Genomic DNA, 461373 nt, shown 5'->3' with positions numbered 1-461373 from the left:
AGCAATGCCAAAACCATGGCGAATCCCTTGGACAGGGGGGCAACGACGGCTCTCATAAGTCTTCTCCAACTTTATTTTCGGGCCCGGGGGCCTCATTAGTACTCAATAGACAGCGCAGATTATTTAAGTTCCCGCCGGCGCACGCAAGGATCCTGAGCAATAAATGCACAATTTGGCAGAAATGCGCCGATCGGAGCCGATTGACAGATATTTCGCACACAAAAAAGGCCGGGACATGACCGGCCTTTGTCTCAGTTGTCGCGTCGCGATCAGTCGGTCAGGCCCGCCACATAGTTGGCCAGTGCCTTGATCTCGGCGTCGGACAGCTGCTTGGCCACGGTGCGCATGACACGGGTGTCGCCATCGTTGGTGCGGGTGCCGGCGCGGAACGCCTTGAGCTGGCTCTCCACATACTGCGCGTACTGGCCCGACAGGCGCGGATAGCCTGCCGGCGCATTGCCGATACCGGTCGGGGAGTGGCAGCCCATGCACGCCGGCACGCCGGTTTCCGGATTGCCGGCGCGGAACAGCTCGCGGCCCAGCATCAGGCCGTCTACGCTTTCGCCACTGTTCAACATCACCGAAATCGCCTCGGAACCGGCCAGCTGCATCGGCTGGGAAGCGAAATAGGCGGCCATGTCCTGCAGGTCCTGCTCGTTGAAATTATCGAGCTGGCCGATCATCTGCGGCACTTCGCGCTCACCGCTCTTGATATCCATCAGCTGCTTGGCCAGGTATTTCTCGCCCAGGCCGGCCAGTTTCGGAAAGGTCGGCGCCGGGCTGTTGCCGTCGGCACCGTGACAGGCGGCGCACTGGGCGGCCTTGGCCTTGCCGGCGGTGGCGTCTCCGGCGGCCATCGCAAAAGGTGCAGCCCCCACGAGCGTCAGACCGAGAGCCAGAGCGGTGTTCTTAATAATGCTGTTCATACGTCGTCCCATAGCGCGCTGAAATATGGCATCTTGCGCCGCCCCCAAATAGTCCTGCGACGCGTAAACCGCGGCATTATATACTTGCGCGCCAAGCGAGTGTACCGAATCAGCAGACTTAACTATGTCAGACACCCAATCAGCACCCCATCCGGAAAAGCTCAACTACCGCACTGTGCAATTTCTAACCAGCGCACCGACCCTGGCCGAGTGCCCGCCAGACAACGGCGCCGAGGTGGCTTTCGCCGGGCGCTCCAACGCCGGCAAGTCCAGTGCGATCAACGCGCTGACCGGCAACAGCAAACTGGCGCGCACGTCGAAAACGCCGGGGCGCACGCAGCTGATCAACTTCTTCAGCGTGTCCGACCAGCAGCGTCTGGTCGACCTGCCGGGCTACGGCTACGCCAAGGTAGCGCGCTCGATGAAAGACGAGTGGCAGCGCCACCTGGCGTTCTACCTAGAGAAGCGGCAGTGCCTGCGCGGCCTGGTGTTGCTGATGGACATCCGCCAGCCGCTGAAGGAGTTCGACCTGCATATGCTGACCTGGGCGGTGGAGTCCGGCCTGCCGGCGCACATACTGCTGACCAAGGCCGACAAGCTGAAAAACGGCCCGGCCAACAACACCCGCTTCGCGGTGGAAAAAGCTCTCAAAGAGCAGGGACTGGATACCGGCGTCACGGTGCAGATCTTTTCCTCCACCAAGAAGACCGGGCTCGACAAGCTGGAGCGCAAACTCAATGCGTGGCTCGCGCTGGAGCAGTGAGATTGCGCCGCGCTAACCGCCGGCGTGCGGGCCGGCACGGGACAGCAACGACTGCAGCAACACGCGCCGCAATTGACGGCGCGCCAGCGGTGTGAGGCCGCGCAGGTCCTCTGCCCTGAGTCGGCGCTGTGCCAGCAGCGCGATCAGCGTCTCCTCGCGTATCTCAATCTGCAGAAATTGCGCTGATTCGGCGGCGTCCACGGGGCGAGAACCGGCTCAGTGCAAGCGCCGGGCGCCGGCACTGTCGCGGGGCCAGAGCTGCGGCGCCGCCGTGTGAGGCTCACCGCCGTAGAGGGTGCGGAGGCAGTCGGCGGTGATCTGACTGATCTGATCGTTGCGCGGGTTGTGCAGCTCCCGCGCCAGCCGTGAGCTGGCACCCACCAGTATGTAGTTGCCCAGGCCCGCGTCGCCGCACTGCCGGTAGGCATCCATCAACTGGCGGGCACTGTCACTGAAGCGCACGGCCGCGACGGCATAGCCGGGCCAGCACTCACCGAGCAGGAAACTGGCCAGATCGAAGGCGCAGCCCAGGTAGGGGATAGCCTCGGCGTAACTGCGTTCCTCGCACAGATGTGTACCCCGCTCAACCCAATCCAGCCACGCCCGCTCCGCGCGATCGGTATCGGCCGTCAGCCACTGGCGGTGATTGGCACAGAGATAACGTAACTTCACGGCGATCTCCTTATTTGATTCTCACACATGCTAATGCGACGCATTATCATTTGCAACAGGAGATCAGGCGCTGACGGCGCCAGCCGCCAAAGCGACAACAAAGGAAATACGAACCGTGGGTAAAGAATAAAAAAAGCCGGCAGATGGGGACTGCCGGCTAGGGGTCAGTGCCCTTGGGGACGGGCACTAAACAGACGCACCCAGGGGGACGGGTACGCCTGTGGGTTCACACCCAACAAACTTTCTGTTTCCAGCCAATTCAACAATAGGTTCGCCGCTGTGGTTTCCCCAGTGAATCTGTGACCGGCAACATCGGTCGGAGCGCAGATACTAGCCCTTCTACGCCGGCTTTCCGCAAATGGATTCCAATCGGTGTCATAGCCGCCGTTTATGCAGGCAAAAAAAAGCCCCGACGTTGGGGAGGTATCGGGGCCGGGGAAGCTGATTGTGTTGGGGTTTGAGGAGCAACAATGATTCGTAGGTTTAGAGGGGCTGCAGCGGTGGTGGTTCCAAGCCATTGGGTAAAGAAGCGTTAACGGTAATCTCCGAGCAGATTCCTGTCGGCATTACTCGCCTTCGCGCTCTATATTGCAGCAGTGGCTGGCCGGCGCTTCGTCGCCGCTGGTCAGCACCGACTGGGTGACCGGGTTGGGCCGAAAGGTCGTACAACCTTTCAGCCCCAACGCAAATGCCTCGCGATACAGGGACTGGAACGCCTCGAACGGGTAATCGGCCGGCACATTGACCGTCTTCGAAATGGCGTTGTCCACGAACGGCTGGAGCGCCGCCTCCATCTGCAAATGCGCCCGCGGCGTCAGGCCGCGCGCGGCGACAAAGACCTCCGGCAGCGCGTCGCCGTTGCCGCCGCGATCGCACCAGAGCCGGTAAGCGGGATCGACGATATCGAACTCGCGGTAGTCACCGCTCGCGGTCAGCACCCGGCGGCGGTGGCGGAAATCGAACACCGGTTCCACGCCGCTGGACACGCAGTTCGCCAGCAGGCTGATGGTGCCGGTGGGGGCGATCGCGATCAGGTGGCTGTTGCGGATACCGCCGGCGGCTATGTCGCGGCGCAGCTCGTCGGGCAGCGAGCGGATATCGGCGCCGCGCAGGTAATCGTCGCGGCGGAAAAACGGGAAGGCACCCTTCTCTTCTGCCAGCGCTATCGAGGTGCGGTAGGCACTGTCGCGCAGCGTCTGCATCACCCGCGCGGCCAGCTGCCGCGCGGCGTCGCTGTCGTAGTGCAGGCCGAGGGTGATCAGCGCGTCGGCAAGGCCGGTGATGCCGATGCCGATGCGGCGGCTGCCGCGCGCCTGCTGTTCCTGGGCCGGTAACGGGTAACGGGACAGGTCGATCACGTTGTCCAGCATCCGCACCCCCAGCTCCGCGCAGTCGCGGATGCCGTCCCAGTCCAGCCGCGCGCGGTCGCCGAAGGGTTCGCGCACGAACTGCAGCAGATTGACCGAGCCGAGGTTGCAGGCACCGTAGGGGGGCAGCGGAATTTCGCCGCAGGGATTGGTAGCGCTGATCTGTTCGCGATAGTGGAGGTTGTTGTGCCGGTTGATCTGATCGACAAACAGCACCCCCGGCTCGGCGCAGTCGTAGGTGGCACGCATGATCTGTTGCCACAACTGGCGCGCCGGAACCCGGCGCAGTACCCGGCACGGCACCGCCTCGCCCTCGCCGCTCCAGCGGCGCGCGATCAGTTCGTCGCCCTGCCCCTCCAGGTGGCGGTCCGGGAATACCAGCGACCAGTCCTCGTCGCCGTCCACCGCCGCCATAAATTCGTCACTGACCAGCACCGACAGGTTGAAGTGGCGCAGTTCGCGCGGGTCGCGCTTGGCCTCGACGAAGCGCTCGATATCCGGGTGATCGCAGCGCAGCGTGGCCATCATGGCGCCGCGGCGGCTGCCGGTGGACAGCAGCGTCGCGCACATCGCATCCCAGATGCGCATGAACGACACCGGCCCCGAGGCGATGGTGCCGGTGTGCTGCGCGCGACTGCCAGCCGGCCGCAGCGTGGAGAAGTCGCAGCCGATGCCGCCGCCCTGCTGCATCGTCAGCGCGCCCTCCTTGAGGCGCTCGAAAATCGCCTCCATCGAGTCCTCGATGGCGCCCATCACGAAACAGTTGAACAGGGTTACGCGGTGGGCGGTGCCGGCGCCGGCGAGAATGCGGCCACCGGGCAGGAAGCGGAAATCCGCCAGGTTGTGGTAGAAGCGCTGCGCCCACAGCTCGTGCTGCAGTGGCTCCATCGCCGCCAGCGCATTGGCCAGCCGGCGCCAGCTGTCTTCCACGGTCTGGTCGAATATGCGCTCGCCGTCTCCCCGGCGGCCGGCGCCCCGGTGGCGGTACTTGGTATCCCAGATAAATGCGGAGATTTCGCTGTCGAATCGCGACATACGGGCCTGTTAACCCCTAGACACTGAGCTGCGCCGCCGGGCCGCTGTCGTGCAGGCGGCGGATCGCCTCGGCGATCAACGGGGCGCAGTCGACCACCTGCAGCTTGCCGGCGCCCTGGGCCTGCGGCAGGGAATTGGTCACCGCGACCGCTTCGAGTTCCAGCTGCTGGATATCAGCCAGCGCGCCGCCACAGAACTGGCCGTGGCTGGCCAGCGCGATGATGCGCTCGGCGCCGCCACTGACCAAGGCGTCGGTGGCGCGGGACAGGGTGCCGCCGCCGGCGATCAGGTCGTCGACGATCACAACACTGGCCCCCTGCACATCGCCGACCAGCACGCCGCCGCTGAGGCGGTCGCCACTGCGGTATTTCTCCACGAAGGCGCGACCTATCTCGCGCTCCAGCCGTTCGCCCAGCGCCGTGCGCAGGGCCTCGGCGCGCTTGACGCCGCCCACGTCCGGCGACGCCACCACCAGCGGCCGCTCGTCGCCAGCCAGCCGTTCGGCGGCGTATTCCACGAACAGCGGCTGCGCCGGCAGGTGCAGGGTACGGCAGCGGAAGGCGTTCTCGAACGCGGCCTGGTTGTGCACATCCAGGGTCACCACCGCGTCGGTCCCGAGCGACTCGAACAGGCTGGCCAGGTAGCGGCTGGAGAGGGGATCGTGCAGCTTGGTGCGCCGATCCTTGCGCGCGTAGCACAGATACGGAACCACCGCGGTGACGCGGGCGGCGCCGGCGTCGCGCAGCGCGCCGAGCAGGAACAGCACCCGCACCAGCCGGTCGTCGACGCTGCCGCGCTCGTCGCCATACAGGGACTGCACCAGGTAGACGTCCGCCCCCTCGACGTCGTCGAGCGGGCGCAACTTGTGCTCGCCGTCGACAAAATCCCGCTCCTCGTGCGCGGCCAGCGGCTCGCCGAGGGCGGCGGCCACGCGGCCGGCGAAGTCGGCACCGGCATCGAGACTGAACAGCTTCAGGCGACTCATGACAGGTGCAGCCGGAACCACTCGATGGCGAGGCGCACCACCTCCTCCAGTGTGCCCGGCTCCTCGAACAGGTGCGTGGCGCCCGGAATGATCTCCAGCTGCGGGCTGTTGACCATGCGCGCCGCCGCCTGCTCGTTCAGTTCGATCACCTGGGTGTCGTCGCCGCCGACGATCAGCAGCGTCGGCGCCTTCACCAGTGGCAGGTCGGCGCCGGCCAGGTCCGGGCGGCCGCCGCGGGACACCACTGCCTTGACCAGCAGCGGGCGTTCGGCGGCGGCGATCAGCGCGGCCGCGGCGCCGGTACTGGAGCCGAACAGGCCGAAATTCAGTTGTTCCGTTGCCGATGCGTGGGCGGCCCAGTCCACCGCCGCCGCCAGCCGCCGCGCCAGCAGGTCGATATCGAAGCGGTACTCGCGGGTGACCTCGTCGACCCGGTGCTCCTCGGCGGTGAGCAGATCGAACAGCAGCGTGCCGATGCCTGCACCGTTCAGTTGCTCGGCGACCATATTGTTGCGCGGGCTGAAACGGCTGCTGCCGCTGCCGTGGGCGAACAGCACCAGTGCACTGGTGCCCTGCGGCAACGTCAGGAAGCCCTCCAGCCGTTCGCCAGCCGCATCGACCAGCACCTCAGTGCGATTCATCGGCCACCCCCCTGCAGGTCTTCCGCCTCGCGCATCATCGCGATCACCTGCTCGTCGTTCAGCTGGGAAAAGTCCCGGTACCAGGCACCGATGGCCCAGAAGGCCTCGGGTGTCATCAGGCATTCGATGCGGTCCACCAGCGCGGAGAAGCGGTGCAGCGAGGATGGCGGTGCCACCGGCACCGCCAGCACGATGGAAGCCGGTTGCTGCTGGCGCACCGCGCGCACCGCCACTTCCATCGTGGCGCCGGTGGCGATGCCGTCGTCGACCAGAATCACACAGCGATCTTTCAGTTTCGGCCACGGCTTGTCGCCGCGGTAGCGCTTGGCGCGGCGCTCCAGTTCCGCCTGCTCGTCGCGCGCGACGGCCTCCAGCGCCTCGTCGGTGATGCCGCAGCCGCGCACCACATCGTCGTTCAGCACCCGCTCACCACTGGCGATGGCGCCCATGGCCAGCTCTTCGTGGCCGGGCACCCCCAGTTTGCGTACCAGCATCAGATCGAGCGGCGCGTGCAGCACGCGCACCAGCTCCAGGCCGAGCGGCACGCCGCCGCGGGGCAGGGCCAGCACGATCACATCTTTGCGGTTCGCGTAGTCGCGGAGAGATTCGGCCAGCATGCGGCCGGCCTCCACACGGTTCTCGAAGGGCGTCATCACAGCAGGAACCTCGATGACTTCGGCGATAGGTAATAAAACTAGACTAGCAAACAGGACCACAGACAAAGCGCGCCATGACTGACCCTGCCGTCAAGCTGCCGGACCTGGAAGAGAAAACCCGCTTTCTGCTCGCGGCCGCGAGCTATCCGGAGGCGACGGCATCGGTGCGCCTGGTGGAAACCCATATGGCGCGGGTGTTTCTGACCGACCACTACGCCTACAAAATGAAGAAACCGGTCCGCTCCAGCTACCTGGATTTCAGCAGCCTCGACAAGCGCTATGCGGTCTGTCGCGAGGAGCTGCGCCTGAATCGGCGCCTGACCGACAACGTCTACCTGGAGGTAGTGGCGCTGCGCATGGACCCACGCGGACGGCTGACCCTGGGCGAAGGCGGGGTGCCGGTGGAGTGGCTGGTGAAGATGCGCCGCCTGCGCGAGGACGCCAGTCTGCCGGCGCTGATCGACACCGCGACCACGTCGATGCTGGCGCCGCTGCTGCAGCGGCTGTGCGACTTCTATCTCGACGCCGAGGTAATTCCACTGACCGGGCCCCAGTATCTGGCGCGGCTGCGGCGCCAGTGCGAGGACTGGCACGAGCGGCTGCTGGCCCCGGAACTGGAACGGGAACTTGCGCTCAACGTCGGCGAAATCAACGCTATTGTCACGGCGTTGCTGGAATACCAGACCAGTGCGGCGGAACTGCTGGGCGGGCGCGCCGAAGCGGGCAGGATCGTCGAGGGTCACGGCGACCTGCGCCCGGAACACTGTTTCCTGACCCAACCGCCGCAGGTGATCGATTGCCTGGAATTCAACCGCACACTGCGCTGCGTGGATCCGGTGGATGAGCTCAGCTACCTGGCGCTGGAGTGCGAGCTACTGGGGCGCAAGGACCTGGGCGAGACGGCGCTGGAGAGCTACTACCGCTGTTGCGGCGACCGCCCGCCGCCGGCGCTGGCACGCTTCTACCGGGCCTACCGCGCGCTGTTGCGCGCGCACCTGGCGGCGGCGCACCTGCAGGACGGCGAGGTGGCGGAGCCACAGAAGTGGCGGCACAAGACGCGCATCTATCTGGAGGCGGCGCGGCGCTATTGCCTAGACGGGAACCTTGGAAAAACCTAGTTTTTCAGGGCGTTCCCCAAAAAAAATGCCCCGGACTTGGGGGAGCTCCGGGGCAAACATCTGACTTCCTTGGGGGATGATGACGCATTCCAACGATCTTGCCTTTTTAGAGCGGCTGTCGCCGGAACGGTTCCGCGGTTTCCGTTAAAAAGTGTAAAAATTTTGATCAATGCACGCATTCTGTCGCCGCTTTCCTTGCCTGTGCGGGCGGCGGCGCCAGGGGGCTAATGCGGACGCCGTCAGGCGCCCGCGCAGTAGCCACCCACACGCTAGTGGGCCTCGTCCCAGTTGATCCCCTTGCCCAGGTCGACGATCAGCGGCACATCCAGCTCGGCGGCGCCCTGCATCAGCTCGACCAGCCCGGCACTGACCTGCTCCACCTCCTGCTCCGGCACCTCCAGCACCAGTTCGTCGTGCACCTGCATGATCAGCTTGCTGGCCAGTCCCTGCTCCGCCAGCCAGGCGTCCACGGCGACCATCGCACGCTTGATGATATCGGCGGCGGTACCCTGCATCGGTGCGTTGATCGCGGTGCGCTCCGCCGCCTGGCGCTGCATGCCGTTGCGGGAGTTGATCTCCGGCAGGTACAGGCGGCGGCCGAACAGGGTTTCCACATAACCCTTCTCCGACGCCTGCTTGCGGGTGTTCTCCATATACCGGAGAACGCCCGGGTAGCGCTCGAAGTAGCGGTCGATATAGGTCTGCGCGTCGCCGCGCGGAATGCCCAGCTGCCTGGCCAGGCCGAAGGCGGACATGCCGTAGATCAGGCCGAAGTTGATTGCCTTGGCACGGCGGCGCTGCTCGTCGCTGACTTCGTCCGGTGTCACCTCGAATACTTCGGCGGCGGTGGCGCGGTGGATGTCGGCGCCATGGGCGAAGGCATCCACCAGCCCCTTGTCGCCGGACAGGTGTGCCATGATGCGCAGCTCGATCTGCGAGTAGTCCGCGGCGATGATCACGCTGCCGCCGTCGATGCGCGGATCGGCGACAAACGCCTGGCGGATGCGGCGCCCCTCCTCGGTGCGGATCGGGATGTTCTGCAGGTTCGGATCGCTGGACGACAGGCGTCCGGTGGCGGCCACCGCCTGGTGATAGGAGGTGTGCACGCGGCCGGTGGCCGGATCGATCATCTGCGGCAGCTTGTCGGTGTAGGTGTTCTTCAGCTTGGCGAGGCCGCGGTACTGCATGATCAGCGCCGGCAGTTCGTGGCTGTGGGCCAGCTCCTGCAGCACCGGCTCAGCGGTGGACGGTGCACCCTTGGGGGTCTTCTTGATGACCGGGATCTGCAGCTTCTCGAACAGAATCGCACCCAGCTGCTTGGTGGAGCCCAGGTTGAACTCCTCACCGGCGACGGCGAAGGCCTGCTGCTCCAGCTCGCGCATCTTCTGTTCCAGCTCGGCACTCTGTGCCGCCAGCATCTTCGCATCGATATAGGCGCCGTTGCGCTCGATGCGTGCGAGTACCGGCAGCAGCGGCATCTCGATCTCGTCCAGGACTTTTTCCAGCGACGGTTCCTTCGCCAGGCGGCCGGACAGCTCGCGGTGCAGGCGTAGCGTGATGTCGGCGTCCTCTGCGGCATAGGGGCCGGCCTTGTCCAGTTCGATCTGGTTGAAGGTCAGCTGCTTGGCGCCCTTGCCGGCGATATCCTCGAAGTGCACCGTGTGCTCGCCGAGATACTTGAGCGCCAGGCTGTCCATATCATGGCGGCTGGCGGTGCTGTCGAGCACATAGGATTCCAGCATGGTGTCGCGGGCGATTCCCTTCAGCGCGATATCGTAGTTGGCGAGGATATGGCTGTCGTACTTCAGGTTCTGGCCGACCTTCTTCTGCCGCTCATCTTCCAGCAGCGGTTTCAGCTTCTGCAGCACCTCGTCGAACGGCAGCTGCGCCGGCGCGCCCATATAGTCGTGGGCCAGCGGCACATAGGCGGCCTGGTACGGCTCCACCGCGAATGACAGCCCGACCAGTTTCGCCTGCATGTAATTGAGGCTGGTGGTCTCGGTGTCGAAGGCAAAGATCTCCGCATCCTTCAGCTTCTGCAGCCAGCCGTCGAGCTCGGCCATGTCGGTGACGATGACGTAGTCGCGCTCGACCGCCTCGGCCATGGCCTCCTCCGCCTCATCGCCGGACAGTTCCTCCAGCCAGCCGCGGAATTCCAGCTCGCCGAACAGCTCCACCAGCCGGTCTTTGTGCGGCTCGGCATTGTGCAGGTCCCGCGGGTGGTAGGGCAGTTCCACGTCGGTCTTGATGGTCGCGAGCTGGTAGGACAGCTCGGCCGCGTCGCGGTGCTCCGCCATTTTCTTGGCCAGGGTCTTGGAGCCACGGAAGCCCAGCGGCGCTATCGCATCCAGGTCGGCGTAGATGTCCTCGAGGCCGCCGAGGTTCTGCAGCAGCGCCAGCGCGGTCTTCTCGCCGACGCCGGGAACGCCGGGGATGTTGTCGGACTTGTCGCCCATCAGCGCGAGGAAGTCGATGATCAACTCCGGACCTATGCCGAATTTCTGCTTCACGCCTTCGCTGTCCATCTCGGTGTTGGACATGGTGTTGACCAGGGTGATGCCCGGGCGCACCAGCTGGGCCATATCCTTGTCGCCGGTGGAGATGATCACTTCCTGTCCGTCCCGCTGAGCCTCCAGCGCCAGGGTGCCGATGACATCATCGGCCTCGACGCCGTCCACCACCAGCCGCGGCAGCCCCATGGCGTCGATAACATCGTGGATCGGCTGGATCTGCTCACGCAGGTCGTCGGGCATCGGCGGCCGGTGGGATTTGTACTCGGCGAAGAGTTCATCGCGGAAGGTCTTGCCCTTGGCGTCGAACACCACCGCCACGGTGCTGCCCGGGTGCTCCTTCAGGTGGCGGCGCAACATGGCGATGACGCCGCGCACCGCGCCGGTGGGCTTGCCGTTGCTGGTGGTCAGCGGCGGCAGGGCATGGAAGGCGCGGTACAGGTAGGAGGAGCCGTCCACCAGGATCAGCGGGGCGGCGTTGCTGTTCTTGTCGGTCATAAATCTATGAAATCAATTGTTGGAATGTTTGTGCGAGAGGCGGTGTGGAGGCCGATAGCATAACGCCCTTCGCCGGCTTTTTCTTCTCGGCGCAGGCGCCTTTTGCCCCAGAACGGCGGGCAGTTCTGTTCGCCGGCAATCCCCTCTTCAATTTGACGTGCCGACGGCGGCAGTCATCGCAGCGGCGGCCGGAACCGCGCGCGCCTATCTAGGCTTGCTTCACGGAAACGACATTCGTTGTTCACGAAAACATCCGCGAGCCGTTATTTGCCGGCAACAGCCGCGCAGTGTAATGGCCGCCCGGCGACAGAGCGCCGGGTTTCAGCACCGCAGACACCACAGGGAAGGGTTAGACCATGAAGGGCGTGATATTCACCGGTTTCCTTTTCGCAGCAGTCACTGCCGCCGGCTCCGTGCTGGCGGCATCCGGCGAGCATCCACTTGTCGCCGCGAACCAGCAACAGGACGCGACCGAGAAACTGGAAATGAAAGGCGAGCAACGACACGAGGCGCTGCTGCAGGACGCCAAGCGCAGCCAGAACGAGGCGCTGCTGCAGCGGCAGATGTATCAGCTGGAACAGCTGCGCCGCCAGGCCGAGCGCGATGCGGCGCGCGCGGAAAAGCTGCAGCGCTTCAAGGAAAACTCCTAGCCTCTCTTTTGCTCTGGTAGCTGCCGCGGGCGCCCGCGGCAGTCTGAACCAGTCACGGGTCGCCCCGCTAATCCCTCCCACCTCTGTCAGGCCAGCGTGCGCACAACGGCGCCGCGCCACAGGTGTTTTTCCCGTTCACAGCGTTCATACAGCCCGCACGAACGCGCCCTCACACCACCGCTCTGTGGGTGGCAGTCACCGCAGTCCCGCAAGCGAACCCGCTCGCGCCTTCTAGGCTTTTAAAGAGCGAATCCTGCCGTGCGGAACAACCGCCGCTGATAGGGAGTTATCGAGAGGGCTGTAACCATGAGCTATACAATTATCCACCGCCTGCTGCTGACATCGGCAGTGTTTATCGCGCCCGCACTGGCGACGGCGGACGGAATCGGGCGCGACAGCGGCGCGGCAAACCTGCCCGGCGAGATGGAATATATCGAGGTTATTGGTGAGCGGGAGGCCGATGACGCAGCGCGGGAAAGGACCCGGCAGGCGCGCCAGTTCAAACAGCAGCAGCGACAACGCAGCCGGCTGGAACAGGTCCACTCGCTGAGGCTCCGCCAGCAGCAATTGGTGGAACGGTTCCGCGCGGAAAAAGAACGGGCTCTGGCCAGCGAACAGGACAAGCGTCGCAAGGCAGCCCAGGAAGCCGCGCAGGCGGAGGAATTACGCCGGCAACAGCAGCGCATCCGCGCCGAGGAGCTGCGCCGGCAGGAGGAAGAGCGGCTGCGTACGGAGGCACAGGCGCAGCAACAGGAACCCTCCTGACCGCGCAGCGCCGCCGCTAGTTGTCGGCATCGGCCGGAGCAACATCCGGCACCTCCGCAAGGCAGCTGCGCGCCTGCGCTAGCAGCTGTTCAATCAGGTTACGATAATCGGCATCCGCCGGCAGCCGCTCGGCGAGCGGATCCAGCGCCGCGTAGCGCAGGCCGAGGTTATCCGCCGTCTGCCGGTCGCGATCGTTCGCCGGCACTTCACCAAACAGACAGCCGTCGCCGCGCCCCTGCAGTTGCAACAGGGCCCGGGCGCCGTGCCCGCCCTTGCCGCTGTCACTCAGAGAGCGAGTCGCCACGCCGGCGGAGCCAAAGAAATGGCCATAGGCATCATGGGTCACGACGATCGGCACATCGCGATAGGCCCACAGGGCCCGGTCCAGCACTTTCTGCAGGTTGGCCATGGCGCGGGAAAAGTCGCGCGCGCGGCTACGGTACCCTTCCGCCTGTTGCGGCTGCAGCTCGGCCAGCCGTTCGGCGATCTGCGCGGCGATCTGCGCCGCATTGCGCGGACGCAGCCACAGGTGCGGATCCGTAGCCGCGGCACCCTCGTATTCGTAATCGCCCGCGCCGAGCAGTTGCAGCTGCCGCTCGGCGGGTAGCAACGCCACTTGCCTGGCGAGCACGCTTTCCAGCTGCGGCCCCATCCACACGACCAGCCCGGCGCGCTCCAGCGCCGCGCGCTCCGATACGTTGGGCGCATAGTGGTGCGGATCGCCGCTCTGGATCAACACACGCACCGGCATCTCGGTGCCGACAATTTCCCTGGCGATCAGCGCCAGCGGACGGATACTCACCACCAGTTCACCGTTAGCAGTCGATGCGGGTTTGCCACAGGCGGCGAGCAGAATGACGGAAAACAGCAACAACAGGCGCGTAACGGGCAACATGGCAGACATTGGGCGGCAAAAAACTGCGATATAATCACAGCCGGCCTGCGCCCGCCAGTCGCAGGTACGATAGATCTTCATTCTCGCCATTCGCGGAGATTTCACCCTGACGCATTCCGAGCCGCTCATCACTGCCGACAATCTCGGGCTGGAAATCGCCGGCCGGCAACTGCTGCAGAACATTACCCTCGAGCTGCAGCAGGGAGAAATCGTCACCGTTATCGGCCCCAATGGCGCCGGCAAGACCACCCTGCTGCGGCTGCTGCTCGGCCTGACCCGCCCCACCAGCGGCAGTGTGTGGCGCAGGACGGATCTGCGTATCGGCTATATGCCGCAGCGATTGCAGATCGATGCGTCCATGCCGATGTCGATCAAGCGCTTCCTGCTGCTGGGACAGCCAGGGCTCAGTACCGATGCGGCGCAGGCGGCGCTGCAGCGTGTCGGTGCCAGCCAGCTAAGCGACGCCAACCTGGCCGAGCTGTCCGGCGGGGAAATGCAGCGGGTGCTGCTGGCACGTGCCGCGTCACGCAAGCCACAACTACTGGTACTCGACGAACCGACCCAGGGCGTCGATGTCGGCGGCCAGAGCGAGGTGTATCAATTAATCGCCGCGCTGCGAGACGAGCTGGGCTGTGGCGTGCTGCTGGTTTCCCACGATCTGCACCTGGTCATGGCGGCGACCGATAAGGTCCTGTGTATCAACCAGCACATCTGTTGCGAAGGCCACCCGGAACAAGTGAGCCGCGATCCCGCCTACTTGGAGCTATTCGGCGACAAGGTGGCGCCCTATACCCACCAGCACAATCACGCCCACAGCCTGAGTGGCGATGTCGTCGACGAGCACGGCTGTAACCACTCAGGGCATCACTCGCACAATCACAGCAACAACCACCCCGACAAACAAGACGAGCGCAAATAAGTGGTGCAATTCAGCGAGCTGCTGCACAGCCAATTTCTCTGGTACGCCCTGGCCGCCGGCCTGCTGGTCGCACTGGTCAGCGGCCCGCTGGGCTGCTTTGCCGTATGGCGGCGCATGGCCTACTTCGGCGATACCCTGGCCCACTCCGCGCTGCTCGGCGTCACCCTCGGCTTCGTGCTGCAGATAATGCCGACCCTCGCCGTCGGCGCCACCTGCTGTGCCCTGGCGGTACTGCTGGTCTACCTGCAGCGCCGGCAGAAATTGTCCGTGGATACACTGCTCGGCATTCTGTCGCACTCGATGCTGGCGCTTGGTATCGTCACGGTCAGCCTGTTCAAAATTAAAGTCGACCTGCTGTCGCTACTGCTCGGCGATCTGCTCGCGGTCAGCGGTCGCGACCTTGTACTGATGCTGGCCGCGGCCGCGCTGATTGCTGCACTGTTGTATTTCTTATGGGAGAAATTGCTGGCCTTCACCCTGCACGAAGAGCTGGCCGCGGTGGAGGGCGTACCGGTGGAAAAAACCCGCCTGGCACTGATGCTGATGCTGGCGCTGCTGATTGCGATCGCTATGAAGGTGGTCGGCGTGTTGCTGATTACCGCGCTGCTGATTATTCCCGCCGCCGCCGCGCGCAAGCTTGCCAACACCCCCGAGCGCATGGCTGTACTCGCATCGACAATCGGCTGTATCGCGGTACTACTTGGATTGCTGGCGTCCATTCTGTGGGATACGCCGGCGGGGCCGTCGATAGTGCTGGCGGCTGGAATGATTTTTCTCGCGTGTCAGTTTCGCACCGCCTGATACTTTTATTGGCCGTATCCGCCGAGCCCACACTATTCAAATATTTTCGATCTTTGCATTCTGGTACGGCCCTCGCATTTGCGACGCCCTCTACCAGATAATTGAGACCGCCTTCACCAATCCCCTCAATAATTGCTCGTCCCGTCGCCGGCCAATTGTTTCAAAATTCGGCCGTTGCTAGTGTTGCCCGACGACCAGTCAGTTTCGGTCAGTCACCAATAATGACAATAAATGGACGAGCAACGATCATGGAAAAACAAACTTTTCGTCGTAACGCACTGGCTAGCGCCATACTCACCGCGGCCGCTGCGGCCGTACCGCAAACTCTTTTCGCCGCCGAAGAAGGCGCCATCGAGGAAGTCGCGGTAGTCGGCTCGCGCATTCAACGCAATGCCGAGTTCGAGACGGCCACCCCGATCCAGGTGATGGATCGCGAGGCCATCGAAAAATCCGGCTACACCAACCTGCAGCAAATGTTCGAAAAGAACCCCGCTGCCGGTAACGGCACCTTCTCTACCCGCGGCAACAACCAGGACTCCACCGCCAACGGCGCCGCCGCAGTAAGCCTGCGTGGCATGGGTGCCGACGCAACCCTGGTACTGGTCAACGGCAAGCGCGTCGCCATCAGTGCCTTCGCCGAGAGCATCACCACCAACTTCGTCGACATCAACAGCATTCCGTTGGCGGCAGTAGAGCGGGTGGAAATACTGAAGGACGGCGCCTCAGCGATCTACGGATCCGATGCCGTTGCCGGTGTGGTCAACCTGGTGCTGCGCAAGGATTTTGAAGGCACAGAGATTTCCGTCGACTACGGTGGTGCCGACGGCTATGACGAGCAGTCAGTAGCCGCTGTCTGGGGTGTCAACGGCGACGACTCGAACCTGACTCTGATCTTCGATCATCACAGCAACTCGACGCTCGCCAGCGTGGAACGCAGCGGCCTCGACACCGCCGACCAGTCCTCCCGCGGCGGTATGGATTTCCGTTCATCGCGCGGTTACCCGGGCCGCTTTATCGTCGACGGCGAGACCACGATCGACCCGGGTTGTCCGGCCGGCAGCGCCTTCGGCCAGACCTGTGTTTACGACTACGGTCCCTGGACCCTGCTGACACCGGAAGCCGAGCGCACCGGTATGCTGATGTTGGGCCACTCCCAGTTGACTGACAGCGTGGAGTTTTTCAGCGAAATCGCCGTGCAGCACAATACTTCCATCGCCCAGGGTGCCCCCACCCCGTTGGATGAAGATGCCGGCCTGACCGTGCCAATCACCCATCCGAACAACCCGTTTACCGGTGCCAGCAGCATTGATGTGGGCCGCTACCGCACCGTCGATGCCGGCGCGCGCCAGTGGAGTATCGAGACCGACAACCTGCGTGGTGTATTCGGCTTGCGCGGCAGCGTTGCGGACTGGGACTGGGAAGCGTCCGTGCAGCGCTCGCGCAGCGAATCCACTCAGACCGGCAACCGGTCCCAGGGCTGGGTGCGCACCGACCTGCTGCAGCAGGAGATCGATGCGGGCCGCTACAACCCATTCGGCGGCGTGCAGAACCCGCAGTCTGTGATCGACTCCATTACCACCAGCCTCGTGCGTCAGGGTAAATCCGAATTGCGCGGCATGGATTTCACCATCAACGGCAACCTGTTCGATACCGCCAACGGCGCTATCGCCATGGCCGCCGGTGTTGAGCACCGCGAGGAAAAGGCTTCCGATATTCCGGACGACCAGTTCCAGCGCGGCCTGATCTTCGGCACTGAGTCCGTATCCGCCTCCGCCAGCCGTGATATCACCTCGGCGTTCGTGGAATTCGCGATTCCGCTGCCCGCCAATCTGGATCTGACTCTGGCCGGCCGCTACGACGACTACAGTGATTTCGGTACCACTACCAACCCGATGGCCAATCTGCTGTGGACCGCCAGTGACAAGCTGTCTCTGCGCGCTTCCTGGGGTACCGGTTTCCGCGCGCCGTCTCTCGCCCAGATTGGGCTGGGACCGTCGCAGGAATCCATTTTCTTTGCCGATACTTTCGGTTGCGCCGTCAATGACGCCTACTGTGCCAGCACCGATTACACGATCGAGTTCGCCGGCAACCCGGATCTGGAAGCTGAGGAGTCTGAGTCCTTCAACCTGGGTGCGGTGGTCAAGCCCATCGATGGCATGCAGCTGTCCGTGGATTACTGGAGCATCACCCAGGAAGGCAAGATCGACGAGGTGCCCTTCGGCTACCTGTATAGCCAGTTCTGTAACGACCAGAACAGCACTGTGTGCGTCCGTTCCGCGCCTCTGCCCGGCGAATCCCTCGGCTCCCTGCAGTCCATCAACAGCGGCTTTATCAATATCGGTGAACAGACAGTTTCCGGTGTCGACATGAGCCTGGTTTACTCCGGTATGGCTGTGGCCGGTGGCGATCTGGGTCTGCGCCTGGATTACTCTTACCTGGCCGAGTTTGAGCGGGTGGAATTGAATTCCAGCGGCGACGACTTCCTGACCCGTGACCTGGCCGGCGAGTATGAATACCCGCAGCACCGCTGGGCAGCATCCGCGGACTGGGCACGCGATGCCTTCGCGTTCACCGTGGGCCTGAACTATATCGGCGAGTTTGAAGACACGCCCGATATCGATTTCGACGGCACCCTGGACTATGACACCAATGATTCCCGTACGGTGGACTCGTTCATGACCGTGAATCTGCAGGCACGCTATACCGGCTTCGACAATATGGTGCTGAGCCTCGGTGCCGACAACGCCCTGGATGAGGAACCGCCTTTCGCAATCGGTGACGGCGACTCGGACCTGTATGGCTATGTATCCGGCCTGCACGATCCGCGCGGTCGCTTCGTTTACGGCAAGATGACTTACAGCTTCTAAGTCACCGCGCCGTTAGCGTAGCAACCAAACAAGGGGAGAGCCTCGGCTCTCCCCTTTATTTTTTGCGGTATTAGCGCGGTATATTTCGGCGAATGTTGGCTATCTTCGCCCTTCCCGCTTTCTTCCTGGATTGGATTTTTGCACCGGCTCTGAACCGGCGCGGTGGAATTCATAGACGGTCAGCGCAATACCGATCAACAGCATCACGAACACGCCAATCGCGATCGCCAGCAATAGTGATTCGGACATAATCAGCGCACCCGGGCCAGCAGTGCAGAAACCTTAAAATAGATACCGAAGGCGAGGATTGACGGCACCCACAGTGCGGTAAATATGCCTTGATCCTTGTAACCGTTGAACCACAGATAGCCCGATAGCGCGAAGGAAATCGCCACCGCGAGCAGGATGAAAAAATCCGATAGCTTGAACATCGTTCTCTCCTTGTCAGTCAGCGTCGTAGTCCCAGAAACCTATGGCGGCAACCAACAGCCCGAATATTGCGATGGATGCCGGTATTCTCAGGCCTTCAATACCGAAAACCTCCACCATCGACGGCGCCAGCCCCATCCAGCCGAGCGGCAGCCACAGGGCCACAGGCGCCACTAGCAGCAACCCTAACAGGCCAATCAGGCGCCGCGCTCGCCTTGAATGTGAGAACTGGTCGAACAGGTTTTTCACGGAAGGGATCTCTGCGCCAGTGACGTCCATTTACGCCGGGACTTCACTCAGAGACTAGTTCATAGGCGTGAGAGGGAAAAACAACAAACTGCGGCTGCCTGTCAGATGAAGGGACCGGATGGGCACACCCCTAGCCAGCTACTGCGTTCTTTATGGCGGCAATTACCGCCGCCAATTGCGCGCCATTGCGATCCGTAAAAATCCACAGCAACAAACTGCAGTTGATGATCACGGTGATCCAGAAAGCGATTATGAAGCGGCGCTTGCTGCGTTTGTGATTAAACAGTGCCTGTGCAATCAGTGCGCCCGGCCAGCCACCGCCAAGTGCGACAGCATGCAGCGTACTCTCGCGGACACGCCAGCGCCCGTGAACAGCCGCCCACTTATCTTTGGCGTAAAGCACAATCGCCAGGAGGCTGGCTGCGCTGATCAGATAGGCAACTGCTTTCGGGATAGTACCATCGTGAGAGAAATACGCGACCAGAATCAGGAAGCATGCGGCAACGAATAAAGACAACGTTTTATCCGACTTGCGGCTCCTGGATTTCGGCCCCGTATCATTTGTCATGGTTTTTTATCGGCAATACCAATGTTCAGCTCTATATACGCCCATTTCATCGTGGTTTTGGCCGGTAATCAAGACTGCAAATACGATCGGAACACAAGGTAGCAGCAGCATTTTTCTGTGCCTACAGGAATATGGGTATGGTATTCCAGGAGATGCTGCTGTTGCCGCCTAACTCCCCTAGAACCAAGCCCTCTTTTTCCCCTGCCATTGAGATATCTATATTTACGTTGGAGTATTTATTCTTGAGCGCGTCCATGTCTTCGCTGAACGCATTGGCATAATCCACTCGTACCGCGGTAACGGTGGCACCAACAAGATGTGTCGCACTGAAGACAAACGACCCTAGGTAAGAAGTCTTTCCCGGCTCTACGTCGAATTCAATGGAAAACGGTTTGTTTTGCCTAAGGTTTGCCATACCGCTTTTGGTACTCCATGCATAGAACTCGTACTTGCCGACAGGCAATTCCAACACGTGTAGCTTGCCCGTTGAGTATTCAAAATCGCTTTTTTGTCTGGTTGGGAACAGTGCAATTCCCACCCCCGCACCAGCAGTTCCTTTTTTTGCAAAATCTAAACCGCGATAGTGGATATCATAACCGGAGTTCGGCCCATTGTATTTTACCGAAAACACGACCAATCCATTTCCAACAGTATCGCCTGCATTGAAAACTTGCGGTGGTTTCGGCGACTGGCTGGCGCAGCCCATCAGCAGCATGATCAATGACGAGAATAGGATTACAAGCTTTTGCATGATAGCTCTCTGTATTTAAGACTTTAGCCATAGTCAAACAAGGGGCGCGCCCCTGAACCGTCGATCGTGACTGGTAGTCAGCGAAATTTCACCGCCGTGCCGCTGACGCTAACCATCATCATGCCACCCTGCTGGCCGACAACTTCGTAGTCGATGTCGATACCGACGATACCATCGGCACCGAGTTTGCGCGCCTGCTTCTCCATATCTTCAAAGGCAACCCTGCGGGCCCTGCCCATCTCCCGCTCATAAGCACCGGCACGCCCGCCGACCACATCGCGCACGGCGCCAAAGATGTCCTTGAAAATATTTGCGCCGAGGATGGCCTCACCCACTACCACATCGAGGTAGTCCCTGATCTCTCTGCCATCCACGACCGAGGTTGTGGTTTTTAACATCGCAGTTTTTCTCCGATCTTGTTCGTACTGCAAATAGGGTTACTACTCAGTGCCTGCTGGCGCACCCTGCGGCTTAGCACGGGCATAGGCCTCGTTTTCACGCCACACCCGCACCAGATTGCCGCCGAGGATTTTGCCAACATCTTCCTCGCTGTAATCGCGCTCGAGCAGGCCGCGGATCAGATTGGGATACTGGGATACGTCCTTCAACCCGGTCGGCAGGCTATCGCCGACACCGTCGTAATCCGAGCCAATGCCGATATGTTCGACACCGACCAGCTCGCGCACATGATCGAAGTGATCCAGCACATCGTCTAGTTCCGCGTAGACGAACTCTTCCTCCATCAGCCGCTCGGTAAAGTGCTTTACGTCTTCACTGTCCTCGTCCAGCCCCTGCTCGCGCATGTACTGTTCTGTCGCGGTGCGGATTTTTGCGCGAGACTCACGTGACGCCTCGCTGATGAAGGTGGAGCCGAAATTGATCATGATGACACCGCCGTTGTTCGCCAACGCACGGATCATCTCGTCGCTCATATTGCGCTCGAAACCCGGGGTAAAGTGGCGTGCGGAGGAATGTGAAGCGATTACCGGTACCTCGGATATTTCCATGACCTGCCAGAAGGCGTCGTCGGAGATATGCGAAACATCGACCATAACGCCGGCACGGTTCATTTCCTTCACCAATTGTTTACCGAAATCGCTAAGGCCCTGCCACTGCCGCTGCTCGTCGTAGGAAGAGTCTGAGATATGATTGCTCTTCGAATGGGTCAGCGTGATATAGCGTATGCCGCGCTCGGCAAAGTGATGCAGGTTTTGTAGATCGCCGGCAATTGCCGCCCCATTTTCCATCCCGAGTGGCAGTGATATACGTCCGCTGGCCACCTGCCGCTCCATTTCCTTGACAGAATGGGGGATCGCAAACTTGTCTGGGTGCCGCGCCACCAGACCTTCCACTTGATCGATCAGCCGATCGGCGTAGTCCCTGGCGCTGCCATCGCTCTCCATTTCCGCCGGGATATAGATCGACATAAACGGCGCGTTCAGACCGCCGCGATTTGCGCGTGGATAGTCGAAATCACCACCCTGTGTCGCCATTCCGACATCGGCAGGCTTCTCATTCAAGCGGTAAGGCACATCGATATGGGTATCCACCAGTAAATACTGTTGCGCCATGCGCTGGGCCTGCTTATTCAGCTCCGCGTCCTGGCCACAGCCAGTCACGGCCAAGGCAACCGCTAAAGCAATTTTCCTCATTTCACCCACTCCCATTTGATTTTTTCTATTGGCCCGGCGGCGACCTGCGTTTGGATATTGTCGCCACCCACTGGCATTCGGTGCCGGACTAAGCCAAGAAGCTTGATGGACACTACTTGGTTTACAGGGATTTCCTGTCCGGCATATCGGTAGCGCCCTCTTCGGCAATTTCCACGAACGACTCGCCGCCCTTGCGGTAGGTCTCGAATTCCAGACCTTTGTACAGTGTGATGGCGATGATCACTGCGCCGAAAACCGCAAAGAAGGTGCCCGGCGCGGCCTTCTTGATCACCACCCGGTTGTCGCCGAAGCCGGTTTCCAGTTCGCCGGCGTGGCCCCAGATACCCGACATGAACAGGCGGTAGCCCATATAGGCAAATACGCAGCCCACCAGTAACGAGGTGATCTTGTAAGAAATCAGGGAAAATATGATATGAGTGCTCAGTTCCACCTAAGTATCCTTTTGAGGTTTTTCGGATCTTCTATTCGTGCAGGCAGTCAGCCGGCAATTGGATAGGGCAGCAAAAACATGTGTAGCAGGTTGACACCCCAGTGAGCCAGAACGCAGCCCCAGAAATTTTGCCGCAAACACCACAGCAGCGAGTAGCAAAACCCGGCAACCGTCACCAGGGCAAGTGCCGTCGCCGAAGCCGCCCAGCCGGTGTGCAGGAAAGTAAACACGGCAGTCACCAGCGGCACCGCCAGCCAGCGCCAGCGCCCCAGGCCGTTTTCCACGCCCCGCTGCAGAATCCAGCGGAAAAAGCCCTCTTCGCTGACACAGACCACCAGCAGGTTTATCGCTGCGGCCACGACGATTGCCATCGCAAATTTGGCGGAGGTTCCCAATACTGCTGCTGCGCAAACAAGCGGAATCATCACGGCAGCAGCTATGTAGGGCATATCAACCGCCTTCAGGGACTGGCGCAGGCGCAGCATAAAGGCGACCAGGGCAATGGCGATAACGGCCTTGCCCACATTGAAGTTGGCATAGATGCTGTTGCCGGCACCATCCGTATACGGGGGCAGCAACTCGATGCGCGCAGCGCCCGGCAACAGTCCCAGTGCCGTAACCAACATCAGTAACCCTGCGGCCAGATAGCTGAGACCGCGCTTCCAGCCACGCGTCGTTTCGATCGTATACAGGGATAGCCAGATCAACGGTGCGGCCAGCCCGGTCCAACCGAATGGAATGGCGCACAGGGTCAACAATAGCGGTGCGGCCCACAGACCGGCTTTGCGAGTCTGTAGGGCCCGATATGGCCCTTCGGGGTCGAGTGATTCGCTGCGCATGAGTGTCCTTTTACCGGTAGTCATTCGCACTCGTCAGCGGCCCTGATTGCTATCCGCGGGCAAGGCCAGCCGACGAAGTGCCTGATCAACCGTTAAAGGTGGCGCGCATCGAGCGATAGGTCAACTTCATTTTGGCCGGATCCAGGGGCGCCTTGAAAAACGCGTGGTAATGGCCGCGCGGATTGATCAGCACCACCTGCGAACCGTGATCGACGGTGTATTCGCCGTCTTCGAGCGGTACTTTGTTGAAGGGCACGTTCAGCTGGTTGGCAAATCGTTTCAGGTTCAGGAATTCACCGGTGAGCCCGCGAAAATCTTCATTGAAGTAGCGCACATAGTCGTGCAGCTGTTGCGGGCCGTCCCGCTTGGGATCGACGGAAACCAGAAGAATATCGGTGTCAGCGCGCGTCTGCTCGTCGAGAGTCTGATAAAAACTGTTCAGTGTGGCGAGCGTGGTCGGGCAGACATCGGGGCAGTGGGTAAAACCGAAAAAGACCAGTGTCCAGCGCCCACTCAGGCTCTCGGTGCGGAATACCGCACCAGTGTCGTCGAGCAACTCGAAATTATCCAGTATGCGCGGGCGCTCCAGTTTTACCGTGCCATTCAGGCGCAATTCGGAATCGGTAATGACTCGCGGCTGCCCCATCTTGTGCAGGAAACCCAGCACCACGGCAATCATAAACAGCACCAGCACTGCTACTGTCAGCCAGATACCGCGGCGCTGTTCGGGGCTGTTGTGTGTCGTATTTTCTCGGTTTGCTGTATTGGCCATCTCTTACACCGCAATCAGATAGTGATCCAGCAACATAATGCAGAACAGTGCCATCAGATAAACGATGGAATATTTAAACGTCTCCATACCGGCATTCGGGTTCTTATCGCGCAGCATTTCCACGGCCCAGTAGACGAAACCCAGCCCCAGTACGACTGCACCGAGCAGATACAGCCAACCAAGCATCGCGGTGGCGAAGGGCAACAGGCTGACCGCGAGCAACACAAAGGTATACAGCAGAATGTGGAGCTTTGTGTAAGCCACACCGTGAGTCACGGGCAGCATCGGGATATCCGCTTTCGCATAATCCGCGCGGCGGTGCACCGCGAGAGCCCAGAAGTGCGGCGGTGTCCAGGCGAAGATAATCAGCACCAGTAACAGGCCATGGCCATGCAGTTCACCGGTGACTGCCGTCCAGCCGAGCAGCGGTGGCGCCGCACCAGCGATACCGCCGATGACAATATTCTGCGGCGTGGCGCGCTTCAGGAACATGGTGTAAACGACGGCATAGCCGAGCAGTGAGAACAGGGTCAACCAGGCCGTCAGCGCATTGACGAACACCAGCAGGATAGCCATGCCGACACTGCCGAGCAGCAGTGCAAACAGCAGCGCCTTCTGCGGCTCGACGCGACCACGGGCGACCGGTCGGTTGCTGGTGCGCGCCATCTTGATATCGATATGGCGGTCGACGAGGTGATTGACTGCGGCAGCGCTGCCGGCGCAGAGTGCGATGCCCAGGTTGCCGAATAGTAATATATCCACTGGCACCATTCCGGGCACCGCCAGCAGCATGCCGATAACGGAGGTCAGAATCATCAGCATCACCACCCGCGGCTTGGTGAGCTCGTAATAATCGCGCCAGCTGGTTTGGCTCAGTGCGGCGGTTTGTGCGGTCATGGTGTCACCTCATTATTATCTTTATCGTCATCGCGACATGTTGCTCGGCTGATTTCTAAATGCGGTATCGCTATCCTTTTCGTTCCGGTACGGCGTAAGCCATCCCGCGACACTCAATGAAGAGCTGACACATTGCATCTGCGCTTTTTCCGCAGGACTCAACCACAACCCCGTTGCCGCCGAGTCGCTGCACACGGAGTTTCAAGTTGTCGACCAGTGCCTGTCGGCTTGGTTGACGATCGCCGGGTTTTTTCTGGCAATGGGCCGCTTCAACAAAACCCAGCGAAGTTGCCTGGTAACGGGCTATTTCTTCCGCCGTATACTCACGCACGCTGGCGGCTTTCACTTTTGTGTTCGTGTACGCGCCCAAATTCGTATTGAATTGAACGCTGTCGCAGCCGCTGATAACAAAAGTTACGATAACCGCGGCAAGCTGCTTCATAATTCCCCTGCCAGCACCGTTCCATGTAACTCGGAATTTTCTCGTTCGCTGTTCGTGCTGCTTGCCTGGGGCTGCGCTGTCTGAATCCGGTAACAGAAAGTCAGCAATCCGAGCAGCAACAGCGCGGCGCCGGCGTTGTGCGCGACGGCGATCGGCAGCGGCAGGAACATTACGACGTTGGCGATGCCGAGACATACCTGCAGAGCGAGGGCGCCCGCAAGCCCAATCGCCCATCGGCGCGAACCGGCGCGCCAGGCGAGCAGCGCCAGGCTGAGAACCAGTAATGTAACGATCAGCGCCCCAATGCGGTGCGTCAGATGTATTGCGGTACGCGCATCACTCTCCAGCGCGCCGCCGAGGTAATTGGGGCCAATCTGCTGGGCCACATTAAATCCCTGCGCGAAATCGGCCTGCGGCCACCATTCGCCGTGGCAGGTGGGGAAGTCGGGGCAGGCCAGCGCCGCATAATTGGAGCTGGTCCAGCCGCCCAGGACGATCTGCAGCACGACGGTGGCCACGGCAATAAACGCCAGTGGGCGGATTTTTTGCAGCGCGCGGAATTCGTGCGCCGGGATAAAACGCCCTTTGTTGCGCAGACGCTCCACGATCAGCCACAACATGGACAGGGTCGCCAGACCTCCAAGCAGGTGTGCGGTCACCACCTGTGGCCAGAGTTTCAGGGTGACCGTCCACATGCCGAACGCGGCCTGCAGAATAATCAGCCCGAGTAGAAAATGCGTCTGCTTGAAGGTGCGGTGACCGCGTCGGCGCCAGGACAGTACCGTTAAGCCGCCAACCAGTAGCAGCAGGGCACCGGCGAAGTAGCGATGTACCATTTCCGGCCAGGTCTTGTCGGTTTGCACCGGGGCGTGGGGAAAGGCGGCGTTGGCATTCTGTATCTCGTGGTGTTCGTCCGGCCAGGTTAGGTGACCGTAGCAGCCGGGCCAGTCCGGGCAACCGAGGCCGGCATCGGCCAGACGCGTGAAGGCGCCGAGCACCACGACCACCACGGCCAGCGCGCAACCGGCCAGTGCCAGGCGCAGGCGCCACGCAGTGTGCGGCTTGCTGTCGGTGGGGTCCCGTTCGTAATTATCCATCGCATCTCTCCCGGTTACTTCTCGTAGGAGTACTTCAGTAGTCGTTTGATATCTTTCAGCAGCTGGTTGCCGCTGTGGTGATTGTCATAGGCCATCATGGCAAAGCCCTGCTGGTCGACCAGCAGCACCCTCGTATCGGCAATACCTTCGTGCGCGCTCTGCCGCTGCAGTTGCAACAACGACGCCTCCGGTAACTGCACCACGCGCAAGCGCGGATGATCCCGCTGCAGCATTTGCTGGAATTCATCCCCGAGTGGTGCCGTCGTGACCAGCAACCGCTCTACCCGGGTGGCCTTTTCACCGAGGCGGATATGGACCTGGCGGCTGGTGTAGAGCAGCTGCTCGCAGTCCGCCGCGCACTCGTTACCGGACAGAATCAGATAACGCCATTTGGGAGATTCTTCCGCAAGCTGCACCGGCGCCGTACCGCCCTCAATGAACGGCAACTGGCTGATGTCCACTGGCGGCTTTAGCAGCTGGCCCTGATTGATTGTGCCATCGGGCATGCCCACCCCGGAATAAAAAACAATATAAGCGGCCAGTATTGGCAGCAGCACCGAAGCGACAACGGAAACACCTTGGATTGCCCCGATTCCAGACGATTTTGCGCTGGGGGATTCTCTGTCGGCGGCAGGGTTATGGCTAGTATGGGTCACGGCAGTGTTACCTCTTTAGCACTTCAATTTATTGTTTTCGCAGCAGTTGCGGCAACCTGGTCGCAGCGCATAACCACAGTACAATCAGCGCTATCGCCATGGCAAACCATTGTACGGCATATGCGCGGTGGCGCTGCGGTGGGCTGTTGATCAATTGCCAGTCCGTTACCAGCGCCGTGTCCGAATCCGCGCTGAGGCGAATACTCCACTCGGGCCGCTCCAGCTCCAGACTACCAGTAAATACGCTATCGAGCTGCTGAATTCTGGTCCCGGTGATCGGCGCTGCCTCTTCGGCAACGGTCGCAACCGGGTACAGAAACCCCGTGATGACCTTCGCCGCCATCGGCCAGCTGACTTCGGGCAGCTGATTGCGCTGTGCCGGAGCGGCGAGCCAACCGCGATTGACCAGCCAGCGCTGGTTAGCAGCGACGAAGACCTGTAACACCTCGTAACCGACGCGGCCATCGCGGGTGCGGTTGTCGTGCAGATGATATTCGCCGGTGTAGTAGCCGAGTAGACGCACCGGTGTATAGGCCTGCAAATGCTGTAGCTCGGCGGGATTCTGTGGCTGCATCGCCAGGCGTGCATCGAGTGCCGCGGTGAGCATGGCTTTCTCGGCGCCACGCTGTAACTGCCAGACACCCAGCGATATCAGGAGCGGTAGCAACAGGCCACTCAGGATGGTAAGGGGCCAGTTTCGAATCAGTGCTACACTGGCGTTTTTCGCTTGCACTGAAGGGGTGTGTACCGTCATGCCGATTTTCGCCTGCAAGCAGGCTCCTACATCAATTGGCGAATAATAATATGTGGCTGAAAATCGTTATTGTGTTTCTGTTTCTCGCAGTGCTGGCCAGCCTGTCCAGTGCACTGTTTTTCCTGCTGCGTGATATGGGCGCACCGCAATCGAAGAGAACACTCTACGCCCTCGGCATCCGTATCTCTCTTGCCGCGCTACTACTGTTGGCCATCTGGTACGGTTTCGACAGCGGCATTTTATCCAATACGGCGCCCTGGGCAGATAAATACTAATTTTCAGATTGGAAGCCCGCCTGCTGCGGGCCCCCAAACTCAGTCCGCCTATGCGCCCAGCACGTAGACGAAAATAAACAGGCCTACCCATACGACGTCCACGAAGTGCCAGTACCAGCTGGCCGCCTCGAAGCCGAAATGATCATCCGGCGTGAAGTGGTGGGCGATCACAGAACGCAACAGCATGATCAGCAGCATGATGGTACCGAGTGTGACGTGCGCACCGTGGAATCCGGTCAACATAAAGAAAGTAGTGCCGTAGATGCCGGACTCTAGTGTCAGGCCCAGGTGCTTGTACGCCTCGTAGTATTCCTCCGCCTGGAAGAACAGGAACAGCGCCCCGAGTGCAACGGTCAGCGCCAGCCACAGATTGAACGCACTGCGCTTGCCCTGTTTCAGGAACACATGGGCGAAGTGCACGGTGACACTCGAAGACAGCAGAATAACCGTGTTCAGCAGTGGCAGATGCCAGGGGTCAATAATCTCCTTGGGGCCCAATATTTTTGCCGCATCGCCGTGTACGGCCGCATCCGGAGTCACGTAGAGCGGCCAGGTATTCTCGAAGCCCTGCCACAGCATATTCGATGTGCCGCGGTCGCCTTCACCACCCAGCCAGGGCAGGGCGAAATTGCGGATGTAATAGAGGGCGCCGAAGAAAGCGGCGAAGAACATTACCTCGGAAAAAATAAACCAGCCCATGCCCCACACATAAGAGCGTTTCAGCTGCTCGCTGTTGAGGCCGGCCATATTTTCTCGGATTACCTGTGCAAACCAGAACCACAGCACAGTCGCCATGGCCAGGGCACCCGCGAAGAAAATGTACGCGCTGCCACCGTTGATCCAGTTGGCGGCGCCGAAGGCCGTTAGGAACAGGCCGATGGTGGCAAAAATAGGCAGCCTGGACTGCTCGGGCACATAGTAGCTGCTTTCACTGGCCATAATTTTTATCCCTCTCGCTCGGAGTCGGTATTTTTGTTATCAAAATTGCTTGAGACTCTTTCCGTGATATCAAACAGCGTATAGGAAAGGGTAATGGTGTTAACGCTCGGGGGAAGGTCCGGGTCGACGATAAATCGCAGCGGCAACTCGGCAGTTTCCCCGGCTTTCAGTGCCTGCTGATTGAAGCAGAAGCACTCTGTCTTGTGGAAATACTCGGCGGCCTTAAATGGCACCAGGCTCGGAATCGCCTGGGCAACCATATCGCGCTCGGTGGGATTCGTGGCGAGAAAGACGGTATCCATTGCCTCGCCTGGATGTACTTTCACAGACACGACACTCGGCTTGAAGCCCCACGGCATGTTCTCATTGTTGCTGGCCACGAACTGGACGGTGACCAGTCTGTCGCGGTCCACTGCCGCGGGTACCGCTTCGTATTTACCGCCGGTCTTACCGTTCAGCCCGGTGATTTCACAGAAGGCGTCGTATAGCGGCGGCATGACAAAAATCGCAAACACCAGCATGCTGGCGGCAAGCGCCAGCAGCTTGGTGGCTATTTTTGCGTTGTCACTCCAGCGCATCGCTCAATGTCCTGTCAGCGTACGGCCGGAGGCGTGCTGAATGTGTGGTAAGGCGCCGGCGACGGAACCGTCCACTCCAACCCTTCCGGATTGTCCCAGACTTCGGCGGTCGCCTTCTTGCCACCCTGCACAGTGCGGATCACATTGAACAGGAACACCAGCTGCGCTGCGCCAAACAGGAAGGCTCCCATACTGGCTATCTGATTGAAGTCGGCAAACTGCAGCGCGTAGTCGGGGATGCGGCGCGGCATACCGGCCAGCCCAACGAAATGCATTGGGAAGAAGGTGACGTTCAGGCCGACAAATGCCAGCCAGAAATGCACCTTGCCCATGGTCTCGTTGTACATGTTGCCGGTCCACTTCGGCAGCCAGTAGTAGACACCGGCGGTAATCGAGAAGATGGCACCGGGCACCAACACGTAGTGGAAGTGCGCCACCACGAAATAGGTGTCGTGATACTGGAAGTCCGCCGGGGCGATCGCCAGCATCAGTCCGGAGAAGCCGCCGATGGTAAACAGAATCACGAAGGCCACCGCGAACAGCATCGGTGTCTCGAACGTCATCGAGCCGCGGAACATGGTGGTAACCCAGTTGAATACCTTCACCCCGGTGGGCACCGCGATCAGCATGGTGGCGTACATGAAGAACAGCTCACCGGCGATCGGCATACCGACCGTGAACATGTGGTGCGCCCAGACAATAAAGCTGAGGAAAGCAATGGATGCGGTCGCGTACACCATCGAGCTGTAGCCGAACAGCGGCTTGCGCGCAAAGGTGGGAATGATCGCCGACACGATACCGAATGCCGGCAGGATCATGATGTACACCTCGGGGTGACCGAAGAACCAGAAGACATGCTGGAACAGCACCGGGTCACCGCCACCGGCAGCGCTGAAGAAGCTGGTGCCGAAGTGAATATCCATCAGCATCATGGTCACCACGCCGGCCAGTACCGGCATAACCGCGATCAGCAGGTAGGCGGTGATCAGCCAGGTCCATACGAACAGCGGCATCTTCATCAGGGTCATGCCCGGCGCGCGCATATTCAGGATGGTGGCGATGATATTGATCGATCCCATAATCGACGACGCGCCCATGATATGGATCGAGAAGATGAAGAAGGTCACGCTCGGCGGCGCATACTCTGTAGAGAGCGGTGCGTAGAAAGTCCAGCCGAAGTTCGGTGCCCCGCCCTCCATGAACAGCGTGGACGCCAGCATCGCGAAGGCGAACGGCAGTATCCAGAAACTCCAGTTGTTCATGCGCGGCAGCGCCATATCCGGAGCGCCGATCATCATCGGGATCATCCAGTTGGCAAGACCGACGAACGCCGGCATCACCGCCCCGAACACCATGATCAGGCCGTGCATGGTGGTCATCTGGTTGAAGAATTCCGGCTGCACTATCTGCAGACCCGGCTCGAACAGCTCGGCGCGAATTACCAGCGCCATGCAGCCGCCCAGCAGGAACATTGCAAAACTGAACCAGAGGTACATCGAGCCGATGTCTTTGTGGTTGGTGGTGTAGAGCCACCGCTTGAATCCGGGTTGCGGACCGTGTGCCATGACTAACTCCTACTGCTTATTCTTAAAATTGAGAATGTCGATGGGCTGCACGGTGTCGCCCATGTCGTTGCCGAACGCATTGCGCTGATAGGTAATCACCGCAGCCAGGTCAACCTCGGACAGCTGCTCGCCGAATGCCTGCATGGCCGGGTTCTGCTGCGAACCGCTAATCACCATGCTCAGGTGTCCATCGAGTGGGCCCGTGGCGATCTTGGAGCCGGCGATCGCCGGGAAGGCCCCCGGCACACCCTGACCATTCGGCTGGTGGCAGGCGGCACAGTTGCGGTTATAGACCTTTTCGCCTCGCGCCAGGAGTTCATCGAAGGTGAAGGTTTTCTCGGTCAGCTCCCGCATCTTCGCCGCGGCGGCCGCGCGCTCACCGAGCCAGGCGGTATATTCCGCCTCGGGCACCGCCTTGACGACGATCGGCATAAAGCCGTGGTCCTTGCCACACAGCTCGGCGCACTGGCCGCGGTAGATGCCAGGCTCGTCGATACGGGTCCAGGATTCATTGATAAAGCCCGGAATAGCATCTTTCTTCACTGCCAGATCCGGCACCCACCAGGCGTGGATCACGTCGTTGGCGGTGATCAGGAAGCGAATCTTCTTGTTCACCGGCACCACCAGCGGCTCGTCTACCTCAAGCAGGTAGTTTTCGCTTTTCGGCTGCTGGTTGTCGATTTGAGTGCGGGGCGTGGAGAGATTGGAGAAGAAGGAGACATCGGAACCCAGGTAGTTGTACTTCCACTTCCACTGGTAGCCCGTGATCATGATATCCAGATCGGCTTCCTCAGTGTCGTAGATGTCGTACAGGGTCTTGGTGGCGGGAATCGCCATCAGGATCAGGATGATGGTGGGGACGATTGTCCACACAAGCTCCACCGCGGTGCTCTCGTGGAACTGCGCCGCCTGGTAGCCCTTGCTCTTGCGATGGCGCCACATGCTGTAAAACATGACCCCGAACACCACCACGCCAATCGCCACACAGATCCAGAAAATCAGCATGTGCAGGTTGTACGTGGTATGGGCGACTTCCGTCACCCCCTGGGTCATATTGACCCCCCAGCGCTCCGCCCCCTCTTTTTCCGCATACGCGGAGTGGGCCAGCACCGAAGTGGCCAGCAAGGCGAACAGCCGATTGAAGCCTCTCAACATCGCCTACAGATCTCCGTGGTTGCGAGCTTCGATACCGAAACCCGTAATTATTATTCTCGACCGTTGGCCGTCACGGATAACTGGACTCCCCCGATTGCCGGAAACCGGCGCCGGGACAATTCCACACAAAAATTGTGGACATGCTGTAGTAACACAAGACTACATACACTGGGCGGAGAGAAATCCCCGCGATACTGCCGTCAGTGCAACTTGTTATTCTAATTAAAGATTTTTACTTCAGATGTCGTCGTCCGGAAGGTACAACCAACAACCTGTGTATTTATTTGTCGCATCTACTGCATGTACAAAAGGAACACATCGCCAGAAAAAAGTCAATTGATCCGCCACGCCGATACGGCCTTTGTTGTCGCGGTCACAGGGTAATCCAAACCCGCTGCCACCCAAGCGTCTTGCTTGGCGAGCACGCGGCTTTCGTGCGCACTGACGGCGCCGACAACACCTGCGCCCCGGCGGAGAAAAATTGGATCAACCGATTACCGCGGTGGACGACTCGCCCAGGCCCGGTGACCGAGGTTGTAACGACAGTTACTCCGTGAGGCTTGCCGCACTGCCGATATAGACGGCCAGCGGATCCTCATCCGATCCGGGATCGAAGCTGGAAATGGCATTCAGGAACAGTGAGAACAGCTCGTTCTGCGAATTCACATCGAGTTTCTGGTAGATGCGTTTGCGGTGCTTGCGCAGGGTGTCCACCGCGATGCCGAGTTTCTCCGCCGCGTAGCGCGTGCTGTAACCGCGCAGTATCAGGCCGAGAACGGCGCGCTCGCGGTCGGAGAGTATCGAGCGCCCAAACCTGTTGAAGGCCTGGTTGATGCTGCTGCCTATACCGGGGTTGGTTCGGGTGACCGGGTACCATTCCGCCGGCTTTCCCCGCGACGCAATGTCCTGTTGGTTGATGTGCTGCAGCACGAGGTTGCGCACCAGCGGTTCCACCGCGCGCAGTAAGTCCAGCTCACTACAACTGAACGCTTCCGCATCGTGGCTGCGCATCAGGCAGACGTGCAGCGCGGTGTCCGCATTGACCTCCACCATAAATACGATTTCATCGCGGGTGCCCAGCTTGCAGTAGTAGCTGCGGCAGTAAGCGCTCTGCGCGAATTCGCCGGGTTCGATTTCTGTCAGGCAATAAACGCCGGAGGGATTTGGATGGTGGAAAATCGCCCTGTAATAGGGGTCGAGCAGATAAGAGCCGTTGCGGTACAGGTCTATATGAACTTCCTGCTGCTGCGTCTCTATGTCGTAGAACAGGATACGCGGTGGCTGGTCGCGGTGGTAGAGCCACACCTGCGGATTGTCCGCAGCCACCAGTGTGCGGATCGCCGCGACCAGTTCTTGATAGAAACTGGCACGGCCGCAGTGCAGCAGCAGTTCCGCGGCCTTGCGATTCCACGTCGCACAGCGGGAAAGTTCAGCGGTCATGTGAAATACCTGTAGGTATACGTCAGCAACCGGCCGCCTGCATCAGCGCAGATGGCACGGCAGACCGGTGTCTAGCGACTCGCCGCATACAAATCGCCACACTCTCCCGCGCGGGGAGCCCCGTGGATTTACCGGTTAATTCTTAGAAATTCCTGCGGATACCTCTGGTCCTTTGTGCCGAATCTGTGCCGCCGAACTCCCTTCGTACCCCCAATTGGGGCATTGAGCCAGCGTCTCATCCTGCAATTATTACAGCTACTATAACAAGAGGGGACCACCATGACCAACGATCAGAGGCGCCGCAAGCCAGAGGCGCCCGCCATTCAAAAAACCAAACTGTCACTCGCAGTCGCTTCCGCCGTGTTCGCGTCCGCAGTCATCGGCTCCGCCAATGCCCAGGTGCTCACAATCGAAGAGGTCTCGGTCACCGCAACCAAACGGGAGGAATCCGTCCAGGATGTGCCGCTGGCGATCACCGCCCTGTCCGGCGACTTTACCCAGAAGGTCAATATCAACGATGTGAAGGATCTGGTGGCCTTCACCCCCGGTGTGACCGGAAACAGTCAGGACAGCTTTATCGATGCAATCAGCCTGCGCGGCATTCGCACCCAGGACTTCGGCATCGGCGGCGACCCCTCGGCGGCGTTCTTCAAGAACGACCTGTACGAGGGCCGCAACGGTTCAGCGGTCACCAGCGTCTACGATATGGAGCGCTCGGAAATCCTACGCGGTCCCCAGGGTTTCCTGTTCGGGCGCAACTCCATCGGTGGCGCCTTCAGCGTGCACACGCGCAAGGCCGAAATTGGTGATGACACCACTGGCTATATCGAAACCGATGTAGCGCAGCGCGGTCACTTCGCCGTCGAGGGCGCAGTCAACCTGCCGGTGAATGACAATTTCGCGATGCGCCTCGCGGCGTACTCTTCGCAGGAGGACGGCTTTGTCAAAAACTACTACCCGGGCTCCGGCGACCTGATCGAGCACAACAAGAAGGCCGTGCGCTGGTCCACCACCTATGAGTCCGACCAGCTGACCGTCAATACCACGGCGGAGTTCGAGGACCGCAAACAGTCCGGCTCGGTCTATCGGGCCATCGAAGAGGGCGAGATCTGGGAGAACTTCGAGGCGGCGGTCGGCGACGTGAACCTGCGCGGCGGTCGGGGCGATGTGGATTCCGACCAGACGCTGGGCGACAACGACAACGCCAAGGTCGCCACCTTCGGCATACATGTTGAGTACGACTTTGGCGAGCTGGTGCTGACCTCCAACACCGGTTATAAGGACCACGACTACTTCTACACCGAAGACTACGACGGTACGCCGTTGAATGTCCTCGACTACCAGCAGGAACAGACCGGCGATTACTTCCAGCAGGAGTTCCGCCTCGCGTCCAATAGCGATGGTCCGCTGGCCTGGTATACCGGGGTCTCCTACTACAAGGAAGAGATCGACACCGAATACACCTTCGCCAGCAGCGAAGACATCATGTGTCAGTACTACGGCCACTATTACACGGGCATGAACTTCAGTGGCTGTGCCGACCTGTACACCTATTACGGCTCACCGTTCAGCCCCTCTGCCGACGGCCGCCTGATCGAAACCGGCCGGGCCAAGGGCAGCTACTCCGGCTGGGCAACTTATGTGGATCTCGATTATGCGATTACCGACGCCCTCAGTCTCGGCGTGGGCGTGCGCTATACGAAGGACCATAAGGACTTTGCCATTGGCGTGCCGACACCTGAAAGCGACCTCGGTGCCTATTGGGCCTATGGCTTCTCCACCGCCGGCTTCCTCAGCGACAGCGACTCCTGGGGCAAGCTGACCTCACGGGCGATCGCCAAATACCAGTTTGACGACGGCGGCCTGCTGTTCGCCAGCTTTACCGAGGGCTACAAGTCCGGCGGTTTCGGCACCTTCAACCTGAGTAACGATGCCAACGGCAACCCGGCGGTCGGCAACGTGGACATCGCCCAGGGCGATGGCTTCGCGCCGAACAAGTTTGCTCCGGAATTGATCGATTCCTGGGAGATCGGCTACAAAAACTCGCTGTTCGATGGCCGCGCCAATTTCGATGTATCGGCATTTACCTACGAGTACACCGACCTGCAGGTGGTGGTGCCCGATGGCGGCGGCGCGATCATTAAAAACGTCGGCAACGTCAATGCGCACGGGGTCGAGAGTTCGATCACGGCGATGATTTCCGACAACTTCAATGTGCTGTTCAATTTCGGCTGGATGGACAGCGAGGCAACCGGTATCCAGGGTATCTGTGCCAGCGGCGACGATGCCTGCGAGGGCAGCCCCTTGTTCTGGGCGCCTGAGTGGTCCGGAGCCATGGTGCTGGACGCGCACTTCCCATTGGGTGCCGGCATGCTGACCAGCAGTTTGGAAGTCTTCTGGGAAGGCGAGCGCGGCGGCGGCTGGGAAGGCCTCGACACTACCGTGATCGACCCCTACCAGGATTTGACCCTGCGGGTGGGTTACGAGTCCGACAGCAACTGGCGCGTCGATGCCTACGCGGAGAACCTGACCAATGAATTTACCTGGGACGGTCTGAACAATAACGGCGGCGTGCTGACTTCGCACTTCTTCGGGCCCAAGCGTCCGCGCACCCTGGGCCTGCGCTTCGGCATGGACTTCGATTGATCGCACGTTAAGTGCACAGAGACGGGGTTCCGACCCCAGGCGGCGGTCGCACCCGCGGCTGCCGCCCCTTCCCTCCGGGCCGGATAAACCCAGATGTAAATGCAATAAGCGGGGCAGTACCGATGATTCAATCAACCGCACGGCTCGAAAGGCTTCAACATCTCCAGTCATTGTTGCAACGGGGCATGCAGGCCCTGTCCGCAGGCGATATCCAGAGGGCCTCCGACTGCTGTCAGCAGGTCCTGCGCATCCAGCCGGACCTGGTCCAGGGTCACTTCCTGGTCGGCCTTGTCGCGCTCGAATCCCGCAACCGCAAGATCGCGTTCAGCGCCTTCAGCTCGGTAGTGAAACTGCAGCAGGAACACCCGGCGGCCTGGGCACAGCTGGCCAAACTGCATATGGGCGAGGGCCGGGTCAACGCCGCCGACGCCGCACTCGGCGAGGCACTGAAGTACCGCTCCGAGGATCCCCTGGTGCAGGACCTGCTCGGCTCCATCTACTCACTGATGGGTGACTACGGCGTGGCGCGACAGTGTTTCGAAATCGCCAACCGGCTGCAGCCAGACCATCCACCCTACCTGCTCAATTTTGCCAACAACCTCGTTTACAGTGGTGACCTGGACGAGGCGCAGGCGGTATTCGAAAAGATCATTTGCCTGCAACCCGACAGCCCCCAGGCACACTGGCATATGGCCAGCGCGCGCAAGGCGACCGACGAAAAGCACATTCGGCAGATGGAATATCTGGCCGCCAATAACACCTCGCCGCGGGTCAGGGCTTTTTACTACTACGCGATCGGCAAGGAGTGCGAGGACCTGGGGCAATGGCAACGCGCTTTCGACGCGTTCAGCCGCGGCGCGGCGGCGCGGCGCGAGACCGTCGAGTACGACGAGGCGGCGGAGATCGAGATGTTCGATTACCTCGAGCAGCATTTCACCCGCGACTGGTTCGACGCGCTGCCGGAGGGCGATCCGGATCCCGCACCGATTTTTGTGCTCGGCCAGCCGCGCACCGGTACCACGCTGATCGAGCGGATCATTACCAGCCACTCGCAGGCGCACTCCGCCGGCGAACTGCAGCAATTCGGGCTGGCGATCCGGCGGCTGACCAATCACCAGAATCCGAAACGCTTTTCCGCCGATTTTTTCCAACAGGCCGCCGGCGTCGATATGGGCAAGCTCGGCGCACTCTACCTGCAGACCTGCGCCAAGATGCGCGGCGACAAACCCCGCTTTGTCGACAAGCTGCCACAGAACTACCTGATGATCCCGCTGATTCTGAAGGCGCTGCCCAACGCCAAGATAGTGCACCTGACCCGGGATCCGATGGACGCCTGCTTCGCCAGTTTCAAGCAGCTGTTCGCCGATGCCTACCTGCACTCCTACGACCAGCGCGAGATGGCCCGGCACCACGCGCGTTACCGCCGCCTGATGGATACCTGGCGCGAGCGCTTCCCCGGGCGCTTTGTGGATATCGCCTACGAGGAAGCGGTGACCGATCTCGACAGCAGCGCTAAACAGCTGCTCGCACACCTCGAACTGCCCTGGGAGGATGCCTGTCTGCAATTCCATACCCAGAAGCAGGCGGTGTCTACCGCCAGCGCGGCGCAGGTGCGCGAACCGGTACACACCCGCTCCCTGGGACGCTGGAAAAAATACGCCATGCTGCTGGCGCCGATGATTGACGAACTGAACAGGCACGGCATCACCACCGACTCCGCATAAGCGGAGTCACGCCGTAACGACAGCCGGCAATCAAAAAGCGCTCAAACCAGCCTGCCGTTGCGAGCGCTTGCCGGCTCCCCCGTCAGCCTCTACCCTGAGCCCCTCACCGCCACGTGCCGCCGCGCCGCTCGCGGCGTCACCGCGCGCACCAGCCGAATCAAGTGATTGAATGTCGATACGTAATCCCTATAACGCTCTCAGTTTCTGGTTCGAGCGCCTGGATGCTCCACTGGTGCCGCGCGCGGCGCTGACGCGCGACCTGGACGTGGATGTTGCCATCGCCGGCGCCGGCTTTACCGGCCTGTGGACCGCCTACTACCTGAAGCAGCTGGCACCGGAACTGACAATCGCCGTGCTGGAGGCCGAGATCGCCGGCTTCGGCGCCTCCGGCCGCAATGGCGGCTGGCTGATGAGCGCACTCGAAGGCAGCGGCGCCATGCTGCGGCAACTGCCCGAGGCACAGGCGCAACAGGTGCGCGCGCAGATTCTCGGCATCATTCCCGAAGTCGAGCGGGTGCTGCAGGCGGAAAATATCGACTGCGATTTTCACCGCGGCGGTGGCCTGTTTGCGGCGGCGCGCTTTGACGAGCAAGGCGAGCGCGCAAAGGCACTGCTCGACGAGTTGCGCGTACAGGGTTTCGGGGAAGATGACTACTGCTGGCTGGACGCGGCGGCGGCGAGCGCGCTGGTCAACGTGCGCGACTGTCGCGGCGGTATCTACACGCCGCACATCGCCACGATCAACCCAGCCAAACTGGTGCGCGCGCTGGCAAGCACCGTCGAAAAAATGGGCGTACAGATATTCGAACAAACGCCGGTGCGCACCATTGCTCCGGGCCTGCTCGAAACTGCGACGGCAAAAGTTCGGGCGCGCACGGTGGTGGCCGCGCTGGAGGGCTATTCGGCAACCGCGCGCGCGGCGTTACCGCGACACACGATCCCGGTGGCGAGCAAGATCCTGGTGACCGAACCGCTGTCGCCACACCAGTGGCAGCAACTGGGGTTCGCGACGCGGCCAGCGTTTTCCGACATGAGCCGGCTGATTTCCTACGCACAGCGCACCACGGACGGCCGCCTGTTGTTCGGCGCGCGTGGCTCGTACGACTTCGGGGCGCAGATCCGCCGCGACGCCGCCTTGAGCGCGGCGGAAATCGCACAGCAGCGCCGGTATCTGCTGGATTTCTTTCCCGCGCTGCAGGACGCACGCATCACCCACGCCTGGGCCGGCTCCCTCGGCATACCGCGCGCTTACCGGCCCCACGCCTGTTTCGATCGCGACAGCGGCCTCGCGCTGGCCGGCGGCTATGTCGGTGAGGGCGTCGGCGCAGCGAACCTGATGGCGCGCACGCTCGCCGACCTGATCCTGCAGCGCGATTCTGTCCTTGCCACCATGCCCTGGGCCCACAGCGGACCGGTAGCAAACACCCTGCGCCACTGGGAGCCGGAGCCGCTGCGCTGGCTCGCCTACAAGACCATCGACCGGATATTTAGCTGGGAAGAGCGCCTGTGCCTGGATCCGGCCAGTCCGCACTGGAAAAAATCTCTGGCCGGGCGCCTCGCCGATCGGGCGGCAAGTTTCATGCACTGACGGCGCGCCCCCACATGCAACAGACACCGCTCGATACAGCTCCCCCCGGCCGCGTCTGGGGTCTCGCCTGGCCGATGATCCTGAGCAATATCTCGGTACCGCTGCTCGGCGCCGTGGATACCGCCATTCTCGGCCACCTGCCCTCACCCGAATATCTGTCCGGTGTCGCCATTGGCGCGAGCGTGATGTCGATGCTGCTGTGGGCCTTCGGCTTTCTGCGCATGGGCACCACCGGACTGGTAGCGCGCAGCGGCGGCGACGCGAATGGCACTGGCGGCGAGGCCTGGCTGCTGCGCGCCCTGCTGCTGGCACTGGTGCTCGGCGCGGCGCTGTTATTGCTCGCATCGCCACTGCTCGGCACGATCGTGCAGTGGATGAACGCCGGCGAACAATCGGCGCCGCACGCACACGCCTATCTGCAGATTCGCCTGTTGAGCGCGCCGCTGGCATTGGCAAACTTCGCCCTGCTCGGATTTTTTATCGGCCGCCAGGATAGTCGCGCGACGCTGTATCTCCTGCTGGCTGCCAACCTGCTCAACATCGCGCTCGACTTCGCCTTTATTATCGGTCTCGGCCTGGGTGCGAAAGGCGCGGCCCTGGCCACCGTCTGCGCTGATATCTGTGCATTCCTGTTGGGGCTGCGGCTGCTCGCGCGCGTCGATGTCGATATCTGGAACCACATCGTGCGGCAGCTGCGCCGGGTCGATTTCCTTCCCTGGCATTCGCCGGCGCCCTGGATGGAGTTACTACGCATCAACGGCGACCTGTTTGTGCGCACATGCCTGTTACTGCTGACCCTGACGTTCTTCACCGCCCAGGGTGCCGCACAGGGCGACGCCGTGCTCGCCGCCAATGCGATCTTATTACAGCTGTTGATGATGACCTCCTATGCGCTGGACGGCTTCGCGCACGCGACCGAAGCGCTGGTGGGCGAGGCGGTGGCAAAAAAATCTCCGCGGCTTTTTTATTCCACCGTGCACAGCGCCAGTATCTGGGCATTGGGTAGCGCGATTGCGATTACGCTGGTGCTGGTTGTCGGGCGCGAACTGATACTGCCGCTGTTTACCGACCTGGATGCGGTACTACAGCAGGCGCGGCAGGTTTACTGGTGGCTGTGCGCGTTGCCGCTGTTGGCGGTATGGAGCTATCAGCTGGATGGAGTTTTTATCGGCGCGGGAAAAAATCGGCAGATGCGCGACACCATGTTCGTTGCAACGGTGCTGATTTTTTTCCCGGTTTGGTGGCTGACACGCGACTGGGGCAACCATGGCGTCTGGTTTAGCCTGTTTTTGTGGATCAGTGCACGTTCTGCTGGGTTACTGATTTATTTTCGCGTCTACACTTTAGGCAAATCTTGGATGTGACTGGAGCGACGGTACCAAGCCATCTTCTTTTATCGTTAAGCTGTTTTGCCTCGGCGCAACGAAACGAAAAAGCGGGTGCACCGTTGACACTATAAAAGTGGTAGGGATGTCCGACGACTATTTGCTGATGCAGCAATGCATAGATCGCGCCGTTACCCTGGAGCGCCACCGGGGCCACTTCCGCCGCGCCGCAAGACGCGTCCTCCCCAGGCTCCACCGCAGCATCGATCTACCGCAACAGGACGGAGCTCACTACCTTACCTGTTTTGTCATTCGTTATATCCAGTGTGTGCCCGAGTGGATGTGGCAAGTTGAACAGTTGTGTGGCGTAGCCGGTCTGGATTTCAGTCCGGTGCGCGAAGTCATAGGCCACAGTTTCGCCACACCGCCGGAACGGCATCCGGATCAGGTGGGGCTGGCGGCTCTGCTGGACGATGCCTACCTGGCCCATCGCGCACTGGAAGAGGTCAACGATCAACTGCAACCGGCCTGTGGCATGCCGCTGTTACCGATGGATCCGATGGTGGCCAATATGGTCGTGCGGGAGCTGCTCGGCGAACAGTTTGCGCGGGAGCTCGATGACGTCTGTCTCCGCCTGGGTCGCCATTTTGACCGGCTGCGCCTGGCGCCAGACAGTCTGGTGGCGATGATCCTGTGCCGCCAGCGCCTCAATGAGACACCCGGCGCCTGGCCCGACTTTGCCCGGGAATTGAATATCAGCCTGCAGCCGCCGGTGGCAGAATTTGCAACGAGCACTCTGCACTGAATGGCGGCGCATATAACGCCGGCAGTGCGAACGCAATTTACATAATAAAAAGCTCAGGATGGTCCAATTGAGCGGGCAGAACAAATGGATAACAGTGCCCGCTCGTCATTTTTTACCCACCTGGAACAGGCACCTGCTGTCTCTGCACTATCTGGCGCCAACTCGCGTAAAACAATCCTTCACCCTGGAGAATTGCCCGATACAGCTCCTCGACTTCGCGCTGTAACTTTCGGTCGTAGAAAAACAGGCTGCCGCCCCTGACGCTGTAGCCGCGCGGGTTGTCCGCCAGCAACTGGTAGTAGCGCGCCACACGCTGCAGATGCGCATCCACCTGACGCCGGGAAAAATTACCCTGGCGATAATAATCCAGCACTTCCGCATCGATCTGCTGCAATGCCCGCTCACGGCTCTGCGGTGACAGTTCACTGCCATTGATCAGGTTTCTTACATCCGCCCGCAGGTCGTCCAGATAGCGGTCCGCGGCCTCGGCGGAGCTTTTCAGACGGTTGATCACACGTTGGCGCCGCCGCAGTGCATCGCGATCCTTGAAGGTACGACTATCCGACATTTCCCGCGTGGCGAAACTCGCCAGCGGCCGGAAGATCGTCGCGTGCTGTATATTGCTGAGTCTGGTCAGCCGGTCGCAGATAGCGACGCCCTCGCGCCACTCGCTAAACGGTTCTCCCTCCAATAGCTGTTGCGGCAGCTGCGCGACCGTTTCCTCCAGCTTCTGCTGCTGCAGCCGATAGAAGTCCGGCCGCGCACGCCAGTCGTTGGCCTGCAGCCGGAACAGTGTCAGCAAGCCGTGATTGACACAGCTGGCCAGCAGGTGTGCGGTCTGCTCGCGCTGCTGTGTGTGCAAGTCGCGGTAATAATCCAGGCCGAACAGACCGGCGATGGTGCCAGCCAGTACGAGCGCCAGCAGAGTGATTTTTTTCACTGTGTGATTATTTTTTTGGTGGTTGAATAATTTTTATCGGCGTCTCCACCGCCTCTTGCTTGCCGGCCTCATTGACCCGAGTCCCTAATTCCTGTGGCGAAGACTGCAGGCGTATCTCGTCCTTGAAGCCGCAGGCGATACACTCGCGATAATTTTTCTCGCCTTCGCGATAATTCACAATCCGGTCCATAGCACTGCAGCGCGGGCACACGGCACCGGCAATAAATCGCTTCTTCTGCGGTTTGCCCCGCTTGTCGCTGTCGTTATTCATGATTTTTGGTACTGCCTAATCATTGCAGATAATCGGGACCAGTTAGCCCGGGTTAATATTCAGCTCGAGCTGTTCGATGCCCGAGTGGCGCAACAGCGCATCAATTTCAGGCTCGCGGCCACGAAATTCCGTGAACAGCTCCAGCGCATCGCGACTGCCGCCCTGCTCGAGAATCGCGTGCAGGAATTTTCTGCCGGTATCCGCATCAAAAATACCCTGCTCTTCAAACAGGGAAAAGGCGTCCGCGGAAAGCACTTCGGCCCATTTGTAACTGTAATAGCCGGCCGCATAGCCACCGGCAAAAATATGGCTGAAGCCGTGCTGGAAGCGGTTCTCTTCCGCCACCGGTACCACCGCCACCTGCGCGCGCACCTCGTCCAATAACTGCTGTATCTTTGCCGCGCTGGCGCCCTGTTCGCGACAGTGCAGGCGGAAATCGAACAGCGCAAACTCCAGCTGGCGCACGGCAAACATCGCCGACTGAAAATTTCTTGCCGCGAGCATCTTGTCCAACAGTGCCTGTGGCAGGGGTGCACCGCTCTCGTAGTGGCCGGAGATCAACGCGATCGCCTGCGGCTCCCAGCACCAGTTTTCCAGGAACTGGCTCGGCAGCTCCACCGCATCCCAGGCCACACCATTGATGCCCGAAACCGCGGCCACATCGATCTGCGTCAGCATATGGTGCAGCCCGTGGCCGAACTCGTGGAACAGCGTGGTGACCTCGTAATGGGTCAACAGCGACGGCATGTTGTCGGCAGCGGGCGATGAGAAGTTACACACCAGGTAAGCCACCGGCAGTTGCAGGCCATCGGGCGTCTGACGGCGGACACAGACGCTGTCCATCCAGGCACCGCCGCGCTTCTTTTCACGGGCGAACGGATCCAGGTAAAAGCCGGCGATGCGTTCGCCGTTTCTGGACAGCCAGAAATACTGGACATCCGGGTGCCAGGTGGGGACCGACTCGTCCCGCTGCACCGACACTTCAAAAAGTTTCTCCACCACGGTGAACAGGCCGGCGAGCACTCGGTCGTAGGGAAAATAGGGGCGCAGCTCCTCCTGGCTGATCGCGTAGCGCTCCTGTTTCAGCTTTTCCGCGGCCCAGGCGATATCCCAGGGTTGCAGCTCATCCAGCCCGAGCTCGTCACGGGCGAAATTCTGCAGCTCGGCAAATTCGCGTTCTGCCGCCGGTTTGGCCCGCGCGGCCAGGTCGTTGAGGAATTCCAGTACCTTGTCATTGTCGTGCGCCATCTTGCTGGCCAGAGACAGCTCGGCGTAGTTGGCCATGCCAAGCAACTGCGCCTGCTCCGCACGCAGCGCGAGAATTTCTTCCATCACCGCGGAGTTGTCGTACTCGCCGCCGTTCGGACCGGTATCCGAGGCGCGGCTGACGAATGCGGTATGCACCTGCCGGCGCAGCGCGCGGTTGTCGGCGTGGGTCATCACCGCCAGATAGGCGGGTCCATCCAGCGTGATCAGCCAGCCGTCGCGGCCCTTGGCCTCGGCGGCTGCCCGCGCCGCGGCCAACGCCGTTTGCGGCAGGCCGGCAAGTTCGGCCGCGTCTTCCGTGTGCCAGGTCCATGCATTGGTGGCGTCCAGCACATTGTTCGCGAACTGGCTCGACAGCTCCGCCAGGCGTCGACTGTTGGCAGCGAACTTGTCGCGGGCTTCTCCCTCCAGGCCGACGCCGCTGAGGACAAAGTCCCGCAGCCCCAGCTCCACCGCCTTCCTGCGCGCCTGCGGCCAGCCGGCAAATTCCGGCGACTGCGCCAGCTGCTGGTAGACACCGTACAGATCGCGGTTCTGGCCGAGTTCGGTCCAGTAACCGGTCACCTTGGCCAGGGCCGCCTCATAGGGCTCGCGCCAGGGGCCGCTCAACACGCTGTTCAGGTGGCTGACCGGGGAGAAAGCGCGGTTCAGCTGATCCTGTGCCTGCTCCAGTGGCGCCAGGGTGCTGTCCCAGCCCGGGTTTTTCAGTCCGGTGTCGAGCACCCGATCGCACTGGTCGATCAATGCCGTGATTGCCGGCTCTACCTGCTGCGGCTGCAACTGGTCAAACGGGGGCAACAGCGGCATATCTAATAACGGCGAGGTCAGCGGCGGATTGGACATACAACACCCTGTGCTAGGAATTCGATAAAGCTATGATAGAGGACTCATTGTACAGGAGCTTGTCTATGTCCCCACTGCGCGCCCACGGCGATTCTGAAAGCGAAAAGTGCCCCCAGCTCGGCAACGGTGTCTATGTCGATCCACAGTCCGTCGTCATCGGCGATGTCACGCTGGGTGATGACAGCTCGGTGTGGCCTATGGCGGTGATCCGCGGCGATATGCACCGTATCCGCATCGGCGAGCGCACCAGTGTGCAGGATGGCGCCGTACTACACATCACCCATGCGGGCCCCTTCAATGAAGACGGCTGGCCACTGATCATCGGCGATGACGTCACCATCGGCCACAAGGCCTGCCTGCACGGCTGCACGGTCGGCAGCCGCGTACTGATCGGCATTGGCTCCATTGTCATGGATGGCGCGGTGATCGAGGATGACGTGGTGCTGGCCGCCGGAGCTTTGGTGCCGCCGGGCAAGAAACTCGAGAGTGGCTACCTGTATGTCGGCGCCCCCTGCAAGCAGGCGCGGCCGCTGTCGGACAAGGAAAAGGAATTTTTCCGCTACTCCGCCGCAAACTACGTGAAACTGAAGGACCAGTATCTAACCGAACACGACCAGCCCTGAGCGGGCGGTTTGGTCAGGGCGGCTCACAGCCGCGCTGCTGATTCCTACTTTCCCTGAGCCCGCAGCAGGCCGGAAGCGGCTATTCCGCCGATGGCGCAGGCGAGAATAATCACCAGCGGCGTCAGCGCGCCCAGTGACAATGCGCCGGGACCGTAACCGCGCATCGGCAACAACAACAGCAGCATAATGCCGGCCGGAATCAGCGACAGGAAAAAGCCGCGCGCCAGCCAGGATTTCTGCCACGGCAGCAGGAAAATCAGACCGCAGATACCGCCCCAGACGATGCGCTGATACAGATAGGCGTTGGACAGATAGGGGGCTATGTCTACCCCGAGCCAGCGAGTGAACCCATGATGGCCCATAGCCCATAGGGCCAGTGCGTATGCCACTCCGCCTAGACAACCAGCTGTAAAGTAAGCAGAAAAATTTCCTATAAATTCTCGCATCTATTTACGTCACTTCCGTCTATCGAAATCTTGAAGAGCAATGTTTAAAGATGGAAACCGGTTAAGAAGAAATACTTGAAGAAAAACTAACACTTACTCAGAAAATTGAGACTGGTGTTTTTTTCGTTTTATATTATCAATTAGTTCTTTCTATATGTTTTGAAACTGCTTCTTGCCACTTCGGACTCAAGTCCCCTAGCTCAAAGGTCCCACCTTTTTTATACCGCTCTGCCACTAATTTTATCAGTTCTGGTCGAAGCACCCTTTTCGATGCGCCAAAACTGTTAAGCCTGCTTACTATATGTTCACCAACTAACGCTAACTTTCGGTGATTGAGATTACTTAGATCCCTGTGTCTTGAATTCATTGCAGAATACTTGGAGTTTCCAGGTGTTTCGACTATTGCAATTCCTTTCTCTTGCAACCAGTCCTGTTCTAACCACAATAGATCAATTGCGTCGGGACGATCCATTGTCGTTGCAACAGCGACCACCAACTCCTTACATTCATCCGATTCAAAGTTTGCAGTCGTTGATTTCCAAACGGACAAAGTATTTTTATTCGTTCTTGTACAACCAGTAATCGCATCAGCCGAAAAATCATCCGGCTGTTTATCCAGATTTGATTCCCACTTTGACTTAGAAATTTTTCGAAGCAAAAAGCTCATTTCAGACTTCTCAAATACTCTAAAACACTTTCACGATATTCAGTCAGCCACTCAATTTCAAATTTCCGAATATTTCCAAAGTAATCAATATGTTTTTTTTGCTCCCAAGCCTCCATAGCCCTAATGGCCGCTTCATTAACGAAGGGATCTTTATGAGAACACGCGGCTATAATTAATGCGTCAGCTTCATCGCTCAGCCATTCATAATTAATAGCTGATGAAATATTTACAAAAGTTTTGAAGCTTTCTATATTCGTTCCAAACAATTTTAACCAGGTTTTTTTGTAGGCTTTTCTAAAACGAGTCACATTTTCTGAATACAAGTTTTCAAGATATGTTTCTGTTTTACCAACCTCGCCTTCCACATATTCATCTGACTGAACTAACCTAACAAGATATTCCGAACATTTTTCAGCCTGCACTTCGGATTCATTAACATCATTGCTACTTTTTGAAGTAGCGGAATTTACTTGATAAAGATTACTTGCACCACCTGCGGAAGAATTTGAGCTACTTATAATTATATGTGCCAATTCCTTTGCCAGTTGGTTTTGATACTTATCAAGGGGCGTTTTGCCGGAAAACTCATATTCTCGAATAGAAGTTTGGCTATAATCAAAAACGTCTCTAGATGAAATCATCGGAGCTTAGCCTATTTCATTTATCAAAATATCGCTTGAGCAGTGCATTTGCCTCTTCATTTTGCAAGTGCAAATCTTTAAACACATCTTTCGCATTATCTAGATTAAATCGTAACTTCTTATTTTCATGTATTGTATTAGTATCTATCTCGCTCAGAATGGCATTAAATTCTTTACCTCCGTTTATAAAAGGGGAGGCAACATTACACCTGCGAATTGTACTAATATTATTTATTTCTTCGCCGCAATTTTGCAGTGTTTGACGTTCGGCAATTCTATTATCCCACTCAAAGGGGCGTACCGTTCTGTAAGTGAAAAGTTGGCGGTATAACTCGTCAAACTCTTGTTCTGATCCACTGAATATTTTTGTACTAATTAGTGAAAGACGATTGCCTTCTTTCGTAGGAAATAACTTATATAGTTCTTGTAAAATTGCACAAGCCTTGTTGAAAAACTCGGTCGCTTCACCGCCCTCACCCAAAATCACTATACGGCCAATAGGGAATTCAATTCGGATTTTTTCATCGACGCTCACCATTACGACAAACTGTCTTTTTTCGGCGTTCGAAGCATTTAGTTCATGACCAAAAGTAGGAACCAAGCCAAAGCCACCTAGAACAGATAGCATTGATGAAATTTGCTGAGGTGTCGCCTGGACATCAACATTGCTCGTAAAAAAATGGAGTTGATGCGTTTCGTGTAACTTATCCATGCCAAAATCTTCTATAAATTTTAATCGGTAGCCAAAAAAGGTCATCTACTTTACATGATTCGATCCGTATTATCCGTATCGACTATATATGAGGACAACACAATTGTTTTTAAACTTCAATCCGCCAATTACATTGTTTTTCGGAGAGCATTTTTCACGTTCAACTGTAAAAAATTACCCCAATAATAAATCATAGGATCAATCAAAGGATCTTTTTCGTAGCATTTCTAATACCGGTCCTACATTCGGCCGCACACCCCGCCACAAAAAAAATGACTCGGCCGCCTGCCCCACCAGCATACCCAGGCCATCGGCCACCTGGGCATTCAAACTCCGCGCCCAGCGCATAAACGGCGTCGGCTCGGCGCCGTAGACCATGTCATAGGCGTTGCACTGCGGCCCGACAATTTCAGTCGGCAGCGGCGGCATCTCATCGCTCAGGCTGGCGGAGCTGGCATTGATAATCAGGTCGAAGCTGCCGGGAAAGTCTTCCAGCCCGCCGGCCGTCAGCTGCCCGTGAGCGGAAAACTCCGCAGCCAGCTTCTCCGCCTTGTGCGCGGTGCGATTGGCGATATGAACCTGCTGCGGATTTTCTGCCAGCAGCGGCAGCAGCGCGCCGCGCGCGGCGCCGCCGGCACCGAGCAGCAGGATTTTCTTGTCGCGCAGCGGCCAGCCGAGGTTGTCGCGGATATCCGCCACCAGCCCGGCACCGTCGGTATTGTCGCCGAGGATACTGCCGTCTTGCTGCCTGGCCAGCGTATTGACCGCGCCCGCAGCGCGGGCGCGGTCGGTCAGCGCGTCGGCAAATTCGCAGGCATCCAGCTTGAACGGCACGGTGACGTTCAGGCCGCGGCCGCCGCTGGCAAAAAACTGCCGCGCGAACTCTGCGAAGCCGTCTTTTTCGGCCAGCAGTTTTTCGTAGTGAATATCCTCGCCGGTCTGCGTGGCGAAGGCCGCGTGAATGCGCGGCGACAGCGAGTGCGCTATCGGGTTGCCTACAACCGCGTAACGATCCGTCACTTGACCGCCCTCTTGCGCGCGCGCACGGCACCGCGAATTTTTGCGCTCTCATCGACCAGGATCAGTCCGTCGATTTTCAGGCCGTCTTCGGTATCGGTCACCAGGTAACGGGTCGTGGAACTGTATAGCTCCGCTCTCTTGTCCCCTTCCGGGCACAGCAGGATCCAGTTCAGCGTCGCCAGGCTGCTGTTGTCATTGAGTTCGATCACGTCGGTGACTGTGCCGACTATCTGGCTGACCTGCAGGCGGCGATAGGCGTGCAGCAGTTTATCCACCTGCTGCACAAATTCTTGCCGCGTCACCGACAGTTTGCTGCCGTCCTCGCGGTAATAGTGCAGCGGGAAACGGTAAAAATCCGCGACCTGTTCCGCATCGCCGATTTCAAAGTGACGGCGATATTCCATGAACAGTTTGTTGATGTCTTCCAGGCGTGCCTTATGCACAAAAGCCTCCTACTAAATCCAGTCTCTGTGCGGCAGGAAGTCTGTGTACAGTTTTTCTTCCGCGGAACCCGCTTCCGGATGCCAGTCGTACTGCCAGCGCACCAGTGACGGCAGCGACATCAGGATCGATTCGGTGCGCCCGCCGCTCTGCAGCCCGAACAGCGTGCCGCGATCGTAGACCAGGTTGAACTCCACATAGCGGCCGCGGCGGTACAACTGGAAATTGCGTTCGCGCTCGCCGTACTCCATACCTTTGCGTTTCTGCACGATCGGCAGATAGGCGTCGAGGTAGCTGTCACCGATGGCGCGCATCAGTGCGAACGCATTGTCGAATCCACCCTCGTTATAATCGTCGAAAAACAGTCCGCCGACGCCGCGGGCCTCGTCGCGATGCTTCAGGTAGAAGTAATCGTCACACCATTTCTTGAAGCGCGGATACACTTCGTCCCCGAATGGCGCGCAGGCATTTTTTGCGGTGCGGTGCCAGTGCACCACATCTTCGTGACAACCGTAATACGGCGTCAGATCGTAGCCGCCACCAAACCACCAGACGGGTTCCGCACCCGGCTTCTCGGCGACGAACAGCCGCACGTTGGCGTGGCTGGTCGGCACATAGGGATTACGCGGATGGATGACCAGCGACACGCCCATCGCCTCGAAGGAGCGCCCCGCCAGTTCCGGGCGGTTGGCGGTGGCCGAAGGCGGCAGCCCTTCACCGTATACGTGGGAGAAATTGACACCGCCCTTCTCGATCAGTGCCCCCTCCTCCAGCACCCGCGTGCGGCCGCCGCCGCCGCCGGGCCTGTCCCAGGCATCCTCGCGGAACTCGGCGCCATCCTCGGCGCTGAGGGCATTGCAGATACGGTCCTGCAGATCCAGCAGGTAGTTCTTTACCGCCTTGGTATCGACTTCACTCATGTGGAAATACAACTTTTGATTGATGGGAAATCAGCCGCCGGCGCGCAAGAGCCCTCAGCCATCTGGGCGCAAGAGCCTTCAGCCACCTGGACGCAAAAGCTTGCCGCTGATCAGGTCGCGGATCTCGCTAGGCGCGCTGCGACCGCCGGTGGAGCCGCCGCCGACAAAGTCCAGCGCATCGCCAAAATAGCGCAGCACCTGGTATTTGTGCCGCGCTGGCTGACAGCCCGACGGGTTGGCGGAGGTGGACACGATAGCACCGCCAAAGGCGCGCGTTAATGCCGCGGTGAACGGATGATCGGTGCAGCGCAGGGCGACCGAGTGGTGCGCGCCGCTGATCCACGGGGGAACGAGTTCGAAATGGGGTACCAGCCAGGTAACCGGACCGGGCCAGGTGCTGTGCAGCTGCTGCATCTGGCTACCGGAGAGATTCTGCAGCAGCTCGTTGAAATGGGCCTCGTCGCCGGACACCAGGATCAGGCCTTTTTCCAGTGGGCGGCTCTTCAGGCGCAGCAAACGCTGCACCGCCTGCAGGTTGTTCGGATCGCAGGCCAGCCCCCACACGGATTCGGTGGGGTGCGCGATGACGCCACCCGCGGCCAGAGCCCGGGCGGCCTCCTTCACGGCGAACGGCGAGTACGCCATCGCAGCGCGACGCTTACTTGGCTTTGCGCTGTTGCAGGTCTTTCTGCAGCTGCGCGTCCTTGGCAATGATCGCCTCGGCATTGGCGCGGCGCTCGTCGACCAGCTTCTGGTGCATCTCGGCGTCGGCGGAGCCGATGATCTGCGCGGCCAGGTAAGCGGCGTTCTTGGCACCGGCCTTGCCGATGGCAACGGTGGCCACCGGGATACCGCCCGGCATCTGTACGGTGGACAGCAGCGCGTCCAGGCCGTCCAGGGAAGCATTGATCGGCACACCGATCACCGGCTTCAGGGTGGTGGCGGAGACGGCGCCAGCCAGGTGTGCAGCCATACCGGCGGCACAGATAAAGGCGGCACAGCCGCGCTTGTCGGCGTCGGTTACGTAGTTGTGGGTATTCTCCGGGGTGCGGTGCGCGGAGGTGACTTTCACTTCAAACGGAATGTCGAACTTCTCCAGCACGCCGAACGCGGCTTCCATAACCGGCAGGTCGGAGTCGGAACCCATCAGGATGGCTACAAAGGGCTTGCTCATGTCAGCTCTCTTTTACACGGTCGATTTGGGAAGCGCGGCAATCTAGCGGATTGCGCTGCTGTGTACAAGTTATAGGCGCTAACCGGGCTAATGGCCGGCGCGATGAAAATTCAGCGTGTAACTCTTTGCGCCACTACCGCGCACCAGGACCTGTAGTCTGTCGGCGCTCATCAGGCGGTATTCCAGTCGCCGGGGAAAGTCATGGGACGGATTTTCAAACACCGCCGTACCGACGTCGCAACTGGTTAATTTAAACGCCACCGGCAGCATGTTATGGCTGACTTTGGCCAGGTAAAAAATCTCGCCGGACATCTCGGCGAGGCGCAACATTTCGGTATCCACCGCCGAGCCAGCCGCCGCCCGGCTGAGGCCAACCCCCTCAAATGTCTGCGCGCTCACCTGCCGCCATTGCTCCGTCATCTGTTTGCCGGCATCCGCATGGTGCCAGTTGCCGAGCAGCCAGCGCAGATCGCCTAGCGATGTACAGTTCTGTGCCTGTGCAAATAGCGGGGAGGCGCAGGCCAATGCCAGCATCGCCGACGCCAAGCGGTTCCGTATCAACACCCGGGGTCTCCTCTACTGTGGTTTCCGGCCCGCAACACCTGCGCCACTCCCCTTCAGCCGGGATCTAATTGGGTCACTGGGCCGGGTCCGAAACAGTATTGACGCACTCTGCAGATGGCGCGAGCAGCTTGGCGGCCAACCTCTCGAGCCGACTCGACGGACTGTCAGTGGGCGTGTTGCAGATAGGCCGCGCCCTGTGGGGTCAACTGATAGCCGCCGGGGAGCTGCTCCACGAGTCCGGCCAGCTCCAGCTGCAGTAACAGCGCCAGCAGCTCGCCGGCGCTTTCACCGGTATCCCGCGCCAGCTGCTCGATCGTGCGCGGATCCCCACCGAGGGCATCGATCAGGTGTAGTTGACGCCGCTCCAGTTGCGGGCGATGGGAAGGTGTATCGGCCTGAGGCTCCGCCAGCAGGCCACCGAGCTGCCCGACGATATCCGCGCTGGTCTCCACCAGGGCCGCACCGTCCCTGATCATGCGGTGACAACCGCGCGCCAGCGGGTTGTGAATGGAACCCGGAATCGCGAATACCTCGCGGTTCTGCTCCAGCGCCAGGCGGGCCGTAATCAGCGAACCGGAGCGCAGCGCCGCCTCGACCAGCAGCACGCCGAGGGACAGGCCGCTGATAATGCGGTTACGGCGCGGAAAGTTAGCCGCCTCCGCGGCACTGTTCATCGGCAGCTCGCTAATCAGCGCGCCGCCGCCGGCGACAATCTCCTCTGCCAGCGCCGCGTTGCGACGCGGATAGAGCCTGTCCACACCGCTGCCGAGCACCGCGACAGTAACGCCAGCGGCCTTCAGCGCGCCGCGGTGGGCGGCAGCATCGACGCCGAGTGCCAGCCCGGAGGTAATCGCGAAACCGGCGCCGGCCAGATCCGCGGCAAACGCGTGGGCATTATCGAGGCCGCCGCTACTGGCACGGCGGGCACCGACCACGGCGATCTGCGGCAGTTGCAGTGCTGCGCGCGCGCCGCGGACATAGAGCAGCGGCGGCGGGCGCGAAGTCTCGGCCAACAGGCGCGGGTAATCCTCTTCGCCGCAGTGGATGAGCTCCACGCCGGCATCGGCGCAGCGATCGCGCTCCGCCAATGCCCAGGCGATCAGCGCGCTCTGTTCGCCACAGCGGGAAAATTCACGCCACTGGGTCTGGGCACGCGGCGGCAATTTCAGCAGCAGGGATTCGGGAAGGGATAGCAGCGCCGCAACGGGACTGCCGAAGTGGTCGAGCAATTGCCAGTAGCGGCCGGGGCCCATGCCTTCGAGTCGCAGCAGGGCCAGGGTAGCGGTCAGCGCATCCATGCGATTCACCGTTAGCTTCTGTTTTGTCGGCAGGCAGGCGGGCCAAACAGAAAGACCCGCCGCGAAATTAGCAGATGGCGCTTATGGATTGCGCGCCAGATCCATCACCTCGAGCGGGCGATCCGCTTCCAACACCAGGGCGAGACTCATCTTCTCGAAGGTGCGGAATACCATCATGACACCGGCGCGTTCGTCCGGCAGCTTGACGCTATCGCGCTCAATGCGATCGCGCACTATGGCACCGCGCTTGTAGATGGCTAGTACATGGCCCGGCTGCAGGCCCTCGCGCTCGCCGCGGTTGACTATCACCACATCGTATTTGCCGATCTGGGTTACGCCCTCTTCTACACCGAGGATAACGCCATCCACCGGCATCGGCGGCGCGCCCGGCTGGAACAGCGCGGCGATGGAGCGCTCTTCCACCGGCAGCAGGCGGTCCTCCAGGCGGATTTCACGGGAGGTGCGCGCGACGCCCAGTGTGGCCACCGAGAAGTCTTCGCGCCTGTCCGGATCCAGCTGCAGCAGGTCGACGGTGGCGATATCCAGCGCCTGCTGGCCCAGGGTTTCGCCGGTAACCGGATCGACGTAAACCGGGCCGGGACGGTAGATGCCGTAGGAGGCCAGCGGCACGCGGAAATCACCGCGGGCGTAAATCTTTTCACCGGCGCCCATCAGGATGCGCTGGTCGGCACCAGAAACCACATACGGGGTGCCCCTAAACGCGTCCGGCGCGACAATGCGGGTGCGGGACAGGAAGGCATTGATCGCGTCCAGCGGAATCGCCGGAATCGCCTCGCCCACGGCCTCACGGCGCACCTGCGGGGACAGGCTGGTGCCATCTGCCGCCGGGGTCAGCCTGTAGGCGCGCGGACCGCGCTCCAGTTGCAGCTGCGGCTGGCCATCCACATACACCAGGCGCAGGCGGTCACCGGGGTAAATGAGGTGGGGGTTTTCGATCTGCGGGTTCACCTGCCAGATTTCCGGCCAGAACCAGGGCTGGGTGAGGAATCTACCGGAGATATCCCAGAGGGTGTCGCCCTTCTGCACTACGTAGACATCAGGGTGATTGGGATTTAAGCGCACTTGATCCTGCGCCTGAATTCCAAAAGTCACCACCAGCATTGCGGCAGCGGCCAGGATTATTTTTTTCATGGAAGCATTCCTATGCTCTTTATCGCTATAATTCACAGCGCCGGGCCGCTGCGCCACCGGGAGTACGTCCGGGAGAGTGGCTGGAGCCTGACGCCTAGCGTCAGCGGAATTAATGACTCCATTCGGCAAATATCTAGCGCGATCATTATGTTATCAGCGCAAGTTCCACGATTACTAGAAGTTTGTCACAGGTGTTATGGCCAAACTTGAGATTCTTGAATTCCCCGATCCGCGCCTGCGCGAGGTCGCAAAGCCCGTCTCCGAGGTGACCGACGAGCTGCGCCAGCTGGTCGACGACATGTTCGAAACCATGTACGCAGCCCCCGGTGTAGGCCTCGCCGCGACGCAGGTCAATGTGCACCAGCGCATCGTCGTGATCGACGTTTCCGAAGACCAGAGCGAACCGCTGGTGTTTATCAACCCGGAAATCGAGGTGCTTGACGAGGAAATTCACCAGTACGACGAGGGTTGCCTGTCCGTGCCCGGTTTCTACGAAACGGTGGAACGGCCGCGCAAGGTGCGCATCAAGGCGCTGGATCGCAACGGCGAAACCTTTGCGCTGGAAGCCGAGGGGCTGCTGGCGGTCTGCATCCAGCACGAAGTGGACCACCTGGACGGCAAACTGTTCGTGGACTACATCTCCCCCCTCAAGCGCAACCGCATCCGCTCCAAACTGGAAAAGGCCCAGCGCAAGCGCGCCTGATGGGTCAGCGACAATTCAGAATACCCGCCGCCGCATATGCCGGCGGCTCTTCCACATCGAATCTATGACTCAGCCACTGAACATCATCTTCGCCGGCACGCCGGATTTTGCCGCCGTGCACCTGCAGGCGCTGCTCGACAGCGAGCACAATGTTATCGCCGTCTACACCCAGCCGGACCGCCCCGCCGGGCGCGGCAAGAAACTGCTCGCCAGTCCGGTCAAGCAGCTGGCACTACAGCACGATATTCCCGTATACCAGCCCCCGAGCCTGCGCGATGAACAGGCCCAGGCGGAGCTGGCGGCACAGCATGCGGACATCATGGTCGTGGTCGCCTATGGCCTGATATTGCCGCAGGTGGTGCTGGACACGCCGCGCCTCGGCTGTGTCAACGTGCACGCCTCCCTGCTGCCGCGCTGGCGCGGTGCCGCACCGATCCAGCGCGCCATCGAGGCCGGCGACGCCGAGAGCGGCGTGGCCATCATGCAGATGGAAGCGGGACTGGATACCGGGCCGGTACTGGTGGAGAGCCGCTGCCCTATCACGCCCGCCGATACCGGCGGCAGCCTGCACGACAAACTGGCCGAACTGGGCGGGCCGGCGCTGCTCGAGGCACTGCAGCAACTGGCCGACGGTACCGCCGCGCCGCGGAGCCAAGATGACAGCCACGCCAACTACGCCGGCAAGATCAGCAAGGAAGAAGCGCGGATCGACTGGCAGCGCCCGGCCGACGAGCTGCACAGAAAGATTCGTGCGTTCAATCCGTTTCCGGTCTGCTGGACCACCTATGCCGACAGCAAAGGCGAGCAGCGCCTGCGCATTTACAGCGCGCAGCTGGAGCGCGGCTGCCACAGCGACGCGCCGGGGACGATCATCGGCGCCGACGACGAGGGCATCCTGGTGGCCTGCGGCCGCGAGGCGCTGCGCCTGCAGCTATTGCAGCTGCCGGGCAAGAAGGCGCTGCCGGCGGCGGAAATAATGAAGGGTTACCGGGAGCTGTTCGCCCCCGGTAACCGGCTGGGGCTGTAAGTGAATATCGATGCGCGCGGTGACGTGCGCGCCCTGGCGGCACAGGTGTTGGCATCGCTACTCGAGGGCCGTGGCTCGCTGGCGCGGCTGTTGCCGCGCGCCGAAGAGCGGGTCGAGGAACGCGACCGCGGGCTACTACGCGAACTCTGCTACGGCGGCGCGCGCACCGCGCCACGACTCCAGTTGCTGGCGGCTAAGCTGCTGCGCAAGCCGCCGGCAGACCGGGAAGTAGAGGCACTGATCCTGCTCGGCCTGTATCAGCTCGAATACACCCGCATTCCCGATCACGCCGCGATTTCCGCCACCGTCAACGCCGCGCGTACACTCAAACTCGACCGCGCCACCGGCCTGATCAACGGCGTGCTGCGCAACGCCCAGCGCAGCCGCGAACAATTGCAGCGCAAGTTGTCCGGCAATCCGCAGTTCAGCTCCATGCACCCGGCCTGGTTGCAGCAGCGCATCAAGGCCGCCTGGCCCGACGCGGCCGCCGACATCTTCCGCGCCAACAATGCCAATCCGCCGATGACCCTGCGCGTCAACCGGGCCAGGGTTTCCCGCGACGACTATCTGCAGCAACTGCGTGCCGCGGAAATTGATGCCAGTCAGTGCGCCATTTCGCCGGTAGGCATTACTCTCGGCGAGGCGCGTCCCGTCACCGAGCTGCCCGGCTTCGCCGCGGGACTGGTCAGCGTGCAGGATGAGTCGGCACAGCTGTCGGCACTACTGCTGGAACCCGCAGAGCAACAGAAGGTACTGGACGCCTGTGCGGCGCCCGGCGGCAAGAGCTGCCACCTGCTGGAACAGCAGCCGTCGATCCGCCTCAGCGCACTGGATATCGACGAGGAGCGCCTCGACCGGGTCGCGGAAAACCTGGCGCGGATCGGTGGCGACGCCGAGCTGATCTGCGCCGACGCCACCGCCACCGATGCCTGGTGGGACGGCCAGCCCTTCGACCGCATCCTGCTGGACGCGCCCTGCTCCGCCACCGGCGTGATCCGCCGCAACCCGGATATCAAACTGCTGCGCCGCGAAGACGACATCGCCGAGCTGGCGCAGCTGCAGGGCCGCATCCTGCGCGCCATGTGGCGAATACTGAAGCCCGGCGGCACGCTTTTATACGCCACCTGCTCGATCCTGCCGGCGGAAAACAGCGAGGTAGTGGCCGCCTTCGTTGCGGAGACCGAGGATGCGAGCGACAATACCCCGCAATTACTGCACGGCGAACCCTGGGGCGAACCGCAGACGGCGGGTGTGCAACTGTTTCCCCGGCCCGATGGTGGCGACGGTTTCTACTACGCTCTGCTGAGCAAAGCCGAATAAAAGCGGTTAGAGCCGCGAGCCTTATCTGATATGAAAATTGTCATTCTCGGCGCCGGCCAGGTGGGCGGGTCACTGGCGGAGGCACTGGCCTCCGAGCGCAACGATATTGTGCTGATCGACAGCGACGAGAAAACCCTGCGCGAACTGGGCGACCGCATCGATATCGGCATCGTGGTCGGCCACGCCGCCCACCCGGATAGCCTGCTGGATGCCGGTATCGAGGATGCCGATATCCTGGTGGCGGTCACCAATAACGACGAAACCAATATGGCGGCCTGCCAGATCGCCCATTCGCTGTTTCGCGTACCGACCAAGATTGCGCGCGTACGCGCCGCCTCCTACCTGCAATACCCGCAACTGTTCGACCCCCAGGCAATCCCGATCGACGTACTGATCAGCCCCGAACAGCTGGTGTCGGAATATATCGCGCGACTGATGGAACACCCCGGCGCACTGCAGGTGCTGGATTTCGCCGACGGGCGCGTACAGCTGGTGGCGGTGCGCGCGGTTCAGGGCGGGCCGCTGGTGGGGCACCAGCTGCGCTACCTGCGCGAGCATATGCCCAAGGTAGATACACGCGTGGCCGCCATCTACCGCCGCAACAGTCCGATCATCCCCCAGGGCGACACGGTGATCGAAGCCGGCGACGAGGTCTTCTTCATCGCCGCCCGCGCCGATATTCGCGCGGTGATGAGCGAGCTGCGCCGACTGGAGCACGGTTACAAGCGCGTCGTGATTGCCGGCGGCGGCAATATCGGCCTGCGCCTGGCGCACAAGCTGGAAAACCGCTACGCGGTCAAGATCATCGAACAGAGTCACGAGCGCTGCGTGTTCCTGTCGGAGGAACTCTCCCACAGTATCATCCTGCACGGCAGCGCTTCGGATCAGGATCTGCTGCTGGAAGAAAATATCGAGGACACCGACGTGTTCCTCGCACTGACCAACGACGACGAGGCCAATATCATGTCGTCGCTGCTGGCCAAGCGCCTTGGGGCGCGCAAGGTGATGACGCTGATCAACAACCGCGCCTATGTGGACCTGGTGCAGGGCGGCGAGATCGATATCGCCATCTCGCCGCAGCAGAACACCATCGGCAGCCTGCTGACCCATGTGCGCCGCGGTGACATGGTCAACGTGCACTCGCTGCGCCGCGGCGCCGCCGAGGCCATCGAGGTGATCGCCCACGGTGACAGTCGCACCTCGAGGGTGGTCGGCCGCAAGATTGAGGATATCGACCTGCCGGAGGGCGCCGCCATCGGCGCCATCGTGCGCGAAACCGATGGCGGCAGCGAAGTGCTGATTGCCCACGATGATGTGGTGGTAAAGACCGACGACCATGTAATCGTATTTCTGGTGGACCGACGGCAGACGCGCCACGTGGAGCAGCTGTTCCAGGTGGGCTTCAGTTTCTTCTGATTATTCGAACACGGGAGCTGGAAGTGTCCCGCGATATCGCGCGGCGCATCCACTTATTCATTAGATAACAGGCTGATAAGCGCCGATGCGAATTGCAGTAATTGCGCGAGTTTTCGGAATACTCCTGACGGTGTTCAGCCTGACACTGCTGCCGCCGATCGGCGTATCCCTGTGGTACGACGACGGCACCCACACCGCCTTCAGCGCCGCCTTCGTGATCACGCTGGTAACCGGCCTGTTTATGTGGCTGCCGGTGCACGACTTGCGGCAGGAGTTGCGCACGCGCGACGGCTTTGTGGTGACCTCATTGTTCTGGCTGGTACTGGGCAGTTTCGGTTCCCTGCCACTGATCATCAGCCCGCAGCCGGACCTGGGTATTACCGATTCCATTTTCGAGTCCATTTCCGGGCTCACCACCACCGGCGCCACGGTGATTACCGGCCTCGACAGCCTGCCGCCGGCAATCCTCTACTACCGCCAGCAGTTGCAGTGGTTCGGCGGTATCGGCGTGATCGTGATCGCACTGGCAATTCTGCCGATGCTCGGCATCGGCGGCATGCAGCTGTACAAGGCGGAGATTCCCGGTCCGGTGAAGGACACCAAGCTGACACCGCGCATTGCCGAGACGGCCCGCGCGCTCATCGTGATCTACATCAGCCTGACAGTGCTGTGCGGCCTCGGCTACTGGTGGGCGGGCATGACGATTTTCGATGCGGTGGGGCACGCCTTCTCCACCGTCGCCAACGGTGGCTTTTCCACTCACGACGCCAGCATGGGCTTTTACGCCAACAACCATGCGATCATGGCGATCTGCATCGTGTTCATGTTCACGGCGGCGATCAATTTCGGCCTGCACTTCTTCGCCTTTCGCAACCGCAGGCTGAGCCACTACTGGAAGGATTCCGAATTCCGCTTCTGGTGCATACTGACGATCTGTGCCGCACTGCTGATCAGCCTGTACCTGTGGTTCCTGGGCATTTTCACGCCCAGTGGCAGCTTCCTGCACGGCTTTTTCCAGGTGGTCTCGATCGGCACGACCGCCGGCTTTTCGTCGGAAAATTTCTCCGCCTGGCCGGCTTTCCTACCGTATGTACTGCTGTTGCTGGGGATCCTCGGCGCCTGCGCCGGCTCCACCTGCGGCGGCATCAAGGCGGTGCGCGGTATGCTGATCATGAAGTCGGGACTGCGCGAATTGAATCGCCTGGTGCACGCCAACGCGGTAGTGCCGATCAAGGTCAACGGCAAGATAGTGCCGGAGCGGGTAACCGATGCGGTGTGGGGGTTCTTCGCGGTCTACATCCTGTCATTTTTTGTATTCACCGTGATCGTGATGGCCACCGGTGAAAACTTCGTCACCTCTTTTTCCACCGTCGCCTCCTGCCTCAGCAATATCGGCCCGGCACTCGGCGACGCCGCCGCCCATTACGGATCCGTCAATGAAGTGGCCAAGTGGTTCCTGATCCTGGCAATGCTGATGGGCCGCCTGGAGATCTTTACGCTGCTGGTGCTGCTGACCCCCGCCTTCTGGCGCCACTGAACGCAGGGCTTCGTCGTGTGCCCCTTCGAGCAGCAGAAGTTGCCTTTAACTTTCGGGTTGTACGATCATATATTTCGATAATTCTAGAAATTTCTTGAAAACGGCAAAGGCTTCACCTAAAGTAGCTGCATGACTCTGGAGCAAGCTGCAAAACAACTGGCCGAATTGGGACATCCGACCCGGCTTGGCCTTTATCGAGAACTGGTCAAAGCAGGCAAGTCCGGTTTGCCAGTATCCGATCTACAGTCCCGCCTGGCGGTCCCGGGCTCAACCCTGTCGCACCATATCAACCGACTGGTGCAGGTGGGTCTGGTAAAGCAGGTCCGGGAAGGAAGAGTGCTGCGTTGCTTCGCTCAGTATGAGCAGCTCAACGGCCTGATCGGCTTTCTGAGGGAAGAATGCTGCTCAAAAGAGTGCTGCTGAACCGCCGGCCATATTTTTTTGGCCTGTTATTTCGATAATTTTAGAAATATCGTTACAAGGAGTTCGCTATGTCTGCCAACGCCATCCACTCCGTCGATACCGTACGACAAGCCATTGAAAAGGCCGGACGCGACGCTTCCAGCCACGCGCCCCGCATTTTGATGCTGTACGGCTCGCTGAGACCTGAATCCTACAGTCGCAAACTGACGATGGAGGCGGCTTCTTTGTTACGCAGCTTTGGCGCCGACGTGAAGGTCTATGATCCCCATGGCCTGCCGGTGTTTGATGGCGCTTCCAGACAACACCCAAAAGTGCAGGAACTTGTCGAACTGGCGCAGTGGTCCGAGGGCATGGTCTGGTGCTCCCCCGAGGTCCACGGCAATATCACCGCGGTATTTAAAAACCAGATCGATTGGATTCCCCTGGCTGTTGGCTCGATTCGCCCGACGCAGGGTCGAACACTGGCAGTGATGCAGGTCAGTGGCGGCTCGCAGTCGTTTAACGCCGTCAACAACCTCAGAATCCTGGGGCGCTGGATGCGCATGTTTACCATCCCCAACCAGTCATCGGTTGCCAAAGCCTGGCAGGAATTCAATGCAGATGGCTCTATGAAGCCTTCGTCCTATCGCGACCGTGTCGTCGACGTAATGGAAGAGCTGTTCCGGATGACACTGCTGTTACGCGATCACAAAGACTGGCTAACCTATCGCTACTCGGAAAACAAAGAGGATTATGAGGTTGCGACCGATATACCGCTGATTGCCGCCGTGGCCAACAATGCTGCCGCCAGCTCACCAACTCCCTGCTGCTGAGATTCTGAATAGATGGTTCAGTCCCGCAGCAGCCGCGCTACCAAATTGGTCGCCAGCAGCCTGACCCTCACCCTGGTTTCTGACGCGGTACTGTACTTACTGTTACCGGTCTATTTTGGCGAGTTTTCGCTGAGCCTGGTGTGGGTCGGTATCTTGCTGTCGGCCAACCGCTTCGTCCGGATCCTGCTGAACCCCTGGCTGGGAGGCCAGCATGCCCGTCTCGGCAACCGCAAGGCCACCATAGTGGCGGTACTGTTTGCCAGCCTGGCCAGCGGAATGTTCTTGCTTTTTTCCGGTCCGTGGCTTCTGTTGGCAGCGCGCCTGTTATGGGGTGTTGCCTATGCGTTTATGCGCCTTTCTTGTCTGTATTACGCAACGGAACACCCTGACCACCGGCTGAAAAATATGGGCTGGTACAGCGTAATCCAGGAAATCGGTCCGCTGTTGGTATTGTTGGCCGCTCCCTGGTTCGTGGAATCATTATCAGTCCACTCCGTCATTCTGCTGTCTTTCTGTTTGTGCCTTGGGGCGTTTGTGCCGGCATTCATGCTGCCAAGAGACAGCGCAAGCGCGATAGTCCGGCAAACTTCACTGCTGCCGGAGATTTCCCCTGCCCAGGGTCTTACGTTCCTTTCCTGTCTGCTGCTGGATGGCTTGTGGATGCTCGTGCTGTCGCCTTTATTGGTGCTCGGTGGGCGCAGTGAAGCCGAAGCCATCGCCGTGGCGGCCGCTCTGGTGGTCGGAAAAAGGCTGTTCAATCTTCTGTTAGGCCTGTTAGCAATTCGGCTTGGTCACTTGGCTCACACCAACGTCCTGCTCACGGCTGCAACAGCGCTGATGTTTGTTGCAACGGCGCTGTTGGCGTCCGATTGGCTGCTGACCGCCAGTATTCTCGGCATTGTCGGCCATGGGGTATTTATGATGCTGATGCCGAAGTGGCTCACCGACCAGTCGCCGGACCGACACAGACAACAGCAGGTATTAAACGCGTTTACCTTCTGGCGGGATGCGGCGGCCGCAGCCGGCGCGCTGCTCGGGGGTGGATTGCTCGTTGCCGGAAAGACGAACATCGCCTTTGCCTTCGGCGCAATTCTGCTGTCGTTGCTGTGGCTATACTGGCAACTGTCGAGGATTGAGGGCAAAACTGTAAAGCCAGTGTGTGAAAGCACACAGATTCGATAATCCTGCGCGGTTTACTGGCGAGCGGATTGCAGCACTAAATATTTTGCGCGGTAATGCGCTGCTGGCACCGGCGGCGTATCCGGCGGCGTATAGAGTTGCCGCCGGGTAATCAACACGGTTTCTTGTAGATACGACTCTTCCCTTCCGGCTGCTTGCGGAAGCGCTTGTATTCCCACTGATACTGTTCCGGCGCCTCGGCGATGCAGGCCTCGACGCCGCGGTTCATCGCCGCCAGCGAGACCTTCTGTTCGTCGCTGTAGATCGCCTGCTCGGCGGGCAGGAACACCAGCTCGAAGCCGTCGTCGACGCGCTTGCCGAAGCCAAACACGCAACGGCATTTAGTACGCTGCAGCAGATTGTGGGCCAGAGTCATGGTCAGCGCCGGCTTGCCGAAGAAGGGGGCAAAGTCGCCACCCATATCTGGTTCCTGGTCCGGCAATACCATAACGATATTGCCGGACTTCAGCGCCTTCAGCAGCGAGCGCACGCCGTGCATGTTGGTCGGCACCATTGTTGTGCCGGTGGCCTCACGGCCGCCGCGGATAATCGGATCCAGCGAGGCGATTTTCGGCGGCGCGTAGAGGGCGGTGGATGGTCCCAGCGTCGCCAGATACATGCCGAAGATTTCCCAGTTTCCGGTATGCGGCATCAGCACCAGTACGCCGCGCCCGTCGTCGACGCCGTCACACAACAGCTGCTGGTTGCGCACCCGTACTATCTGATCCTCGCTGTGGCTCCACGGCTGGTGCCAGATGGTCGCCACCTCGAAGCCGGTCATCGCGGTGTGGATGACACTGTCGCGGGCGAGCCTTTCCCGTTCACGCGGGTCCATCGCCGGGTAGCAGAGTGCGAGATTGATGCGGCTGATGCGCAGGCTTTCCCCCCGCGTCAGCACCGCTATCTGGCCCAATAGCCAGCCGAGGCGGCGCGACCAGTGCAGCGGCAGTTTTCCGATGAGCTTGAGTGCGCCGGCGGCCAGGCGCCCCTTGATATCCAATGCAACCACTTCCTATGCAAATTTCGACTTCGGGCAGGCCTGCCCAGGCCCAAGTATGGCCATTCAATTGGGATTGTGCGGCCGCGGCGCCTTTAGTGCGCAACCCGCTACCGCTATAATTGCGTCCCTTTGCCCGAAGCACATACTGATCCGGAGATAGCGGTGTCCAAGCAATACGACCTCAGCACCTTTCAGGGCCTGATTTTTGCCCTGCAGGATTACTGGGCGCGCCAAGGGTGCGTCATTCTACAGCCTCTGGATATGGAAGTGGGCGCCGGTACCTTTCACCCGGCCACCTTCCTGCGCGCAGTGGGTCCCGAGACCTGGAACGCCGCCTATGTGCAGCCCTGCCGCCGCCCCACCGACGGCCGCTACGGCGAGAACCCCAACCGCCTGCAGCACTACTACCAATACCAGGTGGTCATGAAGCCGTCGCCAGATAATATCCAGGAACTGTACCTGGACAGCCTGCGCGCCATGGGCGTGGATCCGGCCGTGCACGATATACGCTTCGTTGAGGACAACTGGGAATCCCCCACCCTCGGCGCCTGGGGACTCGGCTGGGAGGTATGGCTGAACGGTATGGAGGTCACCCAGTTCACCTACTTCCAGCAGGTGGGCGGACTCGAATGCTATCCGGTCACCGGCGAGATCACCTACGGCCTCGAGCGTATCGCCATGTATCTGCAGGGTGTGGAATCCATTTATGACCTGGTGTGGACCCGCAATCCGGACGGTTCCCCGGTCACCTACGGCGACGTCTTCCACCAGAACGAGGTGGAGATGTCGCGCTACAACTTTGAGCAGGCGGACGTGGAGTTCCTGTTCGCCACCTTCGATCACTGCGAGCGCGAGAGCAGCCGCCTGATCGAGCTGGGTCTGCCGCTGCCGGCCTACGAGCAGGTCATGAAGGCGTCTCACGCATTCAACCTGCTGGACGCGCGCCACGCCATTTCGGTCACCGAACGCCAGCGCTACATCCTGCGTGTGCGCACCCTGGCCCGCGCAGTCGCCCAGGCCTACTACAATGCGCGCCGCGCCCTCGGCTTCCCGCTGGCGGCGGAGGAATTGCGCGCTGATATTCTGGCGGAAGAAGTCGAGCAAGAGGAGAAGCAGTAATGGCGCAGGATTTTCTGGTAGAGCTGGGCACCGAAGAACTGCCGCCGAAAGCGCTGCACAAGCTGATGGATGCCTTTGCCGACGGTATCGCCCAGGGGCTGAAAGGCGCCGAGCTCGAGTTCGGCGAGGTCAAGGCCTACGCCGCACCGCGCCGCCTGGCGGTGGCGGTGTCCGGCCTGGCCGACAAACAACAGGACAAGCAGATCGAGAAGCTCGGCCCGGCTGTACAGGCCGCCTTCGACAAAGAGGGCAAGCCGAGTAAGGCCGCGGAGGGCTTCGCGCGCAGCAACGGCGTCACCGTCGAGCAGCTGAGTCGTGTCGACACCGACAAAGGCGAGCGTCTCGCCTTCGTCAGCGAGCAAAAGGGTGCCGCCACCGAAACACTGCTGGCAGGCATCGTCGAGAAGGCGCTGGCACAGCTGCCGATTCCCAAGCGCATGCGCTGGGGTGCGCGCCGCGAGGAATTCGTGCGCCCGGTGCACTGGCTACTGATGCTGTTCGGCAACCAGGTGGTCGACGGCGAAGTGTTGGGCCTGAAGGCCGGCAATACCAGTCGCGGTCACCGCTTCCACTGCAACCGCGAGCTGGAAATCCACTCCGCCCACGACTATGTGCAGCAGCTGCGCGAACCCGGCTATGTGATCGCCGACTTCGCCGAGCGCCGCGAGTCCATCCGCGAACAGGTGATGGCCGAGGCGAACAACGTCAACGGCGAGGCGGTGATCGACGACGACCTGCTCGATGAGGTGACTGCACTGGTGGAGTGGCCGGTGGCGCTGACCGGCCGCTTCGAGGAACGTTTCCTGGCAGTGCCCGCCGAGGCGCTGATCTCGTCGATGAAGGAACACCAGAAGTACTTCCACGTGGTGGACCCCGACGGCCAGCTGCTGCCGTTCTTTATCACCGTATCCAATATCGAGAGCCAGGAGCCGGCCCAGGTGATTCACGGCAACGAGCGCGTCATTCGCCCGCGCCTCGCCGATGCGGCCTTCTTCTTCGACACCGACAAGAAAACCAGCCTGGAAGCGCGCCGGGAAAAACTCAAGCAGGTTGTATTCCAGCAGCACCTCGGCACGGTATACGACAAGACCGAGCGCCTGGCGGTACTGGCGGCAAAGATTGCCGACAAGATAGACGCAAAGCCCGACTGGGCCGCGCGCGCCGGTCGCCTGTGCAAGTCCGATCTGGTCACCGAGATGGTGTTCGAGTTCCCGGATCTGCAGGGTATCGCCGGCTACTACTATGCGGAAAACGACGGCGAGCCACTGGACGTGGCCAAGGCCATGTACGAGCAGTACATGCCCAAGTTTGCCGGTGACGAACTGCCGCGCAGCGAGACCGGCACCGCAATCGCACTGGCGGATCGCCTCGACACGCTGGTGGGCATCTTCGGTATCGGCCAGCCGCCCAGCGGTTCGCGCGACCCCTTCGCGCTGCGCCGCGCCAGCCTCGGTGTTATCCGCATTCTGGTGGAGAAAAAAATCGACCTGGACCTGCGCGAACTGCTGGAACTGTCCCGCGACAATTTCCCGCGCACCGCGCTGGGCGAATACAACAATGTCGTCGAGCAGACTCTGCAGTACATCCTCGAGCGCTTCCGTGCCCGCTACGAGGACCAGGGCATAGCCACCGAAGTGTTTATGTCTGTCGCCGCGCGCAAGCTGTCGCGCCCGCTGGATATCGACAACCGGGTGCACGCCGTACACGCATTCAGCCAGCTGCCGGAAGCCGAGGCCCTGGCCGCGGCCAACAAGCGGGTATCCAACATCCTCGCCAAGCTCGAGGGCGCCGTGCCGCACGCGGTGGACGAGAGCCTGCTGCAGGAAGACGCCGAAAAGGCGCTCTATGCTGCAGTGCAGGTGGCCCGCACCGAGGTGGAGCCGCTGTACCAGGAGGCGATGTTTGCCGAGGGCCTGGCGGGTCTCGCCGGTCTGCGCGATACGGTCGACAGCTTCTTCGATCACGTGATGGTCATGACCGACGACGAGAAGCTGCGGGACAACCGCCTGGCTCTGCTGGCGCAGCTGCGCGCGCTGTTCCTCGAGGTCGCGGATATCTCACTGCTGGTACCGGCAAAATAATTCAGGCGTTCAACGCGCCGCAGCCGGCCCTGTCGGCTGCGGCGATTGTCTGACTGCGGAATACTCTCCATGGCTATCATCGTGCTGGACCGGGACGGCGTCATCAATTACGACTCCGACGGCTACGTCAAATCCGCCGACGAGTGGATCCCGCTGCCCGGCAGCATCGAGGCGATGGCCGACCTGAGCCGCGCCGGCCACCAGCTGGTGATCGCCAGCAACCAGAGCGGCCTCGCCCGCGGCCTCTTCGACCTGGACGACCTCGAGGCGATGCATGCGAAAATGCGCGCGCTGGTCGAGGATGCCGGCGGTGAAATCGCCGCAATCTTTTATTGCCCGCACGGACCCGATGACGACTGCCGCTGCCGCAAACCGAAAGCCGGATTGCTCGATGCAATAGAAGCGGAATTCGATACCAGCCTGCACGGCAGCTACATGGTCGGCGACAAGCTGAAGGACCTGCAGGCGGCACTGGCAAAAGGCTGCAAGCCGGTGTTGGTGAAGACCGGCGCGGGCGAGCAGACGCTGCAACAACTGATCCGGGAACCGGATCCGCAACTGGCCGACACCGCCGTTTTTGACGATCTCGCCGCTTTTACGGATTTCCTGTTGCGGCATTCCTGAGGCCATTTCCCGTCAACTTGGGATCGCCCCGGTGTGTCAGTACTGCGATCTTAGTATTCTCGAATTCGACTATGTCGACCTGCTTCTGGCCTGGTTCCGATTTCATCTGCCGGCCGTTCACCGCGCTCAACAATTTTTGCTGCGAATTCCAGCTATCCCAGCGCGGCGCCTGTCTGAATGCCGATGGTGACCGGCCAACACTTTTTCTAAACGCGCGCGTAAAAGGCTCGGGACTTTCGTAGCCACAGTTCAGTGCGATTTCCGTCACCGGCCTTTCGGTGCGAAAGGCCAGCAAGTGCGCCGCTCGTTTGAATCGGCACCATCGGATATAGGTGTGGGGACTGATTCCAAACAGCTTAGTGAATTGCCGCTGGAAGTGATACTTCAAGAATGCCGCTATACCGCTGAGTTGGTCCAACGTGAGCTTTCGTTCCAAATTTGTATCGATATAGTCGAGCACCCTGTGCAATCTTTCCCGGTATTTATCCGAATCCACCCTATTCAAATTAAGTGTCTCCTAAACCTCCCTAAGCCTAGCGCGTGGAGAGCGGATATACCTGACCGGAATTGCTAAATCTGCCGGTGGACTGTGTGTGATCGATATACAGATCTCGACAATAAATCGGTCCCGGGCCTCTTAACCTGCGCCGCAATCAGTTGCGGCACGAGCACGAATAAAGGCGGCGGCAATATCCATGGACACACTGCCGAAGTCCCAGAAGACCTCGGTCTTGCGATTGATATTCACCGCAACGGCCATTTCGTAGTCCGGCAATACCATCAGCCAGCTCTGACCACCACGGGATACGCCACCGTGGTTTGCGTAGCGCAACAGACCGATCTGCGGAATTTCCTTTTCATGGAAGCGCCAGCCGAGCGCGTAGTGCTGTGGATTGATTTCTCCGCTAGCGAGTTTCTGCGGAGTCCAGAAGGTGGCCCGGGTTTCCGGAGCGAGATAGCTGTCGTCTAAATAGCGGCGACCAAGCCTCACCAGATCAGACGGCGTGGAAATGAAACCGCCGCCCGGCAACCGGTGACTCAGATCCACCGGGCGCCATTCGCGCACCCGGTGTGCGGCACCGTCCTTGCCATTGCTTTTGTAGGGTGTGGCAATTTCGTCCGCATAGTTCCCACTGAGCGGCGCCGGGATGGTGGCCGTCATGCCCGCCGGGTCAAATACTTCCTCCTGCATCAATTGCAGATATTCTTTGTTTGCCGCGCCGGCCATGGTCGCGCCGAGCAGCACGGTGTGGAAGCTGGTGTAATGGAACTGCGTGCCCGGCGTATACAGCAGCGGGCTATCGTCGAATACGTCCAGAGCATCGGACATATTGTCATAGTGGTCGCGCAAAGCCAGGGTGTGATAGAGCCCCAACCAATCCTGGTTTTCCTTGTAGTCCGGCAAGCCCGCCATATGCGAAGCCAGCTGACGCGGTGTGATTTGCGCCCAGGCCGGATTGGGCAGCGTCTGCAGGTAGTGATCGATCGTTGTATCCAGGTCCATGCGGCCGGACTGCACCATACGTGCCAGTCCGGTGCCGGTCAGCGCCTTGGCGGTACTGCCGATGCGGAAGCGGGTCGCCGTGGTTGCCGGTGTTTTCGATTCGATATCCGACCAGCCCGCAGCACCGGCCCAGGCCAGTTTGCCGCAAGCGGCGACCGCGGCAGAGATCGCCGGCGACGCAATCTTTTTTCGGTGGTTTACGATCGCAGCCAATGAAGCATTGCCGGCCTCAGCGTAGGCCGGATCGGCCAGATCCTGTACCGACGGAGCATCCTGCGGCAGTTCCAGCCATCCAAACGGCGGCAGTGGCAGCGAGCCCTTGTTATAGGCGAAGAACTGGTAGGCCGGCCACAACAGCCAGCCGAGCAAAATTGCCACGGTGGCGCTCGCGAGCAAAAATCGGTTTCCTTTTATCATCGTAAGTCCGTGTTGGTTTTTCTGAATCAATGCGCTTGTTCTGTTGGGTGTCCGTCGAGGGGGATATAGCCCCCCACGCCAGCGGCACCTTGTGCTAGTCAATCGTCGCCGACAGCAGGCGGCCGAAGATGCTGTCCGGCCACCAAATCGCCCGGGTATCCGGTTGGTCATTGCCCAGTGTGGCACTGCAACAAACTGTAAAAAGCAATTCCACCAATAGGTATCTCACAGAAAACCTCCCTGATTTCTTTGTCCTAACAGGCTCCCGACTTCTATAGAAATTCATTAGTTTCTGTTAAATCGCTTATGGTTTTCCGCGGCCCGGAATCGCGGCCGCCGTTATCGCGCAGATCGATGAGCACGTTCCTGATTTCGCGTGCCGGCAAGGCCCGTGCGCCAGCAGATAGAATCGAAAGGCGGTAATGACACAGTTAAAAATGTAGCCGCATACTTATCTCTAAGGTTCTGTTATCCATTAAAGTGCTTGCGATAGTCGCTCGGCAGCACGCCCATCTGCCGGCGGAATGCTCTTCGTAATTGTTCCTGCGATTGGAAACCACACTGCACGGCGACCTTTTCCATTGGCAAACTTTGCTCCGACAGCAGCTGTCGAGATTTCTCTACGCGCGCGCGCTCAACAAACTTTGCCGGTGTCATGCCGGTTTCCTGTAAAAAGCAGCGGGCGAAGTTGCGCGGACTCATGGCTGCCATTTCAGCGAGCCTGGTGACGGTGATCGGTGCCGCTAAATTTCGGTAAATCCATTCGATCAGTTGTCCAAACTGGTCGCTCTCCACCTGGCTCGACAGGTGTGCGCTGTATTGGGTCTGCCCGCCTTCCCGCTTCAGGTAGAGTACCAGGCGCCGCGCCACTTTTAACGCCAGCCGGCGCCCGCAATCCTCCTCCACGAGTGCCAATGCCAGGTCGATACCGGAGGTGATGCCGGCGGAGGTGTAAATACGGCCGTCGCGCACATAGATGGCATCCGGGTCCACGTCGATGTCGCCGAGAGCCTGCAGCGCCGGCACATCCATCCAGTGGGTGGTGGCGCGCTTGCCATGGAGCAGGCCGGCACCGGCAAGAATCAGTGCACCGTTGCAGATGGATCCCAATCGCCTGACGCGGGGCGCGCAATAGTGGAGCCAGGGAATCAGATCGCCGTTTTCCTGTTGTGCTTTGACACCCTCGTCAGTCCCGCCACACACCAGCAGTGTGTCCATATCACCGGCATCGCAGTAGGGCTTGTCGGCAAACAGTTTGATACCGGAGGACGTGGGCACCGGGCCGGCGGCTTCGGCCAGCAATTCGATTTCGTAGACGTTGTCGATACGGAGACCGTCATCTCGCAACTGGCGGTTAGCCAGCGCAAAGACCTCCAGAGGTCCGGTGACATCCAGGCACTGCGCACCCGGGTAGATCACCATGGAAATCTTCAGCGGACGTGACGATGGGGGATGTTGTTCTGCCATGCGCACAGTGTTTCACAGTGTGGCACTGGCAGAAATGACAATGTTGCAGCAAAAACTGCCAGATTGAGTGGGACGGGGTTAGAAACGGATACTCTTACAGCCGCCAAAGCGATTGCCAATTACAAGGCCATAGACCTAGCCGAATCACACGGACCCTCTAATCAACCAGGCCTGACTAGGGGGCGCTGGTAGATGGATTTGGGTTACTGATGAATACATTTTCATTCAGCTCGGCCGGTAGAATCTGAGTGTTTCTACAGATGATATCGGCCAGGGTCGTACTTTCCAGTTCCTGCAAGATCTCGGCACTAAAAACGGCCTGATACCAGAAACGGTCGCCATCCCTGAGCCGTTCGAATTGATCGCGGATAATAAGATGGAACAGTGGGCCCACCATTGCGTCTGGCAGTTTGTCCTCTGCCAGCCCCCCTATCCACGGATCCACCTCGCTGACATTACCGGGCCCATACACCTGGCGTAACAGGCTGCTCACTTGTGGATCGCTAGTGATATCTTCGTAATCTGCTGCTGGTGCCAGCCCAAGTTCGATGCGCATGGCGTTATAGCCGGGTAAGCCGTGATCCCGTCCACGCTGAATGTTTAGCGCGGCGAGGTCAAATGGCCCCTGATCCGGCGAGCCGAAGAGAAAATTCCTGACGCCGTCCACGATCTTGGTATCTACAGCCTGGGCCACCTGAGAAGCCAGCCCACGCAACAGGGGCTCGATTCCCTTGCCCGACTCCGGGTTGAGTTCAAAGCGGGTAAAAAATGCATCGCGTAGGCTCAGGTTGCCCTCGGGAATTGGTTCACCGTTCGACTTAAGCCGCAAAAGTTCACTGCTCAGCATACTGTGTCCAAACCGGAAGGCGGCTGTAGAAAACGCGTTGGCAATACCGGGGTCCGTCGTCGGTACATAGCCGGCATAGGGAGCAAGGCTATCGGGGCCCAGTACCGCGGGGAGGAATTCCCTGTAGGTAATCACCTGCATCTGCGCACCGACGATGGCCCGTGCCTGATAGTAGATTTCATCTCCAGAGAGGCTTTTGTCCTGGTGATGTAGCGCTGTAGCAAGCCGGTTGTGTTCGCGCACGAACAGCACGTGCAGCGCGGTAAGGCCGACTTGCTCGTTGGCCCGAATATCACCGGCCAGATAAAAATCGCTATCGGGCCCGCCATCGTTTGGAAGGCCACTGGTATTAAAGGGCAGCAGGTCGAAACGACTCGTGTCCAGCTTGCCAGTGCCATCATTCGTGCGCAAAGCGGTGGCACGGATCAAGTCGGAACCGTAGACCTGCGATGCATCGATAAAAGCCGTCACCTGGTTGATCTGTTGCCGCGGCGTCGTCGGCGTACCGGTGTCGAGATGAAACAAGGAGCGGTGAAAACGAATAGACGAGTCGATTGTAAATACCGGGTCATCTGGTGGCACCGGGATCGGCACAGACTCTTCGCCGGTCGTCGTCAGTGACAGATCGTGATCGAGAAATTGCCCCCACTGAAACACCATGCTGGTGTGCCCGCTGCTGTCCAGCTGGGGAGCAATTTGCTGGCAAATGGCATTGCTGATTACCCTGGGATTCGGGCGCAAACTTCCGGCCGGCAAACTGATGCCATCACTGTAAGCCGGCGTGACGCGGCGCAAGAGCGGGCTATTGGTTGAGCCGAGTAATGGCAGCTCCAGGTTATTGCCGGTGCCGTCGATCGAGCGGTACTCGGTGAAGGGTGTCGCATTGGAAATGGCGCCGCTCAGCATTGAGACAGCTGCGAGCAAACTGCACATCCCTGTTTTCATGGGACAAACTCCCTTCCATCTGAAATTTATCGCCGCTTCACGAAGAAAGTGTAGATGTACTTTCCGTCTATCGAGCGCGCCGCTGCCCCATTGGCCCAAACGAAAAGTGGCAGCTATCTGCTGCCACTTTTAAGCTGGAGTTTCTACAGCCACAGTTGACCTATATAAGCTCGGCCCACAGATCGTACTCGTCGGCGTGTGTGACGCGTACGCTGACCTTGTCGCCGGGCGCGAGTGACTGTTCGCCATTCAGGTACACCATGCCATCAATTTCCGGCGCGTCGGCCCAGGAGCGACCGATGGCGCCCTCCTCGTCCACCTCATCGATCAGTACTTCGATCTCGCGACCTATCTTGCGCTGCAGGCGCGCGGCGCTGATTTTCTGCTGGTGGGCCATAAAGCGCTCCCAGCGCTCCTGCTTCACCTCTTCCGGCACTGCACCTTCCAGTTCGTTGGCCGGCGCGCCGTCTACCGGCGAATATTTGAAGCAGCCGACACGGTCAAGCTGCGCCTCGGTCAGCCAGTCGAGCAGGTACTGGAAGTCCTCCTCGGTCTCACCGGGGAAGCCAACGATAAAGGTGGAGCGGATCGTCAGATCCGGGCAGATCTCGCGCCACTTCTTGATCCGCGCCAGTGTCTTGTCTTCGAATGCCGGGCGCTTCATCGCCTTGAGCACTTTCGGGCTGGCGTGCTGGAACGGAATGTCCAGGTACGGCAGCAGCTTGCCCGCAGCCATCAGTGGAATTACATCGTCCACGTTCGGATACGGATACACATAGTGCAGGCGCACCCAGACACCCATCGATGACAGCGCCTCGCATAGTTCCAGCATACGGGTCTTCACCGGGCGGCCGTCCCAGAAATCGAGTTTGTATTTCAGGTCGACACCATAGGCGCTGGTGTCCTGGGATATCACCAGCAGTTCCTGCACGCCGGACTTCACCAGCCTTTCCGCCTCGCTCAGTACGTCGCCGACCGGGCGGCTGGCGAGCTTGCCGCGCATGCTCGGGATGATGCAGAAGCTGCAGCTGTGATTGCAGCCCTCGGAAATTTTCAGATAGGCGTAGTGACGCGGGGTCAGCTTGATGCCCTGCGGCGGTACCAGATCGACGAACGGGTCGTGATCGAGCTGCGGCGGCACCACTTCATGCACGGCGTTGACCACCTGTTCGTACTGCTGCGGACCGGTGACCGCGAGCACACTCGGATGCACTTCGCGGATATGCTGTTCCTCTACCCCCATGCAACCGGTGACGATCACGCGGCCGTTCTCGGCCAGTGCCTCGCCGATGGCATCCAGGGATTCCGCCTTGGCGCTGTCGATAAAGCCGCAGGTGTTCACCACGACCACATCGGCGTCCTCATAGGTAGGCACCAGCTCGTAGCCCTCGGTGCGCAACTGGGTCAGGATGCGCTCCGAATCGACAGTGGCCTTGGGGCAGCCGAGGGATACGAAACCGACTTTTGGAGTGGTGCTGGTCATTGAGTCTCCCGGCGAGCAAACGCAGATTTGTTTAAAAAGCGGGCAATTCTAACGGTGTGGCAGCGGCTTTGAAAGGACGCAGACAATCAGCGGCCAGCCGCCGCGGACGAGCGGCTATAACTTGACCTGGGGCCGGCGACGCGCACAATTGCCGCCCCTGTCCCGATAGCTAAACGGAGAAGCCCCCTTGGCGGAACTGATACTGAACCGCGGCGCCGAACGCCGCCTGAAGCGCGGTCACTTGTGGATCTACAGCAACGAGGTCGATACCAAGCGCTCGCCCCTCAGAGGCATCGACCCCGGCAGCCAGTGCCCGGTGCTGGACAGCCACGGCAAACCGCTCGGCACCGCATTCGTGAATCCCGGTCAGCTGATCTGCGGACGGCTCGTATCCCGCGCCGGCGAACTGGATGCGGCGCTGCTGCATGAACGGCTGGCCGCCGCACTGGCACTGCGCGAGCGGTATTTCGGGCACCCAAGCTACCGGCTGGTATACGGCGATTCCGACCGCCTGCCGGGTCTGGTGGTCGACCGGTTTGGCGACTACCTGGTCGTACAGATCAGCAACTGGGGCATGGAAAAACTGCAGGGCCAGGTGGTGGATTCACTGATCGAACTGGTGCAGCCGAAAGGGATACTGCTGCGCAACGACCACCAGGGCCGCGCCGTCGAGGAGATGCCGCTGGTCAACGAGGTGGTGTTCGGCGATGTGCCGGAGATGACTCCGTTCGAGGAAAACGGCGTGCCGCTGCTGGCGCCGGTGCACACGGGGCAGAAGACCGGCTGGTTCTATGATCACCGCGACAATCGCGCGCGGCTGAACCAATGGGTGAAAGGCCGGAGGGTACTCGACCTATTCTCCTACGCCGGTGGCTGGGGGGTGCAGACGCTGGCCCGCGGCGCGGCCAGCGCCACCTGTGTCGACGCATCGGAGCAGGCACTGGACTGGTGTCGCGCCAACGCCGAACACAACGGCCTCGGCGACAAACTGCAAACGGTGCGCGGCAAGGCGGTGGATGTGCTGAAGGCCATGGTCGCCGACGGCGAAAAGTTTGAGGTCGTGGTGCTGGACCCGCCGGCGTTTATCAAGCGGCGCAAGGACCACAAGGCCGGACTCGCCGCCTATCGTCATATCAACGAGCTGGCGATGCGCCTGCTGGCGTCGGACGGTCTGTTAGTAAGTGCTTCCTGCTCGATGCACCTGGCGGCGGATGAACTGCTGGACTGCGTGCGCGGTGCCGCGCATAAATTGCAGCGCCCGGCCGCTCTCTTGAGTAGCGGCGGCCAGGGGGCCGATCATCCGGTGCACCCGGCCATTCCGGAAACCCGCTACCTGAAAGCGCACTTCGTGCACCTGGGCGGGTGAACAGAGGCGCGATCGCGCACCAGTCCGACGGCCGGTGGTAGTACCGCTGAATAGACCGGGTAGAAAAAGAAAAGGCCGCGGGGGATGCCGCGGCCTTTTTTGTAGGCGGTTACAGCCTTACTTAGAAGACGAACTTCATCCCCAGCGTGGCCGTACGCGGGCGGTTGGCGCGGGCGCCGTCCGGTCCGCGGTTGACGATGGCCTGCTCGTCAAACAGGTTGTCCACCTTCAGGTAACCGCTCAGATCTTCGCTGAAGTCGTAGTGGGCGGCCGCATCCAGCACCCATAGCGACTCGGTGTAGTCGAAGCGATCGGTATTGCCGCGGTTGCACTCGCTGTTGACGCACATCTCGTCCTGGTAGGCAGCGGTCAGGTTAACGCGCCAGGCGGCGCCGCTGTCCAGGCCCGCAGACAGCGCGAAGACATTTTCCGGCAGGTATTCCAGATTGTCACCGGCGAGCAGGTCGCCGTCATCGCTGTCCTTGGTGATCTCCGCGTCGGTGTAGGTGTAGCTGGCACGCAGCGGCAGGGTCCAGCCGTTGGTGAGTACCCACTCATTGCCGAAGGCTGCCTCCAGACCCTTGATCTCGGCTTCGCCCAGCTGGACTGTGCCGCTCTCGAGATCACCGCAGGGCACGGCTACGGAACAGTTCTGGATCGCGTTCTCATAGTCGCTGAAGAAGGCGATGACTTCGGCACTCAGGTTGCCGCTGTAATAGCGCGCACCCCACTCGTAGTTGGTCGACAGCTCCGGACCCTGGCCGTCTTTGGCACCGGCGCCGGGAGGGGCGAAGCCGCGGTGAACACCGGCCAGCAGGCTCCACTGTTCGTTGACGTCGTAGACCAGGCCCAGGCCCGGCAGCCACTCATCCACCTGGTTGGAAGCGGTGATATTGCCGACGGTGCGCTCAGCATCGTCGTAGCGCTTCTGCTCGGTCTCGACGTCCTCGTAGCGCAGAGCCGCGGTCAGGGTCAGCTTCTCCGCCAGCTGGATTTCGTCGTAGGCGAAGAAGGAGGTCGCATCGGCTTCTTCGAAGCGGTTGTTGCTCGAGCTCGGCAGGCTAATGTCCTGGAACACCAGCTCGCCGTTGATTTGGCGGTAATTCTCGGTGGGCTGGTAGCGATCCACTTCGTCCGAGTGGCGGCGCACGCCGAAGCTCAGGTCGTGGGACAGGGCTCCGGTCTGGAACTGCCAATCAGCACTGACCTGCAGGCCGCGTGCTTCGTACTTGCGATTGTTGTGCTTGATACCGAAATCGTAATCCATGTCGCCGTCGAGGACCGCTTGGGCGTCGGCGTCGCCGGCATTGGCCGCGTCGATCAGGCTGCCAAGACCAACCTTGAACCAGTCGCGCTTGAACTTGTTGTAGTAGGCCTGGGTGTTAATGGCGAACGCGTCGCTCAGCTGAATGGTGTGGTTCAGCTGTACAGTACTGTGGCGGTTCTGCATTTCATCCAGGGCGCTGATGCCGTAGCGACGGTTCGGATCCTTGTCGAAGTCCGCGTCGGTCAGGCCCAGGTAGCTCATGCCGGACTCTTCTTCGGAGTACTGCAGCTTGATATCCAGCTGCTGGCGGTAGGTCGCATTGGCATCGGAGCGCAGGCGGCCCTTGAGCAGATAGTCTTCCTTGGCGATATCGGCGCTGTCGGCGCGATCGATGTCGCGGAAACCGTCGGCGTATTGCTGGTGGGTTTCGAGCAGCCAGCCGGTGTTATCGGTGCTGACGCCGTAGTTGCCGTGCAGGCGGGTCTCGCCAAATTGGCCGGCCTCCAGTTGCACCGCGCCGGCGGTCGCTTCGGGAATCGGTGTGCTGAGCATATTGACGGCACCACCAACCGTGAAGGGACCGTATTTCAGTGTACCCGGGCCTTTCAATACTTCGATGCTGTCCAGGCGTCCGGCGGTCGGGAAGTAATAGGCTTCCGGCGCCGAGTAGGGGGCCGGTGCCACCAGGACACCGTCTTCCATCAGAGAGATTTTCTCGGAACGGCCGCCGCTGGCACCGCGGATACCGATGTTGGGGCGCAGTCCGTAGCCGTCTTCTTCTTTGATGTAGACGCCGGGCACGGAGCGGATCATGCGGTTGATATCGACGAATTCAAATTTGGCCAGTTCCTCCGCGTCGACCAGATGCGCGGAGCCGGGCAGCTTGGTAATGGAATCGGCATCACCGATGACCGAAACGGTTTCCAGGCGCGTGTCCCGCTCTTGGGCGAGGGCCGGAGTTACAACGGCGGCAGCGAGGGCAATGGCGAGAGGGGACAGGGAAAAACGCTTCATGGATCCTCCGTGGAATATTGCTTAGCGTTTATATAATTGAATATATGAATGAGAATGATTGTATTTTACCATCAAACTCAATTTCTGCATTAGTTTTGTTAACGTTTTGCTGCCATTTACCACCAGAGGGGTAGTTCTGCGTCGTAATTCCATTTGCCCATGTCCTAGATAGGGGATCGAAACTAGGATCCAGTTTTTCATCGGACTAGGATTGTGCGCGAGTGCTTACTTACGGTGCAGCTATGATTCGATCTGCCAACCGCACAGAATTCGATAGACTCGAGCAGCTTTGGTTACACGCCTCCGCCAGTGCCCACCCGTCCCTGCCCCACGACTACTGGCGTGCGCGCGTCGCAATGTTTCGTCGCGGCTGCCGGCACGCAGACGCATGTCTTGTCTATGTCGAGCGCGATGGACAGCCGGTGGAGGGGTTTGTCACCGTTGTCGACGGCGATCGGTTGGAATGCATCTGTGTCAGCCCGCTGGTCAGCGGCCGCGGGGTCGGCAGCGCGCTGGTCGCTGCCGCCAAGCGGGGGCGTCCACAGCTGCAGGTGGAAGTGCTGCAGGAGAACCTGGGCGCGCGGTATTTCCTGCAGCAACACGGTTTTGTCGAAGTGGAACGGCGCACGGATGCGGGAACCGGGCAGGTACAACTATTGATGTGCTGCCCCGGCGCCAAAGAGTAAGAAGTACCGGGCGACGTATGGGCGTAGGTCAGTATCGATTCATTTGGTGCCTTATAACTGGATCTTATTGATTCACTTCTTTTTATTGTTTCTAAGCCGCGGCGCAACGGAGTAGCATGCTTTTCACCCTAGAGATCGACGACTTTGAGTTTTTATGGGACTTAACGCCACTTCCAATGCCATCCGCTCCTACCCGGCGCGCACCTTTCATCACGGTGCCGACCTTGAGTCGCTTAACCAGCGCTTCCGAGACGCCAAGCCGAGCGAGATCATGCAGTTCACGATGGAGCATGCGGAGAATCCGGTGGTGTTCACCAATTTTCGCCCGCTGGCCGTTGCCTTTCTGCACCTGGTAACCCGCGCCAAGCCAGACATCCCGGTAATCTGGGTAGATCACGGCTATAACACGCCGGAGACCTACCGGCATATCGAGCGAGTGGTGAAGGAGCTCGATCTCAACCTGCGCACCTTCTCGCCGAAGATGTCCGCCGCCCATTACAACGCCGTCTACGGTGGTATTCCGCCGCTGGATACCCCGGAGCACGACTTCTTTTCCCGCACGGTGAAGCTGGAACCATTTAACCGAGCGATGCAGGAATTGAAACCGGACGTGTGGCTGAACGGTATTCGCCACGATCAGAATGCCCACCGCAAGAATCTGGATATCTTCACGACCGGCAACCACGGCACCATCCGGGTAGCGCCGATGTTCCATCTGCGGGAGATAGACGTAGAAGAGTACGTCTATGAGCACGAGTTGCCGGACAACGATATCTATTTCGATCCGACCAAGGGCGAGGAGCACCGTGAGTGCGGGCTGCTGCTGGAGAAATAACTTTTTCTCCTATCGATTCCGATACAAAAACGGCCGCTACATAGCGGCCGTTTTTGTTTTTGCGCGAGGCGGTGAAGAACCTTAGACGTCCAGGTTCTCCACGGCCAGCGCATTGGTTTCGATAAAGTCGCGCCGCGGCTCCACCTGATCGCCCATCAGGGTAGTAAAGATCTGGTCTGCGGCGATCGCATCCTCGACGGTCACTTGCAACATGCGGCGGCTTTCCGGGTTCATCGTTGTTTCCCACAGCTGCTCCGGGTTCATCTCGCCCAGCCCCTTGTAGCGCTGCACGCCGTAGCCACGACGACTCTCGTTCATCAGCCATTCCAGCGCCTCGGGGAAGCTGCCGACCGGCTGCTGTTTTTCACCGCGCTGTATATAGGCGCCCTCTTCCAGCAGCCCTACCATCTTCTCGCCCAGTTTGCAGATGGCGCCGTACTCAGCGGATTCGAAGAATTCATGGCTGACCTGATAATCGCTGCCGACACCGTGGGCAACCACATGGATCTGGGGCAGGTAGAGGCCGCGTTCGGTGTTCTCGTACACGCTCACCTGGTGGCGGCGACCGCCACCGTTGCCTTCCTCCGCGAGCCTCTCCTGCAGCGCAGCACACCAAGACTCAACTTTGTCCCTGGATTGCAGGTCTTCCTGGCTCAGGCTCGGCAGATAGATCATGCTGCGCAGCACTTCTTCAGGGTAGAGGCGCGACAGCCGATCGATCGTGGCCAGTACCGCGCGGTATTCGGCCACCAGGCTTTCCAGGGATTTCCCGGACAGGCCCGGCGCCTCTGGATTCACGAACAGGCTGGCACCCTCGAGTGCGGCATTGGTCAGGAACTGAGTTAGCGCCGCCTCGTCTTTCAGGTATTGCTCCTGCTTTCCCTTGCTGATCTTGTACAGCGGCGGCTGGGCAATATAGATGTGGCCGCGTTCGATCAACTCCGGCATCTGGCGGAAGAAGAAGGTCAGCAGCAGGGTACGGATATGCGCGCCGTCCACATCGGCGTCGGTCATGATAATGATGTGGTGGTAGCGCAGCTTGTCCGGGTCGAACTCGCTTTTGCCGATACCGCAGCCCAGCGCGGTGATCAACGTGCCCACTTCGGCACTGGACAGCATCTTGTCGAAGCGCGCCTTCTCTACGTTCAGGATCTTGCCCTTCAGCGGCAGAATGGCCTGGGTGCGGCGGTCGCGGCCCTGCTTGGCGGAGCCGCCGGCGGAGTCGCCCTCCACCAGGTAGAGTTCTGACAGCGCCGGATCCTTCTGTTGGCAGTCCGCCAGCTTGCCGGGCAGGCCGGCGATATCCAGGGCGCCTTTGCGGCGGGTCATTTCCCGCGCCTTACGGGCCGCTTCACGGGCGCGTGCGGCGTCGATCATCTTGCCGACCACCGCCTTGGCTTCCTGCGGGTTTTCCAGCAGGTAGTCGTTGAAAGAGTGGCCCATCTCCTGCTCCACCGCAGGCTTCACCTCGGAAGACACCAGCTTGTCCTTGGTCTGGGAGGAGAATTTCGGGTCCGGCACCTTGACCGAGATAATCGCCGTCAGTCCCTCGCGGGCATCATCGCCGGTGGTGTTGACCTTGTCCTTTTTGCCGACGCCCTCTTTTTCGATGTAGTTATTCAGGCCGCGGGTCAGCGCGGCGCGGAAACCTGCCAGATGGGTGCCGCCATCGCGCTGGGGGATGTTGTTGGTGTAGCAGTAGATATTTTCCTGGAAGCTGTCATTCCACTGCAGGGCGACTTCTACGGCGATGCCGTCGTCACGCTGGTTCTGGAAGTGCAGTACCTTGTTGATCGGTGTCTTGTTCTGGTTCAGGAACTCGACAAAAGCCTTGAGGCCGCCCTCGTACTCGTAGACCTCCTCCTTACCAGAGCGCTCGTCTTTTAGCACGATACGCACGCCCGAGTTCAGGAAGGACAGCTCGCGCAGACGCTTGGCCAGCTGGTCGAAGTGAAACTCGATATTGGTGAAGGTATCGGCCGACGGCTTGAAGTGCACGGTGGTGCCGGTGCTATCGGTATCGCCGATCGCGGCCAGCGGCGCCTGCGGCACGCCGTGTCGATAGACCTGCTCGTGCACCTTGCCGCCGCGACGAATCGTCAGTTTCAGCTCTTCGGATAGCGCGTTGACCACCGACACACCCACACCGTGCAGGCCGCCGGATACCTTGTAGGTATTGTCGTCGAACTTACCGCCGGCGTGGAGCACGGTCATAATCACTTCGGCGGCGGACACCCCCTCTTCCGAGTGCATCTCGGTCGGAATACCGCGTCCGTTGTCGGACACAGAGACCGATTCGTCGGGGTGAATGGTCACGCGAATCTCGTCGCAATGGCCCGCCAACGCCTCATCGATGGAGTTATCCACCACCTCGAACACCATATGGTGGAGGCCGGTACCGTCATCGGTGTCGCCGATATACATACCGGGGCGCTTGCGCACCGCATCCAGGCCCTTTAGTACCTTGATACTGCTGGAGTCATAGCTTTGCTGCTCTGACATTTATTCGCTCCATTCAACTTATTGTGCGGCCGATGACTCGGCGCTGATACACCCATGTTCCACGTGGAACACTCTCGGGTTATTCCATGGTGAAGACAGCTGCAGCCACGGCCGGCTGGTGGCCTCCACCTCAATTCCAGTCACCAGCACCTGGCTGGCACAGCGGCTGACCCAATGGGCAAACAGCTGCTGGTTTGATTCGTCCAGTTCCGCGGGCAGGTCGTCCACCAGGAAGACCGGTCGCCCACGGTGATTGCAGACCAGTTCCGCCATCGCCGTGCGCAGTGCGCAGACGAGCATCTTCTGCTGCCCGCGGGACAGAATGTTCTGCGCTGCCTCACCGCCGATGGTGAACCTCAAGTCGGCTCGGTGGGGCCCCACTCGTGTATGGCCTTGGGCGATATCGCCGTCACGGGATTCCTGCAGCGCCTCGAGAAGCCCCAGCTCCTTGCGCCACCCTTTGCGGTAGGACAGCTCGACGCGCGCCACCGGCGAGCCAGGCAGCTCCGCCGTCAATGACAGCAGCGCAGACCGAAGGCCCTTAAAGAGTTCACGGCGCAAACTATCTACTCGCACACCGCTCTCGACGAGCCGCTGCTCCCACACAGACAGTAAACCTGCGTCGATTTTACCACGTCGCAACAGCGCATTTCGCTGTCGCAACGCGATTTGATAGTTTTTCCACGCCTGCGCAAAAGAATGTTCCACGTGGAACACTGTCCAGTCCAACAGCCGCCTGCGCACACCGGGACCACCGTCAAGCGCTGAAAAGCTCTCGCTATTGATCACCTGCAGCGGAAGGCAGCTCGCCAGCTGCGAGCTGGACTCGGCCGGTGCCTGATTGATCCGGATACGCCCACCGCCGTCCACCAGGCGCTCGATGCCGAGGCTGTAGCCGCTATCCAGCTGCGCGAACACGGTCAGCCCATCCGCACCCTCCTGAATCACCGACTTATGCTGTCGCGAGCGGAAAGAACGGCCGGTCGCCAGCATATGCACCGACTCGAGCAATGACGTTTTGCCACTGCCATTGGGGCCACAGAACAGGTTGGCACCGGCGCAGAGGGACAGGTCGGCGGCGGTGATATTACGGAAATGACGGAGTGCAAGCCGAGTCACTGCCACGAAAGAGACTCCGTAACGGCATTGGCGCTCAACGACTCGCGCACCCCATATAAAAAGACCGCCATATCCGAAAATATGGCGGTTCTTCTGCAGACGTTAACGATCAGCACAGATGGAGATCACAACCGCATCGGCATAATCACGTAGACGGCATCCCCCTCTTCCGGCTGCTGCAACAGCGCACTGCTGTTCGCATCCGCCAGACCGATACGGATCTGCTCACTGTGAATTGCGCCGGTCACGTCCAGCAGGTAGGAAACGTTAAAGCCGATTTCCAGCGGTTCACCGACATAGTCGACCACCAGCTGCTCTTCCGCCTCTTCCTGCTCCGGGTTGTTGGCGACAATCTGCAGCAGCCCTTCGGACACCTGCAGCCGCACGCCGCGATACTTCTCGTTCGACAGGATCGCCGCGCGGGAAAACGCCTGGCGCAGAGCCTGCCGATCGGCGTAAATCTCATTGCCGGTGGCGCGCGGCAATACGCGCTCATAGTCCGGGAACTTGCCATCCACCAGCTTGGAGGTAAACGTGAACGGGCCGCTATTTACGCGGATATGGTTGTTGCCGAGCACCACTTCCGCCTGAGCATCGGTATCGTCCAGCAGGCGTCCGAGTTCGAGCACGCCCTTGCGCGGCACTATCGCCTGAATCGGCGCCTCGACATTCAGGCCCGGGGCGTCGCGATCGCACAGTGCCAGCCGGTGGCCGTCCGTCGCGACCGCACGCAGCTGCTGCGGGCGACACTCCAGCAACAGGCCGTTCAGGTAGTAGCGCACATCCTGCTGTGCCATCGCAAAGCTGGTGGCTTCGATCAGGCGGCGGATCTCGCGCTGGGAAATGGCAAAACGGGTCTGCGCGCTGGTCTCCTCCTGGTTCGGGAAGTCCGCCGCCGGCAGCGTGGACAACTGGAAACGGCTGCGACCACTGCGCAGTATCAGGCGCTCACCGTCGCGCTCGAATTTCAGTTCGGCACCGTCCGGCAGCGAACGGCAGATATCCAGCAGCTTGCGCGCCGGTACCGTGACCTCACCTTCCATTTCGACGCCGTCGACCGGCAGGCGACCGACGATCTCGACTTCCAGATCCGTACCGGTCAGAGACAGCTCCTGCCCCTGCAACTGCATCAATACATTGGCCAGCACCGGCAGCGTCTGGCGTTTTTCGACCACGCCAGCAACCAGCTGCAGCGGCTTCAGGAGGGCGTCCCGGCTTACATTGAATTTCATCGGTTGTTTCGCCTTGTATTGTCCATTATTCGATTAGGTGGTCAGCGATCGCGTCAACAGCTTCACGTCCTCACGGATATCCGCATCAGACTCCTGCAATTCGCGAATTTTACGACAGGCATGTAGCACGGTGGTGTGATCGCGCCCGCCAAATGCGTCGCCGATTTCCGGCAGACTGTGATTGGTCAGCTCCTTGGCCAGCGACATGGCTACCTGTCGCGGCCGCGCCACCGAGCGGCTGCGGCGCTTGGAGAGCAGGTCCGCAACCTTGATTTTGTAATACTCCGCCACTACCCGCTGGATATTATCCACGCTGACGAGGCGATCCTGCAGCGCCAGCAGGTCTTTCAACGCCTCGCGCACCAGCAGATCGTCGATCGGGCGGCCGGTAAACTGCGCGTTCGCGATAACCCGGCGCAGCGCGCCCTCGAGCTCACGCACATTGGAACGGATACGCTGCGCGATAAAGAAGGCGGAGTCGTGCGGCAACTCGACTCCGACCTGTTCGGCCTTCTTCATTAATATGGCTACGCGCGTCTCCAGCTCCGGCGGCTCCACCGCCACCGTCAGACCCCAGCCGAAACGCGACTTCAGGCGCTCTTCGAGACCGTCGATCTCCTTCGGATAGCGGTCGCAGGTGAGGATGATCTGTTGTCCGCCTTCGAGCAGCGCATTAAAGGTGTGGAAGAACTCCTCCTGGGAGCGCTCTTTGCCGGCGAAAAACTGGATATCGTCGATCAGCAGCGCATCCACCGAGCGGTAGTAGCGCTTGAAGTCACTGATCGCATTCAGCTGCAGTGCCTTGACCATATCGGCGACAAAGCGCTCGGAATGCAAATAAACCACTTTCGCGTTCGGGTTGCGCTCCAGCAGCGCGTTGCCGACCGCGTGCATCAAGTGCGTCTTACCGAGGCCGACACCGCCATATATAAAGAGTGGGTTATAGGCGCCGCCGGGGTTGTCGGCGATCTGCTGTGCCGCGGCAAGCCCCAACTGGTTGGACTTACCCTCGACAAACGACTTAAAGGTGAAATTGCTATTGAGGGAGCTGCCATGCTTTATCGCGCCTTCGACCTCGACGTTGCGCGCCGGCTCCACCGCGGGACGCGGCGACGGCGGCGAGCGCAAGTCGGTCAGCGCCAACTCGCCACTGGTCATCTGCTCGGCCTTCGCCTCTTCGGCCGCCACCGGATGGGCGGCGGCGGCACCACCGAAGCTATTGCGCGCCGCGGGTTGCGGGCTGGCGGCGGGTTGCGTTACCTCGCTCGCTGCACGATTGCGCTGAAAGCGCGCCGGGCGCCGCTCGGTAATGTCGAGCACCACCTGCAGCGGCCGTTCTGCAGCATATTGCTGCACCAGTTCGCGGATGCGGTTGAGAAACTTGTCTCCCACCCAGTCCAGCACAAAGCGGTTCGGCGCCAGTAGACGCAATTCCCCGTCGGCACTCGCCGGACTGACCCGCAGCGGCCGGATCCAGGTGTTGAACTGCTGTGATGGCAGCTCGTCCTGCAAACAGCTGGCACACTGCTTCCAAACGGATTCAGACAAGAAAACCCCCAAAACCCCAATAATTAAAATCCGGAAATGGACGGCGAAATCAGCAGCACAGATGAGTGCTGGTGCCGTCAATAAGATCGGGGAAGTATACCTTTGCGCCGCCGGGTTATCCACAGAAAACAGAGCCATTACTGAAAAAAACCGGGCAAAAACTCCCCAACAATCAAAGGGTTGCACACTTATTAACCAGTGCTGCCGCACTTGCCGCTCACACTTATCCACAGCAGTCTGTGTATATCTTGGTATCAATCGGTGGGCAGTCCCGAATAGCGCTGCTCCCTCAACCACTTGGAAGGACGGCAGCTAAAATTACCCTGAAAAACCTTCACCGCGCGGCAAATTTAACCGCCCGGCTCGTTGATTTCACTGGTGCCTTTCTATACAATCCGCCGCCTTCGCAGTGCATTGCTCCGTCTGCGCCGGACCAGTACCGGTATCGGAGCCCAGGCCGCGGCCGGGCCACCCCGCAAGGGAATAGCCCTCGAATTTCCGAATACATAGTCTCAGGTAGCAAGACAATGAAACGCACATTTCAACCCAGCAACTTGAAGCGCAAGCGCACTCACGGCTTCCGCGCCCGCATGGCAACCAAGAACGGCCGTAAGATCCTGGCCCGTCGCCGCGCCAAAGGTCGCAAAGTCCTGTCTGCATAAGATTGTCCCCTAACCGGGGGTATCTTCTTCTATATGCAACAGGAGCGCAGCGACTTCGGATTTGCCAAGCCGCTGCGTCTGCTTAACGCGGCGCAGTATCGTGCAGTCTTCAATGACAACCAGATACGCGCCGCGCATCCCAACCTCCTGATTCTCGCCCGCCATAACGATCTCGGCCACCCGCGCCTGGGTCTCGTCATCGCCAAGAAACACGTCCGCAACGCCAGCGATCGCAACCGCATCAAGCGTATTGCCCGCGAAACCTTTCGGCTGCGCCAGCACGAACTGCCGGCCGTGGATGCCGTACTGCTCGCACGCCCCGGTGTTGCCGACCTGGACAAGGCGGCGCTGGCGAAACTGATGAACAAGTTGTGGCGCAAACTGGCCAATCGCGCCCAGCAATCAACGCATACGGCGAAACAGACGCGATGAACTGGCTGGCCATCAAACTGATCCACCTGTACCGCTACGTGGCCAGTCCCTGGGTCGGCAACCAGTGCCGTTTCTACCCGACCTGTTCGCATTATGCGGAAGAGGCATTAAAAACCCATGGATTCCTCAAAGGGGGTTATTTAACCGGGCGCCGCCTTATAAAATGCCACCCTTGGCATCCCGGCGGCATGGATCCGGTTCCCCCCGCTCGACAAAAGAACACTCTTTCTAGGTAACAAGATGGATTGGCAACGCTACACGCTGCTTGGTGGAATCGCCGCAGTCGTTCTGGCACTGATTTTTCAGTGGAATGAATTCAAAGAGCAGCACACGCCGGCGGTTGATCGGGAAACCGTGGTGCGCAGTGACAGCCAGGGCGCAGTGACCGCCCCGAAAAAGGAGACCGGCGACAGCGACGTACCGCAACTGCAGCCCCCGGCCGGCGCCAGCACAGATACGGAGCAGACCGGCCAGCGCGAGCTGGTGCGCGTCACCACCGATGCGTTTGAACTGCTGATCGACCCCCGCGGTGGCGACATCGTCAAGGTCGCACTGCGCCAGTACGAAGAAGAGCTGCACACCCCAGACCGCCCGCTGATTCTGCTGAACCAGACCCGCGATCACACCTATATCGCCCAGAGCGGCCTGATTGGTGCAAACGGCACCGATAGCGCCGCCGGCCGCCCGCTGTTCAACGCGGCCAAAACCCAGTACGCCCTCAGCGAAGGCAAAGATGCACTGGTAGTCGACCTGACCCTGAAGCAGCCCGGCGCCAACATCACCAAGCGCTTCACCTTCAACCGCGGCGACTATCTAGTCGAGGTCTCCTACCTGGTCGACAACACAAGCGACAAGCCCTGGTCCGCCGCCCTGTTCGGCCAGATCAAGCGCGATGATCGCGAACCGCCGGCGGACACCGGTATCGGCATGTCACCTTTCCTCGGCGCGGCGCTGCACACCAGCGAGGAAAACTACTTCAAGCAGGACTTTGAAGAGATTGCCGAAAAGCCCACCCGCGAAACCATCGAAGGCGGCTGGGTGGCGATGGTGCAGCACTACTTCCTGAGCGCGTGGATTCCGACGCAGGATGCGCGCAACACCTTCGAGCTGCGCCAGCTGTCCAACGGTCTGTTCCGCATGGGCTTCACATCGCCACAGGTTCAAATCGCCGCCGGCACCCAGGGTGAGTTGAGCGCCGCCTTCTACGCCGGGCCCAAGGATGTGTACCGCCTCGAAGAAATCTCCCCTTACCTGGATCTGACCGTCGATTACGGCTGGCTCTGGTGGATCGCCAAGCCGCTGTTCCGCGTGCTGCATTTCATCCAGGAACACATCATCAGCAACTGGGGTTGGGCCATCATCCTGCTGACCGTGTTCATCAAGGCGCTGCTGTTCCCGCTGTCTGCAGCCGGCACCAAGTCGATGGCGCGCATGCGCAAGTTTGCGCCGCAGATGAAGAAGCTGCAGGAGCAGTACAAGGACAATCGCCAGAAGCTGGCGGAAGAGACAATGAAGCTCTACCGCCGGGAGAAGATCAACCCGATGGGGGGCTGCCTGCCGATTCTGCTGCAGATGCCGGTATTTATCGCCCTCTACTGGATGCTGACCGAGACCGTCGAGCTGCGTCACGCCCCCTGGATCCTGTGGATTCACGATCTGTCGGCCAAGGACCCCTACTTTATCCTGCCGGTACTGATGGGTGCCTCGATGTGGTTCATGCAGAAACTGAACCCGCAGCCGACCGATCCGACCCAGGCGCGCATCATGCAGTTGATGCCGGTCATGATGACGTTCTTCTTCCTGTGGTTCCCGGCCGGCCTGGTGCTGTACTGGATTGCCAACAACCTGATCACCATTGCGCAGACTTGGTATATCAACAAGCAGGTGGAGGCCGGCAAGGTCTGACACCCGCACACAAGTTACACGCATACCGAGGGGCCGCTTTTGCGGCCCCTTTGCATTCTGTCGAGTAAACTCTGCCCATGAGCCAGCAAAGCATCAACCGCGACACCATCGCCGCCGTCGCCACCGCACCCGGTCGCGGTGGCATCGGTGTCATCCGTCTGTCCGGGCCCCGCGCCCTGGAAATTGCCCACGGCATCTGTGGCGCGCGCGAACTAAAACCGCGCTACGCCCACTACCGCAATTTCACCCGCGGCGAGCAGCTGATCGACCAGGGCATCGCGCTGTTCTTCCCCGGCCCCAATTCCTTTACCGGTGAGGATGTGGTGGAACTGCAGGGACACGGCGGCCCGGTGCTTCTCGATCAGCTGTTGCACGCAACGATTGAGCTAGGTGCACGCCAAGCCCGCCCGGGGGAGTTTTCCGAGCGCGCATTCCTGAACGACAAGATCGATCTGGCCCAGGCAGAGGCGATTGCCGACCTGATCGAGGCCGGCAGCACCCAGGCAGCGCGCAACGCGATGCGCTCCCTGCAGGGTGTATTTTCCGAAAAAATCGAAGATTTAGTCGAGAATCTGACGCATTTGCGCATCTACGTCGAAGCATCGATCGACTTTCCTGAAGAAGAAATCGATTTTCTCGCCGACGGCAAGGTTTCGGCGGATCTGGCGGCACTGCAGGCACAGCTGACCGCCGTAGAAACCCAGGCGCGCCAGGGCAGCATCATGCGCGAGGGCATGCGGGTCGCCATCGCCGGTCGCCCGAATGCCGGCAAGTCCAGTTTGTTGAACGCGCTGGCCGGCCGCGATGCGGCCATCGTCACCGATATCGCCGGTACCACCCGGGACATATTGCGCGAATATATCGATATTGACGGCATGCCGCTGCAGTTTGCCGATACCGCCGGATTGCGCGACGCGCCCGACCGTGTGGAACAGATCGGCATCGAACGCGCCTGGGAAGAAATCCGCCACGCGGACCGGGTGCTGCTGGTCGTCGACGCCGAACAGGCACACACCCTAGACCCGGAGGCGGTGTGGCCGGAGTTCACCGCCCAGCTGCCGGATGCGGAAAAACTGACGCTGGTGCTGAACAAGATCGATCTCACTGACTACAGCGCCGGCCTGCAGGCCCATACCGACGGCGTGCCGGTCATCGCCATCAGTGCCAGGACCGGCTCCGGGCTGGAATCTCTGAAAGAGCACCTGAAACAGTGCATGGGGTACAGCGGCGCCGCCGAGGGCAATTTCAGCGCCCGCCGCCGTCACCTGGAAGCCTTGGCGCGCGCGAAGGCCTTTATCGAGCAGGGCGCCAGCCAGCTACATGCCAGCGGCGCCGGCGAATTGCTGGCGGAGGACCTGCGCCTGGCCCAGCACGCTCTGGGGGAGATTACCGGTGCCGTCAGCGCCGACGAGTTACTGGGCAAAATCTTCGGCAGCTTCTGTATCGGCAAGTGACCGCCGAAGTTTCCGCCATACCGCGGATGCTCAGGCTGCCTCGTCCGGCCCAGCCAGTGGCAGGTGCCCGGTCTTCACCAGGATCACGGTTTCGTCCTTCACGAATGGGTGATGGCGACTCAGGTGAGGGCTGCGCAGCCAGCAACCGGGCGGGTATTCACCGTACTCGTCCATAAAGGTCCCGGACAACACCAGGATTTCCTCACCGCCGAAGTGGCTGTGCGGGGTAAACCGCTCCCCCTTCGGCCACTTCACCAGCGCCGTGTGCTCCCCCTCAAAGCTGTGCAGCGGCATCACCTGCAGCCCGCCCTGCCCGGGCAACCACGGCGCCTCATGCGTATTGATGCGCACGGTTTCCGTATCTCCCGGGGAAAACTGGTGCAGTTTCACGAACAGCGTACAGCCCGGCTCGCTATAGGGGGCATGCGAGCTGTCCGGCGGATTGCGGATATAAGTCCCGGCCGGGTAATCACCGGACTCATCGGAAAACACACCGTCCAATACGAAAATCTCTTCACCGCCGGGGTGCCTGTGCGCAGCAAATCGCGCCCCGGCGGCGTAACGCACAATGCTGGTTGCGTGACCGGATTCGGCGTCCTCGCGGGCCAGTGGCTTACGCTCCACGCCCGCCATCGGACTCGGCTGCCAGGGCATACTCGCGGTATCCACCACCACGCGCTCGGCAAAATTCATATTCAGCACGACAACACCTCCAGCGTTCGCGACGCGGCAAGTACCGTTAAAAGCCCGCCTAACTGATTCTGCGATACCGGGGGCGCCATTTGGTTCCCGCCACCTCACCTGCGCATCCCCGCTTCCCACTCCCGCCGGCCACCGGCAAACATCCACAGGGCCGGCGCGCGCCGTACCGAATACCGGCCAAAACACGCTAAAACCACAAAAGTTGCGCACATCTATACACAGACTTATCCAGATTGCACGCTTGTACACAGATAACCCCCAAGCTATTCAGCAGAAAACCGGCCGAGATCGACGAACCGCTACTGGCTGTGGGCAAAGTCGGGGGTAACAGCGACAAACCCTGCCTACCAGGGCGGGCATAACTTCGTCGCCACCGCAAACCGGGCAAAGTTATCCCGTCCGTCCACAGCCGCGTACCGCGCTTACTCCGCCTTCGGCCAAGCGGTTATCAGCAGCCTGGAAGACCACCTAAGCTAATGATTTATAAACATTTTTTCAGGTTATACAAGAAATCGCCGGCCCTAATAAAAACAACTAATACAAAACCCTACCTATACAAGAAATGTATAAGTTAATTAATCATTAAAAGAGAACCGGCAACCCTCTGGTCAATTCTTGATCGGGCGGGAAGGGGCTACTCGCCTTATAGTTCCAGAAGGCAAATACCCAGCGGCACCAATTGCTGTATTGCACCAACTGCCTATAAAATGTGCGCCCTTTTTTACACCCTGTGACTGTGGCTATGGATTTCCCCAAGACATACGACGTGATAGTGATCGGCGGCGGCCATGCCGGCACCGAGGCCTCGCTGGCGGCTGCGCGTATGGGGGCGACCACACTGCTGCTGACGCACAACATCGAGACGCTGGGGCAGATGTCCTGCAATCCGGCCATCGGCGGCATCGGCAAGAGTCACCTGGTCAAGGAAGTGGATGCCCTCGGTGGCGCCATGGCCGAGGCCACCGATCTGGGCGGCATCCAGTTCCGTGTACTGAACGCCCGCAAGGGCCCCGCGGTGCGGGCGACTCGCGTCCAGGCGGACCGCGCCCTGTACCGGGCGGCGATCCGTTCGATTCTTGAGCGCCAGCAAAACCTGGAGATCTTTCAGCAGGCTGCGGACGACCTGATCGTCGAGGGTGAGCGCGTCGTCGGTGTCGTCACCAATGCAGGCGTGCGCTTTCGCGCCAAGACGGTGGTTATCACCGCGGGTACCTTCCTCGGTGGGCGTATCCATATCGGCCTCGACAGCCACTCCGGCGGCCGCGCCGGGGACCCGCCGTCAATTGCACTGGCGGAGCGGCTGCGCGAGCTGCCCTTCCGCGTCGAGCGCCTGAAAACCGGCACGCCGCCGCGTATCGATGCGCGCTCGGTCGACTTCTCCGGTCTCGAGGAGCAGTGGGGCGACAGCCCCACCCCGGTGATGTCCTATCTCGGCAACCGCGACCAGCACCCGCGCCAGGTCTGCTGCTGGATCACCCACACCAATAGCCGCACCCACGACGTTATCCGCGGCGGCCTGGACCGTTCGCCGATGTACTCCGGTGTCATCGAGGGCATTGGTCCGCGCTACTGCCCGTCCATCGAGGACAAGGTGCACCGTTTCGCCGACAAGGACAGCCACCAGATCTTTATCGAGCCCGAGGGCCTGACGACCAACGAGCTCTACCCCAATGGCATCTCCACCAGCCTGCCCTTCGACGTGCAGATTGAGCTGGTGCACTCGATCAAGGGGTTCGAGAAGGCGCACATTACCCGCCCGGGTTACGCCATCGAGTACGACTTTTTCGATCCGCGCGACCTGCTGCCGTCTCTGCAAACCAAGTTTATTCAGGGCCTCTACTTCGCTGGCCAGATCAACGGCACCACCGGCTACGAAGAGGCGGCCGCCCAGGGCCTGCTGGCCGGCGCCAATGCCGCGCTGCAGGCTCAGGGCAAAGAGCACTGGTCGCCGCGCCGCGACGAGGCCTATCTCGGTGTGCTGGTGGACGACCTGATCACCAGCGGCACCAAAGAGCCCTACCGCATGTTCACCAGCCGCGCCGAGTACCGGCTGTTGCTGCGCGAGGACAACGCGGATCTGCGCCTGACCGAAAAGGGCCGAGAGCTCGGCCTGGTCGACGACGCGCGCTGGGCCGCGTTCAGCGACAAGCGCGAAGCCATCGCCCGCGAGGAGCAGCGCTTGCGCGATACCTGGGTGCACCCGCAGACGCCGCAGGCTGCCGCCGTCGAAGTGAAGTTGCCGCAACCGCTGGCACGCGAATACAGCCTGATGGACCTGCTGCGCCGACCGGAGCTGGGTTACGCCGATGTGGCGTCGCTGAAAGGCGAGCCGGTTCAGGACGAGCAGGTGGCTGAACAGGTGGAGATCTCCGCCAAGTACGCCGGCTATATCGATCGCCAGCGCGAAGAGATCGAGCGCCTGCAGGCCTACGAGGACACGCCGATCCCGGCGGACTTCGACTACAGCGAAGTTTCCGGCCTCTCCAGCGAGGTGAAGCAGAAGCTCGGCGATACCCGCCCGGACACGCTGGCGCGCGCATCGCGGATTCCCGGTGTCACCCCGGCCGCCGTGTCACTGCTGCTGATCCAGTTGAAGAAGCGCGGCTTGCTGACCCGCAAGAAAGCCGTGTAACCAGTTTTGATTTTGCCGCCCCACGGGGTCTGATTGGGGAGATCTGACAATTACTTCGCAGATGGAAGAATTCCGCCCGCGCCTGTGTGACGCGGCCGCGCAGATGTCGGTGGCGCTGAGCCCCGAACAGCAGGACAAGCTGCTGGAGTACCTGGCGCTGTTCGCACGCTGGAACGCCGCCTACAACCTGTCGGCGATTCGCGACCCGCAGCAGATGCTCGAGCGGCACATCATCGACAGTCTAAGCGTCGTGAACCTGTGTGGCGAGGGAGCGATCATCGACGTCGGCAGCGGCGGCGGCCTGCCCGGCATCCCGCTGGCGATTGTGCACCCGGACAGGCCGGTGACCCTGCTGGACAGCAACGGCAAGAAGACCCGTTTCCTGTTTCAGGTGGCGAGCACCCTGCCGCTGCCCAATGTGCAGGTGGTCAACGAGCGGGTGGAGGAATTCCAGCCGGCGCAGAAGTTCGCCTGCGTGGTCTCCAGAGCCTTCGCTTCCATTGTCGACATGGTGAATGGAAGTGAGCACTTGCTAGCGCCCGGTGGTAAGTTTTACGCTATGAAGGGCAAGTTACCGGAAGATGAGTTGAGCGCACTTCCAAAAGGGATTAAGGTCGAACGGGTGCACCCCCTGTCGGTACCGGGTTGCGACGCGGATCGCCACCTTATCGTACTCGCCCGCGATGAAAAGCGCGGCAGCCTGGCGTAAATCCCGCAAATCTAGACGCTTAATTTTGCAAGACCTGCGCACTCCCTTTTCAAGGACAAGAGTGCCAATCGATGCCGGCTTTCCGCGGCGAAACTCGAAAAGCATCGGGGAGAGCGCTTTTCGGGAGAACAAAGGATAAGAACCTTGAGCAAGATATTTGCTGTGGCCAACCAGAAAGGTGGTGTGGGCAAGACCACCACCTGTGTGAATCTGGCCGCATCCCTGGTCGCCAACAAGCGCCGCGTGCTGCTGATCGATCTCGATCCGCAGGGCAATGCCACCATGGGCAGCGGCGTTGACAAGAGCGAACTGCAGCTTTCCAGCTACGACGTGCTGGCTTCCGAGCTGCCCGCCCGCAAGGCGATAGTCTCTACCGAGAGTGGTTACGACCTGATGCCGGCCAACGGCGACCTTTCCGCCGCCGAGGTGGAGCTGTTGGACATGGACGGGCGCGAGTCCCGCCTGCGTCGCGCCCTGCGCGACGTCGCCGGCAGCTACGACTACATCGTGATCGACTGCCCGCCGTCCCTGAACATGCTCACGGTCAACGCCCTGTGCGCCGCGCACGGGGTGTTGATCCCGATGCAGTGCGAGTACTACGCCCTCGAGGGCCTGTCCGCGCTGATCGATACCATTACCCAGATTCAGCGCGCCGCCAACCCGGAACTGAAGATTGAGGGCATCCTGCGCACCATGTATGACCCGCGCAACAGCCTCACCAGTGATGTGTCCGAACAGCTGTCGGAATACTTCGGTGAGCGTCTCTACCGCACCTGCATTCCGCGCAACGTACGCCTGGCCGAGGCGCCGAGTTTCGGCAAGCCGGCGCTCGACTACGATCGCCACTCCAAGGGCGCCATCGCCTACCTGGCGCTGGCCGGCGAAATGACCCGCCGCCACGCCGCCAATCAGTCTCCCAATCAAAGCCGCCCTGTGGCGGAAGCGGTTTAACCAGAGGTACTAAGTTATGGCCGCCAAACGCAAGGGGCTGGGCCGGGGCCTGTCGCACCTGATCAGTGAAAATGCCAGCGAAGCCATCGCGGTCGCCACCGGCGACAATGCGGCGGCGGTCGCCGACGGAGAATTGCGCGAACTGCCGATCGAATTCCTGCAGCGCGGCCGTTACCAGCCGCGCCGGGACTTCCCGCAGGAGTCGCTGCAGGAGCTCGCCGACTCCATTCGCGCCCAGGGGATCATGCAGCCGATCGTGGTGCGTCCGGTGGGCGACAGCAAATACGAAATCATTGCTGGCGAGCGCCGCTGGCGCGCGGCACAGCTGGCGGAACTCGATCGGGTACCGGCACTGGTACGCCAGGTGTCGGACGAAGCTGCCATCGCCATGGCGCTGATCGAGAACATCCAGCGCGAAGACCTGAACCCGATCGAGGAGGCCGCGGCGCTGAAGCGACTGCAGGACGAATTCCAGCTGACCCAGCAGGAAGTCGCCGATGCGGTGGGCAAGTCCCGCACCGCGGTCACCAACCTGTTGCGCCTGTTGAGCCTGACGGAAGAGGTACGCACCTTCCTCGAGCGCGGCGACCTGGAGCTGGGCCACGCCAAGGCCCTGCTCGGCCTCGCCGGCGAAACCCAGCGCGCCGCGGCCCGCCAGGTGGTCGACCGTGGTCTCACCGTGCGCCAGACCGAAGCGCTGGTCCGCCGCCTGCAGCAGCAGGCGCAAAATCCCGCCCCGGCCAAACCGAAAGAGGATCCGAATATCCGCCGCCTGAGCGAGCGCCTCGCCGAGAAGATCGGTGTGCCGGTGGCCATCGATCACAACGACAAGGGCGTCGGCCGCCTGGTGCTCAAGTACAGCAGCCTGGATGAACTGGACGGCATCCTCGCCCACCTCGGCTACAGTGAGGACTGATCCCTCCTGGAAAATCGTGCGCCAAAATGGCGCGCGATTCCTTTGTTGGCGAACACTCACTCCGTTGACTATTTGTAGTTACTCCGTCGACAAATGGTGGGTAAAAACCATCGAAATTTAAACAACTTGGCGACATTTGCCGGTTGAACCCGCGATGCGGTTGCTCCTATAATTCGCTCGCCCAAAAATTGGGCGGACAGCGCACTAAAACCTGAGTCCCTGAACTCGAACAAACTGGGCCGGCTTATCCCGCCTATGACAAAACCCCCAGTGTTAGTGATTGCCGCGGTACAGCTGTTGCTGGTATCGGTGGCGGGTGCAGTATTGCACCTGAATGGCAATCCGGTGACTGCCCTGTCCGTATTTATTGGCGGTGCCCTGTGCGCACTGCCGAATGCATATTTTGGCCTGCGCGCCTTTCGCGACAGTGGAGCGCGCGCGGCACACCGGGTGGTAGGGAACTTCTACCGCGCGGAAACCGGCAAATTTGTGATGACCCTGGTGGGGTTCGCGGCGGTGTTCGCCGCGGTCAGGCCGCTGAATGCCGCGGCTCTGTTTATCAGCTACGGCCTCTGTGTGATCGTGCAGTGGGTGTTGGTAGCGCGTCTGGTCCGCTGACCGGCGCAGGAAAGAATTCATATTTTACGATTGTTGAGGAACTATGGCAGGCGAAGCTCAAACCGCAACGGGGTATATCCAACACCACCTGCAGAACATGGCCTACGGCAAACTGCCGGCCGGCTATACCCGTGCAGATGGCACTGTACTCAGTGAACCGACCTGGACTCTGGCGCACTCCTCGCAAGAGGCTGCGGACATGGGCTTCTGGGCCCTCCACCTGGATACGCTCGGCTGGTCCATCGGCCTGGGCCTGCTGTTCTGTTTCCTGTTTGCGAGCGCGGCCAAGAAGGCCACCCCGGGCGTGCCCGGCGGCTTCCAGAGCTTCGTCGAGCTGGTGACCGACTTTATCGACAAGCTGGTCAAGGAAACCTTTCCGCACCGCAACAGCATGGTCGCGCCGATGGCGCTGACCATCTTCGTGTGGGTGTTCCTGATGAACCTGATGGACCTGATTCCGGTGGACTGGCTGCCGATGGTCGCGGCCAAGGCCTCGGGTAACGATCACCTGTTCTTCAAGGTCGTGCCCACCACCGACCCGAATGCCACCCTGGGCATGGCCCTGGCTGTATTCGCGCTGATGATTTTCTTCAGCGTCAGGGAGAAGGGGCTGGTTGGCTTCATCAAGGAGCTGACGCTGCACCCGTTCCACACCGGCAAGTGGTACTTCGATATTCTGCTGATCCCGTTCAACTTCCTGCTGGAAGCGGTATCACTGATTGCCAAACCGATCTCCCTCGGCCTGCGTCTGTTCGGTAACCTCTACGCCGGTGAGATGATCTTTATTCTGATCGCGATCGTATTCGGTGTCGGCGTGCTGGGCTTTATCGGCGCCGGTCTGATGCATATGGGCTGGGCGATTTTCCACGTACTGGTAATCACCCTGCAGGCGTTCGTGTTCATGGTGTTGACCACCGTTTACATGGCGATGGCACACCATCGCGACGAAGAACACGAGCACGATCAATAAGTTTTTGACAGTTAACCCTTTACTTAACCTTTACAACAACTCTTTACCTTTACTTTGGAGAACACAATGGAAGCATTAGGTCTGGTTTACATCGCAAGCGCACTGCTGATCGGTCTGGGTGCACTGGGTACCGCTATCGGTTTCGGCACCCTGGGTGGCAAGCTGCTGGAAGGTTCTGCGCGTCAGCCGGAACAGGCTCCGGCTCTGCAGGGCAAAATGTTCCTGATGGCGGGCCTGCTGGACGCCGTTCCGATGATCGGTGTTGGTATCGCCATGTACCTGATCTTCGCGGTAGCTCCTGGTCTGGCTGGTTAATTCCATCGTTCCAATTGCCCTTAACCCTATTTAAAGAGCAAGAGGTGTCGGTGTGAATATCAACCTGACTCTAATCGGCCAGTCGATTACTTTCCTGTTTTTCGTCTGGTTTTGCTGGAAGTTTGTCTGGCCGCCGCTGCTGGGCGTGATGAAAGAGCGCGAGCAGAAAATCGCGACCGGTCTCGCAGAGGCCGAGCGTGCTGGCAAGGATCTGGAACTGGCTCAGCGCAAGGCTGCCGAGCAGCTGAAGGAAGCCAAAGAGCAGGCTGCAGAGATTATCGATGGTGCCAACAAGCGCGCCAATCAGATTATCGATGAAGCCAAGCAGGCCGCGCTGGCTGAAGGCGACCGCCTGAAGGCGGCAGCCAAGGCTGAGATCGAACAGGAAGTTAACCGCGCCAAAGAGCAGCTGCGGGCACGTGTTGCCGAGCTGTCTGTTGCTGGTGCGGAGAAGATTCTCTCGGTCAATATCGACGCCAAGGCGCACGACGACCTGATCGAAAAACTGGCAGCCGAGCTGTAAGCGAGGAACCCCATGGCGGAACTCAGCACACTGGCCCGGCCCTACGCCAAAGCGGCATTCAGCTACGCGCAGCAAGCCTCCGACCTCGCCGGTTGGAGCGCTGCGCTGGCCACTGCGGCGGCGGTCAGCCAGAGCGAAAAAGTGCGTGAGCTGCTGGAAAATCCACAGCTCACCAGCGAAGAGCGCGCAGGTAAATTCCTGTCGATCTGTTCAGACGATCTCAGCGATTCCGGCAAGAACTTCATCCGGCTGCTGGCGGAAAACAACCGCCTGCCGCTGTTGCCGGAAATTTCCGCGCTGTTTGAAGAGCTGAAGGCGAAGGCGGAAGCCACCCTGGACGTGGAAGTCGTGTCCGCACGCGCTCTGAGCGATGCCCAGACGCAGCAGATCACCCAGGCGCTCAGCAAGAAGTTTGAACGGGAAGTGCACCTGCACAGCTCGGTGGACGAAGGTCTGCTGGGCGGCGCGATTATCCGCGCGGGTGACACAGTAATCGACGGCACTGTGCGCGGCCGACTGGCCAAACTCGCCGAGGCGATGAACTCCTAATTTACCTTCCCGACAGGCCGTGAGGCATGGTCGGGAATTCGAGGAACAGAGCATGCAGCAACTGAATCCCTCCGAGATCAGTGAAATTATCAAGAGCCGCATCGAAAGTCTCGATGTGAGCACCCAGGCCCAGAACGAGGGCACTATCGTTTCCGTTTCCGACGGTATCATCCGCATCCACGGCCTGGCCGATGTGATGTACGGCGAGATGATCGAGTTCGAGGGCGGTATCTACGGTATGGCGCTGAACCTGGAGCGCGACTCCGTTGGTGCCGTAATCCTGGGCGACTACAAATCCCTGGCCGAAGGCCAGAAGTGCCGCTGTACCGGCCGCATTCTGGAGACCCCGGTGGGTCCGGAACTGCTGGGCCGCGTGGTAGACGCACTGGGCAACCCGATCGACGGCAAAGGCCCGCTGAACCACAAGCTGACCGACGCGGTAGAGAAGGTAGCGCCCGGCGTTATCGCCCGTCAGTCTGTTGATCAGCCGGTACAGACCGGTCTGAAGGCGGTTGATACCATGATCCCGATCGGTCGCGGCCAGCGCGAGCTGATCATCGGCGACCGCCAGATCGGTAAAACCGCCGTTGCGATCGATGCGATCATCAACCAGAAAGGCACTGGCATTAAGTGTATCTACGTTGCCGTTGGCCAGAAGCAGTCCTCTATTGCCAACGTGGTGCGCAAGCTGGAAGAGCACGGTGCGATGGATCACACCATCGTGGTTGCCGCCGGCGCTGCCGACCCGGCCGCGATGCAGTTCCTGGCTCCGTATGTCGGCTGCACCATGGGCGAGTACTTCCGCGATCGCGGTGAAGACGCCCTGATCATTTACGATGACCTGACCAAGCAGGCTTGGGCCTACCGTCAGATCTCCCTGCTGCTGAAGCGCCCGCCGGGCCGTGAAGCCTACCCGGGTGACGTTTTCTACCTGCACTCCCGTCTGCTGGAGCGCGCCGCGCGTGTTAACGCCGACTACGTAGAGAAGTTCACCAATGGCGAAGTGAAAGGCAAGACCGGCTCCCTGACCGCCCTGCCGATCATCGAGACCCAGGCCGGTGACGTTTCCGCGTTCGTACCGACCAACGTGATCTCCATTACCGACGGCCAGATCTTCCTCGAGACCGATCTGTTCAACGCCGGTATCCGTCCTGCAATTAACCCGGGTATCTCTGTATCCCGCGTTGGTGGTGCGGCGCAGACCAAGGTGATCAAGAAACTGTCCGGTGGTATCCGTACCGCACTGGCCCAGTACCGCGAACTGGCGGCATTCTCCCAGTTTGCCTCCGATCTGGACGAGGCCACCAAGGCCCAGCTGGATCACGGTGAGCGCGTCACCGAGCTGATGAAGCAGAAGCAGTACTCCCCGATGTCAATCGCGGAAATGGCTGTTTCCGTTTACGCCGCCGACAAGGGTTACCTGAAAGACGTGGAAGTTGCCAAGGTGCTCGACTTCGAATCCGCCCTGCTCGCTTACATGAACAGCGAACACGCAGAGCTGATGGAAAAAGTGAACAGCACCGGCGACTACAACGACGAAATCGACGCCGGCTTCAAGGCCGCCATCGAGAAGTTCGTCGCCACCGGTAGCTGGTAATTCCGCTACCCGCCCTCTCCCTCCGGGAGTGGGCGGGATATAAGGAAGAATCGAGCAAAAAGGTAAATCACTATGGCAGGCGGAAAAGAAGTACGCACAAAAATTGCCAGCATCAAGAGCACGCAGAAAATTACCTCCGCGATGGAAATGGTCGCGGCGAGTAAGATGCGCAAGGCTCAGGATCGCATGGCACTGGGACGTCCTTACGCCCAGCGCATACGCGCGGTGATCGGCCACGTCGCACACGCCTCGGCCGAGTACCAGCATATCTACCTGCAGGAGCGCGAGGTCAAGCGGGTCGGGTTCATTCTGGTATCCACCGATCGCGGCCTCTGTGGCGGTTTGAACATCAACATGTTCAAGGCGGCCATTCGCGAAATGCAGGCCTGGTCCGAGAAAGGCGCCGACGTCGAGATCTGCGCGGTGGGCAACAAGGCGGCCGGTTTCTTCAACGCCATCGGCGGCAAGGTTGTGGCCGCGTTGCGCGATGTGGGTGACCACCCCACGACGAACCAGCTGATCGGTTCGGTGAAAGTGATGATGGACCGCTTCGCGGAGGGTGATATCGATCGCCTGTTCCTGGTATCCAACGAGTTCATCAACACCATGTCGCAGAAGCCGCGGGTCGAGCAATTGCTGCCGCTGCCGAAAGACGACGACGACATGCTCAAGCACGAGTGGGACTACCTCTACGAGCCGGACGCAGTCGAGCTGCTGGACGGACTGCTGGCTCGCTACATCGAGTCCCAGGTGTACCAGGCTGTGGTTGAAAACAAGGCCTGTGAACAGGCCGCGCGCATGATTGCAATGAAGAGCGCCACCGATAACGCCGGTGAGCTGATCGACGCATTGCAGCTTGTGTACAACAAGGCGCGCCAGGCGGCCATTACCCAGGAGCTGTCCGAGATTGTGGGCGGCGCCGCAGCGGTTTAAGGCGGCTGAGAACAGAATTGAAAGTTGAGGATCCGGAAATGAGTAACGGGCAAATTGTGCAAGTGATCGGCGCGGTGATCGACGTGGAATTCCCACGCGATTCCGTACCGAATGTTTACGACGCACTCGTGTGTGAGGAGAAGAACCTCACCATGGAAGTGCAGCAGCAGCTGGGTGACGGCGTAGTACGCGCCATTGCCATGGGTTCATCCGAAGGTGTTCGCCGCGGTCTGGCGGTAACCAACACCGGCGCACCGGTTTCCGTGCCGGTTGGCCACGAGACCCTGGGCCGCATCATGGACGTGCTCGGCAACCCGATCGACGAATGTGGTCCGATCGGCGAGAAAGAGCGCGCCTCCATTCACCGCGCCGCACCGACCTACGAAGAGCAGTCCAGCTCCACCGAACTGCTGGAAACCGGCATCAAGGTAATCGACCTGGTATGTCCGTTCGCCAAGGGTGGTAAGGTTGGTCTGTTCGGTGGTGCCGGTGTAGGTAAAACCGTAAACATGATGGAACTGATCAACAACATCGCCACCGAACACTCCGGTCTGTCCGTGTTCGCTGGTGTTGGTGAGCGTACCCGTGAAGGTAACGACTTCTACCACGAGATGCAGGAAGCCGGCGTTGTAAACGTCGAAGACTTCGGCAAATCCAAGGTAGCGATGGTCTACGGCCAGATGAACGAGCCGCCCGGCAACCGTCTGCGTGTAGCCCTGACTGGCCTGACCATGGCCGAGAAGTTCCGTGATGAAGGCCGTGACGTACTGCTGTTCGTCGACAACATCTACCGTTACACCCTGGCCGGTACCGAAGTATCCGCCCTGCTCGGCCGTATGCCGTCTGCGGTAGGGTACCAGCCGACTCTGGCGGAAGAGATGGGCGTGTTGCAGGAGCGTATTACCTCCACCAAGACCGGCTCCATTACTTCTATCCAGGCCGTATACGTACCGGCGGACGACCTTACCGACCCGTCTCCGGCCACTACCTTCGCGCACCTGGACTCCACTGTAGTACTGAGCCGCGACATCGCCGCCAAGGGTATCTACCCGGCTGTGGACCCGCTCGACTCTACTTCCCGCCAGCTGGATCCGCTGGTGATCGGTCAGGAGCACTACGAAACTGCGCGCGGTGTGCAGTCTGTTCTGCAGCGCTACAAGGAGCTGAAGGACATTATTGCTATCCTGGGTATGGACGAACTTTCCGAGGAAGACAAGCAGATCGTGGCGCGTGCGCGTAAGATCGAACGCTTCCTGTCCCAGCCGTTCCACGTGGCGGAAGTATTTACCGGTGCGCCGGGCAAATACGTGTCCCTGAAAGACACCATCCGTGGTTTCCAGGGTATCCTGAACGGCGATTACGACCACATGCCTGAGCAGGCCTTCTACATGGTAGGCACCATCGACGAAGCGGTGGAAAAAGCCAACAAGGCGAAGGGCTAAGCGACAGAGGCAGACAATATGGCCATGACAGTACATTGTGACGTTGTCAGCGCCGAGCAGTCTCTCTTCTCCGGACTGGTGGAGATGGTGATAGTGAGCGGCATCGAAGGGGAGCTTGGTATCTCCTACGGTCACGCGCAGCTACTCACCGCTCTGAAACCCGGTCCGGTGCGCATCATCAAGAAAGGTGGTGAAGAGGAAGTGCTGTTCGTCAGCGGCGGTTATGCCGAGGTGCAGCCGAATATGGTGACCATCCTCGCGGATGTGGCCGAGCGCGAAATCGACGAAGAGGCAGCGCAGAAGGCCCGCGAGGAAGCGGCCCACGCTCTGCACAAGGCGCCCTCCGAAATCGACTATGCGCGCATCTCCGCCCAGCTGGCCGAAGCCGAGGCGCGCCTGCGCACCCTGCAGGCAATCCGCAAGGCGGCCGGTAAGTAATCAGTTCTTACGTCTCCGTAAGAGCCTGTTTACAGGCGATCGAAAAAAGCAGCTTCGGCTGCTTTTTTTGTGCCCCCATTTTCAGTTTTTCATTGTAGGTCCCGGCCTTAATCACCTTCGTCCTCGCCGGGCGAGTATGGCGGTGGGATCGCAGGCGGTTCTTGCGCCGGCGGGAACTGACACTAGTATCTGGCCTCGAATGTAACTCGTCGCTTCTCTCGAGCATTAATGTAAACAGGAAAGACAGCACGTGAATTCCAATCCAGCACCTCGCATCGGTATCGCGCTCGGCAGTGGTGCCGCCAAGGGTTTCTCCCATATCGGTGTCCTCAAGCTGCTGGATCAGATGGGCATACGCCCCCATGTGATTGCTGGCACTTCGATGGGGGCCTTCGTCGGTGCGGCCTATGCCGCGGGTAACCTGGCGGAGCTCGAGGAATGGGTTCGTCGCCTGGATAACTGGCAGGTGTTTTCGTTGCTGGATATCAACTGGACGCTGAGTGGCGGTGTGCTCGGCGGCCGGAAGCCGTTCAATGCATTTTTCGATAAAGTCGAATACGAGTGCATTGAGGACCTGCCAATTCCTTTTACGGCGGTGGCCACGGACCTGCACAGTGGCCAGGAGATATGGTTGCAGCGTGGCAATCTGCGCGATGCAGTGAGTGCGTCGTGTGCCATCCCCGGGCTGCTGTCGCCAAAGCGGCTGTCCAATCGCTGGCTGGTGGATGGTGCGGTGGTGAATCCTGTACCGGTGGACGTCTGTCGGGCCATGGGCGCCACCCGGGTGATTGCAGTAGATGTGACGGAAGATGGTGTGCCGCTGCAAGACCGCCAGCAGGGCATGGTGAAAAAAGTCGTCAGTGAAGCGACCCCACCGCCGGAAGTGGAACCGGAACTTGTGAATGAGCTGGTGAACGCGGACGCAACGCGTGAAGCCCTGTCGTTTAACAATCTGGTAGAGCAAGGCAAAGCGCATCTTGCCCAGTTGAGTGTGCGTCTGACAAAGCGAGATCAGCACGCGCCGGGTATGCTCGATACCATGTCCTCCGCGATGGATATACTCGAGCGGCGCCTGAAGCGCACCCGCCTGGCAGGCTCCCCGCCGGATGTGCTGATCATGCCCAAGGTCGGCAGCATTGGCGGCATGGAATATGCGCGGGCGGCGGAGGCGATTGACGCCGGCGCAGCGGAAGCGGAACGGTTGCGCCCCTGGCTAGAGGATATGATTCTGCACCACTAAGCCGGGCTGCGGTTGGCGCGGCTACTGATCGGAGAGAAATTTTCGGGCCTGTTGCAGTGCTTCCCGCTGGCTAGCCTCGGCATCGGCTATTTCCAGCAAGCGGCGATAGTATTTCTCAGTATCCGCTTTTCTGCCCACTGCCTGTGCGGCCAGCGCGGCGCCATATAATCCGTTAAAGCGCGACGGATAAAGTTCGAGACTTTTTTTGTAAGCCTGTAGCGCCCCCTCCGGCTGCTCCGCGGCCAGCAGCATATCGCCAAGCAGTTCCCGCGCTGGCAACAGTGGCCCCGGGGTTACCGGATGCTTTTCCAGGCCGTCTTCCTCTGCGGCCGCCTTGCGCATCAGTGTGATAGCACCTTGGCTGTCGCCGTCACTGAAGCGCGACCAGGCACGCACCGCCTGCCGCTGAGAATCCACCAGCGCCGCCCAGTAATCCTCTTTGGCTTCAACAGTGTGATGGTAAAGTTCGTCGAGTCGATCGGCCGCTGTGTTTGCCGCGCTCACGTCGCCGGATCTGGCCGCACCGATACCGCGGGCAAAATAAACCATCGCCTGAACCCACGGATATTTCTGCCACGGAAAGTTGCCGTGGGAAACGGGTGATAGTGCTGCGGCCTCCTGCCATGCATGCCGCTCCAATGGATAGCGGGAGCGGGCCGCGGCAATACCGAAAGCCGCGGCGAAAGCGTCCTGGGGATTGTTGGCGCTCAGAACCTGTTCGAGTACCGCCTCCGCCTTGGCGTCCCTACCCTGCTGCAGATACGCGTACATCAAATAATCCAGCGCGTGAAAATAATGCAGCGAGGTCGCGTTGCCTGCCGGTTGTTTCCGCGCCGCCGCTGCGGAGCGGATATTCCAGTCGATGGTGTCGGGCCAAAGACCGAGACGCACAAAAATATGGGTTGGCATATGCAGCGCGTGCGGCACTTCGGGCGCTATCTTGTCGTAGCCGCGCGCTATGGTAAGCGCCTCGGCTGCCATGGCGGGATTATCGTGGGCGTGGATCGTATAGTGATTCACACCTGGATGGCTGGGGTTGTCGCGGTACAGCTGCTTCAGCAGTGCGCCGGCCTGCTTTTGCTGCCGATAGGATCTGTCGTCCATCGGTGCAGAGGCCAGTAGTGACAGGGCATAGAAAGCACCGGCATCGACATCGTCCGGATATTGGCGATGGATTTTCGCCTGCGCCGCACTCCACTCATGAAGCCTTTCACGGTGCTTGGCGGGACTCCAGTCGCGGTAAAAAGCGGCAGCCGCATCGATGTAGGATTTCTCCCGTTCCGTACCCGGTTTTAATTGCTGTGCGCGGTGAATGGCGTCGCTACCCCGCGCCAGCTCCTCTTCGGATGGCGGCGCCCACAGTGGGTGAAAAGCGGCCATGGCGATGCCCCACGGCGCCAGCGCACATGTGGGATCCTGCTTCGCGATATCTGCAAATGCTTCGGTCGCCTGCTCGTACATCATGTGATGTAACAGCGCCAGCGCGTGATTGATTTGTACAGTGACGGCTTTATCGCAGGAGTTTTCGAACTCCACTTTACCGATGTTGTCCTGTCGCTGCGCGTGTACGGCGCCACACAACAGGAGTGCTCCGAACAGTGCGGCTATTCTCAACTTTCCTTTTGACCCTGCCATGTGAGATTGCCCTACCTGCACCAGTTGAATTAGTCACGAGTTTAGGTTCTGTGAATAGATTTGCCTGTTAAAGGCGCTGCTAACCAAATCTCGTCGGCTAACAGGCCGTAACAGTTTCCAATACGCGCCAACTGGGCGAATGTCACTGTGTGTTCATTTCCTCGGTGGTAAATTGCCGTAATCGGATCAACGCACTTTTCTCGCGTTAACTGACCGATAAAAACAACCCGGAAAACGGCCGCAAGGAAATGCGGCGCAGGAGAGAATATGAGCAGCGATCTTGTTTTTTATACCAACCCGCAGTCCCGCGGTCGTATCGTGCGCTGGATGCTCGAGGAGCTGTCGGTACCCTATCGCACCGAAGTGCTGGAATATGGCACCTCAATGAAATCTCCCGAATTTTTGGCGATCAACCCCATGGGCAAGGTGCCGGCTATTGTGCACGCTGGCAATGCGGTCACTGAGTGCGCCGCCATCTGTGCATACCTGGCTGAGGCTTTCCCTGAAGCCGGTTTAGCGCCGATCGATAATGCAGAGCGCGCGAACTACTTTCGCTGGCTGTTCTTTACAGCCGGCCCGGTCGAGGCCGCCATAACCAACAAAAGTCTGTTCGGCAGCGATCCTGCACCGGAAAAAGAGCGTATGGCCGGATATGGTAATTACGCCACCACCATCGATGCCCTGTCTTCTGCAGTGAAGAAAAACCCCTATATTGCCGGCAATCGCTTTACCGCCGCGGATGTTTACGTGGGAGCCCAGGTTGGCTGGGGTCTGCAATTCGGCACTATTGAAAAGCGCGATGAATTCATCGCTTACTTTGCGCGAGTCAGTGAACGCGAAGCATTCGGGCGAGCCAACGAAAAGGACGATGCGCTGGCCAAAGAGCCCAGCGAGGCATAACCAGGCGCGCAAAAGAGTGCCAACAAAAAAAGGCCGGCAGATTCATACTGCCGGCCTTTTGTGTTGGTAAGGATGCCGGCGCTATCGGCCGGCAATTTGACCGTCAATGTACCCAGTGGTGGCGTTCCATTTTCTGCTGGATAGCCTCCGCCGTGGGTGCCGGCATGGCGCTGATCGGCAGGCGCTCGTGGAAAAACGCGAGGCGCTCCTCGCTGTCCACTTCATTCATCGTCTCCGCCTCAAAAACGCGGCCGTTAATCACCGTATAGGTGATGTTCTCGGACTGGCGCAGGTTTTCCAGCGGGTTACCATCGACAACGATCAGGTCCGCGAGCTTGCCCGGCTCGATGCTGCCGATGTCGCTGTCCATGCCCAGATAGCGGGCGCCATCGATGGTGCCGGCACGGAAGGCTTCCCAAGGAGTGAAACCGCCCTGCTCCATCATCCACATTTCCCAGTGAGCACCGAGTCCCTCGCGCTGGCCGTGGGCGCCGATATGCACGGTCACGCCTCTGTCGCGCAGCTGCTTCGCGTGCCTGGCCACATTAATGTGGTTGTAGTGGGAATCCGGCGCGGTCGGGCGGCGGATACTGCGTGGATTGACAATAAAGTCGGGGGTGAAGGTAGTCAGGCGCTTGTCCTTCCACACCTCGGTGCGATCGTACCAATAGTATTCTCCGGAGAGACCGCCATAGGCGACGACAAAGGTCGGCGTATAGCCCACTTTCGTCTGACCCCACAGCTGCTCCACATCCGCGTAGACGTTGGCTATCGGCAGCGAGTGCTCTACCCCGGTATGGCCATCCACAATCATATTCATGTTGTGCTGGTACTTACCGCCACCTTCCGGCACCACCATGATGCCCAGTTCGCGGCCGGCCTGCAGAACCTGCTGGCGCTGCTCGCGGCGCGGCTGGTTGTAGCTCTTCACGGAAATCGCGCCCATGTCCTTCAGGCGGCCGACATGGAATTCGGCGTCCTCCAACGAATTGATCTTGGCCTTGTAGCCCGGTCCCTTGGCGCCATACAGGATGGTGCCGGTGGAAAAGATGCGCGGCCCGGTGATGATGCCGGCCTTCTGCATCTCGGCGGCGGAGAAGATCTCGCTGCTGTCGTTGGACGGGTCGTGAATGGTGGTGACACCGAAGGCCAGGCTGGAGAACAGATTCCAGTTCTGCTGTGGAATGATCTCCTCGCGGCCCTGGGCGCCGTGGGCGTGGGCATCGACCAGCCCCGGCAGGACTGTCTTGCCGGTGACGTCGATACGCTTGGCACTGGCGGGAATCTGCACCTGATCCGCAGCGCCCACCGCGACGATGCGATTGCCGCGAAACAGCACTACGCCGTTGTCGATGATTTCGCGAGTCTGCTCGGCATCGCGCATAGTCACCACGGTGCCGCCAGTCAGTGCGACCAGTTTGCCGGAGTTGTCGAATGCCTGGGTGAAGCTCAGATCGATGCCCTGCTCTACCGGACCCGGCAGCTCCGCCGGTGCGCCGGCGACAAAACTGAAGGCGTCCTTGAGCTGGCGCTCGAACAGTTTTGGCCCATGCGCCCAACCCAATGTGCGGCTGTCGGCAGACCAGTGCAGGTTTTCACCAGCTCGCTTGGACACCTGGGTCACTTCGACCGCCTTGCTGTCCGGGCCGATGACTTCGGATTTGCCGGTGTGCATAAACGGCGCCACATAGGCCTTGAAGTCCTGGGTGAAGGCCACCCAGCGGCTGTCCGGCGACACGCGGAAGGAGGTGATTTCCGCCCCGTGCAGATGCTGGCGCTCGTCCTTGCCGTTGCTGTCGACACTCTTCAGCAGGCGCTTGCCGCCATCGGCCGGGTCGAAATCGGAAAAGTAGATGCGGTCGTCGTCGGTACCGAAGTGCGGCTCGAAGCCGGATTCGAAGATACGGCGCTGCCAGTCTCCATCCGCATCGGCCAGGTAGATGCCGGGCTCGAGCGAGTATTCCGGACTCAGCAGATAGCCACCGGTGAAGCGGCGGAAGGCGACGCTATCGCCGCTCGGGGAGAAACTCGGCTCCACATACAGGCCCGGCTGGCGGGTGATATTTTTGCCGCGGCCGCTGCGGGCGGATACCACGCGCACATGGCCGAGCTTTTCGTCGTCCCAGCTCACGTAGGTGATCTGGTTGCCGTCGCGGGACCAGCTCGGGTAGAACTCGAAATGGTCGTCCTGGCGCGTCAGGCGGCGGCGCTCGCCGCTGGCGACGTCCTGGATGTAAATCTTGCCGAGAGCCTGGAAGGCGATCTGTTTGCCGTCCGGGGACTTCTGCGCCCAGCGGATCATCTTCACCTGAAAATCCGCCGGCGCCACATCGACCGGGAAGCGCACGGCGTCCGCGACCCGTTTTTCTATCTTGATATGTGCCGCTATCTCCTGCGCGCCGCTGCCATCTGCGGCGATACGCTGGAACTTGCCACGGGTCCAGACGATCAGGGACTTGCCGTCTGGCATCCAGTCGTACTGCACATAGTTTCCATGGACGCCGAAGGTCTCCTGCAGGTCGCGCTCCAGCTCACTGTAGATCGGTGTTTCCAGGCCGGTCTCCAGATCCTTCAGGAACAGCGTGGTGTTGAAGTCCTGACGGCGGATAAATGCCAGTTGCTTACCGTCTGGTGATGGCACCGGCGCAATGGCGCCGCCGGGGCCGGAGACGAAGGTCTCTTCCTTGCCGTCCTGCAGGTCGTAGCGGTTGATGGCGAAGATCTGCTGGGTGGAATTCTTGTTGTACTCCCACACGGTGCCCGCCGTGGTATCGATGGAGTAATAGACGTAGCGCCCGTCCGGTGAGAAGGCCGGATCGGCGATATTCTTCTGCGCGATGTCGCCGCCCAGGCGCGCCTTAAGCTGGCGCCCTTCGCCGCCGCCGTAGTGATACATCCAGATCTCGCCAGCGGGGATACTGCGGCCGGACATAAAGCCCTTGCGTGCGACCAGGTACTGGCCGTCCGGGCTCCAGTTCGGCGAGTGCACCAGGTTTTCCTTCTCGGTGGTCAGCTGGCGCAGGTTGTCGCCATTGCGGTCCATGACCCAGATATTGTCGGCACCGTCGCGGTCGCTGATAAAGACGATGGACTTGCCATCGGGGCTGAAGCGCGGCTGGGTGTTCCAGGCGATCTCGTTGGTCAGCGCCCGCGCCGCACCGCCGGAGACCGGTACTGTGTAGAGGTCGCCGAGCATGTCGAACAGGATGGTCTTGCCGTCCGGGCTGATATCCAGATTGCTCCAGGTGGTTTCCGTGGTGTCCAGTTGGATCGGTTTGAATTCGTAGGGGGGCTGGTTCACGTTCCAGCTGGGAGCCTGCTGCGGCTGCTCCCCGGCGTCTTCCACAGCCCCTTTCGTGGTGTTGGCCTGCGCCACTGACGCGAGTGGCAGCGCCAGTGTCAGTGCGGTCATGCCCAGCAGCTGCTGGACGATACTTGCCTGTTTGCTTTTATTCATGCGGGAAATACCTCCGCCGCGCCTTTTGAGCGGGGCGGTTATCCGGTGATTAGCGGTTTTCGCTACAACGATTATTTTGCCGACGACAAGCTACCGGCTTTGTGCGCAGCCGGCAAACAAGTTACGGCGAACAGCAGCTAATTGCGCTGAACAGAGCCGTTGTACAGGTATTCTGAACTACGTGCTGGTTTCGGTCACAGGCGCTGCCCGCTCCGGCTCGCCGCCGCCGGCGGGTGCGTGCAACTAATCTTTGGTAAACGGCGTGCTTCCATCGCCGCAGGGCTAACACGGTGGCCGACAACCATGCCCAGTGAATCCGACCGTCCCAAAAGCGACCGCGAAATCCTGAAGGAGCAGATGGATGCGAGTTTGCACGAGTACGAGCGCGGCAACAGTTCGTTGCTGCTGTCCTCGATCGCCGCGGGACTGGAGATAGGGTTCAGTTTCTTCCTGATGGCAGCGCTCTATACCCACTTCCACGCACTGGTGGGAGAGCAGTTGCTGCACTTCATCATCTCCCTGAGTTATCCGATCGGCTTCGTGCTGGTCATCATCGGCCGCACGGATCTGTTTACCGAGCACACGACGCTGGCGATTCTGCCGGTGCTGGATAAAAAACAGCGCTGGTACGATCTGGGGCGTATCTGGTCGGTGATCTACCTGGGCAATATCTGCGGCGCCCTCGCCTTCAGCGTGATCTTCGTGCACTTTGTGCAGATCAGCCAGCATATCGACAGCAGCGCCTTCGCCTATTACGGCGCCAAGATGACCGCGGACAGCAGTTCTGCGCTGTTTATCGGCGCCATCTTCGCCGGCTGGTTGATGGGGTTGCTGGGCTGGGTGGTCACGTCCTCCAGCGACACCATCGGTCGCATCGTCGTCATTATCGCGATCACCTTCGTGATCGGGCTCGGTGGTCTGGCGCACTGTGTCGCCGGGGCGGTAGCCATTTTCAGCGCCTGGCTCGGCACGCACGACGGGATCAGTGTCGGCGACGTGCTCCGTTTCCAGGCCATTGCCACCATTGGCAACACTATCGGCGGGTCGGTATTCGTCGGATTGCTGAAATACGGTTATATCGCCAGTCGGCGCTAGGGATTAGATATAGGAGGCGTCGGTAGTGAAGACGACGTCAAATTCCCGCTCGGCGACAAACTCCTCCATGCGCCCGGTCAGCAGTTCGCGCCACTCGTCCGCCTGCTGCACCGAAACATCGCGGCTCTCCTCCGGTAACAGGATGCGTGCGTGCAGGTAAACGGCGCGGCCAATCTTGGTGATACTGAGGGACCAGTCCTTGCCCGGGATATCGCGCATGGCGTCGCGGAAGGCGCGGCGCATCTGCCGCTGTACCGGCAGCGCCGGTGCCGCCAGCAGCACTTCCATCAGGTTGCGGTACAGGATCCGCACCGGCACCGGTAGCATCACCGCCACCATGGCGATGATTAACAGGGAGTCCACATAGGGCAGCCAGCCGCCCAGCAGCTCGCCGAACTGCCAGGCAAAGGCGAAGGCACACAGCACCAGACCACTGAGAATGGCGTCCATCAGCCAGGCAAAGGCGTCCACCTGCAGCAGGGGCGAGCCAGTCGCCTTGGCGATCCGCCGCAACAGCAGGTAGACGAGCAGGCAACCGGTGCTGGCAATGCTGGCATAGAGGGTGGCGATACCGGTTTGCAGCGAGCGCCCGCCCTCATACAGGGCCGCGATGGCCGATGACAGCGCCATCAGCATGACGCCGAGCATCACCATGCTCTGCAGTACGTTGAATGCCGGCTCGAAACTGGCGTAGCCAAACGGAAAACGGCTGTCGGCGCTGCGTTTGATCAGCCGCGAAACCGCCAGCATCACCAGCGACATGATGAAATTCACCAGCGAGAAAACGCCGTCAAGAAAGATGGCGTCGGAGTGGGTCCAGTGGGCGAAGGAAAAACCCAGCGCCGCCATTGCCAGGCAACCCGCAATCGAAGTCCACAGCCCCCGCGTTTCCATCTGAGCCCATTCCCTGTGCTGCCTGCGCTAGCGGCGATGCCGCTAGCGTCATTCTAGCCGCAAAGCGGCGGCCCTTCCCGCTGCAACTTGTGATGACGGCGCTAAATGGCCACAATTCGCAGCCATTCTAATCTTTACGTCGTTACTCACAGGAATTCCATGGCCATCGATATCGTCATTCTCGCCGCCGGCAAAGGCACCCGCATGCGCTCCGACCTGCCCAAAGTGCTGCACCCGATCGGTGGCGTGCCGATGCTCGGCCGGGTGATCGACGCCGCCAAACAGCTGGGAGAGGTGGAGATTACCGTCGTGATCGGCCACGGCGCCGAACTGGTGCGCGAACGCTTTGCCGATAGCGGCGTAAAGTTTGTCGAGCAGACGGAGCAGCTCGGCACCGGTCACGCGGTGGCCCAGGCGATCCCGAATTTCCGCAGCGGTTCTACCGTGCTGGTGCTGTACGGCGACGTGCCACTGGTGAAGAGCGGTACCCTGCAATCGCTGCTGTCGGCTTCCGACAAGGGACCGGCGCTGCTGTCCGTGGAGATGGCGAATCCGGCCGGCTACGGCCGTATCGTGCGCGATGACGCCGGCCGCGTGTTGGCGATCGTCGAAGAGAAAGACGCCGATGCCGATACGCTCGCCATTCGCGAAGTGAATACCGGCATCCTGGCCGCGCCGTCGGACTTTCTGGCCCGCTGGCTGCCGGAGCTGTCCAACGACAACGCCCAGCGCGAGTATTACCTGACCGATGTGATTGCCCGTTCGGTCAGTGAGGAGATCCCGGTAACCGGCGTGCGTGCCAGCGATCCGCTGGAAGTGGCCGGCGTGAACAGCCGCGCCCAACAGGCGCAGATGGAGCGCGCCCTGCAGCACAGCCGCGCGCTGGCGCTGATGAATGCCGGCGTGACCCTGCTGGATCCGGCGCGTATCGATGTGCGCGGCCGCCTCGAGTGCGACACCGACGTGTCGATCGATATCAACTGCGTGTTTGACGGCGAGGTGGTGCTCGGCAAGGGCGTACAGATAGGTCCCAACTGCCTGCTGAAAAACTGCCGCCTCGCGGACGGCACCCGCGTCGAGGCCAACTCCATCATCGAGGACGCCGAGGTCGGTGAAGCCTGCACCATCGGCCCCTTCGCCCGCCTGCGCCCCGGCACCCGGCTGGCGGACGGCGCTAAGATCGGCAACTTTGTCGAGACCAAGAAGGCGGTGATCGGCCGCGGCAGCAAGGTCAATCACCTATCCTATGTCGGCGATGCGATCGTCGGTGAGGGGGTGAATATCGGTGCCGGTACCATCACCTGTAATTACGACGGCGTGAACAAGTCGACCACCGAGATCGGCGACGGCGCTTTTATCGGCTCCAACACCGCGCTGGTGGCGCCGGTCGTCGTCGGTGCCGGCGCCACCGTCGGCGCCGGCTCGACCATTACCCGCGAGGTCGGCAGCGACGAACTGGCGGTCGCGCGTGGCAAGCAGCGCAATATCTCCAGCTGGCAGCGCCCGACCAAGAAGAGCTGACCGCGCCACGGCGCCGCGGACTTCCCCTGCACCCGGGGGAAATCCGGCGCAGATCCCCTCCTCCAGCCCGGCGGGTCAGCTGCCATCCATTACACTTGCGCATCGGGAACAAAGGAATTGCCCGATGCACAAGCCAAGAATGCACCTGCTCGCCTCCTTCGATATTGCCCGCCTGCAATACCTCGATGAGCAGGCGCGGCCTACCCAGGAGCTGCCGGACTTCGCCACCCCGGACACACTGCAGGCCCTGTACCGGCAGATGGCCCTGGCGCGTCTGGTCGACGATCGCGCGGTCAAGCTGCAGCGTACCGGCCAGCTGGGTACCTACCCGTCCAGTCTCGGCCAGGAGGCGATCGGTGTCGGCGTCGGTGGCGCGCTGGAAAAGGACGATGTGTATTGTCCCTACTACCGCGAAACCGGCGCGCTGCTCGAGCGCGGGGTGGAGATCGAGGAGATTCTCGCCATCTGGGGTGGCGACGAGCGCGGCCAGGACTTCCAGCACGCTCCCCACGATCTGCCCCTGTGCATTCCCATCGCCACGCAGCTGCTGCACGCGGCTGGTGTCGCCTTCGCACTCAAATACAAACGGGAGCAGTTCGACGAGCCGCCGCGGGTGGCGGTGACCTGCGCCGGCGACGGCGCCACCTCCCGCGGCGACTTCTTCGAGGCGATGAATCTCGCCGCTGTCTGGCGGCTGCCGGTGGTGTTCGTGGTCAACAACAACCAGTGGGCCATTTCGGTGCCGCGCGCGGCGCAGACCGCCAGCAAGACCATTGCCCAGAAAGCGATTGCCGCGGGTATGCCCGGATTACAGGTGGACGGCAACGATGTCATCGCGGTGCGGGCCGCGGTCGCCGACGCGGTGGCCCGCGCGCGCAACGGCGAGGGACCGGCGCTGATCGAGGCCACCTGCTACCGTTTGTGCGACCACACCACCGCCGACGACGCCGGCCGCTATCAGCCGAAGGAGGAGGTGCGCGCGGCCTGGCAGTGTGAGCCGCTGGCACGTCTCGGCAACTACCTGCGCGGCGCGGGCCTGTGGAGCGACGAACAGGAAGAAGAGCTGCAGCGCGAACTGGCGGAAGTACTGGAGCTGGCGCTGCAGGGCTTCGCCGAGCGGCCCGCGGACATGAATACGGCCATGTTCGACCATCTCTACGCGCGGCTGCCGGAGGCCCTGCTGGAGCAGTACGATCAGCTGGCGGGACAGTAACCATGGCCGAGATCACCCTGGTCGAAGCCGTCACCCAGGCCCTGGCCCATGAACTGCAGGCGGACCCGACGGTGCTGGTCTACGGCCAGGACATCGGTGTCAACGGTGGGGTCTTCCGCGCCACCGACGGCCTGCAGCAAAGATTCGGCGCCAAGCGGGTGCTGGACACGCCGCTGGCGGAGAACATGATCGGCGGCATCGCCGTGGGGATGGCGGCGATGGGGCTGCGGCCGGTGGCCGAGTTCCAGTTTATGGGCTTTATCTACCCGGGCCTGGATCACATCCTCAGCCACGCCGCACGCTTCAGGAACCGCACCCGCGGGCGGCTGTCCTGCCCGATCGTCTACCGCGCCCCGTACGGCGGCGGCATCCACGCGCCGGAACACCATTCCGAGAGTACCGAAGCGATGTTCGCGCATATTCCCGGCCTGCGCGTGGTGGTGCCCTCGTCGCCGGCGCGCGCCTACGGCCTGTTGCTGGCGGCGATCCGCGATCCCGATCCAGTGGTGTTTCTGGAACCCAAGCGCATCTACCGGGCGGTGCGCCAGGAGGTGCCGGACAGCGGCGAGGCGCTGCCGCTGGATCGCTGCTTCATCTTGCGAGAAGGCACAGATGTGACCCTGATCGCCTGGGGTGCATCGCTGAAGGAAACACTGCAGGCCGCGGACAAGCTCGCGGAAGAAGGCATAGAGGCCGAAGTCATCGATCCGGCCACGCTGAAGCCGCTGGATATTCACGCCATTATCGATTCGCTGGAAAAGACCCACCGCTGCGTCGTCGTGCACGAAGCGGCGCGCTTCTGCGGCCTGGGTGCGGAGGTCGTCGCGCAGATCAACGACTACGCCTTCGACCTGCTCGAAGCACCGGTACAGCGGGTCACCGGCTATGACACCGTCATGCCCTACTACCGGCTGGAGAACAGCTATCTGCCGGGCGTCGGGCAGATAGTGTCCGCGGTGCAGGAAACGCTGGACTACCCGGCCGGGGACCGCCGATGAAAATCTTCAAGCTGCCGGACCTGGGTGAGGGACTGCCGGACGCGGTGGTCCGCGAGTGGCACGTGCAGGAGGGCGACCACATTGCCGCCCACCAGAGCCTGGTCACCGTGGAGACGGCCAAGGCGCTGGTAGAGGTGCCCGCCCCCTGGGGTGGCACGGTGGAGAAGCTGTTCGCCGCCGCGGACGAAACGGTCAATGTCGGCGAGCCGCTGGTCGGCTTCAAGGAAGCGGGTGCGCCGGAACCCGAAGCAGAGGAAGAGGCCGGCGGCCGCGAGCCGGCACCTGCGGTAGAGCGCGCCGACAGCGGTACCGTGGTCGGCAAGATCGAGCAGAGCGGCGCCGTGCTGGGTGCCGAAGTCGCGCCATCGACAACGCCGCGCCGCCTGGCCACCCCCGCGGTGCGCGCACTGGCGCGGCGCCTGGCTGTGGACCTGACCGGCCTGCAGCCCCGGGGCGAGCGCTTCACCGCCGCCGAAGTGCGCGCGGTGGCCCAGCAGGCACCCGCGGCCAAGGCGGCAAAGCCCGCGGACAAAGCCGAGCCGGAAAAGGCGCAGATGTCACCGGCGCGGCGCGCCATGGCCCTGGCGATGAGCCGCGCCCGGGATCAGGTCGCACCGATGACGCTGTGCGATCAGGTAGATATTTCCGCCTGGTGGGGCAAGGAATCCGCCACGCTGCGACTGATCCGCGCGCTGCAGCAGGCCTGTGCCGACGAGCCGAACCTGAATGCGTTGTACCAGGATGAACAGTTGCGCCCGGCGGCGAGCGTCAATATCGGCCTGGCAGTCGACTCCCCCCGCGGCCTGTTCGTGCCGGTGCTGAAAGACGTCGCCGCCCGCACCGACGACGAGATACTGCAGCAGATCGAGGACTACAAGGAGCAGGCCCGTAATCAGGGCATCGCCCAACAGGACCTGCAGGACGGCACGATACTGTTATCCAATTTCGGCGCCATGGCCGGCCGCTATGCGACACCGGTGGTGCTGCCGCCGACCGTGGCCATCGTCGGCGCCGGGCGCACCTTTCAAGGGGTCGTGGCGGTGGATGACAGGCCTGCCGTGCGCCCACTGCTGCCGCTGTCCGTCAGCGCCGACCACCGCGCGGTGACCGGCGGCGAACTGGCGCGCTTCCTGAAGTCGATGCTGCAGGCCCTGTCCCGCTGACCCGCCGTAAAATTCCTGTAGGCAATTTAGTTTCGGTTTGCTATCTTTAAGTTTCAAAGTGAAACTTGTCTGCTCATGTCGAAACGCAATACCCAGCAACGCCGCCACCAGATACTGGCCCTGCTCAATGAAGCCGGCGAAGCCAGCGTGGAACAGTTGGCGCGCCAGTTCGAAACCTCAGAGGTTACGATCCGAAAGGATCTGACCGCGATGGAGAATCACGGACTGCTGCTGCGCCGCCACGGCGGTGCCATACCGGTGCCGCGGGAGCTGGTCGTCGAGGAGGCGCCGTCAGAGGTCAAACGCGCCATCGGCCGCGCCGCCGCGGCGCTGATCCCGGATCACCACCGCATAGTGATCGACTACGGCCGCACCACGGCGGCGATGATCCCGGAGCTGGAGCGCAAGCGCGGCCTGGTGGTGATGACCAATTCGCTGCATGTGGCCAACGCGCTGCGCGAACTGGAGAACGAGCCCACCCTGCTGATGACCGGCGGCACCTGGGATCCGCATTTCGAGGCCTTTCAGGGGCAGGTGGCCGAGCAGGTGCTGCGCGGCTACGACTTCGACCGCGCGTTTATCGGCGCCGACGGTATCGACCTGCAGCGCGGCACCTGCACCTTCAACGAACAGATCGGGTTATCGCGGGTGATGGCGGAAGTGGCGCGGGAAGTGGTGGTGCTGGCGGAATCGAGCAAGGTCGGCCGCCGCATCCCGAACCTGGAGCTGCCGTGGGAGCAGGTAAACACGCTGGTGACCGACAGCGGCCTGGACGGGGGAATTCGCCGGCAGCTGGAAGCGCTGGGCGTGCGGGTGATCTGCGCGGAAGTAAGTACTCACGCCTAGTCCGTGCCACCGATGCGGGGACTGGCGCTATATTTTTTTAGAAATTATCGAGGTTGATGCGATGTGTGGAATTGTCGGCGCGCTGGCCCAGCGCAATGTAAATGAAATTCTGCTCGAGGGGCTGCGCCGCCTGGAGTACCGCGGCTATGACTCCGCAGGTGTCTGTCTGGTGGACGGCGACAGCCAACTGCAGCTGCGCAAGAGCCAGGGCAAGGTGGCGGACCTGGAGGCCAGGCTCGCCGCTGCGCCGGCCGCCGGCCAGCTGGGTATCGCCCACACCCGCTGGGCCACCCACGGCGCGCCGTCGGATCGCAACGCCCACCCGCACGTGTCCGGCCAGATCGCGCTGGTGCACAACGGCATTATCGAGAACCACCAGCCGCTGCGCGCAGAACTGCGGGACAAGGGTTACCAGTTCACCTCGGACACGGATACCGAGGTGGTGGTGCACCTGATCCACTCCCTCGCCGGGGACGGCCGCGATCTGCTGGCCGCAGTCACCGCCGCCACCGACAGGCTCGAGGGTGCCTATGCCCTCGGTGTAATCAGCGCCGACGAGCCGGAGACACTGGTCTGTGCCCGCTCCGGCAGCCCGCTGGTGGTGGGTGTCGGTATCGAGGAGAACTTTATCGCCTCCGACCCGATGGCCCTGCGCCAGGTCACCGACCGCTTTATCTTCCTCGAGGAAGGCGACGTAGCGGAAATCAGCCGCGCCGGTATCACCGTGCGCGACAAGCAGGGCGAGGAAGTCAGCCGCCCGGTGCACAAGCTGGACGGCGGTCACGACGCCGCCGACAAGGGTCGCTACCGCCACTATATGCAGAAGGAGATCTTCGAGCAGCCGGCGGTGGTAGAGGCCACCCTGGCAGGCCGTATCGGCGACAAGTCGGTACTGTCGGAAGCGCTCGGAGCCCGCGCCCACGAGATTCTGCCGGAAGTGCAGCAGGTGCAGATCGTTGCCTGCGGCACCAGTTACCACGCCGGTCTGGTGGCGCGTTACTGGCTGGAGGACTGGGCCGGTATCCCCTGCTCGGTCGAGGTCGCCAGCGAAATCCGCTACCGCAAGACGGCCGTGCGCCCGGGCACTCTGTTCGTGACCATTTCCCAGTCCGGCGAAACCGCCGATACGCTGGCCGCACTGCGCCAGGCCAAGGAGCTCGGCTACCTGGCGTCGATGACCATCTGCAATGTGCCGAACAGCTCGTTGGTGCGGGAGTCCGAGCTGTCGCTGATGACGGAGGCGGGTCCGGAGATCGGTGTCGCCTCCACCAAGGCTTTCACCACCCAGCTGGTGGCGCTGCAGCTGTTCTGCATCGCGCTGGCCAAGGTCAACGGCCTGAGTACTGAGCGCGAGGCGGAACTGGTCAAGGCGCTGCACCAGCTGCCGCAGCTGATGGAGCAGTTCACCGGCCTGGATCAGCTGGTGCAGGACACCAGCGAGGCCTTTGCCGAGAAGCACCACGCGCTGTTCCTCGGCCGCGGTGTCGAGTACCCGATCGCCCTCGAGGGCGCGCTGAAGCTGAAGGAGATCTCCTATATCCACGCCGAGGCCTACCCGGCCGGCGAGCTGAAGCACGGTCCGCTGGCGCTGGTGGATGCGGATATGCCGGTGGTGGTGGTCGCGCCCAACGACGAGCTGCTGGAGAAACTGAAGTCCAATCTGCAGGAGGTGCGCGCCCGCGGCGGCCAGCTGTTTGTGTTCGCCAGTCCCCAGGCCGGTTTCACCAGCGAGCCGGGCGTCACCGTGGTCGAGGTGCCGGACGCGCCGGAGAGCCTGGCGCCGATCCTGTACACGGTACCGCTGCAGCTACTCAGCTACCACGTCGCGCTGCTGAAGGGCACCGACGTGGACCAGCCGCGCAATCTGGCCAAGTCGGTGACCGTCGAGTAATTGTCTGTTGTCGTCCGGAAAAGGCCGCCATTGTGCGGTCTTTTTTATTTCTGCTAGCAGCTTCTGCGGCATTTTTTCTTTGGCGCCTGCTCTCGCTCAAAAGTCGATCAACGTGCTATAAGGAGCCTTCGGCAGTTTTGGCGATTGAGAGGGCCGGTCGATGACCACTGCAGAAAAAACAACAAAAACTGCGGACACCAACGCCGCGGTAATGAATGGCGATATCAACGTACTGCTCGGCGAGCCGGCGCTGCCGCCGGAGCAGGTGCGCGAGGAGCGCAAGAGAAAGCTCACCGCGGCTTTCCGCCTGTTCGGCAAATTCGGCTTTGACGAGGGCGTTGCCGGCCATATCACCGTCCGCGACCCGGAGCTGGAAGATCACTTCTGGGTCAATCCGATGGGTGTGTCCTTCAAGCAGCTGCGCATGTCGCAGCTGTTGCTGGTCAACCACCGGGGCGAAGTGGTCGAGGGTGACGGCTACCTGAACGGCGCCGCGTTTACCATCCACTCCCGTATCCACCGCCTGCGCCCGGATGTCGTCGCCGCCGCTCATGCCCACTCGCTGTACGGCAAGGCCTGGTCGTCCCTCGGCCGCCTGCTGGATCCGATCACCCAGGACGCCTGCGCCTTCTTCGGCGATCACGGCCTGCTGGATAGCTTCTCCGGCGTGGTTCTGGAAATGGACGAAGGAGAGGCGCTGGCACAGGCACTCGGCAACAAGAAAGCGCTGATTCTGCAGAACCACGGCTTGCTCACGGTCGGCAAGTCCGTGGATGAAGCCGCCTGGTGGTACATCACGATGGAGCGCAGCTGTCAGGCGCAGCTGCTGGCAGAGGCCGCCGGCGAGCCGATACTGATCGAGCCGCAAGTGGCCTTACGCACGCGTGCGGTAGTGGGTACCGAACTGGCGGGAATGTTCAGTTTCCAGCCGCTATATGATGTTATCTGTGCCGAACAGCCGGACATGTTCGAGTAATCGCCGGCGATCTTCCCTTAGCGCAGTCGCAGGTTCCGGCTCTCCTATACTCGCTGTAAGTCCGCCGATTTACAGCGAGCGCTCCGTTGCCTTACGCCCATTGCCGCCACACCCGAGCCGGTGCCGTAGAATCCGCCCCGACGCGGACTTAGCGTTCGATGCACTATGTTGCCATCGCCCTGCTGTTGCTCGTCGCCGTCACGTTCAGCGGTATAGTCGCGCGCCTGCTCCCCCTGCCGCTGCCTCTGCTGCAGATCGCTACGGGTGCGCTGCTCGGCGGTATGCTTGGGGTCAGGATTCCGCTGGATCCGGAAATCTTCTTCCTGTTGTTCATTCCGCCACTGCTGTTTCTGGACGGCTGGCGTATTCCCAAGGGCGCCTTCTTTCGCGACCTGCGCCCGATCCTGACGCTCGCCGTGGGCCTGGTGATCTTCACCGTGGTGGGCATGGGGTTCTTTATCCAGTGGCTGATACCGGCGATGCCGCTGACGGTGGCGTTTGCGCTGGCGGCGATACTGGCGCCGACTGATCCGGTGGCACTGGCGGCTGTGCGCGGCAGCACGCCTCTGCCGCCGCGCCTGCGGCATATCTTGCAGGGCGAGGCGCTGCTGAACGACGCCGCCGGGCTCGACTGCTTCCGCTTTGCGGTTGCGGCGGCGGTAACCGGCAGCTTTTCCCTGACGCAGACAGCACTCGGCTTCGTCTGGATGGCGGTGGCCGGTGTCGCGATCGGTGCCGCTACCGCCCTGGCCTGCGGCTACGCGCTGCGCGGACTCGGGCGCCTCGGTGGCGAGGACACCGGCGTGCAGATACTGGTGAGCCTGTTGGTGCCCTTCGCCGCCTACCTGGCAGCGGAACACCTGGGCGGCTCGGGCATCCTGGCCGCCGCGGCAGCGGGCATTACCGCGCACCACGTCGACCTGCACGGCCCTGAACTCGCCGCCACGCGCATGGCGCGGACGGCGGTCTGGAACACCGTCCAGGGGGCCATGAACGGCATCATCTTCGTGTTACTGGGCGAGCAGCTGGTGCGTATCCTCAACGCCGACCTGGGGGAGGCCCGGTACAGTGCCGTGGCTGGTGACGGCACACTACTGCTCTACATCCTGGCGATCACCGCGGCTCTGGCGGGGCTGCGCTTTGTCTGGGTTTGGGCATCGCTGTACCTGACGCGGATCCGCCGCGAAATCGCAACTGCTGGCCAGCGGCTGCTGCTGGTAACGGTCACCGCGCTGGCCGGTGTGCGCGGCGCGGTAACCCTCGCCGGGGTCCTGTCGCTGCCACTGTTGCTCCCCGACGGCAGTGCCTTCCCGGGCCGGGAGCTGGCGGTGGTGATTGCGATGGGCGTGATACTGCTGTCGCTGTTGCTCGCCAGTTTCGCCCTGCCGCCGCTGGTGCGATACCTGCTGGCGACACCGCAGATGGCGGACATCGGCGACGAGCGCAGTGCGCGCACGGTGGCGACACGGGCGGCACTGGAGCGACTGCAGACCCTGCGCGACGGCGTGCAGGAGGGCGACGAGGCAGCGGAAGTCGAGCGCGAGGCGCTCGATTACCTGCTGCAGCTGTACCGCCGGCGCCTGGATGACAGCGACGGCCATCGCGGTGGCCACAGATCGACGCTGGCGCGGGCCGAGCGCGAGTTTCACCTGGCTGCGCTCGCCGCCGAGCGCGAGCGGCTGTTCCGCCTGCGCATCGAGCAGCGGATCGATGACGAGCTGCACCGCAAACTGGTGCTGGAAGTGGATCTGATCGAGGCGAGCCTGCGCTCCGCCGACCAGATGCGCTGACAGACCCCACGCCCTACAGGCCCGGGCGCGACTCCTCCCAGTAGTGATCCAGGTGCAGGTCCTTGTCGCGCCGGTCCTCCCGCAGCGCCTGCAGCAGCTGCTCGCGGTAGACCTTGGTCTGCGCGATATGCTGTGACTCGTCGCGCCAGTAGGGGAACAGGGACTCGAGCATGCGCTGGTCGTGCTGCTTGAATTTGCGCGCCGCGCGCCGCGCCCGCAGCGGGCTCAGGCCGAGTAGCTGCAGCGCGCACTCACCGATGGACAGCGCCGAGTCCACCGTCTCACGGAAAATATACTGGACTCCAGCCTCCATCAGCGCGTACTGGTGCATGCGGTTGCGCGCCCGAGCCAGGATAGTCAGGTGCGGAAAGTGCTTGCGCAGCTGCGCGACAATTTCCAGGCTCGCGGCCTGGTCGCTCAGGGTCAGGATCACCAGGCGCGCATTCTCCGCGCCGGCGGCCCGCAACAGGTCCTCGCGGGAGGCATCGCCGTAATAGGCCTGGATGCCGTAGCGGCGCACCAGGTCCAGCTGCTCCGCGTTGCGCTCCAGCAGCGTGGTGCCGAAGCCGCAGGCGTTCAACAGGCGCCCGGCGATCTGGCCGAAGCGGCCGTAGCCGACGATGATCACCGGCGAGCCGCTGTCCAGCGGCGGCTCCTCTTCGCGCTCGCCGCCGCTTTCCTCGCCGCGCATAAAGCGCGGCTGGATCAGTTGCTGGTAGACCAGCAGCAGGATCGGCGTCAGTGCCATGGACAGCGCGATCAGCGCGATCAGCAGGTTGCCGGCAGTGCTGTCGAGTACGCGATTCTGGGTGGCAAAAGAGACCAGCACGAAACCGAACTCGCCCGCCTGCGCCAGCGACAGCGCAAACAGCCAATCCTCGCCGCGCGACATGCGCAGGGTGCGCGCCAGCGCAAACAACACCGCAAACTTGACCGCCACCAACAGTATCAGCAGACCGAACAGCAGCAGCGGGTATTGGGCGATCAGGTTGAAATTCAGGTTGGCGCCGACGGCGATAAAGAAGATTCCCAGCAGCAGCCCCTTGAAGGGTTCAATGTCCGCCTCGAGCTCGTGGCGGAACTCGCTCTCCGCCAGCAGCACGCCGGCCAGGAAGGTACCGAGTGCCGGCGACAAATTCAGGCCGGTCATGATCGCCGCCGCACCGACTACGATCAGCAGCGAGCTCACCGTGAACATCTCGCGCACCTGGCTGCCGGCCACCAGGCGCAGCAGCGGCCCGAGCAGATAGCGCCCGGCAACGGCGAAGGCGACGATAGTACCGATCACTGCGAGTGCATAGCGCCAGCCACTGAGGCCGGTGGCCTGGGCTTCCGCCGGTGCAACCGCCAGCAGCGGCATCAATGCCAGAATCGGAATCACGGCGATGTCCTGAAACAGCAGCACCGCGAAAGCGCTGCGCCCGCCTTGGGTTTTCAGCAGCCCCTTCTCGCTCAGTGACTGCAATACGATCGCGGTGGAAGACAGCGCCAGTATCAGGCCGATCGCCAGCGCCGCGCGCCAGCTCTCCTCGTACAGTGCCAGCGCCAGCGCCGCCACGGCGGCGGCAGTGAGCAGTACCTGGGCGGAGCCGGTGCCGAGGATCGCGCCGCGCATCTGCCACAGCTTGCGCGGCTGCAGCTCCAGGCCGATCAGGAACAGCATCAATGCCACGCCGAATTCGGCCACGTGCATTTCGTCGCTGGCATCGCCGACCAGGCCCAGCGCGTGCGGCCCTATGGCCACACCGGCGAGCAGGTAGCCGAGCACCGAGCCCAGGCCCAGGCGGGTGGCAATCGGCACGGCGATCACTGCCGCGGCCAAATAGATCACTGCCTGCAGCAGGAAGCTTGTGTGTTCCATGGAATAGGCGTCGTTTGTTGTTGTTCGGAAACAGGCCCTAGGCCGGTTCCACCGCCGTCTCGGGTTCGGCGAACTCGCGGCTGCGGCGGATCAGCGGTGCAATAGTGGAGCCCTGCACCACGATCGAAAAGAGTACCACGCCATAGGTCATCACCACCCACAGGTGGCGCAGATCCTGCCCCTGGATTACCGCATAGCCGGCCGGAATCGACATCGCCAGCGCCAGCGCCAGGCCGCCGCGCAGCCCGCCCCAGATCAGGATGCGCTCGGTGTAGGGGTGGTAGCGGCGGAACCGCTTCAGGATCGTAAACGGTACGGTGACTGCCAGCGTGCGTGCCAGCAGTACGATGACGATGCCGGCCGCCATCAGCAGGTAATCGAAACTGCGCAGGTCGATGGTGATCAGGAACAGGCCCACCAGCAGGAACAGCAGGCCGTTCATGAAGTCCTCGGTGATGCTCCAGAAGTTGTCCAGCTCGTGCTGGCTGACGCGGGAGAAGCCGCGTTCGCGGGTGAAGTTGCCGATAATGATGCCGCTCACCACCATCGCCAGCGCGCCGGACACGCCGAGCAGGTTGGCGAGGGAAAAGCCGGCCGTCGGTATCACCAGGGTCAGCAGCAGTTCGAGGCTGTGGTCGTTGGTGCAGCAGATCAGCCAGTGGAACAGGCCGCCGATCAACAGGCCGAGCACCACGCCGCCGATCGCCTCCACCGCAAACAGGTGGGCCACCGCCGGCAGTGACGGCTCGCCGCCCTCGAACGCCAGCGCGTAGATCACGGCAAACACGACGATACCGAAACCGTCGTTGAACAGGGATTCCCCCTCCACCTGAATCGACACCTGCTCCGGCGCCTTGAGGCTCTTGATGATCGCCAGCACGGCGATCGGGTCGGTCGGGGAAATCAGCGCACCGAACAGTAGGCAGTAGACCAGCGCCACCTGCATGCCGAGCAGCTGCAGGAACCAGTAGAGCAGCGCGCCGACCACGAAGGTGGAGATCAGCGTGCCGAGCACGGCCAGCAGGCCGATCTCCAGCCGCTGGTTGCGCAGCGCCAGCAGGTCGATATGCAGGCTGCCGGCAAACAACAGGAAGCCGAGCATGCCCTTCAGCAGCAGGTCTTCGAGATTCAGCAGCGGCAATAACTGGTCGGCCCAGTCGCGCAGTTCGACAATCCCCAGCTTGCCCAGCCCGGTAACCAGCAGCGACAGCGCCAGGGCGCCGGCGGTGATGGCGATGGTGGTCTGTGCACGCAGCACATACTGGTTCAGGAATCCGAGAAATACCGACACCGCGGCCAGAAAACAAAAGGTGTAATAGACTTCCATATCGCGCGTGCGGACTCACTTCCCGGAATTGGATGGCAGGGGTCCCAGAGCTGTCGCGCCGCCTGGTGCTCAGCTCTGGGGCGGCTAAATAAACGCTTAATCGGTAAGTGTGCCGTTATTGTAGTCGCGCAGCGCCTGCTCGATTTCCTCGCGGCTGTTCATCACGAAGGGGCCATAGTGGGCAACGGGTTCGCGCAGGGGCAGGCCATGTAGGCACAACAGGCCGGCTCCCTCGGTATGCGCGCGCAATTGTAGCGACTCCCCAGCCCCATACAACAGCATATTGCCCCGCCCGATGGTGCCGCGCTCGGTCACCAGCGCTCCGGAGTAGACATACACCAGTACGCTGTGTGTCTCCGGCAGCGGCATTAGCACCTCGGCGCCGGCGCCCAGGCGGATGTCCGCCACCGCCGCCTCGGCGGCTGCGTCGGTCAGCGGCGCGTGTTTTTCTTCACCACCGATGGTCCATTCGCCGGCGATCAGGCGGATCAGTGAGCCCTCACTAGCACCCTCGCCGCCATCCAGGGCCAGCTCCGGAATCTCCGTCGACTGAATATCGCGCCAGCTCGGTTTGTCCATCTTGTTGGCCGCGGCCATGTTGATCCATAACTGGAAGCCGTGCATGCCGCCGGGTGCCTGGCTGGGCATTTCCGAGTGGATGATGCCGCGGCCGGCGCGCATCCACTGGGCGCCACCGGAGGCAACGGCGCCGCGGTTGCCGAGGTGATCCTGATGTTCGAATTCGCCGTTCAGCATATAGGTCAGCGTTTCGATGCCGCGGTGCGGGTGCGGCGGGAAGCCGGCGATATAGTCGTCGGCATTCTCGGAGCGGATCTCGTCGAGCATCAGGAAGGGGCTGAAGTCCGGGCTGTCGAAACCGGCCACACGCTGGATCCTGACGCCGGCACCGTCGGCGGAAGCCTGGCTGCCGACACCGCGCACCAGCGGGCGGGCACCGGGCTGTAGTTCAAACGATTTGTGCATGGACACCTCCAATCGTGCGTTTGTCGGCAGTATAGGCCGATCGTTTCGATTAAAAATGGTAAAAAATTGCTGCTTTTATTCGAATCTATAGGTCGGTTGCGCTATACAGGCTGCATGTCCGTATGCTGCGAGTAGATGCTGGTACGCCCACCTTCACAGTTGCAAGAGGAATGCGAATGGCCAAGGTAACCCTGGAGCAGTGGCGAATGTTCCAGTCGGTCGTCGAACACGGCGGCTTCTCCCAGGCGGCGCAGGCGGTCCACAAAAGTCAGTCCTCCATCAATCACGCGGTGCACAAGCTGCAGGAGAGCCTCGGCGTCGCACTGCTGGAAGTGCGCGGGCGCAAGGCGGAGCTGACCGATGCCGGGCGCATATTGCTGGCCCGCGCCGGCGGTTTGCTGAACGAAGCCGAGGCGCTGGAATCGGTGGCCGCGAGCCTGGCCACTGGCGAGGAGGCCAGCCTGACCCTCGCGGTCGACGTGATCTTCGATTACGAGTGCCTGTTCAATGCGATAGAGCGCTTCGCCGACGAGTTTCCGCACACCCGGCTGGAAGTGCGTGAGACGGTTCTATCCGGTGCCGAGGAACTGTTGGTGCAGCAGCAGGCGGATTTCATCCTCAGCGCCCGGGTGCCGCAGGGCTTCGTCGGTGAGCCGGTGGCACGGGTACGATTCGTGCCGGTGGCCCACCCGCAGCACCCGCTGCATCAGCTCGGGCGGCCGGTGGCGCGCAAGGACCTGAAGGCCTGCCGTCAGGTAGTGCTGCGGGATTCGGCGATCAGGCACCGTCAGGATTCCGGCTGGCTCGGCTCCGATCAGCGCATCACGGTGACCAATGTGCAGACCTCTGTGGAGTTGATCGAGCGCGGCCTCGGTTTTGCCTGGCTGCCGGAGACGCGCATCCGCGAATCCCTGTCCGCCGACCGACTGCTGCCGCTGCCGACCGAGGAACCCTGGGAGCGGGATGTCACCGTCTACCTGGTCTACGCCGATGCGGATCGCTGCGGACCGGCAGCCCGCTCTCTCATCGAGTCGCTGCGCGCCGGATTGGGGCCCGTCGAGTAAAGCCTGAGCGCGAACAAACGAGCAGCTATTTAAAAAATCGAAAGCTATTGGCGAATTTTTGCGGTTTTTTCAGTAAAAAATAGAACTACACTGGGTGCAGTTTCACTATCAATGACTGACTAACTCAAGCGAGGCTTCGGCGATGAACAACCCCATTTTCTGCGATCTCGGCAAACTGCTCGGCCGTGTGCTGATGTCCCTGATGTTTATCACCGCCGGCTGGAACAAAATCGGCGGCTACGAAGGTACCCAGGCCTATATGGAGTCCGCCGGCGTGCCGGGCATACTGCTGCCGCTGGTAATCCTCGTCGAGCTGGGCGGCGGCCTGGCCATCTTGCTCGGCTTCTTCACCCGCTGGTCGGCACTGGCGCTGGCCCTCTTCTGTCTCGCCAGTGCGTTTTTGTTCCACTATGTGCCGGGCGATCAGGGCCAGATGATCAGCTTCATGAAGAATATCACCATTGCCGGTGGCTTCTTCATTCTCGCCTGTGCCGGCGCCGGCAAGCTGAGCCTAGACCACAGGCTGCGCGGCAAATAACGGCCGCATCCTCCGGCGCGGGGCTTCCCGCGTCGCTCTCTAAGCGCTTTCTATTTATCCCGACTGCAGGAGATTGCTATGGGCCTACTGGTGAATGGGCAGTGGCAGGACCGCTGGTACGATACCGACAAGAGTGAAGGCGAGTTCGTGCGCGAGGCGGCGCAGCTGCGCAACTGGATAACCGCCGACGGCAGCCCCGGCCCCAGCGGCGAGGGCGGCTTTGCCGCGGAGAAAGACCGCTACCACCTGTACGTGTCCCTGGCCTGCCCGTGGGCACACCGCACGCTGATTTTCCGCAAACTGAAGGGGCTGGAGGACTACATCGGCGTCTCTGTAGTGAGTCCTTACATGCGTGAACACGGCTGGACCTTCGATACCGATGAGGGCAGCAGCGGCGATCGGCTCTACGGCGCCGACTACCTGTACCAGCTGTACACCCGCAACCGCGCCGATTACTCGGGCCGCGTGACAGTGCCGCTGCTGTGGGACAAGCAGCGCGAGTGCGTGGTCAGCAATGAGTCGTCGGAGATCATCCGCATGTTCAACACCGCGTTTAACGGGCTGACCGGCAACGACGCGGATTTCTATCCACAGGAACTGCGCGGTGATATCGATGCCACCAACGATGTGGTGTATGAACACGTCAACAACGGCGTCTACCGGGCCGGCTTCGCGACTGCTCAGGACGCCTACGAGCATGCCTACGAGCGCCTGTTCAGCACTCTGGAACAGCTGGAACAAAGGCTGGCAGTCAACCGCTACCTGACCGGCGACCGCGTCACCGAGGCGGACTGGCGGCTGTTCACGACGCTGATTCGCTTCGATGCCGTCTACCACGGCCACTTCAAGTGCAACAAGCAGCGGTTGGCGGATTACCCGAATCTGTGGGGCTATGTGCGCGAGCTGTACCAGTGGCCGGGCGTCGCGGATACGGTGGACTTCCACCATATCAAGACCCACTACTACGCCAGCCACGACACCATCAATCCGACCGGCATAGTGCCGAAGGGCCCCGAGCTGGACTACGCGGCGCCGCACAACCGCGGTTAAAAAACCGCAATAACTCCTCTAGGCTGGGCGAAGCGCCTTCGGCGCCTGCCACAGCCATTTGGGGAGATAGCCATATGAAATCCCACCGCCGCGAACTCTGGTTCGACACCCGCGAGCGCACCGAATTCATCAATATCACGCCGCAGGTGGAGGCCGCCCTCGCCGAGAGCGGCATCCGCGACGGCCTCTGCCTCGTCAACGCGATGCACATCTCCGCGTCGGTATTTATCAATGACGATGAGCCCGGCCTGCACCGCGACTTCGCGCGCTTCCTCGACGACCTGGTGCCCTATGGGCCGATCGAGCGATACCGCCACAACGATACCGGTGAAGACAACGCCGACTCCCATATCAAGCGCCAGCTGTTCGGCCGCGAAGTGGTGGTCGCGGTCAGCGATGGCCGGCTGGACTTCGGCCCCTGGGAGCAGATCTTCTACGGCGAATTCGACGGCTGCCGTCGCAAGCGCGTGCTGGTGAAGATTATCGGCGATTAGCGCGGGCCTATACTGCAGGGAGCCGTGCAACTGTCACCGTGAGGATGCCGATGAAACTCTTCTATGCCCCGGGCGCCTGCTCCCTGTCGCCCCATATCGTCGCCTGTGAGGCGGGGATCGACCTGGAGATGTGCAAGGTCGACCTGCAGGAGCACAAGACGGAAAGCGGCGCCGACTACCGCGAGATCAACCCCAAGGGCTGCGTGCCGGCACTGCAGCTGGAAGGCGGCGAGATACTCACCGAGGGCCCGGCCATAGTGCAGTTCATCGCCGAGCAAAAACCCGACGCAAACCTGGCACCGGAATACGGCAGCCTCGCCCACTACCGGCTGCTCGAGTGGCTGAACTACATCGCCGCCGAGGTGCACAAGGCCTTTGTACCGCTGTTCTGGGACGGCAGCGACGAGGAGAAAGCGCAGGCCAAGAAAACCATCGCCAGCCGCTTCGACTTTATCGAGGAGCGGCTGCAGCACGACTACCTGATGGGCGACGACTTCACCGTTGCCGACGCCTACCTGTTCACCATTGCCAGCTGGCTCGACAAGCAGAATATCGACACCTCGGGCTGGCCCAGGCTGCAGGCCTTCCAGCAGCGGATGCAGGAGCGGCCGGCCGTGCAGAAGGCGATGCGCGAAGAGGGGTTGCTGCAGGAGTAGCTGGTGTCCGGTGCGATCAGCGTGGAATGTAGCGCCTGGTGACCGGCACCTCGACTTCGATCGGCTCCAGCGCGCGGGCGATCAATACGGCCGACAACAGCGCCGCCAGCGCGCAGCCGAGCATGGCCGCAGCGATGGGCACCAGCGTCCCGGTGTGCAGTGTATTCACGATGCCGCCGAGCACGCCGCCGGTAATAAAGATGGTGGCACCGTAGAGCGCATTGGCGCTGCCGCTGATTTTCGGGAAAAACTCCAGAAAGCAGGCTGCGGCGTTGGGCCCGGTGATACCGATACAGGCCATCACCAGTACCAGCGGCACCATCCACAGCGCTATCTCTTTCACTCCGGTCAGCGTCCCCAGCAGCAGCAGGCCGCAGCCGAGCAGCTGCAGCAGTATGCCCGCCAGCAGGATATTGCGCGGCTCGAACAGGTTCAGCAGGCGGATATTCACCTGCACCATACAGATCAGCCCCAGCACACAGATGCCGAAGAAGAGCGGAAACTGGGTGGCCGGCACCTCGAAATAGCGCATGAATACGAACGGGGCGGTGGTGATGTAGATAAACATCGAGCCGCTAACACACGCCTGGGCGCCGAGAAAGCCGAGCGCGCGGCGGTTGCCGAGCACCTGGCCGTAGCTCTGCAGCACCGAACGCAGCGGCTTGCGCTGGCGCCGCGCTCGGGAAAACCGCGACACCGTTTCCGGCAGCAGAAAACGCACCAGTACCAGCATGGCCCCGGCGTACAGCAGCAGGAACACGAAAATACTCTGCCAGCCACCGCCGGCCAGCAGCACCGAACCGATTACCGGCGCAATCAGCGGCGCCACCAGCATCATGGTGCTGATCATCGAGATGATCTTGGCCGCGTCGCGCCCGCTGTGCAGGTCGCGCACTATGGCCGCGCAGATCACCGTGGCGAAACCGCCGCCGATGGCCTGGAACAAGCGCAGAATAATCAATTGATCCACGTGGTCCGCGAACAGCACCAGTAGCGACGTGGCGATATAGATACTGAGCCCGATGGTGCCGACCAGGCGCCGGCCCCAGCGGTCCGAGAGGGGCCCGCCGCACAGCTGGCCGATGGCAAAACCGAGCAGAAAGCTCGATACCGAGTGCTGCACCCGCGCCACTTCGGTATCCAGTGCCACGGCCATCGCCGGGATCGCCGGCAGGTAGCTGTCGATGGAAAACGGAGTCAGTGCCACCAGTGCCGCCAGCCACACCGCCAGCCAGCGCGGCGGTTTCTTTTCGGCTGCAATGGCGATGGGCTTCATAAATTCAGCTCAGGTACTGCGTGGCGGAATGGCGGGGGGTGAACTCGGCGGCTGTTGCCGAGCTAAAAGATTAGTCGCCGCGGGCGGGCCATGGTAGCGATGGGCGGCGACATGTGCCAGCGACCGTCCGACACAAGCAGTGCAAAGTTAGTGCGGACGCCGCTGGAATGGATGCGCAAATTGCGGCGCTTCTTTCCTGTGCCGGCCATGGCAAAATCCGGACAGTGGAAACGAAAGATGGGGGAGCAGTCGTGCAAGATCTATGTGTGGCCGCAGTACAGATGATCAGCGGGGAGTCGGTCTCCGCCAATTTGGCGCAGGCACGCCGGCTACTTGAGCAGGCGGCAGCCCGCGGTGCGCAGCTGGTGTTGTTGCCGGAGAACTTTGCACACCTTTCCGACCGGGGCAGTGCCGGTGCGGCGGAACCCTTTGCCGGCACGGTCGAGGCCAGTGCCGAGCGCCACCCGATCCAGCATGCGCTGCGGCAGTGGGCGGCGGAGCTGGGTGTCTGGCTGGTGGCGGGGGCGGTACCGCTGACCGAGCGGGCCGACGGCGCACCGGTGCCGGGCGGGCGCACGCGTTCCGCGAGCCTGGTGTACGACACTGAAGGGGTTCTGCGCGCCCGTTATGACAAGATCCACCTGTTCGATGTCGAGGTCGCCGACGCCGCCGGCAGTTACCGGGAGTCGGCCAGTATCGAGCCCGGCGATGAATTGTTTACCGTGGCGACGCCCTGGGCGGAGCTCGGCCTCAGTATCTGTTTCGATCTGCGCTTCCCCGAGCTCTACCGGCAGCTGGCGCTGGCCGGCGCCGAGGTGCTGCTGGTGCCGGCGGCCTTTACCTATGTGACCGGACAGGCGCACTGGCTGACGCTGCTGCGGGCGCGGGCGGTGGAAAATGGCTGTTTCGTCGTGGCCGCCAATCAGGGCGGCGAGCACTCGCCCAAGCGGCGCACCTGGGGGCATTCGGTGATTATCGATCCCTGGGGGGAGATCCTCGCCGAGGCCGGCGAGGGCGAGGCGGTGCTGGTGACAACCCTCAGCGCCGACAAGCTGGCGACCGTGCGCCGCAACATGCCGCTGCTGGATATGCGCCGGCTCTGATCGGCCGGTAGAGCGGTTAGTGCTTGTCTTCGCGCAGCGTATAGAGGCCCTGTTTCAACTTGAGCAGATGCTCCTGCAGTTGCGGTCCCTTGCGCTGGGCCACGCCAATGGCGAGCACGTCGATCACCACCAGGTGGGCAATGCGCGACGACAGTGGCGTGTAGATCTCTATGTCTTCCTCCACATCCACTTCCAGAGGGATGCTGGCCTGCCGGGCCACCGGTGAGCCGCTCGGAGCCAGGCCGATGACGGTGGCGCCCTGCTCTTTCGCCATGCCCATGGAGCGCAGCAGCGCCTTGGTGCGGCCGCTCTGGGAGATGGCTACCACCACGTCGCCGGGCACCATCGACATGGCGGACATGTTCTGGATGTGGTGATCGGAATGGGCGGCGGCGGCCAGCTGCAGGCGGAAGAACTTGTGCTTGGCGTCGGCGGCCACGGCCCCGGAGGCGCCGAAGCCGAAGAATTCGACCCGCTTGGCGGCGGCGATAGCGCTGACCGCCGCTTCCAGCGCGCGGTTGTCGATCTTGTCGCGCACGTTCAGCAGCGTATCGACGGTGGAGTCGAAAACCTTGCGCTTGTACTCGGCGATGGTATCCGTCTCGGTCACCGCGATCTGGCCGAAACTGGGGCTGGAAGCGAGCTGCTGGGCCAGGTTCAGTTTGAATTCCTGGAATCCGGAGCAGCCCACCGCGCGGCAGAAGCGCACCACCGTCGGTTCGCTGACCTGGGCCTCGGTGGCTAGGTCGACGATGCGCATATGGATGATTTCATCCGGGTTGGCGAGGATATACTCGGCCACCTTGCGCTCCGATTTGCGCATGGATGACAGCTGTTCGCTGATTTTCTGCGTGACTTCCGCCGGTTTCACGGGACTTCCTTCTATAAGCCGGACTGCGCAGTTTAGCCGCTGCTCTCCCGGCTGGCGAGCGACATCGTGACGAGCGCGGTGGTGGCGGGCTTTTGCGGGGCACGCCGTGAATACATCCCTGTAGGCTTGGCGGCCGGATCCCTCCGGCCGACAGCCCCGCAAAAGCCCACCACCACCGTCGCCTTCGCGTCCGGGTTGTGAGTGAAAGCCTGTTTATTTACACAGGTATCCGCCGGCAGCTCTGGTACAATCGCCGCCCATGGACGTATCTCAGATTTTAGACCCCCTCAACGATGCTCAGCGCGAGGCCGTGGCCGCGCCGCCGGGCAATCAGCTGGTGTTGGCCGGTGCCGGCTCCGGTAAGACCCGTGTACTGGTACACCGCATCGCCTGGCTGATGCAGGTGGAGGGGGCCTCGCCCTACTCGATCATGGCGGTGACCTTCACCAACAAGGCGGCCAAGGAGATGCGCGCGCGCATCGAGGAGCTGCTGGGGGTGAACACCTTCGGTATGTGGGTGGGCACCTTCCACGGCCTGGCCCACCGCCTGCTGAAAGCCCACTGGCAGGAAGCGAAGCTGCCGCAGAATTTCCAGATCCTCGACAGTGACGACCAGCTGCGCTTGATCAAGCGCGTGCAGAACGACCTGCAGCTGGACGACAAGAAGTGGCCGCCGCGGGAAACCCAGTGGTGGATAGGTGCCCAGAAAGACGAGGGCCTGCGTCCGCAGTACATCAATGCCGGCGCCGACCCCTGGCTGCAGACGATGGTGCGTATCTATTTCGCCTACGAGGAGGCCTGCCAGCGCGGCGGCCTGGTGGACTTCGGTGAGCTGCTGCTGCGCGCCCACGAGCTGTTGCGGGACAACGATGCGGTGTTGGCCCACTACCGCCGCCGCTTCCCGTTCATCCTGGTAGACGAGTTCCAGGACACCAACACAATCCAGTACGCGTGGCTGCGCCTGCTGGCCGGCGACCAGTGCCGCATCACCGCGGTCGGCGACGACGACCAGTCCATCTACGGCTGGCGCGGCGCCAAGATCGAGAATATCCAGCATTTCGAGCGCGACATGCGCGAGGTGCAGACGGTGCGCCTGGAGCAGAACTACCGCTCCACCGCCACGATCCTGAAGGCGGCCAACGCGGTGATCGAGCACAATGCCGGCCGTCTCGGCAAGGAGCTGTGGACCCAGGGCGAGGAAGGTGAGCCGATCGCCGTCTATGCCGCCTACAACGAACAGGACGAGGCGCGCTTTATCGTCGAGCGCATCGAGGACTGGGTGCGCGACGGCAATCGCCGCGACAGCATCGCCATCCTGTACCGCTCCAACGCGCAGTCGCGGGTGCTGGAAGAGGCGCTGCTGCGCGAACAGGTTCCCTACCGCATCTACGGCGGCCAGCGTTTCTACGAGCGCATGGAGATCAAGAACGCGCTGTCTTATATGCGCCTGATCAGCAATCGTGACGATGACACCGCTTTCGAGCGGGTCGTCAATACGCCGACCCGCGGTATCGGCGCGCGCACCGTCGAGATGGTGCGCAGCTATGCCCGTGAGCAGGGTTGTTCCCTGTGGCGCGCGGCCCAACTGATGCTGCAGCAGCGGGTGCTGGCGGCGCGCGCCGGCAATGCGCTGCAGGGCTTCCTCGACCTGGTCAACCGGCTGGCGGCGAATGCCGAAGACAAGCTGCTCGATGCGATCGCCGAGGATGTGATCGAGACCAGTGGCCTGCTGGAATTCCACGGCAAGGAAAAGGGCGAAAAGGGCCAGACGCGGGTGGAGAACCTGCAGGAACTGGTCAGCGCCTGCCGCGCCTTCGACGGCATCGATGTGCCCCCGAACGAAAGTGGACAAGAGGGCGAGGAAGACGAAGAGGAGCGCCCGCTGCTCGACCAGTTCCTCGACAGTGCCGCGCTGGACGCCGGCGAGGGTCAGGCGGACGAGTTCGAGGACGCGGTACAGCTGATGACCCTGCACTCCGCCAAGGGGCTGGAGTTCCCGCTGGTGTTTATGGCCGGCGTCGAGGAAAACCTGTTCCCGCACAAGATGTCGGCGCAGGAACCCGGCCGCATGGAGGAGGAGCGTCGCCTTTGCTATGTGGGTATCACCCGCGCGATGCAGAAGCTGTACATCACCTACGCAGAAAACCGCCGCCTGTTCGGCAGCGAGACCTACAACAGCCCGTCGCGCTTTATCGGCGAGATTCCGCCGAACCTGGTGCACGAAGTGCGGCTGAAAACTGAGATATCGCGGCCACTGTTCCAGCCCGGCCACGGTAAAGTCGGCCAACTAGGCCAATTTTCCGATCCGGCGCCGGATTTCGACGACCTGCCACCACTGGCACTCGGTGGCCGTGTCGATCACCCGAAATTCGGTGAAGGCACCGTGGTACAGTTCGAGGGCAGCGGCCCGCGCGCACGGGTGCAGGTCAATTTCGACGATGCCGGCAGCAAGTGGCTGGTGGTGGCCATGGCCAAACTGCAGCCGCTTTAAATCCAGAGGTCGTCATGCCGGCGCAGGCCGGCATCCAGTATCGCCATATCGCTGGGCACCGGCCTGCGCCGATTTGACGAAGCAACAATAAGACGAACAATAACAAGCGATGAAAAAAATAAACTGGTATCCGCCCATCATCCTCGGCCTGTTGGCGCTGCTGGTGATCACCTTCGGTGCCCTGGTCGCGTCCCGCGCTTCCCTCGGCCCCACGCAGCATTTCACCGCGAACGGTGATCGGGAAACCTTCGAGTGGAAACTCGTCACCACCTGGCCGAAAAACTTTCCCGGTCTCGGCAGTGCGCCGGAACGATTTGCAGAAAAAGTCGGCGAAATGTCCGGCGGCCGCCTGAAAATCAAAGTCTACGGTGCCGGCGAACTGGTGCCGGCCATGGGCGTGTTCGGCGCGGTATCCGATGGCGCCGCGCAAATGGGCCACGGTGCGGCCTATTACTGGAAGGGCAAGGTGCCGGCCGCGCAGTTCTTTACCGCGGTGCCTTTCGGACTGAATGCCCAGGAGATGAACGGCTGGCTGCACCACGGCGGTGGCCTGGAGCTGTGGGAAGAAGTCTATGCGCCGTTTGACCTGATTCCGATGGCTGGCGGTTCCACCGGCGTGCAGATGGCGGGCTGGTTCAACAAGCAGATCAATTCCGTCGACGACCTGAAGGGACTGAAGATGCGCATCCCGGGGCTCGGCGGCGAAGTGCTGAACCGCGCCGGCGGCACCGCGGTCACCATCCCTGGGGGTGAACTCTACACGGCGCTGCAGACCGGCGTCATCGATGCGACCGAGTGGGTAGGCCCGTACAACGACCTGGCTTTCGGTTTCTACCAGATCGCCGAGTATTACTATTACCCCGGCTGGCACGAGCCGGGATCCATTCTGGAATTTATCGTCAACAAGACCGCCTTCGAAAAACTGCCAGAAGACCTGCAGGCGATAGTGCGCACCGCCGCCCGCGACGCCAACCAGGACATGCTCGACGAGTACACGGCGCGCAACAACCGCGCGCTGAAAGAGCTGGTGGAGCAGCACGGCGTGCAGCTCAAGCGCCTGCCGGCGGACGTGCTCGCGCACCTGAAAAAGATCAATACGGAAATCCTGCAGGAGACCGCGGCCGAAGATCCGCAGTTCGCCCGGATCTATGAGGCGTTCAAGGAATTCCAGCAGCAAGTGATTCCCTATCACCAGATCAGTGAAGAGGCCTACTACCAGGCGCGGGCGCTGGAGGAGAATTAAGTCTTGGGATTATTTTCCCTATGAGCAGGCTTTTCTTGGCACAACTTGCTCTTAATTATCTGACAGACAGGTGAGTCAACTTTCATATCCCCGATAAATACGAATAATCGTAGTTCGGTCACAATTAGGCCGGAACTAGATTAAGAAAAATTTAGGGGATTAAATGAAGACTCTGTTGCGGCTGTCTTTTGCAGCCATCTTCGCCGCGCTCGTCGGCTGTGCCACTCCTCAGGTGCCAGTGCCGCTGGACCAGACCTTTTACACCGCCGACAAAAAGACCGTCGGTCTGATGCTGGAGGCACCGGAGAAGCCCGGACTCGCGCTCGAGGGCAATATCGGCCTGCTCGACTATGCGATCATTGCCGCGGCCACCAACACGCTGACTAGCCATATCGAGGGGCAGGACCTGGGCGAGTTCCTCGCTGTGGCGGAAGAACTAAGCCACAGTCTGGAAAGCGAAGGCTTCCAGGTAGTGCGCCTGGAAGCGCCGGAAAAAGCTCCCAAGCTGGCCAAGTTCAAGGATCCGGACAGCAAGGACACCACCTATTTCGCCGCCAAGGACCACCGCGCGCTGGCTGACCAGTACAAGGTCGATTACCTGCTGAAGCTCACCGCCACCAGCGCCGGCCTGGCCCGCCCCTACTACGGTTTCATTCCCACCGATGCGCCGCGCGCGATCTTCAATGTGCATGGCGAGATGATCGACATGTCGTCCAACCAGCTGCTCTGGTACTCCAATATTTCCCACTCCGCCTACGCCAGCGGCGAATGGGATGAGGGCCCAAGTTATCCTGGCCTGACCAACACCTATTACGTGGTGATGAATAAAGCCAAACAGGATGTGCTCAACGCACTGGCCAAGCGCGACGGTGGTGCCGAGGTCCTGGCTCTCAAGGCCGGCGAGGTCGATGAGGAAACCGAAAGCCCCGAAGCTGAATCACAACAACAATAAGATCAGGGAAGCGCGGCGGCTGCGGCCGCCGCCGACTCAAGCATGAAAGTAATCACATCCCTTGCGCTGGCCTGCGTTCTGCTGGCCGGCTGTGCGCACTCCTCCAAATACCACATCGCCGCCGGCGATACGCAGAAAATCCAAAGCCTCGAACGCATCTACCTGGAAGTCGAACCGCTCGAAAACGGGCCGCTCAGCGTGGAAATTCACCCGGAGCCCTGGCGCTACCAGGCGGCGGCCTCCAATGTTGCGGCCGCACAGTACTCTGCCCCGCCACCACCCCCGGGCACTAGCGCCGGCCAGGCGGCTGCCGCGGGCGTCGCCGGCGGGCTGATCGGCACGCTGATCGTCAGCGAGATGGCAAAGGGCCAGGCGCAGAAGGCGGCGCAGGAGCCCGCGCAGCCGCTGATCGAAGCGCTGATGGGCCGGGCCATAGAACGGGACGTGCGCGAGGCGCTGGTGGACGGGATGCTGACCTCGGAATTTGCCGCAGGCAATGCCGTCGAGTACGGACCACTGCCGGAAAAGGGGGCGCCGCAGCTGGTACTGCTGCCCTCGATCAAACTGACCAACGGCCTCAACGTGCTGAAGTTCAATATCAACGCCGAACTGCGTAACGGCGGCAGGCAGCCGTTGTATCGCAACTCCATCGAGTACTGGTCGGCGGGCACCGGCTCGGGTGACAAGCAGGAAAACCTGGTCTACTGGCGCGCGGCGGACCTGGAGGCTTTCTACGCGGAGCTGCAGCAGGCGATAGCGCACACATCCAGCTACCTGGCGCATTCGCTGGGGGGCACATTGCCCGAGGTGGACACGAAGCAGGCGACCCACAAGATCGCCGGCGGCAGCGGTTGGGTGATGATGCGCGGCAATCTGGTATACAGCACCGACGACTACACGGTACTGAAGGACCTGCGCGGTAATATCAAGATCATCAGCGGATCGCTAGTGCTATAGGTCCGGCGGCGCGGTGCCGCAAACGGAGCGCGGTCGACAGGAAAGCGGGGCGGGGTGGGCCCCGCCCCGGAAAGGGGGCTTGAAAGGAATTAGAAATCGTAGGCGTCCGCCTGCAGATTGTGATTTTTTTCCTCCGCGGGCCTGTCGGCGACCATCACTTCCGTCGTCAGCATCAGGCCGGCGATAGAGGCGGCATTCTGCAGCGCGGTGCGGGTGACCTTGGTGGGGTCGATAATGCCGAATTCGATCATATCGCCGTAGTCGCCGGTCTGGGCGTTGTAGCCGAAGGCGCTGTTCTTGTCGGCGCGCACCTTGTTCAGCACCACGCTGCCTTCGACGCCGGCGTTGGCGACTATCTGGCGGAAGGGCTCCTCCATTGCCCGCAGGGCGATGTTGATACCCAGCCGCTGATCGTCGTTGGCGCCCTTCAGCCCGGACTGGCGCAGCGCGTCGGCGGCGCGCACCAGACTGATACCGCCACCTGGCACTATGCCTTCTGCCACTGCGGCGCGGGTCGCGTGCAGCGCGTCGTCCACTAGATCTTTTTTCTCCTTCATCTCGACCTCGGTGGCGGCGCCGATCTTGATCACCGCCACCCCCCCGGCCAGCTTGGCCAGGCGCTCCTGCAGTTTTTCGCGGTCGTAATCGGAGCTGGACTTATCGATCTCGGCACGGATCTGAGCGACGCGCGCATCGATGTCGGCCTTGCTGCCGGTGCCATCGACCACGGTAGTGCTGTCCTTGCCGATCACCACGCGCTTGGCGCTGCCCAGCTGCTCCAGCTCCACCTTGTCGAGGGTAAGGCCGATTTCCTCGGCGATCACCGTGCCGCCGGTCAGCACTGCGATGTCCTGCAGCATGGCCTTGCGGCGATCGCCGAAACCGGGCGCCTTGACCGCCGCGGCCTTCAATGTGCCGCGCAGGTTGTTGACCACCAGGGTGGCGAGCGCCTCGCCCTCGATGTCCTCGGCAATCAACAGCAGCGGCCGACCGGTCTTGGCCGTGGCCTCAAGCACCGGCAGCAGCTCGCGAATATTGCTGATTTTCTTGTCGACCAGCAGGATATAGGGATTTTCCAGTTCGACCTGCATCTTGTCCTGGTTGGTGATGAAATAGGGCGATAAATAGCCGCGATCGAACTGCATCCCCTCGACAATTTCCAGCTCGTTGTGCAGCGACTTGCCCTCTTCGACAGTGATGACGCCGTCGCGACCGACCTTGTCCATGGCTTCGGCGAGTATCTGGCCGATGTCGGCATTCCAGTTCGCGGACACCGTGCCCACCTGGCCGATGGACTTGCTGTCGCTGCAGGGCTTCGACAGTTTCGTCAGCTCGTCGGTAGCGGCCCGCACTGCGGTGTCGATGCCGCGTTTCAGGTCCATTGGGTTGATACCGGCGGCAATGGCCTTGTGCCCCTCGCGCACTATCGCCTGTGCCAGCACGGTGGCCGTGGTGGTGCCGTCGCCGGCCACGTCGGCAGTTTTGGACGCGACTTCCTTCACCATCTGCGCGCCCATGTTCTCGAACTTGTCTTTCAGTTCGATTTCCTTGGCAACGGAAACCCCGTCCTTGGTGACGCGCGGTGCGCCGAAACTCTTGGCAAGCACCACGTTGCGCCCTTTCGGGCCCAGGGTCGCCTTCACCGCGTTGGCGAGAATATTTACACCGGCCAACATGCGCTCCCGGGCATCGTCGGAAAACTTAATGATCTTTGCACTCATGCCGCTTCCTCCTCTGCCTCAATCTGCTCCATAACGGCCAAGATATCGGACTCTTTGACGATCAGGTAGGTATCGCCAGCGAGCTTGATTTCGGTTCCGGCGTACTGGCCGAACAACACGTGGTCGCCCTCTTTTACCGCCAGCGGGCGCAGCTCGCCATTTTCCAGCTGTGCGCCCTGGCCGACGGCGACAACCTCACCCTGAGTGGGTTTTTCCGCGGCCTTGTCGGGAATCACAATGCCGCCTGCGCTAACAGTTTCCGCGGGTAGCCGTTTTACAACCACCCGATCGTAGAGCGGTCTGATACTCATCGGATTTCCTCCCATAAGCAATCACAAAAATTCCAGATAGAAAAGATCGAAAGTTAACGGGGAAGGCGGGAAAAAAGGCGAAAAATCCCTGCCCTTCCTCGCGGCAAAATAGGAGCGGCTTTGGGTTTTTCAAGATGGGAACCGCAGCAGTTTTTATAATTAATTTTTATATAAATCGACGGAGAAAAAGTAGAAGGCGTATAAATCTGGATTTATATTTTCAGTAGAGTCACGGCAGAGGAGGAATGCGGATGCCGCTAGCGGCTCACCCCGCCTTTGAAAGCACCCTGGCCGAATTTTTTCGCAAGCGGCTGCAGGAGCTGGCGCCCGAACTGCAACCGCAGCCGGCGGACGACACGCTCTGGTATATCGGCAACCTGTTGGCCCGTTTCGGCGATAGCGATCAACTGTTCGGTTACGATCGTGGTGAGGTCAGCATGCGCCCGCTGGCGCTGCTATACAAAGACGCCCGCGAAGCTGCCAGTCAGTGGGAGCGCTGCCAGTTGCTGCGGCAGCTGGGGGACCTGGCGCTGTTTGTCGGCGCACTGTTTCCTGAGAGCTACAGTCGGCGTGGTATCCGCCGAGATTATTTTGTCGGCATGGGTGGCGGCGCCTACGACTACCTGGGGGAAAACGCGCAACAGAACCGTCATGTGTTTGAAGAGCTGGCGCGGCGTTTCGTGCGCATACTCGATTTGGTGGCACGGGTCTGCGCCCGCCAGCAGGCCTTCGATGCGGCCGATGTGCTGGATCTCTATCAGCGCTGGCGGCAGAGCCGCGATCCGCGCCTCGCCGAGCAGTTGCACTCGCTGGGCATCGCCGTGCCGGACACCGATGTGTCGCATTAGGGAGCAGGTCCTATTGGAAGTCGCAGCTGTGCGTAGCCTGGTCGTAACGGCCGCCCGCGTCTACACAGCGATCCACTCGCCAGTATTCCACGTAATGCATGCGCACCAGCAGCAGGGCCCCCAGGGCCATCAGTGTGATGCCGGCCAGGGTCGCCTTGCTGCTCCAGCGCAGCCGGGCCAGGATTAACAGCAGCAGGCCGCCCGGTATCAGCAGTATTCCCGCCAGGACGAGCAGCTGCTCGAGAAGTGATTCGATCATCCCAATCGGTATAGCACCCGACCGGGAGGGAGGGGACTTATTCCGGCAGCGGCCGGGTGCGACCGCGGTCGTCGATGGCCACGAATACAAATTCGCCTTCGGTGACTTTCACCTGCTCGCCGGAATCGACGCGGGTCAGCCAGACTTCCACCATGGTGCGGATGGAAGAGCGGCCCACTTCCAGGGCTTCGGCGTAGCAGCTGACGGTAGAGCCGACCGGCACGGGGCGCAGGAATACCATGCTGCCCACGGCAACAGTGGTGACGCGGCCACGGGCAATGCTCTGCGCCAGAATGGCGCCGGCGAGGTCCATCTGTGACATCAGCCAGCCGGCAAATACATCGCCCTGCGGGTTAGTGTCCCGCGGCATGGTCTGCGTCTGCAGCGTCAGGGTGCCTGTGGGTTGCGGATCTTCATCATGTGGGGACATCGACTGCTCACATCTATTGTTAGAGTTATACGGCCCCGCCGGGGCTGGCGGGGTGGCGCATTCTAGCACAAACTGACCAGCATTTAACCAGTGGCACCGGGCCGAAACCGCTATAACTCTTGGTTCTAGGCTTATATGGACCGCTAGCCTGACAGCGCACTCGGCAGCCAGGTGGCGAGTGCCGGCCACAGCGCCAGCAGGCACAGCAGCAGCAGCTGAATAGCGATAAACGGCATCACCCCGCGGTAGATGGCCCCGGTGGCCACCTCGTCCGGCGCCACCCCGCGCAGGTAGAACAGCGCGAAGCCAAATGGCGGCGTCAGGAAGGAGGTCTGCAGGTTGATAGCGATCATGATGCCGAGCCACACCGGATCGACCCCCATGGCCAGCAGCACCGGGCCGACGATCGGCACCACCACGAAGGTGATCTCGATAAAGTCGAGGATAAAGCCGAGCAGGAAGATAACCACCATCACCAGCAGGGTCGCGCCGACCACGCCGCCGGGCAGGCTGTGGAAGATGCCGGTGACAAGCTCCTCGCCGTCGTAGCCACGGAATACCAGCGAGAACAGCGATGCGCCGATCAGGATCGCGAACACCATCGCCGTGACCTGCAGCGTGCTGCGCCCCACTTCGCCCGCGCGCGCCCAGTCGAGCGCGCCGCGGCTGCGTGCCAGTATGCCAGCGCCCAGCGCCCCGACTGCCGCGGCCTCCGTCGGCGTGGCGGCACCGCTGATGATCGAGCCCAGCACCAGCAGCATCAGCGCAATCGGCGGCAGCAGGCTCCTGACCGTGTGCCACAGATCCACCGATTCGCCCTTCCCGGCCGGTGCCGCGGCCGGCTCGCGCCGCGCCACGAACAGCAGGTAGATGATGTAGGCCGCCACCAGCAGCAGGCCGGGAATGATTGCGCCGATAAAAAGGTCGCCGACACTGACCGGCTGCGGGTTGAAGATGCCGGAGGACAGCTGCGCCTGCTGATAGGCGTTGGACAGGGTATCGCCGAGCAGCACCAGCGCGATGGATGGCGGGATGATCTGCCCGAGGGTGCCGGTGGCACAGATGGTGCCGGTGGCCAGGCGCGGCGAGTAACCGCGTTTCAGCATCGTCGGCAGTGACATCAGGCCCATCGTCACCACGGTGGCGCCGACAATCCCGGTGCTCGCCGCCAGCAGCGCTCCCACCACCACCACCGAAATCGCCATACCTGCCGGTACCCGGGAGAACACCTGGGCCAGGTTGACTAATAGCTCCTCGGCGATGCGCGCCCGCTCCAGCATCACTCCCATCAATACGAACAGCGGCACCGCCACCAGGGTGCCGTTTTGCATGATGCCGTACAGGCGATCGGGAAACGCGCGCAGCAGCTCGGCATCGAAGATGCCGGATACGATCCCCAGTCCGGCCGCCAGCAGCGCCGTGCCACCGAGGGTGAAGGCCACCGGGTAGCCGAACATCAGCAGGCCGCAGACTGCGGCGAACATCAGCAGTGGAATCAGCTCGATCATACGCTTGCCTCCTCCGCCTGTGGCTGTGGCGTAGTGACCGGCCTGCCTGCGGGCGCACCGGGTGGTGTCACCTCCATCAGTCGCGCCAGCGCGCGACCGAACTGCGCCACGCCGGCCAGCGCCAGCGTGACCGCGGCCAGCGGAATCAGGCTCTTCAGCAGGAAGACGCCGGGTAGGCCGCCGGCACTGGAGCTGGATTCGAGCACCGCCCAGCTGCTGGCGGCGAACTGCCAGCTGCCGATCAGGATGAAGGCGCACATCGGCAGCAGGAACACCAGCGTGCCCACCGCATTGACCCAGGCCCGGCCCCGCTCACTCATGCGGCGGTAGAAGACATCGACCCGCACGTGGGAGTCGGTGTACAGCGCATAGGCCAGGCCGAGCATAAAGGCGGCGCCGTGCAGGTAAATCACAGAGTCCTGCAGGGCCACGGAGCCGCCGTCGAAGCCGTAGCGCAGCAGTACCACGGCGCTCTGCAGCAGCACCATTGCCAGGGTGAACCAGCTGAGCAGCCGGCCGGCGCCGCTGGCCAGCCGGTCCAGCGCACGCGCCAGGGGGAGTAGAGGGGGCATGGGGGCGTCTCTCATTACATCTTATTGTTCTGTTGTCTGCCGGACAGACTACCGCGCCGACAGTTTCGGTGCCAGATGTGCGATCTGGTGACTTGTAACCTTTTTGTCATCTTTCATTCATAGAATCGTCACCCGTTGTTCCTAGCATCGCTGCGTGAAACAAACACACACACTGGAGTTATCCATGAACAAACGCCCCGTTGCCAAGAAACTCGTGGCCACTTCCCTGGCGGCACTGACCATCGCCGCATCCCAGGCGGCCCTGGCGGCCCGCGATCATATCAGCATCGTCGGCTCCTCCACCGTATACCCGTTTACCACCACCGTGGCCGAGCGTTTCAGCCGCGCGACCCAGTTCAAGACTCCGGTGGTCGAATCCACCGGTACCGGCGGCGGCATGAAGCTGTTCTGCCAGGGTGTGGGCGAGAACACCGCGGACATCACCGGCGCCTCCCGCCGCATCAAGCAGTCTGAACTGGAGATGTGTAACGGCAACGGCGTGGACGTGGTCGAAGTGCAAATCGGCTACGACGGCATTGTGCTGGCCAACTCCAAGGCTGACCAGCCCTTCGAGCTGAGCCGCAAGGACATCTTCCTGGCGCTGGCCAAAGAAGTGCCGAATCCGGATGGTTCCGAAACCCTGGTGCCGAACCCGTACAAGACCTGGAAAGACGTCAACCCGGCCCTGCCGGCGCACAAGATCGAAGTACTGGGCCCGCCGCCGACTTCCGGCACCCGTGACGCCTTCGCCGAGCTGGCGATGGAAGGCGGCTGCAAGAAGTTCGACTGGATCGCAGCCAAGAAAAAAGAAGACAAGAATGCCTACAAGGCCATCTGCCACAACATCCGTGAAGATGGCGCTTACATTGAAGCCGGTGAGAACGACAACCTGATCGTCAACAAGCTGGTGGCCAACCCGAATGCCCTGGGCATCTTCGGCTTCAGCTTCCTCGACCAGAACGCCGACAAGGTTCAGGGTTCCGTGATCGAAGGTAACGAGCCGACTTTCGACTCCATTGCCGATCAGAGCTACCCGGTGTCCCGCCCGCTGTTCATCTACGTGAAGAAGGCGCACGCCGACGTAGTGCCGGGCATCAAGCAGTTCCTGGCCGAGTTCACCAGCGAGCGCGCCTGGGGTGAAGACGGCTACCTGGCCGACAAGGGCATGATTCCGCTGCCCACCGCCCAGCGCCAGCAGGTGGCCACCGACGTGCGCAAGCTGAACGCGCTCGGCAACCTGGCTGCGAAATAACAGTTTCGGGAACAGCTGTAGGTAAATGGAGTTACCAGCCAAGCCCGCGAGGGCTTGGCTTTTTGTTTATGGGTCGCCCCGGTGCGGCCGTGGCAACCTAGTAAAAAGCCCGGATAATGCCGGCAAAGAAATTGATCGCACGGTAAATCGATGCAAACACCCACTCTGTTCGCCCTGTTGCTACTGCTGATACTGGTGGCCTACGGCACCGGCTTCAGTCGCGCAGTGGCGGCCGCACGCACCAGCGGCGGCCTGCGCAAACTGGCCTCGTTGCCCAGTTATTACGGCTTGCACACGGCACTGTGGTGCGGGCTGCCGGCGCTGTTGTTGCTGGGTACCTGGCTCGCATTCGACGACGCGATTATCCGTGCGCTGGTGATGAATGGCATTGCCGACAAGCCCGATACGATTGCCGGACAGAACCTGCTCTATGCGCAGGTCCAGAACCTGGCCGCCGGCCACCTGTTTGGCGAGGCCTCGCCGCAGGTACAGGCCGCCGCCGCGCGCTTTACCGAGTTGCGCAACGGCTCGCGCAATCTGCAGGCGGCACTGAGCCTGATCCTGGCCATCGGCCTCGGTGCCTTCACTGTGCTGCGCTTTTCACCGCAACTGCGCGCACGCGAGAAAGTGGAAAAAGTCCTGCGCGGCGTGCTGATTGCCTGCGCCTGCGCGGCCATCTTCACTACCGTCGGCATTCTGCTGTCGGTGCTGTTTGAATCCCTGCGTTTCTTCCAGGCGGTGCCGATCACCGAGTTCCTGTTCGGCCTTCACTGGAGCCCGCAGATGGCCCTGCGCGCCGACCAGGTCGGCTCCAGCGGCGCCTTCGGGGCGGTGCCACTGTTTACCGGCACGCTGATGGTGTCCGCCATTGCGATGTTTGTGGCGGTGCCGGTGGGACTGATGTCGGCCATCTATCTGGCCGAGTACGCCAGTAAGCGTGTGCGTACCTTTGCCAAACCGGTGATTGAGATTCTGGCCGGTGTGCCGACCGTCGTGTACGGCTTTTTCGCCGCACTGACGGTAGCTCCCTTTATCCGTGACCTTGCCACGTCCATGGGACTGCAGGCATCCAGCGAAAGCGCGCTGGCGGCCGGCCTGGTCATGGGCATCATGATTATTCCGTTCGTGTCGTCGCTGTCCGACGATGTGATCAACGCGGTGCCACAGTCCCTGCGCGACGGCGCCCTCGGGCTCGGCTCGACCAAGTCCGAAACCGTGCGCAAGGTGGTGATCCCCGCCGCCCTGCCCGGCATCGTCGGTGGTGTGCTACTGGCGGTGTCCCGCGCGATTGGCGAGACGATGATCGTGGTGATGGCCGCGGGTCTGGCGGCGAACCTGACTACCAACCCGCTGGAGTCAGTAACCACCGTGACGGTGCAGATTGTCACCCTGCTGGTCGGCGACCAGGAGTTCGATAGCCCGAAAACCCTTGCCGCCTTCGCCCTGGGTCTGATGTTGTTCTTGTCGACCCTGGTGCTGAACTTTATCGCCCTGCACGTAGTGAAAAAATACCGGGAACAGTATGACTGACCTGAGCCAAACAAAATTAACCCAGCAGCAGGTGCGCGAGCGCATCGAGCAGCGCCTGGCCAGCCGTCACCGCAAGGAAAAAATCTTCCGCGGCCTGGGTATTGCCAGTATCGCCTTCGGCATGCTCGCGGTGTTGGTACTGTTCACCGATATTATCAGCAAGGGCAGTGGTGCATTTGTACAGAGCGCAATCGAACTGCGGGTGCACTACGACGAGCAGGTACTCGGTATCGACAAGGTCGACGACGAGAGCCTGGCCTGGGCCAACTTTACCGGTGTGATCCGCGAGGCACTGCGCGAACGCTTCCCCGAGGCGAGCAGTCGCAGCGAGAAGCGCGAACTCTACAGTCTGGTATCCACGGGCGCGCCGTTTACGCTGCGCGACCGCCTGGAGGCGAATCCGGAGCTGCTCGGCCAGACGGAAACCGTATGGCTGACCGCCGACGACGATGTCGATACCTTCGTCAAGAGCCTGTCCGATTCCGCGGAGGGCTTCCGCGGCCGCACGTCTGACCAGAAGGCCGGCTGGATCGAGCAGCTGATGGCCAGCGGCGAACTGAAAAAGCGTTTTAACACCACCTTCTTCACCAACGGCGACTCCCGCGAGCCGGAACAGGCCGGTATCCGCGCCGCGTTGATGGGCTCGCTGTTCACGCTGCTGGTGACATTGGCGCTGTCCTTTCCGATCGGCGTGGCCGCGGCTATCTACCTCGAAGAGTACGCGCCGAAGAACAGGTGGACCGACCTGATCGAGGTCAACATCAACAACCTGGCCGCGGTGCCGTCCATCGTGTTCGGCCTGCTGGGCCTGGCGATCTTTATTAACTTCTTCGAGTTGCCGCGCTCGGCGCCGCTGGTCGGCGGCCTGGTGCTGACGCTGATGACACTGCCGACGATCATCATTTCCAGCCGCGCCGCGCTGAAGGCGGTACCGCCGTCGATCCGCGAGGCAGCCATGGGCATGGGCGCGTCACGCATGCAGGTGGTCTTCCACCACGTGCTGCCGCTGGCGATGCCAGGCATGCTCACTGGCGCGATCATCGGTATGGCACAAGCCCTGGGGGAGACGGCACCGCTGCTGATGATCGGTATGGTGGCGTTTATCGTCGACGTGCCGGGCGGTATCACCGATCCGTCCACGGTGCTGCCGGTGCAGATTTTCCTGTGGGCCGACAGCCCGGAGCGTGCCTTCGTCGAGCGCACCTCTGCCGCGATCATGGTGCTGTTGAGCGTCCTGATCCTAATGAATGCCAGCGCAGTGCTGCTGCGCAAGAAACTCGAGCGCCGCTGGTAAGCCAGCACAGGTGCTAAGATAACGGGATTATTTATGAACACCATGACCCTGGACGCCGCCGGCCAAGCAGAGCCGGTCCAACCCAAAGCGGTGGAACAAGACACAGTGGGAACCCAGACCAAAGTGCGCGAGACTGTTGGCAAGCCGTTTTGCGACAGTGCCAAACTGCGCATGCGCAACGTCAACGTTTTTTACGGCGAGGCCCAGGCGATTCACGATGTGAGCCTGGATATCGGCCGCAACGAAGTGGTGGCGATGATCGGTCCGTCTGGTTGCGGCAAGTCCACCTTCCTGCGCTGCCTGAACCGGATGAATGACACCATCGAGGGCTGTCGCGTCGAGGGTGAGTTGAGCCTGGATGACGAGCCGATCTACGGAGCCAAGGTCGACGTGGTACCGCTGCGCGCCCGGGTCGGCATGGTGTTCCAGAAGCCGAATCCGTTCCCGAAGTCCATCTACGACAACGTAGCCTATGGCCCGAAGATTCACGGCATCGCCAGCCGCCGCGCGGAGTTGGATGAAATTGTCGAGAACAGCCTGCGTCGCGCCGGCCTGTGGAACGAAGTGAAAGACCGCCTCGACAAGCCCGGCACCGGCCTTTCCGGCGGTCAGCAACAGCGCCTGTGTATCGCCCGCGCCATTGCGGTGAGCCCGGAAGTGATCCTGATGGACGAGCCCTGCTCGGCCCTGGACCCGATTGCCACCGCCCGCATCGAAGAGCTGATCGACGAGCTGCGCGAGAACTACACCATCGCCATCGTCACCCACTCGATGCAACAGGCTGCGCGCGTGAGTCAGCGCACCGCCTACTTCCACCTCGGCCACTTGGTGGAAGTGAACGATACCGAAACCGTGTTTACTAATCCGCAGCACGAATTGACCGAGGCCTACATCACCGGCCGCTTCGGCTGATCAGAGGGAGAACATTATGGAAATGCATTTCGATCAACATATCTCCCGCCAATTCAACGAGGACTTGGAAAGCATCAAGACCGAGATGCTGGAAATGGGCGGCATGGTCGCCCGCCAGGTGGCCGATGCGGTGGACGCGCTGGCCAACGCCGACAGCGAGCTGGCGGAGAAGGTCCTGCACATCGAAGAGGAGATCGACAGGCGCGAGATGGCGCTGGACGAGCACGCGACGCTGATCATCGCCAAGCGCCAGCCGGCCGCGTCCGACCTGCGCATGGTGCTGTCGGTGACCCGCATCGCCCGCGACCTGGAGCGAATCGGTGACGAGGCCAGCAAGATTGCCAAGATGGCTATCGCCCTGACCGACGAGGGTACCTCGCCGCGCGGCTACACCGAGATTCGCCATATCGCCAATGCCGTGCGCAAGATGCTCAACGACGCCCTCGATGCCTATACGCGCTTCGATGTGGCCTCGGCGATGGCAACCCTGGCCGAAGACGAGCAGGTCGACATGGACTATCGTACCGCGGTACGCGAGCTGATCACCTATATGATGGAAGATCCGCGCAGCATTTCGCGGGTGATCAATGTGCTCTGGTCACTGCGCTCGCTGGAGCGCATCGGCGACCACGCCAAGAATATCTGCGAGCAGGTGGTTTATCTGGTCGAGGGTGCCGATATTCGCCACGGTCACGAGAAAAACCTGAAAAATTTCTGAGCGGGTACGTACAGCCGCTTAGAATGAAATAGAAAGGCCGCTCTAAGCGGCCTTTTTTGTAGGTGGAAACCGGGCAGAGATCAGTAAGGAGGACATGGCGGTGAAATATATCTTCGAGGTCCGTATCAAGGAGGGCCACACAGCGGAGGAATACGCGGATATCTGGGTGCGTGCGTCGGAATTGATTCAGCAAGCGCCGGGTGCCCGCGGTACCGAACTGCATCGAAAAATCGGTGATCCCAATACGTTGATCGCCATTGCCAGCTGGAGCAGCAAGGCGGAAAGAGATGCGATGGAAGCCGAGCACACCCCAAAGATCGATGAAATCATTCGCAGCGCGGCGCCATTCGTCGAGGTGCGGCCGCTCGGCGAGTTCGAGGAGCCGGCGTGGGTGGTACATCCGCCGGCCGCGTCGACCTGAAATAAAATCAACCTCGGGCGCGTTTTAAAAGAAATTTTTTCCAATTCATTTACCGTTCAGGAAAAATCATTACAATCCGCGGCTCCTAGTGGAACTAAAGTCAAACAAGGATTTTGTAATGAAGTTTAAATTTGCAGCCCTGCCGCTGATGCTGCTCTCCGCGACCGCCGCCGCGGAGCAATACACCTCCATCACCGAAGCTGAATATATTCAGGCCGATACCGGATTTACCGATATCGACCAGTTTCTGATCGGCAGCACCTACTACTTCGCACCCAAGGAAACTCTGGGCCCGCTGAAGGAATTCGAATACATCAACAAGGTCACCAATATTTTCGGTGGCTACAGCTATGCCGACAGCGACTTTGGCGATAGCGACAGCCTGGTTGTCGGCGGCGAGTACTTTGCCGCGAACGGCTTTGTCGTCGGTGGCGCCATGGTGGAGTCCGACGGCGCGGATATGGTGTCCGCTTCCCTGGGCTACCTGTTTACCCCGAACTTCCTGATGTCACTGGAAGCCGTCGACGTTGAAGACGCGGACAACCAACTGTTTGTCAACGCGCGCTACAACCATCAGTTGAACGGCACCGACTATATCGGCTTCGACGTTTCCGTCGACGACGATCTCGACAGCAAGACCGTTTCTTCCAAGTACTTCACCCAGTTTGCCGGTGGCCAGTACCTGGCTGCGGAAGTTTCTGTCAACGACACCGACAACACCGACCTGTTCTGGGCCGGTAACGTCGAGTTCTATTTCAACCAGAACTCCTCTGTCGGCTTCGGTTATGACGACGCCGACAGCTACGAGCTGAATGCGACGCATTTCTTCAACCGCAATGTTGCAGCCAAGGTCGCCTACGGCTCCAACACCGAGTTCGACGATGTGGACGTATTCTCCCTCGGCCTGACCGTGCAGCTGTAAGCCGCCAGCGTCAGCAACAACGAAAAAGGGCCGCTTAGCGGCCCTTTTTTATTGGCGAATCACTCGGGGACAGCTGTTACCCCTTGTTCGTTATTGCCTGCATGCGCGCCTGCGCCTTGCTGCCGATATCCCCGCCGGCGCTGGCGGCGGTCTGGTAGTGACTGTAGGCATTTTTCACATTGCCCTGTTTTTCGTACACCTGCCCGAGGTAGTAGTGGGCGTGCGGCGTTTCCAGGTAGCGCAGCGAACGGTTCAGATCCCGCTCCGCCGCCGTGTAGTTGTTCAGCTGCGCGGCAACCATGCCGCGCTTGAGCCAGTGCGAGAACAGCGACGGATTCTTCTGCACTGCACGGTCGTAGGCAGTGTGGGCACTCTGGTACTGCTTCTGGTGGGCCAGCAGGTCGCCCTCGAGTGCGTAGAATGAGGCCTCTTTCGGCTGCTGTCTTTGCGCCTGGCGCACCAGGGTCAACGCTCGGTCGTACTGCTTGTCGTTGATGGCTGCCATCGCATCGTCGTAGCTCTTGTAGGCGTCGGCGTCGCGCTTCAGCTGCGCTATGGCTTTCTGGTAGGCGGCGCGGTTGGTTGCGCCGCCCTTCGCCAGCTGTTTCGCGTGTTCGATATTCGCATCGACGCGCGCCTGCGATGGTGGGTGGCTGGCGAACAGCGCCTCGAGGCCGCCGGCCTGCTTGCCCTTGGATAGCTCGACGAATTTGCGCTGCAACCGCACGGCGCCCTGCGGATCGTAACCGGCGGCGGCCATGTACTTCATGCCGTACTTGTCCGACTCCAGTTCGTTGCTGCGACCGTAGCGGGCGATATACGCGGTACCGCCCAGCTGGCCGCCGAGTGTCACCAGATCGCCATAGGCGGTTTCCTTGGTAGCGGCACCGAGCACGGCGAGGCCGGCCCCCAGTACCTGCTGCTGCGACATAGCGGCGGCGGAGTGGCGCGCAGCGGCGTGCACGATTTCGTGGCCGAGCACGGCCGCCAGTTCGGCCTCGTCCTCCAGCAGTACCAGCAGGCCCCGGTTGACCGCGATCTTGCCGCCGGGCAGCGCCCAGGCGTTCGGCACCGAGTTGTTCAGCACGACGAATTCATACGGGAGTTGCGGCTGATCGGATACCCTCGCCAGCTTCTGGCCGACGCGGTTTACATAGTCCTGCAGCGCCGGGTCGATCGCGTACTGACCGCCCTGCTGCTGTTGGTTGACCGGGTACTGCTGCTCGCCCAGCGCCAGTTCCTGGCCGGGTGACATCAGTGACAGCTCCTTCTCGCCGGTAACCGGATTGACCGCACAGCCGGCGAGCAGTGCTGCGGCCAAGCCGACTGTGGCGGTAGAGAATTTAAGCGCGCGCGAGATCATCGCCTCCTCCCTGTATAATGCTCAGTTTTTACGATCACCCATTGTACACAACCAATACCCGGTTCAGGGGAGAGCGAGGTTATGACGGCACTCCAGGTTATCGAATTATTTGCCGGTACCAGTCCGGATGGCGAACCGGTGGTGGAGCGGCTGCAGGTGCGTATCAACGAGGACGACAGCTGCCAGCTGGTGCGCTCGCCGGCGTTTATCAAGGGCATCGCCAGCGGCGACACCATCAAGGTGGATAAGGATAACCAGCAGTTCGAGCTGCTGAAGCGCTCCGGCAACCTGGCGATACGGGTCTTCTGCCGCGGCGACAGCGTCGAGCTCTCGGATCGGCTGACACCGCAGCTGGAAAAGCTCGGCGGTGAACTGGATATGGAGACGCCGCGGTTGCTGGTGTACTCGATCCATGTCAGCTGCGGCTTCGACAAGATAGAACAGATTCTCAACAGCGTCTGTGACGGCGCCAACAGTGTCTGGTACTACGGCAATGTCTACGACCCCCAGGACGGCCAGACACCGCTGAACTGGTGGCAGGATATCCTGAAACCGGAATAAGTAACTTCTCTGCCGCCACCCCGGCGAAGCCGGAATAGCGAAGATCCTTTTATCACTGAAAGAAGACGACATGCTGATAGTTATCTCCCCGGCCAAGACCCTCGACTACGACAGTGAAATCCCCGCGCTGGACACCACGCAGCCGGATTTCCTGAAGGAATCCGCGGCGCTGATCAAGGAACTGCGTGAGCTGAGTCCGCAGCAGATCTCCAGCCTGATGAAGATCTCCGACAAGTTGGGCGTGCTGAACTACGACCGCTTCCAGCAGTGGAAGCGGCCCTTCAGCGACAAGAATGCCCGCCCCGCCCTGCTCGCCTTCAAGGGCGACGTCTATACCGGCCTCGAAGCCGAGACCATGGGCAAGCGAGATTTCGCCTTTGCGCAAAAGCACCTGCGCATGCTGTCCGGCCTGTACGGTCTGTTGCGGCCACTGGACCTGATGCAGCCCTATCGACTGGAGATGGGCACCAAGTTTGCGAATGCGCGCGGCAAAAACCTGTACGAATTCTGGGGCGATAAGATCACCCTGGCGCTCAACGAACAGCTACGCAGCCTGAAGAGTCGCGAGCTGGTGAACCTGGCGTCCAATGAATACTTCAAGTCGGTGCAGCCGAAGGCGCTGGAGGCGGACATCATCACCCCGCACTTCAAGGACTTGAAAAACGGTCAGTACAAGATGATCAGTTTCTTTGCTAAGAAGGCGCGCGGCATGATGAGCCGCTGGGCCATCGATCAGCGGGTTAAAAAGGCCGAGGAACTGAAAAACTTCGATGTTGCCGGCTACTGCTACAACGCCGACCTGTCCAAGGGCAACGACTGGGTCTTTACCCGCGACGAGGTGCCGGAGGCATCATGAGCACCCCGGAGCTGCCGGATGCACCGTCCTGCGCGCGCAACCGCGGGCCGATATTCGAGCATCTGCAGCGCCTGTTGAGCGAAAGCCGCAGCGTACTCGAAATCGGCAGCGGCACCGGTCAGCACGCGGTCTACTTTGCGCCGCGACTGCCGCAGCTGATCTGGCAGACGTCCGATCGCGCCGAAAACCTGCCCGGCATCCGCGCCTGGCTCGCCCAGGAGCCGGCGGCAAATCTGCCCGAACCGCTCGAGCTGGATGTCGATGGCGATTGGCCGTCACTTAGCGTCGACACTATTTTTAGCGCTAATACCCTGCACATTATGTCCGCCGAGTCGGTGCGACATTTTTTCGAAAAACTGCCGCTGGTATTGCAGCCCGGTGGGCTGTTGCTGGTGTACGGGCCGATGAAAATTGCCGGTCAGTATATCGGCCCCGGCAATGCGGACTTCGACCTGTGGCTGAAGGAACGCGATCCCGCCAGCGGTATCCGCGACCTGGAGTGGCTGGACCAGTTGGCTGTGGGTGCGGGGCTGGTGCGCGAAGAACTGAATTACCTGCCGGCCAATAATCAACTGGTGGTCTGGCGCAAGAAGATGGAGAGGAGTTGATATGCCAGCATGGTTCGAGACGGCGGTAGTTATGGCATTTGCAATTGCCGCGGTGTTTTTCTTTGCCAAATACCGCGAGACCGCGGCCGCGCTGCACGAGAGCGAGCGCATGAAGAAGCGGCTCTCCAACGACCTGGATCGCTATCGCGACATGCCGCGTCTGCGCGCGCTGCGCGATGCGCTGGTCGGCGCCGATTCGCTGCCGGTGGACGACGACGGTCGCGAACACCTGCTGGTGCGCGACGGCGACTTGCAGCTGCACCACATAACCCTGCGCCGCCAGTGCAACGCGGTCAGCGAAGGCACCAAGGTAACCTACACCAGGAACGGCGAAGAAGTAGTGCTGAACGAGCTGGAGTAATCAGCGCCGCGCTGATTGGGGCTGCAGGCTAGGCTCAGGCGGTGGCGGCAGTGCCGAGCTTGCGCGGTGGGAAATGCAGGGTAAAGGTGCTGCCGTGTCCCGGCGTGCTGTCGACACTCATCTCGGCGCTGTGGCGCAACAGCACATGCTTGACGATGGCCAGGCCGAGACCGGTGCCGCCGCTGTCGCGGGAGCGGCCGGCGTCGACGCGATAGAAGCGCTCGGTCAGTCGCGGGATATGGATCGGATCGATCCCGATACCGCTGTCCTTGACGGCGAAGTGACCGCCGCGCTGATCGACCCACCAGCGCAGCTGTATCGGGCCGCCTGCCGGGCTGTACCGCACCGCATTCAGGACCAGGTTGGCGAAGGCGCTGTGCAACTCCGTGGCGTCGCCGGTGATGGTGGCGTCCTGCGTACAGTCGACACGGATCTCGTGGCGCCCGCCACTGAGGCTGCGCGCCTCCTGCGCGACCCTCGCCATCAGTTCGCCCACCGCAACCTGTTCGCGGCCGCTGTCGCGCTCCGAGGTCTCCAGCCGTGCGAGTAGCAGCAGGTCGTTGACAAGTGTCGTCATGCGCGCGGTCTGCTCGCGCATCTGCGTCAGCGGACGCTGCCAGCCCTGCGGTGCCTGGCCGCTGCCCTCCAGGGTTTCCAGGTAGCCGGCAATCACGGTCAGCGGTGTGCGCAATTCGTGGGACACATTGGCGACGAAGTCGCGGCGCATCTGTTCCAGGTTGTGCAGGCGGGTGATATCGCGAACGATGACCAGTGCTTCGTCCTGGCCGTAGCGGGTCACCTCCAGCTGCAGGATGCGCGCATCGTTGCGCGGTGCCGGTAGAGTCAGCGGCTCGCGTGCGCCCTGATCCCGGCGGTGCATATAACTGACAAAGCCGGGATCGCGCACGAAGTTGATCAGCGGCTGGCCGGCGTCCTCGGGCTGCAGGCCGAGCAGTTCGCCGGCGGCGGGGTTCCACCAGGCCAGATTGCCATCGTCCTCCAGCGCCACTATGCCCTCGCGCAGTGCACTGGTGCTGTCCTGCACCCGGCGCAGCATCGCGTGTAGCTTCTGTTTCTCGCGCCGGTGACGGCGCTGCAGACGGTAGAAGTCGTCGGAGATTTCGCCCCAGATACCGAAGGCGGTGGGCGCCGGGCCGCGGCGGCCGTTGGCCAGCCAGCGGTTGAAGCGGCTCTGCTGCCAGAAAATCCACACCAGGTAGACGGCCAGAGCGAGCAACAGTGCCAGTTGCCAGTTGTCAGTCGCGAAGCCGAAGATGGTGCAGCCGAGGGCGATGACTACAAAGCGCGAGAACTCGCCGATACTGCGATCCAGCATATTGATGCCGTTTTAACCAAATTTGCGCGAAAACTGATTCGCGCCGTCCAGGCGCTCACCCAGAGGCGCCCCGTGGGCGTCCAATTTCGCTCCAGGCGAAATTGTCACACCTTTTCCGCGGTTTGCACAGAAAAGCGGTAGCCGGTGCCGCGGACTGTCTGGATATAGCGATCGTGTCCGTCCACGGCCAGCGCCTTGCGCAGGCGGCGGATATGCACGTCCACGGTGCGCTCCTCCACATAGACGTTACCGCCCCAGACATGGTCCAGCAGCTGGGTGCGAGTGTAGGCGCGCTCCTGGTGGGACAGGAAGAAAGTCAGCAGGCGGAATTCCGTCGGCCCCATCTCCACCGGCTGGCCGTTGATGGTCACCCGGTGGCTGAGCGGATCCAGCACCAGGCCGCCGGCGGTCAGCGGCTCCTCCGGAGTGGACGGGCCGGCGCGGCGCAGCACCGCCTTCAGGCGCGCAACCAGTTCGCGCGGCGAGAACGGCTTGGTGATGTAGTCGTCGGCGCCGGTTTCCAGCCCCTTGATCTTGTGGTCTTCCTCACCCTTGGCGGTGAGCATGATGATCGGCAGCGAGGCGGTCAGTTCGTCGCGCTTCAGGCGGCGCGCCAGCTCGACGCCGGATACATCCGGCAGCATCCAGTCGAGCAGGATCAGGTCTGGCTTCTCGTCGATGACCAGCGCGTGGGCTTCCTGCGCGTTCTCCGCCTCGATGCAGCGGTAGTCCGCCATCTCCAGTGCCACGCGCAGCATGTCGCGCACCGGGGCCTCGTCGTCGACTATCAGGATCGTTTTACTGTGCATCTTCCTGCCGTACCCGCTTAACTTTCCAGTTTCTTCCCTAATATCGGAATAGGATTAAACGGCATTTTCATGACAAATATATGACCAGTGTAAAGTGATCCCCGTCCGGCCCTTAGTTGACCAGATAGTGGGAAAAAATACCGACAAAAACGGCTGCGCCGACCCAGTTGTTATTCAGGAAGGCGCGAAAGCAGGCATTACGTTCCCTTTCCCGTATCAGCCACTGCTGGTAGGCGAACAGGGCCGCGGCGATCGCGAGGCCGCTGTAGAAAAGCGCACCCAGCTCGAAGCGCTGGCCGATCAGCAGCAGGGCAAACAGCACCAGCAGCTGCAGTGTGCCGGTCATCGCCCTGTCCATGTCGCCGAACAGTATCGCGGTGGATTTCACTCCGATTTTCAGGTCGTCATCGCGATCCACCATTGCATAAAAGGTGTCGTAGCACACGGTCCACAGCAGGTTGGCGGTATACAGCAGCCAGGCCTGCGCCGGCACTTCGCCGGTGGCAGCGGCAAAGGCCATCGGAATACCCATACTGAACGCGGCTCCCAGCACCACTTGGGGCATATGGGTGAAGCGCTTGGCGAACGGGTAGCAGAAAGCCAGCGCCGCCGCCGGCAGCGACAGCAGAATCGTCAGCCGGTTGGTGGTCAACACCAGCAGAAAGGCGGCCAGGCACAGCGCGACGAACAGTGCCACGGCGCCGCGCGGGGTGACGCTGCCGGTGGCGAGTGGCCGCGCGGCGGTGCGCTGCACATGACCGTCGATATTGCGGTCGGCGAAGTCGTTGATGGCACAGCCGGCGGCGCGCATCAGCAGCACGCCGAGGGTGAATACCACAAACAGGTGCAGTCCGGGCCAGCCCTCCGCCGCCAGCCAAAGTGCCCACCAGGTGGGCCACAGCAGCAGCAGCGAGCCGATTGGTCTGTCCAGGCGCGCCAGCTGCCAGTAGGGCAGTGCGGCGGGCCAGCGCTGGGATATCTGTTGGCTGATCACGGGGATCCCCCTGTTATTCAATTTCGGCAATGGCTTCGGCGGCCACATGCGGTGCCCGTTCGGGCTGGAAGTCGCCGAGGAAGACCTCGGCCACCAGCAGCGGTTTGTCCCGCAGCCAGAAAGTGGAACGCCGCCCCCAGGCGCTGTCGCCCTCGGCGGCCAGTTCCGGCAGCTCGCTGCAGGGATTGCGGCGCAGCTGGTTCAGCACGATCGGGCCGCGGCGGATATCCGGTTCGCTGAACAGCAGCTCGCCCAGCGGGCGGCTGTCGAGGCTGCGCAGGTAGCGCGACTTGCCCTGCAGGCTGCGCATCGGCAACACGCTGCGGGCGTAGACCCAGGGGCGGCCGCGCCCGAACAGCAACACCTCGCGCACCAGCGCGCGACTGCGATCGCGCAGATGTAGCGCACGGCGCTCTTCCAGTCGCGGTTGCTCCCAGCCCTGGCTCAGTACCTGCACGCGGAAGTCGCCACCGCTCAGCTGCTTGAGTGCGGCCGTCAGCGAGCCCGGGTGCAGCAGCCAGGGCAGCAATGCCGGCGGCGGTTGCCGGTGCAGTGACTCCAGCGGCTGTGCGTGCCAGTCGCCGGCGGGTTCAAATGGAGATTGATACAACGATAACTCCGCAAATTTGCCATGAGGCGCAAAGCGGCATTGTACCGTGGTCGGCGGTGGCTGGTCATGGGTGCCGGCAATGCGGGCGGCTCTGATTTTGCCCCACGCGGCGCCAGTGGCTATAGTGCTCGGCTGCGATGACAACAATGAATCTAAGAGAAGCTGTCCCATGGGCCTCACGACCAAAATCCTGATCGCAATGCTGCTCGGCATTGTCGTCGGTGTGCTGTTCAACTTTCTCAATGCCAGCCAGTTGCTAGGCAGTGGCGTCACCGACGCGATCAACAGTTACCTGACCGAGGGGCTGTTCGATATTGTCGGCCGTATCTTTATCGCGTCGCTGAAACTGATGGTGGTGCCGCTCGTGCTGGTATCGCTGATCTGCGGTGCCTGTGCGCTATCAGAGGGTCACCGCATCGGCCCGCTGGCCGGCAAAACGGTACTGCTGTATCTGCTGACCACTGCCGCGGCGATCACGCTGGCGCTGTGCATGGCGCTGATCATCCAGCCTGGTGTCGGCGTGGATGTGGCTCCGGGCGGGGCTTTCGAACCCAAGGAATCGCCGCCGCTGTCCGACGTGCTGGTCAATATCTTCCCGACCAACCCGATCGCGGCGATGGCCCAGGGCAACATGCTGCAGATCATCGTGTTTGCGCTGCTGATGGGCTATGCGATCTCCCGCTGTGGCGCGCCGGGTCAGCGCGTTGCCGCCTTTTTCAATGACCTCAACGAGGTGATCCTGCGCATGGTCGGGGTGCTGATGGTCTTTGCACCCTATGGCGTGTTTGCGCTGCTGGTGAAAACCTTCGCGACCCTCGGTGTCGAGTTCATCCTGGATCTCGGCAAGTACTTCCTGGTGGTGCTCGGCACGCTGTTGCTGCACGCCCTGGGTGTTTATTCGCTGCTGCTGAAACTGCTGTCCGGGCTCAATCCGATCGAGCTGATCAAGAAGATGCGCCCGGCGATGGTATTCGCGTTCAGTACCGCCTCCTCCGCCGCCACGCTGCCGGTTACCCTGTCCACCGTGGAGAAGCGCCTCGGGGTGGATAACAAGGTGGCCGCATTCACGGTGCCGCTCGGCGCCACCATCAATATGGACGGCACCGCGATCATGCAGGGCGTGGCGACGGCTTTTATCGCGCAGATGTACGGTATCGAGATCGGCCTGATGGGTTATCTGACGGTCGTTCTCACCGCGACCCTCGCGTCGATCGGCACCGCCGGGGTACCCGGTGTCGGGCTGATCATGCTGGCGATGGTGTTGCAGCAGGTGGGGCTGCCCCTCGAAGGCATTGCGATTGTAATGGGCGTCGATCGCCTGCTGGATATGGTGCGCACCGCCGTGAATATTACCGGTGATTCGGTGGTGAGTACGATAGTGGCGAAAAGCGAGGGCGCGCTGTCCGAGGAAACTTTCTACGACCGCAACTACAACAGTGTTGCCGACGGCCGCGGCACCGCAACCGCACAGTGAGGGAATCGGGGGTGCGCGCTGCGCACTCCCGTCAGTTACTGACGATCAACCCGAGAGCAGATCGCGCAACTCGTCGGCTTCCAGATCATCCTCGATCTCGTCGACAATTTCGTCCACCATTTCCGACAGCGCCAGCTTGATGGCTTCTTCGGTGCTGTCTTCCACGGTACTGCCATCCCCGGCAGTCTTCACCCGGTATTTTTCCCGGATCCGCAAATCCGCCAGATCCAGGCTGCGTTCGCTCAGCACGTGGTCGTGAAAGCTTCTGAGTTCGTAGTGAAACTTGCCGGAAACTTCCACGGTGCCGCGCTCGAGATCGAGGCCGTCGACGCTCTGCAGATCGCTGAAGTGTTTTACGACGGTCACCTGCAGCTGGTTGCGCAGGGACAGCAGCCCCTCCCGCTCCACCAGCGGTATCTCCTCATCGGCGAAAAACGCCTGCAGCCGCGCATTCAGCTCGGCTTCCAGGTGGCTGTGGTACTTGCGCAGCGCGGCCTGTTTCATCGAACTCAGGTTGCCGCCGTCGCCCGCCTGGGCCAGCAGTATGGCCAGGCTGGCGCTGTTGACCGGCATGGGCACATCGATGGCGATTTCGGCCGGGCGGATTTTGAGGCTCGGGTTCTCGTCGTCGCCGCCGCCGAAACCGAGAAAGCGGCCCTGAGGTTGGGCGGCGGAGGCAGTTGAAAAAAGCAGTAGACCGGTCAGTAGCAGTCCGTGCTTGGTGAATTTCGTCACCGGACTCTCCCAAGTTTCTTATTGTCGATAAAGGTGAATTGATTTCGCTGTTAAATCACTCTAAGCAACACAAGGCTGCCACTACCGCTGCGAGCAGGCAAAAAATTCCTCGACCCAAAGGTCATTTTTCATCATTTGAGCCGTGCCAAAGAAATTCTGGGCAATGTCGGGCTCGCGGTGGTGAAATCACAGCGCCGCCAGAGCACGCAACTGTTCCGGTTCGAGTTCGTCCTCGATACGATCGAGAACCCGCTCCACCATCTCGACCAGTGCCTCCTCAATAGCCGCGTCGGTGGTGTCGTCGACCTCGCCACCGCCGAGCGGCGTTTTCACCCGGTATTTTTCCTTTACCCGCAGCTCGGCGATATCGATGCGCTGCTCGTGCGCGGTGGTGCCGGCGGCGTTCTGCAGCCGATAGTGAAAATCGCCGGACAGGGTCAGCGTGCCGCGCTCGAGTTCGTATTTGCCAGAATTTTTCAGGTCACTGAGCTGCTTGCTGACCGAGACATCGAAGAAGCTGTACAACGTCAACTGGCCGTTTTGTTGCACCAACGGCACTCCCTCATCGGCGAGGAGTTCTTCCAGCTGGCCGTGCAATTCGCGCTGCAGCTGAATGCTGAATTGCCGGCCGGCTTCTTCCTTCAGTGCGCTGAGGCCGTTGCCGCTACCGGCCTGGGCCAGCAGCAGCGCCAGGTTGTTACCCTGTACCGGTGTTGGCACATCCACCGCGACTTCCGCCGGGGCCAGTGTCACGCTGGGGATTTGTTTGTCGCCGCCTATACCGAGGAAGCCACCTTGCGCCAGGGCGGCGCTGTTCACACATAGAGTCAGCAGGCCGACCTGCATCAGCCTGTTCAGAGGGGGGTAGTGCACGAGACTCTCCCTGAGATCTCTCAGATGATCGCTGTTATTAGAATTATGTCGCCGTTTGCCGACGCTCTTGTCACTGTGAGGTCAGGCTGCCATCAGTGCAGGCATAGCGCAAAAAAATTGGTGACCAGAAATGGTGCGTTGGTACTGAAAACGGACCAGATAGTCAGGCTTCGGCGAAGCGCGGCTTGTTCTGCAGCCAGCGGGCGATCAGCTGACGGCGCAATTCCTCGTCCAGTAGTGGCGAGGCGGCGATCTTCTGTACTTGCGGCAACAGCTGCGCATCCCGCTGCAGGTCGGCGATGCGGTGCTGTATCTCGCCGGTCTGGCGGGTGCCGAGGATCTCGCCGGGGCCGCGCAGGCGCAGGTCCTCCTCGGCAATGGCGAAGCCGTCGCTGTGCTGGCGCAGCGCCTGCAGGCGCGCGCGACCGTTCTGCGACAGCGGCGTGCCGTACAGCAGCACGCAGTGACTGGCGATGGAGCCGCGGCCGACGCGGCCGCGCAACTGGTGCAGCTGCGCGAGGCCGAGACGTTCCGGGTTTTCGATAATCATCAGGCTGGCGTTGGGCACGTCGACGCCGACTTCGATCACCGTGGTGGCCACCAGCAGATCCACCTCGCCGGCCTTGAAGGCAGTCATGACCCGCTCTTTCTCGTCGGGCTTGAGGCGCCCGTGTACCAGCGCGATTCGCACGCCCTGCAACATCTCCGCCAGTTCGTTGGCCGTGGTTTCGGCGGCCTGGGCCTGCAGGCTCTCGGATTCCTCGATCAGGGTGCAGACCCAGTAGGCCTGACGACCCTCGGCCACGGCGCCCTGCACCCGCTCCATTACCTGGTCGCGGCGCTCGTTGGAGATGGCCACGGTGTTGATCGGCTGGCGCCCGGGCGGCAGTTCGTCGATCACCGAGCAGTCCAGGTCGGCAAAGGCGGACATGGCCAGGGTGCGCGGGATCGGCGTCGCGGTCATGATCAGCTGGTGTGGCTGCAGTCTGCCGGCGGTGCCGGTGGCGGCGCCCTTCTCGCGCAGCTCCAGCCGCTGGCGCACGCCGAAGCGGTGCTGCTCGTCGATGATGACCAGGGCAAGGTTGTGAAACGCCACTTCGGGCTGAAACAGTGCGTGAGTGCCCACTATCAGCTGCGCCGCGCCGCTGGCTACGGCCGCCAGCTCACTGCGGCGTTCGGCGGCCTTCAGGCTGCCGGTCAGTTGCGCCACCGAGATACCGAGCGGCTCCAGCCAGGCGCTGAAATTGCGCCGGTGCTGTTCGGCGAGGATTTCCGTCGGTGCCATCACCGCCACCTGGGCGCCGGCGCCGATCCCCTTCAGTGCGGCGAGTGCGGCGACCAGGGTCTTGCCGGCACCGACATCCCCCTGCAACAGCCGCATCATCGGGCGGCTGCGGGCCAGATCCGCAGCGATCTCCGCCGATACCCGCTGTTGTGCGCCGGTCAGGGAGAAAGGCAGTCGGCTGAGGAAGTCGCGCTCCAGCGCCTCGTTGACCGGCAGCGGTGGTGCGGAAATGGCTGAATTGCTGCGCCGCAGCTCCAGCAGGCTCAGGTGATGGGCGAGCAGTTCCTCCAGCGCCAGCCGCTGCTGGGCCGGGTGCACGCCTGTCGCCAGCTGTGCCAGGTCGGCGCCGGCCGGCGGTGAATGCAGATAGCGCAGCGCTTCTTTAAGCGGGTAGCGCAGCGACGCCGGCAGCAGCTCGGTCGGCAGTAACTCGCTGACGCCGCCCTGGTCCAGCAGTGCCAGCGCCTGTTGCGCGAGACCGCGCAGACGCGCCTGGCTGACGCCCTCGGTCAGCGGGTAAACCGGGGTCAGTGTCTCCGGCGTGTCGGGCGCTTCGGCACCGACCAGTTCGGTTTCCGGGTGGTAGAGCTCCAGGCCGGCGGCGCCGCGACGCGCTTCGCCGTAACAACGCAGGCGGCTGCCGCGGGCAAAGCGGTCTTTCTGGGCAGCGGTGAAGTGGAAATAGCGCAGGGAGATGGTGCCGCTGCCGTCCTGCAGTCGCACCATCAGGCTGCGGCGGCGGCCGAACACGACGTCGGCGGCGCGCACTTCGCCCTCGATCACGGCGTCCACGCCGGGCAACAGCGCCGCTATCGGCGTGATGCGGGTGCGGTCCTGGTAGCGCAGCGGCAGGTGGAACAGCAGGTCCTGCACGGTGGCGATATGCAGCTTGGCCAGTACCTGGGCAAACTTGTCGCCGACCCCCTTCAGCGCCGTTACCGGCAGTTCCGCCAGGTTGTTCACGGTTCGCTCGGCTGACACTGGCCCTTTATTCCTCGCTCAGGTGGCACTGGCCGATGGCCTCGCGCAGTATGTCGATGGCGCGGTGGCGCGGAAAGCTTGCACGCCAGGCGAGCGCCACCGTGCGCCGCGGGCTCGGCGGCGTAAACGGCCGGGTTTCCAGCAGGCCGCTGGCGTACTGGGAGGCTGTCGCGGCGGACATCGGCAACACGGTGATACCGAGGCCGGAGGCTACCATATGGCGCAGGGTTTCCAGCGAGCTGCCATCCGCGGCGGTGCGGATGCGGCCGTTACTGGACTCTTTCTCGATCGTCTGCTGCAGCTGTGGGCAGGCCTCGAGTACCTGGTCGCGGAAACAGTGCCCTTCCCCCAACAGCAGCACATTGTCCTGGGACAGTTGCTCGGGTGAGATGCTCTGCTGCTCCGCCAGCGGATGGCCCGCGGGCATCAGCACCACGAACGGCTCGTCGTACAGCGGCTGGGTGACCACATCCGGCTCGGTGAACGGCAGTGCGATGATGATTGCGTCCAGCTCACCCTTGCGCAGACGCTGGCGCAGCGTGGCGGTATAGCCTTCCTCCACATAGAGTGGCATATCCGGCGCCAGCCGCTGCAACTGCGGAATAAAGTGTGGGAACAGGTAGGGTCCGATGGTGAAGATGGCGCCCACCGACAGCGGGCTGGCCAGCTGGTCCTTGCCGGCGCTGGCGATGTCCTTGATTGCGGCGGACTGCTCCAGCACCAGTTGCGCCTGGGCGACGATGCGTTCGCCCAGAGGCGTTGCCTGCACGCGTGTCTTGGAGCGCTCGAACAGCGCCACGCCCAGTTCCTTCTCCAGCTTCTTCACCGCGATGGACAGCGTCGGCTGGCTGACATAGCAGCGCTCGGCGGCGCGGCCGAAATGCTGTTCCTGAGCCAGGGTCACTATGTAGCGCAATTCGTTCAGTGTCATGGTGTAGACAATTAGCTGCTTGCTGGTGATAGCAATTATTCATAAATAATAGCCGCTGGCCAATGGTGCGCGTGACTGTGCGTATCGAACTGCAGAATTAGAAAAATTTGCTATTTGTGGGAAGTGTTCTGCGATTACGGCGCAAAATTTTGCTATATGTGTAGGGACACTTTGAGCGGAGCATCGCCATGGGTATCTTTTCCTGGATTATTCTCGGACTGATCGCCGGAGCGCTGGCCAAATGGATCATGCCGGGGCCGGACCCGGGCGGCTGGATCGTCACGATGGTTATCGGTATCGTCGGTGCCTTTATCGGCGGCTGGCTGGGTTCCCTGGTGGGGATTGGTGGGCCGGTGACTGGCTTTGGTATCGGTGACATCGTTACCGCTACTATAGGGGCAATTATCTTCCTCGCTGTGTTCCGTATGCTGAAACGGCGCAGCAGTTAGTGGATGTTCGGGCCGATGCGGAGTGCCCGCTCCGCATCGGCGCCCATATAATGACAATACCCGCACCTATCGAGCGGGATTATTTCTTTCGGTGAGGTAAGTTGCCTGCGGACCCTGTTGGGGGATGTCCGTCGGGCTAAAGCGGCTTCTCCGGCGGGGTTAACAGAAAAAATAGGGGATTGCGGCGGGGAAGCGCAGCATTGGCTCGCCTCCTGTCCGGACTTTTATGGCAAAAGAAAAACTTTGGATCCTCGGTTGCGGTGACCTGGGTGCGCGCCTGGCGCTGCAGCTGGACCGGCAGGCGTACGACGTCTACGGCATGCGCCGCAATCCGCTGGTGGCCCTGGCGAGCAAGCGCCGCGCGGATGTCGTCAAGTGGCGCCGCGGCGATGCCACCAAGCAGGAGGATATCGAGCGGTTGCTGGCCGATGGCGCCGATGTAGTACTTGCCACCTTTACTCCCGACGAACACACGCAAGGCGGTTATCACCGCGCCTATATCGATACCGCAACCGCGCTCGCCAAAGCGCTGGATAATCTGCCGAAGCCGCCGCGCCTGCTGATCTGGGTTTCGTCCACCCGAGTCTACGGCCAGAGCGGCGACCAGCTGATCGACGAGCAGACCCCGGCTATTCCCAGCGGATTCCAGGGCGATATTCTGCTGGCGGCGGAGGAGATAGTGCGCAGTGCCGTGCCGACGACCTGTGTGGTGCGGTTTGCCGGCATCTACGGCCCCGGCCGCGATCGGCTCTTGTCCCAGGTGCGCGCCGGTCGCTGCGCCCCGCCGCAACCTCCGCAATTCAGTAACCGGATTCACGTAGACGATTGCATCGGCTTTCTGATTCACCTGATCGAGAAGCACAAGCAAGGCTGGTCGCCGGAGCAGTTGTACATCGGCGCCGACTGTATGCCGGTGCCGATGCATGAACTGCAGCAGTGGCTGGTCAAGGCGATGGGCTACAGCAGTGCCCACTTGCGCGAAATCGTGCAGACCAGCGAGCGCCGCTCGAAGAAACTCAGCAACAAGCGCATGCTGGCGAGCGGCTACGAAATGAAGTACCCGGATTACCGCTCCGGCTACAGCGCCTTGCTCGAGAGCGAGGGCTGAATCGCGCTCATAGCGAGCGCGATTCAGCGCCCGGCCATGGGCCGCAGGCGCCGCGGATGCCTGAAGCGGCCGGACTGGCCGGGCCGGAATTAGCTCCATGAAGGGCTGCTTGAGATTAACCAACCCGCGCGGCTGCAATTCCCGCCCCCCGGTATCAGTCCCCGCCGATCGCCACTAACTCATGACAACAACCCACCGCACTGTCTGGCAAACCCCCAGGGCCGGCAATATCTCCAGGCTGGCCCAACAAACAGAACAACTCGGTCCCCTGCCCCCGGATCAGATTCGCGTCGGCGTAAGCGCCGTGGGCCTCAATTTCGCCGATATTTTCGCCCTGACCGGACTCTATTCGGCCACGCCTGCTGGAGCTTTTATTCCAGGCCTGGAGTTTGCCGGCACGGTACTGGAAGTCGGCGCTGACGCCAGCGGCTTTGCGCCCGGTGATCGGGTCATGGGGGTAACCCGCTTCGGCGGCTATGCCTCGATTGTCGACAGTGAGCCGGATTACCTGATACCGCTGCCGGACGACTGGGATTTTGCCCAGGGCGCGGCCTGGCCCGCGCAGACACTGACAGCCTGGTATGCGCTGACGCGACTCGGTGCCCTGGAGAAAGGTCTGCAGGTACTGATTCACAGCGCGGCCGGCGGCGTGGGGCTGCAGGCGATGAAATTGACCCGGGCGCTGGGCGGCATTCCGGTCGGTACCGTGAGCAGTGTGGAAAAGGCGGCCTGGCTCCGAGAGCAGGGTTTCGACAAGGTGCTGGTGCGGGAGCGGGACTTCGCGCGGCAGTTAACGCGCGAGGACCTGCATTTCGATCTGGTGCTCGATGCCATCGGTGGTAAGGTGCAACAGGCCAGTTTTGCAGCGCTAAAACCGATGGGGCGGCTGGTGGTGTTCGGTGCGGCCGAATTTACGCCGACGGGAAAGCGGCCGAATTACCTGAAGGCGGCCTGGCGCTATCTGCGCCGCCCGCGCTATGACGTGATGGACATGATCAGCAGCAACCGCTCGGTGCTGGCTTTTAATCTGATCTGGCTGTGGGAACAGAAGGCGCAGATGCGGGCATTGCTGGCGGAACTGGGCCGGGTGTCGTTACCACCACCACATGTGGGTCACCGGTTCCCGTTCGACGACGTGCATGCCGCGCTGGATTTGCTGCGTTCGGGTCGGTCGGTCGGCAAGGTGGTGCTGGAGCCGGATGCGCACCGCTAGGCGGTGCCGGGATTTCCGCGCTCGCTATAACCGCCCTGCCGATACTCGAGTCAGATCACCATGACCCCTTCCGCCTCAAACAGCGAGCCCTTCGGCAGCTCTTTCACGCCCACCGCCGCACGGGCCGGATAGGGCTCCTCAAAGAACTCCGCCATTACCTCATTGACGGTAGCGAAATTGCTGAGGTCGGTCAGGTACAGGTTCAGCTTGACGATATGCTGCAGGGAGCCGTTGGCCGCCTCGCACACCGCGCTCAGATTGCGAAATACCTGACGCGCCTGGGCAGCGAAATCGCCGGACACGATTTCCATAGTCTGCGGATCCAGCGGAATCTGCCCGGACAGGTAAACGGTGTTGTCGACCTTGACCGCCTGGGAATAGCTGCCGATAGCGGCCGGAGCCTTGTCGGTCTTGATCACGGCGCGGTTGGGCATGGGGTACTCCGTTACTTTCTGAAAACGAGTTTGCTGAAAAAGAAAGCGGGAGAATATAGCGCGCTTTTCGCGGGAATGGGAGAGAGCGCGCGTGACAGCAGTGTGATTTGCGTACCCTGTCCACTCTAGGGGCGATTGTCGAGATCATCCCTCTACCCTCACGCCGGCTACAGCAATCGCATCCGCGTGCAGCGTGCGAGGTTGTGAGTCCCGCACACAGGACCGGCGGCATTGCGTCGACAAACGATTACCGATCAGGTTGTTTGTCGATGCAATGCCGCCGGTCCGGACTGTGGAATTCTTACTGCTCCGGCGCAGCCGGATGTTCGCGGAAAATCAGCGTGTGAATTGTTAAGGGCGTGCGATCCGAATGACCGACGGCAGGTTGCGCAGTCGCTTCATGACCCGCGCCAGGTGCACGCGGTTGCTGACTTCGAGGGTCAGCGAGATCACGCTGTTATGTGCGTCCTTCTCGTCCACGTGGATCTGCTCGATGCTGGCGCCCTCTTCGGTAATGCGGGTCGCCAGTCGCGCGATGATGCCGCGCTCGGACTCCACTTCCACCCGCACATCGCCGAGAAACTCCCCTTTCACGTCCGGCGACCAGTTCACCAGCATGATATTTTCCGGGTGCTCGCGGAACTCGTTGGTATTGCGGCAGGTATCCCGGTGCACCACCACGCCCTTACCGGAACTGATATGGCCGATAATCGTATCGCCGGGAATCGGACGGCAGCAGCGCGCGAAGCTGATCATCATGCCCTCCTGGGCGTCGATGGTCAGTGGCGAGGAGATATTACTGGCCTCGGCCTCCTCGCTGCCCGCCGGCGCCAGCAGTTTGGCCGCGGAGAAGGCCACCTTGTTGCCGAGGCCGATCTCTTCCAGCAGTTTCTCCAGGGTTGCGCACTTGGCTTCGCGCAGGCCCTTCTGCAGCTGTTCCTCGCCCAGCTCTTCGAGGCTTGTATTGAACTTGCCCAGGGCCTTTTCCAGCAGGCGCCGACCGAGGGCGACGGAGTCGTGATGGCGCTGGTGCTTGAGGAAATGGCGAATCGCACTGCGGGCCTTGGCAGTGACGACGAAATTGAGCCAGGTCGGATTCGGCTGTGCGTTCCGCCGCGTGAGAATTTCCACTTTTTGCCCGCTCTCCAGCGGCTGCGACAGCGGCGCGAGGCGCTGGTTGATACGCACGGCAACACAGGAGTTGCCGATATCGGTGTGCACCGAGTAGGCGAAATCCACCGCGGTGGCGCCGGCCGGCAGATCGACGATCTCGCCTTTCGGCGTGAACACGTAGACCTCGTCCGGGAACAGATCGATTTTTACGTTTTCGATAAATTCCAGCGAGTCGCCGGCGCGCTGCTGCATCTCCAGCAGCCCCTGCACCCAGCGCCGCGCGCGCACCTGGCTGGTGCCGCCGGTGTTGATCACCTCATCGCCGGACGCCTTATATAGCCAGTGGGCGGCGATGCCGCTGTTGGCCATCTCATCCATTTCCTTGGTGCGCACCTGCACCTCGATCGGCACCCCGTGCATGCCCAGCAGTACCGTGTGCAGTGACTGGTAGCCGTTGGACTTGGGGATCGCGATATAGTCCTTGAACTCGGAAATCACCGGCTTGTACAGGTTATGCATCACGCCCAGCACCCGGTAGCAGGCGTCCACGCTGTCGACGATGATGCGGAAGGCGTAGACGTCCATGATTTCCTTGAACGACTTCTTCTTCGCGCGCATCTTCTGGTAGATGCTGTACAGGTGCTTCTCGCGGCCGATCACCAGCGCGTCGATACTTTCGCGCTGCAGCCGCACCTCGATGGCATTCTGAATCTTTTCCAGCAGCTCCTTGCGGTTGCCCCGCGCCGCCACCAGTGCCGCACGCAAGCGGCTCGCGCGCAGCGGGTAGATGGCGAAGAAGGCGCGGTCCTCGAACTCGATACGCACGTCGTTCATGCCCAGGCGGTGGGCGATGGGGGCGTAGATCTCCAGCGTCTCGCGGGCGATGCGCGCGCGCTTCTGCGGTTTCAGCGCGCCCAGGGTGCGCATGTTGTGCAGGCGGTCGGCGAGCTTGACCAGTATCACGCGGATATCCCGCGCCATGGCCAGGGCCATCTTCTGGAAGTTTTCCGCCTGCTTCTCCGCGGGGCTGTCGGTCTCGAACTGGGTCAGCTTGGAGACGCCGTCCACCAGGTCCGCCACCTCGTCGCCAAACTGTTCGGCCAGGGCGGCCCTGGGGATGCCGGTGTCCTCGATCACGTCGTGGAGCATGGCCGCGGCCAGGCTCTGGTGATCCATATGCATGCCGGCCAGTATCGTGGCGACGGCGAGCGGATGGGTGACGTAAGGTTCGCCGGAGCGGCGCTGCTGGCCATCGTGGGCCTGCTCCGCGTAGAAATAGGCGCGACGGACTATCTGAATCTGGTCGGGGGGCAGGTACGACGAGAGGCGGTGGGCCAGACTATCGATGGTGTGCAAAGCCGCGCGCGCCTCTCAATGGATTCCAGTCAGGGATGGATCAGATTTCCTGATCGGACAGGTAGGCCGGGGCGGCCATGGACGGCGCCGGCGTCTCTTCCTCTTCCGGCTCGTCGAGGATGCTGGCGTCCACCAGGCCTTCCTCGATCTCGCGTAGGGCGATTACCGTCGGCTTGTCGTTCTCTTCCGGAACCTTGGGGTCCTTGCCGCCAGTGGCGATCTGGCGGGCGCGCTTGCTGCCCACGATAACGAGTTCGAAGCGGTTGTCGACATGATCCAGGCAATCTTCAACGGTAATACGTGCCATAAACTTTCGATTCCATCTAATTTGACGCGCCGCACGCGGCGCTGTGGGTGCCCGGGGGGGCGAATTCGGTACGGGGAACCGGCTATTTTACCGGACCGCGGAGTGTACGCAATTCGATCAATCGGCTCAATGGCGCAACAGTGCCTGTAGCAGCTCGCCGTGGCGCTGCTGTTGCCGTTCCAGCCGCTGGCGCTGGGCGGTGACGATCGCGCGCAGTTCGTGCAGCGCCTCGTCGAAATTATCGTTGATCACCAGGTAGTCGGCCTCCACGTAGTGGGTCATCTCGTCGATCGCCTGGTTCATGCGGCGCTCGATCACGCTCTGCTCATCCTGGCCGCGGCCGGTCAGGCGCTCGCGCAGTGCCTGCTGGGACGGCGGCAGTATGAAGATGCCGACGGTGTCCGGCAGCAGCCGGCGGACCTGCGCGGCGCCCTGCCAGTCGATCTCCAGAATGACATCGCGGCCGCTGGCCAGGGTCTCCTGCACCCAGTGTTTGGAGGTGCCGTAAAAGTTGTCGAATACCTGCGCGTGCTCGAGAAAGGCGTCCCGATCGAGCATTGCCAGGAACTCGTCGCGCTCGACAAAATGATAATTGATACCGTGCTGCTCGCCCGGACGCATGGGTCTGGTGGTGTGGGACACCGACACCGTTACCTGACTGTCAGTGTCCACCAGTGCTTTTACCAGGCTGGTTTTTCCCGCACCGGAGGGCGCGGACACGGTATAGAGAGTTCCTGTATGCACAACTGATCCTGTTTCCGGGCAAATGCGCCGGTCATTATACCCGAGGGAAGCGCAACTGATGGCGTCGAGCGGGCGATGCAGGAGTGAAGTTTGCCGGAATGCGGGTAAAAGGCTAAACCCCGGCCGGGATTGGGGGGGGGGAAGTGTTGGGAATTTCAGGAACACGATACTGCATGTGTCCCTGAGCCCGGCCGGGATCGCCCAGCGGAAGCTCGTTCAGTCGCCACCTACCCCCTGCGACCGAGTGTTGCTCCCTGTTGCTAATCGCTAACGAGAGCGACTGTATCTTCTTTGTCCGTAAAAGCCAACCACCACCAGCCGAGTGCGCTGATCGCGATATAGCCGACAAGCGCGATGGACAGCATCGCCGGCAGCAGCGGCACCACGGGAAGAAGCAGTGCCAGGCGCACCAACTCCGCCGTCCTCGCCCAGCGGTGGCCGTTGAGGATACGGCCGTTGACGATCAGTCCAAGCGCAAGCAGTGCTACCGCCACCAGTTGCTGTGAAAACTCCAGCTGTTGCGCATACCAGAGCAGTGCCAGGGTCGCAGCGGAATAGAACAGGTGCTGCAGCAGGGCGTAGGCGCGGCGGCCGCGGCCGATCTGTGGGTCGAAGCGCTGGAAGTGTTCCAGATCGCTGGACGGCACCGGCATCGCCGCCTCCGCATCTGCCGGTCGGTAGCCGGTGCGGCGGAACCAGAGGGTGAACTTGTCCCACCAACTTTTCGTATACCAGGCATCCAGGGCCATGCGCTTGTAGTGCTGCAGGTTGGCCGCCAGCGGGTCGAAACTGTTTAGCGGTTTGCGCACCCCGTAGATACAGGGCTCCTGTTCCAGCTCCTCCTGGTAAGTGCCGAACAGCCGGTCCCAGATAATGAAAACGCCGCCGTAGTTCTTGTCCACATAGACCTTGTTCTGCGCGTGGTGCACCCGGTGATTGGACGGGGTGACGAAAATCCACTCCATCCAGCGCACTTTCGGGAATTTCTGTGTGTGCACCCAGAACTGGTAGATCAAATCGATGGCGCCGGCGGTGATCATCAGCTCCGCCGGCAGGCCGATCAGCAGCAGCGGCAGATAGAAGATCCAGCCGATCGGCAGACCGCCGCAGGGCTGGCGCAGTGCCGTGGTCAGGTTGTAGTCCTCACTCTGGTGATGCACCAGGTGATCGGCCCAGAAGATATTGATTTCGTGGGCGAAGCGGTGCTTCCAGTAGTAGCAGAAGTCGTAGGCGGTCACTGCCAGCAACAGGTGCCAGAGATTAGCTGCCGACCAGCTGAAGCCGACGGCTTCGTAGTAAGGTGTCAGCAATTGATAAAGCGGGATGTAGATCAGCAGTCCCACGCCCTTGCGCACCAGGCCGGTGATGCGGCTCAGGATACCGGCACTCAGGCTGCCGATGGCATCGTTGAGGCGATACAGACCCCAGCCGCGCCAGCGGTCCAGTGCCAGTTCCACCAGCACCGCGATCAGGAAAAAGGGGATGGCCAGGGTGACGAGACTCACGAAAACCTCTTTGAATTCTTATATCGGTTGGATAGTAATCACTCTGCCACAGCGTCCCGGCGGCGCCTAGGCGATCGAGGACGTAATTTTGAAATCCGTTAGGGTTTGGCCGCGCGGGTACGGCGCACTGCGCCGTGCGCGGCCAAACGCGCCGCCATGGATGGCGGGGCTGGCGCCCGAGCAGGCGCTCTGTTGTCACGACAGGGAAGTCAGCGGAGGTTCTCCCCTCCGGAGCTAATGAAAAAGCGCGGCCAAACGCCCCGCCATGGATGGCGGAACCGGCGCCTGAGCAGAACTCATTTGTGACCACAGAGAAGCTGGCGCCGCCCGTGCGGGAAATAAATAGGGCGGCCAGCGGCCGCCCTATTCGGATACTTCCGGTTGTTACGGACTAGCTTGCGCGTCCAGGGAAACTCCGGAGTAGGCTGAATAGCCGCGGATACTGATGTACCAGGTGCCCGCCGCCGGATTGCTGATGCTGCAGCTCTCGTCATTGCCCCACTTGTAGGGACGGCAGTCGTAGCTGCTGGTGGTCGGCTGGGCGCCATAGCGGACATAGAGGTCGCCGTCACCGCTGCCGCCGGACATCTGCACATTCAGCGTCGCCATGCCGGAATTGACGTTCAGCGTGAAGTGCTGCCAGGCATTCTGGCTGCCGGACAGATTGGTTTCGGTCCAGCCGCTGGCACCACCGCCGCTGCCGCCTTCATCGAAACTGCCCACCAGGCTGACACCGGAGAAGCTGCTGTAGGCGCGCACCATCACGTGATAGGTGCCAGTCTGCACATTGGAGATGCTGCAAGTCTCGTTGTTGCCGTTCAGATACGGACGGCAGTCGTAGCTGCTGGTGGTCGGCGCCGAGCCGAATTTCACGTACAGATCGGCATCGCCGCTGCCGCCGGAAATCTGGAACTGCAGGTTGGAGGCGCCGGCCGGCACTTCCAGGGTGAAGTGCAGTTCCTGGCCGCTGCTGGCGGACAGGTTGGCTTCGGCCACGCCGTTTTGCAGTACGCCATCGCCCGGACCGGGATCGCCACCGCCGGCGGCAGCAGCCACGGCAGCGGTCGCGTCAACGATGCCGGCGCCGCACTGGCTGCAGGAAGCCGGGAAGCTGCGCGCGGTACTGGTCAGGATGGATTCCACATCGGTCGGGGTCAGGGTCGGATCCACCGCATAGAGCAGTGCGGCGGCGCCGGCTACGTGCGGGGTGGCCATGCTGGTGCCCTGGTAGAAGGCGTAGTTGTCACTGCCGGGACCCTGGGTGCCGCTGTTCAGCGTAGAGAGAATGCCGTTGCTGGATACCGATGTGTCACCGCCGGGTGCCGCCACATCGACCACGCTGCCGTAGTTGGAGTACCAGGCGCGGCCGCCGGACCTGTCTACCGAGGCGACGGTTACGACGCCGGAGCAGTTGGCCGGGGTCGAGTTGCTGGCGTTCGTGTTTTCATTGCCCGCGGCCACTACCACGGTGGTGCCGAGGCTGCGCGCGGTGTTGATCGCATTCTGCGTGGTGCTGCCGCAGCTGCCGCCGCCGCCGAGACTGAGGTTCAGTACCTGGGCCGGGTTGGCGTTGGCGGGCACTCCGCTGACGGAGCCGCCGGCGCCCCAGATAATGGCATCGGCAATATCCGAGGTGTAGCCGCCACAGCGGCCCAGTACGCGAATCGGCACTACCTTGGCCTTGTAGGCGACACCGGCGACGCCGATACCATTGTTAGTCGCCGCCGCCACGGTACCGGCCACGTGAGTACCATGCCAGCTGCTGTTGCTGGCCGGCGAGCCGGAGTAACAGGCGCCGGCTGGGGCCCAGTCGCCTTCGTCGCTGGCGTCGCTGTCGCGGCCGTCGCCGTCCTGCGCCACGGTGGCATCGGAAATCATGTCGTAACCCGGCAGCAGGTTGTCGACCAGATCCGCGTGGGGGCGGTAGCCGGTATCGATCACCGCCACCACGACGCCCTCGCCCTGGGTGGTGTCCCAGGCAGTCGGCAGGTTCAGGCCGCCGGTGGCTTCAAAGTAGTGCCACTGCTGGTTGTAACTGGGGTCGGTGGGGGTGGCCATCGGCTGCATCAGCAGGTCGGGCTCCGCGTATTCGACGTTCGGATCCTGCTGCAGGCGGCTGATGATTTCCGCCATTTCGGCATCGCCCTTGCGGCCATTCAGCCGCATCAGTTGGGCACCGGTGGCCAGACGACGCATATGGCGCAGCTCGGTACCGGCCAGACGCGAGGCGTGCTCCAGCGCCGTCTGGGACATGCTGGAGGCCACGCCCATTTGGGTGGAGTTTTTGTATTTGACGATGATGCGGTCGGTCATCGGCTGCGCGCTGATGGGTGCGGCTGCCGGCGAGCGGGTTTCGACCGCGTGCGTCGCGAGTGGTAGCGCACACACGAGCGAGGCTGCGGTCAGCAGGGCTGATTTTTGCAGCAGGTTTTTTAGCGTTGGTTTCATTGTTGCTAGGATCTCCATAATTATTTTTATCGGGCGCGCCCGGGTGCTGCATAGGCGCGCCTGGTTAGCTGTGATAATTCGCTAACGCTGATTTCCTCCCTGACTGCTAGAAAAATGCTTTCCACTAGAGAGGCCGGTGTTGCGCCGACCTGTCGCAAGACTCACGGCACTGATTTGCCGTCGAGGAAGCGCGGCAAAGGCGCAAATACCTTTGTGCGCAAAAGGATAAATATCCTAATGCCTGCTTTTAACGGAGATGTCTTACTAAACCTCAGACGTTTTTCAGGACAATATTTGGAATAAGGCGCCAAATGATAACTTTTTGCGGTGCGTCCGTACCGGTCAGAAAATAAGTGAGAAGTGGGTCGCGGCGGATATGCGAAGCCCGGGTGCAGTGCACCTTTGCGGTGCGGATAGGTTGCGGAAGGGTGGAGAATGAAAACAGTTCGCGAAGGAGCTGTTTTTCACCGCCGCACTGGCGCAGGGGGTGGGGTCAGGGGCTGCGTCTTGATCAAATCGATTCGATTACCGCTCGATGTTCTGCACCTAAACATCTTCATCTAAACAAGAGCTAGCTGGGTTAAAGCCGTAGTGGGCGGCGTATTTAGTGGGCGGTGTATTTTTGCGTGATTGCTATCTGTTTGGTTCATCAGGTGGTACAGGGTGAAGCTTGGCTGGAACACCTACCTCGCCATCCTCAGGCCCGCGGCCGCCTGCATTTCGCCGGCGCCACCACCGCTCCGCTAGATAATCGCGCCTTCAATCTGCTGGTGGATAACATCCACATCACAGTCTAGGTGTCTGTCATTTTGTTTTTGGTTTCAATCCAGCGGCTCATGAATTCCTCGGCCCGGTGCTCGGTGCGCCTGAGGATGCGCCCCCAGATCTGGCGATTGCGATGTGCATCCAGGTCCGCGGCGATGGTCTCCAGCCGCTCGATGAATGCCGCGGCGTGGGGCGCGTAGGAAAATTCGGTTTCCAGTGCGTGGGTGCCAGCGTCGCGGGCGCTGCGCCAGGCCGTTTGATCTCGATAGAGATGCGCAGTGGTTGCGGCAAACTGCTCGGGGGCATCGCTCAGCGGGTAACCCCAGGCATCCTCAGGTGCCATGGATTCGGCGCCGATGGGTGTGGTGACCGTGGGCGTGCCACTGAGCCAGCCGTCCAATATCTTGCCTTTTTGCCCGGCGCCGAAGCGCAGCGGTGCCAGGTTCAGCCGGTAGCGCGCCAGCGTTGCCAGCGCATCCTCGGTGCGCCCATACACTCGAAGTCCCGTCGCCGGATCACTGAGGCGATGCATCGCGTGATCAGAGTATGCGCCGTACACATGGCACTCCACCCCGGGCAGTAGTGAACGCAGCTGCGGCCAGACTTCCTGCGCAAACCAGGTGGTGGCATCGCGGTTGGGTGCGTGTTTGAACCCGCCGATCATTACCAGGTGTTGGCGCTCGTCGAAGTCTGGCAGTGTATTTAGGTCGGGCAATTCCCGCACCATAAATGGAAGGTAGTGCAGCTGCCAGTCGGGCAGGCAAAAGTGCTGCTTCAGCAGTTCCACCTCGACCTTGGAAATCATCACCGTGAGATCGCAGCGCGCCATGGCCGCGACTTCGCGCTCAGCGATGGGGTGGAACAGGTTTAGCGGCTGGCCGCTTTTGAGCGCCTGGTGGCGTGCCTCGCGCAGGCTGTGGAAATCGCTGGTGTCGAGCAGCGTCAGCGCGTCTGGGCACTGCTCGCGCACCCGCCAGCCAAATTGTTCCTCCATCATGAAGCGGTCGTAGATCACCAGAGCGGGGTTCAACGCGCGCACCCAGCGATCAAAGCTGGATTCATTGACTTCGATGGGGTGCTCGCCGTAACCGGTCTTGGCCTGAAAGGGTGTGGGTTGGGCGGGACTCGCAATCTCCACACGATAGCCCGCGTCGGCGAGCAGATCGAGAATATCCAGTGTGCGTCGACCAGCGGCGGTAGAGGCGGGCTCCGGCCAATGCTTGGCGATTAGCAGCGCGCGTTTGGCGGGCGCGCTCATGGCCTGGCCGCGAGGCTTGGTGTTGCGGCTTGCGGAGGCAAAAGGGGCATTGCCGGGATACATCTGGGGACCATAAAGCGCGAAGAATTGCTAATTAATGCGGAGCGGTACGTCTGCAGATTACTCGATATTCTGCACCTAAACACGCATATCGGCGTTCGGAGTACGGTTTGACGGGGGCTGGCTATTTTCGCCATTACTAGTTGGTACAAGGCTTGGTACAACATTATCTAGGCTGGGATTCGCTTGGCGGCATATCAGGCGTGTTACTCCCAGTTTAACACGCACACCTACCCTGAACCCTTGATAGTACTTGGCCTCTGCGCACCACGGTCAAGGCAAAAGTTATCGGTGGTAATCGCGCTGGTAGATCGGGTCACCGCGCAGGGGCGAAAGGCTGTAAGGGCTTTGAGTGATTGCTAGTGAGTGATACGGTGCCAGGTTAACTTGACCAGGTCGTCATGGTTTTGTTAACTGGTTCATAGTGCGTGGCGCGGGCGCTGATAATAGGGGTCAGAGCTGTCTGCGGATCAAGAAAAGAAGAAAACAGGGGGCCGGAGAAATGACAAAGCTTCTTGTGGGAGCCGCTCTCCTCGCTCTGGCGTCAGCAGGGTCAGCGGAAGAACGGTATTTCGGTGACTGGTCATGGGATTATACCGATGACGGAGCCATAGCCATTACAGTGAGCGACACCGGTAAGGGACTGGGCCAATACTGCCGTTTCAGCGACGGGAACTGTCTGTATAAGGTGATGTTCCCGGTCAGCTGTGAGTACGGTGGAACGTACCCGATACTGGTCAGTACTGACAATGCCGCATATACGATGAATATGAAATGCCTCACCTCAGATGAGGATGGCGGTATCTACGGTATCACGCCATTCGATGATATTGATCAGGTTATCCGAGAGGGCAACAGAATTGGATTCGTTATGGCAATGGAGCGCGGGTCATTCAGTGTTGTTAGGTTCTCCCTGCGCGGTTCAAATGCAGCGATGGATAATATGCTGGAGAACTTCCTAGTCGCGAGGAAGGCGAGAAACGTTAGAGAGCGTAGAGTTACCGGCGATCAAATTCTTTGATTTTCAATCCATTCGAAGCGTGCACATTTGAATAATTTCCGCTGCAGCCTGAGCACCAGAACAAAATGGCGACTGCCGACGCAGGAAATTCTCGTGGAACTGGTTGCCGTTATGCTGTTGATACCGGTGGACACTACGGTCGATAACCAGCACAGATAGCGATTATAGAGGGAGTTAGCTTCCTGTTAGGAAGACCTTAAAGTCAGTAGTTTGCGACCATCAAAAGAATAAGGAATACAGAATGAATGAAAAGTGGTGGTACGCCGTTGGAAGAGAACGCAAAGGTCCCTTTTCGTCTGAGGAGTTGCGGGGTCTGATAGAGGACGGCACCCTAACCTCCCGCAGTCTCGTATGGAAGAAAGGTTTTGATGGCTGGTTATCAATTACCCAGGTGAGCGAACTCTCTGATGCTATTGATACAGTACCTCCGGCCCTGCCGATTGATACACCGCGCGAAGCTAACATTGAATTGCCTATGGCTGGACCTTGGCGGAGGTTTTTCGCCCGCCTAATTGATTTCTGGGCGCTCGGTTTAGTGACGGCTTATATTGTGGGTGTAGCTGGTAGTTATATATCAGCCGAATTTGCACTTTGGATTATGCAGCCGGGATCAGATTATCTGTTTGGCTGGTTGATCGTTCCTCTAATCTTATTGACTGAGGCACTTGTCTACGCAATTTTCGGAACCACCCTCGGGAAATCATTGCTCGGCGTCAAGGTGATATCAGTAGCTGGCTATAAGGCATCTCCTAGCCAATATGCAAGGCGCCTTATTGGTGTTTATTGGTCCGGCATTGGTACCGGGTTTCCACTAGTAAACCTTTTTACAATGGCGCACCAGAACGGCCGTTTAAGTCGTGGGAGGAGTGCCAGTTACGATGAGGGTGAATTTAACGTTAAGGCCTCAAAGCTAGGATTTTTCAGAGTTCCCATTACTTTCCTGGTAATGGCCGGCTTGTTTTCGGTTATTGTCATGCTGAACGTTTCGAGTGAACAAGACAAGCGCGCGGCCCAATCGGGTTTCACTTGGACGAATGAAGTTACCGGTAAGACGGTATCTATACCGAGTGGATGGATTCACGATAGCCAAACGAATGGTGATGATCAGCCAATAGACATTTTCTCAAATACTGAGACAGGTGTTTTCGTAATTTTTGCAGTTGAAGAATTGGCGCCGGGCTTTTCGCTTGTTGATTACGCAACGATGTGGGCAAATGCAACAGCGGGAAGTATGAAGTTGGACGTACCCGGAACTTCATTGGAGATGCAGGGTTATTCCGCTCGCCGTATTACCGGCCATCTTGTATCTGAAGAGTCGCAAAAACTTGACGCAGTTGTCGTCAGAAGGGGGCGACAAGTTTGGCGGGTTGTCTTACTTGGTGCCCCGGGTAGAGTGCCGATATCGGAGAATTCGGTGACACTGCGCGAGGTCTTGTTTAGTTCGATTTAGTAGACTTTACCGCTAATTAGACTGAGAAGATCGCATAAGGCCTGCAGCCTGAGGGCTGGGCGGCGTAAGTTCGGTCGAAACTTCTGACATCAACACCAAAGATATTACAGCTTGTCTGGGTCAATCCCGTGTTCCAACAGAATTGCTCGGCCGCGGCGATTTTTCATCGCAGTTACGCCAGGTTAGCACCGCGATCTTAACCTGCGTCTCATGCAGTTGCGGGGAGTTGCAACGAACCATGAGTGGCTAGCGAAACGACACGACTGATGCCGGCGACGATAAATGTGCCTTGCGGTGGTCTCTTCTTGACCGTATAGCCGCGATTTTGTTAACTGGGTAACGGAAGCCGAACAGGCGCTCGAGGTTCATGGCGGCAGGCTCATGAATAAACAACGCGAGAGGCCCAGAAATGAAAAAAATCTTCATCTTGCCATTGTACGTAGCTCTACTCGCTATATCTGCCGATGGCGTTGCCGAAGATCGGTACTTTGGGGATTGGTCTTGGGACTATATCGATGGCGGGGCCCTTGCTCTCACAGCGAGTGACACTGGTAAGGGGCTCGGACAGTTTTGCGACTTTGGTGATGGGATGTGTATTTACAAGGTCATGTTCCCGGTTACCTGCGAATACGGTGGAAGCTACCCAATATTGGTAAGCACGGACGGTGCCGCCTTCACGATGAATATGACATGCCTGAAGTCTAATGATGACGGAGGTGTGTACGGTCTTACTCCGTTTGACGACATAGATCGGATAATCCGCGAAGGCAACCGAATCGGGCTTGTCATGGCGATGGAGGGTGGGGCTTTCAGTGTTGTGCGCTTTTCCTTGAGGGGCTCCAACGCTGCAATGGACGATATGATAAAGAATTTTGTTGTTGCCAGAAGGGCAAGGGGCGTTCCCGAGCGACGTGTTTCGGGCGATCAAGTTCTTTAATTCATCCCTCACCCGGAGACAATCTCGGAGTCGGAGTAAGTAACGCCCATCTGCACAGGGACGCCCGCGCTTGCGTTCACGCTAACCAGTAGTGTCGCATCGGCCAGCAAGTTCATTAATTTGTTCATGGGTAATTCCTTTTCCTGGCCAGCGATTAGTTGTCCTTACCGGTATCGGACTGGGCCGCATCATTGATCAGCGCATCGCCCTCTTCCACTGTCAACACACCGGTATTCACCAGCAGATCTACCTCCTCGGTTACACAGCGTTGGTACTGGCCGTGGTTCTTCCAGTCGCCGTCCGGATCGCACGTTAACGCCATATCGCAATTTTCATCGGTGGTGTTGCCGGGCAGCTCGAAGGCGCCGGGATTGATCGCGGCATCCGTGTCGTCGCAGTCGGTCTCCGGTCCGGCGCTGCAGGCGACATTGCCGGGGCTGCCGTAGCCGTCGCCGTCCGCATCGCTGCAGACCACTTCCTGGTAGCTCTCGTCGGAGCGCGGGCAGTAGTACTCGAACAGGATCTGCCCGGTTTCGACGTCGGCGCCGGCGTAACCGATGACGCGCAGCTCGGCCACGTCATTGGGTAGGTGGATGCTGCAGTTGACGTTGGGGGGACAGGCGGCCAGCAGGAATTCGCGGTCGAAGGTGTAGCTGATGCTGCTGATCAGGCGCTCGCCGGTATCGATATCGTCGTTGAATTGCAGAGCCAGGGGTTCTATCAGATCGTTCTCGTCTACGCTGGCATCACCGACGGTGAGGGATGCTGAAAGTACTGTGGGTGTAAACAGGACGTCGGCGGGTGGCGGGAAACTGGGTGACAGGAAGGTGAAGGTGGCATCGATGCTCTGCGGTAGCTCGGACAGCCCCAGATCCAGCCCTCCAGAGATGATCTCGCACTCAGAGTAGGAGACGTCCATTTGTACCGGCACATCGGCGCTCGCGATTTGCGCGACGGTTGAGAGAATGGCAGTGAGAATGATATTGAGACGAGTCATTGTGGCGCTCCCGACATCGCTGGGAGAAGCAATTCTCCCGAGAAAAATTTCAATTTACCCACTCTAGAAGAAATAATTTTATACTGTTGGTCGCCTGAAAAAAAATGTCACCTAATTTTTTAAGGTTTTGGAGGCGGTATTCTGAAGGGAGAAGCGTGCCAATTTCCGCGGCGCCCTGGAGTGGGGGATGGTTAGGAAGGATGCCCAATGTCAGCCCGTGACCGGCTGCTGGATATCGATAGTAAAGACGGGTGCGAGCTACAGCTGCTCGGGGTCAATCCCGTGCTCTAGCAAGATGGCCCGTGCTTGCTCCGGTGTCATTTCATCGCTGGTTCTGTGCTCGGTCTTCTGATCTACGGCAAGCCGGTCACTGTATTTCTTCGGTGCTGTGACCTTGGAGTACCACTGTCGGGCTTCGATCCGGAGCCTAGCAGCCTGGATTTCAGTGTTGCGCTCCGCGCCCTCGCAGCCGTCGGCGATCTCTAACACCTGGTCGGCGAGAAAGTCGGCTTTCGCATCCTTAGCGTCCAGATATTGGTTCAGAAACTCAGGCCTTTCCCCACTCCGTAGCCATAGCAATACCGTGGAGCGACTGGGCATGTCGCTGTCTGCGCAGATCCGGTGAAGGGACTCACCGTCAGCGATCCGGCGGCAGATCTGCTCCGCGAGCTCATCGTTGTAAATTGTTGGTCTTGTCATGGCTGGACTCCATTCCGGTGCCGTACATTGCTGCGTTTGCCCCGCCAGGGCGAATAGTCCGTACCTTGCCGTAAGTTACGGGATTCCGAGCTTGCCGGCATCAGCACGGTACCGCTTCGGTGATTGGCGCCAATACGGGATCGGTGCCGGCCTAGCGATCTGATTCCGCCCGCCACTGGGGGAACCCTCAGAAGGGGACGTCGAAGTCGTCGTCATTTTCCCGTGTCACCGCATCGTCGTAACCCGGTATATCCGCAGAGGCGTATCTCCTTGGTACGGAATAATCGTGGCGCCTGGCGCCCGTGGCTGAATCGACCTCTGTCTCCCACCAATACTGATCAAGAGCGCTTTCCTTGTATGTCTCCACTGTATGGGGATTGCCTGTAGGCTGTATGGCACCTGTTTGGATGTTGTTCGGTGATTGTTCGGTCAAAGTCCGGCCTCCGTATGTCTTCTGTATGCCGAACCTGTCTAGGATCTGGTCGTGCGTTAACGATAGTGGCCGCAGGGTGTCTTTCTGTATCCGCTGCTCCTTTGAATACTTTCCAGTGAAGATCAGGCCTTGCAGGTTGCCCATATAGTCATGAAATGACGACAACCTCGGAGGTAGTGGCTGTCCAGCCGCTATCCAGAAGCTGTAGAACAGGTGATTTCTAGTTATCCGGAACTGCTTACCGGGCAGCGGACTGCCGGCGGCGCCATACTTACTAGTCCGCGCTCGGCTAAGGTTTGCATTGAAGATCATATACGCCGGTGAACCACCGTTCCTGAGGCTGAGGAATTGCAGGGTGATGCCTTCGGCCTTGTGCTCGCCGTAGCGGCCGGTTTTGTAGTCCTGGTAGAGGAAGCCATTGATACCGCACTTGTCCACTATCTCAGCGGCCATCGACTCAAAGTTCACTTCGAACTCGTCGATCGGGAGCGCTGGATCAATCAGGAGCCTGCCCCGGACCACTGCAACCTTGTAGCCGCGCTCAAGGAGATCCACAACTAGTGGACCCCTGTCGATAATTATCACTCTCCCAGCTCCTCAATGGAGCGTATGCGGGGCTTCTCCCAGGTCTGGCAGCCGAGCTCTTCGGTCATCTGGTCGGGCCGGCGCAACAGTATGTCCACGGCTTCGTTCTCGCTATCAGCGGTTACGATTACCGTAGTCAGCACAGGTTGCACGACGATTATCTTGTACCTCACTGCGGGCCCTCCCCAGAATCGATGCGGGCCGCGGATTCGGGTGCGGAGCTGACTTCGCCGGCAATGGGGGTAGCGAATGGTGTCTGCAGGCTCGAGGCGACGCGGCAATTGGCAGCCTCGGATAACAGCTGATGTTTCAGCGCTGCGAGATAGGACCCTTCCCAGACAGTGGTACGTCCACCGAGTTTGATGCCGGGTTTCGCTTTCCCGGTTCTAGTCCAGCTCCACCAGGTAGATAGGCCGATGGAGAAGAATGTCGCACAGTCCTCTGCGCGGTATAGGGCAGACGTGTCGACCGAAAGGATAGAGATTGAATCTGTATGCATCTATCAGCACTCCTGTAAGTTTGTTGAGGCTGATAGCTATTGTTTACATTATATCGCCGCTAACTAGTGCCCAATATCCCTGGTTTTCTACTAAGGATTTGACCCCCGGCGGAATCCCTTTCACTGCCTTACGAACAGACTCTTTGGTCAATTCTTCGTCGAGGATTACGCCGATGGTCGTCGCGATAGTGCCGTGGAAGTACGAGCCGTAAGCGTCGTAAAAGTACATGGCCAAAGCACGTATAAACCTGGTTTTCTTGTCGTCGTGAGTTCGTGTCCGCAGGAGGTCTCTGTCGCCGCTTCTGTGATGTTGGAGCTTGGCTGCTATGGCGGCTTCGATACAGGCCATGGCGTCGAGCTCCTTCTCACTCGTGGCCAGCTGAAGATATCTGAGCTTTCCGAATACCACTGATATCGCTTCGTGAAGCTCTTCCGCCATTTCCCGACGTTCGGGTGGAGAGAGTTTGGCCCAGGGGCTGAAGTCGAAGAGCTCGGAAGCAGCGAAGTAGGTTGCTGTAAGAAATCCACGGGGACCGTACCGGGCTTCACCTCTTTTCTGTTTCTGGTGTAGCCAGTGCCAGACGGGCTCCATTCGGAGGTCTCTACATAGGGTGCCGAAAATTAAAGCGGGAAGATAAACGGATTCCGGTGGATCTTCGGCATCGGCAAGCTCCTGAGTCTCAATGCATAGGAGTCTTGCTCCTGCCGGCACCCATTCGGGAAAACCAAGTCCCTGATCTTTAGTCTCACCGGGAAAGTACCTTTCTAACACCTCGGCGCTAAAGTGCCAGTGCTCGTTCGGGTCGATCTCTTCCCTCAGGAATTCCTCTATCGCCTGAATGCTCATTTCGACACTGCCGGTGCGAAAGGGAGAAAGCCGGCCGGTGGAGCACCGCACTGCTCTATCGGTTTACCACCTGAAGCGGCTGCGTCCGCCTGATGCTCGCTCGCGCCACCAAGCGCGACAATCAGATCTGCCCACTGATTCAAGGCATCCCTGCGCTCGTTAAAGTAGGTGTATTGGTTGTATACGCCCTCGACGCCCTTGATGGTGTGGTTAAGGCACATCTCGGCGACGTCGCGCTTCACACCCAGCTCAGCCAAGTGGGTTCGGGCGGTACGACGCAGATCGTGGATGGTGAAGGATTCCATGCCGGCGAGATTCGGCTTGAGCCGGTCCAGGGCGCGGTTGAGCGTATCCGGTGAGATGTGCGGAGTGCCTTTCGACTGCATCTTCCTGGCGGGGAACACCCAGCTGCTTGCGCCAGCCAGGCGCTTGAGTTCCCGCAGCCAATCCACGGCGATCGCCGGTAATGGCACCGCCATGGCGCGGCGGGCCTTGTTGTCTGCGCCCATCATCCAGACACCTTGATTGAGGTCGATCTCTTCCCAACGGGCCGTCATTACCTCCATCTTGCGGCCACCTAGGAGAATCAACAGCTTAAATGCCAGCTCATTCTCCCTGCCCAGGGTGCTGGTGGTCTTCATGGCGTTGAACAGGATGGTAAGTTCGGAGCGGGTTAGCCACCGGGCACGAGCCTTGCGCTTGCCGCCGGCATCATCAATTCCGAAAGGCGTGGCAGGGTTGTGCTGAATGAGATGGCGCTTAATACCGTGGTTGAAGATGGCTTTCAGCATCCCTGCGAGGCGGTTTGAAACCGTAGGAGCGTCCTTGGCGGCAGCAGTCAGAATGGTGTCGATATGGTGCGGCTTGACCTCTTCCGCCGGCAGTTTGCCAATGAAAGGCAGAATACGCGTATCGATCTGCCGCCGGGGGATGTGGGGGTGTTTGAAGTTGCCCTGGAGATGGCGTTGCCAGACGTTGCGGTCATACCAGTCGTCGGCTAGGTCGGCGAAGGTGATGGCGCTGCGAGCGGCCTCATGGCGGGCCTTCGCGTCACGGATGCGCTCCTGCTTCTCCAGCGCGACATCGTGACCGAGCGTGATGCGTGCCTGAAGCCGTTTCGCCTCCTTCCGGGCCTCCGCCAGCGTCATGGTCGGGTAGTCACCCAGCCACATGGTGCGCGCGGTACCGCGGAAGTTGTAGCGCAGTCGCCACTTCGGATTCCTGAAGCTTCGGCGAAACACCCAATAGAGACCGTTCTGCCGGTCGGACTTTCCTTCGGTGTATTCGCCACGCTCGATCCAGCGCCGCAGTTCTATATCTGACAGTGAGCCCATACCACCTCTCACTTTGTACCAATTACACCTATGGAATAGCCTGGTACAAGAGTTGGTACAAGCTTTCCATTAGATTTGTGGGGATTATGGCCAGACCCATCTAGATTTGTCTAGACGGAAAATTCCCATGGGTACTTAATCTGTAAGGCAGATAGGTAGGTCGGTATAGACTGGCCAGAATGCCCTTAGAGGCTATTCAATGTTTTGCACCTGCTCCCGCATCTGCTCGATCAATACCTTCAGTTCCACCGCCGCCTGGGTGGTATCGGTGACGACGGATTTTGACGACAGGGTGTTGGCCTCGCGGTTGAACTCCTGCATCAGGAAGTCCAGTCGCCGGCCGATGGCGCCACCGCCCTCGAGTACGCGGCGGGCTTCGGCGACATGGGCGTCGAGTCGGTCGAGTTCTTCGTCGACATCTGCCTTTTGCGCCAGTAGCACGATTTCCTGTTCCAGCCGGTCCCTGTCCAGCTCACCGAGCAGCTCCTCGAGGCGCGTGCGCAACTTGTCCCGCTGTGCCTGCAGTATCTGCGGCAGCAGCTCGCGCACGCGGGTCACCTGTTCCTCGATACCCAGCAGGCGGGCCTCGATGAACTTGCGCAGCTCCGCGCCTTCCCGTTCGCGATTGGCGCTGAGCTGGGCCAACGCCTCGGCAAACGACTGCAAGATGGCAGCGGACTGCTGTTCGGCGTCGGTTTCGGGCTCGGCGATCACGCCCGGCCACTGCAGTATCTGCAGCGGATTGAGCGACATGGCGTCGGCGCCAGGTGCCACCTGCTTGGCCGCCTGCACCAGCGCCTGCGCCAGCGGTTGGTTGATTTCCAGGCCCGACGCTTCCACGTTGTTGGGTTTCAGGTTCAGGGTGAGCTCGAGTTTGCCCCGGGACAGGGTCTTGCGCAGGATGTCGCGCAGTTGTGTCTCCAGCGATCGCGCGGCCTCCGGCAGGCGGAAATGGGGTTCCAGATAGCGGTGATTGACCGAGCGCAGCTCCCAGATGGCAGTACCGGTGTCATAGGCCGCCTCGGCGCGGCCGAAAGCGGTCATACTGCGCACTTTATTCTTGTCCCGGCTATTGGCCATAGCTGCTCCCCTGCAGGCGATCTCTGTTATGAGTTTTGGGCCCGGCATCATAGCACAGCCGGTATGCCGGCCCGGCTGGGGTATATAATGCAGCGCTTTCAGCAAAAAACTCTGAGGTGAATTATGCAGCGACCCAGCGGCCGCGCGCCGGCGCAACTGCGCCCCGTCAAAATTACCCGCAACTATACCCGCCATGCGGAGGGTTCTGTGCTGGTCGAGTTTGGCGATACCAAAGTGTTGTGCAACGCGTCCGTCGCCAGTGAAGTGCCGCGCTTCCTCCGCGGCCAGGGCAGCGGTTGGATTACCGCCGAATACGGCATGCTGCCCCGCTCCACCGGCTCGCGCATGTCCCGCGAAGCGGCCAAAGGCAAACAGAGCGGTCGCACGGTGGAAATCCAGCGACTGATCGGCCGCTCGCTGCGTGCCGCTGTCGACCTCGAACTGCTGGGCGAAAACCAGATCACCCTCGACTGCGATGTCATTCAGGCCGACGGCGGCACCCGCACCGCGGCGATCACCGGCGCCTGCGTGGCCCTGGTGGATGCGCTGCGCTACATGCAGCGGGAAAAAATCATCACTACCGATCCGCTGACAAATATGGTGGCGGCTGTTTCCGTCGGTATCTACGACGGCGAGGCGGTGCTGGACCTGGATTACCCGGAGGACAGCAGTGCCGATACCGATATGAATCTGGTCATGGCGGAAGACGGTGGCATGATCGAGGTGCAGGGCACCGCCGAGGGGGCGCCCTTTACCGAGAAGCAGTTCGCGCAGATGTTGGGGCTCGGCAAGGCCGGCATCAACGAGCTGATCGCGCTGCAGAAAGAGGCTCTGGGGGAATAAGCTACAGGGGTGGTCGGCGCAGCCACGGTTGATGGCTGCGCCGGAACGGTCAAACTTCGAGGTCGTAATCCATGATCACCGGCAGGTGGCTGGAGAAATCGACATTCTTGTTGATGGCGCCGTATTCGATGCGATTCTTCAGCGTCTGCGACACTATCTGCATGTCGGTGCGCCAGCCGTCCCCTTCTCCTACCTTGCCGCTCGGCCACCAGGTAAATTCGTCGGCGTCCTTGACCACCTTGCGGAAGGCGTCGACATAGCCGATCTCATTGAACAGCTGATCCAGCCAGCGCTGTTCGTGGCGCATAAAGCCGGGAGTGTCCTGGTGATCCTGCCAGTTCTGCACGTCGGCGCGGCGGTGGGCCATGCCCCAGTTGCCGCAGAAGATGAAGTCGCGGCGTTTGCGGCTGATCTTGTGCAGATGCGCCTGCATGTCGTCGAAGAACTGCACCTTCTTTTCCAGCGAGGGCTCGTCGTTGGCCGTTGGTGCCAGCAACGAGCCGACACTCAGGCGCTCGAAGTCCGCCTGCAGATAGCGCCCGTACATGTCTTCGCCGTTGGCGAAGCCCATGCCGAAGATGATGGCCTTCGGCTGGCTACGGGTATAGATGGCCACACCATTTTCATGCGGCGTACCGGAGTCGAAGAAGTAGCTGTAATAACCATCGGGGTGGAAGATCGGATGATCCAGTTCCGGCTCCAGGGAGCGTAGGTCCTGCAGGCAGATGATATCCGCGTCCTGTTCCGCCAACCAATCGTAGAGGCCGCGCTGTGCCGCCTGATGAACGCCGTCTACCGACAAGCTCACTATTCGCATTATTAGCCCCTTACCAGCGGACTGTGTATGATTACTAGCATTATTACTGTCATTCTCCGGCAGAGCCCTGCGGAGTAGTCTCCCTTCACCTTAGCCAATAGTTAACAATTTTCCATGCAGCAGTATCAGCGCGACTTTATCCAACTGGCCCTGGACCATCAGGTGTTGTGTTTCGGTGATTTCACTCTGAAGTCCGGCCGCCAGAGCCCCTACTTTTTTAATGCCGGCCGCTTCCACACTGGCGCCGCACTGGCAGCACTGGGACAGGCCTACGCCGAGGCGATAATCGCTTCGGGAGTGGAGTTTGATGTCATTTTCGGGCCGGCCTACAAGGGTATACCGCTGGGTGCGGTGACCGCCGTGGCGCTGGCACAGAAGGGGGTGGATAAGCCCTTCTGCTACAACCGCAAAGAGGCCAAGGATCACGGCGAAGGCGGAACCTTAGTGGGTGCGCCGCTTGTTGGCAAGGTTTTGATTATCGACGACGTGATTACCGCCGGTACCGCGGTGCGCGAGGTCATGCAGATCATCGATGCTCACGATGCCGAAGCCGCCGGCGTGGTCATCGGCCTGAACCGCCAGGAAAAGGCCAGCGAGGACTGTGAACTCTCCGCTATTCAGCAGGTAGAGAGACAGTACAATATCCCGGTTATCAGCATTGTGCAGCTGGACGACATCGTCAGCTTTCTGGAAGAGGAGTCACAGCAAGGCGACACCGTCCAGAAAATCCTGGACTACCGGCAGCGCTACGGCGTTTCGGGTCAGTAATGCGTCTGTCTGCATTCACACTGCATCCGCTTACTCAGAGAGCAGAGCGATGAGAATCGCCCCTTTGGCATCGGCCCTTTTGTTGTCTACCAGCCTCGCGCTGCCCTGCGCGCAGGCGAAGAGCGACGATGAATACAACGGCAAGGTGCTCTACCGCTACAGTGATGAAAACGGCGTTCAGGTGCTCGACGATCTGGTGCCACCGCGCTATGTGGCCAACGGCTATGAGGTTCTGACGCCGACGGGCCGCTTGCTGAAAGTCGTACCCCCGCAGCTGAGCGGTGAAGAACTGCGTGAACAGCAGCGTCGTGAGGCGCAGCAGGAGGCGGACCGCCAGCTGCTCAGACGCTACAACAGCGTCGCCGATATCGAGAGCGCCCGCTCGCGTAAACTGGCGATAGTCGAGCAGGATATGGCGATCATGCGCTCAAATATTTCCACGCTCGGCAAGCAGATAGAGCAGGAAGAGGCAGCTGCTGCGCGCACCCAGCGCAATGGCCGCGAGGTGGCCCCGGAACTGCTGCAGCGAATTGCAGACTTGCGTGAAGAAGTAGCGGTCCTGCGCGAACGCCTGAGCCGGCGCGAGGCGGAAGCTGAGTCGATCAACAGCGAGTTTGATCAGGCTGCCGCGCGCTACGCGGACATCGTGGGGAAATGAGCGTATTCAAACGCTAGCTAATATGAAGCCTGGCCGCGCCGAGTGCGCGGCAAACCCTATCCTCTCAGCGGGCCTTGGCCCGCCGATCACTTGGCCGTCAGTGCCGTCTCGCGGAAGAACCCCGCCATCAGAACCGGCCACTGCTCCGCCCAGTACTCTGTGGGCTTGCGCTTGAAGCCGCTGCGCACGTACTGAACGATGCGCCCTTCGGCGCTGGCCAGCAACAGGTTGGCGGCGCCGCCCAGGGGGATCGCCGGGCGCAGTTGCTCGCGCAGCTCGGCCTCGCGCAGAATCTGTTTCAGCTGAGTCTCCAGGCGATCGAAGAACTGCAGTATGCGACCGTGCAGCCGCTCGGTCTCGCCGGTCAGAGCATCGCCGGTGAGCAGTCGGGTGATGCCCGGATTGCGCTCACAGAAGGCCAGCAACAGGTGCAGAATCTTCTGGCAGCGGGCCAGCGCCGAGGGTTCGTCCTGCAGTATCAGCGCCACGCGGCTGAAGATTGTCTCCTCGATGAACTCGATCAGTCCCTCGAACATCTTGGATTTGCTCGGGAAGTGACGGTACAGCGCCGCTTCGGAAAAGCCGACCTCCTTGGCCAGGGCCGCGGTGGTAATGCGGGCGCCGGGGCTGGCCTCCAGCATATGCGCCAGAGCCTGCAGTATCTGTTGACGCCGGTTGATTTTTTCGCTGCTCATTGACTGCCTTTGATCCGGTTGGGCGCCGGATGGTGGTTTTGTTGTTGTCGCCTTTATTCTGCGGCGGCGGAATCCTACCGATTCGCGGGGCCGCCTTCAATTGCCAGACCCTAGAATCAAGCCCCGTTGTTGGTAATCAGGGTGCCGACGCCGGTATCGGTAAAGATTTCCAGCAGCACCGCGTGGGGTACCCGGCCGTCGATGATATGCGCCGAATTCACGCCCGATTTCACCGCATCCAGTGCGCAGGCAATCTTCGGCAGCATGCCACCGTAGATGGTGCCGTCGGCGATCAGGCCGTCCACCTGCAGGGTGCTGAGGCCGGTGAGTACCTCGCCATTCTTGTCCTGCAATCCGGCCACATTGGTCAGCAGCATCAGCTTTTCCGCCTTCAGGAACTCGGCGATCTTGCCGGCCACAAGGTCGGCGTTGATATTGTAGGAGGCGCCGTCCTCGCCGACGCCGATCGGCGCGATCACCGGGATAAAATCGCTGTGAATGAGCATGTCTATCACATCGGTGTTGACGCTCTCCACCTCGCCCACGTGGCCGATATCGATGATCTCAGAGGCGTGCAGGCCGGCGGTCTCATTCTGGAATTTCAGTTTCTTCGCCTTGATCAGCAGGCCGTCCTTGCCGGTCACACCGACGGCGCGGCCGCCGTTTTTGTTGATCAGGTTGACGATCTGCTTGTTCACGGTGCCGCCGAGTACCATCTCGACGACGTCCATGGTCTCGCTGTCGGTCACGCGCATGCCGTCGACGAAGCGCGACTCGATGCTGAGTTTGTCGAGCAGTTCGCCGATCTGCGGTCCACCGCCGTGCACGACGACGGGGTTCATGCCCACCAGCTTCATCAGGATGATGTCGCGGGCAAAGCTGTTCTGCAGTGCCTCGTCTACCATCGCGTTGCCGCCGAACTTCACTACGATGGTCTTGCCGATAAAGCGCTGGATATAGGGCAGCGCTTCGTTCAGTACCTGGGCGACGCGCAGGGCGGATTTGCTATCCAGTGACATAACTCTTCTTTCCTTCTTTATACGGGCTGCGGGTCTGGTACGACCAGATCCGGATTGGCCTTTTTCAGCTGCGCCAGCACGCGTGCGCGGATACGATCCAGCGCCTCCGGGCTTTCCGCCTCGAAGCGCAGTGTCAGCGCGGCACTGGTATTGGAGGCGCGCACCAGCCCCCAGCCGTCGGCGTATTCGATACGCAGACCGTCGATGGTATTGATGTCGGCATCGCCGAACTCGCCCTGCTCTTTCAGTGCCTTCACCACGGCGAATTTTCTCTCCTCGGCCACCGGCAGCAGGATTTCCGGCGTGCTGGTCAATTGCGGCAGAGACTCGAGCAGTTCGTCGAGACTCTGCTCACGCAGCGCCATGATTTCCAGCACGCGTGCGGCGGCGTAGATGCCGTCGTCAAAACCAAACCAGCGATCCTTGATAAAAATGTGCCCGGAGAGCTCGCCGCCGAGAATTGCACCGGTCTCGAGCATCTTGGTTTTCATCGGCGCATGGCCGGTTTTCCACATGATCGGCCGGCCGCCGTACTGGTTGACCAGCTGTGCCAGCGCGCGTGTGCATTTCACGTCGAAGACGATATCTTCGCCCGGGTTACGCGCGAGTATGTCGCGGGCCAGCAGCATTACCAGCTGGTCCGCCCAGGCGATGCGCCCGGAGGCGGAAATCAGCGTTACGCGATCGCCGTCGCCATCCAGTGCGACACCCAGGTCGGCGCCGGTTTCGGCGACCTTGTCGATCAGTGCGGTGAGGTTTTCCGGCCGCGACGGATCCGGCGGGTGGTTGGGGAAGTTGCCGTCGATTTCACAGAAGATTGGCGTTACCGCGCAGCCCAGCTGTTCGAACAGCTGCGGCGCCAGCATGGAGGTGGCACCGTTGCCGGCGTCGACTACCAGGTGCGGTTGCCCGGCGAGGGCCACATCGTTGAAGATTTCGTCGATGTAGTTTTCTCTGATGTCCTGCTCGCGGTTGCTGCCCTGGCCACTCTTGAACGGGCCTTTTTGCATCAGCTGGTGCAGTCGTTGCAGTTTGTCCCCGGCCAGCGGTCGGCCCTTCATCACGATCTTGAAGCCGTTGTATTCGGCCGGATTGTGACTCGCGGTGACCATCACGCCGCTGCTGGCATTTTTGCCGTTCGCACAGGCGTAGTAGAGCAGCGGCGACGGCACCAGCCCCAGGTTCACGCTGTTGCAACCACTGTCCAAAATACCCTCCACCAGACAGCTGGTGAGCAGTTCGCTGCTGTTGCGGCCGTCGCGCCCAACGAGCAGCAGTTCCTCGCCGGCATGCTGTGCCAGAGTACCGAGCGCGCGACCCAGCTGGTAGGCGAAGGGCTCATTGACCTCCTTGCCGGCGATGCCGCGAATGTCGTAGGCGCGGAAGACGTGTAGCGGAAATTCGGTGCTGGCCTGCAGTTCGGATTTTGACGGCGTGCCAGCTCCTGTCGCGGCGTTGCCGCCAGAGGAGGCCGCCAGTTTCCGCGACATCGGCTCGCCGTCAGCGGTGGTCAGCAGGTCGGCCTGGCCGGGCTTCAGTTCGGGATAATCGGCGCTGCCGCGAGACTTTTTCTGGACGCCACGCTGCCAGGGGGCCAGCGAACTGCGGGGCAGTAGACGCTGCAACAACAGCAGGGAAATCGCCAGGCCGACGAGCGCAGCGCAGTAGATCCAGAGCGCGGAGATACCGTGCTCCCTCGCAAAGGCGGCGGACGGGCTGAACTCTACCTGCAAGTGGCTGCCGTCGATTTTGACCTTGGCTGATTCGCCAAGCCCCTGCCCTCGCTGCCACAGGGTCTGGGGCGGGCCATCGGGAAACTTCTGCACCAGTTTGATCTGGCCGGCGCTGCTGTCGAGTTTTTCCAGTGCCGACTCGAAGGTGGTGAAGGGCTGCGTGATCAGCAGCAGGCTGCCATCGAGGTTGACGCTGTCGTGCAGTTGCCAGCCGTTGTCAGCGCCGGTGCGCAGAAATTCCACCGGCTGTGCGGATTCTTCGCTGCTGCGCTTGAGCAGATCGACCAGGGCGAAATTGAGCGAAGGGTTGGCACCGGCGCCGACGCGTACGTGCTCGATGGTAAATACCTGTGCCGAAGCGCCTTCGGGCAGCGCCGCGGAGTGCAGCGTTTCTGCGCCGGTTCTTTTGTTCGCCCCGATACTGCGCAGCTGTTTGGCGCGCGAGGCCAGAAACCGTTGCAGCTCGGTGGCATAGGACTGCGCCTGCTGCTGGGCAGCCTGTGCTACCCGCGCCTCGCTGCGCGGTTCGATGACGCTTTGCTTGATGATGTGCGCGCCGCCGAGCCAGGCGACTGCGGCCAACAGTGTGGGCAGCAGCAAGCCTCGGTGAAGAAGCAATTGATGATCGGTACTTTTGCGAGCAACCACGGAAATTCCCAATAGCGAGTATTGTTATTGTTTAAGCGCCTTGGCGGCGATGATCTCTATCAATTGTTGTGCGAGTTCGGTCTTCAGTGCCGACGGCAGCGCCTCGCTGCCCGCGGCATCTATCACGGTGACGGCATTGCGGTCGCTGTTGAAACCACTGTCGGCGGCGCTGACATCGTTGGCGATGATCATATCGAGCTTCTTGCGCGCCAGCTTGCCCTGCGCATGCTTGAGGACTTTTTCGGTCTCGGCAGCAAAGCCAACGGTGAACGGGCGCCGCTCTTTACGTGCGGCGATACCGGCGACTATGTCGGGATTCTTCACCAGCGCCAGCGTCTCTTCACTGTTGTCGTCCCGTTTCTTGATCTTCTGTTGCGCGACCTCCGCCGGGCGGAAGTCCGCGACCGCGGCGGCGCCGATAAAAATGTCGCACAGGTCTGCCGCGCGCTCGGCGGCGTCGCGCATCTCCAGCGCGCCGGTCACATCTATCCGCTTCACACCCGCGGGCGTGGCGAGATTTACCGGCCCGGCAATTAGCGTCACCTCGGCACCGGCACGCTGCGCGGCGGCGGCGAGGGCGAAGCCCATCTTGCCGGAACTGTGGTTGCTCAGGTAGCGAACCGGGTCCAGCGCCTCGCGGGTCGGGCCGGCGGTGATGGCGACCTTCTTGCCGGCGAGGGACTGGCGTGGGCGGAACAGATTTTCCACTTCTGTTGCCAGTGCGTCTGGTTCCAGCATGCGTCCCGGACCGACGTCACCGCAGGCCTGGGGGCCTCCGGCCGGCCCCCACAGCAGCGCCCCTCGATCCCGCAGCGTCCGCACATTGGCCGCGGTGGCGGCGTGGCGCCACATGGCCTGGTTCATCGCCGGGGCCAGCGCCAGCCTGGCCTCACTGGCCAGGCACAGGGTGCTGAGCAGGTCGTCCGCCATGCCGCAGGCCAGCTTGGCCAGCACCTGGGCGCTGGCGGGGGCGATCAGGATCAGCTCGGCCCATTTGGCCAGCTCGATGTGGCCCATGGCGGCCTCTGCCGCCGGGTCCAGCAGGTCGGTGTGGACCGGATTGCCGGACAGCGCCTGATAGGTCAGCGGCTGCACGAACTCGCGCGCGCCGGCGGTCATGACCACGCGCACCTCGGCGCCGCGCTCCTTGAGACGGCGCACCAGATCGGCACTTTTGTAGGCGGCGATACCGCCGCTGATGCCCAGCAGAATGCGTTTGTCGGCCAGGGAAGACATAGGCGCTGTTTCCGAAATTGGGAGAGCGGGTAAGATTAGCATTTCTGCGCCTGTTCATATAAGGCAAACAAACGGATTCACAGAAGTAGCGGCAACCGACTTCAGGGAGGAAGCGATGCGGATTACGGACTGGCCGGCGGCCGAGCGGCCCCGGGAGAAACTGCTGGAGCGCGGCGCCGGGGCGCTCTCAGATGCGGAGCTGCTGGCGATCTTCCTGCGGGTGGGGCTGCCGGGGGTATCAGCGGTGGACCTGGCGCGCCAGCTGCTGGCGGACTTCGGCGGCCTGCGCCCGCTGCTGGAGGCGGGCCGCAAGGAATTCTGCCGCGCCAAGGGGCTGGGTGACGCCAAGTATGTGCAGCTGCAGGCGGTGCTGGAGATGACGCGCCGCCACCTGGCGGAGACCCTGCAGTCGAGCGACGCCCTGTGCAGCCCCGATGCCGTGCGCGACTACCTTGCCGTACAGCTGCGTCACCGCAAGCGGGAAGTCTTCTGCTGCCTCTATCTGGATAGCCAGCACCGGGTGATCGCCTTCGAAGAGCTGTTTGAGGGGACCCTGAACGCCGCCGGGGTCTATCCCCGCGAGGTGGTGCAGGCGGCGCTGCAGAAGGGGGCGGCGGCCGTGATACTGGCCCACAACCACCCCTCCGGCGTCAGCGAGCCGAGCCAGGCGGACATCTGGATCACCGAGCGGTTGGTGCAGGCACTGCAATTCGTGGATATCAAGGTGCTCGACCATATGATCGTGGGCGATGGCGCGGCACTGTCTTTTGCGGAGCGGGGGCTGCTGTAGCGGTCGCCCTGGCGACCCGGGGTTTCGTCGCTATTTCTGCTGTACAAAACTTGCTCCCCATGGGCGCTTCTGGTATAAAACGCCGCTCTTTGCGGCCGGGCCAGATTCTGAACAGTTTCCGCCGCCGCCCAGGAACCGGATTAGAATCCCGAATAGATGTCCCCGCACCCCCTCTGGAACAGCCCAGAGTCAGGCGGGCACGAGAGTTTTGAAGAGGCCAACAGATGTCCAAGGTATGTCAGGTAACCGGTAAGCGCCCGGTCACCGGTAATAATGTATCCCACGCCAAGAACCGCACCAAGCGTCGCTTTGTGCCCAACCTGCACAGCCACCGCTTCTGGGTTGAGTCCGAGAAGCGCTTCGTGAAGCTGCGGGTCTCTGCCAAGGGTATGCGCGTTATCGATAAGAAAGGTATCGATACCGTACTGAGCGAGCTGCGCGCCCGCGGCGAAAAAGTGTAACTGGCGGCATAACGCTGAGAGATCGGAGACAGAACAATGCGTGAGAAAATTCGTCTGAATTCCAGTGCTGGTACTGGTCACTTCTACACCACTACCAAAAACAAGCGCAACATGCCGGAAAAAATGGAGATCAAAAAATACGATCCCGTTGTTCGCAAGCATGTAATGTACAAAGAAGGCAAGATCAAGTAATTGCCCGCTCTGTGCATTAAAAAGCCCGGTTTTTACCGGGCTTTTTTGTGCGCAGGATTTGCGAGTCGTTACTGTATAGCGCAAGCGATGAGGCGCTGGCGATAAGAATGCCCGAATTACCCGAAGTAGAGACTACCCGCCGCGGCCTGGCGCCACACCTGGAAGGCCATGTCGTGCGCTCGGCGCGGGTGCGCCAGCGCCGGCTGCGCTGGCCGGTGGATTTGGATTTTGAAAAACATGTCGCCGGTGCCAGGATCCTGCGCCTGGAGCGGCGCGCCAAGTACCTGCTGGTGCACACCGATCGTGGCTGTGCCATCTGGCACCTGGGGATGTCCGGCAGCCTGCGCCTGGTCGAGGCGGACGTGCCGGTGCAGAAGCACGACCATATCGACTGGGTGCTGGATAGTGGTTTGATCCTGCGCTATCACGATCCGCGCCGGTTCGGCGCCCTGCTGTGGACGACTGAAGATCCCGTCGCTCACGACCTGCTCAGCCATCTCGGCCCGGAGCCGCTGTCGGATGAGTTTGATGGCGACTACCTGTTTACGGCATCTCGCCGACGCCGGCAGTCGGTGAAAACCTTCGTTATGGACGGACGCATCGTCGTCGGTGTCGGCAATATCTACGCCAGCGAGTCGTTGTTTCTCGCCGGCATACGCCCCGACCGAGAGGCCGGCTCCATCTCCCGCGCACGCTACCGGCGCCTCGCCGAGGCGATCAAGACCGTGCTGGAGCGTTCCATTGCCCAGGGTGGTACTACCCTGCGGGACTTTGTCGGTGGCGACGGCAAGCCCGGCTACTTCGCCCAGCGACTGAACGTCTATGGCCGTGCCGGCGAGCCCTGCCGCACCTGTGGGCGTCCGGTACGCGATCTGGTACTGGGCCAGCGCAGTACCTTTTTCTGCAGCCGCTGCCAGCGCTGATCGACGGGCGCTCGAGTCCTCCCCACAATCCCGCCGACTACAAAGGGCCGCCCAGTTGAGCACTGGCAGTCCATCCCGGTCGAGGCCCTGCCCTCTCCTATACTTGGCCAGTTGCCGCGCCTATCGGTAGGCGCAGGACTTTGCGCGTGACGGTACTTGTGAGGGATTGGGAAATGGGAATGCGCCCGATGAGATGGATCTGGGCCCTGAGTGTTCTGCTGATACTGCTGGCGGGATGCGGCCGTGACGAGCCACCACCCACGCCCAAGAAGGAAAAAGAGCCACCGGCGGCTGACGAAAAGTCACAACTGCCGGCGCAGCTGGTACTGAAAAACGGTTACATCTACACCGTCGACCAGGACAAGCGCATTGCCCAGGCGATGGCCGTGCACGAAGGCCGCATCGTCTACGTGGGTGGTGACAGCGGCGCCGACGCCTATGTCGGTCCCGACACCCGGGTGGAGGATCTGGCGGGCCGGCTGGTACTGCCCGGCTTTGTCGACGCGCATATGCATGTACGCGGCCTCGGCAATATGGTCGATCTGTATGGTGGCAGGAGCATCCGCGATTATCAGGATGCGGTGGCGGAATTTATCCGCGCCAATCCGGATCGCCAGGTGATCGTCGGCAAAGGTTGGGACAATACGGTATTTGCCGAGCAGCCGCCGCACAAGGATCAGCTGGACCAGGTCAACGACCTTATCCCCATCGTCCTGTTTTCCAGCGATCACCACAGCATCTGGACCAATTCCGAGGCTCTGGCCGCAGCCGGAATCAACAGCGACACGCCCGAACCCGAGGGTGGCGTCATCGAGACGGATGAAAACGGAATCGCCATCGGCGTGCTGCGAGAGCAGAGCGCCATGGCCCTGGTGGAAAAAATCATCCCGCCTAAAACCGAGGAAGATTACCGTGCGGAGATCCGCGAAGTGCTGGAACAGGTCACGCGCTGGGGCATTACCACGCTGCACGACGCGCGGATAAAGCCGGACATCGAGGCTCCGAAACTGGCTGCCTACCAGAAAATGGCTGCGCTGAATGACCTGACGGCACGCGTGCGTGCATCCTTTGAAATAGGAGCTGAAACGACGCCGCCGCAGATTGAGGAACTAAAGACCATTTCGCTGAAATACCAGGATGACGATTTCCGCATTTACTCGGTAAAAATGTTTGCCGACGGTGTCGTCGAGGGACAGACGGCATTTCTGAAGGAACCGTACCTGCATCGCCCGGATTACCGCGGCAAGCCGCTGTTCAGCCAGGAGAAGATCAACCAGTTGGCCAAGGCGGCCAATGCCCGGGGAATGCAGGTGCAGGTACACGCGATTGGCGACGCCGCGACAAAGATGGCCCTGGATGCCTTCGCGCACTCCCGCGATATCAATGGCCCCGCCGACCAGCGCAATGGCATTGCCCACCTGCAAGTCGTCGATACCGGGGATCTGGATCTTTTCGAACAGACGAAGACCATCGCCATAGTGCAGCCGTTCTGGTTTGTAAAAGAGCGCTACTACCGGGATCTGGAACTGCCTTACCTGGGGCCGGAACGGGCCGGGCGCGAGTTTCCGATGAAAAGCTTGTTCGAGCGCGGCATCACCGTGGCCTCGAGCAGTGATTTTCCGGTGGAAAAACCCAACAGCCCGCTGGTGGGTATTCAGATCGGTATTACCCGCCGCGCGCTGGACGCGCCGGCGGATGATCCAGAGCGTGTGCTGGGTGCCGATCAGCGCGTCACGCTGGAGCAGATGGTGGAGTCATTTACCATCAACGGGGCCTTCGCCAATCGCCTGGAAAACGACACCGGCAGCCTCGAAGTCGGCAAGTGGGCAGATTTTATCGTGTTGGACAAGAACCTGTTCCAGATACCGGTGGAGGAAATTCACCGGGCGAAAGTGCTGCGCACCTATTACAAGGGCAAGCCGGTCTACGATGCCGATACAGAGATGGGTGCCGAGGCAGGCAGGTAACTGATCTCCGAAATTCAGGCGGGTGAGGTCAGCTTCAGGCCGATAATGCCGGCGATGATCAGGCCGATGCAGAACAGCCGCGGCAGTGCCGTGGATTCGGCAAACAGCACTATACCCAGAATCGCCGTGCCGACGGCGCCGATACCGGTCCAGACCGCGTAGCCGGTACCAACCGGGATGACCTTCAGTGCCTGGGCGAGAAAGTAGAAACTGGCGATCATCGCCAGCACCGTGAGCGTGCTGGCCAGTGGCCGGGTGAATCCCTGGGTGTACTTGAGGCCGACCGCCCAGGCGATTTCCAGCAGGCCGGCGATAAACAGAAGAAACCAGGGACTTGTCATGGTGTATTTCAGCGCCTCTCGAGTGCCAGCCGGTCATCGCTGCGGAAGGCCCACAACACCAGGCAGCCGGCGAAGATAATCAGCGAGGGATAGAAGAGCACATTGCTGCCCTCGAGTACCCAGCCCCAGGGGTCGAGTACGGATTGCCAGACGCCGAGCAGGGTGGCGCCGTTGATCAGCGTCTGCAGTGGATAGGTGAAGCGGCGCCACAGACCCAGTATCACCGCCACACCCAGCGCGGTCTGCAAGGCGCCGAAGATTTTCCACAGTGTCGGCGCGGTGATCAGGCCGAGATAAAAGCGCTCGGACACGGCCACCGCATGGGCGACGTTCACCAGCTTGTCTACTCCCCAGATCACCAGCAACAGGCCCAGACTGATTCGCAATAACAGCAGGGAATAGGCGCGCATGGTTTTTCTCCTTGTGAGGGCTGGACTATCGGCCGACGGCACTGCCCTCGCGGCGCGGATCGGCGCCGCCGTGCAATTTGCCGTCGATCAGTGCGATGGCGTGAATGCCGCTGTTCAGATCGCGTTGCACCACCTTATGTCCGAGTGCCTCCAGTTTTCTTACCGTTTCCTCACTGAAATATCCGGATTCCAGCTCCACGCGACTGCCGATCGCGCCGATATTGCCGGCGGCGATGGCCTCGGCAATCGGCACGTCCAGCGCCAGGTGATAGAGAATGGTGCGCGCCGTGTAGTTGATGATCCGCGAGCCGCCCGGTGAGCCGACCAGCAGACGCATACTGCCGTCGCGGTTGAAAACGATCGTCGGCGACATGGATGAGCGCGGGCGCTTGCCCGGCTGGATACGGTTGGCCACCAGCGCGCCGTCGGCGTTTTTCGGCGTGAAAGAGAAATCGGTCAGCTGGTTGTTGAGCAGGAATCCCTTCACCAGCAGGCGCGAGCCGAAACCGGTTTCGATACTGGTGGTCATGCTGACGCCGTTGCCATAGCGGTCCACGATCACCAGGTGGCTGGTATTGGGTAGTTCCGGTGACTGGGCCATCAGCCGCTTCTGCGCAAAGGCCACCGGATCGCCGGGTACCGCCTCGGTCGCCTGGCTGGGGTCGATAAGCTCGGCGCGTTCAGTGAGGTAGCCGGACGCCACCAGCGTCTCGCTGGGTACGCTGACGAAGTCGGCGTCGGCGGAATAGGTGTTGCGGTCGGCAAACGCCAGCTCCGACGCCTCGACAAACAAGTGCGTGAGCGCGTCGCTGCCGACCTCGAGATCGCGTACCGGGAACTGCTGCAGCATGCCGAGGATCGCCCCCACACTGGTGCCGCCGGACGACGGCGCGTCAGCGCCGCAGACGCGGTAGTCGAGGAACGAGGAGCACACTGGCTCGCGCACCTTGGCCTGATAGCCGGCCATGTCTTTCATCGTCAGCAGGCCCGGGTTGACCGGATCCTCGGCCACCGCCCGCACTATGGCCTCGGCGATGGCGCCGCGGTAAAAGGCATCGGCTCCGCCCTCGGCGATGGCGCGCAGGGTCTGCGCGTATTCCGGGTTCTTCAGCCGGTGGCCTACCGGCAGCGGCTCGCCGCTGTCATCGAAGAAGTAACCGCTGATCGCCGGGCGCGCGGCCACCTGCGGCAAGTCCCGCAACAGTTTGTGCAATCGTGGTGACACGGCGAAACCGGACTCTGCGAGATCGATGGCCGGCTGCAACAGGTCTGCCCAGCGCAGCTTGCCGTCGCGTTTGTGCGCCAGCTCCAGCATGCGCACCACGCCGGGTACGCCCACCGAATAGCCGCCGATGACCGCCTGCAGGAAGGGGCGCGGTCCACCGTCGGTCATGAAATAGTCTTCGTCGACGCCCGCCGGCGCCGTCTCGCGGCCATCGTAGTATTGGAGTTTCTTCTGCGCGGCGTCGTAGCTCAGCATAAAGGCACCGCCGCCGATGCCGGAGGACTGCGGCTCTACCAGTCCCAGTACCATCTGCGCGGCGATGGCCGCATCCACGGCGGTGCCGCCGCGGGCGAGTATCTGCGCGGCGGCACGGCTCGCATGGGGGTTGGCGGTGACCGCCATATAGGTATCGGCGCTGGCGGACTTGATCTCGCTGCGACCGGTGCCAATTTCCGGTTGCAGCTCATCCGCGACTGCTGGATTCAGGAGTAATGCGAAGGCGAGCAGAAAGTAGCGCACGAAACACCTCGTGGACTGTGGGTAAATCCGCCCGAGTCTAACAGAGATTACCGTCAGGGCCTGTTAGCGGAATTTCTTCTCGAGCGCCTGCTGTACCGCCGGCGGCACGAACTTGGTCACGTCGCCGCCGAGCGAGGCGATCTCGCGCACCAGCGAGGAGGAGATGTAGGACAGGTGCTCCGCCGGCGTCAGGAACAGGCTCTCCATGTTCGGCGCCAGCTGGCGATTCATGTTGGCGAGCTGGAATTCGTACTCGAAATCGGATACCGCGCGCAGGCCGCGCAGTACGCCGTAGGCGTCCACCTGGCGCACCAGATCGGCCAGCAGGATATCGAAGCCGATAACTTCCACGTTGGGCAGATGCCCCAGTACCTGCTGCGCCAGTTCCACCCGCTCGTCGAGGGTAAACAGCGGGTTCTTGCGTGAGCTGGCGGCCACCGCAACGATCACGTGGTCGAACAGGCGGCAGGCCCGCTCCACCAGGTCCATATGACCATTGGTAATGGGGTCGAAAGTTCCGGGGTAGACGACTTTTTTCATGGGCCTCGGTTCTATACCAGGTTTTGTTGCGGGCCGAATGGGACGCGCATGGTAAACAATTTGCCGCGCAGGCTCAAAATCCCGGGCGATCGGCGTCCGCCGCCGCACTGCCGGCGCGCAGCAGCCGCATGCTTACCTGTCCCGCCCTTTTTTCCTTTTCGATCTGCCAGCCTGCCGGCAGGGTCAGCGCCGTGTCCCGGGGAGTCTCTACATAGACCAGTGCCTCTTCACCCAGGTGCCCGGCCAGCGCGGCCAGCGTCTGTTGCCACAAGTCGCCGGCGAACGGCGGATCCACGAACACGATATCGTAGCGGGACTGGCATCCGGCGAGGAAATCCGCCGCGCTGCAGTTGTGCACGCGGCCGTTTTCCGCCTGGAGCAGGTCGAGCTGTGTCTTCAGCGTCTGTGCCGCATTGCGGTTCAGCTCGACGAAATCCACCGCTTCTGCACCGCGCGACAGCGCCTCCAGGCCCAGAGCGCCGGAACCGGCGAACAGGTCCAGGCAGCGCGCCTCCGGCAGATGGAACTGCAGCCAGTTGAACAGCGTCTCGCGCAGCCGGTCGCCGGTAGGCCGCAACCCCTCCACCGGTGCGAAACTCAGTTTGCGCCCGCGCCAGCGGCCGCCGATGATGCGCAGCTGCGACATGGGTTGCGGGGCGGACTTGTGCGCGGGGCGTCTGGCCAAGGTAACTCTCTACTGGGGGCTTGAGCGGTGCTAAGATTAGCGCCTTTCTGCAAGCGGTACACCCGGACACGCCAATGATCTTTGACTTCCTGCGCAAAAAGAAGCCCAAGCCCGATGAGACCGAGCTCCAGCAGGAGCAGGCCGAGGCCCCGGCGGCGCCCGAGGAAGCGCCTTCAGTAACCGAAGAAGAGGCGCCTGCTGTTGAAGAACAGCCGCTAGCCGCGGAGCAGCCGGCGGAAGCCGAGCCGGCCGCGGTGCCCGAGCCGGAGGCCGACAGCGCCCCGGTGCCGGCCGCGCAGGAGCCGGCTCCCGTCGAGCAACAGAAACCGGTCAAGAAAGAGGGCTTCTTTGCCCGTATCCGCCGCGGCCTCAGTCGCACCAGCAACCAGTTCGCCGAGGGCATGGGTAACCTGTTCCTGGGCGCGAAGGAAATCGACGAAGAGTTGCTGGAGGACCTGGAGACCCAGCTGCTGATGGCAGACGTGGGGGTCGAGGCCACCAGTGAGATCGTCGAGCGCCTGACCGACCGCGTCTCGCGCCGCGAGCTGGCGGACGGCGATGCGCTGTACCAGGCGCTGCAGGACGAGCTGGCAGACCTGCTCGACAGCGTCGAGGCACCGCTGGCTGTCGATACCGGCAAGCAGCCGTTCGTCATTCTGGTGGTCGGCGTCAACGGGGTCGGCAAGACCACGACCATCGGCAAGCTGGCACACCGCTTTATGAACGAGGGTAAATCGGTGATGTTGGCCGCCGGCGACACCTTCCGCGCCGCCGCGGTCGAGCAGCTGCAGGTCTGGGGAGAACGTAACGATGTGCCGGTGGTGGCCCAGCATACCGGTGCCGACAGCGCCTCGGTCATTTTCGATGCGGTACAGTCGGCCCAGGCCAAGGGCGTCGATGTGGTGATCGCCGATACCGCCGGCCGGCTGCACACCAAGTCGAACCTGATGGAGGAACTCTCCAAGGTGCGCCGGGTGATGGGCAAGCTGGATCCCAGTGCACCCCACGAGGTGCTGCTGGTGCTGGACGCCGGCACCGGCCAGAATGCCATCAGCCAGGCGGGCCAGTTTCGCGATGCTGCCGGTGTAACCGGCCTGGTGCTGACCAAGCTGGACGGCACCGCCAAGGGTGGTGTGATCTTTGCCCTGGCGCGGCGCTTCGGTATTCCGGTACGCTTTATTGGCGTCGGCGAACAGGCGGAAGACCTGCAGCCATTCAAGGCGCGCGAATTTGTCGCTGCGTTATTTGGCCGCGAGCCGAACTGACTCTCGAGGAGCGGCCGCCGGCCGCTCCCGCATACAAGAACAAGAAAAACTGTCCGCAAGCCATGATCACCTTTGACAACGTCAACAAGCGCTACGAATCCGGCCAGGACGCCCTGGTGCGCGTCAGCTTGGAAATAGAGCGCGCGGAAATGGTGTTCCTGACCGGACATTCCGGCGCCGGCAAGAGCACGCTGCTGAAGCTGCTGACCGCCATCGAGCGCCCCACCCGCGGCAGCATCCTGGTGGCCGGGCAGAACCTGAACCGGCTGCGCAACGGCCAGATCCCCTACTACCGCCGCAACCTCGGCATCGTGTTCCAGAACCACCAGCTGCTGTTCGACCGCAGCGTCTTCGACAATGTCGCCCTGCCGCTGGCTGTGGCGGGCTGCAACAAGCGCGAGGTCGGCCGCCGGGTGCGCGCAGCGCTGGACAAGGTCGGCCTGCTGCACAAGGAAAAGCAGAACCCGATCGTGCTGTCCGGCGGCGAGCAGCAGCGGGTCGGTATCGCCCGCGCGGTGGTGAACAAGCCGGCCATTCTGGTGGCGGACGAGCCCACTGGTAATCTGGACCCGCAGCTGTCGGCGGAAATCATGCAGCTGTTTGCCGACTTCAATGCCGTGGGCGTCACCGTGCTGGTGGCGAGCCACGACCTGGAGCTGATCGCGCGCATGAAGCGCCGCGTGCTCACCCTGCAGGCGGGCCAATTGATCTACGACGGAATCCCGAGCCGTGAAGCCGCATACACCTAGTCTGAACAAGAATTCGCGCCGCTCGCCATCGGAAGCCAGGTCGCCTGAGCCCAGGAGAACCGCCGGTGCAGTGACCGCACATACCGGTGTCGGCGACCGCTGGCACAGCTGGCTCAGCCACCACCGGGAGATGGCCGCCGAGTCCCTGCGGCGTTTCTTCGCCACGCCGCTGGCCAGTGCCATGACCGCGCTGGTGATTGCCATCGCCCTGGCGCTGCCGGCCTCCCTGCAGCTCGGCCTGGTAAATTTCCAGCGCGCCGTCGCGGGCTGGGACGGCCAGCCGCAGATCTCGGTATTCCTGCACAAGGAGGCCCGCGACAGCGCGGTGCAGTCCTTTGCCGACAAGCTGCGCGCGGATCCGGCGATTGCCGAGGTCACCTATATCTCGCCCGAAGACGCGCTGGCCGAGTTCCAGCAGGCCTCGGGTCTCGGCGACGCGCTCGCGGGGCTCGGCGCCAATCCGCTGCCCGCGGTACTGCTGCTGCGGCCGCGGGATGTATCCGGCGAGCAACTGGAGTCTCTGGCGCAGAGGCTGCGCGACAGTGCCATGACCGATTCGGTGGTGCTGGATATGGCCTGGGTGCAGCGCCTGGCGCAGCTGACCGAGCTCGGCAAGCGCCTGTCCGCCGGTCTCGCGCTGCTGCTGGCACTGGGGGTGCTGCTGGTGGTGGTCAACACCATCCGCCTGCATATCGAGAATCGCCGCGAAGAGATACTGGTGGTCAAGCTGGTGGGCGCCACTGACGCCTTCGTGCGCCGGCCCTTCCTGTACAGCGGTATTTGCTACGGCTTCTTCGGCGGCCTGCTGGCCTGGCTGCTGGTTGCGACCGGTGTCGCGCTGCTGGCGGGTCCGGTGGCCGGCCTGTCGTCGTCTTATGGCAGTGCCTACAGCCTGAGCGGTCCCGGCATCACCTATCTGCTGGGGCTGACGGCCGGCGCCGCGCTGCTCGGGCTGATCGGCGCCTGGCTGGCCGTGGCGCGCCATATCAAGGCGATAGAACCAAAATGACCAATTGGTCGGATAAAGAATTGTAAACTCGGCGCCGGGTGCGGAACCGGACCTGTGGATAACCGCTCTAAAGGCCCGGAATTCAACGCATTGCGCCGGCTTGCGGACTTCCTAAGGCGGTTGCGCAAGTGCTACACTGAGGCCAATTTGTCGCCGGACCCAGAGCCGGCGGCGTCCGGTGAGTGACTACCGGCAAAAGAATAGTCTGAGGAGAGACCTGCATGGGAACCAGTCTACAGCCAGTACATATGCTGTCTCCGGGCGCCAACCTGGGTGCCTATATCCAGACGGTCAGCAGCTTCGAGGTGCTGTCCGCGGAGGAGGAAAAGCGTCTGGCGGAAGACCTCTACTACCGCGAAGACCTGGACGCCGCGCGCCAGTTGGTGCTGTCGCACCTGCGCTTCGTCGTGCATATCGCCAAGTCCTATTCCGGTTACGGCCTGAACCAGGCGGACCTGATCCAGGAGGGCAACGTCGGCCTGATGAAGGCGGTCAAGCGCTTCAACCCGGAAAAGGGCGTGCGCCTGGTGTCGTTTGCGGTGCACTGGATCAAGGCCGAGATTCACGAATTTATCCTGCGCAACTGGCGCATCGTCAAAATCGCCACCACCAAGGCGCAGCGCAAGCTGTTCTTCAACCTGCGTGGGCAGAAGAAGAAACTGGCGTGGCTGACCAATGACGAAGCCAAGGCCGTGGCCGCAGACCTGAACGTCGACGTGTCCCAGGTCCATGAAATGGAGGGTCGCCTGGCCGCTCACGACGCCGCCTTCGATGCCGGCGTCGATGACGATGACGACTCCGCCTGGCAGGCGCCGGCTCACTACCTGGAGGATCGCCGTTTCGACCCGGCCGCACAGCTGGAACGGGACAACTGGCAGGAGACCAACCTGAATAGCCTGGCCGCCGCGCTGGAGCAGCTGGACGAGCGCAGCCGCGATATCATCCAGGCGCGCTGGCTGTCCGAAGAGAAGTCGACCCTGCATGAGCTGGCGGACAAGTACGGCGTTTCCGCCGAACGCATCCGTCAGCTGGAAAAGAACGCGATGAAGAAAGTGCGCGTGGCCATGGAAGCCTGATCGCACGCACTCTGACTTCGGTGAAAAACCGCGCAGTCGCGCGGTTTTTTTATTTGTGTAGCACCCTTCCCGCTCGCCGGCCCGGCCGGAACAAGGATAAACGGAAGCACGATGTTCAAACTCTATCTGTCGATTGCGGCGCTGTTCGGCGCCACCGGGGTAATGCTGGGTGCCTTTGGTGCGCACGGCCTGCGCGGCAAAGTCGCGGAGAACCTGCTGGAGGCCTACAAGACCGGCGTGCATTACCAGATGGTCCACGCGCTGGCACTGTTCGGGGTGGCACTTTTGATGCAGCACTGGGGTGCGCGCACGTCGCTGCTGACCAGTGGCGCACTGTTTGCGCTGGGCGTACTGCTGTTTTCCGGCAGCCTCTACGGCCTGACTTTCGGCGGCCCGCGCTGGCTGGGACCGGTCACGCCGCTCGGCGGCCTGCTGATGATCGGCGGCTGGGTGGCGCTGCTCTTCGCCGCGCTGACTCTTTCCAAATAAATTTACACGGCTGGAGTGCGACGCGTCGCTCCTACAATAGTTATCGATATCGCATTCGCATACGAGGTCGCGAATAATGCAAGATGAATCCGCGCAGGACTTTCCCTACCGCACCGAGTACAAGAAAAAATCCATCCGCAGCTATGTGATTCGCGCCGGGCGTATGACCGAGGGGCAGCGCCGCGCGTTCGACAACTACTGGGGTGACTACGGCCTGTCCCTGTTCGGTGGACCGCTGAAGCCGCGAGAAGTGTTTGGCCGCGAGGCACCGCTGGTGCTTGAAATCGGATTCGGTATGGGTGACTCGCTGCTGGCGATGGCCGAGGCGGAACCGGACAAGGATTTTATCGGCATCGAAGTACACCCGCCCGGTGTCGGCCGGCTGATCAACAATGCCGGCAAGGCCGAAGTGAAGAACCTGCGCGTCTATATGGCCGACGCGGTGGATGTACTGAACGACTGTATCGCCGACGGATTGCTGGATCGCTTCCAGCTGTATTTTCCCGATCCCTGGCACAAGAAAAAGCACCACAAGCGCCGCATCGTGCAGCCGGAATTCGTGCGCCTGATCTGCAGCAAATTGAAGCCCGGTGGATTGCTGCATATGGCCACCGATTGGGAAAATTACGCGGAACACATGCTGGAGGTACTGGAGGCGGAACAGATGCTGGAAAATACCGCCGGCAAAAACCACTATGCGCCGCGCCCGCCATTCCGTCCCGAGACAAAGTTCGAGCGCCGCGGCCAGCGCCTCGGCCACGGCGTCTGGGATCTGCTCTACCGGCGGCGCTAAAACCGCCGCCCCGTCGGCCGCGGCAGCAGCATTCCTGTCATCGCTGCCGGCGGGCCTGTCCCCCACTGCTCCTACGTGAATACCTTTTTGGTGCCCGTGCCATTGCTCGGGGCCGCCGCCCTGCGCTGGCGCGCCGTTGGGCTGTGAAAATGTCTGCTATCTTCAATCAGACCCGACCCCGGTAAAAGGAACTTCCGGAGCTAACAATGACAATACGCGGCCAGCATCGCGCGCTTATTCCCGTCATATTTCTGTCACTTGGCCTCGGCAGTAGCGGCGTCTCCGCCGACCTCGAAGGAACCCTGACGCTGTACCTGAACGGCGGCCGCTATTGGTTCGACGGCGACCGGCTCGATGGCACCCCCTTCCAGGGATTGAAGCTCAGGGACACGACCGGCGGCGGTGGTGGCTTCGGTTTCATGATGACCGATCGCTGGGCCATGGAAGGGGTGGTCGATTATTTCAGTGCGAGTCTCAAAGACATCGATGAGAAAGTCGACGTCTACAACTACCACCTGGATCTGCTCTACCAGTTCGGTGGCCAGTTCTGTGGCAACTTCTGCTGGCAGCCATATGTGGCTTTCGGTGCCGGCGAGATCCGGGTGGAATTCGACGATTCTCCCGACGATTTCTTCAACTGGCACGATCGGCAGACCATGGCCAACGTCGGTCTGGGGGTCAAATACCGGTTGGGACCGCGCTGGCAGGCGCGCGCCGACGCGCGCGCTTTCCAGGGTGTGGAGGAAGGCGGACTGGACGCCTTCGTCAGCGTCAGTATCGGCTACCAGTGGATCGAGTATCCGACGGTGTGGCGCGACCGCGACGCCGATGGTGTCTTCGACGATGCGGATCAGTGCCCGCAGACACCACCGGGGGTCAGTGTGCAGGGTGACGGCTGCCCCGTCGATTCGGACCGCGACGGCGTGCCCAGCTACCTGGATCGCTGCCCCAATACACCCTTGGGCACGGCCGTGAATGAAGACGGCTGCCCGTTATAGCGGCGCGTCTCGACTCACTGCCGATGTCGCGTTTTAGCCGTCTCCCTGCGCTACCTCGATCTGCTCAGAAATTTCCAGCCACTGCATTTCCAGCTCCTCCAGTTTCTCGCGCTGCTGCGACTGTTCGCGATTCAGGCGGGCTATCTCGTCCTGTTGGCCACCGCTGTAGAGGTTTTCATCGGTGAGCTTGCTTTCCAGTTCTGCCAGCGCCTTCTCCGCGCGGGCCATCTCGCGCTCGACATTCTTGAGCTTGTTGGTCAGGGGCTTCAGCTGTTCGCGCAGTGCCGCCGCGGCGCGCCGCTGTGACTTCCTGTCCTCGGCGGGCTTGCCGCCATCTTCCGTTTGCTCCTGCGCATTTTCGTCACGGCGTTTCTTGTCGCGATTGAAGCTCAGCAGCCACTGCTTGTAGTCCTCCAGGTCGCCGGCGTACGGCTCCGCGCGGCCATTGGCCACCAGAATAAATTCGTCGGCAGTATTGGCCAGCAGGTGGCGGTCGTGGGAGACGAGCACGACGGCGCCGGGAAATTCCGCCAGCGCCAGGGTCAGGGCGTGACGCATCTCCAGATCCAGATGGTTGGTGGGCTCGTCGAGCAGCAGCAGGTTGGGTTTCTGCCAGGCGAGTATGGCCAGTGCCAGCCGTGCTTTTTCGCCGCCGGAAAAGCCTTTTACCGTCTCAAACACCCGGTCACCGGCAAAGCCGTAGCCGCCGAGAAAATCGCGCAGCGACTGTTCGCTCGCATCCGGCGACAGCCGCTGCAGATGCAGCAGCGGCGACGCGGCTGCATCCAGCGCCTCGAGCTGGTGCTGGGCAAAGTAACCCACGGCCAGGTGTTCGCCGCATAGTCGCTCGCCGCTCACGGGCGGCAGTTCGCCGGCCAGTGTCTTGATCAGGGATGACTTGCCGGCGCCGTTCGGGCCGAGCAGGCCGATACGCCGCCCGGGCTGTATACCCAGCTGTACCTTCTTTACCACGACCTTATCGCCGTAGCCGATATCCGCATTGCGCAGATCGATCAGCGGGTCGGAGGTTTTGTCCGCCGCGGGCAGGGAAAAACGAAATGGCGAATCGATATGCGCCGGGGCTATCTGTGCCATGCGGTCCAGCGCTTTCAGGCGGCTCTGCGCCTGCTTGGCCTTGGTGGCCTTGGCGCGGAAGCGGCGCACGAAATTCTCCATGTGCGCGCGCTCCGCCTGCTGCTTCTCATATTGCGCCTGTTGCTGTGCGAGCCGCTCGGCGCGGGCGCGCTCGAAGGCGCTGTAGTTGCCGCTGTACAGTACCAGCTGCTGCTGCTCGAAACTGACGATGCCGTCCACGACGGCATCGAGGAAATCGCGATCGTGGGAGATGATCAGCAGGGTGCCGGGGAAGCGCTGCAGCCACTGCTCCAGCCACAGGGTTGCATCCAGATCCAGGTGGTTGGTAGGTTCGTCGAGCAACATCAGGTCGGCCGGGCACATGAGCGCGCGGCCGAGATTCAGGCGTATGCGCCAGCCACCGGAAAAGCTGCGCACCGGCTTCTGCTGGTCGGCGTGGGAAAAACCCAGGCCGTCGAGCAGCTGCGCCGCGCGCGCCGGGCCGCTGTAGCCGTCGATGGCTGCCATGCGCTCGTGCAACTCGGCCAGCTGGTGGCCGTCGCTGTCGCCATCGCCGCGCTCGGCGCGTTCCAGCCGCTGTTGCAGCTGGCGCAGTTCGCTGTCGCCGTCGAGTACGTAGTCCAGCGCGCTCTGTTCGCTCGCCGCCACCTCCTGCGCCATATGGGCAATGCGCCAGCCCGCCGGCACCTCTACCCGGCCGCTGTCGCTCTCCAGCTGGCCCAGCAACAGCTTGAACAGGGTCGACTTGCCGCAGCCGTTGGCGCCGATAATACCGACCTTGTGGCCCGGGAAGATGCGGCAGTCCGCATCGTGCAGCAGTTCGCGCCCGCCCCGTTGCAGGGAGACGCCTTGCAAATTGATCAAAGAAAAAACCTCTTACGCGCAAGTCGATGGATGCTAGGCTATTCGACACAACAGAGTGCGGCGGAGCTTGCCTGCGCCTTCCGCCGGCCCGGGATTCTAACGTGACAAAAACCGCACCTCCATCTTCTCCGCCGCCCGATTCACTGAACAATCCCCTGTGGCAGTTCAGTGTGGATTTCTATCGCCACGACGATGTGCAGCAGTTTCTGCTGGATTGCCAGGATTACAAAGGCGCAGACGTGTGCCTGATGCTGTGGGCCAGCTACGCCACCGCCTGTGGGCGCCAGCTGAGTGAGGAGAGCTGGCGCGTGGCCGATCGCGGCCTGGCACCGCGGCGGCGCATGATTATGAGTGTACGCCGGCTGCGCCGCTGGCTGGGACGAATGCGACCGCGCACACAGGGTCTCTATGAGAGCTGTAAACGCTATGAATTGAAGCTGGAGCAGCTGCAGTTGGCCGCGCTGTGGCGACTGTACAGTGAAAGCTGGCCGGAAGATCGTCCGGCGCTGGAGCTGGCGGGGCAGCAATACGGTCTGCTGCAAAAAGAACAGGCCCGCTGGGCGGGCCTGATCGAGAGCTACAAAGCCAATCTAACTTAGCGATTACTCGTCGCCAGAGTTTTCCCTGGAGAACAGGCTGTTGGCTGGGGTTGCCGGGGTAATGGTCGGCGCCGGCTTGGGCGCTTCCACCGGCTTGCTCTCTGCTTCCGCCGGAGTGCCAAACGGGCGCGCCTCGGGTGTCTTGCCCATAATCGGCGCACTTTCGGACGGAGCGGTTTCCGGCTTCTTCTCTACAGGTGCGGCCGGCTTGGTTTCGGCGGGTTTCGGCGCTGCAGCCTTCTTGGCTTCCGGCTTTTGGGTTGCGGCTTTCTTCGCCGGCGCTTTCTTGGCTGCGGGCTTGGCTGCTTTTTCGGTCGGCGCTTTGGCTGTACTGGCCTTTTTCGCCGGCGCTTTTTTGGTGGTGGCTTTCTTCGCGGTGGTTTTCTTTGCCGCCTTCTTCGGCGCCGCTTTGGTTGCCGCGGCCTTCTTCTCCGTCGCTTTTTTCGCAGTTGCGGTCTTTTTGGCGGCCTTTTTGGCGCCCGCCTTTTTCTTCTTGGTCTTACTACCCGCTGCAGCCTTCTCCGCTTTGGCGGCGGCTTTGCTGATAGTTTCCGCGAGTTTCAGTTCCATCTTGGCGGCCGCTTCCGCCTGCTTGGCTTCGGCCGCTGCGTCCGTTGCCTGCTGTAGCGCATCGGTCAGCTTGTCGACGTTGGCCTTGGCGGTATCCACGCGTTTCTGCGCAGCTGCGGTTTTGTTCTTCTTAACCGCGGCGCGCGCCTGGCTCAGTTTGGTCTTGGCTTTCGCCAGTTTGTCCTTGGCGGCGGTCAGCGCTTTCCCGGCCTTTTGAACTGCTTTACCGGTGTCGGTGACCTGCTTGGTGCGAGCCTTGTCGAGTTGTGTGGTGAGCTTGGCAATTTGTGCTTCCAGTTCTGCGACCGGATTGACAGCTTTTCGTTTGGCAGCCATGAGTAAATGTCCTGACGTTTATTATCGATGAGCGCGTCCGGGCAGTGTGGACCCGGCATTAGTGCGGTCGGCGCCGCTGAAACAGATTCACGCACTGAGCAGCTGTTTGGGAAGTTACAGACCACCCCTGAAATTTCTGCAACAACTGCCGGTGGAGGGCCGATAATAGCGCTGTTTCTTTAAAAAATGTATGCCACAACCGGGCAAAAAAAGCGATCGCTGCAGATTTTTGCCAAACAGCGCGGGAACTATTGAGTAAATATGGTGCCTTGCACACTGTGTGCGCCACTGGTGTGCAGCGTCAGTCACCATAGGTTAGACTTGCGAGGCACTGGCGAATGCAGCGGCCCGCCTGGATTGCGGAGGGCTCAGAATTGCTTGAGAAGCCATCAGCGGCGTTGGCCCCAGGTCAGGCGCGAATCAACAAATGCATTACGGACAAAGAGAAAAGACCCATGAATAAATACCCTTTGGCTGCAGCAGTTGCCCTTGGCCTCGCGCTGACCGGCTGTAACAAACAGGAGTCCAAAGAAGGTGCCGAGGTTGCCCTGGATTCCCAGGAGAAGAAGGTCAGCTATATCATCGCGGAAGACATGGCCAACCGCCTGAAGACCCAGGACGTAAAACTGGATCCCCAGGTCGTGCTGATGGCTCTCAATGACGTAGCCAGTGGTCGCGAGTCGCGCCTGTCCGATGAGGATAAGCAGCAGGTCATCGCCGTGTTCCAGGAGAAGATGCAGGCGAAGCAGCAGGAGATGCTGGCCAAGCAAGAGAAAGAGTTCAAGGAAAGTGCCGACAAGAACCTGCAAGAGGGTAAGGCATTCCTGGAAGAAAACGCCAAGAAAGAAGGCGTGGTGACCACTGACTCAGGTCTGCAGTACAAAGTGATCACCGAGGGCAGCGGCGACACCCCGAGTGCCGACAGCACCGTCGAAGTGGACTACAAGGGCACGCTGATCGATGGGACTGAGTTCGACAGCTCCTACGCCCGCGGTGAGCCGGTACAGTTCCCGGTCAATGGCGTGATCAAGGGCTGGACCGAAGCGCTGCAGTTGATGAAAGAAGGCGCTAAGTGGGAACTGTATATCCCTTCCGAACTGGCATACGGACCGGGTGGTGCCGGTGGTCTGATCGGTCCCAACGCGACACTGATTTTCGAAGTGGAGCTGCACAAGGCCAATGTCGGTGGCGATGAGGCTGCGGAAGACAAGCCCGCCGAAGGCGCCGAAGAGAAGAAGGAAGAAGCCGAGCAGCAGTAAGCTGATTTCCTGCAGCGGCTAGCGAACAGAGGGGCGATCGGTTGATCGCCCTTTCTTTTTGCCGACTGCCGGCACCGCAAACTAAAAGGGCGAACTGGATGTTCGCCCCGGGAATTTACCGCTGTGAATTGGCCGTCAGGCCAGTTGATTCTTGTGCGCCGTGTGCAGCAGCGCGATCATCTGATCCTCGGAGCTGAAGCGGGATTCCAGTGCCTCGCCCAGTTGGCTGAGATCCTGTACCAGGCTGGAAAGGTCGTCGGTCTCCTGATACTTGTCGTTGAAGTCGACCGCTATGTCCGTGGTTGTATCGATATGCTGGTAAAGTTCGCGCGCCTGTTCGAGGCCTTTCTTGTCGTCAAACTCCTGACCTTCGCGAATCAGTTGTTCGTAGACTTCAAAGTGGCCGGCGGAAACATAGTCCACCAGCAGCTGGCACAGCTGGCGTACATTTTCTTCCGTCTCGCTGTCGCGCTCGGCAAATTCCTTCTTTTCCGACAGGCTGCAGAAGCGCACCAGCAGCGACTGCCGCGAGTGCAACCAGCGATCGATGATCTCGCTCACGCCACCCCAGCGTTCGCGCGCCGACTTACAATTTTCCAGCATCTCCAAGCTTCCTTTTGTTTCTGTTACCGCTTGCGCCAGAACATTCATTGTTCTCAACAGGCCTATGCAAGATAGGAGATTCCCCCGCCGGCAGCAAGGTGAAAAGCGCAATCTACGCCAGATTACCGCGGGTAACGTGACCGTAAAAACTAGGTGGTTCACCGCGTCTTTATTGACGCAGCGGTCGCGCTTCAAGGCGGCGACAAGTACGGTCTCAGGGGGCGAGAAACAGCGGCAGGACGATGGCCGTCAGCGCGCCGCAGAGGCCCATCGCCAGCGCGGCAAAGGCACCGCACAGCGCACTGATTTCCAGTGCCCGCGCGGTGCCGACGGCATGGGCGTTGATGCCGAGCGCAAAGCCGAGCACGCGGTGATCGCGGATGTTCAGCCGCTGCAGCAGCGGCGGTCCGGCCACCGCGCCCACCACGCCGGTAAATACCACTATGCCCGCGGTGAGGCTCTGGGCCGCATGAATTTTTTCCGCCAGTGCCAGCGCTATGGGCGTGGTGATGGATTTGCCGGACAGCGCCAGCAATACCGGTTTCGCCGCCCCCAGCAGCAGCGCCACCACTACCGCGACTACCGGTGCCAGCAAGGCGCCGACCGCAAGGGTCACCGCCAGTGGCCAGCCGGCGCGGCGGATGATCGCCAGGTTCTGTTTCAGCGGCACCGCCAGTGCAACCACGGCCGGACCCAGCAGTGCGTACAACAGGCCGCTGGCCTGCTGGTAATCGGCATAGGGGATCTGCAGGAGCCACAGCACCGCGGCAACCAGTGCGCTGGCGCCGACGATCGGGTGCAGCAGCGCGGTGCCGCTGCGGCGATAGATGGCGACGCCGAGCAGGAAGGCGCACAGGTTCAGAGGCAGCGCGAACAGCGGGCTGTGCAGCAGCTCAGTCATCGACGCCCTCCCTGTCCGCCCGCTTCAGCAGCCTTGCCAGCAGCAGCGCGCACAGTGTGAGACTCACCAGCGTGCCGACCACGGTTGCGGCGAGCAGCCCGAGCCAGTCCTGGGCGGAGAGGTCGCGCAGATAAAAGACGCCGACGGCCGCGGGCAGGAACAGCAGTGCCAGCAGCCGCAGCAGTTGTTCGCTGACTTGCGCCAGCCCGCGCGGCACGCGGCCGTAGACCATCAGCGCGAGCAGCAACAGCAGCATGCCCAGCACCGAGCCGGGTACCGGCAGCGCTAAGGCTTCACTGATCGTGCGGCCGAGCCGTTCGCAGCCGAGCAGGATCGCCGCTCCGGCGAGCCAGTGCGCGACGTCGCGCAGGCGAAAGGAATCCATTCTGTTGTGTGCCGTTAAAGACAACGGTGGCCATGGCCACCGTAAAAATTATCAGTGCTTGCGGAATGCCTGCCAGCCGCCGAATAAAATCAGACCGGCGAAGCCCACCGCGGCCCAGCCGGGGATGCTGAGTCCCATCAGGGTCCACTGGATCTCGGCGCAGTTGCCGTCGCCAGTGAGCAGTGTCTTGATCACATCGGCCAGCGGAAAGGCGTCCAGCATATAGGTGATGCCCGGGCCGCAGGCCGGTACCTGGTCAGCTGGCAGGCTCTGCAGCCACAGTTGGCGCCCGGCAAAGTACAGGCCACCCATCCCCCACAGCGAAACCAGCAGGCCGTAGAAGCGTCGACCGATGGTGTCCGGGTTGTGCACAAAGGCGATCAGGGACACGAGGCCCACGCCCAGCAGCATCACCCGCTGGGTGATGCACAGCGGGCAGGGCTCCAGCCCGCGCACATATTCCAGATAAAAGGCGGCGCCGAGCAGGAAAACTACGGCGAGAAAAACCAGCAAAAACGTAATACGCGGGTTGGGTAGGCTCATGATTAATTCGGGTCCGGCTATTTATTCGCTGCTATTTATTGACTGTGTGTTGCTGTCGAAACCTGGCGGCTTCGCGATTCAAGTCGGTAAATAGATAATTAAAATTGTGTTCCAGTACTGTCCGGGCGGCGATCAGCTCCGGCAGTGCTTCGTGCAGTGGCACCGGTCGACGTAGGCGCTGGCCGACGCGCTCGAGTGTGCGCGCAATGACCTGCTCGTCTCCGTAACTCTGCAGCAGTTTAAATTGCTCGGCGCGGGCGATAAACGCCTGCGCGCGCGGCGGAATATACCGACTGCGAGCGTGAAAGTCCTGCCAACATTGGTCACAGAAGCTTTCCAGCGGTTGATCGTGCCAGTGCGACCACTGGCGATTGAGCAGATGATCGAACCAGATATCCAGCAAGATGCCGGCGTAACGCCGCCAGCGCGGGTCCAGCCGGGTCAGTGCGTCGCGATAGGCGGGGTGGGCGTCGGTGGTGGCATCGATGCGGCGGTGCAGGCGAATGCCGGCCTCTATCGCCGCGGGGCGCTCGCCTCTCAGCGGGCCCTTGACGAAATCCCCGAGCAGGCCGCCCAGGCGCCAGTCCGGGTCGGAACCGGAGAGCAGCAGGTGGGCCAGGTAGTTCACGGGCGCCTCATGGCGACGTGTCCGCCCGGCTATCTCTGACAGAAGATGTACTGAGCATAGTAGCGGCCGAGAAAGTCCTCGAAAGTGCCCGTGTCCGCGCCCTCGATCTGCCGCTGTCGCTGCAGTGATTCCTCCGCTTGCTGCTGGAATTCCCGCTGGGTATCCGCGTCCAGCGGCCGCTCCAGGAAGTACTGGCGGTGCTGTTCGGCCTTGTCCGCGGCCCACTGGAAGAAGCTCTGTCCGTGGGCTTTCATCTCCGCGAGGACATGGGCGGCCGGGGTGGCAATTTCCCCTTTCACCTTGGCGCGCTGCACGCCGACCGCGCGGCGGTAGTCGTCGCCGCCCCAGGCGCCGTCGAGCAGCTCGGCGATGGGCTCCATCTGTTCCAGCAGGCGCGTGGCCCAGTCGGTCAGTTTCAGTTCGCCGCCGTTGTGAATCAGCTGTAGTTCCGGATCGCGGCCGCGGTAGACGATGCGGTTCTGGTTTTCCTGGGTCGCGCGGTAGTCGGCATCGTCGGTCTTGGGGCTGTCGTGCAGCAGGCAGTGCAGCAGGAAACTGTCGAGGAAGCGCATCTGCTGGGCGTCGATACCCAGCGGCGCGAAGGGGTTCAGGTCGAGGCAGCGCACCTCGATATACTCGACGCCGCGATTGTCCAGTGCCGATAGTGCGGTCTCGCCCATCTTGGCCGGGTTTTTCGGCCGGATCGGCGAATAGAATTCGTTCTCGATCTGCAGCAGCCCGGTGGACAGCTGCTGGTAATGACCGCTCGCGTCTTTGACCCCCAGTTCGTGATAGGGCCCGTAGGGACGGCTGATCGCCGCACACAGCGTGGACAGGTAGCTGGGCAGATCGTTGTAGCAGACGATCAGCGACTGCTGTGCGTCGCTGTTGTAACCCAGGTCGCCCATGCGCAGTGAGGTTGCGTAAGGGGCGTGCAGGCTGCGCTCGTCGCCGTTGAACGGCTCGAGGTGATGCTCGCGGCCTTCAACAAATGAGGCGCACACCGCCGGTGCGGCACCGAACAGGTAGATCAGCAGCCAGTAGTGCCGGCGGAAATTGCGGATCAGGTCGAAGTAGCGGCGGGTCTTGAAGTCGCGCAGGTCCTCGCTGCTGCCCTCGTGCTCGTGTAGCCATTTCCACAAATCATCGGACACGGAAAAGTTGTAGTGGATACCGGCGATGGTCTGCATCGCGCGGCCATAGCGCAAGCCGAGGCCCAGGCGGTAGACGGTCTTCATGTTGCCGCTGTGGGAGCTGCCGTAACGGGCCACCGGAATATCCGCGTCGGCGCCGATCACGCAGGGCATGCTGTTGACCCACAGGCGCTCGTCGCCGATCTGGCCGTAGGTGTAGCGGTGTATGCGATCGAGGATCTGCAGTGCCTCTTCCGGTGTCGCTACCGGCGGCGTGATGAATTCCAGCAGTGCCTCGGAAAAATCGGTGGTGATGCTGTCGTGGGTCAGCGCGGAACCGAGACTCTCGCCATGGGGTGTCTGGGCGAGGGAGCCGTCCGGTGCGACCCGCAGGCTTTCCTTCTCGATGCCGCGGCGAATGCCCTTCAGCAGTTGCAGCGTGTTCGGCTGGGCCAGCGCGGCCAGGTGAGAAATGGGCACTCGGGACTCCTTGTTCGGGCCTTAGGCACCTTGGCGGGGGGCTGTAGGCACTTTGCACTGCCGGCGTCGTTTATTGCGCCGTGAATTCGGGCGATATGGGGTCGGCGACGCCAATCTCAAGCCGCGTGCGCGACTGGTTCAGCTCGCGGCGCGGGCGGCGGATGCGGATTGTTCGGCGTCCTCGCCGGGCTGTTCCGGTTCGATCTCCGGCGGCTCTTCCGGTGTGACTTCCGGAGCCTCCTCGGGTTCCACCTCGGGTGCCTGTTCAGGGCCCACTTCGGGGTTGCTCTCCGGCGGCAGCTCCGGCGGCGTACCCGGCTCTATCTCCGGGGTGCCCTGGGCAGTTTCCGCCTCGGCGACCAGCTGGATCTCCCCCAGCGCCTCATCGGGGATCAGCGGCTGGCCCTTGGGATTCAGTTCGCACTGCAGCAGCTCGATGCGCAGGCTCACATCGCGGGTATTGGCTTCGAACATCTGGTTGATGGCGACATCCTTGTATTCGCTACGAAACAGCCGGTTGGCTTCGCGGCCGTCGATCCACTCGTTACTTTTGCTCAGAAACTGCTGGTGCTGGTTGGTCAGCACGTAGACGTGACTCATGGGGTAGGACAACTTTGATGCTGTAACAGAAGGGCAGTTTAGCGAGGGGGGCACTGCGGCTCAAGGAGACGTGCCGGCAGGGTGCGGTCAATGCCCGCCCCTGCGGGGTGAGACGCAGGGGCGGTGCGGCCTACTGGGCCTCGAGCGGGTAGTGCTGCGGATAGGGCAGCCGCGCCGCACCACTGTCCACCGCGGCGCGGGCCACGGCCGCGGCCACTTCCGGCAGCAGGCGCGGGTCGGTGGGCTTGGGCAGGATATAGTCGGCGCCGAAGCTCAGCTCGATACCGCCGTAACCCGCGCGCACGGAGTCCGGTACCGGCAGGTGCGCGATCTTGCGGATGGCCTCAATCGCCGCCAGCTTCATCTCCTCATTGATGCGGGTCGCGCGTACATCCAGCGCACCGCGGAAGATGAACGGGAAGCAGAGCACGTTGTTGACCTGGTTCGGGTAGTCCGAGCGGCCGGTGGCCATGATCAGGTCGTCGCGCACGCTATAGGCCAGCTCCGGCTTGATTTCCGGGTTCGGGTTCGAGCAGGCGAACACCACCGGGCGATCGGCCATGCGCTTGAGCTGCTCGGCGGACAGCAGGTCCGGACCGGAGACGCCGAGGAATACGTCGGCGCCCTCGATGGCGTCGTCCAGCGTGCGCATTTCGGTATCCCGAGCCCACTCGCCCTTGTAGGCATTGATGTCGGTGCGCCCGGAGTGAATTACGCCGCGGCTGTCGACCATGGTGATCTGCTCTTTCCGCGCCCCGGCAGCCAGCATCAGCTTGCAACAGGCGGTGGCGGCGGCGCCGGCGCCGAGGCATACCATGCGCACTTCGTCGATCTTCTTGCCCTGGATTTCCAGCGCGTTGAGCATGCCGGCCACGGTGACGATCGCGGTGCCGTGCTGGTCGTCGTGGAATACCGGCACCGGGCAGCGCTCGATCAGCGCCTCCTCGATATGGAAGCACTCGGGGGCCTTGATGTCCTCGAGATTGATGCCGCCAAAGGTGTTGGCAATGGCGGCTACGGTCTGGATGAACTGTTCCGGGCTGTTGGCGTCGACCTCGATATCGACGGAATTGATATCGGCGAAGCGCTTGAACAGCAGCGACTTGCCCTCCATTACCGGCTTGGAGGCCAGCGGGCCCAGGTTGCCGAGGCCGAGGATGGCGCTGCCGTTGGAAATCACTGCCACCAGGTTGCCCTTGCCGGTATACAGGTAGGCGGCTTCCGGATCCTTGGCGATTTCGCGCACCGGTTCGGCGACGCCCGGGCTGTAGGCCAGGGACAGGTCTTCCTGGGTCTGGGCGGGGGTGGTCAATTCTACCGATAGCTTGCCGGGTGTCGGCAGCGCGTGGTAGTCCAGCGCGGCCTGGCGCAATGATTCCGTCATGTTGGGAATGGTCTCTCGAATACAGCGGGGGAGTCTCTGCGGATTCCGCCCTGGTTACTGCGGGGGCCAGAGAATAACCGACAGCGCCTTGTTGCCACAAGTGCAAAAAACGAACGGGACCGTTAATTCCTACTAATAGAAAGGGTCAGGGGCGAGTCTACCGCAATAAACCAGCGCTTATTTTGCGGAAACCGAGATGAATATTTCTCGCCCCGGTCCACAAGCCAGCCTTTCACTTCGATTTGCGCCCCTTGCCAATTGCGCCACCTGAGCTGGCCAAAATCCCCGGTCCCGGCCGCATCGGTTAAGGGCAGGCGCAGGGCCACCGGACCGTCCAGCTCCAGCCACAGGTAGCGGTTGCGGTCCACTTCGCGCACGGTGCCGCGCAGCAGTACGAAGCCGCCGTCGCCGGGGCGCACATCCGCGGCGCGCTTGAGCGGCCATACGCCGGGGGCCCAGACGCCGAGGCCGCGGCGCCGCGCACTCTGTTCCCGCTGCGCCAGGCATTCCGCCAGGGTCAGGTTGGGGGCTATGGCGATATGAAAGGCCAGCCCCGCGGTCAACAGCGCCGCTTCGAGGCTGTCGCCGCGGTGGTTGTAGACGTGGGCCAGCAGGCGCCCGTAACGATCGTGGCGATCGCGGTCGTAGGCGATTGTGATCTCGCCGCCGGTGAGGAATTGGCGGGTGAACTCCCGCGCCTCCCGCGCCAGCGGCTGGGCCGCGCGCCCGCGCTTGGCGAGTTCCGGTGTATTGACGCCGATCAGGCGCAGGTGGCGGCCATCGCGCAGTACCAGCGTGTCGCCGTCCAGCACCCGGTCGAGCGCGACCCGCTCGTCCGCGTCGCCGAGGACACAGTCCGCGGCCGCGGGCAGGGCCAGCAGCAGGCCGCACAGGAGTGCCAGCAGCGGGGCATGAAAAAAGGCACCGAGGGAAACCCAGGGTGCCTTTCTTGCGGTAGTCACTGCGTGGCGCTCGGTAGCGCGGTGCGGACTTACTTGGCGATACGGCTGCCGAAACGCTTCTTGAAGCGATCCACGCGGCCGCCGGTGCTCGCTTCGCGCTGCTTGCCGGTGTAGAACGGGTGGCACTGGGAGCACACGTCCAGCTGGATGTCTTTGCCCAGGGTGGAGCGAGTCTTGATGGAGTTGCCGCAGGAGCAGGTAGCGGTAACGTCGACGTAATTCGGATGGATATCTGCTTTCATGGTTGCCTCTTTCGAATCCGCCACCCGATCTGTTGCCGAGCACGGAGCCGTCGTTGGTGCAGGAACCGGAATGGTTCCGGGCTGTTTAAAAAGTCGGCGCATACTATCAGATTAGCGTGGCGGTTCAAGCGCAAATACTCGTGTGTACTGTTTCACGCTAAATGGCACTTTCAGCGTTCCGCCCGAAGGGAACTCCCCAAATTGTCCACAGCCGCGTTGCAGCTCTTGGAAAGGGCCGCACCATTCCCTGCGAGCTGCGCCTTGCTGTGAACAATTTGGGGAGCTCTGTAAGCGCCATTTAGCGTGAAGCAGTACACTAGCGCCCTTTACTTTCAGGATGTACGAGGGGCGGGGTGCAGCAACAAGCGGTCAAACACAGCGTAATTCTACGGTTGGCGGTGCCTGTGCCGCTGCGGCGCCTGTTTGACTACCTGCCTCCGGAAGGGGTGGATAGCGCCGCTGTCGCGCCGGGCCAGCGCTTCTGGGTGCCCTTCGGCGGGCGCAAGCTGGTGGCGGTGCTGGTGGACGTGGTCAGTGAGTCCCCACTCGCCGAGCTGAAGCCGGCGCTGGAGCAGATCGACCGCGAGCCGCTGTTCGATCGGCGCAGCCGCGACTTCCTGAACTGGGCCGCCGGCTACTACCAGGCGCCGGCGGGCGAGATCTATGCCGCCGCCCTGCCCGCGGCGCTGCGCAAGGGCAAGCCCGCCGATCACTGGGCCGAACAGTGGCTCGAACTGACCACCGACGGCAAGGGCCTGCCCGAAACCGCCCTCGCCCGCGCGCCCAAGCAGCAGTCGCTGCTGCAGCTGCTGTTGAGCAGGGGCCGGCAGAGCCGCACCCAGCTGAAGGCGCTGGGTCATAGCAGCACTATTGTCCGCGCGCTGGCCGAGCGCGGCCTGGTCGAGTGGAGCGCGGGCCCTACCGTGCCGCCGCCGCTGCCCCCGGCCGAACCCACGCCGCCGCCCGAACTGAATGAAGAGCAGCGCCAGGTACTGGCCGCCGTCGCCACCGATCGCTTCTCCGCGACCCTGCTCGAGGGCACCACCGGCAGCGGCAAGACCGAGGTGTACCTGCGTCTGATGGCGCAGGTGCTTGCCGGGGGCCGCCAGGCGCTGCTGCTGGTACCGGAAATTGGTCTGACGCCGCAGACATTGCGCCGTATCGCCGCGCGGTTCCCCGGCCACAGCATCGCTGCGCTGCACTCCGGCCTCGCCGAGGGCGAGCGCGCCCAGGCCTGGCTGTCTGCCGCGGCCGGCCAGGCGGATATCGTCATCGGCACCCGCTCGGCGATACTGACGCCGCTGCCGCGCCTCGGCGCGGTGATCGTCGACGAGGAGCACGATGGTTCCTTCAAGCAGCAGGACGGGGTGCGCTACTCCGCCCGCGACCTGGCGGTGGTGCTGGGGCGCAACGCCGGTGTGCCGGTGCTGCTCGGCTCGGCCACACCGTCACTGGAGAGTCTGCACAATGCGCTGTCGGGCCGTTACCAGCACCTGCGCCTGCGGCAGCGCGCCGGCAACGCCCGCCCGCCGCAGATTCATGTGGTGCCGACCCTCGGTCAGCCGCTGCAGGAGGGTTTCGCGCCGCAGGTATTGCGCCATATCGGCGAGACCCTGGCGCGGGGCGAGCAGGCGCTGGTGTTTATCAACCGGCGCGGTTTCGCGCCGGCGCTGGCCTGCGACGACTGCGGCTGGCTGGCCGACTGTCCCTACTGCTCCAGCAAGCTGACCATGCACCGGCGGCAGCGCCAGCTGCGCTGCCACCACTGCGACTACCGCCGGCCGCTGCTGGACAGCTGTCCCCAGTGTCACAGCCGCTCCCTGTCCGCCCTCGGCGGCGGCACCGAGCGCAGTGAAGACTTCCTTACCCACACGTTCAGGGATTTTCCGGTAATCCGTGTCGACCGCGACACCACCGCCAGCAAGCAGGCACTCGACCGCCTGCTGGCGCCGGCCCGCGACGGCAAGCCGTGCCTGCTGCTGGGCACGCAGATGCTGGCCAAGGGCCACCACCTGCCGCGGGTGACCCTGGTGGTGATTCAGGATGCCGACGGCGGCCTGTTCAGCGCCGACTTCCGCGCCGCCGAACGCACCGGCCAACTGCTGGAACAGGTGGCCGGTCGCGCCGGCCGCGGTGACCTGGCCGGTCGGGTGCTGGTGCAGAGCCGCTACCCGGAACACCCGCTGCTGCAGCTACTGCTGGAAAAGGGCTACGGCGCCTACGCTCGCCAGCTGCTGCGCGATCGCGCCGTCGCCCAGCTGCCGCCACTGCGGGCGATGGCGCTGGTGCGCGCCGAATGCGAGGAGCCGCGCTGGGCGGAGGAATTCCTGCAGCAGGCGCGCGCGCAGATGCAGGCGCTGGCACCGCCGTCGCCCGAGCTGCAGTACCTGGGGCCGGTACCGGCGCTGCTGGAGCGCAAGTCCGGGCGCTTCCGCTTCTATGTGCAGATCACCGCGGAAAAGCGCGGCCAGTTACAGCCGCTGCTCGCACGCTTTTGTCAGTGGGCGGAGGGTTACAAGAATCGCCGCCTGCGCTGGGCGGTAGATATGGATGCGCAGGAACTTTCATAAGCGTCGGGCGTGAATTTGCATTCCGGCCACCGCGGCGGCGGCGAATGGCGTTACAATTCCGCTCTGCCGACCGAAAGATTTAGAAGAACAGGGAAGAGCATTCCATGAGCCGTCGCAATGCCAGTCGCCGCAACAGCAGTTCCGCAGGCAAGCCCGCCTGGGTCTGGTTTGTTCTGGGCAATTTTGTCGGCGGCTTCGTGGTGTTCATGATCTTCCTGAACGGACTCAAGCAGGACGGCAAGCCTGCCGCTGTCGCCAAACGCCAGCCGCCGGCCAAGCAGGCGGAGGACAAGTCCGACGCGCCGCGCTTCGATTTCTACACCCTGTTGCAGGAAAACGAGGTGGCGGTACCGCCGCCGAAAAGCGCCAAGCCGGCGCGGCACAACGGCACAGCTGACACTTCTTCCCCTACCAGCTCCAACGCGACTTCTGGCGGTGCGCGCAGCGAGGCGCCGCTGGTCTACATACTGCAGGCGGCGTCATTCCGCGATGCGGCCGAGGCCGAGCGGCTGCGCGCGCAGCTGACCCTGGCCAACCTGGACGTGAAAGTGGAAACCGCCACCGACAGCCGCGGTACCTGGCACCGGGTACTGGTCGGCCCTTATTCCAGCCGCTCCCGCGTCGCCAAGGCGCGCGAAATACTGGCCGATCACAAGCTGATGCCGCTGGTACTGAAGCGCCCGGCCAAGACCTGACCGGCTGCAGTCCTCTCCTCAAAGCTCCGTCGTCTGCACCAGCCTGCGCGTCAGCCGGTGGGCGAGCGGCGCGATCACCGAGACCAGCGGAAACGCCACCACCCACGCCACCAGCCAGGCGCGCAGCCAGCGCAGCGCGAAGCCGCCGTCGAGTCCGGTGTTGATAAAGGTGATGACCCCGGACATCAGCAGCGACATCAGGCAGGACATGATCAGCGCGAACACGGGGGTGTAGTAGCGCGACGAAAGGGAAGCCAATGCAATACTCCACAGGAGTTAGAACGCGCGCATTATAGGCATTTGCCCGCCCCGTATTGAAATTCCGCCCCGCCGACCACACTTACAGAGTTCTCCTGGCAGAAGCCGCCCGCGGCGCCTGCTGCAGCACGAGCCAACTATCCAAGAGGCCTTCAGTGGAACAGTATCGCGGAACCACCATTCTCTCCTGCCGCCGCAACGGCAAAGTCGTGATCGGCGGCGACGGCCAGGTCTCCATGGGCAACACCATCATGAAGGGCAATGCGCGCAAGGTGCGCCGCCTGCACAACGACAAGGTGATCGCCGGTTTCGCCGGCGGTACCGCCGATGCCTTCACGCTGTTCGAGCGTTTCGAGGCCAAGCTGGAGGCCCACGGTGGCCAGCTGACCCGCGCCGCCGTCGAGCTGGCCAAGGACTGGCGCACCGACCGCGCCCTGCGCCGGCTGGAGGCGCTGCTGGCCGTAGCCGACGCCACCGCCAGCCTGATCATTACCGGCAACGGCGACGTGATCCAGCCGGAGGACGACCTGATCGCGATTGGTTCCGGCGGCCCCTTCGCCCAGTCGGCCGCCCGCGCGCTGCTCGAGAATACCGAGCTGGATGCGCGCACCATCGTCGAGCAGGGTCTGAAGATTGCCGGCGATATCTGTGTCTATACCAACCAGAATCACACTATTGAAGAACTGAGTTACTGACGAAGTACTGCAACCCGAATTGAAGGAGGCGTGCTGGGGCGAGGGTTTCAAAACTGTCGGAAACACGGACGTTTCCGACAGAGCGTACAGGGATGTATTCACAGCGGTTTTGAAATCCTCGGCCCAGTGCGTCGCCGCCACTGCAACCGCTTGTATGGAGCGGTGACCAGACCAAAGCGAATTTGCTACCGAGAGTTTCTATGTCCCAGTCCCAGATGACCCCCCGCGAAATCGTCCACGAACTCGACCGCCATATCGTCGGCCAGCAGGACGCCAAGCGCGCCGTGGCCATTGCGCTGCGCAACCGCTGGCGGCGCATGCAGGTCAGCGAGGATCTGCGCGCGGAAATCACCCCGAAGAATATCCTGATGATCGGCCCCACCGGTGTCGGCAAGACCGAGATCGCCCGCCGCCTGGCCAAGCTGGCCGGCGCGCCCTTTATCAAGGTCGAGGCGACCAAGTTCACCGAAGTGGGCTATGTCGGCCGCGATGTGGAATCGATCGTTCGCGACCTGGTGGAAATGGCGGTGAAGCTCGAGCGCGAGAAGGCCATGGCCGGGGTCGAGCAGCGGGCCCTGGATGCCGCCGAGGACCGTATCCTCGACGCGCTGCTGCCGCCGGCGCGTTCCACCGAACCCGGCGACAAGGATTCCAGCACCCGCCAGATGTTCCGCAAGAAGCTGCGCGAGGGCCAGCTCGACGACAAGGAGATCGAAATCGACATGTCGGTCGCGCCGATGGGGGTGGAAATCATGGCGCCTCCCGGCATGGAGGAGATGACCAACCAGCTGCAGGGCATGTTCTCGAATATGTCCCAGGGCAAGACCAAGAAGCGCAAGCTCACCGTGAAGCAGGCGCTGAAGCAGCTGACCGACGAGGAAGCGGCCAAGCTGGTCAATGATGAGGACGTGAAGACCCGCGCGATACGCGCCGCGGAGGAAAACGGCATCGTGTTCCTCGACGAGATCGACAAGGTGGCCAAGCGACAGGAAACCGGCGGCGCCGACGTGTCCCGCGAGGGCGTGCAGCGCGACCTGTTGCCGCTGATCGAGGGCAGCACCGTCACCACCAAGTACGGCATGATCAAGACCGATCACATACTGTTTATCGCCTCCGGCGCCTTCCACTTGTCCAAGCCGTCCGACCTGATTCCGGAACTGCAGGGGCGCCTGCCGATTCGCGTGGAACTGGACTCGCTGACGTCCGGGGACTTCCAGGGCATCCTCACCGAGCCGTCGGCATCGCTGACCGAACAGCAGAAGGCGCTGCTGGCCACCGAGGGTCTGCAGCTCGAGTTCACCGACGACGGCATCCGCCGCATTGCCGAGGTCGCCTTCGAGGTCAACGAGCGCACCGAAAATATCGGCGCGCGCCGCCTGCACACGGTGCTCGAGCGCCTGCTGGAGGAAATCTCCTTCGACGCCGGCGACAACGGCAAGACGGTGACCATCGACGGGGCCTATGTCGACAGCCACCTCGGCGAGCTGGCCCAGGACGAAGACCTGTCGCGCTTTATCCTGTAGATGAAACCGCAAAAAATTCGTCTCAACCGCGCAGAGAAAAGCCTGCAGATTGTATTCGCCGATGGCGAATACACATTGCCGGCGGAGTACCTGCGCGTCTTCTCTCCCAGCGCCGAGGTGCGTGGCCACGGCGGCGCCGAACCGGTGCTGGTCAGTGGCAAGCTGCATGTCGGTATCGATGGCGTCGAGACTGCCGGGCGCTATGCGCTGAAGATCAATTTCGACGATGGCCACGACAGCGGCATCTATACGTGGGAATACCTGCGCGAACTTGGCAAAAACTACGCAAAAAACTGGGATGAGTATCTGCAGCGCCTGCGCGCGGCCGGCAAGGGCCGCGACCCGGATGAGAGCGCGGTAAAAATTATCGGCTGATTGCTAATTAAAACGCGCTAAAGCAATAGTTTTCTCAACGAGAAATTCATGCTGCCGGTCGCGCAACCTTAACCGGCACGTAATTTCCGCGTCACTCCCGCGTCATATTCCCGGACTCTAATGCACGGCAAATAAACGAGTACCGGAGATCTTCCATGGCAAAGCGACTTGCCCGCGCGCTCCGCGCGTGCTGTTTTTTCCCGTTAATTCCCGCAGTCCAGGCCGCCGACCTGCCGGATTACCAGCGCAACAGTGCCTGGTTTACCGATGGCGACAGCCGCGTCGAAACCCGGGCGGTAGAATCCCGCAGAGACAAGACGGCGAAGAATGTGATTCTGTTCGTCGGCGACGGCATGGGTATTTCCACCCTGACCGCGGCCAGAATTCTCGAGGGTCAGCTCCGCGGCGAGGACGGCGAGGAAAATACGCTGTCGTTCGAAGAGTTCCCCTACAGCGCACTGATCAAGACCTACAACACCAATCAGCAGACTCCGGATTCCGCCGGCACCATGACGGCGATGATGACCGGTGTTAAAACGCGGGCCGGTGTCATCAATATTGATAGCGCTGCGCTGCGCGCCGACTGCGCCGGCAGCAAGGGCCACGAGCTGAACACCTTCCTCGAGCTGATGGAGAGTCGCGGCAAATCCACCGGTATCGTCTCCACCGCGCGCATAACCCACGCCACGCCGGCGGCCACCTACGCGCGCAGCCCGGAGCGGAATTGGGAGTACAGCGCCGACGGCGACTGCAAGGATATCGCCGCGCAGCTGGTAGAAATGGAATTCGGCGACGGTATCGATGTGATTCTCGGCGGCGGCCGCCGCAATTTCATTACTACCGATGCCGGCGGCAAGCGCGAAGACGGCCGCGACCTGACCAGCGAATGGCGGCAGCGCTACGACGGTGAACAGCAGGCGCAGTATCTGCAGAGCGGTGCGGACCTGTCCGCGCTGGACCTCACCGCCACCGACAAGCTGCTGGGCCTCTTCACCAGCAGCCATATGAGTTACGATGCCGACCGCGTGGCAACAGGCGCCGACGAGCCGAGTATCGCCGAGATGACCAGTGCGGCGATCGACGTACTGCAGAAAAACGACGACGGCTACTTCCTGATGGTGGAGTCCGGCCGTATCGACCACAGCCACCACGCCGGCAATGCCTACAACGCGCTGCACGATGCCATCGCCTTCTCCGATGCGGTGGCAGCGGCGCTGGACAGGGTGAACCTGGACGAGACGCTGATCCTGGTGACCGCGGACCACAGCCACGTGATGACCATCGCCGGCTATCCGACCCGCGGCAATCCGATTCTTGGCAAAATGGTCACCAATGGCGCCGACGGCGCGCCGCTGGCGGATGCCGGTGCGGCGGCGGACGGCCTGCCCTACACGACGCTTTCCTACGCCAACGGCCTGGGTTATGCCGACCTAGATGACGAGACAGATGCGGATGCCCGCTACGACACCGCGGCGGATACCGGGCGCAAGGATCTGAGCGCTGTGGATACACAGGCGCCGGGCTTCCACCAGGAGGCACTGGTGCCGCTCGGCTCCGAGAGTCACGCCGGCGAGGACATCAGTCTGCACGCGATCGGCGCCGGCGCCCGGCTGGTGCAGGGCACGCTGGAACAGAGTGCAGTTTTCCATCTGATGGTCGGTGCCACCGGCCTGCCAGTGACCGCAGAATAATTTGGGGGTAAATAACGATGAAAAAATTCAACAAACTGGCCCTGGCCTTTACGATTACCGCACTGGTCGCCGGCTGCAGTGACGACAATTCCGGCTCCGACGAAATGGCCGCGCTGCCGCAACCGGAACCGGCGCCGGAGCAGCAGGTACTCGGCCTGTCCGCGGCGCAGCGCGAAAGCAGCTGGTTCCAGAACGGCGAGCAGGCGGTGGACCGCGCGCGCGATCAGGTGATCAACAACACCCCCGGTGCGGCGAAAAATATCATCCTGTTTGTCGGCGACGGCATGGGCATTTCCACGGTCACCGCCGCGCGCATTCTCGCCGGCCAGCAGCAGGGCCTTAACGGCGAGGAGTACCAGCTCAGCTTCGAGAAGATGCCGTTCGCCGGCCTGATCAAAACCTACAACACCAATCAGCAGACTCCGGACTCCGCCGGTACCGCCACCGCGATGGTCACCGGGGTCAAAACCAAGGCCGGTGTACTCAGCGTCGCCGAGGACGTGGCCCGCGGCGATTGCGCGGCCAGTCTCGAACGGCAACTGACCACTTCATTGGAACTGGCCGAAGGGCTCGGCAAGAGCACCGGTATCATCAGTACTGCGCGCGTCACCCACGCCACGCCGGGCGCCACCTACGCCAAGGTGCCGGAGCGCGGCTGGGAATACAAAGCGCCGGTGGGCTGTACGGACATCGCCGCGCAGCTGGTGGAGCTGGCTGCCGGTGATGGCATCGACCTGGTGCTCGGCGGTGGCCGCCGCGGCTTCCTGCCGACCAGTGTCACCGATCTCGAGGGCAAGGCCGGCAGGCGCGAAGACGGCCGCAACCTGGTGACCGAGTGGCAGAGCCGCTACGAGGACGGCGTCACCAATTCCGCCTATATCGAGGACCAGGCCGGCTTCGACGCGCTCGATATTGCCGCCACCGACAAGCTGCTGGGTCTGTTCAACTCTTCTCACATGCAGTACGAGGCAGACCGCGGCAACGATGTCGCCGGCGAGCCGTCCCTGAGCGAGATGACCGCGAAGGGTCTGCAGCTGCTGCAGAAAAACGACAACGGCTATTTCCTGATGGTCGAAGGCGGCCGCATCGATCATGGCCACCACGCCGGCAGCGCCTACAACGCGCTGTCCGATGCGGTGGAGTTCGCCAACGCGATTCAAGTGGCAATGGACAACACCAGCGCCGAGGACACGCTGATTATCGTCACCGCGGACCACAGCCACGTGATGACCATCGCCGGCTACCCGACGCGTGGCAACCCGATCCTCGGCAAGGTGGTGGGCAACGATGGCAGCGGCCAGCCGGAGACGGCACCGAGCCTGGCCGCCGACGGCCTGCCCTACACCACCATCAGCTACGGCAACGGCTTCGGCTATGCGGATTTCGGTGACGAGACCGACGCCGACGAGCGCTACGGTCACCCCGTCGACACCGGCCGCAAGGACCTGACCCATGTGGACACCACCGCGCCCGGCTACCACCAGGAAGCGCTGGTGCCGCTGGCATCGGAATCCCACGGCGGTGAGGACGTCGGCATCTGGGCGCGCGGCCCCGGCGCGCACCTGCTCAGTGGCACCAACGAGCAGAGCTACATCTTCCATGTGATGGCGCGCTCGGGCGGCCTGCTGGGCAACTGAGCCGATCGGCCAGCCCGCCAGAAAAACCCCGGCAGTGGTGACGCTGCCGGGGTTTTTTCATGGAGCGGAGCACTCTGTGACGCCCCGGCAGCACTTCTGCTATCATCTCGCCCGCACAACCTAAGGGGTGGCTAAAAGCCATTTCATAACTACTGCGCGTGCGCCTGACGGCGCTCAGCGGTGCTCGGAATGCTCATGTACTTATGTACATTCCGCTTCCTGCGCTCCGGTGAGCACCACCAGACGCCCGCTCGCTACGTTATGAACCGGCTTTCAAGACCTGAGATGCTTTTCGAGCAAACCCTTGAACCTGATCCGGTTAATACCGGCGTAGGAATAGGTAAAGATTCAACAATCCTCCTCACGTCGCACTCCGGGTCTCTTTCACTCCAGCTTCCTTTGAGAGAGAACCATGAACACCGAATTTAGAATCAGACCAATTGCGTGGTCGATCGTCCTGGCCGGCAGCATCGGCGCAGGCAATGCGATTGCAGCGCCAGACGGCGCTGGCCTGGAAGAGGTCATCGTCACCGGCCAGCTCCGCGACGCCAACCAGCTAGACCTCCCCACCAGCGTCAGCGTACTGGACGAGTCCACCATCGCTGCCCGCGGCGCCAGCAACCTGGAGCAGCTGCTCAACCTGGCACCCAACGTCAACTTTTCTGCCGGCGCGTCGCGCGGTCGTTTTGTGCAGATTCGCGGTATCGGTGAGCGCAGCCAGTTTATCGACCCGGTCAATCCGTCCGTGGGTCTGATCATCGACGGTATCGACTTTACCGGCATGGGGCTCGCGGCCAGCACCCTCGATATGGAGCAGGTGGAAATTCTGCGCGGCCCGCAGGGTACCGTGTACGGTGCCAACGCGCTGGCCGGCCTGATCAACATGACCAGCGCAACGCCCTCGGCCGAACCCATGGCGAGAGTGTCCGTGGAAGTCGCCGACTACAATGGCCGCACCCTGTCAGCGGTCGGCAGCGGTGCCCTGACGGAGCAGTTGAGCTACCGGCTCGCCGCCAGCAACCAGCAATCCGATGGCTATATAGAAAACGACTATCTGGGCCGCAGCGACACCAACAATATCGACGAGTCGGTGGTGCGCGGCAAACTGCGCTATCAGGCCAGCGAAGATTTGCGGCTGGATTTCACCGCGCTGTATATCGACGCCGATAACGGCTACGACGCCTTCTCGCTCTACAACACCCGCACCACCCTGTCCGACCAGCCGGGCCACGACCGGCAGCAAACGGCCGCGGGCTCCGTTGTTGCCCGGTGGAGCGGCAGCGAGCTGTTCACCGTGGAAAGTACCCTGAGCGCCGCCGATTCCGATACCGAGTACGGCTACGACGAGGACTGGACCTATGTGGGTTTCCACCCGTGGGGATACAGCTCCACCGACAATTACCTGCGCGATAAGAAGAACCTGAGTGCCGACCTGCGCCTGCTGTCGACGGAAGCCTCTGCACTGTTCAACGGGCGCAGCAGCTGGGTCGCCGGCGTCTATGTGCGCGATGAGAGTGAAGACCTAGAGCGCAACCAGAGCTTCACCAGCCAGTTCGATACACAGAGCACCGCCCTGTACGGACAACTGCGAACCAGCCTGAGTGATTCTGTCGCCCTGGTGACCGGCTTGCGGCTGGAACAGCGTGATGCCGATTACGCCGACTCCCTTGCGGTAGATTCCAGCAACAATGAGAACCTGTGGGGCGGCAATGTCTCGTTGGAATACCGTTACGCGGAAGGCACGCTGATCTACGGCACCGTATCCCGCGGCTACAAGGCGGGTGGCGTCAACGGCAGGATCATCTCCGCCTCGGCCACCAACCCGGCTATCGGCAGCGATGTGTTCGAATTCGATACCGAGCAGCTGCTCAACTACGAACTCGGCATCAAGGGCGCTTGGCTGCAGAACCGCCTGCAGGCACAACTGGCGGCCTTCTATCAGGACCGCAGCGATGTGCAGGCCAAGCAGTCGATCTTCGATCCGAATGATTTCTCCTTCGATGACTTCCTGACCAACGCTGCCGGCGGCACGACCACCGGCGTGGAAGTCGAACTGAATTACCTGGCCAGCGATACCCTGCGCTTCTTTGCGTCGGCGGGCTGGCTGAATGCGGAGTTCGAAGGCTTTGACAGTACTTCGCACGTGGATGCACGGGATGACTGGAACGGCATCGCCCTGGCCCCGGTCGACCTCGATGGCCGCCAGGTGGCGCACGCGCCCAGCTACCAGTTCTTCACCGGTACCGAAATCTCACTGCTGCCGTACCTGATTCTGCGCCTCGAAGTGGAGGGGAAAGACGAGTTCTATTTCTCCAACAGCCACGACGAGAAATCCACCGCCTATGAGCTGCTGAATGCACGCCTGACCTATCGGGGCGACAACTGGGATGTGGCACTGTGGGGCAGAAACCTGACGGATGAGGATTACTACACCCGCGGTTTCTACTTCAGTAACCAGTTCGGCAACAACCCCGCTAATTTCTATGCGCCGGAAGCCTACTATCAGTTTGGCGAACCGCGCGTGGCGGGTATCAGCGGTACTTATACTTTCTAAAATTTCGCAGCGGCTCTGTTGAGTCAGGTTGAAAACTCATGTCGTCATTCCGGCGCAGGCCGGAATGACGACAATCAGCGACTCGCCAAGCGCCGTGAGCGGGAGAAAAACCCATGAAACTCTCCGTAGAAATCAGCATGTACCCGTTGAAGGACGAATACATCCCCAGCATCCAGGATTTTATCGAGCGGCTGAATCGCCACCCGGAGTTGCGCGTGATCACCAATACGATGAGCACCCAGGTATTCGGTGACTACAACTTGCTGATGGATGTGCTGAAGCAGGAAATGCGCGCGTCTTACGAGAAACACGGCCGCGCGATTTTCGTCTGCAAATTTATCGACGGCGACCTGGCGCCGGCAGAAAGCGATGTTTGATAGCGAAATCGGCAGTGCCATCGCCATCTCCCTCGCCGCCATGTCGCTGTGGGAGATAGCCGCGGTTATTCTTGCGCTGGCTTACCTGCTGCTGGCGATGCAGGAGAAAATAAGCTGCTGGTATGCGGCCTTTGCCAGCACGCTGATTTACCTGTTCCTGTTCTGGGACGTCAGCCTGCTGATGGAGTCGGCGCTGCAGGTGTTTTACCTGGCGATGGCCGTCTACGGCTGGTGGCAGTGGCGGCATCACAGCGATGCGCAGCCGGATCTGAAAATCCACCGCTGGCCGGTGCGCACGCACCTGCTCGTTATTGGCGGCGTCGGTGCGCTGACGCTGGCGTTTGGCTATCTGCTGCAAACCACCACCGATGCGGCCCTGCCCTATCTGGATTCCTTTACCACCTGGGGCGCCGTGGTCACCACCTATATGGTCACGCGCAAAGTGCTGGAGAACTGGCTCTACTGGATAGTGGTCGACGGCATTTCCATTTATCTGTATCTCGACCGGGAACTCTACCTGACCGCACTGCTGTTCTTGCTGTATGTAGTGCTGGTGATAATCGGCTTCTTCCAGTGGCTGGCCATTTATAGACGGGAATCGCTACAGGGGGATGCCGAAGCGGTGCCCGCATGAGCGTATTTTCGCCTGACATTATCCCGCCTGACTGGCAGCGCTGGAGCGCAACCAGGCCGTCCGTTATCAAGCCGCTGACCGGCGGCCTGACCAACCGGAGCTTTCTGCTGCAGGCCGGCGGCGACCAACTGGTGTTACGCAGGAACTCTGCCATCAGCGCGGCGCTGGACCTGAACCGCGTGGCCGAATATCAGGCGCTGCTGCACGCCGATAACGCCGGGCTGTGTGCGCCGCTGATCTATTGCGATCCCGAGCACCAATATCTGGTCACGCGCTTTATCGATGGCGGCGGTTGGAGCAAGAGCGGGGCCGGTGCGTTGCCGCAACTTGCGCAACTACTGCGCGGCATTCACGCATTGCCGGCCATCGACGCGCAGCTGGATATCGAAGACAAAGCGGCCAGCTACTGGTGCTCGATCGATAACCGAGCGGATTTCTATGCGCCGCTGCGAACGCTGGATAAAAAGGTCCAGCGGCATATCCCCGCAGCGCGGGAATTGAGTGCCGGTATCTGTCTCTGCCACAACGACTTGCTGGCGACCAACCTGATCGCTGCCGCCGACGGAAATCTGTATGCGATAGACTGGGAGTACGCCGCCATGGGCGACCCCTTCTATGAGCTCGCACTGATAGTCATAGAGTACGCGCTCGACCAGCGGCAGCAGCAGCTTCTGCTGGCGAAATATCTGGATCGACCGACGACATCGGTCGACTGGCAGAGGCTGGATCACTGGCGGGTGATCTATGGGTATCTGTCGGTGCTCTGGTATGCGGTGCAGTGGAGCAGGGGCTCCATGCGTCAGCCCGCTATCGCTGGGAAAATTACCAACACTATCCGTGATGTGACGGAGCTGAGTTTCGCCATTGATGGCTGAGGATGATTGATACCGAATGCGCGCCGCGAATATTCGCAGCGCACAAGATAATGGATTCGCGGCCGCCGCAATAACTCAGACGCCGACGATACGGGCGCGGAACTTGCGGCCTTTTATCTTGCCACTGGCGAGCTTGTTCAGCGCTTTCTTCGCCACCGCCCGCTCCACCGCGACAAAGGTGGAGAAATCGAACAGCTGGATCTTGCCGATCTGTGATCCGTCGATGCCGCCGTCGCCGGTCAGCGCACCGACAACGTCGCCGGCGCGCACTTTCTGTTTTTTGCCGCCGTCGATCTGCAGCGTGGACATCAGCGGTCGCGCGGGCGCAAATCCCCGCGGCAGCGGCGGGATTTCCTGCAGCGTTATCGGCTGCTGCATCAGCTCCTCCAGCCGCTCCAGCTTGTAGATCTCCTTCTTACTGACCAGTGTCAGCGCCACGCCCTTCTGCCCGGCCCGCCCGGTGCGGCCGATGCGGTGTATATGGACTTCCGGGTCGCGGGACAGGTGGTAGTTCACCACCATCGGCAGCTCTTCGATATCCAGCCCGCGCGCGGCGACGTCCGTCGCCACCAGGATGGCGGCGCTGCCGTTGGCAAACAGCGCCAGTGTGCGGTCGCGATCCTTCTGCTCCATGTCCCCGTGCAGCGCCAGCGCGGCGAAGCCGGCGCTCTTCAGCGCCCGCGCGGCCTCGTCGGTTTCCTTCTTGGTGTTGCAGAACACTACCGCGGAGGAAACGTCGTAACTCGCCAGCAGCTGGTGCAGCGCGGCGGGCCGCTGCTCGTTGTTTTCCACCCGGTAGAAATTCTGTTCGATCGTGCTCTCGGTGTGCGCCGTGGTCACTTCCACCTTCACCGGCTCGCGCAGCACCCGCGCCGCCAGCGCGTCGATGGTCTTCGGGTAGGTGGCGGAAAACAGCAGCGTCTGCCGCTGCCGTGGCAGCTCCGCGACAATCTGGTCCAGTACCGCCTGGAAGCCCATATCGAGCATGCGGTCCGCCTCGTCCAGTACCAGTGTCTGTACCCCGCTCAGGTCGAGATTGCCCTTGCGCAGGTGGTCCTCGATGCGGCCGGGCGTGCCCACGACGATGTGGGCGCCGTGCTTCAGCGAGCCGATCTGCGGCCCGAACGGCATGCCGCCGCACAGCGTCAGGATCTTGATATTGTGAATGGCCCGCGCCAGCTTGCGCAGCTCCCGCGCCACCTGGTCTGCCAGTTCCCGCGTCGGGCACAGCACCAGTGCTTGCACGCGGAACCGCTCCGCCTGCAGCTTGTGCAGAACGCCCAGGCCAAATGCCACCGTCTTGCCGGAGCCGGTCTTGGCCTGCCCGATCACATCCCTGCCCGCCACAATCGCCGGCAGCGCGGCGGCCTGGATTTCCGTCAGGCGCTCGTAGCCGAGGTCCTGCAGGTTCTTAAGCAGGGGCTGCTGCAGTGGCAGGGACTGAAAATCGCGGGGGTGGTCGGTGTCAGGCGTTGTCAAAACGGGAACTCGTTTGCATGAATGGCGAGGCATTGTAGTTAAGCAGTGGCCCTTTTCCTATTGGAAATGGAAAGGCCCACGTTGTTTGTAATCGGACAAAGCTGTTTAGACCAGCGTAGGGAGATATCTGCCGGAAGCAGGATCGGTACTGCGCCCAACGGATCTGTCTTTAATGTTGCTCCCCATTAACGCACTATCTTGGAAGAACAGCGAGGGCTCTTTGCTGTCGCTGAAACAGGGAGAAAAAAGAATTTAAACTTTCAGCTGCAAGAAGTTGAGAGGTACAACATATTTACCCTGGGCATCAGTTTAATTGTCCTCGCTATAACATACTGACTCAATTTGGAAGCGAGATCGCCGACATGGCAATAATCATCCACTCAAGAAAAGAGCTGGAGGTACAGGCAGCCGGCGATCAATATCCAAAATATTCTGCGCCCTCTTATTGTTGTGATAAATAAAGGCTGTCAGATGGGAAGTCGACTAAGAGCGAGAAGTGTTTCAGCAGGTGGGTGCCAACATTCATCGAGCTGGAATCATCGGTATCATCAACAGCAATCGTTAAATCAGAGAATGACTTTCCACCAATTTTCAGCTCCTTGATCAGAATTGTTTGACGCGTCACCTCTCCGCCGATACCGCCGCCGCGCTTCGTTCCGGTTATTCTCTCTGGTGATAAAAGACCCAGCTCAGTAGCAAGCTTCCGGCTGATCATGGCTCCGCTCCCATTACCAAGATCAAAATCGGCCCAGACCTTCTTTCCCTCCAGAAACACCGGAATCTGCTTGATGCCCTTATGCTCCCGCAAGGGAAGTTTCTCCGCATGCTTTAGTCGTTTTGACCACTGATCCCCTGACTTATCCAGCGGGCTAACCAGCTGAAGTTCGTTGGTCGTGAAGTCAATCCAAACCGGCCCGCGATCGAACAGGCTTCGGCCAACTACCAGTGTCAGTGGCCTGCCAATCAAACGTTCAGAAATGTCAGTCAGGTCCAGGGCGATCAGTGTTTGATTGTCGAGGTAGGCCTGATCCACCTTAATCTCTGCGCCTGATACAAATTGGACCGCTTGCTGGCCACCAGTACCGCGTGCAACTGCTTCACCTTCAGGAGTCAGGGAGTTTGCCAGGGCGTATCTTGTATCGATCAGTGACATTTCAGCGCCGCTGTCGAGTAAGGCCTGGGTCTGATGACCATTGATTTGGGCTGGCATGAATAGCCTGTTATTAAACAGCGTAAACTCTGCGCCGTTTGCTGATTGCATGAAGCACGAAGAGAATAAAAACACCTGAATCAGGCTGATTAGGTATCTCATGGGGCAGCACTCCAAGGACTCGATTGTGTTGTCGAGCAATATTAATTTTATTCGCCAAGTATGTTGCCGGTGACCGGCCACCGGTTCGCGACGGGCATCCCGCCCATCCACCAATGAACCATCCAGCCCGTGGGAGCCGGGCCGGCTAAGGTGCAGCTATTATCTGACCTACCGATTCAACAATCCCTTCACCGCTTGCGGCAGGTCCGCCGGCAGTATCACGTTCTTGGCATTATCGGACTGGGACAGCTCGGACAGCGCGCTGATATAGCGTTCACCGAGCAGGTACATCACCGGCATCTCCTGCTCACCGATGGCGGAGGAAACCCGCTCGATGGCCTCGCGGCTGGCGTCGGCCAGTACCACCTGTGCCTTGGCGTCCCGTTTGGAGGCTTCCAGGCGGCCGTCGGCTTCGAGGATCGCGGCCTGCTTCTCGCCCTCGGCACGCGTCACGGTGGCGCGGCGCTGGCGTTCGGCCGCGGCTTGCTCTTCCATCGCCTTCTGCATGGTGGTGGACGGGTTGATGTCCTGGATCTCGACCGTCTTCAGGTTGATGCCCCAATCGGCGATGTCGTCGGAGATGCCCTCCTTGAGCTTTGCCTTGATCAGGTCGCGGGACGACAGCGCCGCGTCCAGCGACATCTCGCCGACGATCGAGCGCAGTGCGGTCTGCACCAGGTTCTGGATCGCAATCTCGTAATCCTCTACGCCGTAGACGGCCTTCTCCGGCGAGACGATATTGATGTAGGCCACGGCGTTGGCGATGATGGTGGCGTTGTCCTGGGTGATGACTTCCTGTGAGGGGATATCCAGCACTATGTCCTTGGTGGTGACCTTGTAGGGTACCTGGTCGATATAGGGGATCACTACGTTCATGCCCGGCGTCAGCGTCCGGTAGTATTTGCCCAGGCGCTGCACGATATGCTTGGAACCCTGCGGCACGATGCGCACACCCTTGGCAATGGTGATGACCACCAGCGCCACCAGCGCCAGTACTACGTATAAACCTTCCACTGTTTTTCTCTCCCGGATGAAAGCTCGGTAAGGCCGAAATTGGTTTTAAATTTATGAAATTGTGTGAATCGTAACTCCGGCACGGGCCGTAGCCCAGAGACTGGCTTCCGGCCTGCGCCGGAATGACGATATATTGAGGTTGTCAGATGCGGCTGACGATCAGCGAGTTGCCGGAGATGTCCGTTACCTTGACCCGGTCGCCGATCGCGACTACCTCGGTGCAGATAAACAGCCACTCCTCCTCGCCGAGTATCGGGGCGGGGAACTTTAGCTTGCCACGGCTGCGCCCTTGATTGGATTCGATGACGAGGCCCACCTGGCCGTTGAGGGCCTCGGCGGCCATGCCGGACAGCGTACGGTCTTTCCAGCGGGGCTTGATGCTCTTGACCCAGATCACGACGAACGCGATGGAGGAGAACGCCCACAGGATCAGCTGCAGGGTAATCGGCATGTCCACCGCCAGGGTCAATACCCCCATCAACAGGGCGGCGAGCCCGAACCAGAACAAAACGAAGCCGGAAACGAAGATTTCGGCGGTGACCAGTAACAAGCCCAGTACCAGCCAGTGCCAATAGGCGATGTGTGCATTCAGCCATTCAAGCATCGGACGCCGCTCCCTGTCTTTGTGCGTATAAGGAAACGATTATGCCAAAGAATGCATGGAAGCTGTGCTGCTTTAGTCGGGCAGGTCGAATACCTTGGCTGAGAAGAGTCTGCCGCTCAGCTTTTCGATCTGCCGGTGCAGTTGTTGCAGGCGCTGCTCGGCATCGTCCAACAGCGGAATCAGTTCTCCGGAAAACTGCCCGGCATGCTGGCCCAGCAGGCTGCAGAGTAATCGCAGGTCGCGCCAGTCGCCCAGTGCCTGGGCAAGTTTTTTCAGCGGCTTGCAGCGCACGCCGATGGCGTCCGGGTATTTTTTCTGCAGCAGGCGACTGTGGTACCAGTGGTCCTTCACCCGTTTGCGGAATTCGTGAAAGCTGGCCGCGCTCTCTTCGGCAAATGCATCATCCATGGCCGTCTCCGCGCGCTTGTAGCCGCGCCGGTAACCCCGCCGCGCGTGCCTACATTTGAGCGTTTCCAGCGGCCAGTCGCCGATACGCTCGCCGCCCTGTTGCAGCAATGTTTTTGCCTCATCCAGCGCATCTGCATCGGCGTGGCCGCGTGCGCGCTGTTCGAGGAGCGCCTGAATCTGCGGATAGCGCTGCGGCGGCGCCAGCGCCAGCAGGGCGTCGCGCACCGACACGGCATCGCGGCTGCCGGCGACGCTGTTGGCCAGGGTGCGGTAATGGGCGTTCTCATAGCGGTAGAGGTCGCCGATGTCTGCGCGGACCAGCCGCAGCAGCGCGCGCATCTTCTTGCAGTGCTTGCGCAGCTCGTGCACCGCCTCCTCCTGCGGCAGCCGCGCTAGATCGTGCAGGGCGCCGGCAATCTCCTCGCGCGCGGTGTCGCGCAGGGTTTCCGCCAGGGGCGCTTTGCATTTCAGCTGGTAGGCCATGTTCCCGTTTCGTTCGCCGCTCTCGCCGCTCTCGCCGCTCTCGCCGCTCTCGCCGCTCTCGCCGCTCTCGCCGCTCTCGCCGCTCTCGCCGTTCCCACTAAAGTTTAGTGGGTGCTGCCGCGCATTTTTTCGCCCGGCCGCAAAGCCGGGCGCGTTTATCACATGGGGCGGTGCCTGCGCGGCGCGGTCGATGTACAATGGCGCCCCTCTAATTTGACCAGACAGGGGCTCGAGCGGGGCCCAGCAGGCACAGCATGAAGGATCGCAAGACCACCCACTTCGGCTATCAAGAGGTTCCGGTGGAGGAGAAGGCCGGCCGTGTGGCGGACGTGTTCCACTCGGTCGCGGCGCGCTATGACGTCATGAACGACCTGATGTCCGGCGGCATTCACCGCCTGTGGAAGCGCTTCACGATCGAGCTGTCCGGCGCACGCCCCGGGCAGTCGATCCTCGATATCGCCGGCGGTACCGGCGACCTGACCGCGCGCTTCTCGCGCATCGTAGGCGCCGACGGCACCGTGGTGCTGGCGGACATCAACGAGTCGATGCTGCGTGTGGGCCGCGATCGCCTGCTGGATCGCGGCATCGCCGGCAACGTGGTGCCGGTGCAGGCCGATGCCCAGTACCTGCCGTTCCCCGACAACACCTTCGACTGCATCACCATCGCCTTCGGCCTGCGCAATGTCACCGACAAGGATCTGGCGCTGCGCTCCATGCTGCGGGTGCTGAAGCCCGGCGGCCGCCTGCTGGTGCTGGAGTTCTCCAAGCCGCAGTCCAAACTGTTGGAAAAGGTCTACGACCAGTATTCGTTCCGCCTGCTGCCGTTTATGGGCAAGCTGGTGGCCAACGACGCCGACAGCTACCGCTACCTGGCGGAGAGCATCCGCATGCACCCGGACCAGGAAACCCTGAAACAGATGATGGCAGACGCCGGCTTCGTCGATTGTGAGTTCCACAATATGACCGGCGGCATCGTCGCGCTGCACAAAGGCATCAAACCCTAAGGCCAAGATCTTAAGGACATCCGCTTGGACCCGACATTTCGCGCCGGCTTCGACGCCGCGCTGGAAACCGCGATCAACACCGCGTTGCAATACGACCCGGGCACGCGCGCGCGCCTGCAGAAACTGGATGGCAAGGCACTGGCGCTGGATTTGACCGCGCCCCAGCTGCAGTTCTGCCTGTGCATCGAGGGCGACCAGGTGCGGGTGCGCCGCCACTGGGAGGGAGAGATCTCGACCCGGCTGAGCGGCTCGGCGATCTCCTTCGTGCGCCTGCTGCGGGATTCCTCGGCGACCCCGGCCGCACTGGGCGTGCATATCAGCGGTTCCAGCGCGCTGCTGGCGGAGCTGCAGTCGATCATGCGCGACCTCGATATCGACTGGGAGGCGCCGCTGGCGCAACTTGTCGGTGACGTGCCGGCGCACACGGTCGGCAACCTGCTGCGCGACGCTAGCCGCTGGCTGCGCGGCAACCTGAAACGCGCGCCCGCCGCCGCGGCGGAAGCCGCCAGCGAGGAGTGGCGCCTGACGCCGCCGAAGGCGCAGTTCGAGGCCTTTGTCGACGACCTGGCCGAGCTGGCCCTGGCCACCGATCGCCTCGAGGCGCGGGTGCAGCTGCTGCGGGACAGATTCTCCCGGCGGGAGGCCGAATAGCCTTGCCGATCGCTCGCAGTTTCACTATCGCGCGGGTCTTCCTGCGCTACCGCCTCGACCAGCTACTGCCGGCAACGCGCCGGCCGCTGTGGCTGCGCGGCCTGCTCGCGCCGCTGAAGCTGGTGCCGGCGCCGAAGATGGGGCGCGGCGAACGGCTGCGCCGCGCACTGGAAGAGCTGGGCCCCATTTTCGTCAAGTTCGGCCAGCTGCTGTCGACGCGCCCGGACCTGCTGCCGCCGGATATCGTCGAGGAACTCGACCACCTGCAGGACAATGTGCCGCCCTTCCCCAGCGACAAATGCGTGGCGCTGATCGAACAGGCGCTCGAAGCCGGCGTCGATGAGCTGTTCGCCGAATTCGACCGGCAGCCGCTGGCCTCCGCGTCGGTGGCGCAGGTGCACGGCGCCGTGCTGCCGTCCGGCGAATCCGTGGTGGTCAAGGTACTGCGCCCGGGTATCGACAAGATCATCACCCAAGACCTGCGCCTGCTGCGGGTCATCGCCCGCTGGATCGAGCGCTTCGTGCCGGATGGTCGCCGCCTGCGGCCGGTAGAGGTGGTGGAGGATTACCGCCACACCATCGAGGGCGAGCTGGACCTGGTGCGCGAGGCCGCCAACGGCACCCAGCTGAAACGCAATTTCAGCAATTCGCCGCTGTTGTATGTACCCGAAGTGCACTGGGACTACACGCGGGAAAACGTGCTGGTGCTGGAGCGCATCGACGGTATCCCGGTGACCGACTTGGCGCAGCTGCGCGCCCAGGACACCGATATGCAGTTGCTGGCCGAACGCGGCGTGGAGATCTTCTTCAAGCAGGTGTTCGAGCACAATTTCTTCCACGCCGACATGCACCCGGGCAATATCTTCGTGTCGCGCAAGCATCCGCGCCGCCCGCAGTACATCGCCATCGACACCGCCATCGTCGGCAGCCTGTCGCGCGAGGACCAGTATTACCTGGCGCGCAACCTGCTGGCCATGTTCCGTCGCGACTACCGCATGGTGGCGGAGCTGCATGTGCAGAGCGGCTGGGTGCGCGCCGATACGCCGGTCAACACCTTCGAGGCGGCGATCCGTGCCGTGTGCGAACCCATTTTCGAAAAGCCGCTCGGCGAGATCTCTTTCGCGCGGGTGCTGATCAGCCTGTTCCAGACGGCGCGAAGATTCGACATGGCGGTGCAGCCGCAGCTGGTGCTGCTGCAGAAGACGCTGCTCAATATCGAGGGGCTGGGGCGGCAGCTTTATCCGCAACTCGATCTGTGGAAGACTGCCCATCCATTCCTGGAGCGCTGGATGCGCGATCGCATCCACCCGCGCACGATTCTGGGCGAGATCAGGCGCTACGGCCCCGAGTGGCTGGAGAAGTTTCCGCAGCTGCCGCAGCTGGTGTATTCGTCGCTGGAGCAGTCGCGCGAACTGGCGCCGCAGCTGGAGAATATCGGCGAGCAACTGGCGCGCAGCCACCGCCGCGGCCGGCGCCAGTATTTCCGCCGCATCGCCGGCGTGCTGCTGGCGTTCGGCGCCACCGCGCTCGCGGTGCCGGATTGGTTCGCGCAACTGCCGCCGGCGGGCTGGGCCATGGGCGCCGTCGCCCTGGTGCTGCTGCTCTGGCCCTAGGGCGCACTCGTTGGACATCAGCGATTGGAGTCCAACCTACAATAGGAAGTCTGAAGGACAGTACATTGACCCAAGCAGATCCGAAAGCCGCTTTCATCGACCAGGTCAGCTGGAACAGCGACGGCCTGGTACCGGCGATCGCGCAGGATTTCAAATCCGGGCGCATACTGATGATGGCGTGGATGAATCGAGAGTCACTGGCGATTACCGCCAGCGAGGGCTATGCGGTCTACTGGTCGCGCTCGCGCAACAAGTTGTGGCGCAAGGGTGAGTCGTCCGGCCACCTGCAGCAGGTACGCGAGATTCGCCTCGACTGCGACGGCGATACGGTGTTGCTGATGGTCGAACAGCAGGGCGGCATCGCCTGCCATACCGGCCGCAGCAGCTGCTTCTACCGCGTTTTACAGGACGACGAGTGGCAGGTCAGCCAGCCGGTCATCAAGGATCCGGAGACCATCTACAAGTGAATCGGCTATGAGCGATCTGCTGCAACAACTGGACGCGGTGCTGGAAAGCCGCAAAAACGCGGGTGACGCCGACAGCTCCTACGTGGCGAGCCTGCACAAGAAAGGCCTGAACAAGATTCTGGAAAAAGTCGGCGAGGAGGCCACCGAGGTGATCCTCGCCGCCAAGGACGCGGAGAACGGCGGCGACCGGCAGGCGATGATCGCCGAGACCGCCGACCTCTGGTTCCACTCCCTGGTGATGCTGTCGCACCTGGGCGCGGACTCACAGGATGTATTGCGCGAGCTGGGACGCCGCTTCGGGCTCTCGGGGCTTGAGGAAAAAGCCGCGCGCCCGAACAACGACTGATGCTTTGAGCGGCCGCGGCCGCGATCAATGTGGAGAAAACTATGGGATTCGGTGGAATTAGTATCTGGCAGTTATTGATTGTCCTGGTGATCGTGCTGCTGCTGTTTGGCACCAAGCGTCTGCGCAATCTCGGCGGCGACCTCGGTGGCGCCCTGAAGGGTTTCAAGAAAGCCATGAAGGACGAGGACAAGGAAGAGGAAAAGGAACCCGAGCGCCTCGAGCACGAAGAAACAGACAAGCCGGAATCGAAAGAATCCGTGCGGGACAAGGAAAAACAGTCCCGGGACAAGTAATCCGGCAACCCTTTCCGGAAAGACAAGTGCGAGATTCGGCCTGTGTTTGATATCGGCTTCTTTGAACTACTGCTGATCGGTGTCGTGGGCCTGCTCGTCGTGGGCCCGGAGCGACTGCCGGACGCAATCCGTACCACCGCGCGCTGGTGGTCCGGCATCAAGCGCACGCTGCACAACGCCCGCGAAGAGTTGGAGAAAGAGGTGGGCGCGGATGATATTCGCCGCGAGCTGCACAACGAACGCATCATGCGCGAACTCGAGGAGAGTCGCCGGGAGATGGAGCAGGCGTTCAGCGAGGCGGAAGCCGAACCCGCGGTTCCGGAAGAGGCCGCTTCCACCAAGTTGCAGGAAGCCGCGCCGCAAGCGGAGGCATCGTTCGATCCGAGTCACCCGACGGACGATGCGGAAGATTATCTGCCGGAACAGGACGAAGACGCGGAAGAACTGCAGGATCCGGAGTATCCGGAACACTGGCACGATTACGGCGACCCGGACCTGAATCCGGAACACCCAGAACGCGCGGCGAAAGAAGATCTGCCCACTGAAGAACCGCCGCAGGAAAAAAACAGCCAGTCATGAGCGATCAACCGGAAGAGCACTCTCAGACCGAGGAAAGTCATCAGCCATTTATCGACCACCTGATCGAGCTGCGCGATCGCCTGTTGCGCACCCTGCTGGTGGTGGTGGCGATCTTTGCCTGCATGGTGCCTTTTGCGGCGGATATCTACGACTTTGTTGCCGACCCGCTGCAGGACCGCCTGGTGGAAGGTGCGGGCATGATCGCTACCGAAGTGACGTCGCCCTTTTTCACGCCGTTCAAGACGACGTTCATCCTGGCCTTTTTTGTCGCGATACCCTTCGTGCTGTACCAGGCCTGGGCCTTTATCGCTCCCGGCCTGTACAGGAATGAAAAGCGCTATGCGGCGCCCATTCTGATATCCAGTGTCATTCTGTTTTACGCGGGGATGTCTTTCGCCTACTTCGTCGTATTTCCGATTCTGTTCGATTTCTTCGTCAGTTCGGCCCACGCCGACATCAAGGTCCTGCCCGATATCAGCAGCTACCTGGATCTGGTGCTGAAGCTGTTTTTCGCCTTCGGTTTTGCCTTCGAAATTCCCATCGCGACCGTGCTGCTGATCTGGAGTGGCGCCGTGAATCCGAAATCCCTGGCCGACAAGCGCGGCTATGTGGTCGTCGGCTGTTTCGTGGTTGGTATGTTGCTGACACCGCCGGACATTATTTCGCAGTCGCTGCTGGCGGTGCCCATGTGGCTGCTGTTTGAGCTCGGTCTGATACTGGGGCGCTGGGTAAAATCCCGCCCCAAGGAAGAGAGTGCCTGAGGCCGGCAGCCGCCGCCGTACCCCGCCGTTGCTCGCGGCGGGTATATTCCTGCTTTTCTTTTCCAGCGCGATTGCAGCGCGCGCCGACACCCAGTGTGTGGTCCTGCTGCACGGGCTCACCAAGGATTCGCGCAGCATGCTTCCGCTGCAGCGCCAGCTGATAGACGCCGGCTACTATGTGGCGAATATCGATTACCCGTCGCGAAAAAAACCGATTGCCGAGCTGGCGGATCTGGCGGTGCGCGCGGGGCTGGAACAGTGCGCGCGGGTGAATGCCCGCCCGGTCAATTTCATCACCCACTCCCTCGGCGGACTGCTGGTGCGGCACTACTTCGAGCGGCATGCATCGCCGCAGGTGATGCGGGTCGTGATGCTGGCGCCACCCAATCACGGCAGCCGCGTCGGCGATATTCTCAGTTGCATCCCGTATATCAAGGACATCAACGGCCCCGCCGGTCGCCAGCTTGGCACCGGTGCCGGCAGCGTGCCGCTGCAGCTCGGCGCGACCGACTTCGACCTGGGAATCATTACCGGCAACCGGTCCTACAATCCGCTGGCCTCGACGCTGCTGGACGGCGCCGATGACGGCCGCATCACGGTGGACAGTGCGCGGCTCGAGGGCATGTGCGGCTTCCTGGTTCTGCCGCGCACGCACGGTGGTATCGCCGCGGACGAGCAGGCGATAGCGCAGGCGCTGCAGTATTTAAAACAGGGATATTTCAGTCACCCGCGTGCCGAGCGGTTTGACTGTGCCGCCGACTAATCGTCGTCGGTTTGCTCGACGCTGCGACAGTCTTCCAGCTGTGTCGTCACCTCACCATTGCCAAGCGACTGCTTGAGCAGCATGCCCCGGTCGCCGTCGACGTGCCAGCGGTAACTCGGCTGCCCCTTGTCGGCGACATAGAGCACGCCGGAGTCGGCGGGCTCCTGATGCATCGGGATCATTTTATTGCGGAAGGTCAGTGTGGCCAGGCGCTGCTCGCCGTCGGTGGGAATCACATATTTGAGCTTCAGCCGCTCGTTGTTTTCACAGTGGTAGTCGACCCGTTCGATTTCCGCCTGAAAGCCGCGCTCCTGCTGTTCGCAGGCGGCGGTTGCAGCCAGCGCCAATAGGGCGCTGGCGAGAGAGAAAACATTGACGCGGGTCATGCTGGCCTCGTAAACACAGATCGAGCACTTACCGCCCTTTGGAAAGCGGCGCGGCGGAAAAATTCCACGCACACCGCCTTCTGGCGCCACAACAGCGCCAGCGTCGCAATTTTTCTCGATTTGGCGTCCGATGACCCGTCGGCCGAGGCCGACTGACTGAAGGCTGGATCAGCCCTCCCGTTCTATCTCGCGCAGGGCCAGACGGATAAAGTAGCCAGCCATCAGGCAGACAAATCCGATAATGCCGAGGCTCAATAGGCCGGAAAAGCTGGTAAACAGATCAATTAACGCATCCATCTCTGGCTCCACAGTGCGGACTATTCAATGGGGGCAGTTTAAGAGTCCGCCCCGCGACCGACTTGACCTGGATCAAGCCGGCTGCCGATAGCGGCTAGAATGTGGTCATCCCCGCAGCGGGAATCAGAGCATCTGAGACGTACTGATGAAGAGGAGTGCGGCGCCGGCGAGTGCGAACATCTCGCGTTCCCGACGCCACTGGGGCAGGAGCAGCAACAGCGCCAGCGGTGGCAGGAACACGGCGAGCAACCCGAGCAGCATATGCTCACGAAAGCTGACGCGCAGCAGGCGCAGCCAACAGAGGAAGCCGAACACCAGCGCGAAAATAGTCAGCACGGCGGCGACGGGTGCCATGCCGGTTCCAGTGGCTGCCGGCTCCATGCCTTAACTCTCCAGTTAATCGGAATTCTATCGATAGGAATAAGAGTGTATATCAGCAACAGACACCCAATCGCATTCCTGAGACCGCGGGTGACCGCAGTGGCGGTCGCGTTGCTGCTGCTGTGTGGCTGCGAGACGGCGGGGTATTACACCCAGGCGGCAACCGGGCAGTGGCGTATCCTGGCTTCCCGGCAGCCGATCGAGGACGTGGTGGCGGCGCCGGGCACCGAGGAAAAGCTGCAGCGACAGTTGCGCCTGGTGCAGTCGATCCGCGCCTATGCCAGCGGCGAACTGCACCTGCCGGTGGGGCGGGCCTACGGCGCCTTCGTCAAGCTGGATGAGGACTTCCCGATCTGGAACGTGCTGGCGGCACCGGAGTTTTCCCTGTCGCCGAAGCGCTGGTGTTACCCAATCGCCGGTTGCGCCAGCTACCGCGGATATTTCCGCAAGGCCGCCGCGGCCGACAAGGCCCAGGAGCTGCTCGACGATGGCTACGATGTCTACCTGGGGCCGGTGCCCGCCTACAGCACTCTGGGCTGGTTCGACGATCCGGTGCTGTCCAGTTTCGTCAACTGGTCGCCGGAGCGGCTGGCAGGCCTGCTGTTCCACGAGCTGGCGCATCGCCGGGTCTATATTTCCGGCGACACCCGCTTCAACGAGAGCTTCGCCACGGCGGTGTCGGAACTGGCGCTGCCGGACTGGCGCCGCCGCCAGGGGCTGACCGGTGTCTCGGCAAATGCGCGGGCACAGGCGCTGGCGATCCGGCGGCTGATGGCGGCGACGCGCAAGCGCCTGGAGCCGATCTACGAGTCCGGCCTGCCGGACGACGCCAAGCGCGCGCAGAAGGCGGCGACGCTGGCCCGCATGCGCCACTGCTACCGCCGGCTGTCAGCCGACTGGCCCAATCCGGAGCGCTACCGCGCCTATATCGAGAAGAGCAACAACGCCACGCTGGCGCTAGCGGCCGAGTACCAGTCGCATGTGCCGGCGTTCCGGCAGCTGTACCAGGACAGCGGCAGCTGGGACGCCTTCTACGAGGCGACAGAGCGGCTGGGCGAGCTGGACAAGAATGCGCGCAAACAGCGTCTCGAGCAGCTGGCGGCCCGTTATCAGGCTTCCAGCAGGAAGGTTACCGGCCCGTCATTCGACAGCGAAACCTGCATGTCCGCGGCAAACACGCCGCAGGCCACCGGCGTAAACTGAGCGCGCGCCCGCTCGACAAAATAATCGTACAGTTCCTCCGCCTGCTGCGGCGTGGCGCCGCGGCTGAAACTGGGGCGCAGGCCGCGCGCGGTGTCGGCCACCAACGTGAACTGGCTCACCACAAGCAGGCCGCCGCCGGCCTGCTGCACATTCAGGTTCATGCGCCCCTGCTCGTCCCCGAACACCCGGTAGTGCAGCACCTTATGCAACAGCTTGTCGGCGCTGTCGCGATTGTCCTGTGCCTCGACGCCGAGCAGCAGTAGCAGGCCGCGATCGATAGCGCCGACCGACTCGCCATTCACATCCACGCGGGCGTGGCTCACTCGCTGTATCAACCCCTTCATCTCGCCCCCCTCTGCGGCTCTGCGACCCGGTGAGTAAAGCGTCTAGATTAGCGGACGCGGCGGGGGCGAGAAACCGTAAATATCGCATTGAGTATGCCGTTGCTCGCTATTGGTGGGTCGAGTGGCGGTGCTTCGCGGAGGGAGGCGCGGTGGTGCTCTTGTGGGAAAAAGCCTGATCGGTAACTATTTCCCACAAGAGCACCACCGCGCCTTATGTGAATTCGGGTAGTTGGGATTCTGAAGACCGATGTCAACGAAGTTCCGAAAATGTATTAAGGTGGCACGGCGGTAGCCGGAGCAGAGGTAGCCCCTCGGGAAATAGTTACCGATCAGGTTTTTTCCCGAGGGGCTACCTCTGCTCCTGCCCGGACTTGCCGAACAATAAAAAGAGGCCAACAAATTGAATCATGCATTCGTTACCGGCGGCACTGGCTTCCTCGGCGCCAACCTGGTTGAGCAGCTAATCGCCGATGGCTGGCAGGTCACTGCCATGCACCGCCGCGGCTCCGATACGCGGCTACTGCAGGAAATGGGCGCGGCTCTGGTCGAGGCTTCCCTGACCGATATCGACTCCCTGCGCGCGGCCGTGCCGGAAAATATCGATGCGGTATTTCACCTGGCGGCTAACACCAATATGTGGCGCGGCGGCAACGCGCAGCAGTGGCGCGACAACGTCGACGGTTCGGCCAACATCGCACGAGTGGCGCGAGAGAAAGACGTCGGTCGGCTGATTGTGACCAGCTCGATTTCCGCCTACGGTTATCACCGCGACATGATTTCCGAACAGAGCCCGCAGCTGGCCGACGATCCGCGCCACCACTACCTGTACACCAAGAAGCGAGCCGAGCAGGCGGTGCGTGAGGAAATCGCCCGCGGCCTGGATGCGGTGTTCCTGAATCCCTGTGCCATCGTCGGTAAGTACGACAGCGGCAACTGGGCACAGACATTTTTTATGATCCAGAAAGATCAGCTGCCGGGCGTGCCACCGGGGCGGGGATCCTTCTGTCACGCCGGTGCGGTGGCGCGCGCGCACATCAATGCGTTCAACAGGGGGAATTGCGGCGAGAACTATATCTTGGCCGGCACCGATGCCAGCTTCCTGGAGTTCTTCGGCAAGATAGCCGCGCTGCTGGACAAACCCGTCCCCAGGCGCACCACACCGGCTGTGGCGATTCGAACGGTGGGCTGGGTATCCGACCTACTGTCGCGTTTCACCGGTAAAGAGCCGGTGATTACGCCGGAAAAAGCCGCGCTGATTACGCGACGCGTAACGGCGAGCAGCGCGAAGGCCGAGCGGGAGCTGGGGTATGAGCCCGGTGTGGATCTCGACTTCATGCTGCGTGAGTGTCGCGACTGGCTGATCCTGCAGCGGTTGCTGGAAACGCCTGCCACCGCCACCGAGGAGAGTGCATGAATCGTAGCAATATCATATTCATACTCGTCACGGCGCTGCTGGTTCTGCAATTGATTCAGCACTATTTCTTTTCTGGCGCACAGTAAATAGATGACCACTTCGCAAGGAAATCCAGTGGAAGAAAAGCGCTGCGGCTGGTGCCTGTCGACACCGCTGTATCAGAGATATCACGATCAGGAGTGGGGGCGCCCGGTTACCGACGACGCCACCCTGTTCGAGTTTTTGCTGCTCGAAGGTGCCCAAGCCGGACTGTCCTGGATCACGGTGCTGAACAAGCGGGAGAACTACCGCCGGCTGTTCGATAACTTTGATCCGGAAAAAATCGCCCGCTACACACCGAAGAAAATAGAAAAGCTGTTGCAGGATCCCGGCATCATCCGCAACCGGCTGAAGGTGGAGTCGGCGGTCAAGAACGCCCGCGCTGCGCTCGCGCTGCGCGACAGCGGCAGCAGCCTGGCGGAATTCCTGTGGCAGTTTACCGATGGCCGGGTCGTGGTGAACCGCTACCGCAGCCTCAACCAGGTGCCGGCCAGCACGCCCGCCTCCGATGCGATGAGCAAGGCGCTGAAGAAAGCGGGCTTCAGTTTCGTCGGCAGCACCATCATGTACGCGCACATGCAGGCCACCGGCATGGTCAACGACCATCTGGTGACCTGCCCCGCCCACGCCGAGTGTGAGCGGGAGGCCGAGCGGCGGGGCTTGCTCTGACACGGCCTCTGGCCGGCTCCTGTAGTTTTCCGCCGATGAAGGCCGCGGGTTTTTGCCGTATGCTGCGGGCATTAGCCGTTTCTGTACATCGCTGAGAGGAGAGCTGTGCAATGGACGTTAATCAACTGCTGGATCAGTACGGCCCCCAGCTTATCGGACTCGCCGCAAAAATCGGCGCGGCCATCGCAATCCTGGTCGTCACCTGGATTGCCGCCGGGCTTGCCCGCCGCGCCGTCGGCCGGTTGTCGTCGAAGCTCGACGCCACACTGATCCCGGTGCTGAGCAATATCGTCGTCTGGGGCGTCTATATCGTCGGCCTGCTGGTGATACTGGACCGCTTCGGCGTCAACACCACCAGCCTGGTAGCGCTGCTCGGTGCCGCCGGTATCGCCGTGGGCCTGGCCATGAAGGACACGCTGCAGAATATCGCTGCCGGTTTTATCCTGCTCGGCCTGCGGCCGTTCCGTGTCGGCGATATGATTCAGTTCGGCGACACCATGGGCACGGTGGTGGAGGTGGGGCTGTTCACCACCCAGCTGGACACCGTCGACGGCCTGCGGATTTCCGCCCCCAACAGCAACGTCTGGGGCCAGAACCTGATCAACTACAGCCGCAATGCCACCCGGCGCCTCGAGATCATCGCCAGTATTGCCTACGGCGACGATATCGAGACCGGTATGGCGGTGTTGCGCCGGCTGGTGGCGGAGGAGCCGCGTATCCTGCCGGAGCCGGAACCCGCCTATGCGGTGCGCGCGCTGGCCGACAGTTCCGTGAACCTGCACCTGCGCGCCTGGGCGCGCAACGACGAGTACTGGGATATCTACTGGGGCATGATGAAAAAACTGAAGCCGGCGCTGGAAGCCGAGGGCCTGACGATTCCGTTCCCGCAGCGGGAGCTGCATATCGTCAGCCAGCCGGAAAAGAAAAAAGTGCTGGAGAAGCTGCAGGATGAATGACCTGTTGACCGTCGCCCCACTGACCTGGAGCGGCATTCTCACCGCCATGCTGTGCGCCGGGGCCATCGGCTTCGAGCGCCAGTTGCGCGGCAAGCCGGTCGGTATCCGCACCTCCATTTTGATCGTGCTGGGCACCTATGCCTTTACCGCGCTGGCGGTGTCTATTGGCGGCGGTGCCGACCGCGCGCGGGTGTTGGGGCAGGTCATTACCGGTATCGGCTTTCTCGGTGCCGGCGTCATGCTGGCGCGCGACGGCGTGGTGGTGGGTGTCACTTCCGCGGCCACCATCTGGGTGCAGGCCGCTATCGGCGCGCTGATCGGTTTCGGCGTGCCGGGTACCGCGATGACGCTGGCGGTGCTGGTGGTGTTCGTATTGCTGGGGGTGGATATTCTGGAGAACTATTCGTCCCTGATGACGCGCGGTGTGCACGCGCGCTACAAGCGCTGGCGCCGGCGCCGCGACCTGACCAGCCCGGCGGATCCCGGCGCTAACTAGTTTCCCCTCAAGCCACTCGTTGAAATACCCGTCTCGCAGTTCCGTCGATTCGGCGCAAAGGCGCCGTGTCATGCCGGCGGGTTAATCGACACCCCGGTGTTTTCATGTCAAAGTAACCGGCGTTTTTTTTGCCCAATATTTGATCTGGCCACGAAGATTCCAATGAAAAAACTGTACAACCCCCTTATTCCCAGCCTGCTGGCCCTCGCCATCCTGGGCGGCTGCCAGCGCGACGAAGCCACCGAAGCCAGCGCCAGTGCGCAGCAGGCGCAGAACGCCGCCGCGACTGAAACCGCTGTCGCGACAGATCCGGCCGCCGAAAGCCAGCGCCTGACCGAGTGGTTCGACGAGCGCTACGAAGAGCAGCTGCAGTTCAGCCCGATACAGCTGAGTTACCTGGGCCGCAAGGAACTCTACGATCAGATCGACGATATGAGCGAGGCCGAGCAGGATCGCCAGCTGGCCTGGCAGGCGAAGACCGTCGAGGACCTGAAGGCGAACTTCGACTACGACAAGCTCACCACCGCCGGCAAGGAATCCTACGACCTGTGGATTTTCCAGTACGAGCAGGCCAAGGCAGCCGCACCGTTCAGGCGCCATGCCTATTTCGCCGGTGAGCTGGGCGGCCCGGAGGCGTCCCTGCCCAATTTCCTGATCAATATCCATAAGGTCGATACAGTCGAGGATATGCAGGCCTACATCGCCCGTATCGATGGCATCAGCCGTGCCCTCGGCCAGATGCTCGAGCGCGCCCAACTCTCCGCGAAAGACGGCATCCGCCCGCCGCGCTTTGCCTACGACCTGGCGATCGAGCGCGCGCAGAAAGTCTCTACCGGCACGCCGTTCGAGGGTGAGGGCGATGCCCCGCTTTATTCTGACGCCAAGGGCAAGATCGAAGCGCTGAAAAAAGCCGACAAGATCGATGCGGAAACCGCCGAGCAGCTGCAGGCCAAGGTTGAAAAAAGCCTGAAGGAAAACTTCAAGCCGGCCTACGACAACTACATCGCCTGGCTGCAGGAAGACCGCGAGAATGCCAGCGAGGAGCCGAAGGGCGCCTCGACCCTGCCGAACGGCGAGGCCTACTACAACAACCGCCTGGCCACCTACACCACCCTCGACCTGACCGCCGATCAGGTACACCAGATCGGCCTCGACGAAGTGGCGCGCATCCGCAAGGAGATGGAAGCGATCAAGGACCAGGTGGGCTTCGAGGGCAACCTGCAGGAGTTCTTCACGTTCATTCGCGAAGACGACCAGTTCTACTACCCGAACACCGACGAGGGCCGTGAAGGCTACCTGGCCGAGACGCGTGGCTTCCTCGCCGACATCGAGAAGAAGCTGCCGGAATACTTCGGCATCCTGCCGAAGGCGGATCTGGTGGTGAAGCGCGTTGAGCCCTTCCGCGAGGTACCGGGCGGTGCGCAGCACTACCAGTCCGGCACGCCGGACGGCTCGCGCCCGGGTACCTACTACGTGCACATGTCTGACATGAGTGCCCTGTCGACCACCGACATGGAAACCGTGACCTATCACGAGGGTAGCCCCGGCCACCATATGCAGATCTCCATCGCCCAGGAGCTGGAAAATATCCCGCAGTTCCGCACCCAGGCGCATTTCACCCCCTACATCGAGGGCTGGGCGCTCTACTCGGAAAAACTCGCCAAGGAGATGGGCCAGTTCCAGGACCCCTACAAGGACTTCGGCCGCCTGACCGCGGAGATGTGGCGGGCGATCCGCCTCGTAGTCGACACCGGCATGCACGCCAAGGGCTGGACCCAGGATCAGGCGGTGGAGTACTTCCTCGAAAACTCCGCGATTCCGGAGAGCGCCGTGCGCTCCGAGGTACGCCGTTACCTGACCCTGCCGGGCCAGGCGACTTCGTACAAGATCGGCATGCTGAAGATTCTCGAGCTGCGCGACCAGGCCAAAGAGGCCCTCGGTGACAAGTTCGATATCCGCGGCTTCCACGACACCGTACTCGGCGGCGGCGCCCTGCCACTGCCGATGCTGGAGGCACGGGTGAATCGCTGGGTTGAAGAGGTGAAGGCCTCTTAATTCGCAGCAGTGGATTTACCCAATGCAAAGGCCGGGCAATGCCCGGCCTTTTTTGTTTCCGCTGACGCCGGTTTCACGCTTGTGGTAATTCTCCGCCGTCCAAGTTAGTTTTGACGTACTTTGGGGCCTTACGCACGGTCACAAAGTCGCCATCATAAAAATAACGCGGGGGAATCCTATGGATACCGATATCTACCGGGCGCCGGAGGCGGAGCTGCAGACGGATGCTGATGCGCTACAGCAGGAATTTTATGTCGTTTCCAAAAGAAAATTCCTGGTGCTGTTCTTCGCCACCTTCAGTATCTACAGCGTCTACTGGTTCTACCGCCACTGGAGTCAGTACAAGCGCGCCAGCGGCGAGAGCATGATGCCGGTCATGCGCGCCATCTTCTCGATATTCTTTACCCATGCCCTTTTCCGCACGATCCAGAGCCGTATCGAGGAGTCCGGTAAGAGCCACAAATGGTCGCCGGCACTGATGGCCACTATCTATGTGGTGGCGGCGATCGTGGGCAGTATCGCCGATCGTATCGCGGCGTCGTCGGAGCAGTTTTCGGCAGTCGATCTTATCGGTCTGGCAACGTTTCCGGTGACGGCGTGGGTACTGTATGCGGCGCAGAAGGCGGCTAATATCGCCTGTGGTGATCCGGAGGGAGAGGAAAACGCGAACTTCACCGCGCCGAATTTCCTGTGGATAGTGCTTGGTGTTCTGTTCTGGATATTTTTCGGTATCGGCATCTACGATTTACTGGTCGGCCTGCCGGTCTAGGTATCGGAATAACCCGCACAGATTCGGCAGATTTGCTGCCAGCCAAAGTTGGACTGCCGGTGACATGCTTTACGCCGGCGGACGAGCTTCCCCGATTCGATAAAGGAAAGTGCCTTGAAACCGATTACTCGTTTTATCACTCTGCTGTTGCTGTTGTTGACGTCCTTGCCGTTGCTGGCAAAGGAAATTCCCACCGATATCGTCGTGCGCGCCAAGGCCAAGGACGCCAAATTTATCGGCACCTCCATCGGTGGCGCGATGGTGCGCATCCGCGAGGCGGACAGCGGCCGCATACTGGCGGAGGGCCTGACCCGCGGCAGTACCGGCAACACCGAAATCATTATGGAAAAGCCCCACAGCCGCTACGACTCCATTGCCGAGGGCGCGGCGAAGTTCGAGGCTACACTCGATATCAGCGAGCCGGTTTTCCTGACCGTCGAAGTACTGGCGCCTTTTATCAAGAAGCAGGCGCGGGTGCTGGCACAGACGCAGATCTGGCTGGTGCCGGGCAAGCCGATCGGCGGCGATGGGCTTATCGTCGAAATACCGGGCATGGTGGTAGACCTGTTGAGTCCGCAGACGCACTTCTACACTTCCGCCGACAAGAGCCCGTTCGAGATTCGTGCCAACGTGGTGATGATGTGCGGCTGTCCGCTGACCGCCGGTGGCCTGTGGGACGGCAGCCAGCTTGAAGTGGCGGCTATCGTCAAGAAAGACGGCAAGCCGTTCAAGACACTGCCGCTGGCAATGCAGGACACCATGAACACCTTCAGCACCGAGCTGGCGACTGCGGCGCCGGGCGTGTACGAGATCCTCGTCTACGCCTACGATCCGAAGACCGGCAACACCGGTGTTGACCGGGGCAGTTTTATCGTCAAGTAGAGCGCCGCGTCCACAGCGCATCTTGGTCGCGGACAGGAGTGGACACATGCATATCCGCGAGGCGGTAGAAGAGGATCTGGAATCCATGTGGGGCATCTTTCGCGCCGTCAGGGGCGGCGATGCCCTGCCGTTTTCCGCCGCAATCGACCGGGACGCATTTCACTGTCAGTGGTTCAGTGAGGCGCTGCTGACCTATGTGGCCGAAGAGGGGCCGCATCAGCTCGGCATGTACAAGCTCGGCGCCAACTATCCGGGGCTGGCCCACCATGTTGCCAGCGCCACCTATCTGGTGCGCCCGGAAGTGCGCGATCGCGGTGTCGGCCGCGCGCTGGTGCAGCACAGCATCGCCCGCGCACAGGATGCGGACTACCTCGAAATGCAGTTCAACTATGTCCCCAGTAGCAACGTCCCCGCGGTGACGCTGTATCAGGAGCTGGATTTCACCATCATCGACACCCTGCCCAACGCATTTCGCGATCCACAGCGAGGTCTGGTGGACGTCTACGTGATGCAGCGTTTTCTGCAATAGCACTCTATTTCTATCGGGGGAACTGGCCAAAGGACTGGCGATGGCAGAACAGCGCAGGAAGGACCTGCTCGACGAGCACCGGCCGGAAAATATCGCCCGGCGCCTGCAGCAGCAGCCGAAATCGCAGAAGGTCTCCGACTTTGTCCTCGGTGCCATCGACGGTTGTGTGACAACCTTCGCGGTGGTATCGGGTGCCTTCGGCGCCGGCTTTTCTCCACTGGTGGTGCTGGTGCTGGGCTTTGCCAACCTGATCGCCGACGGTTTCAGCATGGCGGTCAGCAACTACGAGGCGGTCAACGCCGAGCGCGAATACCGCGAGCTGGCCCGGCGCACCGAGGAGCGGCATATCGAGCTGGTACCGGAGGGCGAGCGGGAGGAGATCCGGCAGATTTTTGCCAACAAGGGCTTTGGCGGCGAAACGCTGGAGAAAATCGTCGCTACTATTACCGCCAATCGCCAGCTGTGGGTGGAGACGATGCTCACCGAGGAGTACGGCCTCAACAGCGCCCGCTATAACCCGGTGACCTCGGCACTGGTCACCTTTGCCGCATTTATTGCTGTCGGCACCGTGCCGCTATTGCCCTTCCTGCTGCCATCGGTGGCGCAGCAGACACAGTTTGTCGCCAGTACTTTTCTTGCCGCCCTGATGTTCCTGTGCATCGGTATGCTGAAGAGCCTGGTATACTCGCAGCCGATTCTGCGCGCGGGCTTCAGCACATTGCTGCTCGGCGGAAGCGCCGCGTCACTGGCCTACTTGACCGGTTACCTGTTACGGCAACTGTTTGGTATCGACAACGCCTGAAGTTTTGTTCCGACTCGCGCCGAGTCGAACTTTTTTAGCCCGGCACTTCCTTTGGAAATTTTCCCGCCAAATATCGGGCGCGGATCTATTTGCTAACTGCCTCGCAATTAAAATTTTTTCGCCGCTGAGATCCACCGTTAATCATTCCGCGTAACAAACAGTCGCAACCATCAAGAAACAGGATGTGACTATGTTGAGCAGAAATCCTCTCTTCATTGCGATCGCGGGCCTGGCGCTTTCTGCTGCCGCTCAGGCGGAAGGCCTATATGTCAGTGGCTCCCTGAGTTACAACGACCAGGACGATATTTCCACCGACGGCCGCTTCACGCGGGATTTCGTCACCGGCGGTCCGGTCGATGTCTTACTGCCTATCGGCACCGGCGTGCGCTGGGACACGGAAACCGACAGCGGTTACGGCGTCAACCTCGCCGTCGGCTGGCGCATGCAGCATTTTCGTGTCGAGGCAGAATACGCCTACGCGAAAAACGACGTCGATAAACACAAGAACGTCAGGGTAGCCGGCGTCGGTAATATCGACGCCCTGGATGCGTCTGTGCTGGTGGAGGGCGCGGCGGATGTGCTCGGCGCGACCGTCGGGCAGGTCGTGCGCAATGGCAAGGGGGATATCGGCACGGATTACCTGTTCGTCAATGCGTTTTATGACTTCGACATGGGCAGCAGCTGGTCGCCCTATGTCGGTGTCGGCGTCGGCAGCGGCTGGGTCGACGTGGAATACGAGCCCTCCAATATCAAAATCATTGATGACGATGACCGGGTATTTGCCTGGCAGGTAATGGCGGGGCTGAGCTATCTGTGCAGCGAGCAGCTGTCCTTCTTCGGCGGCGTGCGCTGGCGCCAGACCGACGACGTCGAAGTGAGGTCGAGTCTATTGCCGGCGAACTTCGATCTGAACAATGAAAATTTTATCGCCGAGGGCGGCCTGCGCTGGCATTTTTGATTGGCAATGGCGATTCGGGGCACCGCTGCTTGACACCGCGGGCTGAGAAACGGTGTTTGCTCCCTCGCTGCGGCTAGCCCCACTTTTTTGCTCACGCCATAATAAAAAAAGGCCGCACAGTCTGCGGCCTTTTTCGTTTGCAACGGCGGTGTCGGCTCAGACGGCCACCACCTTGTTACGCCCGCCGTCTTTGGCGCGGTACATGCGTGCATCGGCCTCGGCCAGCAGCTGGCCGTGGGTGGCGCTGGCCGGGTCGCCCTCGGCGACACCGAAGCTGATGGAGATCTTCACCGGTGGATCGTATTTGCGGCTGAGTTCTTCCACCTTGTCGCGCAGTTTTTCCGCCAATATGCCGCCGCCGTTCTGGTCGGTATTCGGCAGCAATATCAGGAATTCCTCGCCGCCCCAGCGGGCCACTATGTCGTCGGTGCGGGTATTGTCCTGCAGGGTCTGCGCCACATCCTGCAGTACCCGGTCGCCGAAGGCGTGGCCGTAGTTGTCGTTGATGCTTTTGAAGTTGTCGAGGTCGCCGATCAGCACCGCGTAACGCCCGGCCAGGTGCCGGTTGCGGCGCTCCAGCTCGTTGATCGCGCGGTAAGCCTCGCGGCGATTGGCGAGACCGGTCAGCGCATCGGTGGAGGCGCGATTCTCCAGTTCCTGGGTCAGCCGCTGCAGCAGCTGCTGGGTCTGGTGGCGGCTGCTGTCGAGCAGTGCAGTCAGCGCCGTGAGCGCGCCGAACACGGCGATAAAGCGCGCGCGGTAGGCGGTATCGTACTCGGCGGTGAGACCGGGAAAATCCGGATAGAACAGAATCAGCGCGGTAGTGCCGCCGATCGCCAGCAGCGTCGCGGTGCCGCGCCTGTAGCCGTAGAGATTGATAAAGCCCGGTACCAGCATAACCGCCCACATCAGGCCGGTGTTATTTACGCCGCCGGACAGCAGCAGGTAAAAATACAGGACCAGCAGCAGGATGCCGACGAGTACCGGGGTCGCCCTGCTCGGGCCGATCAGGTTGATGGTGATATAGGCGGCGAGGATTACGCCGCCGACGGCGAACAGTGCGCTGGCCTGCCAGATATCGCCGCCGGTCAGCGCGATCAGCGCCATGGCACCGGTAATGGCCATGGAGAAGATCAGCATATAGCCCGAGGCCTGGACACGCCGGCGCAGCTCCAGCTGGCGCGCCTCTTCAATAGGGTCGCGAAAAGCCAGGTCTTGTTGGTCATACCCTGCGTTCATGGGAGTCCCTGTCATTATGCGGACCACTAACTTCCGTCCGGCCCGGAGCCGCGCATCTGGGCCACGACTTCGTTTTATTTTTAAACTTGGCGTTTGCCGACACTGTCGAATCATTGGCGGCAAAAGCGCGGTGCCGGCCAGTATATTGCGCTTCGCGCCGCCGCCAAAGGTCCGCGCTACAGTATCAATAAACGGAAGTGTGAATTTGAGAAGTGGGACAAATAGAACTGACTTGCGGTGACATCCTTGCCCTGCGCGGTGATGCCCTGGTGTGCCCGGCGCACAAGCACCTGATACGCGGGCGCGGCCTGTCGGCACAGGTTTACGAACGCGGCGGCGCCGCGCTGGCAGCGGCGTGTGAGCTGCAGCCCGAATGCGCCGTGGGCGAGGCCAGGATCACCCGCGCCTACGGCCTGCCGGTGAAATATATTTTGCACACGGTGACACCCCAGTGGAGCAGTGGCGACCAGTGGGGTGCGCAGGCGGTGGTGCAGTTGCGCCGCTGTTACGAGAGCGTGCTGGCGCTGGCGCGGCAGAAAAAGCTGAAAAAGCTGCTGTTCCCGGCCCTCGGCGCCGGCACCAATCGCTTCCCCCACGAAATAGCCGCGCACCAGGCGCTGGAAGTGTTGCACGAACACAGCGGCGATTTCGACCGGCTGACCGTCTGCCTGCACACGCCGACGGCGCTGTCGGACTGGCGGCGGGTGGAGAAGCGGTTCTTCGGTGATTAACTTTTTTCAGCACCGAAAGGCGCAGCGGTAGCCGTCGGGCAAATAGTTACCGATCAGGTTTTTTGCCAGGCGGCTACCGCTGCGCCTTGTCGCTACGAAGCGCGATCAATCGCGACGCACCATAGCTGGGCATCGCGCGAACTCAAATAAAAAAAAGGCGGGCCAAAGCCCGCCTTTTTCTTTCCGTAAGCGCTTACTTCTTGGCGCGCTTGCGCATATTTTCCTGCAGGATTTTCTTGCGCAGGCGGATGTGATTCGGGGTCACTTCCACCAGCTCGTCGTCCTCGATGAATTCCAGCGCCTGCTCCAGAGTATGGCGGATCGGCGGTGACAGGGTCAGGGCCTCGTCGGTGCCGGCGGCGCGGATGTTGGTCAGCTGCTTGGCCTTGGTCGGGTTCACCACGAGGTCGTTGCCGCGGGAGTGAATACCCACTATCTGGCCCTCGTAGATGTCCTCGCCGTGGCCCAGGAACAGGCGGCCGCGATCCTGCAGTGCATAGAGCGCATAAGCCAGGGTCTTGCCCTTGACCATGCTGACCAGTACGCCGTTGATGCGCTTGGCCACGTCACCGGCTTTCACCGGGCCGTAGTGGTCGAAGATGCTGGTCATGATGCCGGAGCCGCTGGTCAGGGTCAGGAACTGCGAGCGGAAGCCGATCATGCCGCGGGACGGCACGATGAAGGTCAGGCGCACGCGGCCCTTGCCATCCGGTTCCATATTGGTCAGGTCGGCCTTGCGCAGACCCAGCTCTTCCATGATCGGGCCCTGGTGCTGTTCCTCGACGTCGATCACCACCTGCTCGTAGGGTTCCTGGATCTCGCCGTCGATTTCCTTCTGCACTACTTCCGGGCGGGATACGCCCAGCTCGAAACCCTCGCGGCGCATGGTTTCGATCAAAACCGAGAGGTGCAGCTCGCCGCGGCCGGAAACCTTGAACTTGTCCGGAGAATCGCCCTGCTCCACGCGCAGTGCCACGTTGTGGATCAGCTCCTGGTCCAGGCGCTCCTTGATATTGCGGCTGGTCACGTACTTGCCGTCCTGGCCTGCAAACGGCGAGTCGTTGACCTGGAAGGTCATGCTTACGGTCGGCTCGTCCACGGACAGGGCCGGCAGCGCTTCCGGTTTTTCCGGATCGCACAGGGTATCGGAGATGTTCAGTTCGCCGACGCCGGTAATGCAGACGATATCGCCGGCGCTGGCCTGTTCCACTTCTACGCGTTCCAGGCCCAGGTAACCCATGACTTGCAGCACCTTGGCCTTGCGCGACTTGCCCTCGCGGTCGAGGACGACAACCTGCTGGTTCGGCTTCAGGGTACCGCGGGTGATGCGGCCGACGCCGATGACGCCGACGTAGCTGTTGTAGTCCAGCGCGGAAATCTGCATCTGGAAGGGGCCGCTCTGGTCAACCTGGGGCGGCTCCACCTTGTCCACGATCATCTGGAACAGCGGCGTCATGTCATCGGCCATATCGGTGTCGTCGAGGCCGGCGATGCCGTTCAGCGCGGACGCATAGACCACCGGGAAGTCGAGCTGCTCGTCGGTGGCGCCGAGGCTGTCGAACAGGTCGAACACCTGGTCCATTACCCAGTCCGGGCGCGCGCCCGGGCGGTCGATCTTGTTGATCACCACGATCGGGTTCAGGCCCTGCTCGAACGCCTTCTGCGTCACGAAGCGGGTCTGCGGCATTGGGCCGTCCACCGCGTCGACCAGCAGCAGCACGCTGTCGACCATGGACAGCACGCGCTCCACCTCACCGCCAAAGTCGGCGTGTCCGGGGGTGTCGACGATATTGATGCGGTAGTCGTTCCAACGAATGGCGGTGTTCTTGGCCAGAATGGTGATGCCGCGCTCACGCTCCTGGTCGTTGGAGTCCATGACCCGCTCGGCGCCCTCGTCGCGGCGGTCCAGGGTGCCGGACTGGGACAGCAGTTTGTCCACCAGGGTGGTCTTGCCATGGTCTACGTGCGCGATGATCGCGATATTGCGCAAATTCTCTATCACTGGGTGCCTCTGGGCGTTAACGCGTGAAATGGTGTGGGGCGGGGGCTGTATACAGCGGAGGTCCGGCCAAAGGCGGCGATTATAGTGGTGCCGCGCGACAATTGGGAGCGCTTTTTGGATAAAAAATCGACAATTTACGCTGAAAACCGGGCGGCCCGCCGCCCGGTGAGTGGCGTCAGCGCTTCTTCTGCTCCGGCCTGTGGGGCAGGTGCGGGCGCAGCACGCCGACGTTGCGGTAACCCTCGTCCAGCAGGTGGGAGGCGTGCAGCTTGCTCATGACGCCGCGGGCGCAGTACAGCAGGTAGTGCCGATCCTGCTCCAGGCCGGCGAAGGCGTTGTTGAGGCGGTAGAAGGGGATGGTCTCCACCTGTGTGCCCTCGAGCTCGAGTGGATCCAGCTCCTCCTCGTCGGGGTGGCGGATGTCGATGACCACGGCGTCGCCGGCCTCGTCGCGGATCTCCACGTCCGGTACTTCGCCGTTGACCTCCTCGATCACCTCGTCGATGTTCTGCATCACGCGATTGCCGATGGCCCGGTCGAGGACGGTGAAGTCGAAGCGGTTCTCCTCCTTCTCTACTTTCTCGACCCTGGCGCGCGTGGTCGGTTTCACCGAGATCACGCCGCAGTACTCGGGCATGTTCGCGGCGAACTCCTCGGTACCGATTTCCCGCGCCGTGCGGATGATGTCGGTCTTGTCGCTGGTAATCAGCGGCCTCAGTACCAGGGTGTCGGTGACGCTGTCGATCACCGACAGGTTCTTCAGTGTCTGGCTGGACACCTGGGCGATGGCCTCGCCGGTGACCACCGCATCCACCTCCACTTCATTGGCGATCACGGTGGCGGCGCGCAGCATCATGCGCTTCAGGATCACGCCCATATAGGAATCGTCGACATTCTCCAGAATCTCGGCCACCACCTCGTCGAAGGGTACGGTAATGAAGCGCACCCGGTGCGACGCGCCGTATTTGTTCCACAGGAAATAGGCCACTTCCTTGACGCCCAGTTCGTGCTGGCGACCGCCCAGGTTGAAGAACAGGTAGTGGGTGCGGATGCCGCGCTTGATCGTCAGGTAGCTGGCCACGGTGGAGTCGAAGCCGCCGGATACTAGCGACAGCACCGGATCCTGGGTGCCGAGCGGGAAGCCGCCGAGGCCGGGGTGCTGTTCCTCCACCACGTACAGCTTGTCGTGGCGGATCTCCAGTTTCACGGTGACGTCGGGGTTTTTCAGTTTCACGCCGGCGGCCTGGGTATTGGTGTTCAGGCCGCCGCCCACGTACTGCTCCACGTCCAGGGACTTGAAGTCGTGCTGGCCGGTACGCTTGGCCCGGACACAGAAAGTCTTACCGGCGAGGTGTTCGCCCCACACCGACAGGGTCTTTTCGTAGATATCGTGCAGGTCGCCGAGGGGGAACTGGCGCACGCGGGAAAAGTTGGCGATACCGGGCGTATGGGCGAGCACTTCCTCGATACGTCCGCCCAGATGGGCCACCGCATCCGGTGCGATTACATCGATCTTCTCCCAGTCCTTGCGCACCACGATGCGGTCGTCCAGCTGTTTCAGCAGGGTGCGCAGGTTGTCCTGCAGCTGTCGCGACATGCGCTTGCGCACCGGGTTGCTCTTGATGGTGATCTCTGGAAAAAATTTGACGACAAAGTGCATGGGGATCCGTCGGGTACCGCGAATTGAAAGGAGGTGCGGCATTATAAGCTAGGGAAGCCCCGAATAAGTACCTGGCCTTCCGCACCGGTGTTGAACCGGGTGCGCACTGTATTCGTGCGCTGGCGGCTTAATTCGCGCCATTTTGGTGCGTTTTTCAGTGGTCGCCCCGCGACATTGCATCTATCCTGCCTCAGTTGGCCCGGCGTAATCGGCCGCGCACGCCGCTATCGCAGTGGCGGCGCCGCTGCCCCAATTTGGCACACTCCTTGCTTTATTACACGCCAGGTAGGGAGTCATTGCCGATCGACGGCATAGCGACAAATTACATTTCAAGACCTGGAGGACAGCAATGTCAGCTAAAACGCTCGGTTTGATCAAAGAGAGTGAAGCCAAATGGGTAGACCTGCGCTTCACCGATTCCAAGGGTAAAGAACAACACGTATCCATTCCGACGTCGGAAATTGACGGCGAGTTCTTCGAAGAAGGCAAGATGTTCGACGGCTCTTCCATCGCTGGCTGGAAGGGCATCAACGAGTCCGACATGATCCTGATGCCGGACGATGAGACGGCTTTCCTGGACCCGTTCACCGACGAAGCCACAGTGATCATTCGCTGTAACATCGTCGAGCCGTCCACCGGTCAGGGCTACGAGCGCGACCCGCGCTCCATCGCGCTGCGCGCCGAGGAATACCTGAAGTCCACCGGTCTGGGCGACACCGCGCTGTTCGGCCCGGAGCCCGAGTTCTTTGTATTCGACGACATCACCTGGGGTGCCGAAATGGGCGGCGCCTTCTACAAGATCAACTCCGAGGAAGCGGCCTGGTCCTCCGGTGCTACGTTCGCCGAAGGCAACATCGGTCACCGCCCGGGCGTAAAAGGCGGCTACTTCCCGGTTCCGCCGGTCGACTCCCTGCACGACGTGCGCGCGGCCATGTGTTCCGCGATGGAGCAGATGGGCCTGCAGGTGGAAGTACACCACCATGAAGTGGGTACCGCCGGCCAGTGCGAGATCGGCGTCGGCGCCAATACCCTGACCAAGAAAGCGGACGAAGTGCAGATCCTGAAGTACGCGGTGCACAATGTTGCCCACGCCTACGGCAAGACCGCCACTTTCATGCCCAAGCCGCTGGTCGGCGATAACGGTTCCGGCATGCACATCCACATGTCCTTCAGCAAGGACGGCGTCAACCAGTTCGCCGGCGACGCCTACGCGGGCCTGTCTGAGACCGCCCTGTACTACATCGGCGGTATCATCAAGCACGCGCGTGCGCTGAACGCCTTCGCCAACGCCTCTACCAACTCCTACAAGCGCCTGGTACCGGGCTTCGAGGCGCCGGTAATCCTGGCTTACTCCGCACGCAACCGCTCCGCGTCGATCCGCATTCCGTATGTTGCCAGCCCGAAAGCCAAGCGTATCGAAGCGCGCTTCCCGGATCCGACTGCCAACCCGTACCTGGTGTTCGCCGCCATGCTGATGGCCGGCCTCGACGGCATCAAGAACAAGATCCACCCCGGCGATCCGGCGGACAAGGACCTGTACGACCTGCCGGCGGAAGAAGTGGCCGAGTACCCGACCGTTGCCTCCAGCCTGGAAATGGCTCTGGATGCACTGGACGCGGACCGCGCCTTCCTGACCGAGGGTGGCGTATTCTCCGACGACGCCATCGACGCCTACATCGACCTGAAGCGCGCGGAAGTCGAGCGCCTGGCGATGACCACTCACCCGGTCGAGTTCGACATGTACTACTCCGTATAACGATCGCCGGCATCGCCCGATGCCGGTCCGTTTTCGGAAAAAGCCCGCGCCGCCTGGTGCGGGCTTTTTTTTTGCGGGTACACTACCGTTAAAGGTGACTGTAAATTCGCAATTCGTGTCGAAGCGGCCTGACGCCGCGCGAGAGGCAAGATGAAAACACGTACAACCCTGATCGCACTGTTGCTCGCCGTGCCGCTGGGGGCGCTGGCCGGGGATGACGGCAGCGAGGCGGTATCGGATGGCAAGACCATCTACAAGACCGTAGGACCCGACGGGCAGGTGGTGTTCAGCGATACGCCGCCGGTGGGCAGCAAGTCGGAAAAGGTCGAGCTGCCGCCGACCAACGTGCAGCCGATTGCCCTGCCGCGGCCGCTGCCACAGCGCAAGCTGTCGCCGAAGGACGCCGGACAGCGCCGCGACGGCGAGCGCCAGCCCATGGGCCCGGTGGATATCGCCATCGTCAGTCCGCAAGACGGCGCGACCATCCCACCGGGACAGCGCTTTATCGCGCTGCAGGTGGATGTGGCGCCGGCTTACCCGGAGGGCGCCGAGTTCTTCGCCGTCGTCGATGGCCAGCCCTGGCAGGGCGGCTCTTCCGGCTCGAGCCTGGATATATCCGCGCTCGAGCGCGGCACGCACAGCGTGCAGGCGGTGCTAACTGACGGGCGCGGCAACGTGCTGGCGCAATCGCAGGTGATTACCGTCTATGTGAAGCGCCCCGGCGGCACCGTGCCGGATATCTCCGCGCCCCGGGCCACGCAGGCGCCGAAGGCACCGGTGGCACCCGGCCTGCCCCAGGCCCAGCCGCAACAGCGGCAGCGCCGCGGCAACTGATCGCCGTCGCCGGGCCGCTGCGCCCGGCGCCCCCCCCCCTCCCATACCCCCGCCGTGACCTCCTATTCAGCCAGAAGGCTGGCGTTTTTTTGATCTATGCACCATCATGGTGCACAGATTCGGGCGCCGCTCGCTGCCTGCACCCATTGTGCTTGCCCGGGGCCCAAGTTGCCGCCAGCTGCCCCACCGCGGTTCGGTGATGGCCGACAGGCAACTGTGTGCGGCACCTGAGTTGCGGGTCTGTTCCCGCTCCCGCCCCTTACGGGGTCAGCTGAAGCTGACCAAAAGTGCTCCGGGCACTTTTGTGCGCCATTTTGGTTTGCTTCTTGCAGTGACTGAATACAAGGGCCTCGTGTCCATAGTTGGCAGTGTGCGCGCCGCGGGCGCGTGCGCCGCCCTCGAATGAATCGGAAACCACCCTATGCTGAACGACCGCCAGTTGCGCCAGCTCCTCGACAGCCTGACCTCCGCCGTGCTGGTGCTGGATGACAGTCTGCTGCTCTGCTACCTCAACTCCGCCGCCGAGGATCTGCTCGCCGCATCCAGTGCGCGGGTCTGTGGTCTGCCGCTGGCGGATGTGGTGCACGAGTCCGCCGCCGCGCAACAGGCGCTGCGCAGTGCGCTGGCCTCCGGCGAGAAGTACACGGTGCGCCGCGCCACCTGGCGACTGCACAACCTGGAAAGCTGCACCGTGGATTACTCGGTGAGCCCGGTGCCGGAGCTGGGGTTGCTGTTGCTGGAAGTGCAGACCATGGACCGCCTGCTGCGCATTGCGCGTGAGGATGCGCTGATCAGCGCCCAGGAGACCACCCGCAATCTGGTGCGGGGCATGGCCCACGAGGTGAAGAACCCGCTCGGCGGCATCCGCGGCGCGGCCCAGTTGCTGCAGCGGGAGTTACCCGACGAGGAGCTGGCAGAGTACACGCAGATCATCATCGACGAGGCCGACCGGCTGCGCAATCTGGTCGACCGCCTGCTCGGTCCGCGCAAGCCGGTGCAGTTGCAGCCCACCAACGTGCACGAGGTCCTCGAACGCGTCGCGCAATTGATCGACGCCGAGTGCGACGGCGAGCTGAAGATCCGCCGCGACTACGATCCCTCGATCCCGGATGTTCCGGGCGACGGCGAACAGCTGATCCAGGCGCTGCTGAATGTTGCCCGCAACGCGATGCAGGCCATCGACGAGAGCATCGGCCTTCACAGTGGCGAAATTGTTCTGCGCACCCGCATCCAGCGCCAGTTCACCATCGGCAAGTACCACTGCCCGCTGGTGTGCCGCATTGAAATCGAAGACAACGGCCCGGGCATTCCCGAGGACATCCGCGAGCGCATCTTCTTCCCGATGATTTCCGGGCGCGCCGAGGGCTCCGGCCTGGGGCTGTCCATCTCGCAGAACATCATCAATCAGCATCGCGGCCTGATTAAGTGCGACAGCCACCCGGGCCAGAGCGTGTTTCAGATTTATCTGCCGCTTTCGAACGAATAATTGATTACGGAAACCTAGAGCATGAGCAATCGCGTTTGGATTATTGACGACGACCGATCTATCCGCTGGGTACTGGAGCGCGCGCTGAGCCGCGAAGGCATTGAGACCAAGTGCTATGAGAGCGGCGACCGCGCACTGGACGATTTCTACAGCGATTCACCCGATGTGGTGATCAGCGATATCCGCATGCCCGGCTCGGACGGTTTCAAGTTGCTGCAGCGCTTCCAGTCGGAGCGCCCGGCGCTGCCGATCATTATCATGACCGCGCACTCGGACCTCGACAGCGCCGTCGCCGCCTATCAGGGCGGTGCCTTCGAATACCTGCCGAAACCCTTCGATGTCGACGAGGCCGTCGCGGTGACCCGCCGCGCGCTGGTGCACGCCAGCGAGCAGCGCGGCGAAGAGCAGGTGGCGCTGGAGAACGGCGCCGCCAACAAGGAGATCATCGGCGAGGCGCCGGCGATGCAAGAGGTGTTCCGCGCGATCGGCCGCCTGTCGCACTCGAATATCACCGTGCTGATCAACGGCGAATCCGGCACCGGGAAGGAGTTGGTGGCACAGGCGCTGCACAATCACAGCCCGCGCAAGAGCCAGCCGTTTATCGCGCTGAATATGGCCGCGATTCCGAAGGACCTGATGGAGTCGGAGCTGTTCGGCCACGAGAAGGGCGCCTTTACCGGTGCCAGCTCGCAGCGCGCCGGACGCTTCGAGCAGGCCAATGGCGGCACCCTGTTCCTGGATGAGATCGGCGATATGCCGGCGGAAACCCAGACGCGCCTGCTGCGCGTACTGGCGGACGGCGAGTTTTACCGCGTCGGCGGCCACACGCCGGTAAAGGTGGACGTGCGCATCATCGCCGCCACCCACCAGGACCTGGAGCGGCTGGTGGAGGCACACAAGTTCCGCGAGGACCTTTTCCACCGCCTGAATGTGATCCGCATCCATATCCCGCGCCTGGCCGATCGCCGCGAGGATATACCGCGCCTGGTGCGCCACTTCTTCAATTCCGCCGCCAAGGATCTGGGGGTGGAGCCGAAGATACTGCTGAAGGAAACCGAGGACTACCTGGCCGGCCTCGACTGGCCCGGCAATGTGCGCCAGCTGGAGAACACCTGCCGCTGGATCACCGTGATGGCGTCCGGCCGCGAAGTACATATCGAGGATCTGCCGCCGGAATTGCATCAGCAGACCGCGACCGGCGAGGCGCCGCAGGACTGGCAGAAAGCGCTGCGCCTGTGGGCCGACCAGGCGCTGGCCACCGGACGCCGCGAGATTCTCAGCGAGGCGGTACCCGCGTTCGAGCGCGCGCTGATCGAGATCGCGCTGAAGCACACTGCCGGCCGCAAGCGCGATGCCGCCGAACTGCTCGGCTGGGGGCGCAATACACTGACGCGCAAGCTCAAGGAACTCGGCATGAATGGCGATACCGAATAACGCCCGCGGAACAGCCTTGATGCTGTAACCTGAATAAAAAGCCGCTCACCAGGGCGGCTTTTTATTTCGCTATTGCCGCGCGTACTGGTGGGCTGACTCTGGTCACCAAGCGCATCCAACCCCTACCCCGACTTAATCCCGGCATGCCGCCAGAACAACGTGCCGCCGCTTATATCTGTCGGTACAGCTGCCACGCCTTTTACTTTCAGGGCAGTTGAAATATCCTCAAGAGCCAGATGTTGAATTGACCGCCTTGAGCCGTTGGCTCTTTAATAAACGGTTAGTCTTTTGAAGGGATGAATAATAATGACATCAATATCAGCAGAAGCTAAGTATGCTTCATTAAATCGGCCAGCCCGTGCCTTACTGACCGCCGCACTTATGCTGGGCGCGATCTTTGCCCCCATTCCTTTCCCGTTCAAGGTTCCCGCGTTTGCTGCGGTCGCCCTGGCCTGGATCTGGATAGAAAACCGCAGCCTGGCGCCCGTCGGGCTGCAACCGTCGTTCCGCCCACGGTCCACATTCCTATGGACTTCCCTTGCAGTGGTTGGTGTGATTTTCGTGCTCGGCGAATTGATCAACCCTGTTATTGAGTGGGTTTTTTCCAAGGAAGCCGACCACTCTGAATACGGACCGTTGTACGGGAACAAGGACCTTGCGCTCAAACTATGGTTGTCCGCACTTTTCAGTGCGGCCATCGCGGAGGAGATTATCTATCGCGGCTTTCTCCTGCATCAGCTGTCGATTCTCTTGCCAAAGGGTATGGCTAGTGAGTGGATCGCCATTTTGATCGGTGGATTGACCTTCGCTGTCCCGCACTACACGCAAGGCGTCGTTGGTTTTATCTCTATCGCCCTGGTTGGAATCCTGTTCGGCTGGATCTTTTTCCGTAGCGGGCGAAACTTATGGAGCCTCATGTTGGCTCACGCCCTGATCGACACCTGGGGCATCTATTCCCTCTATCGGGGGTGGTAAAGTACATTACAGTGATAGGCTTTCAGGGAAAGCCGTTTCTTTGGCGCGGGGCCGGGGCCGCAATATCTTGGCCCGAAAGCTCGGGCAAATGGGCATGAACGGCGAGGCCGACTAACCCGCACGCCGAATACCACGACACCCAATTGCGACCTTCCCACAGTGGCTATTGGGCGTAAATCTTCTCCAGCGGAAAAAATTGGGCAGTAGCTGCGCGCCTGAGCCAAACTTGGCTAGAAGTGCCGGTTCTGCCCATGATCTATACCACTTTCTTCAGTACCCTTTCCCTCGCCGTCATCTACGGCTTTTCGATCCTGCTGGTGCTGGCCTCCCTGGCGGTGGGCAATTTCTTTGGCCGTCGCTCGGCGCGCAATGGCAAGATCGGTGAAACATCCATCGGCAGTGCCGTGGCCGCCACGCTCGGACTGCTGGCATTTATGCTCGCTTTCACCTTCAACATGGCGGCGGACCGTTTCAGTCTGCGCAAGACGCTATTGTTAAACGAGGCCAACGCGCTATCTACGGCGTTTCTGCGTGCGGATCTACTGCCGGCAGATGATCGCGACAGGGTGCGTACACTGATTGCGGAGTATGTCGACCTGCGCGATATCGACCCCTTGCATGTTCCGGACTTCGAAGAGCGACTACTGCGCACGGAAGCCATCCAGCAGGAGCTCTGGCAGCTGGTGGCGAAGCTCAGTGCGTCGGGCTACGACGGCGAGAGACTGCGGGGCTTTTACGACACCCTCAATGAGGTGATCGACTTTAATACCGCCCGTCTCTACACCGGGATGCGCTACCAGATACCGCCGCCGATCTGGGGCGCGCTGTACGCGCTCACCGCATTGGCGATGTTCGGCATCGGTTTTCAACTGGGTGCCAGTCGCAGCGGTTCGGCTCAGGTCGCCGTCGCGCTGGCGCTGGCCTTCTCTGTCGTTATCGTACTGATCGTGGATCTGGATCGCTCCTACGAAGGTGTATTGCTGGTCGAGCAGACGCCGATGTCCGAACTCAATGCGCGCTTGCAGGCGGCAGAACGAGCGCCGCGAGATTCCGCGGATTAGCGGCAGGTGATACAAATCAATACGCTTCGAAACTTGGGTATGGAGCAAACAATGAAATGGCTATCTGACTGGATAGGACGCTCGGTCTATGCTTTCATCAGTGTGCTTTTATGTCTCATCAGTCTCGCCATGATGATTGTATCAGTATGGGGAATCTGGACTGCAATACATGAAAAAGCATTACTGATAAAAGCGCTACTTGACGCCATCGGTCTGATAGTAATTGCCATGGCAGTCTTTGATGTCTCTAAATTTCTGTTGGAGGAAGAGGTCCTCAGTAGTAGTCGAGGAAAGTCACTGACAGAGCAGAGGCAGACGCTATTAAAGTTCCTTGTGATTATTGCTATCGCTCTAAGCCTGGAAGGTCTGGTATTCGTCTTCGATGCCGGAAAAGAAGATATTCGTAACTTGATTTACCCCACGTTTTTACTGATCGCCGCTGTTTTGGTAGTGATCGGTCTAGGTGTATACCAAAAACTCACACGACGTGAAGAATAGGTTCCTGCTTATTTAATGGGTAAATAACGCTGTCGCTTGCTTCAGGTCCGATATGCGGCCGCCAGAAGCTGCCCCGGTGATCCGGGTGTCAGGCTGCGGAAAAAGATGAAGAAAAAGTGTTTATTGATAGGACTCGTATAGGTATTTGGCGAGCCAAAAGCAGAAGGCCCCGATATTTGCCGGGGCCTTGTCGATTGTCGTCAGTCCTTTCGGGCCACGCCTAGCTCATCCAGCGTCCGCGCAATATCCTCCGCGCTGGTGGCGGGGTGGATTTCCTTGTCGACCTTAAGGATACGGCCGTCCTTACCGATATAGACAGTGACGCGACGGGCGACGTTCATGACGGGAATCAGCACGTCGTAGGCCTTGGCCACCTCGCCGTCCGGATCACTGAGTAGTGGGAAATCCGCGCCCTGCTCCTCGGCGAACTTGGTATTGGTTTCCACTTCGTCAGTACTCGCCATGAAGTAGGCGACATCGTAGGCGCGGATCATGTCGCCGTTCTCGGCCAGGGATTTGCACTCGATGGTACAGCCCTTAGTGAAGGCTTTCGGATACCAGGCGATAACGACCGCCTGTTTACCCTTGTAGTCCGCCAGTGAGTAGGTCTTGCCGTCCGACGCCTGCAGCGAGAAGTCCGGTGCCGGCTCTCCCACTTCCAGTGCCATCAGCGGCAGGCTGACGAGTGCGATCAGTAGTCCGAATATGTGTTTCATGGCGTGTCTCTGGTTAGATCTAACGTTCATATGGCGGATATCCTACGCGTGGGGGCGTCCGGAAGCCATGGTTGCAGTCAGTTGCCGGTATACATCCGTGCGGCCGGGGCGCGGCGCGAATTTCATCGCCGTCGTTCGCGGCCAGGCGTTCCATGAGCCAAACTTGGCGGTAACCGCCGAGTACTCTGATGAATTTAAGCGATTTCTTCCACACCCTGCCACTGCTGATCATTTACGTCTGGTCGGTGCTATTGGTTCTCTGTTCACTGGGCGCGGGCGTCTGGCTCGGGCGCCGCTACCTGCGCAGCCACAGGGAAGTCAAAGACTCCTCTGTCGGCAGCGCCATAGCGGCAACGCTGGGGCTGTTGGCTTTCCTGCTCGCGTTTACCTTCAACATGACTGCCGATCGCTACAACACGCGCAAGGCGGTGTTGCTGGATGAGGTCAATGCCATCCACACCGTTTACCTGCGTGCCAGCTTTCTTGATGATGCCGATAAGCTGCGGGCGCGGCAGTTACTCATAAAATATGTTGAGTTACGAAATTTTGATCTTTCGGACAAGATAGGCCCGGCGGAGCTGCGGCAATTCGAGGCCATTCACGAGAACCTGTGGCGGCTGGTAGACAGCTATATCGATCGCAAATACGACGCCGGTTATCTGCGCCAGTTCGTGGAGCCGCTGAACACAATGATCAACTTCCATCATTCTCGGGCGGTGATGGGGCTCGAATACCGGATCCCCGGCCCGATCTGGCTGGCGCTTTACTTTATGACGACGCTGGCAATGGTCGCTATCGGCTTTCAGTTCGGCATCAGTCGGGGCGGCTCGCCGCAGGTGGCGGTTGCCCTCGCGCTGACGTTTGCGACCGTCATAATACTGATCGCGGATCTCGATCGATCCGCGGAGGGCACGCTGATGGTGGACCAGCGGCCGATGGCGGAACTGAACCAGCGCCTGCAGAAAATGCAGGCGCAGCGGCCGGGCGGGTGAGCGCGGCTATTGCTTGCCGTGGATCCCCGACGGAGTGACGAACTCCCGCATGAATATTTCCCAGAAGGCGATAAACAGCGCGGCCAGCAGCGGCCCAATGGCGAAGCCGCTGATGCCGAACATGATCAGGCCGCCGACGGTGGAGAACAGCACGATATAGTCCGGCAGTTTGGTATCGCGGCCCACCAGGATAGGGCGCAGCAGATTGTCTACCAGGCTGATCACCATCACGCCGAACACCATCAGTATCGATGCCTTGATGATCTCCCCGGTTGCATACAGGTAGAGCGCGGCGGGAAACCAGATCAGCGCCGCGCCGATCGCCGGCAGCAGTGATAAGAATGTCATCACGACGCCCCACAGCAGCGGCGCCGGTAGGCCCAGCGCCCAGAAAATCAGCCCGCCTAGTGTGCCCTGGGTCACGGCGACCACCAGGTTGCCCTTGATGGTTGCGCGGGTGACTTCGGCGAACTTGGCCAGCAGCAGGTGTTCGCGTTCGTCGCCGAGCGGCATGGCGCGGATCAGCAGGGCCACCAGACTCTCACCGTCGCGGATCAGGAAGAAAGTCAGGTAGAGCATCAGGCCCAGCATGACAAAAAAATTCAGGGTGTTCTGTCCCAGCGCCAGGGCGTTTTTGGCCAGGAAGCTGCCGGCACTCATGACACCGCCGAGCAAGCGCTCCTTCATCTGATCGAAGTCGATACCGATGCGATCAAAAAAGGCGTTGATACCGGGAAAGGCACTGCGAACCTTCTCGATCTGGCTGGAGAGGTCTATCTGGCCGCTCTGCGCTTTCTGGTAAACGGCGACGGCCTCATTGATAAATGAACTGGCAACCAGCAGTACCGGTATCACCACCAGCACCACGCACAACAGCAGCGTCAGCAATGCCATCAGGTTGGGCCATTTCGGAAAACGGCGCATCAGCAGGCGGTAAAACGGGAAGAAAATCAGCGCGATGGCACAGGCCCAGAAAATAGGCGTAAAGAAGGGTTTCAGCAGCAGTGCGAAGGCCAGCGTGACCAGCAGCAGAGAAAAAATAAACGAACGTCTTTCCAGTTTTTCCTGCACCGGTTGTTTCCCTCGATTATTGTAATTGTCGCGTTGTGGCTGGCTTTAGCCTTCGACTTACGCGTGGCGCCTATGTAAGCAGAAGCGGGTGCTTTTTACCAGAGGCTGCCGGCACTCACCAGCGCCGATAGCCGCAGGTGTCGACGTGAAAGCGCACGCCCCGGTAAATGCCCAGCCCCATATTCCACCTTTTTCCGTGTTTGCGGTGTATGTCGCGCAGGATGGGCAGTAATTCTTCACGGGTGAAATCCCGCTCAGGCACCACATCCAGCCCGCAGAAGTGCATATGTTTACTGCGCTTGGAGCCGCCCGCCTTGGCGTTGTACTTATCCGTGCGCCAGCCGGACAGTACAGTTACCGGGCCGATACGGGGGACGATCTCTTGCTGCAGCAGGCGCAGCGTGTTCACCATGGTTTCCCAGCTATCCTCCGGCGGCAGCGCAAAAGGGGGCTCTTCGACTGTCTGCCAGTCGCTGCCCTGGCGCAGTAGCTGATAAGAAGGCACCACGCCGTCGACCTTGTTGATGTACAGGAAGTGCTGCAGCCGGGCGAAGATTTCGCGGAAGTCGCGCTTGGCCAGAAAGTCTTCGAAGGCCTTGGGGGAGGCCGCGGCATAGCCTTTGACATCGTAGACATCTGGGATTTCGATGCCCTTGGGAATTCTTTTTGCCGGCACCAATTCGCGCGGTGTGACGATGCGCTCGCCCAGCTCGCGCACCTTGTCCATGGTCAGCACCAGTAGCGCGATAATCGCGGCGAGCACCAGCGCGCTGATCCAGATGACCCGGCGCCGCTCAATATGGATATCGATAAATTGGTGGTCTTCGCTCTCGTGTATGTCCATGGCTCACCAGGTGCGATAACCGCAGGTATCGATGTGAAAGCGCACGTCGTGGTAGATGCCTAGCCCCAGGTTGCTCTTCGGGCCGAGCCGCCGGTGCAGGCTGCGCAGCTCCTCTATTAGTTCCTTGCGGCTGATATTGGATTTCGGCACCAGGTCCAGCCCGCAAAAATCCCGGTGCTTGCTGCGCGAGGCGCCGCCGGACTTGCGGTTGTAATTGTCGGTGCGGTAAGCGGACACAACATCCACCCCGCCAATCATCGGTTCCACCTCGTCTCGCAGTACGGCCAGGGTGGCGACGATGTTGCGCCACTGGTCGCTCGGCGGAATGGCGAAGGGGGGCTCGTCGATATCGAGCCAGTCGGTGCCCTGGCGCAGCAGATTCTGCACGGCGGTCACGTTGTCGACACCCTCCCTCTCCAGGAAGCGGGTCAATTCCGCGACGCGCGCCCGGTTACTGCCCCGGCGCAGAAAACTGCTGAAGCTCTGCATGGTGGCGACGCGGTAGCCCTTGAGCTCGACGTAGGGTTTTTCCAGGGACTTCAGGTAGAGATACAGCCACAGCAGAACCACGACCAGCAACAGCAACAGCGCCAGGCCGACCACCACCAGGCGGTTGGTGCGCTGGCCGGGGGGCGACTGCGGATATCCGGTCCTGTATCGGGAATATGAGTTGCCTGCGGACATGACAAGTTCGCGACTGCTGCACCCAGAGAAATTGCGGCGCGGACGTGATGGTCGTCGGCGCCTCTTTATTCACTATAGTCGCAAAATCAAACGTGCTTGCTGATGGCGAACAACTGCCGCAAAAAAGAAAACCCCCGCGGCTTGCACCGTGGGGGTTCGGGATAGACCCTGAGGCTGCCCGGGCGGGCAGGCCCTCGCCTTAGGCCTGCGGGCCGGCGGCCTTGACGTCGTCGCTGACCTGGAACTTCTCGATGTTCTCGGCAAACAGCTTGGCCAGTTTGCCGGCCTGGTCGTCGTAGGCGGCCTTGTCGGCCCATGCTTCGCGCGGGTTCAGGTAGGACTTGTCCACACCCGGCACTTCCAGCGGGATATCCAGGTTGAGGATATCCAGGTGCTCGGTCGCGGCGCCTTCCAGAGCGCCGCTCTGAATGGCGGCTACCACGGCGCGGGTTACCGGAATCGGGAAGCGCTTGCCGTTGTCGCCGGAGCCGCCCGTCCAGCCGGTGTTGACCAGGTAGACCTTGGAGCCGAAGTCCTCGATACGCTTCATCAGCAGGTCCGCATACTCGCGCGGGGCGCGCGGCATGAAGGGCGCGCCGAAGCAGGTGGAGAAGGTCGGGTGGATACCCGCTTCGGCGCCCAGCTCGGTGGAGCCGACGCGGGCGGTGTAACCGGACAGGAAGTGATAGGCCGCGGCTTCCTTGGACAGGATGGACACCGGCGGCAGTACGCCGGATACGTCGCAGGTCAGGAAGATGACGTTCTTCGGCTCGCCGGCGCGGTTCTCCAGCTGGCGCTTCTCGACGTGCTCCAGCGGGTAGGAGCAGCGGCCGTTTTCGGTCAGGCTGGTGTCGTCGTAGTTGGGTACGCGGGCTTCGTCGGTCACCACGTTCTCGACGATGGCGCCGAAACGAATCGCATCCCAGATCACCGGCTCGTTCTTGCGGCTCAGGTTGATGGTCTTGGCGTAGCAGCCGCCCTCGATGTTGAATACGGCGCCCTTGGCCCAGCCGTGTTCGTCGTCACCGATCAGGAAGCGCTCAGGATCGGCGGACAGGGTGGTCTTGCCGGTGCCGGACAGGCCGAAGAACAGGCAGGTATCGCCGTCGGTGCCCACGTTCGCGGCACAGTGCATCGGCATCACGTCTTTCTCCGGCAGCAGGAAATTCTGCACGGAGAACATGGCCTTCTTCATCTCGCCGGCATAGCGCATACCGGCCAGCAGTACCTTGCGCGCGCCGAAGTTGATGATCACGCAGGCCTCGGAGTTGGTGCCGTCGCGCTCCGGATCACAGACGAAGTTCGGCGCGTGCAGGATGCGCCACTCTTCCTTGCCCTTGGGGTTGTACTTTTCGGCACGGATAAACATGTTGCGCGCGAACAGGCTGTGCCAGGCGGTCTGGGCGGTCACGACTACCGGCAGGTAGTGGTCGTCGTCCTGGCCTACATGCAGCTGCTGTACGAAGCGGTCGCTGCTGGCGACGAAGTCTTCGACACGGTCCCACAGCGCGTCAAACTTGTCTTGCGGGAAAGGACGGTTGACGTTGCCCCAGTCGATGCTGTCGGCGGTGGACGCCTCTTCCACTACGAAGCGGTCTGCCGGAGAGCGGCCGGTGCGCGCGCCGGTCTCGGTTACCAGTGCGCCGGTGTCGGACAGCTTGCCCTCGCCGCGCGCCAGCGCCTGTTCAACCAATTGCGCCGGCGCCAGGTTCTTCAGGACCTGCGCGGTGTCGTCGATCTGTGCCATTCGTCGATTACCCGTGAAAGTTGTATCAATTGAAAGTAGTTGGGCCGCCGCAGGCAGCGGCGGCCGGGCAAATTCGGGGGGCGCATTATGGCAAACTTCGATTTGGTCGGATAGCGAAAGTGGTTGTTTTTTGTACCGTGACAGCGTTGTCAATGGAAATTTCACCCCAAATTATTTGATTTTTTGATGGTGTAGTTTTACTACATTGGTTTTGTGAATTTTTGGGGTAAATCCGTCAGCGGCGGCGGTCTCTACGTGCGCCCGGCCTGGGCCGGGCGGGCGCGGTCGGTTGGGTCAGTGCACGGTGTGCGGCGGGGCATTGAACAACGATTCGATCTGCTCGCGGTCGAAGCGGTACTGGGCGTTGCAGAACTGGCAGTCGGCCTGGATTTCACCGCCCTGCTGTTCCAGCAGCTTGTAGACATCTTCGGGGCCCAGCGCGATCAGCGCGCGGGCACTGCGTTCGCGGGAGCAGCTGCACTTGAAGCGGATATTGGCAGTGCCCAGCGCGGCGGGATGCAGCTGGTGGAACAGCCGGTGCAACAGCTGGTCGTGGGGCAGCGAGTGCAGTTCTTCGGCGGTCACCGTCTCTGCCAGGTGCTGCGCTGTCTCCCAGGCGTCCCGGTTTTCCTCCTCGGAGGCCGCGTTGTTGCCCGGCAGTACCTGTAGCATGATGCCGCCCACCGTGTCCGGGCTCGACTCTATCCAGAAACGGGTGGCGAGCTGTTCCGACTGGGTGAAATAGTCCTCGAGGCATTCGGCCAGAGTGTCCTTTTCCAGCGGCACTATGCCCTGGTAGCGCTCGCCCTGCTCCGGCTCCACGGTAATCGCCAGCGCGGCGCGCTTGCCGACCAACTGGCGCAGGCTGGCATCGCCGTCTATCTGCGCGCCCTCGGCCACGCGGGCGATACCGCGCAGGTCGCTGTGGTGGGTGCACTCGGCCAGGATCAGCGGCACGTCGCCCTCGCCCCGCGCCTGCAGCATCAGCAGGCCCTCGAACTTGAGTGTCGTGGACAGCAGGCAGGCGGCGGCGAGGAATTCGCCCAGCAGCTGTGCCACCGGCGGCGGCAGCTGGTTGTTCTCCAGCACGGAGCGGTAGGCGTTGGTGAGGGTCACCATCTGTCCGCGGATATCGTGTCGGGAGAAGATAAAGCGTTCCAGCTGGTCGGACATGTTGCAGTTGCCTCGGTACTAGGGCCTGTTAACTTTAAATTTGATGACCGCGACGGCGGCCGTTTTTTCGCAAGCCTAGGCGCAGTGAGCGCCGTGTGGCCCGCCACATTAGCGAGCCGCGGGATTTTAGAGGTGGATGTCTATAAATGGTAGCCGCCGCGGCTGCGGCGGACCCCTAGGCAGATAGGCTGCGCGGCGTTTAGCCGCAGACGCGCTGGATTTCCCGCTGCAGCTGCTCGGCCCGCTGCTGGCGCTCGCGCTCGCTCATTTTGACTTCCTTGCCGCTGTCGTCGACAAATGCCACCCGGCCCTGCAGCAGGCGCAGCTGGCGGCGTGCGGCATTGCAGGCGCGGGTCAATCGCTGCTGCTGCCGCAGTTCGCGCTGGCGCTGGCGTTGTTCGTATTCCTGTTCCGGATTGTGCTGCTGCCGGGACGCGGTCTGCTGGGGGGGAGGGGCGTCGGCGGAATTGATCGGGCGCAGTTCGCCCTCGATGTTTTCGGCTTTGGCCTCCATCGGCGGGCGGTCGCCGAAGTGGACCTTGCCGTCTTCGTCTACCCAGCGGTACAGGTCGGCGGCGAGCGCGGTCGCACTGGCCAGCAGCAGAACACTCAGCAGTAATCCCCCGCACAATGATTTCATGGATGTCCCTTCCGTTTGGCAAATGGTTGTGGCCCCTATTCTTCCTTATTCGCCAGGGTGCTGAACAGCCCAAGGGAGTGACGCTGGGGAATATGGTAGGTCTGCAGTATCAGTGGTTCCTGCTCGCGCGCGGCGGCGGCATCGAGCACCATGCGGTAGCCGGACTGGTCACGCAGATCGACGAACTGCGCCTCGTTGCTTTCCATCAGCTGCGCGAACTCGTCGAAATCCGCCACGCTGTGGCCATTCACCGAGTCGATAATCCAGTTTTTCCAGTCGTGGTAGCCGAGGTTGACGTTCGCCGGCAGGACTTTCAGTGCCACCACCAGCTCGCGGCGCTCTTCGCCGCCCCACTGGTTGCGCGCGTACAGGTATTCGACCGGTGCCTTGGAATGCCAGTTGTTGCCCCAGCGCTTGATCAGGTTCATGTTCAGGGGCACGAACACCACGCCGCCGTAGATGTAATAGCGCGGTTGCTGGTCGAACTGCTCGCCCAGTACCAGCGAGCGTGTCGGCGCCGGCGCAGCCAGGGCGACTTCCGCGCGCTGTACCTTGCCATCGCGGGCAAAGCGCACCGGCAACTTGTCGCCGACATGGTGGCGGTCCACCGCGTAGTGGTAATTGGTGCGCTGGTTCTCGCGCCATTCCACGGTGCGATCCGCAGCTACCGGGTAGCCGTCCACCTCCAGCAGCACGTCGCCTGGCTGCAGCACTTCGGCGGCGGGGGCGTCGCTGAACACCTTGACGATCAGCGCGCCGTCCTGGTCCTCACTCAGCCCGGCGGCCCGCTTCATCGACGGGCTCTCCAGGCTCTGGGTCACCGCACCCAGCTCCGGGAAGCCCTGGTGGACGCCGTCCTTCGCATCTTCGAGCACGTGCGCGATCACACTCGGCGGCACGAAGTAGCCGAGGTTTTCGGCCCCCTGGTTGGTCTGCATGGCCACGCCGACGATGCGGCCGTCGGAAATGACCGGACCGCCGCTATTGCCGGGATTGATGGCGGCATCTATCTGCCCAGCCATCAGGTAGCTCTCGGCGTGGGCGTAGTACTGGTGCTCCACTCGCGACAGCACGCCGCGGGTGATGGACAGGGATTTGCCGCCGATCGGGTAGCCGTACACGGTGACCTCTTCCTGCAGTTCCGGCAGCTTGCCGAGTGCCAGCGGGCGGGTGTCCTCGAAGAAGCTGTCGTCCTCGACGGTCAGCAGCGCCAGGTCGGCGTCGTGGGAGACGAACTGCACCTGGGCGCGGAATTTCTGCGCGTCGCCGTGGCGCTGCACCTGGATAAAGCTGCCGTTGGCGACCACATGGGCGTTAGTGAGTATTCGCTTGTCGCTGATCACCGCGCCGGAGCCGGACAGCTGCTTGGGGTTCAGCAGCGCCCAGGGATTGAAGTAATCCGGTGCGGCGGCGGTGGTGTAGATCTTGATAATGGAGCGCTTCAGCTGCTCGTGTTCGCGGCTGTCGGCGCTGGCGGATTGCGCCGCGAGCAGGAACAGCAGGGTCAGGGCGAGGAATCTTTTCATCGTGGGCGGAATCGTTATCGAATAATGTGCGGCCAGTTTAGCAGCTGCAGCCGAGCTGGCGGGGGAATTGCCGTCGCGGTACCGGCCGGTCAATCCTGCTCGCGCAGGAAGCGGTGGATCTGGCGGCGCTGCTTCTTGTTTGGCCGCTCGCTGTGAATGCCGGCGTTGCTGGCCTTGCGCTCGACGCGGGCCTGCTCGCGCTTGGCGATACTGGCTTCGGTCTCTCGGTACAGGGTGCGGGCGACATCGGCACCGCGGCGCTGGTCGGACAGGGCCAGCACCTCCACCTCCACCAGATCCCAGCCCTGGCGGATGCTCAGGGTGATGCCGGTGGTGATTTCCTTGCTCGCCTTGACCCGCTGGCCGTCAGCGTGGACCTTGCCACCCTCGATGGCCTGCTTGGCGATGCTGCGGGTCTTGTAGAAGCGCGCGGCCCAGAGCCACTTGTCGATACGTACTTTATCCATTGATGCTTGAGTCAGTTCATTAGTAACGGGAAGACTGGGCGCCGATCGGCCCTACCGCCGGTGGCCACCCGGCAAAAAACCTCATCGGTAACTATTTGCCGGCTGGCCACCGGCAGCAGGACCTCGCACGGTGCCAACCTGCGCCGCCGCGCCGCCATCCATCTCGGTGGAGGTACTAAATCACCGAGCCCTGATGGCCATGATCTCGTCGAACTGGTGAATCGCCGGGAAATCGGCGATGTCGCGCAGTGGGCCGCGGCTGTCCGGCTGGCGGATACACAGCAGGTGGGCGATGCCGTAGTCGCGCGCGGCGGCGAGCACGTTCTCGTTGTCGTCAACGAACAGGGTGCGCGCGGGATCGAAATCGACTTCCTCGCGCAGCGCGCTCCAGAAGTGCCCGCTCTCCTTGGCGTGACCGTAATCGTGAGAAGAGACGATACCGTCGAGCCAGCGGTCGATACCGGTGATCTCGAGCTTGTGATCGAGGCCGTCGCGATGGGCGTTTGTGACCAACAGCGTGTGCTTGTTCAGCTGTTGCAGTCCCTCGAGAAATGACTCGGTCTGTGGGCGCAGCGCGATGCGGTCCTCGATTTCACGCAGCATCGCCGGAATATCGAGTTTCAGTTCGCGGGTCCAGAAATCCAGGCAGTACCACTCGAGGGTGCCGCGGCGCGCCTCGATTTCGGCGGTCATCTGCTGTTGCGCCTGTTCCAGTGTCAGGCCGTGGGTTTCGGCGTAGCGCCGGGGCAGGTGATCGAGCCAGAAGTGGTTGTCGTAGTGCAGGTCGAGCAGCGTGCCGTCCATGTCCAGCAGCACTGTGTCGACGTTTTGCCAGTCGAGCATCGGGTCGGTGTACCTCTCGTTTAAGGGTGGTGGCAGTTCAAGGATAGATCGCCGCCGCCCCTATTCACCGGCCCATTATGCCCGCGCGCGACCTATGCCGTACAGCAGGGCCAGCTGGGCCGCGTAATAGGTCAGCATGATGGCAGTGCCGGCCAGCGGCAGCGGCGCAATGAACTTGTTCAGCGCGATCAGTGTATCCGATGCCATAAAGGTCACCGCGCCGGCGAACAGCAGTGCCGAATCGCCCCGGTGCGCTGCTGCCGAGAGCGCCATGGCCACTATCGCCAGCAGGTAGACCAGCACCGCGGGGGCCAGCTCGCCCGCCGCCGGCAGTAGCAGTTGCGCCAGCAGCAATGCCGCGGCCAGCACCGGCAGGGCCCGCAGCAGTGTGCGCTTGCTGCGCCAATCGTTCAACCGAGCGGCGCCCCGCAGGAAGTTGCCCGCATAAGTCAGCTGCGCCAGCAGGAAGGCGCCGAGGCCGAACACGAACTGGTTGTGGAACTCCAGCGCCAGCAGCACGTCGCCCAGCGCGGAGAAGGACAATGCCACCAGTGTCAGCGTGCGGGTCAGGCCGCTGAGATCGCGCAAGGCGAGCAGCGCCAGCATGGCGATGGGGACAATTTTCAGCGATGCCATCCAGGGGCCGCGCAGTCCGCTGGCGTCGAGAGTCATGTAGACAACGGCGGCGGCGACAAAGGCGAGCGGCAGTCGCAGGCCGGCCCGATGCAAAGGCGCGGCGCTGTCGTTACTGGAGGTGATATGCATGTCTTTTCTCGCGATTTTTATGATTTTGTGGTTTGCTCGAGAGGATGAAGCGATCGTCATGGTCGTCAAGGGCGAGTATTCGGCAAAGATTGCGGCGACGCAATCTCCCGCCCCGCCCGTTGCGCGCTAGAGTCATTTACCCAACTGCGGACAATAAAGGGAGAGCTTCGCATATGAAGGCAGCTAATATCCTCGAAACCATCGGCAATACCCCGCACGTGAGAATCAACAACCTGTTCCGCCCGGACATCGAGGTGTGGATGAAGGTGGAGCGCTTCAATCCCGGCAGCAGCATCAAGGACCGTATCGCGCTGTCGATGATCACCGAGGCGGAGGCCAGCGGCGAGCTGAAGCCCGGCGGCGTGATTGTCGAGCCGACCTCCGGCAACACCGGCATCGGCCTGGCGATGGTGGCGGCGGTGAAGGGCTATCGACTGATCCTGACGATGCCGGAATCCATGTCGGTGGAGCGGCGCAAGGTCATGAAAGCGATGGGCGCGGAACTGGTGCTGACGCCGAAAGAGAAAGGCATGCCCGGCGCTATTGCCAGGGCGGAGGAACTGCTGGAGGAGCATGAAAACAGCTGGATGCCACAGCAGTTCCGCAACCCGGCCAACGTCAAGGTGCACCGTGAAACCACGGCGCGGGAAATTCTCGCCGACTTCGGCGATGGCCTCGACTACTTGATCACCGGTGTCGGCACCGGTGGCCACATCACCGGCTGTGCCGAGGTGTTGAAAGAGGAGCTGCCGAAGCTGCAGGTCTTCGCCGTGGAGCCGGAAAAATCCCCGGTGATCAGCGGCGGCGAGAAGGGCCTGCATCGGCTGCAGGGTATCGGCGCGGGCTTCGTGCCGGAAATCCTCAATACCGAAGCGCTGGACGGCACCATCCTGGTCAGCGAAGAGGACAGCTTCGAGATGGCACGCCAGTGTGCGCTCAAGGAAGGTATCTTCGTCGGCATTTCCTCCGGCGCCAGCCTGGCCGCAGTGAAGAAACGCGAGAGCGAGTTCGCCGCCGGCAGCCGGGTACTGGTCTTCAGCTACGACACCGGCGAACGCTACCTGTCCATCGACGATCTGTTTCCCGCCTAGATCGATCTGGTACCCCCGGAGCGACCCCGCCACCGGGGACCCCTTGCGGGACACGCCGTGTATACATTCATGTAGGCTTGGTGGCCGGGTCCCTCCGGCCAACAGTTCCGCAAGGTGTACCCGGCAGCATGGCCTTCACGTCATTTTCCGGCGCCATGGGATTAATGGAGTGGACGCGTATAATGCAGCCCTCGATTAAAGGGGGGAACGATGGACAAAGCATTGGTAGAGCGGGTGATTGAGATTTGTACCCGCGCGGGCGAGGCGATCCTCGAGGTATATAACAGCAGCGCCGAGCTGGAGGTGGATACCAAGGCGGACGACTCGCCGGTGACCGCCGCAGACCTGGCTGCTCACGCGGTACTGGCACCGGCCCTGGCGCAGCTGATCGACGGCGTGCCGGTGCTGTCCGAGGAGCAGGAGATGCCCCCCTTCGCCGAGCGCAGCCAGTGGCAGCGCTACTGGATTGTCGACCCGCTCGATGGCACCAAGGAATTCATCCGCCGCACCGGCGAATTCACCGTCAACGTGGCATTGATCGACAACGGCGAGCCGGTACTAGGCGTGGTGCACGTGCCGGTGCTGAATATCACCTATGCCGGCGCCAAGGGCGGTGCCGGCAGCGGAGAAAGCATTGCCTTCAAACGCGATGCACAGGGCGACCAGCAGATCGGCGCGCGTCCGTTACAGCCGCGCCTCGACGCCGGCGAAGCGGTGGAATTGGTGGCCAGCCGCAGCCACGGCGCCGGCGCCGTGGACCAGCTGGTGGAGCGCATCGAAGCCGACCTGGGGGCAGTGGCCTGTAAAAACATGGGCAGCTCCCTGAAGCTGTGCCTGGTGGCCGAGGGGGCTGCGGACCTGTATCCGCGCCTGGCACCTACCTGCGAATGGGATACGGCCGCCGCCCAGGCGGTGGTAGAGGCCGCCGGCGGCATAGTCGTCGACGACCAGTTCCAGCTGCTGCGTTACAACCGCAAAGATTCACTGCTGAACCCGTTCTTCTACGTTATTGGCGACCCTTCCTACAACTGGCGCGATTTGCTCACAAACTAGCCGCCAATCGACTAAGCTTACCGGATACTCCGTCCGCGACTTGCGGGCGGAGCCGGGGAACCTATTGAAGCTTTCCGTGCCTGCTAGCGCGGAATCCGGTTGAGCTAGAGCTATGTCCAGTCTTCGCAGTGCGCACATCAATATCAGCGAAACTGAAATTCGTCGATTGCGCCAGCAGTTGGAAACGGAAATCACCTGGTTGCAGCGGCAGATGGAGGAGTTGGGCGGAGCCGATTCGGAACTGGATATTTCGTTACTGCAGACCTACAAGGAAATGATTTTTTCCCGCCGCGCGCTGCTCGGGCGTATGCCGCGCTAGAGAATCAAATCGCAATCTTAAATCTTCAATGTAAATTAATTCTGTCTCCCCGCTATTTTCGCCCGCGCCAATTTTTTCGCACCTCCGCGCCCCGAAAAAATAATTTAAGTCTACGCTTGGTGAGTTAATGCGATTAAGAGTAACTCCCGATGCGATATCCGGTTGTGGTCCACAACATCGAATACGCCGGCTTCGGTGCGATAGCGCCGGACCTGCCCCACTGTCACTGCCACGCCGATACGCTGGATGGAGCCCTGCAGAAGATGGCGGAAACCATTCTGCAGCGGCTGGAGGAACTGCGGGCCGCCGGCAAATCGCCGCCGTTGCCCGGAGAGCTGGAAATTCTGCGCAATAACCCCGCTTTTGCCGGGGGTATCTGGGCCATCATTGACGTCGCCCACTCACACAGCTCCCCAAAAGCAGAACCCTGATTGACGAAAAGAGCTCCAAGGAAGGATGTAATGAAAACAATAGTTTTTGCTTGCGCCCTGATGTTTTCGACTGCGGCGGCGGCCGTGGAGTGGAACAACCCTTTCGTGGGTATCTGTACCGGCGAATACCGTGTAATCACCACGCTCGGCCTCGGTGACGCGCGCCTGCAGATCAACGATGACCGGGACGCGTTTGGCTACGCCAGCGTCGGGATCACACCAGCCGTGGGGGTGTGGCAGGTGGAGTTGCGTTATTCCAATTTTGACGACAACCAGGTCGATGTCGACCAGTACGGTGTCAATTTCAAAGTCGATTTCAGCCTGACCTGCGACGTGCAGTGCCTGTACTGGATGGTTGGCTGGAACTACGGCGACTTCGATATCGGCACTGTCGAGCGGCACGACACACTGATTGTCGTCAATGACAGCGGCGACGATAACTACTGGAATGCGGGTGTCGGCTATCGCTACAACTGGACACGGGACTTCGACACATCCCTCGAATACAACTACAACGATGTGGGCAGAGTGGTCGATGTCGATCTCGGCCACCTGCGCTCGTTGACGCTTAATTTCGCCTACCGCTTCTAGATTTATCCGATCGCGACCGGCGGCCGTGATCGGATTTCTCGATGGATAAATTCAGAAAGCGTAACTCAGGCTCACACTGAGATCATCCTCGCGCGCCAGCCGATAGCTGTTGTCGCCAGCGGACAAATTGTTGCACCAATGAATCTCAGCCGCATGGAATTCTGCGCGTTGCGATGTGTCGTTATTACTCCCCCTGAGCCTATCCTGACGTTCAGCGGAAAAGGGCTTTCAACTTGGCACTGAGTTTATGGAAAAACTGGTGCTTGGCCCTGACCCCTTCGCCGGTAAGGAAATTTATCTGGATGGACTGGCGCTTGCCCTCGAAGCTCGGGTAACCGTGCCAGCAGTTGTCGGTCACCTTGAAGGCGACCATGGAACTCGGGCCGGGCAGCAGTTCGTCTGTGTAATCGTCCATGTCGGTGCCGCTGCGCAGAATCCGCAGCCGGCCGGTCTCCGCCTCCCAATCCTCGTTGAGATAGACCAGCACCGTGATCAGCTTGGTCTTGGAGTCGGTGTGAATGCGGCCGTCTTTGGCGCGCGAGTAGCCGCGCAGCGTGGCCATCATCGGCTTGTCGTGAAGATCCACGGCGAACTTTTCGCCGAGAATCTGCCGCACCTCTGCGCTGTCGAACTGCTCGACGAACTGGCGGAAGCGCTCGGATGTCTCGACATCCTTGATATTGAAGCTGCCGCCCTGATCCAGTTGCGGAAAGTCGGCAATCAGATCCTGGATGTGGTCCGGCTCCACCGAGCGCTCCAGATAGAAGTGCGGGTAGGGGGCGGTATTTACCGCTGCGGATGCCAGGCCTGGGATGTTTAGCATTGTCATAGTCCTATCGGTCCTGCATTGAAGGGCTGGCGGCATTATACGCCTCCAGCCTTCATTCCCTTGTGCGCAGGGTCAGATTCTGCCACTGCGCTTCAGCTGCCAGTAAGTCTCCACCAGGGCCATATGCAACTGGTCGGGAGCGGAATCCACCACCAGTACGTTGCGCGCGCGCAGTTGTTGCAACAGGCGGGCGCGGCGCTGCAGGAAATCGCGGGCGGAGGCCGCATCGATCGCGTCGGCGAAGCTTTCCACCGGCTTGTGCAGCAACTGGTCCACCGCAGTCTCCCGCAGGCTGGCCACCATGACCAGGTGGCGGCGCGACAGCAGCTGCACCGCGGCGAGGAGTTCATCGCTGTCCTCGTCGCGCAGGTTGGTCACCAGGATAACGAGCGCGCGGCGTGGATGCTTCGCCAGCAATTGCTGGGCGGCACCGCTGAAGTCCGCGTTGGCGGTGCCGGAGTGCAAATCGTAGACGTGGTTCAGCAGCAGATTGATGCCGCCCTTCCCCTTAACGGGTGGCAGCTGGCCGCCGGAACTCATTCCGTCGGCGGCGAAGGCGTGCAGACCCACGGCGTCGCCCTGCTTGATCGCCACATAGGCGGACAGCAGCAGTGCATTCAGGGCGTGGTCGAAGTGGCTCAGTTCTCCGTCCTTGGCGCGCATGCGGCGGCCGCAGTCGAGCATGTAGACGATCTCCTGATCGCGCTCGTCCTGGTATTCGCGGCTGATCAGCTTGCGCAGCCGCGCGCTGGCCCGCCAGTCTACCTGGCGCTGGCTATCGCCCTGGCGGTATTCGCGCAACTGGCGGAAATCCATGCCCTCGCCGCGGCGCTGTTGCTGGTGCAGGCCGAGAAAGCGCAAGCTCTGTTCGGTGGACAGCGACTGCAGCGAGGAGATACCGAGAAAGTTCGGGTAGACCTTGACGCTCTGCGGTTGGCCCAGCCGCACCCGCGTCTGCCACAGGCGCCAGGGCGAGTCGGCCAGCACTTCGATAGGGCCAAAATCTGCGCGACCGCGGTGGTGCGGCACCAGCGGGTAGTCGATGGTGACCTGCTGGCCCGGATCCAGCTGCGCGCGCCGTGGCAGCTGTTCGGCACTGAGCTGCGCCGGCAGGCTGTCACTGACAGTCAGCGCCAGCGCCCGCGGTCCGCTATTGCGCAGCGTCAGCCGCGCCCGGTTTTCCACGCCCAGCGCCAGGTTGCCGGGCAGCTGGCGCTCGCCCTGCAGTCCCTGCACGCGGCGCCCGGTGAGGAAGTCCAGCAGCGCGGCGGCGAGCAGCAGTGAGCCCGCCAGCCACCAGAGATTTTCCAGCGCGGCGGCGCTCTGCGGTTGCCAGATACGCGCGCCACTGACGGCCAATGCCGCCAGGCACCAGTAGCCGAGCAGTCTGACCAGGCGGCGGCTGGGGCCGGTTGCGCAGGTCTGCGCCGGTGCTTCGCTGTCGCCGACGGTGCTATCAATCTCGGATGCGGGGCTTGGCGTCACAGCCGCGGCGCCTCGACCGTGTCGATGATTTGCGCCAGCACCGAGTCCGGCGTCTCGCCGTCGATCTCCATATCCGGCGACAGGCCGACGCGGTGGCGCATCACCGGAATGGCCATCGCCTTGATGTCGTCCGGCAATACGAATTCGCGTCCCTGCAGTAAGGCATGCGCGCGCGCCGCCTGCAACAGGCCGATACTCGCGCGCGGGCCGGCGGCGCGGCGCAGCTGCGTGGATTCGCGGGTCGCGCGCACCAGGCGCACGGCATAGTCCAGTACCTGCTGGTCCAGCGCGATTTGTGGCAGCAGCTTCTGCAGCTGCTGCAGCTGTTCCACGGTCATCTGCCCCGCCGGCGGCTGCTGCAGCTGTTGCTCGATGCGACCGCTACTGGCCGCCGCGGCCAGCTTCAGTTCCGCGTCCAGGCTGGGGAAATCGATCAGCACCTTGAGCAGGAAGCGGTCCAGTTCGGCCTCCGGCAGCGGGTAGGTGCCCTCCTGCTCGATCGGGTTCTGGGTGGCCAGCACCATAAACGGGCGCGGTGTCGGCAGGGCCTCGCCGTCGATGGTGACCTGCTTCTCCTGCATCACTTCCAGCAGTGCCGCCTGGGTCTTGGCCGGGGCGCGGTTGATTTCGTCCGCCAGCAGCAGGTTGGTGAACACCGGGCCGCGGCGCACTTCGAAGCGGCTCTCGCCCATATGGAAAATCGCGTGGCCGGTCACGTCCGCCGGCATCAGGTCGGGCGTGAACTGGATGCGGCGAAAGTCGCCGCCGAAGCAGTTGGCCAGCGCGCGTACCAGCAGCGTCTTGCCGAGACCGGGCACGCCCTCGAGTAGCACATGGCCGGATGCCAGTAGCGCGATCAGTACCTGGTCGACCACTTCTTCCTGGCCGATCAGCAGCCGGTTGATTGCGTTGCGCAGCAGCGCCAGCTGTGCCGAGGCCGCCTGCCAGTTTGGACTGGTCTGCTCCTGGTGCTGTTGTTCGGGTTGATGGATGGTGTCGCTCATAGGGCTGCCTCGATTTGCTGCAGGTTGCGCATTCGTTCGGTAAATGCCTCTTCGCTGCGGGGCAGGTCGCCCCACAGGCAGGCGGCAATGGCGGATTCACTCAGCCCGGTGGCGGCGCTGAGTTTTGTGCAGAGTCTGCGCCTGGTTCCCATAACCGCGTTCTCGCCGCCCAGGCGTCGCAGCAAGTGTTGGCGCAGGTTGAGTAAAAGCCGCTCGCACTTGTCCGCGCGCCAGTAGTAGTGGCCACAGGCGGAGATGTGCTCCAGCAGCGAGCGCCGCGCCAGTTCCGGTGTTGCCGCCAGCGGGCCGAAGCGGCGCGCGCGCAGCAGCAGCCACGCCAGCAGCGCCAGGCCGCCGGCGAGGAAAAACTCCGCGGCGTAGCGGCGCGCCAGCTCGAACAGGGAATCGAAGCGCGGCTGGGTCAGGAACACGAATTCACCCTCCGCGGCGAGCAGGCCGAGGAAATAGGCGTGATCGAAGTGGCCGATACGCTGTGAGCGCCAGATACCGCCATCGGCCATCAGCGTGATCAAGCCCTCGCCGCGCTCGAACTGCATAAAGGGCACACCGATATCGTCGCGCCAGATCTTGGCCCAGAACACCGGTTCAGTGGCGGATGCCCCCCCGTCACCGTTAATGGCCGGGTGGTGCAGCAGGTAGCCGGCGTCGAAGTGCAGCTGGTAGTCGCGGCCGTCGGCGGTAGCGAGGGTAATAAGGTCTACTGGATCCACGTCGGGATTGCGCGGCGGCTTGGCTTTTTCCGCGGGCTCGTCCTGCTGCGCGCTTGTACCGTCTTCGCCCTTTTCTTCGCGGAGTTTGCGGTTGTGCTCGCGCAGCATTTCGCTGGCGCTCTTGCCGCTATATTGCTCGGCGTCGTCGCCGAGCAACTGCCGGAATGGATATTCGAAGATCAGATCCTCGCGGCCCTCTTCGAGGGTGACCTGCAGCTGTTCCAGCAGCCAGTCGCGGTCGCCGTAGGCGGCGGAGTGCGCGACGACAATCGCATGGCCGCCGCGCTCGACCCAGTCCAGCAGCTCCCGCGCGCGCTGCGGGTTGTACACCTGGGTCGAGCTGGCCACGTACAGGGTGGCGTTCGCGGGTAGTTCCGCGAGCACAGCAATATTGTCGGCGCGACGGGATTGCAGACCTGTCTTGGCCAGGAACTGTTCCGCGGCCAGGTACGGATTGCGCCAGGCCTGCGGGCCCCAGCCGCGATCCACCTCTTCCGTGTAGCGTTCGAAAAACGCGAGGAACAGGGCGGTTAGCCCGGCGATCAGCAGCGCGAGCAGGCCGAGCAGCAAGCGTTTAATGGTCATTGCCGAACGCCTCCTGCCACTGGTCGCACAGGGACTGCACGCGCGCGGTTGCCGGCGCGCGATGGGCGTAGGCCAGCTGCTGCCAGCTTGCGGTCAGCTGCTGGACGAAGTCGCTCAGGCCGGCACTGACCGGCCGCGGGGCCTGTTGCGGCTCTGAAGCCTGGCGGGGTGACGCCTCCGGCTGTCGCTGGCGCAGTCGCACCAGCTGGGCGCACTCGCTCTCGGTCAGGTGATCGCCGAACGCGAACTGGTAGGACTCGATCAGGTGCGACAGGGTCGCGCGGTACAGCAGGCCGAGGCTCGCGCGCTGGTCGCCACTCTGCCAGAGACACAGCACTTCGGCGCAGACATCCTGCGGCAGGCTGGACTGGCGCACGTCGAGACCGAACAGCGTGTCCGGTGCGGCTTTGTTAGGCTCCGTTTTCTTGTGGAATCGCAGGCTCTGGCGGATCGGCTCCCGATAGCGCCACAGCAGATAGGCCAGCAGGCCGATGGCGGCGGCCCACAGCAGGACCTCGATCAGCAGGCCGATAAATGGCCCCCACTCCGATTTGCCTTCTGGGTCGACGGGGCGGTTTTCCAGCCACTCGAAAAAGGCGATCAGCCACTCGGGGACTTCGCTGTCGCTCCAGTCGATCTCCTTCAGGCGCCAACCGCTGACCTCTTCCACGCGGTGGAAGTCATCGCCGGCCAGTACCTCATCGATGGTCTCGCGAGCCTGCGCGGGCGTGTCCGCGGCAGCGGCGCGGGCTTCGTGAGTAGGTATTGCTGCGGTTATTGCCACGGCACATAGCAACAGCAGTTGCGCGGCGACCGAGGCGCGGGATGCCTGCCGGGCACGCTGTTTCTGCGCGCGCTGATGCCGGTCGAGCAGGTTGCGGAACTGGATCTCGATATCCCAGCCCTCTAGTTCGATACGCCGGCCGATATAGAGGCAGAAGCCGCTGACGATATAGAAGGGCGCGACCGCGGCCATCACCAGCAGGTAGAGTGCGTTGATGCCCCATTCGAGCCACGGTGCGCCGCTGGCGAACAGCGGCAGCCAGTCGATCTGCACCTGCTCGGGAATAAACAGATAGAGCAGCATCAGCAGCGCTAGCAGCAGGAAGGTCTCCAGGTGGAAGCCGGTCAGTGTTAGCCAGGTGGCGGCGCTGGCGTGCTTGCGGTGCAGCACGCCGATGCGCGCGGCGCGGGCGGCACCGGTGCTCTGCTCTAGCAGTGTCACCGGCATATCGAAGGAGCGCGTCGCACTGAGGCGGCGCCAGCTGATCCAGGCCAGCCAGTCGCGGCGGTTCTGGGCAAAAAACTGTTTCAGCGCGGCGAGCGCGGAGATTGTCTCACCGAACAGGGCGCGGCTGGCGATATACAGCGGCAGCCGATCGAACACCGGCTTCAGCCACCAGATCAGGAACAGGGACAAATTGGGGGAATCCGGCAACAGCCAGTAGCAGGTGGCGAACAACAGTGCCGCCGGCAGCAGCCACACCAGAAACAGCGGCCACCACTGTCGCCGGGCCAGCGCGATACCCAGGTCGATGGATTCCCAGGGCGAGCGCAAGCGTGCGCGCACAGCGAGGTTCTTAAGCTCCACGCGGCACCTCCTCTCCAAGGTGCGCGGCGCCGCGCCCGGCCAGCGTGAAATAAGCGAACACCAGCAACCACAACAGCGCGCCGACTGCCAGCTTCACGCTGATCGCAATCTCGGTGCTGGAGGACCAGAAGGCCTCGAGAAAGGCGGCGATGACCAGCATCAGGAAGGTCCCGTACATAATCTTCATCGCCTCGACACCCGCCAGGCGCAACGCCACCAGGCGGCGGCGCGGGCCCGGGTCCACCAGCGACTGTCCCAGCCGCAGGCCGGCGGCGCCCGCCAGCACTATCGCGGTGAGTTCGAAGGCGCCGTGGCCGATCACAAACGGGTAGAAGGTCGACACGAAGCCGACACGGGTGATATGCCCGAACACCGCGCCCAGATAGACGCCGTTGAAGACCAGGAAAAAAATCGCCCCCAGCCCGAACAGCACGCCGCCGGCGAAGGTGCGGAAGGCGATACCGATATTGTTCTTGATATAGAAACCGAACATCAGCAGATCCGAGTCGGAGCCGCGCTCGCGCCCCAGTACCCGGTTGCCGGGATCGTACATGGATTCGAACTGCCACACCTGATCCGGCGACATCACCGCGTAGATCAGCGCATCGTTTTGGTAACTGCCGATACCCAGCACCAGTGCCGGCAGCAAAAACAGCGCGGTGGCCAGCCACACGGTGCGAATCTGTGCGCGCACCGCCCGCGGGAAGCCGGCCAGCAGATACCACAACCAGGTATTGCGGCGCAGCGTCTGCTGGCGGTAGACGCGGTGATGCGCGGTCATCACCAGCTGGTTGAGCCGATCGATCAGCTGGTTGGTGTACTGGCGCTCTTTCGCCACCGCCAGCTGCTGGCACAGGCTGCGGTAGGCCGCCGGCAGATCCAGTGCGGCGGCGTCAGTGTCGCTGTCACCGGTCTTCAGCCATTCCTCCAGCTGCTGCCAGCGATCGCGGTAGCGGTTTTCGAAATCTATCTGCTTCATTTGCCACCCAGCAGCCAGCTGCCTACGGCGCGCAGGTAATTGAGCCCGTCCCTATCCGCTTTGCCGGTGATCGGTTGCAGCAGGTTGGCCAGTTCGCACTGGCGCGCCTCGCTCAGGTCGGCGTGGCGCTCGGCCAGACTGATCAGCGCCTGCTGGTCCTGCAGTTGCAGGCCGCGGGGCGGTGCCAGCGGCGCGGCATCGGGCAGGGAGGTGCGGGATTTTTCCTGCTGGCGGTAGACGACCAACGTACCCGCGGCCAGGTCGCCGAGGCGCTGGAAATTGCGGCCCAGTGTCATGCAGATAACGCCGCCGGCATAGGCGAAGGGCAGGAAGTCGGCGAAACGCAGCAGGTTGCGCAGCAGTGACGCGCCCCAGGAAATGGGGGTGAGGTTGTCGTTGACCACCATCAGGCCGAAGGCTTTCTTGCCTGGTGTCTGTCCGCCGCGCATGACTTCGAAATAGACCGGGTAAAACCACTCGAGCAGGAAGGAGCACAGCAGCCAGATACCCCAGCCGGCGCGATCGGCAAACGCCAGCGCTATGCCGAGTCCGGCGAGGATCAGCGTGCGGTAAAAGACATCGACGGCGTAGGCGAGAATACGCGGCACAGGCCCGGCGGCCTGTGCGCGCAGGTCGATTCCCTCCGGGGTCTCGACGCTATAGGTGGTATCCAGCAAACCACCGCTCCCATCAAATTATGCTGATCAGGCGGCTTCCGCGCCGCCGAAGATATTGCGGTAGACCACGCCGAAAGCGATTGCCAGCAGCGGCAGTACCCAGATCAGGCCGATCAGCAGCGGCAGTGCGCCGGCCACATACAGCAGCACGGCGACGATCAGGAAACCGAAGAACGCGAACCAGTGCTTGGTGATCGCCTTGCGCGAAGTCTCCAGTGCCTGCCAGGGGCCAAGATTCTTGTCCACGATCAGCGGCAGGGTCAGCATATAGGCGACGGCCAGGTAGATGCCCGGCAGCACCAGCAGGAAGAGGCCGATGGTTACCAGGATAGTCATCAGGATATTGGCCACTACCAGCGGCAGCAACTTGTCGAAGTGGGCAAATACTTCAGTAGCTGAAGTTTTTTCGTCGCGCGCGATCTTGATACCGATCATCATCATGCCGGCGGTCAGTGGCGCGGCGATCAGGTTGACCAGAATCTGGTAGGAAATAGTCGAGGTAAAGGATGCGCCGGCCTGCTGTTCGATATCGAAAGCTGAATAGCCGGTGATCATGCCGGCCACGAAGCTGACCACCACGAAGGCGACGATATACAGAATAAGCGCCAGCCAGATGGTGCCCTTGTTGCCTTTGGTGCGGCGCCAGGCCTCGCCGATAATTTCGCCGATGGAGATGGAATAATCCCCGGCTATCCCCCGCTCCAGAGAGCCGTAACTGCCGCTCTCATCCCCGGTGGTCAATTGTGCTTCCGGGGCTTTATAGATATCGCTCATTTTCTGATGTCCTTTCACAGTTCCCTATTTATTGGTACAGAGCCATAGTCGGCCAATATCTCACAGCCGTCGTCGATGGACAATCCCGCGCCAACGAACGGGCACGCAAACGGAGCAGGACAAATTAGGCGATGAGGGGGACCAACGGATAAACTCCGTTGCTGGCAAGCAGGAAGGTGAATTGATGAAGAAATGGGCGGGTCTAGCGCTGATGTCATTCGCGCTGATCGTTATTGGCTACGTGGCCTTGCCGGGGTATGCACTGGAGCAACTGGAGCAGGCTGCAGAGGAGGCGGATGCGCGGGAACAGCGTGTGCGGCAGGAAGGCATGGATAAGCTGCAGCGCTACGTGGACTTTCCCGAATTGCGTGACAATTTGAAGCTGCGGCTGCAGCGACAGCTGCGCGAATCCATGGGCAACTCCCTGCCCGAGGAATTTGATGAGCTGCTGGTCGCCGGCACCAACCTGTTTATCGGCCCGCTGCTGGGTCAGTTGATCACGCCCGCGGGGATTGCCGACCTGTTGCGCGGCGGCACCAACCTGTACGAGTTTGAGCGCGAGCTGTATCGGCGGCAGTCGCCGCCGGCGCAGAATCAGGCGCAGGAACAAGACGCCAGTGAAGATGCTGGCTGGCAGCGACTGGACTGGCGCTTTACAAGCTTCAACCGGATTACCGCGGACTACGGCGAAGGCGGTAGGGCGTCATTGCGCCTGATGCTGGAGCGCCACGGCCTGCGCTGGCAGTTGGTGGATATCGAACTGCTGGAAACTACAAATCGGGAGTGAGCGGAAAAATGCAAAAGGATGCTTCTGTCAATGTGTTCGGCGATCCGTTGCTGGCGTGCAGCATGGAGCCGATGACCGGGTTCTTCCGCGACGGCTGCTGCAATACCGGTGAGCAGGATGCCGGTTCACATACCGTCTGTGTCGAGGTTACCGACGAATTCCTCGCCTTCTCCCGCAGCCGCGGCAATGACCTGAGCACGCCGGCAGAGGAATACGGCTTCCCCGGGCTAACGCCTGGGGATCGCTGGTGTCTGTGTGCAGCGCGCTGGCTCGAGGCGCAGCAACAGGGCAAGGCGCCGCGGGTCTACCTGCAGCGCACGCATATCAAGGCGCTGGAGACCGTGCCGCTGACTTTGCTGCGCGAATACGCGGTGGATCTGAACTAGCAAGCCATAGTTGGCGCACACCATCGTGGTGACTTGCGCATTCAACGGTGACGTGAGTTACGTTGCCTCGATAGTCTTGTCTGCCTACAGTACTTTTCTCTCCGAGGAGTTCACCCGCGCACGCGCATCAGGTTGGTGCAGGTATTTACCAGCGTGCGCGATCAGATTCCTTCCACCAAAATAACCCTTCCTCCCAAACGCGAGAATTTAGCGCGGAGATCCTCTTCCGCTGCTGGGGTAGCGTCTGATATGGGGCGCGGTGGGCTAAGCTAAAGCTCTCGTCCCCCATCCTGTTTCGATCATGAAATATGACATCGGTGACAAACTGCGAAACCCGAATGGATATCCGGTAGCACAATTTCCACGAGGCAGCGTTGCTACTGCGAACCGATATTTAAAGAGTGCAAACGAAAACATGCCCGACATCGGCATCGTTATCATCGGCCGCAATGAAGGTGAACGGCTGCGCCAGAGCTTGGAATCCGTGGCAGGACTGGGCTACCCAACGGTCTATGTCGATTCGGGCTCGACTGATGGCAGCGCAGAGCTGGCGAAGCGTTACTGCAGTCAGGTGGTGCAGCTCGATGCTGGCCGACCATTCTCTGCGGCTCGGGCCCGCAATGAGGGGCTTGCGGTACTTGGGAGGTTTGCGCCGAATATTCACTTCGTTCAGTTCCTCGATGGCGACTGCACGCTGGATCCCGAGTGGCTGGCGCAGGCCCATGAATTTATCAGCCGCCACGAAAGGGCAGCCATAGTCTGCGGCCATCTCCGGGAAAGACAGGCCAGCGCCAATGTATTCACCCAGTTGTGCGATATCGAGTGGCAAGGGGATGTTGGAACCATCGATGCCTGCGGCGGCATATTCCTTGGGCGTATTGCGTCCCTGAAGGCTGTCGGGATGTTTAACGAATCCATGATCGCCGGTGAGGAGCCGGAACTCTGTCATCGCCTGCGCTCAGGTGGCTGGAGAATAGACAGGATCGATACCCCGATGGCTGTCCATGAGTCAGATATCAGAAAGATATCACAGCTGCTGCAACGCGCGAGGCGATGTGGCCACTCCTACGCCCATAGCTATCACGTTCACCGGGATTCGCCAATTGCCTTCAAACGGAGAAACCTGGTGAGCGTCATATTTTGGGGCGCTTTACTGCCTCTTCTGGTGATTTGCCTGCTTCCCTTTAGTGCTATGGCTGCGGTGACGGCGCTTTCCTTGTATCTGTTGTTATGGATCAGAATATATTTCCACGGCGTGGCGAGCTCACAATTGACTCGCAAGCTATCAGCACTAAACAGCAGCTTTATTGTTATTGGAAAATTTGCCCAGTTCGTTGGCGTAATAGATTTCTATAGGTCTTTATGGCAGAAGGAAGACTTCAAGCTGATTGAATACAAATAATAAGTCGCCTTATCCATATGGACGCCTTATTGCAACATTGACAGTCCGAAATGCGCTCTCAGACAGCGTGTATTCGAGCAAATATCAGCGATATTTTAGGAAATAGGTAGCCACAATACATTATTTCACCTCTAAGCCTGATAAAGAGAAACGCTGGTAAGCATTTACTTTGTCTTGTCATCCTAAGCAGGGACTAAATTACAAGTTGTCGCCTGCCAGATTCCAGTTGTAGCTCTCCAGACGGTGATGAAACCGTAGCCTGGGGTCAGCTCGCGAAGGCTTGTTAAAGGCGGCGCCCTGCACCGCCTTCCCACCACGTGCCGAAAAGCAACCGCCAAAGTAAATATATCCGTCGCTAAGCCCGCACCGTGAAAAATCTGTCGCGTAGGGTTACAGCATGCCAGGCACCGTCACCTATCTTAATTTCCGTATCGCTACATAAACGTCCGCTCATCCTGCACCCGAAAAAGAAAACTTTCCGTAGGTCGGGATGCGGCGCAGACGCGAGTCAGATTTTATAGGTACCCGACGCCAATAGGTAAAAAGACCGATGGCGTCTTATAAAAGATGTTTCATGGACGAGCTGTTTTTGTTGCTACTGCTTCCTGGCGCCATCCTGTTGTTGTGGATCTTAGTCCTCCTCAGCGAGGTGATTTGTGCGAGCAAGGAACTAAATGACCGCTCCGACCGCTCTGGCAGGCGAACACCACCCTCTTCCAGCTCCTATGTCGTAATAATCCCCGCGCACGACGAGTCGAGAAATATTACCGGCACAATAGGCAGCCTAAAACCTCTAATGACTGATGGCGGCCGCATCTTGGTCGTCGCCGATAACTGCAGCGACAACACCGCGTGTCTGGCGCGGCAGTGTGGGGTCGATGTCATAGAGAGGCATGACAGTGAGCGGCGGGGCAAGGGCTACGCGCTCGGTTTCGCGCTGCAACAACTTCAGCCTTCACCTCCCGATGTGATTGTCGTTTTAGATGCCGACTGTGAGTTTTCCTCCGGCTGCCCTGCAGACCTCGTTAACGAGGCTGCAGTCAGCGAAACGCCCATCCAGTGTCATTACGCAATGCATCTTCGCGGGTCAGAAAGTCTTTCCGAACGCATCGCACATTTCGCGTGGCGACTAAAAAATTATCTGCGCCCTTTGGGGCTCCGCTTTCTTAACCTTCCCTGTCAGCTTGCCGGTAGCGGCATGGCATTCAGGTGGGACCAACTGCGTTCGGTAAATGTCGCATCTGCAAACCTGGTCGAGGACCTGGAATTGGGCATCAACCTCGCGGTAGCAGGCGCCTATCCGCGCTACTTCCCTGATGTCATTGTGAAAAGCAAATTCCCGATGTCAGCGACGGGGATGCAGACACAGCGCGAACGATGGGAACACGGACATATTCTGGTAATTCTCACTCAAGTGCCGCTAATCGCCCTCGCATCGTTCAAGAGACGCGACCTGAGGCTGTTTGTGCTGGCAATGGATATCTCGGTGCCGCCGGTAAGCCTGTTGCTACTACTGACTCTGGTTAATGCCGTACTGAGCCTGGCGATATTCACACTGGGTTGGGCAACCCTGCCGCTAGCGCTGTCCCTGCTGTCCTGCGTGCTACTCACAATCGCCATCAGTGGTGCCTGGGCGTTATCCGCTCGAGATCTGATCAGACCAATCGAGTTTTTGCGAGCCGCAACTCATCCCGTCAAAAAGATTGACATTTACACGCGCTTTCTCACCAGAAGGCAGCGCCAATGGATCAGGACGGATAGAAAATGACGACACCGCCCATCACACTGAAAGCAAGCAAACGCGTCGATCTGGCGCTATGTCCTCTGGATCCACTTACGATGGAGGAGGCATTGTTTGAAATCGCTATCTTGCGTCATTCATCGGAGTATCACTATGTCGTGACACCGAATATCGATCACTTGCAACGCCTGTATTTAAACCCCGACGACGCTTTCTTACGTGAAATCTATCGCAATGCCAGCCTGTCGCTATGTGATAGCAGAGTCCTGAAGATACTCACTCCTATCTTTGGTGTATCCATGCCCGCTGCGGTCCCGGGAAGTACACTCACGAAACAGATCTTCGACCAATTGCTGAAACCGGAAGATCGCATTTTGATAATCGGTGGTGAAAATGCGGTTATCGAAATTCTGTCAGAGCAGTATCCGCATCTCAATATTGAACACATCAACCCCACTATGGGCTTCATCCATAGACCCGTAGAAGTCGAGGAAATCATCAGCGCGACAAGAGAAATGGATCCGGACTACCTGTTTATTGCCGTCGGCTCCCCCCAGCAGGAAATTCTCGCCAGTAGAATCGGACAGGTCGCCCGTCGGGGCGTCGCCCTTTGCGTGGGAGCCTCACTTCTCTTCCTGACCGGCAAAGAAAGTCGCGCACCGGAATGGGTGCAGGCGGCGAGCTGCGAATGGTTGTACCGGATGATCAAGAATCCACGCCGCCTGGCAAAGAGGTACGCAATGAATCTCATTCACTTGCCCGGTATTCTGCATGCGCTCAGGGCTAAAGTGGTTGCCGATGCAGGTGTGGGTGTCGATGTCTAAGTCTGTAAAACGTACGCTGCCTGGATTTAGATAGTGCCAAATACATTCGCATACCTGACGCTGATCTGCTGGCCGGTACTGGCGCTACTGATATACCGCGTACGCAACCTCAGCACGCTGGCGGCTACCTTCTGGGTCGTGGTCGGCGGGTACCTGATCTTGCCGGTAAAAGCGCAAATCGATCTTCCGATGCTTCCGTCGCTAAATCAAATAACCATCCCGGCGATCAGCGCGGCAGTGTGTTGCGTCTTTGTCAGAAGAGTACCGATCAAACTCATCCCGGACAGGGGGATAGTGCGCTGGCTGTATATCTGCCTTCTGCTGGCACCACTTCTTTCCGTGTTGGCGAATCCCCTGCCGATGTTTGATGGCGCTCAGGAAAAACCCGGACTCTCCCTGTATGATGCCTTGGCCGATACCATGGCAACCTACCTAAAGACCCTCCCGCTGTTACTGGGTTTGTCTCTGGTGAAGAGCACCGAGGATATCGCCAAATTGCTAAAATTGATGGTATATGCCGTCATCCTTTACTCCCCGCTTATATTGCTGGAAATAAGAATAAGCCCACAATTGCACACCTGGATCTATGGCTTCTTTCCACATCAATTCAGTCAACAAATACGGTTCGACGGATTCAGGCCTGTCGTATTTTTAGGGCACGGTCTGCTCGTAGCAATATTCGTCGCGGTGTCGCTTTGCGCGACGGCGATACTGTGGCGGCACAAGTACCGGCTAAGTAATCTCCCGTTGGGGTTTTTCATCTTATATTTGGCCGCGATTCTTATTTTATGTAAGGCTGTCGGCGCGTGGATTCTAGGGTTGGGAGCCCTTATCTGTATTGTCACGCTTTCTCCACGGCTACAGGCGTGGGTATGCGTTCTCGTTACCTTATTCGTCCTCGCGTATCCGCTGTTAGCCATAAATGGATTAATCCCCTACAAGAACTTAACAGATTTTGCGTCAATATTTGGCCAGGATCGGTCGCAATCAGTGGCGTTCAGATTCATGCACGAGGCCGCACTGCTCGAGCATGCGGCGAAAAAAATCGAGTTTGGCTGGGGAATCTGGGGGCGCCATCAATTGAATGGATCAGTATCCGACGGGTATCTGATTCAAATCCTCGGAGTCTACGGGCTGTGGGGGTACATTGCCAACGCGGGCCTGTTGCTGGCGATAATACTGCGCGCGGCAAAGTCCATAAAACGTTTGCCGGATCCCCGAGCCCGCGGGTTGATGGGTGGCGCGCTATCAATTCTTATGTTGATGATGGTGGACCAGATACCGAACACCTCCATAACGCCGTACTTTTGGCTGATCTTCGGCGGTGTGATGGGCGCGGCTGCACAAATGGACCGCGTTGCGGCAGGCGCCAGAAAAGGGCTTCGGATAGCTTGAAGAGGCGTGATTACTTGAGTTTCAGGAATATCTATCCGGCTGATGGAATGATACGCGAAGGAAAACTTAGCAGATGCAACAACACAGGACGGCGGGCAGCGTAATCCACGAATAGCTCATCTTGGCATAAATCGTTCACTGCCTCCCTGATATCGTATGCATGGCGCACACATGGAGAGTAACTTTGACTCAAAACGCGTCTTCAAATCAGCAATCAAATCTTGCCCCACTGGGGATCAGCGAAAAGCTTAGAGCTCTGCACGCCAATCTGCGAGGCCCTGGCTTACGCGCAGCGTCTTTGCGCGGTTCCATCTTATCCGCGCTAGGTTTTTCAGCACAAAAAGTTATCCAGCTAATTTCAAATTTGATATTGACCCGGATTCTTTTCCCGGAAGCATTTGGTGTAATGGCGCTTGCCTGCACATTTTTGGCCGGTATAACCATGTTTGGTGATATCGGCCTGCACCAGGCGATTGTCCAAAGCAAGCGCGGAGACGAGAAGGATTACCTGAACACCGCCTGGACGATAAAGGTGATCCGTGGCTTTGCCATTTGGCTGGCTGCCTGCATCTTGGCGTGGCCCATCTCACAGATTTATCAACAAACTATCCTGTTTCCTCTGCTATGCGTGCTGGGCGTTTCAGCGGCGATTCAGGGATTCGCCTCTATCGGCCTGTCTACGCTGAATAGGAAGTTGCAGTTCAAGCGGCTCGTGATACTGGACCTTGTACGCGCAGTGATTTCAACGCTGGTCACGATCGCGATGGCGCTCTGGTTGAAGTCGGTCTGGTCGCTGGTAATAGGCACAATAGTTGGAAGTCTCATAGGGACAGTTCTCAGTCACAGATACCTGACAAATCACATTCATAGGCTATGTTGGGATCGTAGTTCACTAGTTGAAATTATACGCTTCGGGCGCTGGATCATGCTGGCTACGTTGGCAAATTTCTTCGGAAGCGCAGGCCAGCCGTTAATCCAGGGATACTTCGTCTCGGCGGAGACACTTGGGTTCCTTGCCATTGCGATGACGTTTGTCGACGCAGTTGACGATCTGGGTGAGAAATTACTATCGAGTGTTGGTTTTCCTGCTTTGTCACGTGTTGTCAGAGAGAGCCCGCACTCCCTAGACCGGGTAGTGGCGCAACTGAAATTAATAAGTAACGGCATCGGCGTCGCGGCGTTTTTATTCCTATCGCTTATTGCAAGCCTGCTAATAGAAATACTGTACGACCCCCGTTATATGGAAGCAGGCCAATACATGGCGATACTGGCGGTCAATGGTGCCGTTATGTTTCTTCAGGTGCTATATATGAACGTCGCATTGGCCAAAGGCGATAGTCGAACGCACTTTATTATGAAGGTGACTGTTGCGATAACCTCTAACGCGGGCCTCTTGATCGGGTACCAAGCAGGTGGCGTGCTAGGCATGTTGTATGGCTTGACTTTAGGCTCCCTTGTTGGATACATCGTTATATGTTACGTGGCGTATCGAAATGACTATGCGTGTATCAAAGCAGACGCTTTGGCATTGACATTCATAGGGCTGTATGTCGCATTGGCATATACGTAGCGATTAATAAACCTAGGTTGCCAGGTGTCCGTAGTTGCTAGGTGTTCGTAGATGTCGATAGGCGAACCCATGCTTACGAATACTTCGCGCCCACGGCAAACTTCTAACGACACGAAGAATTGGTGGTAAAAGTCGCAATGCTTTTTCACTGATGCCTGCGCTATCGCACCGACAGCAATCGACTTAAAGTATTTATGCTCCTTTTTGGAACTGGTATAGCGACCAACTCGAGACCGATTCACAGGAATACATTCTGTGTAGCAGCAATAAGCATTGTCGAGCGCAATTTTCATCGAAATCCGTTGCTCACCGTCTAATCCGGATACCTAAATACTGGAACTATCTTACTTGCGTCAGCGACGATATAGTCGATGATGGTGCCTCGAAGTAGATCCACCCATCCCCGTTCGATAGCTCTACGCCTGATGCGGTGAAACGTTACTGAGGTCGGCAATAAAGATGAATGACGCCGCATTCATGTGACACGATTCAACGCCAAAATTCCTCCTACTACCCGTTTGCGTCCAGCGTAAAGAGTCAAAAGTAATAGGCATTTGTGCGAGCTTGCACGCCACGCCATGCTGCCAAATCTGTCATCGGACGGGGCTTTCAACTAATAATCGACGGTAGGCGGCTATCCGAACAAAAGAACAAAAAATAATTCTCCCCCACGCTGTTTGTCTCGATAAACAAGGCTATATTTTAACCGCAGTGCGGTGTGCGCTAGACCGTATTGTCGTGTGCTCTTACGAGGTAAGCGAAAGGCAAAACCCTTCGACCACTCGGTGAGGAAATTGCCGAGCGTGCCTTGCCAGAGCAGTGTAATCGCAGTGTGAGAAAAGTATTTTACGGCGACAACAACGGCGTAGATGTAAGAGGTACGGAGAGGTAAATGCAACAGGGATGGGGTCGCTTGCAGCAGGGCGGTATTGCCGCTTTACACAGGCTGGTTGATGGAGTTCTCATTTTTACCGCGTTGGCGGTTTCACTAACTATTTTTGATCACTATTTGACGAAAGATTGGCTTATTGTCGGGCTGATTGCAGTTATCAGCTTCGCCTTTCTGGCCGAGTCTGTCGGTCTATATCGTTCTTGGCGCGTTGAAAGCTACTTGCACATTGTTGGCACATGTCTTGCCGCATGGATAGCGGCATGCGCCTTGCTACTGTTACTCGGCTACTTCACGAAGCTGGGCACAGATTATTCGAGGCTCGTTGTTGGATGCTGGGTTGTCAGCACGTTCGCTGCGATGGCCCTTTGGCGCCTGTTTGTGCGGCGATTGCAATTCAGCCTGCGCGCAAGAAATCACAATATTCGCACAGGCGTAATTATCGGTGTGACGGCCGCGGGCAAGCAGCTGGCCAGTGACATTGCCTCCAATCCCCATCTAGGAATACGGCTGCTCGGTTTCTATTACTGTGACGACATTGGCGCGGACTCAGACACAGCCATCGGTACAGACGAAACGAAAATTCTTGGGAGTGTAGAGGACGCAGTTGCCGCTGCTCGCGACGGTAGAATCGATCACGTCTACCTGGCACTGCCGATGCGCGAGGAGGAAAAAATACGCGAAATCCTGGTCGAGTTCGCCGATACACAAGCCACAGTGCACTTATTGCCGAATATATTCTTGGCAAACATGCTGAATTCGCAGTGGCATCAGGTGGGACAATCAAATTTAATCAGCGTTTTTGATACGCCGCTAGAGGGGCTGAACGTCTGGTACAAGCGGCTAGAAGATCTGGTCCTCGCGACGGCAATTCTGACGCTGATCGCACCGCTGATGGCGACGATCGCCATATGTATCCGCTTGACATCGCCAGGCCCGGCCTTCTTCCGGCAGCGCCGCTACGGGTTGGATGGGCGTGTAATAGACGTGTGGAAGTTCCGTAGCATGACGGTCCAGGAAAACGGCCACCGTGTAGTGCAGGCACGGCGTGGCGATCCACGGGTAACCAGATTTGGCCGATTTTTACGCCGTACCTCACTGGATGAATTGCCTCAGCTGTTCAATGTCTTGCAGGGCTCCATGTCGATTGTTGGCCCGCGTCCACATGCAGTCGCGCACAACGAGCAATACAGACGCGTAGTAAGCGGCTATATGCTGCGCCACAAGGTAAAGCCCGGTATTACAGGTTGGGCGCAGATAAATGGATGGCGCGGGGAAACGGACACTTTGGAGAAAATGGAACGGCGCGTTGAGCACGATCTGCACTACATTCGGAACTGGTCACTCCTGTTTGATATCAGGATTTTGATCCTCACTCTTTCAAGAGGATTTATTAGTCACAATGCGTACTGAAGGTGATGCAATTTTGCGCGACAAAATCTCCATAAAACTCTCTGCAAAGCGACTCGCCTGCGCTATCAACGTGCTGCTGATCGGCACTGCATCAGCGATGGCGAGCCCAATAAGACTGCCGTCCGGCATTGACTTTACACCGACAGTCAGCGCCGACTTTCTCTACGACGACAACATCACCAGTGCCAGCGCTGGCGAGATAGAAAGTTGGATAGTTATCGGTGCCAGTGAATTCTTATTCGAGGCGAATGATAAGGCTGATACCTACACATTCAAGTACGGCGTAGAGAAGGGTGCTTATCTAGATAGCAGTAAAGATAACTATGTCGATCACGACGTAAACCTGGGTGGTGATTGGGAGCTCAATAGTCGTCAGAGCCTTTTAATCGAGGGCAGCTATCGCCTAGGGCACGACGAACGAGGCAGTGGTTTTTCAAGAGGATTTGGCAAGGGGCTGCTTGAGCCGGACAAGTTCAGTGAGTCGGGCCTGTCTACCACGTTTAGCTATGGCAGTGAAGAAACGCGCATCAGTATGGATGCATCACTCGGCGTTAATAATCTCAACTACTCAGGGCTTGCAAAAGCCGACAGAAATCGAAGTAATAAATATGGAGGCGTAGCTCTCTTTGTTAGGCTGACGGGAAAAACAGACGTCGTTGCTGAAGTCGCCCATTGGCGAATTGGCTACGACAATCAGAGAGTTGCGCAGCCCACGCTTGACAGTAGAGAAACAGATTATCTCGTAGGTGTTGATTGGAAAGGATCAAAGTCCGAAGCGAACTTGCGTGTGGGTCTGCGAACGAAACAATTTGAAGATCCTGGCAGGGAAAACTATTCGGGCTCACGCTGGTCCGCAACGATCAAATGGCGGCCGGTCAGCTATAGTACGCTCGAGCTAAGTAGCGAGAGAAAGACGGAAGAAGTGCAGCGCGCCGGAGATTTCGTCGATGTTCTAAGTAATGCTGTCGCTTGGCACCATGATTGGAGCGACAGGGTTTCATCTGAAATTGGATATGGCCTAGAGAAGAGTGGCTATCGAGGCGCTGGGACCAGTAAAGATGAAGAGAAGTATAGGCTTCTAAACTTATCGATAGATTACCAACTAAGACGCTGGCTAACAATGCGTGGTGGCCATACGAGAATAGTTAATGGTGCTTACGAGGATATATTGCGCTATCAAAGAAATATCACCTACCTAGGCCTAAGCGTGTCTTTGTGACGGGCAGCATTCTATGTAGAAACCGGTTTTCGACGCCTAGGCAGAGCCTAATAACGAGGGACGCGTTATGATAATTACGTTATTTAAAACGGCGATTTTAATTGCCATAAGTACTACGTTCGCGCTTTGTGCTGAGCTGACGCTAGCACAGGATGACGCTACATCAGAGAGCTATAAATTGGGTGCGGGAGACAAAATCAATATCCGCGTGTACGGCGAGGCTGACCTGACAGTAGAGACTACCCTAAGTGAAAGTGGCGTTATTAACTATCCGTTTCTAGGTGAAATCAATGCCAAAAATCTGACCACCGGACAGCTGGAGTCGATGATCACCGACGGTCTAAAAGGTGATTATTTGATCAGGCCCGTGGTCCGCGTGTCCATCAATGAATACCGCCCATTCTTTATAGATGGCGAAGTAAAAGTTCCCGGAGGCTACCCATACCAGCCAGGTCTCACGATAGGCAAGGCCGCTGCGCTGGCTCAGGGATTTACCGAAAGAGCCTCCAAGGAAAAAATATTTATTACCAGGACTCGCGGAGGAGCAGAACTTAAGTTTAAGGCTGATATCTCTACAGAGTTGCTCCCTGGAGATATTGTCACTGTGGAACAAAGGTTTTTCTAATGGAAGGCAAAACACGAACAGGAATGGATTCCTTCTCACCAGAGAACCATGAAGAGGACGAAGTTGATCTGCGTAAATATCTACAGATATTTATGCGACACAAGTGGACGATCCTCATATTTGGGGCTATTTCAGGAGTCATCGCACTCGGCGTGCTACTTTCGATGCCTACGAAGTATGAGGCCTCGGCGGTAATTAGTATTGATACCGGTCGGGCGAATGTGGTGGCTATTGATGACGTTTATGAAGGTGGGAATAAGACCTGGGAATACCTGCAGACGCAAGTCGAACTGATACAATCAAGGCAAATTGTCGGTAAAGTCATTGATCGCCTGGAGCTGCAGAATCGCACAGAATTCAATCCGGATCCTAAAGACGATACAGCTAGTTCGGATATTGACAGGCGGGTTGATGAAAGCCCTGGCGCACGCCCTATCGTAGGAGCCTCGAACATCCGTGACGATATACCCGCTCCCTACCAGAATGGATCCTCTGCCGGTCCTGCTATCGGCAGTATCGAAAATGATCTATTCAATAACACAGCGAGCATTACCTTTACCGATGATCTCTCCTCCTATGAGGAGCGGTTACGGCTATCGACAATCGAAGAAAATCAGAAAGGTCCAGTCGATGGGGACAAAAAAGAGCCGCGGGGTGCAGAGTTAGATAACGCTCAAAGCCAGGCTGAGTATGAAGATAATGACATCATTGTGAGTTTTCAAAAGCGCCTCAAAGTTGAAAATCTACCAAATACGCAGCTAATAAAAATCGAGTTTGTATCGGAGTCGGCCGAGCTTTCTGCCGAGGTGGCGAATGCTGTAGCTAATACCTATATTGACAGCCTGAAAAACACCGAGGGTGAAATGCGGGACCGAGCGAATACATGGTTAACAGCCAAGATCGATGGGTTGCGCACAACATTAGAGCAATCTGAGAAGGAGCTATTCGATTTCCGTTACGCTGAAAACCTGGTGGACTTGGAGGGAGTCCGCGGTATCGCGAGTAAAGAGTTAAATGACGCTACAGCACACCTTATGGAAACTCGGCGAGAGTTGCAGAAGGTTGCCAATACACGCAGTCAGCTACAAAGTAAAGCGCTTAACACGGATGACCTGATTTCTTTGCCGGTGACGCAGTCGAGCACCGTCATTCAGGGTATCAAAAAAATAGAGGCCGAAGCGCAACTCAATGTGTCGGAGCTTGCACTGCGCTATGGTCCAAAACACCCAAAAATGATTTCCGCCATTAGCGAATTACAAGCAATAAAAGCCCAGTTAAATAGTGAAATAGGACAGTTGGTTGCGGGTGTAGAAGGCGAGTACCAGGTCGCTCTGGCCAACGAAGCGGCGGCATTAAGAGACTTTGAGCGTGCCAAGTCCGAGTATCAACGACTGACTGGGAAAGAGGCAAGACATGCTGAATTGCAACGACAGGTGAAAATAGATAGAGACTTGTATAATACCTTTCTGACGCGATTGAGGGAAATGAATCAAGCTGGAGGATTTGATAGCGATAGTGCCCGCGTGGCCGATCCGGCCGTCACACCGCGACACCCAATAGATAAGAAAATCAACCTTATTGTCGCATTAGCTATCGTCTTAGGTTTAGGGCTTGGTGCTATGGCGGCAATGTTGCACGAGTTGGTTTATGACGGCGTTAAGAGTTCAGAAGATGTGGACGGCGTTCTGAGGCAAAATCTATTCGGCGTGATTCCTTTAGTCAAAAAAGTAGCCGATGCCGACGATGATCTACGCACATATTTCGATGCCAAGCAGTATCAGTTTAGCGAAGCCGTAAGGACCTTGCGCACTAGCCTCGTTTTGTACCACCTTGAGTCGAGCGGCCGGGTTATTTCCGTGACATCGTCGGTACCTGAGGAAGGAAAGACAACCGTTTCTATCAATCTCGCATTTTCCCTGGCGCAAATCGAAAGTGTGCTTTTGATAGACTGTGATTTGCGCAGGCCATCCATAGCAAGGGAATTTGGCATTCCCAAAAATCATCCCGGAATCACCGAACTGATTGCCGAGAACAATTCGCTTGATGAATGTATCTTCCATGACAAGGAGAGCGGATTGGATATCATGCCGGCGGGAACACTGCCTCCGGACGCGCAAAAAGTCATAGGGTCGGTATCTTTCGCTAACCATATCAAAGTACTGGCATCGTTATACGACCGTATCATTATCGATACTTCTCCGGTACGGGCTGTCAGCGACGCTCTCCTTGTCGGCAAACATGTCGATTCGCGGCTCTATGTCGTTAAGGCAAACGCAACCAGCAAGCGACTGATTAGAAGAGGTCTGGACCGATTTGCCAAGTCCGGTTTGGTGATTGACGGCGTAGTCGTTAATCAAATCGACGCAGACGGCGCGGAAGATGGTTATGATTATTACCGAGATCAATATGGCTATGGTAATCCTTCTGCGATCGCGGGGACCGATTTAGAGGGTGATGAGTCCGAAGAGAACAAAGTAATGGATGAAGCGAGCCCGGCAAGCGGATCGCCAGGTGACAGCGACGGGCAGGCAGCGAGGCCGAGTAAGCACAAACTTGACACTGTATGATAGACCTACATTGCCATCTGCTTCACGGCATCGACGATGGCGCTGGCACCATCGAGCAGGGCTTGGAGCTGGCACGGGCTGCAGTGGAGGATGGGATTACCCACGCAGTTGCAACACCGCATATCCATGCCGGGCGTTACGATAACAACGCCGACTCAATTGCCAGCGTATATAAGGTGTTCCGCCAGGCGCTGGAGCGGGAACACATACCTCTACATCTTGATTATGCTGCTGAGGTGCGCTTAAGCGCAGAACTGCCGGTATTACTGATGCAAGATAAGATCCCGTTTTTGGGTGAATGGGAGGGGAGTAAAGTTCTTTTGTTGGAGCTGCCGCATAGCCATATCCCGCCTGGTCTCGATCAGTTCCTGCGCTGGCTCAAGCAGCGAAATATTCGCGCGATGATCGCTCACCCGGAACGCAATAAGGATATACTGCGGCAGTTTCACAAGCTTGAGCGCCTACTGCGTCACGACTGCCTGTTCCAGGTTACCGCTACTTCGTTGAATGGCCAATTTGGAGAGGCTGCAATGTCCTGTGCGCAGCAGATGCTGAAGCGGGGTGTGATTACAGTCTTAGCCACGGATACGCACCACATAGTAAGACGGCCACCAAATTTGAGTGCCGGTCGCCAAGCTGCAGAAAAGATCGTTGGTGAGATGAAGTCATGGGAATTGGTTTGGGATAATCCACTAAAGATAGCCTCCTGCCAGTTTATCGACGGTTTGCCACCGGATTAGTGTGCAGCTTGATAGAAGCTTGATATCGAGTGTCTTGTGGCGGATAAGAGCTATTAGCAAGTTAAAGTTAAACATGTTTTTACTGACATCGTACGTAACGACACTAGCTCGTAATAGCCTGGGCTTTCGTGAGATTCAATTCGGCGGGGCCTCTCTGAAAAAGAGACAATGTTATTCATTTCCGCACGTTAGGCTAATTTGAGTAGCAAAAATAGCCGGTGTGTCGCCTGAGATTGGCCCGCTGGAAAGCGAGACAGAATGACCAAGAAGTAAAGCGCAAAGGACTGAAGATAGTAGAGAAGAGCGAATTATTAGAGAGGCTCTGATATGAAATGGATGATAATTTACGCGGCAGGTGCGTTGTCCACGCTATCACAGCAGTGTATTGAGTCCGGTATCAATCTCGAGAGTATAAGCTATTACTCGCATATAAACCCTTTTATTAATATGGCCAAGTTAAGTGAAGAATGGCGTCGGCCGAAAGAGAGTAGCAAGGCATATGTGCCACTTTCGTTGACAGAGGATCGATATGTAAAAGAACTGGAGGGCGATGGTGATCATGCTGTCTCTATCGTCTCTGTAAAATTCCAGAATCATTCATTTGGTGAGAGGCGGTACACACTGCTGTTCGATGGCGATGGCGATATAGAGTTCCATTATGTTAAACCAAAAATTATATCCAGAGGTGAAAACAGGATCGACGTTGAATTCGACGATAAAGTCGGGGCATTGGCATTGAGAATCGATGCTGTAAAAAGTGATGATCCGATTAGAAATATTCGTCTGGTACCAACAAAGAAGATATCTGATTTGTCAGATAAGGTTTATAACGAAAACTTCAAGGACCTGATACGGCCGTTTTCTGTTGTCAGGTTAATGGATTTTAATGTCACCAATAATAATAAACAGTCAGCCTGGGAAGATCGCCCGACAGTGAGTCAATACGGCCGCAATGCCGTAGCGCTCGAGGATATGGTCGCGCTTGCTAACGAATTGAAAGTGCGTCCATGGTTTAATATTCCGCACCTTGCCGACGACCGCTACGTAAGGCAGATGGCGGATTACGTTGCCGCCAATCTGGATCCGGAGCTATCTGTCTTTGTCGAGTACTCTAATGAAGTTTGGAACCATTCCTTCGAGCAAGCGCGTTGGGCATCGAAGCAGGCTGAGCGACAGGGTATTAGCCCGGAAAAGTTCTACGTTCTCAAGTCTGCGAGAGTTCTATCTATATGGCGGTCGGCATTTAATGATGACACGAGCCGTGTTAAAGGCGTGCTGGGGGCGCAGCTGGGCAATAGCTGGCGAACCAAGCAAATGCTTAAGAGTGTCGACGATCCTGATAGTACATTTGACGTACTTGCGGTCAATTATTATCTGGGTGGGATAGTGGGCTCACCGGAAATGGCAGAGCGAACCCTTGAGCTTGGAAATGCGGAACTGTTTGAGTATTTGGAAACTATAGAATTACCTAAGTTACGCGTAGCGCTTAGAGATCAGAAGAAACTTGCAAAGAAGCATGGCATGGAGCTCGTTGCTTATGAGGCAGGTCAACATCTAGTCGGTCATGGTGCGAGCGATGCACTGGGCGGTTACCTACCAGATAACGCTGAGCTAACCAGCAAGCTAATCGGCCTCAATCAGGACGCCCGTATTGCAGAACTTTACGACAAGATGATAGATGTGTGGCTTGAAGAAGGTGGTGGCCTAATTAATTGGTTTAGGCTGACAGGGAACAACGGAAAGTGGGGTTCATGGGGTATGGTGAATGTCAAAGATAGTTCTGCAGCGGGTTCCCCAAAATACCACTCGGTTTTAAAGCGCACTTGCGCGCGCTAGGACGCCAGTTTTAGGGTGCCCAGCAGCGCTAGCTCGTTCGGTTACGTATGGCTATTTGCGTTTCTCGCCATTGCCATGATTGCTTTTGTCAGAGAGGCTTCTTGCTACTAACACTATGAGAGTTCTCGTTCCTATCGCCGATGGCTCCGAGGAGATCGAGGTCGTAACCCTGGTGGATGTCTTGCGCAGGGCAGATGCTGACGTGTGCCTGGCATCGGTGATGTCGAATCGGCGCGTCGAGGCTTCCCGTGGCGTCGTCATCGAGGCCGACTGTCTGCTGCGGGACTGGGATCAGGATCCCTTCGATCTAATAGCCCTGCCTGGCGGTATGCCCGGTGCTGAACATTTGTCGAAGAGCGACCTTCTGCTGGAGCTACTTCGCCGGCAGCTCGAGTCAGGCCGGTGGCTCGGTGCTATCTGTGCGGCACCGGCTGTGGTCCTGGGGCGCAACGGGTTGATCAACGGCTTCCGCGCGACCTGTCATCGCGGCTTTCGGGATGAGCTCGCCGGGCAGGTCAGAGAAACTAGTGGCGAGGCGGTGGTAGTAGATCGCAACCTGGTTACCAGCCAGGCACCCGGGACGGCGTTGAGGTTTGCGCTGCAGTTGGTCAGTTGTCTGTACGGAGACGATGTGGCGAGATCTGTCGCAGATCCGATGCGGACAGATCTGGGGTAAAACGCGACCGTAATTTCCGCTTGGCTGAGTTTGGTGTATCCGTCACCAAATACCTAAGCCACATACTTAAAACAACGCCTGTAAGTATGCGGTACTTCCCTGTTCCGCTGAGCTTCGAATTGTTTCGGGGATTCGAAGCTCGAGTTAAAAATGCCAATATAGCGTTGCGCTCGCAATAGCCCTAAAGGACTAAATTACTATAAAAATAAATAAAAAAATATTTTGTCACTAGAGCAGCCCCTCAGAAATACACTTGGTCATCAGCTGGCCGGTATTCTTGCATTGTGATTTTTGTAGGATATTTTTGCGGTGATTCTTGACAGTGTTCGGAGATATACACAGTTCTGCAGCAATTTCAGTGCTGGTCATTCCCGTGGACATGAGTTTGATCACTTCCATTTCACGCTCGCTGAAAGGGGCGGCGATTAGTGAGCTGGAGGTATTGCTTGCCTTTGCATTGATGTTCAGGAATGAAGGTTCGCCCAGCATGCCAATGGCAGAGACCCGATAATTATTTTCGCTGGTCAGGTGGCTGATGTTGGTATGAATATTGAGCGCCTTTGACAGCCTGCCTTGGTCATCCGTATTCAGCACTATCGCCTGGTGATTGAAGAGCTGGTAGGAACCATCCGCCGTTTTAAAACGGAAACAGTAGGAAATCTTATATCGCGTACGTTTTTCCGGAGCTATCTGGCCATAGATCAGCTCAAACGCGGCAGTCTCCGCCTTGGAGACGAATTCCATATCATCGGGGTGTATCTGATCAAGAATATCCTGGAAGGTTACGGTTTGCGGATGCAGGCCATGAATCTCCTCGATCGACGGGCTGACGTATTGCAGGCTCATATCGGAGAAGTCGACGATGTAAAAATAGAAGGGGCCGTTACTGAATATTGTTGAAACCAGCTTATCCACTTCTACTTGCCGCAGCTCGACATTTTTGTTGCTGATGTGTTTTTTGGACTCTGTCCATACCGACTTCAGTAACTGAGTGTCTGGCTTCATGGATATCGTTTTTATTCTCGCTGATGATGCGGCGACCGTATGGTGACTGTCCGCTAGATGGCACCTAAAAAGTTGAGGCATATCACGTCAAAAAAGTGACATTCATCACAGTTTTTACTACAGCTGTGACAACAAATGCAACAACGTCCTTATTGCATTTTTGACCGCAGGGTTCGATGCAGTCGGAAGTGTCGGGCCTTGTTGTACAAGCGAATGCTTAGACAGCTTTGCGGCCGTAGGCAGTAGTGCAAATCCTGCCTTGCCATTATCGGCAGGCCGTCCCTTGCGCACTCCGCTGGCTATGTATCGGGAGCTATTTTTTTAGCAATAGGTGTCACCGTGACCAAGCGTATGGGGCGAGAGGTGACGAGCTACGCGCACCATGAAGCCGGCATTACCGCCGCGTTGGCGGCGGACGTTGCCAGCATTGGGCACAGTTCCTATGCCGGGCCGTCTTCGCATCGCTGGTTCAAGCGCACCGGCGCCTACCTGGTCCGACATTGCCGGCCGGCGAGACGGTGGTCGGTATGGCGAAGAACACTGAGGTGCTGACGGTTGCACAGAAGGCCAAGGCGATCCGCGTCGGCACCGATATGACGGGCAATTTCGGCAAGGCAAGCCGGCGTCAAATCGCTTTCGGCACCGACAGCGGCGTGTCCAGGCACGGTGAGAATGCGCGCTAGGCGGTACTGATGCATGAGGCGCGCATGGACAGCATGGCGATCATTCAGTCGGCTACCGTCAACGCCGCCGACCTGCTCGATATGAGTGATTCTCTCGGCATGCTGGAAGTGGGCAAGCCGCGGATATTATCGACACCTCTGGATTGCCGCTGGCGGATATCGAGGAGTTGCTGGATGTCGACTTCGTCATGACGGGCGGCAAGGTATTTATGCGCTAGCCGGAGACTATTGGCCAGCCAGGAAGAGAGAGCGCAAGGCTCTCTCTCTGGAGTTCGCTATCGGCTTCTGGACTCACTTCCAGAACTGCCACCACTTCTTGCTGTGCTCCTCGCGGGCAGCCTGACCTTTCTCAGAGCCTTTACCCAGTTCCTTCTGCTCCTGCTCGGCCTTTTTCGCCTGCTGCTTTTCGAAACCGCTGCGCTTTTCCTTGTCGCGCTGTTTGTCGGCTTTCATGGCCTTGTCCTTGGCTTCGTCCCCGGCCAGTTCCGCCTCTGCGCGGTTCGCCTTTGCCTCGATACGCTTCGCTTCGGCTTCGACACGCTTCTCGGCGGCCATCTGGCGATACTCCTCTGCCTTGGCTTCCCCGTCAGCGGCCTTGGCTTCCATCATTCCGTGATGTCCTTTCATCTGTTCGTGATGAGTTGTCATCTGCTCTCCCATCTGCTCGTGATGGGCTTCCATCTGCTCTTGGGAGGGCTTGCCTTTGTCGGCGGGCTTATCGGCCAGGGCCGGGGAAGTGGCCAGAGCTGCGGCTAGGGCGGTAAAAAGAAATTTATTCATCGGTGGCTCCAGTTTGTGGGCGTGATCAGTTTTTGTCGTGAGTCGGCGCTCCTCGATCATTTTGCGCCTCGCGGCGGGAATTGCAAAGGACGGCAAGGGGGTCGCTGACGCCCCACTGGCGAGTTGACAGTCGCTATCCAATGCGGGTTAGGACCAGCTTACTGGTGCACCCGCCGGAACTGAGATGGAAACACACAAAAGCTGCCGTTTTGACAACGAAGAATTTGAGCGAGCCGCGGGTAAAAAAGCGTTGCTTGGGAATGCGTGGGGCAACGGCCGGTATCGAGGAGGAATAATCGGAACAGCCTCAGGGCCGGGCTTCGCGCTGCGCGCTCGTTTCCAATTGCTTGCGCAATTGGTCGAACCACGTCGATGATACTGTTTCAAATGCATCCATGCATTTGACCCTTCGGGTGCCTTCGGCAGACCAAAACGCTCCCGGCGTTTTGTCATCCGGCCACTCGGCACCATAAAAAAAGCCCCACCCTTGCGGGTGAGGCTTTTTGTATGGTGCCCAGAGGCGGAATCGAACCACCGACACGGGGATTTTCAATCCCCTGCTCTACCGACTGAGCTATCTGGGCTTCGCTGTTTGCCAGGCTGTCCCCGGCGGCGAGGCGCGTATTAAACCTGCTCCCCGGAGCCGAGTCAAGCCTTTGATTGCTAAATAGTTTTCCCTGTTAGTGAGCGCTCACTTTTTAGTCGTTTTTGTCCTCTTCGGGAGGCACATAACCCTCCGCCTCATCGTAGGCTTCGCCGCTCAGGAACTTCTGCATCTGCTCGCTCAAGTAGGCACGGCTGGACGGCTCCATCATATTGAGGCGCTTCTCGTTGATCAGCATGGTCTGGTGGGCCATCCACTCCTGCCAGGCTTTCTTGGAGATATTGTCGAAAATATCCAGTCCCTTGGGACCGGGGAAGGGAGGCGCGTCCAGGCCTTCCATTTCCTGTTGATACTTGCGGCAGAATACGGTTCTGGACATGGACATCTCCTCGAGTCAATCGGCGGTACATGGGGTCAGCAGCGGCGACTGCAGTGCCAACAGCTGTTTGGCCAGCTTTACGATCGGCGCCGGCAGCCCCAGTTCCTGTGCCGCGCGGGCGCGGTTGAGTCGGCGCAGTTTATACCAGCCGCCGCCGGTCTCCGCCACCTGCGTGGGCACTTTGTGCAGCTGCACCCACACCGGGCTGATATCCAGATGGAAGTGGGTGAAGGTGTGACGCAATTGCGGCAGCGCCTGAACCTGCGTTGCGTGCAGTTCGCGCACGGCCAGCCATTCCTGCACGCTGGCCTCGCCGCCGTCGTCCTCGTCCAGTTGCGGCGGGCACCAGAGGCCGCCCCAGATACCCGTGGGCGGCCGCTGCTGCAGATAGATTTCGCCTTCGCACTCGAGCAACAGCATGGTGGCGCAGCGTACCGGTTTCTCCTTGCGCGGTTTCCTGCCCGGGTAATCCTGCGGGTTGCCCTGGGCGCGCGCGATGCAGGCATCGGCCAGTGGGCACTCCCCGCAGCGGGGCTTGCTGCGGGTGCAGAGCGTTGCGCCCAGGTCCATCATGGCCTGGGTATAGTCACCGGTGCGCTGTTGTGGGGTGTAGCGCTCTGCGATTTCCCAGAGTCGCTTGGCCACGGCGCTCTGTCCGGGCCAGCCGTCGACGGCGTGGAGGCGGGCCAGGACCCGCTTGACGTTACCATCCAGGATCGGCGCCTTCAGGTCCATGCTGATGCTGGCGATGGCACCGGCGGTGGAGCGCCCGATACCCGGTAGCTCCGCCAGCGCCTCGACATCGCGTGGGAATTCGCTGCCGTGCTCGTTCAGCACCGTCTGCGCGCACTTGTGCAGGTTGCGCGCGCGGGCGTAGTAGCCGAGGCCGCTCCAGTGGGCCAGTACGTCATCCAGTGGCGCCCGGGCCAGGTGCTCCAGGGTCGGGAAGCTGGCCATAAAGCGCTCGAAGTAGGGGATCACGGCAGTGACCTGGGTCTGCTGTAGCATGATTTCCGACACCCACACCCGGTAGGGGTTGATGTCCAGCTGCCAGGGCAGGTCCTTGCGGCCGTGGCGGTCGAACCAGCCCAGGACCGCCCGCTGAAACTGCTGCGGGCGGAGCGGCGAGTGCTCAGTCACGCTTGAACAGCCCCTTGAACTTGTCCTTCAGCTCGTCGACTTTTTCCTGGACCTTATCGCCGTATTTTTTCTCGGCTTTGTATTTCAGTTCGTCGCGCACCAGGTCGTCGAGACGGCGGCTGTCCGGTTTGCAGCTGGTGGCGCCGGCATCGGCAAAGCTGTCTTTGCAGCGCAGCGGCAGCGGACGATTGCGCCAGCGGTCGTTCTTCACGGTGCAGCCGTCGGCGGAAGTGCGCTCGCCGACCAGGGCCATGCCGAGGGCGAAGTCGAATTCCTGCTTTTCCAGGTCGATCACGCCGTCGCCGGTCACGGCGATATTCTCGACACCGGCGAGCACTTCCTGAATGGTGGCCTTGTCGCCCTTGATGGCGATATTGACGCGCAGGTCCTGCAGGCGGGTGCTCGCCGGCCAGTCGCGCTCCGGCAGCGGCGTCTTCTCCGCGTAGCTGACCAGCTGGCACATGCCTTTTTCCAGGTTGAACGGCGCCAGGGACAGCTGGTCGCTGGACAGCTGTACCGCGGCGCGCAGCTCCTTCTGCAGTTGCAGCGTATCGCTGCCGCTGGTCTGAGCGGCCCAGTTGATGGTGGCCTTGCCGGACAGCTGCACGCGCTCGCTCGGGAACAGGGCCTGCTGCACCTGGGAAATTTCCACGTCGGCGAGGCCACCGGTGAGTTCGGCTTCGGCGGACTTGCCGCGGGCATTGAAGCGGCCGTTGCTGCTGAGTTCGCCGCCGTACAGGTCGGCGGACAGTTTCTGTAGCTGATAGAGGCCGTTGTCGACGGTCAGTTGCAGCTGGGGCCGATCCATCTGCAGCTCGACCGCCTGCAGCCGCTCGAGCGACAGGTCCAGGTTGGCGTTGAAGCCGCGCATCGCGGTCAGTGGCAGTGGTACCGGCTCCGCATCCGCTTCCGTCGCCGCGGTAGCTTCTTCCTGTGGCTGCTTGGCTTCCGGTGCCGGCGGTGGCAGATAGTCGTCCAGTACCAGCGTGCCGCCGCGCAGATTCAAGTCCAGTCCCGGCATTTCGGCGTTGCGCAGCTGCGCGCTGCCGGCGAAGACGGTGTCATCCAGCTGCAGTTGCAGCGGCGTCAGATCGAGTTTCCGCTCCGTGCCCTCGACACTGGTTTCCAGGCTCAGTTTCTGCAGTACGGCGCCGCTTTGCGTGACCAGTTCGGTGCCGGTGACGGCCAGCCACGGGCGCAGTGGCTCCACATCGGCATCCACGTTCATCTGTATCTGCCACGGCTGATCGGCCGCGCTGCGGCGCACGTGGCCGCGCAGATGCAGTGTGGCTGCGGCTTCACCGCTGTTCATGGAGAGTTCCAGAGGCTGCAGGCGCAGACCATGCAGGCCTTCGTCCAGTGCCAGGGTGCTGTCGACGGCGATATCCACAGGCTGTTGCAGGGCGCTGCCGCTGATCCGGGCGCTGGCCTCTACCATGCCCGGCTCGCCGCCGGGCACCAGGTTGTCCGCGGCCACGCGCAGCTGTTCCACGCTGTATTCCGTCTTGTTGCTGTCATCGCGGTAGTTCAGGCGGCCGTCTTCGATGCGCAGCTTCTCCAGCGCCAGGTGCAGATCCTGTTTGGGTTTGTCCTCGGGAATCTCCAGTTTGGGCGGCTGCTGCTCGGCCTGTTGTTGCTGCGCTTCCATGGCCTCGCTGAGCAACTCCCAGTTGCCGCGGCCCTGCTCGTCGACGCTGAGGTCGATCTGGGGCGACACCAGGACAATCTCCTGGGCCTCGATGCGCTTCTTGAGCAGCGGCATCAGCGCTACGCCCACGGCGATCTTGTCGGCGCGCACGAGCGGTTGCTCCGGCTGTGGCAGTGGTGCCAGCTGCACGCCCTGCAGTTCGAGTGCGACATTCGGCCACAGCTGCCAGCCGATATCGCCGTCAAGTTTCAGGGCGATACCCTGCTCGGCGGCCAGCTGTTCCAGCTGCGGCTTGTACTTGTTGACGTCCAGGCCGGCCAGCAGCCAGGCGACGGCGCCGGCGAGCAGCAGGAAGACGACAAGAAGGGCGACAAATGTGCGCTTGATCCAGGCCATGGAGTGAATAATCCCTGTTTGTTATCGAGAGGCTTGTTGGGAAAGCTCTATCGTGAGACGCCGGACCACAGTCCGGTGTTCCCGATTAAGGCCGCTTCGAACGGCTTTTATCCGCGTATTGTAGGAGATACAGCCCCCGCGCGGACAGGCGGGGGCTGTTAGTCAGCTCACAAGAGGCCAATTGAAGCAGTTGCGGCTCAGAAAATAAACCGCACGCCGGCCTCGACACTGCGCCCCATCTCCGGCGCGAAGTCCCGCAGCAGCGAGGTGGAATTGCGGATTTCCTCGTCCAGCAGGTTGCGTGCGCTGGCGAACAACACTGTATCGCTGCCACCTACCTTGATGTTGTAGCGCGCGGTCAGGTCCATGCGGGTATAGCCGTCGGTGGCTTCCTCGAAGGCGCCTGGGCGGTTCTGGTCGAAGGCGTGGGTGGTGCGCCACTCCCAGTTCCACTGGCTGTAGTCGCCGCCCAGGGCCAGGCCGGTGCGCAGCGGCGGCATGCGCGGCACGTCGCGGCTCTCACCTTGCGCCGCGGCGCTCCCCGGGTCACTGTCGAACTGGGCGCGTACGCTGTCGCCGAAAAGGGTGAGGAAGTGGCCGCCCGCCAGCGGGAATTTCACCGAGGCCTCGGCGCCGTAGAAAGTGGCGTCGCGGTTGGTGTAGGCGTAGATGGGGAATTCGCTCTCTGCATCTTCCAGACCGGTATTCTGGGCGTAGATGTAGTCGCCCACCTGGTTGTAGAACAGGTTGGCCTCTACCCGCGCGGCGTGCCAGCCGCTGGCCTCCTCGTTGTGGTGGTGGTAGCCCAGCTCCCAGTTCACCGAGTTCTCGGTGTCCAGGTCGGCGTTGCCGAGAATAAAGCGGGATTCCGCCAAGTGGGCGCCGTTGGCGTACAGCTCTTCGGCCACCGGTGCGCGCTCGGCACTGGTGAGGCCCAGGCTCACGTGCTGGTGCTTGGCCAGGAAGTACTGGATGGCGCCGCTGGCGCTGACCAGGTTGAAGTCGCGGTCGTCACCGAGTTCCGGGCTCACTTCCACCCGCTCCAGCCGGCCGCCCAGGTCCAGGTGCCAGTTGGCCCAGCTGCGCTCTTTCATCACGAAGGCGCCGGCGCTGCGGGTGTTGGAGGGCTGGATAAAGGCCTCGTCGCCGATGGCGGAAAAGTCCTTCTCCGACAGCTGCAGTCCGTAGGCGCCGCGCCACTCGCCGCCGGCGTCGTGGGTCAGCTCAATGCGGCTTTCCCAAGCGTCGCTGCTAAAGCGGGTACCGGGCTCGCCCTCTTCCAGCTCCACGTGCTCGTAGTCGTTGTGGCCCAGGCGTACGCTGAGCTTATCCCAGTAGTCGTCTTCGAAGCGGTGCTCGCCCTTCAGGTCGTAGCGGGTCTGGGTCATGTCGATGCGCACCGCCTCGGGGCCTTCCTCCTCGCCGGCATGGGCGGCGTGTTCCGCGGCGGTCTCGCCGTCGTGGGCCTCTTCCTCGTGGGCGTGGGTGCCGAACGGGATGCCGTAGTTCTTGCCGGTCTTGTTCACCGACAGGCCGATGAAGCCGCTGTCGGTGATCCAGGAGGCGCCGCCGCTGTAGCTGTGGCCGCGACCGCTGGTGTTGCCCACGAAGCCGTCGGTGTTGAACTCCTCTTCTTCGGCGTGCACCTCGCTGGTTGCGGGCGCTTCACCGGCGTGCGCGTCTTCCTCATGGTGGCGGATGGCCAGCCCGGGGATCTGCGTGTCGCCGTTCTCGCGATAGGTGCCGTCCAGGTACCAAGCCAGCTGGCCGGCGCCGCCGCCCAGGCGAAAGACGCCGGCGTCCTGGCGGTTGCCGGTGTCGTGGCGCATCTCGAGTGCCCCTTCCATCTCTTCGGGCACCTGGGTGGGGATGCGCCTATCGATCACGTTCACGACGCCGCCGATGGCGCCGCTGCCGTAGCGCAGGGCGGCCGGGCCGCGCAGTATCTCGATGTGCTCGGCCAGCAGGGCCTCGACGCTGCTGGCGTGGTCGGCACTGGTGTTGGAGGCGTCGGCCACGTCCAGGTTGTCGTTCAGCACCTTGACCCGGTTGGCTGACTGGCCGCGGATCACCGGTAGGCCTACCCCGCCGCCGAAGGAGGCGTTGGCCACGCCCAACTCGTCGCGCAGGGTGTCGCCCAGGGTGGCGGCGGCCTTGTCGCGCAGCTCGTCGCCGGCCAATACCGACACGGGCGCGGCCACGGCGTCGGCGGGCTTGTCCAGTGGCGATACGGTTACATTGACCTCTTCCAGGGATTGACCGGTAGCGGTGGATGCGTTGGTTGCGGGAACGGTCAGGGCGCCGGCGATCGCCAGGGCCAGCTTGCTGGTCTTGTTCATCTGTTGTTATTCCTGTCACAGGGGGCGGACACCGCGCACACGGGGCCGTCACGCCAAGCAAATTTATCGGTGTTGTGGTTTAAGCGGGTGACAGGAGGGGTGGTGGGCCGCGGGCGGCCTGACGCTCGGGCTGGCTGTCGCCTGGCACCGGTGCGCTCTGGCGCAGGTAGTGGGCAACCGGTGCCGGAAGGGCCACGCGGTACTCGCTGCCGGCGGCGGTGGACAGCTGGTGGAAGGACAGGTCGCACAGCTCGTGCGAGGGATCCACGAAATGGACATGCTCCGCCAATACCGGCTGTGCCGCGATCAATGCGATCAGCAGCAACAGGCTGGCCCAGAAACGGGATTTTTGGCGGGTGTGAATGATCATGCAGCGTATGATATTTGTCCGCGGTACGGAATCAAGTTTCATCTGACACTATCCGGTCACAGGGAGCCCCATTCGTCCTATAATTCGCGCCTCCTGTCTTATCGCCTGAAAAGAGGACGGCTTCCCGATGCGCAAGGCCAGCGTCAACCGCGACACCCTGGAAACCAAGATCACCGTCAGCGTCAACCTGGACGGTGACGGCCGTGGTCAGTTCGACACCGGGGTGCCCTTTCTCGAGCATATGCTCGACCAGATTGCCCGCCACGGCATGATCGACCTGGATATCTCCTGCGACGGCGACGTGCATATCGACGACCACCACACGGTGGAGGACATCGGCATCACCCTCGGCAAGGCGATCACCGAGGCGCTCGGCGACAAGAAGGGCATGACCCGCTACGGCCACAGCTACGTGCCGCTGGACGAGGCACTGTCGCGGGTGGTGATCGACTTCTCCGGTCGCCCGGGGCTGGTCATGGACGTGCCATTTACCCAGAAGCGCATCGGCAACTTCGATACCGAGCTGTTCTATGAGTTCTTCCAGGGCTTCGTGAATCACGCCCTGGTGACTCTGCACATCGACTGCCTGAAGGGGCACAACGCCCACCACCAGGTGGAGACGGTGTTCAAGGCCTTCGGCCGCGCGCTGCGCATGGCGCTGACGCCGGATCCGCGCATGGCCGGCACCATGCCGTCCACCAAGGGCGTGCTGTGATGCCCTCTTCAAGGCAAAAAATAGCGGTGCTCGACTACGGCATGGGCAACCTGCACTCGGTGGCCAGCGCCCTGCAAAAGGTCGCGCCCGCCGACGAGGTGGTGCTGGCGACCACGCCGGAGCAGGCCCAGGGCGCCGACCGCCTGCTGGTGCCGGGTGTCGGCGCCATTCGCGATTGCATGGCGGGTTTTGTCGAGGCCGGTTTTGTGCCGCTGCTGCGCGACGCCATCGATTCCGGCCTGCCGGTGCTCGGTATCTGCGTCGGCATGCAGATCATGATGCGCCGCAGCGAGGAGAACAACGGTGTCGACTGCCTGGATATTTTCCCGCAGCCGGTGAAGTTTTTCGGCGCTGGCCTGCGGGAAAACGATGAGCGCCTGAAAGTCCCCCATATGGGCTGGAACCGCGTCGAACAGACGCGCGCGCACCCACTGTGGAGCGATATCGAGGATGGCAGCCGCTTCTATTTCGTACACAGTTACTATGTGCCCGCCGAGAACAATGCGGATGTCGCCGGGCGGACCGAATACGGCGTCTCCCTCGCCGCCGCGGTGGCGCGCGAGAATATTTTTGCCACCCAGTTCCACCCGGAAAAGAGTGCGGATGCGGGCCTGCAGCTGCTGAAGAACTTTACCGCCTGGAACGGCCGCACTTAGGTTGTCCGCGCTTGCGATGCCGCCGCTGCTCCGCTGCGGCACTGACACCGCCGCCAGGATTTACATTTACTGCCGATTGAAAGACTGACCATGATCGTAATTCCCGCAATTGACTTGAAAGACGGCCAGTGTGTGCGCCTGCGCCAGGGCGAGATGGAAGACGCCACTGTCTTCTCCGATGACCCGGTTGCTACCGCCGAGCACTGGCTCAGCCAGGGTGCCAAGCGTCTGCATATCGTCGACCTCAACGGCGCCTTTGCCGGCAACCCCGTCAATGCCGACGCCGTTAACAGCATCGCCCGTCAGTTTCCCCAATTCCCCATCCAGATCGGTGGTGGCATTCGCGACCTGAAAACCATCGAATGGTATCTGGACGCCGGGGTTACCTGGAACATCATTGGCACCGCTGCGGTAAAGAATCCCAAGCTGGTCAAAGAAGCCTGTAAAGAATTTGAAGGCCACATCATCGTCGGCCTCGACGCCAAGGACGGGTTTGTCGCCACCGAGGGCTGGGCCGAAGTTTCCGATGTAAAAGCCACCGAGCTCGCCAAGCAGTTTCAGGACTGTGGTGTCAGTGCCATCGTCTATACCGACATCGCCCGCGACGGAATGATGCAGGGCGTAAATATCGAGGCCACACTGGAAATGGCGCACGCCGTGCAGATCCCGATAATCGCCTCCGGCGGTGTCAGCAGTATCGAGGATATTCGCCAGCTACTCGAAGCCGGTGAAATCTATGGGGCCATTACCGGCCGCGCGATCTACGAAGACAAGCTGAACCTGCACGAGGCGCAGCAGCTCTGCGATGACTGGGACAAATAAGATGGGCCTCGCGAAACGCATAATCCCCTGCCTGGATGTTGACGCCGGCCGCGTGGTGAAGGGCGTGAACTTCGTCGATATCCGCGATGCGGGCGACCCGGTGGAAATCGCGCGCCGCTACAATGAGGCCGGTGCCGACGAAATCACCTTTCTCGATATCACCGCCACCCACGAAGAGCGCGATACCACGCTACACACCGTGGAAAAGATGGCTTCGGAAGTCTTTATTCCGCTGACCGTCGGCGGTGGTGTGCGCACCCTGCAGGACATTCGCAACCTGCTCAATGCCGGTGCCGACAAGACGGCGATCAATTCCGCCGCGGTAAAGAATCCCGAATTCGTACGCGAGGCCGCCGAGCGCTTCGGCAGCCAGTGCATCGTCGTTGCCATCGATGCGAAGCAGGTGGCGGATAACCGGTGGGAAATCTTCACCCACGGCGGTCGCAAGCCCACCGGCATAGATGCGGTTGCCTGGGCGAAACAGATGGCCGAGCTTGGCGCCGGCGAAATCCTGCTGACCAGCATGGACAGGGATGGCACCAAGAACGGCTTTGATCTGGCGCTGACCCGCGCGGTTACCGACGCGGTGCCGGTGCCGGTGATTGCATCCGGCGGCGTCGGCAATCTGCAGCACCTCGCCGACGGCGTGTTAAAGGGTGGTGCCGATGCGGTGCTGGCCGCGAGCATTTTTCACTTTGGAGAATACAGCATCGCCGAGGCGAAGAAATATATGCAGGATGCGGGCATCGAAATGCGGCTCTAGTTTTTTTCTGGCACCTATAAAAATCTTTACGTCTTTCCGTTACTTTCCCGCTTGGACTGGATAAGCTGTTCAGTGAATTTCGATGCTGAATATCCTGTCTTTTGCGCACTCACTTGGCTCTATTCGGGGCAGCGTGGTCATGATGGGCTAAACTTCTTCGTTGGATGTATGGAAGTGAGTTTTCGCCTATTTAATCAATGGTCCAATAACACCCGAATCCCGACTCACTCTCTCGAAACAGGTAGGGCTGCCGTTTTTTCGATGGAATGGACAAGCGAGTCCACCAGAGTCGAATTGTGAAGCCGGATCGCCAGTAAGGGCGCCGGGAAAATGTAAGTGGCCACAATACCGGCGCCGGTATATGAAAAATACCTGTGCCGATGCCAAGGAGCGGCCGTATTACTTATTTTACTTTTTCTTCCAGCGCCTATTCCCCTGAAGATAGGGAGGCCGCATTCGCAGAGGTTTATTCGCCGATCTGCGGTGTGGAGATACAGGGTGTCGGGCGCGATGGTACTGTCGAGGCCGCCGGACTGGAGATGCCCCAGGTTGCCGTCGCACAGCTCCAGATATCCCCACATCAGTCGAGACGCACATACAGCCATATTGCGGATGGCGATGATTCGCTGATGCTGGTTATGCCCACTTCCGGTAACGCAACTTTTTCATTTCGCGACAAGCAGCCTGAAACCTTCGCTCCCGGGCAAGTTTACCTGGCTCCATTGGAAGATCCTTTCGAGGCAGGGTGTAGCGATTTCCTTAATGTAACGTCAATAAGTCTGCCAGGAAAAATATTCGAACGTCGTCTGGCGGACCCTGATTCGGTGATTGCGAAAAAGAGTACGCCGACAGATTCCGCTAGCTTGACTCTGCTGCTGCGTTACGTCGCAGATCTTGTCGATGCGCGAGAAAAAATATCTGCGCAGGCTGCAAGTGTTGCCTCATTGCATATACAGGATCTGGCTGCGCTCGTTCTGCAGGTAGATGCCGAGACAGAGCATGCGGCAAGAAATCGCGGCTTGAAAGAGGCCCGGTTCCGCGCGGTTCGCCACTACATTTATGAAAACCTGAAGAATCCAGAGCTGAACGTCGATCGCGTGGCTGCCCATCTTCATATCTCTCCTCAATATGTTCGCAAGATGTTCTATGACGCCGGCATGTCGTTTTGTGACTATCTCATCGGTCTGCGCTTGGATTGGGTTTATCGGCAACTATTGATCCCTGCTTTTCCTCGTGAAAGTGTCTCCGCTCTTGCGTATAAGGTGGGCTTCAACAATCTCGCCTGGTTCAATCGTGCCTTCAAGCGCCGCTTTAATTTGACACCGTCTGAAGTCCGAGCCAATTCGAGTTCTGGAGAAGCTAGCTGAAAGCGGTGAATAAACTCTTCTGGAAGAAATCGCTCTATGGATTAATGGCGTGCAGCGAAATAAGCTGAAGTGAGCTTACAAAATCTCAGTGGAATAGAGATCCTCAGTGTCACGCCAGGCCAAGTTTTTCTGACAGATATTGCTCGATGAGCGTGATGAATATTTCCAGGCAGGAGCTGCGTATAAACAACCTTGCACATACGACTGCGACTGGAGCGAGGTATTTGTGATTAGAGTTTTCCTACGCAGGGGTGGCGTCTAATTTAAGCGGTAGGTTATCTGTAGTATTCAGTATCACAATTTGTAGTAACCCGTATAAGCACCGCCTGTTCGTAATTTGTTTAATAGGTACTGCGTTCCGATAAGTTCCAAATCGAACTTATGGCGCAGGCCTTGGGGCTGACCGGGACGGTTGGCTGGCAGTTCGTCATAGGGAAATGGCGGTTCCAGGGCAGCTTGAATTCTGGGCGATGGCTTGAGGCGTCAGGTTTTCCTGACGCCTTTTTTATTGCTGGCGCGGTCAGGCTGCCGTCGATGCGTTTTGCATCTGGTCATATCGGAAGGTGAATCCGCATGGGAATTTTTTAAAGGCTCTGACCGTCGGGCTGGGGAGTGGTTAGCGGAACTGTTTTCGCCAGCGCTTGGCGCGCAGGCTGCCAAACGGGTGAATGACGGCGCCGTTGCCGGCCGGGGTTGCGTCGGTATCTTGGCTGTGGGAAAAGTAAATGCGTACCGCGCGCTCGGCCTCGCCGCGGCAGGTGAAGGGCCCAAAGCAGGCGCCGCCGCGCACCTGGAAGTACCAGTCATCTCCCACTTTGTAGAAGCGATCGGAACGTGGGGGAAGGGGCTGCCCCTCTTCGCCGGCGCGATACTGCTGCATAACCACCTACCAAAACCGTGCACGAACATAACTCGCGCGGTTTCGTTAACTGCCGAAAGGGCGAATACAGGGTTTCGCCCGGTACTTCCGTGGCGGGATCAATCTGCGCGCGCTACACGCTCCCGCAATCCCCTCTCCCTCTGCGCGTAAAGGTTTAAACCCTTGAGCACATTGAGTGCCTCGAATATCTGGTTGTCGCGATCATACCAGTCGTCGCGGTTCTCTTGTTCTTTAGCGCGATCAGCCGCGTTGCGATCCTTGCCGCCGTTGCCATTGCCGAGGTGGCCGGCCAGGTCGGCTTCGGTGGAGCGGGCGCGCTCCTGCAGCCGGGTTACCTTGACCCGCTCGACGACGATATCCGGGGTTATGCCCTGGGCCTGAATCGAGCGGCCATTGGGCGTGAAGTAGAGCGCGGTGGTCAGCTTGATTGCGCGTTCGTTGTTGATCGGAATCACCGTCTGCACGGAACCTTTGCCGAAGCTGTCGGTACCCATCACCACTGCGCGGCGGTGATCCTGCAACGCGCCGGCGACGATTTCCGCCGCGGAGGCAGAGCCTGCGTTGATCAGTACCACCAGCGGCGCGCCCTCGGTCAGGTCGCCGGGTTCGGCGGAATAGCTGAGGTTGGAGGATTCGGCGCGCCCTTCGGTGTAGACCACCAGGCCCTCTTCAAGAAATACGTCGGCCACTTCCACCGAAGACTGCAGCACGCCGCCGGGGTTATTGCGCAGGTCGACGATCAAGCCTTTCAGCTTGCCGGCTTTCTGCAACTTGCGGACCTCCCGCGCGACATCGTTGCCGGTGTCCAGCTGGAACTGGCTGATGCGCAGGTAGCCGTAGCCATCGTCGATAATTTTTCCGCGCACGCTGCGCACACGCACGGTGTCGCGCTTCAGGGTCACTTCGAAGGGTGCCTTGTAACCCTTGCGCGCGATCGTCAGGGTGACGCTGCTGCCCTTGGGCCCGCGCATGCGCTCTACCGCCTCGTCGAGGCTGACCCCTTTCATGGATTTGCCGGACAGGCGCAGGATGATGTCGCCGGCCTTCAGCCCGGCGCGGGCGGCCGGGGTGTCGTCCATCGGCGTGACCACAGTGATATGGTTGTTCTCGATACCCACCTCTATGCCGAGGCCGGCAAACTCGCCGGTGGTATTGGCTTGCAGGTCGTCGAAGGATTCACGATCCAGATAGGACGAGTGCGGATCAAGGCCCTGCAGCATGCCCTTGATTGCATACTCAAGCAGGGTGCTGTCGTCCACTTCTTCGATGTAGCCCTGGCGGATCTGTTCGAATACTTTGGCGAAGCTGCGCAAGTCTTCAAGCGGCAGACGGCTTGTAGTTTCTGGAATCAGTTGTGGCGTGGTACCGCCTTCGCTCAGCCCCATCAGGGGCAGTGCGGTGAGGGCGGCTGCGCCGATAAAAGTGGTCAGCGCTTTGGGCGTGAACATGTCGTTGAAACCTCTGCCTTATTTCTTCGCTTCTTTGCGAAAGTGTAGACCGCGGCGGCAGGCAGGGTTTTTAAGTTGGCGGCTGACTCAACCGCGCGATTTTATTAGGAGCGACCGCCGCAGGTCGCCCCGATAGAGTGGAATTGTCAGCGGCACCAGCGGGTGGGATCCTGCGGCTTGCCGCGGTGGCGGATTTCGAAGTAGACACCGCTGTGCGTCAGTCCGCCACTGTTGCCTACGCGGGCAACCGTATCGCCACTCTCGACCCACTCACCGAGGCTGCGGGTCAGCGACTGGTTGTGCGCATAGAGACTCATATAGCCGTCGCCGTGATCCAGAATCATCAGCATGCCCTGGCCGCGCAGATAGTCGGAGAACACCACGCGGCCGCGGTGAATGGCACGCACCGGCTCGCCCTCGTTGGCGCGGATGGTGATGCCCTTCCAGGTGATGCCGTTAGCGCGGCGTTGGCCGTAGGCGTTGGCGCGACGACCCTTGACCGGCCACTGCATGCGCCCACGCTGTTTGGCGAACGGCTGCTGATCCTGGGGGCTCACCAGGGAGGCGATGGCGCGGCCCACTTCGTCCACCAATTTCTGCAGGCGCGAGCGATCGTTCTTTAACTGCTGTAGCTCACCGCTCTTGTCCGCCAGTCGCGCCGCCAGCTTGTCCAGCGTCCTGCTCCTGTCGCGCTGTGCACCGCGCAACTGGGTTTCCCGGTCCTGCAACTGTCGGCGTTCCCCGTCGAGCGTATCGCGTTCGCGCTCGATCGAGGTACTGACGGTCTGCAGGGAGGTGAGGGTGTCGAGGTAGTCGTCGATGACGCGGCTGCGTTCTTGGAGGAAGTATTCGTGGTAGCGGAGTTGGCGGGCGATGTCTTGTGGGTCTTGCTGGTTCAGGAGCAGTTTGATCTGCTCCTGTCTGCCGAGTCGGTAAGCGGCGGCGACTTCCTGCTCGACCCGCCGCTGCATACTTCGCCGCGATTCCTCCAGCTGCTGCTGTTCCTGTTTCAGCTCCTGCAGCTTGTCAGTGCGGCTGCGCATGTCCCGCTTGATCTGGTCGATGCGCTTGTGCAGTTCCGAGATATCCTTCTCGTTCTTCTCCAGGTCCTTCAGCAGCTGGTCGCGCTGACTGCGCACCTGGTTCAGCTCTGCCTGCAGCGACTCGATACGCTGCTTGATTTCGGCGAGACGCGCCTGCTGGTCCTCGTCCGCGGCCGCTTGCGACCAGGCGGGCAGGGACAGCAGTGCGAAAAGAATTATGGCGAAATATTTCATTGGTCGAATTGCACCAGACTGTGGCCGGTCATTTCCGCCGGTTGCGGCAGGTTCATTAACGCTAACATGGTCGGAGCGACGTCCGCCAGGCTGCCACCATCACGCAGGCGCACGTTGCGCTCACCAATATAGACGAACGGCACCGGCAATGTGGAGTGCTGGGTGCTGACCTGGCCGGAACCGGCGTCGAACATCTCCTCGACGTTGCCGTGGTCGGCTGTGATCAGTACCTCCCCGCCGGCGGCCAGGGCCGCGTTCACTACCCGGCCGACACAGACATCCAGCGCTTCCACCGCCTTTACCGCGGCCTCGAACACGCCGGTATGGCCGACCATATCGCCGTTGGCATAGTTACAGATGATCGCGTCGTAGGTGCCGCTGTCGATGGCGGCCACCAGTTTTTCGGTAACCTCCGGCGCACTCATTTCCGGCTGCAGGTCGTAGGTGGCGACGTTCGGCGACTTGATCAGTTCGCGGGTCTCCCCGGCGAAGGGCTCCTCGCGGCCGCCGCTAAAGAAGAAGGTCACGTGGGCGTACTTCTCGGTCTCGGCGATGCGCAGCTGGGTCTTGCCCTCGGCGGCCAGGTATTCGCCGAAAGAGTTCACCAGGTTTTCCGGCGGGAAGGCGCAGCTGGCCTGGATATCCGCCGCATATTCGGTGGTCATGACGAAATCCGCCAGCTTTGGCGTGACGGCGCGATCGAAGCCGGAGAAATCCGCCTCGGTGAAGGCGCGGGTCAGCTGGCGCGCGCGGTCCGGGCGGAAGTTCATGAAAATGAGCGCATCGCCGTCTTTGATCGGGGCCGCGGCGCCGACCAGGGTCGGGGCGACGAATTCGTCGTTTTCGCCGCGCTCGTAGGCGGCGGCCAGGCCGGCGAGGGCATCCTCAGCCTGATACTTGGCTTCGCCGCGGGTCAGCAGGTCGTAGACGGACTGGGTCCGATCCCAGCGCTGGTCGCGATCCATGGCGAAATAGCGTCCGGCCATGGTGGCGATGCGCGCGGTGCCGACGGCGTCGCACACCTGAATCACACGCGCCAGGGACGGTTCGGCGCTGCGCGGCGGCGTGTCGCGGCCGTCGAGGAAGGCGTGGACATAGATTTCCGTGGCGCCGCGCTGGGCTGCCAGGGTCACCATCGCAATTATGTGGTCCTCATGGCTGTGCACGCCACCTTCGGACAGCAGGCCCATGATATGGACGGCGCCATTGTTGGCGATGGCTTTGTCCACCGCCGCCGTATAGGTGGGATTGCGGAAGAAGTCGCCGTCCTTGATCGCCTTGTTGATACGGGTGTAGTTCTGGTAGACGACCCGGCCGGCGCCGAGGGTCATGTGGCCCACCTCGGAGTTACCCATCTGCCCTTCCGGCAGGCCCACCGCCATGCCGGACGTCTGGATCAGCGTCTTGGGCCTGGTCGCCCAGATCTGGTCCCAGACCGGCGAGTCGGCGGCGTGAATGGCGTTGTGCTCGGGATTGTCGCTGTGGCCGAAGCCGTCCAGGATCAACAGGACCAGGGGACGTTTGTGCGGTTGTTGCGGAGCGGCCATAGCGAAAGGTTTCCTCTGCCGGTGTGGATTCATTCGGGGACGCGGATTTTAACCCGTTTGTGCACCCTTTAACCACGTCCGCTGCGGAGGAACCCGGATCCAGTGTGCCCTGCTGTGAAAAGGTGTTGGTCTGGTTAAGATTTCGCCACAATCGTGTATACTCCCGCCGCATTGGGCGCCGCTGGCACCACTGACAATAAAACGAACGATGCGGCGCGGGGATGCGCCGACGCCGGCCACGGCCGGCGCGAGCCCGCAACAGGCAAGCGGCTCCACGCAGCTGCGTCAGCCTGTTGCCGGCGACAATCCAGTGGGTCAGGACGAGCTGTTGGATTGCTGGAAATAAAAGGAAGCGAAGTGGACTTTTTCGTCTTTATGAGCGAGCAGTGGCTGCTGGTCAGCCTGCTGGTGGTTTTACTCTACGCATTCGCGCTGAGCGAGCGTTACAAGGCCGGCACCCCGGCGTCGGTGCATGAAGTCACCCGCCTGATCAATGTCGATGGCGCCAAGGTACTCGACGTGCGCGACCGCAGCGAATACAGCGCCGGCCACATCGTCGACGCGGTGCATATCCCCCACGGCGAGGTGGCCGAGCGGGTTGGTGAACTGGCCCCGTACAAGGACAAGCCGCTGATCGTCGCCGACAAACTCGGCCAGCATGCCGGACCCGTGGGTCGCCTGCTGAAGCAGCAGGGCTTCCAGGTGCGACGCCTGCAGGGCGGTATGAGCGAGTGGGCCAATCAGAACCTGCCGCTGGTCAAGAGTTAATATTGAAGTAATCACACGCTGCGGTTTAAGCGGAATCCGGTCATGCAAGACGTTGTCATCTACACCACCCGTTTCTGCCCCTATTGCATTCGCGCCAAGCAGCTGCTCGACAGCAAGGGCGTGAAGTACCGCGAGATAGCGGTAGACAACGACCCGAACCTGCGCGCGCAGATGGCCGCCAAGGCTGGCCGGCGCTCGGTGCCGCAGATCTGGATCGGCGATCACCACGTGGGCGGCTGCGACGAGCTGATGGCGCTGGAGCGCAGTCGCCAGCTGGATAGCCTGCTCGGCTCAAATCGCTGACGCCTGCAGCAACGGGCGGTCACAGCGCGGGTAGCGACGCCCGGAGCAAAAAGTTGTGATTAATCCATTTCCGGCCTTGAAACGGTATTCGAAGGCCCCATTTGAAAGGCTTATACAGGGAGTCTTTCTCACGGAAGGCATGAATAAACCACTTATATAAAGAACAGGCAGTAACATGGCTGAAGAACAGAACGGCGCAGCGGCAAACGCGGAAGCCCCGCAAGTGCAATTCGCGATGCAACGCATTTACCTGAAAGATCTCTCCTTCGAAACCCCGATGGGTGCCGAGGTCTTCAAGAAACAGTGGAAGCCCCAGGTCAACCAGGAGCTGAACACTCAGACCGCCAAGATCGACGAAGATCTGTATGAAGTGGCTCTGACTCTGACCATTACCGTCAAGCTGGAAGAAGACACCGCTTTCCTGGTGGAAGTGAAGCAGGCCGGCCTGTTCGCCATTCAGGGTCTGGAAGGTCAGCAGCTGGCTCAGGCGCTGAACACTGCCTGCCCGCAGATCCTGTTCCCCTACGCTCGCGAAGTGGTGGACAACGTGGTAACCAAGGGCTCCTTCCCGGCCCTGATGCTGCCACCGATCAACTTCGATGCCCTGTTCGCCGCGGCTCTGGCCCAAGCGCAGCAGCAGGCGGAAGGCGCGAAGACAGAGACGGAAGCCTAAGTCTCCGAGCGACCGCGGAAAAGGCCCCATTCGGGGCCTTTTTTGTATCTGCCGCGCGCGCTGCCGTGCCTTGTCGCCGGCGCGGAGATCACATAGGCTCCCGGACATCAGAGTAAAACGGGATATCCGCCAATGCAGTGGGATTTACCGCGGCCCTTTATCTGGAAGGTCACTGTAAAGCCGGAACATGTGGACGGCCTGCATCACGCCAATAATGCCGAATACGTGCGCTGGTGCGAGCGTGCCGGCTGGGCGCACAGTGTGGCGCTGGGGCTGGATGTCACGAATTACCAGGGACTCGACCGCGGTATGGCCATCCGTCACGGCGAGTACGACTATATACTGGCGGCGAGGGAAGGCGACGAGCTGCTGTTCGGCACCTGGCTCACTAAAGTGGACGGGCGCCTCAATATGACCCGTCGATTCCAGGTGTTCCGCGCCGCCGATGAGGCGCTGATACTGCGCGCCCAGTGGCAGATGGTGTGTATCGAGCTGTCTAGCGGCAAGCCGAAGCGCATGCCCGCAATCTTCAAGGAAATTTACTGCCCGGCAGTCATAGCCCCGGAGGCCGAAAGTGACGGAAGAATATCTCACCCTGACTGACAACAGCGGAGCCCTGAAGGGCAAGACGATCTTTATCACCGGCGCCAGCCGCGGCATAGGTCGCGCCATCGCGCTCAAGTGCGCCGCCGACGGGGCCAATATCGTCATTGCGGCCAAATCCGCCGAGCCGCATCCGAAACTGCCGGGCACCATTCACTCGGTAGCGTCAGAAGTGGAGGCCGCTGGCGGCAAGGCGCTGGCCCTGCAGGTAGATGTGCGCGACGAGCAGCGGGTTGCAGAGGCCATGGAACAGGCCGCGGAGCGGTTCGGCGGTATCGACGCCGTGGTGAACAATGCCGGTGCCATCAACCTGACCAATGTGGAATCCACGCCGCCGAAACGCTACGACCTGATGCAGAGCATCAACAGCCGCGCCGTGTACCTGACGGCACATCTGGCAATGCCCTACCTGAAGCAGTCGGCGAACGGCCATATCCTCAGCCTGTCGCCACCGCTGAATCTGCAACCGAAGTGGCTGGGACCTTTCGCCCCCTACGCGCTGTCGAAGTTTGGTATGACCATCTTGAGTATGGGCCTGGCCGAGGAACTGCGTGAGGCCGGCGTCAGCGTCACTACCCTGTGGCCGCGCACCCTGGTCGCCACCGCGGCGATCGAGTTTGCCGTGGGCAATCGCGAAATGTTTGAGCAGAGCCGTAAACCGGCCGTCATGGCCGATGCCGCCTACGAGGTTCTGGTAACAGAAAATGGCCTGCTCACGGGCCGTCAGTTGATCGACGAGGAGCTGTTGGGCGAGCGCGGTGTCAACGACTTTACCGAGTACGCCCATAATCCGGCCAAGGCCGACCAGTTGGCGGTGGACCTGTTTCTCGAACCGTAACTGAGCTGGGGGGAGGTGTTTTGACCAGCGATACCGATTTGTTTAAAGACGCGCTCGGCGAGTTGGGCGACGTCAAACCACTGGTGCAGGAGCGCCGCGTGTCCCTGAACAAGGAGCGCAAAGATGCGGAGCTGAACCGGCGAGCGCGGCGCGAGTCCGCCACTCAGGAACCCGTAAGCGATCTGAATCCCCTTTCCGGTGAATATGTCGAGCTCGTCGATCCATGGGATCCGCTGGAATTCAAGCGCGACGGTGTACAGAACGGCGTTTACCGCAATCTGCGCCTGGGCAAATACGCGGTCGATGCGCGCCTCGATTTGCACCGCCACTCGGTGGAATTAGCGCGTCGCGCAGTGCTGGAATTTGTGCGCGATTGTGTGGAAGCGGACGTGCGTTGTGCGCTGATCACGCACGGCAAGGGCGAGGGCCGCAAGCAGCCGGCACTGCTGAAAAGTTGCGTCAATCACTGGCTGCCGCAGCTCCATGAGGTGCTGGCCTTCCACAGCGCACAAAAAAAGCACGGTGGTCTGGGAGCCACCTACGTTCTGTTGCGCAAGAGCGAGCGCAAGCGTCAGGAGAACCTGGAGCAGCATCAGCGCCGCAACCGATAGAAATACTGCAGTACTTCGGGAACAGTGGCCGGAAACCAGACGCCCCTGTCATCTGTTTGTCACAACTGCCAACTAAGATGCCATCTGAATGCCGCGCTTTTCCGCCTCGCTAGGATTCGAGCAGTATTTTCAGGTGGTGTTGATCTTCTCTCTTAATTCGCGAAATGCGAATTTTTACCCTTCTTGATTACGAATACTTGGCGGCCTGTTAGGCCGCCATTTTTTTGAGTTGGCGATGCCGTGCGGCCGGCGGACTGTATCAGACAGGAGTAATTAGCGTGGCATTTCATCGACGCGCTTGAATTCGAGGCGGGTGTCACCGCTCTCGCTGCGCAGAATCAGCGAATCGCCCTTCACCTTGAGGTTGTCCGTCTGTGGCAGTGCCTTCAAGTAGTCCTTTTCCAGTTCGCTGCTGTCCCGCACATCGCTCATGCGCGATATCGCCGGAACCTGGGGCCAGGAAATTTCCCCGTTAGCGGACAGTGAGAAACGGCCCAGGTAGGGGTTGGTGCCGGCACTGCCGCGCACATAGCCGAGGTCGTCGCAGGTAAGGTAGGGACGGTCACGCCAGAATTTCTTCCACAGCAGACGTGAACGGTGCTCGCGCCCGTCGACCGACAGGCTTTCCAGTAACCACTGATGTTCGCAGACTGACCGATCCTGCTCACTTTCCGCCAGACTGGATTCCTCAACTGTGCCGCAGCCCGACAGGGACAGCAACAGCGCCAGCGGAATCAGTGGGAGAAAGCGCTCGTGGGATCGCAGCATGAGGGGTGTCTCGTTATTTTTGTGACATTTAACCTCAAAAGGACCGTCCCGTCTGTGGACGTGTTCAAGGTCCGACCCTGACATATTCTATATAGATGTCCCCGGAGGGATCGCGAAGTATCAGGCGCGCGCCACCGGATTTGGTAAAGGCCTGACGGGTACCGGCGAGGGCGCGCAGATAGGTATTTTCCTGCTGCATCAGCGCATCCGGCCCGGCCATCTTGGTCGATGCGAAACTGGCGGTGTCCCACAGCAGCTGGCCGTTGTCGGTGATCTGCATGGAACCGCGGTAGGTATTGACACCGCTCTTGCCCATCACATTGCCATCGAGATTACACAGGAAGGTGAAGCGCTCGGTCTCGGTGACGGCGACGGCCTCGCCGTTGACCCGCAGGCGTTTCAGTTCCCATTTGTTGCCGCAGACGGCGCCCATATTGCCCGCCGACTGGACCACGGGAGCCTCCTCGGTACCGACGCCGAGACAACCGCCGACCACCAGCGCCGCTCCCAGCAGCCACAGCTGCATGAATCTGCTCATTGGCGTGCCACTCCCTTTCTCTCCCTGAACAATGGCGCCGCTTTCAATCAGTAGTGGGCGCCGGACTCCAAAAAACTGCTAGGGAAAGCTTAGTTGCTGTGTGCTGCGGGGAGATGATTATGGTGACAAGCTATGCTTTCTCTATCGCAGGAATTGCAGACGGCGACCAATAGCAGGGAAGTTGTCCACCATGATCAGACGCACCAAGATCGTCGCCACGCTCGGTCCCGCCACCGATAAGGGCGGTATTCTTCAACAGTTGATCGCCGCCGGCGTGGACACGGTGCGCCTCAACTTTTCCCACGGTATCGCCGATGACCACCGCCGCCGCGCACAGCAAGTACGCGAGGAAGCCGCGCGCCAAGGTCGGCACGTGGCGGTGTTGGGCGATCTGCAGGGCCCCAAGATTCGCGTCGGCAAGTTCAGCGAGGGGCGTGCGCGACTGGAGAAAGGCGCAGAATTCGTGCTGGATCCCGACTGGCCGGTTGGAGGCGGCAACGTGAAAGGTGTGTCTGTCGACTACGCGGAGCTGGCTGAAGATTGCGCAGTCGGTGACATGTTGCTGCTGGACGACGGCCGCCTGCGGTTGCGGGTACAGAAAATCGATGGCCGCAGCCTGACTGCTGTGGTGGAAGTCGGTGGCTGGCTGTCGAACAACAAGGGCATCAACAAGCTGGGCGGCGGTCTGACTGCGCCGGCCCTGACCCAGAAAGACCGCCGGGATATCAAGGTGGCCGCGGAACTGGAGCTGGACTATCTCGCGGTCTCCTTCCCCCGCGACGCAGCCGATATCACCAAGGCGCGCCAGCTGCTGCGCGCCGCCGGCGGCACTGCGCATATCGTTGCCAAGATAGAGCGTGCCGAAGCCGTGGCCGACGAGACAAGCCTGGATGCGCTGATCCTCGCCAGTGACGCCATCATGGTGGCCCGCGGTGACCTGGCAGTGGAAATCGGCGACGCGGAACTGATGGGGGTGCAGAAACACCTGATCCACCGCGCGCGCCACCTCAACCGGGTGGCGATCACCGCGACGCAAATGATGGAGTCGATGATTTCGAGCCCGGTGCCCACCCGCGCCGAGGTCTGCGATGTGGCCAATGCGGTGCTCGACGGCACCGATGCGGTCATGCTGTCGGCGGAGACCGCCGCCGGTGACTATCCGGTGGAAACCGTCGAGCATATGGCCGACGTGATCGTCGGCGCGGAAAAGCACCGCGCCACCCGGCGACCGCCGCGGGTGATGCAGGACAACTACCCGGCCGGCGACGCCTGTATTGCGATGGCGGCGATGACTATCGCCAACCACTGCCGGGATATCCGGGCGATTATCTGCCAGACCGAAACGGGCAATACCGCGCTGCTGATGTCGCGGGTGCGCTCGGACATTCCGATTTTCGCCTTCTGTCGTCACCACAGCAGTTGCAGCCGCGTGGCCCTGTATCGCGGTGTCGATCCGGTACTGATGGACGTGGAGGGCATGGACGGGCCATCGCGGGACCAGCAGGCCATCAGCTATCTGAAGACGCGCAACCTGCTGCAGAACGGCGATTTCGTGCTGGTCTCCCGCGGTTACCACCAGGATATTGGCGGCAGCACTGACACACTGCGCATAGTGCGTGTCGAATGACCCTAATCGTCTAAAGGTTCGCAGCGCTTCCGCTAGGTCACACGCACGCAACGCACCAGAATCTTGGTCTCCAGTTCCTGTTCGACACAGCGAAACTTGTGTCCATTCATACTTAATGTTTTGGGGGCTCCCTCGGGCGCGGTTGTCGAACAACCGGCAACTCCTGTCGCCAAGGCCACGGCCAGCAGAATACAACTCAATTTCTGCACCGTAGTTACCTCGTGGATTGTGATCAGCGGGCGCGAATTCGCTCCGCGCTTTGTTTCAGCCTAGAGGAAGCAGCCGTCAGGATGAGGTATTTGCCGCCAATTTGTTCAAACCGACGACATAGGTACCAGTCGGCGGGGAAGATCGGTGGAAGGTTTCGGCAAAGATAAAAAAGGCCCGCAGTGCGGGCCTTTCTTTAACGAGCTGCGAACTTAGGGCAGCAGATGCGGCGGTATTTCCGCCGGCCGTACATCCGTCTTGTATTGGGCGCGGTTGTCGATAGTGCCGAACATAAAGATATGCCCGGACACAGAGGGGTCTGGCATGCTGTTCCGGTACCAGTCGGAGAAGAAGCGGTGGTAATGATGCATCCAGTAACCGTCGCTGCCGTCTGTCTGGTGAAGGTTCCATTCACGTTCGTGGTAGAGCACGCACTCATCGCCGTCAGCGGGATCCCAGCTTGCCGGCTTGCAGTAGCCGCCGTTTGCGGCCACGCCCTGGTTGTAGCGATAGCGGCGAATCAGCAGGTTACCCTCGCCGTTGATCCGCCACAGGCCCGGCATGAGGAAGTATTCGTTGTCTTCCAGTGAGCCGTTCTGGTCCGAGTCATAGGTTGAAACCGTCAGCGCAGTACCATCATCGTTTACCTCAAACCAGAAATGCTCGAGCGGCCTAAAGAAGTCAAACGCGTACTGGTAGATCCCAACTGCCGACAGCGCAGTCCAGGCCGACTCTCCTTTGAGTAGCAAGCGGCCGGTTTGGGTAAAGACATCCGAATTTCGGGTAGTCCTCACATTGATTCCGGAAGCTGTCGGGTTTTCGGAAAGGAAGACCAGATTCGAACTGTCTCCGTTGGCGTAGGTAACCTGCAGGCTGCCGTCGGCGGCGATCACCCAGTTGGCGCTTTCCTCGCCGGTGATCAGTGTTCCGTCACCGTCAGAGGACTCGACTGTGACTGACGCGGTGCCGCCCTGACCCGGGGTGCCGGAGAAAGAGATCCTCGAGGCCGATATATCCAGGTAGGGGTCGGAGCCCTCTACAGGGTTGACGACTTCCCCCGCCGTAATGGGTCTGGATAGGCTGTAATCCACGCCCAGCTGCAGAATGTCAGCTGCACTGATCTTGCTCGCGGTCTTGATCGCAGTGCCTGTGCTGAGCCAAGCGACGGGGGCGGTATCCGGATACTCGCCATCCGGGTAATGGGTATAGCTTTCAATCTCGAACAGCAGCACATCGCTCAACTTACTACGGGAAAGCCAACGCAAATTTTGGACACGGGTGATGGTTTGCTCGTGAACCTGCTTGCCCAGGTCAGAGTCCCAGGGGTACCCTTCGCTGGAAACCAGTTCCAGGCCGTCGAAACTTACACCGTTCTCCCCCAGGGCCCAGTTGAAGGTGCTCTCATCGCTGGTGTCGCTCATTATGCCGTTGCCATCCGCGCTCAATACCAGGCGGCTGCCGTTGAAAGCGCCAGTGAAACTGTATTTTGGTGCGGTGAAATAATAGGTGTCTGCCACAGCGCCGGTGCTGTCAGACGGCTGCGACACTACCAGCTCGGGATTGACGGCGATGGCTACCTGTGTGCTGTCCCACAAATCTTGATTGGTCAGCCTCGCATTCACGCCGTGGGCTGCGGAAACCTCAAGATCGCTGGCAAACGCGAAGGTGTCTGCAGACTCTGCAGGCAACTTCAGCGCGGGATCATCGGTGTATTCCAGTGCGAGCGTAATAGATGTTGCGACATTAAACACGATTTCAGAATCAATCATCCTGCCGGCTGATTCCAGGGCTGACTGACTTGTAATGTCGCCGCCATTGGCGCGATTCAGTTGAGCCGATATCGCGGTGGAAATGGCGGAAAGGTTGACCGAGACATTTTCGTCCATCGTGAGGGTGTCATCGGCACCGGCGGCTGTATCCAATACGCCGACTTCACCGAGCACGGAGACATAATGCAGCTGTCCGGCGGATGCGGACTGGGCGCTTGCCGTGACCATTGAATCCGCCAGGGATTCATCCAGGCTCAGTGGTATCGAGTAAGCGCCATCACTATCCGCTATGGTTTGGAATCGCTGGCTTCCGACAGTAACTTCGATATCCGCTCCAGGTGTATCGACGACCACCCCGCGAACGGTAAAGTTCAGTTTGTTGGCGGTGATGGTCACTGTGATATCGGCTTGCGCGGTTGCGCCATCGTCGTCGGTCACGGTGATTGTGAGAATGGCTTCGCCGTCTTCCGTCATTGACGGAGCAGTTACCGTTACCGTGGCAGTGTCAGCGTCCGTGAGATTCAGTTGCGGGCCGGACTTCTGGCTCCATGAATAGCTGGCGATACTGCCATCGGAATCGCTGGCGGTCGCCGTGATGGCAACACTTGCGGATTCAGCGACGCTGGTGGCCGGTGCCGAGACAGTGGGCGCTGCGTTAGTGATTGGAGCAGAGCCGTCGCCGTCATCCGAGCTACCGCCCCCACCCCCGCCACAGGCTGTGATCGCCATGCAGGCTCCCAATATGACGGCCTTGCGAAAATTCTCCATAACTTCCCCTGAAAACGATTAATTCTAAATTCTTATTCGCCATAAAAGCGGAAAGATAATATTTTCATCCTATTTTTATTGCCAGTAATAATTGCGGGGTTTCGGTGCGGGATTGGCAGGAATGGCGAGATTTTTCCGTTTGCCAACGAAAGTTTATTAGCGATTAGAAGCTTGCCGCTTACCATTGTCTAGATTGGATCGTTAGCCAAACTTATTTCAAGCATGGCCCTTGCAGCTTGGCAAAATTAAAAAAAGCCGCCGTTAGCAGGTAACGGCGGCAAGTGGTTGCTCACTGAGCTGGGGGCGAAAAACGCCCCCTGGAGAAAAGACGCAACAATCTCTTGTGAACTGAATATTCCCGTTAGAAGTTGTAGTTACCGGTCAGGGCAATCGTGCGCGGGTTACCATAAAAACCGGTCTGGAAGGGTGCACCGAAGTCATAGCCGGCAATACGGTATTCCTTGTCCGTCAGATTTTTGCCCTGCAGACCCAGGTTCCAGCTGCCATCACCGCTGTAATAGGTCGCGGTCAGGTCTACCAGTGTGTAGGCGTCCTGATCGAGGATGCCGGGGCGCTCGAAGATCTGTGTATCAGCACGGTAGGATACCGACGGGATTACCACCATTTCACCACCGGCAACAGGCAGTGACCAGTTGAGCTGGAACATGGCGGTAGTGTCCGGCGTGTTCTGCATGGCCAGTTCGTCGGAGACATCCACTCCCCTCTCGATAAACTCGACAAATTCCGCATCCACCAGACCTATCACCGCGTTAGCTGAGAGGTTGTCGGTAACTGCCAGGGAGGCCTCAAGTTCCAGGCCCTGAATGCGGGATTCGCCGGCGTTCAGCACCGCGCTGGCGAAGCCGCCACCGGGTACCAGTGTCTGGGTGGTGACCTGCATATCGGTGTAGTCGGCGCGGAACAGTGCACCGTTCAGGCGCAGGCGGTTGTCGAGTAGATCCATCTTCCAGCCTAACTCCACCGTATCCACCGTCTCCGGATCATAGCCGTCCACGGTTTCCGGGTTCACGCTGGCGTCACCACGCATATCGAAGCCGCCGGACTTGAAACCGGCGCTGTAGGCGGCGTAGAGCATCACATCGTTGTTCAGCTGATAGTCGACGCCGATGCGCGGGGAGAATTCGGCCCAGTCATTTTCGCCCGTATAGTCAGTCAGGGCGCCCAGGAAAATCGGGTCTGGTGTGCCCGCATAGTATTGGTCGTGGAAGGTGTCGCTGCCGAACCCAAGGTAATTGCCTTTGAATACCACTGCGGATTTTTCGTCACGCGTATAGCGGCCGCCGACATTTAGGTTCCATGCCTCGGCGAACTGCCAATTGTAGTGGGCGTAAGCAGACAGGCTGGTGGTGTCCACGGTGCCTGCCACGTTTTGTGTGAATCCACCGGGGGCGGCGAAGCCCAGTACTGCATCAAAGGCGCCGGCCGCGGTGCCGTCATAGTAATAGATACCGCTTACCAGATCCGCGTTATCGCCTTCCCACAACAGCTGAAATTCCTGGGTGAATTGTTCGTCATCATAAAACGCAGGTACATCAAACCAAGCGCCTTGCGTGCTGTCGAAATCAATCACGGTCTCGGTGCTACCTTCGCGGGAAGCAGTGATAGATTTGATGGTTACGTTATCGGAAATCTGGTATTCGGCGCTCAGAGACATGCCACTGGTTTCAACGAGGTTATCGGAGGGCAGGTTCGTCTCTGTGTCGTAGATACTGTCGAGTACCGCTTCGCCTACAAAACCGGGGCCGAAACGGTGGCCATGTTTGGACGCTGATTCATCGCGGGTTTTGTCTGCGGCGAAGCGCACAAACAAGGAGTCGTTCGGGGAGAATTCCACGGATACACGGCCACTCAGCACATCCTTGTTGTAATGATCCTTCCCTGTTACAACATTTTCGCCGTAACCGTCGCGTTGGAAGCTGGCGACAGCGGCGCCGATATTCAGGCTGTCAGAAAGCGCTGTAGATGCACTCAACTTGAAATCGCGCTGATTAAAACTACCCAGTGCGCCACTGATGGAGACTCCCGGTTCGCCGGTCATTTTCTTGGTGACATACTTCACTGCACCGCCGATGGTGTTTTTACCGTAGAGCGTGCCCTGTGGGCCGCGCAGCACTTCTATCGACGCAACGTCGTAGACGTCCATGACCGCACCCTGCGGGCGGGCAATATAGATATCATCGATATAAATACCCACACCCGGCTCGAAACCCCAAAGTGGGTCCTGCTGGCCGATACCGCGGATAAAGGCGGTAAGGGTGGAGTTGGTGCCGCGGCCCACCTGCAAGGTGGTGTTCGGAGACAGCTTCTGGATATCGGTGATATCCGCTATGCCGTTCTCGATCAGTGCTGCCTCGCCAATGGCGGTCACCGCCACCGGCACTTCCTGCAGCGATTGTTCGCGCTTCTGTGCCGTTACGGTTACTTCCTCAAGGGCGGGTTCGGCGTAGGTAAGGCTGGCACCGCAGGCCAACATGACACCAACGGCCAAAGGGTGAAATTTTATTGCTCTATTCATGGCTCTCTCCAATCACCAAATTTATGGTTTTTATAAATATCCGGGATTGCCACTCTAGCGGTACCGGGTCCATTTGCCTGTTAGACCAAGGTATGACGTTAGTCGGGCTCGCGATGGAGGACAAAAAACAGCCACTGGGGTATGGTTTAAGTCGCCGAGAGCAAGAATAACGAAGCCGAGAAAAAATAGGTATTACCCGCTTGTTTAGCCTGACCACATTGGCGGCCGTCGCGCTGGCCTATCTGTTGCTGCTGTTTGCCATCGCTTTCTGGGGTGACCGTTTGCCCGCAGCGCGAATCCGTCCACTGAAGCCGCTGCTGCTGGCGCTGGCCGGGACCTACACGAGTGCGTGGATGTTTTTCGGCACCCCGGCGCAGGCGGTCGAGGAGGGCTGGTTGCTGCCGCCGACCTTTGTTGGCGCCAGCCTGATGTTGATTGTCGGCGCGCCGTTGCTGACCCGCTTCGTGCGCCTGTGCAAGCAACAGGGCTCCACTTCCATTGCCGACTTTATCAGCGCCCAGTTCGGCGGCTCCCAGTGGCTGGCGGCAGCGGTCGCCGTGCTCGCACTGGTGGCGGTATTGCCTTATCTGGCGCTTCAGCTCCGTGCAGTGGCGGACAGTTTCCTTTTATTGGCCAGCAGCGGAGAAATCAGTTCCTCCCTGGTGACGGCGATCGTCAGTGTGACCCTGGGGCTGTTCGCGCTGTTATTCGGCACCCGGCATATCGATAGCAGTGTGCACCGCAACGGCATGTTGCTGGCGGTGGCCTTTGAGGCGCTGGTCAAGATCGGTGCCTTTGTCGCCGTGGCCTGGTTTGTTGTCGGTAGTGCCTTCGACGGCGGCGCCGATCTGGCGCGCGCTGCGCTCGCCAGTGAGCGGGTGGCACAGTTGCAAGAGGTGCGCCCTGCAGATACCGGCTATTTTGCCGTGGTGGTGCTGGGCATGGCCGCCATGTTCTGCCTGCCGCGACAGTTCCATATCCTGATGATCGAGAGCGACAGCGAACGGGATATAGGGCCGGTGCGGAAACTGATTCCTCTGTACCTGGGTATCCTGTCGGTGGCGATTCTGGTGGTGGGCTACGGCGGTCTGCTGTGGCTGCCGGAGAGCTACGACAATCCTGAGCGCTTCGTGCTCGGTATCCCGCTGCAAAGCGGCTCGGAGTGGCTGTCCCTGCTCGCCTTTATCGGTGGCCTGTCGGCCGGTTCCAGCATGGTGATTATCGCCACCATCGCACTGTCGACGATGATCGCCAATACGATGGTGGTGCCCTGGTGGCTGCGGCGCATGCAGATGCGTCCCGCCAGCGGTGCGCTGGGATCCGATCTGCGTCGCGTGCGCCGCGGCATTATCGGGCTGATTATGCTGGCGGCCTTCACGGTCAATGAAACGATCGGCCCCGGCGTGCGCCTTGGCACTTTCGGCCTTTTGTCGCTGGCGCTGGTGGCGCAGCTGGCACCCGCGATGATTGCCGCAGTCTGCTGGCCGAGAAACTGGCTGCGTCTGCGCTCGCTCGGGGTTATCGCAGGGCTCGCCGGCGGTGCTTTGGTCTGGGCCTTGTCGGCCCTGCCAGCTGCAGTGGGTGAAGTGGACCTGATTGCACAGTGGCTGGGCCTGCAGTGGAGCTCCCTGTCAATCAGCTGTGTGTTTGGTCTGGGGTTGAACTGTGCCGCGCTGCTGCTGGTGTCGAAATGGATGGATATTCGCCACCCGCACCGGCGCGGCGCCGACGATGCCCCGGTTAACCGCGCGCAGCTACGTGAACTGCTGGCGCGCTTCGTCGGCAGTGATGCGGCCGCGCGCACTTTTGCCGGCCTAGAGGAGGAGTCTGGCAAGGACTACCGCGAGGCGGTGGAGAAAATCCTGGCCGGTATTGTCGGTTCCACCAGCGCGCGCCGCCTGGTGCGGCACTATCACAGCGCGGAGGCCAGTGCCCAGAACCTGGAGCAGGCCTCGGCTATCTACCAGTTCGGGCGCGGCCTGCTGCAGAGTAGCATCGATAATATCGACCAGGGCATTTCGGTGGTTGATGCCAACCTCAACCTGGTAGCCTGGAATCGCCGCTATGTGGAGCTGTTCCACTACCCGGCGGCGATGATCTATGTCGGTCGGCCGGTCGCCGAGCTGGTGCGCTATAACGCCAGCCGCGGCGAGTGCGGACCGGGTGCGGTAGAGATGCATGTGCAGAAACGAGTCGAGCACCTGAAAGCCGGCACCGCCTATCGGGTTCAGCGCCACCGCACCGACGGCACCGTCCTGGAAATCCGCGGTAATCCACTACCCGGCGGCGGCTTCGTGACGACCTATACCGACGTTTCGGATTACCAGCGGGCCCTGGCTGAGCTGACCGAGGTCAAAGATTCTCTCGAACAGAAAGTGACGGCGCGCACCGCACAGCTGCAAGCACTGAACAGTGAGTTGCACGCGGCCAGTGTCGGCAAGACCCGCTTCCTCGCCGCGGCCAGTCACGACCTGGTGCAACCGCTGAATGCCAGCCGTTTGTTCCTCGACGCCCTCACCGCCCGAGAGCTGGACGACGACAGTCGTAGTCTGCTGGGTCGCGCCGACAATGCGCTGGCCGCGGCCGAGCAGCTGATAACCGACATGCTGCAGATTGCCCGCATGGACGCCGGTGATGTCCATCCCAATATCCGCCCCACGGAACTCGACAAGGTGCTTGCCGAAGTCGTCGACCAGGCACGCCCAGCGGCCGACGCCCGCAGGATCCAGCTGCGCTATCGCCGCAGCGGCCTGTGGGTTTTGAGCGATGAAAAGATGCTGCGCCGGGTGGTGCAGAACCTGCTCGACAACGCGATCAAATACACGCGCAAGGGCGGTGTCCTGATCGGTGCGCGCAACAAGAGCGGCGCGGTCTCGCTGCAAATCTGGGACACCGGCTGTGGTATCGATGTCTCCCAGCAGCAGAATATTTTCCGCGAGTTCTGCCGACTCGATCTGCCCGAAAGCGTCACCGACCGGCAACACGGTTACGGGCTCGGCCTCGCCACCGTCGAGCGTCTGTGTCGCCTGCTGGAGTCGCCCATCGAGCTGGATTCAACACCGGGGCGCGGCAGCGTTTTCCGTGTACGGCTGCCGCGCGCAGCGAAAGTGGAGCGCCCGGCACTGGCACCGGCGAAGCTGGCGTCGCCACAGGCGCCGCTGAACTTGCAGGTGGTCTGCGTGGACAACGAGCCCGCCATTCTCGAGGCGATGCAGGCGCTGCTCAGTAGCTGGGGGTGCAGTATCGAATGCGCGCGCGGGCGCGGCGAGGCTTTGCAGTTGGAGAAACCGGATCTGCTGCTGATGGACTTCCACCTCGGTGACAGTATCGACGGTATCGGCCTGGCGCGGCAGCTGATGGACCACTGGGGTACCGCGCTGCCTTGTGTGATTATCTCCGCGGAAAACACCGATCTGGTCAAGAACCGCGCCCAGCGCGAAGGCTGGCAGTTCCTGCAGAAGCCCCTGCGCCCCGCCGCCCTGCGGGCACTGCTGCAGGCGCGGCAGAAACAGCTGCAGCCGGCGCCTGCGACCAAGGTCGTATAGCCGCGCCGGGATGGCCGGCGCACCCTGTCGATATCGCGATGACGAAGATGTGAAAATAATGAAAAAATATCTGCTCGAAATACTGATGTTCAGCGCCTACGCGCTGTTTGCCGCCTCCTGGGTGTCGGGTGCCCTGCTGACGCCGGCAATTCAGGCCTCTTTCGGTGAGGCCGGGTTGGCGAATGCGACCTGGGGTAGCAACGTGATTACGCTGGCAAAAATCGTCGGCAATCTGGGTGCAGCGGTGCTACTGATGCGCCTCGGCGCCAAGCGCGCCTTCACACTGGCCATGCTGTTGATCGCCGCTGGCGGCTTTGGTGCACTGGCGGGAGACTACAGCACCTGGCTGCTGTCGCGACTGGCGCTGGGGCTCGGCGGTGCACTGGCAATCGTCTACTTCAACCCGGTGGTGCTGCATTACTTTTCCGCACAGGATCGCCCGCTGATCAACGGCGTCAATGCGGCCGCCTTCAACAGCGGCAACCTGCTCGCCTTGCTGTCCACTGGCGCGCTGGCGGCCTGGCTCGGCAGCTGGCAGTCGGTAGTGGCGCTGTACGGTGTGATGGTGGCGGCGCTGGCCATATTGTGGTGGCTGTCCGCGGAGAACTTCCCGCTGTCCGGCGGGCCGGAAAAGCCCGAAGAAAAGTACGGCCTACGCCACGGTATCCGCGAGGGATTCAACTGGTGGTTGCCGCTGGCTTACTGTGGCGTGCTCTTCTGCTATATCGCCGTATTCGCCCTCTTCCCGCTGATCGACGGTTTTGCCGTGGCCAGCAGCCATCTCTCCGCGGTGATGATCGCGGCCGGCATGGTCGGTACCGTGGCCGGTATCCTGGTGACCAAACGCTATCCGCTGCGCCTGCCGGTGCTGCGCTACGCGGGTCTGGCACTGGTGATCTTTGCCGCGCTGATGCTGGTCAGTCGTAACGCGACCATCGCCTACAGCGCAGCGGCGCTGGCGGGCTTCTTTATGTTCCTGCCGATGACCGCGCTGGTGACCTTGCCGCAGGAGTTGCCGGGTATGACACCGGCGCGCATCACCGTTACCTTCGCGATGTTCTGGTCGATTTCCTACGGTGTGGAAACCGTACTGATGTACGGCGCGGGTCTGCTGGCAGATGTGAGCGGTGAGCCGGCCTACGCCGCCTATCTCGCCGTGGCCTGTTCCGCGTCGCTGTTTGTGTTTTCTTTCCTGCTGCCCGAGAGCGGCAAACAACCTGTAAGTGTTAAAGCGGAAAACGGAGCCGAGAATGCGACAGCTTGAGCCGAAACTTGCCGAGTGGCTGCAGGGCGTCAATGCACAAATGGCGCAACTGAAGGCGGCGGGATTTGAGCCGACGCCGATCAGTGCACGGGAGAGCCTGGCGAACCTGACTCGTGTCTTTGTCGAGCCGGGACCGGAGATGGCCGTTTGCGAAACCATGGTGCCTGGCAAGCGCTATGCCGTACCGGTCCGTGTCTACTCCCCCGAGCAGGTCGAAGCGGCTCCGTCGATTATCTATTGTCACGGTGGCGGTCATATGGCCGGTAGCGTCAGCGTCTATGACCCGATCTGCCGTCGCATTGCCGAACAATGTGCCCGCACCGTGATTTCGGTCGACTATCGGCTCGCGCCTGAAAATCCCTACCCCGCCGGGCTGGAGGATCTGCTCAGTGTCGTGCGCGGGCTGGGTGCAGTGCTCGACAGAAAGCGGATCGCCCACGACGATCGCTGGCTGCTGATGGGCGATTCCGGCGGTGGCGCGCTGTGCGCCAGCGCCAGCCGGCTACTGCAACACGAGCGCCACGCCATTGCCGCCCAGGTGCTGGTCTACCCGAGCCTCGACTACACGATGCAGCAGCCGTCCATCGATGAAAACGGCAGCGGCTATCTGCTGGAGAAGGAAAAGATCGGCTGGTATTTCGATAATTATTTCGCGGGCGCCGAGAACCGCCGCGATGCCTCGCCACTGCACGGTGAGTTCACCGCTAATTTGCCGCAGACCCTACTGATAACCGCGGAGTTTTGTGCTTTGCGGGATGAGGGGCTGGCATATCTGGAAAGATTGCGCGGGGCGGGGGTCAGTGCGGAGTCGCTGCATTTCGACGATATGATCCACGCATTTCTGAATCTGGAATCACTGGCGCCGCAGGCCTGTGAAAAATTCTATCGCCACGTGGCGGAGTTCGTGCGCGGTATCGAGTAACCCGATCCTATAGCTGCACCAGCGACTGCGCCTCGCGAATCAACTGTTTGCGATCGCGCAGTTCCAGCTTGCGCAGAATCGCGGTCACGTGGCTCTTTACCGTGGGTTCGGTAATTTCCAGCTCGTAGGCAATCTGCTTGTTCAGCAGGCCTTGGGCAATCATCTGAAAAATACGTAGCTGTTGCGGCGTCAGTCGTCCCAGGCGTTCGGCCAGTGCCGTCTCTTCGGCACTATTCAGCGCTTCGGCGCTGAACCATTGCTCCCCGGCCAATACCTGGTCAATGCATTGCAGTATTTCCCCGGGTAGCGCGGTCTTGGACAGAAAGCCGGCGGCGCCGAATCCGGCGGCCTGCTGCACCACTGAATTTTTATCGCTGCCGGATACCACTATGACCGGTACTGCAGGGAAATCGTTGCGGATCTTCGCCAGACCATTGAAGCCCTCGCTACCGGGCATGTTGAGATCCAGCAGCAGCAGATCGATGGTGGAGTTTTGCAGCTGTTCCAGGGTCGACTGCAAGTCTTCGCTTTGGTGCAGCTCGCAATCGGGAAGGTGTCGCGACAGGGTCGTCGCCAGGGCATCGCGATAGAGGGGATGATCGTCGGCGATCAGCAGTCGGTAATTCACGTCACACCCTGGAAAAATTATTGTGCGGGTGCGGAAATCTTACTGCGCGGTCCAGCCCCCGTCCACCGGCAGCGACGCCCCGGTAATGGTGCTGGCGAACTCGCCGCAGAGATAGAGTACCAGCTCGCCAATGGCCTCCGGTTTCGTCGCCTGTGCCAGCGGCTGTTTGGCACCGATCAGCTGCGCACGCGCCGCTTCGATATCGATACTCTGTTCACGCGCAATGGATTCTATCTGCGGCTGGATCAGCGGGGTTTCCACCCAACCGGGGCAGATGGCGTTGGCGGTGATGCCCCGGTCGGCATTTTCCAGCGCCACCACCTTGGTGAGGCCGATCAGGCCGTGCTTGGCGGCGCAGTAGGCGGCCTTCTGCTGCGAGGCCACCAGGCCGTGCACCGAGGATATATTGACGATGCGGCCCCAGTTGGCCGCGCGCATACCCGGTAGCAACTCGCGGCTCAGGAAAAATGCGGCACTCAGATTGATCGCCAGAATGTTGTGCCAGTGTTCGGCGGCGAACCCGTGGGCGTCTGCGGTGTGCTGCACACCGGCATTGTTGACCAGGATTCCCGGGTTGCCGAGCGCTTCGCGGGTGTCCGCCACCAGCTGTGCGCAGCCCGCTTCGGAAGCGATATCCGCGTTGCTGAAACCGCAGTCGACTCGGTATTCAGCGCGAAATTGCCGCTGCAGATCCTCGCCCTGCTCGACGCTGGCCAAGCCGTGCAGCATGACCGGGTGACCGGCACGGGCCATGCTATTGGCGATAGCGAGGCCGATGCCACTGGTGGAACCGGTGATTAGGACTGGTTGTTGCTGTTCCCGCTGCACTGAAAGACCCCCGCGGCTGTTATCTACTCTGCTCGATGTGGTCTGATGACCAGATCATTGGCAGAGCTGCCTTATACATTTTTCGAGCATGCTAGCAGCGGCCGGGGTGCTGGTCTGTATGACCAAGGTATGAGACAGCAAGACGGAAGAAACACAAGGCCGTGTTTCAGCGGCGCCGCCCCGGGCCCGCGGGTCTGTGTCCACGAAAATCTGTACCGTGTCGGAGGCGGCCGCGATATGAGCGTTCTATGTTTCCCGCGCGTCTACGCTGGTGAGCCCGACGGCCGTCCCGCGTGCGGTAACGTTGTTGCAGGCGGTGCTCTGTACCGGTGCTATATCCCCGCTGCTTGTGCCGCGTGCTGTGCGCACCGCGATCGCCGCGAATATCACGCCGTTCGTTGATGCGGTAGATGCCGCGTCCGAAATCGCCATGGGCGCGGTGACGGAAACTGTTGCCGCGGTGGTGCTTACGGTACGGCTTGCCCACCAGATTGGCGTGGCGCCTTTTCTGATGCGGACGATAGCGATAGTAGTTGTAGGGGCGATGGCGGTAGTACCGGTACGGGCGATAGAACTGATACGGCCGGTAATATTGGTAGGGCCGATAGTCACCTGAGCGGCCGTAATAGATAGCGCGCGGATAATCGCGGTAGCGATGATAGTAGGCCGTGTACGGCAGACTCGTTGCACCGGACGGATAACCATAGGTGTCTGAGTAGCGCTCGGTTGTGCCGCGGGAGTAAGCAGTGCCACTGGACGGGTAAGTGTAGGGCCGTGAATAGGCGTGCGCAGTATACGCAGAGCCGCCGGAATAATAGCCATCGGACGTGCAGGCGCCCAACAGCATGGCGAGACAAAGCATTAACGGGGTTGGCCCCCAATGGAAGTGACCGTTCATCGCGCCACCGCTGCAATTAGGTCAAAAATAAATTCCCCGCAGTGCGGGATCATGCCTGATCACATACTGCGGGGGATGCACGAATTGCATTAAGTGCGGGGTTCGCGCTCAGCTACTAGCGCCGGCCGCGGGCCGGCCGGTGAGCGCCACCTCTGTAACGGGCGCCAGCGCCGCCTCTGTAGCGCGGGGCCGGGCGATGGTATCCGCGTCCTCCGCGATAGTAATGGCGACCGTGGTAGCGGCCGGTGCCGTGATGGTAGCGGTGGTGCCGATAATAGGGGCGACCGTAATAGCGATAACGCGGGTGATAGCGATAACGGTAATAGCGGGGCGATGAGTAGTAGAAAGAAACACTACTCGATGGATAGACGTAAGGGCTCGCATACGGGTAAGTGGAATAGTAACCGCCGTAGCCGTAGTAGCCATCGGTTACGCAGGCACCCAGGGTCAGGGCGGTGCAAACCGTGACGGCGATGAGTCCGGTTCTAAGTGCTCTCTTCATAATGCAGTCTCCGGTAGTGGGAAGCTCCTTGGTTTGAGGCATTCCCTGCGGCACGTGCATGTCGCTCGCCTGTCTGGGAGATTTTTACCAGCGCCGACTCATAAGGGTCGGGGGCGCGGGGGCGGCGGGGCTGCTCGGTACGGCGACCGCTGGTAGTAGCGAATCGGACGGCGAAAGCCACCTCGCCAGTCGCTACTCCCGTGCCGAACATCGTGACAGACCCCGTCGGGGTGGCAGTGGTAGTCGCCGCCCCTGACGCTGGAGTGGGCGCCGCCGTAGCTGGTGGAAGAATTGCCGTAATAGCCGGTACCTGTACAGGCTGGCAGCGACAATATCGCCGCAGCTGCCAGCGCCCAGCCAGCACCGGAAAGCAGCAGCTTTCTGGGCAGCAGTTTCATCTAGACCTCCGCGCCTGATGGCGGATAAAACGTCTAATATTCAGCCTAGCACTGCTGGCGCAAATTTCCTCCCGGCGGCGCTTTTTATCGACAGAACGGTTGCGGGTACGGTCCGCCAGTGGCGTCGTAGCCCCCGCGGCTATTGGAGGGAGCGGAAAAAGAAAAGGCGCCGGTTTTAGCGGCGCCTTTTGTCGGACGAAAAGTCAGAGCGTGCTGGGTAGCAGTTGTGGATCGATAAATTGCAAATACACCGCGCTGGCCAGCAGTTGCTTGGCCTCTTCGATATCAGGGGCGAAATAGCGGTCCTTATCGTAGAAGCTCACGCGCTCGCGTAGCTCGCCTTTGGCCGCTTCCAGTTTTTCCGTGGTCTTCAGCGGTGCGCGGAAGTCCAGTCCCTGGCAGGCCGCCAACAGTTCCACCGCGAGAATACCGCAGGTGTTGTCGGCCATGTCGCGCAGGCGGCGGCCGGCGAAGGTGGCCATGGACACGTGGTCTTCCTGGTTGGCGGAGGTCGGCAGCGAGTCGACACAGGCCGGATGCGCGAGGGATTTGTTTTCGCTGGCCAGTGCCGCCGAGGTGACCTGGGCGATCATGAAGCCGGAATTGACTCCGCCATTCTCCACCAGGAACGGCGGCAGGCCGGACAGGTTGGTATCGATCAGCAGTGCCATGCGGCGCTCGGACAGTGCGCCGATTTCCGCCAGTGCCAGTGCCAGGTTGTCGGCGACCATCGCCACCGGTTCGGCATGGAAGTTGCCGCCGGAAATAATGTCGGAATTTTCCGGGTTTTCCTCGTCGGTAAATACCAGCGGATTGTCGGACACACCGTTCGCTTCGGCGAGCAGGACTTCCGCAGCGAAGCGGATTTGCTGCAGGCAGGCGCCCATTACCTGCGGCTGACAGCGCAGGGAATAAGGATCCTGCACCTTTTCACAGAACTGGTGCGATTCGCCGATCTCGCTGGCGTCGCCGAGCAGCTCGCGATACATCGCCGCCACCTGGCGCTGCGCATTCTGGCCGCGCGCGGCGTGGATGCGGTCGTCGAACGGGCGGCGCGAGCCCTTGGCCGCTTCCAGGGCCAGGGCCCCGGTTACCAGGCCGCCGGCGAACAAATCTTCCGCGGCAAACAGGCCGAGCAGCGCAAAGGCGGTGGAGGCCTGGGTGCCGTTCAGCAGTGCAAGGCCCTCTTTCGGTGCCAGTGTCAGCGGCTGCAGGCCGGCCTTTTTCAGGCCCTCGGCGGCGGGCTTGCGCTCGCCGCCGATAAACACCTCGCCCTCGCCGAGCAGTACCACGCTCATATGCGCCAGCGGCGCCAGGTCGCCGGAAGCGCCCACCGATCCCTTCTCCGGAATTGCCGGGAATACTTCGGCATTGACCAGTTTGATCAGCGCCTCGATCGTCTCGGCGCGCACCCCGGAAAAGCCGCGCGCGAGGGAGTTGATCTTCAGCACCATCAGCAGGCGTACCGTGGCTTCACTCATAAAGTTGCCGGTGCCGGCGGCGTGGGACAGCACGATGGCGCGCTGCAGCGCTTCCAGATCTTTCTTCTCGATGCGCGTGTTGGCCAGCAGGCCGAAGCCGGTGTTGATGCCGTAGACGGTGCGCCCTTCCGACAGCACCTGGGCAACGGTTTTGGCCGAGGCCTCGATGGCCGGATAGGCACTTTTCGCCAGTGACAGCTGCACCGGCTCGCGCGCCACGCGGCGCAGCTGCGCCAGGCTCAGCTGGCCGGGATCGATTTCCAGTTTGTACATAAGTTATTTCACCGAAAATTAATTTTTACTTTGTCGTCATACCGGCGCAGGCCGGTGTCCAGTTTCTTGCCAGGGTGCTCTCTGGCAGTGCAGCGCCTGGATCCCGGATCACGTCCGGGATGACGAGTTTCAATATCTCTGTCCCTAGAGGTTGGTTCACAGCGTAGCGAGCGGGTGGCTGGTGGCGGTCGCCGGAGCGGAGGCACCGGAATGTACAGAGCGTACATGAGGATGCCGACCGGGCTGGCGAGCCAGCACCGCCGAACGTCGCCAGGCGCCCGCGCAGTAGTTGTGAACCAGCCTCTAATCAGTCTTTCAGCATCGGCAGGTCCAGCCCCTGCTCCTTCGCGCAGCTTTTCGCGATGTCGTAACCCGCATCGGCGTGGCGCATGACGCCGGTGGCCGGGTCGTTCCACAGCACGCGCTCGATGCGCTTGCGTGCCGCTTCGGTACCGTCACAGACGATCACCACGCCGGAGTGCTGGCTGAAGCCCATGCCCACGCCGCCGCCGTGGTGCAGGGACACCCAGGTGGCACCGGAGGCGGTATTCAGCAGCGCGTTCAGCAGCGGCCAGTCGGACACGGCGTCACTGCCGTCCATCATCGCCTCCGTTTCGCGGTTGGGGCTGGCCACGGAGCCGGAGTCGAGGTGGTCGCGGCCGATCACTACCGGCGCTTCCAGCTCGCCGTTGGCAACCATCTCGTTGAACGCCAGCGCCAGGCGCGCGCGATCTTTCAGGCCGACCCAGCAGATACGCGCAGGCAGGCCCTGGAACTGAATGCGCTCGCGCGCCATGTCCAGCCAGTTGTGCAGCTGCGGGTTGTCCGGAATCAGCTCCTTCACCTTGGCATCGGTCTTGTAGATATCCTCCGGGTTGCCGGACAGCGCCGCCCAGCGGAAGGGGCCGATGCCCTCACAGAACAGCGGGCGGATATAGGCGGGCACGAAGCCGGGGAAATCGAAGGCGTTCTGTACCCCTTCCTCGAACGCCATCTGGCGGATGTTGTTGCCGTAGTCCAGGGTAGCGGCGCCGCGCTTCTGCAGTTCCAGCATCGCCTCGACCTGGATGGCCATGGATTTTTTCGCTTCCTTGACCACCAGCGCCGGGTCTTTCTTGCGCATCTCGGCGGCCTGATCCAGGGTCCAGCCTTTTGGCAGATAGCCGTTCAGCGGATCGTGGGCGGAAGTCTGGTCGGTAACCGAGTCGGGCAGGATATTGCGCTCGACGATTTCCGGGAAAATATCCGCGCAGTTGCCGAGCAGGCCTACTGACACCGCTTCGCCGTTCGCCTTGGCGTCTTCGATGATTTGCAGCGCTTCGTCGAGGCTGGTGGCTTTCTTGTCCACATAGCCGGTGCGCAGGCGGAAATCGATGCGGGTCTCGTCGCACTCCACGGCGATCATGGAGAAGCCGGCCATGGTGGCGGCGAGGGGCTGGGCGCCGCCCATACCGCCCAGGCCACCGGTCAGAATCCACTTGCCATTGGCTTCGCCGTCGAAGTGCTGGCGGGCTACCGCGGCAAAGGTCTCGTAGGTACCCTGCACGATGCCCTGGGAGCCGATGTAGATCCACGAGCCGGCGGTCATCTGGCCGTACATGGCCAGGCCCTTCTTATCCAGCTCGTTGAAGTGCTCCCAGGTGGCCCAGTGCGGTACCAGGTTGGAGTTGGCGAGCAGCACGCGCGGCGCGTCGGCGTGGGTCTTGAATACGCCCACCGGTTTGCCGGACTGCACCAGCAGGGTTTCGTCGTCCTCGAGGCGCTTCAGCACTTCGACGATCTTGTCGAAGCACTCCCAGTCGCGCGCAGCGCGGCCAATACCGCCGTAGACAACCAGGTCTTCCGGGCGCTCGGCCACATCCGGATCCAGGTTGTTCATCAGCATGCGCAGCGGCGCTTCGGTCAGCCAGCTCTTTGCATTCAGTTCGGTACCGCGCGGTGCGGTGATTTTGCGGCTCGGATCGTGGCGTTTGTCGGTCATGATTACCTCGCAGAATATTATTCAATGCGTTAATTGATTGTGGTGGCAGCGGATCTGGTCCACTGCCACTGCGAAAATTGTCAGAAGCGGAGCTGGGCGCCGAGACGATAGCGATTACCCGGGTGTACCAGTCGCGCAAAACTCACCGCACCGGCACTGCTCATGGTGCGCCGCCAGATCTGCAGACAGGCGCTGTGCGATTGGATATCCAATGCCGCGCTGATTGCAGGCTCTGCCGCAACCGCCTCGACAGTGGTGTCTGCTTCGGTCAACGGAGCCACCTGAGATAGATAGGCGTTGGGTGTTATCGCGCTGAAATCCTGCTGCAGGTAGTCGGGCGCCAGCGCCGGATTGGTGAAGCGCTCCTCCCACTGGATCGGCAGTTCGTTGTCGCAGTGCACTATGACCGAGTGGAAGACCCGGGCGCCTTCCGGCATGCCCAATGCGCGCGCCACGTCAGCCGTGGCTGCGCACTCCTGCAACAAGAGAATGCGATTGCTATAACTGTGGCCGCGGGCCGAGATCTCGTCGGCAATATTGCGCACTTCCAGCAGCGAGCCCGCCGGTACCGGCTCGGCGACGAAAGTGCCGAGACCCTGGGAGCGCATCAGCACGCCCTCGTCGGTCAGCTCGGTCAGGGCGCGGCGCGCGGTCATGCGGCTCACCTCGAATTCCCGCGCCAGATCGTTTTCCGACGGCACCCGAAAATGCACCGGCCACTGGCCGGATTCGATCTGCTGGCGGATATGGCGCTTGATCGCCGCATAGCGGGGCTCGCTTCCCTGGGCTGAGGGCTCATTACCGTGCGCTGATGGCGGTCTGGCCGTGTTGTTCTTGGGCTTGGGCATAAACTCGGGTACAGTGCTGTTCTCGCTTGTATATGGTTGTATATACAAGATGCTGCTTACTATGGTCGCCCCCGGGGTGACTGTCAAGCCGGTCGGACGGCCAGCTGTGCTGCCCGGCGAGAAACCCATTCGGTCTACTGACCGAACGTCTATGGTTAGAACAAGGAAAACCGCGCCGCCCTGACACCTGACAAGGTCGTCCTGCGCGCAAGCGCCGGTAATTAAGAGTGCCTATGACAGAACGCTGCGATCTGCTGATTACCAATGTCCATGCGGCCACCATGGATCCATCCATCGCCGGCGGCTACGGTGCCGTCGAGGATGCCGCTGTGGCGGTTACCGGGGGCAAGATTGTGTGGTTGGGACCGCGCAAGGAACTGCCGGACTGTGCGCCGGATGCCACCCTGGACGGCGAAGGCCAGTGGCTGACGCCGGGCCTGATCGACTGCCATACCCACCTCGTTTACGGCGGCCACCGCGCGTCGGAATTCGCCCGCCGTCTCGGTGGTGAAAGCTATGAGGAGGTCGCGCGCTCCGGCGGTGGCATCCTTTCCACTGTGCGCGCGACCCGCGCCGCCAGTGCCGAGCAGTTGTATCGTGCCGCCGAACCGCGCCTGCAGGCACTGATGTCAGAGGGCGCAACCACTATCGAAGTGAAATCCGGTTACGGCCTCGACCTGGACACGGAACTGAAACAGCTGCGTACCGCGCGCCGCCTGGCCCAGCACCACCCGGTGGCAATCACCACCACCTGCCTGGCCGCCCACGCGCTGCCGCCGGAATACGACGGCCGCCCGGACGAGTATATCGATCTGGTGTGTGAGGAAATTCTGCCGGCGGTGGCCAAGGAGCAGTTGGCGGATGCCGTGGATATGTTCTGCGAATCCATCGCTTTTTCGGTCGAGCAGTGCCAGCGCGTGATCGACTGCGCGCAGAAGCTGGACCTGCCGGTAAAAGTGCATGCGGAGCAGCTGGCGCGCACCGGCGCCACGGCGATGGCGGCCAGGTCCAGTGCCTTGTCAGTCGATCACATCGAATACATTACCGACGCAGACGTGGCAGCCATGGCCGAGAGTGGCACCGTCGCGGTGCTGCTGCCTGGCGCCTTCTACACGCTGCGCGAAACGCAGATGCCGCCGATCGACAAGCTGCGCGCGTCGGGCGTGTGTATGGCGCTGTCCACCGACCTGAACCCGGGCAGCTGCCCGATCGCGTCGCTACGCCTGATGATGAATATGGGCTGCAACCTGTTCGGCCTGACGCCCGCCGAAGCGCTCGCTGGCGTGACTCGCTCGGCGGCGCGGGCGCTGGGGCTGTGCTGTTCCCGCGGCGTGCTGCGCCCGGGATTGCGCGCCGATATGGTGTTGTGGCCGATGGAAACCCCCGACCAGCTGGCCTACGAGGTAGGCGCGCTGAAACCGGCGCAGATTTTCTTCGCTGGTAGAACAGTAGGAGGCAGAGATGTTACAGCTGGCTGATATGCACTTGTGGAGCGGCCGCACCGATACCGAAGACGGCAAGGCCGGCGAGCGCTGGCACCAGCGCATCACGCCGCTGCAACTGGATAGCGAACCCGGCCTGGCAATTCTCGGCTTCGTCTCCGACGAGGGCGTGCGCCGCAATAAGGGCCGTATCGGTGCGGCCAAAGGGCCGCGCATCCTTCGTCTGGCGATGGCCAGCCTGCCCGCAACTTTCGACGCGCCGCTGTACGATGCCGGCAATGTGAAAGTCGAGAGAGAGGACCTGGAATCCGGCCAGTCTCTGCTCGGTGCGCGTATTACGGAACTGCTGAATGGCGGCCACTTTCCGCTGGTGCTCGGTGGCGGTCACGAAATTGCGTTCGGCAGCTACCAGGGTATTGCGCGCTGGATGCGCGAACAGCAGCGGGACAAGACACTTGGCATTATCAACTTCGATGCCCACCTGGATCTGCGTATCCCGGCACCCAAGGGTTCATCCGGCACTCCCTTTTACCAGATCTCCGAGCAGTGCGAGCTCAACGGCCGCCCGTTCAATTACCTCTGCGTCGGGGCCGCCGACCATGCCAATACGCCGGCCCTGTACAACCGCGCCGACGAGCTGGGCGCCAAGGTGATCCGCGACCGCGAAATCACCAGCTGGAATCTGGACAATGTGCAGGCGCAGATCCGCGAATTTATCGACGGCGTGGACTTCGTTTATCTGACCATCTGCCTGGACGTATTCCCGGCGGCGATAATGCCGGCGGTCAGTGCCCCGGCCGGTCGCGGCGTGCCACTGGAACTGTTCGAGCCGCTGCTGGATACGGTGCTGGATTCGAATAAGGTCTGTCTCGCCGATATGGCGGAGTTCAATCCCTATTTCGATATCGAGGATCACGCCGCACGCACGGCAGCACGGATTGGTTTTCAGATTGCCAATGGCGTCGCGGACAAGGCTTAACGGCAACGCCGCGCAACGCTCGCTGCGGCACTTTCCTGCTTTTTTGCCTGTGTCAGGGTGGCTCAGGAAACAGTCTCCATCTCCTGCGTTATCAAAACCCTGTGCATGTTCAGGCGTTACGGCATCGGAAAACCTATCTTTTGCGTGTTGATCGGTAAATGGTTTCTTTGGAGTACTGCCCCGGTGCCTATACGCCGATCGGTCCTCGATGCGGCATTGATAATCTTGGTTGGATCGAAGTATTCGATGATGTTCATAAGGCCACTTGTCCCGGGTTCCCCAGCCCAGCTTGTGGTGCTGACAGCTGCTCGCGAGTGCCCGGTTCAGGTGGAAATATGCAGGCGCACATCCACATTGCCGCGGGTCGCGTGGGAGTAGGGGCAGACTTCCTCGTGGGCGCGATTGACCAGCTTTTCGGCGACCTCCCGATCGAGCCCTGGCAGGCTGACAAATAGGTCGATATCGAGGCCAAAGCCTTTTCCGTCATTGATCGGGCCGATGCCCACCTCACCGCGCACGCTGGTGTCTTCCGGCACCTCGACCTTTTCCTTGCCGGCGACAAATTTGATCGCGCCGATAAAGCAGGCGGAGTAACCCGCCGCGAACAGCTGTTCTGGATTGGTGGCGTCGCCGCCCGGGCCGCCCAATTCCTTTGGCGTCCTGAGTTTCACGTCCAGGATGCCATCCGAAGATTTGGCCTGGCCATCACGGCCCCCGGTGGCGGTGGCCACGGCTTTGTAGAGTACTTTCATGACAGTGCCCTCGTTGACTGATGCTGTAGTCTAGAAGCGATTCGCGGTTGCTGCGCGAGCTCGCACTTGCGGCGTGGACCGACGCCTGCTCGTGTGACATTTTTATGCAGACCAGCGCAGGGAGTCGACGCGATATATGCAACTTGTTGCATAGTCGTGTGGAGGGCGCTAAGGTTGACCGACAACAACAATAGCGACGAGAGCCCCCATGGCGAATTCCACCGACAAGGCGCGCACTGCGCCCAAACCGAGCCGCCTGCGTGTCGGCCGGCGCTACCGTTCCTCCCGCCTCGAGGGCCCCTATGACGCCGTCGTGATCGGTTCCGGCATCGGCGGGCTGACCACTGCGGCCATGCTGAGCGCCAGCGGCAAAAAGGTGCTGGTACTGGAACAGCACTACACCGCCGGCGGTTTTACCCATGCCTACGACCGCAACGGCTACGAGTGGGATGTCGGCGTCCACTATATCGGCGACGTCGGCGAGCACCCGACGATGACCCGCCAGCTGTTCGATTTCCTCTCTGCCGGCAAGCTGCAGTGGGCGCCGATGGATCAGACCTACGATCGCATCTGCATCGGCGGCGAGCAGTACGATCTGCGCGCCGGGCGCGACGAATTTGTCGCGGAAATGGTGCGGCGCTTCCCCGGCGAAGAACGCACTATCGAGGAATACCTGCGGCGGGTGAATGCGGTGGCCAAGGCGATGCCGCTGCTGACGATGGAAAAGCTGCTGCCGCGCTGGTGCGGCCCGGCGATCAGGCTGTGGCGCAAACTGCATGAACCCGCCTGGCTGAACAAGACCACCTATGAAGTGTTGCGCGAACTCACTGGCAACGAAAAACTGATTGCCGTACTGACCGGTCAGTGGGGCGACAACGGCATGACGCCGAAGACCGGCAGTTTCATCATCCACGCGCTGATCGTGAAGCACTACCTGTATGGCGGTTACTACCCGGTCGGCGGCGCCAGCCAGATTGCGGAAACGATCATCCCGCAGATTCAATCCGGCGGTGGCGAGGTGTTCACCTACGCGCAGGTGGAAACCATCCTGCTCGACGGTAACCGGGTGCGTGGCGTGCGCATGGCCGACGGCACCGAAATCGAAGCGCCGTTGGTGATTTCTGGCGCGGGCGTGTTCAATACCTTTGAGCGACTGCTGCCGCAGAGCGCCAGCGAGCGCGCCGGTTACAGCCATGACCTGCAAACGGTGCGGCCGTCGATGGCCCACATCTGCCTGTATATCGGACTGCAGAAAACGGCGGAAGAGCTGGGGCTACCGAAGACCAACTACTGGCTGTACCCGAGTGCGGACTACGAGAGCGAGGTGCAGAAATTCCTCGCCGACAGCGAAGCGGAAATCCCCCTCGTCTATATTTCCTTCCCGTCCGCCAAGGACCCGAGTTTCAGCCAGCGCTATCCCGGCCGCGCGACCATCGAAATCGTCGCACCGGCCAAATACGAATGGTTTGCCGAGTGGCACGACAAGCCCTGGGGCAAGCGCGGCGAGGACTACGAGCTGCTCAAGGAAAAGTACAGCCAGCGCCTGCTCGAACACCTGTACAAGCACTTCCCGCAGCTGCGCGGCCAGATCGATTACTGTGAATTGTCCACACCGCTGTCGACCGACTATTTCTGCTTCTATCCCCGTGGTGAAATCTACGGACTGGACCACGACCCGAACCGTTTCGAACAGCGCTGGCTGCGACCGCAGACCCGCATCGGCGGCCTGTACCTGACCGGCCAGGATGTCATGAGCTGCGGCGTCGCCGGTGCCATGTTTGCCGGTCTGGTTACTGCGCAGAGTATCCTCGGTCTGCAAAAAGGGCTACCACTGCTGCGCAAAATATTTGCTGCCTCCAAAGGCTCGAGTAAAGCTGCGAACCGCTCTGGGCAAGTGCAGGGATCTATCTAGTAACCCACTTTTTCTCGCCAATGCATCGACGCATTATCGTGTGGGTGCATGGCGGTTCTGTCACGCCAAGAATCGCCGGCCAACAACCAACTTGTACTCTACAGACTGCCACGCCAAAAAAGGTTTCCAGCGCCGCTTGGTGGAGGTGACACATCCCAACCCCCTGTCTATCTGACCTCCATAGCTGGCAAGTGACCAAACCCTGGCCGAGATTTCGGCCCCCGCGACTAATATTTTGGCCGCTTGGTAAAAACCAGGAAAAAAGAAATAAATCAATGAATTACGAGGGGACTAAAAAACGGGATATGAGCCGTGAGGCTGCTTTCGCTAGTTGGTACTAAAAGGGTTAACTTCAGAAAACCTTGACCGGCCGTGAGTTTGGAATAATTCTTACGGGATTTAGATTCAGGAATATGAGTCGCTGGAATATGTTACCTGACGACTACGATACACATTTTAGCGATTCATGGAGGAAAGAATGTTCAGTTCGAATTTCGGACTTATACATACTTTATGCGCGGTTATTGCGATAGTAATCGGTGGGCTAGTAGTTCTTTTGAGAAAAGGTACGAAACAGCATAAAGTCCTAGGCTACATATTTTTTAGCGCCATGGTAATAATGAATTTAACAGCGCTTTTCACTAAGTCAATATATTCTTTCGGACCTTATCACTTGATGGCAATCGGGTCACTTGCATTCGCTACGGGTGGTGTGTCGGCACCAGTGCTTTTTCGAAAGAGCCGGAACTGGTTAAGAATACACTACGATCTCATGCTATGGTCCTATGTTGGACTAATCGCAGCAATGTTCTCGGAAATCGCCGTACGGGTTCCAGCTGTGGGTATAGTGATAGGCGGGGGCACCTTATTCTGGATCTTAGTAATTGCGTGTAGCGTCGCTACATTCGTCGTTGGCGGACACATGATAAGCAGTCACCGCCGAGCCAATTTTGAACCGCGTCACTAACAATGCCAAGCACTTCGCCCAGTAGAGCTGTAGCGGGACCTCGTAATACTCGGCGCGTGTTGGCGACGTTATGTATCCGAGCTACATCAAGGAAGAATTATGAATAATCTAGCTACCATTGTTTCAATTGTGCTGTGTCTCTTCGTAGGCAATGCGTATGCCCAATCTCAGATGCCGGCGCCAACTAGCGCTGGTCCTAACATGAACATGCTTGTTCCTATGCTCAAGGCACAGCTAGAAGCGCTCGGTAATCCTGAGCTCTTGGAGGCGCAAGCAAAATATTTCAGAGAGTTGTATTTATCCCTAAAAAAACAGGGATTCACTGAAGAGCAGGCAATGCAAATAGTGGTGGCCCTGGCCTCATCACGGAATTCCAAGTAAGTGCCGCATCAATACATAACAATCACAGGCAGTGAAGCTGCGGCCTTCGGCCGCCCCTGTTGTGGGCATTAGCTGTACTTAACAAGTTATTTTTTGCCATCAGAACAAGATCAGCTAAAAGTCATAATGACGTCACGTAGTTTGAAACTAGTCTAGTTAAATTGACAGATTGTTCAATCAAATTTAAGAGAAGTTAAATGATCCGTTGATTTCAAAATAAAGATAAAGAGCGGCCCACTGTAAGCGCTGATCTTACCTTGCATGAGGCTTGTTAATAACAGGAGTGTTAATATGACCATCAAATTAAAAGTTAAGAGCTTACTCACTGTCGCACTATTAAGCAGTTTCGGTAGCTTTACCGCGGCAAGCGCCGAAGAAAATAATGGCCCCTCACCGGAGGCTAATGCCGCTGAGGCCGTACTCTCATTCAGAGATGTTCCCTATCTCGACAAAGCCTTTATCGATACAGCGCCGGCGGACAGGAAAGACGGGATTGTCGTGGGCGAATTAGGCATTGATGGCGGCAATAAAAACATGCTTATCAAGCTGGCTCAGGAGATCGCTGACGGTAAGCACGGTAACTTCGACAGCCTGCTGATCGCCCATAAAGGCAAGCTCTTATTTGAATCCTATTATTTACGCGGTCGCATCAACCTGCCCCATCCGCAAGCGTCAGCGACTAAAGCCTACACCGGCTTGGCGCTTGGCCGCGCAATCCAGTTGGGTTATCTGACCATGGCCGATTTAGACAAGCCGTTGGTTAGCTTTCTCAAAGACCTGGACCCAAAAAAATTTGTTGAGGGAGCAGAACAAGTCACGCTCCACAAGGCATTGACTATGCGGGGAGGGCTCCGCATCAGTAAAGAACAGAGAGAAGAATTTGAGAAAAATCCAAACAAATTGAAAGGACAGCGCCAAGTTCAGGCCCTTCTAGAGCATAGCGCGCCTATTACCTTAGAGTCTCAGAGCTTTTCATATGGAAACTTTAATCCACCTTTGGTGATGCAAGTCATTGACGCCGTTGTGCCGGGGACGGCCCAGGAATTCATCAAAAATGAACTTCTCGAAAAAATGGGCATCACGAATTATCACTGGCGAACTGCCGATAGTGGCCTGCCAGAAGCTGGCTGGCGCGTGAGTATGACATCACGCGCTATGGTCAAGTGGGGAATCCTGGCTATGAACAAAGGAAAATGGAATGGCGAACAGCTCATTCCAGAAGCCTTTGTCGACAAAGCAACCAACAGGATCATCTATACCGGTGATGATGACGTCTTCGGCGGCGGCAAAGATGTCTCTAATCAGGGGTACGGTTATTTCTGGTGGACTGCAGATTTGAAATATGGCAACAAAAGCTACTTCAGCGCATCTGCTCAGGGTGGTGGTGGCCAGTATATCATTCTGATCGAGGAGCTTGATCTGATGGTAATGGTTACTGCGCATGATAGAGATAACAGTACCCTCCAAATAACCGCAGAGAGGATCCTGCCAGCTTTTATCTAACAAGATTCATGTGAACCAGAAAACGACTCTCACTGATAAACAGCTAACAAAGCGTTGCAGGCGACTCCCAAAGCTATGCACCTTTTTTTGTGTAGCTCGCTGCGCTCACGTTTTACACAAAACGGTGCGGCGCTTCAGTAGTCCCTGACGCGGCGTTAACTGCAAGATGAAATCGCCTAGCCGGTGGCCAATACCACCAGTTAGGCGACCGATTACCATCGCTTGCGCAAACGAATCAGACGTATTGTGGCCCGCTATCGCACGGCCAATGACGACAGGGTGACACCACTATGGCAGACATAAGCGGCCAAGCCCGGGACAATTACCGGGTTTTTTACCCGATCACCACTCGCTGGATGGACAACGATATCTACGGCCATGTAAACAATGTGACCTATTACTCCTATTTCGACAGCGCAGTAAATCGCTACCTGATCGAAGATGGGGGCCTGGATATTCACGATGCGCCGGTAGTCGGTTTTGTCGTGAACTCCAGTTGTGACTACCGCGCGCCAATCGCCTATCCACAAGAGATAGAGGCGGGGCTCAGGGTCGAGAAAATGGGTAACAGCTCCGTCACTTACGGCGTGGGGATTTTCCGGCGCTGCGAGGAATCAGCCTGCGCATTTGGCCGCTTCACCCATGTATTCGTCGAGCGGGCGACCAACCGGTCGGTGCCGATTCCGCCGTCAATACGCCGCGCGCTGAACGCGATACTGGTCGGGGCTGAATAGCGGCAGGTTGAGAGCGCTCAGGACGCACCGGCTTGCGCCCGCCTAGCGCTTACGGTCAAATGCGCGATTCTTTGCTGCCGTCTACCGGATGTGAACTGCTAACCGAACCGGTTACCCGTCACGGGCGCGAACGGCCAGCGGTAAAGGTCTTTGGCATTGGAGAGTTGAGGTGCGCAGGTACTGTCCGCCAACGGAGCCGTTTCTTTCGGTCATATACAGCGATGAAGCGCTGCTGGTGTTGGACAAGCCCTGCGGCCTGCTCAGCGTGCCGGGGCGCGACCCGGCCCATCGCGACAGCCTCGCAACCCGCGCACAAGAGCGCTTCTCCGAGGCCCTGATCGTACACCGGCTGGATATGGACACGTCCGGCCTGCTGGTCATGGCGCGCAGCCCTGAGGTGCACCGCAAGCTCAGTGCGCAGTTCCAGAGCCGGCAGGTAGAGAAAGCCTATGTGGCGAAGGTGTGGGGTGAGCTGACTGAGGATTGCGGCGAGATTGATCTGCCGCTGATCTGCGACTGGCCGAACCGGCCGCGCCAGAAAGTGGACTTCGAGGTGGGCAAGCCGTCGCTGACACGCTGGCAGAAGATTTCCACCGCGGCAGGCTGCAGCCTGGTCAGGCTGAAGCCGGTGACCGGCCGCTCGCACCAGCTGCGCGTACATATGGAGGCTATCGGCCACCCGATCCTGGGCGACCCTTTTTATGCGCACCGGCGGGCGCTGGTGGCGGCACCGCGGCTGTTACTGCACGCGACCGAGTTGGCGTTTACCCACCCGGAGACCGGCGAACGGCTGCGTTTCACGAGTACGCCGGATCCGGAATGGTTTCAATAAAAAGGGCGATCTGTTGATCGCCCTTTTTACTGTTACTTCTTGTCTTTGTTCATTGCCGCTGCAAGCAGGTCACCCATGCTGCCGCGACCATTGCCCTGGCCGCCCTGTTGCTGGCGGTTGCGGTTGTTGTGTTTCTGCGCCTGGCGGCTCTCGCGGTGGTCGCCCTTCTTGACGCCGCCGCTGCCCTGTTCGCCGGGTTCATCGGACAGGCGCATGGACAGGCCGATACGCTTGCGCGCCACGTCCACTTCCATGACCTTCACCTTGACGATATCGCCGGCTTTGACCACCTCGTGCGGGTCTTTGACGAATTTCTCCGACAGCGCGGAGATGTGCACCAGGCCGTCCTGATGTACGCCGATATCGACGAAGGCACCGAAGTTGGTGACGTTGGTGACGGTACCTTCCAGCACCATGGCCGGGCGCAGGTCCTTGATCTCTTCCACGCCCTCCTCGAATTTCGCAGTGCGGAATTCCGGGCGCGGGTCGCGGCCGGGCTTTTCCAGCTCGGCGATGATGTCGGTCACTGTCGGCACACCGAATTTCTCGTCGGTGTAGTCGGCCGGATTCAGCTTGCGCAGGAAGGCGGAATCGCCGATCAGGCTGTTGATCTCGCGGCCGTTCTTCTCGGCAATGCGCTTCACCACCACGTAGGCTTCCGGGTGCACACCGGACTTGTCCAGCGGGTTCTCACCGTTGTTGATACGCAGGAAGCCGGCGGCCTGTTCGAAGGCCTTGGGCCCGAGGCGCGGTACTTCCTTAAGCTGTGCGCGACTTTTGAAGGCGCCGTGCTCGTCGCGATAGCTGACAATGTTGTTGGCGATGGACGCGCTGAGGCCGGACACGCGGGACAGCAGCGGCGCGGAGGCGGAGTTCAGCTCGGCACCAACACCGTTCACACAGTCTTCGACCACGGCATCTAGTGAGCGCGCCAGCTGGGTCTGGGACACATCGTGCTGATACTGGCCGACACCGATGGATTTGGGGTCGATCTTCACCAGTTCGGCCAGCGGATCCTGCAGGCGGCGTGCGATGGAAATAGCGCCGCGGATGGTCACGTCCAGATCCGGGAATTCCCGCGCGGCAAATTCGGAGGCGGAGTACACCGAGGCACCGGCCTCGTTGACCATCACCTTCTGTGCGCCCAGTTTGTATTGCTTGATGGTCTCGCCGACGAACTTGTCGGTCTCGCGGCTGCCGGTGCCGTTACCGATCGCGATCAGGCCGACATTGTGCTTGCTGCACAGGGCGGCGATCACGGCCGCGGCTTCCTGCGCGCGGTTCTGTGGTGGCGTTGGGTAAATGGTGGCGTGGTCGAGGATTTTGCCGGTGGCATCCACCACCGCCACTTTGACGCCGGTGCGCAGGCCCGGGTCCAGGCCGATGGTGGCTTTCTGGCCCGCCGGCGCTGCCAGCAGCAGGTCCTTCAGGTTGCGGGAGAAGACCTTGATGGCCTCTTCTTCCGCTTTCTCTCGCAGCTCGCCCATCAGATCGGTTTCCAGCGCGGTGAGCAGCTTGATACGCCAGGTCCAGCGCACCACTTCTCCCAGCCATTTGTCCGCCGGTCGGCCCTGGTCTTCGACGCCGACATGCTTGGCGATCATCGTCTCGCACGGGTGGCTGGCGGTGGCAGCCCTCTCCTCGTCACCTTCCAGGCCGATATTGATACCGAGGATACCCTCGTTGCGACCGCGGAAGATGGCCAGCGCGCGGTGGGATGGCACCTTGGACCAGTCCTCTGCGTACTCGAAGTAGTCGCGGAACTTGGCGCCTTCCTCTTCCTTGCCGTCCAGCAGCTTGGACTTGACCTGGCCGTCACGCTTGAGGAAATCGCGCAGTTTGCCCAGCAGTTCTGCGTCTTCGGCGAAGCGCTCCATCAGGATGAACTTAGCGCCATCGAGGGCGGCCTTGATGTCCTTCACGTGCAGGGAGGCGTCTTCGTTGTCGGTGTTCAGGTACTTCTGCGCCTCTTCCTCCGGATTCAGCGACGGATCGTTGAACAGCGCATCGGCCAGCGGTTCGAGCCCCGCCTCGATGGCGATCTGGCCCTTGGTGCGGCGCTTGGGCTTGTATGGCAGGTAGAGGTCTTCGAGGCGGTTCTTGGTATCGGCGGCATTGATCTGCTGCGCCAGTTCCGGCGTAAGTTTGCCCTGTTCGTCGATGCTCTTGAGGATGGTCGCGCGGCGGTCTTCCAGTTCGCGCAGGTAGCGCAGGCGCTCCTCCAGGTTGCGCAGCTGGGTGTCATCCAGGGCGCCGGTGACCTCCTTGCGGTAGCGGGAGATGAACGGCACGGTCGCGCCCTCGTCCAGCAGCGCCACGGCGGCGGCTACCTGTTGCGGGCGTACATTGAGTTCTTCGGCGATTCGAACGTTGATATCCAACATCTTATTTTTTACATCCGTTCTGCGGGGGCTTCATACGTCTCGGGGGCGGCCGTCAGCGGCAAACTGACCGGCCGGTTTCCGCGGCTTCGGTCGGCCGGCGGCTGTTCCCGAGTCGGCAAATTCGGCCGGGCATTATGCGTCAGCCGGGCGCGACGAGAAAGGTTTGCGATGAAGCGCAAGCCTGTGCGGTGGTTTGCATCCAAAACGGCACCTTTCGTCGTCGAACTCCAGTAGAATGCGCAACTAGTCAAATTTTGATCAAATCAGGTCGTTTACCGGTAGAGGGTGTCTGTGAAAATTTCCAAGAAAAACAAGCTGCTGGGCATTGTTGTTCTGGCAGGTGTCGCTGCCATTGGGTTGACGTTGGGCCTGGCGCCGAAACCTGAGGAAAAAGTCACTGAGGCGGCGGTGCCGCCGGTGGCCGATGTGCTCTACGCCGAACCCGGTCGCCAGACGCTGCTGGTGCCGAGCCAGGGCACCGTACACGCGCGCCATGAGATCGAAGTGGTAGCCCGTGTCGGCGGCGTGATCGAACAGGTCAACGACGCCTTCGTGCCCGGCGGCTTCTTCGGCTCCGGCGAGTCACTGGTGCAGATTGAGTCCGCCGACTACGCCCACCAGCTGACCCGTGCGGAAGCGCAGCTGGCCAATGCAGAATCCACGCTGGCCCAGGAACAGGGCCGCGCCAAGCAGGCCAAGCGCGAGTGGCGCGACCTGGGTTCCTCCACCGCCAACGCCCTGTTCCTGCGCAAGCCGCAACTCTCCGCTGCCGAGGCTGCCGTGGCCGCGGCGCGCGCCGATCGCGACCAGGCCAAGCTGGACCTGGAGCGCACCCGGGTCAAGGCACCCTTCGCCGGCCGGGTCGTGGAGACCTTCGTCGACCTGGGGCAGTACGTCACCCCCGGCACGCGCCTGGCAAAAATTCACAGCACCGGCGTTGCCGAAGTGCGCCTGCCGCTGACCGACCGCCAGCTGGCACTGGTGGACCTGCCGCTGGGGCAGTCGATCGAGAATGGCCCCGCCGTGCGCCTCTCCGCGCGTATTGCCGGCCAGCAGCGCGAGTGGCGCGGCACCATCGTGCGCACCGAGGCCAGTATCGATCCCAACAGTCGCTTCGTCTACGCGGTGGCTCAGGTACAGAACCCCTATCAGGGTGCGGCGCCGCTGGTGAACGGCCTGTTCGTCGAGGCGGATATCGCCGGTAAGACTTTCGACAACATCACCCGCCTGCCGCGCCAGGCCCTGCACGAGGGCGACCACCTGCTGGTGCTGGACGCGGAAAACAAGCTGGTATTCAAGGATGTGCAGCTGCTGCAGGCGGTGGAAGAGGACGTCTGGGTGCGCGGTGATATCGCTCCGGGCGAGCGCGTGATCGTGTCGAGCCTCGGCTATTCCCGGGAGGGCATGGTAATCACTGCCAACCCACTGAACGAAAAGCCCACCGGCATGCTGCTCGGGGATGAGAGTGAAGCCGTCGCTGCCGATAAGGTCGCCGATGCGACCGGTAATGGCGCCGCGATACAGGGAGCGCGCTGATCATGCAGGGCATCATCGGATGGTTCGTACGCAACAGTAAGGCCGCCAACCTGCTGATGATCATGATCATCATCGGCGGCCTGTTCGGTATCAGCCATATCGGGCGCGAGGTATTCCCGGCGATCAACCCGGGCATCGTGCGCGTCGATATCAGCTACCCGGGCGCCGGCCCGGCGGAAGTGGAGCAGCAGGTCACCCAGCGGGTGGAGCAGGCCATTTCCGAAGTGAAGGGTATCAAGGAGGTGAACTCCTGGTCCCGCCGCAGCCACAGCACCGTGGAAATCAAGGCGGTGGACGGCTACGACCAGCTGCGCCTGCTGAACGACATCAAGGTGCAGGTGGACAGCATCAACACCTTCCCGTCCGACATCGAGCGGCCGGTCATCGCGCTGCAGGAGTGGGAGCAGCAGATGATGATGATCGCCATTGGCGGTCCCGTCTCCCCACACGTGCTGAAGGACACGGCGCTGGATCTGCGCGACAAGCTGACGCTGCTGCCCGGTGTGCGCCGGGTCGACGTCTGGGGTGATCGCGCCGACGAGGTCTCCATCGAGGTGTCCGAGCTGGATCTGCGCCGCTACAACCTGAGCTTCGACGACGTCGCCAATGCCGTGCGCCGCTCGTCCCTCGACCTGCCCGCGGGCATGGTGCGCTCGGATCGCGGCGATATCCAGGTACAGACCCGCGGCCAGGCCTATACCGCCAGCGATTTCGCCCGTATTCCGCTGATCAGCCGCGCCGATGGCACCCAGCTGCTGCTTGGCGATGTGGCCGATATAGAGGACGGCTTCGAGGAAGAGGGCTCGGTGATCCGCTTCAACGGCAAGCCGGCGATGAACCTGCGCGTGATGCAGGGCGAGCCGCTGGACGTGGTGGCCACCGCCGATGCGATCCAGGAGTTTATGGCGGAGGCCCGCGAGCAGCTGCCTCAGGGTATGGAGTTCGAGATCTGGTTCGACTTCTCCAAAGCCTATGAGGGGCGTATGGAGCTGCTGGCCGGCAACGCCCTCGGTGGCCTGGTTCTGGTATTCATACTGCTGATGCTGTTCCTGCGCCCGGCGCTGGCAATCTGGGTAACCATTGGTATTGCCACCGCCTTTATGGGGGCCTTCTGGCTGCTGCCGACCACCGGCGTGACGCTGAACATGCTGTCGCTGTTCGCCTTCCTGTTGATTCTCGGGATCGTCGTCGACGATGCGATTATCGTCGGCGAGGCGGTGCACGCCGCCCACGACCGCGGCGTTACCGGGCTGGCAGCGGCGGAAGAGGGCGTGAAACAGGTTTCCGCACCGGTGATCTTCGCCGTGGTTTCCACCATGGTGTTCTTCGTGCCGATGCTGTTCCTGCCCGGTTACACGTCGCAGATGATGCTGTCACTGCCGGTGGTGGTGCTGCTGGCGCTGTCTTTCTCGCTGATCGAGTCACTGCTGATTCTGCCGGCGCACCTGGTCAACCTGAAGCCTGAGAAGCCGGCCACCTCCGGCCTGGGACTCAAGCTGCAGGCGCTGCGCGCGAAGTTTGCCGGCGGTATGAAGGCGGCCGGTGAAAAGTACTACATGCCGCTGCTGGAAAAATCCCTCAGCAATAGCCGCGCGACGGTGATGATCTTCGTGATGGCGCTGTTCCTGTCCTTCGCGGTATTTGCCGGTGGTTATATCGGCTCGGCCTTCTCGCCGCAGGTGCCCTCCGACCTGCTGCAGCTGCGCACCACCATGGCGCCCGGCGAATCCTTCGAGGAAACAAAGCGGGTCATGGAGCAGTTCGAGCGTGCCGGCGACAAACTGGCCGAAGACCCGGAAATGCTGGAGATGAATGGCGGCCAGCCATTCGTCGAAAACACCATGGCGTTCCTGTGGCGCGGTAATGTCACCGTGCTGCTGCAGCTGACAGACGGTGAACAGCGCGATGTGACCTCGGAAACCCTGGCACTGCGCTGGCGCGAGTATGTGGGTGAGCTGCCGGCCAGCGTCGAGGAGATGCGCATTCACCACACCATCAACGATGGTGGCTCGGGCATGTCCCTGAACCTGAGCACCTCCTCGGGCAACATGGCCGAGCTGCGCGCGGCTGCCGACGCGGTCAAGGAGGCGCTGAACAGTTACGCCGGTGTCTACGACGTGCGCGACAACCTGATCAGCGCGCGCCGGGATATCGAGATCCAGCTGAAGCCCCACGCCACCAATATGGGTATCGGCCTCGCCGATGTCGCCAAGCAGGTGCGCCAGGGTTTCTACGGTGAGGAAGTGCAGCGTATTCCCCGCGGCCGCGAGGACGTGCGTGTCATGGTGCGCTATCCGGAAGAGGAGCGCGCAAGCGAGGAACAGATCGACCGCATTCGCATTCGCACCAGCAACGGCGAGATCCCGTTCAGTGCGGTGGCCGATGCGGTTTATGTGCCCGGTTACACCACCATTCGCCGCAACGACCGCGAGCGCACTGTGCGGATCTCCGCGGAGCTGACCCCGGGTGCGGCCTCGGCCCACGAGATACTGCAACAGCTGCGCGAGAAGAAGGTGCCCCAGTGGGAGAAGCAGTTTGCCGGCTTCAGTCTGAAGACCGCCGGTGAGATGCAGGAAGAGGAAGAGTTCGGTTCCGCGATCCTGGCCTTCTTCGTATTGTCGCTGTTTACGATCTACGCACTGCTGGCGATTGCTTTCCGCTCCTACTCGCAGCCGCTGCTGATCCTGACTGCGGTGCCGTTCGGTTTCTTCGGTGCGATTCTGGGCCACCTGCTGTTGGGTTACGACATCAGCATCATGTCCATGCTCGGCTTCCTCGCCGCAGCCGGCGTGGTGGTGAACGATAACCTGGTACTGATGGATCGCATCAACCAGCTGCGCGCCGGGGGTATGGCGATCATGGATGCGGTTATTCAGGCCGGTCGTGATCGCTTCCGCCCGATTATCCTGACCTCGCTAACGACCTTTATCGGCCTGGTGCCGATCATGTTCGAGCGTTCGATTCAGGCGCAGTTCCTGATCCCGATGGTGGTCAGTCTCGCCTTCGGCGTTCTCTGCGCTACCGCGGTGACCCTGATTCTGGTGCCGAACCTGTACAAGGTGATCGAGGTGCTGCGCCTGAAGGTGCAACGCAAGCGCGGCCGCGGCGAGGAGCTGCCGGCTTCGGCCGAGAACGCCTGATCCCCGCCACTCCCCTTTCCCGTTGATGGGAAGGGGAGCATTGCGAAGGGCCGCGTTCAGCGCCTAAACTAATTGCCGATGAAAAGCCGACTCAGTGTCGGCTTTTTTGTGTAGCACGCCCGTGCATTTCCCCCTTTGGCTCAGCCAAAACTGACCGGGGCGCTCCGGGCACTTTTGACGATCTGCCTCACAGGAAGAGTCTGTACATGCGCATCCCGCGTATCTATTCCACCGAACCCCTGGCCGGCCAGAGCGAACTGGCACTGGACGAGGCGGCCTCGCGCCACCTGGTCAAGGTTCTGCGCCTCGGTGCCGGCCGTCCGCTGGTGCTGTTCGATGGCAGCGGCGGTGAATACCGTGCAGAGCTGATCGAAACCGGCAAGAGGGCGCGGGTGCGCCTGGGCGAGTTTTCCCCGGACAATCGCCAGTCGCCGCTGGCACTGACGCTGGCGATCGGCATTTCCCGCGGTGAGCGCTTCGACTGGGTGGTGCAGAAAGCCACCGAGCTGGGGGTGGCGGCTATTCAGCCGCTGTTTACCGAGCGCTGTGAGGTCAAGCTGAGTGGCGAGCGCCTGCAGAAAAAGCTCGGCCACTGGCGCCAGATTGCCGCCAGTGCCTGTGAGCAGTGCCAGCGCAATATCCTGCCGGCCATTGCCGAACCGCAGAAGCTGGCGCAGTATCTGCAGAACAGGAAAGCGGACAGCGATTTCGGCGTAGAGCTGGTGTTGCACCACCGCACCGAACTGGATCTCCGCCAGCTGGAAGCGGAACAGGGTAAGCCGGATTCCGCGCTGCTATTAGTGGGGCCGGAGGGCGGCCTGTCGCAGGCGGAAATCGACGCGGCCCTGGCCCGGGGATTTCTGCCGCTGCGTCTCGGCCCGCGCGTGCTGCGCACCGAGACGGCACCGGTGGCAGCGCTATCGGTATTGCAGTTCCAGTGGGGCGATCTGTAACGGATCACGTTATTCTTCGCTCTATATAACCAATCTGCTCAGGGAGAGAACGATGGTAAAACTGATTCTGTGGGTGCTGGGCCTTACGCTGGTGGTTCTGTCCATCGCCATCATCGTGCAGCCGCAGCTGGCGCGTACGATCAGCGAGCGCCTGAATGAAACCGGCTATACGATTTCCGCCTGGGCGCGCATTGCCATCGGGCTGATACTGTTGCTGATCGCCGACACGCGGGCCTGGAACGTGCTGTTCAATGCGCTCGGCGTGCTGGTGGTGCTGGCCGGTGCCTATATGCTGCATATCGGCTTCGAGCGCAGTAAGGCGCTGGCGATAAAGATCTCCGGGGGCAATGAGACTTTCCTGCGGATCCTGGGTGCCATCGGCGTGCTGCTGGGCCTGATGCTGCTGTCCGCGAGTTGAGGAGCGCGCTGCACCGATGTTTTCCACTGAACTGGTAATTTTCGACTGCGACGGTGTGCTGGTGGACAGCGAGAGTATCGTCTGTCGCATCCTTGCCGAAGAGATGAACAAGCTCGGCATGGAGACCACGGCCGAGGAGCTGGACGAACAGTTCAGCGGCCGTCCGGCCCGTGACTGCCTGCTGGAAATCGAAACGCGCTTTGGCGGTCCGCTGCCGGATCATTATTTCGGCAATACCGAGCGGCGCATTCGCGAGGCGTTTCACGCCGAGCTGGAGCCGATAGCCGGCATCGAGGACCTGCTCGACCATCTGCTGCAGATCAATCTGCGCAGCTGTGTGGCCTCTTCCGGTTCCCACGAAAAAATGCGCCTGACCCTGAACAAGACCGGGCTGTACGACTATTTCGATGGCCGAATTTTCAGCGTCGACGACGTGTCCCGAGGCAAGCCCTGGCCCGACCTGTTTCTACATGCGGCGCAGGCCATGGGGGTGGAACCGCAACATTGCCTGGTGGTGGAGGACTCCATCGCCGGCGTCAAGGCGGCGGTCGCCGCCGGCATGCCCGTCGTCGGTTACAGCAACCATCCGCGACGCAGGCCGCAGCTGCAGGAGGCCGGGGCGCGGGTCGTTGGCGACATGATGGCGGTGCTGGATTTTCTCTAGCGGCTTTATGGCGTAACTTTCTACAGTAGTTTGCTAACGCCGTAGGTTCACGATTACCGACGCACTGCGCTGTCGGTCTTTGCTATCGATAAAGGTGCGGCTGTAGCGCAACTGCTCGACGCCTTCTGCGAGCAGTCCCTTCACTAGTCCCGGTGGCAGTTGTACCACTTCCGTAATGCGGCGCTGGCCGTCGGTGACCAGGCGTTGCTCGACGGTGTAAACGACGCGGTCTCCGTCCAGGAAGTAGCCGTTGGTGGATACGGCATTCAGCTCGCCGAGCCCGGCACCGCGAAAATCCCATTTCAGCATCATCTGGCCGGAGTTCTCGGTCAGTGTCTGCTGGGCCGGTGACGCCGAGAGACCGGCCAGGCGCCCGCTGAACTGCAGTTGGATCACGACGCGATTGGAGATGCTGCCGCCCGCGCCGCTGAAAGTGCGCCGGTAGCCGAGCCGGCGCACGCCCGCGCTGTACCAGCGCCGTGCCTGTGCCGGGGAAATCCTCAATTGTTCGCTGACTGTGCCGACACTGTCGCTGGTACCCAGCGGCGCCGCCATGGCTTCCAGTACCCGGTTGTTGTCCAGGTTGACGAACTCTGCTTGCGCGGAGCTGGCACCGCCGCGGCTGGCGATACGCCAGGTCACGGTCTGGCGCACGCCCTTGTCGCCGTCCACGCGGATTTCGCCGGGGTTTACTGTCACCAGCTGCTGGGCGATAGCCGCCTGCAGGCCGCACAGAAGCACGAGTAGCAGGCCGTTGATGGTTCGCAACATTAAACGCAAGTGCAACAAACTCCCGTTAGCAGCTGGCCACAGGAAGTAAATGCTAGTGTGCGGCAGTATGGTCCGGTAGTCCGCGTGGCAACAGTGGCAACAGTGGCAACTGCACTACAATGAACTGGACGCCGGCAAAAATCGGGAGTCTTGTACATGGCGAGTCTTCGCCCGCCCGTATACTGTATTCCGCTTCTGGCCGCGCTGGCGGCCAGTGGCTGCTACGACCCGCACAAGAAGTACACGCTCGATCCCCTCACCGAAGTGCAGGCCGGTCTGAGTGAGCAGGTCGCTCGCGAGGCGGCGCCCTTCGGCGACGACCTGGTGCGCTATCTGCGCGGCGCCCCCCGCGATGGCGGTGATACATTCGTGCTGCAGCTGGAGTTCGAACCGGGCGGATTTGCACCGCTGATGGATAGCATCGGCGATCTGGAGACCCTGCTGGTGATCATGCGTGACTTTCCGAGCCTGCGCATCGCGGTCGAAGGCCACACCGATAACGAAGGTGAGGCGGAAAAAAACCTGAAACTATCCCAGTGGCGCGCCGAATGGGTGCGCCGCTTCCTGCTCGAGCGCGGTATCGCGGCTGACCGGGTGCAGGCCCAGGGCTATGGCGATACCGACCCCATTGCCGACAACAGCACGCCCGCAGGACAGCAAAAGAATCGCCGCCTGGTGATCCGCGTATTGAACTTCGATCACCAGTCCGCGTCGCTATCCAGCCCGATTCCCCCGCCGTCGCCCTGACCGACGAACCCTTCATAAAAAATTTCGCAGAGTCCTGTCGAAATCCACTCGTCCGTTGCGACTATCCAGTGAATAGTGCGTTGCAATGAGGGTGTGGTGAAATACCTGTGCCTGATCTATCCGCGATCGTCAGTCGCCTGGCGCCAGTTCACGCCGGGCCCGCCACTGGTTGCCGCGGCGTTAATTGACGCGCGTGACCTGAATCAGGCTATTCAGCGCTCTGCAATGTTGCTGCAAAGGGGCGCGATAGCAATTTTGCGGCGCCTCGAGCCGCTTTCTACGGAAGCCGACACTGCCAATTACCAAAACAGGGAGACGACGATGAAATATTTGTGCCTCGTGTACAGCGAAGAGGAGAGACTGCATTCGCTGCCTGACAGCCCGGCCGATGCCGAATGCCAGGCCTATGCCGAGTCAGTGGCCGGCAGTGGCCGCATGCTGGCTGCAGAAGCGCTGGAACCGGTGAGCAGCGCCACCACGGTACGGATGCGCGGTGGCAAGGTGACCATCACCGACGGTCCCTTTGCCGAGACCAAGGAGCAGCTGGCCGGTTTCTATCTGCTGGATGCGCAGAATCTGGATGAAGCCCTGGAGGTCGCCGCCGGCATCCCCGCTGCTCGCGTCGGCAGTGTGGAAGTGCGCCCAATACGCCAATTGCGGGTTTGAGCCGCGTGTCAAAGCGCTGTGATGAAAACGCTTATTAAGAACCGTGAGGACTAGGATGAACTTCTCTCCATATTTGTTTTTTCGTGGCCAGTGTAAAGAGGCATTGGAATTCTATGCGAAGATTTTCGATGGTGAGATCATCGCGATGATGACTTACGACGATGGACCGATGGCCAGTGACATGCCGCCCGAACAGCTCGAGAAGGTGATGCACGCACAGCTGAATATTGGCGAACAGGTTTTTATGGCCTCCGATGACTGTCAGCAATATCAACAACCGCAGGGTTTCCGTATCACCATCGGTGTGGATACGCCCGATGAGGCGGAGTGTATCTACAAGGCCCTGTCCGAGGGCGGTGAGGTCACCATGCCGATGGAGGAAACTTTCTGGGCGCAGCGATTCGCGATGTTTACCGATCGCTTCGGTATTCCCTGGATGGTTAATTGCGACAAGCCCGAACAATAATGCCGTCGCAGGCGTAGCCAAAAAGTATTAACAAAAATTTTTTGATTTTATTCAGCGGCGCTATCCTCCCGGTCGCTCGTGGATTGCCGAACAATCGCTGTTTTCCAACGCCATTTGGTGATTGAATAACAGCGTTATTTTTGCGTCTAAGGCGAACGGATGATGGCATCGGCAAGCGGCCAGGTGCAGCATGAGCTTGAGGAAATCTATCGTGCGGAGTCGCGCCGGGTGCTGGCGACTTTGATCCGCCTGTTGGGGGATTTTGAGCTGGCCGAAGAGGCCCTGCACGATGCCTTTGCCGCTGCGCTCAAACAGTGGCCCGCAGAGGGCCTGCCGAACAATCCGCGTGCCTGGCTGGTGTCCACCGGCCGCTTCAAGGCGATAGATCGGTTGCGCCGCCAGGCGCGGCAGGATCCGCTCACCGACGCAATGGCCCAGCAGCTGGAGGCGGAAACCGCTGATCCCGCCGACTGGGCCGAGGACCGCGTTGAGGACGACCACCTGCGCCTGATATTCACCTGCTGCCACCCGGCACTGTCCATGGACGCCCGGGTGGCACTGACACTGCGGGAAGTCTGCGGCCTCACTACCGAGGAAATCGCCAGTGCATTCCTGAGCGCCCCTGCGACTCTGGCCCAGCGCATAGTGCGCGCCAAGAACAAGATTCGCAGCGCCGCGATTCCGTACCGCGTGCCCGTCCGGCGCGATCTCCCCGAACGACTCGACGGGGTGCTGCGGGTTATCTACCTGGTATTCAACGAGGGTTATTCGGCCTCCACCGGTGACAATCTGATGCGCACCGACCTGAGCGGCGAGGCCATCCGACTCGGGCGACAGCTCAACGGGCTGTTGCCGGGTGCGGAAGTCCAGGGGCTGCTGGCGTTGATGCTATTGACCGAGTCCCGGCGCAAGGCGCGTATAGACGACGCCGGCGAACTGGTGCTGTTGGAAGATCAGGACAGGAAGCTCTGGGACAGAAAAATGATTGTCGAAGGTATTGAGCTGGTGCGGCGCGCACTGCGTAGCCATGGCTTCGGCCCCTATAGCCTGCAGGCGGCGATCGCCGCGGTGCATGCGGAAGCTCCCTGCGCCGAGGAAACTGACTGGCGGGAGATTGTCGGCCTATACGATGTACTGCTGCGCCTGGCGCCGTCGCCGGTGGTGGAGCTGAATCGGGCGGTGGCTCTCTCCATGCGAGATGGCCCCGATGTCGGACTGAATCTGATAGAGGCGATACTGGAGCGCGGCGAGCTGAGTGACTATCACTTGGCCCACGCCGCGCGCGCGGACCTGTATCGGCGCCTCGGTATGTCAAGGCAGGCAATCACGGCCTACAAAAAGGCCCTATCTCTAGCCCTTCAGACAACAGAGCGGCAGTTTCTGCAGCGTCGACTGCTGGAATTGGCTGGCTGAGCGTGCGGCGCAAAATTAGATGTCATGCCAATCCCCTTCAGCTTTTCTTGGTCAGCCACCAGTCAGAGCGAAACAGCCGAGTGTGCAGATACGGGGCCTTTACTGCCAGATTAGCTGTAAGCACGGCGCTCAGCCCCTCGCCGGTATCAATGCCGAAGCCAATAGCTGGTCATGGCCGCCGCCAAGCAGATCATGCCGGCCAGATATATCACCGCGATGGGTCGAATTTGGCTGCCATGCCCTCATTGTCTGTCATCTGCAACAGAATCAACATGGAGGGGAGGCGATTACTGTGGCGCTCACTAATAGGGTTGTTGCTTGAGCCGACCAGACCGGTCATATAACCGGCCACCGACGTAATCATAAAGCTGCCCTATCATCAGCACTGACATTACTACTGCCACCGAGGAGTTTCCCGGATGGCCGTCGAAGACATAGAGAAAAATCAGCCGCAGCGGCACGATCAATAGCAGTACCAGAAGGCTTACACAGGGGATGAGCATATCTTGCTCGGTGCATAGAGCACGCCCCCCCCACGGTCCTAGATACACGGTACGCGTGCGACGAGGCCCTGACTCCGTGCAACAGCGGTCGCGCCAGCGAGCTCAGCGATCAGACGCGCCCGGCCATCGCCGAAAGAGGTGCAGAATTTTCCTGGAGGTTGCGGCGGGAATGGAAGCGGAAACCTCGGGGACTACCACAGGCCAATAAACGCGTTGGCAGTGGCGAACTCAGCGCATAGCAGTTTGTTCAGAATCAGGGTCGCCGGCGTTAGCCGACGAAGATCACCTGCTGGTGGGACAAGAGGTTAATCAGCCTTACGCTGTCTCAAACTGTTGTCGTATTTTTGATTTAAAGACAATCGTCTCGGTTATTTATCTGGCTGGGTATATACAGCAGAACCTAGAAAATGGTGCTTATAGGTAAAATTACAGTACCTGCAATCGCTGTCTATATTGTCAGTATTGCATGTATCTGCTGTATTTTTATCGATTTCCGTACTCTAGTTTCCTTCTGGTTCATGCGAAGCTTGATATAGCGAGTTTTATTCAAATTAATTTAAATAATCTTCTGGCTATACACCGAGTTTATCACTGGCTATCGATCAGATATTTATCTATGGATCGATGTATGTATTAGTAGGTTGAGAGTAAACCAATATTTTTTAGTCCACTGTCAAAATTTCTCCATATCGTCTCATAATGTTGAATCCGAGAGAGCTATTTCAAAATTACGTAATGGCTATAACAGGGGTGGCGCTTAAATCATCCAAAAAATGATGAGCCTTTCATTTTTCAAGATTTTTTCGCAAGTTCTCGAGCAGAGGCCTAGTTCTAGTTATTATCAAAAATCGCTGCAGGAAAGCGTGATTTGGAAATTAACCTGCAGAGCAATTCAAAAAAAGGTAAAAATAATAATCCTTGGAGGGTTACATGGAGCTGAAGTTCAAAAGGAACTTTCTGAGTCTAGCTATTTCGAGCGCACTTTCCATAGGTGCGCCTTTTGTGGTAGCACAGGAAGATGTCACAGGAATGGAGGTGGAAACGCAATCTGTCGCTGCCGAACGGGCTGAGAAAATGACAGAAAGCGAAACGGCTGGAATCGCGGACGGCGACGTAGAAGAGGTTGTTGTCACCGGTTCTAGGCTGAAGCGCGATACTTTCTCAAGTATTGCTCCGCTGCAGATTATCGATACCGAAGGTGCTCGGGAAGCGGGAAGTATAGATACCTCCTCTATTCTGCAGAGCAGCGGTGCGGCCTCTGGCCAGCAAATCGACCTGACCTTCTCAGGTTTTGTACTGGACAACGGCCCGGGTGCATCCACCGTGGATCTGCGAGGTCTCGGAGCCGGTCGGACACTGGTGCTGGTGAACGGCCGCCGGCTGGCGCCCGCCGGCGTAGAGGGCGCGCCAGTCGCGGCCGACCTGAACCTGATCCCGTCTTCGCTGGTGCAGCAGTACGACCTGCTGCTGGATGGTGCCTCTTCCATTTACGGTTCCGATGCGGTCGCCGGTGTGACCAACATCATCCTCAAGAAAGATTTCGACGGTGTGGACTTTGAGGTGTTCGGTACTAGCCCGTCACAGGCAAATGGTGAGGAAACCACCCTGAGCCTGAGTTGGGGTCAGAACTTCGACCGCGGCTTTGTAGGTATGGGCGTCGAGCATTACAAGATGAATGCGGTAACCCTCGCGGATCGCGACTGGACCAATGGATGCTCCAGAAACTACGAAGTGGGCACCGACGGTAAGATCTATTCCCAGGACAATTTCTACAATACTGTTTACGGCATGGACACCTCGGACGGCTGTGCTGTGGGAAGCCTGGCGGGTCGGGTATCTGTTCCCTTCTCCGGCAGCATTTATTACACGCCTGGAGTCACTAACGGCGGTTGGAACGGTTTTTCCGAGTCCAGTATGTTCGGTAGCATCGGTGTTGACGGCAATGGCGACGGCATTACCGATATCAATTTCCGCGATTACGATATCAACGGCCGCGACCTGTTTGCCCACCTGTTCCCGGAACAGGAGCGCACCAGCTTTATGGCGTTCGGCGAATACACCTTTGAAGGTGATATGAACCTGACCCCGTTCTTCGAGGCGAGCTATGCCAAGCGTGAGAACTTTATCAATTCCGGTGCCTACCAGCTGTTCCCCAATGTCCCCGCCACCAACCCGTTCAACATCTGTAACCCGGATGGCATTCGCGGCACCGACTGTGGTCTCGCCTACGATGCCCTGCTGACCAACCCGAACTTTGCTGCCCAAGTTCAATCTCTTTACGGTGGCACTCCCGAGGATTTCGGTCTGTTGGTGGGCGCTATTGGCCCAGCGAGCAGCCTGCCGATTGTCTCCGTGTATGGCGACCGCACCCAGGCCAACGTGGAAGTGGCCCAGATGCGATTTGTGACCGGCCTGCGCGGTGACTTGCCGATGCTGAATGTCGGCACTCTGTCCGACTGGACTTTCGAGCTGTCCGGCTCCATCACCAAGTCCGATGGCAAGTCCAGCCGCATGGGCGTGCGCGGCGACCGCTTGGCCCAGTCTCTGGCCACTACCCGCGAAGACCCGAACAACCCGGGCAGCTATATCTGTGATCCGCTGCCGGGTGAAGCCACCTGTGTACCGGTGGATATGTATGCGGATTCCCTGTACCAGGGCGTTGTGGGTGATTTCGCCACCCAGGCAGAGCGGGACTATCTGTTTGACAGCCGCGATTTTGACACCGCCTACTACCAGACGATCTTCTCCGCCTACGCGACGGGCACAGTCGGGACCCTGCCCGCCGGTGATGTGGTGGTCGGCATTGGTGCCGAGACTCGTAACGACCGCATCAAGTCCCTGCCGGATGATATCGCCCGCGACGGCCTGTTCTTCGGCTACTTCTCCGATGGCGGTGCCACCGGTAGCAAGGATACTCACGAGGCCTTTGCCGAGGTGGAGGTCCCGCTGCTGGCCGGCAAATTCATGGCCGAGGAGTTGTCCGCCAACTTGTCCGGACGCTATACGAAAGATGAGCTCTACGGCGGTGCCTGGACCAACTCGGCTAAGCTGGCTTACCGCCCGGTGGAGTCCCTGTTGCTGCGCTCAACCTACGGTACTTCTTACCGTGCACCCAATCTGCGTGAGAACTTCCTGCAGAATCAGACTGGTTTCCAGAACGTGGCTGACCCCTGCTTCATCCCGGAAGCGGCTATTGACCCAATCAGTGGTGGTTACAATGCAGCATTGGATACCCGCGCTCCGGAAGTCCTGGCCAACTGCGTAGCTAGTGGTGTGGATCCGACCACCCTCGAGAATGGCGGTTTCAACACCTATAGTGTCGAAGTTGCCCGCGGCGGTAATACCGAATTGAAGGAGGAAACCTCTGACTCCTTCACCGTCGGCTTCTCCTTCGAACAGCCGTTTTTCGATGACTTCGACCTGACTTTCGGCATGACCTACTGGGATATCGAGATCGAGAACTCAATTATTGAGCCGACACCGCAGTTCCTGGTCAACGACTGCTACAACAACCCGAATGGAACCAGCGCCTTCTGCTCGCTCCTCAGCCGGGACGAAGACGGCTTCCTGGATATTATCGATGGCGCCTTTGTTAACCGCGATAACGAGGTTGCGCGTGGTATCGATTACAACCTGCGTTACGAGCAGCCGGTAACCCTGTTCGGGGCAGCGCTGGATCTGTCTGCCAATCTGAATGTCACCCGTACGCTACAGCGTGAGCTGACTTACGTGGCAGACGATGGCACTCCCGATGTCGAGTACTACACCGGTACCTTCGGCTACCCGAAGTGGAAAGGGAGCGCAGAATTCCGGGTTCAATATGAGGACTACCGCTTTACTTGGACCTCTCGCTACATAGGTTCTGTGGAGCAGGCCGATGAGTATGTCGACGAGTTCAGCGATATCAATGACACCAATGGCACTGGCTTCTACTCCGACGCCTGTGTCGGCGCAGTAAGCGGCGGTGTCGATTGTCGCGATGTGGGCTTTGCCGATGACTATATGGTGCACTCTGCGTCTCTGTACTACTACGGGGATACCTGGACCGCCGGTTTGGGCATGTCTAATGTATTTGATGAGGAGCCGCCGGTTGTTGATGGTGATGAGGTTACAGCCATCAATAACACTCCGATCGGTTATGGCTACGATCTGCAGGGGCGTACTCTGTTCATGAACGTTCAGAAAAATTTCTGATCGATCCTCGATGGGGAAAAGCCCGCATCTAATGCGGGCTTTTTTTCTCGCACATTGGGCGAGAGTGCAGTTGAATCTCTAGCAGGAAGGTAGATGATGCAGATAATAAGAAGGTCAGTAGTGGCACTGGCGCTACTTTTCGGTGCCCAGGCATTAGCCAAAACCGTTGAGCCATATCCACTAGATTACTGGGCGCTAAGAGACGTTATTAGCAACGTGGAAATTTCTCCGGATGGAAAACATGTAGCATTGTTGAAAATTCCAACAAAGGATGGAGGCCCAATCATTGAGGTCTACCCTGCTAATGACTTGGAAGGTGAGCCCTACCGAATCAATTCGAATCCTATGGAAATCCAGCGGTTCTTTTGGCTCAGCAATGACGTTATCGGGATGCGCTTGCGACAGAAAGTGCGAGACCGGATCGAAGGGTTTAATCAGGGTGTATACGAGTACCTGCTCGCCTCCGTCGATATCAAGCGAAAAAAGATGAAGAAGTATGACCAGCTTGGTGCCGATATGGAGAACATTCTACCCGACAATAAAAATAGAATTATCTTCTCCTATCTGCCTGGAGGAGATGACAGCAAAATTAGTGACGCCTTCCGCCCACGGACCTACTATGAGCTCGATCTGAAGACAGGTGCCAAGACACTTCTACTGCGCGGCAAGCTGGATATGGGACAAGTTGAGTTTGACCGAGAAGGGGACCCTTGGTTGGCTAGGGGGTTTGATGTCGCTAAAGGGGACTTTGTCTGGTACCAGCGCATTACCGATCGAGACAAGTGGGCCGAGTTTTATCGCCAGAGCGAGGACTCTTTCGAAGAGTTTACCGTGGAAGGTTTTGATAACGATAAACGGCATATTCTGTTCGTGACAGCTAACAACGGGCATGACAAGGTTGGGCTCTGGGAATTTAACGTCAAGTCCGGAAAGTTTGGAGAACTGATTTACCGTCGTAGTGATGTAGATGTGAGCGGTGTACGCAGACACAGCAACCGCTGGAAGGAAACTGACCGTATTGCCGGTGTGATCTATCCCGAGCGGAATAATGTGGCGGTGGAATATATCGACGAACTGGAGATGGCCTCCCAGAGGCAGTTGGAGGGGGTGATACCCAATGCCCATTATGTGCGCATCAACAGTCGCTCCAGAAATGGCTCCAGCATGACGATTTACAATGTCGGACCCCGAGATCCAGGCAGTTACTACCTGCTTCATAAGGGCAAGCTGACTAAAGTAGGCAGTCGTCAGCCGCTGCTGGAGGCGGAAAAACTCGCCGATGTCCGCTATATCAAGTACAAGGCTCGCGATGGCCGCATGATACCGGCATACCTGACGATTCCCGCCGGCAAGCCACCTTTCCCGGCCATAGTGTTGCCCCACGGTGGTCCGTTCGTGTCAGAACTGGTGCTTTACGACGAATGGGCACAGTTTCTGGCGAACAACGGCTACCTGGTTCTACAGCCGCAGTATCGCGGGTCTCGAGGTCTTGGTCTCGATCACTACACTTCTGCGTTTGTGGATGGTGGCCAGGGTGGCTACAAAATGCAGGACGACAAAGATGATGGCATGCTATATCTCGTAGACCAAGGGCTTGCTGACCCTGACCGTCTGGCAATATTCGGTTGGTCATACGGTGGTTATGCCGCACTGGTTGCTGCTAGCCGCAAGGAGCAGATATATCAGTGTGCAATTGCGGGCGCAGCAGTATCCGACAATCAAATGCAAGTGAACTACTATCGCGCACGCTTGAGGGGCGCTGGAAAAGAAGAGCAGCTTGCTATGTGGGACGACAGTATTTCCCCCGTCGAGCGAGTAGAGGATGTGAATATTCCCCTTCTGCTGATTCACGGGAGTGTAGATCAGCGGGTGCCGCTGGCACATGCGGAAAAATACCGCAAGGAGTTGGATAGGTACGGCAAGTCATACAAATATGTAGAGTTGGAGGGTGCCGATCACTTCTCTAACACGCTGTTTTTCGATCATCAAAAGCAGTTATATGAGTCCATGATCTCCTATTTGCATGAAGATTGTGGTCCCCAAGGTTTGTAAGCACTTTGTGTAGAAACAAAAAGCCCGGCATTGCCGGGCTTTTTTGTCAGGTTTGATTGAATTGCAGATTGCACAGAACCTCTGCTGAAGGCTCCACCTGGTTCATGGTATAGAAATGCAGTCCCGGCGCCCCGCCCTCCAGCAATGTTTCGCACAGGTCCGTCACCACTTCCAGTCCCAGCTTCTTGATATCCTCCGGGTCGCGGTAGCTTTCCATGCGGTAGCGCAGCCAGCGGGGAATTTCCGCACCACAATTACGCGAGAAGCGCGCCAGGTTGGCGAAATTGGTGATCGGCATAATGCCTGGATAGATGGGCGCGTCTATGCCGGCTTTTTCGCACTGGTCGATGAAATAAAAATACGCATCCGGGTTGTAGAAGTATTGGGTCAGCGCGCTGTTGGCGCCGGCCTCGAACTTGCCCTTCAGGAAGCGGATATCGTCGTCGTAGCTTTCTGCCTCCGGGTGGATTTCCGGGTAGGCGGCCACTTCCAGGTGGAAGTGATCGCCGGTATGGCGGCGGATAAATGCGACCAGTTCATTCGCATAGACAAGTTGGGCCACGGCGCCCATACCGGACGGCATATCGCCGCGCAGAGCAACGATGCGGTCGACACCGGCCTCCCGGTACTGGTTCAGCAGGTCGAGGATTATCTCCTCGTTGTCGCCGCCGAAAGACAGGTGCGGTGCTATGGAGATACCATCGCGGCGCAGGCCGGTGACGATATTTGCCGTGGTATCGCGGGTGGTGCCTCCGGCGCCGTAGGTGACGGAGAAGAATTCCGGCTGGAATTCCTGCAGTGCCTCGCGGGTCTTGTACAGTTTCTCACGACCTTCCGGGGTTTTCGGCGGGAAGAATTCGAAGCTGATGCGAATGGAGTCGGTCATAATGCTTACTTCCTGTCCCCGAGATGCTGGATGCCGGCAAAGGCCGGCATCCAGACCGGGGTAGATTAATACTTGTAGCTTTCCGGCTTGTAGGGCCCTTCGACAGATACGCCGATGTATTTGGCCTGGGTTTCGGTCATGCGCGTAATCACGCCGTCGAAGCCCTGCACCATGTAGCGCGCCACTTCCTCGTCCAGCTGCTTCGGCAGCACTTTCACGTAGAGTGCCGAAACTTTCTGGTCTGCCGGCAGGTCGGCGAACTTCTCTTTGTACAGGTGTATCTGTGCCAGTACCTGGTTGGCGAAAGAGCCGTCCATGATGCGGCTCGGGTGGCCGGTGGCGTTGCCCAGGTTGACCAGGCGGCCCTCGGACAACAGCAGCAGGTGGTCGTTGTTATCCGCGTTGCGGATGATCTTGTGTACCTGCGGCTTCACTTCCTGCCACTGCCAGTTCTCGCGCATGTAAGCGGTGTCGATTTCATTATCGAAGTGGCCGATGTTGCAGACCACGGCGCCGCTCTTCAGTGCCGACAGCATATGCGCATCGCAGACATTGGTATTGCCGGTGGTGGTCACGATCAGGTCGGTGTTCGCCAGCAGTTCCTTGTTCACGCCATCGGCGGTGCCGGTGTTGATGCCGTCGATGTACGGGGACACCAGCTCGAAGCCATCCATACACGCCTGCATTGCGCAGATCGGATCCACTTCGGAGACTTTTACGATCATGCCCTCCTGGCGGAGGGAAGCGGCGGAGCCCTTGCCCACGTCACCGTAACCGATGACCAGCGCTTTCTTGCCGGCCAGCAGGTGATCGGTGGCGCGCTTGATGGCGTCGTTCAGGCTGTGGCGACAGCCGTACTTGTTGTCGTTCTTGCTCTTGGTCACGGCGTCGTTGACGTTGATCGCCGGCACTTTCAGCGTGCCCTCGCGCAGCATTTCCTGCAGGCGGTGCACGCCAGTGGTGGTCTCCTCGCTGATGCCGTGGCACTTGTCGAGGATGTGCGGGTATTCGCGGTGCAGCAGTTCGGTCAGGTCGCCGCCGTCGTCGAGAATCATGTTCGGCTGCCAGCCGGCGACGTCCGCGCCGACGGTGCGCTCCAGGCACCACTCGTATTCCTCTTCGGTTTCGCCCTTCCAGGCGAATACCGGAATACCGCTGGCGGCGATGGCCGCGGCGGCGTGGTCCTGAGTTGAGAAGATGTTGCACGACGACCAGCGCACTTCCGCACCCAGGGCTACCAGGGTTTCGATCAGTACCGCGGTCTGAATGGTCATGTGGATACAGCCCATGATGCGTGCGCCGGCCAGCGGCTGCTCGGCCTTGTATTTTTCCCGCAGCGTCATCAGTGCCGGCATTTCGCCCTCGGCGATCTCGATTTCACGGCGACCCCAGTCGGCCAGGGAAATGTCGGCTACTTTGAAGTCTTTGAATTCGGTGCTCATCTGGTTCATTACTCAACCTAAATTAATTCTCGTTTTGCTAGCAGCGGCACGCTGCTAGCGGATGTTTTTTAATAATTAGAGACCGGCCTGCTCGCGCAGTGCAGCCGCCTTGTCGGTCTTCTCCCACGGGAAGGCGGTGAAGGTCTCGCTGCGTTCTTCGCCGTTGCTGTCCACCCAGTTGTAGGTGTGGGTGAAGGGCTCGCGGCCGAAGTGACCGTAGGCGGCGGTCAGCTGGTACATCGGGTGCAGCAGGTCCAGCGCCTTGGAGATCGCGTAGGGGCGCAGGTCGAAGTTCTCGCGCACCAGCTCGATCAGTTTGTCCTCACTTACTGCGCCGGTGCCGAAGGTATTGATGGATACCGAAGTCGGCTCGGCCACGCCGATGGCATAGGACACCTGGATTTCGCAGCGCTTGGCCAGGCCAGCAGCAACGATATTTTTCGCCACGTAGCGGCCGGCGTAAGCGGCGGAGCGGTCCACCTTGGACGGGTCCTTGCCGGAGAAGGCGCCGCCGCCGTGACGGGCGGAGCCGCCGTAGGTGTCGACGATGATCTTGCGCCCGGTCAGCCCGCAGTCGCCAACCGGACCGCCGATGACGAACTTGCCGGTGGGGTTGATGTGGTACTTGGTGTCCGCATGCAGCCACTCCGCCGGCAGCACGTGGTGCACGATCAGCTCCAGTACCGCCTCGCGCAGGTCTTCCTGGCTGACGTCCGGGTTGTGCTGGGTGGACAGTACCACCGCGTCGATCGCGCAGGGCTTGCCGTGCTCGTCGTAGCGGAAGGTCACCTGGCTCTTCGCATCCGGGCGCAACCACGGCAACAGGCCGGACTTGCGCACTTCCGCCTGGCGCTCCACCAGGCGGTGGGCGTAGTAAACCGGCGCCGGCATATAGGTGGGCGTTTCGTCGGTGGCGTAGCCGAACATCAGGCCCTGGTCGCCGGCGCCCTGGTCTTCTGGCTTGGCGCGATCGACGCCTTGGGCGATATCCACGGACTGCTTGCCGATGACGTTGATCACACCGCAGGTCTCACCGTCGTAGCCGACGTCGGAAGAGGTGTAGCCGATTTCGGTAATCACCTGGCGCACCAGATCTTCCAGATCGACCCACGCGGTGGTGGAGATCTCGCCGGCGATGACGGCGATGCCGGTCTTTACCAGGGTTTCACAGGCCACGCGTGCCTGCTTGTCGCGCGCCAGCAGCGCATCCAGTACCGCGTCGGAAATCTGGTCGGCGATCTTGTCCGGGTGCCCTTCGGATACGGACTCCGAGGTAAACAGTCTGTACTCACTCATGTGATGGTCTCCGTTGATAGCGCTTCTTCGCGCTCCATTTATTCCGCCGCGGGCGGTTATCTCAATGTTCTGGCTCTGATGGTGCGTGCCGTCAGGGTTTGATGAATTCTCGAATCTGGATCTGGAAGCCGTTGCGCAGCGCGCTGTAGACGCTGCGCCCGTTGATCAGTCCGGCAGTCTCGGCCCACTCGGTCAGCTGTTCCGGCGCAAATCCCAGCCATAGGTCGCCGCAGGCCTCCCGCGCCCAGTGCTGGCTGTGATCCTGCAGTTCCGCCACCAGCAGCTGGCCACCGTCCTTCAGTGCCGTATGCAGATCGCGGAAGATCTGTGCCGGCTCCGGGGTGTGGTGCAGCACCATATTGACCACGATGCTGTCGGCGCTGCCCGGGCGTGCAGCCGCGGCGCGGGTATCGCAACAGACGAACTCGATATTGCTCAGCTTCTCTTCGTCGGCGAAGGCCTGGGCGCGCTCGAGCATGGTCGGCGACAGGTCCAGGGCGGTGACCGTGCTGAACCGGGACGTCAGCTCCTCGAGGAACTCGCCCTCGCCGGGACCGACCTCGATGGCGTGACGGCCCGGTTTCAGCAGTTGTGCCACCTGGGGGCCGTAAACGCTATAACTGGCGATCAGTTCCTGCTGTTCGCGGAAGCGGTTGCCGTAATCGGCGAAGAAGCGTCGCGACACCTCGGCGCGCTCCTCGGCGATCCGCGCCACCGACTGCGCGCGCTCGGCGGACAGCGGCAGCTGATCCAGGCTGGCGAACAGCTGCAGCAGCAGTGGGCTGCTGCCGGCGCGGCGGTAAAACAGGTTGTTGCCCTCGCGGCGCTTGCTCACCAGCCCGGCCTGGGCCAGCACCTTCAGGTGATGGCTGAGCGCCGGCTGGCGCAGGTCGAAGATCCGGCACAGCTCCAGCACGCTGTAGGAGTCCTGGCTCAGCAGGCGCAGAATCTCGAGTCGCAGCGGGTCACCGGCGGCTTTCAGGGTTGCGGCCAGCTGCGGTATCTCCGCGCCGGGGCCGGATTCTGCTGTGCTATCAAGGGGATTGCTGGATTCGAGCATGGACGCGAGTCTAGCAGTCGCCAACGGCTATATCAAAATTTTTTGATATAGCTGCATAAAATTATTTTGATGTAGTTGCGCGGGACCTGAAGTTGCGCGCCCGGTTAGGAAAATGTTGTCGCTTGGGGGCGGAAATCGACCCTGCGGCCTTTGCGCCCGGGGGGCGATTACGGGAAAATACGCCCCCATTTTCGCCGTCGCTGAGAGTCGCCGATTAGAGCGGGTCCGCGGCCCATCTGAGAACCAGAGAGCTCCCCTATGTCTTCTACTCCATCTCGCACAGAAAAGGCCAACGCCATCCGCGCGCTGTCCATGGATGCGGTTCAGCAAGCCAAAAGCGGCCACCCCGGTGCGCCCATGGGTATGGCGGATATCGCCGAAGTGCTGTGGAACGACTACCTGAAACACAACCCGGCCAACCCGGACTGGGCCGACCGCGACCGCTTTGTGCTCTCCAACGGCCACGGTTCCATGCTGCTGTATTCGCTGCTGCACCTGTCCGGCTACGAGCTGCCGATCGACGAGCTGAAGAATTTCCGCCAGCTGCACTCCAAGACACCGGGCCACCCGGAATACGGCTATGCGCCGGGGGTCGAGACCACTACAGGTCCGCTGGGTCAGGGCATCACCAATGCGGTGGGTATGGCGCTGGCGGAGAAGGTGCTGGCGGCGCAGTTCAACCGCCCCGGCTATGAGCTGGTGGATCACCACACTTATGTTTTCCTGGGTGACGGCTGCCTGATGGAAGGTATCTCCCACGAGGCCTGCTCCCTGGCCGGCACTCTGGGCCTGGGCAAGCTGATTGCCTTCTACGACGACAACGGCATTTCCATCGACGGCGAAGTCGAGGGCTGGTTCACCGACGACACGCCGAAGCGCTTCGAATCCTACGGCTGGCACGTGATTCCGGGTGTCGACGGCCACGATTCAGCGGCCATCAAGGCGGCGATCGAGGAGGCCCGCGCGGAAACCGGCAAACCGACGATCATCAGCTGCAAAACCGTGATCGGCTTCGGTTCGCCGAACAAGCAGGGCCGCGAGGAATGTCACGGCGCGCCGCTGGGCGACGACGAAATTGCCCTGGTGCGCGAGACCATCAACTGGCCCTACGCGCCATTCGAAATCCCGGAGGCCATTGCCGAGTCCTGGAACGCGCGCGCCAAGGGCGAAGCCCAGGAAGACGAGTGGCAAGACATCTTCACCGACTACCGTGAGGAGTTCCCGGAGCTGGCGGTGGAATTCGAGCGCCGCATGGGCGGTGAACTGCCGGCGGACTTCCTGCTGAAAGCCGACGAGTACATCAAGCAGTGCCAGCAGGATGCCGAGAAGATCGCTTCGCGCAAGGCCAGCCAGAATACGCTGAATGCCTACGGTCCGCTGCTGCCGGAATTCCTCGGCGGCTCCGCCGACCTGGCCGGTTCCAACCTCACCATCTGGTCCGATTCCAAGGGCGTTACCGCCGACGACGCGTCTGGCAACTACGTTTATTACGGCGTGCGCGAGTTCGGAATGAGCGCGATCATGAACGGTATCGCGCTGCACGGCGGCTTTGTGCCCTACGGCGCGACCTTCCTGATGTTTATGGAATACGCCCGCAATGCGGTGCGCATGGCGTCGCTGATGAAGCAGCGCGTTATCTTCGTCTACACCCACGACTCTATCGGCCTCGGCGAAGACGGCCCCACCCACCAGCCGGTGGAGCAGCTGACCGCGCTGCGCGCCACGCCCAACCTGCACACCTGGCGTCCCTGCGACGCGACCGAGTCCGCGGTGAGCTGGAAAGCGGCCGTGGCCCGCAAGGATGGCCCGAGCGCGCTGATCTTCAGCCGCCAGGGACTGGCGCCGCAGAAGCGCGACGATGCGCAGCTGGCGCAGGTCGAGAAGGGTGGCTACGTGCTGGCCGACTGTGACGGCGCGCCTGAAGCGATCATCATCGCCACCGGTTCTGAAGTGGAACTGGCGATGGCGGCGAAGGAAAAGCTGGCCGATAAAAAGATCCGCGTGGTCTCCATGCCCTGTGCCGAAGTGTTCATGGAGCAGGACGACTCCTATCGCGAGTCGGTGCTGCCGTCCGCAGTGCGCGCACGTGTGGCGGTGGAAGCCGGCCATCAGGATTACTGGTACAAGTTCGTCGGCTTCGACGGCGCTATCGTCGGCATGAGTTCCTTCGGTGAATCGGCGCCGGGTGGCGAACTGATGAAGTACTTTGGCTTCACCGTAGAGAACGTCACAGAAACTGTGGAAAAACTGCTGAAGTAATTTCCATACGGCGGCGGCCCCGGTAAAGGCCGGGGCCGCCGCGCCGCATATTCCCTGCTGAAAGCTGTTTGCATGACTGTAAGACTCGCCATCAATGGCTACGGCCGCATCGGCCGCTCCGTACTGCGCGCGCTCTATGAATCCGGCGCCCGCGACCGCATGCAGATAGTGGCCATCAACGAGCTGGCCGACTGCGCTACCATCGCCCACCTGACCAAATACGATTCCGTACACGGCCGCTTTGTCGGCGAGGTATCGGTCGAGGCGGATATCCTCATCGTCAACGGCGACCGCATCGCGGTCACCCATCGCGAGCGGCTGGAAGACCTGGACTGGTCAAAGGAAGAGGTGGATGTCGTGCTCGAGTGCACCGGCAGCTTCAGCGAGCGCGAGCGCGCGGAGCTGCACCTCAAGGCCGGGGCGAGGAAAGTACTCTTTTCGCAGCCGGCCAGTCGCGACGTGGACGCGACCATCGTCTACGGCGTCAATGACACCAGCCTGACCGGCGGCGAAACCATCATTTCCGCCGCCTCCTGCACCACCAACTGCAGCGTGCCGGTGATCGCCGCACTGGACAAGGCGTTTGGTATCGATGCTGGCGTCATCACTACCATTCACTCGGCGATGAACGACCAGCCGGTGAGCGATGCCTACCATCACACCGACCTGCGCAAGACCCGCTCGGCGGTCACGTCCATTATTCCGGTCGATACCGGTCTTGCGCGTGGCATCGAGCGCATCCTGCCGCACCTGGCCGACCGGTTCGAAGCCCAGGCCATGCGCGTGCCCACCGTCAACGTCTCCGCCATCGACCTTTCCGTGCAGCTGCACCAATCCGTCACCCAGGCCGAAGTCAACGACCTGCTCCGCTCCGCCGCGCAACACGAATTTGCCGGTGTGCTCGGCTACACCGAAGAACCCCTCGCCTCCTGCGACTTCAACCACGATTCCCGCTCCGGTATCGTCGATGCCAGCCAGACCCGCGTTGCGGGCGGCAAGTTGGTGAAGATTCTGATCTGGTTTGATAACGAGTGGGGGTTTGCGAATCGGATGTTGGATGTGGCGAGCATCCTGACTGCCTGAATCGGGTTCGTTGAACGCGAATCTGTGCCTGCTGCGGGGCGCTCCGCCCTCTGCGGTAGCCGAAATAACATCCAGTCCGCCTCCCGAGAGTTATCAGGAAAGGTTTCAGCAGAGCGGGTTTCGCGGCTAGTGTCCTACTCCTTGGGAACTTGTTGTCTCCAAAGTCCTTCAATAATCATTTCTCATAGCCTATCCTGAATCACTCGGCCGGGATAAGCCTTTCCACAACGTTCGTAGTTTCCAGTGCAACTCGTTGTCCCGAGATCTGCTATATCGCACAGATTTCCAGGATCTTAGAGAATTTAATAATAGTCATAATATTTCAGCGGAGGGGGTATGCGAGCATTAATCATCATTACTTTTCTTTTCTTCACTTCTGCCGTCAAAGCCTTTGATGTGGTTCAGGCATTTGGGCGGCTGCCGACAATGAAGGATGTACAAATCTCCCCCGATGGAAAAAAGATAGCCTATCTCAGGGAGAACGAAGGCCGCTACTATGCTGTTGGCCAGTGGATGGATGGAAAGAGCAAGCCGGCCATATTCGGCTTTGAGGAGAGTGAGATAAGGGGACTGACCTGGGCAAGCAATACTAAAATTTTGCTGAGGGTATCTGAGCCCTACTATTCCAGGGCGGATTTTGAGCGCTTTACCTTGTTCCGTCTCGGTATCTGGGATATTGAAGAGAACGAGATTACATGGGCATTCAACAGTGATCGCTTCAAGTACAACGTCGCCGCCCCGGCGCTGGTAAGTAAGATACTCAATGATGATGATCACGTGCTGCTTTCATACTACTACGACGGACTTGGTAGTGGTAAACAGTTGAGCGCCCTCTACAGGGTCAATCTGATTGACGGGGATAAAGAGGAAGTCCTGCAAGATAAGAATGTCAATTTCTGGGCAGCGGATGACGATGGAAATCCTTTTTTCTACCGGAAGTTTGATAAAAAGCTGAAAAAGTCAGTATCGATGCTCCGTGAGTCGGGGAGCGAAAGTTTCAAGCCCTTGATGACCGAGGTGGAGGGCGAGAAAAAGATATTTGACAAGGCCGTTATTGGCCTGAGCGCCGACACAGATAAAGTTTACTATATCGATGACGGAGATGGTGGAGTTGACCATTTCTTCAGCGCGACTATAAGTAATGGCACTGTCGATCTTGGCGTTGTGCTGGGGCCAGTCGGCGACCAGAGCTACGATGTCAGTGAGCTCGTTTACGATTATCACTCTTCCGTTTTGACAGGCTATGCTCTGGTCAAGGATTTTGAAGAGTATCGTTTCCTTTCTCCAGAGTTGGCAAAAGTCTATGCAGACCTGAGGGCGACATTTCCCGATGCAGAAGTTGAGATCACCTCGTACACGACGGATAGAAACCGTTTTGTCACCCGCGTTTCGGGTCCCTCCAATCCCGAGCAATATTTTTTGTTTGACAGAAGTGCCGGCCAATTACAATTCTTGGGAGAAGGTTATCGCGTCGAGGATAAATCAGTCTTGGGGCATGTAAAGCCTTTTGACTTCAAGGCGAGAGATGGTCTGGAGCTCACCTCTTACCTCACGCTGCCGAAATCATCCAGCGGAAAACTTCCGCCCTTGATCGTGATGCCGCATGGTGGCCCGGAAAGTAGGGATAGCAAGAGTTTCGACTGGATGCGCCAGGCTTTTGCTGCGGCAGGATATGCTGTCTTCCAGCCAAACTTCCGCGGTTCTTCTGGTTTCGGGAGTGCATTTGCCGAGAAGGGGTTTGGCGAGTGGGGCCGTAAAATGCAGGATGATGTAGATGACGGTGTGGCTGCGCTCGTTGCGGCCAAGGTGGTTGATCCCGAACGAATTTGTATCGTCGGCTCCAGTTACGGAGGCTATGTGGCTCTTTACGGTGCAGTGAAGCGACCCGATATCTACAAGTGCAGCGTTTCATTTGGCGGTGTCAGCGAGTTGAGCGCTATGCATTATCACGCAAAAGAGCAATTGAGAGGATTGGAGTACTGGAAAAAATCCATTGGTGACCAATATGACTACGATGAACTTGCAGCGTACTCTCCGTTGGATATTGCCGGGAAGGATTCAGCGCCTATGTTGTTGTTTCATGGCGATAAGGATACCGTCGTTCCATTTTTTCAGTCGGAAAAAATGTACAAGAAGCTCAAGAAGCTCAGGGTCAAGGGCAGCAGACTGGTCAAGCTCGAAGGTGAGGACCACTGGCTGTCCAAGGGGCAATCTAGGAAGGTCTTCCTCGCTGAGTCATTGAGTTTTATCCGCAAAAATATCCAGTAGAGGGAAGCGGCGTCCATTACGGAAAAATCTCCAGTACAGGGCGCTCTGCGGTATGCGGTCGTACGCTGAGGTTAAGGTTCTCCACTGGTTAAAAATGCACCAATATATTGCCGGAGATTGCCAGAAGTTATTCCCGGAATCTCCATGGCACTACGAGTTGCCGATCGCTGCTAATCTATTACTGATATCAGTAACCCGCAGCCGCAACCCTCGGGCACCCGACTTTGGAGAAAGTCAGCGTGGCAGAAAATACGCTTCCGCAGAGTTACCAGGACTTCCGCAACCGTTACCCGAAGCTGGCCGGCGCCATAGAGGAGCTCGGCAGGGCGGCCCGCGAAGAAGGGCCGCTGGATGAAAAAAGCGCCCAGCTGATACAGCTGGCCGCCGCGGCCAGTTCCCGATCCGAAGGTGCTGTGCACAGCCATGTCCGTCGCGCCCTGAATGCCGGCGCCAGTGTTGAGGAAGTGCGACATAGCATCCTGTTGCTGACCAGCACCATCGGCTTCCCGACTGTAATGGCCGCACTCAGCTGGGTCGATGACATACTGGAGCGCCCAGCGTCGTAGATGCTGCGCCATTTGACCATTGGCTGATAGCGCTTGCCTTGAAGGCTTGGCCGAGCTGAGCGAACGAGTGCACTCGATTTCGACGTGGCGCTGCCGCGTGGCCAGCGGTTAGCTTGTCGCCTCCCGGCTAGCCCGGAGCCCGGGCAGACTTCCCGCTTTCTCCAATGACAATCAGTGGATTGGTCGATCTATCTGTTGGAGTTCGGCCGCCGGCAACTCTGAATTCTTCGCGCACTCTCGCACATCGACCTCACCGGCCGCTGTCCTGACGGTCACTCCATTTGAAAGCGGAAGAAGTTTTAGTAAAGAAATTTTTGCGCCTACTATGACTTTCAAGAAGGAATACGAGAACGCCAGAGGCTTTTCTGTGTCTGGCAGAAAATGCTGCGATGCGCGTTAATTACTGGCAGCTCATAGCTGTAATCCTCTGTCATTTTTTCCTTGTGAAAGACTTAATGTAAGTAAAAAAGTGCGCATTATGTGGTTTGGACTAGAAGGTACTATTGCCGTTCTCGTTATTGATTAGCCATAGATTTTACTTTCTATGCGCTCGACCATGTTGTCTCTCCTGTCCGCGAGATTCCGTCCCATGTCAGTATTTGCTCGATAGTGGGAAAACTGTCGTTTACCGAAGTTGGTAGATTGGAGAATCACGCCTGCGCGCGTGACTCAACCAATGAGGGAAAACGACAATGCATTATAAAAATAGCTATAAAGGTGTGCTCTGCGCGATGACGCTGGCCGCGGCTCTGCCGGCAGTTGGCCAGCAATGCCAGTCCCCGGCACCGGTCTGGGAGGACAACTTCGACGGTACCACCTTGGATACCACAAAGTGGGAACCCATGCTGGGTGATGGCTGCAGTTATGGAATCTGTGGCTGGGGCAACAACGAGTTGCAGTCCTACCAGGCGGAAAATGCCACCGTGGCCAATGGTCTGTTGACCATTACGGCCAAGAAGGAGCGGGTAAAGAGCAAGAACTATACGTCCGCGCGGCTGCGCACGGCGAATATGCCGAACGGCGGCGAGTGGACCAATGGCCGCTTCGAAGCGCGGATCAAGGTGCCGGATGGCACCGGCATGTGGTCGGCGTTCTGGATGCTGCCCACCGATCCCGCCGAGGGCTGGCCGATCAGTGGCGAGATCGACATTATGGAGTCCACCGGCCAGTCGGACGAGTATGTCTTCGGCACCCTGCACTACGGTGAGCCCTACCCCAACAATTCCCACACAGGCAATCGCCTGCTGAGCCAGCCGGAACCCTGGTCGGCAGACTTCCATACCTATGCGGTGGAGTGGGACCCGAACGAGATGCGCTGGTATGTGGATGACCAGCTCTACGGCACGCTGACGCCAAACGACCTTACCGATGCATCATACTGGACCTTCGAGAACTACCAGTACCACTTCCTGCTGAACGTGGCGGTGGGCGGTTCGCTGGGCGGCGCCGTCGACGATTCCCAGCTGCCACAGACGATGCAGGTGGACTATGTGCGCGTCTACGACTACGGCCAGCCGAGCATCGCCGGCGAGCGGATCGTCGAGGACGGCGAAGTCGCCAGCTACTCGGTCGCCGGCGCCATCGGCAACAATCCCGCTTTCAACTGGACGCTGCCTGCCGGCGCGACTCTGTTGTCAGGTGCGGGTACCGATACCGTGACCGTACAGTGGGGGGCCACCGGCGGCGAGCTGGCTGTCGGTGTCACCGACGACTGCGCCAGCCGCGACTTGAGCCTGCCGGTCTATGTCGCCCCCAAGCTGGTGTCGGAGACGGTGCTGGATGATTTCGAGGCAAACCGGGAGCTGGTATACACCGCATTTGACGGCACCTTTGTGCAGGACGCGGCCAACCCGCAGGCCGATGCCACCAACGGCTCCACCACCGTGGCGATGTACACCCGCTCCGCGGCGGCCCAGTACGACGTGATCGCCGCCGATACCAGTGCGATCCCGGACGCGGATCCGTTCCTGTCCGGCAACAAGGCGTTCTATATGGACGTATTTACCACGGCGGCGCCGGGCACGCAGATCCTGGTGCAGCTGGAGGACAGCAGTCAGGCCACGGCCAGCAATTACCCTACGGGTCGGCACTCCAAGTACGCGGCTTATGTGGGTGAAGAAGGCGGCTGGCAGCGGTTGAAGTTCGAACTCGACGACCGCATCGATGGCGGTACACCGGCGAATGCGGTGGACAGCCTGGTCATACTGTTCGACCCGAACACGTTAAACGGCGACACCTACTATTTCGATAATTTCAGTATCTACGGGCTCGACAGCGGCGGCAACCAGGCGCCCACCGCCAGTGCCAGCCACAGCTGCAGCGGCCTGGACTGCAGCTTCGACGGCAGCGGCAGTGCCGACAGCGACGGCAGTATCGTCAGCTATGCCTGGGACTTCGGTGACGGCAGCAACGGCAGTGGCGCGACGGCCAGCCACAGCTATGCGGCCTCCGGCACCTACAGTGTCACGCTGACGGTAACCGACGATCAGGGGGCCGAGGATCAGACCAGCTTCGACGTCACCGTCAGCGATGGTGCGGCGGCCACCACCATGTACGTGTCCAGCGTCATCACCGGCACGCAGTCCGCAGGCCGCGGTCAGAAATTTGCCACGGCGACGGTTTCGGTGCTGGACGATCTCGGCCGCGGTGTGAGCGGCGTGACGGTGACCGGTAACTTTTCCGGCAGCATTACCGAAACCGGTGCGAGCGGCATTACCGATAGCAGCGGCACAGCCACTGTCGTCAGTTCCACGTCGGCCGGCGGTGCGGTGACCGTCGACTTCTGCGTGACGAGCCTCGCCGGTGGCGCGCTCAGTCACGACACGTCCGCCAGTGCGGGACTCTGCCAGTAGTGACTTAGGTGGAATTGAGGTGAAATAAAAAAGGCCGCCCTCGGGCGGCCGACCACTTTGGGGGGTGGGGTCAACTATTTGATCGCGACGAAATCGTAGGATGCCAGGGCCGGAATGGACTGCTGCAGCTCATCCTCCATGCGATCGATGGCTTCGAGGCGCTGGCACAGGCCCGCGGCGCGCATTTCCAGACCCTCGGCCCGCTGCTCGACTTCCTGCTCGATCTCTCCCGCCATCTGTTCGGCTTCGTGCTCGATACTGCGGCCGCCGGTGAATGCCGCCTTCAGGGCATGCCAGGCGATGGTGCCGGCGGATTCCATCGCCAGCTTTTCGATTTTCGGTTCGAATTCCTCTTCGACCGCCTCTTCGATAAACGCATCGATATCCGGGTCGCCAAGCGTATAGATCTCCCCCTCGCGGTTCAGGCGATCTTCGGCGCGGCGCAGTATTTCGTCGGAAGCCTGTTGCAGCTCGATGTTGTCCGGGTGGTCCTTGCCCGCCAGCACCGTGATCGCCGCAGACATGCCGTTCAACGCTATGTCCACGGCCTCCAGGGAGATCAGCAGGATTTCCCGCCCGGTGCCGTGCAGCTGCTGCTGGTAATCCCGCAGTAGCTGTTGTTGCTGTGCATCGAGTTCGACCGTCTCGCCGCCGACGACCAGCTGTGTCGGCGACTGGTAGCGGAGCAGGGTTTCACTGTCGTCCTTGTCCTTGCGCGCCTCGAAGAAGTCCGGCCCGACCCGCACTGAGTAGTTCAGTTCGGCGCTGCACTGCTCCTCATCAGAGATATTGAGGTGAATGTCCCCGGCGTGCGCCGCGGCACTCGTGGCGATCAGGGCTGAGATGGCCAGTGGCTTCCACATAAACTTGGTCTCCGGATTTTCCTTATTACCTGATGGACGAAGTGCGGGGCAGATTTGGATGCAGCCACGGATGCATTTTTTTTGTGTCCCTACTTATGGACGTTTGGGCGGGGCATGTCCCCAGTCGCAGATTAAATGTTAACCTACGGCACTACCCGAATGACCCCGGCGCGATGGCGGGGTCCTCCTAGAAATCTAATAAGTTGGGGACAGCCTATGTCGATACGCAGGGGCATCTTTGCGGCACTCCTGGCACTGCTGAGCCTGGCCGCCCAGGCCAAAACCATTACCGAGTACACCGCTGGCATGGAAAGACATGCCGGCTATCAAGACTTCTATTGGGATGACGACACTGGACGCATACTGCTGGAGATCGACGACTTCGATCGCGAGTTCCTGCTGCTGACCGGCCTGGCCCAGGGCCTCGGCTCCAATCCGGTGGGACTTGACCGCAACCAGGTCGGGGACAACCGGCTGGTGAAGTTCCAGCGCTCGGGTAACAAGGTGCTGCTGCACCAGCTAAACCTGAAGTACCGCGCCCAGTCGGATAACGCCGCCGAGCGGCGCGCGGTCGCCGAGGCCTTTGCCTCGTCGGTACTCTGGGGGTTCGAGGCACTGGCACGGGACGACGAGCGCGTGCTGGTGGACTTCACCCCGTTCCTGCTAAGCGACCAGCACGGTATCGCGGCGCGCCTGCAGCAGACCGAGCAGGGCGCCTACAGTGTCGATCCGTCCAAGTCCGCGATCTACCTGCCGCGCACGAAGAACTTCCCCAACAACAGCGAATTCGAGGCGCAGCTGACCTTTGCCGGCGGCCAGCCGGGCAAGTACCTGCAGGAGGTGGTGCCGACGCCGACGCTGGTGTCGCTGCGCCAGCATATCTCCCTGGTTGAGCTGCCGGACGACGGTTATCAGCCGCGCCGCTTCCACAGCCGCAGCGGCTACTTCCCGTTCGAGTACCGGGACTACGCCACCGCGATCGATCAGCCGCTGGACCAGCGCTTTATCTACCGTCACCGCCTGGAGAAAAAGCCCGGCAGTGACGAGGCGGTGGAACCGATTGTCTACTACGTGGATTCCGGCGTACCGGAACCGGTACGCAGCGCGCTGGTGGAGGGCGCCAGCTGGTGGAACCAGGCTTTCGAGGCGGCCGGCTACAAGAACGCATTTCGCGTGGAGATACTGCCGGAGGGCGCCGACCCGCTGGATGTGCGCTACAACGTGATCAACTGGGTGCACCGCTCCACGCGCGGCTGGTCCTACGGTTACTCAATCGCCGATCCGCGTACCGGCGAAATCATCAAGGGCAACGTGACCCTGGGATCGCTGCGGGTGCGCCAGGACTTCCTGATCGCCCAGGGCCTGTTGCAGCCCTATGGCAGTGAGAATGCCGATACTGATGCGCTGAAAGCGATGGCGCTGGCACGCATCCGCCAGCTCTCCGCCCACGAGGTAGGCCACACGCTGGGCCTGGCGCACAACTTTGCCGCCAGTATCGATGCTCGTGCCTCGGTGATGGACTACCCGGCGCCGCTGGTGTCGCTGCAGGGGGATGAGCTGGAACTGGCCGAGGCCTATGCCAGCGGTATCGGCGCCTGGGACAAGCTGGCGATCCGCTACGGCTACGGTAATGGCGTCGACGAACAGCAGTACCTGACCAGCGTGATCGCCGAAGCGGAAGCACAGAAACTGCGCTTTATCTCCGATCCGGATTCCCGCGCGATCAACAATGCCCACGCCGTTTCCCACCTGTGGGATAACGGTCGGGAACCGCTGGCAGAATTCGCGCGCATGGTCGAGCTGCGCCGCCATGCGCTGGACAACTTCTCCGCGGCGGCCAATCCGCAGGATGCACCGCGTTCTTCGCTCGAGGAAACACTGGTACCCGTCTACTACGGGCACCGCTACCAGGCGGAAGCGGTCGGCAAGCTGATCGGCGGTCTCGACTACGACTACCTGTATAACGGCGCCGACCAGAACAGCTACACACTGGTGCCGGCCGAGCGCCAGCAGCAGGCGATAGACGTATTGCTCGATACCCTGAACCCCGAATTCCTGGCACTGCCGGAACGAGTGCTGCAATTGTTGCCGCCCAAGTCGTACGGCTTCGCACGCACTGACGAGAGCTTCCCGTCTTACACCGGTGTGGCCTTCGATGCGGTGGCCATGAGCGAGGCGGCAGCCGGCCATACGCTTGCAATCCTGCTCGATCCACAGCGCGCCGCGCGCATGGGTCAGCAGCATGCACGCAGCAGTGAAATTCCCGGATTCGATACCCTGCTCGACAAGTTGACTTCACTGGCGCTGGAAGCTGACAGGTATTCCGGTCTGCAGGCAGTCATCCACCAGCGCGTCAACCACATCTATATCCAGCGTTTGATGCTGCTGGCGAGCGATAAGAATGCGCCCGAATCCGTGCGCGCCAAGGCCAATCTGCAGCTGGCGAAATTCCAGCAGGCCATGGGGCGCATGAAATTGTTTGGCGACGATCCGCAGGGTTACAGCGCACACTACTACTATCAGGCGCAGCGCATCGGCGCCTTTATGGATGGTGCGTTGAAAGTGGAGGCCGGTGACCTGAAGGCGATGCCACCGGGATCGCCCATTTAATCGAGAGGAGCAGGGGGCTGTCGATTAACGCGGCCCCCGCAATTAAATCAGCTGCGGATAAACTGGGATTTTTTGACCCAGTGGCTGCCGCGATACTTCCGCGTCGGGCTGGAATCTTTCTTGGCCCAAAAAAAATTGCGGTTGAACTGGAATTCCACTTCGTAACCCTCCGCCAGTTCCGCCAGCGGCATGGCCTGCCAGCTGGACTGGCGCCGTTTGCTGGTGGCCTCCAGCAGATATTCCCTGTTATCCACGATCGCAACCACCCAGGCGTGCCCCTGGCCGTTGTGCGTGCCCAGCGCAACCCGCGCATCGACCCCCAGTTCAATCAGCCAGTCCGCCAGCAGGATTGCATGGTCCTCACAGTCGCCGCGCTTCTGGTAAAACGCCTGGCGCGAGGTCTGCCAGATATCGGCGAGACCGGCATACTGCAAGTGGTCGTACTGGTATTCCTTGCGGATCGCCAGCGTGTAGAGCGGCACCCACAGCTGCCTGGTCTTGAAGGGGCTGAAGCCCACCAGATAGCTGTTGGCGAAGTGGTGCTTGCTGTCGAGTCCGCGGGCCGAGGCAGTCACCATGGGAATGCCCTGCCAATTCCAGACAGACACATAGGCACTCTGCTCGGTGCTGCGCTTGGCGACTATCTGCTGAATGATTTCTTCCGGCAGCGGCTGGCTGGTACCGGTTACGCGTACCACGCCGTACTGGCGGTCCCGGTAACTTTCCGGTGAGGCTGAGTCGCTGCCAAAGTTGCGATTGATTTCGCCTTCTATCTGTTCTTTCAGGGCGCGACTTTGCCGCGATTCCTCCGAGGCATTGCGCAGCAGTTCCGGTAGCAGCAATGCGACGCCCAACAAGGTCGGGAGAATCCAGTGGCGCACGCCGCTAACCTTTCAGTCCGAATGAAATAATGAGCGCAACAAAAATCAGAATCGTCGAGGCAAAGATCGCCACCGCAATATTGCCATTTTTCAGTTCGCCTTCGATATCGACATGTTTCAGCAGTTTCTTGTCGATCGCGATCAGCGCGATTATGCCGATAAACAGCGCGAGCAAGGTGTAGAGCAGGTTGATGCCCAGATTGAACAGGGTGGCGGTAAGAAATTCCATTTGCATAGCGTTATTCGGTAAAAAATTCGGTCGGCTATTAAACCATATCCACTGCGTTATCGGTGCTAGGCACGTTACCGAGTGCTGGGGGGAAATAAAAAAGGGGCCGCTGGCCCCTTTTTTCATCCCGTACACTCGTCGGTTACGGTTTATTGGGATTGCCGCGGCCGCCGCCATTGCCCTTACCTTTGCCACCGGTGGAGCTACCGCTATCTGGATTGCTGCCGGTACAGGCGTTGGTCGCCAGGTAGTCTTTTGCCGCCTGTGCCTGCACCAGGCCATAGCCATAGGCGTCGTCCCGACCGGCCTCGCCCAGGTCTTCTGCGGTCGCATTTAAGGCTGCACGGATTTCGCCCGGGGCGCAGTTGGGGAAGTGACTCCATACCAGTGCCGCCACACCGGCAACGTGCGGTGTCGCCATGGACGTGCCGTCGAAGAAGGCGTAGTTGCTCGGACCGAGAGTCAGCGTGGTGCTGGCGCCGAGCTGATTCAGCAGGACCGCGCCATCGGTATCGGAAATGCCCGCAGACGGGATGTCGGTGGCCGTCTCGCCCAGGGTGCCGAACAGCATGCCGGGCTCGTTGTTGTAAATTACCGCGCCGATACCGCCGCCGGCCTCACAGTTGAGGACCTTGTCGGCAAAGCTGATATTGCCGCGCGCGATCAGGCAGATCTTACCGGAAGCGCTGGCGCAGGCGGATTCGGCGGTGCCGCAGTCGGCCAGGGCGCCAGTTGCGGAAGCCAGCGGGCTCCCTTCCATGCCAGCGGCATCAATGGCCGCACCGTCCACGGTCAGGTCGGTGGCGAGGCCGGTGCCCATCGGTACCGAAGAGAGTACGCCAACACCGGGGCCTGACAGTTCGACCTGGTTGGTCTGCTGGGAGAAATCGGCGACCACCTTGTCGCTGTCGATAGCCGCTACGGATACTACCGAGTCATAGGAAGCCGGATAGGAGTGGCGCGTATTGCCGTCGTTACCGGCTGCGGCGATGGAAAGGATGCCCTGATTCGCGTACAGGTCGGCGAAGGCCTGGTCTTCGGTGCGGGATTTGAAGGAGCCGCCGAGGCTCATATTGATGACGTTGGCGTTGTTGGAGGCGCAGGTATCCGCCGCCGCTACCAGCGAGGACGAGTAGGCCCAGCCTTCGGCGTCGAATACTTTGACGATGTGCAGGTTGATGTTGGTGTTCGGCATGACTCCCACTACGCCTACGCCGTTGTTCATGGCGGCAATGGTGCCGGCGACATGGGTGCCGTGGCCGTTCTCGTCATCGGACCAGTTGCCGGTACCGGAGTCATTGGTGCCGGTGACGGCGTTACCGGACAGGTCTTCGTGGGAAGTGTCGTAACCGGAGTCGATGATACAGACGGTGCTATTGCCACCGGCCACGTCGCTGACCTGATCCGCCTGCACCATCGGGATACCGTAGGGCACTGTCTGTGACAGTGGGTAGCGCTTTACGTCCTTTTCAACGTACTCGACGTTAGGGTTGTTCTGCAGTGCGGTCAGCGCCTTGGCAGGCAGATGCGCGGCCATGGCGTCATGCTTGTCCAGCGCCAGGGCGAGGCGGCCGCCGCTCTGTTTCACTTGTGCCTGGACTGCGGGGCCTTTGCCAGTCTTGAATTTGATGATGTATCTGTCGCTATCGGCACTGGCCTGTGCTGACAGTGCGAGTGCGAGGACACTTGTGACGAGTTTCGGCAAAACTTTTTTCATACTGGAGCTCCGGAGCAGCGTTTTTATTAATAGCTGTGCTTAGTTGTTGGAATAATTTACCTCCCGACGATTGCTGGCATAGAGCGTGGGACGATCCCGGTAAGCACCGACGTCTGGAAGAAGAAAAATATTAACCACAGTCGCTGCCAAAGGCTGTGCCTTTGTCGCCAGGAACCACTCATTTGTCGCCAAAGCCTGCGCCTTTGTCACTAGGCCAAAAAAATTTGCCGAAGTGGTCACGAGTTCTGACGCGGACAAGGAATTAGACGATTGCTTTTCGATATGAGTGAAGGGCGGAAGTGAACCGGATTGATCAATATCCGGTAGTGAGAAAAGGTGGAAGCCCAGGCAAAAGAAAAGGGAGGCCAGTGGCCTCCCCTTTTAGTGACGCAGCACTTATGTGGCAATTACAGCTTGTTGGGCTTGCCGCCGCCCTTGCCGCCACCGCCGCCACCGCTGCTGCCGCCGTCACCGGGGTTGGTGCCGGTACAGGCATTGGCCGCCAGGTAGTCGAAGGCCGCTTTGGCCTGCACCAGGCCGTAGCCGTAGGCGTCATCGCGTCCCGCAACGCCCAGGTCTTCCGCGGTGGCATTCATGGCCGCGCGGATTTCACCCGGGGCACAGTTCGGGTAATGGCTCCACACCAGTCCGGCTACGCCGGCCACGTGCGGGGTGGCCATGGAGGTGCCGTTGAAGTAGGCATAGTCACCCGGTTCTACAGCCACGGTGGCAGAAGCGCCCAGCTGGTTCATCAGCGCTGCACCGTCGGTGTCGGAAATACCGACGGACGGGATGCTGGTCGCTACGCCACCCAGGGTGCCGTACAGCATGCCGGGCTCATTGTTATAAATGATGGCGCCCACGCCGCCGCCGGCCTCACAGTTGAGGACCTTGTCGGCAAAGCTGATGCTGCCGCGGGAAATCAGGCAGATCTCGCCGGCCGCCTCGGTACAGGCGTAATCACCGATACCGCAGTCCACCAGCGAGCCGGTGGCGCTGCCCATGGCGCTGTCTTCCATGCCTGCGGAGTCAACCGGGCTGCCGGCTACGGAGACTGAACTCACCACGGCGCTACCGACCGGAACGGAGGAAAGCACATTAACGCCGGGGCCGGCCAGCTCAACCTGGTTGGTCTGCTGGGAGAAGTCGGCAATCACCTTGTCGCTGTCAACTGCCGCAATGGACATAACCGAATCGTAGGACGCCGGGTAGGAGTGGCGGGTGTTGCCATCGTTACCGGCGGCGGCGATGGAGAGTACGCCGCGGTTGGCATAAAGGTCTGCGAATGCCGAGTCTTCGGTGCGGGACTTCAGCGAACCGCCGAGGCTCATGTTGATGACGTTGGCGCCGTTGTCGGCACAGGTGTCGGCCGCAGCCACCAGGGAGGAGGAGTAGCCCCAACCCTCTGCAGTGAAGACCTTGACGATGTGCAGTTTGACCTTGCCGTTGGGCATCACACCGACCACACCGGTGCTGTTATTGAGGGCGGCAATGGTGCCGGCCACGTGGGTGCCGTGGCCGTTCTGGTCTTCGTACCAGTTGCCGGTACCGGAATCGTTGGTGCCGGTCACCATGTTGCCGGACAGATCCTCGTGGGAAATGTCGTAACCGGAGTCGATGATACACACAGTGCTGTTGCCGGCCATGCCGTCATCAACCAGGTCTGCCTGTACCATCGGAATGCCGAAAGGAACTTCCTGGGACAGCAGGTAGCGCTTCACATCCTTTTCAACGTACTCGACGTTGGGGTTGTTCTGCATTGCGCTCAGTGCTTTCGCCGGCAGGTATGCGGCGAAGGCGTTGCGCTTGTCCAGCGCCAGGGCCGAGCGGCCGCCGTTCTGCTGCATTTGCGCTTTGACGGCAGCGCCTTTGCCGTTTTTGAATTTGATAATGTACCGCTCGTCTGCTGCGCTAACCTGCGCAGATACGGCCAGCGCTATGGCGCCAGCGGCAAATATCGATAAGGTGTTTCTCATTAGAAAAGCTCCGGAGTAGGCCTGAATTTCTATAGTTATTGATGTTGTGGCCACCCGGCGACCATTTTTCCCTAAATGGTCATTAGGGACGATGGTGCCGACCGCAGGTGGAGGAAACGGAAAAGTAACAACTTTGCAGCATTCGCCAACTGGAAAATCCTACGCCCGTGACCGGGTTGGCAAACTTAGAAACTGGCAGAATTTTGGCGCGTGTTTTGCTGAGGGACGGACCGTTAATATCGTTAAACCTATCGGGGAATCAGATAGTTTTGGTACATCTGTACATTCTGATACCAGGCAGTTCTCGTTTACTCTGGTATTGCCGCAAAAATAAAAACGGCCCATGGCCGCGCGATCGCTCGCAGTAAAAACCGCTTGCGACCGCGCGGCCATGGGCCGCTCCTATAATGCGCCTTAGTTCGAAGCCAGGCTGGGGATCCGCTTGCCGTCCGCATCCAGCTCCACAATGGGGCCTATATCCAGATCGCGAACACCTGCCTCGATTTTTGCCTTATCGCCGACGATGACCCAGATAAACTGTTCCGGCTTGATCGTCTTCCGCGCCAGCTCGTGGATATTGTCGAGATCCGCACCGCGAATCTGCTCCGCGTAGCCATCCATATAATCCAGTGGACGTTCGTAGGTGATCATATCTGAGACTGCGCCGGATACCGCCGCGATGGTTTCGAAGCGCCCGGGCAGTTCATTGATGCGCTTATCCTTCACTTTCTGCAGCTCTGCGGCCTTGGCCGGCTCGTCGCCGATATAGGCCCGCATTTCTTTCTGCAGTTCGCGCAGGGATTCGCTGGTCTTGTCGGTCTGCACCGGTGCGTAGACCAGCAGCGGCTGCTGCCCCTTGGCGCCGGTCAGGAACGAATAGGCACCGTAAGCCCAGTGCTTCTCCTCGCGCAGGTTCATATTGATGCGTGCGGTGAAGGTGCCGCCGAGAATGTCGTTCATCATGTGCAGCGCCTCGCGCTCGGCGATCTTCTCCGAGGGCGCGAGCAGGCCGCCGATGATGATGGACTGCTCGGAATCCGGCTTGTCGATCAGGTAGACACTGGCCCGTTGCGGGTGCGCGACTTTCGCCAGGTTCTTTTGCGGCAGGGCGGCTTCGGGCGCGCGCCAGTCGGCAAACTGGTTTTCCAGTTTCTCTACTAGCACATCCATGGTGATATCACCCACCGCCACCAGCGTGGCGTTGTCGGGGCGCATCCAGGTCTGGTGGTAATTGAGCAGGTCGTCGCGGGTCAGCGACTGGATCGAGTTTTCGGTGCCGCTGCCGGTAAAGGGCACGCCGTAGGCATGGTCCGCGCCGTACAGCAGCGGCGGCAGGCTACGCAGCGCCATCTGCACCGGCTTGGTTTTTTCCTGCTGAATGCCCGCGATCCAGCGGCTGCGCTTGCGCTCTATTTCTTCGTCGGCAAACGCCGGGCGCAGTACTATATCGGCGAACAGCGCCATGGATTCATCCAGGTTGCTACGCAGCGCATTCAGGCTCACGACCGAGGTATCGATATCCGCGCTGGCGCCGATACGCGCACCGAGCATTTCTTCCTTGGCGCTGATCTCCAGCGCGCTCAGCTTGGCGGTGCCCTCTTTCAGCATCGACATGGCGTAACTGGAGGTGCCCAGCTTCTGCCCCTGGTCGGCGGCATAGCCGGCGTCGAAGATCAGGCGCATGTCCACCACCGGTACCGAGTTGCGCTCCGCCAGCACCACCTTCAGGCCGTTGGAGAGCTCCGCGGTCTGCAGCTCGGGGAAGGGCACAGACGGAAATTCGCCGGTGTCCGGCAGTCTGGACCTGTCGGCGCCGCTGTCCGCGACCTTGTAGTCGGGGAAGGGATGTACTTCCAGGTTGTAGTCGCCGCTCGACAGCCACTCCTGCGCGGCGCTCTGCACCTGCTGCGGGGTCAGCTGCTGCTTCGCGGCGATGGCCTCCAGGTAGCCGTTGGGGTTGTTCAGGTAGAGCTCGCCGCGGGCCAGGATCACGCCCTTGCCGCTCCAGCCGCCCACCTGTTCCAGGTCGCGCGCGGCACCGGCGTACTCGCTCATATTGACCCGCGCCAGCTCCTCGGCGGTCGGTCCCTCTTCGAGGAATCTTTGCACTTCCTCCTCGATGGCCGCCTCCACTTTGGCCAGCTCGACGCCGGGCTTGGCATCGGCGATGACCTGGAAAATGGACGACAGCTCGAATTCGTACAGGGCGACATTGACGCTGGTGGCGATCTGGTCCTTGTACACCAGGCGCTCGTACAGGCGCGAGTTCTTACCGTCCCCCAATACCGAGGCTGCCAGGGCCACTGCGTTGGCGTCCTCATGGCCCAGGTTCGGTGTATTCCACACCTTGTAGATACGCGACTGGGCGACCCGGTCGTACATCTGGTCGCGGCTGGGCTGGTCGCGCTTGGCGATCCAGGCCTTCTTCTTGATCAGCGGCGGGCCCGCGGGGATGTCAGCAAAGTACTTGCCGACCTTTTCCTTCGCCGTCTCGACATCGATATCGCCGGCCAGTACCAGCACGGTGTTGGCGGCACCGTAGTAGGTCTTGAACCACTCGTGCACGTCTTCCAGCGCGGCCGCGTCGAGGTCTTCCATGGAACCGATGGTGGTCCAGGAATAGGGGTGGCCCTCGGGGAAGATGGCGGCCTGCATTTTTTCCCAGACCTTGCCGTAGGGTTGATTCTGCCCCTGGCGCTTCTCGTTCTGCACCACGCCGCGCTGCTCGTCGAGCTTCTCCTGGGTGATGACGCCGAGCAGGTGGCCCATGCGGTCCGACTCCATCCACAGCGCCATATCCAGCGCATTGCTCGGCACGGTTTCGAAATAGTTGGTGCGGTCCAGCCAGGTGGTACCGTTCATGCCGGTGGCGCCGGCCTGCTCAAACGGTTTGAAAAATTCGTCGTCGTAATTTTCCGAGCCATTGAACATCAGGTGCTCGAACAGGTGGGCGAAGCCGGTGCGCCCGGGTTTTTCATCCTTGGAGCCGACGTGGTACCAGACACCCACAGAGACGATCGGCGCCTTGCGGTCCTCGTGCACGATTACGCGCAGGCCATTGGGCAGGGTAAATTTTTCGTAGGGGATTTGCAGTGCTTCGGCGACTTCTGCTGCGCTAGTTGTCGCAGCCGTTGCGGGAAGCGTTTCAATATTGGTGGTTTTGTTATTTTTCGGTGCCTCTCCGCAGGCAGCTATTGCCAGCGACAGCGTCAGGGGTATCCAGTACGGACGTACGGTTTTCATAGCGGTTTCCTTGCTTATTTTTTTAACGCTGAAGCCGCCAGCCAGGATGGGCTTCGGAGACCGCCGACAAGGAAGGGGCAGAAAACCGATTATTCTGCTCGTTGTCGTTCTGCACCGGTACTGCAGGCCGGTGGCGGCACATCCGTGAGCCAGGAAAAGCGCTATCCACGCTGTTTGCAAACGCCTGGGGGCGGCGGCTTCCGTCGGAACTTTATACCGGGCCGGTCCGCCGCTGGCAAACCGGCTCCAGACAGGTCGAGCGAAATCAGCGGCCGCCGAAACGCGGATCAATAGGCATCACGTATCAGTTCGATACCCGGCTGAATGGCGCGGCGCCAGGCGGACTCCACCTCGTCGGAGAATTCCCGGTCGTGCTGGCGCAGCGTGTTCAGTAATGCATCCAGCCACAACCGATACCACTGGGGGCGAATGTTGTAACCATTGCGGGAGTGGCTCTGCCCCAGCGCGCGCAGTTTGGTATCCGACATGCCGCGAGCATGCAGCACCAGTTGCATGATGCCGTTGCGCAGCAGGTGACGCTGCTGCTTCATGTCGGTATCGACGAACAGCGCGCGGATTTCATCGGAACTGCCCATAAAGCGATCGTAGAAATCGACAAAAAACTGCTCGTTGTTGCAGCAGCGCCCGTAGCTCTGAAAAACAATATCGCTATCCGTGGTTCCCATTGGCAAAACTCCCTGTTGAAACGGCACCGGCAGGTTAGTGTCGATGTCCTTAGTGTTTGTGTGGATTTGGCGCGCGGATTTTAGCGGCCGGTACCGCTGGCGGGAAGATCTATGTCAGGGAATCACCGCGTGGGCATCAGGCTTCATTCTCATCGCGCAGGCTGACGTCCAGCGAGCCATCGCTGTTTTCCGTCAGGGTGATGACGATTGGCCGGCAGCACACGGAGCAGTCCTCGATATAGGTCTGAGGACCTGCGGAGAGATCCACCAGCAGCGTGATGATTTCGCCACAGTAGGGGCAGGGCGCGCTGTGTTCGTCGAGATAGTCCATCGGCCGGATCAACCCCGCTCTGCACCCGCCGACAGATAGGGCTCCACCCAGGCCACCAGGGTATTGGCCACATAGTCGGCGTCCTCGCGCCGGGTCAATAGGTGGTCGGCCCGGTCCAGGCTGATAAAGCTCTTGGGGTGCCTGGCGCGGTTGTAGATCTCCGCGGCCTCATCGATCGATACCGTCTGATCCACCGGTGAGTGGTAGATCAGCAGTGGCCGGCCGAGTTCGTGGATATAGCCCATCTTGTGCTTGTCGAGGTCGTCGAGAAAATGCTTCTTGATCGTAAACGGGCGCCCGGCCAGCTCCACCTGTGCCTGCCCCTGTTGCTCGATGGTGTCGATGGCGCAGGCAAACTGCTTGATCACGTGGTCCGGATCCGCCGGCGCGGCGATGGTCACTATGGCTTTGGCCTCCCCGATTTCGCTGGCTGCGGCCAGCACTGCGGCGCCGCCGAGACTGTGGCCGATCAGCAGATCCACCGGGTGATGCTCGGCGTGCAGGTAGTCGGCCGCACAGAGCAGGTCCTGCACGTTGGAGGAGAAATTGGTCTCGGCGAATTCGCCCTCGCTGGCGCCGAGGCCGGTGAAATCGAAGCGCAGCACCGCGATACCCAGATCCGCCAGCTTGCGGGCGATACGCGCGGCCGACACCACGTCTTTGCCGCAGGTGAAACAGTGGGCGAACAGTGCGTAGGCGTGGGGCTTGCCCCGATCGGGCATCTCCAGAATACCGGCCAGGCGGGCGCCGCTGCCGCCATTGAACTCCACCTTGTGCCGTTTCGACATATTCTGTCCTCGCCGCTGATACGTACTGAGTGCCAGGGCAATTGTACTGCGGCGGCATGAGGATGAAATGATAGCGCTGTCATCTCGCGACAAATTGCGTGCGGTAATTCAATTACAGAACGGCTTGATATACTCCGCGCGGGTCGCCGCCCGGTGGGCGGTGGCGATATAATCCGCGCCCACTTTATATCTACAGCTAGCGACGGGAGATTGGCGAATGGCGGTTAAATTGATGACGGATCTGGACCTGGCGGGCAAGCGGGTGCTGATCCGCGAAGACCTGAACGTTCCGGTAAAAGATGGGGCTGTTACTTCCGATGCGCGTATCCGCGCTGCACTCCCCACGATCAAGGCCGCCATCGATGCCGGAGCCAAGGTGTTGCTGATGTCCCACCTGGGTCGCCCCACCGAGGGCGAATACGCGGAAGAGTTCTCCCTGGCACCGGTGGCCGCCCACCTGGGCAAACTGCTCGGTCGCGACGTCGCGCTGATCAAGGAGTGGCGCGACGGTGTCGAACTGGCCGATGGCGACGTCGCCCTGCTGGAAAATGTGCGTTTCAATCCCGGCGAGAAGAAGGACGACGAAGCGCTGTCCAAGGCCTATGCAAACCTCTGTGACATCTTCGTCATGGATGCCTTCGGCACCGCGCACCGCGCCCAGGCCTCCACCCACGGCGTGGCCAGGTTTGCACCGGTCGCCTGCGCCGGCCCGCTGCTGGCCGCCGAGCTGGATGCGCTGGAGAAGGCGCTGGCCGAGCCGGCGCGCCCGATGGTGGCGATCGTCGGCGGCTCCAAGGTATCGACCAAGCTGACCGTGCTGGAAACCCTGGCTGACAAGGTGGATCAGCTGATTGTCGGTGGCGGCATCGCCAATACCTTCCTCGCCGCCAGCGGCAAGCCGGTGGGCAAGTCCCTGTGTGAGCACGACCTGGTGGGTACCGCCAAGGCGCTGATGCAGAAGTGCGATATCCCGCTGCCGGCGGATGTGGTGACCGGCAAGGAATTCAGCGAGTCCGCCGCTGCGGAAACCAAGTCCGCGGACGAGGTGGCCGATGACGATATGATTTTTGACATTGGCCCGCAGTCTTCGGCGGAGCTGGCGGAAATCCTGCAGCAGGCCAAGACCATTATCTGGAACGGCCCGGTGGGGGTGTTCGAGTTCGACCAGTTCGGTGGCGGCACCGAGCGCCTGTCCAAGGCGATTGCCGAAAGCGATGCGTTTTCCATTGCCGGCGGTGGTGACACCCTGGCAGCGGTGGACAAGTACGGCATCGCCGACAAGGTTTCCTATATTTCCACCGGCGGTGGCGCTTTCCTCGAATATGTGGAAGGCAAGACCCTGCCCGCGGTGGCGATGCTGGAAAGCCGCGCGAACGGATAAGGACCCGCGCCGACGATTAATTAAAACATCGTCGCCCCGGCGCAGGCCGGGGTCCAGAGGTCAACGGCACTGGATTCCGGCATGCGCCGGAATGACGAGATAGAAGCACAAAAGAAAGATTTTAAATTTAGACGAGAAAGGAAAGTTTCATGGCTCTTATCAGCTTGCGCCAACTGCTGGACCACGCTGCCGAACATGGCTACGGCGTGCCCGCATTCAACGTCAACAACCTGGAGCAGATGCGCGCGATCATGGAAGCGGCGAAGCAGACCGACTCCCCGGTGATCGTGCAGGCCTCCGCCGGCGCACGCAAATACGCAGGTGCTCCCTTCCTGCGGCACCTGATCCTCGCCGCAATCGAGGAATTCCCGGAAATCCCGGTGGTGATGCACCAGGACCACGGCACCAGCCCGGCGGTATGCCAGCGCTCCATCCAGCTGGGCTTCAGCTCGGTGATGATGGACGGCTCGCTGCAGGAAGACGGCAAGACCCCGGCCTCCTACGAGTACAACGTCGACGTGACCAAGCGCGCGGTGGAAATGTCCCACGCATGCGGCGTATCCGTCGAGGGTGAGCTGGGCTGCCTGGGCTCGCTGGAAACCGGCATGGCCGGCGAGGAAGACGGTGTCGGCGCCGAGGGCAAGCTGTCCCACGACCAGCTGCTGACCGATCCGGAAGAAGCGGCGGACTTCGTCAAGAAAACCCAGGTGGACGCCCTGGCGATCGCCTGTGGTACCAGCCACGGTGCCTACAAGTTCACCCGCCCGCCCACCGGTGACATCCTCGCCATCGACCGCATCAAGGAGATCCACGCGCGCATCCCGGATACCCACCTGGTAATGCACGGTTCCTCCTCGGTGCCGCAGGAGTGGCTGGCAGTGATCAACGAGTTCGGCGGCGAGATTCCGGAAACTTACGGTGTACCGGTTGAGCAGATCTGCGAGGGCATCAAGCACGGCGTGCGCAAGGTAAATATCGATACCGACCTGCGCCTGGCCTCCACCGGCGCCACGCGCCGTTTCCTGGCCCAGAATCCGTCCGAGTTCGATCCGCGCAAATTCTACAAGGTGGCGCTGGACGCGATGAAGGATATCTGTGTGGCGCGCTACGAGGCCTTCGGCACTGCCGGCAATGCCAGCAAGATCCGCCCGGTCAGTCTCGACGCCATGAGCCAGCGCTACGCCGCCGGCGAACTGGAACCGCAGATCAAGTAAGCGCGGCTGCGATCCATGCGGAAAGGGCGACCTCAGGGTCGCCCTTTTTTATGCGCCCGCTATGGTCGGATCATCTGGTCGATTCCTCCGCCCCGAAAATGCAGTACCATTGCGGCAATGGATCTACTGCAAGATATCAGCACCGTCGAACACAGCCCGGTACTCAAGCGGCCGGACTATTCGGCGCTGCGACAGCAATTACCGGAACTGGATTTCAGCAGCGGCGATGAAGGCCCGCTGCTGCCGGCGTTGCAGGATTATCGCAACTACTACAACCTGCAGTTTCCGCGCGCGAACAGGACCGGCGTCGGCACCTTTACCGCCTGTGGCTTCGAACTGGTGGCCCAGTACTGGCTGGTGGAAAAGCCGCGCGGCACGCTGTTTATCTGTCACGGTTATTTCGACCATACCGGGATTTACGGTGCGGCCGTGCGCTTCGGTCTCGAGCGCGACCTGAACGTGGTGATTTTTGATTTTCCCGGCCACGGCCTGTCCAGCGGCGAGCCGGTGGCCATCGACACTTTCCTGCAGTACCGCCAGGTATTGGATAGGTTGCTACATATCGCCCGCGACAAACTGCCGGGCCCCTGGCACGCGCTGGGCCAGAGCACCGGCGGTGCCGCGCTGCTGGCCTATCTGCAATACAGCAGTTGGCAGCCGTTCGACAAAGTCTTCCTGCTGGCGCCGCTGGTGCGGCCGGCGCGTTGGCATGTGCGCAAATGGATGTACTATCTGGGCCGTTTTTTCCTGATGGCGCCGAACCGCGGTTTCAACATCAACACCCACGACGCCGAGTTCGCACGCCGCCAGGCGCACCGGGATCCGCTGCAGTCGCCGGTGATGTCGATGCGCTGGCTCGGCGCCATGGTGGACTGGCTGAAGACCTTCCCGAAAACCGCGAAAAACCCCAAGCCGATTCTGGTGCTGCAGGGCACCGGCGACGAGACGGTCTCGTGGCGCTACAACATGCGCGCCATCCGCGACCGCTTCCCAAACAGCAAGCGGGTGATCATTCGTGGCGCCCGCCACCAGATGATCAACGAGACCCAGCCCTACCGGCACCAGATTCTGAAGGCGCTGGACGACTGGCTGAATGCTTAATTTGAATTGCGCTCCTCAGCGAGGAGGGCGCAGCGGCGACCGGCCGGCAAATATTTACCGATCAGGTTTTTTGCCGGGTGGCCGCCGCTGCGCCTGTTCTTCGAAGGAATCAGGGCGCAGTTAAACCACGGCCCTCTGCTGCAACCGCAGCTTGCGGCGCTGCGCCAGCGCATCCACCGAATAGAGCAGCAGCCCGAGCCAGACGAAGGCAAAGGTCAGCAGTTTGTTTTCGTCGAACGGCTCGTGAAACAGCATGACGGCAACCAGCAGCTGCAGCGTCGGCGCGATGTACTGCAGGAATCCCACGGTCGACAGGTTCAGCCGCCGCGCGGCGATATTGAACAGTAGCAGCGGTGTCAGTGTGATCGGGCCGGCGAGCAGCAGCAGGCCATTCAACTCCCAGCTGTTGTTCAGCGGATTGCTGCTCGGGCTGCTGCTCCAGATCAGATAGGCAAGTGCCAGCGGCAGCATATACAGGGTCTCCACGGCGAGACCGGTCAGGCTCTCCACCGGTGCGCGCTTACGCACCAGGCCGTAGAAGCCGAACGACATTGCCAGGAACAGCGCCACCATTGGCAGCCGCCCGAACTGCCACAGATACCAGCCAATACCGACCGCCGCCAGGCCCACGGCAATCCACTGCAGGCGGCGCAGCCGCTCGCCCAGAACCAGTACGCCGAGCAGTACGCTGATCAGCGGGTTGATGTAATAGCCGAGGCTGGCGTCCAGCAGGTGCTGGTTGGTAATGGCCCAGATAAATACCAGCCAGTTGCTGCCGATCAGCAGTGCAGACAGTGCCAGTGTGCGCATTTTCCGGCGATCGCGCAGCGTCGCGGTGAAGTCGGCAAACTTGCCGATCAGCGCGAGGACGATCAGCGCCAGCGCCAGCGCCCAGATACTGCGGTGCGCGAGTATTTCCGTTGAGGGAATACCGTCGAGCAGTTTGAAATACAGCGGCGCCAGGCCCCAGAAGAGAAAGGCGGAAATGCCGGCGAGCAGGCCGGTCGCGGCGGAATCGTCTCTGTTGTGCACGGTAACTCGCAGATTGGGCCGAGGGGCCGACGAGGAGAGAGTGTGGCGGGCGGCTGGAATGCCGCCCGCCTTTCTGTAGCAGGGATTCTACAGGGAAAGTTACAGGAAAGTCAGGTGCCCGCTGCGACTAGAACAGCACGCGGCAGCGCAGGGTATTCGGTACATTCTTCAGCTTCTCCAGCGCCAGATCCGAATATTCCGCCTCCACGTCGATCACCACGTAACCGAGGGTTTCGTTGGTTTGCAGGTACTGGGCGGAGATGTTGATCTTGTTTTCGGAGAACACCTGGTTGATCGCGCTCAGCACGCCGGGCACGTTCTTGTGGATATGCAGCAGACGGTGCGCGCCCACATGGCCGGGCAGCGCCACTTCCGGGAAGTTGACCGAGCTGGTGGTGGTGCCGTTATCGGAGTAAAGGGCCAGCTTCTCGGCCACTTCGGTACCGATATTCTCCTGCGCCTCCATGGTCGAGCCGCCCACATGGGGCGTCAGCAGCGCGTTGTCGATACCGCGCAGTGCCGACACGAATTCGTCTTCGTTGCCGCGCGGCTCTACCGGGAATACATCGATGGCCGCGCCGGCCAGGTGGCCGCTCTGCAGCGCTTCCGCCAGTGCCTCGATATCCACTACCGTGCCGCGGGACGCGTTCAGCAGGATTGCGCCGGGCTTCATCTGCGCGATCTGCTTGGGGCCGATCATCATCTTGGTGGAGGGCAGCTCCGGTACGTGCAGCGAGACCACGTCCGCCTCGGCCAGCAACTCGTCGAGGGAGTGGATCTGGGTGGCATTACCCAGCGGCAGTTTGGTGATCACGTCGAAGAAGATCACGCGCATGCCCATGGCTTCGGCCATCACGGACACCTGGGAGCCGATGGCGCCATAGCCGACGATACCCAGGGTCTTACCGCGGGCTTCAAAAGAGCCCGCCGCCGACTTGAGCCAGCCGCCGCGGTGGCATACCGCATTCTTCTGCGGGATGCCGCGCAGCATCAGGATGCTCTCGGCGATGATCAGCTCGGCCACACTGCGGGTATTGGAATAGGGCGCGTTGAATACCGCGATACCCAGCTCGGTGGCCGCCTGCAGGTCCACCTGATTGGTGCCGATGCAGAAGCAGCCGATGGCGATCAGCTTGGGGGCGTTTTCCAGCACCTTGCGCGTCAGCTGGGTGCGGGAGCGGATACCGATGAAGTGGGCGTCGGCAATCTTCTCGATCAGCTGCTCTTCCGGCAGTGAGGTCTTGAGATACTCGACATTGGTGTAGCCGCGGGATGCCAGCAGGTCGATGGCGGACTGATGCACGCCCTCCAGCAGCAGAATGCGGATTTTGTCTTTTTGCAGAGACTCTTTTTGATCGGTATTGGGCAGAGCCATAAACACTCTCTTGACGATGGGCGACTGGAAAAAAATTACACTGCGCCGGAGCCGGCGAGGGCGCGATCATACCACAAGCGGCCTGCGGCGCTTTATTCGAAATGCCTATCCTAACTATCTAGTTTGATTATGAAGGTGCCGCAAAGCTGCCAGGCGGCATTCGGCGGTGCCGGTACGCCGGTAGAGCCAACAAATGCGTGACTGCAGTACACTCCGCATTCCCGCTTCGGCGGCCGCCATCAGCCGCCCGCGCATTACGCTTTTCAGAGGCTCCAACCATGTACCGACACCAGTTCACCTGCGGCACCGACACATCCTTAACCTTAGGCAAGATCGTCTGTGTCGGCCGCAACTACGCCGCCCACGCCGCCGAACTGGACAACCCGGTGCCGGAAGAGCCGCTACTGTTTATCAAGCCGGCCACCGCCGCAGTGCCGATGGACGAGCCCATCCATCTGCCGGCCGGGCGCGGAAGCTGTCATTTCGAGGGTGAGCTGGCACTGCTGATCGGCACCACCCTGACCGACGCCAATGCGTCGGAGGTGCCGCCGGCGATCGCGGGCCTCGGCCTGGCACTGGACCTGACCCTGCGCGACCTGCAGTCACAGCTGAAGAAAGACGGCCACCCCTGGGAGAAGGCCAAGGGCTTTGACGGCAGCTGCCCGCTGTCGCCGTTCGTGAAACTGGACTGGCTGCCGGACTGGGACAAACTCAGCTATTCCCTGTGGCTGAACGACGAACTGCGCCAGCGCGGCAAGACGGCGCATATGCTGACACCTATTCTGGATCTGGTGGCCTACATCAGCAGTTACTTCACGCTGCAGCCGGGCGACGTGGTGCTGACCGGCACCCCCGCCGGCGTGGGCGAGCTGCTGCACGGGGACAGGGTGGCGATGCAGCTCGAGGACGACTGGCTGCGGGTGGAGACTCGCGTCGCCTGACTGCCGCCGCGCCTGCCACTCGTTCTGTGCGAGGCCCCGCCGCCGGTGGCTGCCCGGGAAAAAACCTGATCGGTAAATATTTCCCGGGCAGCCCCCGGCGGCGGGACCGGCCCGAGACCTCAGCAAAAGGCAACAAACGCTGAACTAATATTGTCGCAGTCCGCCCCAACACCGATCCGGAGACGCGATGACCGACCTTAACCCGACCACTACCGTTCGCATTCTCACCACCGGCGGCACCATCGAGAAGAGCTACTGCGAGGCCGAGGGCACCCTGAAGAACCGCGCCTCAATCATCCGCGACGGCCTGATCGCCAGCCTGCGCCTGCCCTACACGCAGCTGGAACTGGAAAGCGTATTGAACAAGGACTCGCTGGAAATGGACGACAGCGACCGCCAGCTGATCGCCGACGCGGTGACCCGCACCGCCGAGTTGGGCGAACCGATCGTGGTGCTGCACGGCACCGATACCATGGCCGACACCGCCGAGTACTGCTTCCGCAAGCTGGGCACGCCCAAGGTCGCGGTGGTCTTCACCGGCGCGATGAAGCCGATGGGCTTTATCGACTCGGATGCGCGCCAGAATGTCACCGAGGCGCTGCTGGCGGCGCGGTTGATGCCGCCGGGCTTCTATATTGCGTTCCACAACCGGGTGTTTGCGGTGCCCGGGGTGCGCAAGAACCGCGAGTCCGGCACCTTCGAGGCCAGCGCCGCGGAGTAATGCGCCGGGGCGAATGGCGTCTGCGTCCCTACACTGAGACCTGCAGCATTCAAATCGGGGCGGGAACTCTGATATCCTTTGATTTGTGATCACATTTTCGGTATAAACCGAATAATTATTCAGTTTTCAGATGAGGTGTGCCATGTCAGAACAACAAAAGACCCCCCAAACCCTGCAGGAATGGCAGGCCCTGGCGGCCAGCCTCAAGATCGAAGGCCGCGCGTTTATCAACGGCGAATATGTGGATGCGCTGTCTGGCGACACCCGCGCCACCATCAACCCGGCGGATGGCCAGGAGCTGGCGCAGATCGCCAGCTGTGGCCCGGATGATGCCGACCTGGCGGTGAAGATCGCCCGCAAGACCTTCGAGTCCGGCGTCTGGTCGCACATGCCGCCGATGGAGCGCAAGAAAATCCTGGTGCGCTTCGCCGAGCTGATCGAGCAGAACAAGGCCGAAATCGCACTGCTCGAGAGCCTGGATGCGGGCAAGCCGATCAGCGACACCATGAACGTGGACGTGCCTGGCGCCGTCACCACCATCCGCTGGAGCGGTGAGGCCGTCGACAAGGTCTACGACGAGGTCGCCCCGACCGGCCCCAACGAGCTGGGCCTGGTCACCCGCATGCCGCTGGGGGTGGTCGCGGCGATCGTGCCGTGGAACTTCCCGCTGTCCACCACCGCGTGGAAGCTGGGCCCGGCACTGGCCACCGGTAACAGCGTTATCCTGAAGCCCGCCTCCAACACGCCGCTGACCGCGATCAAGCTGGCCGGCCTGGCGAAAGAGGCCGGCCTGCCGGACGGTGTACTGAATGTACTGCCGGGTCCGGGCAGCAGTCTCGGCAAGGCCCTCGGCCTGCACATGGATATCGACTGCCTGACCTTCACCGGCTCCACCGAAGTGGGCAAGACCCTGACCGAATACTCCGGTCAGTCGAACCTGAAGCGCACCTTTCTCGAGCTGGGCGGCAAGAGCCCGAACATCGTCTTTGCCGACGCGGATCTGGACAAGGCCGCTGAGGCTGCGGCGCTGGCGATCTTCTACAACCAGGGCGAGACCTGCACCGCCGGTTCGCGCCTGCTGGTAGAGAAGGGCATCGCCGACGAATTTATCGAGAAGGTCAAGAAGGCCAGCGAGCGCTTCAAGCCGGGTCACCCGCAGGATCCAAACACCGTCATGGGCGCGCTGATCGATCAGAGCCAGTTCGACACTGTCGAGTTCTACGTGGCCAAGGGCCTGGAGCAGGGCGCGCAGTTGGTGTGTGGCGGCAAGCCGGCGGATGCCGTGGCCGGAGGTCACTACTTCGAGCCGACCGTATTCCGCGGTGTGACCGGTGACATGACGATCGCCCGTGAGGAGATCTTCGGCCCGGTGCTGTCGGTAATCGAGTTCGAATCCGAAGAGGAAGCGCTGCGTATTGCCAACGACTCCATCTACGGCCTCGCCGCCGGTGTCTGGACCCACAATATCGGCCGCGCCCACCGCATGGCCCGCGACCTGCGCGCCGGTTCCGTGTGGGTGAACAACTACTTCGGCGGCGATATCACCGTGCCGTTCGGCGGCTTCAAGCAATCCGGCAACGGCCGCGACAAGTCACTGCACGCGCTGGACAAATACTGCGAGCTGAAGTCCACCTGGATCGACTTGAGCTGATCAGTTTTGCTTGAGGGCTGAGTTTTCAGCCCTGACTCCTAAAGCTTGGGCCGCAATCGCGGCCCATTTTTTTTGCCCCTTTCCTCTCCGATTTGGCCTTTGCGGTTGGCGCGGATTTTCCTCTTCGTCTATACCTAAATCATTGCCCTCATTGAGGGATCTGGCGACATGCTCACCTGGGCGGGCTGCCCGGCCCGCCGCTTTTTTTCTATGCAGGAGAAGTCCCGTGAAGTCCGCGTGCGCGTTTTTGCTGATGTTGATGTTGGCCAGCCCGGCTGCGGGCAATACCGCAGGTAGGATGGTTCTGGGCGAGATCGATGGATTGCTGGATATCGAGCGGTCCCATGCAGGCGAGTGGATACAGCTGTTCGTATCCCGTGGCGAGGTAGTCAGTGCCGGACAGAGGCTGGCGGTACAGAGAAACGCGTTAGGCAGGGTGGTACTGGAATACGTTGCCGGCTCCTCCGGAGAGGTGACGATCGATGGGCGCGTTGCGCTCGGGCCGCGCAATACCACATTGGAAATTGAAATGCAGACCGCTGAGCAGGGCTGTGCAGCACAAGACTGCCATGACGTCGCCAGCGATTGATCGCCCGTGATCATCGAAGCCGGGACAGCGCCGCCGATGTGGTAAAGGTTTGAGTTACCGATCGGGGCTGATACTCTCAGGGTCGCATTAGCGGCCCTTTTTTATCGATGAAAGTAAACCCTGTGCATACCAAATTCGATAGCCGCAAAGGAGGCCATCGAATTTGGTATGAACAGGCTTATCTACACCCACGAGAACCGCCTGCTGGTAGAGCTAGCGAAAAGCAAGCTGGAAGTCGCCGGCATCCCGGTGTTCCTTAAAAATGAATTCGCCCAGGGCGGCGCCGGCGACCTGGCACCACACCAGACGTGGCCGGAGCTGTGGTTGGAAAGGGAACGGGATTACGAACGTGCCCTTCAGCTGCTCGCCGATGCGGAGGCGGAACAGGTGTCCTGGCGTTGCCGCAAGTGCGGAGAGGAAAACGGCGCGGCATTCGATTTCTGCTGGAACTGCCAGCACCTGCACAGTCCCTAGCCCACCCAGATGCCAATTCTGTTGAGCATCCATAGGGTTGGCCGGGAACGCGCCGTCGCCGGCCGGTCGGACCTTTCTGCTCACGGCTTCTGCCAGGGCAAGTTCCGCGGGCGTTGGCTTCGACGAAATCTGACGTTAGCGCCGCTATTCAGTCTCGATTCAGTGACAGCAGGCGATCCTTGAGATCGCCTTTCTTATGTATGACTGCAAGGTTCCGGAAAACCCATGAAGACACAGAACAACCTCGCCGCCCTGCTCCTCGGTGTCGGCATATTGCTCGGCCTGACGGCACTGGGCACCCTGCTGGGCCATGCGGTGGACCGCTTCAAGGGCTACGAGCGCACAGTCACGGTCAAGGGCCTGGCAGAGCGGGAGGTGCCGGCGGATATCGTGATCTGGCCGATCCAGTTCACCGCCGCCAGCAATGACCTGCCCTCCCTGTACCGGGATATTGCCAGCAGCAGCGCGCGTATCGAGGGCTTCCTCGGCGAGCAGGGTATCGACCCGGGCGCGGTGTCCGTCTCCCTGCCGGCAGTCACCGACAAGTCCGCACAGCAGTACGGCGGCCCCAAGGCGGAGTTCCGCTACACCGCGCTGCAGACAGTGACCGTCTATTCGAAGCAGGTGGACAAGGTACGCGCGGCCATGGACCAGCTGGCGGAGCTGGGCCGGGAGGGAATCGCCTTCTCCCAGAACAACTACCAGGGCCAGATCGAATATATCTTCACCGGATTGAACGAACTCAAGCCGCAGATGGTCGAACAGGCCACCAACGAGGCGCGACAGGTCGCACAGAAATTTGCCGAGGACTCCGATAGCGTATTGGGCAAAATCAGGCGAGCCTCCCAAGGCCAGTTCAGCATCGTTGACCGCGACAAGAACAACCCGCACATCAAGAAGGTGCGAGTCGTATCGACGGTCGAATACTACCTTTCAGACTGAGGAAAGTTGATATGTTTAAACCCGCAATAGTCACCGGTCTCGCCGTCCTGCTGGCAATGCCGGCCGCCAGCGTGCTGGCCAAACCCGGCGAACTGCCGCCCGGCCTGCAGAAGAAAGTCGAGCGCGGTGGCGAGCTGCCCCCGGGCTGGAAAAAGAAACTGCAGGTGGGCGAAATCCTCGAGCCGGAGATCTACCACCACGGCGTGATCGTCAAGCCGGTGGACAAGTACGGCATGGTCACCATCAGCATCGAGGGCGAAATCGTCCGCCTGATGCATCACACCCATGAGATCGTCGAGATTCTCAGCCACTGATTTCCCTGTCGGGCTCGCGGCGAATGTCTTTTTCCGCGGGCCTCCCTTTCTTCATTCCCCGCCAAGCGATTGGCTTGGGATCCCAGCCACACTATAAATACGGCAGACTGCCACCGGAGTAGCAGGAGTCTCTTATGAGTGTGCAACGTCACGGCGTATCCATCGGTCTCGAGCGCATCGAGGGTGAATTCTTCCTCACCATGCGCGTGCGCGGCAAACTGACCCACGAAGACTACGCGTCTTTGGAACCGATGCTCGAATCTGCCATCGCCGGGGTAGAGAATCCCAAGATCAATGTCTACTTCGATGCGACGGAAATGGAGGGCTGGGAACCGCGCGCGGCCTGGGATGACTTCAAGCTGGGCGTCAAGCACGGGCGCGAGTTCAACCGCGTCGCCATGGTCGGCAACCGGCGCTGGCAGGAGATGGCGGCGAAGGTGGGCAGCTGGTTTATCGGCGGCGAGGCGCGCTACTTCGAAGACGAAGGGGAGGCCATGTCCTGGCTGATGGAAGGTACCTGAAAAGGCGCATAGAATAGCCCGTTCAAATAATTCCCCTGCATAGAAAAGGAATTTTACATGTTTGAATGGATGGCCAACCCGGAGGCCTGGGTAGCGCTGGCAACACTGGCGGCGCTGGAAATCGTCCTGGGTATCGACAACATCATTTTCATTTCCATTCTGGTCGGGCGGCTGCCGGAAAAGCAGCGCGAACTGGCGCGCTTTATTGGCCTGGCGCTGGCCATGCTCACCCGGCTGGCACTGCTATTTTCCATCGTCTGGATCATGGGGCTGGTGGATCCCTGGTTCACGGTGCTGGGGATGGAGATCTCCGGGCGCGACATCATCTTGGTCGGCGGTGGCCTGTTCCTGATCGGCAAGGCCACCCATGAAATTCACAACAGCCTCGAAGGTGCCGAGGAGAGTGCCTCCTCCGTGGCCGCGGCCGGTTTTGGCATGGTGTTGGTGCAGATCGCGATTCTCGATATCGTTTTCTCGCTCGACTCGGTCATCACCGCGGTGGGGCTGGTGGATGAAATTTCCATCATGGCCGTGGCCATCATTCTGGCCGTGCTGGTTATGCTGATCGCGGCGAAGCCGATCGGTGATTTCGTCGATCGCCACCCAACCGTGAAAATGCTCGCGCTGGCGTTTTTGATCATGGTCGGCCTGACGCTGATCGTCGAGGGCTTCGACGTGCACGTGCCGAAGGGCTATATCTACTTTGCGATGGCGTTTTCGATGGCGGTGGAGATGCTCAACCTGCGCCTGCGCAGCAAGAAAGAAAAGCGGACCCCGCCGGTACATCTGCACAAAGCCCTGCGGGAAGATAATAACTAGGGCGGAAAAGCTACCGCTAGCATGAAAGGGCGACCCGAAGGGTCGCCCTTTTTGGTTTAGCCGGTTTATTTTCTGGCGGCGGCACAATGACAATGCGCTTTTCACTGTGGCAATAAAAAGGGGCGCGTTGCGCCCCTGCTCCGTCCTGTGAGGAATGGAGATATCGAAACGGCTACTGGCAGAGGCTGCGAATAGCGTGCGCCTCTACCGCCGCATCCATCCACTTGAAGATGTCGTCGTCGGAGAAGTAGTAGTAGACGCTGTCGTTCGGCAGGACCAGAACCGTGATGCCGCCGTACCCGGACATGAAGGGTAGCCACAGGTCGCTGCTGCAGCCGGACAGGTTGCCGCTGATTTCGTGGGCCCAGAAGCCGTTGTTGTACTTGTAATCCGCGAGCGGGTCGGTGCCGCGGTCGGCCGCGTCCTTCTGCAGGGCCGCATTCAGCTGGTTCTGCTCCAGTACCGACTGGCTGGCGCCGGCAAAGAAGCTGCCGATTTTGGCCACATCGTCGCGCAGCCACATCAGTCCCCAGCCGGTGAACGGCTGTGCGACAGCATCGTAGGTGCGGCGGCTGAACTTCGCGGTTGGGCTGACGCCCAGCGGTGCCAGAACTTCATCGAGCAGGATGTCGGTGAAGATATCGGTGCTGCTGCCCTCGATCCCCTGCACATAGGCGTTCATGGCAGTGCCGAGAATGTAGGTGTCGGAAGTGTGGTAGACCCACTTGGTACCGGGCGTCGCCTTGCGCGAATACTCGCTACAGCTGTAGCTGATCTTGGAGGCGTGATCCTCGGGCAGGAACAGGTCGTTGGTATGCGTCGCCCCCTCATCGCTCATATAACCGGCCAGGTTGTAGTTGCCGGTAGTCATGTCCAGCGCATGTTCGAAGGTGACGTCATCCCAGTTGCCGTTGGCCGCGCAGTCCGGCACATAGTTGCCGATGATCTGATTGAAGGTGCCGGAATATTTCTGTTCCAGGCGCATCAGCGTGCTGCCGGCGAATACGGACTTGGCAGTGGAGTAGGACGGCACCGCCAGCGATTCACAGTAGGGGTAGGTGCCCTGGCGCGAGGCGCAGCCGCCGACATAGTGAGTGCCGTCGATGAAGAAGCCCACCAGAGACATATCGGCCGGATCCTTGCCGCCGGGTGCGGCGAACTTGGCCGGGTCGGTGCCCGGATAATCCGTCGCCAGTGCGGCGAGAGGTTTCACCGGTAAGCGATTGTTCACTTCGGCCTGGTAATCCGCCGTGAGTGTCGCCGCATTGGCGACGCTGTGCGGCGTATAGCTGGCCTCCAGCTGCCCCCACATATCGACCTTGAAATACAGGCAGGTCTCCCCGGCGATCTGGTAGGCGACATCGGAGACAGAGCCGTCATTCTTGAACAGGAAAGTCATCACGCCGTTGTGCATGCAGTTGGCATTTTTCTGCTGCAGGGCAAAAGGCAGAGCCACGCGGCTGTAACCACTATCACCGTTCTCATCCCAGACGCGACCCGGTGTCAGCACATACTCCCACTCGGGATGTGCGCTGGGAACCGAACCGCGCTGCACCGGAAAAATATGGCTGCCGGTCTGCACGAACTCGAAGTTGAATTCCGGCAGGTGCTTGCGCGTGGTATCGCCATTGCCGGTATAGCGGAACGTATCCTTCTGTTCATCGAAGGCGCCGCCGCTGGCTTCGCCGAACAGCTCCAGGCTGCCCTCGAACTGGTTACTGGGCATGGCCGCATTGGCGGGTAGTGCGTAGTGGCTGTAGTCCACCAGCGCGCCCGGGTCGCTGCCGTTGAGCAGCGTATTGAGAGTGAGCTGGCTGCGGCTGACACTGCCGTCGCCGCTCAGTGGGTCGAAGTTCTCTACACTGCCGCCGCCCTGCGTCGAGCTGCCGGAGAGTCCAATCACCAGACTGCCCTCATCTGGGTCGTTCGAGCTCACGGTAAGCGAGCTGTTGTAACTACCGGCGGCAGTGGGTGCGAATTCGACGCTGACCTGGCAGCTGCCCGCGGGCGCGACGGTGGAGCAGTTGTTCGCGGTAATGCTAAACGGGGCTGCCGGACTACCGATATTGGCAATTACCAGGTCGGCGCTGCCGGCGTTGTCGATGACCGCATTCAGCGTGTTGCTGCCGCCGGGCGCGACGTTGCCGAAATTCAGGCCGGCCGGTGCATCAATATCCGGTTCGGTAGCTGCGCCGCCGGTACCGGTCACGGTAACGGACTGCCCGTAGCAGTAATCCCCGGTGGTGGCGCCGGTACCGCGAAAACGCAGCTGCACCTGGGCATTGTTGTCGATACCGGTAGGTGCACCGCTGGCGCTGTAGTGTGTGCCGTCGTCCTGGCCATTGGCGATGGTCAGTGCGGTGATCCAGTTACTGCCGCTGTCGGTGGAAATCTCCGCATAGCAGAATTCGCCGTTTTCCAGTGACGAGGCGGACATGACGAAGTCCACGGCGACCGAGGAATAGCCGGCTGTGGAAACCGAGTGAGTTGCGGTGGAGGTCGCGCGCAGGCGGATGGACTCACCGTTGTAGGCGTCCACGGTGCCGCTGGTGCTCCAGCCGCTGATATCGCCAGTGGAAAAATCGTCGGAAAAAACCGTGGCCGCGTTGGCGGCCAGCGGCAAGGTGAGGCCGGATATCAGCAGCACCCGGCACAATTTGGGGAAGAGGTTCATAGTCGCACCCGGTTATTGTTATTGATCGATGCGGTCCACTACCGAAAACGGCAGGCAGTATGAGACCGGGTAACACAGAGCGAAGTTAAGATGCGCTTTAACGGGTGGGAGTGTTAGCACCAATTTCTAGCGCGTGATTGGGCCAGAAATTTTTCCAGCGCCAATTGGAAGAAACAGGCGACAGGCGATTGCCAATAAAAAGCCGTGTCAGTCGAACAGCCAGCGCCGGATAAGCCTGGTGTAATTGGGCATGATGGCGTAGACCATCAGAAACACGATAACCCCCGTCGTGACCAATATGTCCAGCCAGCGGCTGTCGGGTACCCCCAGCCACCGCAGTAGCGGCAACACCAGTAGCGGGATGATGAGTACCAATGGATAGATAACCGACCAGGTCGCTAAAAACTGCTTCCAGCGTGTCGGCAACTGAGCCTTGGCTCCTCCGGGTGTAAACCAGAAGTCCAGTCCGCTGCTGATAAAGAAATCATCGCCATCAAGGAGCAGAGGTTGTGCCTTGGCAATGAGTCGCTCGCGATCCGCAGACTCCATCCACGCCTGCAGGTTTGATTTGTGGTCGAAGCGGATGACCACGGTATACGTAGAAGTGAGCCCGGGTATCGGCCGGATGATGTGCCAGTCCAGGAAACCCGGGTAGGCTCTGCAGCGCGGACCAATTTCTTCGAGCCACACTTCATAGGCAGCCTGTTTTTCTGCACAGACCCTGTGGGTAATGACGGCCGTTGCCCCTGGATCCTTGTCGCTCGACGATGCGGTTTCTATCTCCATTGCCATGTGCCCCTGGCATTGTCCGGGTGGGTGTTTTGGCAATCAGACTTTTGCGTTGCCTTTACGCTGACGCTGCCAGGGCAGCTGCCCCTCGATTTCGTATTGCAGCATCACGCTCAGGAATGCCCGGATCACGACAATCAGTCCGAGAATGGCGACGTTCTGCAGCGAGTCGGCGACGACGACGGTGCGGATAATGTCACCGGCAATCAGGAATTCCAGGCCGAGGATGATGGCGCGTCCCAGATTCTGGCGGTAAATCTTGTATGCCAGCCCAGCCTCCAGCTGTCGATAGCTGCGCAGAAATTGCGTGGTGCTGACGATAGATCCTACCAGTACGACTATGACGCCGAAGGACTCGATGGCGTAGCCGGTAGATTTGATCAGGTCGAGGAATTCCTTTTCCATAAATGCCCGCAGCGGCTGGATTGACTTACCTGTATATAGCCCAGTGTCGGCGCACGAACACCGGGGCTGCGGCTCAGTCAACGCGCTTCCGTGTTCTTCCCGACTGTATCCTCGCGGATCAGGCTGCGCGCCTGAGACGCCGGCGCGGTGAGGAAGGCCGGCCGGGGAAATTGGGTCCGGTGGGTACCGACTGCCTGTACAGGTAATCGAGGATCACCTCGCGCAGATAGGCATCGCCACCCTCGATGCCCTGATTGCCGAACAGGCGGTTGAACTCCAACACATAGGGGCGCTCGCCCACCATCGCGATATCGAAACCTGCGTGGTTCACGTCGAGCGTTCGTGCCAGGTGCAGGGCGAGATCGACAGCCGCCTGTGGCACCGCGCTGCGATCGACAAAACCACCCTTGGACACATTGTTGTAGAACCCCTGGGCGGCCTGCAGGCGCCAGTAGGCGGCCACAACCTGGTCGCCGACAATCACGATGCGGATATCCCGATCGATCGGCAGCTGTTCCTGCACATACAGCACATCGGTCCTGGTTTGGTATTCGCGCCAGTCCTGGAGTGAATCGATCAGCCAGACGCCATTGCCCTGGGAGGCCTTGGGCAGCTTGCCGACAAAGGGGTGATCCATCACCTCCCATAGCGTGGCGGCATTTTCCGGCGTATTGGCCAGGATCCTTGTGCAGGGGATGTTACCCGGCGCCACCAGCTCGAAGGCGCGCGTCATCTCGATCTTGTTGTGACCGAGCCGGAAGCTGGCCTCACTGGGAAAGACACGGGCCTTGAGGCCGTAGACCAGGGAATTCAACTGCCAGTACTCGGGGAACAGAACCCAGTCGGCGGCGCCGATTTCGGCTTTGTACTTGAAGACCTCTTCGGGCTTTAGCTGCAGGGTATTGGCGAACCCCAGCGTGCGGAAAACATTAAAGGAGACCCAGGACATCTTGTGAATGGCATGAAATTGCGACGCGCGTTTTTAAGGCAGGTTGAACAACGCGTCAAGCGAATTTATTGCCGCTGCCGGCGGCCCTATCTTTAACGGCTATTTCAGGGCATCGCTCAGCTCAGCGCTCACCAGAGAAATGACTCGTTCGTCGAGGGGCATCCAGCGATGCAGCAGCACCGGTACCTCGTATGAGGCGCCCAGGGGCAGATGGGAACTGCTGTGCGGCAGGATAGTTGCGTCGTACTTGGTCCAGATGGACACCGGTGACGTCGCCGACAAGCTATCTATTTCCCGATTGAGCGCCGCGAGAAATTCACTGCCAATACGCAGTTGCCTGCCGCCCTTGTAGGGTAAGAAGTTGGCCCAGAAACTGCCGTAATGGGGGCTCGAGATGGAGACGAATTTGTGCACCCTATCCAGCCCGCCCAGCCTCTGCAGATAGTGCCTTGCGACTATGCCGCCCATGCTGAAGCCGACCAGCGAACAGGTGCTGCTTTCGTCAGCAAGCGCCTCTACATGGCTTTTGAGTTGCTCCGACAGGTGCTCCATACCGTGCCAGCCGGAGTTGTAATGCAGGTGAATGTAATGCGCAGTGAAGCCCGCCGACTCCAGGGTATGCTGCATCCTGACCATCGAGTGACCGAGATCGAAAATACCCGGGATCAGCAGGACCACATTGCTTTTGGCTTTCATCGGGCGTTGATGTCCTTGCGAAGGCTTCCGGGGCGAGGAGTGTTCCCAGTGATCCTCTCCGGATGGAGGCAGCTGCTCGCTTTATCTTAGCCGGGTGTTCGGATCTAAGGGAGGGTGCGCCCGTGGCCCGCCGCGAGGCGAGCGTCGCCGGTGTGGTCTATGGATCCCGATCCCCGGGGGTGCTCATGCCCGTATACCAGTCCCGGTAGGGCGTGTTCTCGACCAGGTGGCGATTGTAGTCCGGCGCGCCGTCGTCCCACCACACAGGGCCCCTTTCGCCGAGCGCCACCTTGGCCTCGTGTACGCCGCGGCGGGCCTGCTGTTCGGCGGCTGTGTCTCCGGCGCACTTGGCCCGGCCGACCGCGGAGCGGTGGCGCATCAGCTCACGGGTCAGGCGGTCGCGCTCGGCTGGCGACAGCTGTGGGTTGCTCATGCGCCACAATCGGCTGTGCACGACAAAGTAGCGTCCGTCTGGCGTGACCGGGTAGCGCATCTGTGTGCTTCGCCTGCTACCGCTTATTCCTGTTCCGTCCGGTAGACATTCATGCCGCGCGCGCGATAGTTATTCAGCGCGCCCGGGTGGTCCTGGGTGCAGGTGTGTACCCAGACCCGCCGGGTATCGCCCCAGCCCCACGCCGACTGCAGTGCGTGAGTCAGCAGATAGCCGCCAAAGCCCATGCCGACAAATTTCGGTGCCAGACCAAAATAGGCGATTTCCACGTCGCCACCCGTTTGATGTTCGAGTTCGTAATAGCCGGCAATGGCGCCGCGGTGGTAGGCCACCCAGGTGCGCAGTTCGTCGCGCTCCGCGTAGCTCTGCCACTCCGTATCCGACAGCGTGAGCTTATCGGTCCACTGCCACGGCTCGCCCACCAGCTGGTACAGGTAACGGTTGAAGCGGAATTCCTTCAACTCTGCCTCGGTCACGTCGAGGCCCTCCGGCTTGGGTTTGCCGCAAAGCTGGTCAGGCGCCGTCATTTCCAGGTAGTAGGTGGTAACTTGTTCGTTGTGGCTCAAGGCTACCTCTCCGCAATCGGGGGTCGGCTAAATGAAAAGCGGCACGCGGCCGCTTCAGAGGGCATTATGTTACCCGATTGTACAAGGGTGGCATGCCTTTATGTCAGGCTGTGGCCGCAGGTTATTCGAAAGCCTGTCTAGCCAATCAATCAGCGTCCGCAGGTGCGCAGACCGAGCAGGCGGTACAGCGGACACCAGCGCACAACGCTGGTCAGCACGAAGACCACGGCCACGATACCCAGTATCGCAGCGGTCGTGCCACTGACGCTGCCGGCGAAATATAAAGCGGCTATTACTGCCGCGACTACCAGTCGCGCCGCGCGATCGAGTGCGCCCACATTCTTCTGTATTGCCATAGGGTTTTCTCCAGAAATAAGACGTCGGCTCTAGTTAGCGTTCTACGCAGGCTGGACGAAATCCACTCCGCCTGTGGGCGTAGTTATAGGCCGGAGGAGGTAGTGGGGAATTGATCCAGATCACAAACGACCTAGGAAAAGGAAAGATAGCGGTGCCGCTGCGTGATGAATGGATGCGTCGCCCGGACCGCATAATTCCCGGGCATGGGATGCCGCCGGCTCAGTCGCCGCTTATCGTATCGCGAAACTTGTCGAGCACATTGCGGATAACGGTCCTTACGGTACGCGACTTCTCTTTTGGTTTCTGTGTCACTTGTTGCTGCGGCTTCTGCTGTTGCGCTTTTTGCAATTGTGCCTGGCGCTGTTCCCGCTTCTGCTTCAGTTCGGTGCTGAGTGATAGCAGTACTTCATTTTGTGGGGCGATGCTGAGTCCACTGTCCACATAGTAGTGGGCGCCGCGGTAGTCGCTGTCGATAATCTCTGCGCGTGCCAGGCGGATATACTCGTCGATCACCTGCGCGATACCGGCATGGGCCCGCGCGTTGGCGGCGTCGATTTGCAGTGCCTGACGGAAGTAGTGTAGAGCGTTTTCCCCTTCCGGTCGTTGCAGTCTGCCACGTTGCAAAGCCTGTGCGCCCTGTGTCAGGTATGCGTCCAGCTGTCTTTGTTCTGCAGTCTTCACGCCCAGAGCGGCATTGAGGTTGGTACTGTCCAGCGCCAGCACCTGCCGATAGAAATCGCGGGCATTGTCACCCGCCGGCGCCAGATAGTGGCCGGCCTGCATACGCAGGTCTGCCTGGCCCAGCAGCCGCTCGATCTCCCGCTCGGTTTCACTTTGGTAAAAAATACCGAAATAAACTGCCAGCAGGGCCGCACTGGTGGCCAGCGTGGCGAGTCCGCCCTTTATCCAGCCGGGTAATCGAGACAGGGCGCTCGGACGCGGTGATGAAAGTTCGCCGCCACGCTCATCGTCCATTTCCAGTATTTTCTCTATGTCTGCAATCATCTCGCGGCAGGACTGGTAGCGCTCGCCCGGGAGCTTCGCCAGCATCCGGTTGATCAGCGGCGCCAGGTATGTGAATTCGGCCGGTAGCGCAGGCACCGGCTGCTGGATATGGTTGACTGCAGTACTGGTATGGCTGTCGCCCTTGAAGGGGTTTTGGCCGACTAATAACTCCAGCAACACCACACCCAGGCTGTAGATGTCCGTTGTTACATCGATGGGCAGGCACTGCGCCTGTTCCGGACTGCTATAAGCAGGGCTGCCCAGGCTGAACCCGGCCTGGGTTAGGTCTGAGTCACTGTCGACGTCTTTGGCGATACCGAAATCCGTCAGAACTGCCGTGCCGTCCTTGCGAAACAGGATGTTGGTCGGTTTCACATCGCGGTGAATAATTCCGTTGTCGTGCACGACTGCGAGCGCCAGTGCTACCTGGCGGATCATAGCCAGAATATCTCTAGGCGTGCTCAGCCGCGCCAAGTTCTCCGTCACGTCACCGCCGCCGACAAACTCCATGGCGATGTAGTAATCCCCACTCTCCAGTTGGGAGATGTCGTAGATTGTGATGACGTGGGGGCTGTTGAGTCCGGCGATATAGCGCGCCTCGTTGATAAAGCGCTCGCCAATTCCCGCCTCGCTGCTATTCCGTAGAACCTTTATCGCCACCTTGCGGTTCAGCGAATCCTGGGTGGCGAGGTACACGGAGGCCATACCGCCATGACCGACAGCGGAATGAATGGTGTATCCGGGTATGCGAATATCGAAAGAATTCATATACGCCTGAATTGCTCGAAGTCTTCGTAACCGGCAACGGGTAAAGTGAGTTGCCGGGCGCACGCGGGCACTTGATTCAGCGCATCAGGTTTTATTGTTGCTGGCCTGATGCGTGCAAAAACTCGGAAACGACATACAGGCAGTTCGCGGAACTGCTCGGTGTGAACTGGCTACTGCATAGAGGCCATATCAAGGTCCGACAAAGTAGATAGACGACCGCGCTCTACATTACAAACGCCTGGATGTCATATCAGAACAAAGGCGCGTCAGTCATTTGCGGCGCAAGCGGCGCGGCGGGAAAGTCAACGTTTGGAAAATGGCCGCGGCGGCACCCAGAACCAAGTGGCCACAACCAGTACCCCGAATACCGTATAGCAGGTTACAAACACCCAGTCGGGCGCGCGGTAATACAGAATGGTTTCCAGCCAGTGCGCTATGAAGGAGCCGGAATAAACCGCATCGCCAGCCCGTTGCCGTAGCGCCATTTCCCAGATGGTGAGCGGGCAGATGGCACCGAGCCAGGCCTGCAGCACCACCACGCCAATGCAGGCGAGGTGCGCCAGGCGGAACCAGCGGTTGCGCACCCAGGTCCAGGCGCGCAGCTTGCCGATCAGGATGAAAGCCAGGCCAAAGAGTACGAAGGCGACAAACAGCACGTGGCTGAATAGGATTGTATCCGCCGCCAGAAGATAGAGTTCAGCTGATGTCATCGTATCGCCTGTCACTGTAATCAACCGCGCCCTCGGATGAGGCTGTCTCAACCAGCTCACTGACTTTCAGTTTGTCCGTATCATTTGATGCAGATAGCCCGGCTATAACGCCGTGCCTATTTCGTTCAGGCTGATTTTGACTCAACTTCCATTGGCCACTCAGGGAAGTAACCTCTACTTCCAAGCCAACGATTGCTGGTAGCATTTTTTCAATGTATGACTCTGGCGCATCAGATATTGACCACGCGCCTTCACTTGTCCCTTCATGTTGAATCGTTAGTCTATCAATAACCTCATATATCCACTTTTCATCATGAATGAAACTCAATATCCCTTTTGCGTGTACCGAGACATAGTTCCAGGTGGGCACGGCTTTGCCGGTCTCGCTTTTCGTCGGATAGTGATTTGGCGAGATATAACAGTTCGGTCCGTTGAAGACTGCCAGCACATTTGACCCATCATCTACTTCCCTCCAGAGAGGGTTTGCTTTGGCTATATGTCCCTGGAGGATAATCTTTCCCTCCCTCTCACAAAGGTGGAGAGGGATATGGTGTGCATCCAATCCGGAATTCGAATAAGTCACCAGAGTTGCAAGGGGGTAGTCGATTATTAGACCTTTCATTTCCCCCATATCTGTTTGGTTGAATTTCTTTGGTGTGTACATCATGTCCCTGACTTCAAATGCCACCAATATGGCATGTGTCGAAGTGATTTTGAGTTGCGTTTTTAGCGGGGGCTGAGTCTGGCCTTGCTAGGTTTTTTGTTCTCATGGCTACGTTTTAGGTACTCAATTTCCTTTTCTTCTTCGCTCAAATGAGTAATTCGCAGTACCGCAACCCATAGGATTGCCAGAGGCAGTATTGCACCATAGATTGCATATTCAATGTGTCCAGCAGCGGCGGGAAAAATTGAAGTTATCTTATGGATCAATACTCTTGAAAGGTAATCCTGATTCCCTGAAGCTCCTGTAACTACAAGCACATAAAATGTGGTTATAAATACGGCCAGTGCGCGAATAATTTTTCTGTGTTTCTTCATGTTGATTTCTAATGCCCTGCCGCGGAGCGAAAATTACCTGGAGTATGCTGCCTGTGATTGTTAGGCTAAACTTGGCCGCCTTGGTTACGATCAAACTCCATAAGTTCCGGGGGCAACTCTCCATAAATTTTGGCTCTTCTCACGGACTCTTTTGCTTTTGATACTTTACCGGCTTCAATATATCGATTGGCTTTTGATACATGATACTCGAAGCGCCTTCTTTTTATGAGGTTCCCGTCATTTTGGAATTTATTTTCAGCGATCCAGAAGCCGACAAAGGTAATTGGAACGCCAAGCCAAAGAAACCAAGAATTCTTAAGTAGTAAAGAAACAGCAAATGCAGCAGAAAACACAACAATTACGGATAGCGCGGCACCCATGCAGCCAATCCCATTATTGCTCGAAGGGTGTTTGAATCCGTATCGCTTGTACCACATCTCTCGATTAGCCTAATGCCGAACTCACCGGAAAGATGCGGGCGCAGCGAGTATTTTTTCCGGGGCAGCTAGTTGTTAAGTTTTTGATGTACATTAGACTCACTGTAATTACTCTTAAAACACTGCTCAAATTCATTGTAGGTTTTGCCTTCCGACTCTAGCATCTCAAGCATGGAGCACTGTGTATATGCAACACCGACATCGTCGACTGCGGATGGGTCAGATAGATTAGCACCGTATATGTGCTTTTCTGCGCATATCTTTGAGTTGCTAACTACATACTCCATGCATGAAGGCGACTCAAGATCAACCTCATTATTAATGCATGGCAAAAAATTCCGATTCCCGTAGCAAAAATATGATGCCGCCTTAGTTAAAAACTGCTGTTCTTTAGCTTCGTCCCTCGGTGAACTATTTTTCTTGGGGGAAGCGCAACCTACCAGCACAAAAAATAGGATTAGAGCTAGATACTTCATCGAATTTCCATAGAAGCGTAACGCCGCAATCAGCCGCGGCTTGCTTTGTGTGCTTTTTGCACGAAAATGGGAGCGCAGCGACCGTGCGAAAAGTGCACAAAGTAAGACGTCGGCTGCATTGCATTGTTAGAGCGCTTGCGCTTTCCGATCTTTCACTTCTTCTCGCAACTTCTCCAAGCGTTTTCTAATACTCTCCTTGGATTTCGGTTTGACTTCTTCCAGCTCAACTTCGCTTAAAACCTTGTCCGCTTCTAGGAAATACTCTGAATCTACAGCAGTACTTGGATAATCCATTCTCAATTTTTTTGCACGATACAAAAGCGTATTAAGACTTTCCTGCTTAGATTCCGATATATCGAGATTTTTATAACTGGGGACTTGAGCGACTGCTGCGTCAATTTGAAAATCAAAAGCGCGGATTAACCTAGCCTCTCCACTACTATGAAGTAACTCTAGATTGTTGATCGCACTAAATGCAGGGCGAACCCCTGATTCCACCACTTCATCCAGTAGGTCTCTGCTTTGAACGCGGCATATTTCAGTAGTCATTTCTATTTTTTCAGAATACCAATTATCAACAAAGATAAATATTCCTAGGAGTGCGACTATATTCAGCGATAAATACAAGATTTTTTTCATGGTACTGCTCTAACGCCGCAATCAGCCGCGGCTTACGTTGTGTGCTTTTTGCACGACAATAGGAGCGCAGCGACCGTGCAAAACGTGCACAAAGTGCACAAAGTAAGACGTCGGCTGCATTGCTTTGTTAACTGCACATCTACTCAACTTTACGTTTTTTAAGCTCGATATCTCGCATAGTTTCATCCATAAAGATTTTAAATTTTGCATGCTCGGCAACCAGATCATCAAAATCCGCTTCCCATACTACTTCTTGAATTGTCCACTCATTACGCGGCTTATAAAAATCGATTTTTAACAAGACTGGCTGTCTATCGAAAATTAGAAGATAAGTTTGGTGAACCCAACGGTTACCTACCGGAAGATCTACCAATAGCTGCTTTTCAATGTATTCTCCTAGCAAGCTGAATGTCGCAAGAAATTTACTGTCGTTTTGTTTCAAAGCATCTTTTGAAACGTACTTACTATCTTTGTAAACCAGCGTTGCTAACCCATCAAAAGACTGATTTTCAAGCTTGTCAAAAAATGGTTTTGATAAAGCCGCTCTTTCATCGCTACCGGATTCTGCAATTGCGAAGGAGCTAAATAATAGAAGAAGGATCGCGGAGAATCTCATTTTTACCTCGTCAGTTAACAGTTTTATTCATAGTCATGGTCATATATAGCCTTATGGGTAAATGTGACCATTTGCGTTCATATATAGCCATAAATGTCCAGATATAGCCACGCCCGTATTGGCTAGGTGTTTCGCATCAGGGCCGTTCAAGCCGGTTCCGGAGCGCGGATCAGCTTTCGATCACCAGCGATTCCAAAAATAGCCGCACTGCCGGGTGCTCCGCGGCGCTGCGCTTGAACGTGGCCGCGTTCTGGATCTGGTAGCGAAAGCGTTCCGGGTGCAGCGCCACCAGTTCGCCGCTCTGTACATGCCGCTCCGCCAGGTACTCCGGCAGGAAGCCGACAAAGCGCCCGGACAGGATCATCGCCAACCGCGCGGCCATATGGTTGGCGGTGGATTTGCGCGGGAACAGCCGGTACAGGTGGGCGGCGCCTGAGAGGACTGCGTGGCTGGGGGCGGCCAGTTCCTGCTCGGTTAGCAATTCCTCACTCACCTCCGCCTCAGTGGCGCATATATGGGAGCGGGCGCAGTAAAGCAGTGACTGGTGGTGGAACAGCGGCTGGTAGTCGAGGCCCGGCCGGCGCGAGTGGAGCGGGTTGATACCCACGTCGGCGCGGCCGGCGAGGATCTCCAGCTCCAGTTCCTGCGGTGCCGCCAGCTGCACGTCCAGCTGCAGCTGTGGCGCGCGCTCACGGATGCCGGCCAGGGTCGCGGGCAGGTCCAGCTGCGGTATTTCCAGTACGTCGTCCGGCAGTACGATGCGCAGGCTACCGGTGAGTTGTGACTGGATGGCGTTGACCTGACTCTTGAAGGCTGCGAGGTGGCCGTCCAGCTCGTTGATGGCCTGGAACAGCGCCTCGCCTTCCGGCGTGAGCTTGAAGTCGGCGCGGCCGCGGGAACGCAGGCACAGCTGCATACCGAGGCGCGCCTCCAGGTCGGACAGGTGCACGCTGATGGTGGAGCGGCTGATATTTAGTGCCACCTCCGCCGGCGCCAGCCCGCCCGCGCGCACAACCTCGCGGAAGACCCGCAGCAGGCGCAGGTCCATATCGCTCAGTCGGCCGGCCAGCGCGCTCTTGGTCTTGCTCATCACCCTTGCTCCCGGACTCGAAAGCGCCAGCTTAGGCCAAAGTTTGATAAAGGTAAATTTTAGTTGCAGAAATACTACTATTCGCGGCTTCCGGTTCACGCCAGAATCGCGCCAACGGCTGTAAAGACCAATAACTGCAAGGAGGTTCGCGGTGCAACTGGCCAACCCGAATTTGTTGAAGCTTCAGAACTATATCGACGGCGAATGGCGTGACGGCGTGTCCACCATCGACGTGCGCGACCCGGCCAGCGGTGAGCTGCTGGCCCAGGTGGCCGACGGCAGTGCGGCCGACGCCGAAGCGGCGGTAGCCGCCGCCAGCGCCGCCTTCCCGGCCTGGAAGAGCAAGACCGCCGCCGAGCGCGCCGCGGTGCTGAAGCGCTGGTACCAGCTGGTCATGGACAACGCCGACGACCTGGCGCGCATCCTGACCCTGGAGCAGGGCAAGCCGCTGGCGGAGGCGAAGGGCGAGATCGCCTATGGCGCCTCCTTCATCGAGTGGTTCGCCGAGGAGTGTCGCCGCGCCTACGGCCAGACGATCCCGACCCACAACCCGGCGATGCGCCTGAACACCATCCGCCAGCCGGTGGGCGTGGTGACCTGTGTCACCCCGTGGAACTTCCCCAACGCGATGATCACCCGCAAGGCGGCGCCGGCGCTGGCGGCCGGCTGCACCGTGGTGATCAAGCCGGCGGTGGAAACGCCGCTGTCCGCACTGGCACTGTGCCAGCTGGCCGAGGAGGCAGGGTTGCCGAAGGGCACCATCAATATCGTGGTGGGATCCGACGCCCCGGGTATCGGCCAGGTCTTGACCCAGGACGAGCGGGTCGCCAAGTTCACCTTTACCGGCTCCACCGCGGTGGGCAAATTGCTGATGGCGCAGTGCGCCACCACCGTGAAGAAGATGTCCATGGAGCTGGGGGGCAATGCGCCCTTTATCGTGTTCGACGACGCTGACCTGGATACGGCAGTAGCCGCCTGTGTGGCGACCAAGTTCCGCAATGCCGGCCAGACCTGCGTGTCCACCAACCGCATCTATGTGCACGAAGCGGTACACGATGAATTCGTGCAGAAACTGCGCGCGGAAGTTGCCGAGATGAAGATCGGCCACGGCTGCGATGAGGGCGTCAGTGTCGGCCCGCTGATTCATCGCCGCGCCGCCGAGCGCGTCAATGATCTGGTGCAGGACGCGATCGCGGCCGGCGCCAAGGTGGAACTGGGTGGCGATTTTCTGCCGAATGGCGAAAACTACTATGCGCCTACACTGATTACCGGTGTCACCGATGAAATGCGCATCGCCCGAGAGGAGATCTTTGGCCCGCTGGCGCCGGTGCAGAAGTTCAGTGACGAGGACGATGTGATTCGCCGCGGCAATGACACCCCTTACGGTCTCGCCGCCTATGTGATGAGCGAGAATATCCGCCGAGCTAACCGTGTGGTGGAAGCGCTGGAGTACGGTATGGTTGCCTGCAACACCGGCGTATTCTCCACCGCAGTGGCGCCGTTCGGCGGTAGCAAGGAATCCGGCATCGGCCGCGAGGGCGGCGTCGAGGGTATGGCAGAGTTTTACGAAACAAAATACTGCTGTTTCGGCGCCTGACAAGCGCAGTCATCATACCGGCGCATGCCGGTATCCAGAGATCGCGGCACGGTTTAGCTAACTGCGCTGGATCCCGGATCGAGTCCGGGATGACGATAGAGAGGCTGAAGAATTATCGGCGGGCTTTATGCTCGCCAGACGACAAAAACTTACTGAATACACAGGGAAATCGCGGAGCATAAATCATGTCCGAATTACAAACCGAAGCTTTCTGGATGCCGTTTACCCCGAACCGCACCTTCAAGTCCGCGCCGCGGATTGTCGAGAGTGCCGAGGGTATCTACCTGACCGAAAAGGGCGGCCGCCAGATTATTGACGCCACCGCCGGTCTCTGGTGCAGCAACGCTGGCCACTGCCGCGCGGAAATTGCCGAGGCGATTCACCAGCAGGCGAAAAAACTGGATTACAGCTCCATCTTCAACTTCGGCCACGAGCTGAGCTTCGAGTACGCTGAGCGCCTGGTGAAGCATACTCCGGACGGCCTGAACCATGTGTTCTTCGGCAACTCCGGCTCCGAGGCGGTGGAGAGTGCGCTGAAGATCGCACTGCAATACCAGCATGCGCGCGGCAAGGGCACCAAGGCGATGTTTATCGGCCGCGAGAAGGGTTACCACGGGGTGAACTTCGGCGGTATCTCCGTCGGCGGTATCGCGCCCAACTACCAGACTTTCGGCCAGCCGCTGAAGTCCAACCACATGCGCCACACGCTGGATATCGAGCGCAACGCCTTCAGCCGCGGACTGCCGGAACACGGTGTGGAACTGGCGGAAGACCTGGAGCGCCTGGTGGCTTTCCACGGCGCCGACCAGATTGCCGCGGTGATCGTCGAGCCGTTCGCCGGTGCCGGCGGTGTGATCCTGCCGCCGAAAGGCTACCTGAAGCGCCTGCGCGAGATCTGTGACAAGCACGACCTGCTGCTGATTTTCGACGAAGTGATTTCCGGCTGGGGCCGCACCGGTTCCGCGTTCGCCTCCATCGAGTGGGACGTGACTCCGGACCTGATGACTTCCGCCAAGGGCATCACCAACGCGGCGGTGCCACTGGGCGCGGTGTTCGTGAAAGACGAAATCTACAAGACCGTGATGGATGCGGCGATCGAAGGTGCGGTGGAGTTCTACCACGGCTACACCTATTCCGCACACCCGGTGGCCTGTGCCGCGGGTATGGCGACGCTGGATATCTACGAGCGCGAAGGTCTGCTGACCCGTGCCGCCGGCGATATCGGCAAGCACTGGGAAAACGCGCTGCACAGCCTCGCGGACCTGGACAACGTCATCGACGTGCGCAACTACGGCCTGGTCGGTGCCATCGAGCTGCGCGCACCGGAGAACCTGAAGGGTCGCTTCGGCGGCAAGGTTTCTGGCATGGCTTGGGATGCCGGGGTGATGGCGCGCGGTATCGGCGATGCGCTGTGCATGTCACCGCCCCTGATTATCGAGGCGCACGAGATCGATGCGATTGTCGACAAGCTGCGCGGTGTGATCGGCTCGCTGGCCTGACGGCGCGGTATTCGACAACTATACTTTGATGAAGCGGCCCGTGGTCGCGACCACAGTCGTTGCAGAGTCGACTGGGTGGTTGCGGTCATGGGCCGTTTTTTGTTGTTGCGGCGCTCCTGTCACAGGAGAACGTTTTTCCAAAAAACTTGGATTTTTTGGGTGACGACACTTCAATAGGCCTTTGTTTAGCTCAGACAGGGGCCGCATCCATGCCTACCGATCCCAATCTGGAGCCTACGCTGGCAACCCGGCCGATACTGCAGGTGCTGTCAGAAAACTGGTGGCTGCTGCTGCTGCGCGGTGTAGCCGCCGTCATCTTCGGCGTACTGTGTTTTATCTGGCCGGGGCTGTCGCTGCTCGCGTTGGTCGTTCTGTTCGGTGCCTATGCACTTCTGGACGGTTTCCTCGCGCTGATAGCCGCGGTGCTGGGCCGACATAAATCCACGCCGCTGTGGTGGCTGATACTCGCCGGATTGATCAGTGTTGCCGCCGGCATAGCCACCTTTGCCTATCCGCAGGTCACCGCGTTGGTGCTGGTAATTTTTATTGGCGCCTGGGCGTTGGTGCGCGGAGCGTTTGAAATCATTGGCGCCTTCCATTTGCGCAAGGAAATCAGCAGTGAATGGCTGTTGATGGCCGTTGGCCTGCTGTCGATGATTTTCGGCATTGCCATACTGGCGAACCCCGGCGCTGGCGCCCTGGCCCTGATATGGCTGATCGGTATCTACGCGATACTGTTCGGCTTGCCGATGATCTGGCTGGCCTTTCGCCTGCGCAAACAGAGCAGGACCGGCCAGTAGCAAGGCAGCGACTCCTGTCGCCCGTGCTTGATTTGCGTGGGGCGACAGGGGCATTATTCCTGCTACTAAAAAATAAAACGCAATAACAGCACAATAACAGTCGCCCAGTCGGCGGCGCATAAGTACGGCCTGAGCATGGCGGAATCGCTGATCGTTCTGGATCCGCAGGCGGACAAAAGTCTGCAGGCGCAGATACGGGAAAAAATCATTCAGGGTATTTTGTCCGGCAGCATTCCCGCCGGCCACAAGATGCCTTCCTCCCGACGTATGGCGGAGCAGCTCGGCGTTGCGCGCAATACCGTGGTGCTCGCCTATCAGCAACTCGTCGATGACAGTTTCCTCGTAACCCGCGAACGCAGTGGTTTCTATGTCAGTGATGCCGTGCAGCAACAAGGCATCATCAGCCACGCGGAAGCCGTGCCCGACAGCGTCGCCAGTGAACCGGATCGCGCTTTCTGGCGCGAGCACTGCAATCCGGTGTCCGTCAGTCGACGCGCCTTGCGGGTGCGCCCGGCCAACTGGTTGCAGTACCCCTATCCGTTTGTCAGCAATGAATACGACCCGCGCCTGTTTCCGGGCGCGGAGTGGCGCGAGTGCACCCGGGATATCTACGCCGGTCGCGAGGTTGCGCAGTGGGCCACGCTGGGCGGTAACGAGGACGACCGCCAGCTGGTGGAACAGATCTGCACACGGTTGCTGCCGCGCCGGGGCATCTATGTGGAACCCGGCCAGATCCTGCTCGCCAGTGGATTGCAGCAGGCCTGTTATCTGCTCGGGCAGTTACTGCTGGGCAGCAGCCGCACCCTGGGTATGGTACTGCCGGCCTGCAATGAGACCGAAGAGATCTTTCGCCGCACCGGCGTTGCACTGCAGTCCCTGCCGCAGGATAGCGATGGCCCGATGACCGGCGCCGAGATCCGGCGCGGCGACTGTTGGTTCTTGCAACCGAACGCCCACAACCCCACGGCGGTGACCACCAGTCTCGAGCGCCGTCGCCAGCTGCTGAAACTGGCGAATGAGCAGGGTGCGGTGATTATCGAAAACGATTGCGATCACGAATTCTGCTATCACAGTACACCGCTGCCGCCGCTGAAGAGCCTCGGCGGTGGCGAATCGGTGATCTATCTCTACCAGTTTCCGAAAGTCATCGACCCCGGCATGCAGCTGGCGTTCGTGGTCGCGCCCAAGCCGGTGATTCAGCGGCTGCGCGCGCTGCGCTACAACCTGCGTGAACGCGTGCCGGCGATCAATCAGCGCCTGCTGGCGAAATTCATTGCCTCCGGCCACCACGATGCGGCCAGTTTCCGTATCACGCAGCAGTTGCGCGAACGCTGGGTGGCCCTGGGCGAGGCGCTGATGCACCACCTGCCGAAACTGCAGGTGCGCCGCGCCAGTTGCGGCACGGCCTGTTGGCTGGAACTGCCGCAGACCCTCAGCGCCGAGCAGTTGCAGAAGCAGGCGGAGCAGCAGGGCTTGCTGTTGGAAGTGGCGCGCGAGTACAACGCGCTGCGAATCGGCTTTGCCGCGATCGAGGCTGACCGGATCGAGGCCGGAATCGCCATTCTGGCGCAGCTGATCAATGGCGAGGTCTCGCAGTCGGAGGAGACGCTGCAAAACGCCACCGGCCGTCGACTCAGTGCCGCCGACCTGCAGGCGGAATTCCCCGGCGCGGTACTGCTCGGCACCAATGCGCTGGGCGAATCCTACCGCGTGCAGGTAATGGCCGACGGCACCATGTTCGGCTACGCGCGCAACGATGTGGACGTGGATGAAACCGACACCGGCCGCTGGTGGCTGCAGGGGGATATGTGGGTGCGCCAGTGGCGCAACTGGTCTTACGGACGCAAGGCGAGCTTCCACGTGGTGATCGACGGCCACCGTATCAAGTGGTTCAGCGAAACCGGCCAACTGATCGATACCGGGATTCTCGCCAGGGAAAGCGAATAGTTTTTCAGGGGACCACTACGTGATTCGAGGCCGCGCAATCTAGCCCGGCGGTACGGAGCCCTGTGTTGTGGTGCACCTGTTCCGGTACTACCCCGGTACAGCTTCAGGCTGACGAAAAACTGTGCGCACGGCGTCTGGTGTCGAAATATAACCGCGCGCTAAACAGGAATTTGCTCAGCCGAGGGCTGCCTGATGTTCGCGCTGGTCGATTTTCGCCGCGGATGGCACTGCCAGCAGGCAGAACGCCAGCATGCCGCAGGCGATGACGACCAGTTGCGTATAGCTGCCGCCGGCGGAAATAAAGTAGCCGGCAACGAGTGGCCCGCAGGCCAGCCCCATCTTCGAGGCAAAGCCACCGAATGCGCCCATCTGCCCGGCCGCATCAAATTTCGAAGCCATGGTCAGCAGGTAGGGCACGCAGAAAGCCCAGGTAATACCGGTCACGACGTTGGCGAGAATAAAGACCGGCTGCAGGCGGCTGAACATGAATAGCGCCAGTCCGCCCAGTGTTATCAACAGGGCAACGGTCAGCGGCACGGTCAGCGTAAAGCGCTGACCGGTATAGGCGGCGAGCGCCGCACCGCTGATGGCGATCAGGTTGGCCCAGAAGAGCGTCTTGCTGATAAATGAGAGCTCCAGGCCGAAGGACTTACCCAGGTCAAAGATGAATGCGAACAGGGCCATATTGGCGAACTGGAAACAGAACAGCGCTAGCAGGGTGATCAGCATCGGCCCCATGGCCACCTTCGGGTTTAGCGGCACCCTCTGTTCTTGCTGTTTGGTGGGCAGCGGATAGTCGGCCAGAAATGGCAGCATTGCCAGCGTCGCCAGGCTGAACGTGATCAGCGCGTAGAAGGGCACATAGGTGCCGAACTTGGTGACGAGCCCCGGCAACACCAGCATGCCGATGGCGCCGCCGGTGTACTGCACCAGCAGCACCATACTGTAGGCGCGGCCGGCGATGCCGCTGCGCGCAATCACCGCAAAGCCCAGTCCCACCAGTGCGCCACCGAGTATGCCGTGCACCAGGCGCAGTGGAACCAGCAGTTCCAGGTTGGCGAGAAAAATGGTCAGCACATCCATGCCGATAGAGCAGATCAGCAGCGCAAAGGCGGCCAGCTTCCACTGCGGAATCTTTTTCACGAACAGCGACACGGTAAAGGCACCGATTACCGCACCGATGGTGTTGGCGAAGGTGATTTCCCCGGCCTGCGCGGCGGTGAGGCCGGCACCGGCCATCAGCGAATCGACGATGACCGGAAAAATATTGACGTAATAGAGGCCGGCGGAAGAAAGAAAGGCGAGCAGCAGGCTGGCGGCCCAGCTTTGCGGCGCGGCATGGGGAAAAAAGCCGGAAATGTTTTTCAATACTTCGCGGTCGCCGAGTGGCTGACTTACCAGACTTTCTGCGTTATCGCTCATAGATGCTCCGCGTGGGCGTTGCCCTGGTTATTATCTGGCACCAGCCCGTCTGCGCCGGACGGATACCGTAAGATCAGTTTAAATGGTCCCTGGAGCAACGCTAACCCATTACCGGTGAGAATATAGGGCCAGATGTCGGTCGGCTATGGAGCCAAACCCGCAGCCTCGGCCATTTTGGGCCAGTTCTGGCGATTGGACTCATCACAACACAAAATCTGGCCCTATTGCCGGCCGGGTTAATCCTCCAAGATAAAGCCAGATACAAGCCGCCACCGCGGCACCGACAAGCAGGAACTGTCTGGCGATGAACAATAAGAGCAAACATTTCGGTATCGCTGCGCTGCAGCTGAAGCTGGCGGAGGCCGACAATCTGGAACTGCTGCTGGAGCGCATCCAGAAAACCAAGCTGCGCTTCCCCTGGGTGAAGATGATTGTGCTGAGTGAACTGGCCCTGCGCGGTGTCGGCGTACAGCATGCCCGCGAGCTGCCGTCGGCGGAGGAGCAGGCCTTCTGCCGCAGCGCGCGCGAGCTGGGTATCTGGCTGGTTCCCGGTTCCATGTACGAAAAGTGCGGCAGCGCCGTGTTCAATACCACTCCGGTGATCAATCCCGACGGCGAGGTCGTCGGCCGCTATCGCAAGATTTATCCGTTCCTCCCTTACGAAAAAGGCGTGACTGGCGGCGATCAGTTCCTGGTATTTGACGTGCCGGAGGTCGGTCGTTTCGGCGTATCGATCTGTTTTGACATGTGGTTTCCTGAAACCACGCGCGCGCTCACCTGGCTGGGTGCGGAAGTCATCATCCATCCCACCAAGACCGATACCATCGACCGTCAGGACGAGCTGGCCATAGTGCACGCCAGTGCGGTCACCAACCAGTGTTACGTCGTCGATGTGAATTCGGCCGGGCCGCAGGGTGTGGGCCGCTCAATCATCGTCGGCCCGGAGGGTGAAATCATCCACGAGGCAGCGACCGACGAAGAGGTCATTGCCTTCGAAGTCGATCTGGATAGGGTCCGACAGGCGCGTGAGCGGGGCATAAAAGGTCTCGGGCAGATTCTGAAAAGTTTCCGCGATACGCGGGTTCAGTATCCGCAATACGAGCCGGGTGCGGTGTCGTCGGCGTACGAGGAACTCGGTCCGTTGAAGGTGCCTGAGTAGGCGCCGGAGTAGGTGCGATTCGACCGCAACTGGACCAGTCACTGCGCGCAATCTGGCGCTAGGTTTTAGCGAGTGGGCGCGTAGCATGTTTATCAGCAACAATACTATCCGGCGCGGTATGGCCACAAAATAAGAGAAAGGTAGAGGGAGCATGAAAGAGCAAAGCAAGCAGGGGTTCAGCAAGAAAACACTGGCAACGGCCGTCGCTGCAGTATCTGCCGGCACACTGCTTTCCATGCCGCAAGTCTCGCTTGCGCAGGAGGCTACGCTGGAAGAAGTGATTGTTACCGCCACACGCCGCGCCCAGAGCGTACAGGATATTCCCTACAACATTTCTGCTGTTGCCGGCGATGAGCTGGAGGCCTCGCAGGTTACCGATGCGGCTGAAATGATGCGCAGTATCGCCGGCCTGACAGTGGTGGATCGTGGCTACCGCAACTCCGGTACCGTCAATGGTGTCGTGATCCGCGGTATGAACATCGACACCGGTGCCAACGGTGACGTACCCCTGTCGGCCATCGGTACCGTGGCCACCTACATCGACGATACACCGCTGTACGCGAATTTCGTGCTGAAGGATATCGAGCGGGTGGAAGTGCTACGCGGACCCCAGGGCACCCTGTATGGCTCCGGCTCCCTCGCCGGTACCGTGCGCTACATCATGAACAAGCCGCAGATCGGTGAATTCGCGGCCAAGGTCGGCACCAGTTTCAGCCAGACCGAAGGTTCCAATGGCTACAACCTCAATACCGATGCGCTGGTGAATCTGCCGATCGGTGACAAGGTCGCGTTCCGCGCGAATATCGGCAAGATCGATAACGACGGTATCGTCGATTACGCCAACGTCTACAAGCTGGATGCCAGCGGCGCGCCGCTGGCCGCGGGTGGCGATATCGCCAACGGCGGGCCGGTATTCCGCAGCGTCGAGGACGCGGACACTGTTGATATCACCTACAGCCGTGCTTCGATACTGTTCGAACCGACGGACAATGCCAGTATCCAGCTGTCATACCAGCAGCAGGAAGACGATATCGGTGGCCGTCGCCAGGTGACCAGGGGCACCAACTGGGTGAGCGGCACCGAGCAGGCTTACGACGACTACGAGAATGGCGCCGTGATCCTGGAACCGTCCGAGCGTGAAGTCGATCTGACGTCGCTGGAAGTCGAAGTGGATATGGGCTTCGCCACGCTGACTTCGAGTACGGCCGACTACAGCCACAGCGGTACCGCTATCAGCGATAATTCCGGCTTCTACGCCACCATGGACTGGTTCGAAGGGCTCTATTACGGCACACCGCGTCCGGTTGCGCGCGCCGAGCGCTTCTACGACGACTCCGCGCTGGTACAGGAAATTCGCCTGGTCTCCAACGCCACCGATGCGAAGATCGATTGGATTCTCGGTTTCTACTACATGGACCAGGACTCCAAGGCTGGCCAGAACAGCACCATGCCCGGCTGGGCCGACTGGATGGCCGTTACGCCCACTCCATGGGATCCGGCCACCTCGTTGGCGGACACCTGGACCGGCTGGGCCGCCGACGTGCAGGATCAGGATTTCTATTTCCGCCGCAACCAGAACTTTGTCGACAAGGCGGTGTTCGGCGAGGCAACCATCAACTTCACCGATACGCTGCGCTTGACGCTGGGCATGCGCAGCTTCAAAAACGAACTCGTCAACGAGTCACAGCTGTCGCTACCGATCTGGCCGACGCTGGGCAACGGCGACGCATCTTTCGAAACCAAGGAAAGCGATACGCTGTTCAAGGGCAACCTGTCCTGGGATATTTCCAACAGCCTGATGAGCTACGCGACTGTTTCCGAAGGCTATCGCCGCGGCGGTGCCAATGCGGTGCCGACGATCGGCTTCTACGCCGAAGATCCCGGCTATCTGCGCTACGACTCAGATTCGGTGCTGAACTATGAATTCGGTCTGAAGGGCTCCACCGATGCGTTCCGCTACACGGTGTCCGTCTTCTATACCGACTGGAAAGATCCGCAGCTCAACACCGCCACACCGAACTGGGGCTTCTTCGCGGCGATGAACGGCGACTCTGCCCGCGTGCAGGGTATCGAGTTTGAAATGGAGGGTAACCTCACCGATAGCCTGCACTACACCATGGGCTATACCCTCGTGGACGCCGAGCTGACCGCAGACTTCGTGACCCCCACCGGGGTGACCATTGCCGAAGAAGGGGAGCGCCTGCCGAGTACCGCAGAAAACACCTTCTCCGTGGCTATGGACTACACGGCGAGCTTCAGCGACGGTATCGACTGGGTGTCCCGCCTCAACGGCTACTATCAGTCCGACTCTGAGAATGCCATCGGCAGCGGTCTGACTGCGGCAGAGGTCGATGCCTTCCAGCTCTGGGGTGCCAACACTTCTCTGGTAGCGGACAAGTGGGTCGCCACGCTGTTTATCAAGAACCTGTTCAATGAGGATGGTGTAACCGGTCTGATTACCGAGCGTCACATGGGTACTGATCCGAGTGAGAATTTCCTCGGCAACGCCTCCAAGGACTATATCAGTCTGCCCCGAACCATTGGTCTCTCCGGAAGCTACAGCTTCTGACTTAGCATTGTTGCTATTCTGCCGGCCCTCGTGGCCGGCTTTTTTGTATCTGCTGAAATTGTCGTGGCAACAGCGCGACACTGGTATGCTGGCTGCGAGAAGAATAAAAGTATCGGCCCTATCGTGAGTGACGCAAACGAGCTTTACCGATCCGCGTTGAGTTTTTTTCAGCGCAAGCAATTCACCCAGGCCATAGCAGCGGCCGAGCAGGCGCTGCAGCTGGATCCGCAGCTGACAAATGGCTGGCGGCTGCTGGCGGACAGTAATGCCGCCCAGGGACAGCTGGATCGCGCCATCGAGTGTCTGTTCCGGGCCCAACAGTCTGCCGATGCGCACAGCAGCAGGTGGGTCAGTGTCTGTTTGCACCTTGCCGAGATGCTGCTGCGCGCAGGGCGGCACGGCGAGGCGCGGCAACAACTGGATCAGTTGCCACTGGCGGATATCGAACATGTGCAGCCGCTCAGCCAGGCCGCTTATCTTTATTCACTGTGCGAAGCCCACGGGGAATCCAGGGAGCTGTTCGAACGCGCGCTGAAACTGTCGCCGGACAATCCACAGCTGCTATTCAATTGCGCCGCAGCGAACCGGGCGATGGGCGATCTGGCACGAGCCGAAGCACAGTACGACCAGCTGATCGCCATGCGTCCAGACGACTTCGAAGCCTACAGGAATCGCTCCGATCTGCGCCGGCAGACCGCGGAGCGCAACCATATCGCCGAACTGCAGCGGGTATCCACGCAGCCAAATCTTCCCGCCCTCGGTGCCAGCCAGTTGAAATTTGCACTGGCCAAGGAATTTGAAGACCTGCGCGATTACGGCAACAGTTTCGCCGCGCTCACCGCGGCCTGCAGCCTGCGGCGCAGTGGTATTCGCTACAGTGTCGAGCAGGACCTGCAGCGACTGGCGGAGATTGCGGCCGCCTACAGCGAGGAGTTTATGCAGCGCTGTCGGAAGACGCGCGCTGCCCATCTGGATAGCGAGCGCGGCGAGGGCATTATTTTTATTCTGGGAATGCCGCGAACCGGAACGACGTTGGTGGACCGTATCCTCTGTGCCGCAGACGGTGTTTTCTCTGCCGGAGAACCCGGCACCTTTGCTCGGGAACTAACTGCTATGGTTCAGTCAGGGGGCGCGGAGGCAATGGCGGTCTCTGCGCCGGCAGATTTCGTGCGGCGATCGCGGCAGGTGGACTTTGCCAAGCTGGGGCGTCGCTATCAACGGGAGTTGCGCAGCCGGCCCGGCAGCGAAAATGCCCGCGTGATCATCGACAAAAACCCGATGAACTATCTCTACATCGGTTTGATCCGGCTGGCGCTGCCGCGGGCGCGCATTGTGCATCTGCGCCGCAATGCGATGGACAGCTGCTACGCGATTCTGAAAACCCAGTTCCGTAACGCCTACCCGTTTTCCTACGACCAGTCCGAACTGGGGCGGTATTACCTCGGCTATCGCCGCTTGATGGATCACTGGCAGCGCTCATTGCCAGATGCCATTTTCGATCTGCACTATGAGCGGCTGGTGGAAGATCTCGCAGGCGAGAGCCGCCGGCTGTTCGATTACTGTGGGTTGACGTGGACGGAGTCGGTACTGGATTTCCACCGCCAGGACAAGCAGGGCACGGCGACCGCCAGCGCCGCTCAGGTGCGCCAGCCGGTCTACCGATCATCTGTCGGCAAGTGGAAAAACTATCGCGAGCAGTTACAGCCGCTGGCCGAGATCCTGCAACAGGGCGGGATAGAGATCGAGTAACAGTGATCGCGGCCAGGGGCCGCGATCACACCATGGAGAGGGGGGGGTTAATTCGCCGATTGCGGCAGGGACTGGACCAGTGCCTCTCCCTTATCCTTCAGCGCCATACACAGCTGGATCTGCTCTTCCGTCTGCGCCAGGCTGCGCTGATAACCGGCGGTCAGCTTGCCGTGCTGTTTGAACAACTTCTGCAATTCGCCGAGCTTCTCCTCGCTGCAGAAGGCGCGGGCGAAAGACGGCGTGTGGCGGCGAATCTGTGCCGGGATCTTGTCGACCACCTGCGGGAAGTTCTGCTGCAACCACTGCCAGTGCTGATCCTGCACCGCCGGCTCAGCCAGGCCGCGCTGGATCAGGCCGAAGGCTTCGCGAGACCCCATCGCCTCGCTGAGCGCCAGCTCGTGAATCTTCTGCAGCTGGTTAGGCTTGTTGCTGGCGCCGATCGCGCTGGCGCTGGCATTTTCGAAACGCGGATCGTCCAGTTCGGCGCGCACCTTGATCAGGTGATCGAGGAAGTCGTCGCCGGCATCCTGTACCGCCACGCTCAGTGCGGCCTCATACAGGTCGGAATCCAGCGCCTCTTCATCCCGAGCCCGCTTGAAGCCGGTAAAGGCGAGCGCCTTGTCCTGCAGCGTCTTGCGCGCATCCTTGTCGCCAGCCACCAGCGCCATAAAGCTCAGCAGTTCACTGTGTAGCAACTGCTCGTCGCTGTCGGGGCTGTCTACGGTTTCGTTCAGCACCGGCTGATACAGGTTCTGGACGAAGTTGAGGAAGGCCTGCTGGTCTTTGTCCGACAGATAGTTCTGCCCGTACTTCTGCAGGTAGCGCAGCGGCGCGGTCACCACCTGGCGCTGGTCCGCCTTGGCCGACTGCTCCACCACGTCCAGCAGTGCGGACTCCGGCAGCTTGCCGGCTTCGAAAGCGGCAAAGGCACTGTCGATAATCGACAGCTGCTCGGTGGGCGAGAACTTGGCGAAGCGCTCGATCAGCGCCTGCCACTGCTCTTCCGCAACGCTCCAACGGTAGTAACCGCTACCCTGCGCATTGGGCATCACCCAGCTGGGGCAGGCACCACCGTCGATGGCCACTTCCTGTTCCACACTGGTCAGCATCTGGCACTGTTGCACGTCGTTACCGGTGCTGAAGCAGAACGGAATACTCCAGTGCTGGTCTGCATCGACGATTGGCGAACCCAGCGGCTTATAGCGGCTCTGGCGCACCAGCAGTTTGGCCGCGCCTTGCTCGCTGCAATCCACCACCAGATCCAGTTGCGGCACACCCTTCTGCTCGACAAAGCTGCGGAAGGTTTCCGTAAGTTCCGGGGTGTTGGTCTCCTCGCCGATCACTTTGTAAAAAGCCGGGGAGTCGGCAACGCCGCCAGCGAAGGTCTCAATATAGCGACCCAGCGCCGGGCGGAAACGCTCCGCGCCGAAATACTGATCCACCATATTGATGACGCCGAGACTCTTGGAATAGGTAATTGCGTCGTAGGCGTTGCGGATATTGTTGTTGTCGCTAACCGGTTCGCGAATGGCGCGGGTACTGGCGAGGGAATCCAGCTGCATCGCGCGGATCGCGTAGGTAGCGGCATTCAGGTCGTGACCCTCCTGCGGCTCGAAGATAGTCAGTACCAGCGGCTCCCCCCAGGTGGCGAAGCCCTCTTTCAACCACAGGTCGTCCCACCAGGGCGGCGTGACCAGGTTGCCGAACCACATATGGGCGAGTTCGTGCGCATGCACCTCGACCAGCGCCAGGCGTGCGCCAGGCGCCGGCTTGTCGCCAACCAGAATGCGCTGTTCGCGGTAGGTGATCGCCGCGGACAGTTCGGTGGCGCCGCTGGGCCACTGGGGTGCGGCGACGATATCCAGTTTCTTGAACGGATAGGGGCGCTGCAGCTGGGTCTCGAAAATTTCCACCATGCGCGGGGTGATATCGAGAATGTAATTCATGTCCCCGCCGCGGCCCTTGCGCGCGAAGCCGCGCAGCGGGATCGGCTCGGAGCGGTATTTGTTCGGCGGAATGGCCGCGCGCTCGACCACATCGAAAGGTCCGGTGGAAAGGGACAGCAGGTAGGTCGGCATCGGCAGCGTGGTGGCGAAGGTGACCTTTTCCAGACCATCGCCGGCTGGCTCCCGCTTCAGCTCCGCACCGTTACTGATGGCCGCGTAACCCTCGGGCACGGTCAGGCTGATATCGAAGGGTGCCTTCAGGCCCGGCTCGTCGAAGCCCGGCAGGTACTTGCGCGCCTGGATGGATTCGGATTTGGCCAGCGCGTAGGCATTGCCCTGTTCTTCCACCTTGAACAGGCCGGCCAGATTGCGATCGAATGCCGCGCTGTAGTCGATGTGCAGGGTGAAGGTGCCGGCGGGCAGCTGCTCGGCGAAGCTGACTCTGGCTACACCGCTGTCCAGCACTTCCTTATATTCGGCCGGCACGGTTTTGCCTTCGGCGAGTGTGGCGTGGATATCGCTGACTTCGATGTCCTTGCCGTGCAGCCAGATATGATCGGCACTGTTGGCCATCTGGATATCGATCTCCACGCTGCCGGAGAATTCGTCACGGCGCGGGTCGAGCAGCAGGTCGAGGCGGTATGCCTGCGGGCGCACACCTTCCGGCAGGCGGCCGTTAGGTGCCTCGGCGGTCGCACCGGCATCGTCTCGCGGTGCCGCCTGTTCGGCCGTCGCCGCTGCGGTAGCTCTTTGTTCGGCCTCGCCGGGCGCCTTCTCTGCCGGGCCGCACGCAACCAGTGCCAGCAGCGGCACGGCCAGCAGGCAGTGCAATATGCTCTTCTTCATAGCTTCTCTTATTTTCGGGAAATGGGAATTCGGCAAAGGCGCCATTGTAGCGGTTCGGGGTGGGGATTGCCGAAAGGCGGCAGTGCCTTGGATGGACAGATCTTGCACCGGCGATATCTCTGTCGTCATGCCGGCGCAGGCCGGCATCCAGTCTGGTAGTCC

The 461373-nt window shown here is 60.5% G+C and carries 430 protein-coding genes, 1 tRNA gene and 1 other RNA gene (1 of these 432 cut by a window edge); 224 read left to right on the top strand and 208 right to left on the bottom strand.

Annotated features, from left to right (window positions below):
* A protein-coding gene (locus BLW36_RS11015; RefSeq protein ID WP_091388205.1) for a thiol:disulfide interchange protein DsbA/DsbL crosses the window boundary here: on the bottom strand, nucleotides 1–56 show its start. It extends 643 nt beyond the left edge of the window; 56 of the gene's 699 nt are visible here — the first part of the coding sequence; it begins with the start codon at nucleotides 54–56; its stop codon lies off the left edge, out of view.
* 213 nt (nucleotides 57–269) lie between these two features.
* Nucleotides 270–926: a c-type cytochrome gene (locus BLW36_RS11010; RefSeq protein ID WP_091388203.1), complete on the bottom strand. Its 657-nt coding sequence runs from the start codon at nucleotides 924–926 to the stop codon at nucleotides 270–272.
* Between the two features lie 124 nt (nucleotides 927–1050).
* Between BLW36_RS11010 and yihA the strand changes: the two genes are divergently transcribed.
* Nucleotides 1051–1689 (top strand): ribosome biogenesis GTP-binding protein YihA/YsxC, encoded by a 639-nt coding sequence (yihA, locus tag BLW36_RS11005; protein WP_091388201.1) that lies wholly within the window; start codon nucleotides 1051–1053, stop codon nucleotides 1687–1689.
* Between the two features lie 12 nt (nucleotides 1690–1701).
* On the opposite strand, the gene BLW36_RS11000 is transcribed toward yihA, so the two are convergent.
* From BLW36_RS11000 to BLW36_RS10975, 6 genes are all read right to left on the bottom strand, one after another.
* Nucleotides 1702–1890, bottom strand: a complete 189-nt coding sequence (locus tag BLW36_RS11000) for a hypothetical protein (RefSeq protein ID WP_091388199.1) — start codon at nucleotides 1888–1890, stop codon at nucleotides 1702–1704.
* 15 nt (nucleotides 1891–1905) lie between these two features.
* The gene (locus tag BLW36_RS10995) at nucleotides 1906–2361 is read right to left on the bottom strand and encodes a hypothetical protein (RefSeq protein ID WP_091388198.1); all 456 of its coding nucleotides are present in this window, start codon (nucleotides 2359–2361) and stop codon (nucleotides 1906–1908) included.
* Between the two features lie 566 nt (nucleotides 2362–2927).
* Nucleotides 2928–4763 carry an adenosylcobalamin-dependent ribonucleoside-diphosphate reductase gene (locus BLW36_RS10990; RefSeq protein ID WP_091388196.1) on the bottom strand — a complete coding sequence of 612 codons (1836 nt, stop codon included), beginning with the start codon at nucleotides 4761–4763 and terminating at the stop codon, nucleotides 2928–2930.
* A 16-nt stretch (nucleotides 4764–4779) separates the two neighbouring features.
* Entirely contained in the window at nucleotides 4780–5748 is a 969-nt protein-coding gene (locus tag BLW36_RS10985) for a ribose-phosphate diphosphokinase (protein WP_091388195.1), read from the bottom strand.
* A complete protein-coding gene (locus BLW36_RS10980; RefSeq protein WP_091388193.1) occupies nucleotides 5745–6389 on the bottom strand; it encodes a dienelactone hydrolase family protein in 645 nt (214 codons plus the stop codon). Before BLW36_RS10980 ends, BLW36_RS10985 begins: the two co-directional genes overlap by 4 nt.
* On the bottom strand, nucleotides 6386–7042 hold the full coding sequence (locus tag BLW36_RS10975; protein WP_170833191.1) for a phosphoribosyltransferase: 657 nt from the start codon (nucleotides 7040–7042) through the stop codon (nucleotides 6386–6388). The genes BLW36_RS10980 and BLW36_RS10975 overlap by 4 nt, the downstream gene beginning before the upstream one ends.
* 77 nt (nucleotides 7043–7119) lie before the next feature.
* Between BLW36_RS10975 and BLW36_RS10970 the strand changes: the two genes are divergently transcribed.
* Nucleotides 7120–8163: a hypothetical protein gene (locus BLW36_RS10970; protein ID WP_091388189.1), complete on the top strand. Its 1044-nt coding sequence runs from the start codon at nucleotides 7120–7122 to the stop codon at nucleotides 8161–8163.
* 269 nt (nucleotides 8164–8432) lie between these two features.
* On the opposite strand, the gene polA is transcribed toward BLW36_RS10970, so the two are convergent.
* Nucleotides 8433–11171 (bottom strand): DNA polymerase I, encoded by a 2739-nt coding sequence (gene polA / locus BLW36_RS10965; RefSeq protein WP_091388187.1) that lies wholly within the window; start codon nucleotides 11169–11171, stop codon nucleotides 8433–8435.
* A 356-nt stretch (nucleotides 11172–11527) separates the two neighbouring features.
* On the opposite strand from polA, the gene BLW36_RS10960 reads away from it, so the two are divergent.
* Together BLW36_RS10960 and BLW36_RS10955 are read left to right on the top strand one after the other, a co-directional pair.
* Complete coding sequence (locus BLW36_RS10960; RefSeq protein ID WP_091388186.1) at nucleotides 11528–11821, top strand: hypothetical protein; 294 nt, start codon at nucleotides 11528–11530, stop codon at nucleotides 11819–11821.
* 306 nt (nucleotides 11822–12127) lie between these two features.
* Nucleotides 12128–12586, top strand: coding sequence for a hypothetical protein (locus BLW36_RS10955; protein WP_091388184.1), 459 nt, complete (start codon nucleotides 12128–12130; stop codon nucleotides 12584–12586).
* A gap of 16 nt (nucleotides 12587–12602) precedes the next feature.
* Here the strand turns inward: BLW36_RS10955 and BLW36_RS10950 are convergent, their stop codons facing one another.
* Nucleotides 12603–13481, bottom strand: a complete 879-nt coding sequence (locus BLW36_RS10950) for a metal ABC transporter solute-binding protein, Zn/Mn family (protein ID WP_244506219.1) — start codon at nucleotides 13479–13481, stop codon at nucleotides 12603–12605.
* Nucleotides 13482–13587: 106 nt separating this feature from the next.
* On the opposite strand from BLW36_RS10950, the gene znuC reads away from it, so the two are divergent.
* From znuC to BLW36_RS10935, 3 genes are all read left to right on the top strand, one after another.
* Nucleotides 13588–14400 carry a zinc ABC transporter ATP-binding protein ZnuC gene (gene znuC / locus BLW36_RS10945; protein WP_091388182.1) on the top strand — a complete coding sequence of 271 codons (813 nt, stop codon included), beginning with the start codon at nucleotides 13588–13590 and terminating at the stop codon, nucleotides 14398–14400.
* Nucleotides 14401–15201: an iron chelate uptake ABC transporter family permease subunit gene (locus BLW36_RS10940; RefSeq protein WP_091388181.1), complete on the top strand. Its 801-nt coding sequence runs from the start codon at nucleotides 14401–14403 to the stop codon at nucleotides 15199–15201.
* Nucleotides 15202–15449: 248 nt separating this feature from the next.
* Entirely contained in the window at nucleotides 15450–18068 is a 2619-nt protein-coding gene (locus tag BLW36_RS10935; protein WP_091388179.1) for a TonB-dependent receptor, read from the top strand.
* Nucleotides 18069–18167: 99 nt separating this feature from the next.
* On the opposite strand, the gene BLW36_RS17355 is transcribed toward BLW36_RS10935, so the two are convergent.
* From BLW36_RS17355 to BLW36_RS10865, 15 genes are all read right to left on the bottom strand, one after another.
* On the bottom strand, nucleotides 18168–18317 hold the full coding sequence (locus BLW36_RS17355) for a hypothetical protein (RefSeq protein WP_170833190.1): 150 nt from the start codon (nucleotides 18315–18317) through the stop codon (nucleotides 18168–18170).
* 2 nt (nucleotides 18318–18319) lie between these two features.
* Nucleotides 18320–18499: a hypothetical protein gene (locus BLW36_RS10930; protein ID WP_091388178.1), complete on the bottom strand. Its 180-nt coding sequence runs from the start codon at nucleotides 18497–18499 to the stop codon at nucleotides 18320–18322.
* Nucleotides 18500–18512: 13 nt separating this feature from the next.
* A complete protein-coding gene (locus BLW36_RS10925) occupies nucleotides 18513–18746 on the bottom strand; it encodes a hypothetical protein (protein WP_139304864.1) in 234 nt (77 codons plus the stop codon).
* A 130-nt stretch (nucleotides 18747–18876) separates the two neighbouring features.
* Nucleotides 18877–19314 (bottom strand): DUF1294 domain-containing protein, encoded by a 438-nt coding sequence (locus tag BLW36_RS10920; RefSeq protein ID WP_091388173.1) that lies wholly within the window; start codon nucleotides 19312–19314, stop codon nucleotides 18877–18879.
* A gap of 121 nt (nucleotides 19315–19435) precedes the next feature.
* Nucleotides 19436–20065: a hypothetical protein gene (locus BLW36_RS10915; protein WP_091388171.1), complete on the bottom strand. Its 630-nt coding sequence runs from the start codon at nucleotides 20063–20065 to the stop codon at nucleotides 19436–19438.
* A gap of 77 nt (nucleotides 20066–20142) precedes the next feature.
* Entirely contained in the window at nucleotides 20143–20463 is a 321-nt protein-coding gene (locus tag BLW36_RS10910) for a heavy metal-binding domain-containing protein (protein WP_091388169.1), read from the bottom strand.
* A gap of 42 nt (nucleotides 20464–20505) precedes the next feature.
* Nucleotides 20506–21717 carry a dipeptidase gene (locus BLW36_RS10905; RefSeq protein ID WP_091388676.1) on the bottom strand — a complete coding sequence of 404 codons (1212 nt, stop codon included), beginning with the start codon at nucleotides 21715–21717 and terminating at the stop codon, nucleotides 20506–20508.
* Nucleotides 21718–21838: 121 nt separating this feature from the next.
* Nucleotides 21839–22168, bottom strand: coding sequence for a hypothetical protein (locus BLW36_RS10900; protein ID WP_211567184.1), 330 nt, complete (start codon nucleotides 22166–22168; stop codon nucleotides 21839–21841).
* A gap of 47 nt (nucleotides 22169–22215) precedes the next feature.
* On the bottom strand, nucleotides 22216–23007 hold the full coding sequence (locus tag BLW36_RS10895; protein WP_170833189.1) for a CPBP family intramembrane glutamic endopeptidase: 792 nt from the start codon (nucleotides 23005–23007) through the stop codon (nucleotides 22216–22218).
* 85 nt (nucleotides 23008–23092) lie between these two features.
* Nucleotides 23093–23779 carry an SCO family protein gene (locus BLW36_RS10890; protein WP_091388165.1) on the bottom strand — a complete coding sequence of 229 codons (687 nt, stop codon included), beginning with the start codon at nucleotides 23777–23779 and terminating at the stop codon, nucleotides 23093–23095.
* Between the two features lie 3 nt (nucleotides 23780–23782).
* Entirely contained in the window at nucleotides 23783–24676 is an 894-nt protein-coding gene (gene cyoE / locus BLW36_RS10885; protein WP_091388163.1) for a heme o synthase, read from the bottom strand.
* Between the two features lie 70 nt (nucleotides 24677–24746).
* Nucleotides 24747–25118 (bottom strand): hypothetical protein, encoded by a 372-nt coding sequence (locus BLW36_RS10880; RefSeq protein WP_091388161.1) that lies wholly within the window; start codon nucleotides 25116–25118, stop codon nucleotides 24747–24749.
* Nucleotides 25115–26215 (bottom strand): COX15/CtaA family protein, encoded by a 1101-nt coding sequence (locus BLW36_RS10875; protein ID WP_091388159.1) that lies wholly within the window; start codon nucleotides 26213–26215, stop codon nucleotides 25115–25117. Before BLW36_RS10875 ends, BLW36_RS10880 begins: the two co-directional genes overlap by 4 nt.
* Nucleotides 26216–26229: 14 nt before the next feature.
* A complete protein-coding gene (locus BLW36_RS10870; RefSeq protein WP_244506218.1) occupies nucleotides 26230–26721 on the bottom strand; it encodes a hypothetical protein in 492 nt (163 codons plus the stop codon).
* A gap of 178 nt (nucleotides 26722–26899) precedes the next feature.
* Nucleotides 26900–27643 carry an SURF1 family protein gene (locus tag BLW36_RS10865; RefSeq protein ID WP_091388155.1) on the bottom strand — a complete coding sequence of 248 codons (744 nt, stop codon included), beginning with the start codon at nucleotides 27641–27643 and terminating at the stop codon, nucleotides 26900–26902.
* 32 nt (nucleotides 27644–27675) lie between these two features.
* On the opposite strand from BLW36_RS10865, the gene BLW36_RS10860 reads away from it, so the two are divergent.
* On the top strand, nucleotides 27676–27900 hold the full coding sequence (locus BLW36_RS10860) for a DUF2909 domain-containing protein (protein ID WP_091388153.1): 225 nt from the start codon (nucleotides 27676–27678) through the stop codon (nucleotides 27898–27900).
* A gap of 48 nt (nucleotides 27901–27948) precedes the next feature.
* On the opposite strand, the gene BLW36_RS10855 is transcribed toward BLW36_RS10860, so the two are convergent.
* From BLW36_RS10855 to BLW36_RS10835, 5 genes are all read right to left on the bottom strand, one after another.
* The gene (locus BLW36_RS10855; RefSeq protein ID WP_091388151.1) at nucleotides 27949–28839 is read right to left on the bottom strand and encodes a cytochrome c oxidase subunit 3; all 891 of its coding nucleotides are present in this window, start codon (nucleotides 28837–28839) and stop codon (nucleotides 27949–27951) included.
* 5 nt (nucleotides 28840–28844) lie between these two features.
* Nucleotides 28845–29417, bottom strand: a complete 573-nt coding sequence (locus tag BLW36_RS10850; protein WP_091388148.1) for a cytochrome c oxidase assembly protein — start codon at nucleotides 29415–29417, stop codon at nucleotides 28845–28847.
* Between the two features lie 14 nt (nucleotides 29418–29431).
* The gene (gene ctaD / locus BLW36_RS10845) at nucleotides 29432–30982 is read right to left on the bottom strand and encodes a cytochrome c oxidase subunit I (RefSeq protein ID WP_091388146.1); all 1551 of its coding nucleotides are present in this window, start codon (nucleotides 30980–30982) and stop codon (nucleotides 29432–29434) included.
* 9 nt (nucleotides 30983–30991) lie between these two features.
* Nucleotides 30992–32137: a cytochrome c oxidase subunit II gene (gene coxB / locus BLW36_RS10840; RefSeq protein WP_091388144.1), complete on the bottom strand. Its 1146-nt coding sequence runs from the start codon at nucleotides 32135–32137 to the stop codon at nucleotides 30992–30994.
* Between the two features lie 546 nt (nucleotides 32138–32683).
* On the bottom strand, nucleotides 32684–33577 hold the full coding sequence (locus BLW36_RS10835; RefSeq protein WP_091388141.1) for a response regulator transcription factor: 894 nt from the start codon (nucleotides 33575–33577) through the stop codon (nucleotides 32684–32686).
* A gap of 279 nt (nucleotides 33578–33856) precedes the next feature.
* On the opposite strand from BLW36_RS10835, the gene BLW36_RS10830 reads away from it, so the two are divergent.
* The 5 genes from BLW36_RS10830 (at nucleotide 33857) to BLW36_RS10810 (ending at nucleotide 41665) form a co-directional block, all read left to right on the top strand.
* Nucleotides 33857–36223 (top strand): TonB-dependent receptor, encoded by a 2367-nt coding sequence (locus BLW36_RS10830; RefSeq protein WP_091388139.1) that lies wholly within the window; start codon nucleotides 33857–33859, stop codon nucleotides 36221–36223.
* A 122-nt stretch (nucleotides 36224–36345) separates the two neighbouring features.
* A complete protein-coding gene (locus tag BLW36_RS10825; RefSeq protein ID WP_091388137.1) occupies nucleotides 36346–37947 on the top strand; it encodes a tetratricopeptide repeat-containing sulfotransferase family protein in 1602 nt (533 codons plus the stop codon).
* 169 nt (nucleotides 37948–38116) lie between these two features.
* Entirely contained in the window at nucleotides 38117–39535 is a 1419-nt protein-coding gene (locus BLW36_RS10820) for an NAD(P)/FAD-dependent oxidoreductase (RefSeq protein WP_091388134.1), read from the top strand.
* 14 nt (nucleotides 39536–39549) lie between these two features.
* Nucleotides 39550–40899, top strand: a complete 1350-nt coding sequence (locus BLW36_RS10815; RefSeq protein WP_244506217.1) for an MATE family efflux transporter — start codon at nucleotides 39550–39552, stop codon at nucleotides 40897–40899.
* 106 nt (nucleotides 40900–41005) lie between these two features.
* Complete coding sequence (locus tag BLW36_RS10810; RefSeq protein WP_139304863.1) at nucleotides 41006–41665, top strand: hypothetical protein; 660 nt, start codon at nucleotides 41006–41008, stop codon at nucleotides 41663–41665.
* A 112-nt stretch (nucleotides 41666–41777) separates the two neighbouring features.
* Here BLW36_RS10810 and BLW36_RS10805 read toward each other — a convergent pair whose 3' ends face one another.
* From BLW36_RS10805 to BLW36_RS10795, 3 genes are read right to left on the bottom strand one after another with little or no spacing between them, the layout of a single operon-like run.
* On the bottom strand, nucleotides 41778–42605 hold the full coding sequence (locus tag BLW36_RS10805) for a hypothetical protein (RefSeq protein ID WP_091388128.1): 828 nt from the start codon (nucleotides 42603–42605) through the stop codon (nucleotides 41778–41780).
* Nucleotides 42606–42612: 7 nt separating this feature from the next.
* Entirely contained in the window at nucleotides 42613–42876 is a 264-nt protein-coding gene (locus tag BLW36_RS10800; protein WP_091388126.1) for a YheV family putative zinc ribbon protein, read from the bottom strand.
* A 42-nt stretch (nucleotides 42877–42918) separates the two neighbouring features.
* Nucleotides 42919–44985 carry a M3 family metallopeptidase gene (locus BLW36_RS10795; protein ID WP_170833188.1) on the bottom strand — a complete coding sequence of 689 codons (2067 nt, stop codon included), beginning with the start codon at nucleotides 44983–44985 and terminating at the stop codon, nucleotides 42919–42921.
* A 65-nt stretch (nucleotides 44986–45050) separates the two neighbouring features.
* Between BLW36_RS10795 and BLW36_RS10790 the strand changes: the two genes are divergently transcribed.
* Nucleotides 45051–45608: a gamma carbonic anhydrase family protein gene (locus BLW36_RS10790; RefSeq protein ID WP_091388124.1), complete on the top strand. Its 558-nt coding sequence runs from the start codon at nucleotides 45051–45053 to the stop codon at nucleotides 45606–45608.
* Nucleotides 45609–45652: 44 nt separating this feature from the next.
* Here BLW36_RS10790 and BLW36_RS10785 read toward each other — a convergent pair whose 3' ends face one another.
* The 12 genes from BLW36_RS10785 to BLW36_RS10735 all read right to left on the bottom strand — a co-directional run bounded on the left by BLW36_RS10785 (nucleotide 45653) and on the right by BLW36_RS10735 (nucleotide 54643).
* Nucleotides 45653–45997, bottom strand: a complete 345-nt coding sequence (locus BLW36_RS10785; RefSeq protein WP_244506216.1) for a hypothetical protein — start codon at nucleotides 45995–45997, stop codon at nucleotides 45653–45655.
* Between the two features lie 193 nt (nucleotides 45998–46190).
* Complete coding sequence (locus BLW36_RS10780; protein ID WP_091388120.1) at nucleotides 46191–46721, bottom strand: hypothetical protein; 531 nt, start codon at nucleotides 46719–46721, stop codon at nucleotides 46191–46193.
* Nucleotides 46718–47362: a hypothetical protein gene (locus tag BLW36_RS17150; RefSeq protein ID WP_139304862.1), complete on the bottom strand. Its 645-nt coding sequence runs from the start codon at nucleotides 47360–47362 to the stop codon at nucleotides 46718–46720. Before BLW36_RS17150 ends, BLW36_RS10780 begins: the two co-directional genes overlap by 4 nt.
* Nucleotides 47363–47378: 16 nt before the next feature.
* On the bottom strand, nucleotides 47379–48074 hold the full coding sequence (locus BLW36_RS10775; RefSeq protein ID WP_091388118.1) for a hypothetical protein: 696 nt from the start codon (nucleotides 48072–48074) through the stop codon (nucleotides 47379–47381).
* 198 nt (nucleotides 48075–48272) lie between these two features.
* The gene (gene aroE, locus BLW36_RS10770) at nucleotides 48273–49094 is read right to left on the bottom strand and encodes a shikimate dehydrogenase (protein WP_091388116.1); all 822 of its coding nucleotides are present in this window, start codon (nucleotides 49092–49094) and stop codon (nucleotides 48273–48275) included.
* The gene (locus BLW36_RS10765; protein WP_091388114.1) at nucleotides 49091–49537 is read right to left on the bottom strand and encodes a hypothetical protein; all 447 of its coding nucleotides are present in this window, start codon (nucleotides 49535–49537) and stop codon (nucleotides 49091–49093) included. The genes aroE and BLW36_RS10765 overlap by 4 nt, the downstream gene beginning before the upstream one ends.
* Before the next feature lie 12 nt (nucleotides 49538–49549).
* Nucleotides 49550–50455, bottom strand: coding sequence for an oxygen-dependent coproporphyrinogen oxidase (gene hemF / locus BLW36_RS10760; protein WP_091388112.1), 906 nt, complete (start codon nucleotides 50453–50455; stop codon nucleotides 49550–49552).
* Nucleotides 50456–50533: 78 nt separating this feature from the next.
* Nucleotides 50534–51100, bottom strand: coding sequence for an L-threonylcarbamoyladenylate synthase type 1 TsaC (gene tsaC, locus BLW36_RS10755; protein ID WP_091388110.1), 567 nt, complete (start codon nucleotides 51098–51100; stop codon nucleotides 50534–50536).
* Between the two features lie 13 nt (nucleotides 51101–51113).
* Entirely contained in the window at nucleotides 51114–51629 is a 516-nt protein-coding gene (gene purE / locus BLW36_RS10750) for a 5-(carboxyamino)imidazole ribonucleotide mutase (RefSeq protein ID WP_091388108.1), read from the bottom strand.
* A gap of 87 nt (nucleotides 51630–51716) precedes the next feature.
* On the bottom strand, nucleotides 51717–52193 hold the full coding sequence (locus tag BLW36_RS10745; RefSeq protein WP_139304861.1) for a DUF6265 family protein: 477 nt from the start codon (nucleotides 52191–52193) through the stop codon (nucleotides 51717–51719).
* Nucleotides 52194–52357: 164 nt separating this feature from the next.
* The gene (dprA, locus tag BLW36_RS10740) at nucleotides 52358–53491 is read right to left on the bottom strand and encodes a DNA-processing protein DprA (RefSeq protein ID WP_091388105.1); all 1134 of its coding nucleotides are present in this window, start codon (nucleotides 53489–53491) and stop codon (nucleotides 52358–52360) included.
* Between the two features lie 81 nt (nucleotides 53492–53572).
* Nucleotides 53573–54643, bottom strand: a complete 1071-nt coding sequence (locus tag BLW36_RS10735) for a LysM peptidoglycan-binding domain-containing protein (protein WP_091388103.1) — start codon at nucleotides 54641–54643, stop codon at nucleotides 53573–53575.
* A 196-nt stretch (nucleotides 54644–54839) separates the two neighbouring features.
* Here BLW36_RS10735 and def point away from each other — a divergent pair, with 196 nt between their 5' ends.
* The 8 genes from def to BLW36_RS10695 all read left to right on the top strand — a co-directional run bounded on the left by def (nucleotide 54840) and on the right by BLW36_RS10695 (nucleotide 63063).
* Entirely contained in the window at nucleotides 54840–55346 is a 507-nt protein-coding gene (gene def / locus BLW36_RS10730; protein WP_091388101.1) for a peptide deformylase, read from the top strand.
* A gap of 64 nt (nucleotides 55347–55410) precedes the next feature.
* Nucleotides 55411–56373, top strand: a complete 963-nt coding sequence (gene fmt, locus BLW36_RS10725) for a methionyl-tRNA formyltransferase (RefSeq protein ID WP_091388098.1) — start codon at nucleotides 55411–55413, stop codon at nucleotides 56371–56373.
* Nucleotides 56374–57693, top strand: coding sequence for a 16S rRNA (cytosine(967)-C(5))-methyltransferase RsmB (gene rsmB / locus BLW36_RS10720; RefSeq protein ID WP_244506215.1), 1320 nt, complete (start codon nucleotides 56374–56376; stop codon nucleotides 57691–57693).
* 30 nt (nucleotides 57694–57723) lie between these two features.
* A complete protein-coding gene (gene trkA / locus BLW36_RS10715; RefSeq protein ID WP_091388096.1) occupies nucleotides 57724–59109 on the top strand; it encodes a Trk system potassium transporter TrkA in 1386 nt (461 codons plus the stop codon).
* Between the two features lie 85 nt (nucleotides 59110–59194).
* The gene (locus BLW36_RS10710; RefSeq protein ID WP_091388089.1) at nucleotides 59195–60646 is read left to right on the top strand and encodes a TrkH family potassium uptake protein; all 1452 of its coding nucleotides are present in this window, start codon (nucleotides 59195–59197) and stop codon (nucleotides 60644–60646) included.
* Nucleotides 60647–60775: 129 nt separating this feature from the next.
* Entirely contained in the window at nucleotides 60776–61069 is a 294-nt protein-coding gene (locus BLW36_RS10705) for an ArsR/SmtB family transcription factor (protein WP_091388087.1), read from the top strand.
* A 68-nt stretch (nucleotides 61070–61137) separates the two neighbouring features.
* Entirely contained in the window at nucleotides 61138–61881 is a 744-nt protein-coding gene (gene arsH, locus BLW36_RS10700) for an arsenical resistance protein ArsH (protein ID WP_091388085.1), read from the top strand.
* 12 nt (nucleotides 61882–61893) lie between these two features.
* Nucleotides 61894–63063 carry an MFS transporter gene (locus tag BLW36_RS10695; RefSeq protein WP_091388082.1) on the top strand — a complete coding sequence of 390 codons (1170 nt, stop codon included), beginning with the start codon at nucleotides 61894–61896 and terminating at the stop codon, nucleotides 63061–63063.
* 109 nt (nucleotides 63064–63172) lie between these two features.
* On the opposite strand, the gene BLW36_RS10690 is transcribed toward BLW36_RS10695, so the two are convergent.
* The gene (locus tag BLW36_RS10690; RefSeq protein ID WP_091388081.1) at nucleotides 63173–64060 is read right to left on the bottom strand and encodes a lysophospholipid acyltransferase family protein; all 888 of its coding nucleotides are present in this window, start codon (nucleotides 64058–64060) and stop codon (nucleotides 63173–63175) included.
* Between the two features lie 162 nt (nucleotides 64061–64222).
* On the opposite strand from BLW36_RS10690, the gene glyQ reads away from it, so the two are divergent.
* The 3 genes from glyQ to gmhB all read left to right on the top strand — a co-directional run bounded on the left by glyQ (nucleotide 64223) and on the right by gmhB (nucleotide 67884).
* Entirely contained in the window at nucleotides 64223–65179 is a 957-nt protein-coding gene (glyQ, locus tag BLW36_RS10685; RefSeq protein WP_091388079.1) for a glycine--tRNA ligase subunit alpha, read from the top strand.
* Nucleotides 65179–67260 (top strand): glycine--tRNA ligase subunit beta, encoded by a 2082-nt coding sequence (gene glyS, locus BLW36_RS10680; protein ID WP_091388077.1) that lies wholly within the window; start codon nucleotides 65179–65181, stop codon nucleotides 67258–67260. The genes glyQ and glyS overlap by 1 nt, the downstream gene beginning before the upstream one ends.
* A 69-nt stretch (nucleotides 67261–67329) precedes the next feature.
* Nucleotides 67330–67884 carry a D-glycero-beta-D-manno-heptose 1,7-bisphosphate 7-phosphatase gene (gene gmhB / locus BLW36_RS10675; protein WP_091388075.1) on the top strand — a complete coding sequence of 185 codons (555 nt, stop codon included), beginning with the start codon at nucleotides 67330–67332 and terminating at the stop codon, nucleotides 67882–67884.
* On the opposite strand, the gene BLW36_RS10670 is transcribed toward gmhB, so the two are convergent.
* The 5 genes from BLW36_RS10670 to rimO all read right to left on the bottom strand — a co-directional run bounded on the left by BLW36_RS10670 (nucleotide 67856) and on the right by rimO (nucleotide 74547).
* Nucleotides 67856–68344, bottom strand: coding sequence for a helix-turn-helix domain-containing protein (locus BLW36_RS10670; protein WP_170833187.1), 489 nt, complete (start codon nucleotides 68342–68344; stop codon nucleotides 67856–67858). The two genes, gmhB and BLW36_RS10670, sit on opposite strands and share 29 nt — an antisense overlap.
* A gap of 177 nt (nucleotides 68345–68521) precedes the next feature.
* The gene (locus BLW36_RS10665) at nucleotides 68522–69784 is read right to left on the bottom strand and encodes a serine hydrolase domain-containing protein (protein WP_170833186.1); all 1263 of its coding nucleotides are present in this window, start codon (nucleotides 69782–69784) and stop codon (nucleotides 68522–68524) included.
* Between the two features lie 489 nt (nucleotides 69785–70273).
* Complete coding sequence (locus BLW36_RS10660) at nucleotides 70274–71272, bottom strand: GlxA family transcriptional regulator (protein WP_091388069.1); 999 nt, start codon at nucleotides 71270–71272, stop codon at nucleotides 70274–70276.
* 175 nt (nucleotides 71273–71447) lie between these two features.
* On the bottom strand, nucleotides 71448–73064 hold the full coding sequence (locus BLW36_RS10655) for a peroxidase family protein (protein ID WP_091388066.1): 1617 nt from the start codon (nucleotides 73062–73064) through the stop codon (nucleotides 71448–71450).
* Between the two features lie 160 nt (nucleotides 73065–73224).
* Entirely contained in the window at nucleotides 73225–74547 is a 1323-nt protein-coding gene (rimO, locus tag BLW36_RS10650) for a 30S ribosomal protein S12 methylthiotransferase RimO (RefSeq protein WP_091388064.1), read from the bottom strand.
* Between the two features lie 187 nt (nucleotides 74548–74734).
* Between rimO and BLW36_RS10645 the strand changes: the two genes are divergently transcribed.
* Entirely contained in the window at nucleotides 74735–75913 is a 1179-nt protein-coding gene (locus BLW36_RS10645) for a class I SAM-dependent rRNA methyltransferase (RefSeq protein ID WP_091388062.1), read from the top strand.
* 121 nt (nucleotides 75914–76034) lie between these two features.
* Here BLW36_RS10645 and BLW36_RS10640 read toward each other — a convergent pair whose 3' ends face one another.
* The gene (locus BLW36_RS10640; RefSeq protein WP_091388061.1) at nucleotides 76035–78194 is read right to left on the bottom strand and encodes a TonB-dependent receptor family protein; all 2160 of its coding nucleotides are present in this window, start codon (nucleotides 78192–78194) and stop codon (nucleotides 76035–76037) included.
* A gap of 242 nt (nucleotides 78195–78436) precedes the next feature.
* Here BLW36_RS10640 and BLW36_RS10635 point away from each other — a divergent pair, with 242 nt between their 5' ends.
* Both BLW36_RS10635 and BLW36_RS10630 read left to right on the top strand, forming a co-directional pair.
* Nucleotides 78437–78880: a GNAT family N-acetyltransferase gene (locus BLW36_RS10635; RefSeq protein ID WP_091388059.1), complete on the top strand. Its 444-nt coding sequence runs from the start codon at nucleotides 78437–78439 to the stop codon at nucleotides 78878–78880.
* Nucleotides 78881–79034: 154 nt separating this feature from the next.
* A complete protein-coding gene (locus BLW36_RS10630) occupies nucleotides 79035–79715 on the top strand; it encodes a phosphoadenosine phosphosulfate reductase domain-containing protein (RefSeq protein ID WP_091388057.1) in 681 nt (226 codons plus the stop codon).
* Nucleotides 79716–79796: 81 nt separating this feature from the next.
* Here the strand turns inward: BLW36_RS10630 and gyrB are convergent, their stop codons facing one another.
* The 4 genes from gyrB to dnaA all read right to left on the bottom strand — a co-directional run bounded on the left by gyrB (nucleotide 79797) and on the right by dnaA (nucleotide 86116).
* Nucleotides 79797–82217: a DNA topoisomerase (ATP-hydrolyzing) subunit B gene (gene gyrB / locus BLW36_RS10625; protein ID WP_091388056.1), complete on the bottom strand. Its 2421-nt coding sequence runs from the start codon at nucleotides 82215–82217 to the stop codon at nucleotides 79797–79799.
* A gap of 18 nt (nucleotides 82218–82235) precedes the next feature.
* Entirely contained in the window at nucleotides 82236–83342 is a 1107-nt protein-coding gene (gene recF / locus BLW36_RS10620; protein ID WP_091388055.1) for a DNA replication/repair protein RecF, read from the bottom strand.
* A 119-nt stretch (nucleotides 83343–83461) separates the two neighbouring features.
* Nucleotides 83462–84568, bottom strand: coding sequence for a DNA polymerase III subunit beta (dnaN, locus tag BLW36_RS10615; RefSeq protein ID WP_091388053.1), 1107 nt, complete (start codon nucleotides 84566–84568; stop codon nucleotides 83462–83464).
* A gap of 33 nt (nucleotides 84569–84601) precedes the next feature.
* On the bottom strand, nucleotides 84602–86116 hold the full coding sequence (gene dnaA, locus BLW36_RS10610; protein WP_091388050.1) for a chromosomal replication initiator protein DnaA: 1515 nt from the start codon (nucleotides 86114–86116) through the stop codon (nucleotides 84602–84604).
* A 527-nt stretch (nucleotides 86117–86643) separates the two neighbouring features.
* Between dnaA and rpmH the strand changes: the two genes are divergently transcribed.
* From rpmH to mnmE, 5 genes are all read left to right on the top strand, one after another.
* A complete protein-coding gene (gene rpmH / locus BLW36_RS10605; RefSeq protein ID WP_020413885.1) occupies nucleotides 86644–86778 on the top strand; it encodes a 50S ribosomal protein L34 in 135 nt (44 codons plus the stop codon).
* Nucleotides 86779–86811: 33 nt separating this feature from the next.
* Nucleotides 86812–87210 (top strand): ribonuclease P protein component, encoded by a 399-nt coding sequence (rnpA, locus tag BLW36_RS10600; protein WP_091388048.1) that lies wholly within the window; start codon nucleotides 86812–86814, stop codon nucleotides 87208–87210.
* Complete coding sequence (gene yidD / locus BLW36_RS10595; RefSeq protein ID WP_091388046.1) at nucleotides 87207–87446, top strand: membrane protein insertion efficiency factor YidD; 240 nt, start codon at nucleotides 87207–87209, stop codon at nucleotides 87444–87446. Before rnpA ends, yidD begins: the two co-directional genes overlap by 4 nt.
* Nucleotides 87447–87450: 4 nt before the next feature.
* Complete coding sequence (yidC, locus tag BLW36_RS10590; protein ID WP_091388044.1) at nucleotides 87451–89115, top strand: membrane protein insertase YidC; 1665 nt, start codon at nucleotides 87451–87453, stop codon at nucleotides 89113–89115.
* A 77-nt stretch (nucleotides 89116–89192) separates the two neighbouring features.
* Nucleotides 89193–90569 (top strand): tRNA uridine-5-carboxymethylaminomethyl(34) synthesis GTPase MnmE, encoded by a 1377-nt coding sequence (gene mnmE, locus BLW36_RS10585; RefSeq protein ID WP_091388042.1) that lies wholly within the window; start codon nucleotides 89193–89195, stop codon nucleotides 90567–90569.
* A 30-nt stretch (nucleotides 90570–90599) separates the two neighbouring features.
* Here the strand turns inward: mnmE and BLW36_RS10580 are convergent, their stop codons facing one another.
* On the bottom strand, nucleotides 90600–91262 hold the full coding sequence (locus BLW36_RS10580; protein ID WP_211567194.1) for a cupin domain-containing protein: 663 nt from the start codon (nucleotides 91260–91262) through the stop codon (nucleotides 90600–90602).
* Between the two features lie 751 nt (nucleotides 91263–92013).
* On the opposite strand from BLW36_RS10580, the gene mnmG reads away from it, so the two are divergent.
* From mnmG to BLW36_RS10505, 14 genes are all read left to right on the top strand, one after another.
* Nucleotides 92014–93903 (top strand): tRNA uridine-5-carboxymethylaminomethyl(34) synthesis enzyme MnmG, encoded by a 1890-nt coding sequence (gene mnmG, locus BLW36_RS10575; protein WP_091388038.1) that lies wholly within the window; start codon nucleotides 92014–92016, stop codon nucleotides 93901–93903.
* A gap of 61 nt (nucleotides 93904–93964) precedes the next feature.
* Nucleotides 93965–94612 carry a 16S rRNA (guanine(527)-N(7))-methyltransferase RsmG gene (gene rsmG / locus BLW36_RS10570; RefSeq protein ID WP_091388036.1) on the top strand — a complete coding sequence of 216 codons (648 nt, stop codon included), beginning with the start codon at nucleotides 93965–93967 and terminating at the stop codon, nucleotides 94610–94612.
* A gap of 144 nt (nucleotides 94613–94756) precedes the next feature.
* Nucleotides 94757–95563, top strand: coding sequence for a ParA family protein (locus BLW36_RS10565; protein WP_091388034.1), 807 nt, complete (start codon nucleotides 94757–94759; stop codon nucleotides 95561–95563).
* Nucleotides 95564–95579: 16 nt separating this feature from the next.
* Nucleotides 95580–96479: a ParB/RepB/Spo0J family partition protein gene (locus tag BLW36_RS10560; protein ID WP_091388032.1), complete on the top strand. Its 900-nt coding sequence runs from the start codon at nucleotides 95580–95582 to the stop codon at nucleotides 96477–96479.
* A 255-nt stretch (nucleotides 96480–96734) separates the two neighbouring features.
* The gene (locus BLW36_RS10555; RefSeq protein ID WP_091388030.1) at nucleotides 96735–97097 is read left to right on the top strand and encodes an ATP synthase subunit I; all 363 of its coding nucleotides are present in this window, start codon (nucleotides 96735–96737) and stop codon (nucleotides 97095–97097) included.
* A gap of 43 nt (nucleotides 97098–97140) precedes the next feature.
* A complete protein-coding gene (atpB, locus tag BLW36_RS10550) occupies nucleotides 97141–98067 on the top strand; it encodes a F0F1 ATP synthase subunit A (protein WP_091388028.1) in 927 nt (308 codons plus the stop codon).
* A 66-nt stretch (nucleotides 98068–98133) separates the two neighbouring features.
* Nucleotides 98134–98382 (top strand): F0F1 ATP synthase subunit C, encoded by a 249-nt coding sequence (gene atpE / locus BLW36_RS10545; RefSeq protein ID WP_067084854.1) that lies wholly within the window; start codon nucleotides 98134–98136, stop codon nucleotides 98380–98382.
* Between the two features lie 52 nt (nucleotides 98383–98434).
* Nucleotides 98435–98905, top strand: a complete 471-nt coding sequence (locus tag BLW36_RS10540) for a F0F1 ATP synthase subunit B (protein WP_091388026.1) — start codon at nucleotides 98435–98437, stop codon at nucleotides 98903–98905.
* Between the two features lie 12 nt (nucleotides 98906–98917).
* Entirely contained in the window at nucleotides 98918–99454 is a 537-nt protein-coding gene (locus BLW36_RS10535; protein ID WP_091388024.1) for a F0F1 ATP synthase subunit delta, read from the top strand.
* 52 nt (nucleotides 99455–99506) lie between these two features.
* On the top strand, nucleotides 99507–101051 hold the full coding sequence (gene atpA / locus BLW36_RS10530; RefSeq protein WP_091388022.1) for a F0F1 ATP synthase subunit alpha: 1545 nt from the start codon (nucleotides 99507–99509) through the stop codon (nucleotides 101049–101051).
* Between the two features lie 72 nt (nucleotides 101052–101123).
* Nucleotides 101124–101984 carry a F0F1 ATP synthase subunit gamma gene (gene atpG / locus BLW36_RS10525; RefSeq protein ID WP_091388020.1) on the top strand — a complete coding sequence of 287 codons (861 nt, stop codon included), beginning with the start codon at nucleotides 101124–101126 and terminating at the stop codon, nucleotides 101982–101984.
* A 38-nt stretch (nucleotides 101985–102022) separates the two neighbouring features.
* Complete coding sequence (atpD, locus tag BLW36_RS10520; protein WP_091388668.1) at nucleotides 102023–103426, top strand: F0F1 ATP synthase subunit beta; 1404 nt, start codon at nucleotides 102023–102025, stop codon at nucleotides 103424–103426.
* Nucleotides 103427–103444: 18 nt separating this feature from the next.
* Nucleotides 103445–103864, top strand: a complete 420-nt coding sequence (locus tag BLW36_RS10515) for a F0F1 ATP synthase subunit epsilon (RefSeq protein ID WP_091388018.1) — start codon at nucleotides 103445–103447, stop codon at nucleotides 103862–103864.
* A gap of 250 nt (nucleotides 103865–104114) precedes the next feature.
* Complete coding sequence (locus BLW36_RS10505; RefSeq protein WP_211567183.1) at nucleotides 104115–105104, top strand: patatin-like phospholipase family protein; 990 nt, start codon at nucleotides 104115–104117, stop codon at nucleotides 105102–105104.
* Between the two features lie 21 nt (nucleotides 105105–105125).
* Here the strand turns inward: BLW36_RS10505 and BLW36_RS10500 are convergent, their stop codons facing one another.
* Nucleotides 105126–106718, bottom strand: coding sequence for a tetratricopeptide repeat protein (locus BLW36_RS10500; protein WP_139304860.1), 1593 nt, complete (start codon nucleotides 106716–106718; stop codon nucleotides 105126–105128).
* A gap of 288 nt (nucleotides 106719–107006) precedes the next feature.
* Between BLW36_RS10500 and BLW36_RS10495 the strand changes: the two genes are divergently transcribed.
* Nucleotides 107007–107639, top strand: a complete 633-nt coding sequence (locus BLW36_RS10495) for a glutathione S-transferase family protein (RefSeq protein WP_091388012.1) — start codon at nucleotides 107007–107009, stop codon at nucleotides 107637–107639.
* 103 nt (nucleotides 107640–107742) lie between these two features.
* On the opposite strand, the gene BLW36_RS10490 is transcribed toward BLW36_RS10495, so the two are convergent.
* Nucleotides 107743–111096, bottom strand: a complete 3354-nt coding sequence (locus BLW36_RS10490) for an amidohydrolase family protein (RefSeq protein WP_091388010.1) — start codon at nucleotides 111094–111096, stop codon at nucleotides 107743–107745.
* A gap of 303 nt (nucleotides 111097–111399) precedes the next feature.
* Between BLW36_RS10490 and BLW36_RS10485 the strand changes: the two genes are divergently transcribed.
* Nucleotides 111400–112191, top strand: a complete 792-nt coding sequence (locus BLW36_RS10485; protein ID WP_091388008.1) for a formate/nitrite transporter family protein — start codon at nucleotides 111400–111402, stop codon at nucleotides 112189–112191.
* Between the two features lie 3 nt (nucleotides 112192–112194).
* Here BLW36_RS10485 and BLW36_RS10480 read toward each other — a convergent pair whose 3' ends face one another.
* Complete coding sequence (locus tag BLW36_RS10480) at nucleotides 112195–113085, bottom strand: cation diffusion facilitator family transporter (RefSeq protein ID WP_091388005.1); 891 nt, start codon at nucleotides 113083–113085, stop codon at nucleotides 112195–112197.
* Between the two features lie 159 nt (nucleotides 113086–113244).
* On the opposite strand from BLW36_RS10480, the gene glmU reads away from it, so the two are divergent.
* From glmU to BLW36_RS10440, 8 genes are all read left to right on the top strand, one after another.
* Nucleotides 113245–114606, top strand: a complete 1362-nt coding sequence (gene glmU / locus BLW36_RS10475; protein WP_091388003.1) for a bifunctional UDP-N-acetylglucosamine diphosphorylase/glucosamine-1-phosphate N-acetyltransferase GlmU — start codon at nucleotides 113245–113247, stop codon at nucleotides 114604–114606.
* A gap of 124 nt (nucleotides 114607–114730) precedes the next feature.
* The gene (gene pdhA / locus BLW36_RS10470) at nucleotides 114731–115819 is read left to right on the top strand and encodes a pyruvate dehydrogenase (acetyl-transferring) E1 component subunit alpha (RefSeq protein ID WP_170833185.1); all 1089 of its coding nucleotides are present in this window, start codon (nucleotides 114731–114733) and stop codon (nucleotides 115817–115819) included.
* 2 nt (nucleotides 115820–115821) lie between these two features.
* Nucleotides 115822–116817, top strand: coding sequence for an alpha-ketoacid dehydrogenase subunit beta (locus tag BLW36_RS10465; RefSeq protein WP_091387999.1), 996 nt, complete (start codon nucleotides 115822–115824; stop codon nucleotides 116815–116817).
* Nucleotides 116814–117980, top strand: coding sequence for a dihydrolipoamide acetyltransferase family protein (locus tag BLW36_RS10460; protein WP_091387996.1), 1167 nt, complete (start codon nucleotides 116814–116816; stop codon nucleotides 117978–117980). Before BLW36_RS10465 ends, BLW36_RS10460 begins: the two co-directional genes overlap by 4 nt.
* Nucleotides 117981–118055: 75 nt before the next feature.
* A complete protein-coding gene (locus BLW36_RS10455; RefSeq protein WP_091387994.1) occupies nucleotides 118056–118826 on the top strand; it encodes a DeoR/GlpR family DNA-binding transcription regulator in 771 nt (256 codons plus the stop codon).
* Between the two features lie 61 nt (nucleotides 118827–118887).
* The gene (gene glmS / locus BLW36_RS10450) at nucleotides 118888–120717 is read left to right on the top strand and encodes a glutamine--fructose-6-phosphate transaminase (isomerizing) (RefSeq protein ID WP_091387992.1); all 1830 of its coding nucleotides are present in this window, start codon (nucleotides 118888–118890) and stop codon (nucleotides 120715–120717) included.
* A gap of 160 nt (nucleotides 120718–120877) precedes the next feature.
* The gene (locus BLW36_RS10445; RefSeq protein WP_170833184.1) at nucleotides 120878–121693 is read left to right on the top strand and encodes a class II aldolase/adducin family protein; all 816 of its coding nucleotides are present in this window, start codon (nucleotides 120878–120880) and stop codon (nucleotides 121691–121693) included.
* 158 nt (nucleotides 121694–121851) lie between these two features.
* Nucleotides 121852–123483, top strand: coding sequence for a Na+/H+ antiporter (locus tag BLW36_RS10440; RefSeq protein ID WP_091387991.1), 1632 nt, complete (start codon nucleotides 121852–121854; stop codon nucleotides 123481–123483).
* Nucleotides 123484–123496: 13 nt separating this feature from the next.
* Here the strand turns inward: BLW36_RS10440 and BLW36_RS10435 are convergent, their stop codons facing one another.
* The 3 genes from BLW36_RS10435 to BLW36_RS10425 all read right to left on the bottom strand — a co-directional run bounded on the left by BLW36_RS10435 (nucleotide 123497) and on the right by BLW36_RS10425 (nucleotide 127655).
* On the bottom strand, nucleotides 123497–125344 hold the full coding sequence (locus tag BLW36_RS10435; protein WP_091387989.1) for a monovalent cation:proton antiporter-2 (CPA2) family protein: 1848 nt from the start codon (nucleotides 125342–125344) through the stop codon (nucleotides 123497–123499).
* Nucleotides 125345–125381: 37 nt separating this feature from the next.
* Nucleotides 125382–126671 (bottom strand): cation:proton antiporter, encoded by a 1290-nt coding sequence (locus BLW36_RS10430; RefSeq protein ID WP_091387987.1) that lies wholly within the window; start codon nucleotides 126669–126671, stop codon nucleotides 125382–125384.
* A 96-nt stretch (nucleotides 126672–126767) separates the two neighbouring features.
* Nucleotides 126768–127655: a pirin family protein gene (locus BLW36_RS10425; protein WP_091387985.1), complete on the bottom strand. Its 888-nt coding sequence runs from the start codon at nucleotides 127653–127655 to the stop codon at nucleotides 126768–126770.
* 176 nt (nucleotides 127656–127831) lie between these two features.
* On the opposite strand from BLW36_RS10425, the gene BLW36_RS10420 reads away from it, so the two are divergent.
* From BLW36_RS10420 to gstA, 5 genes are all read left to right on the top strand, one after another.
* Nucleotides 127832–128719: a LysR family transcriptional regulator gene (locus BLW36_RS10420; RefSeq protein ID WP_091387983.1), complete on the top strand. Its 888-nt coding sequence runs from the start codon at nucleotides 127832–127834 to the stop codon at nucleotides 128717–128719.
* 142 nt (nucleotides 128720–128861) lie between these two features.
* On the top strand, nucleotides 128862–129257 hold the full coding sequence (locus BLW36_RS10415; protein WP_091387981.1) for a DoxX family protein: 396 nt from the start codon (nucleotides 128862–128864) through the stop codon (nucleotides 129255–129257).
* Between the two features lie 78 nt (nucleotides 129258–129335).
* Nucleotides 129336–130307: a glutathione S-transferase family protein gene (locus tag BLW36_RS10410; protein ID WP_091387979.1), complete on the top strand. Its 972-nt coding sequence runs from the start codon at nucleotides 129336–129338 to the stop codon at nucleotides 130305–130307.
* Nucleotides 130308–130381: 74 nt separating this feature from the next.
* The gene (locus BLW36_RS10405; RefSeq protein WP_091387977.1) at nucleotides 130382–130801 is read left to right on the top strand and encodes a secondary thiamine-phosphate synthase enzyme YjbQ; all 420 of its coding nucleotides are present in this window, start codon (nucleotides 130382–130384) and stop codon (nucleotides 130799–130801) included.
* 50 nt (nucleotides 130802–130851) lie between these two features.
* Nucleotides 130852–131457, top strand: a complete 606-nt coding sequence (gene gstA, locus BLW36_RS10400) for a glutathione transferase GstA (protein ID WP_091388663.1) — start codon at nucleotides 130852–130854, stop codon at nucleotides 131455–131457.
* Between the two features lie 16 nt (nucleotides 131458–131473).
* On the opposite strand, the gene BLW36_RS10395 is transcribed toward gstA, so the two are convergent.
* Nucleotides 131474–132733, bottom strand: a complete 1260-nt coding sequence (locus BLW36_RS10395) for a multidrug effflux MFS transporter (RefSeq protein WP_091387975.1) — start codon at nucleotides 132731–132733, stop codon at nucleotides 131474–131476.
* Nucleotides 132734–132984: 251 nt separating this feature from the next.
* Here BLW36_RS10395 and BLW36_RS10390 point away from each other — a divergent pair, with 251 nt between their 5' ends.
* Nucleotides 132985–133836 carry a carbon-nitrogen hydrolase family protein gene (locus BLW36_RS10390; protein ID WP_211567182.1) on the top strand — a complete coding sequence of 284 codons (852 nt, stop codon included), beginning with the start codon at nucleotides 132985–132987 and terminating at the stop codon, nucleotides 133834–133836.
* A gap of 16 nt (nucleotides 133837–133852) precedes the next feature.
* Here the strand turns inward: BLW36_RS10390 and hexR are convergent, their stop codons facing one another.
* Nucleotides 133853–134707 carry a transcriptional regulator HexR gene (hexR, locus tag BLW36_RS10385; protein WP_073273956.1) on the bottom strand — a complete coding sequence of 285 codons (855 nt, stop codon included), beginning with the start codon at nucleotides 134705–134707 and terminating at the stop codon, nucleotides 133853–133855.
* A 259-nt stretch (nucleotides 134708–134966) separates the two neighbouring features.
* Between hexR and uvrD the strand changes: the two genes are divergently transcribed.
* The 4 genes from uvrD to BLW36_RS10365 all read left to right on the top strand — a co-directional run bounded on the left by uvrD (nucleotide 134967) and on the right by BLW36_RS10365 (nucleotide 140350).
* The gene (gene uvrD / locus BLW36_RS10380) at nucleotides 134967–137198 is read left to right on the top strand and encodes a DNA helicase II (protein WP_091387971.1); all 2232 of its coding nucleotides are present in this window, start codon (nucleotides 134967–134969) and stop codon (nucleotides 137196–137198) included.
* Between the two features lie 109 nt (nucleotides 137199–137307).
* Entirely contained in the window at nucleotides 137308–138441 is a 1134-nt protein-coding gene (locus tag BLW36_RS10375) for a TRAP transporter substrate-binding protein (protein ID WP_091387969.1), read from the top strand.
* Between the two features lie 163 nt (nucleotides 138442–138604).
* On the top strand, nucleotides 138605–139393 hold the full coding sequence (locus BLW36_RS10370; protein ID WP_091387967.1) for a hypothetical protein: 789 nt from the start codon (nucleotides 138605–138607) through the stop codon (nucleotides 139391–139393).
* A gap of 42 nt (nucleotides 139394–139435) precedes the next feature.
* Nucleotides 139436–140350, top strand: coding sequence for a putative periplasmic lipoprotein (locus BLW36_RS10365; protein WP_091387965.1), 915 nt, complete (start codon nucleotides 139436–139438; stop codon nucleotides 140348–140350).
* An 89-nt stretch (nucleotides 140351–140439) separates the two neighbouring features.
* Here BLW36_RS10365 and groL read toward each other — a convergent pair whose 3' ends face one another.
* Together groL and groES are read right to left on the bottom strand one after the other, a co-directional pair.
* Nucleotides 140440–142071, bottom strand: coding sequence for a chaperonin GroEL (groL, locus tag BLW36_RS10360; RefSeq protein ID WP_091387963.1), 1632 nt, complete (start codon nucleotides 142069–142071; stop codon nucleotides 140440–140442).
* Nucleotides 142068–142382 (bottom strand): co-chaperone GroES, encoded by a 315-nt coding sequence (gene groES / locus BLW36_RS10355; RefSeq protein WP_091387961.1) that lies wholly within the window; start codon nucleotides 142380–142382, stop codon nucleotides 142068–142070. The genes groL and groES overlap by 4 nt, the downstream gene beginning before the upstream one ends.
* Nucleotides 142383–142633: 251 nt before the next feature.
* On the opposite strand from groES, the gene BLW36_RS10350 reads away from it, so the two are divergent.
* Nucleotides 142634–143230 carry a hypothetical protein gene (locus BLW36_RS10350; protein WP_091387959.1) on the top strand — a complete coding sequence of 199 codons (597 nt, stop codon included), beginning with the start codon at nucleotides 142634–142636 and terminating at the stop codon, nucleotides 143228–143230.
* A 10-nt stretch (nucleotides 143231–143240) separates the two neighbouring features.
* Here BLW36_RS10350 and BLW36_RS10345 read toward each other — a convergent pair whose 3' ends face one another.
* The 4 genes from BLW36_RS10345 to BLW36_RS10330 form a co-directional block, all read right to left on the bottom strand.
* Nucleotides 143241–143489, bottom strand: coding sequence for a hypothetical protein (locus tag BLW36_RS10345; protein WP_091387957.1), 249 nt, complete (start codon nucleotides 143487–143489; stop codon nucleotides 143241–143243).
* A 37-nt stretch (nucleotides 143490–143526) separates the two neighbouring features.
* A complete protein-coding gene (locus BLW36_RS10340; protein ID WP_091387955.1) occupies nucleotides 143527–143919 on the bottom strand; it encodes an acyl-CoA thioesterase in 393 nt (130 codons plus the stop codon).
* Nucleotides 143920–144062: 143 nt separating this feature from the next.
* The gene (locus BLW36_RS10335; RefSeq protein ID WP_091387953.1) at nucleotides 144063–145427 is read right to left on the bottom strand and encodes a TRAP transporter large permease; all 1365 of its coding nucleotides are present in this window, start codon (nucleotides 145425–145427) and stop codon (nucleotides 144063–144065) included.
* Nucleotides 145424–145999, bottom strand: a complete 576-nt coding sequence (locus tag BLW36_RS10330) for a TRAP transporter small permease subunit (RefSeq protein WP_091387950.1) — start codon at nucleotides 145997–145999, stop codon at nucleotides 145424–145426. Before BLW36_RS10330 ends, BLW36_RS10335 begins: the two co-directional genes overlap by 4 nt.
* 184 nt (nucleotides 146000–146183) lie before the next feature.
* Between BLW36_RS10330 and BLW36_RS10325 the strand changes: the two genes are divergently transcribed.
* The 7 genes from BLW36_RS10325 to BLW36_RS10295 all read left to right on the top strand — a co-directional run bounded on the left by BLW36_RS10325 (nucleotide 146184) and on the right by BLW36_RS10295 (nucleotide 153048).
* On the top strand, nucleotides 146184–147251 hold the full coding sequence (locus BLW36_RS10325; protein WP_091387948.1) for a PstS family phosphate ABC transporter substrate-binding protein: 1068 nt from the start codon (nucleotides 146184–146186) through the stop codon (nucleotides 147249–147251).
* 150 nt (nucleotides 147252–147401) lie between these two features.
* On the top strand, nucleotides 147402–148781 hold the full coding sequence (gene pstC / locus BLW36_RS10320) for a phosphate ABC transporter permease subunit PstC (protein WP_091387946.1): 1380 nt from the start codon (nucleotides 147402–147404) through the stop codon (nucleotides 148779–148781).
* On the top strand, nucleotides 148774–150075 hold the full coding sequence (gene pstA / locus BLW36_RS10315; protein ID WP_091387944.1) for a phosphate ABC transporter permease PstA: 1302 nt from the start codon (nucleotides 148774–148776) through the stop codon (nucleotides 150073–150075). The genes pstC and pstA overlap by 8 nt, the downstream gene beginning before the upstream one ends.
* Nucleotides 150076–150246: 171 nt before the next feature.
* Nucleotides 150247–150987 (top strand): phosphate ABC transporter ATP-binding protein PstB, encoded by a 741-nt coding sequence (gene pstB, locus BLW36_RS10310; RefSeq protein WP_244506233.1) that lies wholly within the window; start codon nucleotides 150247–150249, stop codon nucleotides 150985–150987.
* A 16-nt stretch (nucleotides 150988–151003) separates the two neighbouring features.
* Complete coding sequence (gene phoU, locus BLW36_RS10305; protein WP_091387942.1) at nucleotides 151004–151705, top strand: phosphate signaling complex protein PhoU; 702 nt, start codon at nucleotides 151004–151006, stop codon at nucleotides 151703–151705.
* A 100-nt stretch (nucleotides 151706–151805) separates the two neighbouring features.
* Nucleotides 151806–152126: an antibiotic biosynthesis monooxygenase family protein gene (locus tag BLW36_RS10300; RefSeq protein ID WP_091388656.1), complete on the top strand. Its 321-nt coding sequence runs from the start codon at nucleotides 151806–151808 to the stop codon at nucleotides 152124–152126.
* A gap of 118 nt (nucleotides 152127–152244) precedes the next feature.
* Nucleotides 152245–153048 (top strand): putative porin, encoded by an 804-nt coding sequence (locus BLW36_RS10295; protein ID WP_139304859.1) that lies wholly within the window; start codon nucleotides 152245–152247, stop codon nucleotides 153046–153048.
* Between the two features lie 76 nt (nucleotides 153049–153124).
* On the opposite strand, the gene BLW36_RS10290 is transcribed toward BLW36_RS10295, so the two are convergent.
* Nucleotides 153125–154411, bottom strand: coding sequence for a M48 family metalloprotease (locus BLW36_RS10290; protein WP_091387938.1), 1287 nt, complete (start codon nucleotides 154409–154411; stop codon nucleotides 153125–153127).
* An 81-nt stretch (nucleotides 154412–154492) separates the two neighbouring features.
* Between BLW36_RS10290 and BLW36_RS10285 the strand changes: the two genes are divergently transcribed.
* From BLW36_RS10285 to BLW36_RS10270, 4 genes are all read left to right on the top strand, one after another.
* Complete coding sequence (locus BLW36_RS10285; RefSeq protein ID WP_091387936.1) at nucleotides 154493–154972, top strand: DUF4265 domain-containing protein; 480 nt, start codon at nucleotides 154493–154495, stop codon at nucleotides 154970–154972.
* Between the two features lie 70 nt (nucleotides 154973–155042).
* On the top strand, nucleotides 155043–155828 hold the full coding sequence (gene yaaA, locus BLW36_RS10280; protein WP_091387934.1) for a peroxide stress protein YaaA: 786 nt from the start codon (nucleotides 155043–155045) through the stop codon (nucleotides 155826–155828).
* Nucleotides 155825–156436, top strand: a complete 612-nt coding sequence (locus BLW36_RS10275) for a DUF938 domain-containing protein (protein WP_091387932.1) — start codon at nucleotides 155825–155827, stop codon at nucleotides 156434–156436. The genes yaaA and BLW36_RS10275 overlap by 4 nt, the downstream gene beginning before the upstream one ends.
* 1 nt (nucleotide 156437) lies before the next feature.
* Nucleotides 156438–156797 carry a hypothetical protein gene (locus BLW36_RS10270; protein ID WP_091387929.1) on the top strand — a complete coding sequence of 120 codons (360 nt, stop codon included), beginning with the start codon at nucleotides 156438–156440 and terminating at the stop codon, nucleotides 156795–156797.
* Between the two features lie 34 nt (nucleotides 156798–156831).
* On the opposite strand, the gene phoR is transcribed toward BLW36_RS10270, so the two are convergent.
* From phoR to BLW36_RS10250, 4 genes are all read right to left on the bottom strand, one after another.
* The gene (phoR, locus tag BLW36_RS10265) at nucleotides 156832–158133 is read right to left on the bottom strand and encodes a phosphate regulon sensor histidine kinase PhoR (protein WP_091387927.1); all 1302 of its coding nucleotides are present in this window, start codon (nucleotides 158131–158133) and stop codon (nucleotides 156832–156834) included.
* 104 nt (nucleotides 158134–158237) lie between these two features.
* On the bottom strand, nucleotides 158238–158942 hold the full coding sequence (gene phoB / locus BLW36_RS10260) for a phosphate regulon transcriptional regulator PhoB (RefSeq protein WP_091387925.1): 705 nt from the start codon (nucleotides 158940–158942) through the stop codon (nucleotides 158238–158240).
* A gap of 112 nt (nucleotides 158943–159054) precedes the next feature.
* Nucleotides 159055–159984 (bottom strand): 4-hydroxybenzoate octaprenyltransferase, encoded by a 930-nt coding sequence (gene ubiA / locus BLW36_RS10255; RefSeq protein WP_091387923.1) that lies wholly within the window; start codon nucleotides 159982–159984, stop codon nucleotides 159055–159057.
* Nucleotides 159950–160546: a chorismate--pyruvate lyase family protein gene (locus BLW36_RS10250; RefSeq protein WP_091387920.1), complete on the bottom strand. Its 597-nt coding sequence runs from the start codon at nucleotides 160544–160546 to the stop codon at nucleotides 159950–159952. The genes ubiA and BLW36_RS10250 overlap by 35 nt, the downstream gene beginning before the upstream one ends.
* A gap of 169 nt (nucleotides 160547–160715) precedes the next feature.
* Between BLW36_RS10250 and BLW36_RS10245 the strand changes: the two genes are divergently transcribed.
* Nucleotides 160716–162020, top strand: coding sequence for a dicarboxylate/amino acid:cation symporter (locus BLW36_RS10245; RefSeq protein ID WP_091387918.1), 1305 nt, complete (start codon nucleotides 160716–160718; stop codon nucleotides 162018–162020).
* Between the two features lie 45 nt (nucleotides 162021–162065).
* Here the strand turns inward: BLW36_RS10245 and BLW36_RS10240 are convergent, their stop codons facing one another.
* From BLW36_RS10240 to BLW36_RS10225, 4 genes are all read right to left on the bottom strand, one after another.
* Entirely contained in the window at nucleotides 162066–162755 is a 690-nt protein-coding gene (locus tag BLW36_RS10240; protein WP_091387916.1) for a hypothetical protein, read from the bottom strand.
* Between the two features lie 186 nt (nucleotides 162756–162941).
* On the bottom strand, nucleotides 162942–163628 hold the full coding sequence (locus tag BLW36_RS10235; protein ID WP_139304858.1) for a hypothetical protein: 687 nt from the start codon (nucleotides 163626–163628) through the stop codon (nucleotides 162942–162944).
* 163 nt (nucleotides 163629–163791) lie between these two features.
* Nucleotides 163792–165894 carry an ATP-dependent DNA helicase RecG gene (recG, locus tag BLW36_RS10230; RefSeq protein WP_211567180.1) on the bottom strand — a complete coding sequence of 701 codons (2103 nt, stop codon included), beginning with the start codon at nucleotides 165892–165894 and terminating at the stop codon, nucleotides 163792–163794.
* 7 nt (nucleotides 165895–165901) lie between these two features.
* Nucleotides 165902–166825, bottom strand: a complete 924-nt coding sequence (locus BLW36_RS10225; protein WP_091387910.1) for a hydrogen peroxide-inducible genes activator — start codon at nucleotides 166823–166825, stop codon at nucleotides 165902–165904.
* A 188-nt stretch (nucleotides 166826–167013) separates the two neighbouring features.
* On the opposite strand from BLW36_RS10225, the gene BLW36_RS10220 reads away from it, so the two are divergent.
* From BLW36_RS10220 to BLW36_RS10210, 3 genes are all read left to right on the top strand, one after another.
* On the top strand, nucleotides 167014–167274 hold the full coding sequence (locus tag BLW36_RS10220; protein WP_091387908.1) for a GlsB/YeaQ/YmgE family stress response membrane protein: 261 nt from the start codon (nucleotides 167014–167016) through the stop codon (nucleotides 167272–167274).
* A gap of 226 nt (nucleotides 167275–167500) precedes the next feature.
* The gene (locus BLW36_RS10215; RefSeq protein WP_091387905.1) at nucleotides 167501–168382 is read left to right on the top strand and encodes an NAD-dependent epimerase/dehydratase family protein; all 882 of its coding nucleotides are present in this window, start codon (nucleotides 167501–167503) and stop codon (nucleotides 168380–168382) included.
* Nucleotides 168383–168563: 181 nt separating this feature from the next.
* Complete coding sequence (locus BLW36_RS10210) at nucleotides 168564–169595, top strand: zinc-binding dehydrogenase (RefSeq protein WP_091387903.1); 1032 nt, start codon at nucleotides 168564–168566, stop codon at nucleotides 169593–169595.
* 50 nt (nucleotides 169596–169645) lie between these two features.
* On the opposite strand, the gene BLW36_RS10205 is transcribed toward BLW36_RS10210, so the two are convergent.
* The 7 genes from BLW36_RS10205 to BLW36_RS10175 form a co-directional block, all read right to left on the bottom strand.
* Nucleotides 169646–170029, bottom strand: coding sequence for a RidA family protein (locus tag BLW36_RS10205; RefSeq protein ID WP_091387901.1), 384 nt, complete (start codon nucleotides 170027–170029; stop codon nucleotides 169646–169648).
* Nucleotides 170030–170380: 351 nt separating this feature from the next.
* Nucleotides 170381–172498, bottom strand: coding sequence for a bifunctional GTP diphosphokinase/guanosine-3',5'-bis pyrophosphate 3'-pyrophosphohydrolase (spoT, locus tag BLW36_RS10200; protein ID WP_091387899.1), 2118 nt, complete (start codon nucleotides 172496–172498; stop codon nucleotides 170381–170383).
* A 40-nt stretch (nucleotides 172499–172538) separates the two neighbouring features.
* Nucleotides 172539–172805 carry a DNA-directed RNA polymerase subunit omega gene (gene rpoZ, locus BLW36_RS10195; RefSeq protein WP_091387897.1) on the bottom strand — a complete coding sequence of 89 codons (267 nt, stop codon included), beginning with the start codon at nucleotides 172803–172805 and terminating at the stop codon, nucleotides 172539–172541.
* A 126-nt stretch (nucleotides 172806–172931) separates the two neighbouring features.
* A complete protein-coding gene (gmk, locus tag BLW36_RS10190) occupies nucleotides 172932–173549 on the bottom strand; it encodes a guanylate kinase (protein WP_091387895.1) in 618 nt (205 codons plus the stop codon).
* A 260-nt stretch (nucleotides 173550–173809) separates the two neighbouring features.
* Nucleotides 173810–175054, bottom strand: a complete 1245-nt coding sequence (locus BLW36_RS10185; RefSeq protein ID WP_091387893.1) for a sterol desaturase family protein — start codon at nucleotides 175052–175054, stop codon at nucleotides 173810–173812.
* A 384-nt stretch (nucleotides 175055–175438) separates the two neighbouring features.
* Entirely contained in the window at nucleotides 175439–177502 is a 2064-nt protein-coding gene (locus tag BLW36_RS10180; protein ID WP_091387890.1) for a S8 family peptidase, read from the bottom strand.
* A gap of 793 nt (nucleotides 177503–178295) precedes the next feature.
* Nucleotides 178296–179525, bottom strand: a complete 1230-nt coding sequence (locus tag BLW36_RS10175; RefSeq protein WP_091388652.1) for a glycosyltransferase — start codon at nucleotides 179523–179525, stop codon at nucleotides 178296–178298.
* 562 nt (nucleotides 179526–180087) lie between these two features.
* Here BLW36_RS10175 and BLW36_RS10170 point away from each other — a divergent pair.
* From BLW36_RS10170 to BLW36_RS10160, 3 genes are all read left to right on the top strand, one after another.
* Nucleotides 180088–180606 (top strand): hypothetical protein, encoded by a 519-nt coding sequence (locus tag BLW36_RS10170; RefSeq protein WP_091387888.1) that lies wholly within the window; start codon nucleotides 180088–180090, stop codon nucleotides 180604–180606.
* A 241-nt stretch (nucleotides 180607–180847) separates the two neighbouring features.
* Complete coding sequence (locus BLW36_RS10165) at nucleotides 180848–182056, top strand: RDD family protein (RefSeq protein WP_091387886.1); 1209 nt, start codon at nucleotides 180848–180850, stop codon at nucleotides 182054–182056.
* Between the two features lie 409 nt (nucleotides 182057–182465).
* Nucleotides 182466–182993 (top strand): hypothetical protein, encoded by a 528-nt coding sequence (locus BLW36_RS10160; RefSeq protein ID WP_091387884.1) that lies wholly within the window; start codon nucleotides 182466–182468, stop codon nucleotides 182991–182993.
* Nucleotides 182994–183147: 154 nt separating this feature from the next.
* Here BLW36_RS10160 and BLW36_RS10155 read toward each other — a convergent pair whose 3' ends face one another.
* The 7 genes from BLW36_RS10155 to BLW36_RS10125 all read right to left on the bottom strand — a co-directional run bounded on the left by BLW36_RS10155 (nucleotide 183148) and on the right by BLW36_RS10125 (nucleotide 189467).
* Nucleotides 183148–183990: a putative metal-binding motif-containing protein gene (locus BLW36_RS10155; RefSeq protein ID WP_091387882.1), complete on the bottom strand. Its 843-nt coding sequence runs from the start codon at nucleotides 183988–183990 to the stop codon at nucleotides 183148–183150.
* A gap of 258 nt (nucleotides 183991–184248) precedes the next feature.
* A complete protein-coding gene (locus BLW36_RS10150) occupies nucleotides 184249–184689 on the bottom strand; it encodes a terminase small subunit-like protein (RefSeq protein WP_091387880.1) in 441 nt (146 codons plus the stop codon).
* A 187-nt stretch (nucleotides 184690–184876) separates the two neighbouring features.
* Nucleotides 184877–185707 carry a hypothetical protein gene (locus BLW36_RS10145; RefSeq protein ID WP_091387878.1) on the bottom strand — a complete coding sequence of 277 codons (831 nt, stop codon included), beginning with the start codon at nucleotides 185705–185707 and terminating at the stop codon, nucleotides 184877–184879.
* Nucleotides 185704–185880 (bottom strand): hypothetical protein, encoded by a 177-nt coding sequence (locus tag BLW36_RS17350; protein WP_170833183.1) that lies wholly within the window; start codon nucleotides 185878–185880, stop codon nucleotides 185704–185706. The genes BLW36_RS10145 and BLW36_RS17350 overlap by 4 nt, the downstream gene beginning before the upstream one ends.
* Nucleotides 185881–186249: 369 nt before the next feature.
* Nucleotides 186250–187053: a hypothetical protein gene (locus BLW36_RS10135; protein ID WP_091387874.1), complete on the bottom strand. Its 804-nt coding sequence runs from the start codon at nucleotides 187051–187053 to the stop codon at nucleotides 186250–186252.
* Nucleotides 187050–188387 carry a tyrosine-type recombinase/integrase gene (locus BLW36_RS10130; RefSeq protein ID WP_091387871.1) on the bottom strand — a complete coding sequence of 446 codons (1338 nt, stop codon included), beginning with the start codon at nucleotides 188385–188387 and terminating at the stop codon, nucleotides 187050–187052. Before BLW36_RS10130 ends, BLW36_RS10135 begins: the two co-directional genes overlap by 4 nt.
* A gap of 192 nt (nucleotides 188388–188579) precedes the next feature.
* Nucleotides 188580–189467 (bottom strand): YicC/YloC family endoribonuclease, encoded by an 888-nt coding sequence (locus BLW36_RS10125; RefSeq protein ID WP_091387869.1) that lies wholly within the window; start codon nucleotides 189465–189467, stop codon nucleotides 188580–188582.
* 123 nt (nucleotides 189468–189590) lie between these two features.
* Here BLW36_RS10125 and rph point away from each other — a divergent pair, with 123 nt between their 5' ends.
* Nucleotides 189591–190310, top strand: coding sequence for a ribonuclease PH (gene rph / locus BLW36_RS10120; RefSeq protein ID WP_091387867.1), 720 nt, complete (start codon nucleotides 189591–189593; stop codon nucleotides 190308–190310).
* Nucleotides 190311–190359: 49 nt separating this feature from the next.
* Here rph and BLW36_RS10115 read toward each other — a convergent pair whose 3' ends face one another.
* On the bottom strand, nucleotides 190360–191127 hold the full coding sequence (locus BLW36_RS10115; RefSeq protein ID WP_091387865.1) for an exodeoxyribonuclease III: 768 nt from the start codon (nucleotides 191125–191127) through the stop codon (nucleotides 190360–190362).
* 114 nt (nucleotides 191128–191241) lie between these two features.
* Between BLW36_RS10115 and pyrE the strand changes: the two genes are divergently transcribed.
* Both pyrE and BLW36_RS10105 read left to right on the top strand, forming a co-directional pair.
* Nucleotides 191242–191895: an orotate phosphoribosyltransferase gene (pyrE, locus tag BLW36_RS10110; protein WP_091387862.1), complete on the top strand. Its 654-nt coding sequence runs from the start codon at nucleotides 191242–191244 to the stop codon at nucleotides 191893–191895.
* Nucleotides 191896–191944: 49 nt separating this feature from the next.
* Complete coding sequence (locus BLW36_RS10105) at nucleotides 191945–192553, top strand: hypothetical protein (protein WP_091387860.1); 609 nt, start codon at nucleotides 191945–191947, stop codon at nucleotides 192551–192553.
* Between the two features lie 86 nt (nucleotides 192554–192639).
* On the opposite strand, the gene slmA is transcribed toward BLW36_RS10105, so the two are convergent.
* The 4 genes from slmA to coaBC form a co-directional block, all read right to left on the bottom strand.
* Nucleotides 192640–193248: a nucleoid occlusion factor SlmA gene (gene slmA, locus BLW36_RS10100; RefSeq protein WP_091387858.1), complete on the bottom strand. Its 609-nt coding sequence runs from the start codon at nucleotides 193246–193248 to the stop codon at nucleotides 192640–192642.
* A gap of 116 nt (nucleotides 193249–193364) precedes the next feature.
* Nucleotides 193365–194267, bottom strand: a complete 903-nt coding sequence (gene argB / locus BLW36_RS10095; protein ID WP_091387856.1) for an acetylglutamate kinase — start codon at nucleotides 194265–194267, stop codon at nucleotides 193365–193367.
* 17 nt (nucleotides 194268–194284) lie between these two features.
* Nucleotides 194285–196648, bottom strand: coding sequence for a phosphomannomutase/phosphoglucomutase (locus tag BLW36_RS17530; protein WP_091388649.1), 2364 nt, complete (start codon nucleotides 196646–196648; stop codon nucleotides 194285–194287).
* Nucleotides 196649–196672: 24 nt separating this feature from the next.
* The gene (gene coaBC / locus BLW36_RS10085; RefSeq protein ID WP_091387853.1) at nucleotides 196673–197884 is read right to left on the bottom strand and encodes a bifunctional phosphopantothenoylcysteine decarboxylase/phosphopantothenate--cysteine ligase CoaBC; all 1212 of its coding nucleotides are present in this window, start codon (nucleotides 197882–197884) and stop codon (nucleotides 196673–196675) included.
* Nucleotides 197885–197999: 115 nt separating this feature from the next.
* Between coaBC and radC the strand changes: the two genes are divergently transcribed.
* From radC to BLW36_RS10060, 5 genes are all read left to right on the top strand, one after another.
* A complete protein-coding gene (gene radC / locus BLW36_RS10080; RefSeq protein WP_091387851.1) occupies nucleotides 198000–198674 on the top strand; it encodes a RadC family protein in 675 nt (224 codons plus the stop codon).
* 224 nt (nucleotides 198675–198898) lie between these two features.
* Nucleotides 198899–199135: a 50S ribosomal protein L28 gene (rpmB, locus tag BLW36_RS10075; RefSeq protein ID WP_067083837.1), complete on the top strand. Its 237-nt coding sequence runs from the start codon at nucleotides 198899–198901 to the stop codon at nucleotides 199133–199135.
* 36 nt (nucleotides 199136–199171) lie between these two features.
* Nucleotides 199172–199327 carry a 50S ribosomal protein L33 gene (rpmG, locus tag BLW36_RS10070; RefSeq protein ID WP_020413983.1) on the top strand — a complete coding sequence of 52 codons (156 nt, stop codon included), beginning with the start codon at nucleotides 199172–199174 and terminating at the stop codon, nucleotides 199325–199327.
* Nucleotides 199328–199434: 107 nt separating this feature from the next.
* Complete coding sequence (gene mutM / locus BLW36_RS10065) at nucleotides 199435–200250, top strand: bifunctional DNA-formamidopyrimidine glycosylase/DNA-(apurinic or apyrimidinic site) lyase (protein ID WP_091387849.1); 816 nt, start codon at nucleotides 199435–199437, stop codon at nucleotides 200248–200250.
* A 188-nt stretch (nucleotides 200251–200438) separates the two neighbouring features.
* Nucleotides 200439–202217 carry an amidohydrolase gene (locus BLW36_RS10060; protein ID WP_170833182.1) on the top strand — a complete coding sequence of 593 codons (1779 nt, stop codon included), beginning with the start codon at nucleotides 200439–200441 and terminating at the stop codon, nucleotides 202215–202217.
* Between the two features lie 14 nt (nucleotides 202218–202231).
* On the opposite strand, the gene sugE is transcribed toward BLW36_RS10060, so the two are convergent.
* The 5 genes from sugE to rsmD all read right to left on the bottom strand — a co-directional run bounded on the left by sugE (nucleotide 202232) and on the right by rsmD (nucleotide 205898).
* Entirely contained in the window at nucleotides 202232–202558 is a 327-nt protein-coding gene (gene sugE / locus BLW36_RS10055; RefSeq protein WP_091387844.1) for a quaternary ammonium compound efflux SMR transporter SugE, read from the bottom strand.
* Nucleotides 202559–202566: 8 nt separating this feature from the next.
* The gene (locus BLW36_RS10050; protein WP_091387842.1) at nucleotides 202567–202968 is read right to left on the bottom strand and encodes a DoxX family membrane protein; all 402 of its coding nucleotides are present in this window, start codon (nucleotides 202966–202968) and stop codon (nucleotides 202567–202569) included.
* Between the two features lie 25 nt (nucleotides 202969–202993).
* Complete coding sequence (gene ggt / locus BLW36_RS10045) at nucleotides 202994–204712, bottom strand: gamma-glutamyltransferase (protein ID WP_091387839.1); 1719 nt, start codon at nucleotides 204710–204712, stop codon at nucleotides 202994–202996.
* A gap of 63 nt (nucleotides 204713–204775) precedes the next feature.
* Nucleotides 204776–205252 (bottom strand): pantetheine-phosphate adenylyltransferase, encoded by a 477-nt coding sequence (gene coaD, locus BLW36_RS10040; RefSeq protein WP_091387836.1) that lies wholly within the window; start codon nucleotides 205250–205252, stop codon nucleotides 204776–204778.
* Nucleotides 205253–205325: 73 nt separating this feature from the next.
* Nucleotides 205326–205898 carry a 16S rRNA (guanine(966)-N(2))-methyltransferase RsmD gene (gene rsmD / locus BLW36_RS10035; protein ID WP_091387834.1) on the bottom strand — a complete coding sequence of 191 codons (573 nt, stop codon included), beginning with the start codon at nucleotides 205896–205898 and terminating at the stop codon, nucleotides 205326–205328.
* A 113-nt stretch (nucleotides 205899–206011) separates the two neighbouring features.
* On the opposite strand from rsmD, the gene ftsY reads away from it, so the two are divergent.
* The 7 genes from ftsY (at nucleotide 206012) to BLW36_RS10000 (ending at nucleotide 212316) form a co-directional block, all read left to right on the top strand.
* Nucleotides 206012–207202 carry a signal recognition particle-docking protein FtsY gene (gene ftsY, locus BLW36_RS10030; protein ID WP_091387831.1) on the top strand — a complete coding sequence of 397 codons (1191 nt, stop codon included), beginning with the start codon at nucleotides 206012–206014 and terminating at the stop codon, nucleotides 207200–207202.
* A 62-nt stretch (nucleotides 207203–207264) separates the two neighbouring features.
* Nucleotides 207265–207951, top strand: coding sequence for a cell division ATP-binding protein FtsE (ftsE, locus tag BLW36_RS10025; RefSeq protein WP_091387829.1), 687 nt, complete (start codon nucleotides 207265–207267; stop codon nucleotides 207949–207951).
* A gap of 70 nt (nucleotides 207952–208021) precedes the next feature.
* Nucleotides 208022–208960 (top strand): permease-like cell division protein FtsX, encoded by a 939-nt coding sequence (gene ftsX, locus BLW36_RS10020; RefSeq protein WP_244506213.1) that lies wholly within the window; start codon nucleotides 208022–208024, stop codon nucleotides 208958–208960.
* A 221-nt stretch (nucleotides 208961–209181) separates the two neighbouring features.
* Nucleotides 209182–210036, top strand: a complete 855-nt coding sequence (rpoH, locus tag BLW36_RS10015) for an RNA polymerase sigma factor RpoH (RefSeq protein WP_091387828.1) — start codon at nucleotides 209182–209184, stop codon at nucleotides 210034–210036.
* Between the two features lie 111 nt (nucleotides 210037–210147).
* Complete coding sequence (locus BLW36_RS10010) at nucleotides 210148–210525, top strand: DUF423 domain-containing protein (protein ID WP_091387827.1); 378 nt, start codon at nucleotides 210148–210150, stop codon at nucleotides 210523–210525.
* Between the two features lie 76 nt (nucleotides 210526–210601).
* Nucleotides 210602–211318: a tRNA (guanosine(46)-N7)-methyltransferase TrmB gene (gene trmB, locus BLW36_RS10005; protein WP_091387825.1), complete on the top strand. Its 717-nt coding sequence runs from the start codon at nucleotides 210602–210604 to the stop codon at nucleotides 211316–211318.
* Nucleotides 211319–211524: 206 nt separating this feature from the next.
* Nucleotides 211525–212316 carry an outer membrane beta-barrel protein gene (locus tag BLW36_RS10000; protein WP_091387823.1) on the top strand — a complete coding sequence of 264 codons (792 nt, stop codon included), beginning with the start codon at nucleotides 211525–211527 and terminating at the stop codon, nucleotides 212314–212316.
* A 33-nt stretch (nucleotides 212317–212349) separates the two neighbouring features.
* Here BLW36_RS10000 and BLW36_RS09995 read toward each other — a convergent pair whose 3' ends face one another.
* The gene (locus tag BLW36_RS09995; RefSeq protein WP_091387820.1) at nucleotides 212350–214275 is read right to left on the bottom strand and encodes an ATP-binding cassette domain-containing protein; all 1926 of its coding nucleotides are present in this window, start codon (nucleotides 214273–214275) and stop codon (nucleotides 212350–212352) included.
* Nucleotides 214276–214376: 101 nt separating this feature from the next.
* Between BLW36_RS09995 and BLW36_RS09990 the strand changes: the two genes are divergently transcribed.
* Complete coding sequence (locus BLW36_RS09990) at nucleotides 214377–214874, top strand: TIGR02444 family protein (RefSeq protein WP_244506212.1); 498 nt, start codon at nucleotides 214377–214379, stop codon at nucleotides 214872–214874.
* A 3-nt stretch (nucleotides 214875–214877) separates the two neighbouring features.
* Here BLW36_RS09990 and BLW36_RS09985 read toward each other — a convergent pair whose 3' ends face one another.
* The gene (locus BLW36_RS09985; RefSeq protein ID WP_211567179.1) at nucleotides 214878–215780 is read right to left on the bottom strand and encodes a histidine kinase; all 903 of its coding nucleotides are present in this window, start codon (nucleotides 215778–215780) and stop codon (nucleotides 214878–214880) included.
* Nucleotides 215781–216235: 455 nt separating this feature from the next.
* Here BLW36_RS09985 and bamJ point away from each other — a divergent pair, with 455 nt between their 5' ends.
* A complete protein-coding gene (gene bamJ, locus BLW36_RS09980) occupies nucleotides 216236–217039 on the top strand; it encodes a BamJ family beta-barrel-assembly machinery protein (protein WP_091387816.1) in 804 nt (267 codons plus the stop codon).
* Between the two features lie 135 nt (nucleotides 217040–217174).
* Here bamJ and rsd read toward each other — a convergent pair whose 3' ends face one another.
* The 10 genes from rsd to rpmE all read right to left on the bottom strand — a co-directional run bounded on the left by rsd (nucleotide 217175) and on the right by rpmE (nucleotide 224900).
* Complete coding sequence (gene rsd, locus BLW36_RS09975) at nucleotides 217175–217642, bottom strand: sigma D regulator (RefSeq protein WP_091387814.1); 468 nt, start codon at nucleotides 217640–217642, stop codon at nucleotides 217175–217177.
* A 214-nt stretch (nucleotides 217643–217856) separates the two neighbouring features.
* Entirely contained in the window at nucleotides 217857–218543 is a 687-nt protein-coding gene (locus BLW36_RS09970) for an LrgB family protein (protein ID WP_091387812.1), read from the bottom strand.
* Nucleotides 218536–218928, bottom strand: a complete 393-nt coding sequence (locus BLW36_RS09965) for a CidA/LrgA family protein (protein ID WP_091387810.1) — start codon at nucleotides 218926–218928, stop codon at nucleotides 218536–218538. Before BLW36_RS09965 ends, BLW36_RS09970 begins: the two co-directional genes overlap by 8 nt.
* A 51-nt stretch (nucleotides 218929–218979) precedes the next feature.
* Entirely contained in the window at nucleotides 218980–219471 is a 492-nt protein-coding gene (locus BLW36_RS09960) for a disulfide bond formation protein B (RefSeq protein WP_091387808.1), read from the bottom strand.
* 31 nt (nucleotides 219472–219502) lie between these two features.
* On the bottom strand, nucleotides 219503–220099 hold the full coding sequence (locus BLW36_RS09955) for an acyl carrier protein phosphodiesterase (RefSeq protein ID WP_091387806.1): 597 nt from the start codon (nucleotides 220097–220099) through the stop codon (nucleotides 219503–219505).
* Between the two features lie 29 nt (nucleotides 220100–220128).
* Nucleotides 220129–221712 carry a glutamate--cysteine ligase gene (gene gshA, locus BLW36_RS09950; RefSeq protein WP_091387804.1) on the bottom strand — a complete coding sequence of 528 codons (1584 nt, stop codon included), beginning with the start codon at nucleotides 221710–221712 and terminating at the stop codon, nucleotides 220129–220131.
* Between the two features lie 138 nt (nucleotides 221713–221850).
* Complete coding sequence (locus tag BLW36_RS09945; protein WP_091387802.1) at nucleotides 221851–222312, bottom strand: hypothetical protein; 462 nt, start codon at nucleotides 222310–222312, stop codon at nucleotides 221851–221853.
* Nucleotides 222313–222442: 130 nt separating this feature from the next.
* Nucleotides 222443–223696, bottom strand: coding sequence for a malic enzyme-like NAD(P)-binding protein (locus tag BLW36_RS09940; RefSeq protein ID WP_091387799.1), 1254 nt, complete (start codon nucleotides 223694–223696; stop codon nucleotides 222443–222445).
* 122 nt (nucleotides 223697–223818) lie between these two features.
* Nucleotides 223819–224658, bottom strand: a complete 840-nt coding sequence (locus BLW36_RS09935) for a thermonuclease family protein (RefSeq protein WP_170833181.1) — start codon at nucleotides 224656–224658, stop codon at nucleotides 223819–223821.
* Nucleotides 224659–224687: 29 nt separating this feature from the next.
* On the bottom strand, nucleotides 224688–224900 hold the full coding sequence (rpmE, locus tag BLW36_RS09930) for a 50S ribosomal protein L31 (protein WP_091388643.1): 213 nt from the start codon (nucleotides 224898–224900) through the stop codon (nucleotides 224688–224690).
* Between the two features lie 353 nt (nucleotides 224901–225253).
* Between rpmE and BLW36_RS09925 the strand changes: the two genes are divergently transcribed.
* Together BLW36_RS09925 and BLW36_RS09920 are read left to right on the top strand one after the other, a co-directional pair.
* Nucleotides 225254–227470, top strand: coding sequence for a primosomal protein N' (locus BLW36_RS09925; RefSeq protein WP_091387794.1), 2217 nt, complete (start codon nucleotides 225254–225256; stop codon nucleotides 227468–227470).
* 104 nt (nucleotides 227471–227574) lie between these two features.
* Nucleotides 227575–228165 carry an SPOR domain-containing protein gene (locus tag BLW36_RS09920; protein ID WP_091387792.1) on the top strand — a complete coding sequence of 197 codons (591 nt, stop codon included), beginning with the start codon at nucleotides 227575–227577 and terminating at the stop codon, nucleotides 228163–228165.
* A gap of 18 nt (nucleotides 228166–228183) precedes the next feature.
* Here BLW36_RS09920 and BLW36_RS09915 read toward each other — a convergent pair whose 3' ends face one another.
* Nucleotides 228184–228423 (bottom strand): DUF2798 domain-containing protein, encoded by a 240-nt coding sequence (locus BLW36_RS09915; RefSeq protein ID WP_211567178.1) that lies wholly within the window; start codon nucleotides 228421–228423, stop codon nucleotides 228184–228186.
* Between the two features lie 155 nt (nucleotides 228424–228578).
* On the opposite strand from BLW36_RS09915, the gene hslV reads away from it, so the two are divergent.
* The 9 genes from hslV to BLW36_RS09870 all read left to right on the top strand — a co-directional run bounded on the left by hslV (nucleotide 228579) and on the right by BLW36_RS09870 (nucleotide 238784).
* Nucleotides 228579–229118, top strand: a complete 540-nt coding sequence (gene hslV / locus BLW36_RS09910) for an ATP-dependent protease subunit HslV (RefSeq protein WP_091387790.1) — start codon at nucleotides 228579–228581, stop codon at nucleotides 229116–229118.
* A gap of 200 nt (nucleotides 229119–229318) precedes the next feature.
* On the top strand, nucleotides 229319–230641 hold the full coding sequence (hslU, locus tag BLW36_RS09905) for an ATP-dependent protease ATPase subunit HslU (protein WP_244506211.1): 1323 nt from the start codon (nucleotides 229319–229321) through the stop codon (nucleotides 230639–230641).
* Nucleotides 230642–231016, top strand: coding sequence for a gamma-butyrobetaine hydroxylase family protein (locus tag BLW36_RS09900; RefSeq protein ID WP_091387788.1), 375 nt, complete (start codon nucleotides 230642–230644; stop codon nucleotides 231014–231016).
* Nucleotides 231017–231171: 155 nt separating this feature from the next.
* Entirely contained in the window at nucleotides 231172–232707 is a 1536-nt protein-coding gene (locus BLW36_RS09895) for an alkaline phosphatase (protein WP_091387786.1), read from the top strand.
* Between the two features lie 17 nt (nucleotides 232708–232724).
* Nucleotides 232725–234344, top strand: a complete 1620-nt coding sequence (locus BLW36_RS09890; protein ID WP_091387784.1) for an alkaline phosphatase — start codon at nucleotides 232725–232727, stop codon at nucleotides 234342–234344.
* Between the two features lie 412 nt (nucleotides 234345–234756).
* Nucleotides 234757–236898, top strand: a complete 2142-nt coding sequence (locus BLW36_RS09885; RefSeq protein WP_091387783.1) for a TonB-dependent receptor — start codon at nucleotides 234757–234759, stop codon at nucleotides 236896–236898.
* A 113-nt stretch (nucleotides 236899–237011) separates the two neighbouring features.
* Entirely contained in the window at nucleotides 237012–237275 is a 264-nt protein-coding gene (locus tag BLW36_RS09880) for a hypothetical protein (RefSeq protein ID WP_091387781.1), read from the top strand.
* On the top strand, nucleotides 237268–237909 hold the full coding sequence (pnuC, locus tag BLW36_RS09875) for a nicotinamide riboside transporter PnuC (RefSeq protein ID WP_091387779.1): 642 nt from the start codon (nucleotides 237268–237270) through the stop codon (nucleotides 237907–237909). Before BLW36_RS09880 ends, pnuC begins: the two co-directional genes overlap by 8 nt.
* On the top strand, nucleotides 237906–238784 hold the full coding sequence (locus BLW36_RS09870) for a choline kinase family protein (protein WP_091387777.1): 879 nt from the start codon (nucleotides 237906–237908) through the stop codon (nucleotides 238782–238784). The genes pnuC and BLW36_RS09870 overlap by 4 nt, the downstream gene beginning before the upstream one ends.
* Nucleotides 238785–238859: 75 nt before the next feature.
* Here the strand turns inward: BLW36_RS09870 and dbpA are convergent, their stop codons facing one another.
* From dbpA to BLW36_RS09845, 5 genes are all read right to left on the bottom strand, one after another.
* Nucleotides 238860–240263, bottom strand: a complete 1404-nt coding sequence (gene dbpA, locus BLW36_RS09865; protein WP_244506210.1) for an ATP-dependent RNA helicase DbpA — start codon at nucleotides 240261–240263, stop codon at nucleotides 238860–238862.
* A gap of 442 nt (nucleotides 240264–240705) precedes the next feature.
* Nucleotides 240706–241575: a retropepsin-like aspartic protease gene (locus tag BLW36_RS09860; RefSeq protein WP_139304856.1), complete on the bottom strand. Its 870-nt coding sequence runs from the start codon at nucleotides 241573–241575 to the stop codon at nucleotides 240706–240708.
* A 168-nt stretch (nucleotides 241576–241743) separates the two neighbouring features.
* The gene (locus BLW36_RS09855; RefSeq protein WP_091387771.1) at nucleotides 241744–242589 is read right to left on the bottom strand and encodes an SPFH domain-containing protein; all 846 of its coding nucleotides are present in this window, start codon (nucleotides 242587–242589) and stop codon (nucleotides 241744–241746) included.
* Nucleotides 242590–242731: 142 nt separating this feature from the next.
* The gene (locus BLW36_RS09850; protein WP_091387769.1) at nucleotides 242732–243193 is read right to left on the bottom strand and encodes an NfeD family protein; all 462 of its coding nucleotides are present in this window, start codon (nucleotides 243191–243193) and stop codon (nucleotides 242732–242734) included.
* A gap of 72 nt (nucleotides 243194–243265) precedes the next feature.
* On the bottom strand, nucleotides 243266–244282 hold the full coding sequence (locus BLW36_RS09845) for a CHAD domain-containing protein (protein ID WP_170833180.1): 1017 nt from the start codon (nucleotides 244280–244282) through the stop codon (nucleotides 243266–243268).
* A gap of 56 nt (nucleotides 244283–244338) precedes the next feature.
* Here BLW36_RS09845 and ubiE point away from each other — a divergent pair, with 56 nt between their 5' ends.
* The 9 genes from ubiE (at nucleotide 244339) to BLW36_RS09795 (ending at nucleotide 250561) form a co-directional block, all read left to right on the top strand.
* The gene (gene ubiE, locus BLW36_RS09835; protein ID WP_091387765.1) at nucleotides 244339–245088 is read left to right on the top strand and encodes a bifunctional demethylmenaquinone methyltransferase/2-methoxy-6-polyprenyl-1,4-benzoquinol methylase UbiE; all 750 of its coding nucleotides are present in this window, start codon (nucleotides 244339–244341) and stop codon (nucleotides 245086–245088) included.
* Between the two features lie 24 nt (nucleotides 245089–245112).
* A complete protein-coding gene (locus BLW36_RS09830) occupies nucleotides 245113–245739 on the top strand; it encodes a ubiquinone biosynthesis accessory factor UbiJ (RefSeq protein ID WP_091387763.1) in 627 nt (208 codons plus the stop codon).
* 2 nt (nucleotides 245740–245741) lie between these two features.
* On the top strand, nucleotides 245742–247352 hold the full coding sequence (gene ubiB, locus BLW36_RS09825) for a ubiquinone biosynthesis regulatory protein kinase UbiB (protein ID WP_091387761.1): 1611 nt from the start codon (nucleotides 245742–245744) through the stop codon (nucleotides 247350–247352).
* 65 nt (nucleotides 247353–247417) lie between these two features.
* Complete coding sequence (gene hisI, locus BLW36_RS09820; RefSeq protein WP_091387759.1) at nucleotides 247418–247819, top strand: phosphoribosyl-AMP cyclohydrolase; 402 nt, start codon at nucleotides 247418–247420, stop codon at nucleotides 247817–247819.
* Between the two features lie 7 nt (nucleotides 247820–247826).
* Entirely contained in the window at nucleotides 247827–248165 is a 339-nt protein-coding gene (locus BLW36_RS09815; RefSeq protein ID WP_091387757.1) for a phosphoribosyl-ATP diphosphatase, read from the top strand.
* A gap of 41 nt (nucleotides 248166–248206) precedes the next feature.
* Nucleotides 248207–248458 carry a Sec-independent protein translocase subunit TatA gene (tatA, locus tag BLW36_RS09810; protein WP_091387755.1) on the top strand — a complete coding sequence of 84 codons (252 nt, stop codon included), beginning with the start codon at nucleotides 248207–248209 and terminating at the stop codon, nucleotides 248456–248458.
* Nucleotides 248459–248500: 42 nt separating this feature from the next.
* A complete protein-coding gene (gene tatB / locus BLW36_RS09805; protein WP_091387753.1) occupies nucleotides 248501–249037 on the top strand; it encodes a Sec-independent protein translocase protein TatB in 537 nt (178 codons plus the stop codon).
* The gene (gene tatC, locus BLW36_RS09800) at nucleotides 249034–249798 is read left to right on the top strand and encodes a twin-arginine translocase subunit TatC (protein WP_091387751.1); all 765 of its coding nucleotides are present in this window, start codon (nucleotides 249034–249036) and stop codon (nucleotides 249796–249798) included. The genes tatB and tatC overlap by 4 nt, the downstream gene beginning before the upstream one ends.
* Nucleotides 249791–250561: an esterase/lipase family protein gene (locus BLW36_RS09795; protein ID WP_091387750.1), complete on the top strand. Its 771-nt coding sequence runs from the start codon at nucleotides 249791–249793 to the stop codon at nucleotides 250559–250561. Before tatC ends, BLW36_RS09795 begins: the two co-directional genes overlap by 8 nt.
* On the opposite strand, the gene BLW36_RS09790 is transcribed toward BLW36_RS09795, so the two are convergent.
* From BLW36_RS09790 to BLW36_RS17345, 3 genes are all read right to left on the bottom strand, one after another.
* Nucleotides 250558–251019 (bottom strand): MliC family protein, encoded by a 462-nt coding sequence (locus tag BLW36_RS09790; protein WP_139304854.1) that lies wholly within the window; start codon nucleotides 251017–251019, stop codon nucleotides 250558–250560. The two genes, BLW36_RS09795 and BLW36_RS09790, sit on opposite strands and share 4 nt — an antisense overlap.
* Before the next feature lie 96 nt (nucleotides 251020–251115).
* The gene (locus tag BLW36_RS09785; RefSeq protein ID WP_091387746.1) at nucleotides 251116–251244 is read right to left on the bottom strand and encodes a DUF3149 domain-containing protein; all 129 of its coding nucleotides are present in this window, start codon (nucleotides 251242–251244) and stop codon (nucleotides 251116–251118) included.
* Between the two features lie 123 nt (nucleotides 251245–251367).
* Nucleotides 251368–251598: a hypothetical protein gene (locus BLW36_RS17345; RefSeq protein ID WP_170833166.1), complete on the bottom strand. Its 231-nt coding sequence runs from the start codon at nucleotides 251596–251598 to the stop codon at nucleotides 251368–251370.
* Between the two features lie 72 nt (nucleotides 251599–251670).
* Between BLW36_RS17345 and BLW36_RS09780 the strand changes: the two genes are divergently transcribed.
* Nucleotides 251671–252828, top strand: coding sequence for an aminopeptidase (locus BLW36_RS09780; RefSeq protein ID WP_244506209.1), 1158 nt, complete (start codon nucleotides 251671–251673; stop codon nucleotides 252826–252828).
* Here BLW36_RS09780 and dtd read toward each other — a convergent pair.
* Nucleotides 252735–253172: a D-aminoacyl-tRNA deacylase gene (gene dtd / locus BLW36_RS09775; protein ID WP_091387742.1), complete on the bottom strand. Its 438-nt coding sequence runs from the start codon at nucleotides 253170–253172 to the stop codon at nucleotides 252735–252737. The two genes, BLW36_RS09780 and dtd, sit on opposite strands and share 94 nt — an antisense overlap.
* A gap of 400 nt (nucleotides 253173–253572) precedes the next feature.
* Here dtd and BLW36_RS09770 point away from each other — a divergent pair, with 400 nt between their 5' ends.
* From BLW36_RS09770 to BLW36_RS09725, 10 genes are all read left to right on the top strand, one after another.
* Nucleotides 253573–254586: an SDR family oxidoreductase gene (locus BLW36_RS09770; RefSeq protein ID WP_091387740.1), complete on the top strand. Its 1014-nt coding sequence runs from the start codon at nucleotides 253573–253575 to the stop codon at nucleotides 254584–254586.
* A 114-nt stretch (nucleotides 254587–254700) separates the two neighbouring features.
* A complete protein-coding gene (locus BLW36_RS09765) occupies nucleotides 254701–255294 on the top strand; it encodes a DNA-3-methyladenine glycosylase I (RefSeq protein WP_244506208.1) in 594 nt (197 codons plus the stop codon).
* A gap of 110 nt (nucleotides 255295–255404) precedes the next feature.
* Complete coding sequence (locus tag BLW36_RS09760) at nucleotides 255405–256250, top strand: mechanosensitive ion channel family protein (protein WP_091387737.1); 846 nt, start codon at nucleotides 255405–255407, stop codon at nucleotides 256248–256250.
* Nucleotides 256243–256746: an MgtC/SapB family protein gene (locus BLW36_RS09755; protein WP_091387735.1), complete on the top strand. Its 504-nt coding sequence runs from the start codon at nucleotides 256243–256245 to the stop codon at nucleotides 256744–256746. Before BLW36_RS09760 ends, BLW36_RS09755 begins: the two co-directional genes overlap by 8 nt.
* 162 nt (nucleotides 256747–256908) lie before the next feature.
* A complete protein-coding gene (locus BLW36_RS09750; protein ID WP_091387733.1) occupies nucleotides 256909–258801 on the top strand; it encodes a DUF885 domain-containing protein in 1893 nt (630 codons plus the stop codon).
* 178 nt (nucleotides 258802–258979) lie between these two features.
* On the top strand, nucleotides 258980–259570 hold the full coding sequence (locus BLW36_RS09745; protein ID WP_091387731.1) for a DUF4234 domain-containing protein: 591 nt from the start codon (nucleotides 258980–258982) through the stop codon (nucleotides 259568–259570).
* A gap of 114 nt (nucleotides 259571–259684) precedes the next feature.
* On the top strand, nucleotides 259685–260452 hold the full coding sequence (locus BLW36_RS09740) for a hypothetical protein (RefSeq protein WP_244506207.1): 768 nt from the start codon (nucleotides 259685–259687) through the stop codon (nucleotides 260450–260452).
* Between the two features lie 46 nt (nucleotides 260453–260498).
* Nucleotides 260499–260981 (top strand): GNAT family N-acetyltransferase, encoded by a 483-nt coding sequence (locus tag BLW36_RS09735; protein WP_091387730.1) that lies wholly within the window; start codon nucleotides 260499–260501, stop codon nucleotides 260979–260981.
* Between the two features lie 40 nt (nucleotides 260982–261021).
* Entirely contained in the window at nucleotides 261022–261783 is a 762-nt protein-coding gene (locus BLW36_RS09730) for a VIT1/CCC1 transporter family protein (protein ID WP_091387728.1), read from the top strand.
* Between the two features lie 190 nt (nucleotides 261784–261973).
* Complete coding sequence (locus BLW36_RS09725; protein ID WP_091387726.1) at nucleotides 261974–262741, top strand: outer membrane protein; 768 nt, start codon at nucleotides 261974–261976, stop codon at nucleotides 262739–262741.
* Nucleotides 262742–262897: 156 nt separating this feature from the next.
* On the opposite strand, the gene BLW36_RS09720 is transcribed toward BLW36_RS09725, so the two are convergent.
* Nucleotides 262898–263980 carry a GGDEF domain-containing protein gene (locus tag BLW36_RS09720; RefSeq protein ID WP_091387724.1) on the bottom strand — a complete coding sequence of 361 codons (1083 nt, stop codon included), beginning with the start codon at nucleotides 263978–263980 and terminating at the stop codon, nucleotides 262898–262900.
* Nucleotides 263981–264192: 212 nt separating this feature from the next.
* On the opposite strand from BLW36_RS09720, the gene BLW36_RS09715 reads away from it, so the two are divergent.
* Nucleotides 264193–264711, top strand: coding sequence for a macro domain-containing protein (locus BLW36_RS09715; protein ID WP_091387722.1), 519 nt, complete (start codon nucleotides 264193–264195; stop codon nucleotides 264709–264711).
* Nucleotides 264712–264904: 193 nt separating this feature from the next.
* Here BLW36_RS09715 and typA read toward each other — a convergent pair whose 3' ends face one another.
* Both typA and thiI read right to left on the bottom strand, forming a co-directional pair.
* Nucleotides 264905–266713, bottom strand: a complete 1809-nt coding sequence (typA, locus tag BLW36_RS09710; protein WP_091387720.1) for a translational GTPase TypA — start codon at nucleotides 266711–266713, stop codon at nucleotides 264905–264907.
* 175 nt (nucleotides 266714–266888) lie between these two features.
* Nucleotides 266889–268373 (bottom strand): tRNA uracil 4-sulfurtransferase ThiI, encoded by a 1485-nt coding sequence (gene thiI, locus BLW36_RS09705; protein WP_091387718.1) that lies wholly within the window; start codon nucleotides 268371–268373, stop codon nucleotides 266889–266891.
* Nucleotides 268374–268722: 349 nt separating this feature from the next.
* On the opposite strand from thiI, the gene glnA reads away from it, so the two are divergent.
* From glnA to BLW36_RS17420, 7 genes are all read left to right on the top strand, one after another.
* Nucleotides 268723–270129: a glutamate--ammonia ligase gene (gene glnA / locus BLW36_RS09700; protein WP_091387716.1), complete on the top strand. Its 1407-nt coding sequence runs from the start codon at nucleotides 268723–268725 to the stop codon at nucleotides 270127–270129.
* A gap of 150 nt (nucleotides 270130–270279) precedes the next feature.
* Nucleotides 270280–270963: a DUF4124 domain-containing protein gene (locus tag BLW36_RS09695; RefSeq protein ID WP_091387714.1), complete on the top strand. Its 684-nt coding sequence runs from the start codon at nucleotides 270280–270282 to the stop codon at nucleotides 270961–270963.
* A gap of 421 nt (nucleotides 270964–271384) precedes the next feature.
* The gene (glnL, locus tag BLW36_RS09690; RefSeq protein WP_091387712.1) at nucleotides 271385–272449 is read left to right on the top strand and encodes a nitrogen regulation protein NR(II); all 1065 of its coding nucleotides are present in this window, start codon (nucleotides 271385–271387) and stop codon (nucleotides 272447–272449) included.
* A gap of 21 nt (nucleotides 272450–272470) precedes the next feature.
* A complete protein-coding gene (ntrC, locus tag BLW36_RS09685) occupies nucleotides 272471–273883 on the top strand; it encodes a nitrogen regulation protein NR(I) (RefSeq protein WP_091387710.1) in 1413 nt (470 codons plus the stop codon).
* A 306-nt stretch (nucleotides 273884–274189) separates the two neighbouring features.
* On the top strand, nucleotides 274190–274858 hold the full coding sequence (locus BLW36_RS09680) for a CPBP family intramembrane glutamic endopeptidase (protein WP_091387708.1): 669 nt from the start codon (nucleotides 274190–274192) through the stop codon (nucleotides 274856–274858).
* A gap of 251 nt (nucleotides 274859–275109) precedes the next feature.
* Nucleotides 275110–275919, top strand: coding sequence for a bestrophin-like domain (locus BLW36_RS09675; RefSeq protein WP_091387706.1), 810 nt, complete (start codon nucleotides 275110–275112; stop codon nucleotides 275917–275919).
* Between the two features lie 51 nt (nucleotides 275920–275970).
* Complete coding sequence (locus BLW36_RS17420; protein ID WP_211567177.1) at nucleotides 275971–276417, top strand: general glycosylation pathway protein; 447 nt, start codon at nucleotides 275971–275973, stop codon at nucleotides 276415–276417.
* Nucleotides 276418–276617: 200 nt separating this feature from the next.
* Here BLW36_RS17420 and BLW36_RS09665 read toward each other — a convergent pair whose 3' ends face one another.
* Entirely contained in the window at nucleotides 276618–277133 is a 516-nt protein-coding gene (locus tag BLW36_RS09665) for a peroxiredoxin (protein WP_091387704.1), read from the bottom strand.
* Between the two features lie 188 nt (nucleotides 277134–277321).
* On the opposite strand from BLW36_RS09665, the gene BLW36_RS09660 reads away from it, so the two are divergent.
* On the top strand, nucleotides 277322–278125 hold the full coding sequence (locus BLW36_RS09660; RefSeq protein ID WP_091387702.1) for a bestrophin-like domain: 804 nt from the start codon (nucleotides 277322–277324) through the stop codon (nucleotides 278123–278125).
* Nucleotides 278126–278131: 6 nt separating this feature from the next.
* Here BLW36_RS09660 and BLW36_RS09655 read toward each other — a convergent pair whose 3' ends face one another.
* The 10 genes from BLW36_RS09655 to BLW36_RS09610 form a co-directional block, all read right to left on the bottom strand.
* Nucleotides 278132–279196 (bottom strand): AI-2E family transporter, encoded by a 1065-nt coding sequence (locus BLW36_RS09655; protein WP_091387699.1) that lies wholly within the window; start codon nucleotides 279194–279196, stop codon nucleotides 278132–278134.
* A gap of 115 nt (nucleotides 279197–279311) precedes the next feature.
* The gene (locus BLW36_RS09650) at nucleotides 279312–280040 is read right to left on the bottom strand and encodes a D-Ala-D-Ala carboxypeptidase family metallohydrolase (protein WP_091387697.1); all 729 of its coding nucleotides are present in this window, start codon (nucleotides 280038–280040) and stop codon (nucleotides 279312–279314) included.
* Between the two features lie 3 nt (nucleotides 280041–280043).
* Nucleotides 280044–280724, bottom strand: coding sequence for a D-Ala-D-Ala carboxypeptidase family metallohydrolase (locus BLW36_RS09645; RefSeq protein ID WP_091387695.1), 681 nt, complete (start codon nucleotides 280722–280724; stop codon nucleotides 280044–280046).
* Between the two features lie 199 nt (nucleotides 280725–280923).
* The gene (locus tag BLW36_RS09640) at nucleotides 280924–282471 is read right to left on the bottom strand and encodes a phosphoenolpyruvate carboxykinase (RefSeq protein ID WP_091387693.1); all 1548 of its coding nucleotides are present in this window, start codon (nucleotides 282469–282471) and stop codon (nucleotides 280924–280926) included.
* A 294-nt stretch (nucleotides 282472–282765) separates the two neighbouring features.
* Complete coding sequence (hslO, locus tag BLW36_RS09635; RefSeq protein WP_091387690.1) at nucleotides 282766–283644, bottom strand: Hsp33 family molecular chaperone HslO; 879 nt, start codon at nucleotides 283642–283644, stop codon at nucleotides 282766–282768.
* A gap of 199 nt (nucleotides 283645–283843) precedes the next feature.
* The gene (locus tag BLW36_RS09630; RefSeq protein ID WP_091387688.1) at nucleotides 283844–284284 is read right to left on the bottom strand and encodes a DUF4124 domain-containing protein; all 441 of its coding nucleotides are present in this window, start codon (nucleotides 284282–284284) and stop codon (nucleotides 283844–283846) included.
* 35 nt (nucleotides 284285–284319) lie between these two features.
* Nucleotides 284320–285810 (bottom strand): S1C family serine protease, encoded by a 1491-nt coding sequence (locus BLW36_RS09625; RefSeq protein ID WP_091387686.1) that lies wholly within the window; start codon nucleotides 285808–285810, stop codon nucleotides 284320–284322.
* Nucleotides 285811–285899: 89 nt separating this feature from the next.
* Nucleotides 285900–286277, bottom strand: a complete 378-nt coding sequence (locus tag BLW36_RS09620) for an RNA-binding S4 domain-containing protein (protein WP_091387684.1) — start codon at nucleotides 286275–286277, stop codon at nucleotides 285900–285902.
* Between the two features lie 180 nt (nucleotides 286278–286457).
* Nucleotides 286458–287120 carry a GMP/IMP nucleotidase gene (yrfG, locus tag BLW36_RS09615; RefSeq protein ID WP_091387681.1) on the bottom strand — a complete coding sequence of 221 codons (663 nt, stop codon included), beginning with the start codon at nucleotides 287118–287120 and terminating at the stop codon, nucleotides 286458–286460.
* A 75-nt stretch (nucleotides 287121–287195) separates the two neighbouring features.
* Nucleotides 287196–287885 carry a lysoplasmalogenase gene (locus tag BLW36_RS09610; RefSeq protein ID WP_091387679.1) on the bottom strand — a complete coding sequence of 230 codons (690 nt, stop codon included), beginning with the start codon at nucleotides 287883–287885 and terminating at the stop codon, nucleotides 287196–287198.
* Here BLW36_RS09610 and BLW36_RS17615 point away from each other — a divergent pair.
* The 6 genes from BLW36_RS17615 to BLW36_RS09585 all read left to right on the top strand — a co-directional run bounded on the left by BLW36_RS17615 (nucleotide 287884) and on the right by BLW36_RS09585 (nucleotide 291370).
* Nucleotides 287884–288015 carry a hypothetical protein gene (locus tag BLW36_RS17615; protein WP_280140352.1) on the top strand — a complete coding sequence of 44 codons (132 nt, stop codon included), beginning with the start codon at nucleotides 287884–287886 and terminating at the stop codon, nucleotides 288013–288015. The genes BLW36_RS09610 and BLW36_RS17615 overlap by 2 nt on opposite strands.
* A 43-nt stretch (nucleotides 288016–288058) precedes the next feature.
* Nucleotides 288059–288976, top strand: coding sequence for a cysteine synthase A (gene cysK / locus BLW36_RS09605; RefSeq protein WP_091387677.1), 918 nt, complete (start codon nucleotides 288059–288061; stop codon nucleotides 288974–288976).
* Between the two features lie 210 nt (nucleotides 288977–289186).
* Entirely contained in the window at nucleotides 289187–290029 is an 843-nt protein-coding gene (cysQ, locus tag BLW36_RS09600) for a 3'(2'),5'-bisphosphate nucleotidase CysQ (protein ID WP_091387676.1), read from the top strand.
* 112 nt (nucleotides 290030–290141) lie between these two features.
* On the top strand, nucleotides 290142–290348 hold the full coding sequence (locus BLW36_RS09595; protein ID WP_091387674.1) for a hypothetical protein: 207 nt from the start codon (nucleotides 290142–290144) through the stop codon (nucleotides 290346–290348).
* 149 nt (nucleotides 290349–290497) lie between these two features.
* Nucleotides 290498–290779 (top strand): type II toxin-antitoxin system HicB family antitoxin, encoded by a 282-nt coding sequence (locus BLW36_RS09590; RefSeq protein WP_091387672.1) that lies wholly within the window; start codon nucleotides 290498–290500, stop codon nucleotides 290777–290779.
* A gap of 30 nt (nucleotides 290780–290809) precedes the next feature.
* Nucleotides 290810–291370 carry an outer membrane beta-barrel protein gene (locus BLW36_RS09585; RefSeq protein ID WP_091387669.1) on the top strand — a complete coding sequence of 187 codons (561 nt, stop codon included), beginning with the start codon at nucleotides 290810–290812 and terminating at the stop codon, nucleotides 291368–291370.
* A gap of 211 nt (nucleotides 291371–291581) precedes the next feature.
* On the opposite strand, the gene BLW36_RS09580 is transcribed toward BLW36_RS09585, so the two are convergent.
* The 8 genes from BLW36_RS09580 to BLW36_RS09545 form a co-directional block, all read right to left on the bottom strand.
* Entirely contained in the window at nucleotides 291582–292193 is a 612-nt protein-coding gene (locus BLW36_RS09580) for a 2OG-Fe(II) oxygenase (protein WP_244506206.1), read from the bottom strand.
* 78 nt (nucleotides 292194–292271) lie between these two features.
* A complete protein-coding gene (locus tag BLW36_RS09575; protein WP_091387665.1) occupies nucleotides 292272–293684 on the bottom strand; it encodes a DUF58 domain-containing protein in 1413 nt (470 codons plus the stop codon).
* A complete protein-coding gene (locus BLW36_RS09570; RefSeq protein ID WP_091387663.1) occupies nucleotides 293681–294688 on the bottom strand; it encodes an AAA family ATPase in 1008 nt (335 codons plus the stop codon). Before BLW36_RS09570 ends, BLW36_RS09575 begins: the two co-directional genes overlap by 4 nt.
* On the bottom strand, nucleotides 294685–296004 hold the full coding sequence (locus BLW36_RS09565; protein ID WP_091387662.1) for a DUF4350 domain-containing protein: 1320 nt from the start codon (nucleotides 296002–296004) through the stop codon (nucleotides 294685–294687). Before BLW36_RS09565 ends, BLW36_RS09570 begins: the two co-directional genes overlap by 4 nt.
* Nucleotides 295994–297595, bottom strand: a complete 1602-nt coding sequence (locus tag BLW36_RS09560) for a DUF4129 domain-containing protein (protein WP_091387660.1) — start codon at nucleotides 297593–297595, stop codon at nucleotides 295994–295996. The genes BLW36_RS09565 and BLW36_RS09560 overlap by 11 nt, the downstream gene beginning before the upstream one ends.
* Complete coding sequence (locus tag BLW36_RS09555) at nucleotides 297585–298574, bottom strand: stage II sporulation protein M (RefSeq protein ID WP_091387658.1); 990 nt, start codon at nucleotides 298572–298574, stop codon at nucleotides 297585–297587. The genes BLW36_RS09560 and BLW36_RS09555 overlap by 11 nt, the downstream gene beginning before the upstream one ends.
* Complete coding sequence (locus tag BLW36_RS09550; protein WP_091387656.1) at nucleotides 298571–299251, bottom strand: RDD family protein; 681 nt, start codon at nucleotides 299249–299251, stop codon at nucleotides 298571–298573. The genes BLW36_RS09555 and BLW36_RS09550 overlap by 4 nt, the downstream gene beginning before the upstream one ends.
* A gap of 27 nt (nucleotides 299252–299278) precedes the next feature.
* Nucleotides 299279–300025 carry a DUF2189 domain-containing protein gene (locus BLW36_RS09545; protein ID WP_091387654.1) on the bottom strand — a complete coding sequence of 249 codons (747 nt, stop codon included), beginning with the start codon at nucleotides 300023–300025 and terminating at the stop codon, nucleotides 299279–299281.
* 184 nt (nucleotides 300026–300209) lie between these two features.
* On the opposite strand from BLW36_RS09545, the gene BLW36_RS09540 reads away from it, so the two are divergent.
* The 14 genes from BLW36_RS09540 to BLW36_RS09475 all read left to right on the top strand — a co-directional run bounded on the left by BLW36_RS09540 (nucleotide 300210) and on the right by BLW36_RS09475 (nucleotide 318095).
* Nucleotides 300210–300812 (top strand): DUF2939 domain-containing protein, encoded by a 603-nt coding sequence (locus BLW36_RS09540; protein ID WP_091387652.1) that lies wholly within the window; start codon nucleotides 300210–300212, stop codon nucleotides 300810–300812.
* Between the two features lie 8 nt (nucleotides 300813–300820).
* Nucleotides 300821–301198 carry a DUF2237 family protein gene (locus BLW36_RS09535; protein ID WP_091387650.1) on the top strand — a complete coding sequence of 126 codons (378 nt, stop codon included), beginning with the start codon at nucleotides 300821–300823 and terminating at the stop codon, nucleotides 301196–301198.
* A gap of 301 nt (nucleotides 301199–301499) precedes the next feature.
* Nucleotides 301500–302600, top strand: a complete 1101-nt coding sequence (locus BLW36_RS09530) for a glycosyltransferase family 2 protein (RefSeq protein WP_091387647.1) — start codon at nucleotides 301500–301502, stop codon at nucleotides 302598–302600.
* 574 nt (nucleotides 302601–303174) lie between these two features.
* The gene (locus tag BLW36_RS09525) at nucleotides 303175–304368 is read left to right on the top strand and encodes a glycosyltransferase family 2 protein (protein WP_170833179.1); all 1194 of its coding nucleotides are present in this window, start codon (nucleotides 303175–303177) and stop codon (nucleotides 304366–304368) included.
* Nucleotides 304365–305165, top strand: coding sequence for a WecB/TagA/CpsF family glycosyltransferase (locus BLW36_RS09520; protein ID WP_091387643.1), 801 nt, complete (start codon nucleotides 304365–304367; stop codon nucleotides 305163–305165). Before BLW36_RS09525 ends, BLW36_RS09520 begins: the two co-directional genes overlap by 4 nt.
* A gap of 33 nt (nucleotides 305166–305198) precedes the next feature.
* Nucleotides 305199–306560, top strand: coding sequence for a hypothetical protein (locus BLW36_RS09515; protein WP_091387641.1), 1362 nt, complete (start codon nucleotides 305199–305201; stop codon nucleotides 306558–306560).
* 184 nt (nucleotides 306561–306744) lie between these two features.
* A complete protein-coding gene (locus BLW36_RS09510) occupies nucleotides 306745–308130 on the top strand; it encodes an oligosaccharide flippase family protein (RefSeq protein WP_170833178.1) in 1386 nt (461 codons plus the stop codon).
* An 892-nt stretch (nucleotides 308131–309022) separates the two neighbouring features.
* Nucleotides 309023–310432, top strand: coding sequence for an undecaprenyl-phosphate glucose phosphotransferase (locus BLW36_RS09505; RefSeq protein ID WP_091387637.1), 1410 nt, complete (start codon nucleotides 309023–309025; stop codon nucleotides 310430–310432).
* Complete coding sequence (locus tag BLW36_RS09500) at nucleotides 310422–311651, top strand: outer membrane beta-barrel protein (RefSeq protein ID WP_091387635.1); 1230 nt, start codon at nucleotides 310422–310424, stop codon at nucleotides 311649–311651. The genes BLW36_RS09505 and BLW36_RS09500 overlap by 11 nt, the downstream gene beginning before the upstream one ends.
* A 67-nt stretch (nucleotides 311652–311718) precedes the next feature.
* Entirely contained in the window at nucleotides 311719–312276 is a 558-nt protein-coding gene (locus tag BLW36_RS09495; RefSeq protein WP_091387633.1) for a polysaccharide biosynthesis/export family protein, read from the top strand.
* On the top strand, nucleotides 312276–314843 hold the full coding sequence (locus BLW36_RS09490) for a GumC family protein (RefSeq protein WP_091387631.1): 2568 nt from the start codon (nucleotides 312276–312278) through the stop codon (nucleotides 314841–314843). Before BLW36_RS09495 ends, BLW36_RS09490 begins: the two co-directional genes overlap by 1 nt.
* Nucleotides 314840–315583, top strand: coding sequence for a tyrosine-protein phosphatase (locus BLW36_RS09485; RefSeq protein ID WP_091387629.1), 744 nt, complete (start codon nucleotides 314840–314842; stop codon nucleotides 315581–315583). The genes BLW36_RS09490 and BLW36_RS09485 overlap by 4 nt, the downstream gene beginning before the upstream one ends.
* 327 nt (nucleotides 315584–315910) lie before the next feature.
* The gene (locus BLW36_RS09480; protein ID WP_091387627.1) at nucleotides 315911–317419 is read left to right on the top strand and encodes a hypothetical protein; all 1509 of its coding nucleotides are present in this window, start codon (nucleotides 315911–315913) and stop codon (nucleotides 317417–317419) included.
* 115 nt (nucleotides 317420–317534) lie between these two features.
* Complete coding sequence (locus BLW36_RS09475; protein ID WP_091387624.1) at nucleotides 317535–318095, top strand: DJ-1 family glyoxalase III; 561 nt, start codon at nucleotides 317535–317537, stop codon at nucleotides 318093–318095.
* Between the two features lie 228 nt (nucleotides 318096–318323).
* Here BLW36_RS09475 and BLW36_RS09470 read toward each other — a convergent pair whose 3' ends face one another.
* Nucleotides 318324–319100 (bottom strand): LuxR C-terminal-related transcriptional regulator, encoded by a 777-nt coding sequence (locus BLW36_RS09470; protein WP_170833177.1) that lies wholly within the window; start codon nucleotides 319098–319100, stop codon nucleotides 318324–318326.
* 527 nt (nucleotides 319101–319627) lie between these two features.
* Here BLW36_RS09470 and BLW36_RS17415 point away from each other — a divergent pair.
* On the top strand, nucleotides 319628–319783 hold the full coding sequence (locus tag BLW36_RS17415; protein ID WP_211567176.1) for a hypothetical protein: 156 nt from the start codon (nucleotides 319628–319630) through the stop codon (nucleotides 319781–319783).
* Nucleotides 319784–319792: 9 nt separating this feature from the next.
* The gene (locus BLW36_RS17410) at nucleotides 319793–319975 is read left to right on the top strand and encodes a hypothetical protein (RefSeq protein WP_211567175.1); all 183 of its coding nucleotides are present in this window, start codon (nucleotides 319793–319795) and stop codon (nucleotides 319973–319975) included.
* Nucleotides 319976–320074: 99 nt separating this feature from the next.
* On the opposite strand, the gene BLW36_RS09460 is transcribed toward BLW36_RS17410, so the two are convergent.
* The 7 genes from BLW36_RS09460 to BLW36_RS09430 all read right to left on the bottom strand — a co-directional run bounded on the left by BLW36_RS09460 (nucleotide 320075) and on the right by BLW36_RS09430 (nucleotide 327481).
* Nucleotides 320075–320563, bottom strand: a complete 489-nt coding sequence (locus BLW36_RS09460; protein ID WP_139304853.1) for a hypothetical protein — start codon at nucleotides 320561–320563, stop codon at nucleotides 320075–320077.
* Nucleotides 320564–321071: 508 nt separating this feature from the next.
* Nucleotides 321072–321147 (bottom strand) — tRNA-Phe (locus tag BLW36_RS09455).
* Nucleotides 321148–321261: 114 nt separating this feature from the next.
* Entirely contained in the window at nucleotides 321262–321546 is a 285-nt protein-coding gene (locus BLW36_RS09450) for an oxidative damage protection protein (protein WP_091387619.1), read from the bottom strand.
* A gap of 15 nt (nucleotides 321547–321561) precedes the next feature.
* On the bottom strand, nucleotides 321562–322686 hold the full coding sequence (gene mutY, locus BLW36_RS09445) for an A/G-specific adenine glycosylase (RefSeq protein ID WP_091387616.1): 1125 nt from the start codon (nucleotides 322684–322686) through the stop codon (nucleotides 321562–321564).
* A complete protein-coding gene (locus BLW36_RS09440) occupies nucleotides 322679–324730 on the bottom strand; it encodes an AsmA family protein (protein WP_091387614.1) in 2052 nt (683 codons plus the stop codon). Before BLW36_RS09440 ends, mutY begins: the two co-directional genes overlap by 8 nt.
* 197 nt (nucleotides 324731–324927) lie before the next feature.
* A complete protein-coding gene (locus BLW36_RS09435; protein ID WP_091387611.1) occupies nucleotides 324928–327069 on the bottom strand; it encodes a TonB-dependent receptor in 2142 nt (713 codons plus the stop codon).
* Between the two features lie 79 nt (nucleotides 327070–327148).
* The gene (locus BLW36_RS09430; RefSeq protein ID WP_139304852.1) at nucleotides 327149–327481 is read right to left on the bottom strand and encodes a hypothetical protein; all 333 of its coding nucleotides are present in this window, start codon (nucleotides 327479–327481) and stop codon (nucleotides 327149–327151) included.
* An 85-nt stretch (nucleotides 327482–327566) separates the two neighbouring features.
* Between BLW36_RS09430 and hisB the strand changes: the two genes are divergently transcribed.
* From hisB to BLW36_RS09405, 5 genes are all read left to right on the top strand, one after another.
* Nucleotides 327567–328154, top strand: coding sequence for an imidazoleglycerol-phosphate dehydratase HisB (gene hisB, locus BLW36_RS09425; RefSeq protein ID WP_091387607.1), 588 nt, complete (start codon nucleotides 327567–327569; stop codon nucleotides 328152–328154).
* On the top strand, nucleotides 328154–328810 hold the full coding sequence (gene hisH, locus BLW36_RS09420; RefSeq protein WP_091387605.1) for an imidazole glycerol phosphate synthase subunit HisH: 657 nt from the start codon (nucleotides 328154–328156) through the stop codon (nucleotides 328808–328810). The genes hisB and hisH overlap by 1 nt, the downstream gene beginning before the upstream one ends.
* Before the next feature lie 90 nt (nucleotides 328811–328900).
* Nucleotides 328901–329632 carry a 1-(5-phosphoribosyl)-5-[(5-phosphoribosylamino)methylideneamino]imidazole-4-carboxamide isomerase gene (gene hisA / locus BLW36_RS09415; RefSeq protein ID WP_091387603.1) on the top strand — a complete coding sequence of 244 codons (732 nt, stop codon included), beginning with the start codon at nucleotides 328901–328903 and terminating at the stop codon, nucleotides 329630–329632.
* Between the two features lies 1 nt (nucleotide 329633).
* Entirely contained in the window at nucleotides 329634–330395 is a 762-nt protein-coding gene (hisF, locus tag BLW36_RS09410) for an imidazole glycerol phosphate synthase subunit HisF (protein ID WP_091387602.1), read from the top strand.
* Between the two features lie 380 nt (nucleotides 330396–330775).
* Entirely contained in the window at nucleotides 330776–331762 is a 987-nt protein-coding gene (locus BLW36_RS09405; protein WP_091387600.1) for a helix-turn-helix domain-containing protein, read from the top strand.
* A gap of 616 nt (nucleotides 331763–332378) precedes the next feature.
* Here the strand turns inward: BLW36_RS09405 and BLW36_RS09400 are convergent.
* From BLW36_RS09400 to gpmI, 4 genes are all read right to left on the bottom strand, one after another.
* A complete protein-coding gene (locus BLW36_RS09400) occupies nucleotides 332379–332642 on the bottom strand; it encodes a DUF6316 family protein (RefSeq protein ID WP_091387599.1) in 264 nt (87 codons plus the stop codon).
* A 98-nt stretch (nucleotides 332643–332740) separates the two neighbouring features.
* Complete coding sequence (locus tag BLW36_RS09395) at nucleotides 332741–334090, bottom strand: S41 family peptidase (RefSeq protein ID WP_091387597.1); 1350 nt, start codon at nucleotides 334088–334090, stop codon at nucleotides 332741–332743.
* 146 nt (nucleotides 334091–334236) lie between these two features.
* Entirely contained in the window at nucleotides 334237–335367 is a 1131-nt protein-coding gene (locus BLW36_RS09390; protein ID WP_091387595.1) for a murein hydrolase activator EnvC family protein, read from the bottom strand.
* On the bottom strand, nucleotides 335364–336914 hold the full coding sequence (gpmI, locus tag BLW36_RS09385; protein ID WP_091387593.1) for a 2,3-bisphosphoglycerate-independent phosphoglycerate mutase: 1551 nt from the start codon (nucleotides 336912–336914) through the stop codon (nucleotides 335364–335366). The genes BLW36_RS09390 and gpmI overlap by 4 nt, the downstream gene beginning before the upstream one ends.
* 357 nt (nucleotides 336915–337271) lie before the next feature.
* Between gpmI and BLW36_RS09380 the strand changes: the two genes are divergently transcribed.
* The 6 genes from BLW36_RS09380 (at nucleotide 337272) to smrA (ending at nucleotide 340710) form a co-directional block, all read left to right on the top strand.
* A complete protein-coding gene (locus BLW36_RS09380; protein WP_244506205.1) occupies nucleotides 337272–337682 on the top strand; it encodes a rhodanese-like domain-containing protein in 411 nt (136 codons plus the stop codon).
* Between the two features lie 42 nt (nucleotides 337683–337724).
* Complete coding sequence (grxC, locus tag BLW36_RS09375) at nucleotides 337725–337985, top strand: glutaredoxin 3 (RefSeq protein WP_091387592.1); 261 nt, start codon at nucleotides 337725–337727, stop codon at nucleotides 337983–337985.
* Nucleotides 337986–338160: 175 nt separating this feature from the next.
* Entirely contained in the window at nucleotides 338161–338658 is a 498-nt protein-coding gene (gene secB, locus BLW36_RS09370) for a protein-export chaperone SecB (protein WP_091387590.1), read from the top strand.
* A 132-nt stretch (nucleotides 338659–338790) separates the two neighbouring features.
* On the top strand, nucleotides 338791–339261 hold the full coding sequence (locus tag BLW36_RS09365; RefSeq protein ID WP_091387588.1) for an acyl-CoA thioesterase: 471 nt from the start codon (nucleotides 338791–338793) through the stop codon (nucleotides 339259–339261).
* Nucleotides 339233–340099: an SDR family oxidoreductase gene (locus BLW36_RS09360; protein WP_091387586.1), complete on the top strand. Its 867-nt coding sequence runs from the start codon at nucleotides 339233–339235 to the stop codon at nucleotides 340097–340099. The genes BLW36_RS09365 and BLW36_RS09360 overlap by 29 nt, the downstream gene beginning before the upstream one ends.
* A gap of 20 nt (nucleotides 340100–340119) precedes the next feature.
* Nucleotides 340120–340710 carry a DNA endonuclease SmrA gene (smrA, locus tag BLW36_RS09355; protein WP_091387585.1) on the top strand — a complete coding sequence of 197 codons (591 nt, stop codon included), beginning with the start codon at nucleotides 340120–340122 and terminating at the stop codon, nucleotides 340708–340710.
* A gap of 273 nt (nucleotides 340711–340983) precedes the next feature.
* Here the strand turns inward: smrA and BLW36_RS09350 are convergent, their stop codons facing one another.
* Together BLW36_RS09350 and BLW36_RS09345 are read right to left on the bottom strand one after the other, a co-directional pair.
* Entirely contained in the window at nucleotides 340984–341478 is a 495-nt protein-coding gene (locus BLW36_RS09350) for an META domain-containing protein (RefSeq protein ID WP_170833176.1), read from the bottom strand.
* A 64-nt stretch (nucleotides 341479–341542) separates the two neighbouring features.
* Nucleotides 341543–342016: an META domain-containing protein gene (locus BLW36_RS09345; RefSeq protein WP_091387581.1), complete on the bottom strand. Its 474-nt coding sequence runs from the start codon at nucleotides 342014–342016 to the stop codon at nucleotides 341543–341545.
* Nucleotides 342017–342206: 190 nt separating this feature from the next.
* Between BLW36_RS09345 and pyk the strand changes: the two genes are divergently transcribed.
* Nucleotides 342207–343643, top strand: coding sequence for a pyruvate kinase (gene pyk, locus BLW36_RS09340; protein WP_091387579.1), 1437 nt, complete (start codon nucleotides 342207–342209; stop codon nucleotides 343641–343643).
* Between the two features lie 419 nt (nucleotides 343644–344062).
* On the opposite strand, the gene BLW36_RS09335 is transcribed toward pyk, so the two are convergent.
* Together BLW36_RS09335 and BLW36_RS09330 are read right to left on the bottom strand one after the other, a co-directional pair.
* A complete protein-coding gene (locus BLW36_RS09335) occupies nucleotides 344063–346348 on the bottom strand; it encodes a PKD domain-containing protein (protein WP_091387577.1) in 2286 nt (761 codons plus the stop codon).
* Between the two features lie 400 nt (nucleotides 346349–346748).
* Entirely contained in the window at nucleotides 346749–348923 is a 2175-nt protein-coding gene (locus tag BLW36_RS09330; RefSeq protein ID WP_091387575.1) for a TonB-dependent receptor, read from the bottom strand.
* Between the two features lie 200 nt (nucleotides 348924–349123).
* On the opposite strand from BLW36_RS09330, the gene BLW36_RS09325 reads away from it, so the two are divergent.
* The 3 genes from BLW36_RS09325 to BLW36_RS09315 are packed head-to-tail and all read left to right on the top strand — an operon-like array spanning nucleotide 349124 to nucleotide 354654.
* Nucleotides 349124–352468, top strand: coding sequence for a hybrid sensor histidine kinase/response regulator (locus tag BLW36_RS09325; RefSeq protein ID WP_091387573.1), 3345 nt, complete (start codon nucleotides 349124–349126; stop codon nucleotides 352466–352468).
* A 58-nt stretch (nucleotides 352469–352526) separates the two neighbouring features.
* The gene (locus tag BLW36_RS09320) at nucleotides 352527–353732 is read left to right on the top strand and encodes an MFS transporter (protein WP_211567174.1); all 1206 of its coding nucleotides are present in this window, start codon (nucleotides 352527–352529) and stop codon (nucleotides 353730–353732) included.
* Nucleotides 353719–354654, top strand: coding sequence for an alpha/beta hydrolase (locus tag BLW36_RS09315; protein ID WP_091387571.1), 936 nt, complete (start codon nucleotides 353719–353721; stop codon nucleotides 354652–354654). The genes BLW36_RS09320 and BLW36_RS09315 overlap by 14 nt, the downstream gene beginning before the upstream one ends.
* A 7-nt stretch (nucleotides 354655–354661) precedes the next feature.
* Here BLW36_RS09315 and BLW36_RS09310 read toward each other — a convergent pair whose 3' ends face one another.
* From BLW36_RS09310 to hutC, 8 genes are all read right to left on the bottom strand, one after another.
* A complete protein-coding gene (locus BLW36_RS09310) occupies nucleotides 354662–355282 on the bottom strand; it encodes a response regulator (RefSeq protein ID WP_091387568.1) in 621 nt (206 codons plus the stop codon).
* 39 nt (nucleotides 355283–355321) lie between these two features.
* Complete coding sequence (locus BLW36_RS09305; RefSeq protein WP_091387566.1) at nucleotides 355322–356110, bottom strand: 3-hydroxybutyrate dehydrogenase; 789 nt, start codon at nucleotides 356108–356110, stop codon at nucleotides 355322–355324.
* Nucleotides 356111–356276: 166 nt separating this feature from the next.
* Nucleotides 356277–356972: a hypothetical protein gene (locus tag BLW36_RS17140; RefSeq protein WP_139304850.1), complete on the bottom strand. Its 696-nt coding sequence runs from the start codon at nucleotides 356970–356972 to the stop codon at nucleotides 356277–356279.
* A gap of 151 nt (nucleotides 356973–357123) precedes the next feature.
* Nucleotides 357124–357510 carry a hypothetical protein gene (locus BLW36_RS09295; RefSeq protein WP_139304849.1) on the bottom strand — a complete coding sequence of 129 codons (387 nt, stop codon included), beginning with the start codon at nucleotides 357508–357510 and terminating at the stop codon, nucleotides 357124–357126.
* A gap of 601 nt (nucleotides 357511–358111) precedes the next feature.
* Nucleotides 358112–359662, bottom strand: coding sequence for a histidine ammonia-lyase (gene hutH, locus BLW36_RS09290; protein WP_091387559.1), 1551 nt, complete (start codon nucleotides 359660–359662; stop codon nucleotides 358112–358114).
* A gap of 153 nt (nucleotides 359663–359815) precedes the next feature.
* Nucleotides 359816–359889, bottom strand: a non-coding RNA gene (locus BLW36_RS09285) — sX9 sRNA.
* A gap of 80 nt (nucleotides 359890–359969) precedes the next feature.
* Nucleotides 359970–361643 (bottom strand): urocanate hydratase, encoded by a 1674-nt coding sequence (gene hutU / locus BLW36_RS09280; RefSeq protein ID WP_091387556.1) that lies wholly within the window; start codon nucleotides 361641–361643, stop codon nucleotides 359970–359972.
* An 80-nt stretch (nucleotides 361644–361723) separates the two neighbouring features.
* Nucleotides 361724–362491: a histidine utilization transcriptional repressor HutC gene (gene hutC, locus BLW36_RS09275; protein WP_091387554.1), complete on the bottom strand. Its 768-nt coding sequence runs from the start codon at nucleotides 362489–362491 to the stop codon at nucleotides 361724–361726.
* 233 nt (nucleotides 362492–362724) lie between these two features.
* Between hutC and hutI the strand changes: the two genes are divergently transcribed.
* Nucleotides 362725–363969, top strand: a complete 1245-nt coding sequence (gene hutI, locus BLW36_RS09270) for an imidazolonepropionase (RefSeq protein ID WP_091387552.1) — start codon at nucleotides 362725–362727, stop codon at nucleotides 363967–363969.
* A complete protein-coding gene (gene hutG, locus BLW36_RS09265) occupies nucleotides 363953–364912 on the top strand; it encodes a formimidoylglutamase (RefSeq protein WP_091387551.1) in 960 nt (319 codons plus the stop codon). Before hutI ends, hutG begins: the two co-directional genes overlap by 17 nt.
* A 323-nt stretch (nucleotides 364913–365235) precedes the next feature.
* Here hutG and BLW36_RS09260 read toward each other — a convergent pair whose 3' ends face one another.
* On the bottom strand, nucleotides 365236–365664 hold the full coding sequence (locus BLW36_RS09260) for an organic hydroperoxide resistance protein (protein ID WP_091387549.1): 429 nt from the start codon (nucleotides 365662–365664) through the stop codon (nucleotides 365236–365238).
* Between the two features lie 208 nt (nucleotides 365665–365872).
* Here BLW36_RS09260 and BLW36_RS09255 point away from each other — a divergent pair, with 208 nt between their 5' ends.
* The 6 genes from BLW36_RS09255 (at nucleotide 365873) to BLW36_RS09230 (ending at nucleotide 371993) form a co-directional block, all read left to right on the top strand.
* On the top strand, nucleotides 365873–367576 hold the full coding sequence (locus BLW36_RS09255; RefSeq protein WP_091387547.1) for a phytoene desaturase family protein: 1704 nt from the start codon (nucleotides 365873–365875) through the stop codon (nucleotides 367574–367576).
* 466 nt (nucleotides 367577–368042) lie between these two features.
* Nucleotides 368043–368543, top strand: coding sequence for a DUF2306 domain-containing protein (locus BLW36_RS17685; RefSeq protein ID WP_091387545.1), 501 nt, complete (start codon nucleotides 368043–368045; stop codon nucleotides 368541–368543).
* A 99-nt stretch (nucleotides 368544–368642) separates the two neighbouring features.
* A complete protein-coding gene (locus tag BLW36_RS09245) occupies nucleotides 368643–368924 on the top strand; it encodes a hypothetical protein (RefSeq protein ID WP_091387543.1) in 282 nt (93 codons plus the stop codon).
* A gap of 291 nt (nucleotides 368925–369215) precedes the next feature.
* Nucleotides 369216–370427 carry a serine hydrolase domain-containing protein gene (locus BLW36_RS09240; RefSeq protein WP_091387541.1) on the top strand — a complete coding sequence of 404 codons (1212 nt, stop codon included), beginning with the start codon at nucleotides 369216–369218 and terminating at the stop codon, nucleotides 370425–370427.
* Between the two features lie 290 nt (nucleotides 370428–370717).
* On the top strand, nucleotides 370718–371161 hold the full coding sequence (locus BLW36_RS09235) for an acyl-CoA thioesterase (protein WP_091387539.1): 444 nt from the start codon (nucleotides 370718–370720) through the stop codon (nucleotides 371159–371161).
* 169 nt (nucleotides 371162–371330) lie between these two features.
* Nucleotides 371331–371993, top strand: a complete 663-nt coding sequence (locus tag BLW36_RS09230) for an RluA family pseudouridine synthase (RefSeq protein ID WP_091387537.1) — start codon at nucleotides 371331–371333, stop codon at nucleotides 371991–371993.
* Nucleotides 371994–372025: 32 nt separating this feature from the next.
* Here the strand turns inward: BLW36_RS09230 and BLW36_RS09225 are convergent, their stop codons facing one another.
* On the bottom strand, nucleotides 372026–374377 hold the full coding sequence (locus BLW36_RS09225; protein WP_091387535.1) for a Tex family protein: 2352 nt from the start codon (nucleotides 374375–374377) through the stop codon (nucleotides 372026–372028).
* Nucleotides 374378–374668: 291 nt separating this feature from the next.
* Between BLW36_RS09225 and BLW36_RS09220 the strand changes: the two genes are divergently transcribed.
* The 5 genes from BLW36_RS09220 (at nucleotide 374669) to BLW36_RS09200 (ending at nucleotide 381088) form a co-directional block, all read left to right on the top strand.
* Nucleotides 374669–375913, top strand: coding sequence for an efflux RND transporter periplasmic adaptor subunit (locus BLW36_RS09220; RefSeq protein WP_091387533.1), 1245 nt, complete (start codon nucleotides 374669–374671; stop codon nucleotides 375911–375913).
* A 2-nt stretch (nucleotides 375914–375915) separates the two neighbouring features.
* Nucleotides 375916–379053 (top strand): efflux RND transporter permease subunit, encoded by a 3138-nt coding sequence (locus BLW36_RS09215; protein WP_091387531.1) that lies wholly within the window; start codon nucleotides 375916–375918, stop codon nucleotides 379051–379053.
* 206 nt (nucleotides 379054–379259) lie between these two features.
* Nucleotides 379260–380006, top strand: a complete 747-nt coding sequence (locus BLW36_RS09210; protein WP_091387528.1) for a 16S rRNA (uracil(1498)-N(3))-methyltransferase — start codon at nucleotides 379260–379262, stop codon at nucleotides 380004–380006.
* A 52-nt stretch (nucleotides 380007–380058) separates the two neighbouring features.
* Nucleotides 380059–380424, top strand: a complete 366-nt coding sequence (locus tag BLW36_RS09205) for a hypothetical protein (protein ID WP_091387526.1) — start codon at nucleotides 380059–380061, stop codon at nucleotides 380422–380424.
* 16 nt (nucleotides 380425–380440) lie between these two features.
* Nucleotides 380441–381088 carry an HAD family hydrolase gene (locus BLW36_RS09200; RefSeq protein ID WP_091387524.1) on the top strand — a complete coding sequence of 216 codons (648 nt, stop codon included), beginning with the start codon at nucleotides 380441–380443 and terminating at the stop codon, nucleotides 381086–381088.
* Nucleotides 381089–381121: 33 nt separating this feature from the next.
* On the opposite strand, the gene BLW36_RS09195 is transcribed toward BLW36_RS09200, so the two are convergent.
* Nucleotides 381122–381868, bottom strand: coding sequence for a hypothetical protein (locus BLW36_RS09195; RefSeq protein WP_139304848.1), 747 nt, complete (start codon nucleotides 381866–381868; stop codon nucleotides 381122–381124).
* A 147-nt stretch (nucleotides 381869–382015) separates the two neighbouring features.
* On the opposite strand from BLW36_RS09195, the gene BLW36_RS09190 reads away from it, so the two are divergent.
* The 6 genes from BLW36_RS09190 (at nucleotide 382016) to BLW36_RS09160 (ending at nucleotide 391900) form a co-directional block, all read left to right on the top strand.
* The gene (locus BLW36_RS09190) at nucleotides 382016–382606 is read left to right on the top strand and encodes an OmpA family protein (RefSeq protein ID WP_091387519.1); all 591 of its coding nucleotides are present in this window, start codon (nucleotides 382016–382018) and stop codon (nucleotides 382604–382606) included.
* A gap of 321 nt (nucleotides 382607–382927) precedes the next feature.
* The gene (locus tag BLW36_RS09185; protein WP_091388618.1) at nucleotides 382928–383272 is read left to right on the top strand and encodes a YciI family protein; all 345 of its coding nucleotides are present in this window, start codon (nucleotides 382928–382930) and stop codon (nucleotides 383270–383272) included.
* A gap of 55 nt (nucleotides 383273–383327) precedes the next feature.
* Nucleotides 383328–383738 carry a VOC family protein gene (locus tag BLW36_RS09180; RefSeq protein ID WP_091387517.1) on the top strand — a complete coding sequence of 137 codons (411 nt, stop codon included), beginning with the start codon at nucleotides 383328–383330 and terminating at the stop codon, nucleotides 383736–383738.
* 159 nt (nucleotides 383739–383897) lie between these two features.
* Nucleotides 383898–385151 carry an RNA polymerase sigma factor gene (locus BLW36_RS09175; protein ID WP_244506204.1) on the top strand — a complete coding sequence of 418 codons (1254 nt, stop codon included), beginning with the start codon at nucleotides 383898–383900 and terminating at the stop codon, nucleotides 385149–385151.
* A gap of 1577 nt (nucleotides 385152–386728) precedes the next feature.
* Nucleotides 386729–389848: a TonB-dependent receptor domain-containing protein gene (locus tag BLW36_RS09165; protein ID WP_211567173.1), complete on the top strand. Its 3120-nt coding sequence runs from the start codon at nucleotides 386729–386731 to the stop codon at nucleotides 389846–389848.
* 93 nt (nucleotides 389849–389941) lie between these two features.
* The gene (locus BLW36_RS09160; RefSeq protein WP_091387513.1) at nucleotides 389942–391900 is read left to right on the top strand and encodes an alpha/beta hydrolase family protein; all 1959 of its coding nucleotides are present in this window, start codon (nucleotides 389942–389944) and stop codon (nucleotides 391898–391900) included.
* 46 nt (nucleotides 391901–391946) lie between these two features.
* Here the strand turns inward: BLW36_RS09160 and metF are convergent, their stop codons facing one another.
* The 4 genes from metF to BLW36_RS09140 form a co-directional block, all read right to left on the bottom strand.
* Nucleotides 391947–392786: a methylenetetrahydrofolate reductase [NAD(P)H] gene (gene metF / locus BLW36_RS09155; protein ID WP_091387511.1), complete on the bottom strand. Its 840-nt coding sequence runs from the start codon at nucleotides 392784–392786 to the stop codon at nucleotides 391947–391949.
* 65 nt (nucleotides 392787–392851) lie between these two features.
* A complete protein-coding gene (gene ahcY / locus BLW36_RS09150) occupies nucleotides 392852–394228 on the bottom strand; it encodes an adenosylhomocysteinase (protein ID WP_425286753.1) in 1377 nt (458 codons plus the stop codon).
* Nucleotides 394229–394303: 75 nt separating this feature from the next.
* Nucleotides 394304–395524: a methionine adenosyltransferase gene (gene metK / locus BLW36_RS09145; protein ID WP_091387506.1), complete on the bottom strand. Its 1221-nt coding sequence runs from the start codon at nucleotides 395522–395524 to the stop codon at nucleotides 394304–394306.
* Between the two features lie 91 nt (nucleotides 395525–395615).
* Nucleotides 395616–396584 (bottom strand): metalloregulator ArsR/SmtB family transcription factor, encoded by a 969-nt coding sequence (locus tag BLW36_RS09140; protein WP_091387504.1) that lies wholly within the window; start codon nucleotides 396582–396584, stop codon nucleotides 395616–395618.
* Between the two features lie 258 nt (nucleotides 396585–396842).
* On the opposite strand from BLW36_RS09140, the gene tkt reads away from it, so the two are divergent.
* The 5 genes from tkt (at nucleotide 396843) to BLW36_RS09115 (ending at nucleotide 405612) form a co-directional block, all read left to right on the top strand.
* Entirely contained in the window at nucleotides 396843–398843 is a 2001-nt protein-coding gene (gene tkt / locus BLW36_RS09135; RefSeq protein ID WP_091387502.1) for a transketolase, read from the top strand.
* 72 nt (nucleotides 398844–398915) lie between these two features.
* Nucleotides 398916–399926: a type I glyceraldehyde-3-phosphate dehydrogenase gene (gene gap, locus BLW36_RS09130; RefSeq protein ID WP_091387500.1), complete on the top strand. Its 1011-nt coding sequence runs from the start codon at nucleotides 398916–398918 to the stop codon at nucleotides 399924–399926.
* Nucleotides 399927–400262: 336 nt separating this feature from the next.
* Entirely contained in the window at nucleotides 400263–402194 is a 1932-nt protein-coding gene (locus BLW36_RS09125) for an alpha/beta hydrolase family protein (RefSeq protein ID WP_091387498.1), read from the top strand.
* A gap of 239 nt (nucleotides 402195–402433) precedes the next feature.
* The gene (locus BLW36_RS09120) at nucleotides 402434–402760 is read left to right on the top strand and encodes a carboxymuconolactone decarboxylase family protein (RefSeq protein ID WP_091387496.1); all 327 of its coding nucleotides are present in this window, start codon (nucleotides 402434–402436) and stop codon (nucleotides 402758–402760) included.
* A 692-nt stretch (nucleotides 402761–403452) separates the two neighbouring features.
* Entirely contained in the window at nucleotides 403453–405612 is a 2160-nt protein-coding gene (locus BLW36_RS09115) for a PKD domain-containing protein (RefSeq protein WP_091387494.1), read from the top strand.
* A gap of 74 nt (nucleotides 405613–405686) precedes the next feature.
* On the opposite strand, the gene BLW36_RS09110 is transcribed toward BLW36_RS09115, so the two are convergent.
* A complete protein-coding gene (locus BLW36_RS09110) occupies nucleotides 405687–406475 on the bottom strand; it encodes a DUF2884 family protein (protein WP_091387493.1) in 789 nt (262 codons plus the stop codon).
* Between the two features lie 216 nt (nucleotides 406476–406691).
* On the opposite strand from BLW36_RS09110, the gene BLW36_RS09105 reads away from it, so the two are divergent.
* Entirely contained in the window at nucleotides 406692–409085 is a 2394-nt protein-coding gene (locus BLW36_RS09105; protein ID WP_091387490.1) for a zinc-dependent metalloprotease, read from the top strand.
* A 47-nt stretch (nucleotides 409086–409132) separates the two neighbouring features.
* Here the strand turns inward: BLW36_RS09105 and BLW36_RS09100 are convergent, their stop codons facing one another.
* The 8 genes from BLW36_RS09100 to BLW36_RS09065 form a co-directional block, all read right to left on the bottom strand.
* Entirely contained in the window at nucleotides 409133–409966 is an 834-nt protein-coding gene (locus BLW36_RS09100) for a transglutaminase domain-containing protein (RefSeq protein WP_091387488.1), read from the bottom strand.
* Between the two features lie 4 nt (nucleotides 409967–409970).
* Complete coding sequence (locus tag BLW36_RS09095; RefSeq protein ID WP_091387486.1) at nucleotides 409971–410201, bottom strand: DUF350 domain-containing protein; 231 nt, start codon at nucleotides 410199–410201, stop codon at nucleotides 409971–409973.
* Between the two features lie 136 nt (nucleotides 410202–410337).
* Nucleotides 410338–411912 (bottom strand): S8 family serine peptidase, encoded by a 1575-nt coding sequence (locus tag BLW36_RS09090; RefSeq protein ID WP_091387484.1) that lies wholly within the window; start codon nucleotides 411910–411912, stop codon nucleotides 410338–410340.
* Between the two features lie 407 nt (nucleotides 411913–412319).
* Nucleotides 412320–413888, bottom strand: a complete 1569-nt coding sequence (locus BLW36_RS09085; RefSeq protein ID WP_091387482.1) for a S8 family serine peptidase — start codon at nucleotides 413886–413888, stop codon at nucleotides 412320–412322.
* A 414-nt stretch (nucleotides 413889–414302) separates the two neighbouring features.
* Nucleotides 414303–417131 carry a M16 family metallopeptidase gene (locus tag BLW36_RS09080; protein ID WP_091387480.1) on the bottom strand — a complete coding sequence of 943 codons (2829 nt, stop codon included), beginning with the start codon at nucleotides 417129–417131 and terminating at the stop codon, nucleotides 414303–414305.
* 287 nt (nucleotides 417132–417418) lie between these two features.
* Entirely contained in the window at nucleotides 417419–417817 is a 399-nt protein-coding gene (locus BLW36_RS09075) for a globin (protein ID WP_091387478.1), read from the bottom strand.
* A 136-nt stretch (nucleotides 417818–417953) separates the two neighbouring features.
* The gene (locus tag BLW36_RS09070; protein ID WP_091387476.1) at nucleotides 417954–418148 is read right to left on the bottom strand and encodes a CPXCG motif-containing cysteine-rich protein; all 195 of its coding nucleotides are present in this window, start codon (nucleotides 418146–418148) and stop codon (nucleotides 417954–417956) included.
* An 8-nt stretch (nucleotides 418149–418156) separates the two neighbouring features.
* Nucleotides 418157–418936, bottom strand: a complete 780-nt coding sequence (locus BLW36_RS09065) for an alpha/beta hydrolase family protein (protein ID WP_091387474.1) — start codon at nucleotides 418934–418936, stop codon at nucleotides 418157–418159.
* A gap of 217 nt (nucleotides 418937–419153) precedes the next feature.
* Here BLW36_RS09065 and BLW36_RS09060 point away from each other — a divergent pair, with 217 nt between their 5' ends.
* The 3 genes from BLW36_RS09060 (at nucleotide 419154) to BLW36_RS09050 (ending at nucleotide 422632) form a co-directional block, all read left to right on the top strand.
* Entirely contained in the window at nucleotides 419154–420317 is a 1164-nt protein-coding gene (locus BLW36_RS09060; protein WP_091387472.1) for a phosphoglycerate kinase, read from the top strand.
* Nucleotides 420318–420466: 149 nt separating this feature from the next.
* Nucleotides 420467–421531, top strand: a complete 1065-nt coding sequence (fba, locus tag BLW36_RS09055; RefSeq protein WP_091387469.1) for a class II fructose-bisphosphate aldolase — start codon at nucleotides 420467–420469, stop codon at nucleotides 421529–421531.
* Nucleotides 421532–421648: 117 nt separating this feature from the next.
* Nucleotides 421649–422632, top strand: a complete 984-nt coding sequence (locus tag BLW36_RS09050; RefSeq protein WP_091387467.1) for an alpha/beta hydrolase — start codon at nucleotides 421649–421651, stop codon at nucleotides 422630–422632.
* 120 nt (nucleotides 422633–422752) lie between these two features.
* Here BLW36_RS09050 and rarD read toward each other — a convergent pair whose 3' ends face one another.
* Nucleotides 422753–423664 (bottom strand): EamA family transporter RarD, encoded by a 912-nt coding sequence (rarD, locus tag BLW36_RS09045; RefSeq protein WP_244506203.1) that lies wholly within the window; start codon nucleotides 423662–423664, stop codon nucleotides 422753–422755.
* Nucleotides 423665–423791: 127 nt separating this feature from the next.
* Nucleotides 423792–425039: a phosphoglycerate dehydrogenase gene (gene serA / locus BLW36_RS09040; RefSeq protein WP_091387463.1), complete on the bottom strand. Its 1248-nt coding sequence runs from the start codon at nucleotides 425037–425039 to the stop codon at nucleotides 423792–423794.
* Nucleotides 425040–425317: 278 nt separating this feature from the next.
* Here serA and BLW36_RS09035 point away from each other — a divergent pair, with 278 nt between their 5' ends.
* From BLW36_RS09035 to BLW36_RS08995, 9 genes are all read left to right on the top strand, one after another.
* A complete protein-coding gene (locus BLW36_RS09035) occupies nucleotides 425318–425980 on the top strand; it encodes a fumarylacetoacetate hydrolase family protein (protein WP_091387461.1) in 663 nt (220 codons plus the stop codon).
* 187 nt (nucleotides 425981–426167) lie between these two features.
* Complete coding sequence (locus BLW36_RS09030) at nucleotides 426168–426701, top strand: asparaginase domain-containing protein (protein WP_091387460.1); 534 nt, start codon at nucleotides 426168–426170, stop codon at nucleotides 426699–426701.
* Nucleotides 426702–426843: 142 nt separating this feature from the next.
* Entirely contained in the window at nucleotides 426844–428352 is a 1509-nt protein-coding gene (locus BLW36_RS09025) for an aldehyde dehydrogenase (protein WP_091387458.1), read from the top strand.
* A 226-nt stretch (nucleotides 428353–428578) separates the two neighbouring features.
* Nucleotides 428579–428941: a hypothetical protein gene (locus BLW36_RS09020; protein WP_091387456.1), complete on the top strand. Its 363-nt coding sequence runs from the start codon at nucleotides 428579–428581 to the stop codon at nucleotides 428939–428941.
* A gap of 168 nt (nucleotides 428942–429109) precedes the next feature.
* Nucleotides 429110–429415 carry a putative signal transducing protein gene (locus tag BLW36_RS09015; protein ID WP_091387454.1) on the top strand — a complete coding sequence of 102 codons (306 nt, stop codon included), beginning with the start codon at nucleotides 429110–429112 and terminating at the stop codon, nucleotides 429413–429415.
* Between the two features lie 225 nt (nucleotides 429416–429640).
* On the top strand, nucleotides 429641–430357 hold the full coding sequence (locus BLW36_RS09010; RefSeq protein WP_091387452.1) for an SIMPL domain-containing protein: 717 nt from the start codon (nucleotides 429641–429643) through the stop codon (nucleotides 430355–430357).
* Between the two features lie 11 nt (nucleotides 430358–430368).
* Nucleotides 430369–430671 carry a hypothetical protein gene (locus tag BLW36_RS09005; protein WP_091387450.1) on the top strand — a complete coding sequence of 101 codons (303 nt, stop codon included), beginning with the start codon at nucleotides 430369–430371 and terminating at the stop codon, nucleotides 430669–430671.
* Nucleotides 430672–430805: 134 nt separating this feature from the next.
* Complete coding sequence (locus BLW36_RS09000; protein ID WP_091387448.1) at nucleotides 430806–431192, top strand: SpoIIAA family protein; 387 nt, start codon at nucleotides 430806–430808, stop codon at nucleotides 431190–431192.
* Between the two features lie 57 nt (nucleotides 431193–431249).
* On the top strand, nucleotides 431250–432011 hold the full coding sequence (locus tag BLW36_RS08995; RefSeq protein WP_091387446.1) for a TerC family protein: 762 nt from the start codon (nucleotides 431250–431252) through the stop codon (nucleotides 432009–432011).
* Nucleotides 432012–432183: 172 nt separating this feature from the next.
* Here the strand turns inward: BLW36_RS08995 and BLW36_RS08990 are convergent, their stop codons facing one another.
* From BLW36_RS08990 to BLW36_RS08925, 16 genes are all read right to left on the bottom strand, one after another.
* A complete protein-coding gene (locus BLW36_RS08990) occupies nucleotides 432184–434685 on the bottom strand; it encodes a choice-of-anchor D domain-containing protein (protein WP_091387444.1) in 2502 nt (833 codons plus the stop codon).
* Between the two features lie 207 nt (nucleotides 434686–434892).
* On the bottom strand, nucleotides 434893–435471 hold the full coding sequence (locus tag BLW36_RS08985) for a putative antibiotic biosynthesis monooxygenase (RefSeq protein ID WP_091388612.1): 579 nt from the start codon (nucleotides 435469–435471) through the stop codon (nucleotides 434893–434895).
* A gap of 42 nt (nucleotides 435472–435513) precedes the next feature.
* Nucleotides 435514–435879, bottom strand: a complete 366-nt coding sequence (locus tag BLW36_RS08980) for a DUF1622 domain-containing protein (protein WP_091387443.1) — start codon at nucleotides 435877–435879, stop codon at nucleotides 435514–435516.
* Between the two features lie 118 nt (nucleotides 435880–435997).
* Nucleotides 435998–436828 carry an ATP-grasp domain-containing protein gene (locus BLW36_RS08975; RefSeq protein WP_091387440.1) on the bottom strand — a complete coding sequence of 277 codons (831 nt, stop codon included), beginning with the start codon at nucleotides 436826–436828 and terminating at the stop codon, nucleotides 435998–436000.
* 99 nt (nucleotides 436829–436927) lie between these two features.
* Nucleotides 436928–437524: an esterase/lipase family protein gene (locus tag BLW36_RS08970; RefSeq protein ID WP_091387438.1), complete on the bottom strand. Its 597-nt coding sequence runs from the start codon at nucleotides 437522–437524 to the stop codon at nucleotides 436928–436930.
* 157 nt (nucleotides 437525–437681) lie between these two features.
* On the bottom strand, nucleotides 437682–438017 hold the full coding sequence (locus BLW36_RS08965; RefSeq protein WP_091387436.1) for a hypothetical protein: 336 nt from the start codon (nucleotides 438015–438017) through the stop codon (nucleotides 437682–437684).
* A gap of 23 nt (nucleotides 438018–438040) precedes the next feature.
* Nucleotides 438041–438541, bottom strand: coding sequence for a GNAT family N-acetyltransferase (locus tag BLW36_RS08960; protein ID WP_244506202.1), 501 nt, complete (start codon nucleotides 438539–438541; stop codon nucleotides 438041–438043).
* 149 nt (nucleotides 438542–438690) lie between these two features.
* Nucleotides 438691–438897 carry a YgaP family membrane protein gene (locus BLW36_RS08955; RefSeq protein WP_211567172.1) on the bottom strand — a complete coding sequence of 69 codons (207 nt, stop codon included), beginning with the start codon at nucleotides 438895–438897 and terminating at the stop codon, nucleotides 438691–438693.
* 220 nt (nucleotides 438898–439117) lie between these two features.
* A complete protein-coding gene (locus tag BLW36_RS08950; protein WP_091387434.1) occupies nucleotides 439118–440671 on the bottom strand; it encodes a serine/threonine-protein kinase in 1554 nt (517 codons plus the stop codon).
* A 302-nt stretch (nucleotides 440672–440973) separates the two neighbouring features.
* Nucleotides 440974–441381 (bottom strand): DUF2784 domain-containing protein, encoded by a 408-nt coding sequence (locus BLW36_RS08945; RefSeq protein ID WP_091387433.1) that lies wholly within the window; start codon nucleotides 441379–441381, stop codon nucleotides 440974–440976.
* A complete protein-coding gene (locus BLW36_RS08940) occupies nucleotides 441368–442069 on the bottom strand; it encodes an FMN-binding negative transcriptional regulator (protein WP_211567171.1) in 702 nt (233 codons plus the stop codon). Before BLW36_RS08940 ends, BLW36_RS08945 begins: the two co-directional genes overlap by 14 nt.
* 38 nt (nucleotides 442070–442107) lie before the next feature.
* On the bottom strand, nucleotides 442108–442419 hold the full coding sequence (locus tag BLW36_RS17135; RefSeq protein WP_139304847.1) for a hypothetical protein: 312 nt from the start codon (nucleotides 442417–442419) through the stop codon (nucleotides 442108–442110).
* A gap of 65 nt (nucleotides 442420–442484) precedes the next feature.
* Nucleotides 442485–442799 (bottom strand): hypothetical protein, encoded by a 315-nt coding sequence (locus tag BLW36_RS17130; protein WP_139304846.1) that lies wholly within the window; start codon nucleotides 442797–442799, stop codon nucleotides 442485–442487.
* A gap of 659 nt (nucleotides 442800–443458) precedes the next feature.
* Nucleotides 443459–443971 carry a hypothetical protein gene (locus tag BLW36_RS08935; protein ID WP_091387431.1) on the bottom strand — a complete coding sequence of 171 codons (513 nt, stop codon included), beginning with the start codon at nucleotides 443969–443971 and terminating at the stop codon, nucleotides 443459–443461.
* Nucleotides 443972–444110: 139 nt separating this feature from the next.
* Nucleotides 444111–444587 carry a hypothetical protein gene (locus BLW36_RS08930; RefSeq protein ID WP_091387430.1) on the bottom strand — a complete coding sequence of 159 codons (477 nt, stop codon included), beginning with the start codon at nucleotides 444585–444587 and terminating at the stop codon, nucleotides 444111–444113.
* A 169-nt stretch (nucleotides 444588–444756) separates the two neighbouring features.
* On the bottom strand, nucleotides 444757–445677 hold the full coding sequence (locus tag BLW36_RS08925; RefSeq protein WP_091387428.1) for a LysR family transcriptional regulator: 921 nt from the start codon (nucleotides 445675–445677) through the stop codon (nucleotides 444757–444759).
* A 151-nt stretch (nucleotides 445678–445828) separates the two neighbouring features.
* Here BLW36_RS08925 and BLW36_RS08920 point away from each other — a divergent pair, with 151 nt between their 5' ends.
* From BLW36_RS08920 to BLW36_RS08905, 4 genes are all read left to right on the top strand, one after another.
* Complete coding sequence (locus BLW36_RS08920) at nucleotides 445829–447274, top strand: NAD-dependent succinate-semialdehyde dehydrogenase (protein WP_091387426.1); 1446 nt, start codon at nucleotides 445829–445831, stop codon at nucleotides 447272–447274.
* Nucleotides 447275–447459: 185 nt separating this feature from the next.
* A complete protein-coding gene (aptA, locus tag BLW36_RS08915; RefSeq protein WP_091387424.1) occupies nucleotides 447460–448773 on the top strand; it encodes an omega-aminotransferase AptA in 1314 nt (437 codons plus the stop codon).
* A gap of 209 nt (nucleotides 448774–448982) precedes the next feature.
* A complete protein-coding gene (locus BLW36_RS08910) occupies nucleotides 448983–449573 on the top strand; it encodes an HdeD family acid-resistance protein (RefSeq protein ID WP_091387422.1) in 591 nt (196 codons plus the stop codon).
* 135 nt (nucleotides 449574–449708) lie between these two features.
* Nucleotides 449709–451520 (top strand): aminotransferase-like domain-containing protein, encoded by a 1812-nt coding sequence (locus BLW36_RS08905; protein ID WP_091387420.1) that lies wholly within the window; start codon nucleotides 449709–449711, stop codon nucleotides 451518–451520.
* Nucleotides 451521–451694: 174 nt separating this feature from the next.
* Here the strand turns inward: BLW36_RS08905 and BLW36_RS08900 are convergent, their stop codons facing one another.
* Nucleotides 451695–452942 carry an MFS transporter gene (locus BLW36_RS08900; protein WP_091387418.1) on the bottom strand — a complete coding sequence of 416 codons (1248 nt, stop codon included), beginning with the start codon at nucleotides 452940–452942 and terminating at the stop codon, nucleotides 451695–451697.
* Between the two features lie 304 nt (nucleotides 452943–453246).
* On the opposite strand from BLW36_RS08900, the gene BLW36_RS08895 reads away from it, so the two are divergent.
* The 3 genes from BLW36_RS08895 to BLW36_RS08885 all read left to right on the top strand — a co-directional run bounded on the left by BLW36_RS08895 (nucleotide 453247) and on the right by BLW36_RS08885 (nucleotide 458419).
* Nucleotides 453247–454101, top strand: a complete 855-nt coding sequence (locus BLW36_RS08895) for a carbon-nitrogen hydrolase family protein (RefSeq protein ID WP_091387417.1) — start codon at nucleotides 453247–453249, stop codon at nucleotides 454099–454101.
* 151 nt (nucleotides 454102–454252) lie between these two features.
* Nucleotides 454253–456670: a TonB-dependent receptor gene (locus BLW36_RS08890; protein WP_091387415.1), complete on the top strand. Its 2418-nt coding sequence runs from the start codon at nucleotides 454253–454255 to the stop codon at nucleotides 456668–456670.
* 123 nt (nucleotides 456671–456793) lie between these two features.
* Nucleotides 456794–458419 (top strand): tetratricopeptide repeat-containing sulfotransferase family protein, encoded by a 1626-nt coding sequence (locus BLW36_RS08885; protein ID WP_170833174.1) that lies wholly within the window; start codon nucleotides 456794–456796, stop codon nucleotides 458417–458419.
* Nucleotides 458420–458466: 47 nt separating this feature from the next.
* Here the strand turns inward: BLW36_RS08885 and BLW36_RS08880 are convergent, their stop codons facing one another.
* Nucleotides 458467–461211, bottom strand: a complete 2745-nt coding sequence (locus BLW36_RS08880; protein ID WP_091387411.1) for a M1 family metallopeptidase — start codon at nucleotides 461209–461211, stop codon at nucleotides 458467–458469.
* Between the last annotated feature and the right edge of the window lie 162 nt (nucleotides 461212–461373).

This window comes from Microbulbifer marinus (genome assembly GCF_900107725.1).
Taxonomy (GTDB): Bacteria; Pseudomonadota; Gammaproteobacteria; order Pseudomonadales; family Cellvibrionaceae; genus Microbulbifer; species Microbulbifer marinus.
This window is presented reverse-complemented; position numbering and strand designations above follow the sequence as displayed.

Bases quoted from the DNA above. Each gene is read 5' to 3' on its own strand.
- BLW36_RS11010 (WP_091388203.1), bottom strand. From the start codon at position 926: ATGAACAGCATTATTAAGAACACCGCTCTGGCTCTCGGTCTGACGCTC.
- yihA (WP_091388201.1), top strand. From the start codon at position 1,051: ATGTCAGACACCCAATCAGCACCCCATCCGGAAAAGCTCAACTACCGC.
- BLW36_RS10990 (WP_091388196.1), bottom strand. From the start codon at position 4,763: ATGTCGCGATTCGACAGCGAAATCTCCGCATTTATCTGGGATACCAAG.
- BLW36_RS10985 (WP_091388195.1), bottom strand. From the start codon at position 5,748: ATGAGTCGCCTGAAGCTGTTCAGTCTCGATGCCGGTGCCGACTTCGCC.
- BLW36_RS10980 (WP_091388193.1), bottom strand. From the start codon at position 6,389: ATGAATCGCACTGAGGTGCTGGTCGATGCGGCTGGCGAACGGCTGGAG.
- BLW36_RS10975 (WP_170833191.1), bottom strand. From the start codon at position 7,042: ATGACGCCCTTCGAGAACCGTGTGGAGGCCGGCCGCATGCTGGCCGAA.
- BLW36_RS10970 (WP_091388189.1), top strand. From the start codon at position 7,120: ATGACTGACCCTGCCGTCAAGCTGCCGGACCTGGAAGAGAAAACCCGC.
- polA (WP_091388187.1), bottom strand. From the start codon at position 11,171: ATGACCGACAAGAACAGCAACGCCGCCCCGCTGATCCTGGTGGACGGC.
- BLW36_RS10960 (WP_091388186.1), top strand. From the start codon at position 11,528: ATGAAGGGCGTGATATTCACCGGTTTCCTTTTCGCAGCAGTCACTGCC.
- BLW36_RS10955 (WP_091388184.1), top strand. From the start codon at position 12,128: ATGAGCTATACAATTATCCACCGCCTGCTGCTGACATCGGCAGTGTTT.
- BLW36_RS10950 (WP_244506219.1), bottom strand. From the start codon at position 13,481: ATGTTGCCCGTTACGCGCCTGTTGTTGCTGTTTTCCGTCATTCTGCTC.
- BLW36_RS10935 (WP_091388179.1), top strand. From the start codon at position 15,450: ATGGAAAAACAAACTTTTCGTCGTAACGCACTGGCTAGCGCCATACTC.
- BLW36_RS17355 (WP_170833190.1), bottom strand. From the start codon at position 18,317: ATGTCCGAATCACTATTGCTGGCGATCGCGATTGGCGTGTTCGTGATG.
- BLW36_RS10930 (WP_091388178.1), bottom strand. From the start codon at position 18,499: ATGTTCAAGCTATCGGATTTTTTCATCCTGCTCGCGGTGGCGATTTCC.
- BLW36_RS10920 (WP_091388173.1), bottom strand. From the start codon at position 19,314: ATGACAAATGATACGGGGCCGAAATCCAGGAGCCGCAAGTCGGATAAA.
- BLW36_RS10915 (WP_091388171.1), bottom strand. From the start codon at position 20,065: ATGCAAAAGCTTGTAATCCTATTCTCGTCATTGATCATGCTGCTGATG.
- BLW36_RS10910 (WP_091388169.1), bottom strand. From the start codon at position 20,463: ATGTTAAAAACCACAACCTCGGTCGTGGATGGCAGAGAGATCAGGGAC.
- BLW36_RS10905 (WP_091388676.1), bottom strand. From the start codon at position 21,717: ATGAGGAAAATTGCTTTAGCGGTTGCCTTGGCCGTGACTGGCTGTGGC.
- BLW36_RS10895 (WP_170833189.1), bottom strand. From the start codon at position 23,007: ATGCGCAGCGAATCACTCGACCCCGAAGGGCCATATCGGGCCCTACAG.
- BLW36_RS10890 (WP_091388165.1), bottom strand. From the start codon at position 23,779: ATGGCCAATACAGCAAACCGAGAAAATACGACACACAACAGCCCCGAA.
- cyoE (WP_091388163.1), bottom strand. From the start codon at position 24,676: ATGACCGCACAAACCGCCGCACTGAGCCAAACCAGCTGGCGCGATTAT.
- BLW36_RS10880 (WP_091388161.1), bottom strand. From the start codon at position 25,118: ATGAAGCAGCTTGCCGCGGTTATCGTAACTTTTGTTATCAGCGGCTGC.
- BLW36_RS10875 (WP_091388159.1), bottom strand. From the start codon at position 26,215: ATGGATAATTACGAACGGGACCCCACCGACAGCAAGCCGCACACTGCG.
- BLW36_RS10870 (WP_244506218.1), bottom strand. From the start codon at position 26,721: ATGCCCGATGGCACAATCAATCAGGGCCAGCTGCTAAAGCCGCCAGTG.
- BLW36_RS10860 (WP_091388153.1), top strand. From the start codon at position 27,676: ATGTGGCTGAAAATCGTTATTGTGTTTCTGTTTCTCGCAGTGCTGGCC.
- BLW36_RS10855 (WP_091388151.1), bottom strand. From the start codon at position 28,839: ATGGCCAGTGAAAGCAGCTACTATGTGCCCGAGCAGTCCAGGCTGCCT.
- BLW36_RS10850 (WP_091388148.1), bottom strand. From the start codon at position 29,417: ATGCGCTGGAGTGACAACGCAAAAATAGCCACCAAGCTGCTGGCGCTT.
- ctaD (WP_091388146.1), bottom strand. From the start codon at position 30,982: ATGGCACACGGTCCGCAACCCGGATTCAAGCGGTGGCTCTACACCACC.
- coxB (WP_091388144.1), bottom strand. From the start codon at position 32,137: ATGTTGAGAGGCTTCAATCGGCTGTTCGCCTTGCTGGCCACTTCGGTG.
- BLW36_RS10835 (WP_091388141.1), bottom strand. From the start codon at position 33,577: ATGACCGCTGAACTTTCCCGCTGTGCGACGTGGAATCGCAAGGCCGCG.
- BLW36_RS10830 (WP_091388139.1), top strand. From the start codon at position 33,857: ATGACCAACGATCAGAGGCGCCGCAAGCCAGAGGCGCCCGCCATTCAA.
- BLW36_RS10825 (WP_091388137.1), top strand. From the start codon at position 36,346: ATGATTCAATCAACCGCACGGCTCGAAAGGCTTCAACATCTCCAGTCA.
- BLW36_RS10820 (WP_091388134.1), top strand. From the start codon at position 38,117: ATGTCGATACGTAATCCCTATAACGCTCTCAGTTTCTGGTTCGAGCGC.
- BLW36_RS10815 (WP_244506217.1), top strand. From the start codon at position 39,550: ATGCAACAGACACCGCTCGATACAGCTCCCCCCGGCCGCGTCTGGGGT.
- BLW36_RS10810 (WP_139304863.1), top strand. From the start codon at position 41,006: ATGTCCGACGACTATTTGCTGATGCAGCAATGCATAGATCGCGCCGTT.
- BLW36_RS10800 (WP_091388126.1), bottom strand. From the start codon at position 42,876: ATGAATAACGACAGCGACAAGCGGGGCAAACCGCAGAAGAAGCGATTT.
- BLW36_RS10795 (WP_170833188.1), bottom strand. From the start codon at position 44,985: ATGTCCAATCCGCCGCTGACCTCGCCGTTATTAGATATGCCGCTGTTG.
- BLW36_RS10790 (WP_091388124.1), top strand. From the start codon at position 45,051: ATGTCCCCACTGCGCGCCCACGGCGATTCTGAAAGCGAAAAGTGCCCC.
- BLW36_RS10780 (WP_091388120.1), bottom strand. From the start codon at position 46,721: ATGAGCTTTTTGCTTCGAAAAATTTCTAAGTCAAAGTGGGAATCAAAT.
- BLW36_RS17150 (WP_139304862.1), bottom strand. From the start codon at position 47,362: ATGATTTCATCTAGAGACGTTTTTGATTATAGCCAAACTTCTATTCGA.
- BLW36_RS10775 (WP_091388118.1), bottom strand. From the start codon at position 48,074: ATGGATAAGTTACACGAAACGCATCAACTCCATTTTTTTACGAGCAAT.
- hemF (WP_091388112.1), bottom strand. From the start codon at position 50,455: ATGAGTGAAGTCGATACCAAGGCGGTAAAGAACTACCTGCTGGATCTG.
- tsaC (WP_091388110.1), bottom strand. From the start codon at position 51,100: ATGGCGTACTCGCCGTTCGCCGTGAAGGAGGCCGCCCGGGCTCTGGCC.
- purE (WP_091388108.1), bottom strand. From the start codon at position 51,629: ATGAGCAAGCCCTTTGTAGCCATCCTGATGGGTTCCGACTCCGACCTG.
- dprA (WP_091388105.1), bottom strand. From the start codon at position 53,491: ATGGATGCGCTGACCGCTACCCTGGCCCTGCTGCGACTCGAAGGCATG.
- BLW36_RS10735 (WP_091388103.1), bottom strand. From the start codon at position 54,643: ATGAAAAAAATAATCCTGGCCGCTGCCGCAATGCTGGTGGTGACTTTT.
- def (WP_091388101.1), top strand. From the start codon at position 54,840: ATGGCCAAACTTGAGATTCTTGAATTCCCCGATCCGCGCCTGCGCGAG.
- fmt (WP_091388098.1), top strand. From the start codon at position 55,411: ATGACTCAGCCACTGAACATCATCTTCGCCGGCACGCCGGATTTTGCC.
- trkA (WP_091388096.1), top strand. From the start codon at position 57,724: ATGAAAATTGTCATTCTCGGCGCCGGCCAGGTGGGCGGGTCACTGGCG.
- BLW36_RS10710 (WP_091388089.1), top strand. From the start codon at position 59,195: ATGCGAATTGCAGTAATTGCGCGAGTTTTCGGAATACTCCTGACGGTG.
- BLW36_RS10705 (WP_091388087.1), top strand. From the start codon at position 60,776: ATGACTCTGGAGCAAGCTGCAAAACAACTGGCCGAATTGGGACATCCG.
- arsH (WP_091388085.1), top strand. From the start codon at position 61,138: ATGTCTGCCAACGCCATCCACTCCGTCGATACCGTACGACAAGCCATT.
- BLW36_RS10695 (WP_091388082.1), top strand. From the start codon at position 61,894: ATGGTTCAGTCCCGCAGCAGCCGCGCTACCAAATTGGTCGCCAGCAGC.
- glyS (WP_091388077.1), top strand. From the start codon at position 65,179: ATGGCGCAGGATTTTCTGGTAGAGCTGGGCACCGAAGAACTGCCGCCG.
- gmhB (WP_091388075.1), top strand. From the start codon at position 67,330: ATGGCTATCATCGTGCTGGACCGGGACGGCGTCATCAATTACGACTCC.
- BLW36_RS10660 (WP_091388069.1), bottom strand. From the start codon at position 71,272: ATGGCAGAACAACATCCCCCATCGTCACGTCCGCTGAAGATTTCCATG.
- BLW36_RS10655 (WP_091388066.1), bottom strand. From the start codon at position 73,064: ATGAAAACAGGGATGTGCAGTTTGCTCGCAGCTGTCTCAATGCTGAGC.
- rimO (WP_091388064.1), bottom strand. From the start codon at position 74,547: ATGACCAGCACCACTCCAAAAGTCGGTTTCGTATCCCTCGGCTGCCCC.
- BLW36_RS10640 (WP_091388061.1), bottom strand. From the start codon at position 78,194: ATGAAGCGTTTTTCCCTGTCCCCTCTCGCCATTGCCCTCGCTGCCGCC.
- BLW36_RS10635 (WP_091388059.1), top strand. From the start codon at position 78,437: ATGATTCGATCTGCCAACCGCACAGAATTCGATAGACTCGAGCAGCTT.
- BLW36_RS10630 (WP_091388057.1), top strand. From the start codon at position 79,035: ATGGGACTTAACGCCACTTCCAATGCCATCCGCTCCTACCCGGCGCGC.
- gyrB (WP_091388056.1), bottom strand. From the start codon at position 82,217: ATGTCAGAGCAGCAAAGCTATGACTCCAGCAGTATCAAGGTACTAAAG.
- dnaN (WP_091388053.1), bottom strand. From the start codon at position 84,568: ATGAAATTCAATGTAAGCCGGGACGCCCTCCTGAAGCCGCTGCAGCTG.
- rpmH (WP_020413885.1), top strand. From the start codon at position 86,644: ATGAAACGCACATTTCAACCCAGCAACTTGAAGCGCAAGCGCACTCAC.
- rnpA (WP_091388048.1), top strand. From the start codon at position 86,812: ATGCAACAGGAGCGCAGCGACTTCGGATTTGCCAAGCCGCTGCGTCTG.
- yidD (WP_091388046.1), top strand. From the start codon at position 87,207: ATGAACTGGCTGGCCATCAAACTGATCCACCTGTACCGCTACGTGGCC.
- yidC (WP_091388044.1), top strand. From the start codon at position 87,451: ATGGATTGGCAACGCTACACGCTGCTTGGTGGAATCGCCGCAGTCGTT.
- mnmE (WP_091388042.1), top strand. From the start codon at position 89,193: ATGAGCCAGCAAAGCATCAACCGCGACACCATCGCCGCCGTCGCCACC.
- BLW36_RS10580 (WP_211567194.1), bottom strand. From the start codon at position 91,262: ATGAATTTTGCCGAGCGCGTGGTGGTGGATACCGCGAGTATGCCCTGG.
- mnmG (WP_091388038.1), top strand. From the start codon at position 92,014: ATGGATTTCCCCAAGACATACGACGTGATAGTGATCGGCGGCGGCCAT.
- rsmG (WP_091388036.1), top strand. From the start codon at position 93,965: ATGGAAGAATTCCGCCCGCGCCTGTGTGACGCGGCCGCGCAGATGTCG.
- BLW36_RS10560 (WP_091388032.1), top strand. From the start codon at position 95,580: ATGGCCGCCAAACGCAAGGGGCTGGGCCGGGGCCTGTCGCACCTGATC.
- BLW36_RS10555 (WP_091388030.1), top strand. From the start codon at position 96,735: ATGACAAAACCCCCAGTGTTAGTGATTGCCGCGGTACAGCTGTTGCTG.
- atpB (WP_091388028.1), top strand. From the start codon at position 97,141: ATGGCAGGCGAAGCTCAAACCGCAACGGGGTATATCCAACACCACCTG.
- atpE (WP_067084854.1), top strand. From the start codon at position 98,134: ATGGAAGCATTAGGTCTGGTTTACATCGCAAGCGCACTGCTGATCGGT.
- BLW36_RS10535 (WP_091388024.1), top strand. From the start codon at position 98,918: ATGGCGGAACTCAGCACACTGGCCCGGCCCTACGCCAAAGCGGCATTC.
- atpA (WP_091388022.1), top strand. From the start codon at position 99,507: ATGCAGCAACTGAATCCCTCCGAGATCAGTGAAATTATCAAGAGCCGC.
- atpG (WP_091388020.1), top strand. From the start codon at position 101,124: ATGGCAGGCGGAAAAGAAGTACGCACAAAAATTGCCAGCATCAAGAGC.
- atpD (WP_091388668.1), top strand. From the start codon at position 102,023: ATGAGTAACGGGCAAATTGTGCAAGTGATCGGCGCGGTGATCGACGTG.
- BLW36_RS10515 (WP_091388018.1), top strand. From the start codon at position 103,445: ATGGCCATGACAGTACATTGTGACGTTGTCAGCGCCGAGCAGTCTCTC.
- BLW36_RS10495 (WP_091388012.1), top strand. From the start codon at position 107,007: ATGAGCAGCGATCTTGTTTTTTATACCAACCCGCAGTCCCGCGGTCGT.
- BLW36_RS10490 (WP_091388010.1), bottom strand. From the start codon at position 111,096: ATGAATAAAAGCAAACAGGCAAGTATCGTCCAGCAGCTGCTGGGCATG.
- BLW36_RS10485 (WP_091388008.1), top strand. From the start codon at position 111,400: ATGCCCAGTGAATCCGACCGTCCCAAAAGCGACCGCGAAATCCTGAAG.
- BLW36_RS10480 (WP_091388005.1), bottom strand. From the start codon at position 113,085: ATGGAAACGCGGGGGCTGTGGACTTCGATTGCGGGTTGCCTGGCAATG.
- glmU (WP_091388003.1), top strand. From the start codon at position 113,245: ATGGCCATCGATATCGTCATTCTCGCCGCCGGCAAAGGCACCCGCATG.
- pdhA (WP_170833185.1), top strand. From the start codon at position 114,731: ATGCACAAGCCAAGAATGCACCTGCTCGCCTCCTTCGATATTGCCCGC.
- BLW36_RS10465 (WP_091387999.1), top strand. From the start codon at position 115,822: ATGGCCGAGATCACCCTGGTCGAAGCCGTCACCCAGGCCCTGGCCCAT.
- BLW36_RS10460 (WP_091387996.1), top strand. From the start codon at position 116,814: ATGAAAATCTTCAAGCTGCCGGACCTGGGTGAGGGACTGCCGGACGCG.
- BLW36_RS10455 (WP_091387994.1), top strand. From the start codon at position 118,056: ATGTCGAAACGCAATACCCAGCAACGCCGCCACCAGATACTGGCCCTG.
- glmS (WP_091387992.1), top strand. From the start codon at position 118,888: ATGTGTGGAATTGTCGGCGCGCTGGCCCAGCGCAATGTAAATGAAATT.
- BLW36_RS10445 (WP_170833184.1), top strand. From the start codon at position 120,878: ATGACCACTGCAGAAAAAACAACAAAAACTGCGGACACCAACGCCGCG.
- BLW36_RS10440 (WP_091387991.1), top strand. From the start codon at position 121,852: ATGCACTATGTTGCCATCGCCCTGCTGTTGCTCGTCGCCGTCACGTTC.
- BLW36_RS10435 (WP_091387989.1), bottom strand. From the start codon at position 125,344: ATGGAACACACAAGCTTCCTGCTGCAGGCAGTGATCTATTTGGCCGCG.
- BLW36_RS10430 (WP_091387987.1), bottom strand. From the start codon at position 126,671: ATGGAAGTCTATTACACCTTTTGTTTTCTGGCCGCGGTGTCGGTATTT.
- BLW36_RS10425 (WP_091387985.1), bottom strand. From the start codon at position 127,655: ATGCACAAATCGTTTGAACTACAGCCCGGTGCCCGCCCGCTGGTGCGC.
- BLW36_RS10420 (WP_091387983.1), top strand. From the start codon at position 127,832: ATGGCCAAGGTAACCCTGGAGCAGTGGCGAATGTTCCAGTCGGTCGTC.
- BLW36_RS10415 (WP_091387981.1), top strand. From the start codon at position 128,862: ATGAACAACCCCATTTTCTGCGATCTCGGCAAACTGCTCGGCCGTGTG.
- BLW36_RS10410 (WP_091387979.1), top strand. From the start codon at position 129,336: ATGGGCCTACTGGTGAATGGGCAGTGGCAGGACCGCTGGTACGATACC.
- BLW36_RS10405 (WP_091387977.1), top strand. From the start codon at position 130,382: ATGAAATCCCACCGCCGCGAACTCTGGTTCGACACCCGCGAGCGCACC.
- gstA (WP_091388663.1), top strand. From the start codon at position 130,852: ATGAAACTCTTCTATGCCCCGGGCGCCTGCTCCCTGTCGCCCCATATC.
- BLW36_RS10395 (WP_091387975.1), bottom strand. From the start codon at position 132,733: ATGAAGCCCATCGCCATTGCAGCCGAAAAGAAACCGCCGCGCTGGCTG.
- uvrD (WP_091387971.1), top strand. From the start codon at position 134,967: ATGGACGTATCTCAGATTTTAGACCCCCTCAACGATGCTCAGCGCGAG.
- BLW36_RS10375 (WP_091387969.1), top strand. From the start codon at position 137,308: ATGAAAAAAATAAACTGGTATCCGCCCATCATCCTCGGCCTGTTGGCG.
- BLW36_RS10370 (WP_091387967.1), top strand. From the start codon at position 138,605: ATGAAGACTCTGTTGCGGCTGTCTTTTGCAGCCATCTTCGCCGCGCTC.
- BLW36_RS10365 (WP_091387965.1), top strand. From the start codon at position 139,436: ATGAAAGTAATCACATCCCTTGCGCTGGCCTGCGTTCTGCTGGCCGGC.
- groL (WP_091387963.1), bottom strand. From the start codon at position 142,071: ATGAGTGCAAAGATCATTAAGTTTTCCGACGATGCCCGGGAGCGCATG.
- groES (WP_091387961.1), bottom strand. From the start codon at position 142,382: ATGAGTATCAGACCGCTCTACGATCGGGTGGTTGTAAAACGGCTACCC.
- BLW36_RS10350 (WP_091387959.1), top strand. From the start codon at position 142,634: ATGCCGCTAGCGGCTCACCCCGCCTTTGAAAGCACCCTGGCCGAATTT.
- BLW36_RS10345 (WP_091387957.1), bottom strand. From the start codon at position 143,489: ATGATCGAATCACTTCTCGAGCAGCTGCTCGTCCTGGCGGGAATACTG.
- BLW36_RS10340 (WP_091387955.1), bottom strand. From the start codon at position 143,919: ATGTCCCCACATGATGAAGATCCGCAACCCACAGGCACCCTGACGCTG.
- BLW36_RS10335 (WP_091387953.1), bottom strand. From the start codon at position 145,427: ATGATCGAGCTGATTCCACTGCTGATGTTCGCCGCAGTCTGCGGCCTG.
- BLW36_RS10330 (WP_091387950.1), bottom strand. From the start codon at position 145,999: ATGCCCCCTCTACTCCCCCTGGCGCGTGCGCTGGACCGGCTGGCCAGC.
- BLW36_RS10325 (WP_091387948.1), top strand. From the start codon at position 146,184: ATGAACAAACGCCCCGTTGCCAAGAAACTCGTGGCCACTTCCCTGGCG.
- pstC (WP_091387946.1), top strand. From the start codon at position 147,402: ATGCAAACACCCACTCTGTTCGCCCTGTTGCTACTGCTGATACTGGTG.
- pstA (WP_091387944.1), top strand. From the start codon at position 148,774: ATGACTGACCTGAGCCAAACAAAATTAACCCAGCAGCAGGTGCGCGAG.
- pstB (WP_244506233.1), top strand. From the start codon at position 150,247: ATGCGCAACGTCAACGTTTTTTACGGCGAGGCCCAGGCGATTCACGAT.
- phoU (WP_091387942.1), top strand. From the start codon at position 151,004: ATGGAAATGCATTTCGATCAACATATCTCCCGCCAATTCAACGAGGAC.
- BLW36_RS10295 (WP_139304859.1), top strand. From the start codon at position 152,245: ATGAAGTTTAAATTTGCAGCCCTGCCGCTGATGCTGCTCTCCGCGACC.
- BLW36_RS10290 (WP_091387938.1), bottom strand. From the start codon at position 154,411: ATGATCTCGCGCGCGCTTAAATTCTCTACCGCCACAGTCGGCTTGGCC.
- BLW36_RS10285 (WP_091387936.1), top strand. From the start codon at position 154,493: ATGACGGCACTCCAGGTTATCGAATTATTTGCCGGTACCAGTCCGGAT.
- yaaA (WP_091387934.1), top strand. From the start codon at position 155,043: ATGCTGATAGTTATCTCCCCGGCCAAGACCCTCGACTACGACAGTGAA.
- BLW36_RS10275 (WP_091387932.1), top strand. From the start codon at position 155,825: ATGAGCACCCCGGAGCTGCCGGATGCACCGTCCTGCGCGCGCAACCGC.
- BLW36_RS10270 (WP_091387929.1), top strand. From the start codon at position 156,438: ATGCCAGCATGGTTCGAGACGGCGGTAGTTATGGCATTTGCAATTGCC.
- phoR (WP_091387927.1), bottom strand. From the start codon at position 158,133: ATGCTGGATCGCAGTATCGGCGAGTTCTCGCGCTTTGTAGTCATCGCC.
- phoB (WP_091387925.1), bottom strand. From the start codon at position 158,942: ATGCACAGTAAAACGATCCTGATAGTCGACGACGAGGCCCCGGTGCGC.
- ubiA (WP_091387923.1), bottom strand. From the start codon at position 159,984: ATGTGGCCGCCGAAGCCATTGCCGAAATTGAATAACAGGGGGATCCCC.
- BLW36_RS10245 (WP_091387918.1), top strand. From the start codon at position 160,716: ATGGGCCTCACGACCAAAATCCTGATCGCAATGCTGCTCGGCATTGTC.
- BLW36_RS10225 (WP_091387910.1), bottom strand. From the start codon at position 166,825: ATGACACTGAACGAATTGCGCTACATAGTGACCCTGGCTCAGGAACAG.
- BLW36_RS10220 (WP_091387908.1), top strand. From the start codon at position 167,014: ATGGGTATCTTTTCCTGGATTATTCTCGGACTGATCGCCGGAGCGCTG.
- BLW36_RS10215 (WP_091387905.1), top strand. From the start codon at position 167,501: ATGGCAAAAGAAAAACTTTGGATCCTCGGTTGCGGTGACCTGGGTGCG.
- BLW36_RS10210 (WP_091387903.1), top strand. From the start codon at position 168,564: ATGACAACAACCCACCGCACTGTCTGGCAAACCCCCAGGGCCGGCAAT.
- BLW36_RS10205 (WP_091387901.1), bottom strand. From the start codon at position 170,029: ATGCCCAACCGCGCCGTGATCAAGACCGACAAGGCTCCGGCCGCTATC.
- rpoZ (WP_091387897.1), bottom strand. From the start codon at position 172,805: ATGGCACGTATTACCGTTGAAGATTGCCTGGATCATGTCGACAACCGC.
- BLW36_RS10180 (WP_091387890.1), bottom strand. From the start codon at position 177,502: ATGAAACCAACGCTAAAAAACCTGCTGCAAAAATCAGCCCTGCTGACC.
- BLW36_RS10175 (WP_091388652.1), bottom strand. From the start codon at position 179,525: ATGAGCGCGCCCGCCAAACGCGCGCTGCTAATCGCCAAGCATTGGCCG.
- BLW36_RS10170 (WP_091387888.1), top strand. From the start codon at position 180,088: ATGACAAAGCTTCTTGTGGGAGCCGCTCTCCTCGCTCTGGCGTCAGCA.
- BLW36_RS10165 (WP_091387886.1), top strand. From the start codon at position 180,848: ATGAATGAAAAGTGGTGGTACGCCGTTGGAAGAGAACGCAAAGGTCCC.
- BLW36_RS10160 (WP_091387884.1), top strand. From the start codon at position 182,466: ATGAAAAAAATCTTCATCTTGCCATTGTACGTAGCTCTACTCGCTATA.
- BLW36_RS10155 (WP_091387882.1), bottom strand. From the start codon at position 183,990: ATGACTCGTCTCAATATCATTCTCACTGCCATTCTCTCAACCGTCGCG.
- BLW36_RS10150 (WP_091387880.1), bottom strand. From the start codon at position 184,689: ATGACAAGACCAACAATTTACAACGATGAGCTCGCGGAGCAGATCTGC.
- BLW36_RS10135 (WP_091387874.1), bottom strand. From the start codon at position 187,053: ATGAGCATTCAGGCGATAGAGGAATTCCTGAGGGAAGAGATCGACCCG.
- BLW36_RS10130 (WP_091387871.1), bottom strand. From the start codon at position 188,387: ATGGGCTCACTGTCAGATATAGAACTGCGGCGCTGGATCGAGCGTGGC.
- BLW36_RS10125 (WP_091387869.1), bottom strand. From the start codon at position 189,467: ATGGCCAATAGCCGGGACAAGAATAAAGTGCGCAGTATGACCGCTTTC.
- rph (WP_091387867.1), top strand. From the start codon at position 189,591: ATGCAGCGACCCAGCGGCCGCGCGCCGGCGCAACTGCGCCCCGTCAAA.
- BLW36_RS10115 (WP_091387865.1), bottom strand. From the start codon at position 191,127: ATGCGAATAGTGAGCTTGTCGGTAGACGGCGTTCATCAGGCGGCACAG.
- pyrE (WP_091387862.1), top strand. From the start codon at position 191,242: ATGCAGCAGTATCAGCGCGACTTTATCCAACTGGCCCTGGACCATCAG.
- BLW36_RS10105 (WP_091387860.1), top strand. From the start codon at position 191,945: ATGAGAATCGCCCCTTTGGCATCGGCCCTTTTGTTGTCTACCAGCCTC.
- slmA (WP_091387858.1), bottom strand. From the start codon at position 193,248: ATGAGCAGCGAAAAAATCAACCGGCGTCAACAGATACTGCAGGCTCTG.
- argB (WP_091387856.1), bottom strand. From the start codon at position 194,267: ATGTCACTGGATAGCAAATCCGCCCTGCGCGTCGCCCAGGTACTGAAC.
- coaBC (WP_091387853.1), bottom strand. From the start codon at position 197,884: ATGTCTTCCCTGGCCGACAAACGCATTCTGCTGGGCATCAGCGGCGGT.
- radC (WP_091387851.1), top strand. From the start codon at position 198,000: ATGCGGATTACGGACTGGCCGGCGGCCGAGCGGCCCCGGGAGAAACTG.
- rpmB (WP_067083837.1), top strand. From the start codon at position 198,899: ATGTCCAAGGTATGTCAGGTAACCGGTAAGCGCCCGGTCACCGGTAAT.
- rpmG (WP_020413983.1), top strand. From the start codon at position 199,172: ATGCGTGAGAAAATTCGTCTGAATTCCAGTGCTGGTACTGGTCACTTC.
- mutM (WP_091387849.1), top strand. From the start codon at position 199,435: ATGCCCGAATTACCCGAAGTAGAGACTACCCGCCGCGGCCTGGCGCCA.
- BLW36_RS10060 (WP_170833182.1), top strand. From the start codon at position 200,439: ATGAGATGGATCTGGGCCCTGAGTGTTCTGCTGATACTGCTGGCGGGA.
- sugE (WP_091387844.1), bottom strand. From the start codon at position 202,558: ATGACAAGTCCCTGGTTTCTTCTGTTTATCGCCGGCCTGCTGGAAATC.
- BLW36_RS10050 (WP_091387842.1), bottom strand. From the start codon at position 202,968: ATGCGCGCCTATTCCCTGCTGTTATTGCGAATCAGTCTGGGCCTGTTG.
- coaD (WP_091387836.1), bottom strand. From the start codon at position 205,252: ATGAAAAAAGTCGTCTACCCCGGAACTTTCGACCCCATTACCAATGGT.
- rsmD (WP_091387834.1), bottom strand. From the start codon at position 205,898: ATGTCGCAGCTGCGCATCATCGGCGGCCGCTGGCGCGGGCGCAAACTG.
- ftsY (WP_091387831.1), top strand. From the start codon at position 206,012: ATGATCTTTGACTTCCTGCGCAAAAAGAAGCCCAAGCCCGATGAGACC.
- ftsE (WP_091387829.1), top strand. From the start codon at position 207,265: ATGATCACCTTTGACAACGTCAACAAGCGCTACGAATCCGGCCAGGAC.
- rpoH (WP_091387828.1), top strand. From the start codon at position 209,182: ATGGGAACCAGTCTACAGCCAGTACATATGCTGTCTCCGGGCGCCAAC.
- BLW36_RS10010 (WP_091387827.1), top strand. From the start codon at position 210,148: ATGTTCAAACTCTATCTGTCGATTGCGGCGCTGTTCGGCGCCACCGGG.
- trmB (WP_091387825.1), top strand. From the start codon at position 210,602: ATGCAAGATGAATCCGCGCAGGACTTTCCCTACCGCACCGAGTACAAG.
- BLW36_RS10000 (WP_091387823.1), top strand. From the start codon at position 211,525: ATGACAATACGCGGCCAGCATCGCGCGCTTATTCCCGTCATATTTCTG.
- BLW36_RS09985 (WP_211567179.1), bottom strand. From the start codon at position 215,780: ATGGCTGCCAAACGAAAAGCTGTCAATCCGGTCGCAGAACTGGAAGCA.
- bamJ (WP_091387816.1), top strand. From the start codon at position 216,236: ATGAATAAATACCCTTTGGCTGCAGCAGTTGCCCTTGGCCTCGCGCTG.
- rsd (WP_091387814.1), bottom strand. From the start codon at position 217,642: ATGCTGGAAAATTGTAAGTCGGCGCGCGAACGCTGGGGTGGCGTGAGC.
- BLW36_RS09970 (WP_091387812.1), bottom strand. From the start codon at position 218,543: ATGACTGAGCTGCTGCACAGCCCGCTGTTCGCGCTGCCTCTGAACCTG.
- BLW36_RS09965 (WP_091387810.1), bottom strand. From the start codon at position 218,928: ATGGATTCCTTTCGCCTGCGCGACGTCGCGCACTGGCTCGCCGGAGCG.
- BLW36_RS09960 (WP_091387808.1), bottom strand. From the start codon at position 219,471: ATGAGCCTACCCAACCCGCGTATTACGTTTTTGCTGGTTTTTCTCGCC.
- BLW36_RS09945 (WP_091387802.1), bottom strand. From the start codon at position 222,312: ATGAGTCACGTCTACGTGCTGACCAACCAGCACCAGCAGTTTCTGAGC.
- BLW36_RS09940 (WP_091387799.1), bottom strand. From the start codon at position 223,696: ATGACGGAATCATTGCGCCAGGCCGCGCTGGACTACCACGCGCTGCCG.
- rpmE (WP_091388643.1), bottom strand. From the start codon at position 224,900: ATGAAAGCAGATATCCATCCGAATTACGTCGACGTTACCGCTACCTGC.
- BLW36_RS09920 (WP_091387792.1), top strand. From the start codon at position 227,575: ATGAGCCGTCGCAATGCCAGTCGCCGCAACAGCAGTTCCGCAGGCAAG.
- hslU (WP_244506211.1), top strand. From the start codon at position 229,319: ATGTCCCAGTCCCAGATGACCCCCCGCGAAATCGTCCACGAACTCGAC.
- BLW36_RS09900 (WP_091387788.1), top strand. From the start codon at position 230,642: ATGAAACCGCAAAAAATTCGTCTCAACCGCGCAGAGAAAAGCCTGCAG.
- BLW36_RS09895 (WP_091387786.1), top strand. From the start codon at position 231,172: ATGGCAAAGCGACTTGCCCGCGCGCTCCGCGCGTGCTGTTTTTTCCCG.
- BLW36_RS09890 (WP_091387784.1), top strand. From the start codon at position 232,725: ATGAAAAAATTCAACAAACTGGCCCTGGCCTTTACGATTACCGCACTG.
- BLW36_RS09885 (WP_091387783.1), top strand. From the start codon at position 234,757: ATGAACACCGAATTTAGAATCAGACCAATTGCGTGGTCGATCGTCCTG.
- BLW36_RS09880 (WP_091387781.1), top strand. From the start codon at position 237,012: ATGAAACTCTCCGTAGAAATCAGCATGTACCCGTTGAAGGACGAATAC.
- pnuC (WP_091387779.1), top strand. From the start codon at position 237,268: ATGTTTGATAGCGAAATCGGCAGTGCCATCGCCATCTCCCTCGCCGCC.
- BLW36_RS09870 (WP_091387777.1), top strand. From the start codon at position 237,906: ATGAGCGTATTTTCGCCTGACATTATCCCGCCTGACTGGCAGCGCTGG.
- BLW36_RS09860 (WP_139304856.1), bottom strand. From the start codon at position 241,575: ATGAGATACCTAATCAGCCTGATTCAGGTGTTTTTATTCTCTTCGTGC.
- BLW36_RS09850 (WP_091387769.1), bottom strand. From the start codon at position 243,193: ATGCTTGAATGGCTGAATGCACACATCGCCTATTGGCACTGGCTGGTA.
- ubiE (WP_091387765.1), top strand. From the start codon at position 244,339: ATGAAGGATCGCAAGACCACCCACTTCGGCTATCAAGAGGTTCCGGTG.
- BLW36_RS09815 (WP_091387757.1), top strand. From the start codon at position 247,827: ATGAGCGATCTGCTGCAACAACTGGACGCGGTGCTGGAAAGCCGCAAA.
- tatA (WP_091387755.1), top strand. From the start codon at position 248,207: ATGGGATTCGGTGGAATTAGTATCTGGCAGTTATTGATTGTCCTGGTG.
- tatC (WP_091387751.1), top strand. From the start codon at position 249,034: ATGAGCGATCAACCGGAAGAGCACTCTCAGACCGAGGAAAGTCATCAG.
- BLW36_RS09785 (WP_091387746.1), bottom strand. From the start codon at position 251,244: ATGGATGCGTTAATTGATCTGTTTACCAGCTTTTCCGGCCTATTGAGC.
- BLW36_RS17345 (WP_170833166.1), bottom strand. From the start codon at position 251,598: ATGGCACCCGTCGCCGCCGTGCTGACTATTTTCGCGCTGGTGTTCGGC.
- dtd (WP_091387742.1), bottom strand. From the start codon at position 253,172: ATGAAGGGGTTGATACAGCGAGTGAGCCACGCCCGCGTGGATGTGAAT.
- BLW36_RS09760 (WP_091387737.1), top strand. From the start codon at position 255,405: ATGGACGTTAATCAACTGCTGGATCAGTACGGCCCCCAGCTTATCGGA.
- BLW36_RS09755 (WP_091387735.1), top strand. From the start codon at position 256,243: ATGAATGACCTGTTGACCGTCGCCCCACTGACCTGGAGCGGCATTCTC.
- BLW36_RS09750 (WP_091387733.1), top strand. From the start codon at position 256,909: ATGAAAAAACTGTACAACCCCCTTATTCCCAGCCTGCTGGCCCTCGCC.
- BLW36_RS09745 (WP_091387731.1), top strand. From the start codon at position 258,980: ATGGATACCGATATCTACCGGGCGCCGGAGGCGGAGCTGCAGACGGAT.
- BLW36_RS09735 (WP_091387730.1), top strand. From the start codon at position 260,499: ATGCATATCCGCGAGGCGGTAGAAGAGGATCTGGAATCCATGTGGGGC.
- BLW36_RS09730 (WP_091387728.1), top strand. From the start codon at position 261,022: ATGGCAGAACAGCGCAGGAAGGACCTGCTCGACGAGCACCGGCCGGAA.
- BLW36_RS09725 (WP_091387726.1), top strand. From the start codon at position 261,974: ATGTTGAGCAGAAATCCTCTCTTCATTGCGATCGCGGGCCTGGCGCTT.
- BLW36_RS09720 (WP_091387724.1), bottom strand. From the start codon at position 263,980: ATGAACGCAGGGTATGACCAACAAGACCTGGCTTTTCGCGACCCTATT.
- thiI (WP_091387718.1), bottom strand. From the start codon at position 268,373: ATGCACTTTGTCGTCAAATTTTTTCCAGAGATCACCATCAAGAGCAAC.
- glnA (WP_091387716.1), top strand. From the start codon at position 268,723: ATGTCAGCTAAAACGCTCGGTTTGATCAAAGAGAGTGAAGCCAAATGG.
- BLW36_RS09695 (WP_091387714.1), top strand. From the start codon at position 270,280: ATGAAAACACGTACAACCCTGATCGCACTGTTGCTCGCCGTGCCGCTG.
- glnL (WP_091387712.1), top strand. From the start codon at position 271,385: ATGCTGAACGACCGCCAGTTGCGCCAGCTCCTCGACAGCCTGACCTCC.
- ntrC (WP_091387710.1), top strand. From the start codon at position 272,471: ATGAGCAATCGCGTTTGGATTATTGACGACGACCGATCTATCCGCTGG.
- BLW36_RS09680 (WP_091387708.1), top strand. From the start codon at position 274,190: ATGACATCAATATCAGCAGAAGCTAAGTATGCTTCATTAAATCGGCCA.
- BLW36_RS09675 (WP_091387706.1), top strand. From the start codon at position 275,110: ATGATCTATACCACTTTCTTCAGTACCCTTTCCCTCGCCGTCATCTAC.
- BLW36_RS17420 (WP_211567177.1), top strand. From the start codon at position 275,971: ATGAAATGGCTATCTGACTGGATAGGACGCTCGGTCTATGCTTTCATC.
- BLW36_RS09665 (WP_091387704.1), bottom strand. From the start codon at position 277,133: ATGAAACACATATTCGGACTACTGATCGCACTCGTCAGCCTGCCGCTG.
- BLW36_RS09660 (WP_091387702.1), top strand. From the start codon at position 277,322: ATGAATTTAAGCGATTTCTTCCACACCCTGCCACTGCTGATCATTTAC.
- BLW36_RS09650 (WP_091387697.1), bottom strand. From the start codon at position 280,040: ATGGACATACACGAGAGCGAAGACCACCAATTTATCGATATCCATATT.
- BLW36_RS09645 (WP_091387695.1), bottom strand. From the start codon at position 280,724: ATGTCCGCAGGCAACTCATATTCCCGATACAGGACCGGATATCCGCAG.
- BLW36_RS09640 (WP_091387693.1), bottom strand. From the start codon at position 282,471: ATGGCACAGATCGACGACACCGCGCAGGTCCTGAAGAACCTGGCGCCG.
- hslO (WP_091387690.1), bottom strand. From the start codon at position 283,644: ATGTCCGACCAGCTGGAACGCTTTATCTTCTCCCGACACGATATCCGC.
- BLW36_RS09630 (WP_091387688.1), bottom strand. From the start codon at position 284,284: ATGAAATCATTGTGCGGGGGATTACTGCTGAGTGTTCTGCTGCTGGCC.
- BLW36_RS09625 (WP_091387686.1), bottom strand. From the start codon at position 285,810: ATGAAAAGATTCCTCGCCCTGACCCTGCTGTTCCTGCTCGCGGCGCAA.
- BLW36_RS09620 (WP_091387684.1), bottom strand. From the start codon at position 286,277: ATGGATAAAGTACGTATCGACAAGTGGCTCTGGGCCGCGCGCTTCTAC.
- yrfG (WP_091387681.1), bottom strand. From the start codon at position 287,120: ATGCTCGACTGGCAAAACGTCGACACAGTGCTGCTGGACATGGACGGC.
- BLW36_RS17615 (WP_280140352.1), top strand. From the start codon at position 287,884: ATGTCTTTTCTCGCGATTTTTATGATTTTGTGGTTTGCTCGAGAGGAT.
- BLW36_RS09610 (WP_091387679.1), bottom strand. From the start codon at position 287,885: ATGCATATCACCTCCAGTAACGACAGCGCCGCGCCTTTGCATCGGGCC.
- cysK (WP_091387677.1), top strand. From the start codon at position 288,059: ATGAAGGCAGCTAATATCCTCGAAACCATCGGCAATACCCCGCACGTG.
- cysQ (WP_091387676.1), top strand. From the start codon at position 289,187: ATGGACAAAGCATTGGTAGAGCGGGTGATTGAGATTTGTACCCGCGCG.
- BLW36_RS09595 (WP_091387674.1), top strand. From the start codon at position 290,142: ATGTCCAGTCTTCGCAGTGCGCACATCAATATCAGCGAAACTGAAATT.
- BLW36_RS09590 (WP_091387672.1), top strand. From the start codon at position 290,498: ATGCGATATCCGGTTGTGGTCCACAACATCGAATACGCCGGCTTCGGT.
- BLW36_RS09585 (WP_091387669.1), top strand. From the start codon at position 290,810: ATGAAAACAATAGTTTTTGCTTGCGCCCTGATGTTTTCGACTGCGGCG.
- BLW36_RS09580 (WP_244506206.1), bottom strand. From the start codon at position 292,193: ATGCTAAACATCCCAGGCCTGGCATCCGCAGCGGTAAATACCGCCCCC.
- BLW36_RS09570 (WP_091387663.1), bottom strand. From the start codon at position 294,688: ATGAGCGACACCATCCATCAACCCGAACAACAGCACCAGGAGCAGACC.
- BLW36_RS09565 (WP_091387662.1), bottom strand. From the start codon at position 296,004: ATGACCATTAAACGCTTGCTGCTCGGCCTGCTCGCGCTGCTGATCGCC.
- BLW36_RS09555 (WP_091387658.1), bottom strand. From the start codon at position 298,574: ATGAAGCAGATAGATTTCGAAAACCGCTACCGCGATCGCTGGCAGCAG.
- BLW36_RS09545 (WP_091387654.1), bottom strand. From the start codon at position 300,025: ATGAGCGATATCTATAAAGCCCCGGAAGCACAATTGACCACCGGGGAT.
- BLW36_RS09540 (WP_091387652.1), top strand. From the start codon at position 300,210: ATGAAGAAATGGGCGGGTCTAGCGCTGATGTCATTCGCGCTGATCGTT.
- BLW36_RS09535 (WP_091387650.1), top strand. From the start codon at position 300,821: ATGCAAAAGGATGCTTCTGTCAATGTGTTCGGCGATCCGTTGCTGGCG.
- BLW36_RS09530 (WP_091387647.1), top strand. From the start codon at position 301,500: ATGAAATATGACATCGGTGACAAACTGCGAAACCCGAATGGATATCCG.
- BLW36_RS09525 (WP_170833179.1), top strand. From the start codon at position 303,175: ATGGACGAGCTGTTTTTGTTGCTACTGCTTCCTGGCGCCATCCTGTTG.
- BLW36_RS09520 (WP_091387643.1), top strand. From the start codon at position 304,365: ATGACGACACCGCCCATCACACTGAAAGCAAGCAAACGCGTCGATCTG.
- BLW36_RS09505 (WP_091387637.1), top strand. From the start codon at position 309,023: ATGCAACAGGGATGGGGTCGCTTGCAGCAGGGCGGTATTGCCGCTTTA.
- BLW36_RS09500 (WP_091387635.1), top strand. From the start codon at position 310,422: ATGCGTACTGAAGGTGATGCAATTTTGCGCGACAAAATCTCCATAAAA.
- BLW36_RS09495 (WP_091387633.1), top strand. From the start codon at position 311,719: ATGATAATTACGTTATTTAAAACGGCGATTTTAATTGCCATAAGTACT.
- BLW36_RS09490 (WP_091387631.1), top strand. From the start codon at position 312,276: ATGGAAGGCAAAACACGAACAGGAATGGATTCCTTCTCACCAGAGAAC.
- BLW36_RS09485 (WP_091387629.1), top strand. From the start codon at position 314,840: ATGATAGACCTACATTGCCATCTGCTTCACGGCATCGACGATGGCGCT.
- BLW36_RS09480 (WP_091387627.1), top strand. From the start codon at position 315,911: ATGAAATGGATGATAATTTACGCGGCAGGTGCGTTGTCCACGCTATCA.
- BLW36_RS09475 (WP_091387624.1), top strand. From the start codon at position 317,535: ATGAGAGTTCTCGTTCCTATCGCCGATGGCTCCGAGGAGATCGAGGTC.
- BLW36_RS09470 (WP_170833177.1), bottom strand. From the start codon at position 319,100: ATGAAGCCAGACACTCAGTTACTGAAGTCGGTATGGACAGAGTCCAAA.
- BLW36_RS17415 (WP_211567176.1), top strand. From the start codon at position 319,628: ATGGCGAAGAACACTGAGGTGCTGACGGTTGCACAGAAGGCCAAGGCG.
- BLW36_RS17410 (WP_211567175.1), top strand. From the start codon at position 319,793: ATGCATGAGGCGCGCATGGACAGCATGGCGATCATTCAGTCGGCTACC.
- BLW36_RS09460 (WP_139304853.1), bottom strand. From the start codon at position 320,563: ATGAATAAATTTCTTTTTACCGCCCTAGCCGCAGCTCTGGCCACTTCC.
- BLW36_RS09450 (WP_091387619.1), bottom strand. From the start codon at position 321,546: ATGTCCAGAACCGTATTCTGCCGCAAGTATCAACAGGAAATGGAAGGC.
- BLW36_RS09440 (WP_091387614.1), bottom strand. From the start codon at position 324,730: ATGGCCTGGATCAAGCGCACATTTGTCGCCCTTCTTGTCGTCTTCCTG.
- BLW36_RS09435 (WP_091387611.1), bottom strand. From the start codon at position 327,069: ATGAACAAGACCAGCAAGCTGGCCCTGGCGATCGCCGGCGCCCTGACC.
- BLW36_RS09430 (WP_139304852.1), bottom strand. From the start codon at position 327,481: ATGAAACTTGATTCCGTACCGCGGACAAATATCATACGCTGCATGATC.
- hisB (WP_091387607.1), top strand. From the start codon at position 327,567: ATGCGCAAGGCCAGCGTCAACCGCGACACCCTGGAAACCAAGATCACC.
- hisH (WP_091387605.1), top strand. From the start codon at position 328,154: ATGCCCTCTTCAAGGCAAAAAATAGCGGTGCTCGACTACGGCATGGGC.
- hisA (WP_091387603.1), top strand. From the start codon at position 328,901: ATGATCGTAATTCCCGCAATTGACTTGAAAGACGGCCAGTGTGTGCGC.
- hisF (WP_091387602.1), top strand. From the start codon at position 329,634: ATGGGCCTCGCGAAACGCATAATCCCCTGCCTGGATGTTGACGCCGGC.
- BLW36_RS09405 (WP_091387600.1), top strand. From the start codon at position 330,776: ATGCCAAGGAGCGGCCGTATTACTTATTTTACTTTTTCTTCCAGCGCC.
- BLW36_RS09400 (WP_091387599.1), bottom strand. From the start codon at position 332,642: ATGCAGCAGTATCGCGCCGGCGAAGAGGGGCAGCCCCTTCCCCCACGT.
- BLW36_RS09395 (WP_091387597.1), bottom strand. From the start codon at position 334,090: ATGTTCACGCCCAAAGCGCTGACCACTTTTATCGGCGCAGCCGCCCTC.
- BLW36_RS09390 (WP_091387595.1), bottom strand. From the start codon at position 335,367: ATGAAATATTTCGCCATAATTCTTTTCGCACTGCTGTCCCTGCCCGCC.
- gpmI (WP_091387593.1), bottom strand. From the start codon at position 336,914: ATGGCCGCTCCGCAACAACCGCACAAACGTCCCCTGGTCCTGTTGATC.
- grxC (WP_091387592.1), top strand. From the start codon at position 337,725: ATGCAAGACGTTGTCATCTACACCACCCGTTTCTGCCCCTATTGCATT.
- secB (WP_091387590.1), top strand. From the start codon at position 338,161: ATGGCTGAAGAACAGAACGGCGCAGCGGCAAACGCGGAAGCCCCGCAA.
- BLW36_RS09365 (WP_091387588.1), top strand. From the start codon at position 338,791: ATGCAGTGGGATTTACCGCGGCCCTTTATCTGGAAGGTCACTGTAAAG.
- BLW36_RS09350 (WP_170833176.1), bottom strand. From the start codon at position 341,478: ATGCTGCGATCCCACGAGCGCTTTCTCCCACTGATTCCGCTGGCGCTG.
- BLW36_RS09345 (WP_091387581.1), bottom strand. From the start codon at position 342,016: ATGAGCAGATTCATGCAGCTGTGGCTGCTGGGAGCGGCGCTGGTGGTC.
- pyk (WP_091387579.1), top strand. From the start codon at position 342,207: ATGATCAGACGCACCAAGATCGTCGCCACGCTCGGTCCCGCCACCGAT.
- BLW36_RS09335 (WP_091387577.1), bottom strand. From the start codon at position 346,348: ATGGCGATCACAGCCTGTGGCGGGGGTGGGGGCGGTAGCTCGGATGAC.
- BLW36_RS09330 (WP_091387575.1), bottom strand. From the start codon at position 348,923: ATGAATAGAGCAATAAAATTTCACCCTTTGGCCGTTGGTGTCATGTTG.
- BLW36_RS09320 (WP_211567174.1), top strand. From the start codon at position 352,527: ATGAAAAAATATCTGCTCGAAATACTGATGTTCAGCGCCTACGCGCTG.
- BLW36_RS09315 (WP_091387571.1), top strand. From the start codon at position 353,719: ATGCGACAGCTTGAGCCGAAACTTGCCGAGTGGCTGCAGGGCGTCAAT.
- BLW36_RS17140 (WP_139304850.1), bottom strand. From the start codon at position 356,972: ATGCTTTGTCTCGCCATGCTGTTGGGCGCCTGCACGTCCGATGGCTAT.
- BLW36_RS09295 (WP_139304849.1), bottom strand. From the start codon at position 357,510: ATGAAGAGAGCACTTAGAACCGGACTCATCGCCGTCACGGTTTGCACC.
- hutH (WP_091387559.1), bottom strand. From the start codon at position 359,662: ATGTACAAACTGGAAATCGATCCCGGCCAGCTGAGCCTGGCGCAGCTG.
- hutU (WP_091387556.1), bottom strand. From the start codon at position 361,643: ATGACCGACAAACGCCACGATCCGAGCCGCAAAATCACCGCACCGCGC.
- hutC (WP_091387554.1), bottom strand. From the start codon at position 362,491: ATGCCCAAGCCCAAGAACAACACGGCCAGACCGCCATCAGCGCACGGT.
- hutI (WP_091387552.1), top strand. From the start codon at position 362,725: ATGACAGAACGCTGCGATCTGCTGATTACCAATGTCCATGCGGCCACC.
- hutG (WP_091387551.1), top strand. From the start codon at position 363,953: ATGTTACAGCTGGCTGATATGCACTTGTGGAGCGGCCGCACCGATACC.
- BLW36_RS09260 (WP_091387549.1), bottom strand. From the start codon at position 365,664: ATGAAAGTACTCTACAAAGCCGTGGCCACCGCCACCGGGGGCCGTGAT.
- BLW36_RS09255 (WP_091387547.1), top strand. From the start codon at position 365,873: ATGGCGAATTCCACCGACAAGGCGCGCACTGCGCCCAAACCGAGCCGC.
- BLW36_RS17685 (WP_091387545.1), top strand. From the start codon at position 368,043: ATGGAGGAAAGAATGTTCAGTTCGAATTTCGGACTTATACATACTTTA.
- BLW36_RS09245 (WP_091387543.1), top strand. From the start codon at position 368,643: ATGAATAATCTAGCTACCATTGTTTCAATTGTGCTGTGTCTCTTCGTA.
- BLW36_RS09240 (WP_091387541.1), top strand. From the start codon at position 369,216: ATGACCATCAAATTAAAAGTTAAGAGCTTACTCACTGTCGCACTATTA.
- BLW36_RS09235 (WP_091387539.1), top strand. From the start codon at position 370,718: ATGGCAGACATAAGCGGCCAAGCCCGGGACAATTACCGGGTTTTTTAC.
- BLW36_RS09225 (WP_091387535.1), bottom strand. From the start codon at position 374,377: ATGTTGGATATCAACGTTCGAATCGCCGAAGAACTCAATGTACGCCCG.
- BLW36_RS09215 (WP_091387531.1), top strand. From the start codon at position 375,916: ATGCAGGGCATCATCGGATGGTTCGTACGCAACAGTAAGGCCGCCAAC.
- BLW36_RS09210 (WP_091387528.1), top strand. From the start codon at position 379,260: ATGCGCATCCCGCGTATCTATTCCACCGAACCCCTGGCCGGCCAGAGC.
- BLW36_RS09205 (WP_091387526.1), top strand. From the start codon at position 380,059: ATGGTAAAACTGATTCTGTGGGTGCTGGGCCTTACGCTGGTGGTTCTG.
- BLW36_RS09200 (WP_091387524.1), top strand. From the start codon at position 380,441: ATGTTTTCCACTGAACTGGTAATTTTCGACTGCGACGGTGTGCTGGTG.
- BLW36_RS09190 (WP_091387519.1), top strand. From the start codon at position 382,016: ATGGCGAGTCTTCGCCCGCCCGTATACTGTATTCCGCTTCTGGCCGCG.
- BLW36_RS09185 (WP_091388618.1), top strand. From the start codon at position 382,928: ATGAAATATTTGTGCCTCGTGTACAGCGAAGAGGAGAGACTGCATTCG.
- BLW36_RS09180 (WP_091387517.1), top strand. From the start codon at position 383,328: ATGAACTTCTCTCCATATTTGTTTTTTCGTGGCCAGTGTAAAGAGGCA.
- BLW36_RS09175 (WP_244506204.1), top strand. From the start codon at position 383,898: ATGATGGCATCGGCAAGCGGCCAGGTGCAGCATGAGCTTGAGGAAATC.
- BLW36_RS09165 (WP_211567173.1), top strand. From the start codon at position 386,729: ATGACAGAAAGCGAAACGGCTGGAATCGCGGACGGCGACGTAGAAGAG.
- BLW36_RS09160 (WP_091387513.1), top strand. From the start codon at position 389,942: ATGATGCAGATAATAAGAAGGTCAGTAGTGGCACTGGCGCTACTTTTC.
- metF (WP_091387511.1), bottom strand. From the start codon at position 392,786: ATGACCGACTCCATTCGCATCAGCTTCGAATTCTTCCCGCCGAAAACC.
- ahcY (WP_425286753.1), bottom strand. From the start codon at position 394,228: ATGAGCACCGAATTCAAAGACTTCAAAGTAGCCGACATTTCCCTGGCC.
- metK (WP_091387506.1), bottom strand. From the start codon at position 395,524: ATGAGTGAGTACAGACTGTTTACCTCGGAGTCCGTATCCGAAGGGCAC.
- BLW36_RS09140 (WP_091387504.1), bottom strand. From the start codon at position 396,584: ATGCTCGAATCCAGCAATCCCCTTGATAGCACAGCAGAATCCGGCCCC.
- tkt (WP_091387502.1), top strand. From the start codon at position 396,843: ATGTCTTCTACTCCATCTCGCACAGAAAAGGCCAACGCCATCCGCGCG.
- gap (WP_091387500.1), top strand. From the start codon at position 398,916: ATGACTGTAAGACTCGCCATCAATGGCTACGGCCGCATCGGCCGCTCC.
- BLW36_RS09125 (WP_091387498.1), top strand. From the start codon at position 400,263: ATGCGAGCATTAATCATCATTACTTTTCTTTTCTTCACTTCTGCCGTC.
- BLW36_RS09115 (WP_091387494.1), top strand. From the start codon at position 403,453: ATGCATTATAAAAATAGCTATAAAGGTGTGCTCTGCGCGATGACGCTG.
- BLW36_RS09110 (WP_091387493.1), bottom strand. From the start codon at position 406,475: ATGTGGAAGCCACTGGCCATCTCAGCCCTGATCGCCACGAGTGCCGCG.
- BLW36_RS09105 (WP_091387490.1), top strand. From the start codon at position 406,692: ATGTCGATACGCAGGGGCATCTTTGCGGCACTCCTGGCACTGCTGAGC.
- BLW36_RS09095 (WP_091387486.1), bottom strand. From the start codon at position 410,201: ATGCAAATGGAATTTCTTACCGCCACCCTGTTCAATCTGGGCATCAAC.
- BLW36_RS09090 (WP_091387484.1), bottom strand. From the start codon at position 411,912: ATGAAAAAAGTTTTGCCGAAACTCGTCACAAGTGTCCTCGCACTCGCA.
- BLW36_RS09085 (WP_091387482.1), bottom strand. From the start codon at position 413,888: ATGAGAAACACCTTATCGATATTTGCCGCTGGCGCCATAGCGCTGGCC.
- BLW36_RS09080 (WP_091387480.1), bottom strand. From the start codon at position 417,131: ATGAAAACCGTACGTCCGTACTGGATACCCCTGACGCTGTCGCTGGCA.
- BLW36_RS09075 (WP_091387478.1), bottom strand. From the start codon at position 417,817: ATGGGAACCACGGATAGCGATATTGTTTTTCAGAGCTACGGGCGCTGC.
- BLW36_RS09070 (WP_091387476.1), bottom strand. From the start codon at position 418,148: ATGGACTATCTCGACGAACACAGCGCGCCCTGCCCCTACTGTGGCGAA.
- BLW36_RS09065 (WP_091387474.1), bottom strand. From the start codon at position 418,936: ATGTCGAAACGGCACAAGGTGGAGTTCAATGGCGGCAGCGGCGCCCGC.
- BLW36_RS09060 (WP_091387472.1), top strand. From the start codon at position 419,154: ATGGCGGTTAAATTGATGACGGATCTGGACCTGGCGGGCAAGCGGGTG.
- fba (WP_091387469.1), top strand. From the start codon at position 420,467: ATGGCTCTTATCAGCTTGCGCCAACTGCTGGACCACGCTGCCGAACAT.
- BLW36_RS09050 (WP_091387467.1), top strand. From the start codon at position 421,649: ATGGATCTACTGCAAGATATCAGCACCGTCGAACACAGCCCGGTACTC.
- serA (WP_091387463.1), bottom strand. From the start codon at position 425,039: ATGGCTCTGCCCAATACCGATCAAAAAGAGTCTCTGCAAAAAGACAAA.
- BLW36_RS09035 (WP_091387461.1), top strand. From the start codon at position 425,318: ATGTACCGACACCAGTTCACCTGCGGCACCGACACATCCTTAACCTTA.
- BLW36_RS09030 (WP_091387460.1), top strand. From the start codon at position 426,168: ATGACCGACCTTAACCCGACCACTACCGTTCGCATTCTCACCACCGGC.
- BLW36_RS09025 (WP_091387458.1), top strand. From the start codon at position 426,844: ATGTCAGAACAACAAAAGACCCCCCAAACCCTGCAGGAATGGCAGGCC.
- BLW36_RS09015 (WP_091387454.1), top strand. From the start codon at position 429,110: ATGAACAGGCTTATCTACACCCACGAGAACCGCCTGCTGGTAGAGCTA.
- BLW36_RS09010 (WP_091387452.1), top strand. From the start codon at position 429,641: ATGAAGACACAGAACAACCTCGCCGCCCTGCTCCTCGGTGTCGGCATA.
- BLW36_RS09005 (WP_091387450.1), top strand. From the start codon at position 430,369: ATGTTTAAACCCGCAATAGTCACCGGTCTCGCCGTCCTGCTGGCAATG.
- BLW36_RS09000 (WP_091387448.1), top strand. From the start codon at position 430,806: ATGAGTGTGCAACGTCACGGCGTATCCATCGGTCTCGAGCGCATCGAG.
- BLW36_RS08995 (WP_091387446.1), top strand. From the start codon at position 431,250: ATGTTTGAATGGATGGCCAACCCGGAGGCCTGGGTAGCGCTGGCAACA.
- BLW36_RS08990 (WP_091387444.1), bottom strand. From the start codon at position 434,685: ATGAACCTCTTCCCCAAATTGTGCCGGGTGCTGCTGATATCCGGCCTC.
- BLW36_RS08985 (WP_091388612.1), bottom strand. From the start codon at position 435,471: ATGGAGATAGAAACCGCATCGTCGAGCGACAAGGATCCAGGGGCAACG.
- BLW36_RS08980 (WP_091387443.1), bottom strand. From the start codon at position 435,879: ATGGAAAAGGAATTCCTCGACCTGATCAAATCTACCGGCTACGCCATC.
- BLW36_RS08975 (WP_091387440.1), bottom strand. From the start codon at position 436,828: ATGTCCTGGGTCTCCTTTAATGTTTTCCGCACGCTGGGGTTCGCCAAT.
- BLW36_RS08970 (WP_091387438.1), bottom strand. From the start codon at position 437,524: ATGAAAGCCAAAAGCAATGTGGTCCTGCTGATCCCGGGTATTTTCGAT.
- BLW36_RS08965 (WP_091387436.1), bottom strand. From the start codon at position 438,017: ATGCGCTACCCGGTCACGCCAGACGGACGCTACTTTGTCGTGCACAGC.
- BLW36_RS08955 (WP_211567172.1), bottom strand. From the start codon at position 438,897: ATGGCAATACAGAAGAATGTGGGCGCACTCGATCGCGCGGCGCGACTG.
- BLW36_RS08950 (WP_091387434.1), bottom strand. From the start codon at position 440,671: ATGAATTCTTTCGATATTCGCATACCCGGATACACCATTCATTCCGCT.
- BLW36_RS08945 (WP_091387433.1), bottom strand. From the start codon at position 441,381: ATGACATCAGCTGAACTCTATCTTCTGGCGGCGGATACAATCCTATTC.
- BLW36_RS17135 (WP_139304847.1), bottom strand. From the start codon at position 442,419: ATGAAGAAACACAGAAAAATTATTCGCGCACTGGCCGTATTTATAACC.
- BLW36_RS17130 (WP_139304846.1), bottom strand. From the start codon at position 442,799: ATGGGTGCCGCGCTATCCGTAATTGTTGTGTTTTCTGCTGCATTTGCT.
- BLW36_RS08935 (WP_091387431.1), bottom strand. From the start codon at position 443,971: ATGAAAAAAATCTTGTATTTATCGCTGAATATAGTCGCACTCCTAGGA.
- BLW36_RS08930 (WP_091387430.1), bottom strand. From the start codon at position 444,587: ATGAGATTCTCCGCGATCCTTCTTCTATTATTTAGCTCCTTCGCAATT.
- BLW36_RS08925 (WP_091387428.1), bottom strand. From the start codon at position 445,677: ATGAGCAAGACCAAGAGCGCGCTGGCCGGCCGACTGAGCGATATGGAC.
- aptA (WP_091387424.1), top strand. From the start codon at position 447,460: ATGTCCGAATTACAAACCGAAGCTTTCTGGATGCCGTTTACCCCGAAC.
- BLW36_RS08910 (WP_091387422.1), top strand. From the start codon at position 448,983: ATGCCTACCGATCCCAATCTGGAGCCTACGCTGGCAACCCGGCCGATA.
- BLW36_RS08905 (WP_091387420.1), top strand. From the start codon at position 449,709: ATGGCGGAATCGCTGATCGTTCTGGATCCGCAGGCGGACAAAAGTCTG.
- BLW36_RS08900 (WP_091387418.1), bottom strand. From the start codon at position 452,942: ATGAGCGATAACGCAGAAAGTCTGGTAAGTCAGCCACTCGGCGACCGC.
- BLW36_RS08895 (WP_091387417.1), top strand. From the start codon at position 453,247: ATGAACAATAAGAGCAAACATTTCGGTATCGCTGCGCTGCAGCTGAAG.
- BLW36_RS08890 (WP_091387415.1), top strand. From the start codon at position 454,253: ATGAAAGAGCAAAGCAAGCAGGGGTTCAGCAAGAAAACACTGGCAACG.
- BLW36_RS08880 (WP_091387411.1), bottom strand. From the start codon at position 461,211: ATGAAGAAGAGCATATTGCACTGCCTGCTGGCCGTGCCGCTGCTGGCA.